Source organism: Paenibacillus sp. 1A_MP2 (assembly GCF_052244825.1).
Lineage (GTDB): Bacteria > Bacillota > Bacilli > Paenibacillales > Paenibacillaceae > Paenibacillus > Paenibacillus vandeheii.
On the sequence record NZ_JBQQCS010000001.1, the window covers coordinates 170,659 to 632,031 of the forward strand.

381 protein-coding genes, 13 tRNA genes, 9 rRNA genes, 2 other RNA genes, 58 pseudogenes, 2 riboswitches and 1 other annotated feature (2 of these 466 cut by a window edge) are annotated in these 461,373 nt (G+C 46.9%); of the genes and pseudogenes, 209 read left to right on the forward strand and 254 right to left on the reverse strand.

What is annotated here, in order from left to right:
- A protein-coding gene (locus ACTWJ7_RS01015) for a hypothetical protein (protein ID WP_301881110.1) crosses the window boundary here: on the reverse strand, nt 1–310 show its 5' portion. It extends 68 nt beyond the left edge of the window; the window shows 310 of its 378 coding nt (coding positions 1–310); its start codon is at nt 308–310; its stop codon lies off the left edge, out of view.
- Nucleotides 311–412: 102 nt separating this feature from the next.
- Between ACTWJ7_RS01015 and ACTWJ7_RS01020 the strand changes: the two genes are divergently transcribed.
- Nucleotides 413–715 carry a hypothetical protein gene (locus ACTWJ7_RS01020; protein WP_301881111.1) on the forward strand — a complete coding sequence of 101 codons (303 nt, stop codon included), beginning with the start codon at nt 413–415 and terminating at the stop codon, nt 713–715.
- Nucleotides 716–796: 81 nt separating this feature from the next.
- Here ACTWJ7_RS01020 and ACTWJ7_RS01025 read toward each other — a convergent pair whose 3' ends face one another.
- The 19 genes and pseudogenes from ACTWJ7_RS01025 to ACTWJ7_RS01115 form a co-directional block, all read right to left on the reverse strand.
- Nucleotides 797–1,666 carry a hypothetical protein gene (locus tag ACTWJ7_RS01025; RefSeq protein ID WP_301881112.1) on the reverse strand — a complete coding sequence of 290 codons (870 nt, stop codon included), beginning with the start codon at nt 1,664–1,666 and terminating at the stop codon, nt 797–799.
- Between the two features lie 20 nt (nt 1,667–1,686).
- Nucleotides 1,687–2,106, reverse strand: coding sequence for a RusA family crossover junction endodeoxyribonuclease (locus ACTWJ7_RS01030; RefSeq protein ID WP_301881113.1), 420 nt, complete (start codon nt 2,104–2,106; stop codon nt 1,687–1,689).
- Entirely contained in the window at nt 2,103–2,261 is a 159-nt protein-coding gene (locus ACTWJ7_RS01035; RefSeq protein ID WP_301881114.1) for a hypothetical protein, read from the reverse strand. Before ACTWJ7_RS01035 ends, ACTWJ7_RS01030 begins: the two co-directional genes overlap by 4 nt.
- Nucleotides 2,249–2,383: a hypothetical protein gene (locus tag ACTWJ7_RS01040; RefSeq protein WP_301881116.1), complete on the reverse strand. Its 135-nt coding sequence runs from the start codon at nt 2,381–2,383 to the stop codon at nt 2,249–2,251. Before ACTWJ7_RS01040 ends, ACTWJ7_RS01035 begins: the two co-directional genes overlap by 13 nt.
- Before the next feature lie 53 nt (nt 2,384–2,436).
- The gene (locus ACTWJ7_RS01045) at nt 2,437–2,595 is read right to left on the reverse strand and encodes a DUF6906 family protein (RefSeq protein ID WP_301881117.1); all 159 of its coding nucleotides are present in this window, start codon (nt 2,593–2,595) and stop codon (nt 2,437–2,439) included.
- A gap of 12 nt (nt 2,596–2,607) precedes the next feature.
- Nucleotides 2,608–4,043, reverse strand: a pseudogene (dnaB, locus tag ACTWJ7_RS01050) (replicative DNA helicase).
- A gap of 295 nt (nt 4,044–4,338) precedes the next feature.
- Complete coding sequence (locus ACTWJ7_RS01055; protein WP_443145067.1) at nt 4,339–4,869, reverse strand: hypothetical protein; 531 nt, start codon at nt 4,867–4,869, stop codon at nt 4,339–4,341.
- Complete coding sequence (locus ACTWJ7_RS01060) at nt 4,815–5,324, reverse strand: MarR family transcriptional regulator (protein ID WP_443145068.1); 510 nt, start codon at nt 5,322–5,324, stop codon at nt 4,815–4,817. Before ACTWJ7_RS01060 ends, ACTWJ7_RS01055 begins: the two co-directional genes overlap by 55 nt.
- Before the next feature lie 16 nt (nt 5,325–5,340).
- Nucleotides 5,341–5,625, reverse strand: coding sequence for a hypothetical protein (locus ACTWJ7_RS01065; protein ID WP_301881121.1), 285 nt, complete (start codon nt 5,623–5,625; stop codon nt 5,341–5,343).
- A 199-nt stretch (nt 5,626–5,824) separates the two neighbouring features.
- Entirely contained in the window at nt 5,825–6,685 is an 861-nt protein-coding gene (gene recT / locus ACTWJ7_RS01070) for a recombination protein RecT (protein WP_301881122.1), read from the reverse strand.
- Between the two features lie 9 nt (nt 6,686–6,694).
- Nucleotides 6,695–7,642: a YqaJ viral recombinase family nuclease gene (locus ACTWJ7_RS01075; protein WP_301881123.1), complete on the reverse strand. Its 948-nt coding sequence runs from the start codon at nt 7,640–7,642 to the stop codon at nt 6,695–6,697.
- Between the two features lie 13 nt (nt 7,643–7,655).
- Nucleotides 7,656–7,778: a hypothetical protein gene (locus tag ACTWJ7_RS01080; RefSeq protein ID WP_301881124.1), complete on the reverse strand. Its 123-nt coding sequence runs from the start codon at nt 7,776–7,778 to the stop codon at nt 7,656–7,658.
- 88 nt (nt 7,779–7,866) lie between these two features.
- On the reverse strand, nt 7,867–8,106 hold the full coding sequence (locus ACTWJ7_RS01085; protein WP_301881126.1) for a hypothetical protein: 240 nt from the start codon (nt 8,104–8,106) through the stop codon (nt 7,867–7,869).
- A 129-nt stretch (nt 8,107–8,235) separates the two neighbouring features.
- Nucleotides 8,236–8,472: a hypothetical protein gene (locus ACTWJ7_RS01090; protein ID WP_301881127.1), complete on the reverse strand. Its 237-nt coding sequence runs from the start codon at nt 8,470–8,472 to the stop codon at nt 8,236–8,238.
- The gene (locus tag ACTWJ7_RS01095; RefSeq protein WP_301881128.1) at nt 8,469–8,741 is read right to left on the reverse strand and encodes a hypothetical protein; all 273 of its coding nucleotides are present in this window, start codon (nt 8,739–8,741) and stop codon (nt 8,469–8,471) included. Before ACTWJ7_RS01095 ends, ACTWJ7_RS01090 begins: the two co-directional genes overlap by 4 nt.
- Before the next feature lie 6 nt (nt 8,742–8,747).
- On the reverse strand, nt 8,748–8,987 hold the full coding sequence (locus ACTWJ7_RS01100) for a helix-turn-helix domain-containing protein (protein ID WP_301881204.1): 240 nt from the start codon (nt 8,985–8,987) through the stop codon (nt 8,748–8,750).
- A gap of 105 nt (nt 8,988–9,092) precedes the next feature.
- A complete protein-coding gene (locus ACTWJ7_RS01105; RefSeq protein ID WP_301881129.1) occupies nt 9,093–9,338 on the reverse strand; it encodes a hypothetical protein in 246 nt (81 codons plus the stop codon).
- 10 nt (nt 9,339–9,348) lie between these two features.
- Nucleotides 9,349–9,486 carry a hypothetical protein gene (locus ACTWJ7_RS01110; RefSeq protein ID WP_301881131.1) on the reverse strand — a complete coding sequence of 46 codons (138 nt, stop codon included), beginning with the start codon at nt 9,484–9,486 and terminating at the stop codon, nt 9,349–9,351.
- Nucleotides 9,486–9,722 carry a helix-turn-helix transcriptional regulator gene (locus ACTWJ7_RS01115; protein ID WP_301881132.1) on the reverse strand — a complete coding sequence of 79 codons (237 nt, stop codon included), beginning with the start codon at nt 9,720–9,722 and terminating at the stop codon, nt 9,486–9,488. The genes ACTWJ7_RS01110 and ACTWJ7_RS01115 overlap by 1 nt, the downstream gene beginning before the upstream one ends.
- Before the next feature lie 142 nt (nt 9,723–9,864).
- Here ACTWJ7_RS01115 and ACTWJ7_RS01120 point away from each other — a divergent pair, with 142 nt between their 5' ends.
- The 3 genes from ACTWJ7_RS01120 to ACTWJ7_RS01130 all read left to right on the forward strand — a co-directional run bounded on the left by ACTWJ7_RS01120 (nt 9,865) and on the right by ACTWJ7_RS01130 (nt 12,939).
- Nucleotides 9,865–10,254 carry a helix-turn-helix domain-containing protein gene (locus ACTWJ7_RS01120; RefSeq protein ID WP_301881133.1) on the forward strand — a complete coding sequence of 130 codons (390 nt, stop codon included), beginning with the start codon at nt 9,865–9,867 and terminating at the stop codon, nt 10,252–10,254.
- 384 nt (nt 10,255–10,638) lie between these two features.
- Complete coding sequence (locus tag ACTWJ7_RS01125) at nt 10,639–11,358, forward strand: hypothetical protein (RefSeq protein ID WP_301881134.1); 720 nt, start codon at nt 10,639–10,641, stop codon at nt 11,356–11,358.
- An 81-nt stretch (nt 11,359–11,439) separates the two neighbouring features.
- Nucleotides 11,440–12,939 carry a recombinase family protein gene (locus tag ACTWJ7_RS01130; RefSeq protein WP_443145069.1) on the forward strand — a complete coding sequence of 500 codons (1,500 nt, stop codon included), beginning with the start codon at nt 11,440–11,442 and terminating at the stop codon, nt 12,937–12,939.
- A gap of 8 nt (nt 12,940–12,947) precedes the next feature.
- Here ACTWJ7_RS01130 and ssrA read toward each other — a convergent pair.
- The 10 genes from ssrA to ACTWJ7_RS01180 form a co-directional block, all read right to left on the reverse strand.
- Nucleotides 12,948–13,310: a transfer-messenger RNA gene (gene ssrA / locus ACTWJ7_RS01135) on the reverse strand.
- Nucleotides 13,311–13,992: 682 nt separating this feature from the next.
- Nucleotides 13,993–14,475, reverse strand: a complete 483-nt coding sequence (gene smpB / locus ACTWJ7_RS01140; RefSeq protein WP_024629496.1) for an SsrA-binding protein SmpB — start codon at nt 14,473–14,475, stop codon at nt 13,993–13,995.
- Nucleotides 14,476–14,628: 153 nt separating this feature from the next.
- Nucleotides 14,629–17,430, reverse strand: coding sequence for a ribonuclease R (rnr, locus tag ACTWJ7_RS01145; RefSeq protein WP_443145070.1), 2,802 nt, complete (start codon nt 17,428–17,430; stop codon nt 14,629–14,631).
- Nucleotides 17,431–17,881: 451 nt separating this feature from the next.
- On the reverse strand, nt 17,882–18,115 hold the full coding sequence (secG, locus tag ACTWJ7_RS01150) for a preprotein translocase subunit SecG (RefSeq protein ID WP_024629498.1): 234 nt from the start codon (nt 18,113–18,115) through the stop codon (nt 17,882–17,884).
- A gap of 229 nt (nt 18,116–18,344) precedes the next feature.
- Entirely contained in the window at nt 18,345–19,631 is a 1,287-nt protein-coding gene (eno, locus tag ACTWJ7_RS01155) for a phosphopyruvate hydratase (protein ID WP_024629499.1), read from the reverse strand.
- A 240-nt stretch (nt 19,632–19,871) separates the two neighbouring features.
- Nucleotides 19,872–21,416 carry a 2,3-bisphosphoglycerate-independent phosphoglycerate mutase gene (gene gpmI / locus ACTWJ7_RS01160; protein ID WP_024629500.1) on the reverse strand — a complete coding sequence of 515 codons (1,545 nt, stop codon included), beginning with the start codon at nt 21,414–21,416 and terminating at the stop codon, nt 19,872–19,874.
- On the reverse strand, nt 21,416–22,168 hold the full coding sequence (gene tpiA / locus ACTWJ7_RS01165) for a triose-phosphate isomerase (RefSeq protein ID WP_301881139.1): 753 nt from the start codon (nt 22,166–22,168) through the stop codon (nt 21,416–21,418). The genes gpmI and tpiA overlap by 1 nt, the downstream gene beginning before the upstream one ends.
- Before the next feature lie 33 nt (nt 22,169–22,201).
- Nucleotides 22,202–23,383: a phosphoglycerate kinase gene (locus ACTWJ7_RS01170; RefSeq protein ID WP_024629502.1), complete on the reverse strand. Its 1,182-nt coding sequence runs from the start codon at nt 23,381–23,383 to the stop codon at nt 22,202–22,204.
- Between the two features lie 149 nt (nt 23,384–23,532).
- Complete coding sequence (gene gap, locus ACTWJ7_RS01175) at nt 23,533–24,540, reverse strand: type I glyceraldehyde-3-phosphate dehydrogenase (protein ID WP_056695277.1); 1,008 nt, start codon at nt 24,538–24,540, stop codon at nt 23,533–23,535.
- 107 nt (nt 24,541–24,647) lie between these two features.
- A complete protein-coding gene (locus ACTWJ7_RS01180) occupies nt 24,648–25,673 on the reverse strand; it encodes a sugar-binding transcriptional regulator (protein ID WP_024629504.1) in 1,026 nt (341 codons plus the stop codon).
- Between the two features lie 482 nt (nt 25,674–26,155).
- Here ACTWJ7_RS01180 and ACTWJ7_RS01185 point away from each other — a divergent pair.
- A tRNA-Arg gene (locus ACTWJ7_RS01185) sits at nt 26,156–26,230 on the forward strand.
- A 178-nt stretch (nt 26,231–26,408) separates the two neighbouring features.
- Complete coding sequence (gene clpP / locus ACTWJ7_RS01190; protein ID WP_079344952.1) at nt 26,409–27,005, forward strand: ATP-dependent Clp endopeptidase proteolytic subunit ClpP; 597 nt, start codon at nt 26,409–26,411, stop codon at nt 27,003–27,005.
- 189 nt (nt 27,006–27,194) lie between these two features.
- Here clpP and ACTWJ7_RS01195 read toward each other — a convergent pair whose 3' ends face one another.
- From ACTWJ7_RS01195 to ACTWJ7_RS01225, 7 genes are all read right to left on the reverse strand, one after another.
- Nucleotides 27,195–28,292 (reverse strand): PdaC/SigV domain-containing protein, encoded by a 1,098-nt coding sequence (locus tag ACTWJ7_RS01195; RefSeq protein ID WP_301881141.1) that lies wholly within the window; start codon nt 28,290–28,292, stop codon nt 27,195–27,197.
- Nucleotides 28,293–28,656: 364 nt separating this feature from the next.
- Nucleotides 28,657–29,412 (reverse strand): SIMPL domain-containing protein, encoded by a 756-nt coding sequence (locus ACTWJ7_RS01200; protein WP_301881142.1) that lies wholly within the window; start codon nt 29,410–29,412, stop codon nt 28,657–28,659.
- Between the two features lie 147 nt (nt 29,413–29,559).
- Nucleotides 29,560–29,829, reverse strand: a complete 270-nt coding sequence (locus tag ACTWJ7_RS01205; protein ID WP_017691248.1) for an HPr family phosphocarrier protein — start codon at nt 29,827–29,829, stop codon at nt 29,560–29,562.
- 177 nt (nt 29,830–30,006) lie between these two features.
- Complete coding sequence (gene whiA / locus ACTWJ7_RS01210) at nt 30,007–30,945, reverse strand: DNA-binding protein WhiA (protein ID WP_079344958.1); 939 nt, start codon at nt 30,943–30,945, stop codon at nt 30,007–30,009.
- Nucleotides 30,946–30,951: 6 nt separating this feature from the next.
- The gene (locus ACTWJ7_RS01215) at nt 30,952–31,893 is read right to left on the reverse strand and encodes a gluconeogenesis factor YvcK family protein (protein ID WP_443145071.1); all 942 of its coding nucleotides are present in this window, start codon (nt 31,891–31,893) and stop codon (nt 30,952–30,954) included.
- Between the two features lie 57 nt (nt 31,894–31,950).
- The gene (rapZ, locus tag ACTWJ7_RS01220) at nt 31,951–32,850 is read right to left on the reverse strand and encodes an RNase adapter RapZ (protein WP_024634128.1); all 900 of its coding nucleotides are present in this window, start codon (nt 32,848–32,850) and stop codon (nt 31,951–31,953) included.
- A 51-nt stretch (nt 32,851–32,901) separates the two neighbouring features.
- Entirely contained in the window at nt 32,902–33,852 is a 951-nt protein-coding gene (locus tag ACTWJ7_RS01225) for an ROK family glucokinase (RefSeq protein WP_024634127.1), read from the reverse strand.
- Between the two features lie 363 nt (nt 33,853–34,215).
- Here ACTWJ7_RS01225 and ACTWJ7_RS01230 point away from each other — a divergent pair.
- The 4 genes and pseudogenes from ACTWJ7_RS01230 (at nt 34,216) to ACTWJ7_RS01245 (ending at nt 37,652) form a co-directional block, all read left to right on the forward strand.
- Nucleotides 34,216–35,171: pseudogene (locus ACTWJ7_RS01230) on the forward strand (ABC transporter ATP-binding protein).
- A gap of 1 nt (nt 35,172) precedes the next feature.
- Entirely contained in the window at nt 35,173–35,910 is a 738-nt protein-coding gene (locus ACTWJ7_RS01235) for an ABC transporter permease (RefSeq protein ID WP_079344962.1), read from the forward strand.
- Between the two features lie 9 nt (nt 35,911–35,919).
- Nucleotides 35,920–37,047 (forward strand): sensor histidine kinase, encoded by a 1,128-nt coding sequence (locus ACTWJ7_RS01240; protein ID WP_301881146.1) that lies wholly within the window; start codon nt 35,920–35,922, stop codon nt 37,045–37,047.
- Nucleotides 37,048–37,049: 2 nt separating this feature from the next.
- Nucleotides 37,050–37,652: a response regulator transcription factor gene (locus ACTWJ7_RS01245; RefSeq protein ID WP_301881147.1), complete on the forward strand. Its 603-nt coding sequence runs from the start codon at nt 37,050–37,052 to the stop codon at nt 37,650–37,652.
- A 173-nt stretch (nt 37,653–37,825) separates the two neighbouring features.
- On the opposite strand, the gene ACTWJ7_RS01250 is transcribed toward ACTWJ7_RS01245, so the two are convergent.
- The 51 genes and pseudogenes from ACTWJ7_RS01250 to rpoE form a co-directional block, all read right to left on the reverse strand.
- Entirely contained in the window at nt 37,826–38,857 is a 1,032-nt protein-coding gene (locus tag ACTWJ7_RS01250; protein ID WP_029881471.1) for an AI-2E family transporter, read from the reverse strand.
- A gap of 158 nt (nt 38,858–39,015) precedes the next feature.
- Complete coding sequence (trxB, locus tag ACTWJ7_RS01255; RefSeq protein WP_301881148.1) at nt 39,016–39,975, reverse strand: thioredoxin-disulfide reductase; 960 nt, start codon at nt 39,973–39,975, stop codon at nt 39,016–39,018.
- A 170-nt stretch (nt 39,976–40,145) separates the two neighbouring features.
- Nucleotides 40,146–41,879 (reverse strand): annotated as a pseudogene (locus ACTWJ7_RS01260) (tetratricopeptide repeat protein).
- A 193-nt stretch (nt 41,880–42,072) separates the two neighbouring features.
- Entirely contained in the window at nt 42,073–43,824 is a 1,752-nt protein-coding gene (locus ACTWJ7_RS01265; RefSeq protein WP_301881150.1) for a hypothetical protein, read from the reverse strand.
- Nucleotides 43,825–43,863: 39 nt separating this feature from the next.
- On the reverse strand, nt 43,864–44,736 hold the full coding sequence (locus tag ACTWJ7_RS01270) for a carbohydrate ABC transporter permease (protein ID WP_301881152.1): 873 nt from the start codon (nt 44,734–44,736) through the stop codon (nt 43,864–43,866).
- A 70-nt stretch (nt 44,737–44,806) separates the two neighbouring features.
- Entirely contained in the window at nt 44,807–45,706 is a 900-nt protein-coding gene (locus tag ACTWJ7_RS01275; protein ID WP_024634121.1) for an ABC transporter permease, read from the reverse strand.
- Between the two features lie 138 nt (nt 45,707–45,844).
- Complete coding sequence (locus tag ACTWJ7_RS01280) at nt 45,845–47,434, reverse strand: extracellular solute-binding protein (RefSeq protein WP_301881154.1); 1,590 nt, start codon at nt 47,432–47,434, stop codon at nt 45,845–45,847.
- A 331-nt stretch (nt 47,435–47,765) separates the two neighbouring features.
- On the reverse strand, nt 47,766–50,018 hold the full coding sequence (locus tag ACTWJ7_RS01285) for a helix-turn-helix domain-containing protein (RefSeq protein ID WP_301881155.1): 2,253 nt from the start codon (nt 50,016–50,018) through the stop codon (nt 47,766–47,768).
- A 298-nt stretch (nt 50,019–50,316) separates the two neighbouring features.
- Nucleotides 50,317–51,264 (reverse strand): ribose-phosphate diphosphokinase, encoded by a 948-nt coding sequence (locus ACTWJ7_RS01290; RefSeq protein WP_024634118.1) that lies wholly within the window; start codon nt 51,262–51,264, stop codon nt 50,317–50,319.
- 79 nt (nt 51,265–51,343) lie between these two features.
- A complete protein-coding gene (hisJ, locus tag ACTWJ7_RS01295) occupies nt 51,344–52,168 on the reverse strand; it encodes a histidinol-phosphatase HisJ (RefSeq protein WP_301881157.1) in 825 nt (274 codons plus the stop codon).
- A gap of 11 nt (nt 52,169–52,179) precedes the next feature.
- The gene (gene hisIE, locus ACTWJ7_RS01300; protein ID WP_079344980.1) at nt 52,180–52,908 is read right to left on the reverse strand and encodes a bifunctional phosphoribosyl-AMP cyclohydrolase/phosphoribosyl-ATP diphosphatase HisIE; all 729 of its coding nucleotides are present in this window, start codon (nt 52,906–52,908) and stop codon (nt 52,180–52,182) included.
- Complete coding sequence (gene hisF, locus ACTWJ7_RS01305) at nt 52,901–53,662, reverse strand: imidazole glycerol phosphate synthase subunit HisF (RefSeq protein ID WP_079344982.1); 762 nt, start codon at nt 53,660–53,662, stop codon at nt 52,901–52,903. The genes hisIE and hisF overlap by 8 nt, the downstream gene beginning before the upstream one ends.
- Nucleotides 53,663–53,893: 231 nt before the next feature.
- Nucleotides 53,894–54,628, reverse strand: a complete 735-nt coding sequence (hisA, locus tag ACTWJ7_RS01310) for a 1-(5-phosphoribosyl)-5-[(5-phosphoribosylamino)methylideneamino]imidazole-4-carboxamide isomerase (RefSeq protein WP_024634114.1) — start codon at nt 54,626–54,628, stop codon at nt 53,894–53,896.
- A 296-nt stretch (nt 54,629–54,924) separates the two neighbouring features.
- Nucleotides 54,925–55,545 carry an imidazole glycerol phosphate synthase subunit HisH gene (gene hisH, locus ACTWJ7_RS01315; protein ID WP_301881158.1) on the reverse strand — a complete coding sequence of 207 codons (621 nt, stop codon included), beginning with the start codon at nt 55,543–55,545 and terminating at the stop codon, nt 54,925–54,927.
- A 3-nt stretch (nt 55,546–55,548) separates the two neighbouring features.
- A pseudogene (gene hisB / locus ACTWJ7_RS01320) lies at nt 55,549–56,177 on the reverse strand (imidazoleglycerol-phosphate dehydratase HisB).
- Nucleotides 56,170–57,474: a histidinol dehydrogenase gene (gene hisD, locus ACTWJ7_RS01325; protein ID WP_301881162.1), complete on the reverse strand. Its 1,305-nt coding sequence runs from the start codon at nt 57,472–57,474 to the stop codon at nt 56,170–56,172. Before hisD ends, hisB begins: the two are co-directional and overlap by 8 nt.
- A 162-nt stretch (nt 57,475–57,636) precedes the next feature.
- Complete coding sequence (gene hisG, locus ACTWJ7_RS01330) at nt 57,637–58,296, reverse strand: ATP phosphoribosyltransferase (RefSeq protein ID WP_024634110.1); 660 nt, start codon at nt 58,294–58,296, stop codon at nt 57,637–57,639.
- Between the two features lies 1 nt (nt 58,297).
- On the reverse strand, nt 58,298–59,509 hold the full coding sequence (locus ACTWJ7_RS01335) for an ATP phosphoribosyltransferase regulatory subunit (protein ID WP_024634109.1): 1,212 nt from the start codon (nt 59,507–59,509) through the stop codon (nt 58,298–58,300).
- 539 nt (nt 59,510–60,048) lie between these two features.
- Nucleotides 60,049–60,591, reverse strand: coding sequence for an acyltransferase (locus ACTWJ7_RS01340; RefSeq protein WP_024634108.1), 543 nt, complete (start codon nt 60,589–60,591; stop codon nt 60,049–60,051).
- On the reverse strand, nt 60,588–61,238 hold the full coding sequence (ppaX, locus tag ACTWJ7_RS01345) for a pyrophosphatase PpaX (RefSeq protein WP_079350116.1): 651 nt from the start codon (nt 61,236–61,238) through the stop codon (nt 60,588–60,590). The genes ACTWJ7_RS01340 and ppaX overlap by 4 nt, the downstream gene beginning before the upstream one ends.
- 6 nt (nt 61,239–61,244) lie before the next feature.
- On the reverse strand, nt 61,245–62,282 hold the full coding sequence (lgt, locus tag ACTWJ7_RS01350) for a prolipoprotein diacylglyceryl transferase (RefSeq protein WP_301881165.1): 1,038 nt from the start codon (nt 62,280–62,282) through the stop codon (nt 61,245–61,247).
- Between the two features lie 125 nt (nt 62,283–62,407).
- Nucleotides 62,408–63,346, reverse strand: coding sequence for an HPr(Ser) kinase/phosphatase (gene hprK, locus ACTWJ7_RS01355; protein WP_301881166.1), 939 nt, complete (start codon nt 63,344–63,346; stop codon nt 62,408–62,410).
- 263 nt (nt 63,347–63,609) lie between these two features.
- Nucleotides 63,610–64,733 (reverse strand): annotated as a pseudogene (locus tag ACTWJ7_RS01360) (ABC transporter ATP-binding protein).
- A 103-nt stretch (nt 64,734–64,836) separates the two neighbouring features.
- On the reverse strand, nt 64,837–66,030 hold the full coding sequence (locus ACTWJ7_RS01365; RefSeq protein WP_301881170.1) for a PucR family transcriptional regulator: 1,194 nt from the start codon (nt 66,028–66,030) through the stop codon (nt 64,837–64,839).
- Between the two features lie 162 nt (nt 66,031–66,192).
- Nucleotides 66,193–66,265: transfer RNA gene (locus ACTWJ7_RS01370), tRNA-Lys, on the reverse strand.
- Nucleotides 66,266–66,272: 7 nt separating this feature from the next.
- A tRNA-Tyr gene (locus tag ACTWJ7_RS01375) sits at nt 66,273–66,358 on the reverse strand.
- 9 nt (nt 66,359–66,367) lie between these two features.
- Nucleotides 66,368–66,443, reverse strand: a tRNA-Phe gene (locus ACTWJ7_RS01380).
- A gap of 20 nt (nt 66,444–66,463) precedes the next feature.
- A tRNA-Asp gene (locus ACTWJ7_RS01385) sits at nt 66,464–66,541 on the reverse strand.
- 9 nt (nt 66,542–66,550) lie between these two features.
- A tRNA-Thr gene (locus tag ACTWJ7_RS01390) sits at nt 66,551–66,626 on the reverse strand.
- Between the two features lie 5 nt (nt 66,627–66,631).
- Nucleotides 66,632–66,707, reverse strand: a tRNA-Val gene (locus ACTWJ7_RS01395).
- Between the two features lie 9 nt (nt 66,708–66,716).
- Nucleotides 66,717–66,793, reverse strand: a tRNA-Met gene (locus tag ACTWJ7_RS01400).
- Nucleotides 66,794–66,839: 46 nt separating this feature from the next.
- Nucleotides 66,840–66,931, reverse strand: a tRNA-Ser gene (locus ACTWJ7_RS01405).
- Between the two features lie 87 nt (nt 66,932–67,018).
- A 23S ribosomal RNA gene (locus ACTWJ7_RS01410) occupies nt 67,019–69,944 on the reverse strand.
- Between the two features lie 205 nt (nt 69,945–70,149).
- Nucleotides 70,150–70,225 (reverse strand) — tRNA-Ala (locus tag ACTWJ7_RS01415).
- Nucleotides 70,226–70,247: 22 nt separating this feature from the next.
- Nucleotides 70,248–70,324: transfer RNA gene (locus ACTWJ7_RS01420), tRNA-Ile, on the reverse strand.
- Nucleotides 70,325–70,361: 37 nt separating this feature from the next.
- A 5S ribosomal RNA gene (gene rrf / locus ACTWJ7_RS01425) occupies nt 70,362–70,478 on the reverse strand.
- 106 nt (nt 70,479–70,584) lie between these two features.
- Nucleotides 70,585–72,135, reverse strand: a 16S ribosomal RNA gene (locus ACTWJ7_RS01430).
- The 16S, 23S and 5S rRNA genes sit together here with 10 tRNA genes alongside, the layout of an rRNA operon.
- 359 nt (nt 72,136–72,494) lie before the next feature.
- Complete coding sequence (locus ACTWJ7_RS01435) at nt 72,495–72,764, reverse strand: pro-sigmaK processing inhibitor BofA family protein (RefSeq protein WP_285080726.1); 270 nt, start codon at nt 72,762–72,764, stop codon at nt 72,495–72,497.
- 36 nt (nt 72,765–72,800) lie between these two features.
- Nucleotides 72,801–73,031 carry a DUF2508 family protein gene (locus ACTWJ7_RS01440; protein ID WP_443146329.1) on the reverse strand — a complete coding sequence of 77 codons (231 nt, stop codon included), beginning with the start codon at nt 73,029–73,031 and terminating at the stop codon, nt 72,801–72,803.
- 343 nt (nt 73,032–73,374) lie between these two features.
- Nucleotides 73,375–73,973 (reverse strand): annotated as a pseudogene (gene recR, locus ACTWJ7_RS01445) (recombination mediator RecR).
- A 33-nt stretch (nt 73,974–74,006) separates the two neighbouring features.
- A complete protein-coding gene (locus ACTWJ7_RS01450) occupies nt 74,007–74,318 on the reverse strand; it encodes a YbaB/EbfC family nucleoid-associated protein (RefSeq protein ID WP_024628773.1) in 312 nt (103 codons plus the stop codon).
- Between the two features lie 48 nt (nt 74,319–74,366).
- Complete coding sequence (gene dnaX, locus ACTWJ7_RS01455; protein ID WP_301881174.1) at nt 74,367–76,127, reverse strand: DNA polymerase III subunit gamma/tau; 1,761 nt, start codon at nt 76,125–76,127, stop codon at nt 74,367–74,369.
- Between the two features lie 172 nt (nt 76,128–76,299).
- Nucleotides 76,300–76,567: signal recognition particle sRNA large type (gene ffs / locus ACTWJ7_RS01460), an RNA gene on the reverse strand.
- A gap of 149 nt (nt 76,568–76,716) precedes the next feature.
- Entirely contained in the window at nt 76,717–76,914 is a 198-nt protein-coding gene (gene rpmE, locus ACTWJ7_RS01465; protein WP_024628775.1) for a 50S ribosomal protein L31, read from the reverse strand.
- A gap of 103 nt (nt 76,915–77,017) precedes the next feature.
- A complete protein-coding gene (locus tag ACTWJ7_RS01470) occupies nt 77,018–78,292 on the reverse strand; it encodes a radical SAM protein (RefSeq protein WP_079345588.1) in 1,275 nt (424 codons plus the stop codon).
- Nucleotides 78,293–78,390: 98 nt separating this feature from the next.
- Nucleotides 78,391–79,715 (reverse strand): annotated as a pseudogene (gene rho / locus ACTWJ7_RS01475) (transcription termination factor Rho).
- A gap of 469 nt (nt 79,716–80,184) precedes the next feature.
- A complete protein-coding gene (locus ACTWJ7_RS01480) occupies nt 80,185–81,438 on the reverse strand; it encodes a UDP-N-acetylglucosamine 1-carboxyvinyltransferase (protein ID WP_024628779.1) in 1,254 nt (417 codons plus the stop codon).
- A gap of 149 nt (nt 81,439–81,587) precedes the next feature.
- Nucleotides 81,588–82,442, reverse strand: a complete 855-nt coding sequence (gene fba / locus ACTWJ7_RS01485; RefSeq protein WP_024628780.1) for a class II fructose-1,6-bisphosphate aldolase — start codon at nt 82,440–82,442, stop codon at nt 81,588–81,590.
- Nucleotides 82,443–82,701: 259 nt separating this feature from the next.
- Nucleotides 82,702–83,088, reverse strand: a complete 387-nt coding sequence (locus ACTWJ7_RS01490; RefSeq protein ID WP_024628781.1) for a response regulator — start codon at nt 83,086–83,088, stop codon at nt 82,702–82,704.
- 218 nt (nt 83,089–83,306) lie between these two features.
- Nucleotides 83,307–84,911, reverse strand: a complete 1,605-nt coding sequence (locus ACTWJ7_RS01495) for a CTP synthase (RefSeq protein ID WP_024628782.1) — start codon at nt 84,909–84,911, stop codon at nt 83,307–83,309.
- A gap of 490 nt (nt 84,912–85,401) precedes the next feature.
- A complete protein-coding gene (rpoE, locus tag ACTWJ7_RS01500) occupies nt 85,402–85,977 on the reverse strand; it encodes a DNA-directed RNA polymerase subunit delta (RefSeq protein ID WP_079345582.1) in 576 nt (191 codons plus the stop codon).
- Between the two features lie 462 nt (nt 85,978–86,439).
- Between rpoE and ACTWJ7_RS01505 the strand changes: the two genes are divergently transcribed.
- Nucleotides 86,440–87,597, forward strand: a complete 1,158-nt coding sequence (locus tag ACTWJ7_RS01505) for a S8 family peptidase (protein ID WP_079345578.1) — start codon at nt 86,440–86,442, stop codon at nt 87,595–87,597.
- A gap of 244 nt (nt 87,598–87,841) precedes the next feature.
- On the opposite strand, the gene argS is transcribed toward ACTWJ7_RS01505, so the two are convergent.
- The 7 genes from argS to speE form a co-directional block, all read right to left on the reverse strand.
- A complete protein-coding gene (argS, locus tag ACTWJ7_RS01510) occupies nt 87,842–89,521 on the reverse strand; it encodes an arginine--tRNA ligase (protein WP_285080731.1) in 1,680 nt (559 codons plus the stop codon).
- Nucleotides 89,518–89,943, reverse strand: coding sequence for a DUF1934 domain-containing protein (locus ACTWJ7_RS01515; RefSeq protein ID WP_079345574.1), 426 nt, complete (start codon nt 89,941–89,943; stop codon nt 89,518–89,520). Before ACTWJ7_RS01515 ends, argS begins: the two co-directional genes overlap by 4 nt.
- Before the next feature lie 265 nt (nt 89,944–90,208).
- Nucleotides 90,209–90,502 (reverse strand): DUF6171 family protein, encoded by a 294-nt coding sequence (locus tag ACTWJ7_RS01520; RefSeq protein ID WP_301881177.1) that lies wholly within the window; start codon nt 90,500–90,502, stop codon nt 90,209–90,211.
- A gap of 4 nt (nt 90,503–90,506) precedes the next feature.
- On the reverse strand, nt 90,507–91,988 hold the full coding sequence (locus ACTWJ7_RS01525; RefSeq protein ID WP_301881178.1) for an alpha-N-arabinofuranosidase: 1,482 nt from the start codon (nt 91,986–91,988) through the stop codon (nt 90,507–90,509).
- Between the two features lie 216 nt (nt 91,989–92,204).
- On the reverse strand, nt 92,205–93,392 hold the full coding sequence (locus ACTWJ7_RS01530) for a WD40/YVTN/BNR-like repeat-containing protein (protein ID WP_301881179.1): 1,188 nt from the start codon (nt 93,390–93,392) through the stop codon (nt 92,205–92,207).
- A gap of 924 nt (nt 93,393–94,316) precedes the next feature.
- The gene (gene speB, locus ACTWJ7_RS01535) at nt 94,317–95,186 is read right to left on the reverse strand and encodes an agmatinase (protein ID WP_024628791.1); all 870 of its coding nucleotides are present in this window, start codon (nt 95,184–95,186) and stop codon (nt 94,317–94,319) included.
- Between the two features lie 14 nt (nt 95,187–95,200).
- Nucleotides 95,201–96,028 (reverse strand): polyamine aminopropyltransferase, encoded by an 828-nt coding sequence (gene speE / locus ACTWJ7_RS01540; RefSeq protein ID WP_090905341.1) that lies wholly within the window; start codon nt 96,026–96,028, stop codon nt 95,201–95,203.
- Nucleotides 96,029–96,441: 413 nt separating this feature from the next.
- Here speE and ACTWJ7_RS01545 point away from each other — a divergent pair, with 413 nt between their 5' ends.
- Nucleotides 96,442–98,520 carry a transglycosylase domain-containing protein gene (locus ACTWJ7_RS01545; protein ID WP_301881180.1) on the forward strand — a complete coding sequence of 693 codons (2,079 nt, stop codon included), beginning with the start codon at nt 96,442–96,444 and terminating at the stop codon, nt 98,518–98,520.
- Between the two features lie 136 nt (nt 98,521–98,656).
- Here ACTWJ7_RS01545 and ACTWJ7_RS01550 read toward each other — a convergent pair whose 3' ends face one another.
- Complete coding sequence (locus ACTWJ7_RS01550; RefSeq protein ID WP_079345562.1) at nt 98,657–99,160, reverse strand: YwhD family protein; 504 nt, start codon at nt 99,158–99,160, stop codon at nt 98,657–98,659.
- A 100-nt stretch (nt 99,161–99,260) separates the two neighbouring features.
- Here ACTWJ7_RS01550 and ACTWJ7_RS01555 point away from each other — a divergent pair.
- The 5 genes and pseudogenes from ACTWJ7_RS01555 (at nt 99,261) to ACTWJ7_RS01575 (ending at nt 104,272) form a co-directional block, all read left to right on the forward strand.
- Nucleotides 99,261–101,249, forward strand: a pseudogene (locus tag ACTWJ7_RS01555) (M1 family metallopeptidase).
- A gap of 10 nt (nt 101,250–101,259) precedes the next feature.
- On the forward strand, nt 101,260–102,102 hold the full coding sequence (locus tag ACTWJ7_RS01560; protein ID WP_301881181.1) for a hypothetical protein: 843 nt from the start codon (nt 101,260–101,262) through the stop codon (nt 102,100–102,102).
- 251 nt (nt 102,103–102,353) lie between these two features.
- A riboswitch (cyclic di-AMP (ydaO/yuaA leader) is annotated at nt 102,354–102,491 on the forward strand.
- A 3-nt stretch (nt 102,492–102,494) separates the two neighbouring features.
- The gene (locus tag ACTWJ7_RS01565; RefSeq protein ID WP_024628797.1) at nt 102,495–102,965 is read left to right on the forward strand and encodes a C40 family peptidase; all 471 of its coding nucleotides are present in this window, start codon (nt 102,495–102,497) and stop codon (nt 102,963–102,965) included.
- A 373-nt stretch (nt 102,966–103,338) separates the two neighbouring features.
- Nucleotides 103,339–103,578 carry an ATP-dependent DNA ligase gene (locus ACTWJ7_RS01570; protein WP_079345556.1) on the forward strand — a complete coding sequence of 80 codons (240 nt, stop codon included), beginning with the start codon at nt 103,339–103,341 and terminating at the stop codon, nt 103,576–103,578.
- Between the two features lie 355 nt (nt 103,579–103,933).
- Nucleotides 103,934–104,272 (forward strand): hypothetical protein, encoded by a 339-nt coding sequence (locus tag ACTWJ7_RS01575; protein ID WP_179132658.1) that lies wholly within the window; start codon nt 103,934–103,936, stop codon nt 104,270–104,272.
- 132 nt (nt 104,273–104,404) lie between these two features.
- Here ACTWJ7_RS01575 and ACTWJ7_RS01580 read toward each other — a convergent pair whose 3' ends face one another.
- Nucleotides 104,405–105,283 carry a hypothetical protein gene (locus ACTWJ7_RS01580; RefSeq protein ID WP_443145072.1) on the reverse strand — a complete coding sequence of 293 codons (879 nt, stop codon included), beginning with the start codon at nt 105,281–105,283 and terminating at the stop codon, nt 104,405–104,407.
- An 871-nt stretch (nt 105,284–106,154) separates the two neighbouring features.
- Here ACTWJ7_RS01580 and ACTWJ7_RS01585 point away from each other — a divergent pair.
- Together ACTWJ7_RS01585 and ACTWJ7_RS01590 are read left to right on the forward strand one after the other, a co-directional pair.
- Entirely contained in the window at nt 106,155–106,649 is a 495-nt protein-coding gene (locus tag ACTWJ7_RS01585; protein WP_079345550.1) for a GNAT family N-acetyltransferase, read from the forward strand.
- A 149-nt stretch (nt 106,650–106,798) separates the two neighbouring features.
- Nucleotides 106,799–107,158 (forward strand): c-type cytochrome, encoded by a 360-nt coding sequence (locus ACTWJ7_RS01590; RefSeq protein WP_094939379.1) that lies wholly within the window; start codon nt 106,799–106,801, stop codon nt 107,156–107,158.
- Nucleotides 107,159–107,486: 328 nt separating this feature from the next.
- Here ACTWJ7_RS01590 and ACTWJ7_RS01595 read toward each other — a convergent pair whose 3' ends face one another.
- The 4 genes from ACTWJ7_RS01595 to ACTWJ7_RS01610 all read right to left on the reverse strand — a co-directional run bounded on the left by ACTWJ7_RS01595 (nt 107,487) and on the right by ACTWJ7_RS01610 (nt 109,358).
- Entirely contained in the window at nt 107,487–107,879 is a 393-nt protein-coding gene (locus ACTWJ7_RS01595) for a PfkB family carbohydrate kinase (RefSeq protein WP_443145073.1), read from the reverse strand.
- Nucleotides 107,840–108,472 (reverse strand): PfkB family carbohydrate kinase, encoded by a 633-nt coding sequence (locus tag ACTWJ7_RS01600; RefSeq protein ID WP_443145074.1) that lies wholly within the window; start codon nt 108,470–108,472, stop codon nt 107,840–107,842. The genes ACTWJ7_RS01595 and ACTWJ7_RS01600 overlap by 40 nt, the downstream gene beginning before the upstream one ends.
- Nucleotides 108,473–108,479: 7 nt before the next feature.
- Nucleotides 108,480–108,812, reverse strand: a complete 333-nt coding sequence (locus tag ACTWJ7_RS01605) for a 4a-hydroxytetrahydrobiopterin dehydratase (protein ID WP_443145075.1) — start codon at nt 108,810–108,812, stop codon at nt 108,480–108,482.
- Nucleotides 108,813–109,064: 252 nt separating this feature from the next.
- Entirely contained in the window at nt 109,065–109,358 is a 294-nt protein-coding gene (locus tag ACTWJ7_RS01610) for a hypothetical protein (RefSeq protein ID WP_285080742.1), read from the reverse strand.
- 234 nt (nt 109,359–109,592) lie between these two features.
- Here ACTWJ7_RS01610 and motA point away from each other — a divergent pair, with 234 nt between their 5' ends.
- Both motA and motB read left to right on the forward strand, forming a co-directional pair.
- Nucleotides 109,593–110,393 carry a flagellar motor stator protein MotA gene (gene motA / locus ACTWJ7_RS01615; protein WP_024628803.1) on the forward strand — a complete coding sequence of 267 codons (801 nt, stop codon included), beginning with the start codon at nt 109,593–109,595 and terminating at the stop codon, nt 110,391–110,393.
- Nucleotides 110,380–111,195 (forward strand): flagellar motor protein MotB, encoded by an 816-nt coding sequence (gene motB / locus ACTWJ7_RS01620; protein WP_079345542.1) that lies wholly within the window; start codon nt 110,380–110,382, stop codon nt 111,193–111,195. Before motA ends, motB begins: the two co-directional genes overlap by 14 nt.
- A 136-nt stretch (nt 111,196–111,331) precedes the next feature.
- Here the strand turns inward: motB and rluF are convergent, their stop codons facing one another.
- Nucleotides 111,332–112,033, reverse strand: coding sequence for a 23S rRNA pseudouridine(2604) synthase RluF (gene rluF / locus ACTWJ7_RS01625; protein ID WP_285080743.1), 702 nt, complete (start codon nt 112,031–112,033; stop codon nt 111,332–111,334).
- An 18-nt stretch (nt 112,034–112,051) separates the two neighbouring features.
- Complete coding sequence (locus tag ACTWJ7_RS01630) at nt 112,052–114,391, reverse strand: PAS domain S-box protein (RefSeq protein WP_301881188.1); 2,340 nt, start codon at nt 114,389–114,391, stop codon at nt 112,052–112,054.
- Between the two features lie 334 nt (nt 114,392–114,725).
- On the opposite strand from ACTWJ7_RS01630, the gene tadA reads away from it, so the two are divergent.
- Together tadA and ACTWJ7_RS01640 are read left to right on the forward strand one after the other, a co-directional pair.
- A complete protein-coding gene (gene tadA / locus ACTWJ7_RS01635; protein ID WP_094939376.1) occupies nt 114,726–115,226 on the forward strand; it encodes a tRNA adenosine(34) deaminase TadA in 501 nt (166 codons plus the stop codon).
- A 35-nt stretch (nt 115,227–115,261) separates the two neighbouring features.
- The gene (locus ACTWJ7_RS01640; RefSeq protein ID WP_301881189.1) at nt 115,262–115,831 is read left to right on the forward strand and encodes a GNAT family N-acetyltransferase; all 570 of its coding nucleotides are present in this window, start codon (nt 115,262–115,264) and stop codon (nt 115,829–115,831) included.
- Between the two features lie 85 nt (nt 115,832–115,916).
- On the opposite strand, the gene ACTWJ7_RS01645 is transcribed toward ACTWJ7_RS01640, so the two are convergent.
- From ACTWJ7_RS01645 to ACTWJ7_RS01665, 5 genes are all read right to left on the reverse strand, one after another.
- Nucleotides 115,917–117,011, reverse strand: coding sequence for a hypothetical protein (locus tag ACTWJ7_RS01645; RefSeq protein WP_301881190.1), 1,095 nt, complete (start codon nt 117,009–117,011; stop codon nt 115,917–115,919).
- A 271-nt stretch (nt 117,012–117,282) separates the two neighbouring features.
- Nucleotides 117,283–117,435, reverse strand: a complete 153-nt coding sequence (locus tag ACTWJ7_RS01650; RefSeq protein WP_024628810.1) for a small acid-soluble spore protein P — start codon at nt 117,433–117,435, stop codon at nt 117,283–117,285.
- Between the two features lie 23 nt (nt 117,436–117,458).
- The gene (locus tag ACTWJ7_RS01655) at nt 117,459–117,635 is read right to left on the reverse strand and encodes a hypothetical protein (protein ID WP_173405207.1); all 177 of its coding nucleotides are present in this window, start codon (nt 117,633–117,635) and stop codon (nt 117,459–117,461) included.
- A 25-nt stretch (nt 117,636–117,660) separates the two neighbouring features.
- Nucleotides 117,661–118,002: a hypothetical protein gene (locus ACTWJ7_RS01660; protein ID WP_301881191.1), complete on the reverse strand. Its 342-nt coding sequence runs from the start codon at nt 118,000–118,002 to the stop codon at nt 117,661–117,663.
- Nucleotides 118,003–118,195: 193 nt separating this feature from the next.
- A tRNA-Ser gene (locus ACTWJ7_RS01665) sits at nt 118,196–118,283 on the reverse strand.
- A 228-nt stretch (nt 118,284–118,511) separates the two neighbouring features.
- On the opposite strand from ACTWJ7_RS01665, the gene ACTWJ7_RS01670 reads away from it, so the two are divergent.
- On the forward strand, nt 118,512–119,303 hold the full coding sequence (locus ACTWJ7_RS01670; RefSeq protein ID WP_443145076.1) for a YheC/YheD family protein: 792 nt from the start codon (nt 118,512–118,514) through the stop codon (nt 119,301–119,303).
- Between the two features lie 38 nt (nt 119,304–119,341).
- The gene (locus tag ACTWJ7_RS01675; RefSeq protein WP_443145077.1) at nt 119,342–120,340 is read left to right on the forward strand and encodes a YheC/YheD family protein; all 999 of its coding nucleotides are present in this window, start codon (nt 119,342–119,344) and stop codon (nt 120,338–120,340) included.
- Nucleotides 120,341–120,492: 152 nt separating this feature from the next.
- Here the strand turns inward: ACTWJ7_RS01675 and serS are convergent, their stop codons facing one another.
- The 9 genes from serS to ACTWJ7_RS01720 form a co-directional block, all read right to left on the reverse strand.
- Nucleotides 120,493–121,776 (reverse strand): serine--tRNA ligase, encoded by a 1,284-nt coding sequence (gene serS, locus ACTWJ7_RS01680; RefSeq protein WP_079345530.1) that lies wholly within the window; start codon nt 121,774–121,776, stop codon nt 120,493–120,495.
- 260 nt (nt 121,777–122,036) lie between these two features.
- A complete protein-coding gene (pdxT, locus tag ACTWJ7_RS01685; RefSeq protein ID WP_024628814.1) occupies nt 122,037–122,627 on the reverse strand; it encodes a pyridoxal 5'-phosphate synthase glutaminase subunit PdxT in 591 nt (196 codons plus the stop codon).
- A gap of 17 nt (nt 122,628–122,644) precedes the next feature.
- Entirely contained in the window at nt 122,645–123,526 is an 882-nt protein-coding gene (gene pdxS, locus ACTWJ7_RS01690) for a pyridoxal 5'-phosphate synthase lyase subunit PdxS (protein ID WP_024628815.1), read from the reverse strand.
- Nucleotides 123,527–123,770: 244 nt separating this feature from the next.
- Nucleotides 123,771–125,159 carry a D-alanyl-D-alanine carboxypeptidase family protein gene (locus ACTWJ7_RS01695; protein ID WP_443145078.1) on the reverse strand — a complete coding sequence of 463 codons (1,389 nt, stop codon included), beginning with the start codon at nt 125,157–125,159 and terminating at the stop codon, nt 123,771–123,773.
- 421 nt (nt 125,160–125,580) lie between these two features.
- Nucleotides 125,581–127,038 (reverse strand): IMP dehydrogenase, encoded by a 1,458-nt coding sequence (gene guaB, locus ACTWJ7_RS01700; RefSeq protein ID WP_024628817.1) that lies wholly within the window; start codon nt 127,036–127,038, stop codon nt 125,581–125,583.
- Nucleotides 127,039–127,398: 360 nt separating this feature from the next.
- Nucleotides 127,399–127,515 (reverse strand): 5S ribosomal RNA (gene rrf, locus ACTWJ7_RS01705).
- A gap of 83 nt (nt 127,516–127,598) precedes the next feature.
- Nucleotides 127,599–130,524 (reverse strand): 23S ribosomal RNA (locus tag ACTWJ7_RS01710).
- A 357-nt stretch (nt 130,525–130,881) separates the two neighbouring features.
- Nucleotides 130,882–132,431 (reverse strand): 16S ribosomal RNA (locus ACTWJ7_RS01715).
- A 426-nt stretch (nt 132,432–132,857) separates the two neighbouring features.
- Nucleotides 132,858–133,415: a hypothetical protein gene (locus tag ACTWJ7_RS01720; RefSeq protein ID WP_443145079.1), complete on the reverse strand. Its 558-nt coding sequence runs from the start codon at nt 133,413–133,415 to the stop codon at nt 132,858–132,860.
- Nucleotides 133,416–133,492: 77 nt separating this feature from the next.
- Between ACTWJ7_RS01720 and ACTWJ7_RS01725 the strand changes: the two genes are divergently transcribed.
- Nucleotides 133,493–134,092, forward strand: a complete 600-nt coding sequence (locus ACTWJ7_RS01725; protein WP_285080641.1) for a TetR/AcrR family transcriptional regulator — start codon at nt 133,493–133,495, stop codon at nt 134,090–134,092.
- Between the two features lie 155 nt (nt 134,093–134,247).
- Here ACTWJ7_RS01725 and ACTWJ7_RS01730 read toward each other — a convergent pair.
- The 25 genes and pseudogenes from ACTWJ7_RS01730 to spoIIE form a co-directional block, all read right to left on the reverse strand.
- Nucleotides 134,248–135,583 (reverse strand): annotated as a pseudogene (locus ACTWJ7_RS01730) (TrkH family potassium uptake protein).
- Between the two features lie 188 nt (nt 135,584–135,771).
- Nucleotides 135,772–137,288 (reverse strand): annotated as a pseudogene (gene lysS, locus ACTWJ7_RS01735) (lysine--tRNA ligase).
- Nucleotides 137,289–137,409: 121 nt separating this feature from the next.
- On the reverse strand, nt 137,410–137,886 hold the full coding sequence (gene greA, locus ACTWJ7_RS01740) for a transcription elongation factor GreA (protein ID WP_076292137.1): 477 nt from the start codon (nt 137,884–137,886) through the stop codon (nt 137,410–137,412).
- A gap of 244 nt (nt 137,887–138,130) precedes the next feature.
- Nucleotides 138,131–139,148, reverse strand: a pseudogene (gene dusB / locus ACTWJ7_RS01745) (tRNA dihydrouridine synthase DusB).
- A 135-nt stretch (nt 139,149–139,283) separates the two neighbouring features.
- Nucleotides 139,284–139,487 (reverse strand): helix-turn-helix domain-containing protein, encoded by a 204-nt coding sequence (locus ACTWJ7_RS01750; RefSeq protein WP_029881414.1) that lies wholly within the window; start codon nt 139,485–139,487, stop codon nt 139,284–139,286.
- Complete coding sequence (gene folK, locus ACTWJ7_RS01755) at nt 139,439–139,987, reverse strand: 2-amino-4-hydroxy-6-hydroxymethyldihydropteridine diphosphokinase (RefSeq protein ID WP_024633743.1); 549 nt, start codon at nt 139,985–139,987, stop codon at nt 139,439–139,441. Before folK ends, ACTWJ7_RS01750 begins: the two co-directional genes overlap by 49 nt.
- Nucleotides 139,988–139,996: 9 nt before the next feature.
- Nucleotides 139,997–140,358, reverse strand: a pseudogene (folB, locus tag ACTWJ7_RS01760) (dihydroneopterin aldolase).
- 102 nt (nt 140,359–140,460) lie between these two features.
- A complete protein-coding gene (folP, locus tag ACTWJ7_RS01765) occupies nt 140,461–141,324 on the reverse strand; it encodes a dihydropteroate synthase (protein ID WP_079347475.1) in 864 nt (287 codons plus the stop codon).
- Nucleotides 141,321–142,204 (reverse strand): annotated as a pseudogene (locus tag ACTWJ7_RS01770) (aminotransferase class IV). Before ACTWJ7_RS01770 ends, folP begins: the two are co-directional and overlap by 4 nt.
- Nucleotides 142,205–142,206: 2 nt before the next feature.
- Entirely contained in the window at nt 142,207–142,782 is a 576-nt protein-coding gene (pabA, locus tag ACTWJ7_RS01775; protein ID WP_079347471.1) for an aminodeoxychorismate/anthranilate synthase component II, read from the reverse strand.
- Between the two features lie 48 nt (nt 142,783–142,830).
- Nucleotides 142,831–144,402: an anthranilate synthase component I family protein gene (locus ACTWJ7_RS01780; protein WP_079347469.1), complete on the reverse strand. Its 1,572-nt coding sequence runs from the start codon at nt 144,400–144,402 to the stop codon at nt 142,831–142,833.
- The gene (locus tag ACTWJ7_RS01785; RefSeq protein WP_256984815.1) at nt 144,399–144,530 is read right to left on the reverse strand and encodes a hypothetical protein; all 132 of its coding nucleotides are present in this window, start codon (nt 144,528–144,530) and stop codon (nt 144,399–144,401) included. The genes ACTWJ7_RS01780 and ACTWJ7_RS01785 overlap by 4 nt, the downstream gene beginning before the upstream one ends.
- Before the next feature lie 12 nt (nt 144,531–144,542).
- Nucleotides 144,543–145,481 (reverse strand): cysteine synthase A, encoded by a 939-nt coding sequence (cysK, locus tag ACTWJ7_RS01790; RefSeq protein WP_024633737.1) that lies wholly within the window; start codon nt 145,479–145,481, stop codon nt 144,543–144,545.
- Between the two features lie 339 nt (nt 145,482–145,820).
- Complete coding sequence (locus tag ACTWJ7_RS01795) at nt 145,821–146,771, reverse strand: peptidyl-prolyl cis-trans isomerase (RefSeq protein WP_301882506.1); 951 nt, start codon at nt 146,769–146,771, stop codon at nt 145,821–145,823.
- 24 nt (nt 146,772–146,795) lie between these two features.
- The gene (hslO, locus tag ACTWJ7_RS01800) at nt 146,796–147,686 is read right to left on the reverse strand and encodes an Hsp33 family molecular chaperone HslO (protein WP_301882507.1); all 891 of its coding nucleotides are present in this window, start codon (nt 147,684–147,686) and stop codon (nt 146,796–146,798) included.
- A gap of 95 nt (nt 147,687–147,781) precedes the next feature.
- Nucleotides 147,782–148,552: a type III pantothenate kinase gene (locus tag ACTWJ7_RS01805; protein WP_024633734.1), complete on the reverse strand. Its 771-nt coding sequence runs from the start codon at nt 148,550–148,552 to the stop codon at nt 147,782–147,784.
- A gap of 6 nt (nt 148,553–148,558) precedes the next feature.
- Nucleotides 148,559–149,425 carry a carboxylating nicotinate-nucleotide diphosphorylase gene (nadC, locus tag ACTWJ7_RS01810; RefSeq protein WP_079347462.1) on the reverse strand — a complete coding sequence of 289 codons (867 nt, stop codon included), beginning with the start codon at nt 149,423–149,425 and terminating at the stop codon, nt 148,559–148,561.
- Nucleotides 149,422–151,041, reverse strand: a complete 1,620-nt coding sequence (gene nadB, locus ACTWJ7_RS01815) for an L-aspartate oxidase (protein WP_079347460.1) — start codon at nt 151,039–151,041, stop codon at nt 149,422–149,424. The genes nadC and nadB overlap by 4 nt, the downstream gene beginning before the upstream one ends.
- Nucleotides 151,042–151,077: 36 nt before the next feature.
- Entirely contained in the window at nt 151,078–152,016 is a 939-nt protein-coding gene (gene nadA, locus ACTWJ7_RS01820) for a quinolinate synthase NadA (RefSeq protein WP_024633731.1), read from the reverse strand.
- A gap of 296 nt (nt 152,017–152,312) precedes the next feature.
- Nucleotides 152,313–154,357 (reverse strand): annotated as a pseudogene (gene ftsH, locus ACTWJ7_RS01825) (ATP-dependent zinc metalloprotease FtsH).
- 101 nt (nt 154,358–154,458) lie between these two features.
- Nucleotides 154,459–154,998: a hypoxanthine phosphoribosyltransferase gene (gene hpt, locus ACTWJ7_RS01830; protein WP_024633729.1), complete on the reverse strand. Its 540-nt coding sequence runs from the start codon at nt 154,996–154,998 to the stop codon at nt 154,459–154,461.
- A gap of 53 nt (nt 154,999–155,051) precedes the next feature.
- Nucleotides 155,052–156,490 (reverse strand): annotated as a pseudogene (gene tilS, locus ACTWJ7_RS01835) (tRNA lysidine(34) synthetase TilS).
- Nucleotides 156,491–156,534: 44 nt separating this feature from the next.
- A pseudogene (locus ACTWJ7_RS01840) lies at nt 156,535–157,481 on the reverse strand (serine/threonine protein kinase).
- On the reverse strand, nt 157,465–158,217 hold the full coding sequence (locus tag ACTWJ7_RS01845) for a VWA domain-containing protein (RefSeq protein ID WP_079347451.1): 753 nt from the start codon (nt 158,215–158,217) through the stop codon (nt 157,465–157,467). The pseudogene ACTWJ7_RS01840 and the gene ACTWJ7_RS01845 overlap by 17 nt, the downstream one beginning before the upstream one ends.
- 85 nt (nt 158,218–158,302) lie before the next feature.
- Nucleotides 158,303–160,807 (reverse strand): annotated as a pseudogene (spoIIE, locus tag ACTWJ7_RS01850) (stage II sporulation protein E).
- Between the two features lie 83 nt (nt 160,808–160,890).
- Here spoIIE and ACTWJ7_RS01855 point away from each other — a divergent pair.
- Nucleotides 160,891–161,313, forward strand: a complete 423-nt coding sequence (locus ACTWJ7_RS01855) for a hypothetical protein (protein ID WP_301882512.1) — start codon at nt 160,891–160,893, stop codon at nt 161,311–161,313.
- Here ACTWJ7_RS01855 and ACTWJ7_RS01860 read toward each other — a convergent pair.
- The 13 genes and pseudogenes from ACTWJ7_RS01860 to pth form a co-directional block, all read right to left on the reverse strand.
- Nucleotides 161,310–161,840 (reverse strand): S1 domain-containing RNA-binding protein, encoded by a 531-nt coding sequence (locus ACTWJ7_RS01860; RefSeq protein ID WP_053778917.1) that lies wholly within the window; start codon nt 161,838–161,840, stop codon nt 161,310–161,312. The genes ACTWJ7_RS01855 and ACTWJ7_RS01860 overlap by 4 nt on opposite strands.
- A gap of 128 nt (nt 161,841–161,968) precedes the next feature.
- Complete coding sequence (locus ACTWJ7_RS01865) at nt 161,969–162,373, reverse strand: FtsB family cell division protein (protein WP_443145080.1); 405 nt, start codon at nt 162,371–162,373, stop codon at nt 161,969–161,971.
- 12 nt (nt 162,374–162,385) lie between these two features.
- Nucleotides 162,386–162,955 carry a spore cortex biosynthesis protein YabQ gene (gene yabQ, locus ACTWJ7_RS01870; RefSeq protein WP_053778919.1) on the reverse strand — a complete coding sequence of 190 codons (570 nt, stop codon included), beginning with the start codon at nt 162,953–162,955 and terminating at the stop codon, nt 162,386–162,388.
- A pseudogene (yabP, locus tag ACTWJ7_RS01875) lies at nt 162,952–163,235 on the reverse strand (sporulation protein YabP). Before yabP ends, yabQ begins: the two are co-directional and overlap by 4 nt.
- Before the next feature lie 179 nt (nt 163,236–163,414).
- Nucleotides 163,415–163,693 (reverse strand): RNA-binding S4 domain-containing protein, encoded by a 279-nt coding sequence (locus ACTWJ7_RS01880; protein WP_024633720.1) that lies wholly within the window; start codon nt 163,691–163,693, stop codon nt 163,415–163,417.
- Nucleotides 163,693–163,965, reverse strand: coding sequence for an HU family DNA-binding protein (locus tag ACTWJ7_RS01885; protein WP_017691362.1), 273 nt, complete (start codon nt 163,963–163,965; stop codon nt 163,693–163,695). The genes ACTWJ7_RS01880 and ACTWJ7_RS01885 overlap by 1 nt, the downstream gene beginning before the upstream one ends.
- 298 nt (nt 163,966–164,263) lie before the next feature.
- The gene (mazG, locus tag ACTWJ7_RS01890; protein WP_301882516.1) at nt 164,264–165,757 is read right to left on the reverse strand and encodes a nucleoside triphosphate pyrophosphohydrolase; all 1,494 of its coding nucleotides are present in this window, start codon (nt 165,755–165,757) and stop codon (nt 164,264–164,266) included.
- A 252-nt stretch (nt 165,758–166,009) separates the two neighbouring features.
- A pseudogene (locus tag ACTWJ7_RS01895) lies at nt 166,010–167,825 on the reverse strand (putative polysaccharide biosynthesis protein).
- A 190-nt stretch (nt 167,826–168,015) separates the two neighbouring features.
- Complete coding sequence (gene spoVT, locus ACTWJ7_RS01900; RefSeq protein WP_024633717.1) at nt 168,016–168,558, reverse strand: stage V sporulation protein T; 543 nt, start codon at nt 168,556–168,558, stop codon at nt 168,016–168,018.
- A gap of 317 nt (nt 168,559–168,875) precedes the next feature.
- Entirely contained in the window at nt 168,876–170,018 is a 1,143-nt protein-coding gene (locus tag ACTWJ7_RS01905; protein ID WP_079347441.1) for a peptidylprolyl isomerase, read from the reverse strand.
- Nucleotides 170,002–173,527: pseudogene (gene mfd, locus ACTWJ7_RS01910) on the reverse strand (transcription-repair coupling factor). The gene ACTWJ7_RS01905 and the pseudogene mfd overlap by 17 nt, the downstream one beginning before the upstream one ends.
- A gap of 276 nt (nt 173,528–173,803) precedes the next feature.
- Nucleotides 173,804–174,033, reverse strand: a pseudogene (locus ACTWJ7_RS01915) (anti-sigma-F factor Fin).
- A gap of 98 nt (nt 174,034–174,131) precedes the next feature.
- Complete coding sequence (gene pth / locus ACTWJ7_RS01920) at nt 174,132–174,692, reverse strand: aminoacyl-tRNA hydrolase (protein ID WP_079347437.1); 561 nt, start codon at nt 174,690–174,692, stop codon at nt 174,132–174,134.
- A 324-nt stretch (nt 174,693–175,016) separates the two neighbouring features.
- On the opposite strand from pth, the gene ACTWJ7_RS01925 reads away from it, so the two are divergent.
- Nucleotides 175,017–175,298 (forward strand): hypothetical protein, encoded by a 282-nt coding sequence (locus ACTWJ7_RS01925; RefSeq protein WP_443145081.1) that lies wholly within the window; start codon nt 175,017–175,019, stop codon nt 175,296–175,298.
- Nucleotides 175,299–175,325: 27 nt separating this feature from the next.
- On the opposite strand, the gene ACTWJ7_RS01930 is transcribed toward ACTWJ7_RS01925, so the two are convergent.
- The 13 genes and pseudogenes from ACTWJ7_RS01930 to ACTWJ7_RS01990 form a co-directional block, all read right to left on the reverse strand.
- Entirely contained in the window at nt 175,326–176,279 is a 954-nt protein-coding gene (locus tag ACTWJ7_RS01930) for a ribose-phosphate diphosphokinase (protein ID WP_017691370.1), read from the reverse strand.
- Between the two features lie 100 nt (nt 176,280–176,379).
- Nucleotides 176,380–177,771, reverse strand: coding sequence for a bifunctional UDP-N-acetylglucosamine diphosphorylase/glucosamine-1-phosphate N-acetyltransferase GlmU (gene glmU / locus ACTWJ7_RS01935; RefSeq protein ID WP_443146330.1), 1,392 nt, complete (start codon nt 177,769–177,771; stop codon nt 176,380–176,382).
- A gap of 387 nt (nt 177,772–178,158) precedes the next feature.
- A complete protein-coding gene (spoVG, locus tag ACTWJ7_RS01940; protein WP_017691372.1) occupies nt 178,159–178,443 on the reverse strand; it encodes a septation regulator SpoVG in 285 nt (94 codons plus the stop codon).
- 188 nt (nt 178,444–178,631) lie between these two features.
- A pseudogene (gene purR / locus ACTWJ7_RS01945) lies at nt 178,632–179,458 on the reverse strand (pur operon repressor).
- Between the two features lie 98 nt (nt 179,459–179,556).
- Entirely contained in the window at nt 179,557–180,411 is an 855-nt protein-coding gene (ispE, locus tag ACTWJ7_RS01950) for a 4-(cytidine 5'-diphospho)-2-C-methyl-D-erythritol kinase (RefSeq protein ID WP_079347492.1), read from the reverse strand.
- A gap of 149 nt (nt 180,412–180,560) precedes the next feature.
- Nucleotides 180,561–180,733, reverse strand: a pseudogene (locus ACTWJ7_RS01955) (protein sspF).
- 246 nt (nt 180,734–180,979) lie between these two features.
- Complete coding sequence (veg, locus tag ACTWJ7_RS01960) at nt 180,980–181,255, reverse strand: biofilm formation stimulator Veg (RefSeq protein ID WP_024633707.1); 276 nt, start codon at nt 181,253–181,255, stop codon at nt 180,980–180,982.
- Between the two features lie 153 nt (nt 181,256–181,408).
- A complete protein-coding gene (gene yabG, locus ACTWJ7_RS01965) occupies nt 181,409–182,305 on the reverse strand; it encodes a sporulation peptidase YabG (RefSeq protein ID WP_301882526.1) in 897 nt (298 codons plus the stop codon).
- 60 nt (nt 182,306–182,365) lie between these two features.
- The gene (rsmA, locus tag ACTWJ7_RS01970) at nt 182,366–183,268 is read right to left on the reverse strand and encodes a 16S rRNA (adenine(1518)-N(6)/adenine(1519)-N(6))-dimethyltransferase RsmA (protein ID WP_301882527.1); all 903 of its coding nucleotides are present in this window, start codon (nt 183,266–183,268) and stop codon (nt 182,366–182,368) included.
- A gap of 4 nt (nt 183,269–183,272) precedes the next feature.
- Nucleotides 183,273–183,818 (reverse strand): ribonuclease M5, encoded by a 546-nt coding sequence (gene rnmV / locus ACTWJ7_RS01975; protein WP_024633704.1) that lies wholly within the window; start codon nt 183,816–183,818, stop codon nt 183,273–183,275.
- Between the two features lie 154 nt (nt 183,819–183,972).
- Nucleotides 183,973–185,157 (reverse strand): 3D domain-containing protein, encoded by a 1,185-nt coding sequence (locus ACTWJ7_RS01980; RefSeq protein ID WP_079347431.1) that lies wholly within the window; start codon nt 185,155–185,157, stop codon nt 183,973–183,975.
- Between the two features lie 272 nt (nt 185,158–185,429).
- Nucleotides 185,430–185,682: riboswitch (cyclic di-AMP (ydaO/yuaA leader) on the reverse strand.
- A gap of 241 nt (nt 185,683–185,923) precedes the next feature.
- On the reverse strand, nt 185,924–186,694 hold the full coding sequence (locus ACTWJ7_RS01985) for a TatD family hydrolase (protein WP_179132708.1): 771 nt from the start codon (nt 186,692–186,694) through the stop codon (nt 185,924–185,926).
- Nucleotides 186,695–187,022: 328 nt separating this feature from the next.
- Entirely contained in the window at nt 187,023–188,303 is a 1,281-nt protein-coding gene (locus tag ACTWJ7_RS01990; protein WP_079347429.1) for an HD domain-containing protein, read from the reverse strand.
- A 318-nt stretch (nt 188,304–188,621) separates the two neighbouring features.
- Here ACTWJ7_RS01990 and ACTWJ7_RS01995 point away from each other — a divergent pair, with 318 nt between their 5' ends.
- A complete protein-coding gene (locus tag ACTWJ7_RS01995; RefSeq protein ID WP_024633700.1) occupies nt 188,622–188,876 on the forward strand; it encodes an AbrB/MazE/SpoVT family DNA-binding domain-containing protein in 255 nt (84 codons plus the stop codon).
- Between the two features lie 287 nt (nt 188,877–189,163).
- Here ACTWJ7_RS01995 and rsmI read toward each other — a convergent pair whose 3' ends face one another.
- The 12 genes and pseudogenes from rsmI to ACTWJ7_RS02055 form a co-directional block, all read right to left on the reverse strand.
- Nucleotides 189,164–190,045 (reverse strand): 16S rRNA (cytidine(1402)-2'-O)-methyltransferase, encoded by an 882-nt coding sequence (gene rsmI, locus ACTWJ7_RS02000; protein ID WP_301882531.1) that lies wholly within the window; start codon nt 190,043–190,045, stop codon nt 189,164–189,166.
- The gene (locus tag ACTWJ7_RS02005; RefSeq protein WP_301882533.1) at nt 190,046–190,825 is read right to left on the reverse strand and encodes a tRNA1(Val) (adenine(37)-N6)-methyltransferase; all 780 of its coding nucleotides are present in this window, start codon (nt 190,823–190,825) and stop codon (nt 190,046–190,048) included.
- An 85-nt stretch (nt 190,826–190,910) separates the two neighbouring features.
- Nucleotides 190,911–191,279 (reverse strand): initiation-control protein YabA, encoded by a 369-nt coding sequence (locus tag ACTWJ7_RS02010; RefSeq protein ID WP_079347422.1) that lies wholly within the window; start codon nt 191,277–191,279, stop codon nt 190,911–190,913.
- A gap of 28 nt (nt 191,280–191,307) precedes the next feature.
- Nucleotides 191,308–192,107: pseudogene (locus ACTWJ7_RS02015) on the reverse strand (PSP1 domain-containing protein).
- A gap of 117 nt (nt 192,108–192,224) precedes the next feature.
- Nucleotides 192,225–193,196: a DNA polymerase III subunit delta' gene (holB, locus tag ACTWJ7_RS02020; RefSeq protein ID WP_301882534.1), complete on the reverse strand. Its 972-nt coding sequence runs from the start codon at nt 193,194–193,196 to the stop codon at nt 192,225–192,227.
- A 9-nt stretch (nt 193,197–193,205) separates the two neighbouring features.
- Nucleotides 193,206–193,649, reverse strand: coding sequence for a YaaR family protein (locus tag ACTWJ7_RS02025; RefSeq protein ID WP_301882535.1), 444 nt, complete (start codon nt 193,647–193,649; stop codon nt 193,206–193,208).
- 264 nt (nt 193,650–193,913) lie between these two features.
- Nucleotides 193,914–194,243, reverse strand: coding sequence for a cyclic-di-AMP receptor (locus ACTWJ7_RS02030; RefSeq protein ID WP_017691391.1), 330 nt, complete (start codon nt 194,241–194,243; stop codon nt 193,914–193,916).
- A gap of 60 nt (nt 194,244–194,303) precedes the next feature.
- Complete coding sequence (gene tmk / locus ACTWJ7_RS02035; protein WP_079347417.1) at nt 194,304–194,951, reverse strand: dTMP kinase; 648 nt, start codon at nt 194,949–194,951, stop codon at nt 194,304–194,306.
- Between the two features lie 225 nt (nt 194,952–195,176).
- A complete protein-coding gene (locus tag ACTWJ7_RS02040) occupies nt 195,177–195,869 on the reverse strand; it encodes an LrgB family protein (protein ID WP_301882537.1) in 693 nt (230 codons plus the stop codon).
- Nucleotides 195,839–196,215, reverse strand: a pseudogene (locus ACTWJ7_RS02045) (CidA/LrgA family protein). The gene ACTWJ7_RS02040 and the pseudogene ACTWJ7_RS02045 overlap by 31 nt, the downstream one beginning before the upstream one ends.
- A gap of 104 nt (nt 196,216–196,319) precedes the next feature.
- Nucleotides 196,320–198,147, reverse strand: a pseudogene (locus tag ACTWJ7_RS02050) (aminotransferase class I/II-fold pyridoxal phosphate-dependent enzyme).
- 352 nt (nt 198,148–198,499) lie between these two features.
- Nucleotides 198,500–198,685, reverse strand: a complete 186-nt coding sequence (locus ACTWJ7_RS02055; protein WP_024633689.1) for a sigma factor G inhibitor Gin — start codon at nt 198,683–198,685, stop codon at nt 198,500–198,502.
- Between the two features lie 670 nt (nt 198,686–199,355).
- Here ACTWJ7_RS02055 and ACTWJ7_RS02060 point away from each other — a divergent pair.
- Entirely contained in the window at nt 199,356–199,805 is a 450-nt protein-coding gene (locus tag ACTWJ7_RS02060) for a hypothetical protein (protein WP_443145082.1), read from the forward strand.
- A 307-nt stretch (nt 199,806–200,112) separates the two neighbouring features.
- On the opposite strand, the pseudogene ACTWJ7_RS02065 reads toward ACTWJ7_RS02060, so the two are convergent.
- The 7 genes and pseudogenes from ACTWJ7_RS02065 to gyrA form a co-directional block, all read right to left on the reverse strand.
- Nucleotides 200,113–200,199 (reverse strand): annotated as a pseudogene (locus ACTWJ7_RS02065) (dTMP kinase); the annotation flags it as partial.
- Nucleotides 200,200–200,555: 356 nt separating this feature from the next.
- Complete coding sequence (locus tag ACTWJ7_RS02070; RefSeq protein ID WP_079347409.1) at nt 200,556–200,993, reverse strand: hypothetical protein; 438 nt, start codon at nt 200,991–200,993, stop codon at nt 200,556–200,558.
- A 298-nt stretch (nt 200,994–201,291) separates the two neighbouring features.
- Nucleotides 201,292–201,408, reverse strand: a 5S ribosomal RNA gene (gene rrf, locus ACTWJ7_RS02075).
- An 82-nt stretch (nt 201,409–201,490) separates the two neighbouring features.
- Nucleotides 201,491–204,414, reverse strand: a 23S ribosomal RNA gene (locus tag ACTWJ7_RS02080).
- A 354-nt stretch (nt 204,415–204,768) separates the two neighbouring features.
- Nucleotides 204,769–206,319, reverse strand: a 16S ribosomal RNA gene (locus ACTWJ7_RS02085).
- Nucleotides 206,320–206,880: 561 nt separating this feature from the next.
- Nucleotides 206,881–207,999: an HD-GYP domain-containing protein gene (locus ACTWJ7_RS02090; protein ID WP_079348454.1), complete on the reverse strand. Its 1,119-nt coding sequence runs from the start codon at nt 207,997–207,999 to the stop codon at nt 206,881–206,883.
- 217 nt (nt 208,000–208,216) lie between these two features.
- Nucleotides 208,217–210,772: a DNA gyrase subunit A gene (gene gyrA, locus ACTWJ7_RS02095; protein ID WP_285076443.1), complete on the reverse strand. Its 2,556-nt coding sequence runs from the start codon at nt 210,770–210,772 to the stop codon at nt 208,217–208,219.
- Between the two features lie 426 nt (nt 210,773–211,198).
- Between gyrA and ACTWJ7_RS02100 the strand changes: the two genes are divergently transcribed.
- The gene (locus tag ACTWJ7_RS02100; RefSeq protein WP_079348450.1) at nt 211,199–212,143 is read left to right on the forward strand and encodes a YheC/YheD family protein; all 945 of its coding nucleotides are present in this window, start codon (nt 211,199–211,201) and stop codon (nt 212,141–212,143) included.
- A gap of 88 nt (nt 212,144–212,231) precedes the next feature.
- Here ACTWJ7_RS02100 and ACTWJ7_RS02105 read toward each other — a convergent pair.
- The 7 genes and pseudogenes from ACTWJ7_RS02105 to dnaA form a co-directional block, all read right to left on the reverse strand.
- A pseudogene (locus ACTWJ7_RS02105) lies at nt 212,232–213,880 on the reverse strand (DNA gyrase subunit B).
- Nucleotides 213,877–214,134 carry an ATP-binding protein gene (locus tag ACTWJ7_RS02110; RefSeq protein WP_443145083.1) on the reverse strand — a complete coding sequence of 86 codons (258 nt, stop codon included), beginning with the start codon at nt 214,132–214,134 and terminating at the stop codon, nt 213,877–213,879. The pseudogene ACTWJ7_RS02105 and the gene ACTWJ7_RS02110 overlap by 4 nt, the downstream one beginning before the upstream one ends.
- A gap of 152 nt (nt 214,135–214,286) precedes the next feature.
- Nucleotides 214,287–214,535, reverse strand: coding sequence for an extracellular matrix regulator RemB (remB, locus tag ACTWJ7_RS02115; protein WP_017691405.1), 249 nt, complete (start codon nt 214,533–214,535; stop codon nt 214,287–214,289).
- Between the two features lie 13 nt (nt 214,536–214,548).
- A pseudogene (gene recF / locus ACTWJ7_RS02120) lies at nt 214,549–215,659 on the reverse strand (DNA replication/repair protein RecF).
- 56 nt (nt 215,660–215,715) lie between these two features.
- Nucleotides 215,716–215,931, reverse strand: coding sequence for a S4 domain-containing protein YaaA (gene yaaA, locus ACTWJ7_RS02125; RefSeq protein WP_024629511.1), 216 nt, complete (start codon nt 215,929–215,931; stop codon nt 215,716–215,718).
- 16 nt (nt 215,932–215,947) lie between these two features.
- Nucleotides 215,948–217,090 (reverse strand): DNA polymerase III subunit beta, encoded by a 1,143-nt coding sequence (dnaN, locus tag ACTWJ7_RS02130; RefSeq protein ID WP_024629512.1) that lies wholly within the window; start codon nt 217,088–217,090, stop codon nt 215,948–215,950.
- A 221-nt stretch (nt 217,091–217,311) separates the two neighbouring features.
- A complete protein-coding gene (gene dnaA, locus ACTWJ7_RS02135; RefSeq protein WP_024629513.1) occupies nt 217,312–218,658 on the reverse strand; it encodes a chromosomal replication initiator protein DnaA in 1,347 nt (448 codons plus the stop codon).
- A 589-nt stretch (nt 218,659–219,247) separates the two neighbouring features.
- On the opposite strand from dnaA, the gene ACTWJ7_RS02140 reads away from it, so the two are divergent.
- On the forward strand, nt 219,248–219,370 hold the full coding sequence (locus ACTWJ7_RS02140) for a hypothetical protein (protein WP_443145084.1): 123 nt from the start codon (nt 219,248–219,250) through the stop codon (nt 219,368–219,370).
- A gap of 55 nt (nt 219,371–219,425) precedes the next feature.
- Here ACTWJ7_RS02140 and gntK read toward each other — a convergent pair whose 3' ends face one another.
- The 3 genes from gntK to ACTWJ7_RS02155 form a co-directional block, all read right to left on the reverse strand.
- On the reverse strand, nt 219,426–220,973 hold the full coding sequence (gntK, locus tag ACTWJ7_RS02145; RefSeq protein ID WP_443145085.1) for a gluconokinase: 1,548 nt from the start codon (nt 220,971–220,973) through the stop codon (nt 219,426–219,428).
- Between the two features lie 87 nt (nt 220,974–221,060).
- The gene (locus ACTWJ7_RS02150; RefSeq protein WP_024629515.1) at nt 221,061–222,422 is read right to left on the reverse strand and encodes a GntP family permease; all 1,362 of its coding nucleotides are present in this window, start codon (nt 222,420–222,422) and stop codon (nt 221,061–221,063) included.
- Between the two features lie 245 nt (nt 222,423–222,667).
- A complete protein-coding gene (locus ACTWJ7_RS02155; protein ID WP_301880617.1) occupies nt 222,668–223,342 on the reverse strand; it encodes a GntR family transcriptional regulator in 675 nt (224 codons plus the stop codon).
- A gap of 792 nt (nt 223,343–224,134) precedes the next feature.
- On the opposite strand from ACTWJ7_RS02155, the gene rpmH reads away from it, so the two are divergent.
- The 12 genes from rpmH to ACTWJ7_RS02215 all read left to right on the forward strand — a co-directional run bounded on the left by rpmH (nt 224,135) and on the right by ACTWJ7_RS02215 (nt 236,364).
- Nucleotides 224,135–224,269 carry a 50S ribosomal protein L34 gene (gene rpmH, locus ACTWJ7_RS02160; protein WP_024629517.1) on the forward strand — a complete coding sequence of 45 codons (135 nt, stop codon included), beginning with the start codon at nt 224,135–224,137 and terminating at the stop codon, nt 224,267–224,269.
- Nucleotides 224,270–224,534: 265 nt separating this feature from the next.
- Nucleotides 224,535–224,885: a ribonuclease P protein component gene (gene rnpA / locus ACTWJ7_RS02165; protein ID WP_024629518.1), complete on the forward strand. Its 351-nt coding sequence runs from the start codon at nt 224,535–224,537 to the stop codon at nt 224,883–224,885.
- A 74-nt stretch (nt 224,886–224,959) separates the two neighbouring features.
- Nucleotides 224,960–225,844 (forward strand): YidC/Oxa1 family membrane protein insertase, encoded by an 885-nt coding sequence (locus ACTWJ7_RS02170; RefSeq protein WP_079348445.1) that lies wholly within the window; start codon nt 224,960–224,962, stop codon nt 225,842–225,844.
- Complete coding sequence (gene jag, locus ACTWJ7_RS02175) at nt 225,841–226,542, forward strand: RNA-binding cell elongation regulator Jag/EloR (protein WP_301880616.1); 702 nt, start codon at nt 225,841–225,843, stop codon at nt 226,540–226,542. Before ACTWJ7_RS02170 ends, jag begins: the two co-directional genes overlap by 4 nt.
- Nucleotides 226,543–226,754: 212 nt before the next feature.
- On the forward strand, nt 226,755–228,131 hold the full coding sequence (gene mnmE / locus ACTWJ7_RS02180) for a tRNA uridine-5-carboxymethylaminomethyl(34) synthesis GTPase MnmE (RefSeq protein WP_301880615.1): 1,377 nt from the start codon (nt 226,755–226,757) through the stop codon (nt 228,129–228,131).
- A gap of 221 nt (nt 228,132–228,352) precedes the next feature.
- Nucleotides 228,353–230,242 carry a tRNA uridine-5-carboxymethylaminomethyl(34) synthesis enzyme MnmG gene (gene mnmG / locus ACTWJ7_RS02185; RefSeq protein WP_301880614.1) on the forward strand — a complete coding sequence of 630 codons (1,890 nt, stop codon included), beginning with the start codon at nt 228,353–228,355 and terminating at the stop codon, nt 230,240–230,242.
- Nucleotides 230,242–230,964: a 16S rRNA (guanine(527)-N(7))-methyltransferase RsmG gene (gene rsmG, locus ACTWJ7_RS02190; RefSeq protein ID WP_079348436.1), complete on the forward strand. Its 723-nt coding sequence runs from the start codon at nt 230,242–230,244 to the stop codon at nt 230,962–230,964. Before mnmG ends, rsmG begins: the two co-directional genes overlap by 1 nt.
- A 722-nt stretch (nt 230,965–231,686) precedes the next feature.
- Nucleotides 231,687–232,505, forward strand: a complete 819-nt coding sequence (gene noc / locus ACTWJ7_RS02195) for a nucleoid occlusion protein (RefSeq protein ID WP_301880612.1) — start codon at nt 231,687–231,689, stop codon at nt 232,503–232,505.
- A 188-nt stretch (nt 232,506–232,693) separates the two neighbouring features.
- A complete protein-coding gene (locus ACTWJ7_RS02200; protein ID WP_024629525.1) occupies nt 232,694–233,455 on the forward strand; it encodes a ParA family protein in 762 nt (253 codons plus the stop codon).
- Nucleotides 233,448–234,293 carry a ParB/RepB/Spo0J family partition protein gene (locus ACTWJ7_RS02205; RefSeq protein ID WP_301880611.1) on the forward strand — a complete coding sequence of 282 codons (846 nt, stop codon included), beginning with the start codon at nt 233,448–233,450 and terminating at the stop codon, nt 234,291–234,293. Before ACTWJ7_RS02200 ends, ACTWJ7_RS02205 begins: the two co-directional genes overlap by 8 nt.
- Nucleotides 234,294–234,445: 152 nt before the next feature.
- Nucleotides 234,446–235,597: an aminotransferase class V-fold PLP-dependent enzyme gene (locus ACTWJ7_RS02210; protein ID WP_301880610.1), complete on the forward strand. Its 1,152-nt coding sequence runs from the start codon at nt 234,446–234,448 to the stop codon at nt 235,595–235,597.
- A 266-nt stretch (nt 235,598–235,863) separates the two neighbouring features.
- A complete protein-coding gene (locus tag ACTWJ7_RS02215) occupies nt 235,864–236,364 on the forward strand; it encodes a DUF4446 family protein (protein WP_024629528.1) in 501 nt (166 codons plus the stop codon).
- Here ACTWJ7_RS02215 and yyaC read toward each other — a convergent pair.
- On the reverse strand, nt 236,339–236,944 hold the full coding sequence (gene yyaC, locus ACTWJ7_RS02220) for a spore protease YyaC (RefSeq protein WP_301880609.1): 606 nt from the start codon (nt 236,942–236,944) through the stop codon (nt 236,339–236,341). The genes ACTWJ7_RS02215 and yyaC overlap by 26 nt on opposite strands.
- A 140-nt stretch (nt 236,945–237,084) precedes the next feature.
- On the opposite strand from yyaC, the pseudogene ACTWJ7_RS02225 reads away from it, so the two are divergent.
- From ACTWJ7_RS02225 to ACTWJ7_RS02240, 4 genes and pseudogenes are all read left to right on the forward strand, one after another.
- Nucleotides 237,085–237,323, forward strand: a pseudogene (locus ACTWJ7_RS02225) (DUF3343 domain-containing protein).
- 14 nt (nt 237,324–237,337) lie between these two features.
- A pseudogene (locus ACTWJ7_RS02230) lies at nt 237,338–238,275 on the forward strand (mechanosensitive ion channel family protein).
- Nucleotides 238,265–238,474 (forward strand): DUF951 domain-containing protein, encoded by a 210-nt coding sequence (locus tag ACTWJ7_RS02235; protein ID WP_079348526.1) that lies wholly within the window; start codon nt 238,265–238,267, stop codon nt 238,472–238,474. The pseudogene ACTWJ7_RS02230 and the gene ACTWJ7_RS02235 overlap by 11 nt, the downstream one beginning before the upstream one ends.
- Before the next feature lie 112 nt (nt 238,475–238,586).
- Nucleotides 238,587–238,677 (forward strand) — tRNA-Ser (locus ACTWJ7_RS02240).
- A 422-nt stretch (nt 238,678–239,099) separates the two neighbouring features.
- Here ACTWJ7_RS02240 and ACTWJ7_RS02245 read toward each other — a convergent pair.
- Nucleotides 239,100–239,294, reverse strand: a complete 195-nt coding sequence (locus ACTWJ7_RS02245) for a YjzC family protein (RefSeq protein WP_024629533.1) — start codon at nt 239,292–239,294, stop codon at nt 239,100–239,102.
- A 201-nt stretch (nt 239,295–239,495) separates the two neighbouring features.
- Between ACTWJ7_RS02245 and rpsF the strand changes: the two genes are divergently transcribed.
- From rpsF to ACTWJ7_RS02390, 29 genes and pseudogenes are all read left to right on the forward strand, one after another.
- Complete coding sequence (rpsF, locus tag ACTWJ7_RS02250; protein ID WP_024629534.1) at nt 239,496–239,789, forward strand: 30S ribosomal protein S6; 294 nt, start codon at nt 239,496–239,498, stop codon at nt 239,787–239,789.
- A gap of 48 nt (nt 239,790–239,837) precedes the next feature.
- Nucleotides 239,838–240,323 (forward strand): single-stranded DNA-binding protein, encoded by a 486-nt coding sequence (gene ssb / locus ACTWJ7_RS02255; protein ID WP_024629535.1) that lies wholly within the window; start codon nt 239,838–239,840, stop codon nt 240,321–240,323.
- A 55-nt stretch (nt 240,324–240,378) separates the two neighbouring features.
- The gene (rpsR, locus tag ACTWJ7_RS02260; RefSeq protein WP_017691433.1) at nt 240,379–240,651 is read left to right on the forward strand and encodes a 30S ribosomal protein S18; all 273 of its coding nucleotides are present in this window, start codon (nt 240,379–240,381) and stop codon (nt 240,649–240,651) included.
- Nucleotides 240,652–240,871: 220 nt separating this feature from the next.
- A complete protein-coding gene (locus ACTWJ7_RS02265) occupies nt 240,872–241,465 on the forward strand; it encodes a M15 family metallopeptidase (RefSeq protein WP_301880607.1) in 594 nt (197 codons plus the stop codon).
- Nucleotides 241,466–242,201: 736 nt separating this feature from the next.
- A complete protein-coding gene (locus ACTWJ7_RS02270; RefSeq protein WP_024629537.1) occupies nt 242,202–243,200 on the forward strand; it encodes an ABC transporter ATP-binding protein in 999 nt (332 codons plus the stop codon).
- A gap of 4 nt (nt 243,201–243,204) precedes the next feature.
- Nucleotides 243,205–244,137 (forward strand): ABC transporter ATP-binding protein, encoded by a 933-nt coding sequence (locus ACTWJ7_RS02275; protein ID WP_024629538.1) that lies wholly within the window; start codon nt 243,205–243,207, stop codon nt 244,135–244,137.
- 7 nt (nt 244,138–244,144) lie between these two features.
- On the forward strand, nt 244,145–245,107 hold the full coding sequence (gene opp4B / locus ACTWJ7_RS02280; RefSeq protein WP_301880606.1) for an oligopeptide ABC transporter permease: 963 nt from the start codon (nt 244,145–244,147) through the stop codon (nt 245,105–245,107).
- A 29-nt stretch (nt 245,108–245,136) separates the two neighbouring features.
- On the forward strand, nt 245,137–246,042 hold the full coding sequence (locus ACTWJ7_RS02285) for an ABC transporter permease (RefSeq protein WP_079348424.1): 906 nt from the start codon (nt 245,137–245,139) through the stop codon (nt 246,040–246,042).
- A gap of 19 nt (nt 246,043–246,061) precedes the next feature.
- Entirely contained in the window at nt 246,062–247,888 is a 1,827-nt protein-coding gene (locus tag ACTWJ7_RS02290) for an oligopeptide ABC transporter substrate-binding protein (RefSeq protein ID WP_301880605.1), read from the forward strand.
- Nucleotides 247,889–248,141: 253 nt separating this feature from the next.
- Nucleotides 248,142–249,032, forward strand: coding sequence for a D-alanyl-D-alanine carboxypeptidase family protein (locus ACTWJ7_RS02295; RefSeq protein ID WP_036664650.1), 891 nt, complete (start codon nt 248,142–248,144; stop codon nt 249,030–249,032).
- Nucleotides 249,033–249,143: 111 nt separating this feature from the next.
- The gene (locus ACTWJ7_RS02300; protein WP_443145086.1) at nt 249,144–250,121 is read left to right on the forward strand and encodes an S-layer homology domain-containing protein; all 978 of its coding nucleotides are present in this window, start codon (nt 249,144–249,146) and stop codon (nt 250,119–250,121) included.
- Nucleotides 250,122–250,126: 5 nt separating this feature from the next.
- The gene (locus ACTWJ7_RS02305; RefSeq protein WP_443145087.1) at nt 250,127–250,984 is read left to right on the forward strand and encodes a hypothetical protein; all 858 of its coding nucleotides are present in this window, start codon (nt 250,127–250,129) and stop codon (nt 250,982–250,984) included.
- Entirely contained in the window at nt 250,876–251,574 is a 699-nt protein-coding gene (locus ACTWJ7_RS02310; RefSeq protein WP_443145088.1) for an alpha/beta hydrolase family protein, read from the forward strand. Before ACTWJ7_RS02305 ends, ACTWJ7_RS02310 begins: the two co-directional genes overlap by 109 nt.
- Nucleotides 251,575–251,821: 247 nt before the next feature.
- Nucleotides 251,822–253,413 (forward strand): annotated as a pseudogene (locus ACTWJ7_RS02315) (MFS transporter).
- 321 nt (nt 253,414–253,734) lie between these two features.
- A pseudogene (locus ACTWJ7_RS02320) lies at nt 253,735–254,768 on the forward strand (LCP family protein).
- A 189-nt stretch (nt 254,769–254,957) separates the two neighbouring features.
- A complete protein-coding gene (locus tag ACTWJ7_RS02325; protein WP_024629546.1) occupies nt 254,958–255,383 on the forward strand; it encodes a CBS domain-containing protein in 426 nt (141 codons plus the stop codon).
- A 264-nt stretch (nt 255,384–255,647) separates the two neighbouring features.
- Nucleotides 255,648–255,950: a MazG-like family protein gene (locus ACTWJ7_RS02330; RefSeq protein WP_024629547.1), complete on the forward strand. Its 303-nt coding sequence runs from the start codon at nt 255,648–255,650 to the stop codon at nt 255,948–255,950.
- Nucleotides 255,947–256,867 (forward strand): YybS family protein, encoded by a 921-nt coding sequence (locus tag ACTWJ7_RS02335; protein WP_256984654.1) that lies wholly within the window; start codon nt 255,947–255,949, stop codon nt 256,865–256,867. Before ACTWJ7_RS02330 ends, ACTWJ7_RS02335 begins: the two co-directional genes overlap by 4 nt.
- An 11-nt stretch (nt 256,868–256,878) precedes the next feature.
- The gene (locus ACTWJ7_RS02340) at nt 256,879–258,867 is read left to right on the forward strand and encodes a DHH family phosphoesterase (RefSeq protein WP_079348416.1); all 1,989 of its coding nucleotides are present in this window, start codon (nt 256,879–256,881) and stop codon (nt 258,865–258,867) included.
- Complete coding sequence (gene rplI, locus ACTWJ7_RS02345; protein ID WP_024629550.1) at nt 258,864–259,307, forward strand: 50S ribosomal protein L9; 444 nt, start codon at nt 258,864–258,866, stop codon at nt 259,305–259,307. The genes ACTWJ7_RS02340 and rplI overlap by 4 nt, the downstream gene beginning before the upstream one ends.
- A gap of 1 nt (nt 259,308) precedes the next feature.
- Complete coding sequence (gene dnaB / locus ACTWJ7_RS02350; RefSeq protein WP_024629551.1) at nt 259,309–260,670, forward strand: replicative DNA helicase; 1,362 nt, start codon at nt 259,309–259,311, stop codon at nt 260,668–260,670.
- Nucleotides 260,671–261,113: 443 nt separating this feature from the next.
- A complete protein-coding gene (locus tag ACTWJ7_RS02355) occupies nt 261,114–262,400 on the forward strand; it encodes an adenylosuccinate synthase (protein WP_024629552.1) in 1,287 nt (428 codons plus the stop codon).
- Between the two features lie 225 nt (nt 262,401–262,625).
- Nucleotides 262,626–263,414 (forward strand): hypothetical protein, encoded by a 789-nt coding sequence (locus ACTWJ7_RS02360; protein ID WP_301880603.1) that lies wholly within the window; start codon nt 262,626–262,628, stop codon nt 263,412–263,414.
- Between the two features lie 681 nt (nt 263,415–264,095).
- A complete protein-coding gene (locus tag ACTWJ7_RS02365) occupies nt 264,096–265,538 on the forward strand; it encodes a peptidoglycan DD-metalloendopeptidase family protein (RefSeq protein ID WP_443145089.1) in 1,443 nt (480 codons plus the stop codon).
- Between the two features lie 276 nt (nt 265,539–265,814).
- Nucleotides 265,815–266,536, forward strand: a pseudogene (gene yycF, locus ACTWJ7_RS02370) (response regulator YycF).
- Nucleotides 266,533–268,386, forward strand: a complete 1,854-nt coding sequence (walK, locus tag ACTWJ7_RS02375) for a cell wall metabolism sensor histidine kinase WalK (protein ID WP_443146331.1) — start codon at nt 266,533–266,535, stop codon at nt 268,384–268,386. Before yycF ends, walK begins: the two are co-directional and overlap by 4 nt.
- Complete coding sequence (locus ACTWJ7_RS02380; protein WP_301880601.1) at nt 268,370–269,650, forward strand: YycH family regulatory protein; 1,281 nt, start codon at nt 268,370–268,372, stop codon at nt 269,648–269,650. Before walK ends, ACTWJ7_RS02380 begins: the two co-directional genes overlap by 17 nt.
- Nucleotides 269,651–269,882: 232 nt before the next feature.
- On the forward strand, nt 269,883–270,626 hold the full coding sequence (gene yycI / locus ACTWJ7_RS02385) for a two-component system regulatory protein YycI (RefSeq protein WP_024629558.1): 744 nt from the start codon (nt 269,883–269,885) through the stop codon (nt 270,624–270,626).
- 6 nt (nt 270,627–270,632) lie between these two features.
- Entirely contained in the window at nt 270,633–271,439 is an 807-nt protein-coding gene (locus ACTWJ7_RS02390; protein WP_053781977.1) for an MBL fold metallo-hydrolase, read from the forward strand.
- On the opposite strand, the gene ACTWJ7_RS02395 is transcribed toward ACTWJ7_RS02390, so the two are convergent.
- Nucleotides 271,408–271,620: a hypothetical protein gene (locus ACTWJ7_RS02395; RefSeq protein WP_079348410.1), complete on the reverse strand. Its 213-nt coding sequence runs from the start codon at nt 271,618–271,620 to the stop codon at nt 271,408–271,410. The two genes, ACTWJ7_RS02390 and ACTWJ7_RS02395, sit on opposite strands and share 32 nt — an antisense overlap.
- Before the next feature lie 735 nt (nt 271,621–272,355).
- Between ACTWJ7_RS02395 and ACTWJ7_RS02400 the strand changes: the two genes are divergently transcribed.
- From ACTWJ7_RS02400 to ACTWJ7_RS02430, 7 genes and pseudogenes are all read left to right on the forward strand, one after another.
- Nucleotides 272,356–273,633: a S1C family serine protease gene (locus tag ACTWJ7_RS02400; RefSeq protein ID WP_301880600.1), complete on the forward strand. Its 1,278-nt coding sequence runs from the start codon at nt 272,356–272,358 to the stop codon at nt 273,631–273,633.
- A gap of 302 nt (nt 273,634–273,935) precedes the next feature.
- The gene (locus ACTWJ7_RS02405; RefSeq protein ID WP_301880599.1) at nt 273,936–274,457 is read left to right on the forward strand and encodes a hypothetical protein; all 522 of its coding nucleotides are present in this window, start codon (nt 273,936–273,938) and stop codon (nt 274,455–274,457) included.
- A 321-nt stretch (nt 274,458–274,778) separates the two neighbouring features.
- The gene (locus tag ACTWJ7_RS02410) at nt 274,779–274,946 is read left to right on the forward strand and encodes a CxxH/CxxC protein (RefSeq protein WP_017691462.1); all 168 of its coding nucleotides are present in this window, start codon (nt 274,779–274,781) and stop codon (nt 274,944–274,946) included.
- 350 nt (nt 274,947–275,296) lie between these two features.
- Nucleotides 275,297–275,614: a transposase gene (locus ACTWJ7_RS02415; protein ID WP_301249069.1), complete on the forward strand. Its 318-nt coding sequence runs from the start codon at nt 275,297–275,299 to the stop codon at nt 275,612–275,614.
- An 11-nt stretch (nt 275,615–275,625) separates the two neighbouring features.
- Nucleotides 275,626–276,483, forward strand: coding sequence for an IS3 family transposase (locus tag ACTWJ7_RS02420; RefSeq protein WP_443145090.1), 858 nt, complete (start codon nt 275,626–275,628; stop codon nt 276,481–276,483).
- 248 nt (nt 276,484–276,731) lie between these two features.
- Entirely contained in the window at nt 276,732–277,211 is a 480-nt protein-coding gene (gene rlmH, locus ACTWJ7_RS02425) for a 23S rRNA (pseudouridine(1915)-N(3))-methyltransferase RlmH (RefSeq protein WP_301880597.1), read from the forward strand.
- A pseudogene (locus tag ACTWJ7_RS02430) lies at nt 277,212–277,391 on the forward strand (aldehyde dehydrogenase family protein); the annotation flags it as partial.
- A 225-nt stretch (nt 277,392–277,616) separates the two neighbouring features.
- Here the strand turns inward: ACTWJ7_RS02430 and ACTWJ7_RS02435 are convergent.
- Nucleotides 277,617–278,069: a HEAT repeat domain-containing protein gene (locus ACTWJ7_RS02435; protein ID WP_301880596.1), complete on the reverse strand. Its 453-nt coding sequence runs from the start codon at nt 278,067–278,069 to the stop codon at nt 277,617–277,619.
- 393 nt (nt 278,070–278,462) lie between these two features.
- Between ACTWJ7_RS02435 and pyrH the strand changes: the two are divergent.
- From pyrH to ACTWJ7_RS02475, 8 genes and pseudogenes are all read left to right on the forward strand, one after another.
- Nucleotides 278,463–279,198, forward strand: a pseudogene (gene pyrH / locus ACTWJ7_RS02440) (UMP kinase).
- Nucleotides 279,199–279,492: 294 nt separating this feature from the next.
- Nucleotides 279,493–280,068, forward strand: coding sequence for a TetR/AcrR family transcriptional regulator (locus ACTWJ7_RS02445; protein ID WP_301880594.1), 576 nt, complete (start codon nt 279,493–279,495; stop codon nt 280,066–280,068).
- Between the two features lie 429 nt (nt 280,069–280,497).
- Nucleotides 280,498–281,349 carry an SDR family oxidoreductase gene (locus ACTWJ7_RS02450; protein WP_301880593.1) on the forward strand — a complete coding sequence of 284 codons (852 nt, stop codon included), beginning with the start codon at nt 280,498–280,500 and terminating at the stop codon, nt 281,347–281,349.
- 53 nt (nt 281,350–281,402) lie between these two features.
- On the forward strand, nt 281,403–282,494 hold the full coding sequence (locus tag ACTWJ7_RS02455; protein ID WP_301880592.1) for an FAD-dependent monooxygenase: 1,092 nt from the start codon (nt 281,403–281,405) through the stop codon (nt 282,492–282,494).
- Between the two features lie 118 nt (nt 282,495–282,612).
- The gene (locus ACTWJ7_RS02460) at nt 282,613–282,870 is read left to right on the forward strand and encodes a putative quinol monooxygenase (protein ID WP_443145091.1); all 258 of its coding nucleotides are present in this window, start codon (nt 282,613–282,615) and stop codon (nt 282,868–282,870) included.
- A gap of 160 nt (nt 282,871–283,030) precedes the next feature.
- Nucleotides 283,031–283,363 (forward strand): chaperone CsaA, encoded by a 333-nt coding sequence (gene csaA / locus ACTWJ7_RS02465; RefSeq protein ID WP_301880590.1) that lies wholly within the window; start codon nt 283,031–283,033, stop codon nt 283,361–283,363.
- A 316-nt stretch (nt 283,364–283,679) separates the two neighbouring features.
- Nucleotides 283,680–284,817 (forward strand): annotated as a pseudogene (locus ACTWJ7_RS02470) (zinc-dependent alcohol dehydrogenase).
- 136 nt (nt 284,818–284,953) lie between these two features.
- Entirely contained in the window at nt 284,954–285,736 is a 783-nt protein-coding gene (locus ACTWJ7_RS02475) for an SDR family NAD(P)-dependent oxidoreductase (RefSeq protein WP_301880589.1), read from the forward strand.
- Nucleotides 285,737–285,930: 194 nt separating this feature from the next.
- On the opposite strand, the pseudogene ACTWJ7_RS02480 reads toward ACTWJ7_RS02475, so the two are convergent.
- The 6 genes and pseudogenes from ACTWJ7_RS02480 to ACTWJ7_RS02505 all read right to left on the reverse strand — a co-directional run bounded on the left by ACTWJ7_RS02480 (nt 285,931) and on the right by ACTWJ7_RS02505 (nt 291,870).
- Nucleotides 285,931–286,970 (reverse strand): annotated as a pseudogene (locus tag ACTWJ7_RS02480) (zinc-binding alcohol dehydrogenase family protein).
- Between the two features lie 235 nt (nt 286,971–287,205).
- Complete coding sequence (locus tag ACTWJ7_RS02485) at nt 287,206–288,327, reverse strand: NADH-dependent flavin oxidoreductase (RefSeq protein ID WP_301880587.1); 1,122 nt, start codon at nt 288,325–288,327, stop codon at nt 287,206–287,208.
- A gap of 123 nt (nt 288,328–288,450) precedes the next feature.
- Nucleotides 288,451–289,476, reverse strand: coding sequence for an LLM class flavin-dependent oxidoreductase (locus ACTWJ7_RS02490; protein ID WP_301880586.1), 1,026 nt, complete (start codon nt 289,474–289,476; stop codon nt 288,451–288,453).
- Between the two features lie 46 nt (nt 289,477–289,522).
- Entirely contained in the window at nt 289,523–290,530 is a 1,008-nt protein-coding gene (locus ACTWJ7_RS02495; RefSeq protein WP_079348369.1) for an LLM class flavin-dependent oxidoreductase, read from the reverse strand.
- Nucleotides 290,531–290,560: 30 nt separating this feature from the next.
- A complete protein-coding gene (locus ACTWJ7_RS02500) occupies nt 290,561–291,526 on the reverse strand; it encodes a TIGR03571 family LLM class oxidoreductase (protein WP_301880585.1) in 966 nt (321 codons plus the stop codon).
- A 20-nt stretch (nt 291,527–291,546) separates the two neighbouring features.
- A complete protein-coding gene (locus ACTWJ7_RS02505; protein WP_029880819.1) occupies nt 291,547–291,870 on the reverse strand; it encodes an ArsR/SmtB family transcription factor in 324 nt (107 codons plus the stop codon).
- Nucleotides 291,871–292,629: 759 nt separating this feature from the next.
- On the opposite strand from ACTWJ7_RS02505, the gene ACTWJ7_RS02510 reads away from it, so the two are divergent.
- From ACTWJ7_RS02510 to ACTWJ7_RS02580, 15 genes and pseudogenes are all read left to right on the forward strand, one after another.
- Nucleotides 292,630–292,911 carry an alpha/beta-type small acid-soluble spore protein gene (locus ACTWJ7_RS02510; protein ID WP_301880584.1) on the forward strand — a complete coding sequence of 94 codons (282 nt, stop codon included), beginning with the start codon at nt 292,630–292,632 and terminating at the stop codon, nt 292,909–292,911.
- 383 nt (nt 292,912–293,294) lie between these two features.
- Nucleotides 293,295–293,864: a TetR/AcrR family transcriptional regulator gene (locus ACTWJ7_RS02515; protein WP_301880583.1), complete on the forward strand. Its 570-nt coding sequence runs from the start codon at nt 293,295–293,297 to the stop codon at nt 293,862–293,864.
- Nucleotides 293,865–293,981: 117 nt separating this feature from the next.
- Nucleotides 293,982–294,377 (forward strand): ABC transporter permease, encoded by a 396-nt coding sequence (locus tag ACTWJ7_RS02520; RefSeq protein ID WP_443145092.1) that lies wholly within the window; start codon nt 293,982–293,984, stop codon nt 294,375–294,377.
- A gap of 11 nt (nt 294,378–294,388) precedes the next feature.
- Nucleotides 294,389–295,102: an ABC transporter permease gene (locus ACTWJ7_RS02525; RefSeq protein ID WP_443145093.1), complete on the forward strand. Its 714-nt coding sequence runs from the start codon at nt 294,389–294,391 to the stop codon at nt 295,100–295,102.
- A pseudogene (locus ACTWJ7_RS02530) lies at nt 295,102–295,796 on the forward strand (ABC transporter ATP-binding protein). Before ACTWJ7_RS02525 ends, ACTWJ7_RS02530 begins: the two are co-directional and overlap by 1 nt.
- Before the next feature lie 112 nt (nt 295,797–295,908).
- Nucleotides 295,909–296,481 carry a TetR/AcrR family transcriptional regulator gene (locus ACTWJ7_RS02535; protein WP_024629583.1) on the forward strand — a complete coding sequence of 191 codons (573 nt, stop codon included), beginning with the start codon at nt 295,909–295,911 and terminating at the stop codon, nt 296,479–296,481.
- Nucleotides 296,482–296,694: 213 nt separating this feature from the next.
- Complete coding sequence (locus ACTWJ7_RS02540) at nt 296,695–297,855, forward strand: MFS transporter (protein ID WP_301880581.1); 1,161 nt, start codon at nt 296,695–296,697, stop codon at nt 297,853–297,855.
- Between the two features lie 168 nt (nt 297,856–298,023).
- Nucleotides 298,024–298,545, forward strand: coding sequence for a TetR/AcrR family transcriptional regulator (locus ACTWJ7_RS02545; RefSeq protein ID WP_079348365.1), 522 nt, complete (start codon nt 298,024–298,026; stop codon nt 298,543–298,545).
- A gap of 565 nt (nt 298,546–299,110) precedes the next feature.
- Nucleotides 299,111–299,644 carry a YceI family protein gene (locus tag ACTWJ7_RS02550; protein ID WP_301880580.1) on the forward strand — a complete coding sequence of 178 codons (534 nt, stop codon included), beginning with the start codon at nt 299,111–299,113 and terminating at the stop codon, nt 299,642–299,644.
- A gap of 413 nt (nt 299,645–300,057) precedes the next feature.
- Nucleotides 300,058–300,285 (forward strand): annotated as a pseudogene (locus tag ACTWJ7_RS02555) (glycosyltransferase); the annotation flags it as partial.
- Between the two features lie 21 nt (nt 300,286–300,306).
- A complete protein-coding gene (locus ACTWJ7_RS02560; protein WP_443146332.1) occupies nt 300,307–300,975 on the forward strand; it encodes a GtrA family protein in 669 nt (222 codons plus the stop codon).
- Nucleotides 300,975–303,266: a glycosyltransferase family 2 protein gene (locus tag ACTWJ7_RS02565; RefSeq protein ID WP_301880578.1), complete on the forward strand. Its 2,292-nt coding sequence runs from the start codon at nt 300,975–300,977 to the stop codon at nt 303,264–303,266. The genes ACTWJ7_RS02560 and ACTWJ7_RS02565 overlap by 1 nt, the downstream gene beginning before the upstream one ends.
- A gap of 11 nt (nt 303,267–303,277) precedes the next feature.
- On the forward strand, nt 303,278–304,183 hold the full coding sequence (locus ACTWJ7_RS02570) for a hypothetical protein (protein ID WP_443145094.1): 906 nt from the start codon (nt 303,278–303,280) through the stop codon (nt 304,181–304,183).
- A complete protein-coding gene (locus tag ACTWJ7_RS02575) occupies nt 304,138–304,989 on the forward strand; it encodes a hypothetical protein (RefSeq protein ID WP_443145095.1) in 852 nt (283 codons plus the stop codon). Before ACTWJ7_RS02570 ends, ACTWJ7_RS02575 begins: the two co-directional genes overlap by 46 nt.
- Nucleotides 304,974–305,129: a hypothetical protein gene (locus ACTWJ7_RS02580; RefSeq protein ID WP_443145096.1), complete on the forward strand. Its 156-nt coding sequence runs from the start codon at nt 304,974–304,976 to the stop codon at nt 305,127–305,129. Before ACTWJ7_RS02575 ends, ACTWJ7_RS02580 begins: the two co-directional genes overlap by 16 nt.
- A 156-nt stretch (nt 305,130–305,285) precedes the next feature.
- Here the strand turns inward: ACTWJ7_RS02580 and ACTWJ7_RS02585 are convergent, their stop codons facing one another.
- Entirely contained in the window at nt 305,286–306,047 is a 762-nt protein-coding gene (locus tag ACTWJ7_RS02585; protein WP_079348353.1) for an SDR family oxidoreductase, read from the reverse strand.
- Between the two features lie 14 nt (nt 306,048–306,061).
- Nucleotides 306,062–306,448: a MerR family transcriptional regulator gene (locus tag ACTWJ7_RS02590; protein ID WP_079348351.1), complete on the reverse strand. Its 387-nt coding sequence runs from the start codon at nt 306,446–306,448 to the stop codon at nt 306,062–306,064.
- 278 nt (nt 306,449–306,726) lie between these two features.
- Between ACTWJ7_RS02590 and ACTWJ7_RS02595 the strand changes: the two genes are divergently transcribed.
- Complete coding sequence (locus tag ACTWJ7_RS02595) at nt 306,727–307,944, forward strand: sensor histidine kinase (RefSeq protein ID WP_301880576.1); 1,218 nt, start codon at nt 306,727–306,729, stop codon at nt 307,942–307,944.
- Between the two features lie 159 nt (nt 307,945–308,103).
- Nucleotides 308,104–308,340: a binding site (T-box leader), on the forward strand.
- A 46-nt stretch (nt 308,341–308,386) separates the two neighbouring features.
- Entirely contained in the window at nt 308,387–309,196 is an 810-nt protein-coding gene (locus tag ACTWJ7_RS02600) for a GNAT family N-acetyltransferase (RefSeq protein WP_301880575.1), read from the forward strand.
- Between the two features lie 113 nt (nt 309,197–309,309).
- Here the strand turns inward: ACTWJ7_RS02600 and ACTWJ7_RS02605 are convergent, their stop codons facing one another.
- Together ACTWJ7_RS02605 and ACTWJ7_RS02610 are read right to left on the reverse strand one after the other, a co-directional pair.
- Nucleotides 309,310–310,167, reverse strand: coding sequence for a hypothetical protein (locus ACTWJ7_RS02605; protein ID WP_301880574.1), 858 nt, complete (start codon nt 310,165–310,167; stop codon nt 309,310–309,312).
- A 144-nt stretch (nt 310,168–310,311) separates the two neighbouring features.
- Nucleotides 310,312–311,772, reverse strand: coding sequence for a hypothetical protein (locus tag ACTWJ7_RS02610; RefSeq protein ID WP_301880573.1), 1,461 nt, complete (start codon nt 311,770–311,772; stop codon nt 310,312–310,314).
- Between the two features lie 313 nt (nt 311,773–312,085).
- Here ACTWJ7_RS02610 and ACTWJ7_RS02615 point away from each other — a divergent pair, with 313 nt between their 5' ends.
- On the forward strand, nt 312,086–312,535 hold the full coding sequence (locus tag ACTWJ7_RS02615; protein ID WP_079348341.1) for an RrF2 family transcriptional regulator: 450 nt from the start codon (nt 312,086–312,088) through the stop codon (nt 312,533–312,535).
- 115 nt (nt 312,536–312,650) lie between these two features.
- Nucleotides 312,651–313,295, forward strand: coding sequence for a nitroreductase family protein (locus ACTWJ7_RS02620; RefSeq protein ID WP_079348339.1), 645 nt, complete (start codon nt 312,651–312,653; stop codon nt 313,293–313,295).
- Nucleotides 313,296–313,532: 237 nt separating this feature from the next.
- On the opposite strand, the gene ACTWJ7_RS02625 is transcribed toward ACTWJ7_RS02620, so the two are convergent.
- Nucleotides 313,533–314,624, reverse strand: coding sequence for a GntR family transcriptional regulator (locus tag ACTWJ7_RS02625; RefSeq protein WP_079348514.1), 1,092 nt, complete (start codon nt 314,622–314,624; stop codon nt 313,533–313,535).
- A 395-nt stretch (nt 314,625–315,019) separates the two neighbouring features.
- Here ACTWJ7_RS02625 and ACTWJ7_RS02630 point away from each other — a divergent pair, with 395 nt between their 5' ends.
- The 7 genes and pseudogenes from ACTWJ7_RS02630 to ACTWJ7_RS02660 all read left to right on the forward strand — a co-directional run bounded on the left by ACTWJ7_RS02630 (nt 315,020) and on the right by ACTWJ7_RS02660 (nt 323,288).
- Nucleotides 315,020–316,636 carry a xylulokinase gene (locus tag ACTWJ7_RS02630; RefSeq protein WP_079348337.1) on the forward strand — a complete coding sequence of 539 codons (1,617 nt, stop codon included), beginning with the start codon at nt 315,020–315,022 and terminating at the stop codon, nt 316,634–316,636.
- Nucleotides 316,637–316,639: 3 nt separating this feature from the next.
- A complete protein-coding gene (locus tag ACTWJ7_RS02635; RefSeq protein WP_024629599.1) occupies nt 316,640–317,335 on the forward strand; it encodes an L-ribulose-5-phosphate 4-epimerase in 696 nt (231 codons plus the stop codon).
- Between the two features lie 218 nt (nt 317,336–317,553).
- Entirely contained in the window at nt 317,554–318,978 is a 1,425-nt protein-coding gene (gene araA / locus ACTWJ7_RS02640) for an L-arabinose isomerase (RefSeq protein WP_301880572.1), read from the forward strand.
- A gap of 194 nt (nt 318,979–319,172) precedes the next feature.
- Nucleotides 319,173–319,942: pseudogene (locus tag ACTWJ7_RS02645) on the forward strand (AAC(3) family N-acetyltransferase).
- A gap of 340 nt (nt 319,943–320,282) precedes the next feature.
- Nucleotides 320,283–321,125 carry a histidine kinase N-terminal 7TM domain-containing protein gene (locus ACTWJ7_RS02650; protein ID WP_443145097.1) on the forward strand — a complete coding sequence of 281 codons (843 nt, stop codon included), beginning with the start codon at nt 320,283–320,285 and terminating at the stop codon, nt 321,123–321,125.
- On the forward strand, nt 321,110–321,976 hold the full coding sequence (locus tag ACTWJ7_RS02655) for a GGDEF domain-containing protein (protein WP_443145098.1): 867 nt from the start codon (nt 321,110–321,112) through the stop codon (nt 321,974–321,976). Before ACTWJ7_RS02650 ends, ACTWJ7_RS02655 begins: the two co-directional genes overlap by 16 nt.
- Before the next feature lie 79 nt (nt 321,977–322,055).
- Nucleotides 322,056–323,288: a Fic family protein gene (locus tag ACTWJ7_RS02660; RefSeq protein WP_079348334.1), complete on the forward strand. Its 1,233-nt coding sequence runs from the start codon at nt 322,056–322,058 to the stop codon at nt 323,286–323,288.
- A 178-nt stretch (nt 323,289–323,466) separates the two neighbouring features.
- Here the strand turns inward: ACTWJ7_RS02660 and ACTWJ7_RS02665 are convergent, their stop codons facing one another.
- Nucleotides 323,467–323,805, reverse strand: a complete 339-nt coding sequence (locus tag ACTWJ7_RS02665) for a helix-turn-helix domain-containing protein (protein ID WP_079348333.1) — start codon at nt 323,803–323,805, stop codon at nt 323,467–323,469.
- Nucleotides 323,806–324,018: 213 nt separating this feature from the next.
- Between ACTWJ7_RS02665 and ACTWJ7_RS02670 the strand changes: the two genes are divergently transcribed.
- The 4 genes from ACTWJ7_RS02670 (at nt 324,019) to ACTWJ7_RS02685 (ending at nt 326,600) form a co-directional block, all read left to right on the forward strand.
- Nucleotides 324,019–324,549, forward strand: coding sequence for a hypothetical protein (locus tag ACTWJ7_RS02670; protein ID WP_301880571.1), 531 nt, complete (start codon nt 324,019–324,021; stop codon nt 324,547–324,549).
- Nucleotides 324,546–324,821: a hypothetical protein gene (locus ACTWJ7_RS02675; protein ID WP_443145099.1), complete on the forward strand. Its 276-nt coding sequence runs from the start codon at nt 324,546–324,548 to the stop codon at nt 324,819–324,821. The genes ACTWJ7_RS02670 and ACTWJ7_RS02675 overlap by 4 nt, the downstream gene beginning before the upstream one ends.
- Before the next feature lie 177 nt (nt 324,822–324,998).
- Nucleotides 324,999–326,120, forward strand: a complete 1,122-nt coding sequence (locus tag ACTWJ7_RS02680) for a WXG100 family type VII secretion target (protein WP_443145100.1) — start codon at nt 324,999–325,001, stop codon at nt 326,118–326,120.
- A 75-nt stretch (nt 326,121–326,195) separates the two neighbouring features.
- Nucleotides 326,196–326,600, forward strand: coding sequence for a hypothetical protein (locus tag ACTWJ7_RS02685; RefSeq protein ID WP_079348329.1), 405 nt, complete (start codon nt 326,196–326,198; stop codon nt 326,598–326,600).
- Nucleotides 326,601–327,204: 604 nt separating this feature from the next.
- On the opposite strand, the gene ACTWJ7_RS02690 is transcribed toward ACTWJ7_RS02685, so the two are convergent.
- Together ACTWJ7_RS02690 and ACTWJ7_RS02695 are read right to left on the reverse strand one after the other, a co-directional pair.
- The gene (locus tag ACTWJ7_RS02690; RefSeq protein WP_024629606.1) at nt 327,205–327,399 is read right to left on the reverse strand and encodes a hypothetical protein; all 195 of its coding nucleotides are present in this window, start codon (nt 327,397–327,399) and stop codon (nt 327,205–327,207) included.
- Between the two features lie 136 nt (nt 327,400–327,535).
- Nucleotides 327,536–328,063 (reverse strand): N-acetylmuramoyl-L-alanine amidase family protein, encoded by a 528-nt coding sequence (locus ACTWJ7_RS02695; protein ID WP_024629607.1) that lies wholly within the window; start codon nt 328,061–328,063, stop codon nt 327,536–327,538.
- 513 nt (nt 328,064–328,576) lie between these two features.
- Here ACTWJ7_RS02695 and ACTWJ7_RS02700 point away from each other — a divergent pair.
- The 4 genes and pseudogenes from ACTWJ7_RS02700 to ACTWJ7_RS02715 all read left to right on the forward strand — a co-directional run bounded on the left by ACTWJ7_RS02700 (nt 328,577) and on the right by ACTWJ7_RS02715 (nt 333,482).
- Nucleotides 328,577–328,759 (forward strand): RNA polymerase sigma factor, encoded by a 183-nt coding sequence (locus ACTWJ7_RS02700; protein WP_443146333.1) that lies wholly within the window; start codon nt 328,577–328,579, stop codon nt 328,757–328,759.
- Nucleotides 328,705–328,932 (forward strand): helix-turn-helix domain-containing protein, encoded by a 228-nt coding sequence (locus ACTWJ7_RS02705; protein ID WP_024629609.1) that lies wholly within the window; start codon nt 328,705–328,707, stop codon nt 328,930–328,932. Before ACTWJ7_RS02700 ends, ACTWJ7_RS02705 begins: the two co-directional genes overlap by 55 nt.
- A gap of 538 nt (nt 328,933–329,470) precedes the next feature.
- Nucleotides 329,471–330,975 (forward strand): annotated as a pseudogene (locus tag ACTWJ7_RS02710) (malate:quinone oxidoreductase).
- Between the two features lie 408 nt (nt 330,976–331,383).
- A pseudogene (locus ACTWJ7_RS02715) lies at nt 331,384–333,482 on the forward strand (TerD family protein).
- 124 nt (nt 333,483–333,606) lie between these two features.
- On the opposite strand, the gene ACTWJ7_RS02720 reads toward ACTWJ7_RS02715, so the two are convergent.
- Genes ACTWJ7_RS02720 through ACTWJ7_RS02730 form a run of 3 tightly spaced genes read right to left on the reverse strand, consistent with a single transcriptional unit; the run spans nt 333,607 to nt 337,581 of the window.
- The gene (locus ACTWJ7_RS02720) at nt 333,607–335,223 is read right to left on the reverse strand and encodes an extracellular solute-binding protein (RefSeq protein ID WP_301246255.1); all 1,617 of its coding nucleotides are present in this window, start codon (nt 335,221–335,223) and stop codon (nt 333,607–333,609) included.
- 19 nt (nt 335,224–335,242) lie between these two features.
- Nucleotides 335,243–336,364 (reverse strand): helix-turn-helix transcriptional regulator, encoded by a 1,122-nt coding sequence (locus ACTWJ7_RS02725; protein WP_443145101.1) that lies wholly within the window; start codon nt 336,362–336,364, stop codon nt 335,243–335,245.
- A complete protein-coding gene (locus ACTWJ7_RS02730) occupies nt 336,301–337,581 on the reverse strand; it encodes a cache domain-containing protein (RefSeq protein WP_443145102.1) in 1,281 nt (426 codons plus the stop codon). The genes ACTWJ7_RS02725 and ACTWJ7_RS02730 overlap by 64 nt, the downstream gene beginning before the upstream one ends.
- A gap of 240 nt (nt 337,582–337,821) precedes the next feature.
- Here ACTWJ7_RS02730 and ACTWJ7_RS02735 point away from each other — a divergent pair, with 240 nt between their 5' ends.
- The gene (locus ACTWJ7_RS02735; RefSeq protein ID WP_301880647.1) at nt 337,822–340,413 is read left to right on the forward strand and encodes an S-layer homology domain-containing protein; all 2,592 of its coding nucleotides are present in this window, start codon (nt 337,822–337,824) and stop codon (nt 340,411–340,413) included.
- A 219-nt stretch (nt 340,414–340,632) separates the two neighbouring features.
- On the forward strand, nt 340,633–341,319 hold the full coding sequence (locus tag ACTWJ7_RS02740; RefSeq protein WP_079348317.1) for a GntR family transcriptional regulator: 687 nt from the start codon (nt 340,633–340,635) through the stop codon (nt 341,317–341,319).
- A 30-nt stretch (nt 341,320–341,349) separates the two neighbouring features.
- Here the strand turns inward: ACTWJ7_RS02740 and ACTWJ7_RS02745 are convergent, their stop codons facing one another.
- Nucleotides 341,350–342,114, reverse strand: coding sequence for an SDR family NAD(P)-dependent oxidoreductase (locus ACTWJ7_RS02745; RefSeq protein WP_079348315.1), 765 nt, complete (start codon nt 342,112–342,114; stop codon nt 341,350–341,352).
- Between the two features lie 236 nt (nt 342,115–342,350).
- On the opposite strand from ACTWJ7_RS02745, the pseudogene ACTWJ7_RS02750 reads away from it, so the two are divergent.
- Nucleotides 342,351–343,113: pseudogene (locus ACTWJ7_RS02750) on the forward strand (SDR family oxidoreductase).
- Between the two features lie 248 nt (nt 343,114–343,361).
- Nucleotides 343,362–343,949, forward strand: a complete 588-nt coding sequence (locus ACTWJ7_RS02755; protein WP_301880564.1) for a Crp/Fnr family transcriptional regulator — start codon at nt 343,362–343,364, stop codon at nt 343,947–343,949.
- 28 nt (nt 343,950–343,977) lie between these two features.
- On the opposite strand, the gene ACTWJ7_RS02760 is transcribed toward ACTWJ7_RS02755, so the two are convergent.
- A complete protein-coding gene (locus ACTWJ7_RS02760) occupies nt 343,978–344,691 on the reverse strand; it encodes a DUF4386 domain-containing protein (protein ID WP_301880563.1) in 714 nt (237 codons plus the stop codon).
- Nucleotides 344,692–344,822: 131 nt separating this feature from the next.
- Between ACTWJ7_RS02760 and ACTWJ7_RS02765 the strand changes: the two genes are divergently transcribed.
- Nucleotides 344,823–345,788 (forward strand): SMI1/KNR4 family protein, encoded by a 966-nt coding sequence (locus ACTWJ7_RS02765; protein WP_301880562.1) that lies wholly within the window; start codon nt 344,823–344,825, stop codon nt 345,786–345,788.
- A 144-nt stretch (nt 345,789–345,932) separates the two neighbouring features.
- On the opposite strand, the gene ACTWJ7_RS02770 is transcribed toward ACTWJ7_RS02765, so the two are convergent.
- A complete protein-coding gene (locus ACTWJ7_RS02770) occupies nt 345,933–346,112 on the reverse strand; it encodes a winged helix-turn-helix transcriptional regulator (RefSeq protein WP_301880646.1) in 180 nt (59 codons plus the stop codon).
- A 236-nt stretch (nt 346,113–346,348) separates the two neighbouring features.
- On the opposite strand from ACTWJ7_RS02770, the pseudogene ACTWJ7_RS02775 reads away from it, so the two are divergent.
- From ACTWJ7_RS02775 to ACTWJ7_RS02785, 3 genes and pseudogenes are all read left to right on the forward strand, one after another.
- Nucleotides 346,349–347,163: pseudogene (locus ACTWJ7_RS02775) on the forward strand (SDR family NAD(P)-dependent oxidoreductase).
- A gap of 41 nt (nt 347,164–347,204) precedes the next feature.
- Nucleotides 347,205–347,939 (forward strand): SDR family NAD(P)-dependent oxidoreductase, encoded by a 735-nt coding sequence (locus tag ACTWJ7_RS02780; protein ID WP_079348303.1) that lies wholly within the window; start codon nt 347,205–347,207, stop codon nt 347,937–347,939.
- A gap of 66 nt (nt 347,940–348,005) precedes the next feature.
- Entirely contained in the window at nt 348,006–348,425 is a 420-nt protein-coding gene (locus ACTWJ7_RS02785; protein ID WP_079348301.1) for a MarR family winged helix-turn-helix transcriptional regulator, read from the forward strand.
- 81 nt (nt 348,426–348,506) lie between these two features.
- Here the strand turns inward: ACTWJ7_RS02785 and ACTWJ7_RS02790 are convergent, their stop codons facing one another.
- Complete coding sequence (locus tag ACTWJ7_RS02790; RefSeq protein ID WP_024629626.1) at nt 348,507–349,004, reverse strand: DinB family protein; 498 nt, start codon at nt 349,002–349,004, stop codon at nt 348,507–348,509.
- 373 nt (nt 349,005–349,377) lie between these two features.
- On the opposite strand from ACTWJ7_RS02790, the gene ACTWJ7_RS02795 reads away from it, so the two are divergent.
- The 7 genes and pseudogenes from ACTWJ7_RS02795 to ACTWJ7_RS02825 all read left to right on the forward strand — a co-directional run bounded on the left by ACTWJ7_RS02795 (nt 349,378) and on the right by ACTWJ7_RS02825 (nt 357,171).
- Entirely contained in the window at nt 349,378–352,197 is a 2,820-nt protein-coding gene (locus ACTWJ7_RS02795) for a response regulator (RefSeq protein ID WP_443145103.1), read from the forward strand.
- Nucleotides 352,188–352,436: a sensor histidine kinase gene (locus ACTWJ7_RS02800; RefSeq protein ID WP_443145104.1), complete on the forward strand. Its 249-nt coding sequence runs from the start codon at nt 352,188–352,190 to the stop codon at nt 352,434–352,436. The genes ACTWJ7_RS02795 and ACTWJ7_RS02800 overlap by 10 nt, the downstream gene beginning before the upstream one ends.
- Nucleotides 352,437–352,438: 2 nt before the next feature.
- Nucleotides 352,439–353,743: an ATP-binding protein gene (locus ACTWJ7_RS02805; RefSeq protein WP_079348295.1), complete on the forward strand. Its 1,305-nt coding sequence runs from the start codon at nt 352,439–352,441 to the stop codon at nt 353,741–353,743.
- Between the two features lie 78 nt (nt 353,744–353,821).
- Nucleotides 353,822–354,976 (forward strand): response regulator, encoded by a 1,155-nt coding sequence (locus ACTWJ7_RS02810; protein WP_301880560.1) that lies wholly within the window; start codon nt 353,822–353,824, stop codon nt 354,974–354,976.
- Between the two features lie 112 nt (nt 354,977–355,088).
- Nucleotides 355,089–355,456 (forward strand): annotated as a pseudogene (locus tag ACTWJ7_RS02815) (DUF4180 domain-containing protein).
- Nucleotides 355,457–355,509: 53 nt separating this feature from the next.
- Nucleotides 355,510–355,992: an SRPBCC family protein gene (locus ACTWJ7_RS02820; protein WP_079348289.1), complete on the forward strand. Its 483-nt coding sequence runs from the start codon at nt 355,510–355,512 to the stop codon at nt 355,990–355,992.
- A 51-nt stretch (nt 355,993–356,043) separates the two neighbouring features.
- The gene (locus tag ACTWJ7_RS02825) at nt 356,044–357,171 is read left to right on the forward strand and encodes an SGNH/GDSL hydrolase family protein (protein WP_301880559.1); all 1,128 of its coding nucleotides are present in this window, start codon (nt 356,044–356,046) and stop codon (nt 357,169–357,171) included.
- 92 nt (nt 357,172–357,263) lie between these two features.
- Here ACTWJ7_RS02825 and ACTWJ7_RS02830 read toward each other — a convergent pair whose 3' ends face one another.
- The gene (locus tag ACTWJ7_RS02830) at nt 357,264–357,806 is read right to left on the reverse strand and encodes a dihydrofolate reductase family protein (protein ID WP_443145105.1); all 543 of its coding nucleotides are present in this window, start codon (nt 357,804–357,806) and stop codon (nt 357,264–357,266) included.
- A gap of 107 nt (nt 357,807–357,913) precedes the next feature.
- Here ACTWJ7_RS02830 and ACTWJ7_RS02835 point away from each other — a divergent pair.
- The 7 genes and pseudogenes from ACTWJ7_RS02835 to ACTWJ7_RS02865 form a co-directional block, all read left to right on the forward strand.
- A pseudogene (locus ACTWJ7_RS02835) lies at nt 357,914–357,997 on the forward strand (HTH domain-containing protein); the annotation flags it as partial.
- A gap of 467 nt (nt 357,998–358,464) precedes the next feature.
- On the forward strand, nt 358,465–358,788 hold the full coding sequence (locus ACTWJ7_RS02840; protein ID WP_443145106.1) for a hypothetical protein: 324 nt from the start codon (nt 358,465–358,467) through the stop codon (nt 358,786–358,788).
- Between the two features lie 261 nt (nt 358,789–359,049).
- Nucleotides 359,050–359,316 (forward strand): CD3324 family protein, encoded by a 267-nt coding sequence (locus ACTWJ7_RS02845; protein WP_301880556.1) that lies wholly within the window; start codon nt 359,050–359,052, stop codon nt 359,314–359,316.
- 158 nt (nt 359,317–359,474) lie between these two features.
- The gene (locus ACTWJ7_RS02850; RefSeq protein ID WP_301880555.1) at nt 359,475–360,020 is read left to right on the forward strand and encodes a GNAT family N-acetyltransferase; all 546 of its coding nucleotides are present in this window, start codon (nt 359,475–359,477) and stop codon (nt 360,018–360,020) included.
- Nucleotides 360,021–360,195: 175 nt separating this feature from the next.
- Nucleotides 360,196–360,753: a class I SAM-dependent methyltransferase gene (locus ACTWJ7_RS02855; protein ID WP_301880554.1), complete on the forward strand. Its 558-nt coding sequence runs from the start codon at nt 360,196–360,198 to the stop codon at nt 360,751–360,753.
- A 27-nt stretch (nt 360,754–360,780) separates the two neighbouring features.
- A complete protein-coding gene (locus ACTWJ7_RS02860; RefSeq protein ID WP_443145107.1) occupies nt 360,781–361,056 on the forward strand; it encodes a hypothetical protein in 276 nt (91 codons plus the stop codon).
- A 56-nt stretch (nt 361,057–361,112) separates the two neighbouring features.
- The gene (locus tag ACTWJ7_RS02865) at nt 361,113–361,358 is read left to right on the forward strand and encodes a hypothetical protein (RefSeq protein ID WP_443145108.1); all 246 of its coding nucleotides are present in this window, start codon (nt 361,113–361,115) and stop codon (nt 361,356–361,358) included.
- Here ACTWJ7_RS02865 and ACTWJ7_RS02870 read toward each other — a convergent pair.
- The 4 genes and pseudogenes from ACTWJ7_RS02870 to ACTWJ7_RS02885 form a co-directional block, all read right to left on the reverse strand.
- A complete protein-coding gene (locus ACTWJ7_RS02870) occupies nt 361,353–361,604 on the reverse strand; it encodes a winged helix-turn-helix transcriptional regulator (RefSeq protein WP_301880645.1) in 252 nt (83 codons plus the stop codon). The two genes, ACTWJ7_RS02865 and ACTWJ7_RS02870, sit on opposite strands and share 6 nt — an antisense overlap.
- Nucleotides 361,605–361,718: 114 nt before the next feature.
- Nucleotides 361,719–363,536, reverse strand: a complete 1,818-nt coding sequence (locus tag ACTWJ7_RS02875) for an AbfB domain-containing protein (protein WP_301880644.1) — start codon at nt 363,534–363,536, stop codon at nt 361,719–361,721.
- A 389-nt stretch (nt 363,537–363,925) separates the two neighbouring features.
- Nucleotides 363,926–365,370, reverse strand: a pseudogene (locus tag ACTWJ7_RS02880) (DEAD/DEAH box helicase).
- Nucleotides 365,371–365,701: 331 nt separating this feature from the next.
- On the reverse strand, nt 365,702–366,058 hold the full coding sequence (locus tag ACTWJ7_RS02885; protein WP_079348269.1) for a hypothetical protein: 357 nt from the start codon (nt 366,056–366,058) through the stop codon (nt 365,702–365,704).
- Between the two features lie 437 nt (nt 366,059–366,495).
- Here ACTWJ7_RS02885 and ACTWJ7_RS02890 point away from each other — a divergent pair.
- The 6 genes and pseudogenes from ACTWJ7_RS02890 (at nt 366,496) to ACTWJ7_RS02915 (ending at nt 371,287) form a co-directional block, all read left to right on the forward strand.
- Nucleotides 366,496–367,433: pseudogene (locus tag ACTWJ7_RS02890) on the forward strand (macrolide 2'-phosphotransferase).
- Nucleotides 367,434–367,715: 282 nt separating this feature from the next.
- On the forward strand, nt 367,716–368,267 hold the full coding sequence (locus ACTWJ7_RS02895; RefSeq protein ID WP_443145109.1) for a hypothetical protein: 552 nt from the start codon (nt 367,716–367,718) through the stop codon (nt 368,265–368,267).
- Nucleotides 368,264–368,965 (forward strand): hypothetical protein, encoded by a 702-nt coding sequence (locus ACTWJ7_RS02900; protein WP_443145110.1) that lies wholly within the window; start codon nt 368,264–368,266, stop codon nt 368,963–368,965. Before ACTWJ7_RS02895 ends, ACTWJ7_RS02900 begins: the two co-directional genes overlap by 4 nt.
- Nucleotides 368,962–369,708 carry an endonuclease/exonuclease/phosphatase family protein gene (locus ACTWJ7_RS02905; RefSeq protein WP_301880551.1) on the forward strand — a complete coding sequence of 249 codons (747 nt, stop codon included), beginning with the start codon at nt 368,962–368,964 and terminating at the stop codon, nt 369,706–369,708. Before ACTWJ7_RS02900 ends, ACTWJ7_RS02905 begins: the two co-directional genes overlap by 4 nt.
- Before the next feature lie 77 nt (nt 369,709–369,785).
- Nucleotides 369,786–369,935 carry a hypothetical protein gene (locus ACTWJ7_RS02910; RefSeq protein WP_443145111.1) on the forward strand — a complete coding sequence of 50 codons (150 nt, stop codon included), beginning with the start codon at nt 369,786–369,788 and terminating at the stop codon, nt 369,933–369,935.
- Nucleotides 369,932–371,287 carry an MAC/perforin domain-containing protein gene (locus ACTWJ7_RS02915; RefSeq protein ID WP_443145112.1) on the forward strand — a complete coding sequence of 452 codons (1,356 nt, stop codon included), beginning with the start codon at nt 369,932–369,934 and terminating at the stop codon, nt 371,285–371,287. The genes ACTWJ7_RS02910 and ACTWJ7_RS02915 overlap by 4 nt, the downstream gene beginning before the upstream one ends.
- Before the next feature lie 159 nt (nt 371,288–371,446).
- Here the strand turns inward: ACTWJ7_RS02915 and ACTWJ7_RS02920 are convergent, their stop codons facing one another.
- Together ACTWJ7_RS02920 and ACTWJ7_RS02925 are read right to left on the reverse strand one after the other, a co-directional pair.
- Nucleotides 371,447–373,735, reverse strand: coding sequence for a 5'-nucleotidase C-terminal domain-containing protein (locus tag ACTWJ7_RS02920; RefSeq protein WP_301880549.1), 2,289 nt, complete (start codon nt 373,733–373,735; stop codon nt 371,447–371,449).
- Between the two features lie 327 nt (nt 373,736–374,062).
- The gene (locus tag ACTWJ7_RS02925) at nt 374,063–375,247 is read right to left on the reverse strand and encodes an MFS transporter (RefSeq protein ID WP_301880548.1); all 1,185 of its coding nucleotides are present in this window, start codon (nt 375,245–375,247) and stop codon (nt 374,063–374,065) included.
- A gap of 318 nt (nt 375,248–375,565) precedes the next feature.
- On the opposite strand from ACTWJ7_RS02925, the gene ACTWJ7_RS02930 reads away from it, so the two are divergent.
- Nucleotides 375,566–376,528 carry an endo-1,4-beta-xylanase gene (locus ACTWJ7_RS02930; protein ID WP_301880547.1) on the forward strand — a complete coding sequence of 321 codons (963 nt, stop codon included), beginning with the start codon at nt 375,566–375,568 and terminating at the stop codon, nt 376,526–376,528.
- Between the two features lie 103 nt (nt 376,529–376,631).
- On the opposite strand, the pseudogene ACTWJ7_RS02935 reads toward ACTWJ7_RS02930, so the two are convergent.
- Nucleotides 376,632–377,967 (reverse strand): annotated as a pseudogene (locus tag ACTWJ7_RS02935) (glycoside hydrolase family 30 protein).
- 124 nt (nt 377,968–378,091) lie between these two features.
- On the opposite strand from ACTWJ7_RS02935, the gene ACTWJ7_RS02940 reads away from it, so the two are divergent.
- Together ACTWJ7_RS02940 and ACTWJ7_RS02945 are read left to right on the forward strand one after the other, a co-directional pair.
- On the forward strand, nt 378,092–378,832 hold the full coding sequence (locus tag ACTWJ7_RS02940) for an AraC family ligand binding domain-containing protein (RefSeq protein WP_443145113.1): 741 nt from the start codon (nt 378,092–378,094) through the stop codon (nt 378,830–378,832).
- Entirely contained in the window at nt 378,775–379,002 is a 228-nt protein-coding gene (locus tag ACTWJ7_RS02945) for a helix-turn-helix domain-containing protein (RefSeq protein WP_443146334.1), read from the forward strand. The genes ACTWJ7_RS02940 and ACTWJ7_RS02945 overlap by 58 nt, the downstream gene beginning before the upstream one ends.
- 175 nt (nt 379,003–379,177) lie before the next feature.
- On the opposite strand, the gene ACTWJ7_RS02950 is transcribed toward ACTWJ7_RS02945, so the two are convergent.
- Nucleotides 379,178–380,695, reverse strand: a complete 1,518-nt coding sequence (locus ACTWJ7_RS02950) for a leucine-rich repeat domain-containing protein (protein WP_301880544.1) — start codon at nt 380,693–380,695, stop codon at nt 379,178–379,180.
- A 341-nt stretch (nt 380,696–381,036) separates the two neighbouring features.
- Here ACTWJ7_RS02950 and ACTWJ7_RS02955 point away from each other — a divergent pair, with 341 nt between their 5' ends.
- From ACTWJ7_RS02955 to ACTWJ7_RS02985, 7 genes are all read left to right on the forward strand, one after another.
- Nucleotides 381,037–381,927 (forward strand): diacylglycerol/lipid kinase family protein, encoded by an 891-nt coding sequence (locus ACTWJ7_RS02955; protein WP_301880543.1) that lies wholly within the window; start codon nt 381,037–381,039, stop codon nt 381,925–381,927.
- A gap of 174 nt (nt 381,928–382,101) precedes the next feature.
- Nucleotides 382,102–383,019, forward strand: a complete 918-nt coding sequence (locus ACTWJ7_RS02960; protein WP_079348232.1) for an aldo/keto reductase — start codon at nt 382,102–382,104, stop codon at nt 383,017–383,019.
- A gap of 274 nt (nt 383,020–383,293) precedes the next feature.
- On the forward strand, nt 383,294–384,676 hold the full coding sequence (locus tag ACTWJ7_RS02965) for a transcriptional regulator (RefSeq protein ID WP_079348229.1): 1,383 nt from the start codon (nt 383,294–383,296) through the stop codon (nt 384,674–384,676).
- 240 nt (nt 384,677–384,916) lie between these two features.
- On the forward strand, nt 384,917–385,087 hold the full coding sequence (locus tag ACTWJ7_RS02970) for an aspartyl-phosphate phosphatase Spo0E family protein (protein WP_076287270.1): 171 nt from the start codon (nt 384,917–384,919) through the stop codon (nt 385,085–385,087).
- Between the two features lie 98 nt (nt 385,088–385,185).
- Nucleotides 385,186–385,566 (forward strand): GntR family transcriptional regulator, encoded by a 381-nt coding sequence (locus ACTWJ7_RS02975; RefSeq protein WP_079348227.1) that lies wholly within the window; start codon nt 385,186–385,188, stop codon nt 385,564–385,566.
- Entirely contained in the window at nt 385,563–386,438 is an 876-nt protein-coding gene (locus ACTWJ7_RS02980) for an ATP-binding cassette domain-containing protein (RefSeq protein WP_301880542.1), read from the forward strand. Before ACTWJ7_RS02975 ends, ACTWJ7_RS02980 begins: the two co-directional genes overlap by 4 nt.
- On the forward strand, nt 386,435–387,136 hold the full coding sequence (locus ACTWJ7_RS02985; RefSeq protein ID WP_301880541.1) for a hypothetical protein: 702 nt from the start codon (nt 386,435–386,437) through the stop codon (nt 387,134–387,136). The genes ACTWJ7_RS02980 and ACTWJ7_RS02985 overlap by 4 nt, the downstream gene beginning before the upstream one ends.
- A gap of 95 nt (nt 387,137–387,231) precedes the next feature.
- On the opposite strand, the gene ACTWJ7_RS02990 is transcribed toward ACTWJ7_RS02985, so the two are convergent.
- The 4 genes from ACTWJ7_RS02990 to ACTWJ7_RS03005 form a co-directional block, all read right to left on the reverse strand.
- Nucleotides 387,232–387,747 (reverse strand): hypothetical protein, encoded by a 516-nt coding sequence (locus tag ACTWJ7_RS02990; RefSeq protein WP_285076210.1) that lies wholly within the window; start codon nt 387,745–387,747, stop codon nt 387,232–387,234.
- Nucleotides 387,748–387,779: 32 nt separating this feature from the next.
- Entirely contained in the window at nt 387,780–388,559 is a 780-nt protein-coding gene (locus tag ACTWJ7_RS02995; RefSeq protein WP_443145114.1) for an isocitrate lyase/PEP mutase family protein, read from the reverse strand.
- An 83-nt stretch (nt 388,560–388,642) separates the two neighbouring features.
- Nucleotides 388,643–389,689, reverse strand: a complete 1,047-nt coding sequence (locus ACTWJ7_RS03000; RefSeq protein WP_301880539.1) for a bifunctional transcriptional activator/DNA repair enzyme AdaA — start codon at nt 389,687–389,689, stop codon at nt 388,643–388,645.
- Between the two features lie 113 nt (nt 389,690–389,802).
- Nucleotides 389,803–390,678: a DMT family transporter gene (locus ACTWJ7_RS03005; RefSeq protein WP_079348214.1), complete on the reverse strand. Its 876-nt coding sequence runs from the start codon at nt 390,676–390,678 to the stop codon at nt 389,803–389,805.
- Between the two features lie 232 nt (nt 390,679–390,910).
- On the opposite strand from ACTWJ7_RS03005, the gene ACTWJ7_RS03010 reads away from it, so the two are divergent.
- A complete protein-coding gene (locus ACTWJ7_RS03010; protein ID WP_079348212.1) occupies nt 390,911–391,492 on the forward strand; it encodes a hypothetical protein in 582 nt (193 codons plus the stop codon).
- Nucleotides 391,493–391,700: 208 nt separating this feature from the next.
- Here ACTWJ7_RS03010 and ACTWJ7_RS03015 read toward each other — a convergent pair whose 3' ends face one another.
- Nucleotides 391,701–392,618, reverse strand: a complete 918-nt coding sequence (locus ACTWJ7_RS03015) for a phosphatidate cytidylyltransferase (RefSeq protein ID WP_079348210.1) — start codon at nt 392,616–392,618, stop codon at nt 391,701–391,703.
- Nucleotides 392,619–392,715: 97 nt separating this feature from the next.
- Between ACTWJ7_RS03015 and ACTWJ7_RS03020 the strand changes: the two are divergent.
- Nucleotides 392,716–393,249, forward strand: a pseudogene (locus ACTWJ7_RS03020) (hypothetical protein); the annotation flags it as partial.
- A 140-nt stretch (nt 393,250–393,389) separates the two neighbouring features.
- Here ACTWJ7_RS03020 and ACTWJ7_RS03025 read toward each other — a convergent pair.
- A complete protein-coding gene (locus tag ACTWJ7_RS03025; protein ID WP_179132742.1) occupies nt 393,390–393,668 on the reverse strand; it encodes a hypothetical protein in 279 nt (92 codons plus the stop codon).
- Between the two features lie 463 nt (nt 393,669–394,131).
- Here ACTWJ7_RS03025 and ACTWJ7_RS03030 point away from each other — a divergent pair, with 463 nt between their 5' ends.
- Nucleotides 394,132–395,427, forward strand: a complete 1,296-nt coding sequence (locus ACTWJ7_RS03030) for a GntP family permease (RefSeq protein WP_079348206.1) — start codon at nt 394,132–394,134, stop codon at nt 395,425–395,427.
- Nucleotides 395,428–395,450: 23 nt separating this feature from the next.
- Nucleotides 395,451–396,599, forward strand: a complete 1,149-nt coding sequence (locus tag ACTWJ7_RS03035) for a glycerate kinase family protein (protein ID WP_301880538.1) — start codon at nt 395,451–395,453, stop codon at nt 396,597–396,599.
- A 110-nt stretch (nt 396,600–396,709) separates the two neighbouring features.
- Here ACTWJ7_RS03035 and ACTWJ7_RS03040 read toward each other — a convergent pair whose 3' ends face one another.
- Both ACTWJ7_RS03040 and ACTWJ7_RS03045 read right to left on the reverse strand, forming a co-directional pair.
- Nucleotides 396,710–397,033, reverse strand: coding sequence for a PucR family transcriptional regulator (locus tag ACTWJ7_RS03040; RefSeq protein ID WP_367620543.1), 324 nt, complete (start codon nt 397,031–397,033; stop codon nt 396,710–396,712).
- 45 nt (nt 397,034–397,078) lie between these two features.
- Nucleotides 397,079–397,756: a CdaR family transcriptional regulator gene (locus ACTWJ7_RS03045; protein ID WP_367620542.1), complete on the reverse strand. Its 678-nt coding sequence runs from the start codon at nt 397,754–397,756 to the stop codon at nt 397,079–397,081.
- Nucleotides 397,757–398,284: 528 nt separating this feature from the next.
- Here ACTWJ7_RS03045 and ACTWJ7_RS03050 point away from each other — a divergent pair.
- Together ACTWJ7_RS03050 and ACTWJ7_RS03055 are read left to right on the forward strand one after the other, a co-directional pair.
- Nucleotides 398,285–401,056, forward strand: coding sequence for a hypothetical protein (locus tag ACTWJ7_RS03050; protein WP_443145115.1), 2,772 nt, complete (start codon nt 398,285–398,287; stop codon nt 401,054–401,056).
- Nucleotides 401,025–401,876 (forward strand): S-layer homology domain-containing protein, encoded by an 852-nt coding sequence (locus ACTWJ7_RS03055; protein WP_443145116.1) that lies wholly within the window; start codon nt 401,025–401,027, stop codon nt 401,874–401,876. The genes ACTWJ7_RS03050 and ACTWJ7_RS03055 overlap by 32 nt, the downstream gene beginning before the upstream one ends.
- A 246-nt stretch (nt 401,877–402,122) precedes the next feature.
- Here the strand turns inward: ACTWJ7_RS03055 and ACTWJ7_RS03060 are convergent, their stop codons facing one another.
- Complete coding sequence (locus tag ACTWJ7_RS03060) at nt 402,123–402,689, reverse strand: GbsR/MarR family transcriptional regulator (RefSeq protein WP_079348198.1); 567 nt, start codon at nt 402,687–402,689, stop codon at nt 402,123–402,125.
- 194 nt (nt 402,690–402,883) lie between these two features.
- Between ACTWJ7_RS03060 and ACTWJ7_RS03065 the strand changes: the two genes are divergently transcribed.
- The 8 genes from ACTWJ7_RS03065 (at nt 402,884) to ACTWJ7_RS03100 (ending at nt 410,101) form a co-directional block, all read left to right on the forward strand.
- Complete coding sequence (locus ACTWJ7_RS03065; RefSeq protein WP_094937380.1) at nt 402,884–403,759, forward strand: carbohydrate ABC transporter permease; 876 nt, start codon at nt 402,884–402,886, stop codon at nt 403,757–403,759.
- Nucleotides 403,759–404,673 carry a carbohydrate ABC transporter permease gene (locus tag ACTWJ7_RS03070; RefSeq protein ID WP_301880536.1) on the forward strand — a complete coding sequence of 305 codons (915 nt, stop codon included), beginning with the start codon at nt 403,759–403,761 and terminating at the stop codon, nt 404,671–404,673. The genes ACTWJ7_RS03065 and ACTWJ7_RS03070 overlap by 1 nt, the downstream gene beginning before the upstream one ends.
- A gap of 34 nt (nt 404,674–404,707) precedes the next feature.
- Nucleotides 404,708–406,087 carry an ABC transporter substrate-binding protein gene (locus tag ACTWJ7_RS03075; RefSeq protein WP_443145117.1) on the forward strand — a complete coding sequence of 460 codons (1,380 nt, stop codon included), beginning with the start codon at nt 404,708–404,710 and terminating at the stop codon, nt 406,085–406,087.
- A gap of 86 nt (nt 406,088–406,173) precedes the next feature.
- Nucleotides 406,174–406,941 carry an HAD family hydrolase gene (locus ACTWJ7_RS03080; RefSeq protein ID WP_301880535.1) on the forward strand — a complete coding sequence of 256 codons (768 nt, stop codon included), beginning with the start codon at nt 406,174–406,176 and terminating at the stop codon, nt 406,939–406,941.
- On the forward strand, nt 406,938–407,273 hold the full coding sequence (locus ACTWJ7_RS03085) for a DMT family transporter (RefSeq protein ID WP_053782535.1): 336 nt from the start codon (nt 406,938–406,940) through the stop codon (nt 407,271–407,273). The genes ACTWJ7_RS03080 and ACTWJ7_RS03085 overlap by 4 nt, the downstream gene beginning before the upstream one ends.
- Complete coding sequence (locus ACTWJ7_RS03090; RefSeq protein WP_301880534.1) at nt 407,273–408,280, forward strand: metallophosphoesterase family protein; 1,008 nt, start codon at nt 407,273–407,275, stop codon at nt 408,278–408,280. Before ACTWJ7_RS03085 ends, ACTWJ7_RS03090 begins: the two co-directional genes overlap by 1 nt.
- 361 nt (nt 408,281–408,641) lie before the next feature.
- Nucleotides 408,642–409,433, forward strand: a complete 792-nt coding sequence (locus ACTWJ7_RS03095) for a carboxylesterase/lipase family protein (protein WP_443145118.1) — start codon at nt 408,642–408,644, stop codon at nt 409,431–409,433.
- Nucleotides 409,430–410,101 (forward strand): carboxylesterase family protein, encoded by a 672-nt coding sequence (locus ACTWJ7_RS03100; RefSeq protein ID WP_443145119.1) that lies wholly within the window; start codon nt 409,430–409,432, stop codon nt 410,099–410,101. The genes ACTWJ7_RS03095 and ACTWJ7_RS03100 overlap by 4 nt, the downstream gene beginning before the upstream one ends.
- A gap of 172 nt (nt 410,102–410,273) precedes the next feature.
- Here the strand turns inward: ACTWJ7_RS03100 and ACTWJ7_RS03105 are convergent, their stop codons facing one another.
- A complete protein-coding gene (locus tag ACTWJ7_RS03105) occupies nt 410,274–411,428 on the reverse strand; it encodes a VanZ family protein (RefSeq protein ID WP_301880532.1) in 1,155 nt (384 codons plus the stop codon).
- 260 nt (nt 411,429–411,688) lie between these two features.
- On the opposite strand from ACTWJ7_RS03105, the gene ACTWJ7_RS03110 reads away from it, so the two are divergent.
- The 5 genes from ACTWJ7_RS03110 to ACTWJ7_RS03130 all read left to right on the forward strand — a co-directional run bounded on the left by ACTWJ7_RS03110 (nt 411,689) and on the right by ACTWJ7_RS03130 (nt 415,270).
- A complete protein-coding gene (locus ACTWJ7_RS03110) occupies nt 411,689–412,030 on the forward strand; it encodes a zinc ribbon domain-containing protein YjdM (protein ID WP_094937374.1) in 342 nt (113 codons plus the stop codon).
- A 185-nt stretch (nt 412,031–412,215) separates the two neighbouring features.
- Nucleotides 412,216–412,491 (forward strand): type II toxin-antitoxin system Phd/YefM family antitoxin, encoded by a 276-nt coding sequence (locus tag ACTWJ7_RS03115; protein WP_301880531.1) that lies wholly within the window; start codon nt 412,216–412,218, stop codon nt 412,489–412,491.
- Nucleotides 412,472–412,798, forward strand: a complete 327-nt coding sequence (locus tag ACTWJ7_RS03120; RefSeq protein WP_301880530.1) for a type II toxin-antitoxin system RelE/ParE family toxin — start codon at nt 412,472–412,474, stop codon at nt 412,796–412,798. The genes ACTWJ7_RS03115 and ACTWJ7_RS03120 overlap by 20 nt, the downstream gene beginning before the upstream one ends.
- A 432-nt stretch (nt 412,799–413,230) precedes the next feature.
- Nucleotides 413,231–414,043 (forward strand): class I SAM-dependent methyltransferase, encoded by an 813-nt coding sequence (locus ACTWJ7_RS03125; protein ID WP_301880529.1) that lies wholly within the window; start codon nt 413,231–413,233, stop codon nt 414,041–414,043.
- A gap of 174 nt (nt 414,044–414,217) precedes the next feature.
- Complete coding sequence (locus ACTWJ7_RS03130) at nt 414,218–415,270, forward strand: LLM class flavin-dependent oxidoreductase (protein WP_301880528.1); 1,053 nt, start codon at nt 414,218–414,220, stop codon at nt 415,268–415,270.
- A gap of 123 nt (nt 415,271–415,393) precedes the next feature.
- Here ACTWJ7_RS03130 and ACTWJ7_RS03135 read toward each other — a convergent pair whose 3' ends face one another.
- Complete coding sequence (locus tag ACTWJ7_RS03135) at nt 415,394–416,050, reverse strand: TetR/AcrR family transcriptional regulator (protein WP_301880527.1); 657 nt, start codon at nt 416,048–416,050, stop codon at nt 415,394–415,396.
- A 194-nt stretch (nt 416,051–416,244) separates the two neighbouring features.
- Here ACTWJ7_RS03135 and ACTWJ7_RS03140 point away from each other — a divergent pair, with 194 nt between their 5' ends.
- Nucleotides 416,245–417,060 (forward strand): SDR family NAD(P)-dependent oxidoreductase, encoded by an 816-nt coding sequence (locus tag ACTWJ7_RS03140; RefSeq protein ID WP_301880525.1) that lies wholly within the window; start codon nt 416,245–416,247, stop codon nt 417,058–417,060.
- Between the two features lie 199 nt (nt 417,061–417,259).
- On the opposite strand, the gene ACTWJ7_RS03145 is transcribed toward ACTWJ7_RS03140, so the two are convergent.
- Together ACTWJ7_RS03145 and ACTWJ7_RS03150 are read right to left on the reverse strand one after the other, a co-directional pair.
- Nucleotides 417,260–419,020, reverse strand: a complete 1,761-nt coding sequence (locus ACTWJ7_RS03145) for a cellulase family glycosylhydrolase (RefSeq protein WP_301880524.1) — start codon at nt 419,018–419,020, stop codon at nt 417,260–417,262.
- A 110-nt stretch (nt 419,021–419,130) separates the two neighbouring features.
- A pseudogene (locus tag ACTWJ7_RS03150) lies at nt 419,131–419,597 on the reverse strand (DUF4385 domain-containing protein).
- A gap of 104 nt (nt 419,598–419,701) precedes the next feature.
- Here ACTWJ7_RS03150 and ACTWJ7_RS03155 point away from each other — a divergent pair.
- The 4 genes from ACTWJ7_RS03155 (at nt 419,702) to ACTWJ7_RS03170 (ending at nt 423,096) form a co-directional block, all read left to right on the forward strand.
- Nucleotides 419,702–419,974, forward strand: coding sequence for a DUF1877 family protein (locus ACTWJ7_RS03155; RefSeq protein WP_443145120.1), 273 nt, complete (start codon nt 419,702–419,704; stop codon nt 419,972–419,974).
- 96 nt (nt 419,975–420,070) lie between these two features.
- Nucleotides 420,071–420,208: a hypothetical protein gene (locus tag ACTWJ7_RS03160; protein ID WP_179132740.1), complete on the forward strand. Its 138-nt coding sequence runs from the start codon at nt 420,071–420,073 to the stop codon at nt 420,206–420,208.
- Nucleotides 420,209–420,425: 217 nt separating this feature from the next.
- Nucleotides 420,426–421,931, forward strand: coding sequence for a copper amine oxidase N-terminal domain-containing protein (locus ACTWJ7_RS03165; RefSeq protein ID WP_301880521.1), 1,506 nt, complete (start codon nt 420,426–420,428; stop codon nt 421,929–421,931).
- Between the two features lie 244 nt (nt 421,932–422,175).
- The gene (locus ACTWJ7_RS03170) at nt 422,176–423,096 is read left to right on the forward strand and encodes a GNAT family N-acetyltransferase (protein WP_301880520.1); all 921 of its coding nucleotides are present in this window, start codon (nt 422,176–422,178) and stop codon (nt 423,094–423,096) included.
- A 121-nt stretch (nt 423,097–423,217) separates the two neighbouring features.
- On the opposite strand, the gene ACTWJ7_RS03175 is transcribed toward ACTWJ7_RS03170, so the two are convergent.
- From ACTWJ7_RS03175 to pdxR, 3 genes are read right to left on the reverse strand one after another with little or no spacing between them, the layout of a single operon-like run.
- On the reverse strand, nt 423,218–423,676 hold the full coding sequence (locus ACTWJ7_RS03175; RefSeq protein ID WP_301880517.1) for a GNAT family N-acetyltransferase: 459 nt from the start codon (nt 423,674–423,676) through the stop codon (nt 423,218–423,220).
- Nucleotides 423,673–424,593 carry a D-alanine--D-alanine ligase gene (locus ACTWJ7_RS03180; protein ID WP_301880516.1) on the reverse strand — a complete coding sequence of 307 codons (921 nt, stop codon included), beginning with the start codon at nt 424,591–424,593 and terminating at the stop codon, nt 423,673–423,675. Before ACTWJ7_RS03180 ends, ACTWJ7_RS03175 begins: the two co-directional genes overlap by 4 nt.
- Nucleotides 424,594–424,605: 12 nt before the next feature.
- Nucleotides 424,606–426,057 carry a MocR-like pyridoxine biosynthesis transcription factor PdxR gene (pdxR, locus tag ACTWJ7_RS03185; RefSeq protein WP_301880515.1) on the reverse strand — a complete coding sequence of 484 codons (1,452 nt, stop codon included), beginning with the start codon at nt 426,055–426,057 and terminating at the stop codon, nt 424,606–424,608.
- A 673-nt stretch (nt 426,058–426,730) separates the two neighbouring features.
- Between pdxR and ACTWJ7_RS03190 the strand changes: the two genes are divergently transcribed.
- From ACTWJ7_RS03190 to ACTWJ7_RS03245, 12 genes and pseudogenes are all read left to right on the forward strand, one after another.
- The gene (locus ACTWJ7_RS03190; protein WP_024629700.1) at nt 426,731–427,087 is read left to right on the forward strand and encodes a nucleotide excision repair endonuclease; all 357 of its coding nucleotides are present in this window, start codon (nt 426,731–426,733) and stop codon (nt 427,085–427,087) included.
- 262 nt (nt 427,088–427,349) lie between these two features.
- The gene (locus ACTWJ7_RS03195; RefSeq protein ID WP_079348495.1) at nt 427,350–428,099 is read left to right on the forward strand and encodes a Bax inhibitor-1/YccA family protein; all 750 of its coding nucleotides are present in this window, start codon (nt 427,350–427,352) and stop codon (nt 428,097–428,099) included.
- Nucleotides 428,100–428,379: 280 nt separating this feature from the next.
- Nucleotides 428,380–429,597: an AraC family transcriptional regulator gene (locus ACTWJ7_RS03200; RefSeq protein ID WP_301880513.1), complete on the forward strand. Its 1,218-nt coding sequence runs from the start codon at nt 428,380–428,382 to the stop codon at nt 429,595–429,597.
- 49 nt (nt 429,598–429,646) lie between these two features.
- Nucleotides 429,647–430,693, forward strand: a complete 1,047-nt coding sequence (locus ACTWJ7_RS03205) for an ABC transporter substrate-binding protein (protein ID WP_301880512.1) — start codon at nt 429,647–429,649, stop codon at nt 430,691–430,693.
- A gap of 495 nt (nt 430,694–431,188) precedes the next feature.
- Nucleotides 431,189–432,049 (forward strand): alpha/beta hydrolase, encoded by an 861-nt coding sequence (locus ACTWJ7_RS03210; protein ID WP_301880509.1) that lies wholly within the window; start codon nt 431,189–431,191, stop codon nt 432,047–432,049.
- A 161-nt stretch (nt 432,050–432,210) separates the two neighbouring features.
- Complete coding sequence (locus ACTWJ7_RS03215) at nt 432,211–432,996, forward strand: 2,3-dihydro-2,3-dihydroxybenzoate dehydrogenase (protein ID WP_024629705.1); 786 nt, start codon at nt 432,211–432,213, stop codon at nt 432,994–432,996.
- Between the two features lie 23 nt (nt 432,997–433,019).
- Nucleotides 433,020–434,353 (forward strand): annotated as a pseudogene (gene dhbC, locus ACTWJ7_RS03220) (isochorismate synthase DhbC).
- A gap of 3 nt (nt 434,354–434,356) precedes the next feature.
- On the forward strand, nt 434,357–435,970 hold the full coding sequence (locus ACTWJ7_RS03225) for a (2,3-dihydroxybenzoyl)adenylate synthase (protein WP_301880506.1): 1,614 nt from the start codon (nt 434,357–434,359) through the stop codon (nt 435,968–435,970).
- 78 nt (nt 435,971–436,048) lie between these two features.
- Nucleotides 436,049–437,098 (forward strand): isochorismatase family protein, encoded by a 1,050-nt coding sequence (locus tag ACTWJ7_RS03230; protein WP_301880505.1) that lies wholly within the window; start codon nt 436,049–436,051, stop codon nt 437,096–437,098.
- An 8-nt stretch (nt 437,099–437,106) separates the two neighbouring features.
- Nucleotides 437,107–444,331, forward strand: a pseudogene (locus tag ACTWJ7_RS03235) (amino acid adenylation domain-containing protein).
- 12 nt (nt 444,332–444,343) lie between these two features.
- Complete coding sequence (locus ACTWJ7_RS03240; protein ID WP_301880502.1) at nt 444,344–444,580, forward strand: MbtH family protein; 237 nt, start codon at nt 444,344–444,346, stop codon at nt 444,578–444,580.
- Nucleotides 444,577–446,042: pseudogene (locus ACTWJ7_RS03245) on the forward strand (MDR family MFS transporter). Before ACTWJ7_RS03240 ends, ACTWJ7_RS03245 begins: the two are co-directional and overlap by 4 nt.
- A gap of 92 nt (nt 446,043–446,134) precedes the next feature.
- On the opposite strand, the gene ACTWJ7_RS03250 reads toward ACTWJ7_RS03245, so the two are convergent.
- Together ACTWJ7_RS03250 and ACTWJ7_RS03255 are read right to left on the reverse strand one after the other, a co-directional pair.
- Nucleotides 446,135–446,821, reverse strand: a complete 687-nt coding sequence (locus tag ACTWJ7_RS03250; RefSeq protein ID WP_301880497.1) for a 4'-phosphopantetheinyl transferase family protein — start codon at nt 446,819–446,821, stop codon at nt 446,135–446,137.
- A gap of 80 nt (nt 446,822–446,901) precedes the next feature.
- Nucleotides 446,902–447,774, reverse strand: coding sequence for an arylamine N-acetyltransferase family protein (locus tag ACTWJ7_RS03255; protein WP_301880495.1), 873 nt, complete (start codon nt 447,772–447,774; stop codon nt 446,902–446,904).
- A gap of 242 nt (nt 447,775–448,016) precedes the next feature.
- Here ACTWJ7_RS03255 and greA (ACTWJ7_RS03260) point away from each other — a divergent pair, with 242 nt between their 5' ends.
- Nucleotides 448,017–448,493: a transcription elongation factor GreA gene (greA, locus tag ACTWJ7_RS03260; protein WP_024629715.1), complete on the forward strand. Its 477-nt coding sequence runs from the start codon at nt 448,017–448,019 to the stop codon at nt 448,491–448,493.
- Between the two features lie 74 nt (nt 448,494–448,567).
- On the opposite strand, the gene ACTWJ7_RS03265 is transcribed toward greA (ACTWJ7_RS03260), so the two are convergent.
- Together ACTWJ7_RS03265 and ACTWJ7_RS03270 are read right to left on the reverse strand one after the other, a co-directional pair.
- On the reverse strand, nt 448,568–449,614 hold the full coding sequence (locus tag ACTWJ7_RS03265) for a hypothetical protein (RefSeq protein ID WP_443145121.1): 1,047 nt from the start codon (nt 449,612–449,614) through the stop codon (nt 448,568–448,570).
- 23 nt (nt 449,615–449,637) lie between these two features.
- A complete protein-coding gene (locus ACTWJ7_RS03270; protein ID WP_443145122.1) occupies nt 449,638–449,916 on the reverse strand; it encodes a hypothetical protein in 279 nt (92 codons plus the stop codon).
- 471 nt (nt 449,917–450,387) lie between these two features.
- Between ACTWJ7_RS03270 and ACTWJ7_RS03275 the strand changes: the two are divergent.
- A pseudogene (locus tag ACTWJ7_RS03275) lies at nt 450,388–451,751 on the forward strand (sodium-dependent transporter).
- A gap of 178 nt (nt 451,752–451,929) precedes the next feature.
- On the forward strand, nt 451,930–453,024 hold the full coding sequence (gene rlmN, locus ACTWJ7_RS03280) for a 23S rRNA (adenine(2503)-C(2))-methyltransferase RlmN (RefSeq protein ID WP_301880484.1): 1,095 nt from the start codon (nt 451,930–451,932) through the stop codon (nt 453,022–453,024).
- Between the two features lie 342 nt (nt 453,025–453,366).
- On the opposite strand, the gene ACTWJ7_RS03285 is transcribed toward rlmN, so the two are convergent.
- Nucleotides 453,367–453,807, reverse strand: a complete 441-nt coding sequence (locus ACTWJ7_RS03285; protein WP_079348119.1) for a GNAT family N-acetyltransferase — start codon at nt 453,805–453,807, stop codon at nt 453,367–453,369.
- A 208-nt stretch (nt 453,808–454,015) separates the two neighbouring features.
- Between ACTWJ7_RS03285 and ACTWJ7_RS03290 the strand changes: the two genes are divergently transcribed.
- From ACTWJ7_RS03290 to ACTWJ7_RS03300, 3 genes are all read left to right on the forward strand, one after another.
- Entirely contained in the window at nt 454,016–454,456 is a 441-nt protein-coding gene (locus tag ACTWJ7_RS03290) for a MarR family winged helix-turn-helix transcriptional regulator (protein WP_079348493.1), read from the forward strand.
- Between the two features lie 178 nt (nt 454,457–454,634).
- Nucleotides 454,635–455,183 (forward strand): hypothetical protein, encoded by a 549-nt coding sequence (locus tag ACTWJ7_RS03295; protein WP_079348117.1) that lies wholly within the window; start codon nt 454,635–454,637, stop codon nt 455,181–455,183.
- Nucleotides 455,184–455,349: 166 nt separating this feature from the next.
- Nucleotides 455,350–456,078 carry a class I SAM-dependent DNA methyltransferase gene (locus tag ACTWJ7_RS03300; protein ID WP_079348115.1) on the forward strand — a complete coding sequence of 243 codons (729 nt, stop codon included), beginning with the start codon at nt 455,350–455,352 and terminating at the stop codon, nt 456,076–456,078.
- A 307-nt stretch (nt 456,079–456,385) separates the two neighbouring features.
- Here the strand turns inward: ACTWJ7_RS03300 and ACTWJ7_RS03305 are convergent.
- Nucleotides 456,386–457,164, reverse strand: a pseudogene (locus ACTWJ7_RS03305) (ABC transporter ATP-binding protein).
- Between the two features lie 84 nt (nt 457,165–457,248).
- Nucleotides 457,249–458,450, reverse strand: a pseudogene (locus ACTWJ7_RS03310) (MFS transporter).
- A 141-nt stretch (nt 458,451–458,591) separates the two neighbouring features.
- Here ACTWJ7_RS03310 and ACTWJ7_RS03315 point away from each other — a divergent pair.
- The 3 genes from ACTWJ7_RS03315 to ACTWJ7_RS03325 all read left to right on the forward strand — a co-directional run.
- Nucleotides 458,592–459,485 carry a helix-turn-helix domain-containing protein gene (locus ACTWJ7_RS03315; RefSeq protein ID WP_301880477.1) on the forward strand — a complete coding sequence of 298 codons (894 nt, stop codon included), beginning with the start codon at nt 458,592–458,594 and terminating at the stop codon, nt 459,483–459,485.
- Nucleotides 459,486–459,954: 469 nt separating this feature from the next.
- Nucleotides 459,955–460,875 carry an ABC transporter permease gene (locus ACTWJ7_RS03320; RefSeq protein ID WP_301880475.1) on the forward strand — a complete coding sequence of 307 codons (921 nt, stop codon included), beginning with the start codon at nt 459,955–459,957 and terminating at the stop codon, nt 460,873–460,875.
- A 29-nt stretch (nt 460,876–460,904) separates the two neighbouring features.
- Nucleotides 460,905–461,373 carry the 5' portion of a carbohydrate ABC transporter permease gene (locus ACTWJ7_RS03325; protein ID WP_063565907.1) on the forward strand. It continues 413 nt past the right edge of the window, so 469 of the gene's 882 nt are visible here — the first part of the coding sequence; the start codon lies at nt 460,905–460,907; the stop codon falls past the right edge of the window.

The following is a 461,373-nucleotide window of genomic DNA, read 5'->3' on the forward strand; positions in this document are numbered from 1 at the left end:
TGGCATGTTGGTTACTCTGCCGCTCGATCCAATCCATGACTCCCTCACGACTCACCATTGCGATCTTCTTGCACGACTTATCTGTCAGAGCAAGTGTACGTGGTCCGTTCGGCGTCCGAGTAAGACATCCTTTGATAATCAATCTATCCAACACCCCGTGAACCGTTGAAGCCGACGTAATCATGAATGCATCAGCAATCTCCCGAATTGTTGGACCGTATCTGTGTTGATCTATAAAGTCCGCTATAAAATCGTATATCTCCTGCTGCCGGCGCGTTAGCGGCTTGTCCGATATTGCTTTCGTTGTCATCTCTCTTCCTCACTTTCCCTTGCACGTAGGATAATGCCCCATCTTCGGATCAAATATTGAATCTTCTAATCTCAATAGACGTAATAGATATTGAGGTGAAAAATGAAAATAAAAAAAATATGGAAGTGGACAAAGATTAGTTGGGGATTACTATACATAGGCTTTGTTGTAGTGTTTGTGATAGTCCTAGGTTTTTTTATGGCAGGAATGCTTCAAGATCAAAAAGCACTAATTGATACCGCGGCAATGAGTACAATTACTTTGTTACTTGCTCTGGTTTCACTACCAAATTTATTAGTTCAGTTGCTCTCTCTTCTCGAAATAAATCAAAAGAAAACTTATACTGCCACAAAAAAGTGTCCCAACTGCAGACATACTATCGAACTGAAGATCACTGAAGATTAGAAATACATACGAACCATTTAACGAATGCAGCTGGTCACCCCGGCCAACAATCGACCGGGGATGCTGCTATATTAAAGATGCTTAGACTGCTACGCCATCCTGCATCATTTTGGTTACTCTCTTTTTGTACACGTTCAACTTGGAACTGATTTGTGAACTTGGGATGTTCATCTCCCTTGAAATCTCCAACCATGTCTTCCCATCGTTTTTCATCTGTAACAATGCAGGGAAATCGGCAGGAGCGTCAGCAAGTTTTATATCATCAAAGATCGGGCGCTGAGCAAGGATGAACTGTTCGAGTTGTTCCTTATCGATCTCAGCAGGTGCACTATCTTTGTCACCTGCAGGCGGATCTTGTTGTGCTACGTGTTGGGGATCTGCTGGCGGCTGCTGCTCATCTTGCGATTCCTCGGAAGAGAAGTCCATTTCCTTCGGTCCGGACTGATCATCGCCTCCATCCCTCATCCAATCAGGAATGTCATCATTATCGTTATGACCGTACGGATCGTCTGAATCGCTTCCTGGATCATCGCCTCCTGTTGGTGGGACAGTTGGCTGATCGTTCTCATTCTCCGATTCCTGTACCTCTCCGGTTCGCTCCTGCGGCTGAGTCGGTTCGCCATCTGGACCAAACATCTGAGCTTGGTTCTCGTCCTGCTCTGGTTCGTCTCCTGTCTTCTCAATCCGCGTAACTACACCAGATTGATCAGTCGTTACGCGATGGCCATTCCATTTGCGGTACATATCGTCACGTTCTTCGTCATCGAAATCAAATGCGGCTTGCGGATCTCCCAGAATGACGTGAATCTCTTTGTTCAAGCAACCTGTTAGGAATTGAAGGTTTTGCTGCGCCACCTTGTGGGGAATTGTCAGCTTTAGCTCAACATCCTTATCACCAAAAACAATTTTCTTGTCAGTAGTTGCCATAAATTTCGCGAAATCTTGTACCATATTCATTCATCTCCCTAGTTTTATAATTGTGATAATTCCTTGATCTTCACTTCAATGCGTGGTCGTGCGCTGTATCGTTTCCGGGCAAACACCTCAACAACCTGGCTATCATCCTTCCAAATAACACCTTTCAATGCATCCTTGACACCCTTCAGGTAATTGTCCACGTCCGGTTTCGTTATAGGTACGATGTGTCCAGCTTCGGCCAGTGCGGCTTTCTTTTTGCTAAGTGATTTTGGTATAGATCGGTAAACCGTCAGCACCATTCCCAAAGGACCTTCTAACAAAGCATCAGGTGCGTGTTCACTGGCTGCCAGCTTCACGTAATCTTTGTAATCCTTAGATTTCTTCGGATCGTACATCTTCACAAAACCTGTGCTGGTCGAAGCCTTTGGACGCCCCTGCGCCACCGGTTCACCATATACCGTGAAAGTGATCATGTGCGCCGCCGTCCTTTCATAGTTTCCTTACGCCGCTGCCTTGCAGGCAACATGTCCCGCTTAATGACAAACACCTCAGCCAGTTTACGACCGTCGTCACCGCGAACAACGTAACTCAAATGTGTCTGATGGTGCGGATCAATCAGCTTTTGCATGCTGCACCTCCAATTCCGACAATTGCATCAAACTCAGCGATCCCTTCGTGGAGCTCAGTTTGATCAATCCCCGCAAATTCGGCCTGCAGCTCGTCCCGATCAGGAACCTGTCCCGTGTTCATGAATCGATGCCTCATGTACTCTGACACGGACCATCTGGTATACGGACTGCCCATCATGCTCCCCGCCGAATAGTTCTCGGTTTACCTGAGAAGCGGTGAACAATGACCATTTGGTCTGGCAAATCCCTTTCAACCAACCAGTTCTCTTCATTCAATCCATTAGCCTTGATCTCCATTTTCTGCCGCTTTGTCGGTCGTTTCCCTTGTTTCATGTCCGTTCCTCCTTACGCCCATTTGCGATTTTCTATATTGTGGGGCTGCTGCTGTGGTGGCGTTGGCCCGAATGAATCGTTATGAGTGCGTTGGTAATTGACGAATTTATTGAATTGCTTCAGGAATACCAGCTCAACTGTCCCAACGGGGCCATTACGCTGTTTTCCGATGATAATTTCGATGATGTTCTTCTTCTCGGATTCTTGGTTGTAATAGTCATCCCGGTACAAGAACGCTACGATGTCGGCATCTTGCTCAATGGAACCCGATTCACGAAGATCACTCATCATTGGGCGTTTGTCCTGGCGTTGTTCGACCGCTCGGCTGAGCTGGGAAAGGGCAACAATTGGTGCATCCAGTTCTTTAGCCAATTGTTTTAATGTCCGTGAAATAAGGGAAACTTCTTGTTGCCTGTTTTCCCCGCTTTAGAACGTCCGGTCACCTCAATCAGCTGTAAGTAATCGATGACGATCAGCCCGAGTCCCTTTTCCTTTTTGAGCCTGCGGCACTTGGAACAAATGTCTTGAACCGTTATGCCTGGCGAATCATCGATAAAAATATTAGTTGCACCCAATGTGCCAACAGCATCTGCGAGGGTCGTCCAGTCTTGATCCAACAAATCCCCGCTCTTCATCACACTGGCATTCAAGTTACCTTCTGCACTGACCATCCGTTGCACTAACTGACCCGCTGACATCTCCAAACTGAAAATTGCTACGGTCTCATCCGTTTTAATCGCCACGTTCTGTGCGAGGTTGAGTGCAAAAGCAGTCTTACCAACGGATGGCCGGGCTGCGACGATTATAAGATCCGACTTTTGTAGACCGCCTGTGATACCGTCAAGGTCAGCGAAACCTGTCTGTAAACCAGTGACAATCCCATTTTTCAAGTTGGTTGCCTTCGTTTCTGTCGTTTCAACGAAATCCACCAACACTGATTGAATCGGCTTAAAGTCTTGTTCAGGCGCCGCTCTGTCTGCTAATTTCGCATTAGTTTGATGAGCACTCGCGAGAAGCTGAGGAACCTCAGTCCCGGCTGCTGCTTGTTGAATCTGCAGCATGCTTGTCCGGATGAAATCCCGACGAATCGCCGTGTCTTTTAACTGATGGATGTATTGGTTGTAATGTTCCACGTTGGAAGCTTTCGGAACTGAACTTGCCAGCTCGGAAAGATAAGTTACACCGCCAATATCATCTAGCTCACCCTTGTCTTTGAGTCTCCCGACCACTGTTACCAAATCAACAGGTTCCTGATTCTCTGCCAGCTCCACGAGTGACTGAAAAATCATGCGATGCTTTGCGCTGAAGAATTCATCTGAAACAAGTTTAGTGGCGATTTCTTCGGCCATTTCAACATCAATGAGTGCCGCACCCAATATAGCTTGCTCGGTCTCAATGTTCTGTGGCAGATCAATCCCTGGTATTGCGAAGTTTTGCAAGTAAACCATCCTTCCATCCTGCGGGGGCAGTGTTGCCTTTGCCCGGTTAGCTTCTCGTTGATCCAGGTACGCTCTGGTTGCCTCCAGCTCACGTTGCCGGGCTTCCTGATCTCCCAAATTGCCGCGGATCTCAGCGATGTTCGGTGGCCACTTCCCTGTCCGTACATGCTCTTGAAGGTTTTGCTGAGCTGCTTCAAACGAGAAGTCATGCAGATACTTCATGTGACGATCCACATTTTCCTCACTCACGTCGAAATGGGGGTAGTTCTCCTTGATCTCGATCAGCAAGTCAAAGATTTCTGCTCTATCCACGCTTACGTTCCTCCTCCGCTCGCCGCCTTAAATCTGCTAGTTCTTGCTGCTGACGGCTTAGTCTGCGCGGCTGAGTAGCCGCTGGCGCTTGTACATTTGGAACCAAAGTAGGTTTAACAAGTTGCTGCTGTTCCTCGGCCTGATGAATTGACCAAGCTTCCTCGATACCTTCCACGTAGTACAAAAAACTCTTGGGAAGCTTGAAGCTGTTCCCCTCACGAATGCGTTTTGCCTCAAGCAGGCTTGCCATAGTTTGGATGGTAAAAGGGTTAGGCGTACCTCCGGCGACCATCTTACCCATGGCTAAACGCTCTTTTGGAGAAACATTAAAATCCAGTTTGTTGTGCATCTTGCAATAAGCATCCAATATTCCAATCATTCCATCGTCATCGGAAGGAACAGGATTCAATATGTCATCCCACGATTCCGAATCATTAGCAGTAGTAACAGTAGTAGTAGTAATATCTTTTAGATCGGACAGTTTTGTCCGATCACTACCCAAATTTGCTGTGTGATCGGACATTTCTGTCTGATCACTTGGTGACTGATCGGACAAAACTGTCTTATCACCGTGATTGTGATCGGACATATTTGTCTGATCACCAACTTCATGATCGGACACTTCTGTCTGTTCACTTTCGACTGATCGGACATTTTTGTCTGATCTCTTTTGGAGTTTCTAACCTTTAGAATCAATCCTCTTGGTGCCCTGGTCACATTGATGTACTGATGTTGTTCAAGTGCATCCATCCATCTGCTGACGGTCTTGTCGTTAACTCCGAAATAACCGGCTATCTCAGACAGCTTCATTGGCTTGCCGCCAAGGACAATGCCCCAGACAGTTTCCTCTTCCTCAATCTCCTTCGTGGTTGAACTGATGCACCAGAGGAAAAGCCATATCGCGTTGCCTATGTTCTTGTAGTGGTCTGGCTCCAAGATGCCGGAGTAGATCGGAAACGGGTAACTGCCTTCGGGCATACCGTTCATCCCCTCTTTAATGCTGTGAACTATTTACTGCGTAAACGGCGACATTTAACTCGGTGTCATTGCCCGTTATCTCCTGAATAATGGTTTGAATTCCACGACCGAAATGAGTAACTAAATCATTAATGGCTTGCGGCATATGAACCGGATCTGATGACGCTGCCGCCTGTGCCCCCAACGAAAAAGCGACGTCTCTTAAATGGGACTGGATAGCCTCCGGCCCTTCCATCGCGGCGTCTTCAAACATTTGTTGCAACTGGTTGAAGACTGCCTTTCTGCTCTGTTTCGTAGTCATACATCACGCCCCCTATCATCACGTAAATAAATGTGCGGGTACTTCGCACGAACAACCATCCATCCAGGATATCCCCGTGCGAAGTAATCCCTAACCTCTTGTTTGAACAATGCAGGGTCAGAATCCATTAGTCGCCATATCCGATCACCGATCATACTTCGTAGAAGCGACTGACCGGTGATAGAATCCATCTGGCTCATTATTCAAACTCGACCTGATCAGTACCGCCTTCGCCTTTTTGTTCAGGTGGTGGTGGATCGTCAGTACCTGCAGGCGGGGTGATATCGATGAACGGTTCATCCGAAGGTGTAATATCTTTCCTTGTGGTTTCGTCCTGCGTTACAGCAGAAGCAATCTCTACGCTAATCGGCAACCACTTCCATCCTGAGCGAACAACGGTCTTCTTGCACATCTCGGTATAATCCGTGACCCAAGGTCCATTATTAGAAGCCTTAGAACGTTTCCGGTGTGCTTCGATCTCGCTGATAGGCATGTAGTGGATGAAATGACCACCGTCATTGAACTTGGCGACCATGTATGCACCAACCACTTTACCTGCCTCTGTCGGCTTCTCATCTTTGCGAAGGAACCAAGGAATGTGTTTCAGGTTCTCCTCCAGTCCATATGTCAACTCAATGAAGTCATTTTCATAGACTTCATGTGCAGAAATCGATTGAATGTTACCAGAGCGCCGCGCCAGGTCGATCATGCCCTTGTAACCGATGATGAACGTCGCTTCTTTACCGTAAGGAATGATATAGCAATGACCGATAAGTCCGGGCTCGAGCCCTAACTGAGCTGACTGCATAACCGCCGCCATTAAGGAAGGAATTGAACATTCCAACAACTTTGGGTTGGTCCGTATCGTCGTAAGTGCAATACGACTCAGACGTTCAATGTTCATGTGCTTTGGCATTGCCTCAGCAATCTGAGATTCCATTTTCTTCAGATAAGCAGCAATGGTCTGTGATGGACTCACAGCAGGTGCATTATTTGCCCCTGCGGCTTTATTTTGTAATTTCCCTTCGAGTGATGCTCCGCTTGCTTGCGCTCGTGCCATTAGGGCCTCCTATTTCACCAAGAATCGTCTGGAAGACGTGGTGTTCGCGTATTTTTCATATATATCCGGCTGATCTTTCTTTAGACGCTTGCTATCAATCCGAGTGGTTTCATTCGACTTCCAGGACAACAAAGTATCGCCGTTATGAACAGCCAACTCGTTCTCACCCATGATTGATTTCAACTCGTTTTCATACCGTTTGACCTGTTCCGCAGCAACCGCAGCGTCTTCCTTTGCCGCTTGAAGCTGACGAACGATTCCAGCTTGCTTATCATCCAAGATGACTTCACTTGCTGGCGCGGATATGGGGTAAAGCTGATTCAACAGATTGGCCGAAGCGTCACTGCCATCGATCATTGGCGGTATGCCAGGCACTACATGTCGGCTCCAAAATTCGTCCTCGATCTGTATGAGCGAATCAATAATTCGGTCATTTCTTTCGACCAACTTATATTGGAACTTCTGACCACCAATGAGGACCGCGAAGTACCCATAATCGACGCCCAGAACAGCCATGTAATGCTGCAACTGGATCGCATACTCATCAGGAACCTGATCGTCTTCCCACTCACCGAGTTTGTAGGCGCTGGCCGTTTTACACTCTAGGATGCCAAGTCCACGACCACCTTTGTCCAATATCAGGCGATCAACGTTACCAAGCATGAATTTATGTTCGGGATGCTGATATAGCTTGTTGCTACGTTGAACCCTTAATCCGGTTTGGACCGTGAATTCCCTGGCTACAACATCTTCGAGGACGTTGCCCCAGTAAGCTGCCTCTCCGGCCTCATCTGGTTCGATCTGTCCAGTCTTATCCAGAAACACCCCAACGGGTGATTTGTATCGATTCAGTCCAGCGACAGCAGAAGCATCGGAACCACCAATACCGTTCCGGCGAATCTTAAGCCATTCATCACGAGCCATGTTTTTTGTACTAGCTGCGATATTCATTGCCATATTCGTTCCTCCCTCATATGAAATCGTGAATGTTCATTCCCCGATCGGCGAGTTCTTCGCTAATCGAGGGATATTCGGAACCGTGTTCCTCAAGGCATTCACGTTCTTCCCAATGGGATTCTTCAAACTCAGACATGTGCGTCCTCCTTGTTTGGAACGGTCACCCATGGTAAGATGACCGTGTATTTAGTTTTCAATGTTCTGAGATAGCCCGCTGCAACGGGCTATTTTTCGTTTTCTGACACGGTTTCCTGTGCATTATTCGGCAGCGTCCCCGCTTCTTCCAATTCCTCAATGATTTCTTGAATGTGTTCCATTCTCGAAATGAGTGATTCCAGTTCCCCGTCTGTGAACTCGGAAAGACGACGAAGGATATAAGGTGTGGTGTTGACCGCGTCATTTGTGTCATCTTTTAAGCTGTTTAATGGGTCCAAAACTTTTGCAATTAATTCAGATAGAATCATTTTCCGTGTGCCCTCCCTTCGTATGTATTGATGCGTCAGCCGCATCTTCCGACGCCGTACGGGAGTTGGTTATGAAACCGTCCGACGCCGGAAGACAAGGCCGACTGGCTTGTCCATATCTCGTTACAGTTAAATCTGATCGATTGCTGCTACAGCCTGCGCTACGTATTCATCAGGTAATTCCCTAAGGCTTGCAGCAGCGTTCTGCCAGCGATGGAAGATTAGTTCCCTCTCCTGCCAAAGGGATTCGAAATCAGGTGTTTGAATTGATCCATTAAAAGATGTAACTGCTGCCGTGTTCTCGCGAAGGGCCTTGGCTGACTCAACGTAATTGATGATGATTTGGATGTATAATTGATCTTTCATACCGATTCCCCCTTGCGCGTTTGCTCGGGAGACGATAAAATGAGCAGCAGAAGAGACTTTAGACGAGTTCTCAGACCAAGTGTCCGCCCTGCCAGGCGGGCATTTTTCATTTCTACTTCTGCAAACCGTATCATCCGGTTCAGATATTCTTCTGCGTTCTCCATTTGTCCAGGCAACATTCTTTCAGGTTGTTCTCGAATCAACTTCAAGTTATGTAGAGAATGTTTTCCGGCCTGCAACGCTTGGGCTGCCAATTGTTCACGTGACATATTCGATCACCCTCCTATTAGTCTTTGAATCATGCTGATCCCGTCCATGCCGTACAAAAAAGCGACGACGACTTCTCTTGCCCCTGTTACTTCTGCCCATCGCATCATGGTGGTCATGTCCGGAATCTTATGATCCTTTTCAAATTTGCTTACACAGGCTTGCGTGCGATGGAGCTTGTCCGCCATTTGCTCTTGCGTGAAACCAGCTCGTTCGCGGCAAAGCCTCATAACCGTTCCGAACTTCATATCCAAGCGTGATCACCTCCCTCCTCGGAATATTCCATATTGGAATGGGAATGCAGTTAACCTCGTAATATGATTGTTTCAAGAGCTTCCCCGCTCGTGATCCCTTCATCGCCCGCCGGCAGCCGGTACAGCTCGGCGGGTTTCTTGTATTCTCTTGAGTTCAGTTTCACTATCCCGTTTCAGGGATTTGAACTCACGTTTCGATATAAGATGCGGATTCTTACATTGGCGTTCTAGTGACAACGTATGATCGATAGCCTGATCCATCGTCATCTTGCCAACATTAACTCGGGTGACTACAGCGGCAATGAAACATGCTCGTGATGTGGATTTGATCCAATAAAAGCGCATTTGCTTCACCTCACTTGACTGATTTCTTGGAGCCGAGCTTTTCTTTATTAGCCTTGATTTCACGACACGCTCTTTCGAGTAATTCACGGTCAAACACGCCTGTATCAATAGTGACCTTGGTCGTATCCGTCTGTTTAGGTGTGTTCATTAGCTCGCTCCTTTCTGAAAAGAACACGTTTCGTGCGGTTCAGAGTCAAAAAAAATCTCTTGTACTGTTTTCTCATAGTAATTGGCGATTCGTATTTTAATTTCGTCTTTTGGAATCCGCTGAGCATTTTCATACATTTGCAACGCACTAACGCTGATTCCTATAGCATGTGATGTTTCTTCTCTGCTGGTATCGCCTCGAAGCTCTATGAGTCGCTTAGCAATCAATTGTTTCATAGTTGTTGGCCCCACCTTTCAAAAACACATTTCGTGTTGTTGATCTTATTATATAGAACACATTTCGTGGTGTCAACACGTTTTGTGTTTCTGAATATTTTTTAACACGTATTGTGTTAATATTATGAATGGGTGATAATTGATGGCCACTTTTGGGCAAAAGTTACGTGCAATTCGCACGGGAAACAATCTAACGCAAAAAGACCTTGCTACAATATTCAAGGTCAGTGAAAGTGCGATTGGTATGTATGAAAGAGACGAACGGGAACCGTCATTCAAATTTATTAATGATGTTGCAGACCGTTTTGAGGTAACCACAGATTACTTACTAGGAAGAACTAGTGATACAAATCAAGGTACATCTAAGGTTATTTCAAAAGGAGTAAAAGAATTCCTTAGTGCAATTGAATTAGCTGACGATGAAGCAATTTTGAAACTAAAAGGAATGTTGCGCCACGAAGGTAATGAGTTATCAGATGATGCTATAAGGGAAATTATTTCTTATGCTCGTTACAAAGCAAATCAAGAATAATGTCTGGTAGTTCAAATCCGAGTTCTTCAAAAATGTCCTTAACTTCGTATTCTTCTGTTTTCTCTTGGTCCATGCTGCCACTTCCGTTCCTGTTTCTTGGTAAAAAAATAGAACACTTGTTCCTATTTAATTCTAACATGTGCTCCTATGATTGGTAAATCCTCAGCAGTTATTTCTTGATAATTATATCTGTGGATCAGCACAGGAACGGTATTAATTGGCTCACACTGGAGTAAAGAGTTACATCTGAAGAACGGCTGCATCAAAACAACATCTTACCATCATCTCGTAAATCGTCTTTACGAAGTGATGTTTACATATACAACACTAATGTACGAGCAAATTCCCAACCGATGGGACAGAGAAAAGAGAAGGTATAGAAAGATGAAAAAAGTAGCTTTATTTACTATGGTTTTCGCACTTGTAGCAGTATTGTCGGCATGCGGAGATACAAAGGAGAATTCTTCTTCGCAAGCCAGCCAAACAGAAACCAAACAACAAGAAATTGAAGCAGAAAACCAAAAACTAAAAGAAGAAGCTGAAGCTTTGAAAAAAGAGTTAGCTGAAAAAGAAGCTTCCGAAGTTGAAACTGCAGCTACTGAGGTGAGCACAGAAACGCAAGAACCAGAAACTAAAAGTGCTGTTACCGCGGAAATGATGAGTGTAGTTGTTCCTAATCTTGTAGAGGGTGGCGCTGTTGACCAAAAAACCTACGATTATTTGGTAAAACATGCTGATCTCTTTCCAGCTGTAACTGCTGAAACAAAAAAAGCTGCAACCAAGGAAGTAGATAGCAAAATCACTTCGAAGCACCTCTTTAAAAATATTACCCCTTACCTTGATAAGATGGTAAAAGTAACTGGTACCGTTGTGCAAGTACAAGAAGAAGAAACAGATTTCGGCACTGTAGCGTCTATACATATCATGGACGAATCCGGTAACTCCTTAATCGGTTATTATAATAATTCAACAGGAGATATTCTCGACGGTGATGATGTGACAATGCGCGGAGTTCCTACAGCAGTCTATTCTTTTGACAATATAAGTGGTGGAACTACGAATGCTATTATGTTGGCCGTTTCTACAGTTCAAAAAGTCCAATAATAAACTAACAGCAGATAAGCCCTACGGGGCTTTTCTTTCGCACCAATAACCGAACATACATTCCTAAAAGGAGCGAATAAAATGAAGGCAGCCCTATACATCCGCGTAAGTACAGACAGACAGAATGAAGAAGGGTTCTCCATGGAAGCGCAGCACGATTTACTTATGGAACTACTGGAGAAGAAAGGGATGGAGTTGTACCGCGTTTACTCCGATCCAGGAATCAGTGGTAGAACGATTAAAAAGCGCCCTGGTATTCAAAGGCTTATTGAAGATATGAAAGCTGGAAAGTTCGATGCAGTATTGATTCATAAGTTAGATCGCCTCAGCCGAAACCTGGGAGACTTGTATGACTTTATTGCCATGATCAACAAGCTTAATAAGCGTTTCGTGGTGGCATCTTTGGGGAGCGAGGAAATAGACACACAATCTCCAATGGGGAAAGCTTTCCTGTACTTTAACGGAATTTTTGCTGAAATTTATTCGGATAACCTTCGGGAGGAAACCTTAAAGGGACTTACAAAGAAAATGGAGAACGGTGGGCTGCATATGTCCAAGGCTCCTCTCGGGTACGATATCGAAGTGATTAATGGAGAGCGTAAGCTGATAGTAAATCACTACGAAGCAGAACTGATTAAAGAAGTATTCCGGCTGTACCTTGCTGGCAAAGGGGTTGTGTCCATAGCGAAACATATGAATGGGCACAGTCGTGGAAAAGAAGGTGGGGTATGGGACAGCAAGTATGTAAGGATCGTACTGCAGAACCATACTTACACTGGTCATAATCACTTCAAGCCGGTACTATGGGAAGAATCCAAAAGAATCATCAAACCTGGGGAACATGAAGCAATTATTTCTATGGAGGATTTCCTGAAGGTACGTAAGATGATGGAGCGGCGTGGAGAGAATCACATGAGCAAACATAGTTATGATTATCCGTATGGAGGAATTGTTAAATGTGGGGCATGTGGGGCAACATACATTGGAAATGCGTCAAGACAGACACTCGTAGATGGAACCGTACGCGTATATAGGAGTTACCGCTGCCGGAATCAGTATTCAAATAAAACTTGTGATGCTCCAGGGATTTCAGAACATCACCTTCAGCAGCTCGTCTTCGAGCGACTGCAGATCACCAATAAAAAACTTCAGGACAAAAAAACGACCGCTCAGGCCAAGAGTGATCAGCGTATGCTTCAGAAAGAAATTGAGGTATCGAATCGTCGCCGTAAGAACTGGATGCTTGCGCTCGGGGATGGAAAGCTGTCTCCTGATGATTATGCCAACTTGATTGACGACGAAGAAGCCAGAATGAAGGCAATTACTACTCAGTACGAAGAAAAAGAAGATTATTACATTAACGAGCTGTCTACAGAAGAGATTAAAGACATGATGGCCAACTTGAAAGATAACTGGGTACTCATCGAGCCTGAGACGCAAAAGCTGCTTGTGCAATCCATGTTCCGTCAGATTGTAATAAAAAGAATCAGACAAGTGGGGCATCCTTCAAATGCTCACCGTCTGATTCTTTTTTCTTGGAGATTTTCTCTAAACGCCTTCAACATAGTACTTACTCATTAAGTACCATCTTGGAGGCGAGGGGAGTCGAACCCCTGTCCGAAGATAACGACACATAAGCTTCTACGGGTGTAGTCACAGTTTTGATGTCACCCGAGTATCGCCCTGTAACCGGCTATACGTTGGGTCAGCCTGATTGTCTTCTTCAGCACACCCCAGGCGGAGATGTGACAGCGTATCCCACTACTTGTTAGCCCCTAATCCTGTCACATGGGCGATGCAGGTTAGAAGCACGCACACAGTTTCTTAGGCTGCGAAAGCGTAGTTTGTTTGTTGTTTGCCGTTTAATAGGCTTTAGCGTTGATGAAGTGGACGCGTCCCCACTACCCGCTACCCATGCTCGAACTATCCCCGTCGAATCCATAAACGCCCCCTCATATAAGAAGGGCTCCAGGATTAATCCGTGAATACGGAGCAAAGGTGCTGCACATCTTTTTCCTCCAAGGTAAAAAGATGCTTCTTTCAAACTCGGCATTCCTGTCTGCTACAAGAACATCATAACACAGGACCAATCACCGATATAGTACAGATTGCTGGAAGACGTTCCAGCAGGCTGAGCAACTGTGCAAGTTTATCCAACACACATATGAGGCTCAATCGTCTACATATTATACCGCGTCCCTCAAGCGAAGTAAAGTTGAGTACCGAAGTGCAGACAATTCATGAGCATGAACAGCTTTCTTAACTATCTTACCCATGATCCGAACAAAGTACGCAGCCATCAGCAAACTTACTCCCACGATTCTTTCCAGCAATCCTCACAAGTTTACCCGGTACCACTGCTAACAATTTCATTAGACAGGACGTGGCAACAACTGGTGTATCTCATATCAGAACTGGCACAATAATCTGACAGACTTGGCCGTACGGCAGGTCAGCATGATGCGCCAAACCATTACACCGCTCCCCCGTAGCAAGGACTCTTTTATCAAATCAAAAAATCCCAAGATCCACCCCAATACGGGCAAAACCTGAGATCCTTATTTCTAACATAACGCACTTATCACTAAATAACTTACCGTGCGCCATTCAACACATAGCAATCGCAAATCCAAATCAACGAGCAACCTTCTGCTTCTCGCGCAGAACCCGTTGAATATCACGTTGGGCATCGCGTTTTGCAGCAGACTCCCGTTTATCGTACTGCTTCTTACCTTTACCCAGCCCGAGCAATAGCTTTGCATACCCGTTACGAATATAGATCTTCAGCGGTACAATACTGTATCCGTCCTGCTTCGACAGCCCAAGCAGCTTGTGAATCTGCACTTTATGCATCAACAACTTGCGTGTACGGGTTGGATCAATTGGATTATGACGATTCCCTTGTTCAAAAGGGCTAATATGCATATTGTGAATATGAATCTCACCGTTCCGAATCGTGGCAAAAGCATCGCCAATATTCGCACGGCCGTTACGAAGAGATTTAATCTCCGTTCCGGTAAGCACCATGCCCGCTTCATACGTATCTTCAATGAAGTAGTCATGGGAAGCCTTTTTATTCTGTGCAAGCACTTTACTCTGTCCATCATTCTTGCCCATGTCCTCACTCCTTCTCCGTAAAATAAGCCGGTACCATGCTCTACAGCAGCGCACCACAATTTCCTCAGGTACCACATGCCAGACCTTAATTGTAGCAAGTACCGCTGTTAAAATCAAGAAAGAGGCGGTCTGCGCCGCCCCTCCTCATTACACTCATTTCATGCTCAGCGAAACCCGATTACTTTTCTTCTTCCGTACAAAAGCCGCCGTTCCGTTGGCAGGTGCACCTTTATTCTTCTTGCGCTTGCGGCGTGGTGCTCCGCCTTCCTGAACACCGCCTGGTGTAGCTCCTTCGCCGATAAACACTCCGCTAGGTGAGGTGTTTTTGCGTGCACTACCGCTTTTGCCACCTTTACCTCCGCCTTTACCGGATTTGAAGCTTCCCTCACCGCGACTGCTGCCGCTGTTCAGACCATTCTCTTGACCACCAGCTGAAGTGCCTTCCTGGCCACCTGCTGTAGTACTATAGCCGCCTTTGCCTGAGCCAAAACCAAAGCTTACCGCTCCCTTGCTCCGACCCGCTGATCCGCCGGCGTCTCCAGTACGACGCTCACCTCTCGGTTTACCGCCAACTTTGCCACCTGCGCTTCCTGCTGTGTTCGAAGCTCCGCTACGGCCGCCACGACCACCTTTGCTGCTCTCATCGGCTGATCTGCCACCACGGCTGCCTGCAGCACCAGTTGGGGCACCTTTACCACCACGCGAGCCACTGAATCCACCGGAACCACTCTTCGCTCCACCGCGTCCTCCGCCACCAGCAGGACGTCCACCTTTACCGCCCCGTCCACCACTGAAGCCACCTGGACGTTCACCGCGAGGTTTCATGTCGACCATTTCAAAGTCAATCGTGTACTCTTCCATGCTCACACGGGCCACACGAATCTTCACCTCATCACCGATGCGGAAGACTTTAGATGTACGTTCGCCAATCAGAGCCATATGTTGATCGTCAAAATGGTAATAGTCGTCTGTGAGCGCACTCAGGCGAATCAGACCTTCTACTGTATTCTCCAGTTCAATGAACATACCGAAGCTGGTTACACTGCTGATCATGCCTTCGAACTCTTCGCCGACTTTATCAAGCATGTACTCCGCTTTTTTCATTTTCTCTGTATCACGTTCAGCTTCAACCGCCACACGCTCACGTTCCGAGGACTGCTGCGCAATATCGGCCATACGTCCAGCCAAATACTCCTGACGGTTCTCAGGCAAAGCCCCATTGTTCTCAATCACTTCCCGAATAACACGGTGAATGACGAGATCGGGATAACGACGGATCGGTGATGTGAAGTGACTGTAGAACTCTGCTGCCAGACCAAAGTGACCCGACATCTCGGAGTCATATTTCGCCTGCTTCATGGAACGCAGCATCATTGTGCTGATAACCGTCTGTTCCTTCGTTCCGTTAATATCCTCAAGCAGGGATTGAAGCGCCCGTGGATGAATCGCGTTGCCACGTCCTTTGACGTGATGTCCGAAATTCGCCGCAAAGGCGAGAAAATTTTGCAGTTTTTCCTGATCTGGATCTTCATGCACACGATAGATGAACGGAACCTTCAACCAGTGGAAATGCTCTGCTACCGTTTCATTGGCTGCCAGCATGAATTCCTCAATGATTTGCTCCGCAATCGAACGCTCCCGCTTCACGATATCAACCGGTTTGCATTCCTCATCCACAATGATTTTGGATTCTTCAAAATCAAAGTCAACCGCACCGCGGCGCATACGCATCGCACGAAGCTTCAAAGCGATCTCTTTCATCAAGTGGAAATCGTCCACCAAATCCTTGTAACGCTCCAACAATTCAGGCTCTTCACCTTCAAGAATTTTGCGAACGTTGGAATACGTCATCCGCTCTTTGGTCTTGATCACACTTGTAAAGATGTCGTGTTTCACAACCTTCATCTGGTCGTTGAACTCCATTTCACAAGATAACGTCAAGCGATCTACCTGCGGATTCAAACTACAGATCCCGTTGGACAGACGTTGTGGCAGCATCGGAATAACACGGTCCACCAGGTACACACTGCATCCGCGGTTGTACGCTTCCTGATCCAACTTGGAGTTTTCCCGCACGTAATAGCCTACATCGGCAATATGAACGCCCAGACGATAGTTACCGTTCGGCAACTTCTCCACGTTGACAGCGTCATCGAGATCCTTGGCGTCTTCGCCATCAATCGTAACGATATTCAGCCCACGCAGATCGCGGCGACCCTGTTGGACAATTTCTTCTTCCGTAATGGCGTCTGGCGCTTTTTCGGCTTCTTCCACGACTTCATCCGGAAAGGCTTCTGGCAGCTGGTGCTTACGGATTACGGACAAAATATCAATACCCGGCTCATCCTTATGACCGAGAATCTCGATCACTTCACCTTCTGCTGCTGCCCGGCCCTCTGGATAGCTGACGATTTTTGCAACAACTTTTTGTCCATCAACAGCCCCGTGGAAGTTCGGACGCGGGATGAAAATATCCCGGTTAATCCGCTTATCATCCGGTATAACGAAACCGTACACCTCGTGACTTTGGAATACACCAACAACCTGCGTAACCGCACGGGTAACAATACGGACAATCTCACCCTCCAAACGTCCACCGGAAGGTCCTTGAGAAGTCACTTTAACCAACACCGTATCACCATTCATGGCGCTTTTCATATCATTGGCGTGGATGTACACATCCGGGTGCTCCCGATCCTCAGGGATGAGGAAAGCAAACCCTTTCGCATGAGCCTGCAAACGTCCACGCACCAAATCCATGCGTTCTGGCATGCCATAGCGGTTATTGCGGGTCAGCAGGACTTTGCCGGATTCCTCCAGCGTATTGAGCATAATCAAAAAGGCTTTGAAATCAGCCGCGTCTTCAATCTCGAAGTGCTGTTCCAGTTCCTGATAAGTCATCGGTTTATAAGCGGTTTCCCGCATGAAGTCGAGCAATTGTTGTTCTGTTATCATTAATATTCACCTCGGGAAACATAAAAGTGTAATCTTGTCTCGTCTCTCTATGTATCAGAAACCTTACCAATAGAAAAGCCGTCTAACTCAGGCCTCACTATCTCATACCCTAGTATACACGAATTCAATCCGGCGCATCCGTACCCTGCAAAATAAACTGAATATGCATGGCCCTTTGAATAAGCGCGCTTTCATGCATCATAACAGCATTTATGCTACATGTGTTTTTGCTCTCGAACAGACAGAAAGAAACGGCCCAGAACAGGGCGAATATGTAGGAAGGTAACCGAACGGAAGTGAGAAGAAATCGAAGATCAAAATCGTGTGGTTCATTGGAAAAGACTGGTCATGGATGAATTTATTAAAAAACCTCCGTTTCTTCTCGAAACGAAGGTAATCATTTAAGCGATTACGCTCAAGCTATTGAATTGTTCAGGCATATATCCGATTCTTACTTGGACACAACCGTAACAATAATAGACAAAATGAAGAATCCTGCACCCAGTACAACCGTTGCACGTTGCAAGAAAAGATCCAGTCCGCGCGCTTTCGTTTTACCGAAAAGATGTTCCGCACCACCGGAGATGGCACCCGCCAAACCAGCGCTTTTTCCGTGCTGCAGCAATACTACAGTGATTAGACCGATCGAAAATACGACGAGCAGCAATTTCAAAGCAATATCCATTCATTCCACCTCCTACCCATGTGGGCATAACATCTCACCATAAAAACAGTTACTTTAATTGTAACACAGCAATTAGCGTGATACAAGTAGTGGCGATCTCTCAATTCACTGATACTCAAATATTCAGTGAACAGTATCCATATTTATGGGTATTGAAATGCATCTAACAAAAACAAATAAAAAGGACAAGCCGGTTAACCGGCTTGCCCAAGAGTTGTCAGAAGACAACTTATTTTTTGAGGTTGTAGAAACCTTTAAGACCATTGTATTGAGCCAGTTCACCCAGTTGATCCTCAATGCGAAGCAATTGGTTGTACTTCGCGATACGGTCTGTACGGGAAGGAGCACCCGTTTTAATTTGACCCGCGTTTGTTGCAACAGCGATGTCAGCGATTGTGCTGTCTTCGGACTCACCGGAACGGTGAGAGATTACAGCAGTGTATCCTGCACGTTTAGCCATTTCGATTGCATCGAATGTTTCAGTCAATGTACCGATTTGGTTAACTTTGATCAGGATGGAGTTACCGATACCTTCTTCGATACCTCTACCCAGACGCTCTGTGTTCGTTACGAACAAGTCATCACCAACGAGTTGTACTTTGTCTCCCAGTTTTTCTGTGAGCAATTTCCAACCATCCCAGTCGTCTTCGGACATACCGTCTTCAATGGTGATGATAGGGTATTTCTCAACCCATGAAGCCAGAAGGTCAACATACTCAGCGGAAGTGTAAGATTTACCTTCGCCAGCAAGTGTGTATTTACCATCTTTGTAGAACTCAGTGGAAGCTACGTCCATACCCAGGAATACGTCAACGCCTGGTTTGTAACCTGCTTTTTCAATCGCTTCGATGATTGTAGTGATTGCTTCTTCGTTCGAACCAAGGTTCGGTGCGAAGCCGCCTTCGTCACCTACAGCTGTGTTCAGGCCTTTGGAGCTCAGTACGGATTTCAGGTTGTGGAAGATTTCTGCACCTACGCGAAGAGCTTCTTTGAAGCTTGGTGCTCCAACAGGAAGAACCATGAACTCTTGAACGTCGATGTTGTTGTCAGCATGCTCACCACCGTTGATGATGTTCATCATTGGTACTGGAAGTACTTTAGCGTTGAATCCGCCCAGGTAAACGTACAATGGCAGGTCCAGAGCGTCAGCAGCTGCGCGAGCTACAGCCATAGATACAGCCAGGATTGCGTTCGCACCCAGTTTACCTTTGTTTGGCGTACCATCCAAAGTAATCATCAATTTGTCAATACCCAGTTGATCCAATGCATCCATACCGATTACTTCTGGAGCGATTGTTTCGTTTACGTTTTTAACAGCTTGCAGAACACCTTTACCCAGGTAACGGGATTTGTCGCCATCGCGAAGCTCAACGGCTTCGTGGGCACCAGTGGATGCACCGGATGGTACGATAGCGCGTCCGATTGCGCCGGACTCCAGGTATACTTCAACTTCAACTGTAGGGTTACCGCGGGAGTCGAGGACTTCGCGAGCGTACACGTCAGAAATAATAGTCATGAGTGATAATCTCCTTTTAATGTGGAATTTTATTTTAATACGTACAGAACAATCGGGTTTCACCAAGCCACTCCGCGTGCAGTACCGTCTTCCGATCGCTGTTATCCCCTGATTTCATTGAACCTATTTTTATAAGTTGAAATCATGTGATAAAGGCGACCGCTTCGCTTCTACAGATCGGTTCTGCCCGCTTCGTTAAGGTTTAACTTTAGCCTTATTCAATAACCTATTAAAATTATATTATTTACGGGTAGCAATGACCGATGTACCTGTCATTTCAGCCGGTTTAGGCAATTGCATCAGGTCAAGAATCGTTGGAGCGATATCCGCGAGGATTCCGCCTTCACGCAGGGTAACATTCGCATCTGTAACGATGAATGGAACCGGGTTCGTTGTGTGAGCCGTGAACGGACGTCCTTGCTCATCGAACACCATATCCGCGTTACCATGATCCGCAGTAATCAGCACAACGCCGCCTTTAGCGAGAACTGCATCCACAACACGGCCCATGCATTCGTCTGTTACTTCTACTGCCTTAATCGTAGGCTCCAGCATGCCGGAGTGACCAACCATATCAGGGTTAGCGAAGTTCAGAATGATGGCATCATGTTTGTCTGCTTCAATCTCGCGAACACATGCGTCAGCTACTTCATACGCGCTCATCTCCGGTTGCAAGTCATACGTTGCAACTTTTGGTGAGTTGATCAGCACGCGTGTTTCGCCTGGAAGCTCAACATCACGGCCGCCGCTGAAGAAGAAGGTTACGTGCGGGTATTTCTCAGTTTCTGCAATACGCAATTGTTTCTTGTTGTTCTGTACCAGCACTTCACCCAGCGTGTTGTCGAGGTTTTTAGGCGAGTAAGCCACATAACCCTCAACAGTCTCGCTGAACAGCGTCAGGCACACGAAATGCAAGCCCACAGGGAACTTCGGACCACGGTCGAAACCACGGAAATCCTGGTTCGTGAATACTTGCGACAATTGGATCGCACGGTCAGGACGGAAGTTGAGGAAAATGACGGAATCGCCGCTCTCCACCAAGCCTACCGGTTGGCCATCCGCTTTAACGATAACCGTTGGTTCAACGAATTCGTCAAATACGGATTTTTCATACGATTCTTCAACCGCTCTGAGTGGGTCAGTGTATTTTGGTCCATCACCATAAACGATGGCACGATATGATTTCTCAACACGTTCCCAACGTTTGTCACGGTCCATCGCATAGTAGCGACCTTGAACCGTTGCAATTTGTCCTACACCGACTTCTTCAATTTTAGCAATCAGCTTCTGCATGAATTCTCTACCGCTATCTGGCATAACATCACGGCCATCCATGAAGGCATGAATGTATACGTCATTCATTTCTTCTTTTTTGGCGAGATCCAGCATAGCGAACAAGTGGTCGATGTGACTATGTACGCCGCCATCGGACAACAATCCATACAAGTGAAGCTTTTTACCGCTTTGTTTCGCTTCGCGAACAGCTTTAACGAGTGTTTCATTATCGTAAAACTCACCGTCACGAATCGATTTGGAAATACGAGTCAAATCCTGGTATACGATCCGGCCAGCACCAATGTTCAGGTGACCTACCTCGGAGTTCCCCATTTGCCCTTCTGGCAAACCTACAGCTTCACCGCAAGCAGTGAGCGTTGTATGAGGGAATTGGCTCATAAAACGGTCATAGTTCGGTTTCTTGGCTTGCGCTACCGCGTTGCCTTCCACCGTGTTCCGAAGACCAAAGCCGTCCATAATGATCAGTGCTACAGGTTTTGGAGCTGTCATTACTTCGCCCCCTCAACAAGCGCGATGAACGAAGCCGGCTGCAAGCTGGCACCGCCAACAAGCGCGCCGTCGATGTCGCTTTGTCCGAGGTATTCTGTTACGTTCTCAGGTTTAACACTGCCGCCGTATTGAATACGAACTGCATCTGCTACCTTTTGGTCGTACAGATCCTTCACCAGCGTACGAATGTAAGCAATAACTTCATTCGCATCTTGGGAAGTGGAGGATTTGCCTGTACCGATCGCCCAGATTGGCTCATAAGCGATAACCACTTGTGCTACCTGCTCAGCAGTCAGACCTGCCAAAGCTGCTTCTGTTTGCACTTTGCATACGTCTTTCGTCTGATTGGCTTCACGCTCTTCAAGCGTTTCACCAAGGCAGAAGATTGGAGTCAATCCGTGACGGAATGCTGCATGCAGCTTTTTATTGACAGTCTCATCGGTTTCCGCAAAATATTGACGGCGCTCCGAGTGACCAATAATGACATAATCCACACCCAGGTCTTTCAGCATAACGCCGCTGATTTCACCTGTGAATGCACCATTGTCTTCGAAATGAAGATTTTGTGCACCAATTTTGATGTTTGTGCCTTTAACGGCTTCTACCAGGGACGGCAGATTCGTAAACGGTGCGCAAATAACCGTCTCTACGCCTTCAACTTCCGCTTTTCCTTTAACTTCCTGAATGAAGTCATTGGATTCGGAAACCGTTTTGAACATTTTCCAGTTACCTGCGATAATCGGTGTTCTCATGGTTTTCAACTCCTTCATGCTATAGCTTAAAGCTTACTTATCGTTCAATGCAACTACGCCAGGAAGCACTTTGCCTTCCATGAACTCGAGCGATGCACCGCCACCTGTAGAGATGTGGTCCATTTTGTCAGCCAATTTGAACTTCTCAGCTGCTGCAGCGGAGTCACCACCACCAATAATGGTGTAAGCTTCTGTCTCTGCACAAGCTTCAGCAACCTCACGTGTACCGTTAGAGAAAGGTTCAATTTCGAATACGCCCATTGGTCCGTTCCATACAACCAGCTTGGAGTTTTTAATTACTTCAGCATAGATTGCACGTGTTTTCGGTCCGATGTCCACGCCTTCCCAATCTGCAGGGATGCCGTCGATGCCAACGATTTGTGTGTTTGCACTTGCACTGAAATCGTCAGATACAACAATATCTACCGGTAGGTAGAAATTTTTGCCCAATTTTTTCGCTTTTTCAATAAAACCAAGAGCAACATCCAGTTTGGAATCATCCAACAAAGATTGTCCGATTTCATGTCCTTGTGCTTTGAAGAACGTGTAAGTCAGACCGCCACCGATGATTACGTTGTCTGCAATGTTCAACAGGTTGTCGATTACATCGATTTTGTCTTTAACTTTGGAACCACCGATGATTGCTGTGAAAGGACGCTCAGGGTTGGAGATTGCTTTGCCCAACACTTCAAGTTCTTTCTCCATCAACAGACCGGATACTGCTGGCAACAAGTGAGCGATACCTTCTGTCGAAGCGTGTGCTCTGTGAGCTGCGCCGAATGCATCGTTAACGAATACGTCAGCCAGTTCAGCGAATTGTTTTGCGAGTTCCGGATCGTTTTTCTCTTCACCCGCGTGGAAACGAACGTTCTCAAGCAACAATACGTCGCCGTTGTTCAGTTCAGCGATTTGAGCTTTTACTGTTTCGCCAACGGAATCATCCGCTTTAACCACTTTTTTACCGAGCAATTCGGACAAACGTTCAGCAGCTGGAGTCAAACGCATGGATTCAACCACTTCGCCTTTTGGACGACCCATGTGGCTTGCCAAAATAACTTTAGCACCTTTTTCGATCAAATAATTGATCGTAGGAAGCGTGGCACGAATACGTTTGTCATCTGTAATTTTACCATCTTCGAGCGGCACATTAAAATCTACACGGACAAAAGCCCGTTTTCCTGTCAATTCGATATCGCGTACACTTTTTTTGTTCATCTGTATTTCCTCCGCACCCATGTATTTGTTGGACCAATCAAGAGCTGAAACCCCTTGTCAATCCTGGTGTTTTTGAGAAATTTGCAAAATGTTGATATATAAAGAGCGGAAACAATAGCATCTGTTTCCGCTCTATGTTATTGCAGATATTACTTAATCATTTTTGCAAAGTGCTCCAAAGTGCGAACCAGTTGAGCAGTGTAGGACATTTCATTGTCATACCAAGCTACAGTTTTAACCAATTGTTGGTCGCCAACAGTCAGAACTTTAGTTTGAGTTGCATCAAACAGGGAACCGAAAGTGATTCCTTGGATATCGGAAGATACGATTTCGTCTTCTGTGTATCCGAAAGTTTGTGGATCGGAAGCTTCTTTCATTACTGCGTTAACTTCTTCAGCAGTAACTTTTTTACCCAGAACAGTTACGAGCTCAGTCAGGGAACCAGTAGCTACTGGTACACGTTGAGCTGCACCATCAAGTTTGCCTTGCAGTTCTGGAATAACCAGACCGATTGCTTTAGCAGCACCAGTTGTGTTAGGGATGATGTTTTCAGCTGCTGCACGAGCACGGCGGAAGTCACCTTTAGGGTGTGGAGCATCCAAAGTGTTTTGGTCGCCAGTGTAAGCGTGAATTGTAGTCATCAAACCTTGAACGATTCCGAATTTGTCTTGCAGTGTTTTTGCCATAGGTGCCAGGCAGTTTGTTGTGCAAGATGCGCCGGAGATTACAGTTTCAGTACCGTCGAGGATTTCATGGTTTACGTTGTAAACGATGGTTTTCATGTCGCCAGTAGCTGGTGCGGAGATAACAACTTTCTTAGCTCCACCTTTCAAGTGTTTCTCAGCTGCTTCTTTAGTTGTGAAGAAACCAGTACATTCCAGAACGATATCTACGCCGAGGTCGCCCCATGGCAGTTCTTCTGGGTTACGGTTAGCCAATACTTTAACTTCTTTGCCGTTCACTTTGAAGAAGCCGTCGTGTACTTCAACATCGCCATCGAAGCGACCTTGAGTTGTATCATATTTGAGCAAATGAGCCAGCATTTTAGCATCAGTCAAGTCGTTGATTGCTACAACTTCAATGCCCTCTACATTTTGAATACGGCGGAATGCCAAACGACCAATACGTCCAAAACCGTTAATACCTACTTTAATCATGAGTAAGTTCCTCCCAAGTTTTGATTGATTTTTTTATGAAGCTTATATATTCAAGACAGACGGTGAAGTCCGTCAAGACAACAATGTTTGTGGTGCAAAATAAAGCCTTATTCCATTTCGGCAACGATGACTTCGGCAGCAGCCTCATCAATAATCAGAATATCTTCCTGACCAAATCGCAAGACGGAATGTATGGCAGCAGCCTTGCTTTTGCCACCTGCAATCCCAATCACAACATCGGTCCGCTCAATATCCTGAAGTCGCATGCCCAGCGTAAGCATGGTATGTACCACCTCACCCTGATCATTAAAGTAATAACCGAAGGATTCCGATACGGCTCCTTGCTCCTGAAGTTCATCGATAATCTCAGGTGCAAGCTTGCGTCGCCGCGCCATCTCTACGGCATCACCGATTCCATGAATGACGATCCGTGATTTACGGATCAGCTGTAGAATCTCCTGAACACTAGGGTCCTGGATTAGTGATTCGTAGGCGTGATCACTAAGCAAATCCGGTACATGCAGGAGTTTGTATTGGGCTCCTACCCGTTTAGCCATCGTGGATGCGATCGTATTGGCCTGAATTTCGAGGCTTTCTCCCAACCCGCCGCGTGCCGGTACGAACCAGACACCTTTCAGCGATGTTGGCGGAGTCAGTTGCTCTGCCACTCCAGCCGTTGTTGAACCGCCAGTAACGGCGACAACATCATTATCACTCATAATATTACCCAGAGCCTTCGCTCCGGCTCTGCCCAGTTCCCGTTTGGCAAATGGAGAAATGTCCGAATCGCCAGGAACCACTACTACCTTTTGCAGACCGTAGGCTTGCTTGATGCGCTCTTCCAGTTCGGATAATCCAAACAGCTCTTTGGCGACGGGTTCCAACTGCTGCAGCAATTCATGCCCCGCCTCGCTGATCTTCATCCCTGCACTGTCAATTTCAATAAGTCCCTGAGCCTTTAACAAATCGGTCTCAGCCCTCAGAACCCGCTCGGTCATCTGCATGGAATTAGCTAACGTTCTTCGTCCGATCACATCCGATAACATGATCTGGTGCAGAATCGTATACCTCTTCTTCAAGACATCCATGAGATCAGGCAGAAGCTGCTTTTGCACTTCTAAAATCGTTCGCATGCTTTCCACTCCCGCAAGCTTCTCGTTCCAAGCTCTCTTTCATGGCCCTAAAACGTCCCGGGTTAACTTTTTAAGTCCCACGTCTATTCTACCTAAAACTGACGCGACATGCAAGTGTTTCGAAGCATTAATTCGACACGTTTCAGGCGTTTGTACGCGCCTATTTTCACAATGTCAATCTCCCAAGTCGAGAACAACCTGTCCGATACTATATATAGAAGGAAAGCAAAAATCTCATCTACATATTGCTCGCTTTTGTTTTTCATATAGTATGTCCCAAACCTCTTTTAGCATTTACCTATTTGCGCTCTTTATCCACTTATCTTCATCATGATCCATTTCAGAGTAATCCAAACCAAAACAGCGAGCATCTGCTTGCAATTAAATTACTCATGAGCTATAATCATTATTGCTGTCACATATTTGAAACGTATATTACAAAACTGCTTTTAAGCAACTATATTTGCAGCAATAATCAATGTGCGCCCGTGGTCCAATGGATATGACGTAGGCCTCCGAAGCCTGAGATCCAAGTTCGATTCTTGGCGGGCGCGCCATTCTTAATTAGCAGCTCATAACCCTTTTAACCAATGAAACCGAATAGGTTTCTTTTTTTCAAACTTAGTTTGACTTTCTTTGACTTTTTGTTTGAAATTGTTTATGATGTGGTTAATACGGTAACAGTTTATATATAAACACCAATTTAACATTTACATTTCCGAGGAGGTTTTTCACGTGAGTTATATTCCAATGGTCGTTGAACAGAGCAACCGGGGTGAGCGCGCCTATGACATCTATTCCAGATTGCTGAAGGATCGTATCATCTTCCTTGGCAGTGATGTAAATGACGTTGTGGCGAATGCCATCATGGCACAGATGTTGTTCCTAGCTGCGGAAGATCCGGAGAAAGACATTCACTTATACATCAATAGCCCAGGCGGATCGATTACAGCCGGTATGGCCATTTACGATACAATGCAATTCATCAAACCGGATGTATCTACCATCTGTGTAGGTATGGCGGCTTCCATGGGTGCATTCCTGTTGAACGCAGGTGCCAAAGGTAAACGTTTTGCTTTGCCTAACAGCGAAATCATGATTCACCAACCACTTGGTGGTGCGCAAGGTCAAGCTTCGGACATCGAAATCCGTGCCCGTCGCATCCTGAAAATGCGTGACACCTTGAACCGCATCATCTCTGAACGTTCAGGCCAACCACTGGAGCGTATCGAGAAAGATACAGATCGTGACTACTTTATGAGTGCTGCTGAAGCTGCCGATTACGGTATCATCGATAAAGTCATCGAAAACGTAGGTTCCCAAGGCATCTAAGCCAAGCGAATCGCCAATTAAACGGATATACCATATAGCCAACTCAAACGGCAACGCCCAGTTGAGTTGGCTATATGAAAAGGACGCTCTCGTCAATGACGAGAGCGTCCTTTTTTGAAGATACATATGAGTGCATGATATATATTTATTCGATTTCACTTTAACTCTAATACCTTAACTCTAATACTTTTACTTGTTTGCTGTTAAGCCACTAAACGGCTCTGTGCCTTTAGGTAGCAACTCTTTATACGTGAACGGGAATTCCGGGAATCCTTCTGCGTAAGCTGTGTACTCATACAACTGGAAGAATACAACCACACCTGTTGGTGTTACATAGAAATCCTGATCTTTATTCAGGCCTTTATAGCCTTCAAGGTAACCTCCACGAGCTTTAAGCTGAACTCCAACTTTTTTGCTTACCGTTTCACGCACAGTTTTGTTATTTTGAATCACATCATCCAGACTCAGTTCCTTACCGGAATCAAGGGCAAAGGTGTGTCCTGAACGAGTCGTCATGCCATGTGCACCAGCATAATCTTCATAACGCTGAGTAATCAGACCCAGAACACCACTTTCGTTATACGTCACGACATAAGTGCTCTCAAATGCATATGGACGGTTCGCTGCTGCGTCGCCGAATTCCTTGGTTTGTTTTTTGAAATCCGCTACAAAAGCATCGACTTCATCTTTCAGCACCTTGTTGATGGCCGCTGCTGCTTTATCGTTAGCCAATCCGCTCACCTGAGGATATTGAATATCGACTTCGGCGTTCTTGATGCTCACCTTCACGGTTGCCGCCTTAACCGCCACACTATTCTGCTTCACCTTGCTCAGCGTCAGTGTCTTCGCTTTTCCATCCCAGCTGCCCTGAACTCCCAGATAATCTCTCATTGCAGAAAACGGAATATACAAGCGGCCATTAATCAGTTTTGCTTCGAATTGTGGGTAGTAATTGTTAATTCTAACACTCGGTGCCCCATCAATCATGCTGATTGTCATCGTATTATTGGCTGCCGTTAAGGCGTACTCTTTAGCCTTTGCATCATATTTCAAGCTTCCACCCGCCACATCCTTCACTGCGGTAAGCGATACCCAGGTAGAACCGCCTTGCAGAAGTCCTTTTTGAGTAAGTGTTTTGCCTCCCGATTTCAGGGTTACCTCAGTAGGCGTTGTCACTTTCGTCGATACAGATGCCGCCTGTACGGAACTATCCTGCCATACAGCCCCGCTCCCCACAATAATTCCTGCCGCCAATAGTGCACTAGTCCATTTTTTCCATGATGTCATATATATAACTCCTCTCTCGAATTCAAATTTGAGTGGCATTGCGTATGTATCCTGATTTGTTCGTATGTCTCATACGCTCACCTCTTTATTATAATTAACCCAATTCCGGAAAGGTTTACAGCTTCAGTTACAATGTTGTTCGATCCAGATGCCTATAATGAAGGTTTTGTTACGAACAAACGGACAAAAAAGATACCAAAAAACAGCAATTTAATTCTTCATATTTCAACTCTTCTTTTCAAACTTCATCAAAGTCCGCCTTTATAACAAAAAAGACGCTGTCCATCGGACAACGTCTTTGTCATTATTGCCTTTCGCCCGCCCAAGCATCTCTTTAACGGACATTTGGTAATAATTATTTTGCTTATTTCATTTCATAAGTAATATTGAGCGTTGTGCTTACTTTAACCTGTCCTGTTTCAATTTCTGTGCTACCAGCAGAATCAGCTGTCGCTTTGGACATCAGAGACTCACTTGCATAGAACACAGGCACATTAGCGTCACCTTGACTCACGGACAGAACAGCGCCCAATTGGCGTTTAACCGCTTTTGCAATAGCTCCAGCTTTTACATCAGCATTGGCAACGGCTTTCTCAATGACTTGAGCTTCAAAGCTCTCCGGTTTTTCGACTGTAAAACGTACATTCTCAATGTTGTTGGCCCCAGCTTCGGAAGCAGCATCCAAAAGCTCTCCAATCTTGTCCATCTGACGGTAAGTCACGGTCAGTGTGTGATGAGCGGTGTACCCTTTGATCTTTTGTCCATCTTTGTCGCTATACGTATAGTTGGGCTGTACGTAGAACTGGCTGGTTTGAATATCGTCCGCACTGATTTTCCACGTACTTTTCAGCAGATTGCTCACCTTTTGAATTTTCGCTGCATTCGCTTTTTGAGCAGAGGCAGCTGTATCCGCCGTACTGTTCACTCCGATGGAAAGATAAGCGATGTCAGGCTTCACCTGAATTTCACCTGTACCCACAACGTTAATCACGTTTTGTTGTACCCCCTGTACCTCAGCAGCATACGCATAATTACTAGGCGCTACCCACGCCGTACCTCCAACAAGCAATGTACCTGCAACCATCACCGCACCCAGCGGTTTCATCCATAATTTACCCATTACGTTAGCCTCCTTAAGTTTTAACATCTCATACTCAAATCGATTTGATACCTAACAGACGGGCTTAATTCCATAATGTTGCACTTGACAGCTATAAAACGCAAAAAAGCCCCTTTCGGGACTTCTTCATTGGGTTCAAATCATATCTTATTGGTTCTCAAGCTCTTCCTTGCTTACCAGACTAACTAAAGCGTTTACAGCCTGCTCGGCATCCGCGCCTTCTGCACTAATCTGGATTTCCGTACCAGTACTGATTGCAAGGCTCATGATCCCCATGATACTTTTTGCATTTACTTTTTTGTCGTCCTTCTCGACGAACACTTCAGATGAGTACTTATTCGCTTCTTGAACGAACAGTGCCGCAGGTCTGGCATGGAGACCCGTTTTCAAACGGACAACTACCGGGTGCTTTGTCATGGAAACTTACCCCCTATTATGAAATCTGGACATTAAATACACAATTATATTTATAACATTATACCATATAACCAGAGCAGGACACTAGAAGAAAAACTCAGGGTAATTGGAATGTCATTATTATGACCCATTTTAGCCTTTTTACATCGCCCATTACACCTGAGCTGCCTCTCTTTTTCAACCGTAACGCTCGTTACGAACCTTCTCAGCTAGCTCATCAATTTTGCGAAGCCGGTGATTCACTCCGGACTTGCTGACTGTACCCTTAAGCAGTTCGCCTACTTCCTTCAAGTTGATATCCGGATGGGCGAGTCTGACTTCAGCCACTTCACGAAGCTTCTCGGGCAACGACTCCAGACCAACTTCCTTTTGCAACAGTCTGATGTTATCGATCTGTCTGACTGCTGCTCCAATCGTTTTGTTCAGGTTCGCCGTCTCACAATTGACGATTCGGTTGACGGAATTACGCATATCTCGCATGATCCGCACATCCTCGAACTTGAAAAGGGCCTGATGTGCACCAATAATACTGAGTAGCTCAATGATTTTCTCGCCTTCCTTAATGTATAGGATGAATCCTTTTTTGCGTTCTATACACCGGGCATTGAGATGAAATTCATTCGCCAGGTCCACTAGGGCCTGACAGTGCTCCTCATACATGGACGCAATCTCCAGGTGGTAGGATGAACCTTCGGGATTGTTGACCGAGCCTCCCGCCATAAATGCTCCTCGGAGATAAGCACGTTTACAGCAATTATTATTGAACAGCTCTCCACTGATCCCGGGAGTAAACAGAAATCCTTCGGAAACAATGTACAGCTTTTTTAATATCTCTTGTACCATGGTTGGAATTCGAACAATATACACATTGTTCTTTTTCAGCCGCATTTTTTTGCGGACAAGCAATTCCGTATGCACTTGAAAATGCTTTTTAAGCAGAGAGTATGCCCGTCTTGCAATCGCGGCATTCTCCGTCGAAATATCCAAGATGACTTTTTTATTCGATAACTGCACCGCACCAAGCATACGGATGAGGGCTGAAAGTTCCGCCTTTTCGCAGCACGGTTCGCTTTCAATCATCGTTAGTTCTTTTTTGGTCTGTGCTGCAAACGACATGAGACTTCACCTCTTCCGTAACATCCAATTTTGTACAAGTTGATAGATGTGATGGCTCAGCTTGTCGGCATCATGACGCAGATAAGTTCGGAACAGGACCAACGTATCCGCAACCACTTGATAGCCGGCACTCTTCAGCACATTCATATCGAGCACAACCGGTTTAGCTCCTTTTTCCGCATACTTATTCTGCACCTGCAGCGGAATATCACCATTATTTACAATGACATAGTCGAAAATCTGGTGTCCTATATGTTCATGTACCGCCTTGAGGTGGTCACTCACCGTATAATTATCCGTCTCTCCCGGCTGTGTCATCACATTACAAATAAACATTTTCACGGCGTCAGCCTCAACGACAGCTTCAGCCAGCTTAGGTACAAGCAGATTGGGAAGAATGCTCGTGTAGAGACTACCTGGCCCAATCAGGATGGCGTCTGCCTGACGAATGGCTTCCACAGCCTCTGGCAACGGCTCCACGTGATCCGGTTCAAGGAAAACGCGTTTGATCCGTAAGCCAGCTTCAGGGATTTTGGACTCGCCCGTAACAATCGAGCCATCCTCCATCTCTGCATGCAGAATAACGGCCTGCCCGGCTGCGGGCAACACCTCACCCCGAACGGCAAACACGCGGCTAAGTTCCCGCACAGCGGTCACGAAGTCGCCCGATATATCCGTCATTGCAGCCAAAATCAAGTTACCCAGGCTGTGGCCTGCAAGCCCCGCGCCTGTATTGAAGCGATAATTCAGCATATCCGACAACAACGGTTCTACATCCGCTAGCGCCGTAAGTACGTTACGAATGTCGCCCGGAGGCGGCATTTGCAGCTCATTACGCAGGATGCCCGAACTTCCTCCGTCATCCGCCACCGTCACGATGGCCGTGATGTCCAGCGGCTTTTCCTTCAAACCGCGCAGCATCACGGATAATCCGGTTCCGCCGCCCATGACTACAATTCTCGGACGTTCTCTTCGTGGTCCGGCTTCTTCATCCCTTCACCCTCTTCAATGACGGTCCCGGTCGGCGTCGCGATGGCTCACGGTGACAGCCTCAGTTTCGCTGCTTCCCAACATTTTGCCCAAATATTCCGATATTGCTACCGAACGATGCTTGCCTCCGGTACAGCCGATTCCAATAATAACCTGGCTTTTGCCTTCCTTCCGGTATTGCGGAATCAGAAAATGCAGCATATCCAGCAGCTTGGTCAGAAACGCCTGCGTCTCCGGCCATTTCATAACATATTCGTATACATCATTATTCTGTCCCGTATTCGGACGTAAATGCTCAATATAATGCGGATTTGGCAAGAAACGAACGTCAAACACCAGATCCGCATCAATTGGAATACCGTATTTGAACCCAAACGACGTAATATTTACCGACAGCATATGGCTTTCCAGATGAGAAAAGCGGGATATGATGCGCTCTTTCAGTTGAGCAGGCTTCATCGTGCTTGTATTCAGCACCTGAGTGGCGGAATTTTTGAGCTCCTCCAGCATTTTACGTTCCAGCCGGATGCCGTCCAGCGGCATGCCCTCAGGAGCGAGTGGATGTCTGCGCCTGCTCTCCTTATAGCGCTGGACCAATACAGAGTCTGTCGCGTCCAGGAATAATATTTCGCAATGAATGGTAAAATGATCTTTAATATAGTTCAGTGACTCGGACAAAGCCGTAAAGAACTCACGCCCGCGAAGATCGATAACAAGTGCGACCTTGCCAATTTTGCCGTTCGATTGTTCAATCAGTTCCGCGAATTTCGGAATCAATACCGGCGGTAGATTATCCACACAGAAGAAACCAAGATCCTCCAGGCTTTGTACTGCAATCGTCTTGCCTGCCCCGGACATGCCCGTAATGATAATGAGCGTGGCGCCTGTGCCCGGTGAAACTTCACCTTCAAGCATAAATGTCCCCTCCTTATCATATTGCTGTCGGATTATACTGTTACGAGGTTACTAGGAACGCAAGAGAAGACCAGCCGCGCCAACAATACCTGCATTATTGCCAAGTGTTGCTTCAAGAATTTTAACGCCTTCTTGCAGTGGTTCAGGTGTCAGCTTCGCAAATACAGTGCGTACTTCATCAAACAAAATATTACCCGCTTTGGATACACCGCCACCGATAATGAACATCTCGGGGTTAATTACAGCAGCTACAGCCGCCATCGATTTACCCAAATAGAACGCTGCACGATTGACGATACGCAATGCAACTTCATCGCCCGCCTTGGCTGCATCAAATACTTCCTTGGCTGCGATTTTGTCAACGAGTGCCAGTGATGTATGATCTCCACGCTCTACAGCGTCTTTGGCCATACGAATAATTCCCGTTGCTGAAGATACAGTTTCCACGCATCCCATTTTGCCACATCCACACTGGATCGCTTCCAGATCAGGGACAACACTGACATGACCCAGCTCACCAGCCATACCGGAAAAACCCTGATAGATCTTGCCGTTCAGGATCAGTCCGCCACCAACGCCTGTACCAAGCGTATAGCACACACAGTTGTCCACGCCCTTACCAGCGCCTGCCCATGCTTCACCCAGTGCAGCCACGTTTGCATCGTTATCTATTTTGACTGGCTTGCCCAGACGTTCTTCCAAAATCGAACGAATGGCTACATTCCGAAATCCAATGTTGGGGGCAAGAACGATAATTCCCTCGCGTACATTGGTGAACCCAGCCACGCCCGCTCCCACACCTTCAAGCTGCTCCCAGCTGAAAGGCGATTCGGCAACGATATGACGGACATACTTCTCGATGTTGGCAATGACCGTGTCAACGCCCTTATCCACTTCAGTCGGTCCTTCATACGTATACATAAGCTGACCGTGTTCATCACATATACCGACCTTGATTGCTGTTCCGCCGAGATCGACCCCAACGTAGATTTTCTCAGACATGCTACAAGCCACCTTTATCTATCTATAATAGTTTAATCCTACGTACCAACTATAATTGAAGGATACGCCTGGGTCAAGACGATAAGACCTTTGCTGTGATTAGCTTCCCCGCTATTGTGAACAACATCACAGGCTATTTTTGAATACGTATACAACCCCATTTGTCTCTATTAAAAACGCAAGCTTCTTTTCTTCCTCCATAGAAGAGGAAGCCTCAACTCATGATATTGCATATCCACTCGTTCCATGCGTAAAAGATGACAATTGTCATCTGAATTTCATGACAATCCTTACTAATCACGTCTCAGGCCGTTCGGTAAGATGGGATTATCTTACAGAACAGAACAAGGACGTGATTTAAAGATGAGTTTACCCGTTATAAAGCTGGAACAAGTTAACAAAAGGTACGGCAACAAAGAAGTTGTCAATAACATCTCCTTGGAGATTACCCGTGGTTCAATTGTTGCAATCCTTGGCCCAAACGGTGCGGGTAAAACAACTACCATGAAAATGATACTTGGCCTGTCCACCGCTACATCAGGCATCGTGACGGTGCTGGGCCAAAACCGAATCGCAAACAGGTTCGACAGAAGATAGGTGTCATGCTGCAGGACGTGAGTGTAATGGATGGACTGACCGTTCGAGAGATTATACGCATGGTACGCAGCTATTATCCCGCTCCGCTTCAAGCAGATTATATTGAAGAACTGACAGGACTTCCTCCAGCCGACTTGAACAAAAGAGCAGAGAAGCTGTCCGGCGGACAAAAGCGCAGTCTGAATTTCGCCCTCGCCATGACAGGTGATCCCGATATTTTATTCTTTGACGAACCTACAGTCGGGCTGGATTCCGAAACCCGGAGACAATTCTGGGTACGAGTCCGACAACTTGCACAAGAAGGTAAAACCGTAATCTTCACAACGCATTACCTTCATGAAGCAGATGAAGTAGCAGATCGGATTATTCTCTTTAACCGAGGTACCATTGTCGCAGACGGAACACCCGAGAATATCAAGGCCGGCATCACTATAAGGACCGTTTCCTTTTCTACGGAGCAAAGTATGTTTGGCAAGGATTCAGTGTCCATAACGGAGATGGCAGCCGAGACCGAAGATGTCCGTGCACATATCGAAAGCTTGCCTGACGTGGACGGGATTGAATACCACAAAGATCGTTGCATTCTATACACCAAAAATACGGATTCACTACTCCGTCACATCATTGAACGTCGGCTGCCTGTTAGTGACATCCGAATTGAAACAGGACAACTGGACGATGCCTACACAAATTTGATGGAAACCATGAAGGAGGAACTTTGATATGTTGATGCTTCTCGCCCAATCTCGTGTTGAAATGCTTCGCATGTCCCGCAATATCTATTTTATTTTCTGGTCTTTGATGATGCCCGTAGCCTTCTATTTCCTTTATACACGCATATTCACTACAGGAACAACGGAATCAGAACAATGGAATGCGCACTACTTGATGTCCATGACCTGCTTCAGCATTATGGGATCCTCTATCATGACACTCGGTATCCGGCTTGTCCAAGAAAGAGCACAGGGGTGGGTCACCTACCTGCAAGTGACTCCATTACCCAACTCCATTTATTTTGGAGGCAAAATGGTGGGTCAAACGATAATGCATCTATTCTCCATCATCATCATCTTTACAGCTGGATTTCTGATTAATCATGTATCACTTTCCCCTGCCCAATGGATAAATTCCGCCCTTTGGATTCTGGCAGGATCTCTTCCCTTTCTTGCACTTGGTACCTGTATAGGAACAATGCGGCGGGTTGACACTGCCAGTGGACTGAGCAACGCCCTTTATCTGTCTCTTGCCCTGCTTGGCGGAATGTGGATGCCTCTTGATCTCATGCCGAACTGGCTCGGACAGATTGGAAACTGGCTGCCCTCCCACAGCTTTGGAAATGGAGCGTGGATTATTATAGCCGGAGGCGTACCTGCGCTACACGATATCCTACTTTTGGCAGCATATCTGGTAGCATTTATGTTACTATCCACATATATCCGCAATAAACAAAGGGAGGCGTAATCTTCAAAGATGCTTCAGCATTTCGAGCTTTTCCCCAAGCGATATGGCTTTTACCCGTATATATGGATGATCTATTTGGCTATGCCAGTCTATTATTTGTGGAACGCACAAGGACATGAGCAGTACATCGGGATAACTTCCTTCGTCGTTTTTATGCTGACTTATCGGCAGCTCTACATGACATCCGGAACCTCCTTTTTTTCCTATTGGCTCAGCTTACAAATTCTTTGCGTTCTGGTACTGAGCCTTGTGATTGATCCCAATATGTTTTTTCTCGGATTTTTCACAGCCAATTTTATCGGATGGTACACCGAAAAGCGTCAGTTTCGAATGTTTTTGGTGATATTCGCCATCGTCCAGACCCTTCCCATTGCCTTGAAAATTCAATACCTTACCGCTTATCAGCTCATGTTTTTTGCGCCATTTTACCTCATTATGCTTGCTTCACCCTTCGGGATCCGCTCCATGTTGGATCGGCAAAAGCTGGAGGCCCAGCTGGATGAAGCCCATCAGCACATTAAGGAGCTGATCAAACGTGAAGAACGAATGCGAATTGCCAGGGATCTGCATGATACCATGGGACATACACTTTCGCTGATCACACTGAAGAGTGAACTTGTAACCAAACTCATTGTCAAAGAACCGGAACGCGCGATTCAGGAAGCACGAGAGATTGAGCGAACTTCCCGCGCCGCTTTGCGGGAAGTTCGCCAGCTCGTCAGTGACATGCGGGCAATCAGCATTGTTGAAGCAATCGCTGATGCCAAAGAAATGTTAAAGAGTGCCGATATCGAGCTTCAATTGGCAGGAGAACTGGGCCCATTTCATGATGTTCCTGATCTTACCCAGAACATGGCGAGCCTCTGCCTGCTTGAAGCCGTAACGAATATTGTAAAACATAGCAAAGCCACCTGCAGTGTAATCAAGCTGGAACGTATGCATGATGGCATAAGCATAAGGGTTATAGACAACGGTGATGGCATGAGTCCAAATGAACATCAAGGCAATGGCCTAAAAGGGATGTCTGAACGCCTGAACCTCATCGACGGTTCCCTCCAGATTTCCTCGGACTCTGAAGGAACCGATCTTGTCTTTTCCTTCCCACTGATTGCCACCGAACACCAAGGAGGTATTTGAGCATGATTCGTATTTTAATTGCTGAAGATCAACGCATGCTGAGAGGCGCGCTTGCCTCACTGCTAGATCTGGAAGATGATTTGGAGGTCATTGGTGAAGCCGGAAATGGAGAGGAAGCTCTGAAGCAGATTGGTTCCCTCCAACCAGATCTGTGTCTTATGGATATTGAAATGCCCGTGATGAGCGGCCTGGACGTAGCAGAACGTATACAACAACTCGGTCTGCCCTGCCGTATTATCATCCTCACTACTTTTGCCCGTCCGGGATTTCTGGAACGTGCCATTCAGGTCGGGGTACAGGGATATTTACTCAAGGACGAACCAAGTGATCGTTTGGCAGGAGCTATTCGACGGGTCATGAATGGTGGACGAGAGGTTTCCCCAGAGCTCGTTTTCGGTGCAGCCAAAGAAATCAATCCGTTAACTGAACGGGAGAGAGAAGTGCTTAAGCTCGCAGCCACTGGCATGAATGCCAATCATATCGCCGCCTCCCTTCATCTCTCCTATGGAACCGTGCGCAACTACCTGTCTGAAGCCTTCAACAAGCTTGATGCCAAGAACCGCATCGAAGCCGTCAGCATTGCAGAGGAGAAAGGATGGTTGTAAAGGCTAGTGCGGCCAATTCATAAGAACCAACTGCTGTTCCAACCTACATAACCGTCTGTCCATACATTATCAGTGAATATGGACAGAGAAAACGCCTTCCCCAGAACGGGAGGCGTTTCTCTGCTTTTTGAATATTACCTAAATTTAGCCTTCAGCAGCTATTCAGCTACTGGTCACAACTTCGTTTCCACACGAATGGGCTCTTCCGTTTTTTCCATCTTGTTAACATCCAGAATATCAAGCAGGAAGACAAAGATCGGAATACCGATGATAAGCCCCCAGATTCCCAGGAAATGTTGAGACAGGATCAGTACGATAAACGTGTAAAACATCGGCAATTTGGTTTTGTGTGCCATCAGCTTCGGATTCAGGAAGTACGTCTCCAGCGCATGAATGATGATGATCATAATGATCACGATTACGCTGAGCTGCAATCCTCCCAGTTGATATCCGATTAGACAAAGTGGAATCAATGAGATGATAACCCCCGCAACAGGTACCAGACTCAGCATGAACACCAGAATGGTCAAGGCGAATAAGTACGGGAAACCCAGTATCCATAATCCCAAAATCGTCAAAGCTGTATTGAATACCGCAATCAACAACTGCGCCTCAATGACTTTACCAAAGGAAGATACAAATTTATCTCCAAGGTAAGCCACTTCATTATAGAACCAGCCAATCTTGCTTGTTTTGAACTTGGAGGTAAACTTGGAGATCTCCCGCTTTTGCAACAAGAAGAACAGACTGAGTATGATGACCAGCAGAATGAACTCCAACCATTTGCTTAACGCAAAAATATACTTCAATGCATCGTTGGTATAGTTTTTAATATCGAACGATTGCAGATAACCTGCAATTTTGGAAGCAAAATTATCACCGTCCGCGGTATCAAGAAACTTCATGATTTCATTTGTTAACTGAACGACCTGATCCACGATCCGTGGTGAATACCTGGAGATACCCAGTACAATGGCTGCAATAACGATAAGATAGAGCAGGATGACGACAACTTTATAGTTAACCGGAAATAAACGATTCAACTTCTCTGTAATAAAATGCTGCAACCTGTTCATGACATACGTCACCAGGAATAACAGCAAAATCATGTGCAGCATACTCCCCATGCTGAAAAGCACCAAACAAAACAACAGCAGGATCAAAAATCGCCGCACTGTTGCATTCTGTAACCAATCTTTTATCATTTCCCCCAAAGTCTTCACCTCACAGCTAATATGCCCATTATGTATACGATCTGATGCTCATTTTGGTTTCAAAAAGAGAAGCCTTCCGGCTTCTCACATCATGAGACTTCCCGTTGTCTCTATTACTTAATTTATGCCAAACCATACCCTTTTCATGCTTACTTATCCAGTGTTTCGCTCCAGTCATGCACAATGCTGCCTTCAAGGAATTTCTCGCAGTCCATTGCGGCCATACACCCTGAACCTGCTGCTGTAATGGCCTGACGGTACTTCGTATCCTGAACATCACCACAGGCGAACACACCCGGAATGTTAGTCTCGGTAGTACCTGGTTTAACGACAACATAGCCGTGTTCATCCAGTGTAATCTGATTGCTCAGGAATCCCGTATTCGGTGTATGCCCAATTGCAATGAATACGCCGTCGGCTTCAAGCAGCTCTTCCTGCCCGGTCTCGTTATTGCGCACCTTAAGCCCTTTAACCCCAAGAGCCTCAGGCACAACTTCGAGTGGTGTACGGTTCAACGCCCATTTCACCTTCTCGTTGCTGCGAGCCCGATCCTGCATAATTTTCGATGCACGCAATTCGTCCCGGCGGTGAACCAGGGTAACGTCTGTTGCAAAACGGGTCAGGAAGCTGGCTTCCTCCATCGCGGAGTCTCCACCGCCGACAACGACGATCTTTTTGCCACGGAAAAAGAATCCGTCACATGTGGCACATGTACTTACCCCACGTCCCACATTCTCCTGCTCTCCCGGAATGCCGAGATAACGGGCCGAAGCGCCGGTAGAGATAATGATCGAATCGGCTTCCAGTTCACCGATGCCTCCAACTTTAACCTTGAAGGGCGGTTTGTTGAAATCCACTTCCTCCACCCAACCATTTTTGAACTCCGCGCCAAAACGCTCCGCTTGCTTGCGCATATTGTCCATCAATTCCGGACCCATGATGCCTTGTGGAAAACCAGGGAAATTCTCAACTTCCGTTGTCGTCGTCAATTGACCACCCGGTTGTAGACCTTCGATAACCAGTGGGTTAAGATTAGCACGAGCCAGATATATCGCTGCTGTCAGACCCGCAGGTCCGGTTCCGATCACAATCGTTCTGTATTTAGTCATATAGATACAGCCTCCTTAATAAGGTTGAGAGTGTGTTGAGTGGCGATTAACTTGCTATGATGATATCCTACAGGCATGTCGAGACCTATTCGTTAAGTTTACCCGTTTTCCAGGCCAATGTATCCTTCACGCCATGAAGTCTTTCCCAAAGCGAGATTTTCAAGAAACATTTATAGGATCGGTGGGTTGGAGTTGCACACTTTGTTGATTTGCCGTGCATATTTGCTGACTGTGGCAGCTGATATGCCATATCGCTCGGCTATGCTTTGGTAGGTCACTGGACGACTATGAATCTTGGCCGCCAAATATTCCAATCCCGCAGCCAAGCCTTCTATTTGCTTCGTACCAGGCACCTCCGGGTGTACGCGCGATACATAGTCGGTCCACAGCCGTTCCATTTCTTGCTGCAATTCGGCTTTGGCTTCGGACATCTGTAACGCACGGTCCACGACCGCCTGCCAATGCGAAGATGGTTTTGTCTCCGTTTGTTCCGTCATCGACTCCATCTTCGGAATGGTGCGTTTGCTCAACGCAGTTAACGGTAGTAGAACAGGAGAATCATCCTGTTTAGCTGCTTCTGAATCAAGACCATGGAGTACGGAACGAGCGGCTTCCACCAGCTCCTGATCTTCACCCGGTTCCTGGATAAAGGATTGCAGTGCCTGCTGCACCTCATAATCACCAATCATGCCAAGAGCATGAATGACCTGAAGCTTGGTAGCCCGATCCCCATGTCGCAACGCCCAGAAGAAAGAGGAACGGATCAAGGGATCGTTTTTCATCTCTTCAGGTATGCCGTTGCCATAGTTCTCCCATTGTCTGAATTGCTCGTCAAATGGCAGATGATAGTGATAACTTAGTTTTTCCGGATCTTTTCTCCCTGTCTCACAGCCTCAAGTCCAGACAGATAGTACCGGGATACTTCCGAAACCCGGGTCCAGCTTGCCCACGTGACGCCACAGACGTTCAGCGGAATCGTAACGTTCCGTATTATAAGCCGCGACTGCTGCATAATGTGCGAGAGCCGGGTCTGCAGCGGTTTCTTCATCCTTCAACAGGCGACGGAAATGCACATAAGCCGTATCATGTTGACCCAGGATACCCATCGTGGTAGCCAGTTTGTAGACCTGTTCGTGCTGGAAAGGCACGATGACACGCAATTTTTTGATCAGAAGCAGCACTTGGTCGGCTCGATTCTCGTTCTGGTGAAAGATTGCGAGATTACACAGTGCATGCAAATTACCAGGCTCCTGCTCCAGTACTTCGGCAATCGTCTCTTTCGCTTTGGGAAACAACCCCATATAATAATAGGCAAGCGCCAAGTTGTTGCGAGCAGCCAAGTAATCAGGATAATCGGGTGCCATGTCTTCCAGCAGCTCAGCCGCCTGTGCAAACTTCCCTTGTTCCAACAATTCCCGCGCCTGATCGTGCTCAACGACACCTTTACGTGATTTGATCCGGTTCAGTTTGGCTGGTCGATCCAGCTCGTAGTACAGAAGCTCCATCATCTCTTCGGCTTCCGTCATAAACTGACCCTGGGTATCCTCCTCCAAATACGTAACAAGCGCTTGCTCAGCTTCTTCAAACCGATCCATATTCGCATAATTGTTCGCCATGTAGAAATAACATTCCGTCATGGACGGATCTACCACGTCGAGCACATGCGCAAGAACGGCATTCGAAGCCTCGTAATCCCCCTTCTCTGATAATATACCCGCCATATTACAATGATTCACCGGATTTTCCGGTTCATATTCAACAGCTTTACGAAAATATTTTAATGCCTTGTCGACGTGATTACGGTCCAGCGAGCGGACAGCTCTCTCAAAAAAGAAAGAAGCATCCAAGTGAATCGGTATAACATTGGCAAGGTGTCCCTCAGCCCGCAGTAGCTTGCCCTTCATCTTCCAAGGCACCTCCTCTTTGCTTTCATTCATACTCTCCAGTATACCACATCTTAAGGCCCACTTCTCAATATGTAGTTTCATGTCGTTTATGCCAAAAATGCGCAAAAAAGATGACACCCCTCACCCCTTTCGAATGAAATGTCATCTTTTTGCTTCATGGACTTTTACTTATAAAAGAGATTCATCAGAATTACACCTTCAACGCCATGGTAGGCGAAAGAGAGATATGAACCGTCTTGTGGAAAGGAGTCATAAAGTTAACCAGCACAACCTTACACTTATCAGGCAGCTTCGCCTCACGTACGGTTGCCGCCAAATGCCCCATCTCGCCTCCAGTCAGCTCAATCCAGTCATCTCCACAGGAATATCGCAATGTGCCGCTCTTCCACAGGTAATGGCCCTCATCCGTCTCAAGCAATCCCTCCTGGGAAAGCTCGCCCTCGCTTCCGAACACGAAAGACAGCTGCACCATGATCTGCTCCGGCTGCTCTCCCGCCAGTTTCAGTGTCCAGCCATTTTCGGTTGGTAATACTTCCGTCTGTACACGGAACGTCTGCTCATGGGTGAGCGCTCGACTCTGATGGGGTAACAAATACCACGGACTGATGGCTGTTCTCGCCGTCTCAGGCAGTTGGCAATCAGGGATCGGACCATAGTAACCCTTTTTCTGCTCGCCCGTTAGACTATAACCTGCCGGCAATCGAGACATGTGCTGCATCGGCACATATCCTGGATTAAAATAGGAGGCCAACTGAACAGCCAGCAGACGTACCGCACCATGACGAAGGGCAAAAAATGAAGGCACCTCCGTCATTACAGTCGCGCTTGTATTACCGGACCGAATACGCGCTACAGGTGCGCCGAAGTCCGTATGCAACCGGCTGTGTGAGATGCGTCCATGATGACCTGCCGATTCCATTCGCTGCAAATAGTCCTCCCGCACAAATCGCTCGTTCAGTATGATCTCGTACAGCTCAGGCAAATGATCACGTGCCTTACCTGCCTGCTGAAGCTCAGGCTCCAGCAGCAGCCGAACGAGCGCATTAACCGAGCAGACGCCGGGATCTGTTAACATTTCTCCCGCCCATTCAGCCATGCCGGCAAAGATCGGATCACCGTCCAACCGGGCCAACATGGCATACGGCAAATAATACGGAGATAGATCATGCACGCTCCCTAGATCCTGGCGACCTGAGTAATCCGTAACAACCTCACCTGTTGGATGTACAAGATACACCATCATGCGCAGATTGAGCCTCACCGGTTCCAACAACTCGGGACGATTTAACAGACGCGCCGCATGGATTAACATGATATCACTGACGGCACTGTAAATTCCGTTGCTCCGTTCCGTCCATTCCCCGTCAGGCGTAATATCCATACCCTCAGCCAGCCACTGCTCTGCACGCTGCACCGCTTCCTCCAGGTCAAACAATTGATGCAGGAAACCGAGCGCCGCGCACAGCACCCAGCGATGGTTCGGGGTATGACAGCCCCCGGTCAGCAAAACCGGAACAGTTCGTTCCAGAAACAGGCGCATATTGTTCAGCACAGGCTGCAATGGCTCCCATTCCAGCTGCTTAAGAAGTTGATACAACTGAGCATATCCCACGACGACAAATGCTGTATCTGGCGGAGAATGGGAATTGGTCCAGCCGGGGGAGATGGAGCCATCTTCATGCTGATTACGGAGTACATACTCCGATGCCAGAAGCAGGCGATTAAGCAATTCATTGTCTTGGAAATAAATCGAATCGGGATTAACAAGCGCCGCTCCCCAGTAACACATATCCGTAGGTGTTCCTGTTGTGTGATTGACCCAAGCGATACCTGTAGAGAGATCAATCGTTCCTCCATAATAGCAGCTCTCCGGGTCAAGTACTTGCCGGGTAATCCCTTTCTGAACTGCTCTGTCATTGCTGTCCACCAGTTGTCTGTACATGTCTAGTCCCTCCAAACAAATGCATTTACACCGTTATCATCAACCCTTGACTGCCCCAAGCATGGCACCGCTAACAAAATACTTTTGCAGCCACGGATAGACGAGAAGAATGGGTACGGTCGCAAAAACGACGGTCGCAGCCTTAAGGCTTTCCGGGGTTAATGGAGCGCGATTAGCACCCTCCATCAGCGTAAGTTCGCTCACCATATTGTTTTGTACCATTTGGAAGAGCTTGAGCTGTAAGGGATATAGCTGCGGATCATTAATATACAAAAGGGAATCCTGGAATCCATTCCAGCGTCCAACCGCATAGAAAAGGGCCAACGTAGCCAATACAGGCATGGATAGTGGCAATATAATTTTAAAGAGCGTGTGTACATGTGAACTGCCGTCAATCTCTGCCGACTCCTCCAAACTTTCCGGTATGCCTCTGAAGAAGGAAATGAGGATAATCAGGTTAAACGGACTCACCAGACCAGGCAGAATCAATGCCCAGACCGAATTAAGCAAGTTGAGATCACGAATGAGCAAGTACTCAGGTATCATCCCGCCGCTGAAGAACATCGTAATAATGATGACATACATAAAGAGCTTGCGCCCTTTCAGTTTTTTCTTGGTTAACGGATATGCAGCTGCAAGTGTGAATAGCATGCACAACACTGTGGTCACGACTGTTAGAACCGTTGTGAAACCCAGTGAATAGATCATCGATTGATCAGAAAACACCTGAATATACGCATCCCAATTGATTTCTTTGGGGAATATGGTCACTTCACCTGACGTAATCGCCCGGTTCGAACTGAGTGATATCGCAATCGTGTGCAGAAACGGAGCCAGACAAAATATAACAAACAAAATGATAAAGGAGATATTAACGATATCAAAAATCCGGTTTGAGGTGCGTTCACTCATATGCGCACAGCTCCTTTACTGATGGTCTATACAAACAAGCCGATTGGCGTATCTTTCATTCTTTAATAACCTACAAAATACCTTCACCGGTTGCTTTTTTTGAAATATAGTTGGAGCCAAGTACAAAGATAAGTCCCACAACGGCCTGGAACAAACCAACGACGGTTGCCAGTGTGTATTGTCCTGATTCAAGACCAACTCTGTATACAAAGGTACTGAGTACATCGGAATATTCACGCACAGCCGTGTTACCGATAATATAAGGCCGATCAAAACCGATACTGACCATATGTCCAAGATTGAGAATAAGCAAGGTCACGATGGTTGGTTTGATGCTCGGCAACGTAATATGCCAGATTCTCTTCAGCCGTGATGCTCCATCAATCTCAGCCGCTTCAAACAATTCCTTGTTCACGCCGGTTAATGCGGCCAGATATAGAATGGTTCCCCATCCTGCACTTTGCCAGACACCTGTGAACAGGTACGTCACAAGCCAGGGGTTCTTCTCTGTCAAAAATGGTATTGAATTTAACCCCATGCTCTCCAGCACACCGTTAACCATACCCGATTGATTACCAAACAATTGGTATACAATCCCCCCGATGATCACCCATGAAATAAAGTGAGGAATGTACAGAATCGTCTGTGATATTTTTTTAAACCATTTAAATCGAACTTCATAGAGCATGATTGCCAATATAATAGGTGCAGGGAATGAAACAATCAGATCAAGAAAATTCAGCATAAAGGTATTGCGTAGTGTGGTGTAGAAATCACGCATCCCAAATACCTCACGGAAAGCATCGAAACCGATCCACTCACTACCGTTAATGCCCTGAAACAGGTTGAAGTCTTTAAAGGCGATCTGAACACCATACATCGGTCCGTAGCGAAAGATCAAAAAGTAGATCAGCGGCAGTGAGATCAGTGCATACAATTGCCAATACCTTTTCAAGTATGTGATCGTCAAGTCGGTTTCCTCCTATCAACAAAGAAACGGCTGTGCCGCACAAATCAGCGGCACACGTCCCTTCCAAAGTTATGCGGTAACATGCGTATCTTATTTGGAGCCATGATGTGTAAGGATTATTTATTGAGTAACGATTACTTACTGAAGTGCTTCTTCAAGCTCTTTCTTCAATTCTGTGCCACCGAGCGACATGAAATCAGTCATTTCCTTTTCATAAACAGCTTCAAATTCTGCAGGCTTAGCCATCGCTGTTTTTACGATAAGCACTTTTAGCTTATCATTCAGCGCCGTCCCATATTTGGATTCCGCTGCAATTGGTTTGCTAAAAACGATCGGACCGATGGTGTCGGTGTTGGCAATGTTAATGGATTGTCTCATTAATTCCTGATTATTCTCCGGGAAGCCCGCGATCCATGCTGCTTCATTTACTTCCTGGTCTCCGATCACTTTGCCATTGGCGATAATAGCCATGTCACCGGAATTGTAGATGCGATCCTTCATTTCCTGTGTTGCGTCATTTTTGACAACTGGAATTCCATCGACCATCTCGTAATTTTCACCTTCGACGCCGCTGTACATATCAAGCAGATTATTTCCAGAAGCCATCCAATCCAAATATTTCACTGCTTCTACAGCTCGTTTGCTGCTCTTTGGAATCATGATATACATTCCGTTGCTGCCGTAACGTGATTTGATATATTTATTGTCAACATTGGCGTTTGTATAAGCGTCGATTGCTGCGACTTTGCTACCCGGCACGTTTTTGTACAAATTATCCAGCATACCGTCTGCGTACAGAATCTGACCTACATCTTCCGACATGTAACCGATGTTGCCATTTTGGAAGTCCTTAACCAATTGAGTTTTCTCTTCATCGAGACTGAAATCTTTGCTGATCAGACCTTCATTGTACAATTTGTTAAGGAACTGCATCGCGTCCTTAAAGCCTTCATGCAACGGTAGTTCGTATCGTTGACTGTACGTCAGTCCATCCTGAATCGGCTTGATAAACGAATAAATCAGTGTCTCATACTGAGCTGGCGCAAGTGCCATACCCATTGGGATGTTTTTGCTTCCCAGATTACCCGGATCTTTCTCTTTAAATGCTTTTAGCGTCTCGTAGAGCTCATCCGTTGTCGTTGGAGCCTTCATTCCAACTTTGTCGAGCCAATCCTGGCGGATATAAGAATTATAACGGGCAGTAATGGCACGTTTACCCGGAATGGCGAATTGCTGACCTTCAAGCTGACCAAACTTCAACAAGTCTTCACCCAAATATTCTTTTAGATTAGGTGCATGCTCATTAATAAGCTCACCTACGTCGGTAAGTCCCCCCTGCTGGGCATAGCGATAGAACACACTCGAGTCATATACAAATACAATATCCGGAACGTCACTGGCGCTAGCCATTAACACATTGAGCTTCGTCGTTTCCTCCGAACGCTGAACCGGTACGAATTGCACATCAATGTTATTTGGATCACCAAACTGTTCCTGGATCCATTTAGTCATATAGTTGTTGGTAATCGTATACGGTGAAGGGCTGTTACCACGATCAAAAACCTCGACTTTTAAGGTAACGCGCTCACCCTTGCCCGATGCGCTGCCCTCTGCTGTCTCTTGATCTGATGCAGATGAGCATCCAGCAAGTAGAGATACTCCCATTACCATCGTAAGTGCCAATCCCATCCATTTCTTAAGATTGCCTTTGGTTGCTTTTCCTGTCATTTTGTCATCCCCTTTGGCTTTGCGTGAATGTTTAAAGCTTGCCCAGAGTATTCCACATCTTTCCGTACGCTGGCAATAAACCTGTTTCGGAAACGCTTACATATGGATAATGGTTTATCCCTAGCGACGATTTTCGCAGACTGACGATTTTCGTAAAGGGGCCACAAACAGGAGTAAATCAGGGGCTTCTTGCATAAACGCAGGCTCCGGTCGGATTCCAGGCTTACACCAGCAGCAAAAAGGCGAACTTCTGCATGGCGCCTCTTGAGAGATACACCTGCATGAAGTCCACCCGTGCTTAGAGATTTAATTCGCAGCATGAGCCTATGGTTTACGACTCGGATTCGTGATGTTCACGTTTCAAACGGCGATAGTCACCTGGTGTAATACCCGCAACCCGTTTAAATACTCGTCCCAAAGTAATCCCATTGGCGTAGCCCACCTTCTGGGCGATGTCCTGTAACGAAAGATCCGTATTCTTGAGCAGCCGCTCCGTTTCCTTCATCCGCAATTCTGTAAGGAAGTCTACAAACTTCATATTGAACTCTGTCTTGAACAAATAACTCGCATGTTTGCCGGTAATCTGGAATCGATCACTCAGATGTTTCAGCGAAAGATCTGGATTCGCAAACTGTTCTTCAATATAGTTTCTCATTTCATTGACCATCGCTTTGTAGCTCTTGGTTTCAGTTACCGACACATAAGTTCTGAACAGATCCGTGAGGTCATCAAAAAGAATGTCCTTAACACCTTCAAGTGTCTCCGCTTCTTTCATCAGCATTAACCACTTGTTAATGTTTTCCTCCGATAATTTCTCCTGCAGCTGTTCAGACATGACCGCTACTTCACGGCTGAGCATCTGCAGCATCGCCTGAATCAAGGAGTGAATCTCATCATCCGGCAGCTTATCACGTTCAAATGCCGTGAAAATCTCCTCCAGCTGATCACGCCACTGACTGCTCGACATCCGAAACCGTTTAACAAAATCAGCAATCATCTGCAAATAAGTATAGGTATCCAGCAGCTGCTGCTGAGTTTCTCCATACCCGGCCAGTGCCACATCCCCGTCTCTCAGTAATCTGCGGTGCATCACAGTCTCAGCCGCCACGTATGATTCACGAATGGCCTTGATGCCCTCTGCAATCGGTCCGATACCGAAACTCAAGGATATACGCAGATTCTGCTCAACCCAAGATCGGCATTCCTCTGCAACCAGGCGAATCTGCTCTGTCATATCCACACTGCTGTCTGTGGACAGGAAAAGGATCGCAATCTGATCAGAGCTCACCCATTCCGTCCAGCATTGCATATCTGCATTGCGTGAGAGCTCTTGCAGAACGTTCATTAGCGCAAATTTAAGCGTATTCTGCTCACCTCTCGTGAACTGTTCCTGGAAGCCCTTCTCATAACGGTTGATTTCGCCAACCACAACAGCGAAGCATGACGAAGTATCCATACCCGTTAACGGGGAAAGATCCTTCAATCGTTCTACCGCATGATCCAGATTTTCTCCATTCAGCAGATCGTTAAAAAGTTTGCTGCGTTGCAGTAACACGTTTTCCCTGCTCTTTTTGTCCGAATCCATCATATGGTTGATCAGGTTTTCCAACACGCCATCAATCAATTTCATCTCATCGGTACGAGAGCCGGATTGTTCCAGCACCCGAATCTGATGCGCCTCAATCCGGTTCATAATGATCTGAATAGGCTTATAATTACGACGTGTGATATAGATGATATAGATAATAGCGCAGATGACTGTTACAACCGCAATGGCCACCCACACATAGGAAACGACCGAGACCCAGCCATACAGGTTTCCTTTCTTGATTCCACTGGAGATCGTCCACCCCAACCTTTCCAGCGAAAGGGTGTTCAGCTCTTGTCCTTCTACGGCACCTTCACGATCTGAATGCGCATCGTATACAACCTGACCGTTACTGTCAAGAATGCTCATGAAGGAAAGCTGTCCATTGACCATACTGTCAATACTCTGCTCAATACTGCTCATCTTGATATTAATGACAAGCACCCCATCCGAACCAAATGGCAGGGGCATGTCTTTATCTACCGTCAACACTCGAATAGGCGTACGCTGATTAACCCCCGCATCGTATTCCCTGACAGGCTGCCAGCCTGAAGCAAGAGAACCGGACTCAAGTTGGTTGATCCATGCCTTGTCTGAAAAGCTGTCTATATCCTTGGACCCGCTTGACGTTAAAACGCTTTCATTTTTCTTATCATATAAATATATCGATTGAATCCAAGGGTTGGAGCTCGTCAGCTCACGTAAACTCTGTGCAATGCTATACACGGTCTCTTTGCCCACCTGATTCTGGCTATTAAAATAGTACTTGTAGGCCTGTTCACTCTGCACCGCTTCCATCAACGAAAGCTCAATATCCCGGAGCGTCCGGTCCAGACTGTCCGCCAAATAACTGGAGGAGATGCGATCTGCTTTCCTTGTTTCTTCCCTGGAGATGTCATTAATGAAAACAAAAGCGATAAAAATGAGTACGGTCATGGTAAGAAAGAAAATAGGAAAATAAGAAAATAGTAGCCGATAATACCAAGTCCGGGACAATAGACCCCACTCCTCACTCCACGACACCGGTGTATATTGCCGTGGTTCTACTGTTCATTACATCCGTCACATCTCTGGGATTGAATCACCCTAACAGCACGCAGCCATAGAACTAATTTTAAGTTATTATAGCACAAGCCTTCAGGCAGCAAAGCAGGAATCGATTGTCTACGCTCTCTTATCACATCGGAATCCTTATCCTCATCCATGATCATAAAAAAACAAAAACCGTGCTGAGCAGCAAACTACTCCAACACGGTACAGTAAACCTGGATTCGCACATGTCTGTGCTGCATAGTTAAATCCCTGAATCTTTGAACAGCGTAGCCATAGACCCACCATCCACAATGATGCGAATAGCACGAGCAAGCATTGGAGCTACAGGTAACACTTTGAAGCATTCGGGATGATCATCAGGCAGTGCGATGGAGTCTGTAACCACCACCTCGGCTATAGAGGGATGATTGAGCTTACTTAGCGCCCCATCCGAGAACAGACCATGTGTTGCGCATACATATACGTTTTTGGAGCCACGCTCCTTCAACCCTTCAACAACATTGAGAATTGTCGTTCCGGTATCAATCAAATCCTCAATAATAATCGGAGTTCGACCCTCCACATCCCCAATGACGTGTGTAATGATTGATTCGTTATGGCTTGGCCGCTTCTTGATCATAATGGCAAAAGGGGAATCCAGACGATTCGCCAGTTTCTCCGCCATCGATGCTCGTCCCGCATCAGGGGAGACAACCACCGGATTTTCAATGCCTTTACTCAACAAATAATCACTAATGAGATCCAAGGATGTCATATGGTCCACTGGAATATTAAAGAATCCCTGAATTGCTGCTGCATGCAGATCAATGGTTACTACCCGGTTGGCTCCGGCGGTAGTTAACACATCTGCAACCATCTTGGCCGAGATCGGCTCACGCGGAGCAGACTTACGTTCCTGACGGGCATATCCGTAGTAGGGAACAATAATATTTACCGTACGGGCAGAAGCCCTTTTGGCTGCATCAATCATGACGAGCAATTCAACGAACAACTCATTAATCGGATGAGATAATGATTGAATCAGAAACACATCACAGTTGCGGATCGTCTCTTCGTAGTGAACGTATATTTCTCCGCTCTTGAACCGGGACAGTTTGATCTTGCCTAGTTGTACGCCCAGCTTGTCGCATACCTGTTCTGCCAGCTTAGGGTTCGATGAACCGGAAAAAATACGTAACGAATGCTGCATAATGCCCTCCCGAGGGTTGAAGTCCCTATATAATCCTTATCTAAAAGGTTATTTCCTACCCTCATTATACTCCACTGCTCTATACATTTAAAGAAAGGAACGAGCGCTGACGACCTTCAAAAACAGCTACCTCCGTACAGCCCAGCTCGCGCAGGAGCGCCTCGGCTTCAGGCAGGTAATCGCCAAGCTTCAACGGATCATGTGCATCGGAGCCAAGCGTGAGCGGAATCCCCAATTGAATAGCCTTAGTTAGCATCCGGCGACCGGGGAACATCTCTGCACATGGCTTCGATAATCCTGATGCATTGAGCTCCATAGCGCAGCCACTCTTTGCAATGCCTTGCAGCGCTGCATTTTCCAAAGCTACCCGCTCTTCCGTCTGCTCTGGTGCCGGAGCGAAGCCAAAGCGCTTGATGACATCCGCATGGCCCATAATATCGTACATTCCTGTAGCTGCCGCTTTGCTCACGGCATCATAGTACTGACGGTAAACTTCCAGTACGTCTTTGCCTTCCCAATGATGGGTCTGGCGAAAATCCGTAATATCCCATTCCCCGAGAAAGTGAACCGATCCAATCACATAGTCCCAAGGGTACCGCTCGATAATGGCCTGAATTTCTGTCTCCCAGCCTTCAATATAGTCGCCTTCGAGGCCGACACGCACATCAATCTGACCACGGTACCGCTCTTTCAGAGAAAAACACTCCTCCACATAACGCGGCAGCTCGTCCATAGCCATGGCCATCTCGGGATAATATTGAGCGGGATCTACATGCAGCAATGGCATGTGATCCGACAGCCCAATCTGAGATAGGCCAATTTCCACCCCACGCTGCACATAAGCCTCCAGCTTGCCAACAGCATGACCACACCGCTCATGGTGTGTATGATAATCTATGCGCACAGGTTCGCCTCCTAATCGCGGCGAGGCCGCTCGTGGCGACGGCTCAGCTCTGACATGATGTCATCCAGCGGCAGCTTGCGCTCTTGCAACAGTACGAGCAAGTGATACATCAGGTCACTGACCTCAAGGCGAAGCTCGTCATTGTCTTTATTTTTGGCGGCGATGATCGTCTCGGACGCTTCTTCACCGATTTTTTTCAAAATTTTATCCACGCCCTTATCAAACAGGTACGTCGTATATGCGCCTTCCGGACGCTCGCGTTCACGCTCTGCAATTACGGATTCCAGTTCAGCCAGTACTTCGAAACGACCTTCTGAGCTGGAACTTGCAGTCGTTGCACCCGATTCACTTGAAGCCTTGTCTCCGGGTTGCTCTGGCAAGCCCACGATTTCATTATGGAAACACGTTACTGCTCCGGTGTGGCAAGCAGGCCCATTTGGCTTTACCTCAACGAGCAAGGTGTCACCATCACAATCGTATTTCAATGAAGTAATCGTCTGTACATTGCCTGAAGTTGCGCCCTTGTGCCATAGCTCTTGACGCGAACGCGACCAGAACCACGTTTCACCGGATTCCAGCGATAATTTCAAGGATTCCCGATTCATATAAGCCATCATCAGAACTTGACGCGTCTCAGCATCCTGCACAATGGCAGGTACCAATCCGTCGCTCCAACGAATGTGCTCCACAACCTGCTCCAAGGATAATTGCTCCTTGATCTCATTGCTTACGTTAGTCACGGATCTCCACCCCTTGCTCTCTCAAATGTTGTTTTAACGCCGGAACGGCGATTTCTTTATAATGGAATATCGTTGCCGCCAGACCTGCATCCGCTTTACCTGTTGTGAACACATCATAGAAATGAGATTCCTTGCCCGCACCGCCCGAAGCAATCACCGGAATACGTACCGATTCAGATACCGCTGCGGTCAGCTTCAGATCGAATCCGTCCTTCGTTCCATCCGCGTCCATGCTTGTCAGCAAAATTTCTCCAGCACCTAATGTCTCCGCCTGCTTAACCCATTCCAGCGCCTTGATCCCTGAAGGTTTCCGTCCACCATGCGTATAAACCTCCCACTCGCCCCAAGCCTCATTATACTTGGCGTCTATTGCTACGACGATGCACTGGGAACCAAAGCGGCGCGCCCCATCCGCAATCAGCTGAGGATTAAGAACGGCTGCCGTATTTACAGCAATTTTATCCGCTCCTGCACGTAGAATGCGCTTCATGTCTTCCACCTTGGAAATGCCTCCACCCACGGTAAAAGGAATAGCGATCTCGCCTGCGGTCTGCCGCACTACTTCTTCCATCGTCTCGCGGCCTTCCACCGAAGCGGAGATATCGAGAAATACCAGTTCATCCGCGCCCTCGCGGTCATACAGCGCCGCCAGCTCTACCGGATCACCCGCATCGCGGAGATTGACGAAGTTAACGCCTTTGACGACCCGGCCGTCCTTCACGTCCAGACAAGGAATGATTCTTTTTGCCAGCATAATCCTCTTCCTCTCTCCTGATGATCGCATACCTGTATAAGTTCAACTTAGAATATTCACACTAGCCACTCCGATGACAGAACAACCTTACGATCGCTGTTATCCCCAGATTTTTTGATCCTTTTTTAAAGGGAAAATCCGGGGATAAAGGCGAACGTTTCACTTCTTCAGGTTATTTCTGTCCTCTCCGTTATCGTGCAAATGTTTATTTGAGCCTATATAGTATCGCTATTATTTATTAACCGCACGAACCGCTTCGGACAGATCGATGCTGCCCGTATACAGCGCTTTGCCCACGATTGCTCCTCCGACACCATCTTCCGCATGTTTGCTTAAACGAAGCAGATCATCCATGACACTAACTCCCCCGGAAGCAATCACCGTACGACCACTCGCCTTCGCAAGAGACACAATCGCTTCCACGTTAGGACCCTGCATCATGCCATCACGGGAGATGTCCGTGAAGATAAAGGTTTCCGCACCGAATGCCGCCAGTTCCTTCGCCAGCACCTCAGCCTGAACTTCCGATGTCTCAAGCCAGCCGCGTGTTGCCACATACCCATTACGTGCATCGATACCAATCGCTACTTTGTCTCCATATCGTCCCAGTACTTCTTCAGTAAAAGCGCGATCCTCGATAGCCGCTGTTCCGATTATAAGGCGACTCACGCCAAGACCGAGCAAACGCTCCACATCAGCTACTGTACGAAGACCTCCACCTACCTGTACAGGTACGTTCACGGCCGAAGCAATGCGTCCAATCAGTTCATCATTCACTGGATGTCCTGCTTTTGCACCGTCCAGATCCACCAGATGAACGTATGTACCACCTTGCTTCTCCCAGGAAAGAGCAACTTGAACCGGGTCATCGTTATATACCGTCTCCTGATTGTAATCTCCCTGCACCAGTCTTACACATTTGCCGTCCCGGATATCAATTGCCGGATATATGATAAAAGATGACATACAAGGCCTCCTGAATATATTCAAATTTGTCTCTATAAATTGAAACTAAAGAATATTTACACTTGCCACTCCGATGACAGACAACCTTCCGATCGCTGTTATCCCCAGATTTTTTTGAATCCCTTATTTAAAGGGGAAAATCCGTGGATAAAGGCGAACGCTCCGCTTCTTCAGGTTATTTCTGTCCTCTCCGTTATCGTGTAAATGTTTAGTTCAATTTATATAGATTAGATTTTATATAAGTTTAGCTACGTATTAAGGATGAAATTAAAAAATCATATGATTCCAAATTATGATTACCCCTTCGATCCAGTCAATGCCAGGAAGTTTCCAAGCAACTTCATCCCCAGCTCTCCGCTCTTCTCCGGGTGGAACTGCATGCCGAAATTGGAGCCTCTGCCAACAATCGCCGTAACCGGATGTCCGTAATCCGTTACAGCCAATAGATCGCTCTCTACTTCCATACGTGCATGGTATGAATGGACAAAGTAGACATGACCTGCCTCAAGCCCCGCGAATAATGGATTTTCCGGATGCAGGAACTCCAATCGATTCCAGCCCATATGTGGAACCTTTAATTCTCCCGGTGCGAATCTCACCACTTGACCCGGCAAAATGTTAAGTCCCTCATGCTCACCATGCTCCTCACTTGAGCTGAACAACAACTGCATGCCCAGACAGATCCCGAGCAGCGGTTTGGGTCCAGCTGCAGCTTCCTTCACCACAGCGTCCAAACCACTTTCCCGCAAGTGCACCATGGCATCGCCAAACGCACCTACACCTGGCAGAATCACACCATCTGCACCAAGAATAGCATCCCGATCACCTGTGACCAGCGCTTCGTAGCCAAGACGTTCGACCGCTTTGCCGACGCTGTGCAGGTTCCCCATACCGTAATCGACAATTGCAATCGCCATCGTCTACAGCACTCCCTTCGTGGAAGGCACACCCGTTACACGTGGATCAATTGTTGTCGCCTCATCCAGTGCACGACCCAGTGCTTTGAAGATCGCTTCGATCATGTGATGTGTATTTTGCCCGTAGTGCACAATAACGTGCAATGTAATCCGAGCTTCCAGCGCTAATTTCCACAGAAACTCATGCACCAGTTCGGTCGAAAAGCTGCCCACTTGCTGGGATGGGTACTCTGCACGGTACTCGAAGTGAGGTCGGTTGCTCACATCAATCACAACCTGAGCGAGAGCCTCATCCATCGGCACAAATACACTGGCATAACGTTTGATGCCGCGCTTATCACCCAACGCTTCACGAAGTGTCTGCCCAGACAGATCCCGATATCCTCCACCGTGTGATGGTCATCAATATCAACATCTCCGCGCGCCTGTACGTTCAGGTCGAATTGTCCATGCTTCGTGAACAGGTCCAGCATATGATTCAGGAAAGGTACGTCTGTTTCAATCTCGGATTGCCCCGTTCCATCTACGGCAAAAGCAAGCTGAATGTTCGTTTCATTTGTCTTGCGGTCTACCTCTGCCTGGCGTACAGCCCCCTTGTTCTGAAGGTCCAAACCATTATTCTGCTTATCCATTATCCGATTCCGCCTTTCCTTCCTGTTCTAACCGTACAGCAATCGCACGGGCGTGTCCTTCGAGCCCTTCATGCCGGGCCAGCTCTATAATAGCCGCTCCGTTTTGGAGCAACGCTTCCTTGCTGTAATAGATCAAACTCGATTTTTTGATAAAATCATCCACGTCCACAGGTGAACTGAATCGGGCTGTTCCATTGGTCGGAATAATATGATTCGGTCCCGCAAAATAATCCCCTACCGGCTCCGAGCTATACGGGCCGAGGAAAATCGCTCCGGCATTCTCGATCTGGCCTGCGTAAGCCATCGGCTCCTGCACCATGATCTCCAGATGCTCCGGTGCGAGCCGGTTCACCACATCGATTCCCTCATCAATGGAATCGACCACAATAATCGCGCCATACTGCTCCACGGAAGCAGCAGCGATATCGCGCCGCGGCAGCACTTCCAGCTGCTGCCGCACTTCGGCCTGCACGGCTTCCGCCAGCACGGCCGAGGTCGTGACGAGAATGGCCGATGCCATCTCGTCATGTTCCGCCTGCGACAATAGGTCGGCGGCGACATACACCGGATTCGCCGTATCATCGGCGAGCACCACAATCTCACTCGGCCCGGCGATACTGTCGATATCGACCGCGCCGTATACCTCGCGCTTCGCGAGCGCCACGTAAATATTGCCCGGTCCACAGATCTTGTCGACCGGAGCAATACTCTCCGTGCCGTAAGCGAGGGCGGCGATCGCCTGAGCGCCGCCAACCCGGTACATCTCGCTCACGCCTGCTTCAGCAGCAGCCACGAGAATGTACGGGTTAATGCCTTCGCCGCCGTTCGTTGACGGCGGCGTCACCAGAACAATCTCCGGCACGCCAGCCACCTGTGCCGGAATTACATTCATCAGCACCGACGACGGATATGCTGCTTTGCCGCCAGGTACATAGACACCGACCCGCTTCAGCGGTCGGATCACCTGGCCCAGCAGACTGCCGTCCGGTTGCCAATCCATCCATGAGTTCCGCTTCTGCTTCTCATGAAAAGCACGAATGTTAGCGGCGGCTTGCCGAATCGCCGTCACGAAGGAAGGCTCTACGGCTGCATAAGCCGCCTGCAGCTCTTCCTGCGGCACGCGCAGCTCTGCGGCCGTCAGCTTCGTGCGGTCCAGCTGCTCTGTGTAACGCAGCAATGCCGCATCTCCTTCCCGGCGAATGTCGCCGACAATGCGCCGTACCGTTTCATTTTGCTCCGGTGTACCGTACTCCACTTCCCGCTTCAGATCAAATTCCCGTGCAGGTATAATTTTCATGCGTACAACCTCCTTATCCCCTGTATAACGTAATCCCTGTCATGTATGTGCAGATTCGTTCCTGTTGTTTGTCATCACTTGCTTCTATCGTTTCATTCTTTGGTTATTTCCGTTTCTATATTTCCCGTTCATTAAAACCTTACATTCCTTGCTTATCTATGTTTAACCCCGAACTATACCCGCCGACAATTCATTCGATGCTGGAATGACCTGTTGGAGAGCATCGCATAATGCCTGAATCCGTGCGTTCTTCATCCGATAGCTTACCCGATTCGCGATAAGGCGGCTCGTGATATCCAGGATGCCTGTCATCTCAACGAGTCCGTTCTCCCGCAACGTCTGTCCGGTCTCTACCAGATCGACAATCCGGTCAGCCAGACCAATCAAGGGCGCCAGTTCGATGGAACCATTCAGTTTGATGACCTCTACTTGCTGTCCCTGTTCACGAAAATATTGGGAAGCGATTCTCGGATATTTTGTTGCCACCCGCTGCTGAATGCCAGGCGTCCAGTCGGGTAGTCCAATAACAGACATACGGCACTGCGCGATTCCCAGGTTCAACAATTCGTACACGTCCCGATTTTCCTCAAGCAGAACGTCCTTGCCAACAATACCAATGTCCGCTACTCCATATTCCACATAGGTAGGCACGTCCACAGGTTTCGCCATGATGAACTCCATCCCCGCTTCCGGCACTTCAATCACCAGTTTGCGTGTATCATCTACATCAACGGGAATATCAAGCCCGGCCTCACGGAACAATTTGGAGGCTTTCTTATAGATTCGGCCCTTCGGCATGGCAACCTTCAAAATATCCGACATCTCAGCGTCCCCCTCCATTTTCAGATCCGTATGTGATAACCTGCTCAGCCTGGATTGACTTGTTGCCTGTTAGAGCACCAGTATTCGTACTTGCCTCTGTTCCATCTCTAGGAAGAAGTTGCGTTACTACATTCTGACCGATACTGCGTAGTCGCGCCGCCTCCGTTAGAGCCTCAGCCCGGCGTTCCGAGTTATATTGAATAAGTACAGGCTTCTTCTCTTCCATTGTAATTCCATGAACACCATCGATAATCCGGTTCGTTTTGAGCGCAAACCCTGTAGCTGGAAGTGAACGGCCAAACTGCTGTAACAGATTGTCATATCGTCCGCCGCTGCATACCGGGGATCCGAGTTCGCCCGCATACCCTTCAAACGTCATGCCCGTATAATACGAGAAATCACCAATCATCGTTAGATCAATCAACACATGTTCGGAAACACCGTACGCTTCCAACACTTCAAATACCGCACATAAATGTGCAATCGATTTTGCTGCTTCAGTACTTGAACTCAGCTCTGCTGCGTGTGTACATACTTCTTTACCGCCACGCAGACGCAAAATGGCTTCAAGCTGCTCCTTCAGTTTCGGTTCCAGATTCAATGCTTCAATGGATTGGCGATAGCCGACATAATCGCGTCCCAGCAATCCTTCTTTCAACTGCTCCTGTTGTACCGTTTGCCCTGGAATGACTTCTTCCAGTAACCCGTTCAGAAATCCCATATGACCCATCGCAATTTTAAAGGAAGAAACACCCGCTGCCTGCAAAGAAGCAATTGCAAGTGCTACAACTTCTGCATCTGCCTCAGGCGAATCATCACCAACAAGCTCTACACCCGTTTGGAAAAATTCCGCCTCACGTCCCGCTTCCTCTTCTATAGAACGAAACACATTCGCATGATAGGACAGACGCAGCGGAAGCTCTTCATCCTTTAACAAAGAAGAAACCACTCGTGCAATTGGCGCTGTCAGATCCGATCTTAGCACCAATGTAGTCCCGCGACTGTTCAATAATTTAAACAACTTGCGATCCGATGTGGAGCTCGCTACACCTACGGTATCGTAGTATTCAATCGTTGGTGTAATGATTTGACGGTAACCCCAGCGTTCCATGCATTCCAGTACATTTCGCTCAATTGTTCGCAGCTTGGTCACCACATGTGGTGTATAGTCACGGAAACCTGTCGGTTTCTCAAAGCCTTTTGGTTTGGACATTGGTATTATTCACCCCGAGTCAGTAATTTAAGATTGGTAGACGTTCTATTTCAACAGGATTTATGTAGTGTAAATCCTCATTCTATCTTGTAACCTGATTTCTTATGGTTGCTGCCAGACAGCCTTCAAAACATGTTTCGTAAATGTTTAATTATGCTTACCTATACTTAACTTTCATCCCGATTCTTTAACATGGTAAAGTGCTAACAAACTAAAGGATATGGGATATGATAACATGAATGACCATCCATCGTCAACAAGACGGCACCTTTGGTTCACTTGTTAACGCATCCTCCATTTGTGATCACATTGCTCAAGAACAGTCTAATTATTTGTATACGAAAAAAGCTGCCATCAGCAGCTTCCATATTCCAGTCAGTTCAACTTTTATCTTCCCCTGACTGAACCAATACAGGTTAATTTCCGTATATTCGTTAACCATCTTTTCAGATATTTCTTAAATCCCTTTTCGTATATCCTTACATTTTTCCTGTATTCCTTTGTTTCCACCTGTTCTTGATTTCTTATGACGCGTCTTCTTACTCCAAATTTCCAGGAACAGGTTCATCAGCCTTTAAGACGATCTCCTCCATTGAAGCATTCGAGCGAGACAGATCACGAAGTGGATTCCCTCCAACAAAAGCCCCCGGAGCTACATCCTTATGAACCACTGCTCCTGCAGCTACAACCGCACCGTCCCCAATGGTCACACCTGGCAGAATAGTTGAATTTGCACCGATCAGCACATTTTCCCCGATAATCACCTCACCGAGTCTGTACTCCTTAATGAGATACTCGTGAGCAAGGATCGTGGTGTTGTAACCAATTACAGAATTTTCGCCCACCGTAATTTTCTCCGGGAAGAACACATCGACCATGACCATCAGTCCAAATGCCGTATGTTTACCCACCTTCATGCCGAGCATGCGACGATAGATCCAGTTCTTGACCGATAGAATCGGGCAGTACCGTGACAACTGAATCCAGATAAAATTGCGCACGCCTTTCCACGGACTCACGGTCTTGTAGATATGCCAAAGTGCGTTATGGCCTTCTACGGGATAGCGGGTTACTTTTCTCATGAACGTTCCGTTTCAATCAGCGTAAGCAAGTCCTTCATGTCGTGCAAAATGTAATCCGGTTTATATTCGCTCAATACGGCTTCTCCCTTAAGCGACCAGGCTACGCCTGCCGAAAGTGCGCCCGCATTCTGTGCCGATTGAATATCGACCGGACTGTCACCCACCATCAATGTTTTGGAAGGATCTGCACCCAACTCCTCGATTGCTTTTAGGACGGGTTCAGCATGCGGCTTGGGATGGGTTACATCGGTAACCGTCACAATCGATTTCATATATTTCAACAGGTCGAAACGCTCCAGCACCTTTAGTGAAGATGGACGAATCTTCGTTGTGACCACACCCATCACAATTCCTGCCTTATGAAGAGCTTCAACGACCTCAATGACGTGTGGAAATGGTTGCACCATCGCATCGTGATGTACATCATTGTACGCTCGATATCCTTTTACATACTCGGCAACATCCTCTTTCCCAGAGAATGTACGCATCTGATTCTCCAGTGTACCTCCCATATGAGGAATGATCTGTTCCCGCGTCCACGGCGTGGACACCTGCAGATCCTCCATTACGTGAAGGAAAGAGTTGATAATTAGCTCATTCGTGTCGATAATCGTTCCATCCAGATCAAACAAAACCGTGTCAATCATGCTGCATTACTCCTTTTTCTCTTCAGCTTGCTTCAGATCCTCTTTGGTCGAGACTGGAGTTACCGTGTCCTCTTTGCCTGCAACCGGGCCTGTATGCACTATATCATCCGCTGATTCTGAAGGAACCTTGGAAGATACAATCGGATCGCTATACCGCACATCTGCCTTGCCTGTCATTCTTCTCACAACGATGAAGACAATTGCAACAACAATGATGCCAATAGCCAGCAGCTGCGAAATTCTTACATTACCGTAAGCTGGATCAAGATATCCTTGCTCGAAGCCCATAGCTGTCATCGGGGACCATAACCCATTAACCATGGAGGCAACCCATTGCGGAGCCTGGAATCCCAGACTGTCGGTACGCAGCGCTTCGATAAAGAAACGACCAATCGAGTACCAGATAAAATAGGACATAAACAGCTCACCAGCACGCAGAAACTTCTGACGACGAAGCACTAGTAAGATGACCAAACCAACAAGACTCCACATTGATTCGTACAAAAACGCAGGATGGTGGAATACACCTTCCACGTTCATCTGATTTACAATAAAGTCTGGCAAATGAAGCTTGTCTCTCAAAAATGATTCTTCTACAGGACCGCCATAGGCCTCTTGGTTTACAAAGTTACCCCAGCGTCCGATCATTTGTCCAACAATCAGTCCAGGTGCACAGATGTCGGCCATGCGCCAAAAATTATACCCTTTACGACGGAAGAAAATGACTGCACATATGATCGCACCAATCAGTGCGCCGTATATGGCGATACCACCATTCCATATTTTAAAGACATCCCAGAAATTATCCTTATAATCGTCCCACCGAAATGCCACGTAGTATATGCGGGCACCGATAATAGCAGAAGGCACACCAAGCAGAACCATGTCCATGAACACTTCCTGCGGAATGTTATACCGTTTGCCTTCCCGGATCACAAGCAGCAAACCTACGAGTGCCGCTGTACCGAGAATAAGCCCGTACCAGTGAACCTTTAACGCTCCGATGGAGAACGCGATCGGGTTCAACAGTAATAATGTATCCATTCATTCACACTCCTATAAATTGACTCATTCATACGCATGACCAATTGCTGCATGTCTTCAACACTCTATACAGAGTACATCACATCAACAATTGGTCTTTTAGCATATAATAGATCCTTCTCTTCTTAGTCCATGTCTTCCATATCTTCAGAGATCGTTGCTGTCAGCTTGTTCGTAAATTGCAGTGCAGCATTCAGACCCATCTGCTTCAAGCGATAGTTCATTCCTGCTACTTCAATAATAACAGCCAAGTTCCGTCCCGGACGAACAGGGATCGTTACAAGCGGTACATCCGTATCAATAATACGTGTCGTCTCTTCATCCAGACCAAGACGATCATACTGCTTATCTTGCTGCCAAGCTTCCAGACGGACTACCAATGTAATCCGTTTATTATTGCGGACCGCACCCGCACCGAACAATGTCATTACGTTGATGATGCCGACGCCACGGATTTCAAGCAAATGACGGATCAACTCCGGTGCAGTTCCGTGAAGCTGGAAGTCTGATGTCTGACGAATTTCTACCGCATCATCGGCAATCAATCGGTGACCACGTTTCACCAGTTCCAGTGCCGTTTCACTTTTACCAATACCACTGCTTCCGGTGATTAACATCCCTACGCCATACACATCACAGAGTACACCATGAATTGTTGCTGTAGGCGCCAGCTTTTTCTCCAGGAATCCGGTAATCCGGCTGGACAGAATCGTTGTAGCCATGTTACTGCGCAGCACAGCCAGGTTCTGTTCTTCACTGATCTCAATAAGCTCCTGTGGCACTTCAAGTCCACGGGTTACTACGATACACGGCGTTTCTTCCGTACAGAGACGCTGCATCCGATCACGGCGCTCATCTTCTGGCAGCATTGCAAAAAAGGCCAGCTCTGTTCTACCAAGCAGCTGTACCCGTTCTTGTGGATGATATTCAAAATAACCGGCCATTTCCAGGCCAGGACGGTTCAAATCGTCTACTGTAATGACTCTCTTCAGTCCGTGAGATCCAGAAACAACCTCCAACTGGAACTGTTGTACCAATTCAGATACTTTCACTTTTTTCGCCATTTGTCTCTTCCTTTCAGCATTCGCTGCCCTCTATGTACATCAGCATTAGCGTCATTCCATTGCATTAATAGCGCATTCATGTTGTTTGTTACAGCATCTAACCTTCAAATAATCTTAAATGAATTCCGGGATGAATGCAATCTTGGCTTCACTCACCGATGAGTCAAAAAAGCCCCTTCCAGCAATAACGGAAGGGGCTCAGATTACAATGTATGATTGCGTTAACTGACAGATTTCATCGTTACCGATGAATCTCAGTGCTATTAGTCTTGAAGAAGAACGTTTGCTTCAGTCTCTTTGTCAAAGATATGAACTTTGTTCATGTCAATTGCCATTTTAACTGTGGAACCATCACGAGTGTTGGAACGTCCGTCTACACGTGCGATTGTAGTATCATTACCTACACCGCTCAAGTAGAGGAGCATTTCGTGACCCAGGTTCTCTGTTACGTCTACGTGTGTAGAGAATACAGAGTTCGGGGATGCTTCCAGGAATACCGGCTCTTCGTGAATGTCTTCTGGACGAACACCCAGAATCACTTCTTTGCCAATGTATCCTCTTGATTTCAGCACTTGTGCTTTACCTTGTGGGATTTCAACGTCCACACCAGGAGCTATGAAATGCAGGCTAGCACCTTGCTCAGCCAGTTTACCCGAGATAAAGTTCATTGTCGGGGAACCGATGAATCCAGCTACGAACAGGTTCGCCGGGTGGTTGTAAAGCTCTTCCGGAGAAGCTGCTTGTTGGATGATACCATCCTTCATAACAACGATCCGATCACCCATTGTCATTGCTTCGATTTGGTCATGCGTTACGTAGATAACGGTTGTTTCCAAACGTTTCGCAAGTTTAGTGATCTCAGCACGCATTTGACCACGCAGTTTGGCATCCAAGTTGGAGAGAGGCTCATCCATCAAGAACACTTGTGGATCACGGACGATCGCACGTCCCAGAGCGACACGCTGACGTTGACCACCGGACAAAGCCTTAGGTTTACGCTCAAGCAAATGCTCGATATCCAGGATTCTAGCTGCTTCACGTACACGTTTGTCGATCTCATCTTTTTTACTTTACGCAATTTCAAACCAAACGCCATGTTTTGGTATACGCTCATATGCGGATACAAGGCATAGGATTGGAATACCATCGCGATATCGCGGTCTTTAGGAGCAACATCATTCACGACACGGTCGCCGATATAGAGTTTACCTTCAGAAATTTCCTCAAGGCCTGCGATCATACGCAGTGTTGTTGATTTACCACAACCGGACGGACCTACCAGTACCAGAAATTCTTTATCTTTAATGTCCAGGTTAATATCAACTACTGTTGCTTTATCAGAACCCGGGTATTTTTTGAAAATATGCTCTAAACGTACACCAGCCATGATTGTTGCCTCCTCAGAGATCATTTTGTAATCGAATACATTTTGTAGTTTTATATTAACCCATTTGCATGATGTTTGACTATTCGCAAACTGCACAAAAATATCAAAGCTTTTTCGTCACTTTGTACATAAGCAGTAAAAGCCGCACCAGAACAGCACTTTCGAAGTTTCTGACATCATATCCAATCTCCTGTTTGATCTTATCAAGGCGATATACCAAGGTATTTCGATGAATGAAGAGGCGCTTTGCCGTCTCGCTGACATTACAATCCAGATTGAAAAAGGTTTCGAGCGTAGCCAGTGTCTCACTATCACTAAACAACACAGTGCCCTTTCCCGTTTCCTGTATAAAACGAAGACGTTGTTGCACAGGAATGCTGTCTACCAAACGTTCGAGGTGTAAATCCCAAGGAAGATGAATGTGCTGTGCAACATGGAAGGCCCGGCCCAAGTGAACACTTTCTTGAAGGAGCGCCGTGACAGAAGATAGTTGCCTTGTAGGGATACATGGTAAGGAAGCAGACAAATGAAATACACCTGCCCATTCACTGGCTACCAACTCATATAGCCCCTGACAAAAGGCATTCAGCAAATCCTTTCTGGCTTCAGCGGTATCCTCTTCGGCTTCACCTGTAACGATCTGTTCATCACCCAGAAAGACCCACTCCTGCGCACCTACAGGAATCAGTATAATTTCTTCACCAAAATAACTTTCGAGCAGTTTATTCAGTTCCTTGGAACGAATGCGATGAGCATCAGGTGTCTCACATTGCAGCAAAAATGGGATTTTCTCTGCTTTCAATTCTCCAGCCAGCGAAAAATAATCCGGGATAGCCTCCTGCTGAGCTGGGTGCTCAATCTGCTGTCGAAGCCAATGACCCAATTCAGCAAGCTGTTGCTCTCTATCATTTTCATAAATCACAGGCTGTTCTTCATCCAGTAATCGATTATGATTGCTAATGAGCAGCTCAATTAATCGCCGTACTTCAAACGTAACAGAGTTTGCAGAACATCTCCAACACAAGACATTGCCTTCTTGCTCATTCATACCGACTTTGAAATAAACATGTTCCTCTGCAGTCCAACTTCGTACATCTGTAACCAGATCATTTGAGCTTTCATCTTGAGGTGTAAGATCGTCGGTCCCTTCTGTCCCACTCAGGGTCATTTGTTTAGCTTCCAGACCAACTGAGTTTATTGTGAACTGATTCCATTCTTCTATAGTTAACACAGATTCGTCCAATGTAGTACCTATGATTGCTTGGATTTGTTGTTTTAGATCAGGTATGAGCTTCATATAATGAACGCCACCACTCTGCTTTTTTCTATTATTTTATCATATCTTGGACAGCATCGCCTTTATCGGTCCACATATGAGTTTCCACATGAACAATCAAATTATCCATAACAAAAAAGAGTGACTAATCAAATTAATGATCAATCACTCTTTTTCAAAAGATGAGTCATGAAGGGCTCGAACCTTCGACACCCTGATTAAAAGTCAGGTGCTCTACCAACTGAGCTAATGACTCGTAAAACTGGTGGAGGATGATGGATTCGAACCACCGAACCCGTACGGGAGCAGATTTACAGTCTGATGCGTTTGGCCACTTCGCTAATCCTCCAGGATTACATGGTGGCTCGGGACGGAATCGAACCGCCGACACGAGGATTTTCAGTCCTCTGCTCTACCGACTGAGCTACCGAGCCTTATTCAATTTTGGGATTAATGGCGGAACCGACGGGATTCGAACCCGCGATCTCCTGCGTGACAGGCAGGCATGTTAGGCCAACTACACCACGGTTCCAGGCATTAATGGTGCCGGCGAGAGGACTTGAACCCCCAACCTACTGATTACAAGTCAGTTGCTCTACCAGTTGAGCTACACCGGCGTATATGGTGGAGGCTGAGGGGATCGAACCCCCGACCCTCTGCTTGTAAGGCAGATGCTCTCCCAGCTGAGCTAAGCCTCCTGGGTAATATGGTAGCGGCGGAGGGGATCGAACCCCCGACCTCACGGGTATGAACCGTACGCTCTAGCCAGCTGAGCTACACCGCCATATTAAAAACCAAATCCTAATTGCTTGTCCATCTTAAGGTAAAGATGGCGGAGAGAGAGGGATTCGAACCCTCGCACCGCTTACGCAGTCTAACCCCTTAGCAGAGGGTCCCCTTATAGCCACTTGGGTATCTCTCCAAATAGACAATCAAGAACAATACTCACAAGGATTGCTCCCTGAAAACTAGATCCGAAACGAAATTTGCGATGTATCACCTGCATATCTTGGATAAGCCCTCGACCGATTAGTACTGGTCAGCTCCATGCATTGCTGCACTTCCACCCCCAGCCTATCTACCTCGTCGTCTTCAAGGGGTCTTACATACTGGGAAATCTCATCTTGAGGGGGGCTTCACGCTTAGATGCTTTCAGCGCTTATCCCTTCCGTACATAGCTACCCAGCGGTGCTCCTGGCGGAACAACTGGTACACCAGCGGTACGTCCATCCCGGTCCTCTCGTACTAAGGACAGCTCCTCTCAAATTTCCTACGCCCACGACAGATAGGGACCGAACTGTCTCACGACGTTCTGAACCCAGCTCGCGTACCGCTTTAATGGGCGAACAGCCCAACCCTTGGGACCTACTTCAGCCCCAGGATGCGATGAGCCGACATCGAGGTGCCAAACCTCCCCGTCGATGTGGACTCTTGGGGGAGATAAGCCTGTTATCCCCAGGGTAGCTTTTATCCGTTGAGCGATGGCCCTTCCATGCGGTACCACCGGATCACTAAGCCCGACTTTCGTCCCTGCTCGACTTGTAGGTCTCGCAGTCAAGCTCCCTTATGCCTTTGCACTCTTCGAATGATTTCCAACCATTCTGAGGGAACCTTTGGGCGCCTCCGTTACTCTTTAGGAGGCGACCGCCCCAGTCAAACTGCCCACCTGACACTGTCCCCGCACCGGATTACGGTACCAGGTTAGAACCTAGATACGATCAGGGTGGTATCCCAACGGTGCCTCCACGCAAGCTGGCGCTCACGTTTCAAAGGCTCCCACCTATCCTGTACAGATCGTACCCAAATTCAATATCAAGCTGCAGTAAAGCTCCATGGGGTCTTTCCGTCTTGTCGCGGGTAACCTGCATCTTCACAGGTATTAAAATTTCACCGGATCTCTCGTTGAGACAGCGCCCAAGTCGTTACGCCATTCGTGCGGGTCAGAATTTACCTGACAAGGAATTTCGCTACCTTAGGACCGTTATAGTTACGGCCGCCGTTTACTGGGGCTTCGGTTCACAGCTTCGGATTGCTCCTAACCGCTCCCCTTAACCTTCCAGCACCGGGCAGGCGTCAGCCCGTATACTTCGCCTTACGGCTTCGCACAGACCTGTGTTTTTGCTAAACAGTCGCTTGGGCCTTTTCACTGCGGCCCCCTCGTGCTATTCACACTACCGGGGCATCCCTTCTCCCGAAGTTACGGGGTCATTTTGCCGAGTTCCTTAACGAGAGTTCTTCCGCGCGCCTTAGAATTCTCTTCTCGCCTACCTGTGTCGGTTTGCGGTACGGGCACCATCACCTGGCTAGAGGCTTTTCTTGGCAGTGTGAGATCATGACCTTCGCTACTGTAATTTTCGCTCCCCATCACAGCCCAGCCTTACGATGTGCGGATTTGCCTACACATCAGCCTCACTGCTTAGACGGACATCCATCAGTCCGCGTCACTACCCTGCTGCGTCCCCCCATTGCTCATAACGGCTTACGGTGGTACAGGAATTTCGACCTGTTGTCCTTCGACTACGCCTTTCGGCCTCGCCTTAGGTCCCGACTTACCCTGAGCGGACGAGCCTTCCTCAGGAACCCTTAGGCTTTCGGCGGATCAGATTCTCACTGATCTTTTCGTTACTCATACCGGCATTCTCACTTGTATAATGTCCAGCGCTCCTTACGGTACACCTTCAACCCTTATACAACGCTCCCCTACCCCTGATGCAAAGCATCAAGCCATAGCTTCGGTGGTGTGTTTAGCCCCGTTACATTTTCGGCGCAGAGTCACTCGACCAGTGAGCTATTACGCACTCTTTCAATGGTGGCTGCTTCTAAGCCAACATCCTGGTTGTCTGTGCAACTCCACATCCTTTCCCACTTAACACACACTTGGGGACCTTAGCTGATGGTCTGGGCTGTTTCCCTTTTGACAATGGATCTTAGCACTCACTGTCTGACTCCCGGAAGTAAGTCTATGGCATTCGGAGTTTGACTGAGCTTGGTAACCCTTGCGGGCCCCGCACCCAATCAGTGCTCTACCTCCACGACTCTGTTTTCCGAGGCTAGCCCTAAAGCTATTTCGGGGAGAACCAGCTATCTCCGAGTTCGATTGGAATTTCTCCGCTACCCCCACCTCATCCCCGCATTTTTCAACATGCGTGGGTTCGGGCCTCCAGTGCGTGTTACCGCACCTTCACCCTGGACAGGGGTAGATCACCCGGTTTCGGGTCTACGTCCACGTACTAAGTCGCCCTATTCAGACTCGCTTTCGCTGCGGCTCCGGCTCTTCACCTTAACCTTGCACGGGAACGTAACTCGCCGGTTCATTCTACAAAAGGCACGCCATCACCCCTAAAACGGGCTCTGACTTTTTGTAAGCACACGGTTTCAGGTTCTATTTCACTCCCCTTCCGGGGTGCTTTTCACCTTTCCCTCACGGTACTGCTTCACTATCGGTCGCTAGGAAGTATTTAGCCTTGGCAGATGGTCCTGCCGGATTCATACGGGGTTTCACGTGCCCCGCACTACTCGGGATCCGTCTCGGAGGGAACAGACTTTCAACTACAGGGCTTTTACCTTCTTTGGCGGGCCTTTCCAGACCTCTTCACTTAACCGGTTCCTTTGTAACTCCATGTGAGACGTCCCACAACCCCAGAGAGCAAGCTCTCTGGTTTGGGCTTCTCCGCGTTCGCTCGCCGCTACTGACGGAATCACTATTGTTTTCTCTTCCTCAAGGTACTTAGATGTTTCAGTTCCCTTGGTATGCCTCTGCACAACTTATGTATTCAGTTGTGAGTAACTGGAAATTACCCCAGCTGGGTTTCCCCATTCGGACACCCCCGGATCAAAGCTTGCTTACAGCTCCCCGAGGCAGTTTCGTTGTTCGCCACGTCCTTCATCGGCTCCTAGCGCCTAGGCATCCTCCGTGTGCTCTTAGTAGCTTAACCAACTCGCTCGTGTTCGAGCTGTCGCTCCGCTTGTTTTGGACTACGTCCAAAGCCAAAAGTCGCTCCATTTCGATCACTCGCTCATGCAGTTTTCACTATTTATTGAAACTTGTTATACACAAGTTCAGCTTAAAAAGGAATGTTCTAAATCGCAAAATTTCGTTTCGATATCTAGTTTTCAAAGAACAAGCTTGTAAAATCTTGTTGGTGGAGCCAAGCGGGATCGAACCGCTGACCTCCTGCTTGCAAGGCAGGCGCTCTCCCAGCTGAGCTATGGCCCCATATTAGATTTTAAGGTATACATGGTGGGCCCTGGTGGACTCGAACCACCGGCCTCACCCTTATCAGAGGTGCGCTCTAACCAACTGAGCTAAGGGCCCACATTATATATCATATTGAAACCCGTAATGGGTTTACGCTTGGCGGCGTTCTACTCTCCCAGGACCCTGCGGTCCAAGTACCATCGACGCTGAAGGGCTTAACGGTCGTGTTCGGGATGGGAACGTGTGGAACCCCTTCGCTATCGCCACCAAACGTTTGAGAGTTTGAGCTCTCAAAACTGAGCAACGAGTGAGTAACTAGCCGACCTGGCTAGATTTTGTATTTGAATGTTTCCGTTACAGGAAACGATTCTCCATAGAAAGGAGGTGATCCAGCCGCACCTTCCGATACGGCTACCTTGTTACGACTTCACCCCAATCATCTATCCCACCTTCGGCGGCTGGCTCCTTGCGGTTACCCCACCGACTTCGGGTGTTATAAACTCTCGTGGTGTGACGGGCGGTGTGTACAAGACCCGGGAACGTATTCACCGCGGCATGCTGATCCGCGATTACTAGCAATTCCGACTTCATGCAGGCGAGTTGCAGCCTGCAATCCGAACTGAGACCGGCTTTTTAGGATTCGTTCCACCTCGCGGTTTCACTGCCCGTTGTACCGGCCATTGTAGTACGTGTGTAGCCCAGGTCATAAGGGGCATGATGATTTGACGTCATCCCCACCTTCCTCCGGTTTGTCACCGGCAGTCACCTTAGAGTGCCCATCCGAAATGCTGGCAACTAAGATCAAGGGTTGCGCTCGTTGCGGGACTTAACCCAACATCTCACGACACGAGCTGACGACAACCATGCACCACCTGTCTCCTCTGTCCCGAAGGAAAGATACATCTCTGTACCGGTCAGAGGGATGTCAAGACCTGGTAAGGTTCTTCGCGTTGCTTCGAATTAAACCACATACTCCACTGCTTGTGCGGGTCCCCGTCAATTCCTTTGAGTTTCAGTCTTGCGACCGTACTCCCCAGGCGGAGTGCTTAATGTGTTAACTTCGGCACCAAGGGTATCGAAACCCCTAACACCTAGCACTCATCGTTTACGGCGTGGACTACCAGGGTATCTAATCCTGTTTGCTCCCCACGCTTTCGCGCCTCAGCGTCAGTTACAGCCCAGAGAGTCGCCTTCGCCACTGGTGTTCCTCCACATATCTACGCATTTCACCGCTACACGTGGAATTCCACTCTCCTCTTCTGCACTCAAGTCACCCAGTTTCCAGTGCGATCCGGGGTTGAGCCCCGGGATTAAACACCAGACTTAAATGACCGCCTGCGCGCGCTTTACGCCCAATAATTCCGGACAACGCTTGCCCCTACGTATTACCGCGGCTGCTGGCACGTAGTTAGCCGGGGCTTTCTTCTCAGGTACCGTCACCTTGAGAGCAGTTACTCTCCCAAGCGTTCTTCCCTGGCAACAGAGCTTTACGATCCGAAAACCTTCATCACTCACGCGGCATTGCTCCGTCAGGCTTTCGCCCATTGCGGAAGATTCCCTACTGCTGCCTCCCGTAGGAGTCTGGGCCGTGTCTCAGTCCCAGTGTGGCCGATCACCCTCTCAGGTCGGCTACGCATCGTCGCCTTGGTGAGCCGTTACCCCACCAACTAGCTAATGCGCCGCAGGCCCATCCCCAAGTGACAGATTGCTCCGTCTTTCCAGTTTTCTTCAGGAGAAGAAAACAACTATTCGGTATTAGCTACCGTTTCCGGTAGTTGTCCCAAACTTGAGGGCAGGTTGCCTACGTGTTACTCACCCGTCCGCCGCTAACCATCGGAGAAGCAAGCTTCTCTTCAAGTCCGCTCGACTTGCATGTATTAGGCATGCCGCCAGCGTTCGTCCTGAGCCAGGATCAAACTCTCCAATAAAGTATTGAAAAGAGCGATATGCTCATTTTGAAACTGACGAGATTAAAAATCTCATTTGTGCTCCAGTCGATTCAAGCCAAGGCTTGTTTCATACTTTCGCGTTCATTCTGCAAGCAGAATGTTTACTCACTCGTTGTTCAGTTTTCAAAGATCAAACTTGATAATTTTCTTGCTTTTTCGTCACCATTTTCTCTCAGCGGCGACTTTTATAATATACCATACTTCGTTTGTTTCAGTCAAGCTTTTTTTGAAATTCTTTTTTCAAGTTCTTAACAAACTCAGTCATTTCGTCAAAAGCAATTAACCAATCAAGCAAAGCAACGAGATATAATGTACCATATAATTATCTTGGGAGTCAACTACCCAAACAAAGAAATTTTTAAACCCAACAACAATCCAACTCCCGGCAATCCTAGAATGCTTACAGTACCTATTGTGGCAGGGTTCAGTGGAATGTAAGTCCCGGTGATCCAGCCTGAATAATTAACGATATATATCCCCACCGCAGCCAATACCAGATGTATCCCGAATGATGTAAAGAAGGATAGCCCAATCCGTTTTCTAAACAAGATGATGACCAACCCCAGTAACGATACAACAAGCACACTGCCTAATATAATGCTTTTCATGTTCAACACCCCCAAGTTTGGATAGTATACCATCACTTACATTCCCATCCCTCGATCACCTACAGACGCCCTATTAACCCCTAAAAAACGCTTAGCCCGCTTCAAATGAATCTGATATTTACGCTCGGCAGCTTCCAATACATAGATCGCATAATCTATCTCATCCTCCCCTTGTGCCTCTTCAAACTGTCTGACCGCCCGTTCCCACTCCGCCTTGGCTTTCTGAATATCTGAATAGATCTGGTCTTCTTCCATTTCCTTTAGCATTCTTTCACGTTTCTCTACCGATCTTCCTACATTTCGCCATATCAACATAAGCCCTCCCCCTCCTGATCAGCACAGCATATTCTCATACATATCAGGGAAAGGACAAACTTAGAACTGAGCTAAATAATTTAATCAATCGTTAATTTGATGTCAACGCAATTCTTCGGCTAAATATTTATACATCATAGAATTGAGAGTCTTCACATTTTACCAACGTTAAAACGATTATTAGAACAAAAAAGAGAGCCTAAAGGGCTCTCCAAAGTAATCCAAACTCATCTATTCTTTTGTTTAAGAAATTAAATTATTATATGTGCACACTCTCATCAAGCAACACGCACAACTATCTCATTTCCCTGCGCCCTTCCAGCGCTTTGGAAAGAGTCACTTCATCCGCATACTCCAGGTCGCCCCCAACAGGCAATCCATGGGCAATCCGAGTCACCGATATCTCAAACGGACGGACCAGGCGGGAAATATACATTGCCGTGGCCTCACCTTCGATATTCGGATTTGTAGCCAGAATCAGTTCTTTAACCCGTTCATCACTTAACCGAGTCAAAAGCTCCTTCAGACGGATATCATCTGGACCTATCCCCTCCATAGGAGAGATCGCACCCTGCAGCACATGATAGTATCCGTCAAATTCCTTGGTACGCTCCATAGCCACCAAATCTTTGGAATCCTGGACTACACAGATTACCGATACATCCCTGGATTTATCCTGACAGATCCGACAAGGATCAGTATCCGTAATATTACAGCACACCGAACAGTAATGGAGATTCCGCTTCACACTGACGAGCGCTTTGGCAAAATCAATAACGTCATCTTCCTTCATGTTAAGCACATGAAAAGCTAGTCGCGCGGCCGTCTTGGGCCAACACCCGGCAAACGGGTGAAGGCATCAATCAGCTTCGCTATCGGTTCGGATAATACAATCGATTGCGTCTCCTTTGATAGGATCAATTTAAATTAAAATAATCCCGGAATTTTCATGCCACCTGTGAATTTACCCATATCCTGGTTCGCAATTTCATCAGCTTTGGTCATTGCGTCATTAACTGCTGTCATAACCAGATCCTGCAGCATCTCAACATCTTCTGGATCAACCGCTTCTGGCTTGATTGTGATTGCCAGCAATTTTTTATGTCCGTTAACTTCAGCAGTTACAACACCGCCACCAGAAGTACCTTGGACTGTTTTGTCCGCCAGCTCCTCCTGTGCCTTCAGCATTTGCTCCTGCATTTTCTTCACTTGTTTCATCATTTGGTTCATGTTGTTCATGATTATTCATCTCCTTCAGTATAGTTATCGCGCCAGGCGCATGTATATCTATTCTTTGATCACTACAAGGTCCTCACCAAAGAGCTGGATGGCTTCGTCAATCCAAGGCTGCTTGTTGCCTGAACCGCCGTCTTCATGCTCAGGTTCAAGCTTAAAGTCCTCCTTTGGCGTTTCAGTAGCTCCTTCCATCGCACCGGTCCAATCTTTGAGCATCATCGTCACAAGACGCGCTGAACGTCCAAGCTGTTCAGACAGTACCCGTTCGATCACTTCGCGATTAGCCTGCTTCTCCGTAGTTTCACGGTGGATGTTGTTCTTAAATGCCACCAGAACATTGTCTTCCAGCAGGGATACCGGTTCACCATCCATAAACCAGGCGTGAACGGTTACTTTCTCTTCTTTTACGCGCTGCAGGATCTGCCCCCACTTCTTGCTGACCTCCACAAACTCAGGAGATCCCTTACGCGCAACATACTGATCGAGCTGTGCAGGCAGCTTCGCCGGCGAATTGCCTCTCGACACCGGAGCTCTTGTTGCCGGACGTGAAGGAGCATTCGATGCAGCCTCTCCCCCAGACAAACCACCCTTAAGCGCACGATCAAGCTTTTTCTCCAGTTCAGCAAGCTGTTGCTTCAATCGGTTGATCTCCCCACCATCCGCTGGCGAGGATACAGCAGGAGCCGTACCAACCGAACCCGATACTTGACCCGATGTCGCCCCTTGTGCCGGAATGCTGCACAGTTTAAGGAGAGCTACTTCAAACAGTGTCTGCGGCTGTACTGCGTATTTCATTTCGCTCTGGTACCGGTTAAGGGTATCAATCATCTGAAACAGCTGTTCCTTGGTGAATGATTCCGCCATATCACGGAAAGACTCGGGATCAAGCACCCGATCCGTCAGTTTATCTGCATCCGGCACCATCTTAATCATAAGCAAATCACGGAAATAATAAAGTAAATTCTCCATGCACTTGTCCGCACTCTTGCCTTCATGCATGAACCCTTCGATCATTTGCAAGATATGACCTACATCACCCTTAAGGAGAGAAGCAGCCAGCTTCGCAAACTGTTCAGAAGGAATGCCTCCGGTCATATCCATAACCTGCTGATAGGTCACCCTTCCATCTGTAAAGGAAGAGATCTGATCCAAGACACTGAGTGCATCCCTCATCCCTCCGTCAGACAGGCGGGCGATGTACTGGAGTGCGTCCTGATCTGCTTCCATGCCTTCCTGTTCGCAGATCAGCGTAAGTCGTGCTGTCTGTTCTTCCAGGGACACCCGGCGAAAATCAAATCGCTGACAGCGAGAAATAATTGTCGCCGGAAGACGATGGGGTTCTGTTGTTGCCAAAATAAACATCACATGTGGCGGAGGCTCTTCCAACGTTTTGAGCAGCGCATTGAATGCCTCTGTCGTCAGCATGTGCACTTCGTCAATAATATACACTTTCTGCCGGACTTCAGTCGGGGCGTATTTCACCTTTTCCCGAAGATCGCGGATTTCTTCAACGCCACGGTTGGATGCGGCATCAATTTCCTGCACATCCATCACAGCGCCAGTCGTAATCCTGCGGCAAGCTTCACACTCGTTACAAGGCTCAGGCGCAGGCCCGCGTTCGCAGTTTACAGCTTTGGCCAAAATTTTGGCCGCACTTGTCTTCCCTGTTCCTCTGGGCCCGCTAAACAAGTAGGCATGGGAAGTCCGCTGTTCACGAATCGCGTTCTGCAAGGTCTGAATAATATGCTGTTGTCCCACCATATCTTGAAACGACTGGGGACGCCAAGCCCGGTATAACGCGATATGCTCCATGATGCGTTACCTTCCTTCCACTTCGCATTCGAGTCCTTTGTCGTTCCCCCATTATACTATATTCCGGGGTGAATCCAAACTTTATCTGACTCATCATGCTGGTTTTTTTAGACATATCAAAAAGACCTCTGCATACATACAACTGCAAAGGTCTCTACATTTAAATGGTAAGCCGTGCACCTGCTATCGATATTTGCGATCCAAGCGGCACCCCTTAACAACAGCTCGGGCTAGGCAACCCTCCGGCACAAGAGTGATCTCACTTATGGCTGCTTCCTTCCGGACCTGACCAGGTTCATGAGTACTCATTGCGGAGGACCCAACCGTCAACACTACGTTAAGGGACCAAACCTCACATCGACAAAACCTCTAGCAGGAATTCAACCTCGCTGTAGCGGATTGCGAGTTACAGGGCACCGCTACCTCCCCATCTAGCACGGTAAGAAATAGTATAACTTAAGGTTGTCTAAATTGCAACCGGAGGGAATAGGAGAGCACTACAATTACATAAAAACCTATAAAAACCCCTGCCGGAACGGCAGAGGTGATTTGAATGTAATAGTCAGACAATTCCCGAGGAATTGCTGAATTAGATTCCGTATTTTTTCTTGAAACGATCAACACGGCCGCCAGCATCGATAAACTTCTGTTTACCTGTGAAGAACGGGTGGCACGCGGAGCAAATCTCTACACGAAGTCCGTCTTTAACCGAACCTGTTTCAAAAGTATTCCCGCAAGCGCAAGATACTTGACCAATCGTGTATTTAGGATGAATTGCTGCTTTCATTACCTTTCACCTCTTTCCGCCCTGAGCCTCAAGCGGACCCAGAGTAAATGGCACAACATCGAAGATTATAACACGGCCTAATGCCAGTTGCAATCCATTATTGTCAAGAAGTGATCAGGCGTTTTGGACGTGCCATTCCGGCTGGCGGAACATGCGTATACGAGCCGATAACGACATCAGGCAGCTCTTCCTCAAAGATCTCAATCATTTGCTTCATGCCCAAAATATCACCTTGAGCTGGAGGAATTAATTCCAGATAGCTCTCCGGGTCAATATTGAGGTTACGCATTTGAATAAGACGCAATTCGGTTCTGCGAGCAAACTCAATCATCGCTTCAATCTCTTCCTCACGATCCGTTACTCCCGGGAAGATCAAATAGTTGATCGACGTATATACACCCTGGGAAGCAGCGTATTTCATCGATTTTTCCACGTTGGCCAGTGTATATCCACGAGGTTTGTAATAAGCATTATAGTGATCATCCAATGCACTGATTGTACTTACACGCATTAAATCAAGCCCGGCATCAACAATACCTCTCATGTGATCATTCAAACCGGCATTGGTGTTAATGTTGATATATCCCATGTCAGTTATGGAGCGCACTTCACGAATGGCTTCAATAATCAATTTGGCCTGCGTGGAAGGCTCGCCTTCACAACCTTGACCAAAGCTGATAATCGATTCCGGCGTCTTCAAGTGCTCCAGCATGACTTCAACGATTTCGTCCACTCGCGGACGGAAATTCATCCGGGTCTGCGGGGAAACGAAGCCACTATCATCCGGTTGTTCAGAAATACATCCGAAACAACCTGCGTTACAGGAATAAGATACCGGAACGCCGCCTTCCCAACGATTCAGGAAGGTATTAGACGAAGTCAGACATTCATACCCGAGCGCACAATTGGACAGATGGGTATAGAGGCGATTTTCAGGATATTGCTTCGTTAAACGTTTAACACCCGCACGTACGTCATCTCGATCACAGTTCAACGGATTCCATTGATCTGGGTGATCCGACATCCGGGCAGTGACGTAAAACTCACCATCTTTCCATACAACAGCCGAGTAACCGAACAACGGCAGTTTGTACTCCTTATCCGTCTTTACATACCCTGGCAGACACAACCGAGTGAATCCTTGCGGAAGCAAAGCCCCAACCGCCTGTGTGTCGCTAGGCATTGGCAGCATCTCGCCAGTATCCGGGTCCATACCAATCGGACGTGTACTCGGCAGTCCAACCAGCGTTGCACCTTCCGGCAAAGGAATCAGCTCATCCTCCATAATTTCGACGATCATATCTCCACTGCGGGCAAGCCCGTACAGGGAAGGATGATCAAATACATTACCTTTTTCATCTGCGTATACTAAATACATGATGTTCTCCTCACATCTAATAGGTTAAAGCCAAACGACGAGTATATTGTTATTCCTGCAGCAGCGCTGCAAATTGGAGTTAAATCAACGACGTAATTCTAGGTAGTTGTACCGGAAGCCGCAGTCTGTCTTGGCGAGCGCCGAGTCGTAGTCTGTCCGGAGTTACTTGTCGGACTGTTGCCAGCTGTATCAAATGCCGCCAAGAACTCAGCATTCGTTTTGCTATTACGCAGTTTTTTCAGGAAGCCTTCGACAAAGTCGTGGGAATCGTTCATGTTTTTACGGATCGCCCAGATTGTATCAAGCTCTTCCTTGCTCAGCAACACTTCTTCGCGACGTGTACCGGAACGACGAATATCGATAGCCGGGAAAATACGACGCTCTGCCAGCTTGCGATCCAGATGAAGCTCCATATTACCCGTACCTTTAAATTCTTCATAAATAATATCGTCCATACGCGATCCCGTATCAATCAATGCTGTAGCCAGAATCGTCAGGCTTCCACCCTCTTCCACATTCCGTGCAGAACCGAAGAAACGTTTCGGGCGATGGAATGCTGCCGGGTCAATACCTCCACTAAGTGTCCGTCCGGACGGTGGGATAACCAGGTTGTATGCACGAGCAAGACGCGTAATGCTATCCAGTAAGATAACGACATCTTTTTCGCTTCAACCAGACGCAGCGCACGTTCAAGCACCAATTCCGCAACCTTGATATGGTTCTCAGGCAGCTCATCAAACGTAGAAGCCACAACTTCCCCTTTAACCGAACGCGACATATCCGTAACTTCTTCCGGACGTTCATCAATCAACAGGACAAATAGTTCAATTTCTGGGTTGTTGGTTGAGATGCTGTTGGCGATTTCTTTGAGGAGAAGTGTTTTACCCGCTTTGGGAGGTGCTACGATCAATCCGCGCTGTCCCAGTCCTACCGGGGCGAGCACATCCATAATGCGTGTGGACAAATGGTTAGGGGATGTTTCGAGAACCAGTTTCTTCTGCGGGTACAATGGGGTTAATGCCGGGAAGTGAAGTCGTTCCGCAGCCGCCGATGGATTCTCACCATTTACAGCGTTAACTTGCAGCAAACCGAAGTATCGCTCGTTTTCTTTAGGTGTTCTACACTTACCTGAGACGAGGTCACCTGTTCTTAGATCAAACTTACGAATCTGTGAGGCTGAGATGTAGATGTCTTCCGTACTTGGCAGGTAATTGATCGGACGAAGGAATCCGTAGCCTTCAGGTAAAATTTCGAGCACACCTTGCATAAACATTAATCCGCTCTGTTCAGCCTGTGCACGTAATATGGCGAAGATCAATTCTTTCTTTTTCAATGTGCCATAGTAGGGAATTTGATATTTTTTGGCCAGTTTGTAGAGGTCCGTTAGTTTCATTTCTTCCAAATCGGAAATTTGTAGATCCATATAATAACCACCTATTCAATTAATAAGTCCGTGAAATGGATAGTTTCGCTTGATGTTCCGGCTATAAGAGCAGCATCGTTCTGCAATTCTCTTCTGTCCATTGTACGGAATGTTACCGTTATAATGCAAATACTTGTCTTTGAGTGTAAGTTTCCGGGCGGGATGGCCAGCATTCGGCAGGATCCGCTAGTGAGTGAACACGAATACATGAGGCGTTCGATCCGGGCAGACCGGCTATGGAGCGCAGTTCAAACAAAACCGGGGTTTGGGGAAAAGGAAATGATGTTCTTACAGCCATATGAAGTCTGACTCAAAAAAAGACCCTCCGGTAAAGGAAACAGGAACATTTCGTCTTATCCCGGAGAGACTGAGAACTCTATTAAAACAGGTTTGCCCAATTATTGTAAGGATATGCAGCTCTGTCAAAATAATCACTTTAATGCCGTAAAACTCGCCATTCCATACAGAATTAATCTGTTTCTCGCCACACATCTGCACCTAGCAGACGCAGGTTGGTTACTAGATGATCGTACCCACGATCGATAAATTCAACGCCAGTCACTTCGGTCACACCTTCACTGACGGTGAGACCTGCGATCACCAGCGCTGCACCAGCGCGAAGATCAGATGCTTTTACCTTGGCCGCATTCAAAGCACTGCCTTCAATAATAGCTGAGCGCCCTTCGACACGGATCTTAGCGCCCATGCGTACCAACTCAGGAACGTGCTTAAATCGGTTGCTATATACAAAGTCGCTCAGGACACTCACACCCGTTGCCTGTGTCAAAACACTGGTCATCGGGGACTGCAAATCCGTCGGGAAACCGGGATAGACAAGTGCCTTAACGTCTACATGATTGTATCTCGGCTTGCCAATGACACGAATACTTTCGTCGAGCTCTTCAATGCCAACGCCCATTTCCAACAACTTCGCCGTTAAAGCCTCCAGATGTTTGGGAATCACATTGTCAATCAGAACGTCGCCACGCGTCGCAGCCGCAGCGATCATATACGTGCCCGCTTGTATCCGGTCCGGAATGATGGAATGACGGCAACCCTTCAGCTCCGACACACCTTCAATACGGATCGTTTCGGTACCGGCACCCTTGATGCTGGCACCCATTGAATTCAAAAGTGTTGCTACATCTATAATCTCAGGCTCTTTAGCCGCGTTTTCGATAATTGTAGAGCCTTTGGCACGAGTAGCCGCCAGCATGATGTTAATGGTTGCACCTACACTGCTTACATCCAGATAAATCTTTGCTCCACGCAGCTCTTTGGCATGCAAATGAATGGAGCCATGTTCATTCGTTACGGTTGCGCCAAGCGCTTCAAACCCTTTGATATGCTGATCAATCGGACGAGGCTCAAAGTTGCAGCCTCCTGGTAAACCAATGGTTGCTTCTTTAAAACGCCCAAGCAGTGCTCCCATCATATAATACGAAGCACGAAGCTTCTTCACGGGACCATTCGGCATCGGAATGGATTTAATATCGGAAGGATCGATCTTCATCTGACTGCCTTCCCAATGTACACGAGCACCGAGTTCCTCCAAAATTTCTGCATAAACCGCCACGTCACTCAAAAGCGGCAGGTTGTCCAGCACGACTTCTGACTCGGCAAGCAATGCTGCAGGAATAAGCGCGATGGCGCTGTTCTTGGCGCCGCTTATAGTTACAGTTCCCTGTAACGGACGTCCGCCACTAATCATTAATTTTTCCATAAAGCTTAATGTCCCCCTACGTGTTTTGCAGCCGGTTAACGGCAATACGTGCTGTTGGCTTTCGATGTAGAAATAAGGCGTGAAAATGGAAAGACACCGGCTAGGCGGTGTTCTTTCCACTTACACTGTATGGAACTGGTAAAGACAAATTACGCTTTGTTGTTAGAACCAAACTCGCGAATTTTACCTTTAACGGTTTCTTTGATTGCATCACGGCCTGGTACGATGAACGTACGTGGATCGTAAGCATCTGGTTTAGCTGCAAGCACTTCGCGAACTACTTTGGAGAACGAAATTTGGTTCTCAGTGTTCACGTTGATTTTGGAAGTACCCAGGGAAATGGCTTTGTCGATATCATGTTTAGGGATACCTGTACCACCATGCAGTACCAGTGGAACGTTAACTGCATCGCGAACTTCTTCCATTTCTTTGAAGCCCAAGTTAGGCTCGCCATGGTAAGGACCGTGTACGGAACCAAGAGCTGGAGCCAATGTGTCGATACCCGTTTCTTTAACGATACGTACACACTCGTTCAGGTCAGCGTACATGATACCACCGATAACGTCGTCTTCTTGTCCACCAACAGTACCTACTTCGGCTTCTACAGAAACACCTTTAGCGTGTGCATATTCAACAACTTTTTTAGTCATTTCGATGTTTTCATCGATGGAGTGGTGGGAACCGTCGATCATTACGGATGTAAATCCAGCATCGATCGCTTCTTTACACTTATCAAAGCTGGAACCGTGGTCCAAGTGAATAGCAACTGGAACGGTGATTTTCATGTCGTGAATGAGTCCTTCTACCATTTTAACTACTGTGTAGAAACCGCTCATGTGACGAGCTGCGCCTTCGGATACGCCCAGGATTACTGGGGATTTCTCTTCTTCAGCAGCAGCAAGAATCGCTTGAGTCCACTCAAGGTTATTGATGTTGTATTGACCAACTGCATATTTTCCTTCGAGTGCTTTGTTCAACATGTCTGTCATAGATACTAATGGCATGGTTTCAATCCTCCTAGGGGTGTTGGGTTGTGTCTATGGTTTTTAGCCGAAATCACATACGGGCTTATTATACCACATCCCATGTCAAATACTAAACAAGCATTTGCAAAAATGCTGTGCTTTGCAGCACAGTTTTCATAGACACAGCATGATGGCGTATCCATTTCCAATATTCCCCGATACCAGACTGAAATACCCTTCATGCCTACCCACAGACTCTCAAAGCTTCACACGCAAAAAAATCCTGTATTCACAGGATTCAGCTGCACTTATTCGCAGTATCATTTCGAAGCTGCATATTGACTGCCACTCGCATTTCATCGATATCAAACGGTTTCGTAAAGTGCATGAGCGCTCCAAGATCCGTAGCTTCCTTGATCATGTCCAGTTCACCATAAGCCGTCATCATGATGACTTTGATATCCGGATCAATTTCCTTAATATGTTTCAGAATTTCCAGGCCATCCATGCCCGGAATCTTCATATCGAGCAGTACAAGATCAGGTTTGTCATTATTTACTATCTCCAGGGCAATCTTCCCATTAGGCGCTTGGAACGTATTATATCCTTCGCTGCTGAACACTTCCATTAACAGGATTCGGATACCATTCTGGTCATCGACAATTAACACTTTTTTATTTTCCACTGATTAACCTCCTAGAATTAGGAAAGCATGTACGTCTGAATCTGGATAACAATCCCATAGTCGTCATGATAAGTATTCTACCTCCCCATTGAAATCCTGCTTACATCGTAAAATGCCAAAAACCATTTTCTCTTATCTCGACATATTAAAAAAGGATGTTCCGGCATCCTTATCGGTTGCCAAGAACATCCTTTTATTTATAGCTTAATAATCAGTGCTTATTTTCCAACGCTCTCCAGAGAAGCTTTTACAAACTCACGGAACAACGGCTGTGGACGGTTCGGACGGGAAGTGAATTCCGGGTGGAATTGTACTGACAGGAACCATGGGTGACCCGGAAGCTCCACGATCTCAACCAGACGTCCATCCGGGGATGTACCCGATATAACCAAACCGGCTTTTTCAATCGCTTCACGGTATTCATTGTTGAACTCGTACCGGTGACGGTGTCTCTCATAGACCAATTCATCATCGTAACAAGCCATTGCCAGGGAACCTTCTTGAAGCTTACAAGGATACAGACCCAGACGCATTGTTCCACCCAGGTTTTCGATATCTTTTTGTTCAGGCAACAAGTCGATTACCGGGAACTCCGTAGCTGGATTAATCTCAGAGCTGTTCGCTCCAGTCAAACCAACGATGGAACGTGCATATTCAATAACAGACACCTGCATACCCAGGCAAATACCGAAGAACGGAATTTGTTTCTCACGGGCATAACGAATGGCAGATACCTTACCTTCGATACCCCGATCACCAAATCCGCCAGGTACGAGGATTCCGCCTACACCATGCAGCAGATCGCCTACATTCTCATCCGTGATATCTTCGGAGTGAATCCAGCGGATCTTCACATCAGCATTGGATGCAAATCCTGCATGAGACAAGGATTCAACAACACTTAAATAAGCATCATGCAAAGCAACATATTTACCTACAATGGCAATCTCCACTGTATGCTCCAGCTTGTTGATCCGGTCAACCAGCCCTTCCCACTCGCTCATATCCGGTGCAGGAGTAGTCAGCTTCAGGTGGTTTACCACGATCTCGTCCAAACCTTCTTCACGCAGATTCAAAGGCACTTGGTACAATGTGTCTGCATCACGGCATTCCACCACTGCGTTTTCATCAATGTCACAGAAGAGAGCGATCTTGGCTTTCATGTCTTTGGAAAGCTCATACTCTGTACGGCAAACAATAACGTTTGGCTGAATTCCAATGCTGCGCAATTCCTTCACACTGTGCTGAGTTGGTTTGGTTTTCACTTCACCAGCAGCCTTGATGTAAGGGATAAGTGTTACATGGATGTACATGACGTTGTCACGACCTACATCGCTCTTGATTTGACGAATAGCTTCCAGGAAAGGCAAGCTCTCGATGTCACCCACCGTACCGCCAATCTCCGTAATAACGACATCCGAACCCGCTTCACGTCCTGCGCGGAATACACGCTCTTTGATCTCGTTCGTGATGTGTGGAATGACTTGTACCGTTCCGCCCAGATATTCCCCGCGCCGCTCTTTGCTGATGACGGAGGAGTATACTTTACCAGTCGTGACGTTGCTGTTTTTGGAGAGGTTGATGTCAATAAAACGTTCGTAGTGGCCAAGGTCAAGATCCGTTTCCGCGCCATCATCCGTTACAAACACCTCACCATGCTGATAAGGACTCATTGTTCCCGGGTCGATATTGATGTATGGATCAAATTTTTGAATGGTTACCTTCAACCCTCGGTTTTTCAGCAATCTGCCCAGCGAGGCAGCCGTTATCCCTTTGCCCAGGGAGGACACAACTCCGCCCGTCACGAAAATATACTTTGTCACTGTTATTACCCTCCTAATATAAGTACGGAATTCAGGCGATATATGGTATTATCGTAACCCGTTTCCCAGGTAATCATCGTTAAAAAGAGCAATGGCAGAAATTCCCTGCATCTGCGAACTGCTCTTTCATGCGAAGACCGTTTGTAAACAACGTTGTTCTACAGCGTAGAATGGTGCAAACCTTCCGGAAGCCATTACCCAGATCTGTCCCAAAAAGAGATCATTGGATCAGTGAATTTGGTGTTTTGGATATACAAAAACAGACCACGGATTGTTGGCCGGGAGCATGCGGAATTCAAATCATTTTGCAAAATTCTGCCTCTAAAAATACAAAAAAAGTACTCCCGCAGGACGGGGCACTTTTTATAAAAAACATAAATATTTTGTCGCTCATTCATAAGCCCATGCAATAGTTTACCCGTTACCCCGTCTGCTGTCAAGGTTGACAATGCGGGGAAAATGGGTAAACTATCGATGTCAAAAATGACGGTTACTTATCGGAATCGTCGTCAAATTCAGCCTCGTCTTCAGACTCTTCTTCTTCGTCTTCATCGAGGTCTTCCTCTTCCAAATCGTCATCTTCAACCAGAACTTCTTCATCGCTATCTTCTTCGTCAAAGATGTCGTCTTCGTCATCATCATCGTCATCATCATCTTCGTCCTGATCATCATCAGAATTATCGAAGTCTTCGTCGCTGTTGTAGCTGTCTTCCTCTTCGCCGAAGTCCTCATCTTCCAGATCATCGTCTTCATCGTTGATAATGCGCGGACGCTTCGCACCCGTCATGGTATCTTCCGATCCAGCTACCGGATACCAGCGCTTCAAGCCCCACAGACTCGTACCGACGCAAGCAAAACGGCCATCGATATTAATCTCGGTATATAGCTGGGCGATAAACTCGTTGATTTCTTCATCAGTCATTCCGCGCTGTTTAGCTACCTCATTCATCAAATCACGGTAGTAATACGGCGTATTGGCCGCTTTCAGCACCATAAAGGCGAGGTCCACCAAAGGAATCTCTCTGACCTTTTCTTTATCAATTTTCAAATTGAGCGAGGTACTCACTGACAGACACTTCCTCTCACACATAATTCACTTTATATCCCTACGAACTGGAACGTTACGTATAACATATCCATTAACAAACCTAAGTAAAACCTATTTAGCGTTAAAAAGCAAGTTTTTATGTATGGATGTCTCATAATTCCAAGAAGCGACTTTTAAACGAGCAATATACAGACTGTAAGAGACAACTAACTGGCGGGCACATCATCTTTAGGTCAAAAATGGCAGCATCATATAAAAAAGACGGAGTCCCCTCCGCCTTCTGACTGTATACCCTTGAAGGATCGCTCCTCCCAGGGTCCCCGCAAGAGCCCTCTAGCCCTCCATCCATCATATGTCCCTTCGCCCGTTTTGACACGAAGAGAATGTGTTTTTGTAAAAAAAGGGCAGGTTCCCCATGCGGCGAGATGAACGCATTCATAGAATACCTCAGCATGTTCATCCCGAAGGGGGCTGCCCATTATGGACTATACTGGTTTTCTACATCAATTGGTTGAAGGAATGCAACGTCCCGAACCAGAACAGGGGCGGCGATACCTAATTCGGTTCGCCAAACCGAAGCAATATGAAGCCTGCCTCGTGGAACTGTCGCGGATGAGGAATGAATTTACTGATCTTAGTGCGGTCCGCTCCTCCCGGCTGGCCCGCTCCATTATCGCCCCGGTGCATGACCCGGAAGAACTATATCGCTACAGTGATGACATTACGGTAGAAGAAGACGCGTCCATTTCATTGCATGCCGCCACCGCGCTACACAGTAAACCGAGCAGCGTTCAGGGCGTACCTTGGGGCGTAAAGCAGATTCGCGCTCCCAAAGTATGGTCCGTTTCCACAGGGCACCGGATAAAAATCGGTGTAATTGACACAGGTGCCGATTATCAGCACCCTGATCTTCGCTATTCGCTGGCACGCGGAATCAATCTGTTAAACCGCAGCCTGCTTCCTCATGATGATAACGGTCATGGCACCCATATTGCCGGAACCATTGCCGCAGCTAATAGTACGGCAGGCATGATCGGTGTAGCTCCCCGCTCGCTGATCTATCCGGTGAAGGCGTTCGACCATAATGGCTCGGCCTTTGTGTCAGACATCGTGCTTGGGATCGACTGGTGTGTGCGCAATCGGGTCGATATCATCAATATGAGCTTTGGCATGAAAACGCGCAGCAAAGCATTGCTTGATGTCGTGAACCGTGCGTATCAGGCCGGGATCGTCATTGTCGCTTCGTCAGGAAATGACGGCAAACGCCGCAGCATTGATTATCCGGCACGTTATCAGCAAACGATATCGGTCGGTGCAACCGACAAAAACCGGCGGATTGCCTCGTTCAGTAACCGAGGCGCATTCGTCGATGTATATGCGCCAGGGGACAAAATCGTCTCCTCCTGGGTGCAAGGCAAGCACCATGAGATGAGCGGCACCTCCATGGCGACGTCGCACGTCAGTGGCGCCATAGCGCTCCTGCTTGCAAAGCATCCTGGCCTGTCGCCAGCCGAGATCAAAACGCTCGTGAAGCGCTCGACCGTTCCGCTGCGCGCACGCAAGACCTCCACCGCGAAGAGCAAAATACGCGGTGGCGAGATCGACGCCCTCAAGCTAATGCAGGAGGGCGGAGGGTAAGGAGCGTCGGCTGCCGCTGGGGCCGCCCCGTGAAGCATCGCTAAGCGCAGCACTGCCGCGCGGTGTGATGCTTCATGGCGGTAACCATAGCGGCAGCCGGCGCTGGCCTTAAGTGCCTCGGGCCGTGTAACCATGGCCGCGGGCACAGCAAAAAGTCTCCATGTCCACGCTGCATTGCAGGCGCGTGGTGCATGGAGACTTTTTGTCAAAGCCATAGGGCGGCTGAGCACCGCCAAGGCTTGAATTACATTTTGTCCGGTGCGGACACGCCCACCAGACGAAGCGCTGTTGCGATGACGGTGCGTACAGCACCGATCAGCGCCAGACGCGCCTGCGTTTGTCCCGCGTCTTCAGTAATGACGCGCTCCGCACGGTAGTAACTGTGGAACAGGGATGCCAGTTCATATACATAACGAACAATACGATGAGGCGCATATCCCGTAGCAGCAGTCGCGATTTCTTCAGGCAGCTCACCCATTTTGCGAAGAAGGTCATATTCATGCTCCGTTGTCAGCTTCGAAAGGTCGATCTGTGACAATGGCAACAGCTCAATGCCTTGTTCTTCTGCCTGACGGTACACGCTGCATACCCGAGCATGTGCGTATTGTACATAGAATACCGGATTTTCATTAGACGTCGAAATGGCGAGGTCCATGTCGAAGTCCAGATGAGAATCCATGCTGCGCATGGTGAAGAAGTAACGAATGGCATCGATGCCTACTTCGTCCATCAGATCTTCCATCGTTACTGCCTTGCCTGTACGCTTGGACATCTTCACTTTCTCGCCGTTCTGGAACAAGCTCACCATCTGTGCAATCAACACGACCAATTTCTCCGGATCGTTGCCGAGTGCTTGCATGGCCGCTTTCATCCGTGGAATATAGCCGTGGTGGTCCGCTCCCCAGATGTTAATCATGGTGTCATATCCACGCGCATATTTATCACGGTGATAAGCGATGTCTGGCGTAAGGTACGTGTACGTACCGTCATTTTTAATCAAAACGCGCTCTTTGTCGTCACCATACTGCATGGTTTTCAACCAAGTTGCTCCGTCTTGCTCATAGATTTCATTACGATCACGCAATTCGTCAAGCACACGCAGCACTTCTCCGTTATCATACAGTGAAGTTTCGCTGAACCAGATGTCGAAATTGACACGGAAGCGATTCAAGTCACGTTTGATCTTGTCCAGCTCTTTCTCCAGACCGAAGTCACGGAAATAGGCAGCACGGTCACCCGGATGCATGGACAGCAAAGAATCACCCTTCTCGGCTACCAGCTCCTTGGCAAATCCTTTGATATCCTCACCGTGATAACCGTCTTCCGGCATCTCTGCATCTTGGCCCAGTTCTTGCAAATATCTAGCTTCAATGGAGCGAGACAGGTTAAACACCTGGTTACCGGCATCATTAATGTAGTATTCACGTGTTACATCATACCCGGCATAGTCGAGGATGTTACAAAGCGCATCACCAACAGCCGCTCCACGCGCATGGCCCAGATGCAGGCTGCCTGTCGGGTTGGCACTGACAAACTCCATCTCGACCTTGCGCCCTTCACCCACATTGATTCTTCCATAATTCTCGCCCTGCTCATGTACAAGCCCCAGCACAGGATAGAGATAGCTCTTGTCCAATTTGAAGTTAATGAATCCTGGTCCGGCAATTTCCGCCTTCTCGATTCCAGCTTCAGTCAGATTGAGATTGGCAATAATCTCTTCTGCAATCTGGCGTGGATTACGCTTGGCAATCTTGGTCAGTTGCATAGCGGCATTGGTCGCCAAATCGCCGTGTGTTTTCTCGCGTGGTACTTCAAGGGTAATGGTCGGCAGGTCCTCCTGCGCAACAATGCCAGCAGTAACAATGGCATTGCCGATAGCTGTACTTACCCGTTCGTTAATCGTATCTAATGGATTACGTGTCATGAAATTGGTTCCTCCTGTATATGCAAACTTATCGCGAAATGTCCGGATTCTTCGTCAAAGCGGTAAAAGTCGTAGCTCCACGCTGCGCGTGCGCTCAATCCCTGAATGGAAAGTTCCAGCTCCTGTGTATGCGTGGACAAGGCAAACGACATATACGGCGAGCGGTAAAAACCAGGGAGCTTGCGGCCTAGTTCAAACGTTTGCTCCGATTCCACCTCGCCATGACGTATAATCTTGATGGATTGTCCGCCCAGCTTCAATGTTGTTCGGGTAATACCGCCCTCGGGTCCGGTCTGTGGTTCTTCATACCGTACATAGAGCACAGATCCTTTCAACACGGCTTCACCCTGCATTTCCTGCAGTACATCTTCACCTTCATAACGGCTGTGCAGCCGGATCTGAACCGGTCGCATGTTCGACATGAATGTTAACCTCCATTATATTCGAGGCGACGCAAAATCAGGCACGGCCGGTGAGAACAGCCCTTCCTGTATTGTTGTGCCGCTATACGCGCTCATATTTCCGGATAGCTCGCTATCCTAAACTCTACTGTATAACTATATCCAGTTCACCCGCTCAATTCAAATCCAAATTCAGAGTTTTTGCCCATCAGCGCCAAAAAAAGCAGAGCCACACCTGTAAAGTGCAGCTCTGCCTTGCTTCATTAATAAGGAAATACGTTCCGTATCAGGTCCATCGCGGCTCATATGGAAATGGACAGGTCGACTCTACCAGCTTGGCGCGCACCTGTACGAGACAGCCACAATAGCGACAGGTCGTGCCGTACTGTAAAGCTGGACAATGGGAGCAAATGCTCATACGCCGCTCATATTCACTATCCTCGACTGCCGGACGTGAGCGTGAAGCCAACGCCACGAGCCGCGCCATCTTGGCTTCACTGATCTTTACATCATATTGATCATTACATCCCTTGCATGGTTGCTGCTTTCCGATATGTCCACCTGTCACAGATGCTTCCATTGGATCAGCCCTTTACAGCGACTACTCCAACAGAGGCCGGAGGCAGCACAAAACGCAGTTTGTTATTTTCGAGTGTAATACCCTTCCATTCCGCAGGTTGAACCCGATCCGGCTGTTCAAATGTGTTGAACGCACCATAATCTGCATGATGTAGAATCTGTCCCGATACAGAAGCAGCATCCGCTGATTCGATGTGACAGACCACTTCAAGCTCATCCGTATGACTAAGGTTACACGCTGTCACATGAATAATTCCATCATTGCTGCGAGAAGCCGACAAACTTAGTTGAGGGATGGTCTCGTCCCCGAATGTATATCCAGGACTCTCATAGTTCAGCTCCAATCGCTGTGCGTCCATATGCACCTGATACATATCGAACACATGATATGTAGGCGTAAGCAGCATCTTATCTCCTTCAGTCAGAACGAGCGATTGGAGAACATTAACGATCTGTGCCAGATTGGCCATGTGCACTCTTTTATTGTGTGCGTTAAAAATATTCAGGTTGATCCCGGCAAGTACGGCATCTCGCATCGTATTTTGTTGGTACAGAAATCCCGGATTCGTACCCGGTTCAACGTTATACCACGTTCCCCACTCATCCACGATAATACCGACTCTGCCCTCAGGGTCGTATTTATCCATAATCTCGGAGTGCTTCACAAGTAACTCTTCCATATATAGCGTCTTTTTCAACGTTGTGAACCATTCGGCTTCTCCAAATCCTGTAGCCTCACCTTTATCCGCCCACTCACCTGTTGGAATGGTGTAATAATGGAGGCTGATTCCATCCATAAAACGACCGGCCTCCCGCATTAATACTTCCATCCAGTCGTAGTTGTGATCGTTTGGCCCACAGGCGATTTTATATATCTCATTTCCGGAATAATTACGTACATATGTCGCGTAACGACGGTACTCATCTGCGTAGTATTCAGGACGCATATTACCGCCGCAACCCCAGTTCTCGTTCCCGACACCAAAATATTTCAGCTTCCATGGCTCTTCACGGCCGTTGCTCTTCCGCCAGTTCGCCATTGGAGATTCCCCATCAAACGTGATGTACTCCACCCATTCCTGCATCTCCTGCACCGTACCACTTCCCAGATTGCCACTGATATACGGCTCTGTACCGAGCAGTTCACACAATCTCAGAAACTCATGCGTACCAAAATGATTGTTCTCTTCTACCCCGCCCCAGTGTGTGTTGATCATGCGGGCGCGCTCACTTTTTGGACCTACGCCATCTTTCCAGTGGTATTCATCCGCAAAACAACCGCCAGGCCAGCGAAGCACTGGAATATGAAGCTTTTGCAGCGCAGTCAGCACATCGTTACGGATGCCCTCCGTATTCGGAATAGGTGAATCCTCTCCTACCCACAACCCTTCATAGATACAGCGTCCCAAGTGCTCGGAAAAGTGACCATATATATTACGATTTATTAATCCTTGTTCCGAATCAGCCTTTAAAATAACCTCAACCATAATTTCAACCTCCTAAAAGTAATTGTTATCGCTTACAATAACGTGTTTTTGAACAGGATTCAACCGTTTTTATTTCAACACAAACAAGCCCATTCCGGCTTCACTTGCCCGGAAAAGGCTTGTTTGTTCATGTCGGCCTCATCAGGCCAAATAAGTTAAGATTTACACTCTTTTAGATTGAAATCGCCTTAAAATTATTCCATGGCATGACGCCATTTACTCGTTTTCAGCGGGCAATAACATTTTTTTCTTCCATGTTGTTCCATCATCTGTCGTCTCATAAATCGCAGGAGAATTGTTGCTTGTTACGACGAGCCAACCTGTTTTGGCAGAAGGGAACGAAATGCGGGAGCTATAACCTGGATCCTTCAGGTCAATATTTTTCCACGTGGAACCTGCATCATAAGAACGTCCAATCCCTACTTTGCCTGCTGCAGGTGATCCTCCTGAGAGATAGGCCGTCTGATTACCGATCAACGCCATGTTCCCTGGGTGACCCCCTGGTTCTGCGGGACCTTTTCCGTTCCCTGTGCTGCTTGCACCTGGAGCCGGACCACCACCTGCTGTAGATTGAGCGAATACCTGTCTCCAATTCTTGCCCTCATTCCCGCTTGCATAGAGGGAATACGATTGCTGGGACATTCCTGCGTCGCCATACAGAAGGGCCCATACCTGGTTACCGCTTGCGTATAAGTCTCCACCGCTCCAGGTTGTTGATGCCACCTTCAACGATTGCGTCCAGTTCTTGCCGCTATTACTTGTCTGCATGATACGGTAACCCGAACCAGGAGCCACGACAATGGCATAACCTTGCTTCTCTGTCGCAAACACAGCTCCGCGTGTATTGGCTGGTGTAGAGATGGGGCTCCATGTTGCACCCCCGTCCTTTGTCATATATGCCCCATTATAGGTGTACCCAAAGCCTTCATTTTTAGTGCGAAAATCAATTCGCTTAAATTGTAAGCCACCAATATCCATCCGTGTCCAGTGTGATCCACCATCTGTTGAGCGGATGAGATACGTCGTAGGAGAATTCTTCACCTGAGCCAATGCAAATCCATTCACATTATTCGGAAAATCAAGTTGTGTGAACTGCCATTGACCGGTATAAATGGACTGCCACGTACAGCCTGCATTCGAGGTACCGATCAGGAATCCCTCGCCAGCAGCCCGTCCGGTTGTATTGTTTAAAAAGTCGATATCCGTAAATTGCAGTCGCTGGTCTTCCACACCACTGCCCTTTTTCAACGTAGCTGTTAATCCATGATCTCCACTTCCACACGTTGGGGAGGATGCAGCGTTAGCGCCTGGTAGTGTATGTACCGGACCAAGTCCCCAAGCCAGCGTTATCGATAATGCGAGTGCGCCGATCCGTTTCCATGTCATTCTGCTCATTGTTGTCATTGTGACACCTCCTTCTATGGTTTTACCCCATTTTGCAGGATTTAACGTAACAATTTGTTTATCCCGCGTGACATTATTGCAATAAAAAACACTCATGCCCACATTTTGTATCTCATGGGCATGAGTGGTTCATCATTAATCTCTACTACGAGCCGATTTAAATGGGATATGTCTTAAAAGCAATAATCACAAAAGTGATACTTAAAATCAGGCACAGGACAAAATGCAATTTATTGTATTTAAGTGTCTTGATGCTAAAGGCAACATATAACATAGCGAGATTAGCCAGTATTAACGTTAAATTGATGAACAAAGTCATTGTTAATATAAGATTGATGGTAAATATCATAAGTACCGCTATAAACCATTTGGGATACATACTCAATTGAGCCCGGATTGCATGCATAACAAAACCCCTTCCCTCTATTTCCATATTATACATAAATATTAAGATAGAGTCATCCCGAATAAGTGTTTTCTGCATGACACACGGGTGTATTTATATATACAACAAACGGTAGAGGCATGGGAACGTACGTGCTATAATCGATGTTATGGACTTGAATTGCAAGCGAAAACCCACCTCATAAGGTTGACAGCCTGACGGTGGGTTTCGCTTGAATAGCAATATTTAATTCATGCACGCCGTGGCAGTCCACAGCCTTTCGGGGTCCTAAGAGTCTTTACCGTTGGCGCGGTGAAGGCTCTTTTTTATATATGGTCAAACCCAATCACCATATACTTCACGAATGTAATATATCAATGAATATATTACTGAATACTTTTGTAGTCCGTATAACATCATCCAGAAATGAGGTTCAATCAATCAAGTTTAAGAAACGATCATAAAAAAACGCCCTCTCCTACGCAGGCTTTTAACCCGGCGCAGACAGAGGACGCTGTTATTTTACTGTTATTTTACTATTACTTCACAAATCCAAGCAGCATTTCACGGATCATCTTCGCAGCCACAATTTGTGTCTGTTCCGTAGGATCGTAAATTGGTGCCACTTCCACCAGATCACAACCCACTACATTTACATCTGATCCTGCAATCATGTGGATGGCTTCAAGCAGTTCCTTGGACGTAATACCGCCCGCTTCTGCTGTTCCTGTACCCGGAGCCGCGGACGGATCAAGCACGTCGATATCAATTGTAACGTATACCGGACGGTTACCCATTTTCGGAAGAGCTTCCTTCATCGGAGCTGCCACTTCAAATGGATAGAAGTTGATGTTCTCCCGTCCGAATTGGAACTCTTCACGAGAGCCGGAACGAATTCCGAACTGATAAATATTTTTGCCACCCATCAGTTCAGCTGCTTTACGCACTGGTGTCGAGTGAGACAATGGCTCGCCTTCATAGTTTTCACGAAGGTCGGCATGTGCATCAATATGAATCAGGATAAGGTCGGGATATTTTTTGTACATTTGCTGAATGACAGGCCAAGTAACAAGGTGTTCCCCGCCGAGACCAATCGGGAATTTGTCGTCCGCCAGCAGGCCACCGATATATTCTCCGATGACTTCGAGACTGCGTCCTGCGTTACCGAAAGGCAAAAGCAGATCGCCGGCGTCAAAGTAAGTCATATCCACAATGCTTTTATCCAGGTAAGGGCTGTACTCTTCAAGTCCAACCGAAGCCTGACGGATATGGGAAGGACCAAAACGGGACCCTGGACGGAAGCTGACGGTGTAATCCATCGGCATACCATAAATGACCGCTTTGGAGTTCTCATAATCCTCTGAACTGCAAATAAACACGTTACCTGAATAAGCTTGATCCAATTTCATCTCAATAATCCTCCTTATTTCGTAAGGTCTTCCACGAATTTAGGAAGAACAAACGCCGCTTTGTGCAGACGTGGAGAGTAATATTTCGTATCCATCTCTGGAATCTGCGTCTCGTCCACCTCAAGCGGATTATGTTTTTTGCTCCCCATTGTAAAAGTCCACAGACCACTTGGGTACGTAGGGATATTACAGCCGTACACATGTACGATCGGGAAGATTTCTTTAACGTCCTTGTTTACCTTTTGGATCAGATCCGCTTTGAACCACGGGTTGTCCGTTTGAGCAACGAAGATCCCGTCCTCTTTTAGCGCTTCATAGATGCCTTGGTAGAAACCGCGCTCAAATAGCGGAGCAGCCGGCCCTACAGGCTCTGTGGAGTCAACGATGATTACATCGTATTCATTTTTATGCTCTATAATATGCATGTAGCCATCGTTCACCAGCACTTCGACGTTAGGCTCGTCCAACTTACCGGCGATTTCGGGCAGATACTTTTTGGAATATTCAATCACTTTCCCGTCGATTTCGACAAGAACTGCCTTTTCTACAGCAGCATGCTTAATGACTTCACGGATAACTCCGCCGTCACCGCCACCGACAACCAGCACCTTTTTCGGATTCGGGTGTGTGTTTAGCGCAGGGTGAGCCGCCATTTCATGATAAACGAATTCGTCTTTCACCGTCGTCATCACCATGCCGTCAAGCAGCAACATATTGCCGAATTCCTCGGTCTCTACCATAGCCAGATCTTGAAAATCCGTCTTTTCGCTTACATAGGTCTGCTTAATCTTCGCGGTGATTCCGAATGCGGGGGTCTGTTTCTCCGTAAACCACAATTCCATAATCTCTACCTTCTTTCCGTAAAGTTAATGATCAGCCATACCTGACAAAGCGCGGGTGCGCTGCCAGTTCGCCCAAGCACGTCCAGCGTTCGGCGCCATACAGCGTTATGGTTGCTGGCTGCGGGAAAGGTCCGCGTTTCACTACATTATATAGATTAAATTGACCAGAGCGTACAGAGCGTCTGAGTGATCAAATAATCACTGACAATGGTACTGTTCGATCTTCCTTGCCTGTTGTATGTTGTGCCGAACTGTTATCTTTCATTACCCTTTTGCATTATACGCGATTGACGTTTATACTGCAAAACGGTTTTTTTCTGCAAAAAAGCTATATTTTAAACCGTTAAACGGGATGATTGAATATCCATGTCACCGAATTCCCATACTGGAAAGAAAAGAAAGGAGCCCGTTCCATGACCCAACCAAGCCAAAAGACCCGCAAACGCGGGTTCCGCATATGGAAAGTCATCAAAAGTCTGACTCTGCTCGCTATTCTCGGCCTAATCGCCCTGACAGCAGGATTAGTCTACCTATACGCCACTAGTCTGCCGCTGGCTGACTCGGATCGCAATTCCAGACTGCTGGACAGCCAGGGCGAAGTCATTGCCACTTTCTCGGCGGGAGGCAAAGACTCGGTGCCTGTACAGTTAGGAGATATTTCACCTGACTTAGTCAACGCCACACTTGCAGTTGAGGACCGCAAATTCTATGATCATGTCGGCTTCGACATCCGAGGAATGGGACGGGCTGTACTCGTAAACCTGGAGCATATGCAGATGTCTCAGGGCGCAAGTACACTGACCCAGCAGCTCGCGCGCAACTTGTATTTGTCCCATGAAAAGACGTGGACCCGTAAAGCCAAGGAAGCCATGTACACGGCACAATTGGAGATGAAATACACCAAAGATGAAATTCTGCAGATGTACCTGAATGAAATCTATTACGGTCATGGTGCCTACGGAATCGAAGCGGCTTCGCGGATGTATTTTGGCAAATCGGCCAAACAGTTGACACTCTCCGAAAGTGCCATGCTTGCAGGAATTCCAAAGGGTCCGACGTACTATTCTCCATATAATCATATGAAGAACGCCAAGGATCGGCAGAAGGTTGTACTAAATGCCATGGCTGACATCGGCAAAATTACGCAAGCGGAAGCTGATAAGGCTTATGAGGAAATGCTCTCGTTCAAGCCGGAAAGTGAACGTAAAACCGTGGAAAGCGCCCCCTATTTCCGCGATTATATCCGGAATCTGGCCGTCAAGGAGCTGGGAATCAGCGAAGCGATGCTGGATCATGGAGGATTGAATATATACACCACGCTTGATCTGCGTGTGCAAAAAGCGGCGGAAGACGCCGTAGCCAAAGGCATGGATGCCAAAAGCGAGCTGGAAACCGCTCTGGTATCGATCGATCCCCGTACCGGATACATCAAAGCGATGGTGGGCGGCAAAAATTACCGCACCAATCAGATTAACCATGTACTGGCGACTACACGCCAGCCAGGATCTGCTTTTAAACCGATTATGTATCTGGCTGCCCTGGAATCCAAACAGCTCACCAGTGCTTCCATGTTTAAAAGCGAGCCAACCCTGTTTCATTATGACAATGATCGCAAAACCTATAAACCCGGCAATTTCGGGGATAAGTATTTAGGCGAGATTGATCTGAGACAGGCCATCGCCGCTTCGGACAACATCTACGCGGTAAATACGATTATGCAGATCGGACCTGAACAAGTGGTGAAGATGGCCAAGAATCTAGGGATTACGAGTAATATGAGCCCGGTACCCTCCCTTGCACTCGGAACCTCACCGGTTAGTCCTCTGGAGATGGCTTCCGCATTCTCCGCTATTGCCGCAGGTGGACAGCGAACACCTCCTGTAGCCATTCTGCAAGTGACGGACGCCGCAGGACGAGTAATCTATGAAACACCTCAGACCAAGGCTGAGAGGGTCGTTGAACCCGCTGCTGCTTATGTATTAACACGGTTGATGGAGAGTGTGTTCGAAAATGGCGGAACAGGCAATCGGGTATCTGCAACCATTAAACGGCCTGTCGCTGGCAAAACGGGGACAACGAATACGGATGCCTGGTTAGTTGGCTTTACCCCAGAGCTCTCCACAGCTGTCTGGGTCGGTTACGATCAGGGCAAAGCCATCTCCACATCCGACGGGCGTCGTGCGGCACCTATGTTTGCCCAGTTCACGGAACAGGCTCTTGCCAGTGTTCCACCGAAGATCTTCACCGTACCGGATAACGTCGTCAGTGTATATATCGATCCCGAATCCGGCAAACTGGCGGGCAATGGCTGCGCCGAGAAACGGCTGGAAGTTTTTATTGATGGCACAGAGCCGACTGAGGTCTGTCGCAGCGCTTCAGACGATTCGGGTTCAGAGGATGATAAAAACAGTCGCGAAGTGCAGAATCAGCAGGGAATACAGGAAGAGAAGCATTCATGGTGGAAGGATTTCAAACGCTGGTGGGTGGAATGACCAAAGTGACGTAAATACGTAATGACGCAATTACGTCACTCCAAAATTTCCAGTTTCAGCACAAAAGCAAAAGCCCCGAACCGATCATCTCGGTCACGGGGCTTTTGCTTCTTTTTGAACGGCTTTTTCACATTAATTAGGCAAGCGCTTCTTTCAATTCATCTGGAGAAGCGTTCCACCATTCTTCGTTATGCGTAATCAGCAGTTTTTTGAGTGCTGCGCGATCCTCCGGTCCAAGATCATCCAGCATGAACCGGCGCTTCATAGCATAATCCATACGATTCACATGTTCGGCCAGCAGTTTCCATCCACGACGCGCTTCTGTATCAATCCACATCTCACACGCGGTTGCTCCACCATAGAGCTGCCCCTGTTCGTTACGGTCCACAGCTACCCATACCAGCCATACCTGGCGTCCATTGGGTACGTCCTCACGATTGGTGGAGAATTTGATGTTGCGCTCTACCTTACTCTTCGCATGCATTGCACCAATATCGATCTTAGCTTCTCCGTTATCAATAATAACTGGAGACAGGTTGTTCAGATCAATAGAGCCTGCACCGAAGCCTTTGTGTTTGCTCTTTGCACTAACGATATTCAAGGCAATCTGTTTTTTGCCGTTTTGCTCGTTTTGGTCCATTTTATAGCCTCCAAGGGTTGATACAAATATTTTAACTAATAATCGCCCCAATGCAAACATATACATGCTGTAGATGCTTGTCAACGGGAGGTATTTAACGATGATTCCACGACGCGCCAAGAGCTGGCTCACCGCAATTATAGCCCTGTGTGTAATTGCCGGGGGATATGGCTTGGTCTGGGTACCACACGCTCCATTCATTCTGACTTGCCTGCGCTCGCCCCGGAATCGGGCAAGCCTACGGCACCCGTCAAAACCCAAACATCTCCGGAAAGTATACAGACACCTACCGCTGAAGTGTTCAGCAACCGCGTAGTGGAATATCACATGGATGTGAAGCTGGTAGACGGAAATGTATTACAAGGGACTCAGACGATAACCTGGACACATCCAGGCAAGAAAACCGTCAGTGAGCTTTATTTTCACATGTATCCCAACGCCTTCTCTTCTGCCGACACCACCTTTATGAAAGAATCCGGGAAAGCTTCGCGGCGATGTTATGCCCACGGACGGTTATGGTTCCATGCATATTACAGAAATGAAAACAGAGGACGGGCTTTCCCTCCTGCATCGGATGCAATATGTGCAGCCGGATGACGGAAATATGAAAGATACTACCCTAATTAAGGTACGGCTGCCCAAACCTGTTAAAGCCGGTGAAAGCATCACGCTTCACACCCGATTCGAGGTCAAGCTGCCGAAAATTTTTGCCCGCATGGGAACAGCAGATAACTTTGTTATGGCAGGCCAATGGTTTCCTAAACTTAGCGTATATGAGCCAGTAGGCACACGTGGTCGAACGTCCGAAGGCTGGAATTTGCATCAGTATCATGGCAATTCAGAGTTTTATGCAGATTTCGGTATCTATAGTGTACGTATTCGGGTACCGGAAACATACAAGGTGGCTGCTACAGGATTCCCAACCCAGCAAGCTGTGGTGAAGAACGGCGAAAAAATCTATCAGTTCTATGCCGATGATGTACATGATTTTGCCTGGTCAGCCTCACCTGATTTTGTTTATGCGGAAGAGCCCTTCTCTGCTCCTAATGTGCCTGGCGTTCGAATCAAGCTGTACCTCGACCCTGCTCATGAGGATCTGAAGGAACGTTATTTCTATGCAGCCAAAGCAGCACTATCCAATTATAGCAAATGGTTTGGCCCTTATCCGTATTCTACACTGTCCATCGTTGTCCCGCCCAAATCGGGGAATGGTGCAGGGGGAATGGAATACCCTACTTTGGTCACTGCCTTCGGTGCGGATGATTCCGCTCCTGGTTACGATCTGGAACGCACGGTTGTGCACGAGATTGGACATCAGTATTTTTACGGCATGGTCGCCAGTAATGAATTTGAAGAGGCTTGGCTGGACGAAGGATTCACCTCCTATGCGGAAGACAAACTGATGGAACAGGAATACGGACTTATCCCGAATCTGCCCGTACAATCAGGTCTCATTACTTCCCCAGCTCCACTGACACAAGACTCCTGGAAGTTTGATTCCCAGAATCATTATGCAGCCAACGTATACACAAGAGGCAAGCTTGTATTACTCGGGATCGAGCAGCAGGTTGGTGCTAAAACGATGGAGCGCATTCTCTCGACCTATGTGAAGAAATACCGCTTCAAACACCCTACTTCTTCTGATTTTCAAAAGGTCGTGGAACAAGTGACCCGCACGTCCTGGTCGGATTATTTTGAACAATACGTGTACGGAGACGGCATGGCTGACTTTGCAGTGGAGAAGATTAAGGTCACTCCCGTCCTGAAAGACGGTCAAACCTTGTACGAGTCGTCGGTTACAGTGCAGAAAAAAGGCAGTGAATATACGAAGGTGCCTGTTCGAATTATGTTCGAGGATGGGAAAACCATGACGAAAGAATGGGATGGTAGCAAGGAGCGCATTACCTACAAATTGACCTACACTTCCCCGGTTTCCTGGGCGATGACTGATCCGCTATACACGATCGTGCTGGAGAACCATCATATGAACAATTTTCTGAAAGCCGGACTGGATGAGCCAACCAAATCCCGCTGGAGTATGAGCGCAACCAAACTTATAGAAGCTATATTCGGAAGTCTGTCATGGTGAGGTGGATACAGTGAAAGCGAAAATACGTGAAGGCTGGTTTCTCGTCCGTCAGCATATGTTCATTGCGGCACTCTTATTTCTCTATCAATTAATATGGGGATACTTTCTTTATCGGATGGTACAGTCAGCTGTAGTCCCGCTTCTCCTGCGTTATCCTGAACCTGATGCCGGGGAGCTAAGTACGATTCTATTCAAAATGGAGAGCCAGCTTGGTCTGTCAACAAACCCGGAGGTCCATCGCTATTTATGGATTCTAGGGGCTATGCTGCTGCTGCGGATGCTAATTAGCCCACTCATTCAGGCAGGGCTGCTCTACTCACTCCAGCATTTTAATCATTCGGAAGAGCGCGTTCCATTCATTCGCGGCATCAAAAATTTGTGGAAACCGATGCTGTTACTTCACACGATTCGAACCGTATTGCTGCTGCTGCCGGCTTATTGGCTTGCACCGAAGCTCTATTCCATCTTTATGGATGGCTTTCATTCCCTCCAACTGCTCTTGCCGGGTATTCCCTATGTTGCTGGTTGGATTGTATACGGGTGGGTAATACATCATGCCCTTCTCTACATGCAGTTTGGGGTCTCGGCTCCTGACGGGGAAGGCGGAGCCCGTGGTACGTTCCAGGCCTTATGGATTGCTCTGCGCCAAATCATCACTCTGATCGGTATTGCGACCCTGCTGGGCGGTCTTCATCTGCTGGTCTTTGTTGCCTTTACCTCAGCTTCATGGTTAGTAACAGGCTTAACCGGCCTTATACTACAACAAACGTACCCACTTGCCCGGTGCTTGCTGAGTCTGTGGAAAATATGCGCCCATTTCCGGTTATGGCAGTCCAACTCGGTCAAGGAATAAATTGAACGATCAAAATTGTTACTATCTCTATGTAAAGTTAAGTTCATCAAATGCCGTTAAACAAGCAAACCTCGACCTTTCCCCGTCAAAGGTCGAGGTTTTTTTTGCTAATTTTGTTGCTAAACGTTGCCAAAGTGATATACCTCTGTTACAATAATCGCAGTGAGTTTTTAGTAACAACTTTGTAATCTTTACCTTCATATTTGTAACTACTTAAAATTTAATCGTCATTTCTTGATTTCGCAGGTGCACAACTAGCATAGCCAAATTCCTAGCACCTGGGAAGCGGGGGAACCAGTTATGGGTGAATTGATCTTGCAACAGAGGGATCATAGGGGACCTTCAACCGAATCCTTAAGCTAACCTCGCAGGCATTGGAAGGGGTATATCTTTTGTTTAAGAAGAAATTAACCGCAGCTGTACTTAGCCTCACATTCGCATTATCGCTTGGAGCAGGCAGCGCATTCGCAGATTCAAAAATGGACCAAGTCATTGATTCAGCAATGGGAACTACATACAAAAGCGGAGGAACAACGCTTAACGGCTTTGACTGCTCTGGGTTTACAAGTTATGTATTCGACAAGCTGGGCATTGATCTGGCGCGCCAATCAAGTTCACAATTCGACATGGGCGATTCAGTATCCCGTATGGAAATGAGACCAGGTGATCTGGTATTCTTCAATACAACGGGCAAAGGGGTCTCGCACGTAGGAATCTTTGTAGGAGATGGAAAGTTTGCACACTCCTCTTCTTCCAAAGGAGTTACAATCAGCGCATTAAGTGAAAGCTATTGGGCTAACCGCTATGTTGGCGCTAAACGCATTATGAGCACGGACGCATATGAGACATTGGCCATCGACTAGGGACAAGCGGAGCAACGTCATGCTGTAACAATAACACTACTGTAACGAAGCATAATAGAACCGTCTGGTACATTCTCCGCAGGAATGTATCCGGCGGTTTTTTTGTGCTTCGTTTCATCAAAAGTATTTTGGGATAAGCTATCTAACCTAACTTTACTTTTTTCAGGGCTATTTTGCATTGCTTCGTCCGTGCTCTTATAATGTTTTTACCCATCCCACTATAATATAAACGAAATTACCGGAACTTTTGTTTCACGTATCTACATAAAAGTGTACAAAAAGAATATGTACATAATTCTCAGTTATACCAGTGAACCCATATACCTCTGGAATGCCGATTATGATATGTTCATTATGGAGAGGTGTAGCATATATGTTAAATCAACCAATCAAACCTATGCTGCTGTATCCGTTGCAGCCTAATCAAATAAAAAGATGGAAGTATAATAGTTTGAAATGGGATGGCTTTAGAATACTGATCCACTATGAGAATGGTAAAGTTCGTGCATTTTCAAGGCACGGTTACGGAAATTACATCAAGGTTTCCGGAATTGTTAGATATAAAGCTTCCCGTAAAATCAGCGATCCTGGATGGAGAGTGCATAGCATTTGATTTAACCCAGCCCAAGGATCAGCCACCGAAATACTGGTGGGATGATGCTATGGTAAGATTTAATACTAAAACTGAGTCAGGGGTTAAAAGAATTGTGACCACTAGTGGACCGAGTTCACGATCTATTATGCAACTTAAGCACAATTGCTGCTGTACTCTATGTTACAGTAAAGTAATATTCTTGAGGAGGTCTTTTTCTTTTGCATACTGAACACCTGGACATCATAAACAACGGCTAAATAGGAAATACGAACCAATCCTTTTGATTACTTTTATGCTATAATATGGTCAAAAATTAAAAGGAGTTGTATTTATCTCTAACCGGAAAATTATATTTGTTCTGCTTGCTTTACTTTTGTTTTTGTACGGCTGCACGAGCAAATCAGTTAGCGAAAAGCGTTTAGTTGCAAAGTCAGATAATTGGGTAGTTACAATTGATCTTGTACCAAATGAAGATAAGTACGAAGAAATTCCTTCCATACAATATATTGGAGAAGATCCTGTTGATGAAGAGGTAGAAGTTAATATTCTACATCCAAACAACAGTGCAACTAAAAACACAGTTAGTACTACAATTTCTCCAAATGAAGTGATTCAACTACCTACAAGGAGCAGTGTGGATGATTGGAAAGATGTTAAAAGTGTGAAGATAGTTTGGGGAGGAGAGGAAGAGGAAATTCCTGTAACTGAATGAGCACTATCTTAACACAATGGAAGAAGAGAAACAGCTTGAAAACGCTTATAGCCCTTAGCTTCCTCGGAAGCAATAAGGGCTATAAGCGTTTATTTTCTTATTTTTTTTCTTAAACTACACTAATCTACCCGATTAGTAGTTTTTGTTTGTCCAGTTCCAACGAGCACCAACTTCATCAGACGGATCATAATTTGATGAAGGACTTATTGTGATTGTTGGCACACCCGAGAAACCAAGCTCTCCATTTGCCAAATAAGTCCTATGGAAGTATTTCCCAACGGCAGAGCTTGAGTCAGGGGCGCTGTTATTACTATGTGCCTTACCCGCTTTTACTTGGCCAGAACCTTTGTGTCCGTCAACTGTGTAGTAGCCACAGTCTTGGCTCCACCAACTACCAATTAGGTTAATAGCCCAACCCACTCCAGCTCCTGGATTGTATGTGTTGTATCCTGACCAAATAGTACCGCCATTTGTTCTTCTCGATGGGCAACCTGGGTATGCAGTTGGGCGGTCTTGGTATCCTCTCGCTTGATAAGAGTACTTAGCTGTTTCCGGATACGGATCGAAATCATCGGTCCAAGCAATCCCGAATTTCTCTTCGGATGTGAAATTTGGTCTGTAGCTCCAATCCGAATTGTATGAAAAGATAAAATCAACATAACCTGATGGAGCTTTAACTTGACTCACTACCAAGCTATGGGTCCAGTTAGGTAAAGACATGAGGCTAAAATCCTCGGCAACCCCTTCTTCACTCTCGGTTAGTTGGCCAAGAGCGTTTTTGTGAGCTGTAAAGATCGCTTTTTCCTCATAAAGATATTCCTTTTGATACAGTTCTAATGTATCGATTACTTCTTGAGTGTATCCTGCGTTTTTCAGATAAGTATTGATCTCTTGCTCGTTTATTCCATTTAATTCAATGACTTGATCCTCCGCGGCTGCAGATCCAGCTAAAACACTTGTGAATAAGCTTAAAATTAACAGTAAGGTTGTAAATCTTTTTTTCTTTACCATTCAACTATACATCCCTTCTCTATAAAATAGTATAAAACCAAGGATATAATACTATTTAATCCCATTTATGTATATGGGTATAAGGTCATTTAGGAAAATGGTTTATTTCTTTATTTACATAGATTTACGGGAACGTAACCCGATTTCGCTAAAGCCTTTTCAATCTTTCCATATGGTACAATGAAAGAAAATGGGTGAGGAAGTAATGATGAATAAAAGCAAAAATGTATGGTACGTAATATGGACTCACTCGGACGTATTGTTATTCCTATTGAGATGAAACGTTCACTTGACGTGGAAATCGGTAATTCTCTTGAGTATTTTATTGATGAATCGGATCGTAGAATCTTACTGGGAAATATAGGGCAATGGAATGTTTCTTCTGTTCAGCTGGTGATCATTTAACATATTTCAAAAATTAGTCAGTAGCCACAACAGAGTCTGGTGAAGAAAGAAAGTATACCCGCAGCAAAGACATGATCCTGGAATTGATTCATGTCATGGAAAAGTATCTGCTGAAACTCAAAAAAGGTGGGCAGATCTGCTTGGTGTTAATAAGTTGCAAAATAAAAATGTTTCACTAAGAACGGTAAACTTCCTTCTCCGAAGTTCGAAGAATTTTGTACACCTATTTCTGTACATTAAAAAAGCCAAAGATATCCTTGATCCATAAGCAAAAGGATATGTTTGAGTATTTTTGTACAGATAACTCTATGTAGATACTAATTATTTTTTTCAATAACGAGGACTTGCCAAATGAACGCCTCTTTTGTAGAGTGAAAACAAGCATAGATATGGAATGACATATCTATGCTATTGGTTAAATTAAAATCATTATAGCTTGTTCACAATGAGAGGAGCGTGCAGTTGTATGGATGAAGCCCCTGTGACGTTTCACGTTGTGCCCATGCAAGAAGAACATGCGGAGCTCATCTGTGATTGGCAGTATGATCCGCCTTATAATATTTATAGCTGGCTGCCCTGGGAGCAGATGAAAGCACTCGAAGTGGAATTCGGAGATCCCCAGCTTCGGAAGGAACAATATGCAGTGGTGTTGGGAGAGGATCATCAAATTTGGGGTTTCGCTCAATACTTCCCACTTGAAGGTGTCACTCGCATTGGGCTTGGTATGCACCCCGAACGCTGTGGTCATGGTCAGGGAACAGCTTTTGTCTCGGCCATTGTGAAGGAAGCCCTTCGCCGGAACCCGGCAAACGAAATTGATCTGGAAGTCCTGACCTGGAATGAACGGGCCATTCGTGTCTATCTCAAGGCAGGATTTGTTACGCAGGATACATACGAACGACAGACACCGAGCGGTTTGAAACCTTTTTACTGCATGGTCTATGAAGGTCCACGCGATTAAATAGGGCTTCAAATCATCGAAAAAGTCCCCGGTTATGTGATTAGTTCAAAAAATTACCACAAAATGCTATGATGTAACTACAGGTTCCGTTATAATGATATGGATAGTTTCAGGTTAGATGATCTTTCATTCTGGAGGGGACATAAGGGATGCACAAATGGATCATGAGCGGGGTATTTTTTGCAGCGTGCGCTTTAGCTATTGTACTAATGTTTACGCTTCCAGGGAAAGAGGAAGTTGCAGAAGAAGCGAAACCGACGATGCCGCAAGTTACCATGGATGCAGGACAGGCCGAGACACTGGTCAAAGCCAACTGTATTACCTGTCACGGTGATCAGCTTCAAGGGGGCATGGGCCCTAGTCTGCAGAAGATTGGCAGCCAGGACGATGTGGAGAAGATTTATACGACCATTGTCAAAGGCAAAAGCGGCGGTATGCCTTCGTTCAAAGACAAGCTGAAGGAAGAAGAAATCGCGAATATTGCGATGTGGCTGGCGGAGAAGAAGTAACCCCATCGTTTAAGGCGAACAGTTAAGACAGGTTGCAAGCATGTATAGCGTGGTGGCTTCAATCACCTCCTGCTCTTTAACGCATGCTCTAAACCACGTTGATGCTGAACGCATAACGTAGCCAACCGTATCACAGGGTTACCGGGTTTAATCAATGTTCTACAGATAAGAGGCTCTCACTCTCCCTTGCCGGGAAAGTAAGAGCCTCTTGGTCATATTTACATGCTTAGCGTGTAGAGAAAGCTCCGGTGAAAATATGCGGCGCTATGGCTACTCCGGTTGCATGAGCTCATTCTGCCGCCTATAATTCATCCTAAAGAAGAATGGTTTACTGCGTTTTTGCCTTCTGCTCGGCAAGGAAAGCCTGCACTTCACGTGCAGACGGCATCCCGGACTGGGCGCCGAGCTTCGTCACGGACAACGCGGCTGCGCCCATGGCGAAGCTTACCGCCGCGTCCAGCGTCTCTCCGCGCGCGAGGGCTACCGCCAGCGCGCCGTTGAAGCAATCGCCAGCGCCGGTCGTGTCGACGGCGCTTACGGCGTAGCCGGGCGCACGGCATGCGCCGGCACGCCCTGCCTGTACGCGGCCGCCAGGCGCCGCCGCGTATACAGCCCCCTCGGGGCCGAGCGTCGTAACGACAGCGGCCCCGAGGGATGCGGCGAGCTCTGCGACCGCCGCATCTACGTCTTCCGGCCGGAGATCATCCCGGCCGGTAAGCACGGCAAGCTCGCTGCGGTTCGGCGTAACGACGTCGACGCACCGCAGGAGCTCCTGGGCAGACCCGGCACCGCGGGAGCCGGGTTGAGCACCACCAATGCGCTGCCTTCAGCCGCCAGTTGGGCGGCGCGGGTGACCGCAGGCAGCGGGATCTCCAGCTGCAGCAGCACCGCTGCGGCTGCAGTCAGGCTTTTTACCGTATCCGCCTCTTCCAGCATCGCAGGCACAACCCGCCCATTCGCTCCAGGAATGACAATAATCCGGTTATCTCCTTTGGAGAGCCAGATGGAGGCCGTACCTGTAACCGTATCATTCAGAATACGGACTTGTGAGGCATCTGCCCCACTTTCCGTTAGACTGTGCAGCAAGCGTTCACCAAAACCATCCGATCCTACCGCACCAACCATCGTTGTCTGTCCGCCAAGTCGTGCTGCTGCCACCGCTTGGTTGGCACCTTTACCTCCGGCCAGATAGTGCAGTTCCTCCCCGCTCACCGTTTCCCCTTCCTCGGGAATAATGTCCGTCTTCACCACCAAATCCATATTAAGGCTGCCTACGACAGTAATAAGCGGTTTGTTCTGATTATCGTCTGACATGTATGCTTCACTCACTTCCGGTAGTGCGATGATAACCGCGCCAGTTTATTCCGACCTCTTTCTCAAACGCCTCGTTATATTGCTCTGCTTCTTTAATATCTACAGATGTGATGCCACCTTCATCCCAAGATGTGAGACGTAGCGTGACCGTTGTATAGTCAATCGTAATAAAAGGGTGATGATTGAATGCTTCTGAAATCGCTGCGACCTCGTCCACAAATGCAATCCCTTTCATGTAGTTGGAAAATACGAACTTGCGGACAATCCATCGTCCCTCTTCCAGTTCCCAGCCTTCCAGCCTTCCCAGATGAGCTTCGACTTCCTCTTGCGTAAAAACCATACGTTATCTTCCTCCCCATATGATGGCTCATCACAGACAGCTGTCCGCGGTGCCATCAAAACCTTTGGTGCTACCACAGCAACCCAAACGCATAGGTCCACCGCCCTGCGGTTCGCCCGTTTCATGACTATCATCTTACCACGGACAAGCCTCAAATTCCAATAGTACAAATGGCGCTAGATCCACTAACCATAAGGCTTTTGGGAGATTCTCCAACCCCGTTTTCCATGCCAAATATCTTATAGGAGCATACTAAATGAGTGGTACAAAAGTCAGCTCTTCTTCCCCAATTAAGATATGAATTCGGTGCTGTTCCTTGTCATGAATGACCACTCCACTTCCTACCGGAATGACAGACTCCTCGCCCAGCGCATAGAACAGATCTTCCGCCAATGCCTCATCCACTTCGAGTTGCTCTGTTACACCAAGGCGTGACCATTCTTCCTCATCCATCTCAAAGAAAACATAGCGGTCCGGTATTCGGCCTATAGCCTGTGTCAAATCTGTCAATATTCCTTCATAATCCCGTCCATGCTTTACGCCCATTGACTTTTCACTCCTGTTTAGCCCCTAAGGAGCAGATTTGTTCTTATTATACCTGAAAATAACCCTTAAAAAAAAAGGCCATCTGGTCGATAAATACTATACATGACCGTTTTAACTGTTTCTGCAACCCTCAAGGTTGCCTAACATTAAACGGATTGCGGTGTAACGTTCGTCCGGAAGCCCGAATAAAGCCGCTTGAAAGGATTCAATTTTATCTCATGGATGAGGTGTATGATGGAAATTTCAACGATTATCGGACTAGTTTTAGGGCTGGTTTCACTTGTAGTGGGTATGTTCCTGAAGGGTGCACCCCTTATCAACCTGGTTAACAACCCGGCAGCCTACGTTATTATTTTTGTTGGTACGGCAGCAACTATTTTCATGGCATTTCCCATGTCTGAAGTTAAAAAAATCCCCAAGCTATTCGGGGTACTGTTCAAAAAGCAGCAACTGATTGACCGTGTTTCTCTAATCGGCACATTTATGGACTGGGCTTCCACCACCCGCCGTGAAGGTTTACTTGCACTTGAATCGAAAGTCGAAGATATTGATGATCAGTTCCTGCGCGGCGGTATGCGTATGATTATTGACGGCAATGATCAGGAATTTGTAAGTGATGTACTCATGGAAGATATTCATGCTACAGAAGAGCGCCATCGTGGCGGTGCCTTGATCTTCGCCCAAGCGGGGATGTATGCACCAACGCTCGGGGTACTCGGGGCCGTTGTAGGTCTCATCGCAGCGCTTGCCGATCTCAGTGATATGGAAAAGCTCTCTCATGCGATTGCAGCAGCGTTTATCGCGACACTTCTCGGTATCTTTAGCGGTTACGTGTTGTGGCATCCGATGTCCAATAAACTGAAGCGGATGTCCAAGAAAGAGATGGAAATCAAGCTGATGATGGTCGAAGGCTTGTTATCGATACAATCCGGTGTATCCACCATTGCCATTAATCAAAAATTATCTGTATTCCTGACACCTTCCGAACGTAGACAGTTGGAAGAGAAGGAGGGCTCATCAGGTGAAAAAGGCTAAAAAACACGAACCGCATGAAGAACATATAGACGAGAGCTGGCTGCTTCCCTACTCCGACTTGATGACGTTGTTGCTCGCTCTGTTTATCACACTATTCTCTATGAGCTCTATAGATGCAACGAAGTTTGAACAGATGGCTTCAGCTCTGAGCAGCGCATTGAACGGTGGTTCGGGTGTACTGGATCATACATCCATGAACCCTACAGATTCCACTACAGATTTGGGCAAAAACAAACAGCAGCCTGAAGATATCAAGAAGACACCGGCTCAGATTACAGATGCGCAGATGGCTCAGAAAGAACAGGAAGATCTGGAGAAACTCAAGAAAAAGCTTGATCAATATATTCAGAAAAATGGCCTTTCCGACCAGCTGAATACCAAGCTGAATCAGTCTGAGCTCAAGATCACGATCAGTGATAACGCCCTGTTCTCCTCAGGCCGGGCTGATGTTAAGCCCGAGTCTCGTTCACTGGCCAAAGCCATCTCTAGCATGTTGCAGGAATTCCCGGAATATGAAGTCGTTGTGTCTGGCCATACTGATAATGTTCCCATTTCGAACAGCCAATATAAGGATAACTGGGATTTAAGTGCCGATCGAGCACTGAATTTCCTCAAAATTCTGTTATTAAATGAGACGCTGGACCCAGCGAAATTCACACCTAGTGGTTATGGAGAGTATCACCCGATCGCTAGCAACCAATCTGAAGCTGGACGAGCTCAGAATCGTCGGGTAGAAGTTTCAATTATCCGTAAGTACCAGAGTAACAACACGTCCGTGAAAGCAGTTGAACAAGGTAACTAACGGGGCGTTCGTTGTGCAAACTCACGCTTAAGTCACTCTCCTTCATTACAGGAGAGTGACTTTTTTCTATCCACTGATATTAAAAAGCGCCGCTTTCCTTTTGGAAAGCAGCGCTTTGACAATCATTATTTATTATTTATTCCATCGTATAGTCCAGGAGACTGCTTAATTCCGATTTTTCTGCGGACGTTAGTTCTCTCCATGTGCCTGTGGCCTGTTCGCCAAGATGAATGTTCATAATTCGAATCCGCTTCAACTTCCGAACCTCATAGCCAAATGCACTGCACATCCGGCGAATTTGACGGTTTTTCCCCTCCGTCAGAATAATGCGGAACACCCGATCAGATATGCGAGTCACCGTACAAGGCAACGTCATTTCGCCAAGGATCTTGACGCCTGTGCTCATGCCTCTCAAGAAACTTGGCGTTACTGCACGATCCACGGTCACAATATATTCTTTCTCATGGCGCCCTTCGGCTCTTAGAATTCGATTGACGATATCTCCGTCATTGGTCATCAGGATCAGACCTTCCGAATCCTTATCCAGACGACCAATCGGGAAGATGCGCTCTTTGTGCCCTACAAAATCAACGATATTCCCTTGAATGTGACGCTCAGTTGTACTCGTTATTCCAACAGGTTTATTGAGCGCAATATATACGTGTTTGCGTTTTTCCTTAATGGGTTGACCATTAATTCGAACATCATCACCATCTTCTGCTTGACTGCCCAGTTCTGCCGTCACTCCATTAATCGTTACTTTTCCGCTTTCCACCAATCGGTCGGCCTCCCGACGGGAACAAAAACCTGTTTCACTGATAAATTTATTAATACGCAAAAGGTAATCTCACCTCGTCTAGTTCTCTTCGTCTGTAAGTTCATTGTCCGTCTTATGCTCTTCCTCTATACTTTCCGTTTGCTGCTGGGAAGCAGGTAGGTCGATAATGACGGTCGTCCCCTTGTTCATGACGCTTTTGATATCCATCATGCCCTTGTGTGATTGAATAATGCGCTGGCTGACCATCAGGCCAAGCCCTGTACCCGATTCCTTGCTTGTAAAGAATGGTTCTCCCAGCTTAGGCATCAGTTCTTCTGGAATTCCAGTGCCTTCATCCTTGATTTCAATCCGAACCCGATTATTCTCTTCGTCATGATTGAGTTTAATTCGGATATTGCCTCCGTCTGGCATAGCCTCCATGCCGTTCTTCAACAAGTTAATGAAGACCTGCTTCAACTGGTTCTCTTCACAGTGTACCATAGCTGAGTCGGATGAAGCATTCAGTACAAACTCCACACCATGCAGATGCGCCTGGCTGTCCAGTAATGATATAACATCTCCCAGAATGAAGCGAATATCCCGTTCCTGAAAATGAACCGCCTGTGGTTTCGCCAGTATCAAAAACTCTCCCACAATGAGATTAATTCGATCCAGCTCGGATAGCATCAAATCCAGGTGACGATGATTAAGCTTATTCGTCTCTTGTTGGAGCTGGAGGAAGCCACGCAGCGTCGTAAGCGGATTACGTATCTCATGTGCAACCCCGGCAGCCAGCTGGCCTACCGTCGTCAGTTTCTCGGAACGTCTGAGCAGCTCCTCCATACGATTACGGCTGGTAATGTCTCTGGATACACTAATTAGTGCTGTAATCTCGCCTGCTTCATCCCGGACTGGAGCTGTACTCACGCTAACTTCGACACGGCTGCCGTCCTTCTTCATCCATGTCGTTTCATTAGAGGTAATGGACATGCCCTCAATCAACTGGGCATGCTGCTCTCGCATCTGCTCTTCAGTGCCAGGAGGGATAATCTTCAATTGGCGGCCTTCAACTTCACGACTGCGCCAGCCATATAACTGCTCAAAGGCACGATTCACCCGCAGTACATTTCCATCCAGATCCGTAATATGAATCGCGTCTGCCGTTTGGTTAATGATCGATTCCAAATGCTCTTTTACCGCCCGATTTTCTTCATACATCTGTTTCAGGCGATTCGTATAATGCCCCAAATTACGAATCATGGCATTAATACGATTGGCTAATTGGCCCAGTTCATCTTTCCTTCTCACTTTCAGACGGAAGTCAAAATGACCGTCAGCCACATCATTCACTTTGCCCAAAATAGATTGAATAGGACGCGTAATATAGCCCGCAAGCAAATAGCTGCCAAAGATCACAATCTCCAGCAACACAAGTGAAATCGAGGCATGGCTAACCAGCTGTTCAGATACCATGGAGGATATTTGCTTATAGTCCATGACAATACTGATCACATAAGATGATTCATTTGGAGTAAATATAGGAATGAAGCTTTTGAGTACCTTTTGTTCATGAGTTTCACTGACAAAGGATACATTCTGCCCAGTACGAATTGCCCGTACAACCGCCTTGTGATCCTCTTCTGCGGTACCATATTGATATGTACCGAAACGAATAGGCCTGTTGTTTAGCTTGCTGTGGTTCGTATCCCTTCCGTCATTGCTCATACTTGAGCTGCCGAAGGTCAACGGGTTGATGCCTGTAATCTCCAGAATCGATGGATTAACTTCACGAATCTTATTCAAAATCTCGTCTGGACCAGAGATCTTCACATAGCTGTCAACAGCGGCATTATTATAGAAGGGATTGATTATGTAATTTCTCTTCCCATCATGATAGTAACCCCAGATATCAACATCTGACGGATTTGATGTAGAGTATTCGAATCCATCCGACCAAAAATGGTCCAATTTCTGTCCCTGTGAAATTGTAACCTGATGATTTTCGAAAAGCTGTTTAAATGCCTGATACCAATACGTCATGGATTTGGTAGACAATCCAATCTCCTTTGGATCGGAAGACCGGGTAACCACAATATCATCAGCCGTTTGCTCCATCAACGAAATATGGGAGACCCCGACTTTTTCTCTCATGCGAACCAGATCTTCATTTGTGATATTATGAATATCCGGGTCCAATTCTTCCGCTGCCATTACAGAGGCCAACCACAGATTGTTCCCAATCTGTCGTTTTACATATTCTGAACTGGACTGACTCTGTTCGACAGCAATTGCAATCTGTTTGGCCGTAAGCACCATCTTGTTTTCGCTGTCCTGCCTTAAATTCTCTTCTGTAGTATAATAACTCAGTGCTATATTCAAAACTAATATGACGAGCACCGAGCACGACATAATCATGGATAATTTCGTTTTAATAGACAACTTTTTCGTTCACCTCTCGGCTTGTACCCTCTGGCGATATATGGCAAAACCTATATCCATCATAACTGTTGTCTGTCTATTTGAAAAGGATAATTGACCCTCGTCCAAAAGTTACCGTTTGGCTGAAAAACGCGAATTCCATTGTATTTTGTCTTTTCCATGCCTACAATGGGAATAACCACTAAAAGATATACACAAATCCACAGGCATGTGGATAGTATGTTCATAACTATGTGAGCAACTCATCAGTTATCCACAGACTTATACACAACATGTTAACAAACGAATGTTTGTTCGCCGCACAAATGCTCTTTGGAAGGAGTTTTATATTTTAATGAAGGATGACGTTCTCCAACCTGATCTTTCGCATCTCTCGGAGGAGGCTCAACATGAGCACTGGATGCGTGAAGCTATTGCTGAAGCTTACAAAGCGGAAGCACTTGGTGAAGTACCCATCGGGGCTGTAATTGTTCAACATAACCGCATTATTGGACGTGGTTACAACCTGCGCGAAACAACACTTGATTCCACAGCGCATGCGGAGATGGTCGCCATAAGGCAGGCCAGTGAGGCCATCGGTGCATGGAGACTCCTGGATTGCAGTCTGTACGTCACACTGGAGCCTTGTCCCATGTGTGCAGGTGCTATTGTACAATCCAGAGTACCTCGAGTCATATATGGTACCGCTGACCCCAAGGCCGGCTGTGCAGGAACGCTGATGAATTTATTGCAGGAACCTCGTTTTAATCACCGAACCGAAGTGGTTGCTGACATTCTGCAACCGGAGTGCTCCACCATGCTGACTCAGTTTTTCCGGCGTTTACGCAAAAGATAGAATCTGGACACCCATCAGGAAAGGAAGTGCAATCCATGCCGCTTACACTGTACGACACACCAAAAGGGATAAGTCTCCGGTTACTTACTTCACAAGATACAGAAGCGTATCTTGCTCTTATTCAAATCACACGTCTTCCCTACCAAGCTGTTGAGCCTATCCGGGATGATGAATTCTATACGCTGCATGCGCAAACCAGACGTATTCAGGATAGAATGCAGGCAGCAGAGGAAGGAACAGGGTATCAATTCGGAATTTTCACAATCGATGATGGTGTTCTTATTGGCCAGGTTAGCTTGAACAATGTCGTTCAGGGTGTTGCCAATTATGCTGATATGGGATACTTTATCCATCCAGACTATCAGGGCGGTGGACGAATGACAGCAGCCGTGAAGCTCGCTGTATCCTACGCCTTCCGTGCCTTGAAATTGAACCGTGTTCAGGCGGCCATCCTGTTATCCAATACTGGTTCCAAACGTGTCCTGGAGAAAAACGGCTTTCAGGCTGAGGGCATTGCTCGTAAATATCTCAAAATTAACGGAGCGTATCAAGATCATCAGATCCACGCTGTGCTGGCCGAGGACTTAGGCGAATCGTTACAGTAATTGAACAAACCGTGGAAACAACATACAAAGAGCCGCTCAACCCTAAGGTCGAGCGGCTCTTTGCTTTAACGTATGAATCGGTGACTTAGTATCCGTAAGATGCGTTCATTAGTTCTTCAAACTCATCCATTGTTATAACGTCCTCACCAGTAGGAATATTGATTTTGAAAGCTGGCTTCTCGTTAATTTTGGTGTATGTGTTTGATCCAGTGAATGCAAGCTTAACTTCATCCTTGGTATCAGGCTGTTTAATCAACAGATCAGCAACCATTTTTTGATATACCGGGAAATCTTTTTTGTCTAAAGCAAAATCAATGTGGAACTGGTTAATGGTCAGTGTGTCTTTCAACTGGTCCAGATCTTTAGCCATTTCAGCTTGATCTGCTTCAGTGATCTTCAAATCCTCTTTGGCTTTGTCGATATCTGCCTGACTCATTTGCAACATGTCACGATATTCTTCTTTAGAGATGATATCCAGTACTTTTGGCAGTGCTTTGGTTACCAGAACAGTAACGGCTTCTTTCACATTGTCATTGTTGACCGAAAATTGAACCACTTGCTTGGCATCCAGACCTTCAGGAAGCTGTGCATCCTTCACATTCAGGTTTTTAAAGAATTTATCCTGATCGTACTCGCTCAGAACCGCATCCATAACTTCATTGCTCAGCTTTTGTGTTTTCGCGGCATCCATAGCATCCGGGTTCCATTCCGTTCCTTCTTGCTCAGCCAGTTCTTTCAGATCCAGCTCCAGGAATTTACCAACAACCGTTTCCGGAATCGGGAAGAACGGAATACTTGGCACTTTAACATATAACTTCTCAGCGGTCATAACCATTGGAATGGTAAATGTCATGCCCATATCGCCCTTAAGCTCAATGCCTACAGTCATTTCGGTTTGCATTGGTTCACTTTGGTATACACCAGTAACATTCAACTGGGCATCCTTCAGCATGCTCATAAACTGAGACATCGTTGGATCCTGCTGTGACTCGTCTGCAGCTTTATAGCTCAATTCATTAATAGTGAAATTAGAACTCATCTCATACGAAGTCAGTTTGGAAGCATTGGCTGCCGCCGTCTTCATTGCCTCTTTCGGTTCTTGCTTGCTGCTACATGCTGTCAGTGCCATAGATACGGTTAACAGCAACGTAAGAAGAAGCGCCCCCATACGTTTAGTCATTTGTTTCTCTCCTCTCGTGATAACCCCAAAAAAATAATTCAATATCAATGATATACCATTTATTCTGAAACGGAAACACGATTTGGGAAATTTGTGAGCTTTACTCTCTAAATTGGCTACAAAGACCTAGGTAAGCTTTAAATATCAATGGTGCACTCCTTTAATTCATGTATGAACGCGCAAAATCCCGGTTAGTTAACCGGAGTTATAGGAATTGTTATGCATTTTTAATATGTGCTAAAAGAAAGGAATGATCTTTCCTTTATTTAACCTAGCCCTGAGGATTGTTATGATCCACATGGTTCTGGTTTTTTACTTTTTTGGAGCCTGACAACGGTTCCTGCATGGAAGAATGCTTTTCAGGTTTTCGGTGTTGCTCAGCAGCCTGGGCTTCAGGCACAGGTGTTGTTTTGGGTTTGCTCATGTTGTTCCCCCTCTTCGTTTGGATTAGGAATGGGACGGGTCCATATCTTCCGTTTTGTCATGATTCATGGAATCCTGATGCCGACGGTCATTCGAGTCCTGTTGAATCTGTTGGGCATGGTGACTATTCACAGGTATCTGATCCAGATCGGCGACTACATTTTGCAAGTTTTTATCAGTTCCAGCTTTGGCTTTGCTCACGAATTACCACTCCTTTGACGTCTACCTACTGTCTGGTTTTGGGTTGCAACGACTGGGCACATTCATGAATATGACGCGTGTAATCCTGAGCCAATTCTTGAATGGGCTCTGTCCGCTCATCCGTCGTTCTGCCATCACGTTCCACATCAATCAGCTGCACGCTGACTTCACGAGCATCCACATAGGCACACTTGAAATCAAAAGAGTACATCTGGTGTCCCGCTGTTGCAATGTGAATTCGAATAGCCTGCTGATCGGCCTCGTCAGCCATAACCTGAGCCCGATCTCCGACATTTAGAACTTCAGGCAATCTTTCCTGCCAAGCACCTACAAGCTCCGTCTGATCTATGTTTAATTCGCGGTTCATCTTACCACCTCCACTCTTATATAAAATGCGGCGATTCGGATATTTTTATGCATCACATGGATATTGAAACAAACTGATTTTCTGAAGTAAACACGCTCTGGAAATACAGCGTATATGCAACTGCGCAAGATGTATAAATAAATGCAAAAAAGGACCCGAGCTTATCGCTCTGATCCTTATCATAATTGTAGTATGGCGGAGAGGGTGGGATTCGAACCCACGTGGAGTTGCCCCTAACGGTTTTCAAGACCGCCCCGTTATGACCGCTTCGGTACCTCTCCAGGACATTAACTTTTATAAACTTGCCAACGAAATTGATCATAACATAATTGCATGCCAGAAAGCAACCTTTTTATAAGAATTTATATATCCAATTTTATCAAGAAGGGATTTCCCCCTACCAAGTAAAGATAAACCGCGCTGGCCCGACGATTGGAATTGTTGTTCAGAATCTGTTCAGCCATGCCCTGTATAATTGAATCTAGACTTTTTCATGATGAGGTGATGAAATGTTTATAGGTGTGTATCGGAACAATGACCCTTTGAACTCCTTACCTGAGGAACGAATCAGCGAACTGATCTCGGAGGGAATGAAAAAAGGTGCGCATGTTTTCCTTTTTGATGCCAGTCACATTGATGTGGAACAGGAAGTGATTCATGGTACCTTCCGGGAAGGAAATTCATGGGTGCAAAGGAACGTCCCCCTCCCTGACGTGGTACTTAATGAAGCACCTGAGCCTGGTCAGAACAGACCTGAATGTGAGGACTGGCTGCGCCGGAGGGTCCCTTTTACAACATTTCTGATTCATGGAAAATACGACATTCAGAAGAAATTGGAGCCCCTCTTCAAAGATTACCTCATTCCGACAGAATGCTTGCAGGATCCGGATCAATTTCTTGCTTATTTGGATGCTCACGGAGAAGTTGTTGATTTCCGAATACATATTCAGCGTGATGGAACGGGACGATGGGCCCTGACCAGAATGTATGCCCGCACTGGAAATACGGACTCCATCATCAGCAATATAAGTAAAGGTGGCCGCATTGAGGATGCCGCTGATCTGCTCTATCGTTTATTCCCAAGTCAAGCAGACCGGATCAGTCGTGAGATGGAGCGGCTTGCTATTCGTATAGCAGAGACAATCAACCGTTCGTATTCCTTTCTTATTGATGAGCTTGGCATGGATTTTATTGTGACTCCGGAAGGCCGAATATATTTCGTGGAAGCCAATGTTAGCCCCCAACACCGTCTCATGAACAGGTTCGAGCAGCAAGAGCGATTGAATATGCCCACTATGTAGCCAAAGCAGGGCAATTAGCACCCCATCCCGTTATTGCCATGCTTACCAATGACCCCAATGATAAGCAACTCGTGAATGCCTGTGCCTATTCAGCAAAATGGAATAATGCAGCGTTTTATTATTTTGCTCCACACGATGTTCATGCTGAATTGCGCTATATCAAAGGGTATGTCCTGGAGGACGGGGAGTGGGAAGCTCGGTACTGTCCCTTCCCCGATGTGGTCTATGACCGATTGAAGGCACGTGGAAATACGAATTACAGTGATGTATACGAGGCTTTAAGACATATACCTTTCACCGATGAACGAAACGTAGGTTCCTTTAGCAAGAACGAAATTTTTGAAATACTTCAAAATCATGCAGAGCTTAGTTCGCATCTGATCCCGCATACTGCCGTTGAAAACGGTGGTGAGATTTTGGCTTTCATCGATACTTACGGGACTTCCATCATTAAACCCTCGATAGGCCCGTTCGGCAGCGGAATCATTGTTGTTCAGCGTGAACAGGAAGGCTTCTCCGTAAAGACTCATGAGCTTGTTCACCAAATGAATGGTGAGGAGTTCGGGCAACTGATTTCCATGCCTGCAGCCCAGAAGGGATTAATTATTCAAAAGTTTGTTCGTAGCGAAACCCGGAACGGACTTCCTTATCATATAAGACTGCATTTAGTCCGGAACGGAAGCGGGGAATGGTCTTTTATTTCCGCTTTTCCTTTTCTCTTTACCCCTAGCGAGTATAAAGTGGTAAACGACGCCGGTTCACTTCGTGCATTTACGACATGGGACTGCCTTTCTCATCATGAGTTTCCTAATAAGGAAGAAGTCATGCTGATGAGGCTGGAACGAATGGCGAGCATGACGGCTGATCACATTGCAGGCCATGTGAAGGAGCGAATCTGCGAGCTGGCCATTGATGTAGGGATTGATTCGCTGGGTGAGATTTGGATTTTTGAAGTCAACATGAACAAAATCGATTCAACGCACAGGGAATTTGAAGTCGCACAACATATGATTCCGTTTGCACTTTCTTTGCGTTAATTCTACATTTACAAAATGGACATGCGTACTTGGCTGCGTTGTACAAAATAACCATAAGCCTACCCAACAAAAAAACCGTCTCCTTAGCCAATGGGAAGTTCGAACTTCCATTGGTCAGGAGACGGTTTCTTTCATTCATTTAATTGAATAGCTTAGGAACGACGTGCAATCACGCTGACTCCGCCCATGTAAGGACGCAGTGCTTCAGGAATAACCACTGTTCCATCTTCTTGTTGGTAGTTCTCCAGTATAGCAGCTACTGTACGCCCTACTGCCAGTCCTGAACCATTTAAGGTATGAACAAATTCCGGTTTCGCTTTTGGTTCTCTACGGAAGCGGATATTGGCCCGACGTGCCTGGAAGTCTTCGCAGTTGGAGCAAGACGAAATTTCACGATACGTATTGCTTTCCGGCAACCAGACCTCTATGTCATACGTTTTCGCAGAGGTGAAGCCCATATCTGCCGTGCACAACGTCAGAACACGGTAAGGCAGTCCCAATAATTGAAGCACACGTTCCGCATTTTGTGTCATTTTCTCCAATTCCTCATAAGAGGTTTCAGGAGAAGACAGTTTCAACAACTCCACTTTATTGAACTGGTGCTGACGAATCAAGCCGCGTGTATCCCGTCCAGCAGAACCGGCTTCCGATCGGAAACAAGAGCTGTATGCTACAAAGTGCTTCGGCAGTTGATCTGCATTTAGAATCTCCTCGCGATGATAGTTCGTTACCGGAACTTCAGCGGTAGGTATCAAGTAATACTCTGTATCTTTCAGCTTGAACAGGTCTTCCTCGAACTTCGGCAGTTGACCCGTTCCAAACAAGCTGTCCCGGTTTACGATGTATGGTGGCAAAATCTCTTCGTATCCATGCTGATCACTGTGGAGATCCATCATGAAGTTAATCAAGGCACGTTCCAGACGTGCACCAAGCCCCTTATAAAAGGTGAAACGTGATCCTGTTACTTTGGCAGCCGCTTCAAAATCAAGAATATCGAGATCCTGTGCGATTTCCCAGTGTGCTTTTGGTGTAAAGGAAAACGACTTAGGCTCTTCCCAACGGCGAATCTCCACATTATCATCTTCAGACGCACCAATAGGTACACTCTCATTAGGGATATTCGGAATCGCCATCGTTAGATCATTGATTTTCGCTTCCAGTTCACGCACTTCTTCGTCCATTGCTTTGATTCGGTCGGAAACCTCACGCATCTCAACAATCAGATCGTCCGCATTCTCACCATTCTTTTTAAGTTTGGCTACTTCACCTGAAACGGTATTCCGGCGATTTTTCAGGTTTTCATTCTCTTGCAGCAATTCGCGACGCTTGGCATCCATCTCCGAGAACCCGGCGATTAGATCCAGCGATTTGCCGCGGTTTGTCAACGCTTCTTCAACACGTGCGTACTCATTCCGCAATATTTTTACATCAAGCACTAGATATCCCTCCTAAATAACACCACAAAGTAGAAACCTTCCTTTTTGCCCATTCCATAGCTTTGCGGCTCCGCATCACTTTTATGATTCCTTATTGGTAAAAAACAACCTATGGCCTCCGGCGCTACCCTACGCTGCGATTCCCGCTTAAACACGGGCAACATCAGGCATCCGACCAGACAGCACCGCACCAGCAAGCCTTGTGAGCCTCTGAAGGACTGATCTGGTATACCGGCAGATCATAGGTTGTATATCATTCACTATTGGTTCTGTACAGACTGTTTATACGATCTGGCCATGTCTACGAAGTAAGCATGCAGTCGATAATCATCTGTCAGTTCAGGATGATAGGAGCAAGCCAGCAGATGCCCCTGCCGAGCAGTAACAATCTCATCCTTGTAAGTGGAAAGAACCTCTACCTGGTTCCCCACACTCTCAATCAGAGGTGCCCGAATGAACACAGCCCTTACCGTTTCCTCAATACCTTTAACCGGAAGATCTGTTTCAAAGCTCTCCCTCTGCCGTCCAAATGCATTTCTGGATACGGTCATGTCCATCAGCTCCAGATGAGCTTCCTCTTGTCCTGCAATATGTTTAGCCATAACGATCAAACCAGCACAGGTTCCGAACACTGGTTTACCCTCAGCAGCGAATGCCCGAATGGCCTCCATGAAACCATATTTGCGCATTAGTTTGCCAATCGTGGTACTCTCACCGCCAGGAAGAATCAGCCCATCCAGCTCCTCAAGTTGCTGAACCTGTTTGATAGCCAATCCTTCTGCTCCGGCCCGTTCAATACTACGAATATGCTCTGTGACTGCCCCTTGAAGTGCTAAAACGCCGATTTTCATTTGCAATTCCCCTTCTCTTACCAACCGCGATCCTGCATGCGCTCGGAAGGCGCAAGTTTGGAAATCTCAATACCTTTCATCGGTGCCCCAAGGTTTTTGGACACTTCAGCAATCAGTTTGTAGTCTGTATAATGCGTTGTCGCTTCTACGATGGCACGTGCAAATTTCTCAGGGCTGTCCGATTTGAAAATCCCTGAGCCTACAAATACACCATCTGCGCCCAGGTGCATCATAAGTGCAGCATCTGCAGGAGTTGCTACGCCACCAGCTGCAAAGTTAACTACAGGCAGCTTTCCATTCTCATGTACATCCAGCAAAAGCTCATATGCAACGCCCAGGTTCTTCGCTTCAGCATATAGCTCGTCCTTGGACATATTGGTTACTTTACGAATCTGACCATTAATAAAGCGCATGTGACGAACGGCTTCGACAATGTTTCCTGTTCCCGGTTCACCTTTGGTACGAATCATGGAAGCTCCTTCGCCGATCCGGCGCAACGCTTCGCCCAAGTCTTTGGCGCCACATACAAACGGTACAGTGAACTCATGTTTGTCGATATGGAATACTTCATCGGCTGGAGTCAGAACTTCACTCTCATCGAGGTAATCCACTCCCAGGGATTCCAGTACCTTGGCTTCAACATAATGTCCAATCCGCGCTTTGGCCATAACAGGAATGGTTACGACTTTCATCACTTCTTCAACAATAGTTGGATCCGCCATACGGGCTACTCCTCCTGCTGCACGAATATCAGAAGGAACACGCTCTAATGCCATAACTGCTGTCGCACCTGCTGCTTCAGCTATTTTAGCTTGTTCGGCATTCATAACGTCCATAATGACGCCACCTTTTTGCATTTCAGCCATACCTCTTTTAACGCGTGATGTTCCCGTTTCCATATTCCAAGCCCCCCGTAATGTATGTGTCAATCTTGTCCAAGAACAGGATGTGAAACCTCTAATGTCAGGTAGAAGAACAATAGACTTTTTAGCTGATTCATACGTAGAATTCTAACTTGATATTTTACCGGAAAAATTGTAAATATACAATCCATCCGGTCGGAATTACTTGTATTTTGTCAATGGACCATCGACACAATATTAAAAATGCCATTTTATCCTGTTCTCTTGGAGCCTTTGCCTATTAGAACAGGTTTTTGATGCCATCAAACAGATCAACGAAGAAATCTTTTACTGCACGGAAGAAGAGACGGAACCAGCCGCCTTTTTCAGCTTCTTCTGCGGTAATTAGGTTCACTGTCTTCTCCTGAGGTTCGATTCCATCCGCTTTATAAGTATAAGTAACGGTCCCAACTTTGGTTCCGGCCTTGATTGGAGCAACCAGCTTATCAGCCTCAGTTACATTGGCTTTAAAAGTGACATCCAGGTTTTGAGTACCTTTGGGTACAACGAAACTAACAGCATTATTCGTCACTACAGGTACAGTCGTTTCCGTCCCTTTTTTCACAGGTACAGCTTCCCAGCCTGTGACTTTAGTTTTGGCAGCAACCGCCTGTTTAACTTCAAAATTGTTGAATCCATAATCCAATACTTTCTTCGTTTCTCTGAAACGCGCCGGCTCTGAATCCGTACCCATAACCACACTAATCAGACGCATGCCATCACGTTCAGCTGTTCCTGTAAAGTTATTCCCTGCGTTCGTGGTATGGCCTGTTTTCATTCCGTCTAGACCCTCGTAGGCATAGCTTTTGAAATTGGTTATATTTTTATTCGCTTCCAGCATCCAGTTATAGTTGATGATAGGATCTTTATCATTTGGACGGAATTTATAAGATTGAATTGTTGTAAAATCTTTGTAGTCCGGGTGATCCATGATGATGTATCTGCACAAAATGGCCGCATCCCGTGCCGACATAACGATTTCTTTATCTTCAGCTGGACGGAAATCCGCAGGCATATCCGCACGGTCCAGACCTGTGGAGTTGATGAAATAGCTATCTTTCATTCCCATACGCTTCGCTTCATCATTCATCATTTTCACAAAAGCTTGTTCGGAACCTGCAACATATTCAGCCAAAGCAACCGTGGCATCGTTAGCAGAACCTACGGCCATAGCAATGTATAGCTCCTTGACCGTATGCTGGTCACCCTCTGCGAGGAAAATTCGAGATCCAGTACTTTGTGCCGCGTTCTTTTTAACTGTAACGATATCATCCCAGCTAAATTTCCCTTGTTTGACTTGCTCAGCCACAATATACTCAGTCATCATTTTGGTCATGCTGGCAGGCGGCATAGCTTTATCCGCATTAACATCGAGTAGAATTTGTCCAGTTGAAGCCTCCATCAGCACGGCTGATTTTACATCGAGTCCCAGTGTATCTACTGAAGGAATGTTCACGATCTTTTCTGTCTTCGTTGTTGTAGCCGCCGCGGTCAATACCTGGCCGGAATCGCTGGCAGCAGCCATAACAGGCATTACCGCAGACATGCAGAGCATATTAATCAGCATAACCGAGGCTACACTTTTTTTGAGCATTTGACGTTTTTTCTTATTCATTTGTTTGGCTTTCAATGATGAATACTCCCTTCGGTCCGAAGCTACTTTTGTGTGCTTCAGGTGCAGCTTGAGCTGCGATTTTTTCTTAGTCCCTATCAGGTGAAGATGACGTGTGAGATGTGTAGTATATGCGCTGTATCGAAAGAGCAATGTCATTGCTCCTGAAGTCGTATCGATTGTCACTTAGTTAGCATTAAATAAATGCATATGTAAAAGGACGTCCGCGCTTCTTTTCTAGCTGGGCAACCTTTTTCTATCAATCCAGATTCATTGTCAAAAGCAGTTTCATAGACTCACGTCAAAAAACCGCCGCAACGCCCTAATCCATAAAAGGATCATCACCGCTTGTTCTATTCTATCACAGGGGTATCCGCAAAAAAGACAGGCCCGGCGAAAATCGCCAAGCCTGTCCTGGAAATAATTAACACAATTCGGATTACAACGAGTAGTTAGGTGCTTCTTTTGTAATCTGTACGTCATGTGGATGACTCTCGCGAAGTCCCGCACCTGTAATACGAATGAATTGAGTGTTATTACGAAGCTGTTCCAAACTGCTTGTACCACAGTATCCCATACCTGAACGAAGACCACCAATCAACTGATGAATGGTATCAGATAAAGGTCCTTTGTAAGCAACGCGTCCCTCAATTCCTTCCGGAACCAGTTTCTTGTCATCATCCTGGAAGTAACGATCTTTACTTCCTTGTTTCATCGCAGCCATTGAACCCATGCCACGGTAAACTTTGTAACTACGTCCTTGGAAGATTTCCGTTTCTCCCGGGCTTTCTGCCGTACCTGCAAACAAGCTTCCCAACATAACTGCATGAGCACCTGCAGCAAGAGCCTTGGTAATCTCACCAGAGTACTTGATACCACCGTCAGCAATGATTGGTACGCCATATTCACGTGCTACATTTGCACAATCGTATACTGCTGTAACTTGAGGAACACCGATACCAGCAATTACACGAGTTGTACAGATGGAGCCTGGACCAATTCCTACTTTGACAACTGACGCCCCTGCTTCGATCAATTCACGGGTTGCATCGCCTGTAGCAACGTTACCAGCAACAATTGTCAGGTTAGGGAAACGCTCGCGCAGCTGACGAACGGCATCAATGATGTTAATGTGATGTCCATGTGCCGAGTCTACTGTAATCAGGTCAACACCAGCTTGAACCAATGCATCAGCACGTTCAAAGGTATCTTTGGAAATCCCGATCGCTGCACCAACCAGCAAACGTCCTTGTGCATCTTTAGCTGCGTTAGGGAATTGAATTGCTTTTTCAATATCTTTAATGGTAATGAGACCTTTCAGTGTGTTGGACTCATCTACTAATGGAAGTTTCTCGATTTTGTGTTTCTGAAGAATGCCTTCTGCTTCTTGCAGTGTAGTACCTACAGGCGCAGTAACCAAATTCTCACGAGTCATGACTTCACTGATTTTAATGGAGAAGTCGTGGATAAAACGCAAGTCACGATTTGTCAGGATACCCACAAGCTTTTGATCTCCTTCAACAATCGGTACACCGGAAATGCGATATTTCGCCATAACCGATTCTGCATCCGAAACCAGATGTTCCGCTGTCAATGAGAACGGGTTGGTGATAACGCCACTCTCCGAGCGTTTAACCCGATCCACTTCCTCCGCTTGCTGCTCAACAGACATATTTTTATGGATGATACCAATACCGCCTTCACGGGCAATCGCAATAGCCAATGTCGCTTCAGTAACAGTATCCATACCAGCACTAATCAAAGGAATATTCAGTTTTACGCTGTCACTCAAACGAACAGATACGTCCACTTCTTTAGGCAGTGTCTCGGACTTCCGGGGCACCAGCAGTACATCGTCGAAGGTGAAACCTTCCTTACCAAATTTATCTTCCCACACGCGGGCGTTCCTCCTTATGTTTGCTCAGCTTTACGGTCCAAAACCCGAAGATCCCAGGCTGTATTTTATGCCGAAAATACGTTTTCTGAAAAATTTATTATTGCCATCTTAGCAAAGCGTTATTTAGACTGTCAAGGGAAACTCCCTGGTTATATTAGGTGTATTGCCTGATGCATACAACTGTATTTCTTGCACGGACAGGTTCATTTCATATATAAAAAAAGCCACTCCATATGAGTAGCGTTTACCTAGGTTAAACCAGATCGTTAACTGTATCTAAACTAATATTTAATTCTAGTTTTCTTCCTTATAAACAAATAAATAAAAACCACCACCGAATATCATCGGCAGTGGTTCTTTGCTTGGCGGCGTCCTACTCTCCCAGGACCCTGCGGTCCAAGTACCATCGGCGCTAGAGGGCTTAACGGTCGTGTTCGGGATGGGTACGTGTGGAACCCCTCCGCCATCGCCACCAAACGCATAGCTTAGCCTTACATTTCAGAGATCATTCTCTGAAAACTAGATCCGAAACGAAATTCGCAATTTACAACCTGCATATCTTGGATAAGCCCTCGACCGATTAGTACTGGTCAGCTCCATGCATTGCTGCACTTCCACCCCCAGCCTATCTACCTCGTCGTCTTCAAGGGGTCTTACATACTGGGAAATCTCATCTTGAGGGGGGCTTCACGCTTAGATGCTTTCAGCGCTTATCCCTTCCGTACATAGCTACCCAGCGGTGCTCCTGGCGGAACAACTGGTACACCAGCGGTACGTCCATCCCGGTCCTCTCGTACTAAGGACAGCTCCTCTCAAATTTCCTACGCCCACGACAGATAGGGACCGAACTGTCTCACGACGTTCTGAACCCAGCTCGCGTACCGCTTTAATGGGCGAACAGCCCAACCCTTGGGACCTACTTCAGCCCCAGGATGCGATGAGCCGACATCGAGGTGCCAAACCTCCCCGTCGATGTGGACTCTTGGGGGAGATAAGCCTGTTATCCCCAGGGTAGCTTTTATCCGTTGAGCGATGGCCCTTCCATGCGGTACCACCGGATCACTAAGCCCGACTTTCGTCCCTGCTCGACTTGTAGGTCTCGCAGTCAAGCTCCCTTATGCCTTTGCACTCTTCGAATGATTTCCAACCATTCTGAGGGAACCTTTGGGCGCCTCCGTTACTCTTTAGGAGGCGACCGCCCCAGTCAAACTGCCCACCTGACACTGTCCCCGCACCGGATTACGGTACCAGGTTAGAACCTAGATACGATCAGGGTGGTATCCCAACGGTGCCTCCACGCAAGCTGGCGCTCACGTTTCAAAGGCTCCCACCTATCCTGTACAGATCGTACCCAAATTCAATATCAAGCTGCAGTAAAGCTCCATGGGGTCTTTCCGTCTTGTCGCGGGTAACCTGCATCTTCACAGGTATTAAAATTTCACCGGATCTCTCGTTGAGACAGCGCCCAAGTCGTTACGCCATTCGTGCGGGTCAGAATTTACCTGACAAGGAATTTCGCTACCTTAGGACCGTTATAGTTACGGCCGCCGTTTACTGGGGCTTCGGTTCACAGCTTCGGATTGCTCCTAACCGCTCCCCTTAACCTTCCAGCACCGGGCAGGCGTCAGCCCGTATACTTCGCCTTACGGCTTCGCACAGACCTGTGTTTTTGCTAAACAGTCGCTTGGGCCTTTTCACTGCGGCCCCCTCGTGCTATTCACACTACCGGGGCACCCCTTCTCCCGAAGTTACGGGGTCATTTTGCCGAGTTCCTTAACGAGAGTTCTTCCGCGCGCCTTAGAATTCTCTTCTCGCCTACCTGTGTCGGTTTGCGGTACGGGCACCATCACCTGGCTAGAGGCTTTTCTTGGCAGTGTGAGATCATGACCTTCGCTACTGTAATTTTCGCTCCCCATCACAGCCCAGCCTTACGATGTGCGGATTTGCCTACACATCAGCCTCACTGCTTAGACGGACATCCATCAGTCCGCGTCACTACCCTGCTGCGTCCCCCCATTGCTCATAACGGCTTACGGTGGTACAGGAATTTCGACCTGTTGTCCTTCGACTACGCCTTTCGGCCTCGCCTTAGGTCCCGACTTACCCTGAGCGGACGAGCCTTCCTCAGGAACCCTTAGGCTTTCGGCGGATCAGATTCTCACTGATCTTTTCGTTACTCATACCGGCATTCTCACTTGTATAATGTCCAGCGCTCCTTACGGTACACCTTCAACCCTTATACAACGCTCCCCTACCCCTGATGCAAAGCATCAAGCCATAGCTTCGGTGGTGTGTTTAGCCCCGTTACATTTTCGGCGCAGAGTCACTCGACCAGTGAGCTATTACGCACTCTTTCAATGGTGGCTGCTTCTAAGCCAACATCCTGGTTGTCTGTGCAACTCCACATCCTTTCCCACTTAACACACACTTGGGGACCTTAGCTGATGGTCTGGGCTGTTTCCCTTTTGACAATGGATCTTAGCACTCACTGTCTGACTCCCGGAAGTAAGTCTATGGCATTCGGAGTTTGACTGAGCTTGGTAACCCTTGCGGGCCCCGCACCCAATCAGTGCTCTACCTCCACGACTCTGTTTTCCGAGGCTAGCCCTAAAGCTATTTCGGGGAGAACCAGCTATCTCCGAGTTCGATTGGAATTTCTCCGCTACCCCCACCTCATCCCCGCATTTTTCAACATGCGTGGGTTCGGGCCTCCAGTGCGTGTTACCGCACCTTCACCCTGGACAGGGGTAGATCACCCGGTTTCGGGTCTACGTCCACGTACTCATTCGCCCTATTCAGACTCGCTTTCGCTGCGGCTCCGGCTCTTCACCTTAACCTTGCACGGGAACGTAACTCGCCGGTTCATTCTACAAAAGGCACGCCATCACCCCTAAAACGGGCTCTGACTTTTTGTAAGCACACGGTTTCAGGTTCTATTTCACTCCCCTTCCGGGGTGCTTTTCACCTTTCCCTCACGGTACTGCTTCACTATCGGTCGCTAGGAAGTATTTAGCCTTGGCAGATGGTCCTGCCGGATTCATACGGGGTTTCACGTGCCCCGCACTACTCGGGATCCGTCTCGGAGGGAACAGACTTTCAGCTACAGGGCTTTTACCTTCTTTGGCGGGCCTTTCCAGACCTCTTCGCTTAACCGGTTCCTTTGTAACTCCATGTGAGACGTCCCACAACCCCAGAGAGCAAGCTCTCTGGTTTGGGCTTCTCCGCGTTCGCTCGCCGCTACTGACGGAATCACTATTGTTTTCTCTTCCTCAAGGTACTTAGATGTTTCAGTTCCCTTGGTATGCCTCTGCACAACCTATGTATTCAGTTGTGAGTAACTGGAAATTACCCCAGCTGGGTTTCCCCATTCGGACACCCCCGGATCAAAGCTTGCTTACAGCTCCCCGAGGCAGTTTCGTTGTTCGCCACGTCCTTCATCGGCTCCTAGCGCCTAGGCATCCTCCGTGTGCTCTTAGTAGCTTAACCATAATTGCTCCGGTTTCGACTGCTCGCTTCCCTTGTTTTGCTTACGCAAAGCCAAAAGTCGCTCCCATTCGATACCATCGCAATGCAGTCTTCACTATTTATTGAAACTTGTTTTAACACAAGTTCAGCTAGGATGATTGTTGATCGGTTACTTGAACCGAACAAGCATTCATCCCTAAAAGGAATGTTCTAAATCGCAAATTTTCGTTTCGATATCTAGTTTTCAAAGAACAAGCTCCATGCAAAAGCAAGCTGTTTGAGAGTTTGAGCTCTCAAAACTGAGCAACGAGTGAGTAAGTTTGTGCAGATCTAGTCTGCGATTTGAATGTTTCCGTTACAGGAAACGATTCTCCATAGAAAGGAGGTGATCCAGCCGCACCTTCCGATACGGCTACCTTGTTACGACTTCACCCCAATCATCTATCCCACCTTCGGCGGCTGGCTCCTTGCGGTTACCCCACCGACTTCGGGTGTTATAAACTCTCGTGGTGTGACGGGCGGTGTGTACAAGACCCGGGAACGTATTCACCGCGGCATGCTGATCCGCGATTACTAGCAATTCCGACTTCATGCAGGCGAGTTGCAGCCTGCAATCCGAACTGAGACCGGCTTTTTAGGATTCGTTCCACCTCGCGGTTTCACTGCCCGTTGTACCGGCCATTGTAGTACGTGTGTAGCCCAGGTCATAAGGGGCATGATGATTTGACGTCATCCCCACCTTCCTCCGGTTTGTCACCGGCAGTCACCTTAGAGTGCCCACCCGAAGTGCTGGCAACTAAGATCAAGGGTTGCGCTCGTTGCGGGACTTAACCCAACATCTCACGACACGAGCTGACGACAACCATGCACCACCTGTCTCCTCTGTCCCGAAGGAAAGGTACATCTCTGTACCGGTCAGAGGGATGTCAAGACCTGGTAAGGTTCTTCGCGTTGCTTCGAATTAAACCACATACTCCACTGCTTGTGCGGGTCCCCGTCAATTCCTTTGAGTTTCAGTCTTGCGACCGTACTCCCCAGGCGGAGTGCTTAATGTGTTAACTTCGGCACCAAGGGTATCGAAACCCTTAACACCTAGCACTCATCGTTTACGGCGTGGACTACCAGGGTATCTAATCCTGTTTGCTCCCCACGCTTTCGCGCCTCAGCGTCAGTTACAGCCCAGAGAGTCGCCTTCGCCACTGGTGTTCCTCCACATATCTACGCATTTCACCGCTACACGTGGAATTCCACTCTCCTCTTCTGCACTCAAGTCACCCAGTTTCCAGTGCGATCCGGGGTTGAGCCCGGGATTAAACACCAGACTTAAATGACCGCCTGCGCGCGCTTTACGCCCAATAATTCCGGACAACGCTTGCCCCTACGTATTACCGCGGCTGCTGGCACGTAGTTAGCCGGGGCTTTCTTCTCAGGTACCGTCACCTTGAGAGCAGTTACTCTCCCAAGCGTTCTTCCCTGGCAACAGAGCTTTACGATCCGAAAACCTTCATCACTCACGCGGCATTGCTCCGTCAGGCTTTCGCCCATTGCGGAAGATTCCCTACTGCTGCCTCCCGTAGGAGTCTGGGCCGTGTCTCAGTCCCAGTGTGGCCGATCACCCTCTCAGGTCGGCTACGCATCGTCGCCTTGGTGAGCCGTTACCCCACCAACTAGCTAATGCGCCGCAGGCCCATCCCCAAGTGACAGATTGCTCCGTCTTTCCAGTTTTCTTCAGGAGAAGAAAACAACTATTCGGTATTAGCTACCGTTTCCGGTAGTTGTCCCAAGCTTGAGGGCAGGTTGCCTACGTGTTACTCACCCGTCCGCCGCTAACTATCGGAGAAGCAAGCTTCTCTTCAAGTCCGCTCGACTTGCATGTATTAGGCATGCCGCCAGCGTTCGTCCTGAGCCAGGATCAAACTCTCCAATAAAGTATTGAAAAGAGCGATATGCTCATTTTGAAACTGACGAGATTAAAAATCTCATTTGTGCTTCGAAATCATACGATCCGAAGACGCGTACCGATTTCTCAGCGTCGATCTTGCAAGCAAGATCGTTACTCACTCGTTGTTCAGTTTTCAAAGATCAAACTTGTTTCGTTACTAAGTTTCGTTCAACTCAGCAACTTTTATATCTTATCACATCCGAAACCAACTTTGCAAGCTCTTTTTTTAAGTTTCTTTCGAAGCTTATTCGTTTCGCTTGCCGCACCGTGTTTCTCGTGTTTTCTTGGCCGGAATTAGAATATACCATGTACAGATTCGGAACGCAAGCTTTATTTTCAATAAAGTTTATCATGCAGATCATCCTATCTTCCATGGATGACCCGCGTGATTCCTGCTTAATACAATTCCATGTTACTTCATTTTCTTCACAGGCATCTTCCTCGGCCATAAGCTATAACTGAAACTGATTATAAAATCGATCCCCAATATGATTCCCCATACTCTTATGAGATTAGAGAATGCCGCAGTACGCTCCGCGTCACCAATCCACCAGATCATTGCGAGCAGGAACAAGCTACCTATGCTCCAAGCCAATAGATGTCTAAGCCATCCCACTCTCTCACGACTAGCATGCTCGCTACCGTACACCTTGTTGCTGCGAGGATGTTCTCCACCTTTGAACCAGTACAAGAAGTAACGATCAGCCCATGCAATCATCTGATGACCATAGGCAATACTCACGCCTATATATATTGCTGCAATGCCATGAACCATACTTGCTGTAGCACCCTGTTGAAGATCCATCACCGTCGCAACCATAAGAAGAACATCCACAAGGGGTGTCGCCATTAATAGGGCAATCCCTATACGTTTCATCCCGAGCAGATAACGCACACTCAGCCCTGCAGCGACAAATACCCAGAAAGCAATCTCACATCCAATAATAAAATAGGCAATCAAATAATCCACTCCTTTTATAATACAAACGTATTAAATACAATTTAACACGTTTGTATTATAATAATCAACAATGATATAATCTTTTTATGCCTAAAATAGTTGATCATGACAAACAACGCCAGCTCGTAGCCAAAGCAGCCTGGCGCGTCATCCGCAGAGATGGCATGGAACAAGCCTCCGTTCGAAATATCGCCGTAGAAGCTGGTATTTCAGCCGGTTCTATGCGCCATTACTTCTCAACCCAATCGGAACTACTCCTATACGCAATGAATCTGGTATCCGAACGGGTTTCGAACCGAATCACACAGATGTCCTTTGATGCTTCCCCGTTGGAGAATATGAAGCTTATGTTGTTAGAACTCTTGCCAAATACGGATGAAAAAATGGCCGAAATGGAGGTGTGGTACGCTTTTACAGCCAAATCCAAGACCGAACCCGCTCTTAAAGAGCATGCCGACAAAGTATATGACGAACTCAGACGCGCGATGGCTACAGTTATCACCTACCTCATGGATCTCAATCTCTCCCGAACAGGTCTCGATAAGGAGCTGGAAATTGAACGATTGTACGCTCTGGTGGACGGTTTGGGAATCCATGCGATTCTTCGGCCTGACCAGATGAACAGCAAGATAATGGAGGACATCCTTACCATGCATCTTGCAACGTTATTCCGGGATGCAGAATAATAGATTCGGTCACAAGATTAATACAGCTCTATCCCTCACACAGCAGGGCCGAGTAATTGCTTCTTATGAAACAAAAAAACCGTCAGGCATCAGTTGTGACTAACCTAATGAATCATAATAGGGTTAGTGTCCTAGATGCGTGACGGTTTTTCTTTTTATCCAATAATAATCCGGCCTTCCGGATGGCGATACAGTTTTTTCTCTTTGCGTGGACGAAGCGCGTATGCGATGGTTAGAGGCCCAATCCGTCCTATAAACATCGTGAAGGCGATAATTACTTTTCCCCATACCGTTAATTCATGCGTTACTCCTACCGACAGACCAACTGTCCCAATCGCCGAGGCCGCTTCAAACATAAGTGAAAGGAACGGTACATCCTCTGTCGCAAGTAGTAGCATGACCACAACCATGAATATGATCAAGGAAACCATAATAATCGTCAATGCTCTCATCAGCAGCTCCTTTGGAACACGTTGACGGAAAAACACGATATCTTTATTACCGCGAATCATGGCATACACCGCTCCAATCATGATCAGGAACGTTGTTGTTTTGATTCCGCCCCGGTTGATCCCGGAGATGCCCCAATAAACATCAACAGAATGAAGAAGAACTGGGTAGCCTGCCTCATCTGGGCAATATCAATGGTGCTCGTACCCGACGAACGTGTGGAAACAGACTGGAAGAAGGAGGCGTAGATCTTTTCACTCCAACTGAGAGAAGCCAGTGTGTGCCCATTGGTGAACTCAAATACAAACAGAACAATTGCACCCACACCAATCAGCCCACCTGACACGGACAACACCAATTTGGACTGCAATGATAAACGACGACGCTTGCGGTACTCAAACAAATCATTCAATACCACAAAGCCGAGTCCCCGGATATAACCAGCACGGAAGCTGTTACGTTAAACAACCAGTCTCCCGTATAATGCTGAAAACTATTACCGAACAGATCGAAACCACCATTATTAAATAATGAAACCGAGTGAAAGGCACCATAATACACAGCCTGCCAAAAAGGCATCTCCGTTGCCCAACGTAGGGCCAATATAACAGCAGCCACCCCTTCAATGGTAAACGAAAAGATTAGCACCTTGCGGATAATACGTACGATGCCTTCCATACTGTCAGCGTTGATAGCCTCTTTCAGCAGCAGCCTGTCCTTAAGCGAGATTCGCTTGCCCAATACCAATGCAAACAACGTTGCGATAGTCATGAAGCCAAGTCCACCTAGCTGCATAAGCACCATAATCACGATTTGACCAAACAGGTTGAAGGTTGTCCCTACATCCACGACGACCAGCCCGGTCACGCATGCGGCAGAGGTAGACGTAAACAGCGCATCAATAAACGCCAAATGCCGGCCGCTTTGATTGGAGATGGGAAGCATGAGCAGAATCGTACCGATCGTGATAATAAGCATAAAACCACCAACCAGAATCAGTGGGGGTGATAGGAATTTAGCAATGTGAAGCCTAAACTTCATGAAGGGCACCTCTTTTAACGTAATACAAACAGGTAGGCAAGATGATCTGTCACCATACTTATGGCAGTCATGTGTTTCGACGAATCTATCACTTCGATGCCTATGTAAACCTAAAGAGGAACTTGCCAACAGCATCATACTGAACGGCAGGTTCCTCTTCTATTATGAACGAGTTAAACGTTCCTTATTTAATCCTGTGTACGAGGACGCATGTGCGGGAAGAGCAGTACGTCACGAATGGACGGCGAATTGGTCAACAACATGATCAGACGGTCAATACCGATTCCCAGTCCACCTGTTGGTGGCATACCATATTCGAGCGCACGGATGAAATCATCATCCATTTCGTGTGCTTCGTCATTTCCGTGTTCTTTCTCCAGCAATTGTGCCTCAAAGCGCTGACGCTGATCAATTGGATCATTCAGCTCCGTAAAAGCATTGGCATGCTCACGTCCAACGATAAACAGCTCGAAGCGGTCCGTGAAGCGTGGATCTACATCGCTTTTCTTCGCCAGCGGGGAAATCTCAACCGGATGTCCCATGATAAAGGTTGGCTGAATCAACGTCTCTTCTACAAAATGTTCGAAGAATGCATTCAGAATATGACCAAATGTCATATGCTTTTCAACCGGAACCTTATGTTCTGTCGCCAAACGGTGAGCTTCCTCGTTCGTCATATGCACGGAGAAGTCTACACCTACAACTTCCTTAACTGCATCTACCATCGTTACACGGCGCCATTGTGGCGTAAGATCTACTTGATAATCTGCATATTGGACAACTTGCGTGCCCAGCACTTCCTGTGCGATATGAGCAACCAGATTCTCAGTCAAACGCATAATATCCTGATAATCCGCATATGCCTCATAAAGCTCAATCATCGTGAACTCAGGGTTATGACGTGTCGACATCCCTTCATTACGGTATACACGGCCGATCTCGTATACTTTCTCCAGACCGCCTACAATCAGACGTTTCAAGTGAAGCTCGATCGCAATCCGCATGTACAATTCCATATCAAGCGCATTGTGATGCGTAATGAATGGTCGCGCAGCGGCTCCACCAGCGATGGTGTGCAGCGTCGGAGTTTCCACTTCCAGATAGCCTAGGGAATCCAGGTAACGGCGCATCGACTGAATGATTTTGGAACGAGTAACAAAGGTCTGTTGCACTTCGCGATTCATAATCAGGTCAACATAGCGCTGGCGGTAACGCAGCTCTACATCCGCTAGTCCATGATATTTATCCGGAAGTGGGTAAAGTGACTTGGACAATACTTCGAGATTTTGCACTTTAACCGAAGTTTCACCTGTCTTGGTTTTGAAGATTACCCCAGAAACACCTACAATATCCCCAGATCGAGCAGGCTGAACGCGGCGTATTTGTCTTCCGGCACAGTATCCTGACGAACATAGATCTGGATTCTGCCGCTCAGGTCCTGAATATGTGCAAAGCTCGCTTTACCCATTCCCCGCTTCGCCATAATCCGTCCGGCAATACTGACTTCGATGTGCTTCTCTTCCAGCTCTTCCTTAGTCAGTTCTTCATACTTCTTCAGAATGGAGCCGGCTTCTTCCGTACGTACGTATTTTTGGCCAAAAGGGTCGATCCCCAATTTGCGGAGCTCGTCCAATTTGTCGCGGCGAATTTGTAAAAGCTCACTTAGTTCGGTTTCGGTTTCCTGATTCAAGACTTCATCCGTCATGATCTATATTCATCTCCTTATTTACATTGCAGGCATCTTCCGAGGTATTCTGCCTCAAATGTTGAAAAAAGCTTCCCTAAGGAAGCTTTTGTCTCCGTACCCGACTGCTTCATTGCTTATATTACTTTTTGATGTCTACAATTTTATATTGAATTACGCCAGCAGGCACACTCACATCAACAACCGTACCTTTTTTCTTACCCAGGATGGCTTTGCCAACAGGGCTTTCGTTCGATATTTTGTTCTGCAGCGGATTGGATTCCGCAGTACCTACGATTGTATATTCCGTGATATCACCGAATTCCAAATCTTCTACAGTAACTGTTGCACCCACGCTTACGGCTTCGGTATCGATCTCGTCGCTGTTGATAATCCGTGCGTTCCGGAGCAATTTCTCCAAAGTAATAACGCGGCCTTCAATAAAAGCCTGTTCGTTCTTTGCGTCTTCGTATTCGGAGTTCTCACTAATATCTCCATACCCGATGGCTACCTTAATCCGTTCAGCCACTTCGCGGCGCTTCACTGATTTCAGCATTTCCAGTTCTTCTTCAAGCTTCTTAAGTCCCTCTGGTGTAAGGATAACTTCCTTATCGCTCATCTCAACCGATTCTCCTGTCATGGGAATAATTTGATTGCACGGCAACGGAACCAGTGCTGTTTACAGAGCTCCGCCCGCATACATCTTCAAAACTATATGAAGTTCTCCGGAGAAACAGAACGTTCCTCCTGATGCACTAGCCTTATGACGCACATGGCGAATTTATACTGTGAAATTATAGGGTAACGGTCTCGAAAAGTCAATGTTACACCCCCTACGGCTGTAAACGTTTTACAGCAGAAGATCAGGATGCATTTTCAGCTACTGCCGGTTCTGACTCCAGATTCCCTTCCATATGCAGCTGACCTACAAAGTTCTCCAGAATGTGCACCATCTCATCACGTTTGGTTTCTTCCATAATAACGTCCTTGATGCGCGCAGATCCTTTCAGACCTTTCAGATACCAAGCCAGGTGTTTACGCATCTCGCGCACAGCAACAGCCTCACCCTTCAATGCAATCAGGCGGTCCATATGCAAAATGGCAACGCGAATCTTCTCTTCCCATTCGGGTCAGGAAGCAATTCGCCGGAATTCAAGTATTGAATGGTGCGATACAGCATCCATGGGTTACCCAGAGCGGCACGACCGATCATAACTCCGTCACAACCCGTTTCATCCAGCATACGACGGGCATCTTCCGGTGAAGATACATCTCCGTTCCCGATAACCGGGATGGAGACAGCCTCTTTGACATTTTTGATGTGCGACCAGTCCGCTGTACCTGTGTAGAGCTGCTCACGTGTACGGCCGTGCACACTTACCGCCTGTCCGCCAGCGCGTTCAACCGCAAGTGCATTCTCAACCACGTAGATATGCTCGTTATCCCAGCCGATCCGCATCTTGACTGTAACGGGCTTATCTACCGCGTCCACTACAGCCGATACCATCTCATAAATTTTGTTCGGATCAAGCAACCACCGTGCACCTGCATCACAGCTCGTCACTTTTGGCACTGGGCATCCCATGTTGATGTCAATGATGTCAGCATTGGTTTCTTTGTCCACAATTTTGGCTGCTTCTACGAGGGCTTCACGATCTCCCCCCAAATTTGCAGGCTCAGCGGTTTCTCCCGCTCATCTACAAACAACATCTCACGTGTCCGCTTGTTACCATGCACGATGGCTTTTCCACTCACCATCTCCGCACATACGAGGCCTGTTCCGAATTCTTTTGCAATTAGACGAAAAGCCGGATTACACACGCCAGCCATCGGCGCAAGTACGACCTGGTTTTTCATTTCAATGTCACCAATTTTAAGCACGGTAGTCGTTCCACTCCTTTTTAAATCTGACTTTTGCATGAATCCTGGTTGTGTTTAGCTTTTTAATGCTTCTTGCTGTATAAAGTATAAAATCAACGAATGATGACAATGTTTTCTTGTTAATAAAAAACGGCGCTAGCTTCCCTGTAATTCCTCAATGCTAATAGACAGTACCCCTGCAATAAGATTGAGCTCCCGTTCTGCTACTTTACGGTTGCCTCGCTCAATCATACCCAGAATGGCCAGCGATATGCCCGTCTCGGCAGCAAGCTCCTGTTGTGTTAAACCTTTCAGCTTCCGGAAAGCCCGGATTCGATTGGCCAATTGCACGTTTTCCAAAGCTGTATTCCATCCTTTCCATCCAGTACAGACAACGATGATTGTACAAAGGTATACAAACCTGAATGCTCATCTTCGGTTACGATGTCAGCCAGCGGCACCAATACAAATGCCCGTTCACCCATCCGTGGATGCGGCAATTGCAGCCGTTCGGTATCACTCGTCTCTCCATCCATCCAAAGCAGATCCAAATCGACTGTACGAGGGCCCCAACGGATATCACGAACCCGTCCAAGCCGTGTTTCAATATCCAGCAGTTCCGTGAGCAGCTGCTCCGGCAAAAGTGTAGTCTGTACCGCTGTTGCCATATTCAGAAATGCTGGCTGGTCCACATAACCTACCGGTTCCGTCTCATACAGCGCAGAACAGCGCAGGACGGATATATGAGGATGTGCATCCAGCAACGTTAACGCCTCAAGCAGCGTCTGTTCCCGGTCACCCAAATTAGCCCCTAAAGCAATATAAGCCTCTGAAGATTCAGAGGTCGAATGTGCAATCATGATCGGTTCTCACTTTCTTGTGCGGCGAAGCTCTACAGTTACGCCCCCAAAATGAATATCGAACGGCGGATGCGGCTTCGTCACCTTGACTGTCAATGCATTGATAATAGTATAAGTGTCTAGTAAAGAAGATGCAATATGTTCGCCCAAAGCTTCAATTAACTGGAATGATTTATGTTCAACGATCTGTTTCACCAGCTCATGGATTTCTGCATAATTGATGGTTTTGGTCAAATCATCGTTACGCCCAGCCTCACCCAGATCCATATCGATCTCCAGATCAATATAATAACGCGCCCCAGCTTCCGTTCCTCGGCAAATACGCCGTGATATCCGTAATACTCCATTCGATGCAATACCATTCGATCCATAAGTTCCGCCTGCCCTCTATATATAATGAAATCATGGTTGGATATTCGTTTCCATTGCAAAACGCTGCGCTTCTACTGGACGGGTCACCGGACCCTTCAGCATCATTTCCTCCGCAAGCCTGGAGATGCATACAGCATGGCATCACACATGTCCACTGTGCGCCGCATCGGCTTCACATCATGAACCCGAACCATCTGGCAGCCTTGCGCTATGCCAAAGGCAACCGTAGCAGCTGTACCTTCCAGCGCATCATTCGCCTGCACTTGTAAGGTGTTCTGAATGAACCTTTTACGCGAGGTTGCCAGCAGAACGGGATACCCCATCTCATTGAGCAACCCAAGCGATGACATGAGCGTTAGATTTTCGTTCAGATCTTTCACAAATCCAATGCCCGGGTCCAAAATAATCTGGTCGGGATGTACTCCAGCCTCCAGCGCAATCTGTACACTCTCCTGAAGATCGCCGACCACATCATTCAAATAATTCGTATAGTCTCGTTCTTGCCGATTGTGCATCAGGATCAAAGGGCATCCCAGTTCTGCCGCAGTGCGTGCCATCTTAGGGTCAGCCTTGGCACCCCACACATCATTGATGATGTGCGCTCCAGCCTGAACGGCCTGACGAGCTACTTCTGCTTTATAGGTGTCTACCGATATTGGGATATGTGGAGCCTGCTCCCGCAACGCTTCGATGACCGGTATGATCCGACTGAGCTCTTCTTCGGCGCCAACGACCTCTGAGCCTGGACGCGTGGACTCTCCTCCGATATCAATGAGATCCGCTCCGTCCTCCATCATCTGTATGGCGTGAGTTACCGCTCGCTCCACATTGGTATAACGTCCTCCATCCGAGAAGGAGTCCGGTGTGACATTCAGAATGCCCATAATAAGTGTCCGTGTACCAAGTTTCAGCTCTGCTGGTCCCCACGCATAGTTCCGTTCATAGATGACTGGTGTAAGTGTCATGAAGTATACCCCGCTTTCTGCCGGTACATACCCAGAAGCGCTTCTGTAACCGGGCCTATATGTCCGCTGCTGATTACCGTTTCTGTACCATCCTGATCCCGCAACGTTGTAACCGGAACGAGTTCAGCAACAGATCCTGTCAAAAAGATTTCATCTGCCTGCAGCAGTTCCCCCAAGGGAACAAGCCTTCCTGGCAAAGCATTCCTTGCTGAGCTGCAAGCTCTAGTACAACGGCTCTGGTGATTCCCGGCAAAATGCCAGTCGCAAGTGCTGGCGTGTAGAGTACGCCCTGTCTCACCCAGAACACGTTGCTGACAATCCCCTCAGCTACATGGCCATCTCGGGTTAATTGCAGCCCTTCCGCATTTTGCACATGCTGTCCGTATCCGTTCAGTTCACGTTTTGCCATAATACTGTTCATGTAATGCAGCGATTTGAACCGCACTTCTCCTTCAGGCGTGTTACGAGGCGTCAACAGACGTTGAAGCATTTTTCCATTTTCGTATAGGGATGGGGAGGGTTCAGGTAGTGCTTTTGCTAATACGATATGATTGGGTTTTACATAATCCCCCAAAGGTAGTCCCAGCGGGGCTTCACCCGCAGATACTGTATAGCGGACATAAGCATCCTGGAGTTCGTTAGCAAGCAACAGGTCACTAATCCAGTCCGTTACCTCCGCTGCTGTTGCTGTGAAAGGAATGCCCAATTCACGGCACCCTGAAGCCATCCGCTCCAAATGACGTTCCAGCAGAAAAGGAACTCCCTGATACGTCCGAAACGTCTCAAACAATCCGAGTCCGTACAAAAAGCCGTGATCCGTCACCGGAACCACGGCTGCCGCCATATTGACCAATTCTCCGTTTATCGCGGCATATTTCATCTCTATACCTTTACCTGCTGAGACAGGAAGTTACGCAGCATTTGATGACCGTGATCCGTAATGATGGATTCTGGATGGAACTGAACACCTTCAATCGCATATTCCTTGTGACGCAAGCCCATAATCTCGCCTTCCGCCGTCTCGGCTGTAATCTCCAGACAGTCTGGCAGACTGCTGCGCTCTACAATCAGAGAGTGATAACGCGTTGCCGTGAAGGGAGATGGCAATCCGGTGAATACGGATGTTCCGTTATGATGCATTTCGGATGTCTTGCCATGCATCATGCGGTCCGCACGAATAACATTGCCTCCGAATGCCTGTCCAATCGCCTGATGTCCCAGACAAACGCCAAAGATCGGAATACTGCCCTTGAAATGATCAATGACCGCCAGACTGATGCCTGCCTCATTCGGCGTACAAGGACCGGGTGAGATCAAAATATGATCAGGCGCCAATGCCTCAATGCCTGCCAGATCAATCTCATCATTGCGGCGAACTTCCACCGTCTCCCCCAGTTCACCCAGATATTGAACCAGGTTGTATGTGAAGGAATCATAATTGTCGATAACCAGTATCATATCTTTGCTCCTCCTATTCTTCCGTCCACACAGGGAACGGTTGCTTAATTATTTTATTTTAACAGCTTCAGCTTCCTCACTGTAATTCACAGCTCTCATCATGGCCCTTGCCTTGTTGCGGCACTCCCTGTATTCCCGATATGGATCAGAATCAATAACAATGCCTGCTCCTGCCTGTACATACCCCATACCGTCCTTAATGGAAAGCGTGCGAATGACGATGTTCAGCTCCATGTTCCCACAGTAATCCATCCACCCGATCGAACCTGTATACGGTCCGCGGCGCACAGGCTCCAGTTCTTCAATGATTTCCATGGTTCGAACTTTGGGGGCACCCGTAATTGTTCCACCGGGGAATGTCGCTGCAATCACATCAAATACAGATAGTCCGTCGGCCAGCGTTCCCTCCACCTGAGACACCAGATGCATGACATGTGAATACTTCTCGATTGTCATCAGTTCCGGCACATGGACCGATCCATAGGCTGCAATTCGTCCGATATCATTCCGCTCCAGATCGACCAGCATAATATGCTCTGCCCGCTCCTTCTCACTGTTCAGCATCTCAGCGGCCATCAACTCATCCTCCGCTTCATCACGCCCTCTTCTCCGTGTGCCTGCGATCGGACGTGCGCTCACCTTGCCATGATCGACTTTGACGAGCAACTCGGGCGAACCGCTCACCAATTGGAATTCAGGACTCCGCAGCATTCCCATGTAGGGAGATGGGTTCACAAGTCGAAGCCACTCATAGATGTGTTCGGGACTGGACTTCAGAAGCTTCTCCTGCCGCAGGGACAAGTTCACCTGAAAGACATCCCCTTGCCGGATATACTCCTGCACGGTGCGTACTGCCTGCTCGAAATCTTCTTGCGGAAAAGAAGTATGCCACCCTTCGGTTTCCCGCTCCGAGTCTACTGTCTGTGGAGTACGATGGATCTGACTGTTGCGATGCTCCAGTGCCTGCTGTTGATCTTCTGCCTGCGCAAATCCCAGAATATGCAGCCAGCGCTGCTGCATGGCTGCTGCTCGCTCTTCTGCTTCCGTGTAAAGTCTGCGTAGATCGGCCTCCGTCTGATTTGGCTGCACAGGCATGTGCACCATACAGAACAAGGCCTGCTGCTCATGATCATATGCCCACACTTCTTCAAAACGCATCCACCAATAATCTGGAAGAGCCGGATTATCTTCAGCCAAGGTCGGCAGCTTCTCGAGGGATCTGGCTACGTCATAACTTAGATACCCTGCACAACCACCGCCAAAATCTGGAGCCCCGCTCACCTTTGGTGCGCTGTATGGCGCAGCCCATCTTTTTAATACTTCAAGAGGCTTACCGTTGTCTGTCGACGTGGATCCCTCTTTCAGATCGTGAATAACAGCTTCATTTCCTTTGCCGGAAATAACGGATACAGGGTGTAATCCAAGGAAGGTGTACCTGCCCCCCTTGCCGTTCTCCAGCACCATTGCATAAGGGGATGCCTGCTGCCAGGCCCCTTCCCACGTTAACGGTAAACCGCCATGATACGGCCCCTTATCCGACTTGATCATGTAAGGCATCATGGTCCAGCCTTGTCCTGCCCATTCGGTCCAGTCGGCGTATGTTGTCATCAGGTGTGTCATTGCGGTTTGCCGCCTCCATCTGTCGCTAGTTCTATTGTCTGATAGTATACTAAAGCACCGCTGCTTTTAAAAGCATTCAGCAAAAAATCCTCCACACCCGGCATGCGGGCAAGGAGGATTTGTTTCATCTCTTGTTAATCTTAAGATTCGAAGTTGTAAAGTGGTGTGCTCAGGTAACGTTCGCCGTTACTTGGTACGATTACCACAACACGTTTGCCTGCACCCAGCTGTTTAGCCACTTGCAGACCTGCACGAATGGCTGCACCGGAAGAAATACCGGACAGGATACCCTCTTCCTTCGCTACCTGACGAGCAGTCTCGAATGCATCATCATTTTCAATGTGAATGATTTCGTCATAGATTTCCTGATCCAGAATCTCAGGGATAAAGTTGGCACCAATCCCCTGGATTTTGTGAGGACCTGGTTTACCGCCTGCCAAGATTGGGGAAGCTGCTGGTTCAACGGCAACAATTTTAATCTCAGGGAAGGCTTCTTTCAACACTTCACCTGTACCTGTAATCGTTCCGCCTGTACCGATTCCTGCGATGAAAGCATCCAACGTACCGCCTACAGATTGAATTGCTTCAACAATCTCAGGGCCAGTCGTTTCACGGTGAATTTTCACGTTGGCTTTATTTTTAAATTGCTCAGCCATGAAATAGGATGGATTTTCCTTAAGCAATTCCTCTGCTTTTTTAACTGCACCATTCATACCTTCGGCTCCCGGTGTGAGCACAAGCTCAGCTCCGTAGGCGCGAAGCAGGTTACGACGCTCCATGCTCATCGTTTCCGGCATAACAATAACAGACTTGTAGCCTTTGGCTGCAGCCACCATAGCCAGTCCGATTCCGGTGTTACCACTTGTTGCTTCGATGATGGTATCACCTGGTTTCAGCTTGCCTTCTTTTTCCGCTTCTTCCACGATGCTAATCGCGATACGGTCTTTTACGCTTGAACCTGGATTCTGGTATTCCAATTTCACGAACACTTCAGCACTGCCTTCAGGTACAATACGGTTCAGACGAACAAGCGGAGTACCTCCGATAAGTTCTGTTACGTTATTAACTACTTTAGCCATATGAATGCCCTCCTTAGTGGGATGAATATTACTTAAGTCCTGTTGCCATATACATGTGCGGCCGAGCAGCCTCTAGATGTTATAAAAGAACTACGGAAATCCCTTAATGGGTCCATTCCGTCTACAACAAACCGGACAGGGCCTGAGGTTTCCGAAGATTTCTTTGTTCATATAAATCGTTTTATTCCGAGTAAACGAGTAGGTATTTGATTATTTTTATCTTATCAACGTTATACCCTATTGTCAATATGAGTACTCAAAAAAATACTCTGCCCTGGGCCCTAAGGCCGTAGACAGAGTATTTTTATCACGATGCAGCAATATGTGTGCTTGCAGGATTCAGGATGCCGGAATCTCAGCGATGACGACAGCTTCATACTTGTTGCGCAGCCTTTCCTCCACCTGGGGCAGCGGATCAGCCTGGCTCAGAGCCAGCTGCATCCGAATCTCTTCGCGGACCTCTTCTGCGGGTTGCACCTGACGCTCTTGTTTGTCGTTCACTCTAATGATGGCGTAGCCCTCTTCTACCTTCACTGGTCCTGCAATATCGCCAACGTCCAGTTGAGCGGCAAGTTTGAGAATTTCTTCGGACTGGAACGGATCATTCTGCTCAATCCAGCCCAGCCGCCCGCCCGCATCGCTAGAATAGCTGTCCGTCGATTCACTGCGTGCAGTTTCTTCAAAGTCTGCTCCCTTGTCGAGCTCATCCAGTACCGATTCTGCTTGTTCCTCTTCCTTCAACACAATGATAGACAGATCGTATTTCTCCGGTGAAACATAGTCTTCATGGTGTTCGTTCCAATAACGCTCGATATCTGCATCCTTGATCTGGATACCGCTTGTGGCAATTTTCTCAAGCAGAAGTCGGTATCCCGCTTCCAACTCAAGATCCTGCCTGGGTAAACCGAGCTGGGACTGCATTTCGTCAAAATAAGCCTTCTCCGAGTCATATCCATCCATAGCCACAGCAATTTCTTTCGCAATTTCCTTGGGACTTACCGTCAGATTACGGTCCACCGCTTCTGCATAGACAGCTTTGCGGTTTAGCATCTGGAGCAGCAATTCACTGCCATAACGCCGTTTCAAGGCTTCAGTCCATTCCTTGTCCGTGATGACCTCGCCATTAATTGTTGCTACAGCACTTCCATCTTCCTGATTGGCATCCTGAGGGGAATCTGCCCCATCACGTCCAGTCCGCAACCCTTGCACAATCATAACCGAACCCATCACCAGCATTCCAAGCGTCAAGACAATTACAGCCGTCCATAACCCTTTTTCCTGTCTTGTCATTCCGCGTCCCGTCCCCGCATAGAATCAGTTCTTGGCTTGCTCTAGAATGGTCTCAAGTTGTTCCTTGTTAAAATCGTAAGCTTCGTTACAGAATTGGCAGACCACTTCAGCCTGGCCTTCTTCCTCAATCAATTGTTCCATTTCCGATTGACCCAGACTGATCAACGTTTTCTCTACCCGCTCACGTGAACACTCACAGTGGAAATGAATATCCATTTCGTCCATGATCTGTACATCCGGCAGTACGCGGCGAAGTAACTCTTCAAGTCCATGACCCTCATCCAGCAGCGATGTTACCTGCGGCATCGTACCGATGGCCTTTTCAATCACGGTAATCTCATCATCCATCAAACCTGGCAGCAGCTGAACAATGAATCCACCGGCTACTTTCACCGAATTGTCGGTATCCACCAGTACGCCAACACCTACGGCAGAAGGAGTCTGCTCCGATTTGGCAAAATAGTACGTAAAGTCTTCACCAAGTTCTCCCGAAATAATCGGTACACTGCCGCGATAAGGCTCTTTCAGCCCCAGATCTTTGGTTACGTTCACGAATCCTTCTGTTCCGACCGCGCCAGCAACGTCCAGTTTGCCCATACTATTGCTCGGCAGATGGACATGCGGATTGCTTACATAGCCACGTACTTCACCCTTCGCATTAGCATCGGCAACAACCTGTCCAATAGGACCATCGCCTTTGACCTGAATAGTCAGCTTCTCTTCTCCCTTAAGCATAGCACCCATAATGGCTGCTGCTGTAACCGTACGCCCCATAGCAGCTGTAGCCGTGGGAAACGTATCATGTCTTCTGCGCAGTTCCTCAACCAGTTCCGTCGTCTGCACAGCAAAGGCTCTAACTCGTCCATTCATTGCTGTACCGCGAATTAACCGGTCTTGCTTGTTGTTGTTTTCCAAGTCATTCAGCCTCCTTTGGCGTAATTGCCAGTTATAGAAAAAACGGCATAACATATACGACTGTAACCCCAGCCCGCTGTTTGCCGTCTCTGTTCTTACCTTTCCCGGTTCCGCTCATAAACGATACGCAGCCCTTCAAGCGTAAGCAGCGGATCCACTTCATCGATGCTGCGTGTTTCTTCTGCAATCAGCTTGGCAAGGCCTCCGGTTGCAATGACTCTGGGTTTGGCTCCCATTTCCTCGCGAATACGCTCCACAATGCCGTCCACCTGACCTGCATAACCATAAATAATGCCGGCCTGCATGGCATGAATGGTGTTGCGACCAATAACTTTCTTGGGCTTCTCCAGTTCAATGCGAGGCAGTTTGGATGCTCGTTCATAGAGCGCTTCGGTTGCGATATGGATGCCGGGTACGATAGCCCCGCCCAGATAATTTCCTTTCTCGTCAATACAGTCAAATGTAGTCGCTGTACCGAAATCGACCACAACGAGAGGGCCACCATACTTCTCAACGGCTGCTACTGCATTAACAATGCGATCCGCGCCAACTTCACGCGGATTCTCATACCGCAGGTTCAGGCCGGTTCTTATACCAGGCCCAACCAGTAACGGTTTTTTGCCTACGTATTTCTCACACATGGCTTCAATCACATTCACCAGTGGCGGAACCACGGATGAGATGATCACACCTTCAATGTCGCGTGTTGAAATACCCGACATATGAAATAAATTATAAATCAATACGCCGTATTCATCCACTGTCGACTGACGGGATGTGCTCAGGCGAAAATGGTGGAGCAACTCCCGGCCCTGATACACGCCGAGTACGATGTTGCTGTTGCCCACGTCTACCACAAGAATCAAAGAGGTTCACCCCTCTTTCTTTTCGTTTAAATCCAGGCTGATATCCAGGCTCTCAAAAGAGTAGGTTAACCTGCCAACTGAAATTACATCCACTCCGCTCTCAGCAATACCACGAATGGTATTTAGCGAGACGTTGCCTGATGCCTCAACCTTCACATGCGGAGCCTGCTCACGAATAAGAGCAACAGCCTCACGCATCCGATCCGGGTGCATGTTATCCAGCATAATGATATCTGCTCCAGCCTGCAAGGCTTCTCTGACCTGTTCCAGGTTTTCGGTCTCCACTTCAATGGTCATCGTATGTGGAATGACGGCTCGCGCACGCTGTACTGCTTCGGTAATCCCGCCTGCACCCTTAATGTGGTTATCTTTAATCATGACCGCATCATAGAGGCCGAATCGATGATTTGCTCCGCCACCAACCCGCACTGCATATTTTTCAAGCAAGCGGTGTCCCGGTGTTGTTTTACGAGTGTCGACCAGTCGTGTAGAAAGGCCTTCCAACGCATCCACATAAGTACGTGTGCGGGTAGCGACACCCGACATGCGCTGCAGCAGGTTAAGAGCCAAGCGCTCTCCTGTAAGCAAGCTATGTGTGCTGCCTTCTACCTCAGCCAAAATCGTACCATGCGTAACTGTATCACCGTCTTTTACCATCGGTGTGAACACAAGGCTGGGATCCACTACCTGAAACACAAGTTCTGCTACCGTAATTCCTGCAATGGTCCCATTGTCTTTGGCATGTATAACAGCTTTGGACTGACTGCCAGCGGGAATCGTCACACTTGTGGTAACATCCCCTGCCCCGACATCCTCACGAAGCCAGTTTTTGATTGATTCGATGAGTCCTTCATTATATCCGTTCAGTATCATGACATCAATTCCTCCACAATCGCTTGTTCTCGCTGCTGCAGACTATGCTTCTGCCATACGGCATCGTCACGCTGCGGGAAATCCTCACGGTAGTGGGCTCCCCGACTTTCCTCACGGTGTAATGCTCCCGTGGTAACCAACCAGGCACAGGTCAACAGGTTGGCATATTCCATCTCTTCTTTGTGAGTAAACTTCTGATCAAAAAATTGCAATTCCTGTTGCAGTTTCTCCATTGCTCCTTGCAGGTTTGCGCCATTGCGGCGCAGTCCCACCTGACGCACCATCATTTTTTGCAGACGCAGGCGTCTTTCGGACACCGGTTTCTGCTCTCCCTGTCTTCCCCTACGAAAGCTTGTTGATGCGGGAATCGTTGTCTGTATAGGAGCAAGCGGAGGCAAGGATTGAATACGATCAACGATTCTCCGTCCAAATACGATCGCTTCGGACAGAGAGTTACTCGCCAGTCGATTAGCTCCATGTACTCCTGTAGAAGATACTTCCCCGCAGGCAAATAACCTGCCGATACTGCTCTCTCCGCTAAGATCCGTCTTCACTCCGCCCATCATGTAATGTGCAGCAGGAGCGACTGGAATCCAGTCTGTTGTCATATCCAGCCCATAACGCATGCAAGTCTCATAGATGGTAGGAAACCGATGTTTAATCATCTCTGCCGGCTCATGAGTGATATCCAGATATACAAATGTACTGTTCGTCGATTCCATTTCACTGACGATAGCCCGGGCTACGATATCACGGGGTGCCAGTTCAAGCTGTGCATGATACCGTTCCATGAAGCGCTCGCCTTTCACATTACGCAAATAGGCTCCTTCGCCACGTACAGCCTCGGACACCAGGAAGCGTGGTGCCCCTGGATAACAAAGGGAGGTCGGGTGGAACTGAATAAACTCCATGTCCCGGACAACCGCTCCGGCACGATAGGCCATCGCCACACCATCTGCAGTGGCCACTTCCGGATTAGTTGTGTATCGATACAATTGCCCAGCCCCGCCAGAGCATAGTACGGTTGCCTCTGCCTTCACAAATACTTGCGAACCATCAGCCTTCTGAACCAACGCACCTATACATTCTCCCTGCTCTGTAATCAGGTCAATGACAAAATGCTCATCCCACACTTCAACCCCAGGATGTTCATTCGCCTGTGCAGCCAGCGCACGTACAATCTCATATCCCGTTGCATCCCCATTGGCATGCAAAATACGGCGGTGGCTGTGCGCACCCTCCTGCGTCAACGCCAACTCGCCGTTCTCCAGATCAAACAAAGTACCCAGACGAATCAGTTCCTTCACTCCGTCCGGGCCCTCGTTCACCAATGCTTCTACTGCTTCGGAGCGGCATAATCCCGCTCCTGCAACAAGTGTATCCTGCAAATGGTAGGCAGGTGAATCATCCTCAGCAATAACCGCAGCAATGCCCCCCTGCGCATACCGGGTGTTACTTTCAAGTAACGACTTCTTCGTGATCATCAATACACTGCGTTGTTCGCTCGCCTTGATCGCAGTAAACAAACCAGCAATGCCTGAACCAATAACCAGCACATCCGTCTCCACCATCGGCAGCGCGGACAGATCAAAATCCACTAAATATTGCGGTATCATGTTAGTTCACCTGTCTTGGAGCAAGAGTAGCGCATGCTACTTCACCAGTAACATGCGCTCTAGTGATTCTCTGGCTTTATCTGCAACGGCTGGTGGCACGTAAATTTGCGGCTTCATCGTTTCCAGACATTTAACCAGCTTTTTCAAGTTATTAACCTTCATGTTCGGACATACGAGGAACTTGGTAGCAAAGTGGAATTGTTTATCCGGGCTATCCAGACGCAGCTGGTATCCTGTACCATCCTCGGTGCCTACGATAAATTCCTTAGCGGACGAATTTTTACAATATTCCAGAATGGCGGTTGTGCTTCCTACGAAATCACCCATCTCGACAACTTCAGGACGACATTCCGGGTGAACAACGAACTCGGCATTAGGATGCTTCGCTCTCATCTCAACCACGTCTTTGACCGTCAGCATATCGTGGGTATTGCAGTAACCTTCCCAGATAATCATTTTCTTGTCTGTATGTTGTTGCACATAATGTCCCAGATTTTTATCTGGCACCCAGATGATTTCATCGGAATCAACAGATTGAATGACTCTGACAGCATTGGCCGATGTACAACAGATGTCGGTCTCCGCCTTGATCTCAGCTGATGAATTGATGTACGTTACAACTTTGGCATTCGGGTGCTGTGCTTTCAATTTACGTAAGCCTTCAACGTTCACCATGTCTGCCATTGGGCAGCCTGCACGCTCGTCAGGGATAATCACCGTTTTGTTAGGAGCAAGAATTTTAGCGCTTTCACCCATAAAATGAACTCCACAGAAAACGATAACATCCGCATCGGTTTGTGCTGCCTTCTGAGCCAACAGGAACGAATCCCCTCGGAAGTCAGCGACCTCCTGCACCTCGTCACGTTGATAATAATGGGCTAGAATAATGGCATTCCGTTCCTTCTTCAACTCCATCAGCCGCTCGCGCAGCTCCCGGTTCATCTCAGCCTTGCGCTCTAAAGCCAGAGCTTCCACCTGTGATCCTCTCCTTATCGGGACAGCCTCATACGCTGTTTCATATGGCAAATCCATGTCGTTATTTTCGCTTGAGAAACGAATCACAAGCGGTTTAACACCTAATGTACACAACGTTCACGACTCTGTCAATAAATGAAAACGACCTAGAACAAGGGCATAACCGCCCATTTCCTACGTAGTACGCCCTAAAGCTCCCGGTTATCATTATCTCTACAATTTGAATTAATCCATAAAAAAGAGAGCCCGCGGGCTCTCTTTGTCATCTGTCACTATAGACAGATGGTTGTTATACATTAAGATGTTGGCTTCGTTCCACCATCATCCGGGTCATTGCTGCTTCCTTTGTCCAGATTCGGAGCTTCGTTAGGAATATCTCCGGCTGGCGGCTCAGGCGTTTCATCTTTGCCTTGGATACGGACGCGTACATCACCGATGTTGTCGATGATCGCTTCTCCGCCTTCGCTAGGCGTACCTTCTCCATCGTTGCTGTTCTCATCTTTTGGAGTCAGGGCACCTGTCTCGATCAATTGCTTGATCTGATCCATTTCCAATGTCTCCACTTCCAGCAACGTTTGAGCGATCAGATGCACTTCTTTGGAATGTTTAACGAGCAAGTCTTTACACTTCTCATAACATTCGTTGATGAAGCGTTGCATTTCCTGATCGATCTCGTAAGCAATGGAATCTGAGTAATTCTGTTCGTGACCGATATCACGACCCAGGAATACCTGTCCCTGCGAACTACCGAACTGCATAGGTCCCAGCTTCTCACTCATACCGTACTCCATAACCATGCTACGGACGATACCCGTCGCTTGTTGGAAGTCACTGTAAGCACCTGTACCGATTTCACCGATAAACAGTTCTTCGGAAACACGGCCGCCAAGGAGTCCAGTAATTTTGTCCAGCAATTCTTGCTTGGTAACAAGCATACGATCTTCTTTGGCAACATGATTACATATCCACCCGCACGTCCGCGCGGAATAATGGTAACTTTATGTACCATATCGGCATGTTCCAGGAAGTAACCTACAATGGTATGGCCTGCTTCATGATAAGCAACAATACGTTTCTCACGGTCACTGATAACACGGCTTTTCTTCTCCGTACCAACGATGACACGGTCGATCGCCTCGTCAACTTCTTTCATGGAAATATCTCTGCGATTACGACGTGCCGCAAGCAATGCCGCTTCATTCAAGAGATTTTCCAAATCTGCACCGGAGAATCCTGTAGTACGCTTCGCGATGATGTCCAGCTTCACATCTTTAGTGAGTGGCTTGTTGCGTGAGTGTACTTTCAGAACCGCTTCACGGCCTCTCACGTCAGGGCGATCCACCGTAATTTGACGGTCAAAACGTCCTGGACGAAGCAAGGCAGGGTCCAGAATATCTGCACGGTTCGTTGCAGCAACGATGATAATACCTTCATTGGCTCCGAAACCATCCATTTCAACGAGCAATTGGTTGAGTGTTTGTTCACGTTCGTCGTGACCACCACCAAGACCAGCACCACGTTGACGACCTACAGCATCAATCTCATCGATAAAGATGATACAAGGGGCGTTTTTCTTTGCATTTTCAAACAAGTCACGTACACGAGATGCACCGACACCGACAAACATTTCAACGAAGTCAGAACCGGAAATACTGAAGAATGGTACACCTGCTTCACCGGCAACAGCACGAGCGAGCAAGGTTTTACCTGTACCCGGAGGACCTACAAGCAATACGCCCTTAGGAATCCGTGCACCTACTGCTGCGAATTTACGAGGGTCCTTGAGGAAGTCTACGACTTCAACAAGCTCCTGTTTCTCTTCGTCAGCACCCGCAACATCTTCAAACGTAACCCGTTTCTTCTCTTCGTTATAAAGACGGGCACGGCTTTTACCAAAGTTCATTACTTTACCGCCGCCGCCTTGAGCCTGATTAAACAGGAAGAAGAACAGCAGGAACATAATGATCAAAGGAATAAAGGAGGTCAGCAACGTCAACCAGATGCTGTCACCTTTCATAGGTTCCTGATGATATTGGAATTTGTTTGTTTCGCTTGCAACTACAAGCTCACTAATTGCCTCATCCGTAGGAGGAATATACGTTGAGAAATTTTCTGATTTGGCTCCGTCAGGCTTCTCCCTGTATTGACCGGTCACGAGGTACGTCTGACCGTTGAATTGAACCGTCAATTCAGAGACGTTATTGGCCTTGATCGCCGTGCGCAACTGATCATATCTAGGATTATCGGTGGCTTCGCCGCCATTGCTGACGAACTGGACTATCCCCACCACAACTAAAAAAAGAATCAAATAAAAACCAGAATTCCGGATGAACCGATTCATCCCCTACCTCCTCTCGAGACACTTTAATTATTTTAACATAGCCCGACATGGCTTCTCAACAGAAGCCACCAACAGATGTGGGCTTGGAACTAGCTTTAGCATTAGTTACTGTAAACTTCCGGTTTCAGAATCCCGATGTAAGGGAGGTTCCGGTACTTCTCGGCATAATCGAGGCCGTAGCCAACGATGAATGCATCCGGAATGTCAAAGCCGGTGTAATGGGCTTCAAGTTCGACTTTGCGACCTGAAGGCTTGTCAAATAGCGTAACCACACGGACGGATTCAGCACCGCGGTTCTGCAAGAGTTCGATCAGATAACTGAGCGTGAGTCCACTATCAATAATGTCCTCTACAATTAGAACCTCGCGTCCCTCAACGGATTCATCCAGATCCTTAATGATTTTAACCACGCCAGATGATTTTGTGGAAGCGCCATAACTCGATACTGCCATGAAATCCATCTCAACAGGTACCGTAATGTTTTTAACCAAATCAGCCATAAATATAAACGCACCCTTGAGCACACAAATGACCAAAGGATTGCGATTTGCATATTCGGCACTTATTGTTGCGCCTAATTCCTTGATTTTACTCTGAATTTCTTCTTCACTGATCAATACTTCCTGAATGTCGTTCTGCAACTGTGCGAACCTCCTAAGTTATACATATGAAAGCCTTACCTGAACCATAACCACTACCCCTGAATCGCTGAATCGCCTACAGTCATGTACAGGATTGCGGAAGTATTTCCCCTGACAGGAGCTACACTAGACCGGCGAACACCCGGTAACCAGATGATATTGCCTGCTCCATCACATACCACGGGAACCCGTGATCGGACAGAAGGGGGAATTTTCTCATCGATGAAAATATTTTTCACCTTTTTGCTTCCGTTTAATCCCATCACTTTCATGGTATCTCCAGGTAACCGTGAACGCACAACCAGCGGCATAAGCAGTTGATCCGCATCAAATGCGGCATGATCCGCCGATTCCGGTACATGATAGTCCTCGGGACTCATCGGAACGAGACGAACATGCCGGTCGATTTCCGTGAGAGAAAGCTCATAAGTTCCGCTCCATTGAGCAAGACGATATTCGTAAGATTGATCCTGTACGTCAGTCCGTATGCCGAAAGAAATCAGATCATACTCCCGGGTGCAGGCGAGTGTCTGTCCTATATCCAGGCTCCAGGTCGTCGCATCAGGCTGAATAACCTTGCGGCGAATGGTTTCAATACGGGTAAAGTCGACAAAATCACTGTCCAAAGGCAGATAATTCAATATTAGTTTAATCAACCTTCGTTGTAAAGCGACATGTAACTTCAAAAAGGAAGGCACCTCAAAGGTTTGCCTTCCGCCGTTCGCCTGCACTAGACACCTGTATGCGTCATATGCACCTTGTTCCATGAAATCGTCTTCATCACCCACAATTTCGGCAAGTCGATTCAAAGACGGCGTCAACTGTCCATTATATTGCCCCAAAAAGGAAGCACATCCAAGCGAATGGCATTACGCCGATATTTACGCAGGGAATTGCTTTCATCATTAAAATACAGAAAACCCTGGTTATTACAAGCTTCTACAAGGTCTGTCTTGTTTATACGAAGGCATGGACGAATAAGTTCCACATTTTTTTCTCGCCTTTTAAACTTCATTCCCGCGAGACCGGAAAGACCACTACCGCGCAGCAAATGAAGCATCACCGTCTCTGCCTGATCATCGGCATGATGGGCCAGTGCAATGCTCGCCGCATCATATTTGGCTGCCACTTCATGCAAAAACGCATATCGCTTGTTGCGCGCAGCCTCTTGAGGACCTTGACCGGTAAGCTTCATATAAGAAGGTACATCGGCCTTCACCCATTCAAAGGCAATGCCAAGCCGGTGTGCAAGTTCCTTCATCATCTCGGCTTCATGATCCGATTCACTCCGAAACCCATGATGTACATGGGCGCAAATCAATTCCAGCGGGACATGCCTGATACTGATCTCATGCATGATATGCAAAAAAGCTACCGAGTCCGGCCCGCCCGATACTGCGACGACAATCCGATCCCCGGGAACCCATAACTGATGCTCTTCCGCTGCATCCAGCACGTTATTCACTAGCTTGTTCCAGCGTAAAGCCTCCATACCTGTTCCTCATTCCTTACGTTATGTATATGCACGCTCACAGGTCAGAATCGCAGTGCATAGATGAGTACCCCAATAAGTAATATAACGGATACAGCAAATGCATTTTTGAGCCAACGCGGTGTTGTACTTTTGGAACGGCGACGAAGAGGAGAAGGGCGTGCCATCATCTCTTTCCAGTCTTTAGCCGCGTGTCCCGCATCCTGAAACTGACCTCGTAATGCCTGAATGGTCCAGTTTCGAAATGGACGCAGGCGTTCGCTGCGCTCCACGAGGGCTGTGAGCTGGTTCACACTTCGAAGTTGTGGTAATCCTTCTGCAACCAGCGCTTTGAGTGCATCGGCTTCAAGTACATGAATGAGTAATAACGCAAAAGCAAACACATCATAGGTTCCATCTGCTGTCCGGCTACCCGCATTCCAGAATCCGCGATCATACCATTCCGTGAACTGCTTAACGCTCCGGCCAATTGAAGTCACTCCACCATAGTCGATAAGCTCTACCTGCCCATAATCGGATACCAGTACATTTTGGGGTTTAAGATCGCCAAATACCCATCCAGCCTGATGCAATTGAGCCAGCTTCTGCAAGAGTCTGAGCCCAACCAGAAGTGTCCAGTCCGTTCCCTGTCGCCGAATAAAGTGGTGCAGAGACTCCCCCGAACATAACGCATCACATAAAAGGGAATGTCACGACCACGAATAGCGTAGTCATCCACATCTTTCAGATAGGAAGGAATACCGCTCTGTCGAAGGGCCTCATGATTACGCTGTAATTGAAAAGATTTGAGCACATTAATTTCCGATTGCAAATCTACAGGGTCAAATCCCATTTTAAGCGCATAATGTTTGCCATTTTCACCCCGCTGGACAAGAAAAACGATGCCGTTGGCTCCTTTGCCCAGCAGCTTCCGAATCGTATAACGGCTGCGATTCCATTTCCCTGTTATGACTGTTCCTGGCGGGAAAGAGGCGTCAGACAACGTTGTCACCGAGCATCCCTTCTCTTTCAATGCGATAGTTCCCTTCTATTTCCTGCTGTCCCTCCAGTGTACCATAACGGTAAAAATCAATCACCTTTTGAATCGCAGGACCTGTCGGCGTCGCTCCCTTCATTTGCAAACGTCCAAATAGCGAACGAACACGGCTCAGATCAACTGTCCAGTCGATATCCATGACAGCTTCTTCTCCGCTATGTCGTCCAGGAAAATGAAAGACGGAAAGATGGCTCTGACCCATACGTGCCTGCAAGCTAAGCATTAAATCCCGAATCCCTTCCTCCACAGCAGCCAGCTTCGGCTTCATACTGGCACTTACGTCAATGAGAAGCACGACCTGAAGTGGCGTTGTCTCGGCCATATCATCCATCACTTCAACGACCTGCGCCCGTTTTGCCGGTTCAAGGTCTGTTACCGTTTTCGGCTCGTGCTCTCCCAAAATTTGTGTTAACTCTCTATTAACCGCCTGTTGAATGGTCTGAACCACCGTTTTTCTTGTCATCATCTGCATCGTATGAGCAAGCTGTCTTGTGCCTACGATCTGACTGATTCCACCTCCGGCTTTGGCAATATCCTCGATCTCCCGACTGCCCAACTCACCAATGGTTCCATAATCAATAACACCGACCACGTTGACCGTAATTCCCTCTTCCCGCGCTTCCGCAGCAGCCAGCACGGGGCTTGTGCCTACATTGGAACAACCGTCGGTGATCAACAAGATTTGTTTCATCCGATATCCCTCCGTTTTGGGTTACTCTCCAACTCTATGACTAGCATTGCCAGAATGAAGAGACTTCAAACAGAGGAATATGCAATTAACTGACGGTGCGCGGACGTTCCATCCGGCTTATTCCAGGTACTCTCAATGTGGCCCACTCCGGACGATAATGTTCTATTTTGCCTACAATTACAGTCATATCATCATAGATCTCATGCTGCTGATAACGAATAACACTTTCAAGCAGGCAATCTGCTACCTCCTGAGGATCATCACTATCAATTTCCTGAATGAGACGCTTCATCCATAACTCTTTATTGACGGCATATCCCGGTGCATCATAGATGCCATCTGTCATCATAATTAAAACATCCCCAGGCTGAAGCTGTACGGTTACCAGATCCACCTCAATATCTTTGATAATTCCAATCGGCAGATTGCTTGCCGAAACCTGAATAACCTCCTGCCCTCGTTTAATAAAACTTGGAGTAGAGCCGATTTTCATAAACGTGGTCTCTGCCGTATATTCATCGATCAGAGCCATATCGACCGTTGCATACATTTCTTCAGGAGAACGCAGCAGCAGAACGGAATTCACCGATTTGATCGCCAGCTTCTCATCCATGCCCGACTGTAACAACTGCTCCAGTATATTTAGCGCAGCACTGCTCTCCATACGTGCCCGTTCGCCATTGCCCATGCCATCGCTAAGCGCAACCGCAAATGTACCATTGCCGAGTTCAACCGTACTGAAGCTGTCCCGGACATCACATCTCCCCCTTTGGCGGCAGCAGCAACACCCGTTGTTATTTCAAACGTTTTGGCAGATCCAAAGGTGACTGTCGCCAGCCCCTGGCGAGGATCGAGCATCGTCTCATTCAAGACGGCAATATGCTCGTCCAGTACATCCGAGATCAGGGGAGCGATCATTTTCCGGCATTCGTCAAATCCTCGTGTATACGCATGAACAATCTCAATCTCCACATTCCCCGCTTCCAGATTAATGATTTCAATAGAATGTATGGACAGACCTAACGATTCAAGCGCATCCCGAATCTGTTCCTCCTGCTGCACCATCTCATCACTTTCCCGTTGAATTTCTTTCGCCAGGTCCTCCATCACCTGGGATACTCCTGATAATTGCTCTGCAACCAGCTGTCGACTATCTATAATCTGACGTTTCCATTGCATGTTATGTTGATGCAGACCATACTGGGCGCGCATCACTTCAAGTACCTCCTCCGGTTTCGCACATACCCTGTTCCATTCCACCGGAATCTGCTTGCCTGACATCTCCGGGTTGGCTTCAATGGAACTCATCACATCCGTCATATATTTATAGGTTTGAATAAACTTCGCATCCCAGCATTGGGCCTTCTTAAAGCAACCCGAACATGTCCCTTCGGCTACGGCATTCATGAAATGCTCCATCCCGCCTTCGTTCTGTACCGGCTCCCCCGCGCCGGACATCTGATCGAAGCTGCGTGACAGCTGGCGGAATACCTGCGAGAAGCGGGTAACCCGTTCTGCGGTGACATCCCTGATCCGCTTCGCATATTCATGCTGCGATTTTGTGTGATCCTGTGTACCAGGAACATATTTGGATATGGCCGTCAGCATGCTTTTTGGCGTCAGCATAAACAGAACAATGGCTGCACACGTTTCCCACAAGGAATTCATGACGTCTCCCGGACCACCCAGATAGATGGATAGAATGGAGGAACCCAGCAGCATACCTAACGCGACCGCAGCACGTTTCCCCTCCCGAAGCATACCCGCAAGCATGCCTGCAAAAGCAAGCAGACTCATCTGATATACCGCCGACATGTCGGCCAAACTCAGAATGAGGCCAGTAATGACCCAACCGAGGCTCCCAGGGGGCTCCGCCCACCAGGGCAAAGATCAGAATGAGATACCGGGAGAGCATATGCTCGACGGACAGGGACTGAATCGTCCAGCCCACGGCTCCCGTCATCACGGAGGCCAGCAAGATGATTAAACAGAGGATCTCCTCGTTCTTTAGGTTGAATTTTTTTTTCCGATACGTGAAGATCGGTATGGCTTGTATGAAAACCAGGGTGAGCACGAAGCTGAGTATGGAATCCATGGTCAGCATTAGCATGGCATACCAGCTGAAAGACGGCCCTATCACGACGGCGAATAACTTGACCATAAAAGTAGTCGTAAACACCATCGTTGGCGCATAAGATAATTCAGCGCGGTCATAAGACTCCAGTCCTCTGAACAACAGATAGAAGATGGCGATCTCCGAAGCAACAATCAGTGGTACCGGAAACGGGGCAAAGAGACTGCCTGCCAGCAATGCGGCACCTACCGGAATAATGTAATCCCTGCGCATGAAGGCTATTACCGCAAAGTAAGCAATCGCAAAGGGCGATAATTCATTCAGAATCATGGCCTTGCCCAGCAAAAATCCCATAAAGGTGAGAAGCAGCACCCATTTACGTGCAGCAACGATCTGGACGGCCTTGCGGGAGCTAATCCACTGCTTAAGACGTACTGACAGCTCCTCCCGAGCTTCCGTACCTCCTTTACCAGCTTTCATTCCCGGAAATTGAATGACATTCCACTTTTCCATCATCCTCAAGGCACCCCATTCGATTAATTTAATTTTCGTGTTTCGTTCTCGATGGTTCTGATTATAGATAGAATAGAAGACGTAGTTTGTCAGAATTGGTGGGCAGGCTTCAAAAACTTTACGACAAAAGAAACAGATGCGGCGCGGTGGTGCGGAACCCCCGGCCTTATTGTGGTTTCATCCATTTGGCAGATCCCCCGCCGACAAGGCGCTTGTCTGATTTTGAACCGGAAGCCCTTCGGCTTCGCCACGATATGAGCAGGATACCTGTGGAATGCCACGGAAACCTGTCGGTAAAAAATGGTAGACGACAAATGTTCTTATGTACTTTTTTTCCTGTGCAGAAAAGCTGGGGATATGGAACTTCACTTTACAAAAACGGCTATGAATCCGGTCTATTGTCTATAACTGACCCGTTAAACTCCAAAATTGAAAACAAACGCAAAAAAACCGCCAGCCCCAAGGCTAACGGTTTTTCTTATATTTTAAATCAGGTTGAACCAGATTAAACGCGCTTGGCTCCACGGCCACCACGTTTGCCTTCTGTGTTCTTCTTCAACGAAGAAATCCGTTCTTCGCTATCTTTCAGGAAGCGTGACATTTTATCCTCAAATGAAGGTTTGCCTGCTGCGGGCTTGAAAGAACGGCCTCCGCGGTCACGGTTAAATCCACCACCACCACCGCCGCCACGACCTTGGCCACCACTTGGGCCTCCGCCGCTGAATCGTTCGCGATCTCCTCCACTGCGTTCCGGTCTAGGAGCTCTTGGGGGTCTGGACTGTGTTTGTTGCTCAACCGGTTTGTCAACAGCTTGCTTAATGGAAAGCCCAATCTTGCCATCCTTGTCAACGTTGATGACCTTAACGGTAACGAGGTCATTAAGCTTCAGGTGGTCGTTGACATCTTTGACATAATTGTCGGCGATTTCCGAGATGTGAACGAGACCCGTGACACCTCCTGACAGATCCACAAATGCTCCAAAATGCGTGATGCCTGTCACCTTGCCCTCTAACTTGGTGCCCACTTCAATTGCCATAGAATAAAATGATCCTCCCTTAAAAATATACAACCCGATTTTTTGAATGCCAAAATCAATGCTGTGCTAATTTAATTATACCTTATGCCGCAAACCAAGGTCAACTGAGCACTACCCCTGAAGGAAGCCTATTTTTTCCGGTATAACGGCTTCAGACATATAGATAACAATCCTTGCTCGATAATGAGCCAAATTACATCAGTTCCCTGACTCTTCAACCTGAATTGGTGTTTCCTCAGGCAGATAGTATCCTTTTTTCGAGCCAGCTGTCCTATGTATTCGGGATCCTTCAACCGGCTGACTTCATACTTCAACTGATCCAGCTTCTTCTCTGTTTCTTCCTTTGAAGCTTGCTGTGCCGCCAGGTGAGAACTCTTGTCCGAAATTTGTGCAGTCTGCACAAGGAACGTATACCCTGCCCAAATGATAAACACAACCATAAAAGTCATCCAAAGCATGAGACGCCTTTTGGCACCAGCAGATTTTCCTTGGCCTGCTTGTACTTTTGATTTGCTCATAGGTGTTTTACCCATTATCGGACCTCCTTAAAACCAGCGTTTCCACATTGCTGCGATACTTGAACCCGCACGGATCATCCAACGTGGCGTAACCCAATGTTTCAGGATTGGCCTAAACATCCAGCGGAACAACTTGCCGAAAGGTACCAAACATTGCAGCACCAGCTTACCCAGGAATAACAGTATGGCGAGTACAAAACCAATTAATACGCGCACTAACTTGTAAAGTCCTTTAGCGGGCATAACGATCAGGATGTTAAGGATATGTCCACACCAATGAATCAGCGTTCTTGCGAGTTTAATTAACATTACCACAAAACGCTGAGTTGTAACACTTAAAAGCCAAAAATAGAAGCAAACCCCTATAATCAGCCCCAAAAAGACATAAAACCGCAGCTGTCCGTGGTTCCCGGCATACAGCATCCGGAAGACGAACAGCGCGGAGGCGACCCAATACAACAGATCTAACGTGTGGACGCTCCATCTCGGGAACCGCAGCTGACCGGACAGTACCCGGTAACTGTCGTAGGCCATCCCCATCACGGCTCCCGACATCAGCATCCACATCAATGTGATCCATTGAGTATCCGGACTCATCGGAACATCTTGCCGAACAGGCCTTTACTGTTCTTCGACTGGGAACCGGGGTCCAGGTATTGAAGAGAGCTGACAGTGCCCTCGATGGATAATAAACCGTCCTCCAGGCTTAAGTTTTTGATATGTAAATTGTGCCCCGGATGGTCAGATGCCCAAGTTCAGTTTGCAGCAAAAATTCCTCACTGTCGAAGCTCTCCACATTGGAGACACCCGTCAGATCCAGCAGTTTCCGATTCTGCATGCTCAGATGATGCTGTTTCGTCTTACTTTGCTCAACCATGGCATGTACCCCTCCTTCTTACCCCTAGCTTATGGATCAAAAGTAAAGAATAGAACCAAGGTTGGATGAAACCGAATATCTGGATAAAAGATCAACACAAAAACGCCCTTCCCTGTACGGGAAAGGCGCTTCTCTTCATTTTGCAATGAATGGTTACAAACGTATATCAGGCATCCCTGTTACCAGTTCAGCCCATTATCCTTGGCGATCGGCTCTTCCTTAACCAAGGTGTAGAGGCTGCTCGCCTCATCCTTCTTGGTACTCTCGGCAAGACGTTCCACCTTCACAGTGACCAGCTTTTGACCGAACTGAACCGTCAGCTCATCGCCCACTTTGACAGCGGCGCTGGGCTTCGCTTCACGTCCGTTCACCAGCACACGTCCCTGTTCAGAGACGTCCTTGGCCACAGTGCGGCGTTTGATCAGCCGGGAGACCTTCAGGAATTTATCAAGACGCATTATTTTACGGCTTCTTTAAGTTTGTTGCCTGCTTTGAACGCAGGAACGGTGGACTCAGGAATCACGATTTCATTCCCTGTTTGCGGGTTACGTCCGGTACGACCGGAACGTTTGCGGGTCTCAAAAGTGCCAAAGCCGATCAGTTGTACTTTGTCTCCGCTGGCAAGTGCATCTGTAATTTCTCCCAAAAAGCCGTTCAATACGGACTCAACGTCTTTTTTAGTCAAACCGCTTTTGGTGGAAATGTTGTTAATCAGATCTGTTTTGTTCATTTTTAAAAGCCTCCCAAATTGAAAAAAAAGTATCTGCGAATCCATAACAACATATCTGCTGCTGGCTCCGCGCAAGGTTACTACACATGTATTCTGGCTTGGCATCTGAAATCCTGCCTCGGTCTTCGACTTTTTTCACTTTTTGTCGGTCCTGCCCAAGAACAGTCTAAGTCCAGTACCCGAAACACCTCTTCGTTAATCACACGCTTTCTCGTGCAACCCGCCGAGATGCTTCGACGACACGATACGCATGATGCAACTAATGATATCGGATCATCGTCCAAAATGCCAGTTCCCTTTACAATCCAGCCTTCTTCGCTGCCTGCCAGTATTGCTCCATTTCATCAACATTACTGTCTGACGGAGTTCTTCCCTGTTCACGCAGACGCTCCTCGATATACTGGAAACGCTGAATGAATTTTCGATTCGTGGCGGCAAGTGCCTCCTCCGGATCTGTATCAATAAATCTCGCTACATTGGCAGCCGCAAACAATAAATCGCCCAGTTCAAGCTTCCGCTCTTCCGCAGACTGATTATGCTGTACCGCTTCTTTCAGCTCGGCCAGTTCTTCCTCAATCTTGGAAAAGACACCATCCACGTCATCCCAATCGAAGCCGACTTTGGCCGCTTTTTTCTGTAATTTGTACCCTTTCATCAAGGCAGGCAAGTCACGCGGAATGCCGTCCAACACGGAAATCTGCTGCAGATCCTGTCCCTTGCGCTTTTTTTCCTCTGCCTTCATCTGTTCCCAGTTTTGCAATGCTTCATTCGCATTCTCTGCCTGTTGTTCGCCGAATACGTGTGGATGACGGAAAATTAGCTTGTCGTTCAATCCTTCAATAACGTCATACACGTTAAACGTGCCAACCTCTTCTTCCATCTGGGAGTGCAGCAAAATCTGCAACAGGAGATCACCAAGCTCTTCCTTCATGTGATCAGGGTCATCTTCATCAATCGTTTCAATGACTTCATAGGTTTCCTCGATCAGGTTTTTGCGAATCGACTGATGGGTCTGCTCCTGATCCCAAGGACAGCCACCTGGACTGCGAAGAATATTCACGATTTCATGCAGTCGTGCGAAGGAGCGTCTACGAAGCGCGTCATCCGTATTTTTTGGCACATATATTAATGATAAATTACCGTACCCTTCAATCCGGTCCAGATCATGCAGCGGTACCTTGTGAATGATCTCCTGTCCCTGTACACCCAAGGCATGCCCAACAAATACCGGATAATCGTCAGGATAAACGTCCATCAGGCACAGTTTTACGTCGGAAGCGGTAAACACATCGTAGACTTGTCCAATCAAGGTGTGGAGCTGCGGCTGCACCAGTTCCGTATTCAGACTGCTGGCATCCAGAAGCTGAAAACCTTCAATAGGATCGAATCCAAGACGAATAAACGCTTCATCCAGGAAACTCTCGCCGCCCAAGACACGCAGCGAGATGCCCATTTGCGGGCAGCGCTCTTTCAACAGTCGTACACTCGCTTCTGCGACCATGGGATGGCCTGGCACGGCATAAACTATCTCGGTACCCGGCTCGCCCTTGCGTGCGGCCTCAATCAGTCGGTCTGCAATTTCGTCGTACACTTCCGGAAAAGAATCCTTCGCCTCATAGATGGCATCAAAGGATGTCATCTCCAGCCCTTCCTGTTTCAAATCATTCAATACGGGATGATCCAGTGTGCGCACATACAGCGTCGCTGCATGTTTCATTTTTTTGATGATTCCTACCGTCAGCTGATCGGCATCTCCAGATCCAAGACCGACTACTGTCAAAGCTGCACTCATGTTTATAAGCCTCCATCCGAACTTTCCTGTTCCGAATCTCCATCCTTTGTCAAACCAATCGTGGATGGGCCATACATAAAGCAGAACAGGGCTCTATAATTACACGTATTATACCAGAATTAGACGTTATCCTATAATTGCATTTGCATATGATACGGTCTGACTCATTCAATCTCTGCTGCTCCGCTTTAGAATGTGAGAGCCGGGATGAATGGACGGCGTAGCGCTAAATGGAACAGCGCAACGCCGAGTTTAGCGCAGCACACGCAGTCTGCGCAGCAGCTTGGCCAGCAGCGGCCCCAGCTTGGGCACAGCCGCCAGCTCTGTGGCGGTCAGCAGCCCCGTCCGGGCCGCTAGCAGCAAGAACACGGCTGAGCCTGCGGCTATGCCAAGCAGGCTCACGCCCATCGCGGCCAGACGGCGATCGGCCGCGATACCGATGCCGCCGAGCAGCGCTTCGGCGACCCAGGCCGTGCCTGCCGCCGCCAGGCTCATGGCGGCGATTACCAGCGCCGGCTTCGCCAGGACGGCGCCAGGGGCCGGGCGCAGGGCGACAAGCCGCGCCAGCAGCGCCACATTCAGGCCAGCCGCCAGCATGTAGGCGACTGCGCCTGCCAGGGCCGCGCCGCTAATGCCCAGCGCCGGCACAAGCATGACGTTCAGCAGCGCCTTGACGCCTGCGGCGGCCAGCATGCTGAACGCGGGTGCGCGCACGGCGCCGAGGCCTTGCAGCAGCGCCGCCGCGATAATGCTGACGGTGCTGCCCGCTGCCGTCAGCGCCATGTACCGCAGAGCTTCGGTGCCTGCGGCATCCCCGTACAGCATGCGGTTGATCGGTTCTGCCAGCACCGCCAAACCGGCGGATGCCGCCAGACCGATCAACCAGAACCAGCGCAGCGCAAGGCCTGCTTGCTGCCTCACGGCTTCTGGCCCGCCCTTCAGCCGGGCTTCGGCCATCGCCGGAATAAAGAGCACAGACAGCGACGTGGCAAGCATCGTCACCAGCTGAACCAGCGGTAAGCCCCGGTTATAAATCCCGAAGGACACCATGGATTGAAGCTCATCCAGCCCCTCTCGTCTTAACAATCGCGGCACCGTAAAGGTATCGACCAGATTCATCAATGGCACAGCCAGTGATCCGAGACAGACCGGAATGGCATACATCAGCAATGTTTTGATCCAATCCCGGTTGGATCGGCGCTCTTCAGGAAGAGGGCCGCTGCCTGTGGTGCTGTATTCTTTTGTTCCCTCCAACTGTACAAGTAACGATTCATCTGTTGCAACTTCATTGCTCCAGTTGTCCCTTTTAACGCTGCGAGGAGATTTCTGCATTCCCTCTCCGCCTGGAACAGCTATCGCATCAAGCGGTTGTCCCGTTACCGATTCAGCACCTTGCATAACAGCGGGCCGTTCTCTGTTTTTCCGCCGATGATGGTACACATATCCAAGCATGGTGACTAACCCGGCTAGCCCCCTGCCACTGATCCAAGCATGGCTCCAGCCGCTATAGTCTCCAATGAGGCGTCTCGCCCCATGAGCCACAATAACAGAACAATCATCACGGTGACCCGAACAGTCTGCTCCACCACCTGGGATACTGCTGTAGGCACCATTTGCTGCAAACCCTGAAAATATCCGCGCAGCCCTGTCATCACGGGTACAAACAACAAAGCCATAGAAGCTGCCCGAATGGACGTAACGACACTTCCGTTGCCAATCCAATTGGCAATAAGCGGTGCGCCTGTATACATCAATAAGGCCAGCACCAGTCCAATCCCACCGAGCAGCATCGAGGATAAACGGATAATTCGTCTGCCCTCCTCCGGTCTGCCCAGAGCATTCTGCTCGGCTACGAATTTGGATACAGCGACAGGCAATCCGGCGGCAGCAACAGTAATTATGAGCATATAGAACGGGTATACCGTATTGTAGATGCCAAAAACACCGTCTCCCCCAGATTCTGTAGCGGAATCTTCTGAAAAGCACCAATGATTTTGGATATAATGGCGGCAAGCCCAAGCACAAATGCACCCTGAAGCAATCTTGAGCCTGTAGACGACTGATTCATATGACCCTCCTGCGTATGTCCATGCATTCTTTCCTTCAACGTATACCTAGCTATTATACCTGTCCAAAGGCACACAGACTAACCCTTCAAGGCATCTTGCCCTTCAGGATATCGCTCAGAAAGTCTACAGCTTTCCTAAAATGCAAAAAACTCCTGTATACCCTCAGGGCACCAGGAGTTGATCTGCTGTTTATTGCTCCATCTGTTTGCCAAGGAACCCGGCAGCCGTCTCGGACATTTTAATTTCCATCTGAGACATCTTCACCGATTCATCCTTGTTGAAAAGGATAACCGTTCCGATGGGGTCACCACCCGAAATGATCGGGGCAATAACAAACGATGATAACGTCTCGTCATGATCTTTGCTAAGCTCATAAGAACCATTGTTGGTTTCCAGGATTGTCTTGCGATTTTCCATGCAACTCTCCAGCAGTGGCCCTACCTGCTTGTCCAGATACTCTTTCTTGGAGCCACCTGCTACCGTAATAATCGTATCACGGTCAGAGATCATCGTTACATGGCCTGTGCTTTCATACAGCGATTCTGCATATTCTTTGGCAAAATCACCAAGTTCGCCAATTGGCGAGTATTTTTTAAGAATAACCTCTCCATCGCGGTCCACAAAAATCTCAAGTGGATCGCCTTCACGGATACGTAACGTACGGCGGATTTCTTTCGGAATGACCACTCGACCAAGGTCATCAATACGGCGGACAATACCAGTAGCTTTCATTTCACATGTTGCCCCACTTTCTCGAGAAGATTTTTCAACTACTGTTCCTTAATGGGTAGAGGAAAGTCCCAGAACGTTTAGTGTGATATCTTGACAATAGTATTTATCTGTTCCCATTTCCTTATACATACTTTGGAGAATATAGTTGTGTAAACTTCCACAGAAGGCGACCATGTACCCACTTCGCTCCATAGATACAAGGAAAAGCAAGAGGCAGGCCTTGAGTCCCTCTTGCTTTTCTGTATGGTTGTCCATATTTGAAGCGTTCAGTGTATCATCCAGACAAACGTATTTGCTGAATGTATGCACTCGCTATCTTATTTACCGCTTGTATCTGTACTTTCATCTGTTTTTGTTTCCTTGTCGGTTCCAGTTGTTCCTTGATCCGTTTTGGTATCTGTACCCGCATCGGTTTTTTCACCCTCAGTACCCTTTTCCGTTCCAGTACCGGTTGTGCCTTCAGTCGTGCCTTCTTCAGCCTTGTCTGTTTTCGGCAAGTTTACTTCTTTTACGATTTTGTCCAGTTCGCTGGTCATGAATGTGTCGATCTCGGCAGCAGCCAATTGACTTTTCAGCGTTTCTTTTTGTTCAGCAGTCAATTTCGCGTAGTCCGCTTCTGTGCGTTTCTCTACCTTCATGACGTGATAACCATATTCAGTCTCTACAGGATCACTGATTTTGTTCAATGGCAGCGTTTTGGCCGCTTCCTTGAACGCCTCTACCCAGCTAGCTACAGGTGTATCTTCATACAAGCCGCCGTTTTCTGCAGAACCTGTATCTTCGGAGTATTTCTTCGCAATTTCAGCAAAGTCTGCTCCGCCGTCCAATTTTGCTTTCACTTCTTTCGCAAGTTTCAATGCATCTTCTTTTTTACGCTCTTTTTGCGTTTTTGGATCAGTAAAGTTGATCAGTACGTGACGAACGGAAGCCGTCGTGAACTGATCTTTATTTTTCTCGAATTCAGCTTTAATCGCATCTTCAGTAACGCCTGTTTCTTTGTCCTTAATTACCGTCATGATGCGAGTCATGTAATCCTTGATGTTCTGGTCTGTCAGATTCTGAGCTTTCAGCATCTCAGTCCATTGGTCCGCTTGAACAGAAGCTTTCATTTTGTCGAATTGCTCTGTCGCTGTTTTGGCACCCTCGGTTTTGGCTGCATCACTTGCTTTTCCACTCAAATATTCATAAGCAACTTCCTGTTTCACCAGGTATTCCTTGAAATCATCCATATCCATCATTTGTGCATATTCCGGATAGAGGAATTTCATGACCCGTTGCTCCATGTCAAATTCATTGGCTGTAATTGTACCGCCTTCATACGTAGCGACTACAGCACTTGTATCCTTTGGTTCCGTTGTTGCTTCTTCCTTCTTGCCACAAGCGGCAAGCAGTGATAAGGACAGTACTGCTACCATACTCACAGACAGTACCTTCCCCACTTTTTTATACTTTGCTAACATCCTTTAGTTCCCCCTTTGATTTAAAAGCACTTTTCATGGACTCCAGAAATTTCTCTACCAGCTCCATCAGTTGCTTGTCCCCAAGCCCTTTGCCTTTGACATGAATAAGCATATGGGGTCCTTGTTCAAATTGTACACGTCTTTCGAACTGATTTCCAATGTGTGCGATTTTGGAGAGCTCAAAGGCATGTTCACGGCCTTCGTAGAACTTCACTGTAAGATCGTCACCGCGTTGGGAAATCGACTCAATACCGTAGATCTTGCCATAGACTTTCATTCTGGCTACCGCCAGCAGGTTAATCACGGCTTCCGGAAGATCGCCGAATCGGTCAACCAATTCGTCTTCTAGTTCCATCGCATCATCGAAGGAAGCAATAACCGCCACTTTTTTGTAAATCTCAATCTTCTGAATACTGTCATAAATATAATCAGACGGCAAGTACGCATCGATACTGAGATCCAGCGTGGTATTCCACTGATCGGATGGCACCGGCTCTTCGCCGAGCATCGTAACTTTACGTTTGTTGATTTCCTCTGCCAGCATCTGAGAATACAGATCGAATCCGACAGATGCAATGAAGCCGTGCTGTTCAGCTCCGAGCAGATTGCCCGCGCCGCGGATCGACAAATCGCGCATCGCGATCTTGAATCCGGAACCCAGCTCGGTGAATTCCTTGATCGATTGCAGACGTTTCTCAGCGACTTCGGTCAGCACTTTGTCCCGTTGGTACGTGAAATAGGCATACGCAATCCGGTTGGAACGACCCACTCGTCCACGCAGCTGATACAGCTGGGAGAGCCCCATTTGTCCGCGTCATGCACGATCAGGGTATTTACGTTTGGAATATCCACCCCGGTCTCGATGATGCTTGTGCTGACGAGCACATCATATTCGCCATCCAGGAAGTCCAGAATGGTCTTCTCCAGCTCCGTTTCCGACATCTGCCCATGTCCCACACCAACCCTGGCTTCAGGAACCAACTCGGATATCTCCGCGGCCATCTCCTGAATTCCCTGTACACGGTTATACAGGTAGTAAACCTGACCGCCACGAGCCAGTTCACGTTCAATGGCTTCGCGAACAAGCGCCTGACTGTGTTCAACAACATAAGTCTGGACCGGAAAACGATTTTCTGGCGGTGTCTCGATAACCGATAGATCCCGAACACCCAACATGGACATGTGAAGGGTACGCGGAATCGGCGTCGCTGTCAGTGTCAGCACGTCCACGTTTGTTTTCAGCTTTTTCAGTTTTTCCTTATGCGTTACACCGAAGCGCTGTTCTTCATCTACTATTAAGAGTCCAAGATCCTTGAAGACCAGATCCTGTGATAATAACCGATGGGTACCGATGACGATATCGACGGTGCCTGCCTTAATGCCTTTGGCCGTCTCATTCTGTTCTTTACGTGAACGGAATCGGCTAAGTACATGGATGTTGAATGGATAACCGGAGAACCGCTCACGGAACGTTTCATAATGCTGCTGTGCCAAAATCGTTGTAGGGACTAACACAGCAACCTGTTTCCCTTCAATGGCAGCCTTAAATGCAGCACGAATAGCGACCTCGGTCTTACCGTAACCGACATCTCCACACAATAAACGGTCCATCGGACGATTTTGTTCCATATCCTTCTTGATTTCTTCAATTGCACGCACCTGATCACGTGTCTCATCATAAGGGAACATGTCCTCGAACTCCTGCTGTTCCGCAGAGTCTTTGTCGAAGCCAAAACCTTTGGACGTCTGGCGTTCCGCATAAAGCTTGATTAGATCATCAGCAATATCCTGAACAGATGTGCGGACTTTATTTTTAACCCGTGTCCACTCATTACCGCCCAGCTTATATATTTTCGGCTCTTTCTCTTCTGAACCGACATATTTCTGAATCAGATCAATCTGCTCAATCGGTACAGACAGTTTGTCTCCACCCGCATAGAGAATATGCATGTAGTCCTTGTGAATACCGCCAACCTCAAGTGTACCGATCCCGAGGTACTTACCAATCCCGTGATTTTGGTGAACGACATAATCGCCCACTTTCAGCTCACTATAGGATTTAATTCGTTCAGCATTGTCCACATTTCGAACCGGTTTGCGCACTTTGCGCTGCTTCTGCGAGAACATCTCGCCTTCGGTAACAACAGCCAGATGAATAGAAGGCATTTCAAATCCAGTTTGCAGATTGCCAATCAGCATTTCCGGCTCAGGTATATCATAATCCATCAGTACCCGGCGCATGCGATCAAGTCTTTCCTCACCGTTGGCCAGCATGAGCACCTTAACTCCGGCTTTCTGCCAGCGCTCCATCTCTGCTTTGAGCACGTTCATCTGACCATGGAAGTCCTGCATACCGCGACTGATAAAATTGAGGATGTTCTGCGGTTGGGTATGAGGAACCTGACGCAAAAAGATGGACATAAACAGCGTTTGGAAAGGACGCTCGTATATCAGATCATCTCCATCGGCTGACAGATGCAGGTCTGGAAGGGTCTTCCCATTTTGCATCAAATGCAGATTCCACTCCGACTCATCCCGGTCAAGCTGTTTCGATGTCTCCGCCAGCCTTGCTGGCTCGTCGAGTACAAGCAACGTATCTTCCGGCATGTAGTCGTAGATGGTCTTATTCTCCGGATAGAGCGGTGAAATATATTTATACATTTCAGAGAAATACACATGCTCCCGAAGAAGCTCGATCTCGCGATGGATTTCTTCTCGCAGACGAAGCTTCGCCTGCCGGTCTGTCATTTTCTCCAACTGCTGCTCAAGCAAAATAACAGCTGCATCCGCAGCCTTTTCCATACGTTCGCGATCTGCAATTAATTCTTTGCACGGCAGTACCGTGACTTCGTCAATTCGTTCAATGGAACGCTGGTCTGCCGGATCAAATGTCCGAATGGAATCGATCTCATCGTCGAATAGTTCCACACGATACGCAATGGACGATGTGACTGGATAGAAATCAATAATCCCTCCACGTACACTCATCTCGCCGCGAGATTCTACACGCTCCACGCGTTCATATCCGAGCTTCACCATCTCCAGCAGGAATGAATCCAGCTCAAGCGTGCTGCCTTGTTTAATTGTAATCTGAGCATTAGCCATCACTTCCGGAAGTGGAACATAGCGCCGTACCCCGGAAAAAGGAATAACAACAACGCCCCTGAATCCCTGGGCGCAACGGACCAACACATCAATACGCTGTCCCAATGTTTCTGGACTGGAGACAGCAGCCTCTGCGGCAACAAGTTCGTTGGCAGGATAGAGCAGCACCTGATCAGGTGAAAGCGCTTCCTGTAAATCTTCTGCGATTTTTTGAGCGGAAAACATATTGTGTGTCACAACGAGCAGGGGACGGTTCATTTCCTGATGTAGGGCAGCCAGCATAATCTGACGCGCCGATCCGGATAAGCCCGAAACCAATTGCTCCTTCATGCCGGATGTAATCCCGGTCGTAATGGACCCGAAGTCCGGATCTTTGGAAAAGCTTGTATAAGTGCTTGTAACAAAAGGGGCACCTCTCTTATAACTTACTTGAGTATCTCACGCCTGCGCGCAGTTCATCATATTAAAATTGGATACAAATTCCTTTTTGTCCTGTTTCATCATAAAGGATTAATCGCTACTTTGCCACATCGGTTTGATGTGGCTGAGCGCGAATTAGGATATAGTCTGGTTTCGTCCCAACTGAAAAGAAGCCTCAGCAGGCTGCCAAGGCTATAAAGGTGGAGCGGTATTCCGCAGCCGCCATCATCTGTCATAAGTTCTTGCTGCAGGCGAGATCGTTATTGAAGCGGGCTCGCAAGCAGGCTCAGCTCAGGATTGAATTCCAGAGCTTCTTTGCAATAATCACATGTAATCCGGACCGTAATATCACCACCGGAATTATACGCTATTATATCCCTCCGCTCGTCGGGGTCAAGAAATGAAAGCCCAATTGCGCTTCCGTTATTCGGGCAGAATCGATTCGTCCAATAAAAGTACGGCAATGCCTGCACACATAATTCACTGACATGTTTATGCCTCCTGAACATGGTTTATACGTTCAGTATGCCCATTAAGACCGAATCGAACCCGAATCTTGATCATTTTTCCAGATTCGCTTGCAAGGGTTTACCCGTTGAACTTCGCCATCGTTTGCTCAAACGTATGATCCAAACTATACTCCAATGCATCACAAGTCTGTTCAATGGTTTGATCGAGCGCTTCCTTTTCGTTCTTCATAAACTTCGACAGTACGTAGTCTACAATGGCATGTCCCGGTTCTGGTCGGGATATTCCCATCCGTACCCGGTTAAACTGCTGTGTACCGGTATGCTGAATAATGGATTTGATTCCATTGTGACCACCCGCACTGCCCTGGTATCGCAATCGGACTTTGCCTGTTTCCGTGTCCATGTCGTCATAAACGACAATCAGGTCTTCCAGGCTAACTTTATAAAAATCCATATAGGCCCTTACCGATTCACCGGAAAGGTTCATAAACGTCATTGGTTTAATCAGCACCGTTTTGACGCCAGCAATTACACCTTCTCCAATCAGCGCCTTGCATTTGCTCTGTGTTATGGAGATATGATGACGTTCTGCAAGTCGATCGAGTGCCATAAAGCCGATATTATGACGGGTTTTAGCGTAGTTCGGGCCTGGATTCCCGAGGCCGACAATCCACTTCATCTTGTTCCCTCCTTTGGATCAGCCTAAGGTGAAGCATAGACTTCGATTGTTATATTTCATATAATATCAACAAAGTGAGATTCGAATTGGTTATATAATTTGAACGATTATTACACCTAATCACTCCGATTGCAGTACCATCTTTCGATCGCTCTTATCCCCAGATTTTCTTTATTCCCTTGATCCAAGGGAAAAATCCGGTGATAAAGGCGCACGCTCCGCTTCTTCAGATTGGTTCTGCACTCTCCGTTTTGGTGTAAACGTAGTTTCAACTTATATCATGTTTATAGCTTTTATTCATCAACCCAGGAAGGTGAGCGGGTTTTGCGCGAAGACAACGGACAACTGACTCAACATAGCGATTTTATCTATCATCTGGAATATCACGTACCTGTACAGGTATATGACCGCGACACCCATATTGAGATCGGACTAATCACACGTTTCGATAATCAATTTGTCGAAATCGCCGACACTCTTTTCATCGGCGCCGGTTCCGTTTTATCTCCCGCCCCGGATACTGAAATTCGGCAGGCACCTGTTTTCACTTCCCATATAACGGCACGCCGACAGGGGTTACATTTTCCATTGATCCGGAAAACGTAACCCCTCTACTACTTTATGCAGACATCCTTATTCAATTTCAAACAGCTTGCTGATTGACAATTCCTCATGAACCCGGATAATGGCTTCTCCGAGCAAAGGTGCTACAGACAACACTTTAAGTTTGCTTGTCGGGTTAGCATGCGTAATCGGAATGGTATCCGTTACAATGACTTCCTTCAGCGGTGCATTCTCCAAGCGTTCCATCGCAGGTCCAGACAATACCGGGTGAGTACAGCAAGCGTATACTTCTTTTACGCCGCCTTCCATCAGAGCATTCGCTCCCAGTACAATTGTTCCCGCCGTATCAATGATGTCATCGATCAGAATTGCTGTTTTACCTTCGATGTTACCGATAATGTTCATCACTTCGCTGACGTTCGGCTCTGGACGACGTTTGTCGATAATTGCGAGAGGTGCATTCAGGAAGTCCGCCAGTTTCCGAGCGCGTACTACGCCGCCGTGGTCAGGCGATACAACAACCGGATTTTCGATCTGTTTCGAGCGGAAATATTGAGCCAGAATCGGCACGCCGAGCAGGTGATCAACCGGAATGTCGAAGAATCCTTGAATCTGCATGGCATGCAAGTCCATCGCAATTACACGGGTTGCACCCGCTTTTTCGATCAGGTTAGCAACCAGTTTGGCTGTAATCGGGTCACGCGAACGTGCCTTACGGTCCTGTCTGGCATAACCATAGTACGGAATGACGACGTTAATCGTCTTGGCAGATGCCCGTTTAAGCGCATCAATCATAACGAGCATTTCCATCAGGTTGTCATTAACCGGCAAGCAAGTAGACTGCACGATATAGACGTGACAGCCCCGAACACTCTCAGAGAGTTTCACTTGGATCTCACCATCACTGAAGCTGGTCGTGTGAGATTCACCCATAGGAATTCCGATATAATCAGCAATTTGATGGGCAAGCTTGGGGTTAGAATTGCAAGTAAATATTTTTAATTTCGAATCAAAATAAGTCATAAAATAAAAACCCTCCGTGCTGGTTCATTGGAATCTATAAGCGTCTGCGACATGTCGGCACCCCCGATGTTCGGGAGGCAATACTTAATATCAAAACCCCTTATTCGGGTTTGGCATTTTGTTTCTTGGCTTTGGCACGACCCCGAATTTTCTCCGCATACCCAGGTTTGTTCTCCTGGCGTGGGCGGGCAATCGCAAGATCGTTGTCGGGAACAGAATGGGTAACGGTAGAGCCCGCAACAACATATGCGCCTTTTCCTACCGTAACAGGTGCAATCAGATTGACATTGCTGCCTACGAACGCATCATCCTCAATCGTCGTTACAGCTTTATTATATCCATCATAATTCACCGTTATTGCCCCGCATCCAACATTTACGTTTTTCCCAACTTTAGCATCACCAATATAACTGAGATGAGATACTTTGGAGCCTTCATCAATTGTAGCATTTTTCACTTCAACAAAGTCACCAATTTTTACGTTGCGGCCCAGTTTGGTGCCTGGACGTAAATAAGCAAATGGACCTACGGTTGTTTCTGATCCAACCTCGGCCTGAGACAGTACAGAATGCTTGATTGTTACCCCATCCTCAATGGTACTTTCTTCGATATCTGCCTGTGGACCAATATGGCATGCTTCACCAATAGTAGTCATACCTTTGAGTATGGTGCCTGGATACAATACTGTATCTGATCCAATGGTAACATCCGCCCCGATATATGTCGATGCCGGATCGATGATCGTAACACCGTTCAACATATGTCTTACCGCCAAACGTTCACGCATGAACGCTTCTGCTTGTGAAAGGGCAAGACGATCATTAACCCCGATGGATTCCGCAATGTCATCTGACATATAGGCTTCTACCACTTCTCCATCATTACGGAAAATGCCAACCACGTCAGTGAGGTAGTACTCTCCCTGCGCATTTTGGTTCGTCACTTTCTCCAATGCAGCGAACAACTTGGCATTATCGAAGCAGTACGTACCTGTGTTGATTTCGTTCACAGCATCTTCCTGCTCCGTGCAATCCTTCTGTTCCACAATGCGCTGTACAGATCCATCTTCTCCGCGAATGACGCGGCCGTACCCTTTGGGATTGTCCAGTTTTGCTGTGAGTACTGTTGCTGCTGCTCCGCGACTCTCATGGAGCTTCATCAGTCCTTCCAGCGTCTCGCTGGTCACAAGTGGTGTATCTCCACAGACAACAATGGTAGACCCTGCTTCACTGCCGAGCAGAGATTTAACCTGCTTCACCGCATGCCCTGTTCCCAATTGTTCAGCCTGAAGCACGTACTCTGCTTTGGAACCCAAAAATGACTGCACCGCTTCGGCTCCGTGGCCGACCACAACGACGCTGCGTTCAACGCCTGCGCGAAGAGCTGCATCCAGCACGTGACCCACCATCGGTTTACCGCATACGGGATGCAGTACCTTGTACAATTTCGATTTCATCCGTTTGCCTTGCCCTGCTGCAAGAACGATTGCCATTCTTTTCAAAATTTACGACCTCCTGTTCTGAAAAACCCATCGTTTTGACCTTACCTGTATATATCCGATGAGTAACGTTCAGCCGGCTTTTGCCGGTCTTGTTCATCGCCTGCTGTCTCTGTAATCACGCGTAACAGCGGACACCAACAAATCGTGACCTATATGTACGCCGTGTACCTGCGAGCTTAACCGAATCCCATGATTCCTAAGATGCCGCCCTGTTACCAAGCGCACGCTGCGCTTTTTGTTCTTTCAACATTTTGCAGCATTCAAGCTGCGAAAATGCTCTTCTGTGAATAAACTCAATACTGAATATATCTTATTCCGGTCAAAAGAAAAGAGAGCCATAAGACATGGCTCTCTTTCCTTCGAACCCCAATAATGTTCTCAGGCACCTTCTTCAATGACTTCTTCCTCAGTTGCTGCGCGATCATACTCAGTCAAAACAGCTGCTTGAATCTTCTCGCGAGTACCGGAAGAAATCGGGTGGGCGATATCACGGAATTCTCCGTCAGGAGTCCGCTTGCTCGGCATAGCAACAAACATTCCGTTATTGCCATCGATGACGCGAATGTCATGAACGACGAATTCGTTATCGATGGTAATGGATGCGATAGCCTTCATTCTCCCCTCAGAGTTAACACGGCGGAGTCTGACATCCGTAATTTGCATGTGTGTGTTCACCACCTTTTTCCATCAGAACTTGGTGTATAATTCCACACAGCCTATACGAACTCCTTCTTTTTATAACCACAAAAATGTCCTAATTTCAGGAATTTTTTTATTTAATACACAATTCGACAACGTTAGTGCCAGGTCGATGGAAAAGACCCTTTCCCGACATGTAATTCGTCATAATTCTACAGGTCAAAATAGTTGCCAGGCTTGACGGAGATGTGTCTGCTCTTCGCATCAACCGCCGTCAGCTTTGCCAGAGATATGTAATCCGTCAGCAGTCGTTCTTCCGAATCAACCGATCCAGATTCTACTAATACGCCTACCCCGGCTACGGTTGCATTAAACTCGGCCAATAGGTCGATCATCCCTTGAACAGTTCCCCGGCTTTCATAAAATCATCTACAATGAGTACTCTGGAATGCTCACGCATGGCCCTCCGAGATAGGGACATGGTATGTAGGCTTTTATGGGACCCGGATACATAATTGATACTTACGGCCGATCCCTCCGTAGCCTGATGGTCCCTGCGCACGAGCACTACAGGCAGGTTGAGCTGGGCCCCGGTCGCATAAGCAAGCGGAATCCCTTTAGTCTCGACCGTCATCACCACATCAATATCCATGTTGCCAAAGGCCGTTGCAAAAATCTTGCCGGCTTCATTCATCAATGCGGGCTTTCCAAGCAGGTCGGACATGTACAGGTATTCACCAGGGAGTATCCGGTCTGGCTGTGCAAGCTGGGTAGAAAGTCGTTCCGCAAAAGCCAGTGCCAGTTCTCTGGACACCTTTGGAATCCACTTCACTCCCCCGGCTGCTCCAGCCAGTGTATGCAGTTCTCCCGAACCACCTTCTTCGAACACTTCCTTGATAATCGCCAAATCTTCACTGATCGACGACTTCGCAGCTCCATAGCGTTCGGCAAATGTAGTCAACGGAATAACCGTATGCGGTCTAGACAATAAGTACTGCGTCATTTCAACCAGCCTTGCGCTTCGTTTTAATTTCTTCACAGAGATCCATCCTCACGATCACGGAAAACATCCAAATCCGAATAATTATTTAAAAATATACCACCTTTATACGTGTTTGTACATTATAAAAGCGAATTTTAAGTTAGCATACGTACGGCATATACTTCTTTACAGAAGCCTCGAAGTCCATTGAAGATCCGTGCAACCTTGGACTCCTTAGAGACCAGCCCAAACACGGTTGGGCCGCTGCCAGACATTAATACTCCGTCTGCTCCGAGCCGAATCATAGCATCTTTCAGATGCTGAACTTCCGGATACAGCTTCAAGGTTACATCCTCAAGCACATTCCCCATCTGCCCGCATACTTCGGCAAAAGATTGATTGCGAATGGCCTGCTCCATTTTGGCAGCACTCGGATGACGAACAATCTTGTCGCTGCGGAAACGTCCATAGACATCGGCAGTGGATACATTGATCGGCGGCTTGGCCAAGATCACCCAGCATTGCGGAGGATTGGGCATCGGTGTGAGCTTCTCCCCACGGCCTGTGGCGAGTGCTGTTCCACCTGTAATGCAGAAAGGCACATCCGAGCCCAGTTCAGCTCCAAGCTCTTGAAGCTCTTGATCCGGGATGTTGAGACGCCAGAGGCGATTCAATCCACGGAGCGTTGCTGCTGCATCACTGCTGCCACCAGCAAGTCCAGCGGCCACCGGAATTTTTTTGTCCAGATGGATATGAACTCCGGTTCTCACGTCATAACGCTCTTTAATAAGCCTGGCTGCCTGAAAAGCCAGGTTCTTCTCATCCAGGGGGATATATCCCGCCTGACTGGAGATAAAGATCGTGTCACGAGGAAGCTCAGACATCTCCAGTCGATCGGCAAGATCCACCATCGTCATGATCATCTCAACTTCGTGAAATCCATCTCTTCTTTTATGTAAAACGTCTAGCATCAAATTGATTTTAGCAGGCGCTTTTTCGTAAATTTTCAAGGCGTTCACCCGTCCTCACCTTTTCCCTAAGACAACTTAACATATTATATCAAAATGGGGCTGTCAAGTCATTTCTATTCCGCATCCATGGGGAAAAAGCGAGGTCATTCCTGCCGGATTGCCCCGCTCTCCAAACCGATTGAACCGGATTACGATTTGCGTGCCGCTTCTTCCGCAAGTTGAATGGCCCGTTTTACCATATTGCCTGCATCCTTGGCTTTGATTCCGCCCAGCCTTCTTGCTGAACGGTATCATAGAACCCTAGGTCTTTCGCCAGTTCATTCTTGAGTTCATCCGACATTACACTTCTTCTCCGGCTCATTGGATCATCCTCCTCCAAAATGTTTATTCATGATAAGTCCAGTCGTATTCGGGACTATTTGCCCCCAGGCCAAGCTCATTTCCTTTGAGCTACTCCAGGAAAATGCCTTAAACCTGTTCAAATAGTATGCCGCTTCTTCCCTAGACTCATTCCTGATCATATATGGCTTCCAGATGAATTGAGCGTGACTTCCAAAAAATAAAAAAAGCGACCTGCCCGAAGGGCAGAATCGCCGTAAATCGATACTTACGTCTCCATGTAGGGGCTATGCGTCTGGCTGCCTGGATCAAATACCATGACTTCCACCGATTCCGTAAGTATATCAGCATAACTGTAGGATACTCGCTTGAAAGTTTCTTGCTCCTCATCAAGCTTAACAATAAAAACAGAAGGGTACGTTTCTTCCAATACACCCGTACGCTCAATGGTCTTACGGCGGCCACCATTAGCCCGCAGCATAATTTTCTGACCGATATGTGCATCGAGATTGCGTTTGATATCCAATAGCGTATTTTTAGCCATTGTCGACGACCACCTCTTTTCTTGTCCATTATACCGGATTTTACAGTCATTGTCAAATCAAAACTAATTATTATATCAGTATCAAAAAGTTGTTGTCAATGAATTTTTTTGCAAAGAAAAAAAGCCCCAAAAAGGGACTTTATTCTGCTATCTTTAGACGGCTGACGGATTCACTTTTAACGTAGATAAATCATTCAATCCCGGCAGACCTACCCGATAACTTCCCCGTGTCTCTACGCCGCCCACACCCTGGCTACCACTGATCGTGTTATGCAGAACGTCGTTCATGTTCACCGTTTCCCGCACCGACGTGAAGGCAGCCTTGGCTGCCACATAGACCGGGTCAAGGGCATGAATGAGAATTCTGCCTGGTGAACTCGCAAAGTTTGCCCCAGCCCGCAGCAGGGCTTCAAAATGGGACTGACACGCGCCAGCTACAATCGTGAGCGCATCCAGATGACGTTCATATTGCCTAGCCACCTGAATGGCTGATACGAAATTTTGCGAATTCTTGTAGCTTCCCAGACTATATAAGTCATAGGGCTGACGAGTCTTGAGTACCCCGTCATGGCCGGTAATGACGACGATATCCGGACGCACTTTGGGAAGCAGACGAAATAAAGTGTCCGCCATGGCAGACTCGTGTACATATTGCCCCTCTGCGGGAACACGAAGCTGCTCATAAAGGTTCATGCTTTTTTTTAGATAATTGGGATCGCCATCCAGGTGCAGCACTTTGCCAGGCATCTCGAAATAAGCAGGGTCTTGTTGGACAGACCATTCCTGTAGCAAGCCTTCACGATTGCGCTCGGCCTGTTCCATCCGATTCTGCTGCAGACGCGAAAGCGTCTGATGAGCCTTCACATGGGCCTGCCTTGTCTTGGCACTCTGCGGTTCATAAGGAACCTGTATCAAATCGTCCACAGGGGAATCGGCTAACAGCCGGAACTCGGTCCCTTTAATGATGGCACCGTCCGACTGGAGGCCTTCCACCCGGAAAGTCACATCTCCACCGTATGACTTACGAACGACCAAGTCTCCGATATTCATCAACATAATCACCTCTACCCCATCGTATGGGCAGAAACCCGGATTGGTTCATCCGAATTTTTACAGAGCTGCGCGTACCCCGGCTTCCCACATTACGGTACTGAGTGTGGCGTATTCCTGCAAACTCAATGTTTCTCCTCGTCTCGAAGGTTGAATACCAGCCTGCTCCAACAGCTGATCAGCCTGTTCTCTGTTCTCCTTTGTGAAGAAACGAGCTTTCAGATTATTCGAGATCGTTTTTCTACGCTGAGCAAAAGAAGCCTGTACCACTTCGAAGTAATGTGCCTCGTCGGGAATTTCAACCGGCGGCTGCTCACGCACCTTCAGCTTGATTACAGCCGATTCCACATTAGGCTGCGGAATAAAGACTGTAGGCGGCACAACGCAGACCAATTCCGGCATACTGTAGTACTGAACCGCAATGCTCAGACTGCCATAGTCCTTTGATCCTGGTGCAGCAGCCATACGTTCCGCCACTTCCTTCTGGATCATGACCACAATGCTGTCCACAGGTAGCTTTTCTTCGAGTAGCTTCATCATGATTGGCGTCGTTACATAATAAGGCAGATTGGCTACAACACTCACTTTATCTACCGTTCCAAAATCCGTACGGAACAGCTCAGCCAGATCGAGCTTCAGCACATCCCCGTGATGCACACGAACGTTCGGATAAGGCTCCATCACTTCCCCCAGAATCGGTAACAGTCGCTGATCTATTTCTACAGCCGTTACAGGCCCGGCTACCCGAGCCAGACGTTCTGTGAGTGCACCAATACCCGGTCCGATCTCAAGCGCGCCCTTGGACTCGTCCAAGTCAGCTGCATTTACAATTTTGTTCAATATATTTTGATCGATCAGAAAGTTCTGACCCAGGCTCTTCTTGAATGAAAATCCGTGTCTTTGAATAATTTCTTTGGTCCGTTTGGGTGTTGCAATCTCTACGGTTTCTTCCATGCCCTTCATACGCTCACAATCCTTCACGTTCAATTTGCGATAATGCTTCGGAGAACTCTTCCCGGGTAATCTGGAATACACTCAATCGCTTGTGGAACTGCTTGCCGTTGCAATAACCAATGCCCAGCAAATTGCCCATCTCCATGCGACGTGCAGCAGCCTGTGGGTGCACAATCAGTCCCGCCGCAATCAGATCCTCCCAATCGATCAGACTTGGTGCGCCTTCATATGACGTATGCACACGAGCCAGTGCATGACGAATCGCCTCCGGTGAGGCGTTCTCCACTCCGATGTCGCCTTTGCGCGTAGCATCCGCCTCCGGAATGAAGGCATGCTTGCAACCAGGTACTTTATTGGCAATGATTTTACGAATACGTTCACCCGCGTGATCCGGGTCTGTCAGTACGATGACACCACGTCTCTCTTGAGCAAGTGCAATCCGCTTTAGAATGCGCTGGTTGATGGCCGATCCACCGGTCTCAATTGTATCTGCCTGAACCGCACGGCGAATGGCTACGGTGTCATCACGGCCTTCCACCACGATCACTTCTTTTATCATGTTCCATTTCTTCCTTTCTAACGCAAAAAGAAGAGGAGTATCCTCTTCTCTGCTAAACGGCGGGGAGACTGAATTCAGACCCCTCCGACGCATATTCCGCATGAATCATTCATGCTTATATTTTATAGCATTCCCATATCAAAGTAAAACGATTTTAGTTTGCTTCCGGCTTCACCGGACCAATCACATATACCGTCTTGCCTTTCTTCCGTCCGAAGTTCAGGGCATGCTTCACACTATCATAATACACATCAATTTTGTTGCCTTTAATGGCACCACCGGTGTCTTCCGCACGACGGAAGCCAAGGCCCTCGATATACACCCACCAGCCAATCGGAATGATTTTGGGATCAACCGCAATGGTACGTCCCTCGGTTACCCGAGTGCCTGATGCTGTTTTTGTGCCGATACCGGGCTCTTCAGAAGAGTATGCCGTCATGGATACATTTTTCAATACTTTTGAATATTTAAAAGAATTGCCTGAGACGGTAATTACTTTGCTGCCCGAGGCAGCGGTTTTCTTCGAGTTCGTGGTTGTTGCTGTTTTGGTTGTAGAAGTCTGCGCCGATACCGTCTGAATCACTGGCTCTTTCACAACAGGTTTTGCTTTGGTGCCAACGGCGATAACTTTATCGACGCGATTCGTTGCGATCGATTTACCCACCATTTTTTTGGAGACCAATTCTCCATCCTGGAACACTTTTTCAATATGCTGTACAAGTGTGCCTTCTTTACCGCTCACAACGACACGATTGTCGCCTTTGTATAAGCTAGGGTCAGCCGTTTTGATCACTTTATAAGCGATCGGCTTTTCCACTTCCACCGTACGCTTGGTTACGCGCACTACCCGAATTTTCATATCCGCTTCAACAGTGGTTCCCAGCGCAGGATACACTTTGTCTTCACTTGCAATCTGAATACCTGATTTTTTAATCGCATCTTTTACCGATGAATCGGTTGTATACAGAGTCTTGGTGTCTCCGTCTGCCGTAATCTTAACTGGAACTGCCCGCTCAATAACGATGCGGTCTCCATCTGTGATCGCCCCGTTCAAGGGCATGGATACCTGATCGTGAGGGCTGACTGTGATTGACTGCTCCTCCAGCATTTCCTGAAGCATTCCTGTACGAGTCTCTACCGCTTGAGCTTTGCCATCAATAACCAGTGAAATTTGTTTCCCGGCCTGACCGTAAACGACTAACAAGATCATGATTGTAAGCGCAATTGAGAAAATCGCGATCAATGCCATTTGACGCAAGTTCTCATGCTTCCACCGCAACGCGAAAGACTTACTGGATGATCGTGACTCATGGGTCTCTTCTGGTTGGAATGTGCCCACTTCTCCGTCCTCCTTCATAGCCTCGCCGTCTAAAGTAATGCATGATGTCTTTGACGCGACTATACCAAATTTTCTACAGAACACAGATCGGACCAACATAATCGGTTCTGCACCATGAATCACTCTTCGCAACATGATGTCATCCTCCTGAATACTTACCGTATGATGACAGTATTTCTTTTATTCAAAAACAAAAAAGCCAAAGAAAGAGTTTAAGAGGAACTCTTTCGTGGCTTCCGAATGATTCTGAATATCGGAAATTCATGCACGAGGTTGCCTCTCTTTTCCGCTTGCGAGGTTAGCTGTCGGGTTCGGGCGAAAGAGAGCCGCCCTATCTCCGGTCACCCGCTCATGGCGGACGCCCTTGAATTCACCCCGAGACCCAAAGAAGAAATCAAATACGGCTTCGCAGATTTATACGCTGCTTTTGGGTCAGCGCATGTTGCGCATCGGCTGAAATCACCGATGTTTAAGCCCTATTGGTTCCCCCGCTCTCCGTTAACGGAGACTCAGCGAGACTGATTCATGAAAGTAATGTTGTTTCATCGGAAAGTGTCCCTTTGTTCATCCCCCGAACATCTGTCCAATTTTCCGCACAACAATTCACTGAAAAGATGATATCCTGTTTCTATGCATGTTGTAAAGCGTTGTTCAAGTACGTTTTTCTAAATATTTGGTTAAAATATTGTAATATTCTTGATTTATTTGGATCAAAAAGCAAATTAACTCCGCCTAACTCACTTTTTCACCCGTTTTGCTCGATATTTTAACGAATCCCAAATCGTTCCATGGCATTTCTGGTCGTTATTGCTGCAATTTCCTCTACCGAAATGCCTTTAATTTCCGCAGCTGCTTCTGCAACCAGACGTACATGCGCTGTCTCATTTCGTTTTCCACGATAAGGGTGAGGTGTCAAATAAGGAGCATCGGTTTCGATGAAAAATCGGTCCATAGGAACCTTCTCAAGTACCTCTTTCGGCTGCTTCGCATTTTTGAACGTGATTGGCCCTCCGAAGGAAAGATGGAAGCCCAAATCCAGGCACATTTTTGCCGTTTCCCAGCTGCCAGAGAACGAATGCATGACACCGCCTACTTCTCCAGCCTTTTCTTCACGCAGAATCTTTACAATATCCTCATGCGCATCCCGGTTGTGAATGACAATCGGCATATTCAACTCACGAGCCAGTCCAATCTGTTGTCGTAATACGCGATGTTGAACCTCTTTTGGTGAAGTGTCCCAATAATAGTCTAGACCAATTTCACCAATGGCTACCACTTTTTCATGCTTGCATAAAGATGCAATCCATTCCAGATCACCCTCCTGCATCGTGATCGCATCTACAGGGTGCCAACCTACTGCAGCATATATAAAATCATAGGTTTCAGCCAGCTTCATCGTGGTTGGAATGGTCTCCCGGTTAAAGCCTACGTTAATCATGCGGCCAACGCCTGCATCCACAGCACGCTGAATCATTTCCTCGCGGTCCTCGTCGAATTGTGGAGCATCCAGGTGGGTATGTGTGTCGAACAACATCATTTTGTATTTCTCCCTTCGTGTCGAATCAACGACAATCTCTTCTTATCCACTCTGCAGATCTTAACCAGAAATAAATATTACTAATTAGATCGTGCTTTTATCTATATTTCATTTCATTCGTTCGTTGAGCACAACATGTAGAGCGAACGAGTTCTTTCATATCTATATGTTGCTTAATTTTAGCCGACTGAGTTGTATTCTAATTGCTCTGATTACAAAATTATGTCGATCTACATGTACTCTCCATTAAAGCAGATTACTGTATCATGAAAATAGCTCTTTTAGAAAGCCTTTTGCATCATGACTCATCAACAGCATTGCACACCATTTAATGTGAGAAATAGGGGCGTATATGGGACGGTAATTCATGAACAATCGCATCCACCTTATTTTGCGGATAATACAAGTGATGTTTTCCCCGATGAAGACCACTGATTGAACGGACGATGTCGGACATCTCTGACAACTCATGTAACTTGTCTTGCCGATCAAGCAGCAGAATCTGCTTGTCCGTCGATTCATCCGGACGAAACACATCATACGGATTATCCGATGGAAAATCAATTTCCAGATCATACTCGGGATTGAGACCTGCTACAGTGAAGGCTTCCCGAATCTCTTCAATCATGTTTACGTCGATCTGTTCAATCTCTACATACTTATATAATTTGCGGTCTATAAAACGTTCGCATAACTCACTTAGAACAGCATCGTCCTCTTTGCGCCACTGCATAAATGCCGTCTGTATCAAAGCTTCGTCCAGTTGTAAATATTCGACCACCGATATATCTCCATCGAATAACTGGGGCAGTGGATCGATCATGAAGCGGAATTGGAAACCTTGCTGTATGAGACTTTTCGCCCGCTTAAATATTTGCCGCAGTATAATTTCCGAACTTCGGGTAACCGGATGAAAGTAAATTTGCCAGTACATCTGGTACCTGGACATCAAGTAATCCTCCACGGCGTGCATGCCCGACTCCTTAACCACGATTCGTCCGTGATATGGACGCAGCATACGCAGGATACGGTCAAGGTCGATCGTCCCATAATTTACACCTGTGAAGTAGGCATCCCGCAGCAAATAATCCATGCGGTCCGCATCCAGTGGACTGGTGACCAAATTAACAACAATGGGCTTTTCATACGTTTTTTGAATAACTGAAGCCACTTTCTCGGGAAAATCGGGAGCATACCGTCTTAAGATCGCCCCTACTTCGGTATCACCAGTAATGATCCGACAAGTCCAATCCTCATGATTCATATCGAAAGCTTCTTCTATAGAGTGAGAGAATGGCCCATGCCCAAGATCATGGAGCAATGCTGCGCAAAGGGCTACCGTTTTTTCCTCCTTTGGCCAATCTGAATAGTGACTTCTTTCGAACTGGGAAATAATCTTACGCGTAATTTCGTAGACACCCAGGGAATGTGAGAAGCGACTGTGCTCTGCACCGTGGAAAGTTAGAAATGATGTTCCTAATTGACGGATTCGGCGTAAACGTTGAAACTCGGGCGTGTTGATCAACTGCCATATAATCGGATCTTGCACATGGATATAATTATGTACCGGATCTTTAAACACCTTTTCTTCCGTTAAACGCTGTTCCATGTCTATTCACTCCTTTAAATATCGTTTGTAGTTGTCGCTTTTAAGTATAATACCACCAAGGATTCGACACGCTTTGACGAATCTTGTCGAATAAGGTAGTTTTGTCGTTTTCCAAATCGACAAAGCTGTCATGGATGTTTAAATACGAAAAATAGCTTCCAATCCCTTACCACTCGTAATCTTATCAAAAACAGCCTTTATTTTAAGCTAATTTTAAGGTTGACTGTTTTGGGAATCGTTGGTATGATGAGTATCATAAAACATAAAATAATGTCGAATAATGACAATGATCGTTAGCTGAGAGGAGCACTGATTATAATGATGAAATCAACAGGTATTGTAAGAAAAGTGGATGAACTGGGACGGGTAGTTATTCCAATCGAATTGCGCCGTACGCTCGGTATTGGTGAAAAAGACGCTCTTGAGATCTATGTTGACGGCGAGCGTATCATGTTGAAAAAATACGAGCCAGCTTGTATCTTCTGTGGCAATGCAGAGAACGTTACTTATTTCAAAGGTAAAATTGTTTGTAACGAATGTATTTCCGAAATCCCTGCACCTGTGACAAAATAAGAAATATCAGGTATAATGGTCTTATTAAATTGTTATTTCTAACCTTTTTATATTCCTTGATCGCCTTCCCGGTGTGAACCCCACCGCTGGAAGGTATTTTTTTGCTTTATTATGGTTTTCATTACCCAATAGATTAAGCTACGAGTCTGTTTAGCTTCAAAAAGCAGAGCGGTGACGTTTGAAATAAATTTTCTCCGCTCTGCTTATTTTCATAATCCGTTAAGGTTGGGTCTAAGGTTCCTTTAAGTTTATGTTCCCTATTCCAGTATATATTTGTTGATCCGTTATTAGATTAAAGCATTATACACATCTCGTTTTGTCAAACCACGATCCGTTGCCGTTTTCTTCATCGCATCTTTCCGACTAAGTCCTTCATTCTCATAATGACTTACATGATCCTCCAAAGACAGCAGTTGCCACCAGGCTTCCCGCTCGGCCTTACGCTCCTCTTCCCTGATGCCTTCTACAAGCAAACAATATTCCCCAAGTGGTGGATGTTCCTCAAGCCAGTCAATGCACTCTTGGATACTGCCTCTTGCGAACTCCTCATGACGCTTCGTCAGCTCACGTGCCAGTACAATCGACCGATCACCCAGAATCTCTTCGAGATAGGCCAAAGTTTTGCGAATACGGTGAGGGGATTCATAAAATAGTAAAGTACCGTTGGACTCATTAAAAGCTTCCATCACTTTTCGCATGTCTTTTTTCTCCCGCGGCAAAAAACCGCCGAATGTGAAACGCTCCGTCGGTAAACCGGATACGATTAGAGCTGATAACGCTGCATTGGCTCCAGGAATGGGAATGACCGTAATTCCGGCTTCAAGTGCAAGTTTTACAAGATCGGATCCAGGGTCCGAAATGGCCGGCAGACCGGCATCACTGACGAGCGCCAAATTTTTTCCTTCTATTATATAGCGTATTAGTTCAGGCCCACTGGCTCCCTTATTATGCTCATGGTAACTGAACAACATCGATGGTGTAATTTCAAAATGGGTGAGCAGCTTTCGAGTCTGGCGTGTGTCTTCTGCTGCAATGATGTCACAGCTCTGCAATGTTTTGATTGCTCGAAATGTCATATCGTCCAGATTACCAATCGGTGTTCCTACCAGATATAATTTTCCGGCATCACCCAACTGCTCCGCGTAGCTCTTCTGAATATGCAATGTCATCTATAACCCTCCTTCCGTTGTATGTTGTACATGCTGTGCCCCGTAATATATGTCCATAATTTCTTCGCAGTATTTCCCCTCTTCATTGTAGACAATCAGCGGTGGAAGCATGCGTACCTCCGGTTTTCCATCCTTGAGTGCTTCAATCAACACCATATTGGCTTCCAAATGAGCACGGGGATGTACCATCCGAATTCGCTTCGGTTCAAGTTTATACTCACGCATCAGAGAGATGATCTCGCCTAAACGCTGCGGGCGATGAACCATGGATACTTTACCGCCATTACGAACCAGCCGATTACAGGCCTGAATGACTTCCTCCAGCGTACACCCGATTTCATGGCGTGCCATTGCCTGATGGTTGTTCATCTTGAGATCACTTCCATTCAGCGGCATATACGGAGGATTAACTGTTATGGCATCGTATACCGCATGGCCCGTATCTTTCACAAGTTCACGCAAATCACCTTCATGAATCGTAATTGATTCCTCCAATGCATTCAGCTGTACGCTGCGGCGTGCCATATCCGCTAATCGTGGCTGAATTTCAATGCCCTCCAGACTCGCCTGCGTTCGTGTGGTCAACAGGATGGGAACAACCCCATTACCTGTACACAAATCAAGCACACGACCACGCTTGGGTACTGAAGCAAATCGGGCCAATAATACCGCATCCATTGAAAAACTAAACACTTCATCACTTTGAATAATCTTCAAATCATGAGAGAGCAGATCGTCGATTCGCTCCGAATCTTGCAATTTTACTGATTTTTCTGTCATATGATACACTCATCCTCCGGTACTCTATATCTCAGACAAGGTTCTTAACCTTGAAAAAAAACCGTAGGGGATCCCTACGGCCACTTCATTTATTCAAAAAAGACAGGCAGAACAGACAATCGCCTTCCGTCCGCAAATGTCCATAATAGACATTGCAGATATGGAATCCTTCGTGATACAACCGAGCCAGATTATCATACCCTTCACCTACAACATCTTCACCAGTAGCTGGACCCGCAGGCCTTGCTACCGGAGCGAGCGCCGATGCGATGGGCAGATCTGCCGGTACCTCACGCTTCAGCAGTTTGCGTAACTGCTCATTCTCGATGGTAAGCCGCTGATTATCCTCAAGCAGCTCTTTAACAATCATTTTTAACTCTCCTAAATCACTGTGCAACTGACCCAATTGGGTTTCCATTTCATGAATGTGCGTAAACAGATTTTTCTTTTCCAAGTTTCCACCCCGAAGCAACCTTTATGGTTTACTTGATAACGACGTCATCCAGCGGAAGTTCTTTGACTTTACTGATGTCGAACAGTTGAACATGGACTGTGCGATTACCGGCATTGATGCCGACAACTTTTCCTTCACCCAAAGAGGTGACGACCAACTTGCCTACAGCCGGCAATTCTTCTCTCACACTTTCATAGTTATCATGCTCAAATTTCAGACAACACATGAGTCTTCCGCACAACCCGGAAATTTTCGTCGGATTCAGTGACAGGCTCTGATCTTTAGCCATCTTGATTGATACCGGCTCAAAGTCTCCCAGCCAGGAAGAACAACATAATACTCGGCCGCAAGGTCCAATCCCTCCAAGCATCTTTGCTTCATCACGTACACCGATCTGTCTCAGTTCGATCCGTGTCCGGAAAATGCTTGCCAGATCCTTGACCAGCTCCCGGAAATCCACTCTTCCTTCAGCTGTAAAATAAAAAATAATTTTATTGCGATCAAACGTAAATTCCACATCGACCAGCTTCATTTTGAGGCCATGGTCTTTGATTTTATTTAAACAAGTACCGAATGCTTCTTTTGCTGCACGCTTGTTCTCATCTACAACACGGGCATCTGTCTCGCCCGCAACCCGGATGACCTTTTTGAGCGGCAACACCACATCAGACTCGCCTACTTCTTTCTTGCCAACGACAACCTTACCGTACTCTACCCCCGCGCTGTCTCCACGATAACGCAGTTTTCTTTTTCAATGGGAAGGTCCAGGGGATCGAAGTAATAAATTTTGCCCGCTTTTTTGAAACGGACACCCACTACACTGTACAAAAAATTAACCCCCTCGTAAGCCAATCCCACTTCGTCTGAAGCCCTGTCTTCTTAGGGAACCCGCCGAAGTTATAACCGTTTGCATATGATTGGAACAAAATCTGTCCTCTCCCACTCTTATGCCAAACCGATCAAAAATTGCTCCAGACAAAGCTGGCCATTGACATTGAAACGCAATTTTTTTCTGCATGCTGCGGCCATATCCATATAGGAAACCCACTGCTCGGTGCTGCGGGTATGAGCCAACTGAGACAGCATGTCCAACTGATCTATAAAAACGATATGTTCATGCCTACCATACTGGACATACAGCATATCCCTGAACCATAAATGGAACAGGCTAAGCATCGTATCCAGGTGTTCTGAGAGTCCGGTTTTAAAAAGCTTCTGCTGTGCAGAGATCAATGATGTACTTCCTCTACCCAGGGACTCCTTCCCTAATTGTAACATTACGTTTCTAATTTCTGCAAACCAATTCTGCTGGAGAATTTCTCTACATGCTTCCAGTCCTGACGCTAAATGGACGGCAGAGCGAGCCAGATTGCCAGGGTGCCCTTCCGCAATCAGTGATTGCAGCATCTCTTCCGGATTCAGTGCACTGAAAGGAACCAATTGAGAGCGTGAACGGATGGTAGGCAGCATTGCCTGTCCGTTATCCGTAATCAATATGCCTACCGCGGGCACTTGAGGTTCCTCCAGAAACTTCAGCAAGCTGTTGGCCGCCTGTACGGTCATCTTCTCGGCTTGTTCGATAATATATACTTTGGGATGCCCAGCCTCTGATCGGTACGAAAAGATACGCTGCAGATCCCGAATTTGATCAATTTTAATGTTATTTCCATCCGGTGCAAGCATAGTTAGATCCGGATGATTTCCATGTTCCACCTTGCGACATTCAAGACAATGTCCGCAGGCATCATCTTCAAGCTCTGTACAGAATATCGCTTTGGCAAATGTTATCGCCGCCTGCAATTGTCCACTGCCGGATGGTCCGCTAAACAAATAGGCATGACTTATGGCATGACGTCTCAAACTACTCTGTAACATCTGCTTGGCAGCCTGTTGACCCATAATTTGTTGAAAGGACATACTTCCTCCTCAGAAGCTTAAATTAATAAGCATTCCCCGAATTTCTCCCACTTGCTGTAATAACGTAATCTTGCCTTCCTCTGTTTCCAAAAGCTCGTCCGCCATAGATAATAAGGCAGAGTCAATCTCATCAATTAGCTTGTAACGCTTCCCTCTTCCCCGACGATCCCATCCTCGCGTCTCTTTCATGGACACACCGCGGCGGACCGTTTCCTCCAGAAATCTTTTTACAAGCTGCTTGTATGCTTTCAATTCACGAATGGTCATGGAACGAGACAGACGGTCACCCTGCATCTGGATCTCACTTAATCGGCGGGTAAGTTCAGCCTGTGATGCCCGTTCACCCTGGTGATTCATCATATCAGAGAAATTTTTGGATTGAATCGGTTTGGAGCCGGAATCGGAAGAACTGAGTCCACTCTGCATTGGTCGGAATCCAGGGTTTATTTTCATGGAAACGCCTGCTTTCTCTCTTAGTAGGCCAATCGCCCATCAGCACAGTGCGCGCTGCGCCTGTGCGTGGAGGAGACCTTATATGTGCTACATCATACTCTATATATAATAGTAGTTAAATATCACCACATGGATCTGTTCGTTGGTTAGTCAGCCTCTGTCCGAAATAAGATCTTTCCCTGATAGAAAAGCTTTCTTCCGGACAGAGAACGCGATTCTTGATAACAAGAAGGACGCTCCATTGGATTTATGCGTAATGCATCATTAAAAGTGTTCGAATCGATCTACTGGAAGAACAAACACGGTAGCTCCGCCTACTTGAACTTCGACAGGTAGCGGCAGGTAAGAGTCGGTTGTTCCGCTCATCGGAGTGACTGGAGTCACGAGCTGTTCACGAACCTTACAGCTGCTGCGAATGACGTTCATTACGGACTCGACCTGACCATCATCGACACCGATCATAAACGTCGTGTTGCCTGCCTTCAAAAATCCACCGGTACTGGCCAATTTCGTAGCCCGAAAATTTGCTTTGACCAATGCGCTGGATAATCGGTTGCTGTCTTTATCCTGTATAATCGCAACAATCAGTTTCATCCTGCATAACCTCCTTCAGAATAAGCACCTTGTGAAATGCCCTATCTATATATTAGACAATTACTCGCCAAAATCCTTCAAAATCCCTGTCTTAAGCGACAAAATCATTGCTGCCAATACCTCTTCCGGCTTTTGAGAAGCATCGATGACCTTAATCCTGTCAGGAAATTGCTCCTTCAGTAGAAAATAGCCTTCACGCACCTTGCGGTGGAACTCCAGACTTTCGAGATCCAGACGATTAACCTCACGTCCATCGTGAGCATCAATACGGGCAAGACCTGCTTCCGGCTCAATATCCAGATAGAGTGTGACATCAGGCATCAGCTCACCTATTGCAAACCGATTGATGGCCCATACATTGTCCACGCCAAGACCACGAGCATACCCCTGATAGGCCAAACTGCTGTCGACAAAACGGTCACAGATCACTGTCTTTCCTGCCTTCAATGCAGGCTCCACCTTCTCCGCCAAATGCTGACTGCGTGCAGCTGCATAGAGCAGCGCTTCGGTCCGTGCATCCATTGCCGTATGAAGAGGATTGAGGATGATGGCACGTATTTTCTCTGCAATTTCAATCCCGCCAGGTTCCCGAGTAACTACATATGGTATACCCTGTTCTTCAAAGTAAGAACCTAGCTTGCTGATCATCGTTGTTTTGCCGGACCCTTCTCCCCCTTCCAACGTAATGAATTTACCTCTGCCCTGCATATGCTTCCCTGCTTTCTATATCGATAATTGCTCCTAATTGTGCTGCGATAACTACGGGATCGATCCTCTCTTACTACAGACTATGAATTAGTCTGCCCAGAGGTGTATATTCACGATTACTCCATAGATTGGTTCGAGTTTGGTACAAGCTTGTTACTATAATACTATACATGATCCAGCGTTACCGGTCAGCTATTCTCCAATATTTCTGATAAGGCGGCCTGATCAGCCGTATATCATCCACACCCATAGAGGGAGCATGACAGAACCGGCGATAGCACTGACAATCATAGATACCGAACTCAGCGCTACCGCATTCTCTCCATATTCAAAGGATCTTGCCATGCCCAGTGCATGCGAAGCCGATCCGAGTCCGATCCCATACGCATTTTTGCTGCTTACTCTGGCCCATTTCATTATCATGGGTCCCAATAATATCCCCGAAAATCCGGCTATCATCACAAATAACGAAGTGAAGGATGAATTTCCTCCCACCTGATCCGCTAGTTGAATGGCAACGGGGGTCGTAATGGATTTGGGCAATAATGCAATAACAATTTCTTGGGGATAACCCAGCAGCAGAGATATGGCGGCCCCTGTGGACATGCCAACGATGCTCCCACCCAAGGTCCCACCCAATATCGGAATTATATTTCGTTTCAGCACATCAAGGTGTTTCGCCAAAGGGAATGCCAGGGAAACTACAGCCGGCCCCAATAACTCCTGTATCCATTTGCCACCAAGCATGTACGTATCGAGCTTTATACCGGAAATGAGCAGGATCAGTACGATGACTGCCGTTGCCGTCAATACGGGCATAAGAATCGGCCACTTCAATTTTCTATATAAATGAGTCGCCGGGACATATATAGCCACGGTCAGGGCAATCATTCCGATTCCGAGGATGAATGTGAGCATGAGATCGCCTCCTTCTTGCCTTGATGCGTCGATCTCCAAGCCATGAGCCATTCACTGATTTTTGCAGACAACAGACAGGTAACTAACGTACTAACGATCAATCCCAGAACAAGCAGCAGTGTATTGGCTCTAAAAAAATCAAAATGATTGATAATGCCCACTGTGGGAGGGATAAATAATAACTGCAAGTTCGATTGAAGCCAGGATGATCCTTCTTCGCCCAGCTTATTCTGATCCATCCCAATTGAATGACGATGAATAGAAGCAGCATCCCGACAATACTCCCTGTTAACGGCAGATGTAGTAAAGCCTGAACTAGGTTTCCTATCCAATAAAAACCGTACATTAGTATGACTTGCAGGATTATTCCCGTATATTTTTTTAGCGGAATATCCAAGGTTCGTTCCCTTCTTTCTTTATGCCTAGACAACAATGATGTCCTAACTTGTGTTATTCCTTGATGATTTTCAATGATTGCAGCGAAGTATCGGATACGCCATGGAACCTTGCTCCTTCATCTCTAAGCAGCTTAATACGTGCTGCCATGGACGCGCTTATTCGCTCACCAGCGTACACAAGAGGTATGCCGGGCGGATACGGGATGACCATCTCCGCAGAGCGAAGACCCACACTGTTTTCGATGGAGACCTCTGTCGTATCCTCCTCCTTAATCGGCTGCAACGTGAACGGAATGGGCTCCGAAAAGGAGTACCTTCTTGAAAATTGTTCCACGTGGAAATATAATTTTCAGCCTCTTTTGTAAAACGCTGTGATTGCTCATCAAGAGCTTGGCTCTGCTCCTGCTCAAGGCTGATTTGCCGCAAAGCCTGCAGTAGATGCTCGGCATCGCGCAGCGACGAGCCAAGACTGAAGAGCAGGACGACGTATCGTTCGTCGCTCATTTCGGGCACGCAGCCGCGCGCTTCCAGCTGCTGCTGCAGCCCATAACCGCTCAGCACCCCTGTGCCGTCATAGATGACGGCCTTGAACGGGTCCTGAGCGGTATACCCCGCGGCTGAAGGCAAAGCCGCCGCGGGCACTGCTTCAGGCCGCCCCGGTGCAGCGGCGGCCTCGGACTTCCCGCCAGCTGCCGGCTTCGCCCCGGCTGGCGGCTCTTGCTGCAGCAGCTGTGCCGGCTGCAGCAACCGAAAGCGCGGCAGCTCCGCGAGGCCGCGCTTAAAGGCATCCACGGCGGCAAGCCCCGCCGTGAAGGCATTCGCGCCCTGCGTATGCAGTAAGCGGCGCGCCAGATCAAGCGACGCCATCACCGGGTACGATGGGCTCGAGCTTTGCACCATGGCCAGACGCTGACGCAGCAGGGACCGATTTAACCGTGGTCCCTGAACGTGCAGCATGGCTCCCATCGTGAAAGCAGACAGCATCTTGTGGGTCGACTGCACCACACCGTCTGCTCCGCAGGACAGTGCAGAAGCTGGCAGCTCCGGATGCTGCCCATAATGCGCGCCATGCGCTTCATCCACGAGCAGCGGCATGCCGGCCGCGTGGCAAACCTTGGCCATAGGCGTCAGATCAGCGCCCATGCCGTAATAATTGGGCAACGTCACAAGGACTGCCTTTGCCTCAGGATATGCCTGGACAGCAGCCTGCACCGTCTCAAGAGACGGCATCACCGCAAGTCCACTCGCAGGATCAACCCATGGCTCCAGGAATACAGCCCTTGCGCCTGCCAGCATCAACCCGTGAATGACGGACTTATGCACATTGCGCTGTACCAGTACAAGGCTGTTCGGTTCATTACATACGGTCAGCAGCAAAGACAAATTACCAGCCGTGCTGCCTCCGACAAGGAAGAAGCTCTCCTCTGCCCCAAAACAATCGGCTGCCAGCTGCTGCGCCTCCAATATTGCTCCTTCTGGATGATGCAAGTCGTCCGTCCCCGAAATTTCCGTCACATCCAGCCGCATCATCTCCAGAAACGCATTCACAGGTACAACAGCTGCTGCAGATCCGTCACTTCCATGCCCGTCCGGAGCCGTCAGCCCCCAATTTCATTGACGTCCCCTTGTCCCTCAGCTTGTCTAAAGCACTCTTCCCCATCATAAACTGAATGTCCCATACCTCGTTTTCCCTTTGCCTCACCCTCATTCCGGTGATTGTCAACGACTCCTCTATCTGACTGCTGCTGTTCCACTTGCTCCAGTAACCTGCGATAGACTTGTCCATTCTTGTGTCCAGGTACATGAAAAGAACGCTGCCCCGAATCACGATACGCAAGCAACGCTTCATATAAAGGTGCGGTATTTGATTTATGCTCCATTGAATAATCATCCTGTACATTCATAAATTTTGATACTGCCGTACCACTGCTCTTTCCATAACAAAAGCGACCTTCGACCTTCTCACTCTTGTTCCTCTCCCACCATCTGCTGCATTCAAATCTTGGAGGTGAAGAACTTCTCCTTTCATTATATCAGGAATTGTCCAGCCCCCGTGCAAATCACCGTTTTCACCAATGGCGCATCCTCATATCCTGTCACACACAGGTGCTAATCATGTCCATCTTCCCCTTCTTCTTTCCCCGATAAAAACAGAAAAAGGCCCCTAGGTAGGGCCCCTATGCACATCGATACAAATCAATGTGATGTTTCACGAATATGATATAACGCGCTTTACGCGTTCTTTTGCACCCAAATCTGCTTCATTTGATGTATAAAATAATTGTACTTGGCATCCTGTGCATCCGTATGAACCATTTCTGCTTCACAAGCGTCACATATAAATTCAGATACAATAAAAATGCCTTCTCTTTTTGTCTGTTCGCAGATAATGCATGTGTGTTCGGCGTGTCCTTCCATCAACCATCCCACCTTGTTTTACGTATTACTATCAGTATTGCACAGTTTCTATTATTTTAAACCTTTTCATAGTGCTTTCTTTCTATAAAATATATATATTCGCCTACCCCTCTATGGGTGTCTGTACCGAAAACAAACATAAGAAAATGCCTTTTGTTCTATACTTCCGTGAGACAGCCTGCATTTGGAAGCCCTTTTCCTCGCCCGATTATTCAGCAACAGCCTCGCAGATCTGCAACTTCTTCTATTATATGAAAACCATTTCTGGACGGCCATTACAAGAAACGTACCCGCACTTCATTGCATTTTCCTCTGTGATTTACCACTCCTCCTGCTGCTCCAAAAACTTATATTCTATAATCTTAAAAAAACTTGGATTTTCAGCCGATATATAATACATCACCATTCGGAACCTGACAGCCAGATCGTTCGACGGTATACTTGTATAAGAACAATCTACTTTCATATCTTGTACATCAATCTGGAGCACACACAAGGTTCATATACGCATCTCTGCATCACCCGTCTCCTTATTCATGAAAACGAATACCTTTTGCAAATGAACGTGATCCCAGAAGGAGGATTTGTAATCGTATGATCGCCGAAACCGGAGAATAAAGTCACTTTTTATCAATACCGGCTTCTCAAAAAAAAGGCCATTGCCCGCAGCGTGATCTTCAGCTATTTGTGTCTGCCTGTAATTATGCTCCTGTTTAACCTATTGGCATTCTCCTGGACCGGCCTCTTCTTCTTTATCCTGGCAGGCCCGATTACGCTTTGGATTCATTATGTCATTGCCAGAACCATATTACTGTTGGTCCGTACCTCTTATGCACGGCGCTGGCGATGGAACCTCAAAATGCCTTGGTTCGGCTATATCCCAGACCAGCATTTTAGCTACCGCATGTTCGTCCGGGTCCACCTCAATATGAGCTGGATTGGGCTATGTATCATTACCGTCTGCTTAATATGGTCACCCTTGTCCTTTACCCTATCGCTGATTTTCTGGCATCTGTGGCTGCTTGTACCGCGTCTATATGTTGTTCTTGTGCTCTCACGCGAACGCAAGGACGGACTTATCAAACTAAATGAACAAGATGTTTCCTACTACCTGCAATAATCGTTCTCGTTCTATCTTTCAACCTATAACTTGCCACATGCAATGTATATTGAACCCAGTAATACATAATCGCTAAAGCTCGTCCATATTCTCTACCTAAATCGACGCAACCACACCTTTGACACTCTTCCATACTTACTGCGTTGTACTTCCTATCCTTAAAGGTTATCCACAGTGGATAACCTTTTTTTTACGTTCCCTCCTTTTCCCTTATCCACAGCATGGGTATAGTTAAAATGGTTATCCCCAAAGAAGTATATTTATCTCCGCTCCGTTACAGGCTCTGGCTCGTTGAACACCTCTCACCAATACGGGCGAGACCTGCTTCCGGTTCAATATCCAGATAGAATGTGACATCAGGGATCAGCTCACCTATTGCAAACCGATTGATGGCCTTGAATACGTATATGAGGCTCCTAACATGCTTGGCTTTCTTTCCGGTGTCTACTCCCCTCTTCTTCTGCTGAGTTACTCTACAGACGACTGAAACCGGCCTAACCGGCCTCTAGCAAGGACATATTATTGATGCCTCATGTCTTTCTACGTGAGTGATATAACCCTGTTGATCTAAAGCTCCTGGTCAAGTCACCACCAAAAGACAACGTCACACGCTCCAAGCCTCATCCAATATGGTTCATGACATGCACAACTACATACAAAAAAAGCTCCCGATCACTAATCGGGAGCCTTACTATAATACGGACCATTACACCGTTAATTGTTAAACTATTACATCAAAACATAACGCATTCAATCATCATCATCAAGTGATTTTACTGTCGTCTGGGCAGCTTCACTTTTCGGAACCATCACCGTGAAGAACCCATCATGTACAGCTAACTGTACAGTATGCCCTTCTTTAGCAAATATACGTAGGGAACTTGAGTCATTGGATGTACTCTTGGCTTGCTTTTCTGTCCAGCCCCAGCTTTTAATCTCGTCTAGATACACCTCAGGTAAACTAGTGCTCTCACTAATACCAGACAGCGTATATCGAACATAATCCATATCCGAATTGTTTTCAGACTGGTCAGATTTATTCGCCACTTTAGGAACCGGGAAACCCTTCTCGTTTACCGCTCCTTCATAAGAAGTCCATGCAGATCCTGCTTCACCGCATCCTACAAGCACGCCAATCAGACCGAGCAAGAGAAATGAATGAAGAACTAGTCTTCGCCAACTTATCACACACACCCTCCTTTTCACAGCTGCACATTCCAGCTCTGTGGTCAGGTACTTTTAGCATATTTAACATAGTCCTATTATACTGGTTTCGAATGCGTTTTCCGTAACAAAAATGTTACCTTCATTTCAAGACTTTTATATGGTCTCACTTACCCTCATTTGAGAGTCAAATCGTCTGCATTCAGCCATTTGGGTCAGTTACCAAAACCAGATATCAATGCATCTTTATCTTAGCTAATTATCCAATCTTCCTTATAAACAAATAAAAACCACCACCGAATAACATCGGCAGTGGTTCTTTGCTTGGCGGCGTCCTACTCTCCCAGGACCCTGCGGTCCAAGTACCATCGGCGCTAGAGGGCTTAACGGTCGTGTTCGGGATGGGTACGTGTGGAACCCCTCCGCCATCGCCACCAAACGCATAGCTTAGCCTTACCTTCAGAGATCATTCTCTGAAAACTAGATCCGAAACGAAATTCGCGATGTATCACCTGCATATCTTGGATAAGCCCTCGACCGATTAGTACTGGTCAGCTCCATGCATTACTGCACTTCCACCCCCAGCCTATCTACCTCGTCGTCTTCAAGGGGTCTTACATACTGGGAAATCTCATCTTGAGGGGGGCTTCACGCTTAGATGCTTTCAGCGCTTATCCCTTCCGTACATAGCTACCCAGCGGTGCTCCTGGCGGAACAACTGGTACACCAGCGGTACGTCCATCCCGGTCCTCTCGTACTAAGGACAGCTCCTCTCAAATTTCCTACGCCCACGACAGATAGGGACCGAACTGTCTCACGACGTTCTGAACCCAGCTCGCGTACCGCTTTAATGGGCGAACAGCCCAACCCTTGGGACCTACTTCAGCCCCAGGATGCGATGAGCCGACATCGAGGTGCCAAACCTCCCCGTCGATGTGGACTCTTGGGGGAGATAAGCCTGTTATCCCCAGGGTAGCTTTTATCCGTTGAGCGATGGCCCTTCCATGCGGTACCACCGGATCACTAAGCCCGACTTTCGTCCCTGCTCGACTTGTAGGTCTCGCAGTCAAGCTCCCTTATGCCTTTGCACTCTTCGAATGATTTCCAACCATTCTGAGGGAACCTTTGGGCGCCTCCGTTACTCTTTAGGAGGCGACCGCCCCAGTCAAACTGCCCACCTGACACTGTCCCCGCACCGGATTACGGTACCAGGTTAGAACCTAGATACGATCAGGGTGGTATCCCAACGGTGCCTCCACGCAAGCTGGCGCTCACGTTTCAAAGGCTCCCACCTATCCTGTACAGATCGTACCCAAATTCAATATCAAGCTGCAGTAAAGCTCCATGGGGTCTTTCCGTCTTGTCGCGGGTAACCTGCATCTTCACAGGTATTAAAATTTCACCGGATCTCTCGTTGAGACAGCGCCCAAGTCGTTACGCCATTCGTGCGGGTCAGAATTTACCTGACAAGGAATTTCGCTACCTTAGGACCGTTATAGTTACGGCCGCCGTTTACTGGGGCTTCGGTTCACAGCTTCGGATTGCTCCTAACCGCTCCCCTTAACCTTCCAGCACCGGGCAGGCGTCAGCCCGTATACTTCGCCTTACGGCTTCGCACAGACCTGTGTTTTTGCTAAACAGTCGCTTGGGCCTTTTCACTGCGGCCCCCTCGTGCTATTCACACTACCGGGGCACCCCTTCTCCCGAAGTTACGGGGTCATTTTGCCGAGTTCCTTAACGAGAGTTCTTCCGCGCGCCTTAGAATTCTCTTCTCGCCTACCTGTGTCGGTTTGCGGTACGGGCACCATCACCTGGCTAGAGGCTTTTCTTGGCAGTGTGAGATCATGACCTTCGCTACTGTAATTTTCGCTCCCCATCACAGCCCAGCCTTACGATGTGCGGATTTGCCTACACATCAGCCTCACTGCTTAGACGGACATCCATCAGTCCGCGTCACTACCCTGCTGCGTCCCCCATTGCTCATAACGGCTTACGGTGGTACAGGAATTTCGACCTGTTGTCCTTCGACTACGCCTTTCGGCCTCGCCTTAGGTCCCGACTTACCCTGAGCGGACGAGCCTTCCTCAGGAACCCTTAGGCTTTCGGCGGATCAGATTCTCACTGATCTTTTCGTTACTCATACCGGCATTCTCACTTGTATAATGTCCAGCGCTCCTTACGGTACACCTTCAACCCTTATACAACGCTCCCCTACCCCTGATGCAATGCATCAAGCCATAGCTTCGGTGGTGTGTTTAGCCCCGTTACATTTTCGGCGCAGAGTCACTCGACCAGTGAGCTATTACGCACTCTTTCAATGGTGGCTGCTTCTAAGCCAACATCCTGGTTGTCTGTGCAACTCCACATCCTTTCCCACTTAACACACACTTGGGGACCTTAGCTGATGGTCTGGGCTGTTTCCCTTTTGACAATGGATCTTAGCACTCACTGTCTGACTCCCGGAAGTAAGTCTATGGCATTCGGAGTTTGACTGAGCTTGGTAACCCTTGCGGGCCCCGCACCCAATCAGTGCTCTACCTCCACGACTCTGTTTTCCGAGGCTAGCCCTAAAGCTATTTCGGGGAGAACCAGCTATCTCCGAGTTCGATTGGAATTTCTCCGCTACCCCCACCTCATCCCCGCATTTTTCAACATGCGTGGGTTCGGGCCTCCAGTGCGTGTTACCGCACCTTCACCCTGGACGGGGTAGATCACCCGGTTTCGGGTCTACGTCCACGTACTAAGTCGCCCTATTCAGACTCGCTTTCGCTGCGGCTCCGGCTCTTCACCTTAACCTTGCACGGGAACGTGACTCGCCGGTTCATTCTACAAAAGGCACGCCATCACCCCTAAAACGGGCTCTGACTTTTTGTAAGCACACGGTTTCAGGTTCTATTTCACTCCCCTTCCGGGGTGCTTTTCACCTTTCCCTCACGGTACTGCTTCACTATCGGTCGCTAGGAAGTATTTAGCCTTGGCAGATGGTCCTGCCGGATTCATACGGGGTTTCACGTGCCCCGCACTACTCGGGATCCGTCTCGGAGGGAACAGACTTTCAACTACAGGGCTTTTACCTTCTTTGGCGGGCCTTTCCAGACCTCTTCACTTAACCGGTTCCTTTGTAACTCCATGTGAGACGTCCCACAACCCCAGAGAGCAAGCTCTCTGGTTTGGGCTTCTCCGCGTTCGCTCGCCGCTACTGACGGAATCACTATTGTTCTCTCTTCCTCAAGGTACTTAGATGTTTCAGTTCCCTTGGTATGCCTCTACATAACCTATGTATTCAGTTATGAGTAACTGGAAATTACCCCAGCTGGGTTTCCCCATTCGGACACCCCCGGATCAAAGCTTGCTTACAGCTCCCCGAGGCAGTTTCGTTGTTCGCCACGTCCTTCATCGGCTCCTAGCGCCTAGGCATCCTCCGTGTGCTCTTAGTAGCTTAACCATAATTGCTCCGGTTTCGACTGCTCGCTTCCCTTGTTTTGCTTACGCAAAGCCAAAAGTCGCTCCCATTCGATACCATCGCAATGCAGTTTTCACTATTTATTGAAACTTGTTTACACAAGTTCAGCTAGGATGATTGTTGATCGGTTACTTGAACCGAACAAGCATTCATCCCTAAAAGGAATGTTCTAAATCGCAAAATTTCGTTTCGATATCTAGTTTTCAAAGAACAAGCTCCATGCAAAAGCAAGCTGTTTGAGAGGTTGAGCTCTCAAAACTGAGCAACGAGTGAGTAAGTTTGTGCAGATCTAGTCTGCGATTTGAATGTTTCCACTCGGGAAACGATTCTCCATAGAAAGGAGGTGATCCAGCCGCACCTTCCGATACGGCTACCTTGTTACGACTTCACCCCAATCATCTATCCCACCTTCGGCGGCTGGCTCCTTGCGGTTACCCCACCGACTTCGGGTGTTATAAACTCTCGTGGTGTGACGGGCGGTGTGTACAAGACCCGGGAACGTATTCACCGCGGCATGCTGATCCGCGATTACTAGCAATTCCGACTTCATGCAGGCGAGTTGCAGCCTGCAATCCGAACTGAGACCGGCTTTTTAGGATTCGTTCCACCTCGCGGTTTCACTGCCCGTTGTACCGGCCATTGTAGTACGTGTGTAGCCCAGGTCATAAGGGGCATGATGATTTGACGTCATCCCCACCTTCCTCCGGTTTGTCACCGGCAGTCACCTTAGAGTGCCCACCCGAAGTGCTGGCAACTAAGATCAAGGGTTGCGCTCGTTGCGGGACTTAACCCAACATCTCACGACACGAGCTGACGACAACCATGCACCACCTGTCTCCTCTGTCCCGAAGGAAAGGTACATCTCTGTACCGGTCAGAGGGATGTCAAGACCTGGTAAGGTTCTTCGCGTTGCTTCGAATTAAACCACATACTCCACTGCTTGTGCGGGTCCCCGTCAATTCCTTTGAGTTTCAGTCTTGCGACCGTACTCCCCAGGCGGAGTGCTTAATGTGTTAACTTCGGCACCAAGGGTATCGAAACCCCTAACACCTAGCACTCATCGTTTACGGCGTGGACTACCAGGGTATCTAATCCTGTTTGCTCCCCACGCTTTCGCGCCTCAGCGTCAGTTACAGCCCAGAGAGTCGCCTTCGCCACTGGTGTTCCTCCACATATCTACGCATTTCACCGCTACACGTGGAATTCCACTCTCCTCTTCTGCACTCAAGTCACCCAGTTTCCAGTGCGATCCGGGGTTGAGCCCCGGGATTAAACACCAGACTTAAATGACCGCCTGCGCGCGCTTTACGCCCAATAATTCCGGACAACGCTTGCCCCTACGTATTACCGCGGCTGCTGGCACGTAGTTAGCCGGGGCTTTCTTCTCAGGTACCGTCACCTTGAGAGCAGTTACTCTCCCAAGCGTTCTTCCCTGGCAACAGAGCTTTACGATCCGAAAACCTTCATCACTCACGCGGCATTGCTCCGTCAGGCTTTCGCCCATTGCGGAAGATTCCCTACTGCTGCCTCCCGTAGGAGTCTGGGCCGTGTCTCAGTCCCAGTGTGGCCGATCACCCTCTCAGGTCGGCTACGCATCGTCGCCTTGGTGAGCCGTTACCCCACCAACTAGCTAATGCGCCGCAGGCCCATCCCCAAGTGACAGATTGCTCCGTCTTTCCAGTTTTCTTCAGGAGAAGAAAACAACTATTCGGTATTAGCTACCGTTTCCGGTAGTTGTCCCAAGCTTGAGGGCAGGTTGCCTACGTGTTACTCACCCGTCCGCCGCTAAGTATCAAGGAAGCAAGCTTCCTATCAACTCCGCTCGACTTGCATGTATTAGGCATGCCGCCAGCGTTCGTCCTGAGCCAGGATCAAACTCTCCAATAAAGTATTGAAAAGAGCGATAAGCTCATTTTGAAACTGACGAGATTAAAAATCTCATTTGTGCTCCAGTCGATTCAAGCCAAGGCTTGTCTCAAACTTTCGCGTTCATTCTGCAAGCAGAATGTTTACTCACTCGTTGTTCAGTTTTCAAAGATCAAACTTGTTTCGCTACTAAGTTTCGTTCAACTCAGCAACTTTTATATCTTATCACATCCGAACCAACTTTGCAAGCTCTTTTTTTAAGTTTCTTTCGAAGCTTATTCGTTTCGCTTGCCGCACCGTGTTTCTCGTGTTTTCTTGGCCGGAATTAGAATATACCATGTACAGATTCGGAACGCAAGCTTTATTTTCAATTAATTCATTTCTTCTACGCTCTATTTAATATAGATGCCCCTAATTGGGTATTCATCTCTATATTAACTAGCTCTTTATATCAAGATTGAAATCTTTCCCCTTCTAATTCCTGCTATCCGCTTGCTTCTCATACTTTACTTATAGACATCCATTAAAAAAGCCATTCCTATTCGGAAAGGCTTTTTTCTCATATATGAGCTGATAAATGGATTAGCCGATGACTTCCTGGATGTGGAGCTGTCTTTGCTGCATCAAATTAATAATCGTTCCTTCTACCGATACCATTGGTCTTGTAGGGTGATCCCGATCCGAGAATATGATCTCACCAATTTGATTATTGCTGAGCCTCACTCGGATACCATTATGGATCTGTGTAGAACGCTGAATGAATACATTCACGATAGCAGGGTCCAATTTGCCAAATGCCTCACTCTGAATTTGTTCCAGAACTAGGTATGGTGACTGCGCCTTACGATAGATCTTCTCCAGAGTCATGGCGTGAAAGATATCAGCGATGGCTACAATCTTGGCATAGATATGAATTTGCGTGCCGCTGAGCTGCAGCGGGTAACCTGATCCATCCACTTTTTCATGATGCTGCAACGCTGCGAGTCTGGCTCCTTCATTGATGGCCTTTGCTTGTTTCAGCACCTGATAGCCATATTTCGTATGCTGCCGGATCTCTGCCTGCTCTGAGGCAGTTAACGTTGATGGTTTATGGAGGATCTGTGGGTCTACTTTGCTATTACCGATATCATGGAACAATCCTGCAAAAGCTACCTGCATCCAGTCCTTAGACGGCAAATCCATCCACTGGGCCAATTGATAGGATGTCATGGCACTCAATACGGCATGGTGATATACATAATCATGTTCTTGAATAACTCGTGGACTAAAAGTAAGCACATTATATTGTTTGAGATGAACAAACAATGCCTCAAGCTGTGTACGCAGCTCATATACAGGTAATTCAGCCGCTAAGGAGGACAGGAAAGCCTTTTTGGTCAATCCAACCATCTTTTCATACTCTTCGTGCAGGGACGGTAATACCGGGGTTGAGACTGCGCTGCCGCCTTTGCCTGCCCGTTCTCCGTTCTTCTCATTACCTGCATGGCCTGAAGACGTGGATGTAGCCTTAGAAACTGTACTGCTTGTCCCCGTTCTCTCTTGCTCGATGTCTACTTGATGAATCATAAAAGCTCTGAGCACTTCTACATCTTTGGGCAAAATGACTTTGCCTTTCTGAAACAAAACATTCCCACGAAACGTTTGCACGTCATTTCCCAGTTTAAGTCCTGGTTTGACTTCTGACAGGGTGATTAAGCCCATGTAAATTCCCCCCACTCCTCGTTTTTCTATGATGAAACAAGACCATAGTCCCGGTTTTTCACGTTAATTCCCATTATATTACTCAATAATCAGGCTGTACATCCTATATTTCCAGGAGAGAGGTCCTGAAGCTGTGAAAGTAACAAAGGGCCCCCATATGGGAGCCCTCCAACTTCATTGCAATCATAAAATGATTTTCGTTATAGAAAAATGGATCCTATGCTTCGGAACCTGAATCATCGCCCTCAACTTCAGCATCGGAAACCGAGCCCTCATCCAGAGTTGACTCTTGACCTTCAGAATCAGAGGATTCCGCACCTTCAATCCATTCTTCGTCTTCAGGTTCTTCCTCATTCTTGTCAATTCGGCTGACTGTAGCTACGGAATCTTCATCGCGAATATGAATCAGCTTCACACCTTGCGTGTATCGACCCATGGTGGATATGCCTTCCATACTCATCCGAATGAGCGTACCGCTGGAAGTGATGATCATCAGATCCTCTTCCGTCTTAACCATTTTCAGGCTAACTACTGCACCATTTTTATCTGTGACGTTAATGGTTTTAATCCCTTTACCGCCACGAGTCTGCATCCGATAATCGCTGACAGGGGTACGTTTACCGTAACCTTTGGCTGTAACAATCAGAACATCCAGCTCCTGATCCACAACGTCCATGCCGATTACGACATCCTGCTCATCCAACGTGATCCCTTTAACCCCGGTCGCACTCCGTCCCATGGAACGGACATTTCCTTCCGAGAATCGGATCGACATCCCGTGAGCTGTACCCATAATGATCTCTTGCTGTCCATCTGTCAGCTTAACATCAATAAGGGCATCATCATCACGCAGGGAAATCCCGATCAGACCGCCTTTGCGAATATTGGTGTAATCCTCAAGTGGCGTCTTCTTCACAACCCCTTGACGGGTAGCAAAGAACAGATACTTGTCACTTTCGAATTCCTGAACTGGAATCACGGCATTGACCGATTCACCCTGCTCGATCTGAATCAGGTTGATAATCGGCGTTCCCCGTGCTGTACGTCCAAGCTCTGGAATCTCATAAGCTTTAAGACGGTACACTTTACCTTTGTCGGTAAAGAACATGAGGTAATTGTGAGAGTTGGTCACAAACAGATGCTCAACAAAGTCAGTATCTTTGGTGTCCATACCCACTACCCCACGTCCGCCACGCTTCTGACTGCGGTATGTGGATACCGGCAGACGTTTCACATAGCCTGTATGGGTAATCGTGATGATAACCTCTTCACGTGGAATCAGATCCTCGTCCAGAATGCTCTCTTCACCTACAGTAATCTCGGTACGACGATCATCGCTGAAGCGATCACGGATTTCTTGCAGCTCCGTGCTGATAATTTCAAGCACCAGGTGCTCGTTGGCCAGAATTTCGCGATACTCCTTAATTTTGACCATCAGTTCGTTGTATTCATTTTCGATACGTTCGCGTTCCAAACCTGTAAGGCGTTGCAGACGCATATCGAGAATAGCTTGAGCCTGATCGTGACTGAGTGAGAAACGCTCGATCAGACCTTCTCTGGCTGCATCGGTATTGCTAGAAGAACGAATCAAAGCAATAATCTCGTCGATATGATCCAATGCGATACGCAAGCCTTCCAGAATGTGTGCGCGTGCTTCGGCTTTTTTCAGTTCAAACTGCGTACGTCTGCGTATAACCTCAATCTGATGCTGCAAGTAGTGATACAACACTTCACGCAGGTTCAGAATTTTAGGTTCTTTATTTACAATCGCGAGCATGTTAATCCCAAAGGTGGACTGCATCGCTGTATGCTTGTACAGGTTGTTCAGCACAACACCCGGATTCACGTCTCTGCGAAGCTCAATCACAATCCGCATACCGTTACGGTCAGACTCATCACGAAGATCCGTAATGCCATCAATCTTTTTATCACGTACCAACTCAGCAATTTTCTCAACGAGTCTTGCCTTGTTCACCTGATAAGGAAGTTCCGTAACGATAATTCGTGCCTTGTTGTTGTTCTCTTCGATGTTGGTTTTGGCCCGCATCGTTACTGAACCACGTCCGGTTTGATACGCTTGACGAATTCCGGAGCGTCCCAAAATGTAACCGGAAGTAGGGAAGTCTGGTCCTTGAATGTAATCCATCAATTCCATGGAAGTGATGTCCGGATTTTTGATCATGGCCTGTACGCCGTCAATAACCTCTCCCAAGTTGTGAGGAGGAATATTCGTCGCCATACCTACCGCAATCCCGCCAACACCATTGACAAGCAAGTTAGGAAAACGAGCTGGAAGAACGATAGGTTCACTTTCTTCACCGTCATAGTTCGGCTGGAAATCAATTGTATCCTTGTTGATGTCTCTGAGCATTTCCATTGCAATCTTGGACAACCGAGCTTCCGTATAACGCATGGCTGCTGCCATATCGCCATCCACCGATCCAAAGTTACCATGTCCATCTACGTGCATGTAGCGCAGGGAGAAATCCTGTGCCATCCGTACCATTGTTTCGTATACAGCAGAGTCACCGTGTGGGTGATACTTACCGATAACTTCGCCGACGATTCTGGCTGATTTTTTATGTGGTTTATCGGGTGTCATGCCTAGCTCGGACATTGCGTACAGAATACGCCGGTGAACCGGCTTCAATCCGTCACGCACGTCAGGTAAGGCACGGCTCACAATAATGCTCATCGCATAATCCATAAACGATTCACGCATCTCGACGCCAATATCCCGATCTTTAATCTGCGAGTTCATTTCTTCCGCCATGCTGGACCTCCTTCTTGTCCTTCAACAAACATTCCATTCGGTCATTCAAAAATCGATTATATGTGAAGAGCCTAACAAGGCTAAAACCGCACAAGGACGCTACTCTTTATTATATTACTTTCACAAAAGGTAAACAATTAAACGTCCGCTGGGCAATAGCCTTTCTTCCGGGAACTTCAGAGAGTCTGGGGGTTCGCCCTGCCTTCCTCTCCATTTGCACATACAATGCTAGAAAAAGCGGCAAATGTACTGTGTATATTCAAGCTGAAACTGTTCCCGTTCTACGATCAAACTACATCTGTGCAACAAAACCGCACAAAACGCCATATTTCTCTATTATACCACTGAAATCATCTCTTGTCCTTTGATTTCTCCGCGTCTGTCACTCTTAGAAACCCCATCATAACAGGAAAGGACTGATGGCTCTTGGGTATCCAGCGTGTCTCCAGCAAATGGACCAAGACAGCTGTGTTACAACGCAGCCGTAATGTGAATGGATATATACCGGTAACACGACAGTATAGCCGCCAAGCCCTGGAACGAATGACTGAACTATTTGAGTCAAACTATATCAAACCGGATCGGGGAACTTATGGCAATGGCGTCATGCGGGTAAAAAAAATCCGTAAATATCCACAGTCAATCCCTTCAGCCGAATCCATCATCGAGGAAACACGATCCGAAAACGTTGACGAGCAATTATCTGCTTCCAGCGATGAAATTAGCGCTGAAATCTCTGCTGCGATCCCCATGACAACATATGAGCTTCGATATGGGACCGACGAGAGATACTTCCATTCCCTAGATGAACTGGACTTGGCGCTCACTAAACGTATTCAGAAGCGTGACTACATCATTCAACAAGGCATTCCACTGATGAAGCATGATGAATTGCCTTTTGACCTGCGGGTATTAACCCAGAAAAATCTACAGCACAACTGGGAAACGACAGGCATTTTGGGAAGGATTGCTGCACCAGGCAAGATCATTACCAACATTCATGGCGGCGGACGATTGGCCACCTTTGATGAGTTGGTACGCCCTCATTTTGACAAGGATCGGTTCCAGCAACTGCGCAGTGAGCTATATCGTTTAGGCATTCATACAGCGGTACAGCTGCAGAAGTCATTTCCTAGGCTCAAAGAGATCGGGATTGATATTGCACTGGATGAAGATGGACGGCCATGGATTATTGAAGTCAACACCTTGCCAGGCATCTATGCTTTTGGCCTGTTGCCTGACAAGGAAACGTACCGGAAGATCAAACGTTACGCGAGGGCGTACGGCAGATTACCCTCCAAAAAAGGGAAGACATCTCGTACCTCCCCCAAAGCCCAGGCCCCCTCTGCCAAAAGCCGTATACACCGATAACAGCCACGCCAATGTCCAGACTAAGATTCTCTAGACTATGATCCCATAATGTAAAAAGGCGCCCTCGCAGGCGCCTTATCGAATATCGTTAGATGTCGAGGTTTTTCACGTATTTTGCATTTTCCTGAATGAAGTCACGACGAGGTTCAACATTATCTCCCATCAGGGTATCGAACATGGCATCAGCCAGCATCGCATCGCTGATGGATACTTGTAGCATCGTCCGGCTCTCAGGGTCCATGGTCGTTTCCACAATTGTCCGGCATTCATCTCACCGAGACCTTTATAACGCTGGATGTTAAACTTCGCATTTTCGCCGAGCGTTGCAATGATTTCATCGCGTTCCTTCTCGGAGCCAGCATAACGAATCACTTTATTGCGCTCAATCTTGAACAATGGCGGTTGGGCAATGTATACATAACCTGCCTCAATGATTTTGCGCATATAGCGATAGAGGAATGTCAGAAGCAATGTCCGAATGTGGGCGCCATCGACGTCGGCATCCGTCATCAAAATAATTTTGTGATAACGTGCTTTGGCAATATCGAAGTCATCACCAATTCCGGTACCCATTGCGGTAATGATCGCTCTGATCTCCGCATTGCCCAAAATCCGGTCAAGACGTGCTTTTTCCACGTTCAGAATCTTACCACGCAGCGGCAAAATCGCCTGGAAGTGACGATCTCGTCCTTGCTTCGCTGATCCACCGGCGGAGTCACCCTCGACGATGTACAATTCACTGATTGAAGCATCCTTGGATGAACAGTCGGCCAATTTACCTGGCAAAGAGCTGACTTCGAGTGCACCTTTACGACGTGTCAGTTCACGGGCTTTACGTGCTGCTTCACGTGCACGGGCAGCTTGCAGTCCTTTTTCCAAAATGCGACGGGATACGGAAGGGTTCTCTTCCAGGAATTCCTGCAGCTTCTCAGCAAACAGGGATTCGACAATTCCGCGCACTTCACTGTTACCCAACTTGGTTTTCGTCTGTCCCTCAAATTGCGGTTCAGGGATCTTGACTGAGATGATCGCTGTTAGACCTTCACGTACATCATCCCCGGACAGGTTGCCTGTGCTGTCTTTGATTACGCCCGCTTTGCGCGCATAATCATTGATAATCCGGGTAAGAGCGCTCTTGAAGCCAGATTCATGCGTTCCGCCCTCATGTGTGTTGATGTTGTTCGCAAAAGAATAAATATTCTCGGTGTAGCTGTCATTGTATTGCAACGCCACTTCCACTTGGATGTTGTCTCTTGATCCTTCCACGTAAATCGGGTTTTCGTGCATCACTTCACGCTTCTGGTTCAGGAAGGAGACATACTCGATAATACCGCCCTCATACAGGAAAGAGTTGGTTACACCTGTACGTTCATCGGTTAAAGTCATGCCAATTCCCTTGTTCAGGAACGCGAGCTCACGAATACGAGTCAGCAAAATTTCATAGTCATACACTCTTGTTTCCGTGAAAATCTCCGGATCCGGATGGAACGTAACTGTTGTTCCCGTTTCCTCCGTTGTACCGATCGTTTTCAGATCGTACTGAGGAGCACCGCGACGGTATTCCTGTTGATACACATGGCCGTCAACCTTAACTGTAACAACAACTTTTGCTGATAGAGCATTGACGACGGATACACCCACCCCATGTAGACCACCGGATACTTTGTACCCGCCACCGCCAAATTTACCGCCCGCATGCAGAACAGTCATTACAACCTCAAGCGCAGGACGTTTCATTTTGGCATGTTCGCCGACAGGAATTCCCGCCCATTATCGACTACAGTGACGCTGTTATCTTCATGAATAGTAACTTCGATATGATCACAATAACCTGCGAGTGCTTCGTCAATACTGTTGTCCACTACTTCCCAAACGAGATGATGCAGACCTTTGGCACTGGTGGAACCAATATACATCCCCGGTCGTTTACGTACGGCTTCCAGCCCTTCAAGTACCTGAATTTCATCTGCACCATATGACGGTTGATTCATAGACATGCCTTTCACCTACTTCTATAGATTCAATATCGTAAATATGCGTTAACTAAGAATGCATGCTGAAACGAACAAATCCCCTTAATTCCAGTAAGCAATCTAAATAAAAACAAGCAGCAAAAGGTACAATAACTCGTACCGCCGATAGGCTAGAGATCAGGAAAAATGTGAGCTCGCTTCTTGAGCGTAGCTGAGGAAATAGGCGAGTAGTACACAATGTTTTTGGTCACAACAATGGACTTGGCTTCCTCTTCGCCAATATGCTCCACTGTTTTTTCCTGCTCGGCATGCGTGACATACTGCTTGGAGATTTTTGAGGATTTTTCAATCGATATATCAAAAATAGCAACCAATTCGGAAGAACGGATGATCTTCTCACCGCCCAGATGAATGTACATAAGCCCTCACTCCTTAGCGTTCAACCTGTCCGGCATGAACGTGATAAATACTGGCATCCTTGAGTTTGTCAACGTTCAGACTCTCGATACCGGTAGCCGTAATAAAGGTTTGCACCTTGCTCTGGAACGTTTCGATCAGCTGCGTCTGACGAAAAGGATCCAGTTCAGACAGTACATCGTCCAGCAGCAGGACCGGATATTCTCCGATTTCTTCGTGAATCAGTTCAATTTCCGCAAGTTTAAGGGACAACGCCGTTGTGCGCTGCTGCCCCTGCGAGCCATACGTTTGTACTTCCCGATCGTTAATGAAAAGGACAGGTCATCCCGATGCGGCCCACTAAGCGTTGTGCCTCGGCGAATCTCCTGCTCTTTCATTTGTGATAATTTTATCATAAATTGGTCCATTAAGACAGCTTCATCTTCCTCAGCGGCTTCGCTGAAGGAAGGAAGGTAGGCCAGGCGCAGGACTTCTCCGCCTCCGGTGATGCCCTGATGAATCGTTTCGGCCCACTTTTGAAGTTTCTTTATGAATTGTTTCCTTTTTTTGACGATTTTAACACCGTGCTCCACCAGCTGTTCATTCCACACCTCAAGCATGGTCTGGGCTGAAGCATTCTGTCCCCATAATTGCTTGAGCAGATTGTTACGCTGGACGAGCACTTTTTGATATTGCTGCAAATGATACAGGTAGCCCGGAGCCACTTGGCCAATCTCCATGTCAAGAAACCGACGGCGGACCCCGGTGTGCCTTTCACAATCTCGAGATCTTCCGGTGCAAACATCACCACATTGAGCGCTCCGACAAAATCACTCAGCTTGCGCTGTTCCAGTCCGTTGATTTTTGCTTTTTTGCCTTGTTGCGACAAAGATAGCTCGAGCTTGACTGATCCGTACTTTTTGTCGACCTCTGCTGCAAGCCTGGCACGTTCTTCACCGAAACGAATCAGTTCCTTGTCGCGGGATGTACGGTGGCTCTTGGTGAGTGCAAGCACAAAAATGGCTTCTGCAAGATTGGTCTTGCCTTGGGCATTTTGCCCGATTAATAGATTCACAGGACCAAAAGAATCCAGTCTCAGATGTTCATAATTGCGGAATTGCTGCAGATCTATGCTGTTCACAAACACGCGGTAACCTCCCTTTATCCCGTCCGTCAGGAGGCAGCAGGATCTAACTGGTCTTCTTATTGTGCAACAACTTCGAACGAACCTTCTCCGTCCACCTCAACGATATCCCCAGGGTATAACTTGCGTCCCCGGCGTTCCTCAGGTTCTTTATTCACACGTACAAGTCCGTCCTGAAGCAGAGCTTTGGCCATACCTCCGGTTGGGATGCAATCGGCCAGTTTCAAAAATTGGTCAAGCTTAATATATTCCGTACGTATCGCTACTTGGTTCACTATGATCTTCCTCTCGTTAGTTGGTCGTCCGGTAAGGCAATATGACGTACAAGCTGTGACTGTCGTCCAGCGGTTTCAGGATGATCGGGCTCATGACGCCAGTAAAAGCGATCATCAGCTGCTCACTCTCCACCACTTTCAGCACATCCAGCATATATTTGGAGTTGAACGAGATTTTCAGCGGTTCGCCGTTAAAGTCGGCAGGTTCGATCTCTTCTCTTACTTTTCCCAACTCGGAAGAGCTTGATGAAATTTCGATCGATCCGGAATCCATCGTTTGCATCCGCACAATGTTTGTTTTTTCTTCACGCGACAGCAAATAAGCCCGGTCGATAGATTCGCTTAATTTTCTGGTATCCAAAACAAGTTCTGTTTTGTACGAAGTCGGAATAATTCTAGAAGTATCCGGATAAGTTCCGTCCAAAATACGTGAATAGAACAGAACACGGTCGATTTTGAACAGGACTTGATTGTCAGCGACAACGATATCCACAAGTGTATTTTGATCCGGCACAATTTTGCTGAGTTCGTTCAGCGTTTTACCCGAGATCACGACATTGTTGAATCGCACACCTTCTGCATTATCCAGCATTGCTGAACGAGTAGCAAGACGGTGGCGGTCCGTTGCCACAAATTTCAGTTCATTGTCACCCAAACTCCAGAGTACACCTGTCAGAATCGGCGTGGTTTCATGGGTGGAAATGGAGAATACGGTTTGTTTAATCATATTTTTGAGCAAATCTCCTGGGATGGAGACGGTTTGGTTTTCTTCGATGCTTGGCAATACTGGGAATTCTTCCGGATCAAGACCAACGAGTTGAATTTCGGTAGCTCCTGCGGAGATAAAGGTGTTGAAGTTTTCTTTTACCTCCATGTGCACTTCTTGCGAAGGCAGCTTTTTGATGATCTCGACAAAAAACTTGGCTGGCAGTACAACACTACCTGGTTGTTCTACCTGAACCACACTTTTATCTCCATCTTCAAGCGGGATGAAGGATTGAATTGAAATATCGGTGTCGCTTGCTGTCAACGTCACACCTTGATGATTAACGTCGAATTTGATACCGCTCAGAATCGGAATTGTCGTACGGCTTGAGATGGCTTTGGAAACTTGCTGGATGGATTCGTTCAAGTAGCTTTTCATTATGCTGATTTTCATGGTTTCACTCCTAGCGGGTTTTTTGGGTGTTGAGGTGTTGAAATGTGTTTTTCAAAAGGCCGGAGGCCGAGCTTCAAAATCGCTTATTTGGAGATGATATCTTTTAGATCTTTATAGTAATAATAGTAATAGGGGCACTGAATATGTGGATAAGTGGGTATAAACCCATAAGCCCAAGCCTATCCACATGTGTATACGTTGTGCACAGGCTTGGGACTTATTCAGGTTGGATTCTTGATTTTTTCGGTTAAGTTGTTGATAACTTTATAGAGATCCTGATCGACTTTAATCGCTTGGGAGATCTTTTCATGCGCATGTATGACCGTGGTGTGATCTCGGCCTCCGAATGCTTCCCCAATCTTGGGCAGAGAGAAGTCAGTTAGCTCACGAGAGAGATACATGGCGATCTGTCTTGGAAAGGCAACAGCCTTGGTCCGCTTCCGTGCTTTGAAATCTTCAAGCTTAAGGCTGTAATACTCGCCGACCTTTTGTTGGATGTCGTGAATAGTGATCATTTTCGGACGACTGGAAGGAATAATATCCTTCAGTGCTTCAGCTGCCAGATGAGTGGTTACATCTTGATTCGTCAACGAAGAATAGGCAACAACCCGAATCAGGGCACCTTCCAGTTCGCGAATATTGGTATCAATCTGGTTGGCGATGTACATCATCGCCTCATTCGGGATATCCAGATTTTCCGCACGCGCTTTTTTACGCAAAATCGCAATCCGTGTCTCCAGATCTGGAGGCTGGATATCCGTAATTAGCCCCCATTCAAAACGGGAACGAAGCCGTTCTTCCAGGGTCGGAATTTCCTTCGGCGGTCTGTCGCTGGAGATGATGATCTGTTTCCGTTCCTCATGCAGCGCATTAAACGTATGGAAAAATTCCTCTTGCGTCGATTCTTTTCCCGCCAAGAACTGAATATCATCAATGAGCAGAATATCGACACTACGGTATTTGTTACGGAAGCTCTCCCCGCGGTTGTCACGGATTGAGTTAATGAATTCGTTCGTGAATTTCTCAGATGACAAATAAACAACTTTGCTGCCCGGATCATGCTCCAGGACGTAATGCCCGATTGCATGCATCAAGTGAGTTTTTCCGAGACCTACCCCTCCATAGAGAAACAGAGGATTGTATGCTTTGGCGGGCGCTTCAGCGACCGCCAGCGATGCGGCGTGGGCAAAACGGTTGCCCGGCCCAATGACAAATGTATCGAATGTATATTTTGGATTCAGCATGCTGAGTACCGCTTCTTCCTGAACAACTGTAGGCGTTGGCGCTGGCAGTTGAGGATCCGGTTCAGCAGGCTTGTTCTCCTCGATGACAAATTTCACATCGACCTGTTTGCCAAGCAGCTCATATACCGTCGATCCGACCAGTTTGGTGTAACGGCTCTCCAGCCATTCGACGGCAAACGTGGTTGGTGCGGATATGACGATCGAACGATCATTCAGCTTGGTCGCTTTGGTTGCTTTGAACCAAGTGTCAAAGCTGGGTTTGCTGAGCTTGTTTTGTATAATTGATAAAATTTGCTGCCATAAATCAGAAGTATGGCTGTCCACAGACTGTCACTCCTTTTACATGTTCCAAGTGTGGCTTAAGCCATGATGCAGTGTCGAAATACGAGATATATTGTTGAATTTATCCCCAAACCCCCGCAGGTCGAAAACAAAAAAGAATGAACAACGGAAAATTGTTCACAACTTTATCCACAGGCTGTTGATAATATTATGGGTCAGATCACATATTCACATCCAAAAGTAATACAATCATAGCAAAAGAAGCCCGGCATTTCAATGTATCACGTGATTTTATCCACAAATTCAATAACTTGTGTATAATTTTTAATCACAACACAATATATTGTTTATAAATTGTTTAACTTTCGACAAGATGACCCAAAAACCCAAATTATTTTATACACAGGTTATTCGTCAAATAATGCTGAATTGTGTGTAAAAGTATTCTCGGTTTGTGAATAACCTCTCTGTGGATAACCGTAAAGTGAAAATGGTCGTATTGGGGATTTACAGGAGGGTGCCTCTTCATGCTCGTTTTCCTTTTTTCGAAAAGCGGAATGGAGGAACGACAAAATGAATGGGATGGGAGATCAAGGAGAGGCCTGATAGTACTTGAGGAGCGTTTACTGATTTGTATGAACTGAACGAAGAATTTATTCCTAAAAGAGGTAGGATGGATATACGCGCAAACATTGAAGATGGAGGTGACTCCATTGCAGCAGATTGGTTTATGCCAAAAGAGGTTGTTCTTTAAGACCGAAATGGTGGTCAAAGAGAACAACCTCTTTTGGTGGTTATAAGAGGAGGATTTACTCGATATGAGCAGAAAATTTACGCTGGAATTCCGCGATGTCTGCATATTCTTCTTCCAATTTTCGCGAAATGCGAATAAAGATGGGGAGCAGCTCCCGGTAGATCGATGCATGTTCTTTGATAGGGGTATGCTTGTGCGTTGTACCTACCATAGATGAAACGGCATGAAGCGACTTAATTCGCCCTGTAGCATAGAGACCGAGCACAACGGCCCCTAGACAGGAACTCTCGAAGCTCTCGGGCACAATGACTTCCTGGTTGAATATATCGGACATCATCTGACGCCAGAGTGGGGAACGAGCGAAACCACCGGTTGCCTGAATGGAGGTTGGTTGTCCGATCTGTTCTTCCATGGCCAGCAGTACCGTATACAGGTTGAAAATAACCCCTTCCAGCACAGCACGGATCATATGCTCTTTCTGATGGTGAAGGGTCAAACCAAAGAAGGAACCTCGGGCGTCCGGATTCCATAAAGGGGCACGTTCCCTGAAAGGTACGGATGGAATAGAAGTCCTTCCGAAACCGGGGCTAACGCGTTCAGCAATTTTGGTGAGTACATCATAGGAATTGATGCCGAGCCGTTTGGCTGTTTCCACTTCCGAGGCAGCGAATTCGTCTCGTACCCAGCGGAAAAGCATGCCACCGTTATTCACAGGTCCTCCGATGACCCAAAGATTCTCGGTGAGGGCGTAACAAAAGGTTCTGCCTTTCGGATCGGTAACGGGACGGTCCACAACGGTGCGGATGGCACCGCTGGTGCCGATCGTTGCTGCCACAACGCCAGGCTCAATGGCATTCACGCCCAGATTGGACAAAACCCCGTCACTTGCACCGATGACGAAGGGTGTAGAGGGGGAGAGAGCCATTTTTTCAGCCCATGTCCGATTCATTCCTTCTATAGTATGTGTGGTCGGGACGAGTTCCGATAGGTGGTCAGCTGTAATGCCTGCAACCTCAAGAGCTTCGGCATCCCAATCCAGTTGTTCCAGATTGAGCAGGCCGGTACAGGAGGCGATGGAGTGATCCACGACATATTGACCAAACAGTCGGAAGAACAAATATTCTTTAATAGAAATAAATTTGGCCGTGCGTTGAAAAAGTTCAGGTTCATCATGGCGCAGCCACATTAATTTGGTCAGTGGCGACATGGGATGAATCGGTGTACCTGTTCGCGAATAGATCCGATGTCCCAGTCCATTCTCCTGCAGTTTGGCAGCCCAAGCTGCACTCCGGTTATCAGCCCAAGTGATGCAGCGGGTGAGGGGAGTATCATCCTGCCCCATCGCAATGACACTGTGCATGGCAGAGCTGCAGGATACGAACATAATTTGTTCCGCAGTTACGCCACTATTATCCATCACGCCGCGTACGGAGCGAAGGGCAGCTTGCACAATTTGTTCAGGATCCTGCTCAGCTACATCCGGAGCTGGGGTGTATAAAGGATATTCCTGAGTTGATGTGCTTACCACTTCACCCTGTTCCGTAAATAGTACGGATTTGGTACTGGTTGTACCAATATCCATACCAATCATATAGTTGTTCATATTACATAAACCTTCTTTCTTTTGAACCCGTAAAATTAAACCCCTAAGTGTGTGAATTTAAATTCTTCTTCTATATAGATATTCAATTTACAGGACTGTATTTAGCAGCAAAATAAAGATCAGTCCAACGACAGATAGTAGTGTTTCCATAACGGTCCACGTCTTCAACGTCTGTGAGACGCTCATATTGAAGAATTCCTTGATCATCCAGAAGCCTGCGTCATTCACGTGGGAGAGAACAAGTGAACCTGCACCGGTAGCGAGTACAACCAGCTCAATATTGGCACCTGGTGTTAGTGCAAGTACAGGAGCTACAATACCAGCAGCTGTCGTCATCGCAACAGTCGCTGAACCGGTAGCAACCCGAATGAGTGCGGCTACAAGCCAGGCGAACAGGATTACATTAATATTGGCATGTGTGGCGACCTCAGCAATGGCATTACCTACACCACTGTTAATCAACACCTGTTTGAAAGCACCGCCTCCGCCAATAATGAGAATGATGGTCGCCGTAGGCGCCAGACATTCACTGGTGAAGCGGGAGATGTCATGTTTGTTGAACCCGCGTGAGAATCCGAGTGAAAAGAGGGCGAACACGACAGAGATCAGCAAAGCTATAATTTCATGGCCGATAAATTCACAGAAAACGGTAAATCCGCTTGTGGCGTCCGGGTCTACGATATTGGCGATAGAGCCAATGAGCATTAGAATGACCGGCAGCAAGATGGTAAACAAGGTTATTCCGAAACCAGGCAGGTCGTTACTTTTTTTCGTAGCGAATTGTTCAGCCAACTCTGCAGGCGGTTCGGTATGTATTCTTTTACCGATAAATTTACCAAACAGGGGGCCAGCAATAATGGCGGTAGGGATACCTACAATAAGAGAGTACAAGATCGTTTTACCCAAATCGGCGCTGAACGCTTCGATGGCAATCATGGGTGCCGGATGAGGTGGAACCAGACCATGTACAGTAGAGAGACCTGCCAAAATCGGAATACCGATCTGCAGCAGCGACATATTGGTTTTACGTGCAACGGTGAAAATGATCGGGATCAGCAGAATGACGCCGACTTCGAAGAATACAGGAATACCGACGATAAAACCGACAATCATCATCGCCCAGTGCACACGTTTCACACCGAAACGATCCACAAGTGTGGTAGCTATACGTTCGGCTCCGCCGGATTCAGCCATCATCTTACCAAGCATGGTGCCCAGACCGATAACGATGGCGATCGTTCCAAGTGTGCCGCCAAGTCCGCCAGTAATAGAAGTAATTACGTCTGCAGGCTTCATACCCGCGAGTAAACCAAGCATTAATGCCGATAACAAAAGAGTAATGAAAGGATTCCATTTATATTTGGAGATCAATACGATTAGAAATACAATTGCAATCAATGTCCAGACCAATAATGTTGCATTGTGGGATAGCCCAAAAAGAGTGCTCATGAGGTTTGCTCCTTTTTTATGATATATAGCGCTTACAACTGATCTAGGATCAGGTGGAGGGAATTTGCTCTACGTTTCATGTAGCGTGGGATGCTTAAATCCTCCTTAATATGCCCCAAAAAATTGAAACAAATCGCATTTTGTATACTTGTCGACAAGTTGGAGAGCAATCATTCACAATGGATATGATTGCAAACTCCCTGCACGCTATGCCATCAAGTGAATGAAATTTCACCACCGTTTCATTAGGAATCAAAGCTTTCGTGCAGCGTCTGGCCTGAATCCTGGAAATACGTGCGGACTCCAGATTGAATCCGTGTCTTGTCGCCTGATTCAAGGGCCTCAATTAGCAGACGGTGTTTTTCAATAACAGCGCTTACTTTCTGCTCGCCCTGAATAAATACCCTGCGGGTGGTGAGCAGCATGACTGTCATGACAACATAACGAATGCTTCTCCATAGATGTAGAATACGGGAATGCTGGGCGGCTTCAATTATGGTCTCGTGAAAGATCAGATCCTGATAAGCGAATTCAACCGCATCTTGGTGGCGTCCAGCCAAATCCATTTTGTCTATTACATTACGAAGCTGGGTAATCAATTGTTCTGGCACATCCCCGGCAAGTCGCTGCTGTACAAAACTTTCAATCAGGAAACGGACGTCATACAATTCCTCGACATCTTTAATTTTCAATCCAATGACAACGACACCCATACGCTCCAGCCGAATAAGTCCTTCATTCGACAATGTTCTTAATGCTTCACGTACAGGTGATCGACTGCTGTCAAAATCAGCGGCAATCCGATTTTCTGACAAAATTTCGCCAGGGCGAAGGGTTCCGCTAATGATCCGCAGCCTTAATTCGCAGGCAATGGCTTCCCCGCGGGAAGCTCCCTGAAGCCAGGATGATGGAAACAGCATAATGGCTAACGCTCCTATTATAAGTAATCAGTTCAATACTGATCATAGCACAACTATTTTGTGGATTGAGCATAATGAATTAATCCTTATAACGAGAATAAATGCCAGCTTCTCTGTGCGCGTGCAGAATATAGGAACGTCATACTGTTTCCAATGGATTTTTCAAAGAGCTTGAGGACGTAATGTCTTCTCTTAGATAAGGCTAGATATTTACTTCATTTTGGATGAGTATACTTGTATACAAGATGTGATTTTTTTATCCTACACCTTTCTTGAAAACTTGTAAACCATAATAATAAAGCGGATACATTAAATTTTAAGAATATCATTTTCTAAAGCCAAAATTCATTGGGCTCTTAAGTTATAACTATCTATAGCTAACTACTACAGTCTTCAGAAACGTATCTATATTAACCGAAATTAGAGCTAGTGAAACAAACTTGAATCGGCAAATATTCCTTATCCACATGTGAATAACTTGGAAATAATAATCAAACTTAAATTGAAGGGGTTTAAAGGGTGTGGATAACCGTATAAATCGATTTTTGGTGAATGAAACGGGACTTGGGGATAACTTTTGAAGCTTCTACATGCTGCTGTAAGAAGGTTGTAAACAGGGGGACGTATCCATGGCCGTTAAAACTGGGTGGAATAGGTATTAAAAGGAGAAAGGAGGCAAGAGGCTCACAGTTGACTTTTCCAGGTGTTCGTGGTTAAATGTATAAAGGTGTTTTCTGTGAAGATGAAAGTGATTCATCACATAAGTATTTCCTTGTAAGGAGGTGCAATACATTGAGACCTACATTCAAACCGAACGTTAGCAAACGTAAAAAAGTTCATGGTTTCCGGAAAAGAATGAGCACGAGCAACGGACGTAAAGTTCTGGCTGCACGTCGCCTTAAAGGCCGTAAAGTCCTGAGTGCTTAATGCATGTGAAGACCACCGAGGTGGTCTTTTTTTCTTAAATAGGTCATTTCAGACTGGATGCTGGTATAGGTCAGGTCTGAATTGGCTGCGCAAAAGCATAAGTGCATATTGATGCTCAATGAATGAGATGTCCGTTTTTCGAAAACGTTCCTTATATAATGAAGTTGCCGCCAAGACGGTTTATCGTTATTCAAGAAAGCCTATACTAAATCAGTAATGAGGCCTTCGTCAATAATGTTGGTGGAAAACAGCAAGGAGAAGCGCCGTGTATAAAAGACTGCGTTTACGAAACCGGGCGGACTTTAGCCGCGTATACCGGTATGGGAAATCGTTTGCAAATCATCAGTTTGTGGTGTATGGCTGTCGCCGTAAAGATACAGAACAATTCCGAGTGGGTGTATCCTGCAGCAAGAAAATCGGAAACGCTGTCGTACGCAACCGGATGAGACGCATGATTAAGGAAATTGTACGTCACCATGAGAAAGAGATTGTCACGCAGATGGATCTGATCTTTATCGTCAGAAAAGGTGCATTGGACATGTCCTATAAGGATATGGAAAAAAGCCTGCTGCATGCGATGCGCAAGGGCTCTCTTTTGAAGTCGGGCAAGCGGTAAGCTTCGGTTTATTTGTCCTCCTAATTATGGTATGATTTACGGTGGAATGGAATGGTTAAGAGAGGGGTTATGAAGTGTCGCGATTGAAGACATCAAAGGGGAAGTGGATTCTCCTCATTGCAGTCATTGCAATGGTCACCGTACTGGCCGGGTGTACTCCGCAAGGTTCAGGGGTTACTACGGAAGATCTAAGAAACAGTGAATCATTCTGGCAAGCCAATGTTATTTATTGGTTCTCACTGGCGCTCGATACATTCGCCAACTGGTTTAACGGTGAATATGGACTGGCCGTCCTTGTGATGGTGTTAATTGTACGGACGTTAATCTTGCCGCTGACAATGAAGCAGGTTCGCAGCTCCAAGGCGATGCAGGCTATTCAGCCGCAGTTGAAAGAAATTCAAGCCAAGTATAAAGATACACCTGAGAAAGTTCAACAAGAAACAATGAAGTTGTTTCAGGAGAACAAAGTTAATCCGATGGCGGGTTGTTTACCACTTCTGATTCAGATGCCGATTTACATCGCACTTTATAACTCAATTTACGGAAACTCGAGTCTGAGAACACATGATTTCTTGTGGCTTCAACTCGGATCGCCGGATCACCTGTTTATTCTTCCAGTGCTGGCTGCCATCACAACATTCGTGCAAACGTGGATGATGATGCGCATGAATCCTGCACAGCAGGTTGGACCGATGCAGTTCATGCTGTGGGTGTATCCGATATTGATCTTCGTCATGTCGTATCAATTCCCGGCTGCATTGCCGTTGTACTGGTTCTACAGTAACATCTACACGATCGTGCAAAACTATTTCCTTTACCGGAATAATGATAAAGTCGTGGCTGAGGTCAACGTGAAGCAGAGCAGCTCTTCTAGAAATGGAAATGGAGCTAAACGCAAAAACGGTGGCAAGGCAACTGTCTCTGGAAAAGGGTCGAAAGGGGCCAAAAAATCGAAATGACCAAAGTCATTGCGTCAGGAAAAACCGTTGAAGATGCTGTAAACCAAGGATTGGCTGAGCTTGGCGTGAGCCGGGACAAGGTCGAGATACAAGTGTTAGAGCAGCCGTCAAAAGGATTCCTGGGTTTGATCGGGGTAAAGGCCGCTAAAGTGGAAGTGAAACTTCTGTCTGTGCCTGAACCTGTTTCACAGCCGATCATGCCGGCCGCACAGGTACCTCAGGTTGAAGCAACACTTGAGGGTGTGGCTGCTAAAAATCCCTATGAGGAAGCGGCTGCTTTCTTAAAAGAAGTGGCAGCAGGTATGGGACTGGATGTTGAAGTGCATATCAAAAAACAGCGTGATGGACATATCTTCAATATTGCCGGTGAAGACCTGGGCATGATTATTGGCAGACGTGGACAGACACTGGATGCCCTTCAATATTTAACAAACATTGTAGCCAACCGTTATTCGGAAAGCTTCGTTCGCATCGTTCTCGATGCTGAGAACTTCCGCCAACGTCGACGCAAGACGCTGGAGGATCTGGCTGAACGTTTGGCTGGACAGGCGATTCGCACCGGCAAGGAAGTTGTGCTGGAGCCTATGCCTCCGCTCGAACGCAAAGTCATTCATGCGAAACTGCAAAATCACTCGCAGATTAAGACATACAGCAAGGGCGAGGAGCCCAATCGGCGCGTGGTCATTACGACGAAATAACACGAAATTGAAGACGCAATGGCTTCCTGCTCGGTGCAGAAGCCATTGCTTTTTTCGTACAGAAGTATATTTTACAGAACCAAAAAGCGGTTTTAATAAAGTCATTTAAAGATTGAATGATGCGGTTAGAAGCATTGTGAACTGAACTTATATTGAAATTAATATGGCGTCCTGAGGGGCGCAATTTTAAAATAGAGCAAGGAGAGATAACCATGATTAGTGATACGATTACAGCGATATCAACAGCTGTCGGAGAAGCGGGTATCGCTGTAATCCGGGTAAGCGGCCCGGATGCAGTGACGGAGACGGAGAAGATTTTTCGCAGCAAAACCCCACTAACGCAGGCAGCATCCCACACGGTTCATTACGGTCATATTATAGATCCAGGCACTAGCGAGAAGATTGAGGAAGTATTGGTTACAGTGATGCGGGCGCCACGTTCTTTCACAACAGAAGATGTCGTGGAGATTAGCGCCCATGGCGGAGTAGTTTCGGTTAAGCGCGTTATGGATCTGTTGTTGCAGCTCGATATTCGTCTTGCTGAACCCGGCGAGTTCACGAAGCGTGCTTTTCTCAATGGACGGATTGATCTGTCCCAGGCGGAAGGGGTCATGGATCTCATTCGTTCCAAATCTGATCGTGCCTTCTCGGTTGCACTCAAGCAAGTGGAGGGCAAATTGTCATCCAAGCTGCGCGATCTAAGATACACATTAGTCGAGACGCTTGCTCACATTGAAGTCAATATCGACTATCCCGAGCATGATGTAGAGTCACTAACCTCTGAATTTATTAAAGAAAAATCCAGTCAGGTGATGACTGAAATTGATAAATTGCTGGTAACTGCAGAGCAAGGTAAGATACTGCGGGAAGGGATTACAACCGCTATCGTAGGCCGTCCAAACGTAGGGAAATCTTCTTTGCTCAATACGTTGGCCCAGGACAATCGCGCAATTGTAACGGATATTCCGGGTACAACGCGTGACGTTATTGAGGAGTTTGTTACGATTAACAATATACCGCTCAAGCTGCTCGATACGGCAGGTATTCGGGAAACGATGGATGTCGTGGAGAAGATCGGCGTGGAGCGTTCCCGGTCTGCTGTGAACGAGGCGGATCTGTTATTGATGGTTATCAATGCTGCCGAGCCGCTGCACCCGGACGAGATTGAATTATTGGAACAAATACGCGGTAGACAATCCATTATTATTATGAATAAAATGGACTTAGCGCCGCAGGCGGACCGCGATGTGCTGCTTCGTTACATCCCCAAGGAACGGATTGTTCCGATGTCGGTGAAAGATGATCTGGGCGTGGACCGATTGGAAGATGCCATCTCAACGTTGTTCTTCAGTGGCAAGCTGGAATCGGCCGATCTGACATATGTCAGCAATGTGCGTCATATTGCTTTGCTCAAAAAAGCGAAGCAGTCGCTCATTGATGCTTATGAGGCGGCAGAGCAGCTGATACCTATTGATATGATTCAGATTGATGTTCGTCTGGCATGGGAGCAGTTGGGTGAAATCGTGGGCGATACAGCGCATGATGCATTAATTGATCAGATTTTCTCTCAATTCTGCCTTGGAAAATAACCCGGGGTAAACATACCGGCTCTGAAAAGTAGTATGATAATAAAGTCCATCTGTGGGTGGTCAAAGAATCCGCGAAAATGTCTGAAGTACGTATAGACTTGATGGCTTAATATAGATCGAAATGCATTCCGTGGCGTATGGATCGTGTTTCGTGATTTTTACAAAAAATTGATCGTATGCATGAATTTAGGCGTGCAGCGGCAAAAAGGAGGTAAACTGGAATGGCTTTTGATGGCGGAAGTTATGATGTAATCGTCGTTGGGGCAGGACACGCTGGTGTGGAATCGGCACTGGCTGCAGCTCGTATGGGCTCTAAAACGCTAATGATTACAATCAATCTGGATATGGTGGCCTTCATGCCTTGTAACCCATCTATTGGGGGACCGGCAAAAGGACATGTGGTACGTGAGATTGATGCACTCGGTGGAGAGATGGGACGGAATATTGATAAGACCTTTATTCAGATGCGAATGCTCAACACAGGTAAAGGACCTGCTGTTCATGCGCTTCGTGCTCAGGCCGATAAATTCTCTTATCAGCATACGATGAAAGAAACGATGGAGAATGAACGCAACCTGACGATGCGTCAAGGCATGGTTGATCGCCTGATCGTTGAAGACGGACAGTGCGTAGGTGTAGTTACTCAGACGGGTACAGAGTATCGGGCCAAAGCTGTTGTTCTGACAACAGGTACGTATCTGCGCGGTAAAGTAATTATGGGTGAGTTGATGTATGAGAGTGGTCCGAACAATCAACAGCCTTCACTTAAGTTATCCGAACATCTGCGTGAGCTTGGTTTCGACCTGGTTCGTTTTAAAACAGGTACTCCACCACGTGTGCATAAGGATACGATTGATTTTAGCAAAACGGAAATTCAGCCTGGCGATGACAAGCCAAAATTCTTTTCCTATGAAACGGAATCTTCCGATAACGAGCAGCTGCCTTGCTGGTTGACATATACGTCTGTGGAAACACACCAAATTATTAACGATAATCTTCACCGTGCACCTATGTTTTCGGGGGTTATTGAAGGTACCGGACCACGTTATTGTCCATCGATCGAGGATAAAATTGTGCGTTTCAGCGATAAGCCGAAGCATCAGATTTTCCTGGAGCCAGAAGGCAAAAATACATCGGAATACTACGTACAGGGTCTGTCCACCAGTCTACCTGAGGATGTTCAATTGGCGGTGTTGCGTTCTATCCCGGGTATGGAAAAAGTAGAAATGATGCGTAACGGTTACGCCATTGAATATGATGCGATGGTGCCTACACAGCTGTGGCCTTCACTGGAAACAAAACGTCTGCCAGGTTTGTTCACAGCAGGGCAAATTAATGGTACCTCCGGGTATGAAGAAGCGGCAGGACAAGGCGTGATGGCCGGCATCAACGCAGCGCGTAAAGTACAGGGTAAAGAGCCTGTCGTACTTGATCGCTCCCAAGGGTACATTGGTGTACTGATTGATGATCTCGTAACCAAAGGTACGAATGAACCTTATCGTCTGCTGACTTCCCGTGCAGAATACCGTTTGTTGCTTCGTCATGATAATGCAGATATGCGTTTGACGGAAATAGGCCATGATATTGGATTGATTCCTGAAGAGCGTTACGCCAAATTCTTGGATAAAAAAGCTAAGGTTGAGCAGGAAGTGGCTCGTCTGAAAGCAGCCAAAGTTCGTCCTGTCGAAGTAAATCCGAAGCTGGAAGAGATCGGCTCTACACCGATTCAGGATGGCAGTACACTTCTGACATTGATGCGTCGCCCAGAGATCGGGTATGACTGGATTGAGCAGATCTCACCGTCTGAGGTGGAGCTGACTGCTGACATGAAAGAGCAAGTGGAAATTCAAATTAAATATGCGGGTTATATTGAGAAACAATTGATCCACGTGGAACGTTTGCAAAAAATGGAGAAAAAGAAAATTCCGGATACGATTATATATGACGAAATTCATGGCCTTGCCATGGAAGCAAAGCAGAAACTCTCTACAATTCGTCCAATCTCGATCGGGCAGGCATCCCGTATTGCCGGGGTTACTCCTGCCGATATCTCCATTCTGCTGGTTTACCTGGAGCATTATAACCGTGTAACCGCAGCAAGGGGACAATAATGGACGATATTCAACAGCAGCTACAACGACGCCTGAAGAAACATGGATTGGAGCTGGATGAACGCCAGCTGGAGCAATTCGAGTTGTATTTTCAGGAGCTGGTAGCTTGGAATGAAAAGATGAATCTAACCGGCATTACCGAACGTGAGCAAGTATATACCAAGCATTTCTATGATTCGGTATCGTTGGCGTTTTATACTGATATGTCGAAGGTAAACAAACTTGCAGACATTGGTTCAGGGGCAGGGTTCCCTGGACTACCACTTAAAATTTGTTTTCCGCATATCAAGCTGACCATCATTGATTCGCTGAATAAACGTATTGGCTTCTTGCAGCATGTTGTGGATACGCTCGGCTTAACGGATGTGGAACTGATTCACGGGCGTGCGGAGGAGCTTGGACGCAAAGAAGGATATCGTGACAGCTATGACCTTGTTACTGCTCGTGCAGTTGCTAAGCTAGCGGTGCTTAACGAATTCTGTCTGCCATTTGTTCGCAAAAGTGGAATATTCGCTGCAATGAAGGGCGGGGACCCGCGCGAAGAAATGAAGGAAGCCGAGTTCAGCTTTAACCAACTGAAAGGACGGGTAAAAGCAGTTCATCCTTTCCAGCTACCCGTTGAAGAATCGGCACGTCATATCATTCTGATTCAGAAGTTTGATAAGACACCATATAAATATCCGCGTAAACCAGGAACACCACTAAAGACACCTTTAGTATAGTTTTGTTATAGGTTCAACTGTTTTTAGTTGGAAAAGTTCTTTATGCAACATCGTTTGTGTGTAAAAGGTAAGATGATATTTGCTCGGTTTCTTAACGAAGAATGTAGATAAGGGAAAGAGGATGTTTCACGTGAAACATCCTCTTTTTGTGTTTTGATTTATTAATCTATGAGTTGATCTGTTCTACATCTCCATTTCCATTACATAATTAGAGAAAAGTAAATTAAAAGATTCATTTCGGCGAGTGCTGCTTGTAGGAGAAAGGCAGAGGATTTTACAGGGAGTCAAGCAAGCGCAAACTTGTTCTGCCCCGGAAGCTGTCTTTTGAAAATTCAATTTCAAGTGGTACTGAACCAGTACACAATTGTAGCTACTAGAAGCCGGTGCTGTGTGTCGAGATCTTCCATATCTTATTGTGTATAAGCAGTCATATTGCTAATGTTCATGAAGAAAAAGCAGGAGAATTAGAAGAGTTTAAAGAATAGGTAAACATAGGATTATGGAAGAAAAGATGATAGAATAGAAGTAGCCGATCCTGGATTACAGAGATCATAGATTATATGTATAGATAGATTTTCTAGCAATACGGACTAGGATACAGAAAGCGTCATGAAAGGCAAAACTTATTCGAAGAACGACAGCATTTGAAAGGGTCGCGTTTTGAATAAGAAGCACCTGCAACTCTGCGGGAGCTATTACGAAACTAGGTGGTAATATACGGAATGAAAGAACAATTTTCGAAGTTGTTTGGTTTGGCGGAGCGCAATAACGGAGATGAGATTAAACAAATTCCGGTCAACGAAATTGTGAGCAGCCCATATCAGCCCCGTACTATCTTTGATGATGATAAAATTGATGAGTTGTTGCAGACGATCAAGACACATGGAGTTATACAACCGATTGTCGTCCGCGTACGAAATGGATCATATGAGATTATCGCTGGGGAACGTCGCTGGCGTGCAGTTCGGAAACTTGGCTTGGATCATATTCCGGCCATTGTACGTGAATTCAACGACTCTCAGGCAGCGTCCATCGCATTGATTGAAAACCTGCAGCGTGAGGGACTCACTTCAATTGAAGAGGCTGTTGCTTATCAGAAATTGATTGACCTGCACCAACTTACACAGGAAAGTCTTGCGCAGCGATTAGGCAAAAGCCAATCGACGATCGCCAACAAAATCCGATTGTTACAGCTTCCGGATGGTATTAAGGCAGCGCTGATGGAACGTAAAATTTCGGAGCGCCATGCCAGAGCGTTACTTTCATTGGATACGGAAGAGTTGCAAATGAAATTACTCGGCGAGATTATCGATAAAGAGTTGAATGTAAAACAAACGGAAGCGAGAGTTGCCTTTTACAAGGAATCCTCGAAGATCAAAAAATCCAAACGTATCTCATTCACGAAGGATGTCAGACTCGCACTTAATACGATTCGTCAATCCATTGATATGGTATCGGGCTCCGGTCTGGACATCAAAACCAAGGAAGCAGACCATGAGGACCATTACGAGATCGTTATCCATATTCCGAAACGCAAATAATTGAAGCTTCAGGCGGCAATGGGCCGCTTTTTCTGTCTATAAAGTTGAGTGTGGCATGAACAGCGTAGAATATAGCAGCATAAGAAGGAACGGTAGTTGAGGTTTTGTGGATGGTAGCCACCTGCTTTTTGTTAACTGTAGCTCACAACCTACAAGAAAAGACTCCTATTTTATTTGAGGTGAAGGTATTGTCTAAGATTATGGCCGTAGCAAATCAAAAGGGCGGTGTGGGGAAAACGACGACATCTGTTAACTTGGGTGCAGGACTGGCTTCGCTCGGGAAAAGAGTATTGCTTGTCGATATTGACCCCCAGGGGAACACAACCAGCGGAGTCGGAATCAACAAAGCAGACGTGGCCAATTGTATATATGATGTCATCATTAATGAGGTTCCTCCACAGGAAGCCATTGTGGAAACTCAGATTGAAGGCCTTCATATCATACCTGCAACGATTCAGCTTGCCGGAGCCGAGATTGAGCTGGTATCCACGATATCACGGGAAGTTCGCCTGAAAAAATCACTCGCCATGGTGAAAAAAAACTATGACTACATACTGATCGATTGCCCACCCTCCCTTGGGATGTTGACGATCAACTCGTTGACAGCTTCCGATTCGGTGATCATTCCGATTCAGTGTGAGTATTATGCGCTCGAAGGATTGAGCCAGTTGCTCAACACGGTTCGTTTGGTGCAGAAACATCTGAATACCTCGTTGCAGATTGAAGGGGTGTTATTGACGATGTTTGATGCACGTACGAATCTGGGCATTCAAGTGATTGAAGAAGTGAAGAAGTATTTTCAACAAAAGGTGTATCAGACCATTATTCCGCGCAATGTGCGGCTTAGTGAAGCACCATCACATGGTCAGTCCATCATTACGTATGATCCTCGATCCCGAGGGGCTGAAGTGTATTTAGAGCTCGCAAAGGAAGTGATTTCTTATGAGTAAGCGGCTTGGAAAAGGTCTTGATGCCCTCATTCCTTCGCTTTCAATTAATGACGATGATAAAGTCGTAGAAATCCCGATTAGTCAGCTGCGGGCGAACCCTTACCAACCTCGTAAAGTATTCGATGAGGATGCAATACATGAACTAGCCGAATCAATTCGCCAACATGGTGTCATTCAGCCTATTATTGTACGTCCTGTTTTGAGAGGGTATGAGATCATTGCTGGTGAACGGCGTTTCAGAGCTTCCCAATATTGTGGTAATGCCACTGTGCCTGCCGTAGTTCGTAATTTCAGTGATCAGCAGGTTATGGAGATTGCTTTAATTGAGAACCTGCAGCGGGAGAATCTGAATGCGATGGAGGTTGCAGTTGCTTATCAGGGGCTGATGGAGCAATTCGGATTAACACAGGAGGAGCTCTCCGTAAAAGTGGGCAAATCACGTTCTCACATCGCAAACTTCCTGCGTTTGTTATCATTGCCGGAAGAAGTGAAGGATCATGTTTCACGTGGAACATTGTCAATGGGGCATGCACGTGCTATCGTCGGTGTTAAAGATGAGAGTCTTGTGAAACAGCTGGCAAAACAAACCATTGATCAGCAATGGAGTGTACGTGAGCTGGAAGAGGCTGTCCAACAATTGGATCGTTCTAAAACAGGTGAAGCGAAAGCCAAATCCAAGTTGAAGAAAAAAGATCCATTCATTGATACATTGGAAGAGTCTTTGCGCGAACGATTCAAAACAACGGTGAAAATTAAGCATAACAAAGATAAAGGCAAAATCGAGCTCAACTACTACAGTAAACAAGATCTGGAGCGACTGTTGGAACTGTTGCAGTAACAGTTGGGATTCCATGATTGATGAACAACATGCGGGGCTTTTTCATGTGATGACATATCGCCTCTGTACCATGGAGAAACGATATGTCATTGTTTGTTTTTAGGGAATCTATTCAAACAGAACAATCAATTAGGGACAGAGGTGGGTATGAGGTGGAGGGAGTTATCTATCTGGATCATGCAGCGACATCTTGGCCTAAACCACCTGCTGTCGGGGAAGCCATGATGAAGGCTCTGGATGTTGCAGGGGCCAACCCAGGCAGAGGCAGTCATCGGATGGCTGTACAGGCAAGCCGAGTTTTATTTGGTGCCAGAAAAGCGATATCCACTCTGTTGGGTGTTCGTAATGCTAACGATATCGCTTTGGGGTCGAATACGACAGAAGCTTTGAATTTGGCTATTCAAGGATGGTTAAGAGAAGGCGATCACGTTATTGCTACGATGGCTGAACATAATTCAGTAAGACGGCCCCTGGAGTACATGCGTAGATCTCATAATGTAGAGGTTGATTATGTGCCTGTTAATGCTGCCGGGCAGATCGATCTGGCCCAATTCGCTCGGTTGTTTCGTTCCAATACAAGATTAGTGGTCTGCACGCATAGTTCAAACCTGCTGGGCAGTATTCTACCCATTGGTGAAATTGCGCTGATGTGTCAAAAACATCAGGTGACTTTGCTTGTTGATGCTGCTCAAAGTGCTGGGATTCTGCCTGTGGATGTGAAGCAGCTCGGCATTGATATGCTGGCCTTTCCAGGACATAAAGGATTGTTGGGTCCGCAGGGAACGGGTGGTCTCTACATCGCTCCTGAACTGGATGTACAGCCCTTGCTTCACGGAGGGACAGGAAGCCAGTCTGAGGCGATTGAACAGCCGCATGTTCGTCCTGATCGCTATGAAGCGGGTACGCCAAATACAGTGGGTATAGCAGGTCTGGCAGCCGGAGTGCAGCATGTGCTTGAACTGACACCTGAAATCATATATAAACAAGAGTGGGATTTGACTCAGCATATGATGGATGGGTTATCATCAGTACAGGGGATTCGAATGCTTGGTCCTGAGCTTGGACAGCCGCGTACCGGTTTGTTATCTTTTACTGTTGAAGGATATGATTCGGCACAGCTCGCTTTTCAATTAGACCGAAATTATGGCATCGCTGTGCGTTCGGGCTTTCATTGCACACCTCTTGCCCATGAGTCGGCTGGGACAACGGCAAGTGGGGCTGTCAGAGCGAGCGTGGGATATAGCACATCTATAAATGATGTTAATGCCCTGATCGAAGCAATTATTGAATTAACAGCGAATTAACAGCGAATTAACAGCGTCCAATTCTGTATGAAGTATCCCTGATAAAACATGAATTATAATCGCTTGAATAAGCAAAATGCAAAAGAGGAAAGTAGCCCAAACGAATGATTAGCCCTAAGGGTTATCTGGTGAATAATAGGAGTAAGCTTTAGGGTTATATTAGAACGTTGGATGGTTTTAATTGGCAGAATGGATCGATGATTTGGAACACGTTTGATGCTACAAACGTTAACCTGAACAAACCAACAGAGGGGTAGTTGCACTACATGGCTGAATTAAATGGGCTGATTCTGGAACAGCTGATATGGATTATTGGCGGCATGGCAGTACTTATGGTGATTTTGCTTATTATAAGTATTGCTCAAGGCGCAAAGCTACGGAAGTTTAAACGGAAATATGAGGCCATGATGGCTGGCAGTGGAGTGGAGGATCTGGAGTCGCTGTTGATCAATCTGAAAATCCAGATGGACAGCATTGAGGATGAACACATGCTGCAAACGAATCAGTTACAGGTTGTGATGCAGAAGCTGACCCGCATTCAGGGTAAAGTGGGTGTGAAAAGGTATAACGCCTACGGAGAAAATGGCAGCGACCTGAGCTTCTCGATGGCGATGGTTAACGATAGCCAGGACGGTATGGTGCTTACGGGCATTTATAACCGTGATGGTTCCTATGTATATGCCAAACCTCTTAAAGGGGGAGAGTCCACGTATACACTTTCCCCTGAGGAAAAAGAAGCCATTACTCTGGCACAGCAAGCAGAGTAGAGCGGGTATGCCATTCGCGAATGGCGGAGTAAAGACTGCTGGATATAATCTCGGACATGCGCATGACGAGACTGAGACGTGTGTTTTGCAAAACAAAGTATTCCATAAAGCCGCCGACGTTAACGATACCTGTAAGATGGATATCGCCGACCGGCGGTAATTCTTTATTTACACCTGCTCCTGGTTTGAGCGGTCCACTCACGACCTGAATACATCCAACACTCGAAGACTGCCCGAGACAGGCATCAATTCCGATCACATAAGGGTTATGATGTGTGGTATGTATTTTGTGAAGAGTGTCCTGCAGGTTCATTGCGTGTACGGGTTCATCCAATGTGCCATAGAGATGGAATAGAGGGCTGTCCCACTTAGCAAGTGACGAGCCAACGAGCGGGCCAAGGCAGTCTCCGGTAGAGCGATCTGTACCGATACAGACGACAACTACATTTTGCAAAGAATGGGCTTTATAGAGATGGAACATTAAACGATGAATGATGGCAGAGTGAATGCCTGGATCTGTATGTGGGATTTTCAGGCTGGCCATGTCTTGAGATGAGAAGGAATGCGAAATGGGATTCATAGGATCTATCCTTTCCCTTGGAATAGTAGTAACAGTATATGGAAGGATAGAACGTTTTATACTTCGTGAGGACAAGCTTTTTCAAAGGGATGAATGTATCGTGAAAGGAGCCGCACATGGACGAGTGGATAGATGATTGGATGCTGATTGCTTTTGATTCCACCCAGCAGGCGCTGCGTGCAGAAATGCTGCTGGAGTTTGCCGAGATTGAGATCGACTTATTTCCTACCCCGAAAGAGATCACAGCGGGCTGTGCTCTATGTATTCAGTTTCCAAAAGAAGATCTGGAGCGAGTAAACAGATCATTCGTAACGAATTTGTGGAGATCCGTGGCCTCTATTTCAAAACCGCTGACAGCTATGATAACATACCCATGTAGAGGAGGTTTGATCTATGTTGCCATTTAAGTTTGCTTCAGGGGGAAGTGAGTCTCCGAAGGAAGTCGTAAATAGTGCAGTTCGCTGGACAGATCAACTATGGAACAAAATCGCCGATGCAGACATGTGGTTTAATATAATGTTTAGCTCGATCCGCATCGTTATTATTTTCATTATTACGCGTATTGTGATCAAGATTGTATCACGTATTATAGATCGCACGATGGCACGAAAGCAGGAAGGCAAGATTCGCGTCAATCCGCGGCGATTTATAACGGTAGGAGAGTTGATGAAAATGCGACCTCCATAACATGTAATTTCATTATGATTCTGTTACTGTTATCTGAGATCAATGTAAAAGTCGGACCATTGCTAGCAAGTGCGGGTGTGCTCGGACTGGCGATCGGTTTTGGTGCCCAAGGCTTGGTGAAGGATGTTATTACCGGTTTCTTCATTATATTGGAGGATCAGTTCGCAGTAGGCGATGTTATTCAAACAGGTACCTATAAAGGAACGGTTGAGGTCATTGGCCTGAGAACGACCAAGCTGGTTAGCTGGCAAGGTGAGGTGCACATTATTCCAAATGGTACGATTGCAAGTGTCACCAATTTCTCGATGTCGAATTCCCTTGCGGTAGTGGACATTCCCATGAAGGGTGAACAGAGCCTGGACGAGTCTGTACACTTGGTGAAACGAGCGTTGGCTGGGATTGAGGATCGCGATCTGAACATCGTTAAAATACCTGACGTGCTTGGTATTCAGTCGATGTCTACCTCGGAATATGTGGTTCGCATTGTTGCCGAGTGCCTGCCGAACTCCAGAGCCTCTGTAGAGCGCCAAATTCAGGGTGATGTGAAGAAAACACTGGAGTATCATGAGATGAGCAATCAGGCAGCGTTAGAGCAAGCAGCAGCTCAGGAGAAGGATGAGGGGGATGGCACAGGTGGAGCGTAAAATTTTCCAGCTTGGGGACGTTGTGCAGATGAAGAAGCAGCATCCATGTGGCAGCAATGAGATGGAGATTATCCGAATGGGCATGGATATTCGCATCAAGTGTGTAGGGTGTAAACACAGCGTACTAATTCCCAGAGCAAAATTCGAGAAAAACATGAAAAAGGTACTTCGTTCAACAGAGGATTCGACCGAATCCTAATGCAATAACAGTGCAATTTTCACTTGTTCTCTTGCCTGTAACACCGTTTACATGTAGGTGTGGCTTGGGTATTGCGTTCTGTAAATGATCATGCTATAATCATTATTGCTGCGGAAAGGTACCCAAGAGGCCCAAGGGGGCTGACTCGAAATCAGTTAGGCGTGTCACAGCGTGCGTGGGTTCGAATCCCACCCTTTCCGCCACTCATAGATCTTGCTTAATTAATGAAATTCACAATTTACTCAACGTGTGTTGAGTTCTATACATGCAAAAAGACCTTCCAACCTGGGAGGTCTTTTCATTTTCAATTTTGTTGTCGAACAATCATTTGTAATTGAAAAAACAAAGAGCCCCTAAGGGCTCTTCATTCGGCGATGCATTCGGTTTGTTAGGAAACAATCGGTCGTAACAATCAGAAACCAGGCGTATTGCGATTAACAATACTCGTGCTTCAGACATAGGCCTTACACACAACCATCGTGCTTCTTAAATTACGTGATGAATCTCCAACATTAAATGTTCGGCTTCGTTGTCCAACGGAACCACACCTCTCTCGTGCATCGCCTGAATGTATTATGTGCATTAGTTCGTTTTATATACAGCAGTCAGAAAAAAATCTTTACGATTAGTGAACGCGGGCCTTGGTAAGCTTCTTCCACTTACGATTCTGGTTGCTTGTTTCAGGGAAAGCTTCACCCTTTTGGAGGGTTACCCGTTTCGGGTTGTTAATCTCCGTATGAAAGCTTTTCTCACCAACTTCGGTGTATTCACCATCGTTTGGAGCTTTGTCTCCTGGTTCAAACTCGGTTTTTTCACCCATGATAAGACCTCCTTGGCATAATGGATTTCAATGTTGCTTCTGTAGTGTGCTCCATTGTAGTTATGATCATGTGTAATAAGAAGAGGGAACGTTTGCTTGCATTGAGACGTCATTTTTGTTATATTATTATAGTTCGAGTTTGTGCTCGTTCCTTGCTCTCAACGTAGATTGAGGGCCAGAGTCCATAAGGAGGTGAAAATTATGCGCAAATATGAAGTGATGTACATTATTCGTCCTGATGTTGAGCAAGAAGTTGTTCAAGCTACAGTCGATAAATTCCAAGGCATCATCTCCAACGGCGGTGGTGAAGTTACAGCTCACGACGTTATGGGTAAACGCCGTCTTGCGTATGAGATCAAGAAATTCCGTGATGGTGTTTATGTTCTGGTACACTTCACTGCTGAACCAGCAGTAGTTACTGAGCTTGAGCGTCTCATGAAGATTTCTGACGAAGTCATTCGTTATCTCATTACAAACGACGTTAAGTCTGCTTAAGACGACTCGTGATCAACGCACCAATACGCTCTGAAGGAGGGGATTACATTGTTGAACCGTGTCATTCTGATCGGCCGGTTAACCCGAGATCCTGAGTTGCGTTATACTCCAGCTGGAGTAGCAGTTACGCAATTTACTTTGGCAGTGGACAGACCGTTTACAAGCCAAGGGGGAGAACGGGAAGCGGATTTTATTCCGGTCGTAACCTGGAGACAGCTTGCTGAGACTTGTGCAAACTATTTGCGCAAAGGACGCCTAGCTGCAGTCGAAGGACGCATTCAAGTACGGAATTACGAAAATAACGAAGGAAAACGTGTATACGTGACCGAAGTCATTGCCGATAACGTCCGTTTCTTGGAGTCAGCTAACCGTGATAATAACGGTGGCGGCGGTGGGCAACCGATGCGTGAAGAGCCTTCTTACGGAGGCGGCGGGCGCGCGAACAATAACAATAATTCGCGTAGCAACAATCAGGATCCTTTTTCCGATGACGGAAAACCGATTGATATATCGGATGATGATTTGCCATTTTAACGTGAACCGACACTCTTAGAGTGATTGGTTAAACGATAGGAAAGGACTGAAAAGCATGGGCTTCAAGCAAAGAGAAGGCGGAGACAACGATAAAAGACCGGCACGTCGTGGCGGCCGTAATAAACGTCGTAAAGTGTGCTTCTTCACAGCCAACAAAATTACTCACATCGATTATAAAGATACGGACTTGCTTCGTAAATTTATCAGCGAACGTGGAAAAATTTTGCCACGCCGTGTAACAGGTACTAGCGCTAAATATCAACGCATGCTGACGATTGCCATCAAACGCTCCCGTCAAATCGCATTACTGCCATACACAACTGAGTAGTCTTACTCAGCATGGATACAAAGCAGTCGGCTTATAGCCGGCTGCTTTTTTGCATTCAAAAAATATTAGAGTTGTCTCTCCTTGGTGCTTGGGTTTAATAATGAGCTGCAACGGTGGAAGCAATTAAGACGTAAATGATTTATAATAGAGTCTATTATATCGCTGGTATCTCAGGTAGCATAAATATGAATGAATATAGATTCCACCATCAGGAGAGAGCATGAATACACCCAAACGTAAAGTAAAACAGAGACGCAAGAGTAGCCTGCGATTTTGGATCGTAGCTACGTTGTTGCTATCCATTATATATGTGTGGTTACAGCAAAAAGGAGACACCTATGATATATGGCCACGAACGAACGTGCAAGAATTGGTGCCGATTACAGGGCTTCACCCGGTAGTAGCTGAAAGTGAGAAGTTGTTAGTTCGAAAGGCGGCTAGACGAGGGATTGAAATTGTGATTACGCATGGTTTTCGCAGCAATGAAGAACAGGATGCTCTGTTTGATCAAGGACGTTCGATTGCCGGTAATATTGTGACCAATGCCCAAGGGGGAGAGTCCTATCACAATTACGGTTTGGCCATTGATTTTGCTTTGCGGACGCCTGAAGGAGATGTAGTCTGGGATATGGAACGTGATGATAACGGCAATGGGCAGGCGGACTGGATGGAAGTTGTAGAGCTTGCCAAAGAACTAGGGTTCACTTGGGGTGGAGACTGGGCTAACTTTCCGGATTACCCTCATCTGCAGATGGACTTTGGGTTAAGCATCAACGATCTGAAGCGTGGTAAAAGGCCTCCAGAAACACAATAAATACGGTATTATATATACATCTATATGTATAAATATTAGAAAAGCCTTGCATTTTGCAGGGTTTTTTGCTTGCTTTTGTAAAATAATTGATAAAAGATGACATTTTGTTCTTTACATAAGCGAATAAATGAAACTATACTATAATAACTAGAATTTTAACTTCAATCCTATAGCAATATCTAAATTATGCCTCTAACCGTACAAATTATGGTTAGAAATTAATTTCACTTCCAAACTGAAGATTTCCTCTACAAATCCCTCAAACCTAACATAATAGTTGGTTTTATCTATATTTCTAACACTTAACTACACATTACGTGTAATATTAATGTCACATATTTGGATATCCGGTTTTTCTAAAATTTAAACTCTGCCTTTCAAAGCATCCAACTAGCTCTAGAATTCGTTGATACATTCCCTTTAAAATATAACTAATACCCAAAACTGTAGTATAAAAAACATTTATACCATAAATCTCAAAATAAACATTGACGTCATCTAAATTTACACGTATGATTACATTAATTATTTGGCTTTATTATTCCGCTAGGAATTATCAGCATTAATTGACCATCGGTCTAAATAGCAGTATGAAAAATGGATTCTCCTAATGATTTGGTATTTTGTATACACTTTCGTTCGTTATCTTCAAGAACATGGAAATATACAGTGGATGCATTCTTCTACACAGAATACAGTCTGCAGAAATAGAAATTATGGGGTTAGGGTGATTGATTTGAATACAGAGCTATTGGAAGTCAGAAATCTAACTACATCATTCAGAATTGAAGATGACTATTATGCAGCAGTTGATCACGTTAACCTAACGGTTAAAAAAAATGAAGTATTGGCTATTGTGGGAGAGTCAGGCTCAGGCAAAAGTGCCTTTGCATTTTCAATTATGGGATTGCATAACAAAGCCAAAATTGATGGTGAGATTTTGTACAAAGGGCAGAATATAGCGAATATATCTCCCAACAAATTAAACAAACTCCGCGGTAAAGAAATGGGAATGATCTTTCAGGACCCACTTTCCGCACTAAATCCTCTGATGGTGATCGGTGAACAGATCGAAGAGATTCTGACACTGCATCAACCCAAGCTATCTTCGAAAGAAAAGAAAGACAAAGTAATTGATTTACTCAACCAAGTAGGGATTCCGCGTCCCGAACAATTATACAAGCAATATCCTCACGAACTATCGGGTGGTATGAGACAGAGAGTTGTTATCGCGATTGCGATTGCCAATAAACCTGAATTGTTGATTGCCGATGAACCAACGACAGCGCTTGACGTTACGATCCAACTACAAATTCTGGAGCTTATCCGCGAATTGAAGAACGAGATTAACGCAGGAATCATCCTGATCACGCATGATCTGGGAGTCGTTGCCGAGATGGCTGATCGCGTGGCAGTTATGTATGCAGGTGAAATTGTTGAGATCGCAGATATCTATACTCTAATGACCAATGCCAAGCATCCATATACACGGTCTCTACTAAACTCTATTCCTACCATTTCTGAAGAAAAATCGAAGCTTCATGTCATTCAAGGCATAGTTCCTTCACTGAAAAATCTTCCTCGCCAAGGGTGCCGATTCAAGGCTCGAATTCCATGGATAAGTGATTCGGCTCATGAAGAAAACCCACAGATGCATGAAATTGCACCAGGTCACTTTGTAAGGTGTACCTGTTATCAGCACTTTCATTTCCCTGATCAAGCTGAGGAGGAATAACATAATGGCATTACTCGAAGTAGAAGGACTAAAAATACACTTTCCGATTCGCGGAGGGCTGCTCAAGCGTGAGATTGGCAACATCAAAGCGGTTGATGATGTGAGCTTCTCCATTGAGCAAGGGAAAACGTACGGACTTGTAGGGGAGTCAGGCTCAGGCAAAACGACAACGGGGCGAGCCATTATTGGTCTCAACCATGTGACGGCTGGTAAAGTTCTTTTCAATGGAAAAGATCTGGCTACCGAGCGGCGTAAAGACCGTCAGCTACAGCGGGATGTGCAAATGATCTTCCAAGATCCGTACTCTTCGTTGAACCCCAAGAAACGGGTTATCGACATTATTGCTGAACCATTCCGCAATTATGAACGAATGACGGCTACGGAAGAGAAACGCCAGGTTCGAGACCTCCTGGAGAAGGTCGGATTGAGTCCAGAGTCGATCTATAAGTACCCTCATGAGTTTTCCGGAGGACAGCGGCAACGGATTGGCATCGCTCGTGCGATTGCATTAAAGCCTAAGCTGATCATCGCAGATGAGCCAGTATCCGCACTCGACGTATCCGTACAAGCTCAGGTGCTCAACTTCATGCAGGAAATACAAAAAGAGTTGAATCTGACTTATCTGTTCATCAGTCACGATCTCGGCATTATCCGTCATATGTGTGATCAGATCGGAATTATGTACAAAGGCCGATATGTGGAGCAAGGCACAACGGATGATATTTTTGAGAATCCACAACATATCTATACCAAGCGTTTACTTGCAGCCATTCCGGATATGGACCCAACCAAACGTGAAGAAATGGTAGCCTTCCGTCAGCAGGTCAAATCCGAGTATGAACATTCATACCGAAATTTCTTTGATGAGGAAGGGCTGGCATACTCGCTCCAATCCATTTCCGATACTCACCGAGTAGCTCTACCTCAGAAAGGTTGAAGACCATATGTGGAAAACGATAGTACGCAGAATTATCATTATGATTCCTCAGATCTTTTTGCTTAGCCTGTTGGTTTTTCTAATGGCTAAGGCGATGCCTGGGGATGCACTCACTGGATTACTCGATCCGAGTATTGATCCAAAAGCGTTGGAGGAACAGCGTGAAAGACTGGGATTAAATAATCCATGGTATGTACAGTATTGGGATTGGATCAAAAATGCTGCACAAGGCGATTTTGGACAATCTTTCCGATTCAAAATGCCTGTATCCGATTTGATTGGTCAGCGTGTTGCTAATACATTTTGGCTTGCACTGGCAACACTCATCATTACGTATCTGATTGCCATTCCACTTGGCATTATCAGTGGTCGTTACAACGATACTTGGTCTGATCGGTTGATCACAGGTTACACCTACTTGGGCTTTGCAGCCCCGTTGTTTATCTTCGCACTGGTGATGTTATGGATATTTGGATTTCATTTTGGCTGGTTCCCAACCGGGGGCAGCGTGGAACCTGGACTTACACCAGGTACATTCAGCTATATAACAAGCAAGTTTTATCATCTGTTATTACCATCACTATCCATGGCATTAATTGCAACGGTATCTACCGTCCAATACTTGCGTAGTGAAATTATTGATATCAAGCACAAAGAGTTCGTTCTTACTGCCAGAGCCAAGGGCGCCTCGGAATCTCGAATCTACAACAGGCATATTTTAAGAAATTCCCTGTTGCCGATCGCCGCATTTTTCGGTTATGAGATTACGGGACTTATCGGAGGTACCATCTTCATTGAGAGTATATTCAGTTATCCAGGTATGGGACAGTTGTTCCTGAATTCTATTTCTCTTCGGGATTTCAGTGTAGTAACTGCACTCGTCTTGTTATATGGAATAGCTACAATCCTGGGATCGTTGCTGTCTGACATTATTCTGGGTATTGTTGATCCGCGTATACGGATCAAGTAAGAACTTGAAGATTTCGGGGTGAAAATAAGATGAGCAAGACCAATGATGTCGTTATAACTTCACAGAAGATTGATAAGAGCCCCTCCAGCTTGAGTATTTTATGGCGGGAACTTGTCAGAGATAAGGTGGCACTAATCTCGCTCATATTTTTGGGACTGATCATATTGCTGGTTTACGGTACTTCTTTGATTCTGGATCAAGCTGAGATCGTTAAGGTAGATTTGTTCGCCTTGTATGAACCACCCTCCGCGCAGTATTGGCTGGGAACTGATTACGGCGGTCGTGATGTGTTCGGACAACTGATCATCGGTACGCGTAACTCTCTAACCATTGGTATTATCGTCACGCTAATGACTGGTTGTATAGGTATCCTGGTTGGTCTGTTATCCGGTTACTTCGGTGGAATGATCGATAACTTGTTTATGCGTGTTGTTGATTTCTTCATGATTCTTCCGTTCTTGATGATCGTAATCGCGTTTGTTACAGCAGTACCCAAATATAATATCATCTCGTTCTCTTTAATCATGACAGCCTTTCTCTGGATGGGAATCGCCAGACTGATTCGTTCCAAGGCATTGCAGGAGCGTGAACTCGATTATGTCAATGCTTCAAAAACGTTGGGATCATCCCATCTGAAGATTATGCTCTCACAGGTACTTCCTAATCTCAGCTCCATCATCATCGTCACGATGACGTTGAATCTCGCTGCCAACATTGGCCTCGAATCGGGACTGTCCTTCCTGGGATTTGGATTTCCGGAAAGTACACCCAGTCTTGGAACACTCGTAAGCTATGCTCGTAATCCGCAAACACTGGAATTCAGATGGTGGATATGGCTACCTGCGTCAATACTAATTCTGTTATTGATGTTGAGTATAAATAATGTCGGACAGGCCCTGAAGCGTGCGACTGATGCAAGACAAAGAAGAGGTTAAAAAAAGGGAGGAAAGATTCATGAAAAAGGGATTATTTTCACGGGGACTATTTTTCACGATGATGTTGGTCTTCGTACTGGCGCTTGCGGCGTGCTCGGAGAAAGAGGCGGCAACACCGACACCTTCTACGAACACAGGGGAAACAAAGACAGAGGAGAAGCCTACTAAAGAAGAGGGCGTCTACTCTATCGAAGATTTTAGCAATGTCAAAACGAATGAAGGTACTGCTATTGAGGGTGGATCCATAACATACGGACTTGTATCCGATACTGCATTTGAAGGAACATTGAACTTTAACTTCTACTCCGGTAACCCGGATGCAAATGTTCTACAATGGTTTGATGAAGGTTTGCTGACTTGGGATAAAGACTATGTATATACCAACGATGGTGCAGCAACGTATGAAACATCGGAAGATGGCAAAACGTTCACACTGACGATTCGTGATAATGTAAACTGGCATGACGGCAAGCCTGTAACGGCTGAAGATTTGCAGTTTGCTTATGAAGTGATCGGTAACAAGGCTTATGATGGCCCACGCTATGATTCCAACTTTACAAGTGTAGTAGGTATGGATGATTATCACGCTGGAAAAGCAAAAACGATCTCTGGGATCAAGGTTCTTAGCGAAAAACAAATCAGCATTACGTACAAGGAATCTACACCTTCCCTGCTGACAGGTGGCGTGTGGACATATCCGCTGGCTAAACATATCTTCGGTGATATGGATGTAGCAAAAATGTCTTCTTCCAAAGAAGTACGTGAGAAACCAATCGGTTTCGGTCCATTCAAAGTGGAAACAATCACTCCAGGTGAGTCTGTAACTTTCGTTAAAAATGATGACTACTGGCGCGGAGCTCCAAAACTGGACAAAGTGACTTTGAAAGTAATCAACCCAACAACGGTTGTTCAAGAATTGAAATCTGGCGGGGTAGACCTCGTGGATTCATTCCCGACAGATCAATATAAAGACAATGCCAATATGTCCAACGTTGAATTCCTAGGTGCAATCGATCGTGCTTACACCTACATCGGTTTCAAACTGGGTACATGGGACGCTGACAACGGCAAAGTTGTAACAAACCCAGATGCAAAAATGGCTGACAAAATCCTGCGTAAAGCAATGTGGCAGGCTGTAGATAACGACCAAGTTGGTAAACGTTTCTATAACGGTCTGCGTTGGAATGCAACAACACTGATTCCACCGTCTCACCCAAAATTCCATGATTCCAACAATCCGGGTGTAACTTATGACCCCGAAGCAGCGAAGAAGTTGCTCGACGAAGCCGGTTACAAATTGGATGGAGAATTCCGTACGAAACCGGACGGTTCCCCACTTGAAATCAACTTTGTATCCATGACAGGTGGCGACACCGCTGAACCACTGGCACGTTACTACGTTCAATCCTGGGCAGCAATTGGTCTGAAAGTAAACCTGGAAATGGTTGAGTTCAACAATTTCTATGACCGTGTAGGTAACACAGGTAAAGATGATCCGAATATTGATGTGTATCAAGCAGCTTGGGGCGTGGGTATTGACGTAGATCCAGCTGGTCTGTATGGCCGTGATGCACTGTATAACTTCTCCAGATTCTCCAGCGAAGAAAACGACAAATTGCTGGCACAAGGTGTATCTGCTGAAGCGTTTGACGTCGAAAAACGTAAAGAGATCTACAATCAATGGCAGCAGTACATGGTTGATGAAGTTCCTGTATTCCCGACACTGTACCGTGCAGAAGTAGTACCAGTTAACAAACGTGTAATGAACTATGCGATTGGTGACGGAACAGGTTTATATCTGAATGACATTCAAGTTAATGCAGATAAAGCAGTTGCAGCTGAGTAATAAAAAAGCATTAGCAGCAAATAAGGATTGGGGTCCTTTAAAGCGTTCGGTTGCTAGATTTAATGGATAAGATTCTCCTAGGTATGAATAGAAAAATTCTTGAAAAACATGGATTCCGTACACTCTGGCATGGGGGTATGGGGTTCATGTTTTTTTTGGTAACAAATAAATAAAAAAAATTTAACTTTTTTTATAAAAATTGCAGACAAAATGTCTCTTCACTTCGTCTATATCTGTAAGAGGTGATTTTCTGATGAAAAGATGGTGGATACGGGCAGGAATGCTGCTGGCTCTACTGGTCATTATATATTTGGGTTTAAAGCCGGACATGCTGGTGGGTAAACCGGGAATTAAAGCTGAGTCGGCTGTATTAATGGATATGAACTCGGAACAGATTTTGATCAATTTTAATGGTTCAGAGGAAATCGCCCCTGCAGGGATCAGTAAATTGATGACCGAACTGTTGGTCATGGAAGCTGTCATTAACGGAGAATTACGCTGGGATGACCCTGTTAATATCAGCCTGTATGCAAGTTCAGTAGGTGGCAGCCATCTGGGGTTGAAACAAGGGGAGCAATTTACAGTACAGGAGCTATTCCAGATTGTAGCCGTTTATTCCGCAAATGACGCTGCTATAGCTCTGGCTGAACATATTAGTGGGACAGAGCAGACTTTTGCACAAAAGATGAATCAGAAGGCTGCCGAGATCGGACTGTCTGACAAGACGGTGTTTACCAATGCAACAGGTTTAAGCGAAAAACTACTTGGTCCGAATCGTCCGAAGGACATACAAGGGCAGACTGTAATGACCGCTGTAGATGCATGCAAGCTTGCACGTTATTTGCTGAATAACTATCCCGAAATATTGAGAGTTTCCAGCCAAATGCAGGTGTCGATCCACCAAAAAGGAATGTACATGAGCAACACCAACTGGATGTTATCCTCGATCGGCGGGTCATACGCATACGACGGAAACGATGGATTGAAGACCGGATATGATGAGGATTCTGGCTATCACTTCGTGGGTACGGCTGAGCGAAATGGCAAGCGGCTAATTTCCGTTGTATTGGGTTCAGATAGTCGTGAGGGACGTTTCATCGAGACACGTAAGCTGTTCAATTATGGATTTTCCGGTTCAAAGTAAGGGGAAATGGAACTTCGGAAGGCTACGCTGTTAACCTATGGTTGATCATGGTAAAATAATTTACGTATAGTTCCAAATTATTATGTAATTTACTTTAAAGGGGGAAATGATTTGAAAGAAATAAGTAAAAAGGTATATGCTCTCACCCTTAGCATGGCGATGTCAATCGCATTGATTCAACCAGCGGTCCAGGCAGCAGAAGCGGTGAAGCCTACGGCGTCAGTCGCTGAATCCATTGCTTCGAAGGCAGCACAGACACTACAGCAACTGGGATACATAGATGGCATAACAGATGGAATGAAAGAGCCACAAACACCAATTACTCGTGCTCAAGCGGCTATCATCCTGCAGCGTGTACTTCAACTGGATGCTCCAGCGACTCTTACAGGTTTCGCAGATGTATTGGCTAAGGATGAAGCTGCTCCTGCCATTTACGCCCTGAAGCAAAGTGGTCTTATACAAGGACAAGCCAAAGGATACGCACCAGATGCACCTCTAACAAGAGCACAGATGGCATCGTTGTTTACTCGGGCGTTCGAACTGAAAGATAATGGAATTCAGGTTGTATACAGTGATATGGCGCAGATTCCGAAGGTACACACGGAGGATGCCATTCGTCTGAAGCAGCATTTTATTATCGAAGGCAGCGCGTTTAACGCCAAAAATTCGGTGACCCATGGCGAGTTTGCTGATGCGCTGTATCTCGCTCTTGGACTTGATGTGCAGTCAGAAGGTCTCACACCGCTGGAAGACTTCTTCAAACAGCCGGCTCAAGCAGGATTCCAAATGTCTCCGGATGGTAAACATCTGGCCTACATGGAGCCTTGGAACAACCGAATGAATATTGTGGTGAAAGAGAATGGTCAGGACAAGTCGGCACGTATCACAAGTGAGACTGAGCGCAGTATAGCTGCATTCGTATGGAAAACAAAGGATAAGTTGCTGTATGTAAAGGATGAGGCGGGGGATGAGAACTATCATATTTATGTAACGGATATCGATGGTAAGAACAGTAAGGATCTGACGCCCTATCCGAATACAAGAGCGATCCTGGTAGACTCTCAGAGAATATCCCGGATGAGATTCTAGTGGGCATGAACAAACGTGATCCTCGGATCTTTGACGTGTACCGGATTAACATCAAGACAGGTGAGGCGGTGCTTGCTGCGGAGAACCCGGGTAATATTACGGGCTGGCTTACGGACCATGAAGGTAAAATCCGTGTGGCCATATCCAGTGATGGTAATGTCTCTTCGTTGATGTATCGTGAATCGGAAGATAAGCCATTCGAAAACTTGATGACGACCAAGCTCGGAGAAACATTTGCTCCGGTGATGTTCACGTATGATAACAAAAACATCTATGCCGTATCCAATCTGGATCGGGATAAAACAGCTATCGTAGAATACAGCCCAAGCAGCAAAAAAGTAACGAAAACCATCTATCAAAACAAAGACGTGGATGTATCCAGTTTCGTTCCCTCTAAAGAAAAAGGCACAATCCTTGCAGCTGTCTATGAGACGGACAAGGTTAACTATGAATACTTCGACAATGATTTTAAAAAATTGATGCAGGATATTCAGGCAAAGGTTCCGGGTAAAGAAGTAAGCATTTCAAACATAAGTGAAGAAGGCCAGGTTCTGTTCGTTGCGTATAGCGATAAATCGATGGGTACGTATTACTTCTATGATTCCAAGACGGGTAAGCTCGATAAATTAGCTGACGCGGCACCTTGGATTGATGAGAGTAAAATGTCGGATGTAAAACCCATTACGTACAAATCTCGTGACGGCTTAACGCTTCATGGTTATCTGACGCTCCCCAAGGGGCCGAGGCTTCCCAATTGCCACTGGTTGTTGTTCCACATGGCGGACCTTGGGCCCGGGACTCGTGGGGCTTTAATCCGGAAATCCAATTTCTCGCAAGCCGGGGCTACGCCGTACTACAGGTGAACTTCCGCGGGTCTACTGGATACGGCAAGGAATTCCTGGATGCCGGGAACAAAGAGTGGGGTAAAGCGATGCAGAACGACCTCACAGACGGCGTGAATTGGCTGGTAGAAGAGGGAACGGTTGATGCGAAGCGTGTAGCCATCTATGGTGGATCTTATGGTGGTTATGCAGCCCTGGCAGGACTGGCATTCACACCGGAAGTGTATGCGGCAGGAATTAGCTATGTGGGGCCTTCCAATCTGTTCACGCTGCTGGATTCACTGCCACCTTACTGGGAATCGGAGCGCAACATGTTCTATGAACGGATGGGCGATCCGGTGAAAGACAAGGAGCTGCTGACAGCTGTTTCACCACTGTTCCATATTGATCAGATGAAAGCCCCATTGTTCGTGGTTCAGGGCGCAAATGATCCGCGTGTCAAACAGGCTGAGTCTGATCAGATCGTGGAGGCTCTGCGCAAGCGTGGCGTAGATGTACCTTATATGTTAAAAGCAAATGAAGGACATGGCTTCGGCAATGTTGAAAATCAATTGGATTTATATCGTGCGATTGAGAAATTCCTGAACCGCCACCTGATGCAGCAATCGTAGTCTAGTTCAGCAAGAAGGCCGTCCCACAGGTTCTAATTAACCCGAGGGACGGCTTTTTGTTGTGGAGTAGGGTGTTGAATGAACGTGGTGTCCAAAATGGGTTCCAAGCATATCAACAAATTGACATATGGGATGAATGTATTTTAAAATGACCAATGAGTCATTATTGTTCGGTTTAGTTTAATATATATGTATCATTACAGCCTTACACTACTGGATTGCAATCTGATCGGGGAGGAAACATGTGATGCAAAAACAAATGAAATGGCCGCTTATCCTATTTGCTATCGGGGTGTTTATGGCTGCGCTGGATAACGGAATTATCACCTCGTCTCTAACCACTCTAAATGCATCGTTTGGCGTGTCGCCGACGTGGGGAGCATGGACAATTACGCTCTATACGCTTGGACTCGCGGTGAGTGTGCCGATTGCGGGCAAGCTCTCCGACCGTTATGGACGCAAGAAGCTGTTTCTGATTGAAGTAGCTTTGTTCGGAATCGGGTCTTTACTCGTTGCGCTAAGCACATCGTTTACCGTCTTCCTGATGGCTCGTGTCATCCAAGCGTTGGGTGGTGGCGGGATTTTTATCATTGCGAGCTCTTACGTATTAAGCAAGTTCCCAGCGGAGCGTCAGGGCACAGCTTTGGGTCTTCTGGGAGGGATGAACGGGGTAGCTGCGATTCTTGGGCCGAATATCGGTGCTTTTATCCTCGATATCACGGGGAATTGGCATTGGTTGTTTTTGATCAATGTACCGATCGCCATTTTGCTGTTTATTGCAGGTATTCGTTATATTCATGAAGAACAGGAGTTGAGCCGTAAGGCGGTGGATTGGAGCGGTATCGCGGTCCTGACGCTGGGTGTGCTCAGTCTGATGTACAGCTTCAGCAATCTGGATGGCGTAAATATGCTGCAAAGTCTTGGCTCGCCGATGTTCTATGGCTTTTTTCTGGCAGGTGTGGTCATTCTGGTCCTCTTCTACTTTCTTGAAAAAAGGCTTGAAGGATCACAACGTGAACCTGTTGTATCTACACAGCTTCTGGGCATTGCGTCCTTTCGTTGGACGCTGCTGATTGCCTTTTCTCCGGAGCCATTCTGGCATCCGTGATCTTCATTCCAGGCTTTGTTGAGCAATACCTGGGGGTATCCAACACAGCCTCCGGTTACTGGTTTACGCCACTTGCACTGGCTTCAGGAATTGGTGCAGGGGGCGGTGGTTATCTGGTTGACCGCAAAGGGCCAATCTGGACCTTATCCGTGGCAGGAGTGCTGTCGGCTATCGGCTTCCTGCTCTTCCCGCTGTGGGTAGAGCATATCTGGCAATTCGTAATTGCGAGTGTGCTCGTGGGGATCGGCTTCGGTATGATGCTGGGAGCTCCGGTGAACGTGCTCGTTACCGAACAGGCGGGTGAGAACAACAAAGGTATTGCGGTGGCGACCAGTTCCTTGTTTCGTCAGATGGCTATGGCAATCGCGCCAACCATTTTTGCCGGCTTTCTGGCTCGCTCCTTCTCCAACCTGGGATCCAATATTCAACAAGGTCTCGCAGATCAGGGCATTCAGGTGCCACCCGAAGCGCTTCAACAATATGCATCTGGTGGCAGCGCAGCTTCAGGAAGCGATATTTCCAGCATAACCGAAGGATTCTCCCAAATTCCGGATCAGGGCATTCGAGATGTGCTGCTACAGGCTCTGCATCAGACAACCGGTGAGGGGTATAGTGGGCTGTTCTGGTCTGCGGTCATTTTCAGTGTGCTCACGCTGGTGGCTGCGCTTATTACAAGACGTCAGCGTCATAAAGAGAAACGGAATCTTGTAGAGACCGCATCAACAAACTGAATGGTTGGACATTCCACATCAAGAGAACAGTGCTCCTTTTGCCAGTAAAAAAGGAGGGCTGTTCTTTTCAATTTAACCGTATTGTAACTTTTCATCATCCAGCAATGATTACAATAGAACGAGCGTGAGCGGCGCTTTCTTTTCAGATAGAGAAAACTTCAGAGAACACCGTGTCACAAGCCATTCCGCACGTTTAATGGTAATTATATAAGTTGAACAAATAATTAAAACTGGACCATTGCGGGGTCAGGACAAGTTATATTCAGCTTATATAGCAGGCAGTATCGAATTTCATTTTGACAGTGAAGAAGGAATCGATGGATGAAAAGCAGAACTAAAGATAAGAAGAAGAAAAGAAGAAAAGGTCTATATATAACGCTCGTTTCGCTCGTTGTTTTGTTAATCGGGGGCTATTTGTTTCGTCAGCAGCTTGCTGTAGCAGCCTTCGATCTGTTTCTCGCTGGTTCAGTTGAAGATCAGTTGTCCCGTTCCTATGTTCCCCAGGAGGGTAACAATACGCCAGATCCAACCGTATATCGCAAAGAACCGTTCTCGGTGCTGCTGCTTGGTTCGGACAAACGTGCTTATGAGAAAACACGTGGACGCTCTGACACGGTCATCTATGCCGTTGTTCGTCCGAAAGAATCCCGTGTACTTCTGGTATCCATTCCGCGTGATACCTATGTTCAGATTGTTGGACGTGATGCCAACAAGGATGGCGAGGATGATTATGACAAGCTTGCGCATGCCTACGCCTTCGGTGGGGAGAATATGTCTATCAATACGGTGGAGAAGTTTCTCGATGCGGATGTAGGCTACTATGCAACGATTAACTTTGACGGGATCAAGAAAGTCGTTGATGCACTTGGTGGCGTGAAGCTGCCGATCGATGAGGACATTGTGAACAAGAATCCGGAACATGTGCAGTTCACGATAGAAGGCGGCAAGCCGATCTATGACGGACAGGAAGCACTTTACTATGTGAGATACCGCGAGGATAGCGATTTTAATCGGACCAAGCGGCAGCAAATCTTCCTGAATGCGATGGCGAATGAGATGCTTAATCTGAATGCCATCAGCAAAATTCCGGAATTGATTCAGATTATGGGAGACAGCTTCCAGACGGATATGCAGCCTTCCTTCATTATTGATCTGGCCAAACAGGTACTGACGCAGGAAAAACCGCAAATCTCAAGCTTCACTATCTTGGGCGAAGGGATGCGGAAAGACGGAATTTATTACGGCAAGGCAGATGAGAAAGACGTCCAATATGCCAAAGAGCTGATTAACAACTGGATGGATGAATCGACCCAGCCGGTGAAGTAATGATTCCTGACCGGCAGAAGATCGAATAACCAATTCCATACAGACGTTATGTTTCAGAGAATGATCAGCAGTGCGTTTATTGGCGGACTGCTGTTTTTTTTCTTTGTAGAAGGAATTTGAATGTTGTCCTTTTGGAACATCTGGCGTTCTGATTCGTATGATATAAGTTGAGTGAGATAAGCTGAATGATGAAATTCACAAGGAGGATACGTACGGGTATGAACATCGCATTTTTTTTGCTGCCCAAACAGGAAGTTACATGTGTAACGTCGGATTCTACTCTGCGGCAAACGCTGGAACGGATGGAATATCATCGGTTCACAGCGGTGCCCATTTTGAATAAGGAAGGCAAGTATATTGGCACGGTAACCGAGGGTGACCTGTTGTGGTATATGAAGAACTCCGAGGGAAAGATCTCATTTGAAAACGCTTCAAAATTTTTGCTCAAAGACGTTCCACTTCGCCTGGATATCAAGCCCGTATCCATTGAAGCCAATATGGAGGACTTGATTAATCTGGCCAAGGTTCAGAACTTTGTGCCGGTGGTCGATGATATGGAGCGCTTCATTGGGATCGTAAGACGGAGTCAGATTATTGAATATTGCGAGGGCATTGTAGCGAAGGAATCCATGAAAGTAAAGTAAGCCGAAAACAAATTTCAATATTGTTGCAACAGCGTGGATAATCACAGCCGTCCGGTATCATGTTAAACTTAAGAAGAGCTGAACAAGATCGAATTTAAATGAATTTTCCACAAGTTAAAATGCGAATTCGTTGTATGGGGTCCCCGCAAAGTTCCTAAAATGAGTTTCGGAGGACTTCTCCGCTTTTTGGGGTAATTTTGCGGCCCCCCTTTTTATGCTATAATGGAGAATAAAGCTTTTTCGGGGAGAGTGACTTTCGCCAATATGCCTAAAGAACTGGATGTAGCCAAACGCGCTAAAGTGATTGAATGGCTTAAAACCGAAGTGCTTGATCAGGTATCCCGATTGTTCAAAGCGTTATGGGAAGGCAGCACAACCCGAATCGGGGACAGTCTCGCCAGTTTGATGATGAGTAGTTACATATTGGGCCGCAGGCTCGGTATTCCTTTCAAGGATCTGGATGCACTGCTTGTTGAGAAATTGAAAAAGCATAAACAGGAAGGTCACCAGCTGGAAGACTGGTACCAGGATATTTCCGCGCTAGAAGATCACATGCGTAAGAGGTGAATTTGTTGAAATTTAGCTTTAAATCAGCTGTCTGGAGCGTAGTCTATCTGCTCTTGCTACTTTCGCTGTTAACTCCTTTATCGGTTTTGGCCATATTTTTCATGATGATACCAGGAGTTATTTTGTTTGCTTCATTACCGGTAAAATCATTTATATGGCATCTCGTCCCAGTGGCGATTATTTTGGTCGTATTTAGTCCGATTTATCTGTTATTACTGCTTTTGTTCACCCTGCCCGCGATCGTTATGGGTAATGCGTATAAGAAAAAGAAATCGGCCCTGTTCGCCCTAATGGTTGGAAGTGGAACCATGCTGGCCGAATATCTGTTGCTTTTGTTGATTGGAAGTGTAATCTTCCAATTTGACTTGTCGAGTTATATTGATGATGTGGTCAGATTGACGATTGAACCCTTGACGAATACATCCAGTCAGATGGTAAATGGGTTTGTATGGACACCTGAAATGACTCAGGATGTTGCTAGGCAGACGCAGCTTATGATTCCGTTCGCCCTGGTGGTCACGTCTCTGGTCATGGCTCTAATTACACATCTCATTGCACGTCCGATTCTGAACGTTATGGGCGTGGTTGTACCGAAATTTCCACCTGCGCGAGAATGGCGTATGCCGCGTGCACTAATCTGGTATTACTTCCTGGCATTGTTGTTCGAGGTGATATCCAGACAAAGTGATGGAACGTACTGGACCATGATTGCCATGAACCTGTCGCCTCTGATTAATCTGGGCTTCATGATTCAAGCTATCGGCTTCTTCTTCTTTCTCTCACATGCAAAGAAATGGAATCCGGTTGTACCGTATTTGCTGGCGGCGGCAGTCTTCTTCATTGGACCGCTGCGGATTATAGGGATTATCGATCTGGCGTTCCCGCTTCGCGAGGCAATATCGAAACCAAAACGATAGGGTGATGAGTCATGCCTAAATTTCTGAAGAAACGCTGGCACGGCTACTATACCGTATGGGCGTTCATACTGCTGCTTCTGCTTGTTATGTCCGTGACCATCTATAACTGGGCGCTTGGTTTGATTAGTCTGATACTGGCTTCGGCGCTGGGAATCGTCATGATTAAGGCGGAGCTCGCGTTCCGTCGTGAGCTTAACGACTACATTAATGGCCTGTCCATTCGGATTAAGCGGATGGAGGGGGAAGCGGTCAGCATGCTTCCATTCGGTATTGTGCTGTACAGTGAGGATCGTACGGTAGAGTGGCATAACCGCTTCGTCGCGGACATGTTCCAGGAAAAGACGATGGTGGGCAATCCGCTGCAAAATTTGTTTCCCAAACTTCCTCAACCGAAGGAGAAGAAGGATGGGAACAAGGAGTCGTCCAAGGAACTTCATGACGAGTTCCAACTGGATGACCGTTATTATGGAGTCATTCATAATCCGCAGGAGCGGTATGTATATGTCTACGAAATTACGGAGCTAGCCATTCTACGTGATAAATATGAGAATGAACGCATTGCACTGGGCATTCTGGTTCTCGATAATCTGGACGAGGCTTCTCAAGGCATGGACGACCAACAGCGGACTGCGCTGATTGCTCGTGTAACCAGTGAGATTACGTCCTGGGCGAAACGGTATGAGGTTTACCTGCGCCGCCTCTCCTCTGATCGTTATCTCATGATGCTGAATTATAAGTCTTTGCAGGAGCTGGAGCAGAGCCGATTCGTCATTCTGGATGAAGTCCGGGAGATGACCGCTGATCTTAAAGTACCGATGACGCTAAGTGTTGGACTGGCATTTGGTTCGGATACCATCAGTGAGATGGGAGAACTGGCTCAGTCCAGTCTGGATATGGCACTTGGTCGTGGTGGCGATCAGGCTGCCGTAAAATCTGGACAACGGTTGTCCTTTTACGGTGGAAAGTCCAACGCGGTGGAGAAACGAACACGGGTAAGAGCCCGGGTTATCGCCCATGCATTACGTGATCTGATGCAGGAGAGCGACCGGGTAATTATCATGGGCCACAAAATGCCCGACATGGATGCGATTGGCGCGTCTATTGGGGTATGGAAAGCGGCGAGTCTCTACAATGTAGAGGCACGAATTGTGCTGGACGGGCCCAACCCATCCATTGAACGCATGATGGAACAGGTGAACAAGGATGAGAAATTGTCCAAAGCTTTTGTGTTGCCAGAACAGGCTACTCAGATGATGACAGAACATACGCTGCTTGTTGTAGTGGATACGCATAAGGCATCCATGACCATGGAGCCGAAGTTGGTCCAATCCGCTACACGTGTCGTGGTTGTGGATCACCACCGTCGGGGTGAAGAATTCATTAACGATGCAGTGTTAATCTATCTTGAACCATATGCCTCCTCGGCTGCGGAACTGGTGACTGAGCTTCTTCAGTATATTCATGACAAGGTACAATTCACTCCGCTGGAAGCGACGGCGTTATTAGCCGGAATTACAGTGGACACGAAGCATTTTGCACTCCACACAGGTTCGAGAACGTTTGAAGCGGCAGGCTTCCTGCGTCGTAGTGGTGCAGACACGATCATGATTCAGCGGCTCATGAAGGAAGATCTGTCAGAATATATTGCTAAGGCAGAAATCATAAAGCATGCTAAAATGGTATACGGGAACATTGCGCTGGCGGTCACGGACCCTGGCAACAAGATTCCACAGATGATGATCGCTCAAGTGGCGGACACATTGCTCAATATGACCGATGTGGTCGCTTCATTTGTCATTAGTGAACGTCCGGATGGACTGATTGGCATCAGCGCGAGATCGCTGGGGCGCATGAATGTTCAGGTGGTTATGGAACGACTGGGCGGTGGCGGACATTTGACAAATGCTGCCGTGCAGCTTGAAGGAACGCTTGGAGAGGCAGAAAAACGGCTGACGAACGTACTGGCTGAAATCGAAAAGGAAGAGGGGCTGTTCGAATGAAAGTCATTTTTATAAAAGATATGAAGGGTCAAGGGAAAAAAGGGCAAGTGAAGGAAGTGTCTGAGGGATACGCACAGAACTTCCTTCTGCCACGGGGAATCGCACGTCCAGCAACAGACGGAAACATGAAAACACTGGACAATCAGAAGGCAGCGGAAGACAGACGTAAACAGGAAGAGAAAGCAGAAGCGGAAGCTCTGGCTAAAAAGCTGGAAGCTGAAGTGACTGAACTAAAAGCAAAATCCGGCGAAGGCGGCCGTCTGTTCGGTGCAATCACGAGCAAACAAATCGCTGAAGCTCTGGCAGCGAAAGGTCTGAAAGTCGACAAACGCAAAATCGAACTGGACGAGCCTATTCGCACACTCGGCGTAACGCAAGTCACCGTCAAGGTTCACCCTGAAGTGAAGGCTACCTTGAAGGTACAGGTAACGGAGGAGTAAGATGGGCGGCGAAATGTTATTCGACCGGATTCCCCCACAGAACCTGGAAGCCGAACAGGCCGTGCTGGGTGCAATCCTGTTGCAGGGCGAGGCCCTGATTACAGCGATGGAACGGGTGCAAACCGAGGATTTCTATGATAAACCCCATCAATTAATCTTTGAAGCGATGATCCAGCTTGGCGAGGGAAACCAACCGATTGACCTCGTGACTCTGACTTCGCTTCTGAAGGATAAAGGCGAGCTTGAGGACATTGGCGGCGTCAGTTATCTGGCGAAGCTGGCTCATGGTGTACCGACTGCCGCGAACGTGGATTATTACGCTCAGATTATTGAAGAGAAATCCATGCTGCGTCGCCTGATTCGTACGGCTACGCAGATTGTAAGTGAAGGATACACGGGCGGCGAGGATGTTGCGGCTATGCTTGGAGAAGCAGAGCGGCGCATTCTGGAGATTTCCAACCGACGTTCCAGCAGTGGTTTTATAGCCATTCAGGATGTACTGATGGAAGTATTCGATCGTGTGGAGACGCTGCATCAGAACAAGGGCACCACAACGGGCATTCCGTCCGGGTTCATCGATCTGGACAAGATGACCGCTGGATTCCAACGGAGTGACTTGATCATTGTAGCGGCACGTCCATCTGTAGGTAAGACCGCCTTTGCCTTGAATATTGCTCAGAATGTAGCCATTCGGGCACAGGAGACGGTTGCGATATTCAGTCTGGAGATGTCAGCCGCACAGCTCGTGCAGCGTATGATCTGTGCAGAGGCCAATCTGGATGCGGGTGTCATGCGTATGGGTGATTTCAAAGGTGATGAAGATTGGCAGAAGCTCACGATGGGCATTGCAGCTTTGAACGAAGCTAACATCTACATCGATGATACGCCAGGGATTACCGTAGCTGATATTCGTGCCAAATGCCGTCGTCTCAAGAAAGAGAAAGGCCTTGGCATGATTCTGATCGACTACCTTCAACTGATTAGTGGACGCGGTAAAGCCGGGGAGAACCGTCAACAAGAGGTATCCGAGATTTCACGTACACTAAAACAGATTGGCCGGGAATTGGAAGTTCCGGTTATTGCCTTGTCTCAGCTGAGCCGGGGTGTAGAGCAACGTCAGGATAAACGTCCGATGATGAGTGACTTGCGGGAATCGGGATCGATCGAGCAAGATGCTGACATCGTAGCGTTTCTGTACCGGGATGACTACTATAACCAGGAGACCGAGAAGAAAAACATTATCGAGATTATTATCGCCAAACAGCGTAATGGTCCGGTAGGTACGGTAGAACTGGTCTTCCTGAAGAACTTTAATAAATTCGTTAACTACGAGCGGGCACACAATGATGCCTTTGCCATGTAGGGGACAGATACAGACTACCTTCGAAAGGGAAGTGAAATCGTCTGTCCCGACATCAACCATTAGATTCTATGAACTCATAAATACGTTGTGAATACGACATATAGCGTTGGATGGGAATACGTATTGTATAACCGGGGTTAGCCGTCAAGCAAGTTTTGACTGGCTTCGCCGGTTTTTTGTGTCGGAATATCGAGTCAATTCCGAACATTAGGGTGTGACTATATCTAATTGTTCGCCATTTGATTTGACTTTGAAAAAAGGGACTGGTACACTAGTACTGCTGCGTTAAAGCAGCGAAAACCTTCCCTTGGATGTAAATAGAGGGGATTTTCACTGTCCGTTAGCACGCTTCTCCGCTGGTAATTTCACTTCAAATTCCTGCCGAGATAGAGGACGGACAGACCAATACAAAGGTGCGCAAGGCACCCACGGAGGTATGTACTATGTCAACGGTAGTTGTAGTGGGAACGCAATGGGGAGACGAAGGTAAAGGCAAGATTACGGATTATTTGGCGGAATCCGCAGATGTGGTTGCTCGTTACCAAGGCGGTAACAATGCAGGACACACGATTCTGATCGATAACAAAAAATATAAATTGACGATGATCCCATCGGGTATCTTCTACACGGATAAAGCATGTGTAATTGGTAACGGTATGGTTATCAACCCGAAAGCACTCATTGAAGAAATTAACTATATTCATGACAATGACTTTACTACGAAAAACTTGTCTATCAGCGAACGCGCACACATCATCTTGCCATATCACATGGTATTGGATGCATTGGAAGAAGAGAGCAAAGGCCCGAACAAAATCGGTACAACAGGCAAAGGAATAGGCCCATGTTACATGGACAAATCAGCCCGTATCGGTATTCGTATGGTTGATCTGCTTGATGCGGAAGAGTTCGAGCTGAAACTGCGTCATTTGGTCAAAGAAAAGAACCGCGTAATCGAGCAAGTTTATGGCGGCGAGCCTGTAGATGTAGAAGAAATTCTGAAAGATTACCTCGGATATGCCGAAATTCTGCGTCCTTATGTTCGTGATACATCCGTTGTGCTCAATGAATACATTGATGAGGACAAAAAAGTATTGTTCGAAGGTGCACAAGGCGTTATGTTGGATCTTGATCAAGGAACTTATCCATTTGTTACTTCATCCAATCCGTCCGCAGGCGGGGTATGTATCGGTTCTGGCGTTGGCCCAGCTCGGATTCAGCAGGTTATCGGTGTGGCTAAAGCGTACACAACACGTGTAGGAGATGGTCCTTTCCCGACAGAGCTGCATGATGCGATTGGTGACCAAATCCGTGAGACGGGACATGAGTACGGAACGGTAACAGGACGTCCGCGTCGTGTCGGCTGGTTCGACAGTGTCGTTGTTCGTCACGCACGTCGTGTTAGTGGCATTACAGGTCTTTCCCTGAATTCCCTGGATGTAATGACAGGTCTGGAAACGGTGAAAATCTGCACAGGATACAAATTCCGCGGCGAGGTTATCACTCACTATCCGGCAAGCCTGAAAATGCTGGCAGAATGTGAAGCCGTATACGAAGAGCTTCCAGGCTGGAGTGAAGATATCACTACGGCGAAGAAGCTGGAAGATCTGCCTGTGAACACGCAGAACTATGTGAAACGTGTTTCCGAATTGACAGGTATTCCTATTGCGATCTTCTCTGTAGGCCGTAATCGTGAACAAACGAATCAGGTTCTTCCTATCTACGAATAAGCAGTTAGGCTAACCCGGCAACGCTAAGGTAGACATTTATTAATTAATTTGCCTAAACGGGCACCATAGAGCCCCAGTTATCGCTTGATTTTAGCGATGGCTGGGGTTTTTCGCGTGCTTTCTGATATAATCCCCGAATTTCCGTCAATACTGGGTAACAGTAGACTCATAGATCCTGAATATTAAATGTGATATGGGGTCGGAAAACGGAGGGAGAGAACGGGAATGAAGTTGCTTCAATGGTTTATTAAAGTTGTACTTACCGTGATGCTGGTCAGTTCGTTGACTTTGCTGACAACCGGATTAATTGTTCAGTCATATGTAAAATCGCTGCTGGCGAGTTTCAATATTCAGTGGGAAGGCCAGCCTATGGGGTTAACGGCTATGTTTCAGGGGGCACTGGGAGGTAAAGCTGTTGAAGAGAAGAAGCCCGGAACGGGCACGACAGACCAGCCGGCAGGAGCGGAAGAGGAACATGTTCCGGAAGATGCGATATCTGTCATGGGCAATGGGACAGGGAGCGGAGAGTCCGGCGCCAGCACAGGCAACAACAGCACAGGACAGGATTCAGGCTCAGACGGGGATCAAGGGACAACTTCAGGAACAGACTCTTCTGCTACGGGGTCTAGCTCAGGGGGCGGCTCTGGTACGGGAACAGACGCAGATGCTGGCACAAATACGGGCACCGATTCAGGAACAGCAGCTGGCAATAGTACAGCACCGGGAAACGGAACAGGTACGAGTTCCGATGGTACGGCTTCTTCAGGGAATGATGAGATTGTAGTATCCCCGGATGACATTACCGGCAAAAAGGATAAGCTTCCGTTGGAGGAAAAAGAAAAGATTTTCAGTCTGCTGATGAACAAGCTGCCTCAGAAAGAAATGCAGCAGATTTCAAGTGCCATGGAAGGTGGCCTGACCGAACAGGAGCTGCGTGATATTGAGCAGGTGATTTCCAAGTATCTGACCAGTGAAGAATACGATAACCTGATGGAAGTCCTTCAGGCGGAATAAATCAAAAGGTTGTAGGAGCAGTTCGGCAATCCCTTGCTAGATATATATTCCATAGAAATCGAACAGAAGAATTCGGGGAATTGAGGCTGAAGCAAGTTTGGTTTCTAGTAATAAAATGCTAAAAAATGGTTAGCATATAATCCTACCAATTCGAGGCATCCTATAGCATGACTTTCATGAAATCCCTTACCAGAGATGATCTGGCAAGGGATTTTCCACTTGTATTTTTATGAAAAAGAAATCACATTATAGTGGGTCTTAGAACCTAGTCTTAAAAAATGATCAAAAGTACAGCGTGTACCTGAAGAAGGGGCATTATGGGGAGCAAAAGCGATCTTCAATCTTATGGATAATACAGGAAAACCATGCGTGGCGCGGCTTTGCGCTGTGACGAGTACAGTTGAAATGAGTGTAAAACCTGTGTTAAAGTATACGGGTGTGATAAAAGGTTAAAATTTTGACACTTTTATGTGCGCAGCTAAAGTCCTGATTTGCGGACACCCGAATACAAATATCGACAAGCATGGGACAGACACAATGGGTGATGTCTTGACAGAAATGCGAACTAAGAAGTGCTGAAAAGGAGAGAATCATGAAAGGTTTCAGAGGCATACGCCAACCGGGCAAGAACCGGGAACACGAACAATCCGGGAACACCGGACGGCCGAAGACAAAAACAACATGAGCATGTCCAACTTCAGTGGTAACAAAAAGCACGTTCTGGCCTCGCGTAAATGGATCATTACAGCAGCATGCGGTTTATTCATCGCTGCATCGATCGGATTCGCAGGCAAACAATACGTTGCTGCAAACACCGTTCCATATTACAAAGTGATGGTCAAAGGCAATGAGATTGGTACCATCACGGATGAGGCGCAATTACAGAAATTATTTGCAGACAAAACTGAGGAATTCCAAAATAAATATCCAGAAGCGGAAATGGTGCTGAACACAGACGGCATCACGACCGAAACCATTAAAGCATACAAGCCCGTAGTGAACAGCGATGAGACGCTGGACAAGCTCGGTGACATGCTGACTGCCTATGCTAAGGGTGTAGAGCTCAAGGTAGACGGTGAAGTGATCGGCATTGTGAAGGATCAGGCAACAGCAGATGCGATTCTGGAACAAGTGCAGAACAAGTACATATCGGCATCGGCTGTGCGCAGTTCGTTCAAGACGAAGTCGGTATCGGCAAACTCATCGAAGAAAGCAGAAGGGCCAAGCACAACGCTGAAGTCCGTTGGCATCAAGGAAGATGTGGCAACAGATGTGGTGAAGGCTGATCCAAACAAATTATGGGATGTGTCCGAGGCGGTTAAAGCTTTAACCGTTGGTAAAGACGCGCCTGTAACCTATGTCGTGCGTGAAGGAGATACGATCTCTTCCATCGCTGCGAAATACGAAATTACACAAAGCGAGATTCGCAAACATAATCCGGGCATCAAGGAAACGTCGCTGCAAATTGGGGACGAGCTTACGCTGACGGTGCCAAAGCCAGCGGTTACCGTTAAATCGGTGGAGCAGGTTGTTGAACAGATCGAGATTAAACCACAGGTAGAAGTACGCAAAAGTGCTGAGCTCAAAGCAGGCACAACGAAAGTGGTGCGTCCAGGTCAAAGCGGTCTGAAAAGCATGCAATATCGGATAACGAAGGAAAACGGTGAAGTCGTTCAGGAAGAATGGCTTGGCCAGGAAGTCATCAAAGCAGCGGTTACTGAAGTGGTCCTGAGTGGAACCAAAGTAGTCGGTGAAGGTTCAGGCGAATTTGCCTGGCCGGTATCCAACGCTACGATGAGCAGCAGCTTTGGACAACGCTGGGGTCGTCAGCACAAAGGTGTCGATCTGGTTGGTAACCGTGATGTGAAAGCGTCTGATGAAGGCGTGATTACTTTTGCAGGACAGAAGAGTGGCTATGGCAATGTTATTATTATTAACCATCGTAATGGGTACGAAACACTTTATGGACACTTGAATAGCATCGGTGTCAAGGTTGGACAAGTCGTCGAAAAAGGCGAGAGCATCGGCGTAATGGGCAACACGGGCCGTTCGACCGGAACGCATCTGCATTTTGAGATCATCAAGAACGGAACGGTTGAAAATCCGATGACATACTTGAACTAGTTATATCGCAATCCAGAGCAAGGTTGGCAGTTGATGCTGGCCTTGTTTTTTGCTGCTGTAAAAATTTTTCATTTTGGAGTACACATTGGCCCGGAACGGGATGTGACGGTGCTTCAGGTATGGTAAACTATAGACTATAGGCAACAAGCCATATGATATGGACAATAGTCAAAGAACGAGCAAGAAACAAGTTCAACGAGGCTTTGATACAAGCTAAATATAAGAGAGATAGACCGCTCACGCGGATCAAGCAGGATATAGGGGTGAAGACAGCCGATGCAGGGGAAGATTTTGGTGGTGGACGATGAGCAGCCCATTGCGGACATTCTGAAATTTAATTTGGAAAAGAGGGGTACGAGGTCATCTGCGCTTTTGATGGCATTCGTGCGGTTGAACTGGCGTTATCCGAGAAGCCGGATCTGATGCTGCTGGATCTGATGCTGCCAGGTAAGGACGGTATGGATGTGTGCCGCGAGGTGCGTGCCCATCTGGAGATGCCGATCATTATGCTGACCGCCAAGGATGGCGAGATTGACAAGGTGCTCGGTCTGGAGCTGGGTGCGGATGATTACGTAACAAAACCTTTCAGTACACGCGAGCTGCTCGCACGGGTAAAAGCACAGATGCGCAGACGGCAGAAGCTTGCCATCACGGCTGAGGCGCCGGAAGACGAGGAGAAGCAGGTCATGCGTTTATTTGATCTGGCATTCGATATGGATATGTATACAGCTTACAAAGGTGGAGAACCGCTGGATCTGACCCACCGCTGAGTATGAGCTTCTCTATTACATGGCGAAGCATTCGGGTAAGGTCATGACCCGTGAACATCTGCTGCAGGCTGTATGGGGATATGAATATTTCGGGATGTACGTACCGTGGATGTTACGATTCGTCGTCTGCGTGAGAAGATTGAGGAGAACCCGAGCAAACCGGAAACGATTCTGACTCGCCGCGGGCTGGGTTATCTCGTGCGCAGTCCCAAAAGCGTGGGGATATAACGGGGCGATTCTCGCGATTTTCGTTCTTTCGAACGATTCAGGCGAAACTGATTATTATCTATGTACTGCTGATTCTGATTGCGATGCAATTGATCGGCGTTTATTTTGTCAGTGCGATGAAGAACTCGCTGACCAGCAACTTCACGGAGGATTTGCAGGCGCGGGCTGAGATGCTGTCTGTGCTTGTGGGTGAGACGATGGCTGGTGGAGAAGCCGAGGCTGGCGAGGACAAAACGGAAAATTTGCGTGTGTTGGTAAACAATCTGTTCAACATTAACGGGGCCGAGATTCAGGTGCTGGATGCCAGCGGCAAAGTGCTGACCACTTCGCTAAGTTCCCATTCGGACTATGTTGGGCGCAAAAATACCCAGACCGTTGTCAGCCGTGCGCTGCAAGGCATTCGGGACAATGAGGAATATATCGTAGACGAGGATAATGTTCGCAAAAAGGTCGTTGCCAAGCCAGTGTTATCCGGCGGCAAGATTATCGGCGCGGTGTACATCGCCGCCTCGATGAATGAGTTATATGCCACAATGGAGGGCATTAACAAGATTTTTATCTCCGGTATTTTGATTGCCTTGGTTTTAACCGCAGTGCTCGGTGTCATTCTGTCACATACGATTACGCAGCCGATCAAGGAAGTCACCCGAAGGGCAACGGCGGTCGCGGAAGGCAACTTTGATCAGCAGACTCCTGTATTCGGAACGGATGAGATTGGACAGCTCAGTCGGGCGTTCAACTATATGACCAGCAGGCTCCGGGATGCACTCTCCCAGAACGAAGAGGAGAAGGAGAAGCTGACGTCCATTCTGACGAATATGAGTGATGGCGTGGTCGCAACGGATGAATATGGCAAAGTCATTCTGGTGAACCGGCGTGCCAGCAGCATTCTGGGCATGCGTCCGGCGGACATTGAGGGGCGACACTTTGCCGTACTGCTCGGCATTGATCCGGAAGATGCTGAAGCGTTAGCCAGTGGCTTTACAGGTTCGACGCTTCTCCAAATTGCGCCTGCTGGACAGGAAGATCCCGTTGTCATCCGTATGACGTTTACACCGGTTCATCGCCGTGAGCTGGGCATTACGGGTACAATTGCTGTGCTTCAGGACGTTACGGAGCAGGAAGAACTGGAAGCATCGCGGCGTGAATTCGTGGCGAATGTCTCCCATGAGCTGCGTACACCGCTGACTACCATTAAAAGCTATGCAGAAGCGCTGGATGATGGCGCTCTGGAAGATCCGCAGCTCGCTGCACGATTCGTTGGGGTCATTCAGAATGAGACGGAGCGCATGATTCGATTGGTTACGGATCTGCTGCACTTGTCACGTCTGGATTCCAAGGAAGCTTTGCTGCGTAAACAGCCAACGGACATCATGGAGATGTTGGAAGAAGTGTCAGACCGTTTTTCATTCCAGATGCATCAGAAGGATATTCAACCTGTGCTTTCTGTGGAGAACGGGATTCCTGCGGTTCCGCTGGATCGGGACCAAATTGATCAGGTACTTGATAATGTCGTGTCCAACGCGCTGAAATACACGCTCGAAGGTGGCACGATTACCATTGCAGCCAGACGCAATGATGATCATACTCTCGCTATATCGGTGACCGATACGGGGATGGGGATTCCACAGCGGGATCTGGATCGCATTTTTGAACGGTTTTATCGGGTAGACAAGGCACGTTCACGCAGCATGGGCGGTACAGGGCTTGGTTTGTCCATTGCCCGGGAAATTGTGAAGGCTCATGATGGTCATATCTCACTGGAGTCCGAGGTGGACGTGGGGACGACGGTAACGTTCACACTGCCCATGCGCGAGGAAGGGGGTGAGCACCTTGAAAGAGCGGATTAAATCTCTGGTGCTTGCTTCCCTCGTCGTTGCCAGCTTGGTACAAAGTTACTTCCTGATCTATCGTTTGCCCGGTGGGGGCGATTCGATTGTGACGTCAGAGACGAACTATGTGAAGACCGAGAATATGGGTCAGGAGCGCAATATTGAAGAGTTAATTTTTCCTGATCAGATGGTTATTCATCTGGGAGAGGACAAACATACGGTGTTTTATCCGGGCAATACGTTCTACCAATTGATTTACTCACGGTTGCAGGGTCGTACGTTTGATGATTTCCAGCGTCGTAGCGTACAGTCCATCAACTGGGATCAGATTCGCAAGGAGAATCCTGGCTTTGAGCTGTCGTTCAAGGAAGGCATCCCTGTAGCGTTATTACAGCGCGTGATGCGGCTCGGGACAGACTCTCTCTTCCAAGGGGAAACGATTAACCGGATCTCAATATATACAGCAAAAAATGAGACGAAGGCTCACGCACTGTTCTTTAGCGCCAAAGGTGATGTGGTCTACGAGGCGACGCAGGCGGATTTGACGGTACAGGACGTACAGCAGCACGTCGACTTCGGCAGCAACTGGACACCTTATACGCTGATGGATGGTGGATATTATATCCCGGCGGAGGCACTGGAAACCATTGAGGCCGACGTGCCTACAGGCCAATTCACTATCGAGCAGATGCAGCGCAGCCTGTTCTTTGATCCAAGCATGACCCGAAACATTCGGGAAAAAGACGGTTCGGAGATCTATACGGATAGCAAACGCAGTCTGCAAGTCAAACAGGAACAACGCTGGATTAGCTACACCGACCCGGCGGCACCGCCTGCGGGACAGATTGATGCAGCGAAGGATGCGTTGTCCGCGGTTGATTTTGTCAATCAGCATGGCGGCTGGAAAGGTCGATCACGCATGATGCTGGATACGACCGATACGAAGACAAAGCTCCAATTCCAGCAATATTACAGCAGTTTCCCGATTATGGACTCGATGCAGTTCCGGTTCGGCACGATCAGCATGGAAATGCAGCAGGAGACGGTATCCAGCTATGAACGTTCGCTCGAATATCTGAACGAAGGTGCGGAGACGAAGAAATCGGTCAAGCTGCCCGGTGGGGACAAGCTGAAGGCTCTCATCCAGAAGGTGGCGGGTGCCAACCGTAAGGTTGTAGACGTGTATCCAGCGTATCGTCCATCCAGCATTGAGGACGGGCTGAAGCTGATCCCGGTATGGGTAATCCGTTTCGGAAACGGGGAGGAAACCACCGTTTCTTGATGGGTTATAGGATATGAAGTCATTTGATATTCGGGCGAGGTTTAAGATCACACGTTAACGGAGGGGGCAGAAAAAACCTGAAGAAGCGAAGCGCTCGCCTTTATCACCGGATTTCTCCCTTAGGAAAAGGGAATCAAGAAATCTGGGGATAACAGCGATCGGAAGGTTGTTCTGACTGCGGAGTGAAAAGTGTGATAATAGTCGTTTTTATCAAATGGAGGAGGTGAATGTTTTGGATTGGGGACGGGCGAAAAATGTATTGATCTATGCCTTCCTGCTGCTCAATCTGGTGCTGGGATACCAGATCTGGATGGATGCGCGGGAGACGGCCGGAGCCAATCTGGACTTCACCTCGCTGGCAGATAATACACAGCAGGCGATGGAAGAGAAGGGCATTCAGGTATTGGCTCCTATTCCAAATGAAACACCGAAGCTGCCGAAGCTGTCGTATGAGTTTATCGAAGATAACAAGGCAGGTATTGAGGTTGGACTGGAAAAACCTGTGGACAGCAAGCTGATCTTCTCGCAAAGCGAGCTGGAGGATGCACTGCAGGACGAGATACCCCAGATCGGTACGTATCGATGGGATCAGCTGATGGCGGAGGATGGGGCATTTGTGCTTCATCCGTTGGTGGATGGCAAATGGCCGCTCTTCAATGTCAGTCTGGAGCTATTCTACAGCGACCAGAAAATTACGGGTTACCGTCAGACTCCGGTGCGGATTACGACAGCGGAGGAGAGCGATCAGCAGGTGCTTCCGGCGTCGAAGGCGCTGGGTACGCTGATCGAGAACTTTTTGCCGAATGATGCGATTGTCAAAGATATTCAGCTGGGCTATTACGGCCAGTTGTTCAATTCAGATATGCAGGTAGCGATGCCGGCATGGCGGTTCGTGCTGGAAAGTGGCGAAGTGTTGTATGTGCAGGGCATCAGCGGGGATGTATTCAGTCCCAAGACAGACAAACCAGGGGAGTAATGCGTTATGGGGATTTATTTTACCGTGTTATCCAGCGGTTCGACAGGGAATGCCACGGTTATACAGCATGGGGGCACGTCCCTCATGATTGATGCGGGTCTCAGTGCGAAGCGGCTGGAGGCCTTGTTCCTGGAACGGGAGATTTCGGGAACGGAGCTGGACGGGATTCTGGTTACACATGAACATTCCGATCACATTAAAGGACTAGGCGCGATGTCTCGGAAATATAATTTACCAATCTATGCAAATACGAGTACGTGGGCGGCACTGGAGAAGTCCGTTGGGGCGATTCCAGAAGAAAACCGGAGGGTGTTTGAGACGGGTGAAAAGCATGATTTTGGCTCCCTGCGCGTGGAATCCTTCGGCATCTCCCATGATGCGGCGGAACCGGTAGGGTACACGTTCGATGATGGCAGTGAGAAGCTGTCCGTTGCGACGGATCTCGGGTATATGAGTGACAAGGTTCGCGATGCAATCTCGGATTCGGATGTTCTTGTGCTGGAGGCGAATCATGATGTCGAATTACTGCGTATGGGGCGGTATCCATGGAACACCAAGCGCCGCATTCTGAGCGACATCGGCCATTTGTCGAACGAAGCGGCGGGAGCTGCACTGAGTGAATTGATGAACGGACGCATCAAGCGCACGTATCTGGCACATTTGAGTCGGGATCATAATATGATGGATTTGGCGAAAATGACCGTGCGTGATGCGATGGAGAGCCGTGGATGCTTTTATCGGGATCATGAGTTCAAGCTCTGTGATACGTATTACGACCGGCCTACGCCATGGGATAGGGTGGGTGAGCCATAAAGCTGTCGAGTTCGGTGGCTTTGCGCTCCACTTCCTCACGAGTCAGAATGCCTTTGTCGATGAGCAGTTCAATAATCGTGCTTAGTGCAAGGGTGTTGCGGTAGTGTTCTTCCTTGAGATCGGCCAGCTTGGCCGCCATATGAACTTCATCCATGGCTGTGAGTGTACGCGTGCGATCCATAGTGTGAATCCTCCTTCTATGAAGCTTCGAATTGTTTTTTACTATTATTGTAGTCAGGCTGAGTGGAAAACATTCCTCTTTTTGCCGCTATAATTACACGTAAGGGACGTGTATGCTGAACCAGGGGCCGCATTTTGCTGGAGAAGATGAAAAAGTTCACGGAAATAGGCAAAATTGCGCTTAGCGAACCGGATTTTGTGGTGATAGATACTAGGGACCTTTATTGTTAAGCGCGTTATAGCGGAAATTTCCGTTAATCTTCGTAATTATGCAACTTTTTGGGATTTGACGTGTTTAGTATATAGGGAGCTTTATAAAAAAAGGCTGATTTGCGCGCAAAAAAAGCATGTCGTAGAATGCGAGAGCATTTCTGATAGAGTCACAGACAGGATGAGATGTTCGTTCTGTTGTACATAGACGCTTCATTTCGAGTTAGCAGGGATGGCAGCGATATGCAAAACGATTTTTTATGCAGGAACGCATGGAAGAATGAGTTGGTATTTACGATACACGCGTAACGGAGGACACAGAACGAAGCTGGAGAAGCGAAGCGTTCGCCTTTATCCCCGGATTTCATCCTATGGAAAGGGATCGAGGAAATCCGGGGATAACAGCGATCGGAAGCTCGGCTGTGGCCGGAGTGGGGTAACGTAAGGACACAGTCGTTGGCCATGCGACAACGATTAGGCGGCAGTCAGGGTCTTGATGCGTGACAACGAAGGGGAGAGGATCACGATGGGATTGTTTGGAGACGATTTTTATTCAACCAAAGTATCAAGACGCGCCGAACCTGAACAGAAAGGCAAACTTCAGATCATTCGCCCTGGTGGCAGGGGCAGGGGACGTGACCGCTGGCAGAATCCACGCAAGTCTCGCTCGGGCTTTAGTTCCACGGTCAAGGTAGCCGTGATCAGTTCGGTAGTTAGCTCCATCGTGACCGTTACGCTGTTCAGCTTCATCATGCAGCCCTCAGCGTTACCTCTGGCGAACGCTGCAGGGAACGGCGGAGGGGGTACACAGACAGCGCAGGCTGCAGATCCGTACGATCGGATTATTCAGGCAGCGGCGAAGGTTCGACCTTCCGTGGTGAGCATCGTGAACCATAAAACGGGCAGCAGTCTGTCGATGGAAGACTCCGCACTGGGATCAGGGGTCATTTTCAAGAAGGAAGATGGCAAAGCCTACATCATGACCAACCATCACGTCGTGGAAGGAGCGAGTGATCTGGAGATTGTGACGGTGGACGGGGAAACGCACAAGGCGAAGCTGGTGGGTAAAGACCGGGTGAGTGACATAGCCGTATTGTCCGTACAAGATGAAAAGGGCATCGGTCCCGCCGCAGAGCTTGGTGATTCCAGCAAACTTCAACGGGGTCAAACGGTACTTGCGATCGGAAATCCGCTCGGCCTGGGCGGTACGTTGACGTCAGGTATTGTCAGTTATACAGATCGGATCCTTCCGGTATCCATTAATCAGGATGGTGTGTACGACTGGGAACAAAACGTAATTCAGACGGATGCGGCGATTAACGAAGGCAACAGCGGCGGTGCGCTGGCCGATCTGAACGGTAAATTGGTCGGCATCAACACGATGAAGATCTCGGATACAGGCGTTGAAGGCCTCGGCTTTGCGATTCCGATGAACGAAGTGATGAAAACGGTCGATTCCCTGCTGTTGAACGGCAAAGTGTCACGTCCATATCTGGGCGTGTATACCGTCGATCTCAGCAATCCGTATGCCCCACTGGATGATGAGCAGCGCAAGGATCTGAAGCTTCCATCCCACGTAGATAGTGGTGTGGTTGTTTTGGAAGCGTCCGGTCCGGCATCTGATGCGGGCATGAAACTGAATGACGTCATTACGGAATTTGATGGGCAAAAAATTACCTCTACGCTTGATCTGCGGAAATATCTGTACGATAAGAAGAAGATCGGCGATACAATAGAGATCACCTTTTACCGGGATGGCAACGCCGAGAAGGTGTCGGTGAAGCTGACGGATAAACCGGAATAAAGAGAATGGCTTTGATGTGCTTGGCACATACAGAAATAGGATAATAAAAGAGAGTCGATCAACTCCGTTGGTCAGCTCTTTTTATTGCACCGATTCATGAGTTGATTATAAGCTAAATTCATGGGGTTAAATGGGAAGTTTTGTCGTTTCGCAATGACAGGCTAGGACCAGAGCCAAAGTCTCTGTTATAGAGGAATCCGGTTATGATACACTGTTGGGAATGTGTTGGTGATGTGGGGTTATGCGAGTAACATCTGTTTGTCGATCTGCTTTCTCAATCCGGAGTGGAAGGGGTTATTTTAATGAAACGTTTGACGAAAACCATGCTGGGGGGAACAGGTCTAGTATCTGCACTTTTTGTTTTGTCTGCATGTACTTCCGAAGTGCCCCCATCAGGGTCTGTTGATGTTAATGGTTTACAGGAGAAGATTACAGGTCTGGAGAAGAAGCTTGCGGACCAGAGTGAGAAGAATAGTGAGCAGAACAAGAAGATCGCCGAACTTGAGAATAAGTTGGAGGAACTGAATACTATCGTGATTGCGGTAAATGAGGCTGGTGGCAAAGCGCCTGCTTCCCCAGGAAGCAACGGATCGGCCGGGAAGGGCGATGGGGTGCTGATTACATTTGCCCAGTATGAAAAGCTTGAGGTTGGCATGTCGGTTGAGGAAGTTATCGAGATCCTTGGCGGAGAAGGTGAGGCATTGAGCGAAGCAGAAAATATGGTGGTCTATAACTATAAGGGCACCGGAAGCACGGGAGCCAATGCAGTCATCGCCATCCAGGGAGGCAAGCTGTTAACGAAGGCTCAGTCGGGACTAGAGTAAGATTGATATCCGTTGAGGATGAATTCGAATTAGGTGGATTTCGTATGTGCAGTAATCTGAATAGATGCAAATGAACGGAATAGGTAGGCTCGGAAATTAGTGAAGTGTTACTTTGGGATCCCCACGGGGTGTCGAGAAGTGACGCTTTTTTGGGTTGGATTTTGCTGAAATGAGAGGATTGGTTGAAGTTGGACACGATAAATGGGAGCTAGGGGTTTCTTTTCCGCGGCAGGTGTGATAGAACAGAGAAGTGGCTATCCTGTATGGATAAGCGGTTGTGAATCGGGAGCATAGCTGGATACAGAAAGGATGCTTGAACGGATGTACGTTGTATGCAAAGAACACGTGGACATCGCCATCGACATGTTTGTTGATGAGTATGAGGACGCTCCAGATATCGTTGATCTGAAGGAGACGGAATTTGCCGATTGGGACCCGCCTGCGAAGTGCGCCGAGTGCGAACAGCACGCGGAATTTCTCGTCGTTTAGCGTACTGTAGGAATTGGACGGCCGGAGGCGCGATTGGATCGGCGCTTCTGGCGGGCTTTCCATCCGGTATGAACATCACAGCAAGAAGCAAAGGAGAGCGTGATGAGCGCTCTTTTTGCGTTTGTAGGAGATTGTGTGATTAGTGAAAGTGGACGGGGCGTGGCGTCGGTGCTGGGACCGAATTGCGAACGGTAGGCGTAGATAGCAGGAGTAACTCTAACGAACCTGAGGCTTCTTAATTGGGGAGAATTCTGCCTAGTTGAGATCTAACGAATCATATGGAGCTAGAATAAAAAGTGGACACCCATTAACGGACAGAAGGATAATAAGACTAACGGAGGTGTGTCCACATGGGAGAACAACGGCAACGATACAATGAAGAATTCAAAAAACAAACGGTCAAGTTTATTCAAGAACAGACGAAGACACTCAGTGATCTGGCAGAAGAGCTTAACATCCCGAAAAGTACGTTACATCAATGGATGAGCCAATATCGTGAGCTCAAAAACGAACCGGCTGCCAGTATGGACCGAGTTAAGGAACTCGAAGCAGAGCTGAAAGAGATGCGTCGCATGCTCCAAGAGAAAGAACATCGACTTGCCGATACGGAAGAGGAACTAGCTATTGTAAAAAAAGCGGTGCACATCTTCAGCAAACCAAAGAACTGAGATTCCAGTTCGTGGAGAATCATCGCTCCGAGTTCCACTTGGAGAAGATGTGCGAAACCCTGCAGGTCTCACGGAGCGGGTACTACAAATGGCGGAAGAACGAAACAAGCATGCAGGAGCTTCGGAAATCCCAGATCATGAAGCGAATTCAGTACCATTTTTCCGACCACAACAAGCGATATGGTAGCCCCAAAATTACACGGTTACTTCATCTGGAGGGGTTTAAGATCACCGAACGTACAGTGAGTGTGTACATGCGCCAAATGAAGCTCCGTTCCGTCGTTAGCCGCATATATCGTGTCCAGACCACGGACTCCAAGCATAACCATCCGGTCGCACCCAACACGCTGAATCAACAGTTTAAAACGCTCAAACCGAACACCGTCTGGGTTACAGACATCACATACATCCCGTGCCGAGGAGGACGCTTGTATCTCGCCAGTGTCCTGGATTTGTGCACGCGTGAAATTGTTGGTTGGCGTTTGTCGAACCATATGGAAACTAGCTTGGTGCTGGATGCTTTGAAGGCTGCTTACACTGCCAAACGACCTGGTAAGGGTTTGCTCCATCACTCGGATCGCGGCTCCCAATACACCTCCAAAGAGTACGTCGAGCAATTAAGTGCCTACGGTATGGAATCCAGCATGAGCCGCCGGGGAAACTGTTACGATAACGCCTGTATCGAGTCTTGGCACAGTATTTTGAAGAAGGAACTCATTTACTGTAATCCGCGCTTTAAAACACCGGAAGAGGCCTACATGGCTATCTACCAATACATTGAGTTTTACTACAACCGCAAACGAATGCATGGCGCACTGGGTACCTTTCCCCTGCCCGTTTTGCACAGCAATTCACCGGAAATTCCGTAGCGTAAGTGTCTACTTTCTTGACAGAGGTCCAATAGGCACGCTATTTTACTGAAATAACCTCGAGAGAGGTAAGGAGACCTCGTTATGCCTGCAATAGCGCGTCTCAGATTCTTTAGATTTTAAAGTAGCCGGAGTAGGGCTGAATAAGGTGTGTGAGGTTCGTTAGCTTTAATTATTGAAACAAACGATGCGTTGAAGCATCTTACTTATAGATGATCTCGTAGGACGATTAGGAGGAATGGATCTTCATGTTGATTCAGATTATTGGCGTAGGCAAACTGAAGGAAAAGTATTTGACGCTGGGCATTCAGGAATATGCCAAGCGCCTCGCCCCGTACATCAAGTTTCAGATGATCGAGGTCGCAGACGAAAAGGCGCCCGACACTCTGAGCGAAGCCGAGGTGCGGGCGGTGAAGGAGCGCGAGGGCGAACGCATTTTCGCGCATGTGAAGAGCGAGGCGCATGTGGTCGCGCTCGCGTTGGATGGCCAGCTCTGGAGTTCCGAGGAGCTGGCTGTGGAAATCGACAAGCTCGGTACCTATGGGACGAGCCATGTCGTATTTGTCATCGGAGGAAGCCATGGGCTCTCCGATGAGGTGCTGCGCCGCGCGAAGCAGCGCTTGAGCTTCGGGCGCATGACCCTGCCGCATCAGCTCATGCGGCTGGTGCTGGTGGAGCAGATTTATCGCGCAGTGAAGATAAATAGGAATGAACCTTATCATAAGTAAGCTGGAACGACAATGATCAATACAGCTGCTTTGCAGGGTCTCGATGTTCGGTTCCCTTTCGGTGGCTTCAAGCAATCTGGTATTGGCCGTGAATATGGCGCGGAAGGTATCCGCACTTATACAGAAAAGCATGTCATCAACGTTCCGAAGACACTGGATCTTCCTTATATACCAGAATAAATCTTATAGCACACAACTTCGCATCGTACAGGGAATGTACATGTGAAATTGAATGTAGGCTCTAACTTTACGCTTTGTTTACTGATCTTTAAGAATCAGTAGACAGGGCGTTTTTTGTCAGATAAAAATAACTCATATCTGATGGAGGTGACCCTGAAGAAATAAAGAAGCCACTCCATTTTTTTGGAGTGGCTTTCTACTCAGCTATTATACGGTGAACGGCGGCTATCTTCTACCTAGTGTCTCCCAAATTCCATGGAGCCAGGAGTCGAACTCAGCATCTTTGTCGCCCTCGTAAGTATCATAAATATCCAGACGTGTCTTTTGCAGTTTTTCCTTAAATTGCTCAAATGTGTGACCTTCAGGAAGGCTTTTTTTAATCCGTAGCAAAATTTTGTTAAGACCTTTAAACAGCTCACCTTTGTTTTTGGCAGGCATTTGTACATCTTCATCCAACTGCTTGAGCTTGCGATATGCGGCTTCGCGCACCTGGAACACTTGATCACTTGTCAAAACATGCTGCAGCAACTTAATGGTAGGGGCTGTATCCCAGTTCCCCAATTCGTTCACCGCATGCAGTCTTTCTCTCCAGCTTGCCGACCGATTAGCCGCTCGTTTGAGCTCTTCAAAGTTTTCCGGTAGTTCGTTAACTGCTCCAATATCATGGTTGTTCGTCAAAGTTCAATCTCCTTAATCATCGCCATCTCGGCAGAATGATGAATGTTAATCAGGTAAACACCATTATAGCACGAACCTGGCTAAACTACTTCATTAAAGCCGATTGGTTAGCTTAAAAATCACATTGACCAATTCATGTTAGGCCGCTTGTTTTTGTATGTTAATCACAAGGGTGGCTTCTTTTTCATCAATAATAAGCTGTAGGTTACGGTAATTGCAATTTACCTTCACGTAATGTAAAATTACTTTATGGAAAAAACATGAAGTAATGGGAGTATGAGGTGGAAACGAAAGACTTACATTCAGTCGACTTGCGTAATTTCATATTTCCATTCCATTAGGACACTAAAGCATTTATTGCTTTAGTGTTTTTATTTTATGGGGGTGTAATAATTGTCAAGGTACAAAAGGGTTCTCGTTAAGCTAAGTGGTGGAGCAGTAGCAGGAAACTCTGAATTTGGTTTTGAGCCAGAAAGGTTAGACCATATTGCGGATGAAATTATGTCAGTAGTAAACTTAGGCGTTGAAGTATCGTTAGTTATAGGTGGGGGTAACATTTTCAGAGGTAATATGGCGGAAAGCTGGGGATAGAAAGGGCAGAAGCTGATAACATTGGGACGCTTGCGACTGTAGTAAATAGTTTAATGCTTCGTGGAGTTCTTAAAGCCAAGACCAAAAAGGAAGTACGAGTAATGACGGCAATACCTATTACTTCAGTTGCAGAACCATACATCCGTCTAAGAGCAATCCACCATCTAGAAAAAGGCTATATTGTAATTTTTGCAGGGGGAACGGTCAACCTTACGTTACAACAGACTATCCTTCAGTACAAAGAGCCATCGAGGTTAATTGTGACGCTTTATTAGTTGCAAAGCAAGGTGTTGATGGTGTTCTTAATGCAGACCCTAAATTTGATAAAGATGCAAGGAAATTTCGTTCGCTTCATTACAACGACGTTTTAAAACACAACTTAAAGGTAATGGACCAATCAGCTTTCATTTTAGCAAGAGACTACAATCTGCCAATGCATGTGTTTAACTTCGATAAACCAGGCTCGATGAAAGAAATTTGTGAAGGTAAGAATAACGGTACGATAATTAGTGGCGAATCAGTTTTAGAGTTGGAATGAAATATGTTAGAAATACTACTGATATGTATATCTTGTGGTCAAACTGTACTTTGTGCTTAGATACATCACGGGGAACCGTATCATAAATAGGGCGAACAATTTTATTGCGATTTCACTAATAGGTTTGGCTCTGCCCAACTTAAAATATCCACGACAGTAGCTTCATCCTTCTGTACAATGAGGAAGTTAATCTGAAAGAAAAAAGCTCAGTACCTTTTTTGGCTACAGGGATAATGTCACAGGCGTACAACCTTCATCATGGACATATGAATATAGCACTGCTATAATGGACGTATGAACACATATGACAAAATATTGGCAGCTGCTCTTAAGGTACTCGAAGAGGAGGGTGGGGCCAAATTCTCGACGCGAGCCGTAACTGCGATCGCGCAGGTTACGGCTCCTACACTCTACCACCACTTTGGAAATGCCGATGGACTTCTAAGTGCAGCTATAGTGGAAGCATTCAAACAGTTATTTGAAAGCAAGATTGCCGCAGTGGAGTCCACCATTCCAGAGATGGCTCTTCGTCAAGGATGGGATGACTATGTCCGCTTCGCGGCAGCCCGTCCTCGGATTTATGCGGCGATGATGGGGCGGTTGCTCGAGGGCGCCCATATCGAGGCGGCAGATCATTCGTACCAAGCACTAGTGCAAAATATTCAGGGAGTCGCCGCCGAAGGCAAACTGGCTGTGTCCGCCCAGACTGCGGCAGATCTGGTCTGGGCTTCCGCCAATACGGCCTCTTGGCTGTATGTGACGGCCCAGATTCGTAAGGCACCCCCACCCCAACCCGACGTCGTTGATCTCATTCGGGAAAGCGTAATGCAGATCATTTTGATCCAAAGGCCGGAAGCCGATTCAAAATGAGGGATTTGATGACAGAGCCTGGAGACTTCAGGCAAAGCCCTAATTTAGAAGACGTAAAAGAAAGATCGCCTATCCAACCTGGACCTCCAGGAGGATGGCGATCTTTTTTATGTTTGGAGGATGCGAGCATTAGTTCTTTTGGATTTGTGCCAAGTATTTGGAGAACTGTGGCAGACTTGGCGCTGAAGAGGCTGACCGTCATTTCCATAAGTTCAACGCAACGATAAATCTCAACCCCTCCCGCCAGGGTACTTCGTGAGCGCCGAGTGCATCACGCAACGCCCGCCAAAACGATGTTCGTGCCGCAGGACAACACTTCGAAAAAAAATATATAGCACCGCTATAGACAACTTTGTATAGCGGCGCTATAATATTCGTATAGCAGTGCTATACCGTGATCCATATCTTATCAAACCTAGGAGGGTTACTATGTCATCCAAAACTCAAGAACTGGTCATCGTCACAGGTACGTCCAGCGGCATCGGTAGAGCTACCGCGGAGCAGCTGGCCGCTGAAGGATTTCACGTTTTGGCGGGGGTTCGTCGTCAGGAAGATGCCGACAAAATCAAACGCAAAAATATCGAGCCGGTGATCGTCGATGTTACCAATATCGACACACTAAAGGCGCTGGCCGAACGGGTGGAGCAAGATCAGCTTGGTCGCCCTTTGCGGGCAGTGGTCAACAATGCCGGCATCGCCGTTAATGCACCTCTTGAGATGGTTCCGCTCGATGAATTTCGCCGCCAGATCGAGGTCAGCGTGATCGGACAGGTCGCGGTTATTCAGGCGCTCACACCGGCCTTGCTGAACAGCGGCGGACGCGTAGTTAATATTGGTTCGCTTGGCGGCAAGGTCTCCATGCCTGGTTTCGGGATATATTCGGCAGCAAAGTTTGCCATGGAAGCAATCAATGACAGTCTTCGGAGGGAGATGTCCTCGTTTGGCCTCAAGGTGATCATGATCACTCCGGGTGGTGTCAGCACTGGCCTGTCGGAGCAAGGGATTACGACAGCGGAGCGGCTGGCCAAGTTGATGACGCCGGATCAGCACCGTCGCCATGATCGTCTTTTTGACGCCGTGAAGGCTCAGGCTGAAACGTGGGCAAAGGACGGTATCCGCCCTGAGAAAGTGGCAGCAGTGGTTTCACGCGCAATCCACGAAAGAAAGCCACGCACCCGCTATACGGTCGGTCGCGATTCGGCACTGCTGACCCGACTGGTCCGTATTCTCCCAGACAAACTCCTCGACCGGATGCTCCGCAGCCAGATGAAACTGCAGTAACGGGCAGTTTCACGAATCCTCTTGGACAGAAAGCTAAAATGGAGGAATGAAATATGCCACAAAACAAATTTGAACATGCCATTATTGTAGGTGGATCTTTAGGTGGTCTAATGATGGGGCTTGCGTTATCTCGTTCTGGTTATACAGTTACCATTCTTGAACGTGCAGATTCATCATTAAGAAATGGTGCTTTTATTCGTTTACAAACAAAGCCTTATCGTAATAGTGAAATTGAACGAGAATTAAGACACTTGGCATCCAATGGTAACAACAATGTTGAAGCCTGGTCAGCCATTCAAGAACGTTTGCGCAATGCGGTCGCTAAAGAACCTGGTATTACTCTTCAGCACCATACACGAATTGTTAGTGTTGGGCAAAATGAATCATCTGCTTGGGCTACCAGTGAAGAGGAGCAGACGTTTAAAGGTGACTTTTTGATTGGCGCAGATGGATATCGCAGTATTGTCCGTCGTTATTTAAACCCTGACAGACCATTTGCAGATTATGCTGGCTATCTGGTTTGGGTAGGGAAGGTGGACGAAGAACTGCTGCCAAAGAAAGACTGGAAAAAACGGCAACTTTCGAACGCTTATTTCAACAATAGTGCTGCCGGTACATTGACAACTGCGGTGATGCCAGGGATAGAGGGGCGGACCAATCCTGGCCAGCGATGGATAGGCTTTTGCTGGTTTGATCATTCGCATAATCAATTGATGTCTGAATTAGGCGTGTTAAAGGACGGGATTGCCCAGCATTCCTTATACGGTGAAGCTATTCCGGATTCGCTACTGGAAGAACTATCACAAACCAGCCAAGCCAATTGGAGCAAAGAAGAGGATGCCATTCTGCAAATCGCGATTAAGGATCGCAGTTTAATCGGGGCACCTGTTAATGAATACATCCCTAATATATTGTCAAAAGGAAGAATAGCCATGATCGGCGACGCAGCTCATACCATGTCGCCAATGACTGGCGCAGGCTTTAATGACTCACTTGACGATACGGTTGCCATTATGGACTCCATTAAACGATATCCGAATTCGATAACAAAAGCTTTGGGTGAATACCAAACACGTCGTTTAGATGTGGTTCGTCAAGATGTTCTTGCGGGCCAAGGCTTTAATCGTTCTTTTGGACGATTATAACAGCATTAAACTAAGCCATTGATACACTGGAATTTCAAGCATAAACGGGGAATTCCCCCATTTGAGAAAACGGTAAAGTAAAAAAATACGAAGTATTTATAAATTAGGAGGAATTAGCATGAACGATACAAAGAAACGTTACGTTACTGTACTCTGGGAGGCGAGAGCTAAGGCAGGGAGAGAAGCCGAGATGAAGGCATTCATGACGGCTGCTGTCACCCCGTCGCGCAACGACCTGGGCAACATTGACTACGAGGCTCACGAGGTAGAAGGCCAGCCTGGCACATTCATCATCTACGAACGCTGGGAAAACCAGGATGCTCTCGATCGGCACCTGAACGCCCCCGGATGCAGGAACTGGTACCCCAGCTCTTAGAATTGATGGAGGGATCCATTGAGGAAGGGATTCGACTCCTGAAGCCGTTTCGCCCAGCGCAGTAAAATGCAACACCGAGCGGAACTCATTATGTTCTGTCGGGAAAGCGTGAGAGGTATTTTCGGGAGCGGTTAAAGACTTTAGAGGAGGAGGTAAAACATTGGCAACGATCGATGATTTTGCAGCACTAGATATCCGTGTTGGAACGATTAAGGAAGCGGAGTTTTTTGAAGAAGCAAAAGTCCCTGCGATAAAGCTTAAGATTGATTTTGGACCGGAGATCGGGATGAAATCCTCAAGTGCACAAATAACTAAGCGTTACAAGGTTGATGAAATTGTAGGCAAACAAATTATAGGAATCGTCAATTTTCCTCCTCGGCGCATTGCGGGATTCAAATCGGAGGTATTAGTTTTGGGAGGAGTCCCGGGAAAGGGAGATGTTATTCTATTAAAGCCGGATACTGAAATACCTAATGGTACTCCTATTGCGTAAAAATAAGACTCTAAAAGCGGCTCAACCTTAAAATCAGTGCCCAAGCTTTTGTTTGGACTTGTTCGCTTATCTCGGGCATAGGATTTCCTTTCAAAGGGCAGGGAGATGGCGTACGGTTCGCATCCCATTTGTTCCTTTGCGATTTTGCCGATAAGCGACCGGAACGGCTTCGATATGAAATTCTTCACAAACAGAATCTGGTTCACTTGTAGCTCTGGTATGTTGAGAATTTCGTTGAATGTATGAACCTCACTCTCCAATTCCATAATAGAAGCATGCATGCAAATTCAAAGCATGTCATAACAGGAGGGTGATTATGAAGGCTGTAACTTTCAATGGCATGAAGGACATGCAAGTGAAGCAGGTCGCTGATCCGACGATTCAGAGAAAAGACGGGATTATCGTCAGGATCACCTCGACCGCCATATGCGGTTCCGATCTCCATATATACCAGGGGGCGATTCAAGCCCAAACCGGATACGTGGTCGGACACGAACCGATGGGCATCGTCGAAGATGTGGGCCCTGAGGTGACAAGGGTCAAAAAGGGGACCGGGTCGTGCTCCCGTTCAATGTCTCGTGCGGCAGCTGTCATTACTGCCAGCATGATATGGAGAGCCAATGCGACAACTCAAACCCCAATCCCCAAGTGGATACGGGAGGTTATTTTGGGTTTACCGAACGTTACGGGAATTATCCGGCGGACAAGCCGAATTGCTTTACGTGCCGTACGGCAATTTCATGCCGTTCGTTATTCCGGAGTCATGCGAATTGGAGGATGAGAAGCTCCTGTTCCTGTCCGACGTGCTGCCGACAGCCTATTGGAGCGTGGACAACGGCGGCGTAAAGCAGGGGGATACGGTGGTGGTGCTCGGCTGCGGCCCCGTCGGTTTGATGGCGCAAAAATTCGCCTGGATGAAAGGGGCCAAACGGGTCATCGCGATCGACAATATCCCGTACCGGCTGAACCATGCCAAAAAAATGAATAACGTCGAAATCTTCAACTTTGAAGATTACCAAGACATGGGGCTGCATATAAAAGAAATAACACGCGGGGGTGCGGATGTCGTCATCGATTGCGTCGGAATGGACGGCAAGAAGACCCCATTGGAGGAGGAAGAGCAGAAGGCCAAGCTGGTTGGCGGAACGCTCAGCGCGATCAACATCGCGATGAATGCGGTGCGGAAATTCGGCACGATTCAGATTACGGGGGTATACGGTTCTAAATACAACCAGTTCATGTTCGGAAACATTTGGGAACGAAACGTGAAGCTGACCATGGGACAGGCGCCCGTGATCCATTACATGCCGATGCTGTATCAAAAAATTATGGCAGGCGAGTTCGATCCGACGGAGATCGTCACGCATAAAGTGCCGCTCGATCAGGCGCATAACGCGTACAACACCTTTTACAACCATGCGGACGAATGCATTAAATTCGTCCTGAAGCCTTAAATGATGGCATGAAGAAGAGGGGCTGTTCCACAGGGTATTGTACCCTGAGGGACAGCCCCATGTGTTTAGCCGATCTCCTCACATAATGGTTTATAATCAAGTGGAGAGCACTCTAACAAATTGAATGAGGTGAAGAATGGTAAAAGCATTAGAAAATGTACATGTTGTCATTACCGGTGCCTCCGACGGCTTAGGTTATGCCATGGCAGAAGCCCTTCTTGATGAAGGGGCAAAAGTAGCAGTGGCATCCCGTCCAGGGTCAAAATTAACTGAAGCCGTAAAAAAACTTGAAGAAAAGGGATATACGACTGTTTTTGAGCTTCCACTGGATGTGAGGTCAGAGGGATCGGTAGAAGATGCGGTGAAATGGGTGAAAGCGGAATGGGGTAAAATTGATGTCCTTGTCAACAATGCCGGCATCGGGATGCGAACGGTTAACCCGCGTTTTCTGACGGAGCCGCAGCCCTTTTACAAGGTGACGCCGGGAGGCTTCCGCGATCTTATCGAAACCAATCTCACCGGTTATTTTCTGGTAGCGCGAGGATTTGCCCCACTCATGATCGAACAAGGAAAAGGACGAATCATCAATATTTCCATGAATCATGAGACCATGAAAAGAAAGGGTTTTGTTCCATACGGTCCGTCGCGCGCAGCAACAGAATCGCTGTCGGCGATCATGGCGGAGGATCTGAAGGAATCTGGAATTTCGGTCAACATGTTGCTTCCGGGCGGAGCAACGGCGACGGGGATGATTCCGGATGATCTGCGCAGGGAGATCGAGGCGGGATTCCAGCTGATGCAGCCGGAGGTTATGGCGGAGCCTATTGTCTTTTTGGCTTCACCGGAAGCGGAGGGCATTACGGGGGAACGCATTGTGGCCTCCGAATTTGAAAGTTGGTTAAAGGAAAAAAGCAAATAATAGGGAGAGGCGAATACTTCTATATCATTTTGCACAACATCTGTGTGATTCGAACTTCCGCAGGATCGCATTTGGCAATCCGCTCTTTCCCCAATGACGAAGAAGGCTCTCAGGTCCTTCTTCGCTGGGTTCGAATAAACGCATCCCCTGTTTTTTTAAGTGAATTCTAAAGTGTGTTTTCCAAGAACAGGTGTTTAAACAAAATTCTCTAGAACAACCTTGCCAATCGTCCTATTGCTCTCCAATAGCTTGTGGGCTTGGCGAAGATGCTCTGCTGAGATCGGTCCAAGTACTTCGGAGAGCGTTGTCTTCAATTTTTGATGATCCACAGCATCAGCTATCCGATTGAGCAGTAAGTGTTGCTCGATCATATCATCCGTTTCATAAAGCGAGCGCGTAAACATAAACTCCCACACGAAGGTGGCGCTTTTTTGCTTAAGCAATTTGAGGTTGAGCGGAGAGGTAGGATCATCAATTGCGCAAACGACTCCTTGGGGAGAAACGGCTTCACTTATGCCGGCCCAGTGTTTTTCCAAAGCGTTCAGGCAGAAAATATACGGAACGCTTGAAAACCCGATTGCTTCAAGCTGCGGAAGGAGCGGGTCATGGTGATTAATGGTATAGTCGGCACCCATTGATTTAACCCAATCGACGGTTTCCGGGCGGGAAGCAGTCCCGATTACAATGAGCCCAGCTTGTTTTGCAAGCTGGATGGCAATGGACCCTACACCCCCAGCGGCCCCGATGATCAGCAGGGATTTTTTTTCGTTGGCGCCCGGATCTTGAGAAATCGACATTCGGGTAAATAATGCTTCCCAAGCTGTGATAGAGGTTAAAGGAAGAGCTGCCGCTTCCGCGAAATTCAAGGAAGCTGGCTTGCGCCCTACAATACGTTCATCAACCAGATGGTATTCGCTGTTTCCGCCTTGTCGTGCAATGCTGCCCGCATAAAAAACTTCATCCCCGGACGGAACAACGAGCAGTTCGGTCCCGCCTCTTCAACAATTCCTGCAACATCCCAACCTAAAATTTTTGGAACTTCTTCAACTCTGTCTTTAGGCGCACGTACCTTAGTGTCAACGGGATTGACCGATATGGCCATAACTTTGACCAAAATGTCACGGCCCGTCGCTCTTGGTTTCTCCACCACTAAATCTACCAAGCTTTCTGGATTTTCAATTGGAAGGTATCGGGTTAGTCCTACCGCCTTCATTGTAGCCATGATAAACCACATCCTTTCCTTACTATTATACCCATTGTGAGGCACCACTTAAAAATTTGAGCACTTTAGATCCAATCCTTTCTATGAAGAAGGGAAACCACTAAGATGGTTTCCCTTTAAAATGTGCCTTCTTATTTTGTGTAGGTTATATTCTTATACTTGCTGAGCAAGGACAATTATCATCACGATTCCCATTTTTTGTTGAACAATTCAAGGAAGCAGAGATGGTATGAGATAAGTGAACTCCTTATACAATAGGAAGCCATCCAGGGAAGCTAGTATAGTACTCCCACATTTTATCAGAAATAGCTAGTTCTTTTTGATCTTTTTTAGATAATGTTGTACGGATTTTGTCTTCTTCACCGACTTGTACTTTTTGTATCCACTGAGGTTCCATTATCAATTCCCTTCCTAAAGCGATTAAAGGGACTCCTGTTTCAAAAGCTTTCATCACTTCATCGGGTGTCCGCAGCATCCCAACTCCCATTACAGGAACACGATCGCCGACACGCTCATGGATCATAACAACTCGGGATGTCTGATCGTTATCATCACGGATTGATCCGTTCCAAAAGGCGCCGACAGAAATGTGGAGATAATCCAGGTCCTGGTCCGCTAACTTGTCCACTAATTGCAGCGTATCTTCCATGGTGATGCCAGGATTCTCTCTTTCTTCAGGCGATAACCGATAGCCGATGATAAAAGGTTTTGTTGCATGGTCTGAAACTGCTTTTTTAACAACGTCAACTACAGCAAGCGGGAAGGACATACGTTTTTCCAGCGTTCCACCCCACTTGTCAGTTCTACGATTTGAGTGTGGAGAAAAGAATTGCTGGAGCAAATACGTATTGGCACCATGGATTTCAACTCCATCGTAGCCAGCTTCGATTGCTCTTCTGGTTGCTTCACCAAATGCTTTAATAATTTCTTCGATTTCGTCTGCTGTCATTTCCCGAGGTACCACGGCATCGTCCCGGTCCGCTGCTACCGCACTCGGAGCAATTGGTTGACGATCGAGCAATTCTTCAGGCGGGCACATTCTGCCACCGTGAAAAATTTGTAGAATCGCCTTTGAACCTTTTTCCTGTATAGCTGTCGCCACACGTCTTAAACTAGGAATTAGGGAATCGGAATCTGCACCAAATTCACCCGGGAATCCTTTTCCATTCCTGGTGACGTATGTGCATGCGGTGATTACCGCTCCTACACCACCGGCACGTTCTTGATAATACGCAACTTCTTCGTCTGATACTTCACCATTTTCATGTGCCGCCGTATTGGTCATGGGTGCCATTGTAATATGGTTCTTTATTTCAACTCCAGAACGGAAGGTAAATGGTTTAAAAGCAGCTTCATATTTCGGATTCATCTTTTTTTCTCCTTTTGTTTACATCAAGTTTGTAATAGGGTTTTGCTAGGCATTTTTATATTCTATACAAAAAAATTATAGATATAGATGGAAAGCTTGCCATAAGGATCGGCCGGTGTCGACCTACTTTAGCCGAGTAATTTCTGCCAATATTTCATAGGAATGGAGGCGGGCCTTATGATCGTAGACCTGGGCGATTGCCATGATTTCATCGGCTTGACTTTCATCCAGAAACTTTTCCAGCTTTTCTTTTACGGTTTGAGGACTGCCGACAATCGAAGTTCCTAACTGATTCTCAAGGGCAGCTAGTTCATAGTCTCTGGCTAAATCATTAATATTATCCACTGGCGGCTGCAAGGGCACTTCCTTCCCGCGCATCAAATTCAAGAACTGCTGCTGCAAGGTTGTAGCGAGCCGCTCAGCTTCTTGATCTGTGTCGGCCGCAATGATGTTCAGCCCTACCATTGCATGCGGCTTGTCCAGTACTTTAGATGGCTTAAACGAACTGCGGTACAGCTGGATGGCCGGCAGTGTGTTATGCGGCGAGAAATGGCTTGCAAAGGCAAACGGCAGTCCAAGCTCTCCTGCCAGCTGGGCACTGTATCCGCTTGAACCCAACAGCCAAACAGGTATGTTCAATCCTTCACCCGGAATTGCTTTAACATGACGATGTCCTTGTGCCAGGGAAGGGTCAAAGTAATTCCGGAGCTCAGCCAGCTGCTCAGGGAAATCTTCTCCTGAACTTCTCAAGTCACGTCTCAATGCACGTGCGGTAAGCTGATCGGTGCCTGGTGCACGGCCCAAGCCAAGATCAATACGTCCTGGATATAAGGATTCGAGAGTGCCAAATTGCTCAGCAATAACAAGAGGCGCATGATTCGGCAGCATAATGCCGCCTGAACCTACCCGGATTTTTGATGTCCCTGCTGCAACATGGGAAATGACTACCGATGTTGCAGAGCTGGCGATAAATGGCATATTGTGATGCTCAGCGAGCCAATATCGGTTATACCCCAGCTTTTCAGCGAGCTGGGCCAGCTCCAAAGTATTGCGAAAAGAATCAGCCGGCGTACTTCCATCTGCAATTGGAGAGAGATCCAGGACCGAGAATGGAATATCCGTAATTTGTTTGGTATCCTTTTCAGGCATATGCTCATCTTCTTTCTTTAGTAAGTTCGTCGTTTCAAACACCCGGTTAATTTATTGCAGCCTGAGCCAAAATTTCATAAGAGCGCAGCCGTGCCTTATGATCAAAAATCTCTGTATGAGCCATGATTTCATCTGCGTCAGTCTTTTCTAATAACTCATGGAGCTGCTGCTTCACACCTGCAGGGTCCCCGATGATGGAAGTGAACAGCTGTTCTTCAACCGCCCTGCGTTCATTATCGTTCCAAAGCTCGTCCATATTATTAACAGGAGGCAAAATGGGCGAAGGCTGTCCGCGGGTTAACAAAAGAAATTTTTGATACATCGAAGTGGCAAGCCTTTGTGCCTCCTGTTTCTCATCAGCAGCCACCACTTGAACGGCTAACAGTACATAAGGCTCCTCCAAAAATTGAGACGGACGAAAAGAATCCCGGTACAGTTTTATGGCCTCCATCATGTTGCCTGGAGCAAAATGCCCAGCGAAAGAGAACGGCAACCCCAGTATTCCAGCCAATTGTGCACTGTAAAACGCTGAACCTAACAGCCAAATGGGCACATTTGTTTTTTCGCCGGGAATGGCGTGAAAGCTGAATGAACCATTCTTAGTGGCTGTTCCTGTACCATAAAGATAGGCGATAAGCTCCTCAAGCCGGGCATCAAATTCAGGTTCACCGGCAACCCGCTGCCGCAATACATTTGCTGTATATTGGTCGGTGCCAGGTGCCCGCCCCAATCCAAGGTCGATCCGGCCAGGGAAGAAGGTTTCTAATGTTCCAAATTGCTCAGCCACGGAAAGAGGAGAATAATGGGAAAGAAGCATTGCGCCTGATCCAATACGCATTTTTTCCGTGACAGAGGCAACTCGTCCAATTACGATCGGGGATGCGGAACTCGCCATTCCTGCCCAATTATGATGTTCAGCAAGCCAAAACCGTTTATATCCCCACTGCTCTGTTTTCTTTGCTAGATCAAGCGTGTTTTGAAGGGAAAGTTCGGCTGATCCTCCCTCGACAATTGGGGAGGGATCTAGTACGGAAAGTTCTATTTTCTTTGTCATCATTCTTCCTCCTTTAAACCATTCAATTTTTTAAAACGGGCCGGTACCTTTATGGGTTGGGAAGTAAGGTACAACAAATTCTCCAAGTTCCTGGATTACTTCCTCTGGAGGACGCCTGGAAAAATACAGAACAAACGCCAAATGATTGACGCCAATCGCTTGAAATTGATGAAGCAGATCAACTAAACGGTTTCTTCCCACGGAATAGCCTAAGGGTATGGGGACAGGCATTTCATCTGGATTTTCAGATAAATCGATGAACAAGCTTTGAGAGAAGGGTTTGAAATCTCCTGGAGCATGAACTTCCGTTAAAGCACGATAATCCTGAATAAGCTGCGCCTGTTGAGTAATGCTTCTTGGGTATTGAAGCCACCCGTCCCCATTCCTGGATATCCAATCGATAGACTGATTGCTAAATCCAGTCACCATGGTCGGAATCGAAGATACAGGCTTTGGGATTAACCTCATATCTGTACCATCGATCAGCCCGGCGTGGCTGTGAATTGTCGGCTGATCCTCTTTTAACAGCCGGTCGAGAATTTCGAAATTTTCTTTAAATAACGGACCGCTCTCTTGCTTAGATATCCCTAAAGCTGTAAAGTCTTTTTCCCTGTCCCCGGATGCCACTCCCATAATCAACCGACCTGGAAACAATTGATCGATTGATGCAGCTTCCTTCGCTACCCTGACAGGGTGGCGCAAAGGGAGAACTACACTTCCAGTCACCAACGCAATGTGCTTCGTATGGGCAGCAAGATACGTCAAATAAATCCATAAATCGTACATTTGGCCGTTATCATCAATATTCAAATTCTGCATCGTAATATCACGGAGCCATAATGAAGCAAAACCATATTTCTCCATTTTACGGGCAAGCTCCAACTGATTCTCCATCAGCGGATTTTTAGACATCCTGGCAGTTGGGAGGACAAATCCGAGTGTCATTTTGTCTTTCTGGTACATGCTGTTATAGGCACGATGATTTTGAAAACCCACCCGTGGTCCTCCTTAAAAGATCATATTTTTAAGCCTATATACTTTTCAAACTGTTTAATGGTTTCCTCATTGCGTCGATAATAAGTCCATTGTCCGATTCGTTTCATTTCCACCAGCCCGCTTTGCAATAGGATAGATAAATACTGGGAGGTAGTGGACTGCGATAGTACTACTTTGCTTTGAATATCACTAACACAAACCCCGCCATCAAAGCCTTTTTCTTTGATGACATGGGCCTGCGGGGAAAAGTTATTATCAGGTTCTTTCAACATTTGCAGAATATTTACTCTTATTTGATTTGACAGAGCCTTGAAAATTTCAACTGCCTGTTCGTCATTTATCATATTTGATTCCCGATTCAACGGTGCCCGCCCCTTTCTGATCATATTAAAATCTATTTTGCTTGGAATGAGTATAGATTAATCGAACAAAAGGATATTGATAATTTGCGATATGTCTATATTACTTTGCTTTCTACCCAAAATCAAATGTTATTCTTTAGGAGGGGCTAGGAAGCGTTGGTCCAGCAATTGGTTGAGTTTCATCTGAAGGCACTGGGGCGAAAATATGGCAAACGGCTGCAAAGGCTCCTTTATAAAAACATCCTTGGAACAATGTAATATAATTCTTATAAACTTCGGCAATTTCATTGGATATCAATCCATGGGCGTTTACGAGATGAGTTTGGCAGTCTGGTTAATTATGAAGGGATTTCATGGGGAGAACCTGGCTAAATTGAGAGCATAAACAGCTTCTTCGTCTTTAGTAAAATAATCAAAAGTTCTTTGATCGGGAGATTAAGAGGTGATGATGATTCAACTCATAAATAGGGCGGAATTTGATGGGAAGAACTCCTTATTTAATTATTTGTTCTCGATTAGCTCTTGTTGAATGTGATGCTCGTATTCGGTGAACGCTTCTGACATCACCCATCCAAGGTCGGACATCAGTGATTGATTGCGCCAGACAGATTGTCTAATTCCTTACGGCGGATAGCCATCAGGATTCTCTCCTCTGTGATCGTGAACTCGCACCGAAGAGGAATAGGGATAAAATTTTGTGCTTCCGGGCATGTTAGGAAATAACATCGAGGGGAGTGCTGTATGATGGCAAGAAGAAGGAGAAAATATGCGGTGCCAGGGGTCGAACAGGGAATGCAAGCTTTCAAAGCAGATGTAATGAAGCGCGAAGGATATACCGTAGATCCGAATCAACCAGACGATGTAAAATACGAAGTGGCGAAGGAGCTTGGTATACCTCTGTACCCAGGAAACAATGGTCAATTGACAACGGAATCAGCAGGCCATGTCGGCGGCAAAATTGGCGGTTCCATGGTTAGGGAATTGGTCCGTCTCGCTCAGGAGCAAATAGCGAACAAGGAGTAGTCCTGGACTGAAACCTCCTGAGATCGTGGGGAAAATTGCTGAGCACTGACTTGAAATAACATCCATTGGTTTATATAACGATAATTTCCCCCTTTCCACAAGAAGGGGGTTTTGTCTTGCCTTTCATATTACACTGTCATGTCAAGAGGATGACTGTTGTGAATATCGCCGGTTTCTATTCCGCGCTAAGATACGAACGGAAGGGATGATGGACGTTATGAAGGAGCATAGCAGCAGATATGAAAGATGTTAGAGATGTAATCTGATTTAACTTTGTGAGGTTGGTGGAGTAGAAAGGGGAATCGGAATGAACGATATCACAAATAAGGCAAAATTTTTGTTACAATGTAGACTAATGCTAGCATTTAGGGACGGTGATTAACATGGGAAGAAAGCAGGCTTTTACCAAATCAGAGTTGCTTGACCAAACCAAGAGAGTGCTTCTCGAGTATGGTTATGAGGGGTTTCAACTTAAATTGTTATCGAAGAGTCTGGTTGGAGCAAGAAGTACGATTTACCAATATTATGCCAACAAAGAAGAGATAGTTGCTGCATGTATGAAACGATCCATGGAAAATGTATTACAGAAGGCGTCGGCTATTGATGAAACGGATTGCATGAATGCTCTTCAACATCTGCTAGATGTATATCTGGAGGAAGCTAATTTCCATCAATTGCTTGGATATGCTCATAAAATAAATAAAGCCAATTCTGAGGCTGCGACCAATGATCTTGAATTTGTTGAGCAAGCGCATGTGACTTTAAAAAATCAACTGGAGCGATTGTTTGTTCGTGCTCAGGAAGAGGGGCACTTGAATACAAGCATTCCACTTCCCGCTATTATAGGTGTATTTTTTAACCTGATTGAAACTCCTAATATGATGAATATTCCTACACCTCAGTGGAGTAAACTATTGTATCAAATGTGGCTAGGAGGGGCAGGAAGACGATAAGGAGCACAAATATATTTGACACGCGTGTCACATAAACCTATAATGAAAACGAGCCGGAATAGAGGTGTTTAATTTGACACGCGTGTCATTTATTTTTGTCGAGGGGAGAAGTAGCATATGTTTTTGGCATTGAAGGAATTGAGACACGGCAAGACAAGGTTTTTGATGATTGCTATCATTTTTGTGCTTATTTCTTGGCTGGTGTTTATATTGTCAGGTTTGGGAAATGGGTTATCTACGCTTGCGGCTTCGACGTTTAAGACGATGAAGGCTGATTATGTGGTTTTCGAACAAGGGTCGAAGGCTTCAATGAGTAAGTCTTTATTGTCTGATGATTTGTCAGCTAAATTAGTAGAGATGCCGAATGTAAGTGCCGTTTCACCTATGGGAACCATCATGGCATCGGCAATCAAAGGGAGTAGCAAGTTGAATGAGGATAAATTAGATATAGCGATTATTGGAATTAACCCGGGAGCTTTCTTGAGCCGGCAATTATTGAAGGCAAGGGGCTGACATCCGATCAGATGACAAAGGTCATCGTCAATGAGACGATGAAAGACGAAGGATTTAAACTAGGGGACACCTTCCAATTAGATGGTTCGACGGAATCGTTGACGATTGTCGGCTTTGTCAAGAATCAGACGTATAACCACGTAGCAGCTGTATTTACACCTATTGAAGAGTGGCGTAAGCTTGCGTTTGCTGCACCAGGCTCGGACAAGGGAGTCAAAAACCCCGTCAATGCGATAATGCTTCAGGGTAAAGACATTGATCGGAGTACTATAAATGAACAGCTTTCGGGTACCGATACAGTTACCCGTGCCGCAGCGGTACAGGGAATGCCTGGATACAAAGAAGAGAATGGCACAATCATGATGATGCTTGCGTTTCTGCTTGCGATCTCTGCCTTTATCATTGGCGTATTCTTCTATGTATTCACGATGCAGAAGTCCAACCAGTTCGGGATTATGAAAGCGATCGGGGCCAAGAATAAATTCTTAGGTAAAGCCGTCGTCTCACAGGTGTTCGTCTTGTCGCTCTCAAGCATTATAGTTGGCGTCTTATTGACATATGGGACAGCGGCAATCATGCCCAAAAGCATGCCGTTCATACTGGATACGAAGCTGGTGTTCACGTATTCCACTGTATTGCTGGTAATCTCATTGCTTAGTTCGTTGGTATCCGTTCGCACGATTTCGAAAATTGATCCGGTTAAGGCACTTGGGAGGGTTGAGTAATGACTGAAGGGTTGCAAATAACATCAGCTTCAAAACATTACGATGAAGGATTGAATCGTATTGCGGCATTAGACCGATTGTCCATAAAAGTGGAGCCAGGTGAGTTCATCGCAGTGGTAGGTCCGTCCGGTTCTGGAAAAAGTACTTTCCTATCCGTCGCGGGTGCACTGCTTAAAGCTTCCGAGGGAGAGGTTATAATAAATGGAAAGGACATATCGAAGCTGTCAGGCAAAGAACTATCCGATATCCGATTGCATGAGATTGGTTTCATCATGCAGGCCTCGAATTTGGTTCCATACCTGAACGTTCTTGATCAGTTGCTTGTCGTGAAGCGGATGTCGGGTAAGGTTCGTGCAGCAGACAAAGCAATGGCTATAAAGTTGCTTGATGAGCTTGGTCTAGGCGCTAAGCAGAAGAGCTACCCGGAGGAGCTGTCCGGGGGCGAGAAGCAGCGTACCGCCATTGCCCGCGCGTTAATTAACGATCCTAATGTCATATTGGCGGATGAACCTACAGCAAGCTTGATACCAAACGCGCTCATGAAGTTGTCTCCTTGATTGCTCATGAGGTGAGAACACGCCACAAGGCGGCGATTATGGTCACACACGATGAGCGGCTGCTTACCTACTGCGACAAGGTATACCGGATGGAAGATGGCAAATTATCTCTAGCGGAACTGGAGTCCATCCATTAAGGACGGCAGACAGGTTATATAATAAATCCAGATCATAAGTTTTTAGGCTGAGAAGAAAACAGAATGCGGATAGTTTATTGACTTTGATCGATCGTTCGATTATATTTTGGGTATGAAAACTAAATCCGAAAGCAAAGTGGACCTTATTTATCAGGCTACGATTGAACTTCTCAATGAAAATGGCCTTTCTGAAATATCCATCTCAAAAATTGCTAAAAGAGCGAAGATCTCTTCCTCGATCATTTATTTTTATTTTGAAAGCAAAGAGGATATGCTGATCAAGTTGTATTTTTTGCTCAAGGATCAAATGCACCAGCTCATGTTTCATGGTGTAACAGAGAGTACACCCGTTAAAGTGGGGTTTGAGAAAATTCTGCGAAATTATTCAAATTACATCTTGAATAATAAGGACAGCTTTTTGTTAATGGAACAGTTTATTGGCTCACCCTTTATACGTAAAAAGTGTAAGGATCAAAATGGCGGTGTGTTTAAGCCGATGTACCCTTTGTTTGAAAGGGGAATTGAGGAAGGTTTGTTTAAGGATTTGGAAACGAATCTATTGGTTACATACTCCTGTTTACCTTTTGTCGAAATGGGAAAAGAGTATCTAAATGGGGCGTATGAGTTCAGTCCAACAAATATTGATAAAATGATTCAAATGAGCTGGGATGCTATCAAAGTATAATCAGCTCTTTTTTTACTCTAAATTGATCGATCGTTCAATATATTTTTTTGGAGTTCTTTGATCGATCGTTCGATAAATATACAAGAAGGGGGTGATTTTTATTTTTGCCGTCGAATGTTTTAGGCATGGATTCCCATAGGTTAGAAGTGATCCAAAAGAAGAAAATGTATTATTTCAAATAATAAAACAATAGATTAGGGGACCAATTTTTTCATGAAAAACTACAAATGGATTATATATTTGCTTGCATTAGGTGCAACCGTGGTCGGTACGGCCGAATCAATTATTACAGGTATTCTAGACATGGTTGCCACGGATATAAATGTCTCTATTGGCTTGGCTGGACAATTGGTGTCCATGTATTCTATAGCCTACGCGGTAGGAACGCCAATTCTGATTGCGATCACTTCAAAAACAGATCGAAAAAAGCTGCTGTTCATAGCACTTCTTACGTTCATTATCGGTAATATCATCGCTGTTCTGAGTCCTAACTTTACGATATTGATGATATCCCGTGTTATTTTGGGTGTGAGCGCTGGGGTATTCGCAGTAGTGGCTCTGGGAATTGCAGCACAAATTGCTCCTCCAGAGAAAAGAGGAAGTGCGATTGGCACGATCTTGATGGGTACGAGTCTTGCGCTCGTTGTCGGCCTTCCTATAGGAACCTTAATCGGTGAATATATGGGGTGGCGCTGGATCTTCGCAATTCTTGGAATTATCACGATCATTCCTATTATTGCGATTGTAAAAGCGCTACCTAAAATGTCTGGGCAAGAAACGATTCCTTTATCCAAGCAATTGGCTATTCTCAAAGATTTCAAAGTAATCAGCGGTATATTAGCTTCCTTATTCTTTATTACCGGCTACTCTGTTGTTTCCACGTACATTGCGCCGTTACTACGCGAAAACGCTGGCCTCAATAGCAATACAATTAGTCTCGTCTTGCTTGGCATGGGTTTAATGGCTGTTGTTGGGGCGCGTGTTGGAGGCTACGGCGCTGATAAATGGGGGATTGCTCGAACACTGATTGTCAGTCTGTTGATTCATGCTATTGCCTTGTTCTTCCTCCCGTTGGCTGCAGTTACCTTTGGAGGTGCCATGTTTATTCTTGCACTCTGGATGCTTGGAGCTTGGACAACTGCTCCTGCACAACAGTTCTATCTGGTAACTATGGCTCCTAAATCAGCCGAAATTATATTGAGCTTGAACTCATCCGCCTTCCACCTTGGTGTTGCCCTAGGTGCAGGCTTGGGCGGAGTCGTTGTAGAGCGGTTAACCTTGTCATCGATCGGCTGGGTTGGTGGTTTAATCGTCATACTTGCGACTGTATTTACAGTGATTTCTATTTTAATGGGAAAGAAAAAAGAGCATTAATTCAGCGACCCGAGGATTTGATTGAAGATTATTAGACGCAGTTTTTCCAGATTCCAGATTCCAAGGGAGAAGACATCGTACCGATTCTGGGTATAGGGCTTCCCCTTGCGTCGGGGATAAATGACGGATATAATGTGATTGATCAATTACTAACGAAAGAGGTTTGCTATGATTAGGTCAAAAGGACAGGATCGCAAGCAGGAAATCCTTGAGGCAGGCTTGGAGTTATTTGCCCAACGGGGATACTATAACACCACGACTGCCCATATCGCAGAGAAGGCCGGGATCTCTCAGCCTTATGTGTTTCGTTTCTTTCCGACGAAGGAGGAACTGTTCATCACCGTTTTGAATCGGGCGTTCGACCGGATACTCCAAACGTTTAAAAATGTCGAGTCGAGTCCGGATCAGTTGGACAACGACATGCTCAAAGCTTATGAAGAATTGTCGGCCCAATATCCCCATGAGATTGCTTTGCTGGTGATCGGTATTGGCATCACCGAAGAAGCAATTCAGGTGGCAACCAAAGAGGGGTTATCCCGCATCAGAACTTATGTCCTGAAAGAGTTTAAAGCAGCAGGCATGCCCGATGCAGAAAGAAACGCAACGATTTTTATCGCGATGGGCATGATGTGCAACATTTCGTACTTTTTGGATCTTCCCGAGCTATTTGAGTTCAACGAAAGTAAATAACCGTTCGAGGTTATTTATTTTTGAATCAAAGTAATCGATTAATCAATATCTACCTATAAAACTATTTATAGCCGGCCCCATACGGAGCAGTACGCGTGAACGTCACCGAGCCTGTCTGCGCCCACAGTGCAGCCACGCCACGGCATCAGCGGAGCCGAACGTCCGACAGGACGTCCTGGCAAGAGTGGCATAGTCATTGAGCCGTTCGTATCCGTGGCGGAGAATAGCGGTAGCCTCTCGATATGTTTTTGCTGCCCATGCTTCTGCTTACCCTCCTTAGCATTCCTCATTGGCAGAGGTCTACTGAAAAGATACTCGAACCCCAAGTGGCGGAGGGGGATTCCCCGCGACGCCTTCCGATTGCTCCAAGCTTTGCCGAGAAACAGCAAAAACCCCTTGCCATCGCTGGGATGGAAGGGGCTAATTCTACGTCTAGCGAAACCCAAAACGCTACTGACATTACGTTGTCAGTAGCGTTTTTGTATATTAGGAGCATGCGAAGAGCGCAGTGCATTGGAGATAGGGAAACCTTTTCTTCAAAATCTATTATTGAGGTGGAATTTTCATGAGCAATGTTAAATGGGAAGTAGATCCGGATCACAGCTCCGTTGAGTTTTCGGTGACGCATTTAATGATTAATCAAATCAAAGGAGTCTTTGAGCAATTCGAAGCGATCTTAAGTTTCGACCCTAACGATGTAACAACCCTAGGTGTTCAGGCTTCTATCGACACAAATAGTATCACAACTCGCCAGCGGCAACGAGATGAACATCTGAGGAGCGAAGACTTCTTTCATACGGCCAAGTATCCAGTCATTACATTTCAGAGCATCAGCTGCGCCCATACTGGCGAACGGCAATATAAACTTGCGGGCAATCTAACTCTGCATGGAGTAACAAAACCCGTCATTTTTCATACCGTTTTTGAAGGACTTAACAAAGACCCTCGTGGCCGAGAACGTGTGGGATTTCATTCAACAGCCAGTATCGAACGCAATCAATTTGGCTTGAGCTTCAACTCGCCTCTGGAAGCGGGTGGAATTGTCGTCGGAAATGAAGTAAGCATTGAGCTTTATATTGAGGCTATTAGAATAGATTAACAATTCTATAGGCTTCTTGAACACTTACTCGTCATAACTATGGCGAGTTTTTTCGTTGTGTATACCTCAGTCCTATTTCTAGTATTATTCACCTATAATTAGCACAAATGCGAATACAACTTTTTTACCAAAATATATACAAGTTGCTCGTTTACTGTCTACCATTTCGATGTTATACTCACAATATTCAAAAAGAATTTGTGAAAATATGTCGAATTGAGGCTTAATAGGATGATTATGGATAAACAAAAGGACGGCGAAACGATTATCCTCATTCCATCGCTTGAGCCAGATGAGAGACTTCTGTCCTATGTACGACAATTGCGAAAATATGGTTTGACCCATATTGTTATTGTGGACGACGGATCTGGCGAGGCATATCAGTCGATTTTCGATGAGCTGCGTGAGAGCGGGTGTGTCCTGCTGCGGCATACGGAAAATCGGGAAAGGGAGCCGCACTCAAGACGGGATTTCAATATATCGGGCAGCAGTTCGATGCGTCCTCTTCCTTCATTGTCACTGCTGATTCAGATGGACAGCACGCTGCAGAGGATGTATATAGGCTCGCCAAAGAAGCCCGGCGCGATCCTGATGCGTTGTTTCTCGGAGTAAGGAACTTCAGCGAGGGAGGAATACCGCCGAAGTCTTTGCTGGGCAATCGGATGACGTCCTTTATTTTTGCTATGCTTTACGGGAAAAAACTATCAGATACCCAGACCGGGCTTCGTGCCTTTGGCCCCGGGCTTCTTGCCTTTATGCAAGATGTTCGTGGCACCCGGTTCGAATACGAGCTGCAGATACTCATCTCGTGTATTCAATCCGGTATTCCGATTCATACGGTGCCGATTCAAGTTATTTATGAAAATGGAAATGCTGGAACCCACTTCAAAGCGATTCAAGACAGTGCTCGGGTAATGGGTGTCTTGTTCTCCAACTTCCTGCGGTTTATTTCCTCGTCAGTTGTGAGTTCTGTTGTCGATTTGGGAATTGCATGGTTTTTGATCGACTTTTTGCGGCCCATCTTGGGTCAGCAGGATTATCTAAGAATTTTGCTCGCAACCGTGATTGCTAGAGTTATTTCCATTGTCGTCAACTATGTACTGAACAGGCACTTTGTATTCCGCAAAGAAGATAGTCAGGGCAGCCTATGGCGCTATTTGACGTTGTGCGGAGTGGTGATTGTGCTTTCCAGTACAGGGGTATATTTGTTCCATACGATTTTCTTCGTAGATGAGAAAATTGCGAAATTTGTCTGTGATGCCTTGCTGTTCCTGCTCAGTTTTCAATTGCAGCGAAGATGGGTATTTGCAGCAAGGAGGAAGCAGCTGTAGTGCAAAACGAAAAAAGGCAACATATTTTCTTTGTCATCACCATGATCCTGATGTCGATTTATTTGTTATGGCGGATGTTCTTTACATTGCCATGGGGAGAAGGTGTACTGAACGTTATCTTCGGCATTCTGCTCATTGTGGCTGAGACGGTAACCGTACTAACCACCTTTGAATTGTTTTTTCAAAAGATGCAAAAGGAACGTACGCAGCTCGACTTTCCCATCGTTCCTCCGGAATATTATCCGGATGTGGATGTGTTCATTGCCACGCATAACGAGCCGGTCGATCTGTTGTATAAAACGGTAAATGCCTGTACGTTCATGGATTATCCGGACAAGCAAAAGGTCCATATCTATATATGTGACGATGGCGGAAGACCTGAGGTGGAGGAGCTTGCAAAGCAGTTTGGCGTTGGATATCTGGGGTTCCCCGGCAACAAGGATGCCAAATCAGGTAACCTGAATAATGCCCTGAGCAAAACCTCTTCCCCACTCATTGCAACCTTTGATGCAGATATGATTCCGCAACACACCTTTCTAATGAAAACCGTCCCGTATTTCCTGCTCTCCACATTTATAGAAGAGAACGGGCAATGGCGGCTTCGCCGTGAGGATGAAATGGATAAGAAGTTCAAGCTGGGGCTGGTACAGACCCCTCAGAGCTTCTACAATCCGGATCTATTCCAGTTCAACCTCTATGCAGAGCAAGGAATTCCGAATGAACAGGATTTCTTCTCCAGAGAAGTTAACATCCTGCGTAATGCCTCCAATGCGGTAGCCTATACAGGAAGCAACACGATTATTTCCCGGCAAGGTATGGAAGACATCGGCGGTTTTCCACTGAATACGATCACCGAGGACTTTGAGACAAGTATTCGTTTACAGCAGGAAGGCTATATTACCTATGCGACTCAAGAGGTTCAAGCTGCCGGACAGACAACAACAACAGTTCCGAGCATGATTAAGCAGCGAATTCGCTGGGCCAGGGGTATTATTCAGAGCCTTCAGAATACGCGTGCTCCCCTATCCGAGAAGCTTCCTTTCTGGACGAGGGTGACCTATTTAAGCAGTTTCTTATACTGGTGGTCTTTCTTTAACCGGTTGATTTTCATTTTGGCGCCAATTTTGTTTGCCTTATTCGATTTCAAAATTGTAAATACAACCTTCTGGCAGATCTTAATATTCTGGCTTCCGTCCTATTTCTTCTACAGCGTATCGATGCGTTATCTGTCCAGCAATATTCGGAATCAGCGCTGGAGTCAGGTCATAGATACCATATTTATGCCTTATCTGATCTGGCCGGTTCTCCTCGAAACCCTGGGTATTCGCGAGAAAAAATTCAAGGTTACGAACAAAAGCAGAGCGAGCGGTCGGAAATGGATGTCTGCTCTGTTATATGCACTTCCGCATATCTTCCTGCTCCTGCTGTCGATTGCGGCTGTAATTCGGTATGTTAATGGCAAGTACGGCATCGCGCTGTTCTTCAGCAGTATCATTATTTTCTGGCTCATTCATAATATGATTGCACTGTGTTATGCACTGTTCTTCATGATCGGCCGTCGTGCGTATCGGGAGACTGAGCGGATTCGGGCACAAGAGGATGTCATGATCCATGATCAGGACACGAATCTGCGTTATCAGGCCAAGACGGTAGATGTATCCGAACAAGGTATTGCCTTCTATGTCCCGTATCCCATCTATTTACCTGAAAAGAAGACGATCTCTTTGGTCGTAAAATCCGAGCGATATGAGGCGAATCTTAATGCAGTCATTGTCTATGTAAAGCAGGACGGAGAGGGCTGGCGCTATTCTGCAACGGTTCAGCCAATCGACGAGACGGATAACCGCCAATATATGCAAATCATCTATGACCGTAAGCATTCATTGCCAGAGCAGATGAATCTGTGGGATACCGCTTACGACGATATGCTGCGTAATGTGAAAAAACGTATTGTTCAGCCGAGATCGGATCAGCGGAAAATGCCGCGACTTTCCTTGCAGCTTCCAGTCCATTTCACCAATCACGCGGGCTGTACACTGCGCAGCTTCAATTATCGTTTCTTCTCCGCCACGGGTCTCCATGGTGATATTGCGGCAGGGGCGATTGTTACTTTTCACACGAAGAGTAATATTGAAGTCATTTTGCAGCATACCGGGAAAACAACAGCCAATCGTCGCGAAGTGCTTCTCTCGGTGGAGAATATTGATGATATCGTGGAGCGTGGCTTGATTGATCAATTGCTGAGTGATTTGACCCATCCACATGCTGAGAGCTTCACCAGAGAGGGTTAGGAGAGATAAAAATGCTGTTTGTGTTTCAACTTGTGATGGGAGTTTTATTGATATTCTCCTTTATTGGTTACATGCAGTTTGTTCGAAAGGCACTATCCATACGTTGGGAGTTCATCCCTGTATTTGTGTTTTCCTCAATAGCATGTCTTGTTTTTCTTAGCGGTTTGGCAGGGCAGCTCTTCATTGGCAGCCTTGTCCTGCTTATCGTCGGATTACTATTGTATGGAAGAATGGTGTTTCTCGGAATGCGCCGAGGGGCATCCTTTCGCATTTCTTTTTCCTTATTCCAATTTTCATTTTTGGCAGGGACTTTTATTTTCTTGCTGGTACTCTTCCAAAACCAATTGACGCACTATGATAATTTTTCCCATTGGGCGATTGTTTTGAAGCAGATGCTCAGCACCGATGCTTTTCCGACACCGGATTCGAACCTGATTGATTTTAAAAATTATCCGCTAGGAACCTCGTCATTTATTTATTATGTCTGTCGCTTTATGGGACATTCCCAGTCCGTGATGCTTCTGGCACAAGGTCTGCTGATCTTTTCCTGTTTTTACGCCATGTTCGGCATCGTTTCCGAGAAGAAACGTTTTCTGCTGTACGCGTTTCTCGGACTCGGGTTATCTACATTGTCCTTCTTCAACCTTACGATTCGGATCACCAACCTGCTCGTCGATTTCTTGCTCCCCATCTATGCGCTGGCCATCCTGGCGGTGGTCTACCAGTATCGTCATAATATCAAGCGAGCATGTATTGTCGTTCTTCCGCTTGCGGGTTTGCTGACAATCATCAAAAGCACCGGTATTATTTTTGCGGCCGTCGGCCTGATCTTCCTGGTGTACACATGGCTGACTCAAGGACAAAAGTCCGGTTGGAAAAATGTACTCGCTGTGGTGGGAACGATCTGCGGGGGCTGATTCCTTACTTCGGCTGGAGCTGGCGAATGGCGACCGTATTCCAAGGGGTAGATAACAAGTTCGATGTTGCTGCTTCCGGGATTCAATCCGGCAAAACGGCAGAGCAGATGCATGAGATTCTGTGGCTGTTCATAAAATCGAGTACGGATATTACGACACGGCCGGTCATCGGTATTATTATCTTCCAGCTTGTAGCGATTGCGGCTTCGGTATTTGCCTATGTGGTGCTCAAGAAGAAATGGAATTTGTGGAAAGCACTGATTGCGCTGGATGTCGTATTGTTGCTGTATTATGCAGGGATTCTGGCGTTGTATCTCTTCTCCATGCCGCTGGATGAGGCCATAAGACTGGCAGGTTTTGAACGTTATGCATCGAGTATCGTGGTACTGTTCGCGGGTGGACTGGTGCTGTGCGCTGCGATTGACCTGGAGCGTTCTTTCCACTATCGGATTGGTGAAGTGCCTGATTATCAAGCCTTCAAGACGGTCAAGACCAAGGGTCATTATCAAAAAGGAATTATCGGTTGTATAGCGATTGCGGCGACCATCCTTTTATCGGAATACAATGGGATCGTCTCGATTGCCAAAACCTACGATACGACCCTCCCTTATAAGATCCATGCAGTAACCGGTGATCGCTGGTATAAAGGGGGCAGGAGGATAACAACAGATATCTGTTCTACGCCTCGGACAGGGACCAACAGGTCACGAATTATTACATGCAGTATGTCGGGAAGTATTTCTTGTATGCTCCGCATGTGGACGGAATCGTATTGTTCTATGAGGATAATATGGACAATCTTCTGAGTGGTTACGATTATCTGGTCGTCGTGGAGACGGATCGTAACGCAAAGTGGTTGCTGAAAAAGCACTATGGCATTGACATGCAGGAAGGGATCTACAAAATTACCCGTTCCGGGGAACAGATCATTCTTACGTTGACTTGAGATTTATGAAATCAACATTATAATGGACTGCTCTGGCTAGGGATAGAATGAAGAAGAGGCAGATGCGGCGGTTAGCCTGCATCTGCCTGTTTTATTTGAAGCATATGAGCGTGTTTGGTGGACCTATTGAATAGCCACACGTGGCTCGCAGATGAGTTAATCAATTAGATTTTTCGTTGTGTTATACATCTGCTCTGCATACTTGTCGATTTCATCCCGAGACATGCGTAAGCGAGCAACAGAGGTACCGTATCCAATTTCCTTGTGCCCCTCTTCTAATCCCTTGAAAATTCCGTCTGCGAAAGCATCCAATGGTTCTCCATGCGTATGCAGCCCTGCTCCACCCAGATCTGTACTTACTGCCGGAGGAGCAACTTCAATGACCTCTACAGACGTATCCGAAAGCTGGTGTCTCAGGCTGATTGTAAAGGAGTGAAGGGCCGCTTTGGTAGCTGAGTATATCGGAGCAATCGCAAACGGCGTAAAAGCTAAACCAGAAGTGACATTAATGATCGTGGCCTCTTCTTTGGCTGCAAGATAAGGAGCGAACAGCATGGATAGATGCAAAGGTGCCTCAATATTCGTTGTAATTTCTTTATTGAAATAACTCCAATCGTTCTTCACATCTGACTTGAGCACATTAAAACGCTGTTGAATTCCGGCATTATTGACCAATACATTTACTTCCGGATAGTTCACGGTTACCCAATCAAACAATGCCACACGCTCAGATTCAATACTCAGATCATTCACATACGTAATAAGGCCCGGGTGTGTTTCTTTTGCATGTTGAAGGGCAGCTTCGCGTCGTCCAGTAACAATGACTGTATTCCCGGCTTTTAAGAAGCGCTCTGCAAATGCTAATCCAATGCCAGCACTTCCGCCGGTAATGAGTACTGTATTTCCTGAAAGTTTCATTATAGTTGCTCCTCTTAGGTTTCTTTTTCTTCGTTTCTTTCCTGTATCTGATGGGTATAACGATTAATTTTAAAATCAATTCCCTTTAGGGATTCCTGCATCAATGAAATTTCATCCAGCACCGCTTGCTTGTGATTTTGCATCATTTCAAGCCTGGCCTCAAGGGTACAATTTCCTTCTATGATCCAGTCCATATATTGCTTAATTTGACTAATGGGCATATGCGTGTTTTTTAAGCGAACAAGGGTTTCCAATAAAGCCATCTGATCTTCTGAAAATAATCGTCTGCCAGCATCATCACGCTCAATCATGGGCAGAAGTCCCTTTTTCTCATAAAAACGTAATGTTGAATCTGGAATATTCAATTTGGCTGAAGCTTCACTAATGGAAAAATACTTCATGGTGGAGACCTCCAAATGGATGTTAACTCTGTCGACAGGTATAGCATACGACTTAAACCATGGTTTAAGTCAATAAGGTAAGATCATTTATTTTTGGATGTAATCAGTCTCACGGGTAAAGGGAATTTTTTATTATCAGATTTTCATATTGTATAGCTACTTAAATGAGATACAATGCTATTATAGGTAAGGGCATCCACTTGGATGCCTTTAAATATAGCAATGAAAAGGGTACATAAACACCGAAGGTGTCGACATTAATTTAAAGTGGTGAGTGGATGAAAGAATTGTATAGTCAGGTCAACCGAAAAACCTATTATATTTCCATGTTAACGCTCATTGCTCTTATGCTAGCCGGATTAATACTATCGACGACAGAATTAAACGGGATTACCTTGGGGTATGTGATCCATTTTTCATGTGTGGCCATTCTAGCGGTTTGTTTGTTGGTCTACCCCAAGCATGAAACCTATTTTTTCAGAAAGGTCATCATTTTATTTGGCTTTGCTTATTTCTATACCCTGTTTTTCTTATATCCAGAGACATGGACTACCTATATCCTCATTTGTCTTATTCCTTCACTTGCCATTCTGTTTTTTGATTTAAAATTGTTTTATTTCTCCATCATTGTGAATGGATTTTTAATATTGATTACGTTTGGTTATATCATTCTGATTGATCAAGGGAATGTATATTCATATTTACATCATGATATCCTAGGGAACCTCATTAATATTATAGCGAGCCAGGTATTATTATTTCTCATCTTCCATCTATCCTTTAGTCGTATGAAAAAGCAGCAGCTCTACCATGAGCAATTACAACAATCGGAGCGTCTAAAGATGATAGCCCATTTGACGGCAGCTGTAGCGCATGAGATTAGAAATCCAGTCACCGTTGTTCGAGGTTTTTTGCAGCTATACAGAGAAGATCCTGCATTTGATGATCCAATCAAAAACAAGTTCAAATTAATGATTGATGAGCTAAATACCGTTGAACAGATTACCTCCCAATTTCTAACCCTCTCCAAGCCTAATAAAGATCAGAAGCCGGAAAAAGTGGATGTGAAAGATGCTCTACAGAGCGTAACAGGTCTGGTCCGTTCCTATGCGATGTTATCTGATAATCAGATGAATATCGAGGCAGAGGAGAATTGCTTCATTTTTATTAATCCCATTGAGTTTAAGCAGTTGCTGATGAATTTAATTAAAAATGCTTTGGAAGCTTCAAATATGGGAAAACCTGTGACTGTGATTGCCAAAAGAAATCATCATTATATCGAGATCAGGATCATTGATGAAGGGAACGGAATGTCAGAGGATGAGGTGAAGTCACTCGGGACGCCGTTTTATTCATTAAAAAGTAATGGAACGGGACTAGGATTAATGATCTGTTTTAATATTGTAGAAAAATATGACGGGGAAATTAATTATGAGAGTATGAAAGGTGTGGGAACAACCGTTACGATTCGCTTCCTGGCGACGGATGGGGAGTGAAGTCATTTCAGATCCGCATTGGGGTTTGCAAGGATAGCCCCCATGTAAGGATATGCTTCTTCATAACCAAGCTAATATGATGGAGAATTGCGGTATTAGGACTTGAAATAATTGACATAATATCCCTTTACCAATATAGTGTATCTAATTACTTTGTAATTAAATGCTACGAAGAGGACAAGTAGATGCGGAAAAACCATTCAGAGAACTGGCGGTTGGTGCGAGGCAGTAGGTATCCGAATCCAAAATCACCTCAGAGCAGGCCTTCGAAATAATAGTAGACGGGCCCGGTATTCTACCGTTATATAGAAGCATCGTTGTTGGACGATGACAAAGAGGGTGTATTCAATCATACACCAATCAGGGTGGTAACGCGGAATAGACTCCGTCCCTAATGGGATGGAGTTTTTTGTGTTTTTATAATGATCGAGGAGGAATGGGTATGTGGCAAAAGTTTGGTGTAAAAGATCGAGTACTGCGTCAGAATATGTTTATGGCTGACGAAGTCCAGTACAATCTTATTCATCGTATTTGCGAGTCAGAGCGTTCAACCTGCCTAAAGGCTTCTAATGAAACAATGATCTTTGCCCAGTCAGAAGGGCACAACGCTTGGTTATGGATTTCCAAGGAACTTGCAGCTGAGGAAAAGAACAAGCTCCTGCAAGAACTTTTAGAAGTTATCAAGGGAACGGAGCTTCCTGGTATATCAGGTGACCGAACGACTGTTGATCACTTTGCTGACGTATATTCAGAGTCTAATGGGCTCCAATACGTTCCTTATATGATGATGGAATCCTACGTTTGTTCAGAGGCAAGGAAGCCAGTTCATGTAGAAGGTAATTTGCACCTAGCTACTAGACATCATTTGGAGACGGTTGCGGAATTTTTAGCTGGTTTCTCGGAAGGAGCTTATGGAGTTAAGGTTGAGCCATCTAGTCAAATTCAAGCAGCGGAGTCGATCATAGAGACAGGTAATTTGTATCTCTGGCTAGTAGATGGACACCCTGTATCCATGGCTAATATTGCACATCGTTCTCCAAGACATGCAAGAATTAATGCAGTATATACGCCGTATGCCTTTCGTAAGAAAGGATACGCTAGTGCAGTTGTGGCAGAATTATGTTCTATCCTTAAATCAGAGGGGTTAGATCCGATGCTTTATGCAGATTTGAAGAATCCTGATGCGAATAAGGTTTATCAAAATATAGGTTTTGTTGAAAGTGGTCAAGTAGCTGACATTAAATTCAAATAGGAGAAAAGCGATGTAGAGCATGACTTCACTGAGAGTCAATTTAGGCATATATAGTATTTTTTGTTTTGACTCTCAGTGGCATGCTGATCAGGAGTTTTGGTAAATCTTATCTATTACCCATTGGATTTCGGGATTGCCAAAGTTCGCATAAATGCTTCTATATTGTCTGTCAGAAAATCGCTATTTTCTAATCCAGCATGGGCAATCATGTTCTTAATATCCTCGACAAACTCAGACAAGCTGGTAGTAGAGGCGTTTACGAATCTGTTCTCCTGAGCGATATTTCCGGTTGATTTGGCTACGTCCTCTTGGTATTCCTTCAACCAGTCCTGATTAGTCGATGCATTTTTGGCGAAGCTCTGCAGAATGCTGTTCCAGTCTTTTCCGTTCACAATTGCGTCCTGGAGCTTGTCCAGCGTTTTCGGTTCGAATTTCTTCATCATATAGGTTAGATCGATATAATCATCTGGAGCCCCAACAGGTCTCTGAGGCGGTGTCTCGTAATGGATTTCTTTCGTCTCAGGATCTACGGTTCTGGTTGTGGAGATGGCGGCGATTTGACGAATCGTATTCATAAATTCCGTCGCTTTATCCCCTTTCATATAGTTGTCCGCGATATACTTTGCTTGAGTGAGACCCAATTCTAGTAATGCAGATCTTTCCTCTTCTCCGGTAACGTTAGTAATGAGATTGGATTGAATGATGCCATAGACAGCTTCCTTCACCTCTGAGGGTTGATCCGTGAGTAAGCGATTTAAGGAATCATTGATTTGAACGGTTCCAAAATATGTAGCGGAATGATTCACAATATCGGATGCTGCTAACTGTCTGGAAGCCGGACTGATTTCCACTGTGTCGTTGTTATGTGACAGTTCGGGTATCGTGCCTGTGACTAAGGACGGCTTATCCGCGCGTTGTTTCGATTGAATGTAGGCATTGAGGTCAAACGGAGTCGTACTTTGAACCTTCATAATAAAAACACCCCTATTCGTTTGATGTATTCCAAAAATTCACTTCTCTTCATACTATCGGAATATTATTCCATATTTTTAATATGATTGGACAAAAAAAGCAACAGGCATGTTGGAATCGCCCATTGCTTTTTCTCGCTCTGATTAACCTCCGTATATGCTGTAGGCAAAGTGATACACAATATCCGTATCATTTGCACTCGGACGACTCGTTACCTTCGCCAGCACACCACAAATATCATAATAATGCGTGAAGCTTATGGCTCCCGGCAAGTATTGACTTATGCTCCCGGTTGAAGGAGGCAGGGATAAGGTAGCAGTGAATTGACCGCTGCTGTTTGTCATAACCTTTGCACTCCGATATCTGTTGTTGCTGCCTTCGGTCCAATAATCATTCTCCCAAATGACTTCTACTTCTGCATTGGCTACCGCATAGTTATCTGATGTCGCGGCAACGCCAGTCACCGTAAAACTGGTTCCTGTTATACGGTAGTAGCGTCCATAAGTATATGTGGGGTAGTCATTCGGACCACCATTGGAGTTATAACCTGTGATCACGACTTTATCGGCTCTTAATACGGGCTGGAGGTGTAATGAATAGTTGTTATCCGAATAATTGCTTGTTGTATACACCCGCAAATAATATGTGCCCGTCCCTAGCGACACATTGCCATTGGTGGAGGGAACCAGTGCCATCCGATTATTGCTTAATGCACTATACAATTCCGCTTTATAGCCATTGCCTACAGAGGCTTGATCCAGATCGATATGCATGGCATCGTAATTTCTGCTTTCGGGAACCGTGATCTTATACCAATCCTGATCGATCTCCGAATTAATGGAACGGCTTGAAAGAGTAGAGCCACCAGTTGCTACCGTGAAAGGATAAGCATGAAGTGCATTCTCATCCGTCTCGTACGAATCATAGGTTGAGCTAGTTGAGACAGTTAGAGTGAATGGTTCATTGATGCTGCCTCCAACTGCGCCGTAGGCTTCAATTAAATAGGCTTTGGAACTGGCCGTGCTATTTTTCGTGCCGACATTTTCAGACAAGGTTCTGGATCCATTTCCGTAGTTATTGAGATACGTGCCATAGATGGAATAATCAATTGGAGTTGGGTTCAAATCACCAGTGACCATGTCAAATTCGTAGAGATATAGATCATAATCTAGCTGCGCTGATGCAGGATTATCCATTTGTACCTGTAGTATGCTTCCCGGTTGTACATAGATAGGGTATAAAAAGCTGGAGGTACCTTCTTGTTGGATGTAGCCCGTGTATGTATTAGTCTCTGCTGTGGCTGTAGCGATAACCGATTGCGGAGCCGAAATGAGTCCCTTTTGTAATTCTGAAGACGCGGTAGCCGATTCCAAATTGACAGATGCCTTTACCCGATGCTTCTTTAGTTTGGATGAATCGAGCTCAGAAGCAGCCTTGGTAAGTTCGAATATGATTTCTTCACTTGGCTGCAGTACCTGTTCTGCGACATGGGCATCAGGGTGAACTCCCGATTCGGCCATGTCATCGTCAGCAAACGCTTGAAAGCCAAAGGCAAAACTGAAAAGCAGATTTACGACGACAACCATAGACAGCGTCTTTTTCAAGGTTAAAACCTCCTCTGAATATAATAAATTTTTGCTACAATTGTATAATATACCAATTACGATGGTTTGTTAAGTGGTTATTATATGATGTTTTGAAGTTTCTTTGAACAGAATAGCTGTATTACTAGCTTACTATCCAAGGGTTCGAAGATATATTGTTTTGGAAGGTTCCTCTTCTTATATTTCATCGGCGTGTACCTTCTGGTTTATATAGTAGCAAGCTACAGTTTGCAAACCTCCATGCCGTGTTGAACGACTGTTTGGGGTTTGCTATAATGCACACAGGACGCAACGAAGAAGGGAGCCCGGTACGATGAAAAAGGCCAAACATACCTGTCCCTCCAATAGCAAGGCATTTGGCTTGGCATTGCAGGCCCTTGTATTCATGTCGGATAGTCCTAACCGCTATCCAAGTAACAATATCGCCGATCATTTATGCTCAGAAGCCACATTGATACGTCGAATATTAGCCAAACTCGCTCAAGAGAATATTCTGGAGGTTCGTGAAGGACGCGATGGAGGTTATCGCATGAAGCAGCCGCCGGAATTGGTGACACTGGCAGATATATATATGTCGCTTCAGACCGAGGCATCGCTGTGCGAAGGAATGCTGGATTCCACGGGTGAACACGCCTTTGGTATGCAGATGCATGATATGTTCAACGATATTACGGAAGAAATCAATGATAGCGTTTTGGAAATCCTGCGAAAATACACCATAGCCGACATGGCTAACAGGATGAGTCCGATAATGGAGAATTGACAACATCCCTATCCCACATATATACTGTGCTTATATTAGCACAGTTAGTGGTATATTTTTTTATCTTTAACTGTGTTAAAAAATACACAGTATAATATATGGGAGGCAAAACGGGATGGAGAGCGTAAAACAAGAGCAAAGCTTTATGGAAGTGGTGAAGGAAAGACGTTCTGTACGGAATTACGATCCTGCATTCAAGATGTCAGAGCAGGAATTGAAAGATATCCTGACTGAAGCAGCCCTTGCTCCATCTGGCGCGAATATGCAGCCATGGAAATTCATTGTCTTTAATGATCAGGCTCTGAAAGAACAATTACTTCCCATCGCGAACAACCAACAGCAGGTGGTAGACTCCTCGGCCGTTATTGCGGTGTTGGGGGACTTGGAATACATCAAACAGGTTGACTCCGTTTATGATGCTTCTGTAGAAGCAGGTTATATGACTAAAGAAATTAAGGAATCATTGGTTACCAATATGAAGGGTATGCTGGGAAGCATGGATGCTCAATATATCAAAGATGGCGTCATATTTGACTGTGGTTTATTATCAATGCAGTTCATGCTTGCCGCCAAAGCGCGAGGTTATGATACTGTTCCAATGGCTGGATACGATAAAAATAAATTCATTGAAGCGTTCGATATTCCCGAACGTTATGTTCCAACCATTCTCATTTCCATCGGCAAAGCCTCACAGCCGGGACATCCGACCACTCGACTGCCGATTGACGAGCTGACGTTCTGGAATGGCATCACAAAATAATGGAGGATTCTCCATGGGAGAGTCACGCCTTGAGGGTATACGTAGTTCCCTTTCTAGCTAAAAAGAATGACTAAAGCAAGGCATCTGCAAGACATCTTAGGCTGCCATTACGGCAGCCTTTTCATATTTCAGCATGAACATCGCGATGACGGTCAAATGATGGGTGATGCAGGCAGGGATGTCCCTTTGTATGCCGCAAACACACCAACCTACATCAACCAAATCTCGGTCCATATACTATTCCAACTCAATTTCTTTCACCGTCTCACCCTCAACCAGTACGGGCTGGTAATAGGTGTTGGTAGGCAAATCCTTTTTGCCTTGCAGTTTCTTGATGACCCAATCCGCTGCATCACGGCCCATTTGCTCTTGGGGGTGGGTTAACGTCGTAAGTTTGATGTTGGCGTTCTTGGCGATGTACGAATTGTCCTGACCAATAATGGATAACTCGTCCGGGATCGAAATCCCCAGCTTCCTACATGCATGTACGACCTCCAGCCCCACTTCGTCGTTGTAACAGACAAGGGATGTCAGCGCATCTCTGTTTTCCTCCAGGAACACTTCCAGATTGGTGGAGAGATCCGGCTTCGATGCCGTATCGAACGAGAGTACCTGCTCGGGATGAAAACGCAGCTTGGCTTCACCCAGCGCTTTGATGTATCCCTTCATCCGATACTTTCCTTGCAAGTCATCCATTTTCGCGATAATGCCGATCTGGCTATGTCCTTTGGCGATCAGCTCCCGGGTAGCAAGATAACTGGACTGCACGTCATCCAGACAGAAGAAAGGCACCTCCAGCTCTTCATAAAAGGCATTGATCATCGTGAACGGAACGTCCTGCTCTTTAAAGGAAAGATAATAAGCAATGTTGGGATTGTACAGATTGCTTTTGGTCGGTTCAACAATCAGCCCATCGACACCGTAAGCCAGCATCATTTCGAGCGCTTTTTTCTCTTGGGCAACGTCGTTATTCGTGCTGGCTAACAGCAACGAGTAATTATCTTCATTCAATCGGCCTTCAATGCCGCGGATGATGGAGGGGAAGATGTAATCGGAGATATACGTCGTGATGACGCCGATTGTTTTTTTCATCGTGTTCCCGCCGGTTCTGGATCGATACAGATTGCTCACATAGGTGCCGGAACCTTTCTCGCTTCTCAAAAATCCCTCGTTCGACAGCTCCAAAATGGCCTTCCGCACCGTCTGGCGACTCACGTTGTAGCTGTCCTGCAATGCGGACTCGGTAGGGATTTGTTCGCCCACACTATAGGTCCCCGACAGGATATTGCTCTTAATATCATCAATGATGACCTGATACTTTGGCTTCACACAGTCCACTTCTTTCATCGTTACTTATCTATAAAAAAACATCGTCATATCCATAGTTGTACGTACATATTTTATCATGATTCAAATGGAATGGAAATGCAACAGCAGTTTTTTTGAATTGAAACGTACAACTCCTATTACAAAGCAGAGATATGTACCTTACAACAAAGCCTGTTGAGTACAGAAATTAGATCATTTAGACGGTATATTTCAATTAATATAAGTATAACTATTATAAATTATTGACAAATGTACGTACAAAAAATATACTAAGGCTGTCAGAAAAGGAAAGCGCATTCTTTTCAATAAACCGGAATATGAATTCATTTCAATCATCCTAAGCCAAAACTATTTTTACTTTTACCTACTGTGGTCAGAGAGGGGACTACGTGATCATGAGTCATGTGGATATGAAAGAAGCGATTACCAAGGGAACAACTTCACTAGGCATCGAATTTGGATCGACACGGATCAAGGCGGTGCTGATCGACGAACGTTTCGAGACCATCGCGTCAGGCAGTTTTGAATGGGAAAACCTCCTGAAAGACGGATATTGGACGTACAACCAGGAGGATATTATCACAGGTCTTCAGACCGCGTATCGTGAAATGAAGCAAGACGTGGAACGGAAATACGGAATCACGTTGCAAACGGTAGGTTCCATCGGATTTTCCGCCATGATGCATGGATATATCGCATTGGATAGTGCGGGAGAACTGCTGGTACCGTTCCGGACGTGGCGTAACGCGACTACGGGGAAGGCTGCGAGAGAGCTTACGGATCTTCTTCAGTTCAATATCCCGGAACGCTGGAGCATCGCCCATTTATACCAAGCGATCTTGAACGAAGAGGCTCATGTGCCTCGCATCGACCACCTGACAACCTTGGCTGGCTACATACACTTGCTGCTGACGGGTAATAAAGCCATCGGTATTGGCGACGCTTCGGGCATTTTTCCAATCGATGAGTCTACGCATAATTATCACCCATCTATGATCAAGCAGTTCGATGAACGGATCGCAGACAAAGGCTATTCGTGGAAAGTCGAGGAACTTCTTCCCAAGGTGTGTCTCGCAGGTGAGAACGCTGGTGAGTTAACCGAAGCGGGAGCCAAGCTACTGGACCCTTCGAATGATTTGCAGTCAGGCATTCCGCTCTGTCCGCCGGAAGGTGATGCGGGAACGGGCATGGTGGCAACGAATAGCGTGAGAAAGCGTACGGGCAACATCTCCGTCGGCACGTCCGTGTTCGCGATGATCGTATTGGAAAAGGAATTATCCAAAGTGTATCCCGAGATCGATATGGTTACGACGCCGGACGGTAGCCCTGTGGGCATGGTTCACGCCAATAACTGCTCCAGCGACATCAACGCCTGGCTGGGCTTGTTCCGTGAATTTTCCGAGGCGATGGGATACGAAGTGGATACCGGCAAATTGTTCAGCGTGATGTTTAATAAGGCGTTGGAAGCCGACCCGGATGGTGGCGGCTTGCTGAGCTACGGATATTACTCAGGTGAAAACATTACGGGTCTCGACAAAGGCCGTCCATTGTTCGTCCGCTCACCGGAAAGCAACTTTAATTTGGCGAATTTCATGCGCACGCATTTATTCACTGCTTTCGGTGCACTCAAGCTTGGCATGGATATTTTGACGAAGAACGAGCATGTGGCAATTGACAGCATTTTGGCTCATGGAGGTCTGTTCAAGACCCCTGTTGTCGGACAGCGGATCGTAGCTGCAGCGATGAACGTGCCGGTGTCAGTGATGTCTACAGCGGGTGAAGGCGGTGCATGGGGAATGGCGCTTCTGGCCTCGTACATGATCAACAAGGATCAGCAGGAGAGCCTGGATGTGTTCCTTGAGCAGAAGGTCTTCCATGATGTTGAGGGTGAGGAAGTTGCACCGGATGCATCGGATGTCAAAGGATTTGAAGCTTTTATCGAACGTTACCGGAAGGGCCTCGCGATTGAGCAGGCGGCGGTAGATCATCTGGTAGAGAACGGGAGGGGCTAACACATGTTAGAACAACTGAAAGAAGAGGTCTATGAGGCGAATCTGGAGCTTCCTAAGCACGGACTGGTGAAGTTCACATGGGGTAATGTCAGCGCGATGGATCGGGATAGCGGTCTGTTTGTCATCAAACCGAGCGGTGTCAGCTATGACAAGATGAAACCAAGCGACATGGTTGTGGTCGATCTGGACGGTAATGTGGTAGAGGGCGAAATGAGACCTTCTTCTGATACCGCCACTCACGCGGTACTGTACAAACATTACCCGGAAATCGGCGGTATCGTGCACACCCATTCCACTTGGGCGACCATCTGGGCGCAAGCCGGATTGGACGTACCTGTGATGGGAACGACGCATGCTGATACCTTCTATGGTGCCGTACCTTGTGCCCGTTTCTTGAACCAGGGAGAGATCGATCGCGGCTACGAAGCGGAGACAGGCCATGTCATTATCGAGACGTTTGAACAGCGCGGACTGGATGTGATGGCGATCCCGGCTGTTCTGCTTCATGGTCATGCACCGTTCACATGGGGCAAAGACGCCAAGTCGGCGGTGGTGAACAGCGTCGTGCTGGAGGAAGTGTGCAAAATGAACCTGTATGCGCGGCAATTGAATAACTTTGCCAAAGAACTGCCACAAGGCATTTTGGATAAACACTATTTGCGTAAACACGGAAAAGACGCGTACTACGGGCAGAAGTAATTAGTACTGACCTTATGTAGTGCCTGATTTTTACACGGTAACGGAGAGTGCAGAACCAATCTGAAGAAGCGGAGCGCTCGCGTTTATCACAGGATTTTCCCTTTAAAAAAGGGTTCAAAAAATCCGGGGATAACCAGCGATCGGAAGATGGTACTGCAATCGGAGCAGTAAGTGTAAACCCATATGTTCGACTATAAAAATGAAATGAGGATGATTACATGTCAACAACAGCAGCTAAACAGTTTTGGTTCGTCGTAGGTTCACAGCATCTGTACGGGGAAGAAGCACTGGGCGAGGTTAAAGCCAACGCACAGAAAATCACGGATGCTCTCAATGCAAGTGGCGTGCTGCCATACCCGCTCGTATTGCAGGATTTGGCGGTAAGCGCAGATAAAATCACGAGCATCATGAAAGAAGTGAACTATCGTGACGAAGTGGCGGGTGTGATCACCTGGATGCATACGTTCTCACCTGCAAAAATGTGGATTCGGGGTACGAAATTGCTGCAAAAACCGTTGCTTCATCTGGCGACACAATTTAATGAAAGCATTCCTTGGGCGACGATCGACATGGACTTTATGAACCTGAATCAAGCGGCTCACGGTGACCGCGAATATGGTTTCATCAATGCACGCCTGAGAAAACAAAACAAAATCGTTGTTGGCTACTGGGAGCGCCCAGAAGTGCAGCAGCAGGTTGCGGATTGGATGGACGTAGCGGTTGCCTATAACGAAAGCTTCAACATCAAGGTTGCTCGTTTTGGCGACAACATGCGCAACGTGGGCGTGACCGAAGGAGATAAAGTGGAAGCACAGATCCAATTCGGATGGACAGTTGATTATTTCGGTATCGGCGACCTTGTGCAATACGTGAATGTCGTAACAGAGCAAGAAATCGATGATCTGATCGCTCAGTATGCGGAGCTGTATGAATTCGATTATGGCACAAACAGCAAAGAAGCTTGGGAAGCTAGCGTACGTGTACAAGCAAGTTATGAAATTGCGATTAAACGTTTCCTGGACGAAGGTGGATACAGTGCCTTCACCACCAACTTCGAAGATCTGCATGGTATGAAGCAGCTTCCGGGTCTGGCTGTACAACGCCTGATGGCCCAAGGGTATGGTTTCGCAGGTGAAGGCGATTGGAAAACGGCTGCACTCGACCGCCTGCTTAAAGTTATGGCCCATAACGAAAACACGGGCTTCATGGAGGATTACACGTACGAAATGGCGGCTGGTCAAGAGGCGATCCTTCAATCCCATATGCTTGAAGTTGACCCGACACTCGCCAGCAATAAACCGAAAATCATCGTGTCCCCACTGGGTATTGGCGATCGTGAAGATCCTGCACGTCTCGTATTCGACGGCAAAGCAGGAGAAGGTGTCGTGGTATCCATGGCAGACTTCGGTACGCATTACAAACTGTTAATCAACGAAGTATCCGCATTTGAACCGACGGTTCCAGCGCCTAATCTGCCAGTAGCCCGTGTACTGTGGAATGTGAAGCCCAACTTCCAGGATGGGGTCAGAGATTGGATCGAGAATGGCGGCGGTCACCATACCGTAGTTTCCTTGAACCTGACAACAGACCAGATTGTTACTTATGCTAAATTGGTGAACCTGGAGTACGTTGTGATTAAATAAGTTTTGTTATTCATGAACTCATACAAATTCTTTCCTTATGGCCGGGGGATTCCCCGGCCCTTTATCTTGCTCTGAGACGCATGGTATTTGGTCAGAAACGGATCTTGTGCTCTCTCCAAGACAAAGGATAATGTTAGTACCGTCGTCTACGTTCTATTTTGCTATAATAGCCCAAAGGAGGTTATCCATTAATGATGCATACCCAAGAAAGTTTACTCCACCAACTGCGCAAGCTCGGTATCGACGACCAAGGAACGCTGCTCATTCACTCTTCCATGAAAAGCATGGGCGAAGTCGAAGGCGGCGCGGATACGGTGTTGGATGCATTGACCGAGTATATGAAGGAAGGACTGCTGGTGCTGCCAACGCACACATGGTCCACGATCAATGCGGACAATCCGATGTTCCACGTGGAATCTTCACCCTGCTGCGTCGGTATTCTGCCTGAGCTGTTTCGCAAACGGCCTGACGTAGTACGTTCTTGGCACCCTACACATTCGGTAGCTGCTCTGGGACGGGATGCCGAAGCATTTACGAAGGACGATCATCTTTTTGATACACCATGTGCCAGAGGCTCTGCCTGGGGTAAGCTGCTTGATCGGAAGGCCACCATCCTTTTGGTCGGCGTTGATCTGAGGAGGAACACGTTTATCCATGGCATCGAAGAATGGGTGGACATCCCGGCAGGTTAACGGATGAGCCTGAGATGTTAAGCACAGTTTTACCCGATGGAACCGAGATTTCGGTACCTTCACGTAGACATTGCGGATTGTCGTGGTCGGAGCACTTTTGGAAAGTGGATGACGTTCTTGAGCGTAAAGGAGCAATGCGTAAGGGGCAGCTTGGTGATGCAGTCGTCAGAGTATGCGATGCGGCGATGTTGACAGAAGTAATCACGGACATGCTGGAAGATAATCCGGATTTGTTCTCGGACAATTTACCTTTGGAAGCGATGTACGAATGAGGAGTGGGCCGTCCGGTGACGGAGGGCTCTATATACGCATTTCCGTACCTCCTACGACAGCTAACAAGGTCTTCTTCCCTCCCGGTTTGCATCCAAACGTTCAAATTCTTTCACGAAAACGCAAAAATTGCGAAAAATTCAATCAGAGGTTGGCTGGATTGCCATTGTATGGGCTACTCAGTCCAGTAGCGGTATGATAAGATGTGGTTAATTTAACCAATAGCACATTGTAGGAATATCTTTTATAGGTTTATCGAAGGTTCACATTAGCGTAAGCAGCGTTATGAAATACCCCAGTTCAATACTATCCTCGTTGTCGCATGCAAAAAGGAGAAGATTCGTGAGCCCATTAGTATGGTATGATCTCTTTCTATTCGTCCTATTGTTTGGTGTATACGTATATGTTTTTGCTACAGTTAGAATTACGAACTTACATAAGGTTTACTTTTTGTTTCATGGGTTGATGATGCTGTGGCCATTCTGTCAGTTTGCGAGTACGTTGACGGATGATCCCGGCTTGCAGTTGTTCTATGTTACGTTATCTTTTGTCGCGGTTTCCTTGCTCGGGGGCGGTTGGCTGCTGCTTACCATCTTTATTACTGGTGAGGCGGAGCGATTAGGCAAAATAAGATCCTTCCTGCTATTTATTCCCGCGGTTATTGGCGCTGTAGGCGTGGTCCTGAACCCGTGGAGCTGGTTTGTAACTCCGCTGGAAGGCGGTTATGTTGAGCGGGCCTATGGACCCTGGTTCTGGGTTGTCATGGCTGTACTCGTGAGCTACTTTGTGACTTCCCTCTTTATTTTGTTCCGGGCACTTTATTCTTCACGAACGTCCACCATGATTAAAAACCAGGTGAAAGTTACGCTATGGGGCATATTCGTGCTGGCTGTTTTTGCAACCATCGACGCTCTGCTTAATGTAGTTCTAAGAGCGTATTTACCCTTCATTATTCCCGGACTGACGTCGCTGGGGATTTTCCTGTCTGACCTTTTCTTCGTTTATGTGATTAAAAGATACAATGTGTTCGATCTCGTTTCCATCGCCCATGAGGATGTGATCAATACCATTCCTTACGGCATCCTTGTATTGGATGAGAATGAGATGATTATTGAATTGAACAAAGCCTCCCGATCCTTCATGGATCTGCATGTGGGGATTCTTTTGATATGGAAGCATTTCTGAATTCTGTTCGTGTAGAGGGCAGCAGTCAGACGTTTCTGGATCAGTATAAACAAAAGGACAATATCCTGTCTCAAATTGAAATTATCACGCAGCGCGACATTATGCGTCATTATATTCTCCAATCGTCTCCGATTGTGGATTCTTCTCGTAAACCTATTGGTCATATCGTTACGTTCCAGGATGTCTCTCAAGAGCGCTTCTATGTCAAAGAAATGAATCGACAGAATGAGACGCTTCAGGAGCGCAATCATGCCCTGGATCGCATTCGTCTGGAGTTGTCCGAGGCCAATCGCAAGCTGGAGGAACTCGCTCTAACGGACAGTCTAACCAACTGCTACAACCGCCGTTACCTGACCCAACACCTGAATCACGAGGTCATCACCAACATTCAATACAAAACACCGTTTTCACTCATACTCCTGGATATTGATTACTTCAAAGCGATCAATGATCGCTACGGACATGTCATCGGGGATGAAGTGCTGCAACGCACCGCTCAGGCCGTCAAAGAATCCATTCGGAGTACCGATATTCTAACGCGATATGGCGGGGAGGAATTTATGATCTACCTTCCGCATACCGAACGCCAGTTAGCCCAACAAATAGCGGAACGCGTGAGATTAGCGGTGGAGTCGAACCTCATTGTGGTGGATCATGAGATCGAACAGGTGTCTATTACGATTAGCATAGGGATTTTGTCTATTGAGGATTTTGAATGTGAGCATGTACCGGACAATCCGGAGGGGTATTTGATTCAGCTGTTCGCTGCGGTAGACAAGGCGTTGTATCAGGCGAAGCAGAATGGCCGTAATCGGATTGAGTTTGGGGAGTTTGAGCGGGTTGTTCTGTGAGAATATTTAATTGAATTGTGGATATAATGGTTATATAATTTAAAAAACGTCCAATTTTTAAAAATAGAAAGGTGATTTTATGAAGTATGAGAAGTTATCTAAGCTATATTATAAATTGGATCATGAGTCGTATCATATTGAATTAAACAAAAGAAAAGAAAGCTACGGTAGTTACCTAACAGGATTAATGATCAGAGGGTTTAGAAAAGGACAGCAACTACCAGAATCTTTCGAGCTGTTTTATGTAAATACTCATCAATTAATGACTCTGAATAATCAGGTCTTATTAAATAGCTCCCAAATTTCTCTGCTTATTAGTAAGCTGCCTGATTTTATAGTAAAACCTTATTTTGATAAGCTTATTATTAATGAGGCTCAGAGTAACAACGAAATTGAAGGAATACGTAGCACAAAGAAGGAATTACAAGACGCTTTAAATGAAGTGGGAAAGTCGGAGCCTAAAAACAAGAGATTTCAGGGACTCATGAAAACATATCGCTATATGGATCAAATCAAGCCTTTTGAACATGTTCACGATTTTAGGACATTATATGACGATCTAGTGGCAGATGAAATTAAACTCGAGGACATTCCTGATGGTGATTTGTTCCGTAAAGGTCATGTCGAAATAAATGATGGCTTTGTTACAACACATATTGGTGTAAGTTCTGAGAAAAATATTGTTGAAGCCTTGGGAGCACTCGTTAATTATCTAAAAGATGAATCACATCCCCCACTATATCGGTACATGGTTGCTCATTATTATTATGAGTACATTCATCCATTTTATGATGGTAATGGACGAACAGGCCGCTTAATAGTGGGAAGTTATCTATCCCATTATTTGGATAAGTATACAGCTATAACATTTTCTTATGCCGTAAATAGGGATAAACCCAAGTATTATAAGGCATTAGAGGAAATAGCTTTTCCTTTGAATCAAGGAGATATGACGTTTTTCTTAATCCATATGCTTGAATTACTCTCCAGTGGACAGAGTGGGATTATTGAAGATCTCGAAATAAACCTAATGAAACTGGAGAGAATTAAGGAATATATGAATAGCGATCGATGGGAAGAATATAAAGATGAACGAAACATATTATATTTAATCGTTAGCATTAATGTATTTGTAGCGGATAAAATGATCTTGTCTGTGCAAAATTTAATGGAACTGTCTAATATGTCCAGACATATGATCAACAAAGTCATGGATTATTTAGTTCAAGAGGGATATGTTAAATTAGTAAGTAAAAAACCAAAATCGTATCAAGTTTGTGATGGTTGTATTGAAACGATTTTATCTACATGAATTTTTAAGCTCTTTCCTGAAAGCCTGGAAAGGGCTTATTTTAGTCTGAAAATCTAAATATACATTATTATAGGCATTATCGGCTCTGATGTGTATAACCCTCTTCAGCAAAGCTGGCTGATTAATTTAGGTCATTTATCTACTTAGAAAGAGAACAGCCATAAGCTAAAGCTTAGCTTCAAAAAGCATTCTTCAACTCGTTTATGATTTTTTTCATAATTTCAATTTGGTTCTTCTTAAGCTCGTTAATGACTACAGAGTATTCATCAATTGCATTACGTCGTAGTGAGATTTCTTCATCCTCATCTATAGCAATGAATACATCAGAAGTTGAGACTTTTAGAGCTGTAACAATTTTTTCCAAGGTATCAATAGAAAAATTTCTTTCCCCACGCTCCACAGAACCTATATATGCATCATCGAGTCCCGAGTGCTCTGCAAGTTGTTGTTGTGTCCAACCCTTCGCCTTTCGAATTTCTCTAATCCGTTCTCCAACTGAATTCCGTAATGTTGACATATTAACCACCTCTCCTAAAGGTTAGGAGAGTATCGTTGTAAATAGCAGAGATATAAAGGCGGTAAAATATATTGAAAAAGCTGCGATTAAGTACTATATTTATTTTATTGTACTACTTCTTTGGAGTTTCTAAAAGGAAAATAATTAATTAAGCTGTGATATTACGGAATTAGCATACTTCTTATCCTATCCCAAATTAGAGGAGGAAACATTTTGCGAGCATCTATCCTAAAATCACTCAAACCAGACATCATTGTTGAAATGTTGGACATGGCTGTGGCTTTTGAAAATTGGAAAAAGGTGATGGAGAGGGCGGACATGTTATATCAATGTGTGCAGTCTATCCATGAAGAGCGGCAGGAGTATCAGTCAAAGGGAGTGCATGCACCAGATATACACATTGAGCGTCCCTTGGTCTACTATTACGGGTTCAGTCATTTGATGCGGGGTATGGCTCACCAGAAGATGGGACAGGTGGATCAGGCGCGGGCGTGTATCGACCAGTATGCAGAACTAGGATGGATGGAAGAGCTGGATGAGGCGGGAATGCAGGTAGTTCAGGAGTTTAGGCATCGAGCACAGGTGAATCGGTATGCGCTGGAGATTAATGCGGGGCATGCAGAGCTGCTGGAGGAGTATGTGAATTTTCTGCTAGGGCACCCAGATGAATGTATAGCAGGTCTGAGAACGATTGTGGGGCGGCGGTCCGGTATCGATGGCAGATTGATCGAGTTTTACATATGATTGCGAGTCAGGTTCAAGGTAGTGGCAGAGAAATAGATTCTTCAAACAACGATCATATGTACCATTACTGTTTTCACCGGGCTTTATACGAACAAGGGATGGGGAGGCAAAAGAAAGCGGTGGAGTTCATTTTGCAGGCGCTCAGGTTAGCGGATGAGCTTGAGATGAATCCGTATTTCAAAAAATGCGCAGCACTACTAGAATCGTTGCGGGAAGATGCGACAGTGGAGCAGATTGGGCGGTATCGGGCTTTTTTGGAGGAGATAGGGTAAGGGGGATTTGCTGGTGATAAGTGCTTTGAAATGGGTAAATGCATATAGGACCATAGCACCGATGAGTGGTACAGCTTATGTTTTAGAAATGGTCAAATCAGGATGTTAGCCGGATGGTCTGTCATACAAACTTCTGCTAACATTGGTTAATCCTATTTTAAATGAGCGGAGAAACGTATGAGTACAATCAAAGTAACCCCTGAGCAACTACATCACGTATCGAATCAGGTGGATCAGGCCAAACAACAGTTGGAGCATATACGTGGTGATCTGACGAGACAGATCATGTTCATTCAGATGATGTGGATGGGTGCGACGCAGGAGCGGTTTTACTATGAGTTTGAGCAATCGCGCCCTATACTGGATAAAGCGCTGGAGAGTATGGTGAACACATCCAAGGAATTGAAGGACATCGCTACGCGCTTCCAGGATGCAGATGCTCAGTTGGTAAGTCTGGGTGGTGCAACTGGAGCAGTCGGTGCCGCGGCTATGATGACCAAATCAGCAGGTGATTCAAGCTCGGGTGATAAGGGCTATCGGATGGCATATAACTCTATGTTTGGAAGATGGATGCCTGTGAACGAGAAAGGTGTTACGGATCAGGCTGCCCTTCAGGCTTATGAGAAGGATCAGGGAAATCTGGACTTTAATCGCATGCAAGCTGTGAAGGTTGAACCGCCTGGGGAAGATATATTTACACTACAGATCAAGGCATTTCAGAATGGAATACATCCCTATACAGGTGAATCTGTCTCTGATTCTTATGCTCAAACCATGGTTACCTCTCTAAAATTTGCCCAAGTGTTTATGGCGATCCAGATGGTTCGCGGGAGCATGCCGGGCGGCAAGGGGCCATTTCGCTTACCATCATCTAGTCCAGCCGTGACGAAAATTAAGAAGAATATGGAGGCTGCTAAAGAGAAGACAGGTAAGGACCAGGGCATAGGTTCTAATGGAAAGATAGAAGCTAATAAAAAATTCTCTGATATGAATGTAGATGAACAATTAGCTATATCAAAACGATATGCTCAAACTGCTCCAATTGAGATTCCTGAAAGTGCGAATATGAAAGCTAAATCAATGAATGATGGCTATGAACAGATAACCTATAAATGGAGTGACGAGACATATAAGTATGAAGTTAGATGGCACACTAGAACATCTGGTGCCCCTATTGACCAAGGGAACACGTGGGTAATTCAAAGAACAATTCCGGGTAATGGGGCAACAGGCCACAGTCTTTTTACAAGATTGGAGAAAGCGAGTGGGTTGAGGGGTATAAGTGGTATGATGCAATAGCTGCACGAAAAGCAGGTACTGCTACGCCGGAACAAGTCAGGATTTTAGATCAAGGACATTGGAAGGAGTAATACGATGAAAGAAGAACTAGTTAATGATTCCTTTTATGTTGGATTTGAAGGGCAACCCGAGATATTAATTCTTTTTGAGAACCCTATCGAAAGGAATATTCTGAAAATGTGGAATGGATATTTTGAGACATTATTAGATCTTATGTGCCAGTATGAGTCTACAGACAATGGTATTCTACAAGGATACTATGCCCATGAAGGTTGGTATGAGGAAAGTCCATGGGAAATACAGGACCTTGATTCAGCTATTCATTTATTTAATTCCTTCAATGTGAGTAAAGTAACTGGTGAGCAAATAGAGAATGTTAAGAATATTGTTCCTACTCTCCCAGAAGTAGCACATCAGATATCAACATTTTTAGAACTAGCCAAAACGAACGGTTGCAGCGTGTATATTGAATACGACTGATTGAAATCAAGGAACATACTTTCAAACGATAACGCAGTTACCAGGGCTGTATTTTTAGTCGTTACCTTGTATACGTAACTCTAAATAGGTTTAATAAAAATTATATCGAGCCTGTTCAAAACTGGACACGCTAGGAAATTCTTATGTGAAGGTAATTTGCTGCGGTTATTTAGAAGTTGCTGAATTAATAGATCAAGGATTAGATGAAGCAATTCAATACATCGATCTTTACGACCGAAAATAAAATTCTTTGAGCAAGGCGGGAGTTTTACCATAAGACAAGGCGAAATGGTTGTAAGTGGTGCAGCATCCTCATAAGTATTAGAGACATCTAAATATTTCAGTACAAGATATTAGCGACATCGCTATATAGAGAGTTGATAAGGAATGATAATAGATGAACTAAAATTAAGTGCTAGTATTTTAAATCAAGATTTCTATAAATAAAAGCGACAACGACCGATTGAACTCTTTTCAGAGTTAATCGATTGTTGTCGCTTGTTAACAAGTGGAAAGATTAGATAAAAAAACTGAAATTAAGCTATAAAAATAAGAGATTTTTATACAGGCATTGCAAACAAAATTTCCTCAATGTCAAGCTTACTCAATGCCCTTGCTCGTTGGTTGATATGTCTGTAATTTGTAAAATCCCCATAATGACTAGAAATATGGTCATTACAATAAGAGCAGACCCAATCCAGAGCATTGTTTTTCTGTTTTGACTACTAATTTCCAGAGCTCGTCCACGAATAATAAAAATAATGCCTACGACCAGCAATACCACACTTATTATAATCATCAACGTTCTCCCTCATAATTTTTTTTGATTATTCTTAGTCTATAACATTAAACCCATCTAAATCATTATATTATAAGTTAAAGTTTTAAAATATAGAAAAAGCGAAGCCGGAGCTTCGCTTTTTTGTACTTAATACTTAAAAGTGATTTTTGATTCCTTTAACTACAAAATCAGCAGTACTTGAGAGATCCTTGGTATTATCCAACCAACCTTCAATGATTTGTCCAATCTCAATCAATGTTTTCTGGCTCGCGCGTGTTGTATCTCGTAGAATTGCAAAGTTCCCTTCGTGCGCCACTGTACCATATTCCTTAGCAATGGCCTGGGCGAATGCTTTGGACGCTACTGTACCTTCTTGATAGAATGGACCAATTCTTCCTTTGTAAGTGTTAACGTGGATACTTATCAATGCCGATACAGCGGGCATATTTTGATTGATATAATTAACGCGTTTATTAATATCATCATCAGCATTAGTTCCACCAAAGTCTTTATCGGTAGTTCGAGTCATATAGACCTTTGCACCTTCTGCTTCAAGCTTGTTCTTAAGGATATTACTAAAATTTAGAGTTACTGTTTTTTCTTTACGACTTCCAGAAGTTACACCGTCATACTTGCCACCATGTCCTGGATCAATAATAAAACTTTTTCCGCTTAAACTCATATAATTAACCACCTTTTGTTATGATAAGACATCCTGTTCAGGATTGCCTCTCACATATAAGGGAAATCAAAAAACATTTTATACAACCAGTGATTTTTTATTATTAAATTATTTAGGTTACAGGGAGATAAGGATACACCTGTCAATTTAAAATTGTATATTTATTTGCTTTACAGTTTAGAAGTCTAGATAAACTTCTAGTTATTGGATTCTATAGCTTTCTAAATATGATGAAAAATGCTATAATAAAATAAGAACAAATGTTCTGTTTTTGGTTGTAATTTCAATTTCATACTTCCCTATATATTAAGTAGAACAAATTAAAATAATAAAAGGGGATGAGGAATGAAACAATCACAACCACAAACAACATACGAACGCTATAAGACAGAAGTTTATCGTATTGGTTGGAGAGTGCAATATCGTGCTAAAAAAGTAAAACAACGTGAGTGCTCTATTAATGATATTGAATTCCTTGGGGGGAGTTTCATAACAAACTTGGAGAATAAAATTATGGTAGAGCAACTATTGCAATCGTTACCTCCCCAAGGCAAGACTATCCTACACAAAGTTTACATTGAAGGTCATACTGAAGCAGAAGTTGCACAGCATTTAAATATGAGTCAACAGGCGGTGAACAAATGGAAGAAAAGGATGCTCAAACAATTATCCCAGAGGATGAATTCGTTGAACTAATTGTTGCAGCTAAAACTCAGGATTCTACAGCTATTATTAAATTGATTGAATTATTTGAAGATGATATTAAGCGTTTGAGTAAGTTTATTTATTTACCTGATGAAGATGCGTTTGCAGAAATAACAACAGAATTTTTAGAGTTTGTTATGCAAGGAGAACTGTACAATGATTAAGTTCCCTTACGTAATGAGGTATTCAATACCCTTAGTCAGAACACTCTTTTAAAAGCGTTCGGGCTAAAGGGTTCCTTTAAGAAAATATATTTAAGATGCAGCATGTTGGCATCCAAAACTGAACAAGAACTATATTATAAAGATACATATAATTTCGTTGGGAAGATTGTTAATTTATACAGAAGAAATAAAAATATTTCAGGTCTATGAACTGACCAAAATTATGATAATAGTCCGATCCTTAGATATGAGTTGTACCAATTCGATAAATGCAATGCCGAAGGATACTTTTTATTGAACAAATTAATCTTTCAGCCCTATAACCGGGTTATCTATCTGACATAAACTAGCGTATACTGATGGAATAGCAAATATCTTCAAATTGCATATTTAAATTGACCCATATTATTGATACACTAGATCAAGGTTATATTCATTCAGAGAAGGGGCGGGCCTGTTCAAGAATGGGGCTTGCTGCAATGCCAAATCGATAACGCTTACATCCTTTTGGCAAATATAGGATATAAGGACGGTAGACATGAGCCAGGGACAAACGAGTACAGATGTTATCTTGATTGGTGCCGGAATTATGAGTGCAACTTTGGGAACTTTGCTTAAACAATTGGCACCAGACTGGAATATTAAGGTTTTTGAGAAGCTCGCCAGTGCGGGGAGGAAAGCTCCAACGAATGGAATAATGCCGGAACCGGGCATTCTGCATTGTGCGAACTTAACTATACCGTTGAACGACCAGACGGATCCGTAGATATTAGCAAAGCCATTACGGTGAATGAGCATTTTCAAATCTCAAGGCAATTTTGGTCCTATCTCGTCAAAAGCAATCTGATTCGTAATCCGCGGGACTTCATTATGCCGCTTCCTCATTTGAGTTATGTACATGGAGAGCAGAATGTCCTGTTTCTAAAAAGACGCTTTGAAGCGTTAGCAAAACATCCGTTGTTCGTGGGTATGGAATTCTCGGATAATAAGAAAAAACTGGCGGAATGGATTCCGCTGATGATGAAAAACCGCACGGGCAATGAACCGATTGCAGCCACCAAAATTGACTCCGGTACGGATGTTAACTTTGGTGCTTTAACGCGTATGCTAATGGAACACTTGAAGAAACAAAACGTGGATATCCACTACCAACATAGCGTGAAGAATATGAAACGCACAAGCAATGGATCTTGGGAATTAGCCGTGAAAAATCTGAAGAGCGGAACCGTCGAACGGCACACCGCGCAATTCGTCTTTATCGGTGCGGGTGGCGGAAGCTTGCACTTGCTGCAAAAATCCGGCATTCCAGAAGGCAAACATATTGGCGGCTTCCCGGTGAGCGGCATCTTCATGGTGTGCAAAAACCCGAAAGTCGTGGAGCAGCACCATGCCAAAGTATATGGAAAAGCTTCGGTGGGTGCTCCACCGATGTCTGTTCCGCATCTGGACACCCGATTTATCGAGAATCAAAAATCGCTATTATTTGGACCGTTTGCCGGATTCTCGCCAAAATTCTTAAAGACGGGCTCCAATGCCGACTTGATTACGTCCGTGAAGCTGCACAACTTGCTCACGATGCTCGCGGCAGGCGTCAAAGAAATTTCATTAACGAAATACCTGATCCAACAGCTCATGTTATCCAAGGAACAACGTATGGCCGAATTGCGTGACTTTGTTCCTGACGCCAAGAGCGATGATTGGGATATGGTGCTGGCGGGCCAGCGTGTGCAGGTGATTAAGGATACGGCTCAAGGCGGCAAAGGAACGCTTCAGTTCGGCACGGAGGTAGTCACTGCGGCGGATGGCTCGATTGCAGCATTGCTTGGTGCTTCACCGGGTGCATCGACTGCTGTTCACGTGATGCTGGAGATCCTCCAGAAGTGTTTCCCGCAGCATATGGATGCGTGGGAGCCAAAGATTAAGGAAATGGTTCCTTCCTATGGTAAATCACTTGTAGAGAACCTCGATCTTCTGAACCAGGTTCATGCTTCAACCGCTCGAGTGCTTGGGCTGACGGCTGAGAAATCAGTCGTTCGGATGTAACGAGCTGTATGTTTCCTCTTCTATAGTGGGTGTGATAAAGAGCTAAGCCGGCTAAAAACCGCGCTTAGCTCTTTTTTAAAATGACCTTCAGTTGTATGCTGCTCTTCTGTTCAGAACTACTCCACGCAAGTCAGAGCATTTCTTTTAATTTAACCAGTCGTAATACTTTCGCCCTGTTGGGAGATCGTGGAATCTGAGATGATGGGTTCATCAAAGGTTCGGGTCACGAACTTCGGACCTTTGGCCTTCAGGCTATGGCGATCCTTCCTTCTAACTTCATTGGCGAACTTAGGGTCGCCGCTTTCCTGAAGATCTCAATTCAGAGAGGAGGCGTCCAGGCTATCATATTCCTTCCTTCTACAGCAGACCACCAATTGTAGGGATATGGCTTTCCTGGACTCTTTTATCATGAACAATACCATCTATTTGCGCAGAGCGAACAAACTCATGATCGAGCAAGAACAAGGGGAGAAACAGCTGCCGAAGATTTATTTGGCGACTGCCCTTAAAAATATAGAAACGCTTGGCTACACATTCTCGAATGAGTTGATGCAAGCCGTGCGAACGTTATCCAAGGAACAGTTTGAAGCATTGGTTGCCCAGGTTGTGGCTGATCTGAGAATTATGGTCGGCGCGCATGTGGACTACAAACCGATGTATCCTGGATTTCCAACGCAGGTGATGGAGGAAGATGAGGTGGAGCTCTACCTGAACGCCATCCTTCATTATCTGACCCTGGTATATCCGAATCGTGAACCCGTGGAAAGAGTGCCTTTGCTGGACAAAGTAAACCTGAAAGTCATTGGCCTCGGCAACAAGGCAGACTTTCAGACGCTCATCCGCCAACTGATCGAAGCGAAGGGCTCCATCTCGGGGACAGACAAAGCAGATATCGATACGGTGCTGGAACATGCGGAACCGGATGAAGTGGATCCGCTGTTGCCAGCCGAGATTCCTTTCAAGGAAAATGTGGGGTTCGTGGTAGCTTCATTATTGAAGCACGAAAAGGCCAATATCGACCGGATCGGTCCATATTTTAGAACGGCAACGGATGTCCTTCGTCTCGCTGTGGCCTGGTCGGATGGTGATGTCAGCCTGGCTGTAGCTTCGCCTTTCCGTAAATTCAAGCGGCGTGAGAGACGACTGCTGCTTGGTCTCCTGGAACAAAGCGGTTCGATTACGGAAGATATGCTCCGTTACAAGGATCGCTGGATTCGTCTGGGCGAAATTCTGCATCCTTCGGAATATAAGCTGCGGTACCCGCAATGTGATGAAGCTTTTGATATTTTGCGGAATAACAAGCCGTTTACGACCTTTAACGGGAGTGTGGAGCTTGCCTTCCAGTACCAGAATGTGTGGAGTCTGATTGAGCTGTTGAAGCAGCGCCCGGGTGAGTTTGCGAGAAGACTGGATCACCTGTTGCGCTCTACCACGGATAAGGAATATGTATTGCTGGCGTTCAGTGAAATTCTGGAGCACGTATCAACCCCGGTATTGCTGCAGGTAAAACAGCATTTTGCCCAGCGTAATGAGCCGCAGGATCTGCGTGTATTTTTCCCCAAAGGTAATGTAGCGAAAGCTTTTGCTGTTCCGAATCAGCTTCCGAAGATAGACGAGGGCACTTGTCTCGACGTTGTGCAGGCGTGTGAACAGGCGCTGGTGCAGCGCTTTGCAGCCCTTCCTTCGCTTGGGAAGACGTATGTCGATCCGCAGCTCCATAATTATCTGGTGCCCTTTTCCCAAGATCGGCGAGCAAGGCTCTTCATACGATTGTACGGGGAAGCCGGGTGCCGATGGCGGAAGGAGATACAATTCGTTGCTTCAACTGGTGGAAGGAAGGGACCGTGAATGGTCAAGCAACGGGGCGCGTGGATATCGATCTGTCTGCGGTGATGTACGATGAGAACTGGAACTATGTGGAGCATATCTCCTATACGAATCTGCGTTCATCCAACTACAAGGCCGTTCACAGCGGGGATATCGTGACAGCGCCTCATGGTGCAAGTGAGTTCATTGACCTGCACATTCCGTCGATCGTTGCTTATGGCGGACGTTATGTGGTGGCGAGTCTGCTTTCCTTTACGAGTCATCCGTATTGCGATTTGCCGGAGTGTTTTGTGGGCTGGATGATGCGGAAGAAGCCGGGTTCCGGGGAGATTTTCGAGCCGTCCACAGTGGCTAACAAAATCGATATTACTGCGGATACGCAGATTGCGATTCCCGTCATTATGGATCTGGTGGAGCGTACGGTAATCTGGACCGATCTGGCGCTCACCAGACACCCGGATTACTACAATAATGTTGAGGGCAATCAAAAAGGGATGGTCCTGATGGGCAAAGCTCTGACCACGATGCGTAAACCGGACCTGTACGACTTGTTCACGCTTCATGCCAAGGCCCGAGGTGAATTGGTGGACACGATAGAACAGGCGGATACGATTTATTCGGTGGAGCAAGGGATTACCCCATTCGATATCGAGCAGATTATGGCGGAATATTTAGCTTGAGTCGATCACATGTGAATACGGATGCGTAGACAGAAAAGAGCAGCGGAGAGCTGCTCTTGTTTGGGTTTATGAGTGGCGAATGCTGGAATTAAACTGTCTAGCGAATGAATCAAGCATGTGCCCTTCACTCATTCGCTTCTTTCAACACTTCTGCTCCGCCTGATTCCATAAATTCCTGGACGAAATCATCAAATTCACTCAACGGCCTCTCCCCAGTGATAAAGGCGATGTAAGCCTTGTTCTTCAGCTTGATCAATTCCGGGCCGCTCTTGATCAGGGAGGGTGTCGCCACCTCAAGCTCGTTGTAGATACCGTCCTTGTCCAGCCCAAGAGTCGAGGCCCATTGTTCGCGCTGTGCGGTCTGTTTTAGCGGAATGGTCATACCGAGATTAGCGCCAATTAGATTCTGATAGCTAAACATGGTGTCATACGGAGGCAGGATGATGATGTCCTGCGAATGAGTTTTGGCTCTCGTCCAATGCTTACCCTGTATGCCGAAGGTCATTGTGGCTGCTTCATCCGGGTCAGGGTTCGCGCTAACGTAATCTAGGATCTGCAGTATGGTTTCCAGCTTGCCCGGCTCCTTGACGGCATCGGCACCGATGGCGGTGAAGCTCATTAACATATCGTAGGCTCTGGAGCCGCGTTGACCATATGGTCCGGTGAAAGGCCTGCTCAATACAACACGAGCATTAGGATTCTTGGCTACCAGTTCCTTTACGTTAAAGGTGGATTGAACTGGAGTCTCCACGGCATGTCCATATTCATCGTAGCTCCACTCCAGATAATCAGCCTCCTGAATCCAGTGGTAGTAATTGCCCATGGAAGTCATGCCAATCCTGCCGTTAATAAAGGCGTGGGACAAGTGCTTGTAGCCACCCTTATTCTCTCCGGTGATGAACTCGGGATCAATCACGCCGTCCTGATACCATTTGCGCAAATAGTGAAGAGCTTCCTTCATTTCCGGCTGCAGCGCGCCGATGACCTTCTTCCCGTTCTTATCACTGAAATAGAGCTGATCTGCGAAGACAATCTGACCGAAGGCGCCAAACACAACGTTCATCCCTTCGCTGGACAAACCGTAGGTATCCTTAATACCATTACCGTCGGGGTCATCGTTGGTAAAGGCATAGATTACTTTTTCGAAATCGGCTAACGTTTGTGGTACCGACAGGCCCAGTTTCGCCAGCCAATCCTGCCGAAAAACGACTGGACTCCGATAGATATTGGTTGGATTAATGACAGGGATGCCATAGGATATGCCGTCGATTATCCCAGAGTTTTGATAAGCGGGTGCATTCTCTCGAATGGCTCGCATCAGGTTTGGAGCATACGTGTTAAGCGTATCCAGTGGAATCTCGGCCAGCAGTCCTTGCTGCTGGTATTTCAGCAGGTCCTGCGGCTGACGGATGCGGAACAGATCGGGAATTTCGCCTTGGGCCAGCTTCATGTCGAGCAGTGCTTCATATTTGTTGTTCTCTAGGTTCCACACATCCAGATCGACGTTGAACTTATCCTCCACGTACTTTAGCATTTCAGCATTTTCGGGTACCGAAAGATTCTGATGCAGGGTCCATGAAATTCGGTAACGTGGAGTACTGGAGCCCGACTCGGTCTGTTGTGTTTCCGTTGAGGTCTGCTGAACGGATTGAAGATCACAACCGCTCAGAGTGCTGGCCACGATGACTGGAATCAGCATGGCGAGAAGTGAAGTAACGCGTAGCCATCCCTTTTTTTTCATCCTGTATTCCTTCCTCACCTTAAGATCCGGCTTCCGTCAGCCCGGCAGAAGCGATATTGCGCAAGTAATGGCCTGGCGTACAACCGTACATTTCCTTGAACCGTTTAATGAAATAGGCAGTGGTTCCGTAACCGACGGAGATTGCGATCCGTTCAATGGTCATGTTGTTGTTCTCAATCAGTTCTTTGGCCCGTTCCATGCGTCGGGAGGTGACATAATCGGTATAGGTGACGCCGAGCTCTTCCTTGAAGAGCTTACTCATATATTTGGGGCTGATGAACACCTGTGCAGCTACCATATCCAGCGATAAGTCTTCCGGAAGATGATCCTCGATATATTGCTTCGCCAGTTCAATTGTGGAGACTGCTCGTTCGCTGTTCCGCTTCTCCGTCTCTCTGATGAACACGGTAACAGACTCCACCAGCCAGTCGCGGTACGCGTGGATATTGCGGATACTGATGTATTCATGGTACAGATCAGGATGGCCCAATTGAAGAGGATGCTTATAACGAACGTTTTTCACTACATCCGAGTAAATGAATACCGTATTCGCCAGCATAAAATGGCAATAGTCAGCGGGGTACGCTCCCTCCCGCATCGTGGTAATGATCTGATCGATCGCTGCGGCGCTCTCTTCCGGCTGCCTCGCGTGCAGCTTGTCCCTAAACTTTGCGAGCATGGCCTGTGGTATCTCATCCAGGTTATGCTCCCGCAGGAGCAGGGTATGGTCCTTCAGTATGGCTAGTTCCGGTAAGAAGTAAGCATATTTCATTCGTGTCTGCGCTTCGTTGTAGCTTAGATGCACGTCTGCCAGTTCCCGCACCCAGGAGCCCAGCGATAGCTGGATATCCTGCTGGAATTGCTCCCTTGCTTTGGATAGCAGCAAATTGGAGAATTGGTCCAGCAGCGGGTCAGATGCGATATGGCTGCACAGGATAACCACCAGTTTTTTGTCCGGTAATTCTTCTGCAATGAGCTGGCTGTCAGGCAGGGGCAGGGTTTCCAGCCCGTGTATCATTCGGGATACCATGACTGACAGGCTTTCAGAGCTGAGGCCTGCGGAGGCTTCTCCTGTATTTAGAAGCAGACAGCAGTACTCTTTGTATTCCTGTGAAATGCCCAGAGAAGCCAGTTCCTCCATCCATTGCTCCCGGGTATATCCACCCGTAATAAATTCAGCACAGCATTGTGCTTAATAGCCGGGCTGTTCGCCAGAAGTGTCTCTTCGAGATTATTCACTTTATCACTTAATTGCATGAAGGCTCGGTCGATCAGCCGATATTCATTCGTAATATGCTTCGGCTCAGGGTCGGATAAATCCTTAATTCGGCTGACGAGGCGTTTAATCGGGCTATAGTTGGCCTTGGTCAGCAAAGCAGATAGCACAAGTCCGATTAGGATGGCGAAGAGGCAGATACCGAGAATTAGCTTCTGGACCATAATCGATTGCTCATAGTAGAAGCTGGCCGGCATTGCGCTGTAGATGGTCCAGCCCGTAGATGGGAGTGTCTGATAAGACACAACATAGGACGTATCACCAATCGTATCGTCAAAGCTTCCCACAGTGCTTCCGGACTTTAGTGCCATCGTAATGCTGGACTGGAAGTCTCCCTGCGTTTCGTGAATGTCTATTTTGGCATCGCTGATGGCGCTGCCTGCTGCGTTCACAACAAACGTACTCTTGTATTGGGAGGGCATCATATTCTCTATGATGCTGCTTATGGCACTTTCATTTACGTCAATTGCAACAATGACATCTCCAGTCTCGCCTGTGGACTGAAAGGGATAGCTGTGTGCATACGTGAACAGCGCATTGCCGCTGCCGCTTGCAAGGCTGGAGAAAATATCCTGTGGCACCTGTCGTGTAGGCGTCCACAGGCTGTTTTGTTTATTGCTTCGCATGCCGTTAAGCCAATCGCCATAATGTGTCGCACTTTCCCCTTGATTGGCATTATACTTCAGACCGTATAGAGACGATAACATAATGTTCTGCCCTGGATAATAGAGGTGTATCGCCTGAATAAGATCACTATTGCCGGCTACCCTGGACTTAAGCAATTCCTGAAGATCGATGACGTGGTCCAGACCATTCCGATAAGATGGCTCAGCGAACAGGCGAATGTCTGCAGACTTGTCGAGCGATAGATCCAGATAGATCTGCTGTACTCTTTTCAGCACGGTATTTTCAATTGTACGGACTGTATTTTCCAGAATCAGCTGATTCTTGTTCTGCAATTCTTCATTGTAACTGCGCGAAAAATAGATATAGAAGAAAGAGCATACGAGCAGGACAATGACGAGCACGATGGATACATAAGATGCCGCCAGCCCGGCCCATGCGGAGCTCCATTTTTTCATGATGCATACCTCCCGGCGACGATTATACACTACACGATTGACCATCAGTTCATGATTTTTATTAAGAGAATGTTAAATGTCGAAAAAAGGCGATATTGATCCTAAATTGATACAATGGCGAAATTGTTTTATTGCTGGTTGAAGGGGCCTGATGCTACATTGAGACCGATTCGAGACCAACTACAAAACGATGGGAGTCGAAAAGAATTGAAAACGAAAGCCAACAAAAACAAAAAGAGAATGTTAGCCGCTGCTGTGGGTGTAGCACTTATCTCCAATTCATTCGCATCAAGCATTGCGCTTGCAGCGTCGGATGATACCACAATCCCGTTGCCGGCCGAGCCGACCTGGGGGTACTTTGTAGATACGTATAAGAGCAACAGTTCCTCCAACACAACAATAGAAACCAACTCGGCCATCGGTACACTGTCCAAGTTTCTGGACCTATGGACACCGGGTGATTCTTGGAACAATGGTACGAAGCTTAACGAGAAGGTACTGGACTACAACATTCAATATGTAGCCGATATCGCAGCAACACGTACCCAAGCGGAAGAGGATGCTGCCTACTATACAGACCGTACGAATCAAACCTACGGTGCGACCGAGGGACTGGGTTCGCTGGCTGATGTGTATCGTGAAAAATCAGGCACTTATACGACGATTACAAGCATTCCGGAAGACGCTACGACAACGAAGTACGATGATGGCAATAACACGAACAAAGCCGGAGATTCGAATTCCGAGCTGGGCAAAATGGTAGATCTGGTTGGAGCCTTGCGGGGTAACGCCGCATCTTCGAATCCATCAAAAAATTTCTTCAATTATATGCGTCCTTTCCGCTGGCTGAATACGAATGAGGTTGTCGTGCCAACGCTGAGACCGGCAATCAAAGATGAGAAAGATGCAGCCTCTGACGGCGGCTTCCCGAGCGGACACACCAATGCGTCCTACCTTGCTGCACTTGCATTAGCTTATGCTACACCTGAACGGTTCCAGGAGTTGGTAACCCGTGCATCGGAGATGGGTAACAACCGGATTGTAGCCGGAATGCACTCTCCGCTAGATGTCATGGGTGGACGTGTACTCGCAACGGCCCTGGCAGCAGGTGCTCTGAATGATCCAGAAAATGCAGACCTGAAGCAAGCGGCGTATGATCAGGCGCATAACGTATTGTTGAAGGAGACTGGTTCAGCAGAAGATCGTTTTACCGACTATGAGAAAAACAAGGCTGATTATACCCAGCGTCTGACCTACGGGTTTGAGCAGATCAGTTCCACAACGGAACCGGTAGCGGTACCTAAGGGAGCAGAAGTGCTGACTGAGACCAGACAGCCTTATCTGACAGATCAACAGCGTCGTGCTGTGTTGGCAACAACGGCAATAGAATCGGGCTACCCTTTGCTTGATGATCCGGAAGGCTGGGGACGTCTTAATCTGTTTGCGGCAGCAGACGGATACGGTGCATTCAATAGCGATGTAACGGTAACGATGGATGCCAGCAAGGGTGGTTTCAACGCCATGGACGTTTGGCGGAACAACATCTCCGGTACGGGGAAGCTGACGAAAGAAGGCAGCGGTACCTTGAAGCTGCGGGGAGCGAACACTTACTCCGGCGGTACCCAGGTTAATGCAGGTACATTGGAAGGTGATACCGCTACTGCATTCGGGAGTGGCGATGTGGTCAACAGCGGTGGTACGGTTACGGAGAGCGTAACTGGAAAATGGAACATCGAAGGCAACTTCACGCAGGCCGCTGACGGTATGCTAGAGCTGAACGTAGCTTCCGCAAATGACGTACTCGATGTTAAAGGTACGGTAAACACCTCCGGAACGCTGCACGTGAACTTTGCCAACAGCTATGTGCCGGGTCCAGGTGTTGTGACGCTTGTAAACTATGGCGCTAATCAGCAAAGTGGAAAATTTGCCTCCGTTCAGGTAGAGGGTCTGCCAAGCAAATATAGCACTCAAGTTGTGTATCTAAGCAACCAGATTGCATTGTCTATTACCGATACAACAAATCCAGGTACAACGACACCTGGTACAGGTGGCGATTCAACTACGACACCAAGCACAGGTGGTGGTTCAACTACAACACCAACTAACCCAACAACGGATTCTGATACAGATTCAGGAACGGTTACAACGCCTCCTACAACGGAACCAACGGTACCTCCTGCAACAGAAGTCAATCCGTTCAAATCCGGCGTAGTTAACCAGGAAACAGTTCTGAAGACACTTAACGAAGCTATTGCTGCAACGAAAAATGAAACTAAAACCTTCAGTGATATCACGGGTCACTGGGCCGACAGAAACATCAGTGCTGCCATGAAGCTGCGCATGATTAACGGTTATGCCAATGGCAAGTTCCAGCCTAATGCATCCGTTACCAGAGCGGAATTTACCGCTATGATCGCTCGGGCATTCGGTCTCGGCGAAAGCGCGGCTTCGGCAAGCTTCAAGGATACCAGCTCGAACTGGGCTGCGGGTTACATCGATGCTCTGGCTGATAAGGGAGTAATCGGTGGGTATCCGGACGGCAGCTTCAAGCCAAATGCAACAATTTCCCGCGCCGAGATGGTGGCAATCATTGCTCGCATGCTCAATCTGAATGCACTGGCGACCAGCACACCAGCCAGCTTCAACGATGTGGATAGCAGCAATTGGGCTGCAGATGTGATTGCGCAAGCTTCATCTGCCAACCTTGTTCAAGGATTATCATCCTCCGTGTTCTCGCCGAACGGCAAAGCGACAAGAGCTGAAGCCGTGACGTTGATCATTCGCGCACTGGAGAGCGACAGCTCAATCAAAGAGCTGATCGAAGGCTTGTAAAAGCATATATATGCTATTCGCTGGAGCCGAAAGCTCAGCCCAAATGAGTAGCGCATCCATATAACATCAAAGGGCGAGCTGGTTCCAGTAATACGGACCAGCTCGCTCTTTTGATATTGTTTTGGTTAACACTCCATATTGCGATATAATAATCCATAATGAAAACGGCCTGTCCACATGTATCATGGAATATGAATCAGTGTAGAAGGGATAAGAGATATGCAAAGCTATCATTTCTCTTCATTATTGAATAATGAGAGAAGCCAATTGCCAGATCAAATTGCGAATTATATATTAAAAAAAATATTTATAGGCGAGCTGGTTCAAGATACTCGATTAATTGAATCCAACATAGCCAAAGAGTTAAATGTAAGTAATATTCCAGTTAGAGAAGCATTCTACATCCTGGAAAGCAGAGGTGTGATCGAGCGGCTGCCAAGAAGGGGCGTGCGTGTAAAGGCGATTTCCGAAGAAGAGATGGCGGACTACACAACTGCCTTAATTGAACTGTTCCGAATTGGAATTGATTATTCCAGATCGAAGTGGGATGGAGATAATAAGGATCAACTTCAGCAGTATTTAAGAGAAGCCAAGGAACAGCTAAGCCAAAAGAACATTTTGGAATACGTTGTGAAGGTGCATCAATTATGCGGTTATGTCTTTCAGGTCGCTGGAAACAAAGCATTTATCAAATTTTACTCGGATATCACGTTTATCACGAATGTCTACTCCCAGATGAACTGGGGCGATGTGGAGCGAACGAAAATTCGCAGCCTGTACCTGGAGGAGCTTGTGAATGCCCTCGTCCAGGACGAATTTGAAAAAGCAAAAAAATCATTCGAGATATTGACCAGACAATCCTTGACTATCCAAAATGAAACACAAGAAAGAGACAGTCTACAGTAATCGTAGCTGTCTCTTATTGGTTTCAAGAGCTTAGTTAGCCATAACGCCGCCATCCACAATGATCTCTGTACCGGTTATGAATTTGGATTCTTCGGATGCGAGGAACAGTGCTGCATAGGCGACATCAATCGGATCGCCAAAGTGTCCCAGAGGCGTTTTGTTCAGGTAATATTGCTTGGCTTCTTTGGCCTCGTCCGTTTCAAGAACAGCAGACATCGGTGTTCTGATCTGGCCCGGGCAGATTACGTTTGCACGCACATTGTCTTTACCATAATCGACTGCGATGTTTCGGGTCATCCCGATGAGACCGGCTTTGGCAGCCCCGTAGCCTGTCCCTCCTTGTCCACCAATTAGACCACCGATGGAAGAGATCGTAACGATTGAACCGCCGCCGTCCTTAATCATTTCGGGAATGGCATATTTGCTGCCCAGGAAAGCCCCCTTCAGGTTAATACCAATCAGTTTGTCCCATTCATTCACGTCATGTTCAGCGGCCTTGGCTACAAATGGACCTGCCACCCCTGCCGTATTGACCAGAACATTGACTTTACCATACGTATCTACAGCCGCTTTAATTGTGCTTTCCCATTCCTCAGGTGAGGATATATTCAATTTGACCGCAATGGCATCTCCACCACTGGCTTTGATCTCGTCAATTATGTTCTGAAGACCTTCCATATTCATATCAGCACCAACCACTTTTGCACCTTCTTTGGCAAATAAACGAGCCTGTTCAGCGCCCATACCACTGCCTGCACCTGTGATAACTGCCACTTTACCTGATAATCTACCCATGATAACGCCTCCAAATATGTGTAGTAGTATTCGTTTATATAATAAATTATATATAATATATAATTTTATGTCCAATAGATTTTGGATTGACTTAAAACGGTAAAGGATGAATGATCAGATCAGATATCGTTTTTATATCGATCTTCTCAGGGCCAGACGAAGAATTAAAGAGCAACATCTCAAAAAAGGCACCGTGATATAACTATTCTTGTCATTAGAATAGAGGAGATGAGCACATGGGCGTATTAAAAGGTAAAATCGCTTTAGTCACGGGGCAAGCCGGGAATCGGCAGGAGTATCGCGCTGCGGTTGGCTCAGGAGGGCGCATATGTTGTGGTTCACTATGGAAACAGACAGGATGAGGCGGAAGCAGTCGTTCGCCATATTGAGCAACATGGAGGCAATGCCTGCGCTGTGGGTGCTGACCTGAGAACGATGGACGGCGTTCATCACTTATTTGCTGGGCTGGATGAGGCTGTTCAGAATCAGACGGAGGCCAGTGGATTCGATATTCTGGTGAATAATGCGGGGATCGGGCAGATTGTTGGGATTGAAGAGACGACAGAAGCGTCCTACGAAGAGGTCATGAATCTTAATGTAAAAGCACCACTTTTCGTGACACAGCAGGCTCTGCCGCGAATGAATGATGGGGGGCGAATTATTAATATTTCGTCCTTTGTAACCAGGGTAGCTTCTCCAGGAGTATTTACGTACAGCATGTCCAAAGGAGCGATTGATACGTTTACGCTGCTTCTCGCGAAGCAGCTAGGGAGCCGTAATATTACGGTCAACGCCATCCAGCCGGGAATTATTAATACCGAGATGAATGCTGGGACGTTGCAGGATACGGAGGGGCAAAAATATGCGGCTGGCCTTTCCGCCTTTGGCCGATGGGGTGAGCCGGAGGATATTGCAGATATTGCTGCATTTCTGGCTTCACCGAATAGCCGTTGGGTAACGGGACAGTTGCTTGATGCAAGCGGCGGATCGCATCTATAACCGCATGGCGGATAAGCCTTCTTAAATGAGCTTGAATGAGCTTAGGCAAGATGAACGTTGTTGGATGATATTGGGGCGCTTACCTTTCGGGTGGCGCTCTTATTTCTTTTTCAGCTGTGTGGACCAATCTTGCCAAGGTGTGCAAAAAGAGCTATTTTGAGAGTAAATGAAGTTAATCGTTGTAAGGTTAGCCTTGATAAAAGAGACTGGATTAAACCGTTGAACCGTGCCTGATGAAAGGGGTAAAAATGAAAAACATACTGTTCAAATACATGAGTCAATTCACATCTCTTAACGAGCAGGAACAGCGGGCTATTGTTGAAGATATCCTCGTAAAGAATTATAAAAAAGGAACCGTACTCCTAAGACAAGGGGAGGTTCCTGCTAAATGTTACTTTGTGCTAAAGGGATGTGTACGCCAATACGCGATAGATGAAACGGGAAAAGAAGTCACCTCCAATTTCTATACCGAGGAACAAGCGGTCTCTATTTTCAATCGTCATCAGCACAATAAGCCATCGGCTTATACCTTAACCTGCCTGGAGGACTGTGTATTGGTGGTTGGTGACTTTCAAGCGGAGGACGACATGATTCTCCAATATCCCCCACTGGAAACGATGATACGCAAGATGGTAGAGGAGAACCTGGGTCAGGTTCAGGATGAATGGACATCATTTATCGGGTCTTCACCGGAAGAGCGGTATCAATCGTTATTGCGAAAACGACCCCATCTCGTCGATCGTGTACCCCAACATCAATTAGCCAGTTATCTGGGAATCACCCCAGAGTCATTAAGCAGAATCAAGAAGCGTGTTCATAGCCGTGATGATGGGTAAAGAAGTGTTTCATCAATAAACAAGGGCATCATGCTCTGTGGGATGGCTTTCCTCCTTTAATGAGCATCCAAATGCCTAAGCCCAGTTCGCCTGCGACCATGGGTATAGCAAATACCACTTGAAGCACTGTAACCAGCGCATCATATTGAGAAAGAAACGTTTTGCTTAGGTGAATGATAATATAGCCTATACCAGCGAGTAGTACCAAGATGCTGATCGTTTTGGGGATGCAGTATGCTTTTAAAGCCACATAGCCCACAATCAGTAGATGTGCACCAAATACGACCAGACCCACCGACCAGATTCGTTCGAATGCTTCCAGACAGAGCATCATTAGCGCTTGCGTCTGTTCCATTGGAAGTGAGGGTTTTGAATGTCCCGAGAGCAGCATTACCATGAGTAAGTTCAGGATGGCGATGCCCAGCAGCGATGAGTAGGTAAGACGCAGGCAAGCGCCAAGCAGTGAGAGGTTTTTATGAACAGGCTTCAGGAAAATATACAGCGCACACGAGACAACAACGTCGCTAATAAGAATGATGATCCATCCCAAAATCTCGGCCTTAAACAAGCCATATGATGCTGTGATATAGTTGAATGTAGTGCTGGCATCGCCGGGTACGACAAGTTTGCCATGGATATAACTATAGGAAAAAAATGCAGCCAGGGCCATGATGATCAGCGTTATTCCTACAGTTACAGCAGCTTTCCGTTCGTAAGAATGTTCTTGTATGGATGTAGACATAGTAAGATAGCCTCCTGTGTAATATGGTTGATGTTTATTTTAATCAGGAGTTGCATGATCGGCATTGATTTAAATCAAGGCAAGCAAAATGCTATAATTTCTACAACGAATAAGAGAGGGAGGCAAGATCAATGAACGATGAACTCTTGGAACGGCTAGAGGCCTGGCATGAACAGGATGAATACGAAGAGATTGTGGATGCGATTACACAAGTTCCGGAGGAGGAGCGGGACTATATTCTGGTCAACCATCTGGGCAGAGCGCTGAATAATATGGAGCGTTACCAGGAAGCAGTGGAGCAATTCCTGTCGGTTGAAGAAGAGGGGCAAAATGACCCGCTTTGGCATTACCGTATTGGTCTGGCGTATTATTATTTGGAGCAATATGAGAATGCGCGTGAAGCTTTCGAAGCAGCGGACCGATTGGAGCCGGGAGATGAGGATACACAAGAGTTCTTGGAATGGATTCGGAATAAAACAACTGAGGAGCCAGCAAAGGAATTGGAAGAGGAGTCTGTGGAAACACTCCACTCTGTGACTGAAATCAACATCGAAGCTGCACCTAGTATCCATCCCGATTCGACCAGCTTTTGGAATGACAGTCACGCAAACGTCGATCAATATGTGTTGTCCCCGCCTACCGATGAGCAGATTGAAGCCGTGGAGGAGCAGCTGGTATTCAAGCTGCCGACATTCTATATAAACATGATGAAACTACATAATGGTGGTGTTCCCTACTATCGTTATTTTCCGGTTAGCCAGGCCGGGAATGATGGGAAGATCTACATTGAAATTTCAAATATCCTGGGTATTGGACGTGAGAAGGCACATTCATTGGGTGGAGAAGCGGGCAGCCGGGTGATGATCGAGCAGGGTGGTTACCCGGAAATCGGTGTCGTCTTGAGTGAGTGCCCGTCTGAGTCTGAGGTGGTGATGCTGGATTATCGTGAATCCGGTAATGCTGGCGAACCTGAGGTTGTCCATGTAAATAAAGCGGAAGGCTACAAGATCACTTGGCTCGCGCCAAATGTTGAAACCTTTATTCGTGGTCTGGTGAATGAGGAAAAGCAACCTGCAAACCTTGAGGGTTCACTGTAAAGAGGGTTGTAGCTTCCTGTTATATACAATATTGAAGAAGCTGCATCCCGTAACAAAGGGTGCAGCTTTTTTAGTTGAGTACTTCCCATGTCATGTGGTAAATGAAGCACGTAATGTTGATGGTGAGATCATCGTATGTTCTGTTTAGCTGCGTTCAGGCAGCTCCCGCGTTGATTCTTCCCCATATAGCTCGTTCAAATGAGCGATGTGACCCACGCCCCAATCATTCATGGCCTGTAATAAAGGCGTCATTCGTTGACCATATTCCGTGATGGAGTACTCGACTTTGGGCGGAATCTGCTGATAGATTTCGCGATGAATGATGTCGTGATACTCTACTGATTAAGAGAATGGATTCTATACAGTCCTCAGATCCATGAGGGCTGTATTTTTTTAAACACTTCGTTTACTTCGCCATAGACATCCAAAATAAGGATATAAGGCCGGATGCGTTGCAGAAAGTCCATTCCTCTGTTATTATTTAGACATCTAATATTTAGTCATCTAAATATTAGACAAGTTATATATTTTCGGTTTCTTTACGAAAGGAGCTTGAGATTATGTTGAGAATGAAAGACAAAGTAGCCCTCGTTACTGGAGGCGCTTCTGGAATAGGATTGTCCGCAGCCCAATTGATGGCGAAAGAAGGAGCAAAAGTCGTTATTGCTGATTTCAATGTTGATGGGGCAAAGGAAGCAGCAGCGAATATTCAGGCTCAAGGTGGAGAGGCAGTGGCCGTTTTCTTGATGCCGGAGATGAAGCTTCGATTAAGGAAGCTGTGGAATTTGCAGTGCAACAATATGGTAAACTCACGTGCCTGTTCAACAACGTTGGCCTGACCAATCTGAAGAAGGATTTGGACGTGGTCAACGTAGATCTGGATGAGTGGGATCGTCTGATGAACGTCAATTTAAAAAGTGTGTTACTCGGTTGCAGATTCGCTATCCCTCATATGATTCAAGCGGGTGAAGGTTCCATCATTAATACAGCTTCGATGGCTGGTTTTACGGGAGATGCAGTTCGGGTTGCCTATGGTGCTTCAAAAGCAGGCGTTGTGAATCTGACAAGGTATATTGCCACTCAATATGGCAAACATAACATTCGTTGCAATGCTGTCGCACCTGGCTTGATCTTGACCCCGGCAGCCCAGAATAATATGCCTCCAGAGGTATTGGATATGTTCGCAAAATATAACGCGCTGCCCTATCACGGGGAGCCCGATGATATTGGATACACCGTCATGTTCCTCGCTTCGGATGAGTCCAAATTCATTACCGGACAGACCATTCAGGTTGAAGGCGGCCATTATATTGCCAATCCAACCGTTCCGGATTTTGAACAGTTTATGAACATGCACAATACGCTGAACAGCTAACGTGAATTCGTCCAAATAAAATATAGTTAGGAGTGTTTTATATGGGAAGATTAGATAACAAAGTAGCCATCATCACTGGCGGGGCATCGGGCATCGGAGAGGGCATGGTTGATCTTTTTGCCAAGGAAGGCGCTATCGTTATTGCCGCAGACATTAATGAGGAAGCACTGGAGAAAGCAGGCCAAAAAGCAAATGTGTACGGAATGAAGTTGAACGTCTCATCAGATGAAGATTGGCAGGCATTGGCGAAAGAAGTCAACGATCGTTTTGGCAAAATCGACATTCTGGTCAACAATGCGGGCATTTCTTCAGAGAAGCCGTTTGAGGAAATCGATGCACAGGATTGGCAAAAAATGCTCTCCATCAATGGTTTTGGTCCATTTGCTGGCATGAAACATGTCGCGCCTTATATGGCAGCGCAGAAGAAAGGTTCCATCGTTAATATTTCTTCATACACTGCTTTGATTGGACAAGGCTTTAATCACTACTCGGCATCCAAAGGCGCGGTACGCGCATTATCCAAAGCGGCAGCGACAACCTTTGGTCGTCAAGGTGTTCGGGTGAATGCTTTGTTCCCTGGGATCATCGAAACACCAATGACTCAATCTTTGAACACTTCGAAGGAACTGCTTGAACGACTAATTCAGGCAACACCTTTACAACGTCTGGGTCAGGCTGTCGATATTGCCAACGCCGCATTGTTCCTGGCTTCGGATGATTCCTCGTACATTACAGGATCTGAGCTGGTTATCGATGGTGGATACTCAGCCCAATAGCGTGTAGAATGATGACAGCCCTTAAGTTGAATGAGGGCTGTTGTTTATTTTTACGAGGAGGATCGCATGGAAGAAAAAAATATTTTTGAACTCATACACAATATGGATAATTTCACCAATAAATTGATTATACAGTGGAACAAATCGTTCAATGAGGACCTCGGCGTCTCTCATGTGCTTGTACTCAGTCATCTCAATCAAAATGGAAAAAGCCGACCTTCGGATATTGCAAAACTGTTGGGCCTGACCCCGCCTACGCTCAGCTATTTAGCCGATAAGCTGGTAGCCAAGAATTTAGCCGTCAGGATCGTAGATGAAGCGGACCGCCGTATTATCTATTTGAACATTACCGACAAAGGGACCGAAGTCCTTGAAAGAGCCATTCTGGAGGGACAGAAGCTGCGCAAGGAGTTATTCGAGAAATTGACCAAAGAGGATCGGGCACAATTAGTAAATATTTTTGAGAAGATGAATCGGGAAGATTGAATAATAGCCTGAGCCTTTGACATAAAGGAACCAGGCTATTTTTGTGTGATAACATAAACTATTCAGAAAAAATTCCGTTCATTAGGCAGGGAATCCGCCTCCTGGTGGCGGCCATGCACCGTAGAAGCGACGCAGCAGCACAATCTCGCCCAGATGGTACGAGTTATGAGATGCGATGTTGCGCAGAAGTCCGGCTTTGGTTTCGCCTGGGAAATACGGCAGGGGGTCATCCAACTGAACCGTTTCAGCAATCGTTACCGCTCGATCCACCCCATTCAGGAATGCCTGAATATCCTTCTCCCACGCGGCTTCATCCTGAGGGCCTGTCTCTTCAGGCCAGCTCTCCATCACATTAGCCGGAAGCTGTGGCTTTCTTCCTTCCAAGTGCTCTAGCATGAATTGCTGCCAGTAATGCATATGTTTCACCAGTTGATAGATACTGTAGGGCATATGTTCATGTTTGCGATTAGCTAGTTCTACGCTAATGTCCGGTAGAGCGCGTTTGATACGAATATGTCCGCGTTCTCCGACTAGTGATTTGACCAGGGCTTGTCCGAATAGTTGGTTGGCCTCCGACATGCGGAATCATCCTCTCTTTGTTCACCTGATTGAGCTAATGAATATATAATTAATAGTATACAATTAAATTTTATAAAATTAAAATAAAAGGAGAAATCGATACCTGTTAAAAGCAGTCGATGACTGTAAAATGACTTCAGAACCATAAGAATCCCTATGTTATAATGCTGTTATATATAGAGATGGATTATGATCTTCGGCGTGTAGAAGCAGTATAGGCAGTATTTGTCTGCCAGAATGGAGAGAGACTCAAGTAAGCGGAGAGTCAGAAAAAACACATATGCAATCTTTACATAACTCTTTACAACATAAACCAAGCTCACGTTACAAACACATGGCCATCCTTATTATTTTTTTTGGTGTCTTATTGACAATGCGATGGGCATGGTCTGTTATTTTTTACGTTTCCAATGACCATATGGCTGTACAAGGCGTTCTCGACCTGCGTGGAGTGGACCTGGATAACTCTCCCGCGATGTTCGCCAATGGAGAATGGGATTTCTATCCCGGAGAGCTGTTGACACTCAGGGACATTAAGGAAAGAGAGGACACAGCGAGTACTATCGTTGTTCCTGGTTCATGGCGGGATTCCCTCCATCAAGAGGAAGGAAGTTCATTCGGATATGGGACGTATCGACTTCGTATTTTGACTGAGCCGCTGCAGACACCGCTCGAATTCTGGTTTAAGGATATTCAGAGTTCATCCGAGATTGAACTTAACGGAGAAACGATTGGTGGGGCAGGACGGATGGCGACGAATGAGGAAGACTACACGCCAGATAGAACCTCATACATTTCCATCTATGAGCAGGCTGGAGCTACGTCAATGGATTTGGTCATTCGTGTCGCCAACTATGATCAGCCCTACAAAGGTGGAGTCGTTAAACCTGTGCGTTTTGGTTCTCAGGCCGCAGTGGAATTCGTACATGGACATTCTGTCGCCTTCCAGCTGGCTATTTTTATTATTCTCATTTTTCATACTGTTTACGCTGCTATTCTGTATGCATTACATCCCCAGGAAAAGGCTCTTTTTGTTGCTGCGATGCTAACCCTGACAGTAGCCATCACGATTATAGTTGGTCATGATAATATACTGCTGCAATGGCTTCCCATTAATTTTACTTGGAGTCTTAAAATAAGAGTGATTTCTGTATTGTGGCAAAATGTGTGCATTCTCTTATTATTCCAAAGGTTATCTGCGGTCAACCTGCATAAAACATGGCTCCGCTTTTATTTGATTGTAACGATCATCTATAGTGTTACCTTGGCCGTGTTGCCTGTCAGGACAGTCTATACCCTCATTCACTACAATCTGATTAATGCACTTATGCTGGCATCCATTGTGTGGTTTGGGTATCTCGTGATTCAGATGATGATCCGAAGTCAGAAGGACCATGACCTTATATTTCTGCTGCTTACTGCTGCAGGCATTCTGTCCAACGTTTTATGGAGTGCTCTAGAGAGCAATCAAAGCCGCAGTACTGTATATTATCCGATTGATCTTGTTCTGGCGATTATTGGTTTCTCTTCTTACTGGTTCAAGAAGTATTTCCGGAATGCCAGGGAAATAATTGATTTGTACACAGAGTTGAAGAAGGCAGACAAAATTAAAGACCAGTTTCTTGCCAATACTTCACATGAGCTTCAAACGCCACTGCATGGCATTATGAGTATTGCGCAAAATCTGGTTACCCAACAGAAGGATCGACTCGATCAGCGCAGTCTGAAGGATATGGAATTATTGATTACCATCAGCCGGCGGATGTCTAATCTGCTGGGAGACCTGCTTGATGTGGTCCGTTTGAAGGAACAGCACATTGTGCTCAAGCAGGAGCCACTGTCCATTCAGTCTGTTGTACCTGGAGTTATTTCAATGCTGCAATTCATGGTGGATCGAAAACCCGTCAGCCTCAGGATGGAGGTGCCGGAGTCCTTTCCTTTCATTTGGGCAGATGAGAAGAGACTTGTTCAAATTTTATATAATCTGCTGCATAATGCGATGAAGTATACAGAGGCAGGAACCGTCTCAGTACGTGCAGAAATCCATGAGGGACGTGCGTTTATACACATTGCAGATACAGGGGTTGGCATGGATGAGTCCACCTGTCTACGGATATTCCTTCCTTACGAGCAAGGGGCTTATGGAATCAATGATGGACAGGGAATTGGTCTTGGATTGAGCATCTGCAAGCAGCTTGTGGAACTACATGGTGGAGTACTGACAGTTCAGTCTCAGCCCGGGAAGGGCTCCGAGTTCAGCTTTGATATGCCGATAGCACAGGGGGTTAGTGTCTCACATCCACAGATTGTTCGGACAGAGGAAGAAGCAGCGAATACGAATCACGGTACCATGGATCAATGGGGCATTCGTGCTTCCGATGAACAGATGGAAGTGGCCACCGGGTTGGAGCATCTGCCGCCTTCACATGAGACTACAGCTTCCATTCTTGTGGTTGATGATGATCCGGTTAATTTGGATGTCCTCGCAAGTATGCTATCCACCGAAGCCTATACCATTGTAACTGCCCACTCGGGACAGGAGGCCATGGAGCTGCTTGGAACACGACAATGGGATCTGCTAATCGCGGATGTGATGATGCCACAAATGTCAGGATATGAGTTAACACAGAAGGTCAGGGAACTATTTTCGATGTCAGAATTACCTGTGTTACTGTTGACCGCACGAAGCCAGCAGCCCGATATTTATACGGGCTTTGCCTCCGGGGCCAATGATTATGTAACGAAGCCTGTAGATGCACTTGAATTAAAATATCGAATCCGGGCACTGATCACATTAAATCATTCCATTAAGGAACGATTACGCATGGAAGCTGCGTATTTACAAGCTCAAATCCAGCCGCATTTCCTGTTCAATACACTCAACTCCCTAATGGTATTAAGTGATATCGATACCGAGCATATGAGGAAGTTGGGCGAAGCCTTCTCATCCTATCTGCGAATTAGCTTCAATTATCTGAATACCGGTGAATTGGTGAAGTTGTCCCACGAGTTGGAACTGGTACAAGCGTATCTGTTTATTGAACAGACACGCTTTGAAGATCGGTTGACGATTGAATGGAATGTGGAGCCGAATCTGCAATTGACTCTACCTCCGCTGTCTATTCAGCCATTGATCGAGAATGCCGTTAGACACGGACTGTTAAATAAGAAAAAGGTGGTACGGTGTATCTGACTATTGCTCAACAAGAAGGGTATACCCGTATTGAAGTAAGGGATAATGGCATAGGTATGGCGCCGGATAAGGTTGCCCGGCTGCAAGATGCCAGGCTGAATGGAACTGGCGGAATCGGTATTGCCAATACCCATCGCAGGTTAACCCAATTGTACGGCGGCAAGGGATTAGTGATTGTGAGCAAGCTGGGTGAAGGGACGATAGTTTCGTTTGATATTCCGATGGTAGGTGGATTATGAGCATGCGCAATTGGGTTCGAAACGAAAATGTGCAAATGTTTGCTGTTGCTCTTGCTACAGCTGTAGGAGCGCTTTTTAAAATAAATCCTTTTCGGGAGGATTACTTCCGGATTGGTCTGGGTGTAAGTATCCTTTTATTTTTGCTGATGATTATGCCACATCTGTCTTATGTGAAGACGGGGATTTTGGCGGGGATTGCGAACTTCATCTTTCAATCGGCTGATTTACTGAATCATGTCCATTCGATCTCAATCATCGAAAGCATGCAGGATAATCTGGGCGCGGGAATGTATTATGTCGTGTTCACCTATGGCCTCAGCAAGTTCAAGAACAGATTCCATGAGATACCACCTCTTCTGCTGGGTGGATTAATTACGTGCATTGATTTTTCATCTAATCTTGTGGAGTTGTTCATTCGCGGTGTGTTGAGTGGGACAAATATCTTTTATATGAAAGAATGGCTTTATCTGCTGGTGGTCGGTGGTTTGCGAAGCTACTTTATCATCGGGCTGTATAACAGTTTTGCGGTGAGGCAGATGCGATTGCTGCATGCTGAGCAGGAGAAGCGGATGGAGCAGATGCTGAGCGTTAACTCAGGTCTGTACGGTGAAGTCTTTTATCTGAAGAAAGCCATGAATACGATTGAAGGCATTGCCGTAGACAGCTACGACCTTTATCAGGATCTCAGAGAGCAGGACTTGAACCAATATAGCCAGCGGACGCTCGGCATTGCTCAACAGATTCATGAGGTCAAAAAGGATTCCCAACGTATTCTGGCAGGTCTGTTGAAATTGTATGATAGTGAAAAATCAGTGAATATGAGTCTTTCCGAGGTACTGAATTTTGCGACCAAAGGAAACCGGAAATATAGTGAAATGCTGAGCAAAAAGATTGAGTTCCACATGGAGCAGCAATATGATTGCGACTCCCCTTACTACATTCCTCTCTTGACGGTGATGAATAATCTGATTGCTAATGCCGTGGAAGCCATTGAGAATGAAGGAACGATCCGGATTCGGGTTTTGCAGCAGGATGGAAATGTGCATTTTGAAGTCATCGATTCTGGAAAAGGTGTACCAGAGGCGAAGCGAGACGTGATCTTCGAGCCAGGGTATACGACCAAATTCAATGAAGTGGGCATTGCAGCGACCGGAATCGGCCTGTCCCATGTACGTGATATCGTTCAGTCCCTGGAAGGACGAATCAGTGTGGGTTCGGCTCCGCATGGCGATAAGGGCTCCGTATTTGTCGTATCCATTCCCAAAGCGAATTTAATTAAGGATGCCCATGGTCAAACTCACATGTAGGCCATGGGTTTTTAAGTATACTGCTGTGCTATAATGATGATTAAATTTGATGACAGCTGGGTCGAGGAGGAAGCTCCTGTGAAAGTCATATTGGTTGACGATGAACGATTGGCACTGATTGGGCTTAGAAAATCGTTAGAGCGTGAAGTAAACGAAATTGAAGTTGTTGCTACATATTCGGACCCAACAGAGGTGATGACAGGTGTACTTATTCATCGGCCTGATGTTGTATTTCTGGATATTCATATGCCGGAAATCGATGGGTTGGATCTGGGTCGGCAGATTCAGGCAGCCGCACCGGGAGTCGAAATTACTTTTGTGACCAGTTATGATCAATATGCTGTACGTGCTTTTGAGTTGTATGCGTTGGACTATATCATGAAGCCGATCCAACAAGGGCGTCTGCATCAAACCTTATTACGGGTAAAAGAAAAATTGAAATTAAAGCGTGCGAATATAACGCGGGATTCCAAGTTGCCGTTAATTTGCTGTTTTAATCAGCTGCAATTTAAGCTGCCGGGTATGGGCACACAGACTGTCAAATGGCGTACCAGCAAAGCACAGGAATTGTTCGCCTATTTACTGCATCATCGCAATCAGATCGTTTATCGCAGCACGTTACTTGAACTTCTCTGGCCGGAACTTGAAGAGTCCAAGACGTTACATCAGCTGTACACGGCAATCTATCATGTACGCCAAACGCTAAAAGCCTTTCATATGGATATGATCACGATTCAGAGCGGACACCTGGAAGCGGGATACAAGCTTGAAATCGGGGATGCGCAAGTGGATACCGAGCTATGGGAAAGCGAGATGCGACAATGGAAGGTCGTGGACGCTAATACGGCTGACGCTTATGAACATGTGCTGAGTCTGTACAAAGGCACATATCTCGGGAATTATGAATATATCTGGGCCGAACATGAACGGGAAAGACTTCGCTATTTATGGTTGTATCATATGAGACAGCTATCTGAATTCTACGAGCAGCAGGGGATGCAGAGAAAAGCGATCGAGATTACTGAATGCATTCAGGACATGCTTCCTAACGAAGAGGAGAGCTACTTCACACTCATGAAACTTTATGATTCGATGAATGAGGTTCTCGGTGTGGAAGAACAGTATCGTCTTCTAACTACCAGAATGCAACAGGATTTGGATATGCCAGTCAGTGAACATATCAACGAATGGTATCAAAGCTGGAAATCCGGTGCCCATATCATTGGAAAGTAGTAGCCTAGGAACCCATATCGAACAGAACATATCATTCGTTATAAATATATACTGATCATTCTGCTTATTTTGGTGCATTAATTGGGATTATCGAGGGGAAAGGTGAAATAAAATGAATATAACCATTGATCAACAGGGCAGCTCCAAGGTTGCCATCATCGAAAGCAGCGATATCATCATTAACGATGTTCAAGATGCACTGGATTTGATGGCTTCTGTGAAATACACGGATGATGCTCATAAAATTCTGATTAATAAATCCAACCTCAACGAAGATTTTTCGAACTGAAGACCAAACTTGCAGGTGATATTTTGCAGAAATATGTGAATTACCAGGTGAAACTTGCTATAGTCGGAGAGTTTGATGGATACAATAGCAAAAGTCTCAGAGACTTCATCTATGAGTGCAACCATGGCAAGCATGTTTTCTTTTTGAACAACAAAGAGGAAGCGCTTCAGGCCTTGCATAACATCGGTTAACCCCATATTCAAATTCTGTAGTCCATCTACCATAATTGGAGGAGGTACATGATATGATTGCTGATCTGAAACAAACCCCAACTGGAACCATTGCCCGTTTCGAGCGTCATTGGAAACATTCTGTAGAAGAGGTATGGTCTTATTTAACGGATAACGACAAGCTGGCAAAATGGTTCACCGAATTGCAGGTGGAAGAACTACGGGAAGGCGGAGTGATTAGGTTTAATATGCCGGATGGTACGTTCCTGACTCTTCAAATTCTGGACTTTGTACCGCATTCTATTCTCGAATTTACATGGGCAGAGGATCAGGTTCGATTTGAAGTACAACCGGAATCGGATGGGTGTCGGTTGCTGCTGATCGAGAAGATAACTAAGATCACAAGCCACACTCCCAAAGATCTTGCCGGATGGCATGTGTGCCTGGACGTAATTGAAGCGCTGTTGGATGACCGCACACTGGAGTCGCGTGAAGTTGAATGGAAAGCCTGGTTCGATAAATACCAGAAGCATGTCGAAGAGTTCCAGTCAATGTAGTCACAGGATACTGCCCCTCTGTGGGGAATGATCATGAGGGAGGAATGATTCGTGAAGCCGAATGCCAAGTTACGAACTTATGCGCTATCTAATGTGGAGAATCTCAAAGTACACGGAAGAACAACCGGAAACCGGGCACCTTTAACGTTGTTTTGGACAGGAAGTGCAGTTGAGCTTAATGTACAGGGTGCAGAGCTTTGGGTAGAGTTCGAATCCAATTACGACATGTACGAACCATGGATCAGCATCCTGATCAACGGTGTTCCGGTGAGCAGACAGATGTTAACGGCGGGAAGGTACTGGGTCTGCGTATTCCGTGGCATGAACGAAAATGTGGTGAAAAATGTACGTATCGTCAAAGATGTACAGGCCATGAATGGAGATCCGGGTTGTTCCTTGCGGATTCATGCGTTGAGATCGGACGGAGTGTTCATGCCTGTGGAGGAAAAGCCTTATAAGATCGAGTTCATTGGAGACAGTATTACCTCAGGAGAAGGCGCGATTGGAGCCAAAACGGAAGAGGATTGGATTCCAATGTGGTTCAGTGCCATACATAATTATACGGCCATGACGGCAGACGCGTTGAATGCAGAATATCGTGTGATTTCGCAGAGCGGCTGGGGTGTGCTAACGAGTTGGGATAACAATCCGAATGCGAACATCCCTGATTATTACGAGCAAGTCTGTGGATTGGTGACTGGAGATCAAAACAAAGCACTCGGCGCAGGGGACAAGCATGATTTTAATTCCTGGCAGCCGGATGTAGTGGTGGTTAACCTGGGAAGCAATGATGGAGGAGCCTTTCAGACACCTGAATGGAAAGATCCCGTTACCGGAAAGGTATTCAAGCAACGCTTGAATGAAGATGGCACTTATCATGAAGAGGATCTTGCTGCCTTCGAGAATGCCGTGAACCGATTCCTGACCCTACTTCGAAAAAACAATCCAAAGGCGAAGCTCGTATGGGCATACGGCATGCTTGGATTCCCGATGATGCCAGCGATCTATCGTGCTGTTGATGCGTATACGAAGCAGTCTGGAGATACGAAAGTCTCGGTGATACAGCTTCCCAATACGACCGAGGAGACGGTAGGCGCCAGAAGTCATCCGGGTGAGTTATCTCATCGAAGAACTGCTGATGTGTTAGCGGCATATCTGAAGGAAATTCTGAAATTTTAATTATATTTTAAATAAGCAGAGCCAGACCTCTCTTGAACAAGAAAGGACTGGCTCTTTTTTTTGCCACTTGTAATCTGAGGAGATGATTAAACTTAACTACTGTTATTTTCCTTGTACCTGATAGCGGATCGATACGATCTGCCCAGCGTCTGCGTATGAATCATTCTGAAATGGGTGGGTACCGTTCCTGTTGGAAATAGGGGAATGCCTTCGCCAAGGATTTTCGGAATAATGGCAATCTCAACCTCTTCAAGCAGGTGATGTTCCAGAACGGCTTGGACCAGCTGGCCACCACCTACAATCCAGATATCACCGTTGGATTCTTGTTTCAATCGGGGAATCAGGTTCTCCACTGCCTCGTCCGTAAATTGTACATGTGGCGCAGGGGGTTGTTTGGAACGGGAAAGTACATACGTCGGGCGGTCCGCATAGGGGAATTCATCCGACAGCTTGAGCACCTCTTCATACGTAAGTCGTCCCATCACTACCGATCCAATCGTTGAATAAAACTTGCCATACCCGTTATCGCCACCATCGCCTTCCACATCGAACAGCCAATCCACTGAACCATCCGGCCTTGCAATATACCCATCCAAGCTCATCGCAATGTATAACACGACTTTATGATTAGACATATCCATCGCTCCCTTCTGAATTATATGATACACTCTAACTATGACAAAAGTTGACGTAGTTAGGTGAGGTGAATATGAATAATCGAAAACTCGCATTGATGCGACTTATGGATTCGAGAAAGAAATTTACGGCTCGTGAATTGGCGGAGCGATTTCAGGTGTCCATCCGTACGATCCAGCGAGATTTGAATGATCTGCAGGAGCTGGGATTTCCTTTGTATACAGAGGTTGGGGTGAACGGGGGTTACCGAGTACTTCCTAATCGGATATTACCACCCCTTCAACTTACACAGCATGAGGCGTTGGGTCTTTTTATGATGATTGAATATTTGGAGAATGTCCCGGATTTTCCGTATGGATCGATTCGTGAGCATCTGGCCGAGGAATATTATTCAACTTTACCTCAGGATGTACAGGATCTGATTACACGTATGAGACAGCACATTACGTTTCTTCAACATCATGCTGTGCAGGCCGAGGCGTTAACAACAGAGATATTAGGCGCGGCAGTCGATAAAAAGAGATCGAATTTATATATCATTCCCGGCAGGGACATAAAAAAGTACAGGTTGTTCCCATCGGCATCTATTATGATCACGGGTATTGGTATATGCCGGCCCAGAAGAAGGATCGGGTACTGTTGTATCGGGTGGATCGCATGCAGGAACTGGTTATGCTGGATTCGATCGACGAGTCGGTTCCAAGCCTGCAAGAGTGGTTGAATTTCAAGGAAAACAGAGAAAGCGTGGAAGTTGTGCTGCAATTCACGGATTTTGGCGCGAGACTGGCAGGATCAGATGTACTGTTCAAGTCGGTTGAAGGTAATGAATGGCGAGGACTGGTTCCGCCTGAGGAATTTCCTTTTACAGCGCGGAAGCTGCTCTCCTATGGGCCTGATGTGAAGGTGATTGAGCCGCTGGAGCTGCAACAACAAGTGAGAGAGATGCTGGAACGGAGCTTGAAGCAGTACAATACGTTGTAAAAGGATATCGCGTTCTCATATGGAACATATAAGAGTACCATGAAAGTACCTTATTATAGGATTCACCGAATGGGGGCTACCATGATTCAATTCATAAGAAGTTTCGCGATCCGCTCTATGCAGAGTCCATGCGATGAACAACGGCGGTTGTTTGCATAGAGCTTGAAATCCTTTTCCGCCACACCAGTATAGTGGGTTTAAGAATTGTTCATCGGTTGACTCTGCTGCCTTAAAGATCCTAACTTTTAAGGAGCGGAGCATATGAAATATATTAACGCAGACAACATCTTTCCGGAAGAGTTGTTGAAGGAAATCCAGCGCCATATCCCTGGTGGATTGGTGTATATCCCCAAACCGAAAGAAGCCCATCAAAAGTGGGGCGAGGGTTCTGGAAGCAGGATGCTTTTGAAGCAAAGGAACGATGAGATCCGCCAGCTATTCGCTGCGGGGATGTCCATTGACCAGCTTATAGAACGATTCTGTTTATCGATCGACAGTATCAAGAAAATTGTCTATTCCAAAAAGTGATTAAACAGTTAGAGCCGCATTCGAGAAATTGAATGTGGCTTTTTGTGTAGGGATTAGTTTAAATGATTTGTTGCCTATATTGTGCAGAAGAAGAGCAATACAATGAGATTATAGGACTGTTACTAACAACACATTACGTCAGCCGTGGGGGAGCCAAATTGAAAATTGACGTACAATTAACGTGTAACAATGAGGCATATATCATCAAAAACATGTACCCTCTATACCTTCATGATTTATCCGGACATTATGGTTTGAATGCAGAGCACACTCCAAATCAACATGGGATTTTCGAGGAGAGTAATGATTACCAAACGTTGCAAGATCAATATGATGTCCAGAACATATGGTGGGAAAAACCGAACGTTCTCTATGCATTTTTAATTAGAGTAGATGGTGTACCAGCAGGTTTTGTATTTGTAGCTACCGCGCCTCATTGTTCGGCAGATACGGATTTCTTTATAAACGAATTCTTTCTGATGCAACCATTCAGAGGTGTGGGGATTGCAGAGTATGCTGCAAAAGAGGTGTTCCAGAGATATCGGGGACGATGGGAGTTGTTCACGAATCCTTCAGAGAACAATAAAGCAGGTCAACATTTTTGGCGCAAGACCGTATCGAACTATACGCAAGGAAACTATACGGAACTGCAGGATCAAACCTATGATGGCGAAAAATTAATCTTTAGATTTTCAAATCAGTAATCGTTATGATATTTTAGTTTGATTATATTTAAGGGCCTAAGGAGTAATCCGGTAGGCTCTTTTTGTGCTCTTCTGTTCCATGTTCTATGCGTTTACCCCGTTATATCCGCAAGCTTTATCCACTCGGAATATGTTGTAGCATGCTCTCAAAAATTGAACTTAGGGGGCAAGCGAGATGGAGTGGTTATCCTTTTTGAAGCAGTACATCCAGGGCCCCAGATGGATTGGAGCTATTGCTCCCAGTTCGAGATATTTGGCAACGAAAATGGTAGAGGACATCGCATTTGACCGTGCATCATGCTTTGTGGAGTATGGACCGGGCACGGGGGTGTTTACCGAAATGCTACTTGCGAGCATACAGTCAGGGACGGTCCTGATCCTGATTGAAAACAACGCCCGCTTTTGCCAGTTGCTTCGCAAAAAGTACGGTCATCTTCCGAATGTACACATCATTCATGATTCTGCCGTGCATGTCGATCAGCACATACAACAATATGGATTGGACAAGGTTGATTACATTGTATCTGGATTGCCTTTTGCGAGTCTGCCTGCGGAGGTATCACTGGACATTTTAGCTAAATCAAGGCAATATTTGAAACAAGATGGCAAGTTCATTACTTTTCAGTACACGTTGCTCAAACGGGGACTGCTCAAGCAATTTTTCGAAAACGTAAGCATGACAAGGGTGTACCGTAACCTGCCGCCCGCTTATGTATTCAGCTGTAGTCGGTAACAAGAACGCACAGGATGGAGGATGATTTTGCGTAAATTAAATTATATCATCGGAACAGTTACTCTGATGTCTATCATAATGATGGGGTGTAACGAGTCCAAAAAAACCGAAAGTATTCAAGAGCCAGCTCCATCTTCACCTAGTCAGTTGAGTATATTGACGAACCAAAAGGCATCTGCCCAGGAAGAGCAGCAGGCTCTTGAAATGATCTTGGATTATAAAAAGGCTGAGTTTGTAGTCGATAACCCGGAGGGTGAAGAATTATTAACCGTAGAAAAGGTGCTAGCCAAAAAGAGATCTTGAAGCCTTTCCTGACTGAACGGAATCTTGAAAGATATAGTGTGGGGTTGCCACTTCAGGTGGCAGACAAAGAAGATGCGTCACTGCATGCTGAAGATATAAAAGCGAAGATGAAAGAAAGTAAAAATGATTGGATGCTCGTGGAGTACACGCTAAATTTGGTGTTTACGAATCATGATGGAGAAGAAACGAAGACCATTCCGTTAGAAGGGGAGATTACCTTTTTACAGGAACAAGGGGAATGGCGCATTCAGGACGACACATACAATATGAAAGAACTATTGGATATCGTCAACAAGCTATGATAATTCATCAAGGCTCTGTGTGTCCGGTACGTTGTGTACTCCCCATTTGCATATTTCCTCAAGAATCGGCATCAGACTCTTGCCTCTTAGTGTTAAGGAATACTCGACCTTCGGTGGTGTCTGGTCATATTCCACTCTCTTCACAACATCATCGCGTTCCAGATCATTCAGTTGGGAGGTTAACACCTTGTACGTAATTCCAGGGACACGCCGCTTGAGTTCTCCGTACCGTGTAACCCCATCCAGCCGCTACTAGAAATTTTGGACAGATAAAAGGGGCCATGTCTCCAGTTATGAAACTGAAGAATGGACCCCTTTCCTGAAATGCAGAACGCTCGGTGCGCATCCCCAATGGTTAAACTAAAAATCGGTTCGCCCAAATGTAGCATCGCCCTTCACCGTTGCACTGCTGGAGGCATTGATGGCGTCCAGCTGCAATACATAGTCGTAATGCCTGATGTAAAATCCAGGCTGGCTGTACGACTGAAGCGAGACTTTGGCGCTATCTGTCCAGCCTGGACTGTTCAGAAACGTGGCATCTCCTTTATAGGCGGTTGAATCCGCGTAAGCCTCAAGTACGATTTTGTTGCTGGCGTTGCGCTTTAGGAAGTAGCCCGGGAAGTTGATAGACTCCAGTGATATCCCGGTCGAATTTGCGAGCCCTGGTACAACGCGGAACTGGGAGTCCAGCACAGGGGAGACGTTAGCGTCGATCCGTGCAGTGAAATTGGAATGACGGATGTACCGATCCGGATAATTGAAGGAACTGAAACGGCTGTAATTTGTCGCATCAGGTGCTGCTGGCCCTAACATTTTGACCTCATGCAGGGTTGGGGTGTACCAGTTGCCCGGGTTGTTCCACAGGACAGCGTTGACCATATTAATGCGTACATAACGGGCGGTAAAATGAACAGCGTCGGTTGTAAACCCATAGGTAGTGTTGCTGGTTCGATCCAGCGTGGAGTAGTTGACGCCGTCGTTGCTGATTTCAATTTTGTATTTATAATAGCCTTCTGAACCTTTATACATAAACCAAGAGATATCGATCTCCGTGATGGTCTTCGGTGCGCCAAAATCGACCTGCCACCAGGCGGGCCAAGTATTGGACGATGCTGCCCAAGAAGTCTGATAGTTGCCGTCATTGACATTGGATGCAGATGAGCTGGAGGCTGTGGAGATGGCGGTAGCCGTTTTGCCTTGGGCGTGATTCACAAGAGAGGGTGGCGTTACCGTGCCTGTGACAGCATCGATATTCCACTCTTTGTACCACTCTAGTGAGGCACTGCCGTTTGAATCATTCAGGGTCAGTGGCAGCCAGATGTGCTTGTGCTCACCAAGATTGAGTGGATTCCAGCGGTCGCCCATATAAATATAGGATGTGGTGTTGCTGCCTGTAATGGTGGCAATATCATGGATTTGTGAGCCGAAGGCTGATGGATTGCCATAAGGTGTAAGAGCGGACCACGTGCCTGTCATGGACGATGCGGTTGCATACGCGCCCTGATTCGGATACCAGCCAGCAGCTTGGGAGGTGAAGAGGTAGTAGCGATTGCCTTTTTTCACAACGGCAGGAGCTTCACGATAGGCATTCTCAAATTGCCAGCCCACAAAGGATTCCACACCGGTATAGCTGGCGTTCATTTTGAAAATAGCCATCGTATCATTGGCCCCGCCATTCTTGCGGGAGGCTGCAATCAAATAGCCTGTACCATCCGTATCTACGAAAACAGTCATGTCACGTGACTCATAATCCAATGGTCGGAAGCTGCCCTCATACGTGAATTTACCGTTGGGTGTGCTGCTGGTCGCCACCGCGACCCGACCTAGATTGTAGTCCGTGCCGTTCTCGTAATGTGCCCATAACACATATTGCTTCGTGGAGGCATTGTAGATGACCTTGGGACGTTCGATTTTGCTGGAGGCCAGCTCAGTTGCCGAATCCTTGGTCAGGATGGCATTACTGAACGTCCAGTGCTTCAGATCGGTTGAAGTATAGACGTTAACGCTGTCAAACTTGCCGCTGACCGCATGCTCGCCGTACCAATAATACGTGCTGCCCACTTTAAGAATGTTTCCGCTATTGGCCTGAATCGGGTTGCCAGCGGTATCCAGCCAATCGGAACCATTGGTGATGGTCACGCTTGCGGCGCTAGTTCGTTCGGGGTGAAGGCCAAACATGGTTAGTGTGAGCGCGAAGACTAGAAACCAGACTGCTTTCCTGTTACCCATTGGATATACCTCCTATGTTCGAACTAATATAGAGCGCTTACAATTTGATTGTAATAAAAATCAATTCTAGTACAAGTGAACAATGTATACTCCAATGAACAAATGGGGCTTTTACCAGTGTAGAGCGGCAATAGCGAGTCATTTATCCACCGAGAAGTGTGTCTATCGGGAATGATGGCCTTGTACTGTATCCGTCCAACGTTCAGGCTGTAAAGACAAAAAGACCGGGAGTCCCAAGACTCGCCAGTCTATTTCATATATGGTTTTACCAAGGAAGCCTTCATAGAAAAACTTCAGTTATACTTCCAATAAGATGGAATCATCTTAGGTGACAGGAATTATTTATGACCTTTGCGAACCTTGAGCTGCATGCGTTTTATCGTTGTCGTTTGCATAACCTCAAGCACGAGAGGGCCTTTGCCGTTCAGAATCTCCACATCGGTTACATTATCCAGAATGGTAATAATCCCGATGTCGTCTGCAGTAACGCCTTCAATCTTGGCGATGGTGCCCACGAAGTCTACTGCACGGAGCTCTTCTTCTTGCCACCGTTAAAGTTCAGCTTCATGATCTGCTGGTTCAGCTGTTCACGCTTGTCCTTTTTGCGTTCAGGCACGATCTTCAATCGCTTCTCGAACTCTTCTCGACGACGGTCAACAGCTTCCTCGGAAGGTGCTTTCACGACAGGAATTGCAAACCCGATATACGATTCGATCTCGGCCAGACGTCTACCATCCTTAGGGGTAACCAAAGTAAAGGCTTTACCTGTTTTCCCTGCGCGACCCGTACGGCCTGTACGGTGCACATATCCTTCTTTTTCCAAAGGGATATCGTAGTTGATGACGTGGGTAATATTCGTGATATCAATACCCCGTGCGGCTACATCAGTCGCAATCAGATAACGGAATTGTCCTCTTCTGAATGCATTCATCACTTCGATGCGCTCATCTTGTTCCATACCTCCATGGATACGATCCGCTGGGTAATCGAGGTCAGCCATAACACGGAACAGTTTATCCACGTTCTCCTGCGTACGACAGAACACGATACAGCTATCCGGATTCTCCACAATAAACAAGTCCTGAAGCAGCGCCGTTTTGTTCACCTCTGGGACGTGAATTACGGCATGTTCAATCGTGGCTGTGGTAAGACCACTTGCCTTGATCTCGATCTCAACCGGATTGTTCATGTATTTGCGTGACAGCTTGGCTACATCTTCTGGGAACGTAGCGGAAAATAACATCGTCACTCGCTCGCTAGGCAGTGCTTGAATGATAGATTGAACTGTCTCAATGAAGCCCATATTTAGCATCTCATCGGCTTCGTCAATGACAAGGTAGGAGATGCGATCCAGTGGCAGGGTGCCGCGTTCGATATGGTCCAGTACCCGTCCAGGTGTGCCTACAGCGACATGCGTTCTTTGTTTTAACTCGGCTTTTTGAACATGAAAAGGGGACTGACCGTATAATGCGGTTGCTTTAATACGTTTAAAACGACCGATATTGGTAATATCTTCGTTAACTTGCAAAGCCAACTCGCGGGTTGGTGTGAGAATTAAAGCCTGAGGCTTATTTTCATTCCAATCCACCAGCTCACAGAGCGGAATGCCGTAGGCGGCTGTTTTTCCGCTGCCTGTTTGGGATTTGACCACAAGATCTTTATTATCAAGGGCTACTGGAATCACTTTGGTTTGAACCTCCGTTGGGGTTTCATAGCCCAGGCTATCCAGCGCTTTTACGATTTCTTCGCCAAGTCCATAATCTTTAAATTGTTGCTTACTCATCGTTAACCTCTTTTACGTTAGTTTTGAATACAGGAGCATATTGTATAATTCCTTAAAGCGAGTTGTACACGGGAGCGTTTGTAATCGAATTATGCAATATGCTTACATACAAGCATTGCACCGTACATTTATCGTATACCTCTTTATTATACTCTATATACAGGTGGGTTAACGGAGTAATTGCTGTGAGCATTTAGATTAATGCTGTCAAACTTCCTTTTTCCGAGCATAAGTGAGTGGCTGTCGTATGAGAATACCATAATTTCAGAAGGGGAAAGGTGTATCAAAGCGTTCCACGTGAAACGAAATGTATCGCTTATTATGCTTTCTATTATTGAATAACCATCTTCAAGGCTTTGGTCTGCGGAGGAGAGGATTTAGCGATAAACCCACCTGTCCACACTTCAGCTCTACGTCCAACCAATGTTTCATCCAAAGGGACAGTGACAGTCTCACCATTGATAATAAGTTCGGCATTTGGATGAAGTGAAATCCAGATGGGGCCTAATTTATCACCGCGATCTTCTTCATTATCGATGAGGACCTGCCCCTTTTCTTCATTAAAATTCGTAATCACCCCGCTAACCGGAGCTTTCCCCTCCTGCTTTTCCGCGACTTCTTCTGAACACCCTATCGTTAGCAAAAGCAAAATCAGCGAAAAAGGGAATAATTTTCGTACAATAGACATAGCTGATCACCTCTCAATCGTTCGTAATGTATCTAAACATATGACGGTTTCTGAGCCACAAAGTTCCTGCACATCGCTGAAAAAAAAGAACGGAAATTCCTCGATTTGATCTGGAACTAGAAAATGGAATATGTTAACATATGGGTAACTTACAGAACGGAGGGATACGTGTGGCAAATTTTATCCGAGTGAGATAGTATGGCGAAACGTTTGTTTGCGCTTGCTGTGTATCTGCCTGTGTGCAGCTCATCGGGATCGGTTTGCCTATTTACACGTATGCCGCTAGTCGTGAAAGAATCGCTCTTCTAAAGTGGTTCTTTTATGTACTACTATTTTTTTGCGAGCATTCAGGTATACCCAATTTTCGAAATGGACTGCACAGGCATGAATGAATGTCTGTGTTTTTTATTTTATGGAGGAAAAGGGGATTACCCGATATGACAAAATCGAACGTGAATGAGCAGTTGGAATTTCAAAAGAAACTGATATCTTTAGCCGAACAGAACGGGCTTCGGATTGCTGAGAAATCCATGAAAATCAATGAGTCAGGTATGGACTTTCGAGTAGCGTTTGTCACCGATGAACAGGGACAACAGTGGATACTGCGCCAGCCGCGGCGCGAGGATGTATGGGAACGGGCTGAAAATGAGCGCAAGGTGCTGGAGGTTGTAAAAGGGTATTTGCCAGTAGAGGTACCAGAATGGCGGATCTTTACGCCGGAACTGATCGCTTATCCTTTACTTGATGGAGAACCGATTGCGGTCGTTGATCCGGCAGGGGGAGGGTACGCATGGCGATTTCCACAGGAAAGCTTATCGGATGACTTTTTCGATTCGCTCGCTGCTTCACTAGTCGCATTGCATAACATAGATCCTGATGAAGCGGTAAAGAGCGGAGTGCGCAGCAACACGCCTATGGAAGCTCGCCAAGAATTTGAAGCCAATATCGAGGAGATTAAACAAAGCTTTGAGGTGCCAGATCAATTGGCTAAGCGGTGGGAAACGTGGCTGACAACGGACAGCTATTGGCCTGAGCACTCAACGTTCAATCACGGTGATTTGCATCCACCCCATATTATCGTCGACGATGCCCAGCGGGTTACCGGCCTTATTGATTGGACTGAGGCGGAGATCGCCGACCCGGGTAAGGATTTTGTTGTCTATTATGCGCTCTTCGAAGAGGAAGGGTTGCAGGATTTGCTCAACCGCTATGAGAAAGCAGGGGAAGGACATGGCCCCGGATGCTGGAGCATATTCGGGAGCAGTGGGCGGCATACCCGGCGATCGTTGCGCGGTTTGCGTTAATCACCGGAGAAGAGTCTAATATGGAAATGGCGAGAGGCATGCTTGTGAGCTGGGATGTGAAGCAGGGCTAGAATTCTAAGCCAAAGTTAGAAACTGAAAAAGTGATCCCTCCATTGTTGTGGGGGATCGCTTTTTGGTTTGTTCTTGATTCAGGGTTTGTTATGTACGACCTGGCAGCAAAAGCCTTGAGCGGAGTATAAATCTTACGCTATAACAGCGGTTATAGAATGGGCTCTTTTGGTATCTAACTGGAGGTAGACGCGGTGAATGGACGCCTATGTTATTCTCTTTCTGGATGATTGGTGTGCTTCTTTTCAAGTGATACAGAAGGTGATACGGAAAGGGGGGTGTCCATGACATTTGGTTATCTTTTAAGAGATGCAGGATTGGCTAAGCCACGGGTGCTCGTCGTTGGACAAGGCGGGAACGCTACCGGTTACGCCCGGGTTCTGGAGAGCCTGGCTGGTTACCTGAAGGATGATTTTGATCTGGTCTACTTTGCCATCAGTGACTATGGTGATGTGTCACGTGACACCACATGGAAGCTGGAAATCAATCAGATGCTGGGTGACAAATACGGTTGCTTGCAATTGCCGGGGCTATTACGTAAATATCGGCCTGATCTGGTGCTGATGTGCGATGATCTTGGTTTTTATGAACTGCATGAAGAAGCACTTCGGCATTATGAGGGAATCACGGTTGTATACTGTCCGATCGATACCCCGGTGGATTCGTCCCGATTGAGGGCATTGAGTTATGCCGATGTAGTAGTCACTTACACACATTTTGGATTCAATATGGTATCTCAGGCCTTTGAACAAGAGAGGAGTCGGGGCGTACATGTCGGAAGCCCGCGGATGTACATTCTTCCTCATGGGTGGAGACATCGCAGTTCTACCCTTTGACGTCCCAGCCGCTTCAGAAGCAAGGACTGACAAGAGAAAGACGTCATGCACGGATGTTCATGTTTCCAGATCGACCGGAGCTGCAGGACGCATTCATTGTACTGAATGCCAATCGTAACGGACAGCGAAAAAGGGTGGATATTACCCTTGAGGCTTTTGCCGAGTTTGCTCATGGCAAGCCGGATGTCTATCTCTATTTGCACATGGGGATGCGCGATTGCGGTGTTGACGTGCTCAAACTGGCGAGCGAGTACGGCATTATGGACCGACTATTGACAACAACCCGTGACAGGCAAAGGCCGCGTACGAACGAAATCGATCTGAACCTTATATACAACTCAGCTGATGTGGGGCTAAACACCAGCAGTGGCGAAGGATGGGGACTCGTGGCTTTTGAACATGCGGCCACCGGGGCAGCCCAGGTGGTGCCGGATCACAGTGCCTGCGGAGAATTGTGGCGAGCGGAAGGAATCTGTATTCCTTCCAAGCCAGAGACAGGAAACATGCCCGTGGTGTCTGCCAAGACAACTGCCCAAGTTCTGGAGGAATTGTATACCTCCCCTGTTTATCTGGAAGACCGCTCCTGGCAGGCCTATCAATACGCAACTTCTCTGGAATGGAGGTGGCAGGAAATCGCAAAGCGCTGGAAAGAACTGTTTCACCAAGAATTGCAGAGATTGGAGGAAAAAACGCATTGAAGCTATCCCTTTTGACATGGAATATGCAAGGAAAGGACTCCAAGGACCCGGATAAAATGGGCAATAAAATGAGCGCGCTGAAGAATTGGTTATTTTCCGGAGCTGTCGAAAATCCGGTCATTTGTCTCCAGGAGTGCGGCAAGCTTGATGAGTTCAAACAATTGAGACCCATTAGTCCCAAATCCTCCGTATCCGCCGGAGATATCCGTTTTAGTTCAAGGCAGGTAATGTTTGTGGTCTACTACGAGGCGGAGGTCGATAACAATCGGACCAATCTGGCCATTGTGACCCGAGCGGATCTGGCAACCGGGAATGTGGAATCCATCCTCCCACCACCGCGTCAAACTGGACTTCGTTCTGTTGTTGGTATGGAGATAGCCCATTCTGGAGGGTTGTATATCTACTCCCAGCATGCTCCATCCTCAAATCCCAAGTTTGCTTCGAGGTATACCCGACTTATGCTGCCCAAAATTAGAAAGTCACAATGGATCTATGCCGGAGATTTCAACTGCGAGCCTTCCGAGCTGGATCAGGGAAAAGGGGACTGGCAGCAAGACTGGATCGTTACGGCGGGTTCGGAGCAAACCCAGATCAGCGGTGGCAAGCTGGATTATGTAGTCAGCCGAAATATGCTGTCCTCCATTCCAGGTAACGGAATTCGCTGGATCAGAGAAATTCCCGGCAAAGCCGACAATTTTGTATCGGATCACTATGTTCAATATTTTGAAGTTACGCTGAAATAAGAGCGTGAACGAATCATTTGAATACAGAGGAGGATTATCCACATGGGAAAATTGAAAACACAGAACAGACTCCGATAATGTCACAAGCTAACGCACTTGCCCAGGGAATGAATATTTACGGTACACGTGACGTATCCTCGTTTATCAAATTGCTGGTTTCTCCGGCCAAGGCCGCGGTCAAGACGGTTACCTTTCTGGAAAAGACTATGAGGTTCCCGAATATGTGAACCTGATTCAGGATACGGAAACCTATGATGAAGGCGGAGCGTTCCGAACACGTGAAGAAGTACAGAACAGTCTGGCTGCTCATGTAGGCATACAGGGAAGTTATGGTGCGTTCAGCGGGGAAATGGCTCTTGATTACTCGGGTGAATTCAACAAGAACAGCCAGTATGCCTACGCTTACCGAAATTTTTACGCTGAAGCGGCTACGCTGCAATTCCAGTATGACGCCCGTTTTTTATCCGATGAATTTAACGAACGACTGAACGAATTGCCGTATGAGCTGTCGGATGAAAATTTGGACGTCTTCAGCAGCTTCTTCAATGACTTTGGCATGTATTTTACCAATAAAATCGTACTTGGCGGTTCACTGCAATTTTACACCGCTGTAAGTGTGGAAGGCCTATCCAATGTGCAGGAAATCTCCGCCATGATGAAGGCACAGTACGAGGCACTGTTCAGCAGTGGCAGTCTGGATGCCGGAGTCAAGAACAGCAGTGCGTGGAAGCAGTACGCGTCACACAGCAGCACAACGGTTCGTGCCCATGGAGGCAATCCCTCGGAGGTGTCCGATTTGACACTGATCAATCCGTTGGAACCCGGGGAGAACACAGTAAATCTATTCCGTAAGTGGGTGGACAGCGTCTCATCCGAGCCCGCTATTATTGATTTTACGCTTGAAGGGATCTGGCAGATTTGCGGGAAGAAGCGGCAAGCTGTGCAGGCCGCATGGGAAAAGTACGCAAGAAGTATGCACCCGCACCTAGCTATTGGGACGCGCAGCCGTGGAATCACTTGGCCGATTGAAGATAAGGCCATCGTACCCAATATCTACATCGGATCTGTTCCCTACGAGCCCTCCTCCGGGCAACCGGACGGTCCAGCCGGATATCAAGTCGTTATTTTGGACAGTAGCAATCTGAGCCATGTACTGCTCGACCGCTATTATACGGTTCCCAAAGAGCAAGGGTGGAACAGGACCTACCATGTGTTGTTTGATCAGATGAAGCGGGACATTCAGGGCAAGCTGGATACGGCCGGCAATATCCTGATTATCAGTTCTTTTGGCATTGACAGCGGCATGTCTCCCACGCCTGATATTGTTGGCATGTTACGCAGTGCCGGAGCGGGTGAACAACTCAATTATTGGCTGAAGGAACACCAGGAGAGCCAGGGACCGGGTAACTCATGGGTATTGTATCCGTCGAATTACATGCTGGTTGGCATTTTTGGCAATGGTCCAGGTACGGGCATCGAATTTTATGATTATAATACGCTTGAAACGGCCCAGCTTAATGTATATTTGTATCGGGAGATCTACAGCGGCAACTATACTTTGGGACTTGGGGAAATGTAACTGCAGGGATTGACGGCTTTTTAGCCAGAATTGTCTGAAACCTGAGCTTATTCTTAGATGTTCATTACAATCAAAAAACCAACCCAGCTAACAGGCTGAGTTGGTTTTTTCGATTTCTAGCGATGCACGCCATTTCCTCAATATATAGAGCTGTTAAAGTTAAGGCAGCATACTTACATATTTACCGTAGACATAAGCTGCGCGGCCATCCAGTTTCACTTTTACCCAACCATACTTGTCTGTACTGATCACCTCAAGGACAGTGCCTTTTGGTACGGCAGTAACCACTTTGGCTTTGGATGAAGCGCTGGAGCGTACGTTCAGGTAGGCAGCAGTAACCTTGGCTTGTTTGCCTTTTGCGACTGCACCCGGTTTACTTTTGCTTGGTGATGTCGATGGTTTGCCGGGTTTCGATGTGTCTGGTGTCGGTTTTGGTACCGTTGGTGTCGTTGGTTTCTCAGGTGTAGTCTCTTCCTCACCGCTGCCAGCGACCGCTTTGCGAGCCTTATTCAGCTCTTGATAGAACTCACCCTTTGTTTTCACGCCAGAGAATTTCGCGATACTTACGTTCGCTTTGGCGGCAAGAGCAGTCATTTCTTCTTCAGTCACCGCATCCAAAATGTTAATGGACGCAATGTTGGTATACTTGCCATCTTCCGTTGTCGGAACAGACATGATGCCATCATTAATCAACTCTACAATATCTGCACGAGCAGGTGCAGTCAGGTCTACGCCAGTGATTTTCCAGTTGTGCTGGATTTTCGGCTCGTAGACGCCTTTCATAACATCTTTCAAGTAAGCAATGGACAGATTACGGATCGTACCTTGAATCTCGCCAAATGCGGAAGCATCCTTGGAGGACCACAACTGCTTGAACTTACGGCCTTCCAATGCGCCACCCTTGGCAATCAGTGCTTCCATCCGGTAGGCATTCATACCGAGCTTGAGCGTATCGTCTTCTTTGACCACTGTGCCATTGCTGTATTTGAGGTTCGTAATCCGACTGCCGTAAGGCTTGGTCAGGTCGATCTCATACGTCACTCCACCGAAGAAGTCGTCGGTACTGTATTTGGAAGCGCGCCGTTTCGGATCAAAGCTGATCGTCACATCGCCAGGGCGTGTGGAGTTAAAATAACCCGCAGACCATTCCATGTAGTCCTTCAAATCATGTCCGGTCACTTCATATACCGTTACTTCTCCAAAGGCATATTGATAGTTGAATGCAATGTCCTTCTTTTTGATCGGTCCGACATCCAGCTTGGCTTTATCGTTATCGATCTGGTGAGCAACAACGTCAGCATCGCTATAATGCAGCATAACTTCGGTGAAGAAGTCGGAGAGAGGTGTCTCCTGGATCTGCACCGCAGGAATGCCTTTGATCTCATCCGCTGGCACCAGGTTGGTTCCTCTCAGTTCAGCCACTTCAATGTTGGCATCGGCACGAGCGAACTCGTGGAACGGATGCAGTGTATCTTCCAGTCCGGGATCGGACACTTCATAGGAGCCGTCGGCTGCTTTTACAGCGAGTGCTTGAGCTTCCTTGCTTTTCAGTACAACTTTATCGCCTTCTTTGGCAAACGTCAGATCGATTCGCGAAATGTGTGAACCGTATTTGTTCGGCTCGGAGATCAGTACGCCGTTAACCGTTTGTGATTCAATCAGCGTATGCATATGTCCGGCAAAAATGGCAGCCAGCTCGGGGTTGGCGTTGGCGATATCGGTCACCCCGGTGCCCGGGTTTCCGTTCTCGTTGTCCAGTCCCATATGCATGAGTCCAACCATGACATCCACTTTGCCTTTCAGCTCGGCGATGGCCTTCTTGGTCTCTTCCACCGGATCTTTGACTATGATACCGTCCAGGTGATCCGTACCTTTCTCGAACTCGGTAATCATAGGTGTGTTCATTCCGATGACACCAACTTTGATACCGTCTTTCTCAATAATCGTATAGGCTGGCATGTAGCGGTCGCCGTTTTCTTTGAAAATGTTACCTACCAAGGGTTGTCCCTTGAACTGTGAGGAAATCTTCTCTAATACGTCCAGTCCAAAGTTAAATTCATGATTTCCCATGACCCATGCATCATATTTCATCTCGTTCATTGCGACCATCATGGGAGATTGCGGTTGATCGTTAAACAGTTCAGCCGAGTTGTCCTGAATCATGTCGCCTGCATCCAGCAGGATTGTATTCGGATTCTCAGCACGTACTTTTTTCACGATCGTATACAACTGCGTCATGCTGCCCGTCGGATTCGGCCCGTCCAGAGCGTAGTCCCATGGCATAAATCGGCCATGAATGTCCGATGTGCCGAGCAACGTAATCTTGGTTTCCTTGGCTGCTTCGGCAGCTTGAACCGGAGTGGCAGCGAAGGGTGCAAAGAGGATGGAGGCACATAAAAGGAACGATAAGGGCCACCCGGCATAACGTTTCGGTGAAAATTTGCGCATGTTGTAATCTCCCTTGTTATCTAGTGTTATGTAAAGATATGTGTCATTGAATTTAATACTAGATAAACATTTGGTAAATGTAAACCACAAAATGACAAATATAAGAGACTGCTCTTAATCATTCCATGGAAACACCACAAGGAACGATCGGAGCAGTCCCTACACGTTTCTCTATATGTTTAAACTTCTTCCTCAGCAGCACCCAAATCATATTTATTTGTATATGAAGCTTGGCACTTCAGTATGAAAATGTTACTGATGAAGAAGGGTTTTCTCGTTATGGAGGAGAGATAGCGCTCTGCTCCAGACCAACAGTGCCCTTAACTTTTATACCGTCTCAATTGAACTACGACTACGGGAGGTGAAAAATTTTATTTTGACAACGATGGATACCAAAGCAAGCAAACCAAAGATGATTCCACTCCAGATGACCTGATGGATTCCGAGTTGGGCAATGAACCAGCCGCCAATGGAGGTACCAAGGGTAATTCCCAGATTAGAGAAAGAGACAAAGAGGCTATTTCCGAATTCCGGTGCTTCCTGAGATTCCGTCGTAAGCCAGGTTTGGCTGACAATCAGACCACCGGAGTGAATCGCACCCCAGACGAACACCATGATAATCATAGGAATGAAATAGGAGCCTGCATAGTAAACGAGTAAATAGGCGGCCATGTATAATACCGGGAAGAGGAGAACGGTTCTCGGAATATTTCGATGCAGGAGCTGTCCGAATACCAAATTTCCGGCGATCATAATAACACCAAAAGCCAAGAGCATCGCACTAATCCATGAACCGCCCATACGGGTGACTTGCCCAAGGTATTCGGCGAAATAACTGTATACGGAGAACATCGCTGCAAAAATAAAAATGACAGCGGCAATATTTAGCCACAGCGCAGGTTTACGCAAAATGCCGATCTGTTTGCCATAAGACATCTTCTCCTGCACAGGCATGGATGGAAGCCAAATCCATATACCGATGAAAGCAATGATACTGACAACCGCTCCGAACCAAAACGCAGCTTCTAGCGAGAATCGATCGGCAAGATAGGAAGTTAGGGGCACGCCAAACGCAAAGCCGGCAGTGATTCCGGTAAACACTTTGGCAACCGCCTGACTGCTTTTTTCCGGTGGTACCAGCTTGGCACCCGTGACCAGAGCGACGGAGAAGAAGACCGGATGAAAAATGGCCGGGATAATCCGAAAGATTAACATCATGTCGAAGCGGGTTGTGTAGGCATATACTACATTCGAAATGGCGAACAACAGCACAGCAATTAACAAAATGGTTTTACGATTGATACCAGATACGAGTAAAGTCAGAAAAGGGCCAGACACGGCAACGACTAGCGCGAAAATACTTACCAGCCATCCAGCTTGTGCAGCGGTGATATTGAATTTCTGAGTGATCAAGGGCAGCACTCCAATAATGCCTACTTCTGTAGTGATGATGGCGAATACACCCAATGCGAGAATGAGGATGAGCAGCGGATTAACCTGTTGTGATTTCATGTTAAAGTGTATACCTCCAAATTCATTTATATATATAGATAAATAGATATATTGAACTAAAAAAATACCTCCTTGCCTCTTATAAAATTTTGGCCGATATAATAAGTTCTCAGAATTACATTATATCTATATTTATAGATTTGTAAATATAATAAAGTGTAACGTCTTTGTTTAGGTTATTATGCTAGTACCCAATATCTATACTTTCTTAGGGACAAGCTATACTTTCTACATGGATAATTACAAATATATCCAGTAAAATGATGAATGTAAACGCTTACTAGATTGTCAACTATTAAAAACTAAAGGAGGAAGATCATGTTCAAGTCCAAATGGTTTAAGACCGTGGGTGCGTTAGCGTTAGTGGGTGTGCTTGCCACATCAGTAGCCGTCGGAAGTGTAAGTGCAGGTTTGGCGAAAGGTAGCAAGTTTCTGGGGAATATTATTGCAAGCAGTGTTCCCTCGAATTTTAGTCCATATTGGAATCAGGTGACGCCGGAGAATTCAACCAAATGGGATGCAGTGGAAGGCACGCGCAATAACATGAACTGGTCTCAGGCCGACATGGCGTATAACTATGCGGTTAACAATGGATTTCCATTCAAATTTCATACCCTTGTATGGGGAAGTCAGCAGCCATCGTGGATTAACAGCCTCTCCGCCGCCGATCAGAAAGCTGAAGTAACACAGTGGATTCAGGCGGCTGGCCAGCGTTATTCCAAAGCGGCTTTTGTCGATGTGGTTAATGAACCGCTGCATGCCAAGCCTTCCTATCGCAATGCCATCGGAGGGGATGGAGCAACAGGCTGGGATTGGGTGATTTGGTCTTTCCAACAAGCGAGACAAGCTTTTCCGAATTCCAAGCTACTGCTGAACGAATATGGTATTATCGGTGACCCGAACGCGGCGGATCAATATGTACAGATTGTTAATATTTTGAAGAGCAGAGGGCTGATTGACGGCATCGGTATTCAGGCCCATCACTTTAATATGGATAACGTCTCCGTAAGCACGATGAACACCGTGCTGAACAAGCTGGCTGCAACAGGTCTGCCGATCTATGTATCCGAACTGGACATAACGGGAGACGATAACACGCAGTTACAACGCTATCAGCAGAAGTTCCCTGTGCTGTGGCAGCATTCTGCGGTCAAAGGTGTGACACTGTGGGGTTACAATCAGGGTCAAACCTGGGTTAACGGTTCCCATCTGGTGAATAACAATGGTACAGAGCGTCCAGCAATGCAATGGCTAAGAAATTATCTTGCCAATAATCCTTAAGTTCTCATAATCATGCTCTGACGTTATCAGCTGCATCCATGAATAGCGCCTGTTCCGCAGTCAAACCGCAGAGCAAGGCGCTATTTCTGTTCATATCTTCTTTCTAGCCTTCCGAGATAACAATACTATTGAAGGAGTCAGCCTCCAACTCAAACTTAAGTGTCTGCCCCTCGTATGACAAATACAGGCCACGAGGATCCTTGAACGGATTGTTAATGACGATCACGAGACTGTTGTCAGGATTGCGGAATGCCACCGATTTGCCACTCCAGGCTCCAGACAGACCCACTCTTCGTGCACCAGGAACAATATGATGGGCAAAATGCTTCATCACATAATACTCGGGATTTCGAATGGCCTCACTCGTATCCGGGTCTACTGTAATCATCGAGTTTTGCTCCCAACCCCACGTGCTTCGGCCTTTTGGCTCCAAAACCATGTTCCAGTAGATATATGCATTCACTCCATTGATGAAATAGTGCTGGTACAGGTTGAATACATACTTGGCGTAGTTCCACGAGTTGTTGCCATCGCCGCATTCATTCTCGGTCTGCATGTATCGAAGCTCCGGATAGCTTGCCGCTGTGCGTTGAATGGCATTTTTGCCTGCCCACTGATAACCTACTCCCTTGATATAGGCGTACGCTTTGGGATCACTAAGCACCAGTCCGGCGTATTCGTCAAAATCATTTGTTTTTTTCTTGATCAATTCCTCCATGGGTCAGGCGCGTTGATCGTCCCAGCCAGATTTCCGTGTCCAGACCATGCCGGTCAAAAGCAGGGCCCAGATAATCGGCGATAAACTCACGCAGCTGCTCGCCAGTCCACATGCAGGAAGGAAATTTCTGATCCGCGATGACTTCGTTCTGCACATGAACCTGATGGATGGTGATGCCTGCCTCACGGTAAGCCTGTACGAATTTGACGAAATACAGTGCATACGCCTCCAATATCTCCTTCTCCCAGCGCAGCGTACCGTAGTTATAGGCTTTCGGCGATTTCATCCAGGTTGGCGGACTCCAAGGAGAGGCGAAGAATTGCAGATTTGGATTATAGGTCAGGGCCTCTTTGATGTATGGAATTAGGTATTTGAAGTCACGTTCAATCGAAAAATGTTCCATGGCCACGTCGCCGTCCACCTCATTGTGGCTGTACCATTGTTCTGCATAATCACTCGCGCCGATTGGCAGGCGGCAGATGTTGAATTTATGTTCGCCTTCCGGGTGAAAGAGGGAATGAAAGACTTCATGTCGCTGCTCCTCATTCAAGTGGGACAGGGCCATATAACCAAGCTCATTGAAGCAGCCGCCAAATCCTTCTACAAGCTGATGCTGTTCACCTGTGAGCTTTAGATTAGCGCTTTCATTTGTGATTGTATAAGAAATCTCTTTCCACGAAAGATTGGGTGTAGTGGAATAGCCATGTAACGTCAGAGACATTGGAATTTCCTCCTCGCTTGAACCTCAGGTATGTTGTACAGTACAGTCAGTATATCAAGTCCCTCCCCAAAAGCAGATACGCTGAACCGTGTAAAATTTGCCCTAATCCAAGGTGGTGTAATTCATGATCATCCCTGAACCATACCGTTCCTATCTGTCTCCCGAGAGCCGGTGGTTGCCTGCGACGGATTGGAATGTCAAGCTGTTTGGTGCTCACATGCAGAAGGTGAACCAAGGCTGGCATGTGCCGCAGGAATCCCATTTGGCCTTTGAATTAATTCTGATTCTGGAAGGCGCACAAACGACAATACTGGAGAATATCCGTTATGACCTTCATCAAGGAGATATATTACTTATCCCACCCGGATGCAAGCATACCAATGAATGCAATCAGGAGAAGGGTCTCACCTACTTTATTGCCCATTTCAATGTGGACGAGGCTTTGTTTCGGCAAGGGATGAGTCGACAAGTTCAGCTGTTGTTCCCGAATGGCAGCGAGGATAATCAGCGAATGACGGAAGTGATGATGAAATGGGTGAACCTTCTTCAGCAAAAAGAAGACTATACAACGGCAGATCTGTTCCGCATGCAGGCTGGTTTGCTGGAGATTCTGGCGATCTTGGCAGAGCAAAGCTCCTCCCGTTCTCAAGAATCCGTATCGCCTACTGTGGCGCACTATGCAACCCTGATTGCCGAGGCAATCAAAAGCCGCTTCAATGCCGGTAACATTCAGCGGGAAGGGCTGGGGATAAGGAGATTCGTATTGAAGAGATCGCTGCTTCACTGCAAATCAGCCCTGGATATGCACTGGAGACATTTCAGAAAGTATATGGCATCTCCCCGCGCAAATATTTGTCCGAGCTGAAGCTCCACGAGGCCAAGCAGCTGATCCATCAACCTGATTTGAACCTTACCCGGGTTGCCGCCATGCTCGGATATTCCAGTCTTGCGCACTTTAGCCGGCAATTCAGAAGATGGACTGGCATGAGTCCCAGTGAATACAGACAGACGATGGGCAGCATCCGTTTTTTTTGAATAAACCGAATTCCCGCGTGCCCACATCCAATTTAATGCGCACCAAAAATCCCCGCTGACGATTCAGACGGGGACTTCGTTGTGCATGCAAGAAGCTGCATGGATGTCATATGAATGGATTGTGCATTGAGATAAGTAGAGATAAGTGCGTGGTGCTTGATTATACTTTTGTTAATTAAGGTTGTTGTACACTCTCATCCTGTGCTTTGTTTTCAAAGATCAGGATCGTTTTGCTGCTTCCGATATACCCAACCGTCGTATGGAATTGCTCCGAAATAAATCGTACCGGGACAAACGCCTTGCCATCTCTCATCAACAGAGGCGCGTCGTTTACCGCAAGAGTATCATCTATACTCACCTGTTTGTTGCCCACCGTCCACTTCAGCACCGTGTCATTTTGCGCAATCTGAACCTCCTGTGTATCCGGATTCCAGTTCACGCTGGCATTCAATTGCTCCGAGACAAAGCGAAGCGGCACATAGGTCCGTCCATCCTCGATAAAAGGCGCAGCCTCCAGCGCGTAAGCCTGATCACCCACATAGGCGGTTGTAGACCCTTCAACCAGTCGCTGGAATCTGCCTTGCGGGGTGCGCTTCTGCTCCCGTACGTTCATTTGATTTAGAAGGCGCATCGTGTTGCTGCCGCTTGCGACGTCCAGGTAGTTGTTTTGCACCGTTAGTCCGGCAGGTTCCGGCTCCGAGACCGAAGTCTGAGTACCCGAGGACAAGGAGGTGGAGGTCGAGATATCCGTTATGGTATTAGCAGAGCTGTTTCTTGTAAAAGTAAATCCGGCAATGGGTGTCAGATCCCACACCCGGTTGTTGGACAGCTTCAGCACTTCCAGCTTGGACAGCTGCCGTAACGGCTCCAGGTCATAGATCTGATTGGACTCCGCATTCAGTTCTTTGAGCCCTGTCAGGCTCTCCAGGGGCGCCAGATGCTGAACCTGATTCCCGGAGAAGTCCAGTGTCCGCAGACGTGTCATATGCTCCAGTGGCATCAGATCGGAAATCTCGTTGCCTGCCACATTCAGCTTCTGAAGTGTATTCGGCAGATCAGCCAGTACATCCAGTGTCTGAATATGGTTATTGGCCACATTGAGCTGTTTAAGCTTTCTTTTATCAGCCAGTGGTGTCAGGTCCGTGATCGCATTGTTCGAGATTTCGAGCCATTGAAGATCATCTGCATCAGCCAGTGCGGAGAGACTGGTAATCTGGTTACCGCTGGCGTGAAACGTATGTAGTCGATTGAATCCACGTACAACCTCTATAGAAGAAATGGAATTGTTGCTGATATACAGCCGTCCCAGGTCTTTCAGATCAGCCAGTGCATCAATGGATGTAATGTAATTGTTGCGAACGTCAACCTCGCGAAGCTGAGTCAGATGCTCCAGCGGTGTTAAATCGTCAATCTCATTGCCATATAACCGGAGGTGAGTCAGATTCGTGGCGTATTGCAGACCGGCCAGGCTTTGAATGCCTGCATTGCTCAGATCCACAACGTTCAGCTGCTCCAGATCGGATGAGGTTAGAGGGGAATCTACCGGTTTGTTCAAGATCAGCTTCAGTCCGTTCTCGAGTGCAGGGTCTTCGATGATTCCTTCGCCCAAGTCTGCAGTAGTATAGGCCATCGCCTGCCCAGCCGCCCCGAGACTAAGGATGAATACTAGAAATAGTAGAGTCATTCTTCTCATTGCATGAATTCCCTCCGATTCCGATTTAAAGGATAGGTAAGTGTATTGTTCTTATGTACTTTGAGTACTCATTTATGTCGATGAACTATTATAGTTACGATATGGACAGATAGAATAGATATACACATCTATGTTATTAACCAGTCATTAGGCAAAAGGAACATGAAATTCATGACAGGCAGCACATCTACTTCTATTCTATATGATACCAGCCCCATACTGTACTCTTCCGGTCATCTTTTTCAAAAAAAATTGTACAACTCCCCCAGATCGTATTCAACTCCATGGCAGATAGGGTATAGATGAAGTAAAGAATGCCATTTGGAGGAGAAGATGCAGGTATGCGCCAAGCCATGATCATTAGCAATCCATCGTCCGGTAAAGAAGAAGCTAAGCAGTATGTGTCCCAAGTCAAAGAAATTCTTGAATCACAGCAGTATGAAGTGGTGATTAATGAAACGGCCGGGGAGGGCGATGCGACCAACTACTGCCTGAGTGCCTGCCAAGACGGCAGTGATCTCGTCATTTCCATCGGAGGAGATGGGACGCTGCATGAGACGATTAACGGCATGATGGAGCAGGAACATCGTCCCAGACTGGGTGTGGTGCCGCTGGGTACGGTGAATGATTTTGCGCGTGCGCTGAATATCTCCCTTGACCCGGAAGAAGCCATTCGGCAGTTACGATCGGAGCAGGTTCATAGGGTAGACCTCGGTAAAATTAATGATCGTCTGTTTGCCAACGTGGTGGCAGCCGGTTCATTGGCAGAAGCGCTGTTCTCGGTATCGTCGGAAGAAAAGTCGAAGCTGGGTTCATTCGCTTATTTGAAAGAAGGGTTGAAAGACCTGATGAACACACCCGCCAAGCAGCTAACCATTGAGTATGACGGGCAGTTTTGGGAGGGGGAATCTCCTCTTTTTCTCGCGGCGCTGACGAATTCGGTTGGAGGTTTTGAGAAATTGTCCCCTGATGCAGCGGTAGATGATGGGTTAATTCATTGTTTTGTGATCCGTAGCATGAACGTCTTCAATACAGTTACACTCGGAACGTCCCTGCTGTTTGGCAATCTGAAGAACCATAAGGATGTTGACTATTTTACGGCAAAAGAAGTTCATGTCCGTTCCACGGATGCCATCCGCACGAATGTAGATGGAGAGGAAGGGCCTTCCCTGCCCATTCGAATCCGTGTATTGCCTCAGCATATTGAAGTGATCGTCCCGGAAGAAGTGTAAGCGGATGAATGATGCAGAAAAAAACCTCCATTATTCCATATAAGAATTCTAATATTCCATTGAAACCGATTGCAGTTCTGTGTCACAATCATAGACGGAAGACAAGTATATACCAGTTGGCAATGATTATGGGCATTAGAGTACGATACTATTCGAATATGGAGGGAAATCATCTTGAGAACAATTAAACTTGGCAGCAGCGCACTTGAAGTACCGGTTGTAGCCGTTGGCTGCATGCGAATTAATTCATTAAGCAGCAAAGAAGCAGAACAGTTTGTTCATTCCGCCATGGAAGCAGGCGGGAACTTCTTCGATCATGCTGATATTTATGGAAACGGAGCATGCGAGGAGATCTTTGCAGAGGCTGTGCAGATGAATCCCCAGGTTCGTGAAAATATGATTCTTCAGTCCAAATGCGGTATCCGCAAAGGCATGTTTGATTTCTCAAAAGAGCATATCTTGAATTCGGTGGATGGCATTCTGCAACGCTTGAAAACCGAGTATCTGGATGTTCTGTTGCTGCATCGCCCGGATACATTGGTTGAACCGGAAGAAGTGGCTGAAGCCTTTGACCAGTTGGAGCGCGAAGGCAAAGTGCGTCACTTCGGGGTATCCAACCAGAATCCGAACCAGATCGAACTGTTGAAAAAATACGTTAAACAGCCACTGGTAGCGAACCAGTTGCAGTTGAGTATTACCAACACCACGATGATTGACAGTGGAATCAACGTGAATATGGAGAATGATGCCGCGGTTAACCGTGATGGCGGTATTCTTGATTATTGCCGCCTGCACGATATTACAATTCAACCATGGTCCCCGTTCCAATACGGATTCTTCGAAGGCGTATTCCTGGGAAGCGACAAGTTCCCGGAACTGAATGCGAAGATCGACGAGATTGCTGCAAAATATGAAGTGAGCAACACGACCATGGCGATTGCCTGGTTGCTGCGTCACCCTGCTCATATGCAACCAGTGACAGGCACAACGAACATCCAGCGTTTGCAAGATTGTATCAAAGCTAGCGATGTTCACCTTACGCGCCAGGAGTGGTATGAAATCTATCGTGCAGCTGGCAATGTGCTGCCTTAAACCAAGAGTAATATATAGCAGATCGTTCTGCTATAATGCATGTAAAACACGAGCGCATATGCTGCTCGTGTTTTTATTTTATCCTTTATTTGATGCTTGTCCGTTCCCGGTATAAAATAAGGATAGGGCCTTTATTTTAACAAAAGGATTTTTTTGTAATTAATACAAATTAGTTGAATTTATCTTATTGACCCTTGCTTAATTATTACATATAATTACTTTTGCATACCGTTAATCCTGTTTATGGTTTTTTATTTTGGAGGGTGGTGTTAGTTTGGAGCCGACAACCACGATACGCGATCACTTAGAAAGTTATCTGAAGCGTGAGCAGATGTCCATTAGTCTTTTTTCGGAAACGTCAGGAATTAACTCCGGTACGCTGAGCAATATTTTGAACAAGAATCGTCCGATTGCGATGCAGCAGCTGGATCGAATCACTTCAGCTATGAGACTTGAAGAAGGTTACTTCTATGAATTGTACATAGATGAGTGTTTTGTCCATGCTGCCCCTGACTGGCGAAGACTGGGACCATTCCTTCATCGATGTGCTGAGTTGAATAAATTGAACTGTATTGAAGAGGTTATCCGCTTGATGATGGATAATCTATCTTATATTCCTTTGCTATTTGATCTGGCTGAAGAATTCTACCATGCCGGTAATTTCGAACCGGCCGTTCTACTATATGAAACGATAGCCGAAAGTGAGAAAATGCAACACTCCGAACGGCTTGCACTATGTCAGTATCGACTCTTCAGGCTGGGACTGACCAATGATCAGCAACGAAATCTGATCATCGCGGCTCAATTCGAATACTATGTTGACCGGCTTGATGAACGTTATCAGCTGGATGCGCTCAACGAATTGATTAATGCCTTTGCATCTCTTCACAGGTGGAGCAAAGTGCAAGAGCTTTCTGAAAAGCTAAAAGTAAAAGCAACCATTCATTATGAGTTGAATGGAAGAAGGAAACAGGAAGAGACGAAACGACCGATTATCTTTTATATTATGTATGCCTATTTGGCATCTGGAAGTGCTAACTTCCATCTAAACAACTATGAAATTGCACTGAAATACGTTTCTTTATATACGGACTATAGTTGGGTGAGAGAGCCTGATTCGGATGAAATGGTTGTAATTAATCAATTTCAGGAATGGGCTGAGGGAAACCGCTATATATATCAATTAATGGCTGGTCAGTTTGAGGTATTGCCTGACTATCTCGATTATATCTCAACAAAAGAAAATGAGATTTTCCCGGCACTTTGTGATATTGTGACTGCTGCAAATCGCTATGATATGAATATTGATTATGTACTGAAGCAATACGAAACCTACTTCACCTACCAAGAACAAAGCAACCGAATAGGGAAAGTCAGCAAGCAGGTTACGGATGATCGATATGTTCGTCTGTTGGCAGGATTAGGGACCTATTACCTTAAAAAAGATGAATTTGCCAAGGGGTTAGATTTTGTTCTTGATAGTTTAAGGTTTTCTCTTGAAATTAGTGATGGACGCGGTATGCTTAGAGGTGTCGGGCTATTCGAGCAATATAGGGATTATGCGTCTGACACAGCCATACAGCAGTACAAAATCTTGATTAGTGAGGTGCAGAAACTCAATGAAGAGAAAGCTGGCTTTGCTGATAGTTACATGTAGTATAGTGGTGAACATTGTTGCTCCTGTTATTGGACCTGTCCCCACTGAGGAAGTTCCGAACCCTTCAATTTACCGAACTAATGACCACGGTTTAGGGACATAAGCCTAAGCCAAGGGACGCTTCTGAATATTCATTCAGAGGCGTCTTTTTTGCGTCTGGTGGAAGAATAAGTATGTCGTACCCCTTGCGGCCTATCGATTGGCATAATAAACTAAAATATGACAAAAAGGAGGGGTACTATGGATTGCCTGGAGTTAATGTCACAGATCGAAGAAGCCAGACAACAGCTTCACCGCTTGCAGTCGGAATACGGCAGTCTGCTTCATCCTGAAGTCATCCAGCAATCTGTAGTTTTGGACGGTCTTATTAATCAATACAATCGAGCCAAAATGAAAAAGTTGATCAATTAGGGGTTCGCCTATTTACATATTGGTTTCCGTGCACTATAGTTAGTCACATGAGTAACTAACCGACTAACTAATTAACGATAGATGAAAGTTGGAATCGCATGAAATCGAATTTGGATGAATCTCAGCCCATTTTTCATCAGATATCCATGATGATTATGGATGACATTGTAGACGGCAGATTGAGGGTGGAGGAACAGGTCCCTTCAACCAATGAGCTCTCTCGCTTTTACAATATTAATCCAGCCACGGCACGCAAAGGGCTTCAAACGCTCGTGGACAAAGGTATCATTTATAAACAGCGGGGTGTTGGCATGTTTGTTGCGAAGGGAGCCCGGGAAGCGCTGCTTGTTGAGCGAAAACAGCATTTCTACGAAGAATATATCAAGCCTTTACTTGAAGAGGCCAGACGGATTCACATGAATGAGGACATGATTATTGATTTGATCCGAGGTAAGAAGGATAAGGAGAGTGAGTTATGATTCAGATCGAGCAGGTAACCTACAGCTATCAAGAGACGCCCGTGCTTAACAATGTGACTTTACATGAGACTGAGCCGACCATTAGTGCAATGTGGGGAAGAAATGGTGCCGGCAAAACAACCCTGATGAGTCTGCTCGCAGGCCATAACCGACCTGATGCTGGGACCATCCAAGTGATGGGCCAAGACCCATACAACAACTTGGCTGCGCAGGAGAACCTGTGTTATATCCAGGAGAATCATCCCTTGGGTAGAAATTGGACGATCAACGACATGGTTCGATTCGGTCAATACTTCCATCCTCAGTGGGATCAGACCTTTGCAGAGCGATTAATTGATATGTTCGAATTACCCGTGAAGAAGAAGATCACCAAATTCTCAAAAGGCATGAAGACCGCTGCCCAGATGATATTGGGTCTTGCCAGTAATGCAAGGGTAACGATTCTTGATGAGCCCACCAATGGACTTGATGCTGAGAAACGTAAATACTTCTACAATGCTTTACTGGAGACTTATGAAGATAACCCGCGTCTAATTCTAATATCAAGCCATCATATTGAGGAGATTCAGCCTTTATGTGAGTCCCTCATCGTTCTACAAGCGGGAAAAGTGTTGCTTAATCAGCCCATGGAAGAGATGCGTGAAAAAGGAGTTCTTCTAACAGGGGGAATGGATGATATTAAACATGTCACAGCTGACGTGGAGGTTATAGAATCTTCCCAGATGGGATCGACCATGAGAGTGATGATTGATGAGCCGTACTCCAAAGTGTGGAAGGACATTGCTCATGAACAAGGGCTTTCCATTGAGAAGGCGACACTACAAGATTATTTGATTAACAGGACCCGTAATCAAGAGGGGGTTAAGCGATGAACGCAGCGAAAGGTACGAATCGGCTGATTCTGGATGATATGCGCTGGTATTTAATGATTTTCTCTTCAATTACACTCATGCTTACAGTCGTCTATTTAGCTATTGGATTCATATTTGATGTGTCGTATACGACGCAATTATTTGGTCCAATGTATGGAGGGATCTGTACTTTTGCGATTGCGGGAATCCTTACTTTGTTTCCGGTTGCGATAGGTATGGGCAGTACACGAATTCAGTTCATGAAATCCTTCTATAACATTTCGGTATGGATGGTCGTAGGAACAATTACGATACTGAATGTCATCTATTTCATCATGCATCTTCTCCATGAATATGGAACGCTTGGCGTAACCTTTTATCAACCAGGCATGCTGTATTCAAGTGAGTATCATTTTTTTTCCTATCTATGGCTTGATCTGATGATTGGTTTCCTGGTGTTGGGATTATCCATCTTTTCAACTGTCTGTTGGATTCGATTGGGGATGCGTAATTTTTTCGTCCTGTTCTTTGGGGTTAGCTTAATCGTCACGCTGGTAATTGTTCTATCAGATCTGAGCGTCTGGTTCCAGTGGTTTACGAATGTCAATCTCATCGCATTGTTCACTGCTCTGGGGGTCATTGGAGGTGCTTTGCTTCTGAGCACATACCCCATGATGAAGAATGCGCCGCTTACAATGAAAGGCAGAAAAGATGGATAAGAGACGCTTTTGATGAAGGAGATATCCAGGCTAACTATCCATTGAAATCAAAGAAACACGAGTGAGTAAACACGCCTCGTGTTTTTTTGTATAAGTTAAGCTTGAGCTTGTGGTTTAAATCCTTCGTCTTTGAGATACTCGCCAGCCTCGCTACGAGATTCAAAAGCCATATCCAGATTAAGACCGGAATACACATACCACATGTCATCTTCATATTTTAAGGTAAGTGTATGTCCATCTTCATCGACCCATGTTCCGCCACCAACAGAGGTTGTAGCCAATGTAGGAGCAGCTTTTACTTGTTCTGGTTCTTTGGATTCTGCTGCGTTGGGATTGTAAGACATCGCTTTGATCGTTTCATCTAACAATGTGCGTAGATCTGCTTCGGAGTAATCCCGAATATTGACGAATCCTTTATCATCGGTCTCATAGTTGGGCAGTAGCCCTGCATAGATATAACCGTTACCGTTAGGATGAATATGGAAAGCGACAATCTTTTTATCATACGCGCTATCTTCGTAGTGAAAATTAACACGACCGAGAGAAACATCTTTGCGTTGCAGTTGGGGATACGATTGTAGCACTTCAAGCTTTTGTTCAACGTTAAGCATATTTTCCTCCTGTTAGTGTTGGGTAGTGGTGATTATAACATAGTTCCTGATAGAATACTTTGCCCCAGTTCTTTCAGGTGTTCCATCGCTTGCAGATAAGGATAAGGACCATAGCTTACGCGTGCCACACCCAGCACGCCAAGTTGTTTTGGGGAAGGCTCATGTGATATAACCATCACGTTGACCGGAAGCGACGAACGCTCACATAATTCCTGAATCAGTTGTTGATTCTGTAAGCCCGGAACGAACAGGCCACTGGCCCCTGCTTCTGCATAAGCCTTGGAACGAATAAGCGCTTCTTCAAGGAGAGCATGATTGTGTCGTTCAGGTGCATTTTGCAAAAAGATATCTGTGCGGGCGTTAATGAACAGTGGAATGCCCGCCTGCTCCGCTGCCTCCCGGGCGGCAGATAGTCTTAGACATTGCTCCTCCACATCGTAAAGTCCTGAGCCATCCGGAAGTTGATCTTCGATATTGATTCCTATCGCACCGTGATGGATCACGTGGCTCACATTTTCCTTCACTGCTGACGCATACCTGCCATACCCTCCCTCAATATCGAGCGTTACAGGCAGTTCGACGCTCTTGGTGATCCGCGCCAGATCGGCGAGTACCAGTTGGAAGGGCATTGATTCTCCATCTGGTTCACCATGCGCGGCAGCTACAGACCAGCTTCCGGTAGCAATTGCTGTGGCGCCGGTGGACTGGATGGCTTGTGCGCTTCCGGCATCCCACGCATTGACCAGCACCAAGGGATTGCCTTTCACATGGGCTTGGTGGAATATCGCTGCTTTTTCTTGTAGGGTATTCATATGGTTTCGCTCCTCGTTATATTGCTGTAAGCCGCTTCATAATACTTGCGTCCGTTCTTTCTTGCATCTTGGGCACTGGGTGCTCAAATCTCTTGCTTCTCATGAGTTAAAAGCCAGTTTTTGCGCGTCAGCCCACCGCCGTATCCGCCGAGTTCACCACTGGCATTAATTACACGGTGACATGGAATAACGATAGCCAGCTGATTGGCTCCGTTAGCCTGTGCTACCGCTCGACATGCTGTAGGTTTACCCAGTGCATTCGCGATATCCTGATATGACCTCGTCTCTCCCGCCGGAATTGCAATCAATTGCTCCCATACACTCTTTTGGAATGGTGTTCCTAACCAGAACAACGGGGTGAGGAATACATTTAATGTGCCTTCAAAATACTGCGCAAGTTCCCGTTCAATGGAACGAATCGGCTCTGTTATTCCGGGTACAATGGCTGACTTGGTGCGTTTGCGCAATCGTTCTACTTCACGCTCCAGACCTCTGCGGTCTACAAATTCAAGCAGATATAATGCGTTCTCATCGGCTACAGCCATCATGGGTCCTAGACGTGTGTCGATCCAGGACGCCTTCAATACATGCTCTTCATCCACTTGTGTAGGCGCTGCACCCATGATTCGCGAGAAGGCATCCCGGAACCCGCTGCCGGATTCGTAACCGGTGGACAGCTGGGCATCAATGACCGTACGACCGGAGCGAATATTTTTCAGGGCCAGCCCCATGCGACGGGCGCGGGCATACTCGACAAAGGTCATGCCAAATCGCTTCTTGAACTGACGTCTGGCCGTGGATTCGTCGATGGATAATGCCTTGAAGTCCTGACCTTTCCAGCGTTTCTCCGGATGGTTCTCTACGGCTTCCACCAATATGCGTACCACATCCGACACCTGATTGGGGTGGGATAACGGGCGGCAGCGCTGGCAAGGGCGATATGAAGCAAGCAATGCCTGCTGCGCCGTCTCATAGAATTCACAGTTTTCGAACTTCGGCTTTCGTGCAGGACACGTAGGGCGACAGAATACACCCGTGGTCTTGACCCCGACATAGAATAATCCTTCGTATTCCGAATCCTTGGCAACCAGAGCCTGATAGTATAGTTCTTTCAGTTCAGCAGAAATCATTGGGCGCACGTCCTTACTTCAGTAGAGTTAACCTTACGGATATTATAAAAAACGATGCACAGGGCATCGCCGAAAATCAGGCATGAATATTTTTATTTCAGTATGCAGCATGCTCATTTGAATGATGTTTTCTTTTGATTTGTCCGTCCACTCCAGTTTACCAAAAAGATCCCCAGGAATATGCATAATCCACCGATATATACGTACTTCTGAATGACTTCGCCCAGAAGCAGCCAGCCGGATAAGACACCGAAGAATGGCGCGAGAAAAAGAAATGCACTTGTCTTGCCCGGATCGCCCTTGCTTAACAGGTAATACCACGTAGCGAACTGCACCATGGAACCGAGGATTGCCAGATACAGAATCACCCCTATGGACGTGGCATTCAGGATGAGTGTTGTTGATTCCATGGTGAAACTGAGCAATAACAGCGTCACCCCGCCGAATAACATCTGATATGCCGTTAACACCCAGGTGCTGAAGCGTGATCCCCATTGTTTGACCAAGAGGGTAGCGATGGCCCAGGACAAGGCGGAGCCTATACCCAGCAGCGTTCCTTCCGAGAATTGAAGATGGAATCCTAGCGTGATGAAGACCCCCGTTATTCCGATTAGTACCCCAAGCCACTGATATGCCCGATATCGTAGACCCACAAAGACACTTCCGAGAAGAACTACCAATAGCGGATTCGTAAACGTGAGAATGGATGTCTGCCCCGAAGGGATGGTGCGCATGCTCAGGAAAATACAGGCCATCACGCCAGTCGTCTGGAACAGACCGATGACGAATAACCGGAGCCAGTCAGGCACAGTGGTCGGAAGATTTTTATTTCGCACCCATAGCGCCATTAGTCCTCCAGCCAGAGTAAATCGAATGCCGACCAGCAGAATGGGAGAAAGATAAGCTAGCCCAATTTTGCCCACAGCAAAGGATGAACCCATAAGCGAGGTGGCGAGTATAACGAGCATCATAAAAGCAAAACGATTCAACTTTTTTTCCTCCCCGAATATAGCGTATTTTTTGACCCTTTCAGGGTATCACGCCAACGTTTCAGGGTTCATCGAAGTGTAATAACGAATAGGATTTATAACTCATTTACATAATATGGAGCTTAATGTGAGACGATATGGTGTAGTAATTACTATAGAAGGTGCTGATTGGAAAGTTCTCTTGGGATGAATGCATCGTGCTTGTTACTTTAGATAAATGGAGGGAGTTCCAATGATGAATATCAATAAAAATAAATCTATACTCTGGGTGTCTGCTCTGTGTATTCTGCTGCTGACCAGCGCATGTGGGGCCAAAAATAACAATGAATCCGTACAGGAACACGCCTATCCGCAATCGAAGCAGCCCATAGAAGATGCGGGAAAGAGTTCCGTTCCTAATATGGAGGCGAAGAATAACAACGGTCAAGCGAACGAAAGTGGGAATGAGGGCAAACCTACGGCCCAATCGGAATCCTCTGCTGATGCGGAAGGACAGATCATGATCGTGATTGACCAGACGGACAAGCCGTCCGAAGGCAACAGCTTTGATTTTGCGATCAAACAAATTCCTGAGGGTTACGCTTTAACCGAGATGCGTTGGACGTCCAACACGGTAACGATTGTGAATTCTTATAAGGAAGCAATCGAACATGGCGCGAACGGGAAAGAAGGATTTTACATCAGTGGTGACGGGCAATTCTCCGGATTTATTTATTCGGATGAGATGAAGGGTGAACGCGGCAAAGCGACGTTTGTCTTTACCAATGATGAGGGGAAGGAAGTCACCTCGGAGAAGGAAATTAAATTAAAATAATTCAGACGGATTATTGCTGTGTGCCACTTCTTCTTCTTCTTCTGTTGATCAAATGGAGAATGGAACAGGCGCATCGTGCGTGCGTCTTCAATTCAGCCCTGAAGATAAAAAGCAGCCTTCATGGCTGCTTTTTAGTGATTCCGTAATGTCATACCACATACTGGTCGATCGTGCGGCGTTCAACTTTGTGTCTTAGCGGGTACTCCTCCTACATAAAGTCGAAGAAATAACGTACCACATGGAACATAACCGGAGAGGTGTACGTCAGGCTGTCGACTCGGCTCAGGTAGCTTTTTTTCAGCGCATCGAACTTGTTGTCATCCCCAATTAACAGATCCCGTTTCAGAACAGAAACCGTCAGACTCCCGAAGAACCCGGCCAGAGCGATTAACACACCGATGAACAGCGCGAAACGTGCATCAAACGGGGTCAGGTAGGGATGAATGTAATAAGAGGCAGCGGTGGTGACAACGAATGCACAGGCGAACCCTTCCCATGTCAAAAAAGGATTGGCGGTCGGCACGACTTTGCGTTTGCCCAGATAGAGCGAGGCCAGATAATGCACGACATCATTCAACTGGGTTAATACGACCAGGAACAGGACCAGCTTGGCACCATATTCCGGTGTTGCAAATGGAAAGTAGGCCAGATGACTAAGTCCAAATACCATCAGCATTAAGCCCCACTGCGTCGAGCTGACACTGCGCAGGAAACCGACCGTGCCTTTATTTATCAGACGTGGCAGGGGTAGCACCAGAAAGACATACAGTGGTATAAACACGATAAACATCCCATACCAGCCGATATAAATCCAGTAAAACTGCACCGGAATCGCCAGATACGCCCATAGAAACAGCCTGCGGTCTGCTTTGCGGGTGCTGCGGATCATGGAGAAGTATTCCTTAAGCGCGAAAAAGGTAAGTACCATGAGGGAAATCAGGGAGACAACCGGATTGAAGAGAGTGGCGAGACAGAAGATGACAAGCATGCCCCACCAGGTTTTGATTTTGTTGCCAATGCCCGAATAATCCTTGTCCGGCTGAAGCTTCGTAATGATTTTATATACGATATGTATGACCAGTAAGGCGATGAAAATCAGTGTTAAAGTAAAGAGCGAACTGCTCATGTACAGACCACCTGCTTATCTAGAAGTGAGATTCCAATATAGGGTACCTATGTTATTATGAAGGAATAGTGCGAACTTGATAAGGGGAAATTTCGTTATGACAGCTGAACGCTCGATCTACATCCTGCTTACGAACACAGGAACATTGTTTACTAAGGTTATTCAGAGTTACACCAGAGCGCCATACAATCATGCCTCCATCTCATTTGACCGGGAACTATCCGAGCTGTACAGCTTCGGTCGCAAGCATCCGAGTAATCCGCTGAACGGTGGGTTCGTGAAGGAAGATATTCAGACAGGTACATACAGTAAATATCCAAATACCACATGTGTCATTTATGAGCTTCAGGTGACGGAGCGTGAAGTGGAAAAAATGAAGCGGGTGCTGCATATCTTCATCCGCAGCCGCCAGAAATATATGTACAATCTGCTTGGTGTGATTGGCATTACATTGAAGGAGCCGGTGGAGTTCAGCAACTCCTACTTTTGCTCACAATTTGTTGCCGAGATTCTGCAACGCTCAGGTATTAAGCTGTGGAACAAGCTGCCTGCGCTGGTGACCCCGGATGATTTTCGTCAAAGTGAACAGCTACAGCTGGTGTATGAAGGGAAGTTAAGTGCGTATAAGCCAGGAATTGAAGGGCAGAAGAAGAGTAAAAGGGAGAGGTGCCTGAGACCTCTCTTGACCCTAGTTTGGGTTTCAAGAAATAAAACTATAAAGCAGCCTGCTGCCACGGATTCCGGGTTAGAGGCTGTTCTTTTTGTGTATTGTTAGATCGATGGTGTGGATGAACGGTCAAAATTAACCTCTTCAAGAAATTCGATTACTTCACCATTCGGACTATGCATAACGGCATTTCGAACCTGCAGCAGAGGCTCACCAAGCGAGATCCAATCGGGTTGAACATAAGGCTTGGCACTGTGAGCAAGCGCTCGCTCGTATGTCTCATCCACATTGTTCACGTAGAAGGCAAACTGCTGCAAAGCGCCATACTTCGCCTCTTCGGGAGAGTCCGCCCGTTCGCCTCGGCGTTTACGGCTCCGGGGCAAATAGTTCAGTGCAGGTTCGCTGATCCGGTGAGATCAGCATGCATGCCCCTTGTTCCGGTTATTGTGGTCTAATGAATCTGAAACACGTTATTCGCCGCCATTTGTACCATTCTGAAATGTAACGAATCACAGAGACGTTAATCCATCGATGGGGTTGATTTTTAGGCTCTAACATGGTCTCTACGCCGAAATAACGTCACTGAAGTTCGTTAGAATTGCCCATCCTTGAAAAGCGACCGTTTAAGATGCGCTAGGTTCGTTAGCACCTTGCAAGTTTGGCGCATCACGCTGACCAACTGTGCGGCCATGCCTGCTGAATCTGAAAGGATAAGCCATTTCGATACAATTCTATTGCTTCATTGTGCATATGAACAATGAATTTCGTCTGTTCATCAATATTTATTTAGCTCGCCAGCAACTATAATGAAAGCGTGTTCAACAAGTGCATGGGGGGCAATGGACAATGGAACCTTTAACAATTAGCTGGATCGGCGCACTGGCAGGACTCGCAATTGCGATTATACTGATTCTGAAGAAGCTGAATCCGGTCTACTCTTTATTTCTGGGCGCAATTGTAGGCGCTTTAATTGGCGGAGCTAATCTGGAAGAGACCGTAAATATACTGGTGAACGGCACGCAAAGTGTCATGGGTACCGTGCTCCGCGTATTGGCTGCCGGGGTACTGGCCGGTGTCATGATGGAGTCGTGGGCGGCAGAGACGATAGCCCAGGCCATCGTGCGAAAATTTGGCGGCAGCAAGGCCATTCTGGCTTTGGCGCTGGCAACGATGATAATTACAGCCGTTGGGGTATTTATTCCCGTGGCCGTCCTGATTGTAGCGCCAATTGCGCTTTCTGTCGGTAACAAAATGGGCATATCCAAGCTGGCTCTTTTATTAGCTTTATCAGGTGGAGGCAAGGCGGGCAATATTATTTCCCCGAATCCGAATACGATTGCTGCGGCGCGGGGGTTCGAGCTGGATCTCAGCAATGTCATGCTGGCTGGTGTGATTCCAGCCATCTGCGGATTAATTGTAACCGTTATCGTAGCTTCAATGCTCAAAAACAAGGGTGTAATGGTAACCGATCAGGAAGCAGAGCAGGGTGAGGTGGACACGTCACAGTACCCGCCACTGAAGAAGGCGGTTGTGGCACCGTTGGTTGCGATCATCCTGCTGATGGTTAATCCGATCGGCTCCATTACAGGTGTTGAAGCATTGTCCACATTCAAAGTGGATGCGATGTACATTCTCCCGATTGCAGGTATTATCGGCATGTTGGCAATGGGCCAGGGCAAAAACATTGTGAAATACACGACTTCCGGATTAAATAAAATGACTGCCACCGTGCTTATTCTGATCGGTGCCGGAGGCGTTGCAGGACTGATCTCTGCATCCGATCTGTCTGGTCAGGTTGTTGGACTTATTGAAGCGTCCGGGATATCCGGCACCTTCTTGGCACCTATTGCCGGGATTCTGATGGCAGCAGCGACGGCTTCCACCTCGACAGGGGTTATCCTTGCTACTGGTTCATTTGGCGATGCAATTCTGAACATGGGGACTGCGCCACTCGCAGCGGCGGTCATGGTGCACACGGGTGCGACAGTTATCGATTCCTTGCCACAAGGCAATTACTTCCACGTTTCAGCCGATAGCATGAAGATGACGATCAAGCAGCGGATGAGCGTTATTCCTTATGAAGCGATTGTGGGTGGAACGATGGCGATTGTAGCAACGTTAATCTACGGATTTATCCTTTAATAACACGGATGGGGTGGGAGAAGATGAGAGAGACGACATTTGTACTGGCACCGGATTCATTTAAAGAGAGCATGACAGCGAAAGAAGTATGTGTGGCTATGGAAAAAGGATTACGCAAAATCTACCCTACTGCGAGCTATATTCATGTACCGATGGCTGACGGAGGCGAAGGTACTGTGCAATCGCTGGTGGATGCTTCTGGCGGTGTGATTCACCAGAGAGAAGTGAGCGGGCCGCTGGGGCAGCCCGTAATTGCTCAGTATGGAATTCTGGGCGATGGGGTAACGGCGGCGATTGAGATGGCGTCGGCGAGCGGCATTCATTTGGTGACGAAGGAAACCAGAGATCCGCTTCGTACGACAACCTATGGTACGGGAGAGCTGATTCGGGCGTGTCTGGATCAGGGCATTCGCAAAATCATTATCGGAATCGGCGGCAGTGCGACCAATGATGGGGGTGCAGGCATGGCCGAGGCCCTTGGTGCAAAGTTTCTGGATGCAGACGGCCAACCACTTGCACGTGGAGGCGGAGCGCTTAATCAGTTGGCTCGTATCGATGTCTCCGGCCTGGATGAACGATTGCAGGACGTAGAGCTCATTGTGGCCTGTGATGTAACGAATCCATTATGCGGAGAGCATGGCGCCTCACGGGTGTTTGGTACTCAGAAGGGGGCAACACCGGAGACGGTGCAGCTACTGGATACGAATCTATTCCATTATGCGGATGTGGTGAAGCAGCAGCTGCACAAGGATATACGTGATGTGCCGGGGGCAGGTGCAGCAGGCGGTCTGGGCGCAGGGCTTTTGATTTTTACACAGGCTGTGTTGCGCAAAGGCATTGAAATTGTCATTGAATATACAGGTCTGCGTGACAAGCTCGAACATGCGGATGTGGTGTTTACAGGCGAAGGCGGCATTGATTTTCAAACGAAATTTGGCAAGACGCCATACGGAGTGGCGCGGGCAGCCAAGGAAGCAGGTAAACCGGTTATCGCCATCGCGGGGTGCGTTGGTGAAGGAATAGATACGTTGTACACGGAAGGCATTGATGCGGTGTTCGGGATTGTACCGGGTGCGGCTGAACTGGAACGACTTCTGGACGAAGGTCCACAGAATGTGGAACGTACAACCGAGAATATTGCAAGAGTGCTGAAACTGGGTCTGATTTCTTAAAATTCTGTTGATGGGATGATGAGGGAAGAATCCGCAGCATAAAGAGACTGAATGGGACGCCGTCCGCATGGATAGGGGCATTCCTGTGCAGTCTCTTTTTGTATGGGGGTCTACTGATATGATGCGAGTAGTCCGTGGGTAAGTTCAATGAGCTCCAGCCAATTGCGTGGGTCCTTGCTTGTAAGGGCTTGGATCCGTTTGAGCCGATATTGCAGTGTATTGCGATGGATGTTGAGCTCTTCAGCAGTCGTTGACATGCTGCCATTGTGTTGAATGAAGCTGCGAAGGGTGTCCAGCAGATCCGCTGTGTCCTCCAACTTACTGACGATGTTGTTATGACGGGTCAGGTTGGTAGTGCTGAAGCGCACCAGAAACTGGACATCATCATAATGGATCAGTGGTGCAGCAGGGCGGAGCGCGAGCAAGATGTTCATCGCAGATCTCGCCTGTTCATAACAGACGGCAATGCTGGCTTCACGTTAGCTAACAGAGATGGAAGCTTGAGGCTGCTCCTGATGTACAAGCTGAGCTATTGAATCAACGTCCGATTCGCTCTGAATCAGAATGATCTGCGCAAGACCATCCTCCTCTACAGAGAAAGAAGGCAGCTGTAGTAATATCCGGCTGATCTCCGGGCTAAATTCAGGGGATTCATGGGGAAAGCGGATGTATAGAAGAACCGTCGGCAGCTGCAGATCGATATGGTATTGCGCCGCTTCCTTCCTGATCTTCTGTGAATAGGAACCGGAGTGGGCAAGCAGCCGTTCCAAAAAGGATTTTTTTCGAGATGCCTCATGAGCCAGATTTTCCAATTGATTGCGTTGTTCGATCAGAAGAGATACGGTTGTGCGTACAATGTTGCAGAACGGACGGACCTCATCCGGATGCCCGGATATACCGATGACTCCGACATGCTGATGATTGATCCTGATCGGCTCGTTGGTGCCCATCTTCTCCAGTCTGCCATCCTGCCAGACTTCGACGCGGTCCCCGGTGGTTAGGGCACGGACTGCTCCCTGATGTACCGTACCTACGCGTTTCTTCTGTCCACTTCCAATGATAACGCCCTGCTCGTTCATGATGTTGATGTTGTAGGGAATGTCCTGCATCATTTTATCGACAATATCCTGTGCCTGTTTTTCCGAAAGCTGCAGCATTAGACGTCCTCCTTCTTCGGCTGTTCCAAAAGGTGCAAGTATTTTTGTCTAATAGGTCTGTTCAGTCTTGTCTATCCATTGTGCATCTGAACGAAATTATAGCTGACGCGCCTGTCTTAAACAAGTTTGTTAACTAAAGGGTGAAGGGGTTGCCGTATTGTTGTATTTTGCTTTCGCTTAGCTATGGGAATTCCTCTATTAACTTATTCACATTATTCATCTGCTTGGTTCATGTTCAAGTATTCCAGATGCGCCTTGCCCCAGCAACAGATGCCATCCAAGGAGAACGGTTAAAGAGTGAAGCGAAGATATAGGTATCTATCTTGAATTTTGTAAAATGTAGGTCTCTATAATTACTCGTACATGTAAAATGATGAATTATGACGAAAAATATTTGAGATCCGGCCTGTTTTTCACCTACAGGACGGGTCTTTTTCCATTTTATAGAGCGATTGTTCAGAATCCGTTCAGAGTTGCGTAATACACTAGGCCTATATTTCGAGAAGCGAGATGAGGGAGGAAAGATTAATGCAATACAGGAAAATAATTAGCGTGTTGCTCATTTTGGTGTTGGTAGGTCCTTGGTTGGCAGCACCAGCAGGAAAGGTAAATGCAGGGGCATCGTATCCAGTACCAGGAAATAATGGTCTATTAACAATAAAGTATGTGGACGAGAAATCAATTGAATTACAATGGGTGTACGCACAATCCGAGTCCTCTACCCCACCTGATGTAAATTACCAAATTTACATATCCAATGCTCCTGATATTGAAGACATGCAACAAATCAGCGGAACATCAGGTCATCCCTACGGTGATCCGATTAATGGTTTAGAAGCTTCAAATGGTACATTTTCGAAAATAATTACAGATCTAATCGAAGGTGATACGTACTATTTCAATGTAGTAGTTAAAGATAAATACTTGGAAACTGCGTATCAAATGCAATCTATTGAATTTACTGTGCAGCTGAGTGAGCTGGATCAGTTCAACGATATTAAAAAAAGAAATGAGCAGGGCGAGAACACCAATTTCATACCGGCAGTGATTGAGTTGCTTAGTAATGAACAATTCATAGCTGAGCCTAATTTCAAATCGTTGTCTGAAGAAGATCAGTCGGACATCGCAGCATATTTGCTGCGTATAGATCCACCGACAACCGATGGATATGAGGACAAGAAACAAATTCAATTTCTGGTGCAATTAGCTCTCAAAGCCCTTGAAGTGACTCGCCAAATCGGAGGACAAAATGCATTAGCTGCGCTTGATGACCTATATGCTAAGCAAGCAGAACGAGTGCAGTTTTTTGAGTATCCTGCCGCTGGAAGCCAATTCTATCAATTGGTTGATTTGTATCTTGAATCATCCGCAATTGAAAAACGTATGACAGCTTATTTATATGAGTTTAGACTCAAAAGAAGCCCTTCTATTTCACGTGTTCTGTCTTATATGGATACAGCAGTAATGGACACACCTTTAATTAATAAAAAGGCGGAGACGACAGAAGAAATGTTGTCATCGTTGGAGAATCTGCTTAAGCTTCAGGGGGATATCGAGTCATACAATACGGCTAACTCGGAAAACCCAATGGAGAGCTTGTCTCTAGATATCAGCAAATGGGATAACCTTACAACTGAAGAGCAGGAGCATTTGGCTGATCATATGCTCACTCAAAGACCGGCTAATGGATATACAAGTTTTGAAGCCATCCAGACTGTATTCAATCAATTTTTTCCTGGTAATGAAACTGATGCGTTGGCTGCCGTAAATGCTGCAAGAATTAACAAAGATATAGACGCTATGCGTCTGGCTATGGAGAACCCTGATTTGGGTATTACTTTACCAAATGAATATGGTTCTGTATCTAAGCAGGTCAAAGAATACGTGGCTGAGTTCCTGATTGATAATATTAAAAGGAACTATGAAAATAAGAAACAAGTTCAATATATGATTGAGCTTGCTGTACAAGCTCAGTTGATCTGGGAGCAGAGAGGGTTGCGAGTACTTCAGGACAAGCTGGACCTATTTGCTCAGAAACTGTCTGAAGGACCCGATCATTTTAAAGACCCTGAGACAGATATGCTTCGTCAAGTTGGAGATCATCATCTACAATTAAGCGAGGTAAATAAACCAATTTTCGCTTTTAAGTACCTGCATTTATTGGGAGTGGAACGAATTGCAAAACAGGCTCAAGTAGAGATTGCCGATCCGCGCTTTCTTCTGGGACTGCTATCAATGCCTTTCCAGCCTCTTGAGGAAGCCACCACTATAGATCAAATGGATCAGTGGCTTGAGACAACTATGAATGAACAGTTTAACGGACACAATTTCTTTGACCAATACAAATTCAATCTTTCAGGTGCCCTTGATTTGTCCAAAAGAGCAGAACTCAGCCCGGAAGGCCGCAAGGAACTGGCTGAATGGGTGCTTAATGAACAAGATAGATACGAAGATGTTGGAAATCTACAATATGTAATCAACCAATTCTTCACGGCCCCGAATGTGACAGGGGATGATATCAACAACACTATAACCGGCTTGGATGATACGATGGAGATCTCCTTTGATGGTAAACTGAACTGGCTTGATGTTGCCTCCATTCAGCGTCTTGATTTTAGCGGTGACAAAACCGTATGGGTTCGTTATAAAGCGATTAGTGATGAATTGCCAGGACGCGCCGTGAAGATTGTTTTTACAGCAAATGGCGATAGCAACAACGGCAATGGTTCAACTCCTAACCCGGGTGGAAGCACAGGGGGTGGATCGTCAGTGACTACACCTGTTACGACTACACCAACAACCAAGCAGGAGCAAATCGTCGTGGATGTGAACGGGGTTAATGGAACTAATCTGACCAAAACGCCAATTACACGTACAACCGAGGCGAATGGTACGATTAAAGATCTGGTGAAGATGTCTGAGGCAATAGCCAAGGAATCGGTGGAAAAAGCAAAACAACTGGGTCTGAATACAGCACGTATTATCATCCCGGATGCTAAAGATGCCGTGTCAGAGACACGCATTGAATTGCCAAAAGCAGCGGTGAAACAACTGAATGATGGTGAGCTTAATCTTGAAATTTCTACAGAGAACGCCGTCATCTCGGTTCCAACGAAATCGATTGCCGGATTCGATCAAGACTTGTACTTCCGCATCGTACCAATGAAGCAGGAGTCGGAGCGCAAGGAAGTGGAAGAACGTGCGAAGAAGGAGCAGCTTATCCAACAAATTGCTCCAAATACCAACGTAAAAGTACTGGCTCGTCCAGTTGAAATCGAAAACAAATATGCAAAGCCATGAAGTCACACTGACATTGCCGCTGCGTGACAGCCTTCCAACCGATCCTGCTGCCCGCCAGCAAGCATTGGATAACCTGGCTGTGTACATTGAACACAGTGACGGCACGAAAGAATTGATCCAAGGTAAACTCGTGAAGCTTAGCGATGGCAAAGAAGGAATTGAGTTTACAGTCAACAAATTCAGCACGTTCACGCTTGTTGTGGTGGATGGACTGAAAACTTCCCAAGGCTCACACAACCCGTATATCAACGGCTTCGGTGCTGATTTCCGCCCGGATGCATTTGTAACCCGTGCGCAAATGGCAGCGATGCTGGCTCGTAATCTGACTGATGAAGCGGGAACCGACTCCGCGAATGGCGTCAGCTACGCCGACGTATCTGCAACCCATTGGGCAGCAAGCGATATTCAAAAAGCGCAATCCGCAGGCATCATGAATGGCATGAGCGCCACTCAATTTGCACCTGAGGGTCCGATCACTCGTGCACAAATGGCAACCATTGCGTACCGCTGGATGCAGCAGCAAAGTGCAGACGTGACAAGCAACACATCCCAAGCAACGGATGGTGCTGTATTTACTGATGTATCTTCTGACCAATGGGCTTCCGATGCCATTTCCTACATGCAATCCGCTGGTCTGATGACCGGATACAACGACGGAACGTTCAAACCGGACAGCAAACTGACTCGTGCTGAGGCCGTGAAAGTATTAAATGTACTATTCAAACGGACTCCATTAACAGGCGTATCCACGCCATCTTTTACAGACGTACCTTCAACACACTGGGCTTATGCAGACATTGAAGCTGCGGCACAGAAATAAGATAACAGTATCTATAACAACAAAGGGGAGCCCCAACCATGAAAACATGGTGGGTTTCCCCTTTTGATCTCTAAAACCAGCACAAGTCCTGCAACCATCGTCGCTCGCTGAGCTGGCTTTTTTAGTTTAACGAACGTAGTGAATACTATTCATAATAAGACGTATATGATTTCTTAACGAGCTGAACATAAGAATATTAAGTGTTAAAGTGAAAATCCCTCTACAGCCCCGCAAACGTGCGATGCGTTAATCACTCTCATGTGGGGCGTCTTTGTAAAATACACCATCCCGCAGTTGGTCTACAAATCCCTGCAGCCACTCATAATACTGGTCGGCATGCTGAAGCTTATGCAGATCACGCAAAGCTTCCTCCCTCTCTTCCGGCGGAGTTGTTTTGGCAAGAATGATCTCCGATAACTCCGGAATGACCTCGCGAAGGCTTTCTTGCATCACATCAATCTCCCGTTGGAGCTTAGCCCCGAAGAAGTTCTGAAACGTAGTGAAAAAGTTGGTTTCTGCCAAATACAGATCCTGGCGTTCCCGCTTTTCCTCCAATTTATAAATCATCTGAGATTCGGTAAGAGAACGTACGGCGTAACTCATATTACTTTTGCTCATGTTCATGGACGTTTTCATCTCTTCCAGCGTCATGGGTTGATCCTCGAAATACATAATGCCATACAGTTGGCCAAATGAATGATTGACCCCGTATAAGTCCATTGTATTGGCAATCGCGTCAATTACTTTTTCCCTCAGCTCAGGCCGATAGGACAACGAAGAACGATTTTGGTCCTCGGCAGCTTCTTTTCCCACAATCTCACCTCTAGTATATGGATGGGACTCCCTGTTTCATATTTTACATGACATCCCGTTATTTTAACATAACCCGGAATTAGTTTTTTCAAATGTATTATACAATCATTTTTGTACGGAAGCGAAAAACAAATAGATTTAAGGGGATTATGCACTATCGTTAAAAAAAAATTGAACAATGAGGAGTGTGCGAATTGCGTGTGAAACTATGGAGGGAGACAGAAGCAGTTCTGTTCACCCTACCTGCCCTTATCCCATTACTCATTTTCTGGTTGGGGCCCTTGGGATACATTGTATATCTGAGTTTTACGGATTGGGACTTCATGAGTCCTGACAAATTGTTTGTTGGTTTGGACAACTACAGCTATCTGCTAACTAACTCGGAATTTTACCGTTCATTGAAAGTTACACTACTGTTCGGTCTTGGAAGTGTCGTGCCCACGATTGTTGGTGGATTGGCGCTGGCGCTGCTCATGAACAGCAAGATTAAATCATCTGGTTTGTTTCGGACATTGCTGTTCTCACCATGGGTCACACCGACGGTTGCTGTCTCCATTGCATGGTCCTGGATTTTCGAGCCGGAAGTAGGGCTTGCCAATCTGTTGCTTGGCTGGGCTGGGATATCCCCGATTGGCTGGCTGAGAGATGCAAACTGGGCACTTGTGGCTGTTCTCATCGTTACGCTGTGGAAATCGATTGGCTGGTCCATGGTATTCTACCTGGTTGCCTTGCGCAACCTGCCATCCGACCTGCTTGAAGCAGCATCCATTGATGGTGCAGGCAGTTGGGACAAGTTCCGGAGTATTACGCTGCCGTTGATCTCACCAACCACGTTCTTCCTGTCCATTATCCTGACGATTCAGTCGCTTCAGGCCTATGACCAGATCAACGTGATGACCCAGGGGGGACCGGCTGGATCAACAAGGACGCTGCTCTATATGTATTATCAGTCTGCATTTGAATCCTTCAATGTGGGCGAGGCTTCTTCCATCGCCGTTGTTATTATTCTGATCTGCGTTCTGCTGTCAGGGGTATCCTTCCTGCTCGGCCGACGCCTGGTGCACTACTGATGAACATGACCGCTCTAAGTAAACAAACAAGAAAAGATAATAGTCGTGAGCAAGCACAAAAACGGAAGTTCCCTGGTGGAGGAAAAGGATTTGGTACCGCGCTCCGATATCTGCTGCTTGCCCTGATCAGTCTGACAATGGCATTTCCCTTCTACTGGATGGTTATCAGCGGTTTCAAGACCAATGACGAAATTTGGCAATTTCCGCCAACCTTCTGGCCCGAAACGTTCCGCTGGAGCAACTATGTGGATGCGTGGCAGTCTGCACCATTTTTCCGCTACATTTTGAACAGTACAGGGGTAGCGGCAGCAATTTGTCTAATCCAGGTCATTAACTCAAGCATGATGGCTTATGCACTTACCCATATGCGTTTTCGTATGAAAGGGGTGCTCACCGGATTGATCCTGGTAGGCTACATGATTCCGAGTACCGCCGTTTATCTGCCCAGTTATTTGGTGCTCAGCGAGCTTAAATTACTGGATTCCTATACCGGACTAATCGTGTCCAACTGTGTCAGTGTGTTCTCCATCTTCCTGATCCGTCAGGCATTCATGCAGGTGTCTCACGAGCTGGTGGAGGCTGGGCAGTTGGATGGGGCATCACATTTCCGCATTCTGTGGACTATTATGACGCCGTTGGTTCGCTCATCTTTTGCCGTGATGGTGTTGATTACATTCATCGACCAGTACAACAACTATTTCTGGCCGATGCTCATTACCAAAGACCCGAATCTGCAATTGGTATCGGCAGGTCTGCGCAGCTTTTTCGTGGAAGGTGGGGCCTACGGTCTGGCATGGCCGCAGATTATGGCGGCCAGTGCATTTACCATCGCACCGCTGCTCATTCTATTCCTGTTTACGCAGAAGACAATTATGCAGAGTGTAAACATTACTGCAGGCGTAAACAAAAACTAATTTTTACAACACACTTTATATAGGAGGAATCAAAATGAAATTGAGTCAAGCGAGTATGAAATGGCGGAACAAATTAAAGCTCAGGTGGAGAGGCGGCATGTCACTAGTACTGGCCGCAAGTTTTGCCCTGATCACAGCGTGTGGTTCCTCAGCAGATAGCGGCTCAGGCACAGGTTCAGACGCAGCTGCAGCCAATGGATCTGGTTCTGCGCCAAGTAGTCCAGTGGAGATTGAATTCTGGTATGGCCTGGGTGGGAATCTGGGAGATAACATGAAGAAAACGATTGATGCCTTCAATGCATCCCAGAGCGAAGTCGTTGTGAAAGGCATTGTACAGGCAGATTACACGGAAACCGAACAGAAACTGCAGGCAGCCATTGCCTCGAAAAAAGTACCAGCCGCTGTACTAAGCTCCAATATCGACTGGGCGCGCAAAGGGTATTATGCACCGCTCGATGAGCTGATCGCTGCGGATCAGGACTTTAATCAGGCAGATTACGTTCAGACCTTCCTGGAGCAGGGAAAAGTAGACGGCAAGCAGTATTTCTTGCCAATGTACGGAACAACTCAGATCATGTATTACCGTATGGATGCCCTGAAAGAGAATAATATCGATCCTGCCACTCTGACGACATGGGAGGCACTTGCTGAAGCGGCAGCGAAGATGAGCAAGCAGGAAAACGGCAAAACAACCTTCTATGGTTGGGAGCCGATGTGGGGTAGCGATAACATGATCGACGCCGTGCTTGGTAAAGGCGGGAAGATCCTGAGCGATGATGGTAAGACCGTAACGATTGATTCACCGGAATGGGTAGAGACATGGGAATTGTTCCGCAAGTGGATTAATGAGGACAAGACCATGGGTATTCATTTTGGTGGCCAAGGTTGGGAGTACTGGTATAAAACAATTGATGATGTCATGAAAAATAAAGCAGCTGGATACACCGGTTCGAGCGGTGACCAGGGCGATCTGGACTTTAGTATTGTCGCAGCGATGCAGCAGCCTGGTTGGGAAGGCGTCGGTGAAGGCAAACCTGTAGCGAGCGCAATTATGGCAGGTATCCCTGCTGAAGCGAGCCCGGAACAGCAGCAAGCAGCCTATAAGTGGCTGACGCATTTCTCAGAAACTGCGAACACGGCTGCTTGGTCCATGAACACAGGTTACATTGCGGTACGTCAATCTGCTCAGGAAGATCCTGCATTCAAAACGTTCAGTGAAAAGAACCCTCAGATCACGGTTCCACTGCAGCAGGCTTCCCATGCGTCGGCTCCGTTCCAGGACCCGACTGGAGGCAAAATCAATGATGCGCTGAAGGATGCAGCAGATCAGGTACAGATTAATAACATTCCAGCGGCACAAGCGCTGAAAGAAGCTAAAGAAAAGGCCCAAAAAGAATTGGATCGCGTGAAATAACAAGGAAACAAGCTGAACTTGGAGGAGCGGTGCAGTCATGTACCGCTTTTCTGACATAGTAATTCAGCAGACAAGGAGCGTAACCGATGCCTGAATTGAACCTGGGGAGCCTATCTACCCCGATAGAGGCTATTTTGTTCGATAAGGATGGAACTTTGCTTGATTTTACGGCCATGTGGGGTTTCTGGACTCATTGTGTGATGGATAATTTTCGGGAGGAGCTTGCTGCCCGTGGCCTTCAGTTCAATGCTGCAGACATCCCTCATATCTGGGGAACATTCCATGATGAGCAGGGGCGAATGAACGGCTATGATGTGCGGGGACCCCTCGCCATGGGGACGATGGAAGAAGTCTACGCCGTATTAACTTGGCATGGATATCGTGCAGGATTAAGCTGGGCGGAAGCGAAAATTATCGTGAGGGAATGTTTGCTTCAGGCAGAATACGCGATGAATAAGGAACGTCCTGCTCAGCCACTCCCCGGCGTCCTTGCCTTTCTTGAGCAGTGTCGCAACAAGGGGCTGAAAATGGGTGTCGTCACAGCGGATGAGACGGAAAATGCTCTAAGCCATCTAAAGTGGATGGGTATTGAATCCCTTTTCTCCGTAGTTGTAGGAACAGATCAGGTTGGAAGGGGAAAGCCGTTTCCTGACATGTTGCTGCTGGCGTGTGAGCGTCTGGGTGTACCTGCTGCAAGAGTTGTCGTAATCGGCGATACAGATGGTGATATGGAGATGGCTCGCGCTGCGGGGGCTGCCTGGAAGATTGCTGTCGGCGAACCTGCTCATATCAAGCTTGCGGATCTAACGGTTCGTTCGTTTCATGAATTGCTGGAAGTCGAGGTAACCCGATGACGAATCATTCGTATACCGGATGGATATTGCTTGCCCTAGCGATTGGATTAGAGCTGAGCGGTACGATTCTGATGAGGGTGTCGGATGGTTTTACCCGATTGTGGCCTTCCCTTTTTATGTTTCTTTGTTATGGAGCGAGCTTTACCCTGTTGAATTTTGCTGTGAAGTATATGCCACTGGGTGTTGCTTATGCCATCTGGTCGGGCGTAGGCATTACATTGATTGGTATCGTGGGACATTACTTTTTGGGAGAACGTCTGAAGGCGATGTCGATCGTCTGGATGGGCTTTATTCTGATTGGCATTATTGGACTGAAATGGAGTGATTCCTGATGCAAAATGAAAATAAATTTGAACAGCCGATAGTCAGCTTCCAGGTGATTACAGACACCCATGTACGGGATCAGGCGGACCATATCCATAACCGTCATCTGGAGAAAGCGCTGGAAGACATGGCAACATATAGCCATGGCAGTAGCGGAATCATGCATGTGGGCGATGTTACCGATCGTGGGCTTCCGCAAGAATACCAGGAGTTACAGCGTATATTGAAGGCTCAAGGCAATTCACTGCCTCAAATACGTTACACCGTAGGCAATCATGATATTGGAGCGATTCTATGGGGAGACCCGCCGTTGAACTTGACCACAATGACCCAGCATGAGGTGGGTGAGGTGCTAGGGTATTCAGATGAAGTAGGCCAAAGAGAAGCTCAAGATATCGAGAAACAGGAATCAGTTTCAATTGAGGAGTTATGGCAGAAGCGGTTGAACGATTTTACAGCAATCACAGGTATGAGCGGATCGTACCACGATCACTGGATCAACGGTTATCATTATATCTTCCTGGGTACGGAGCAGCCTCATCCGAAAGATTGTGATATGTCTGCCGAACAACTGGATTGGTTGGAAACGAAACTGTCGGAACAAGCTGCTTCTGAGCAGCCCATTTTCGTCTTTCTCCATCAACCACTGATGGATACAGTGGCGGGTTCCATGAAGGAACAGGGCTGGTATGGCGTGAATCAGGACACAGCATTAAAGGCTGTTCTGAGTCGTTATCCGCAGGCAATTCTCTTCTCCGGGCACACCCATTGGCAATTGCAGGCTCAGCGCACCATATACGAAGGTGGTGGGCAGATGCCAACGATGTTTAACGCCTCCTCCGTGGCTTATCTCTGGACAGATGAGGATGAGCATCTGGAGGGAAGTGAAAGTTTACATGTAGATGTGTACCGTGACCGCGTTGTCGTTAAGGGACGTAATCATGTGACGGGCAGCTGGATTGAAGGGGCAGAATATACGGTCTCTTATCCGGTAAAAGTAAACGGCGCTAATTGATCCTTACATCGGGAAAAGTATTGATAGGATACAGGGAGCAAAGTGCAATGTCATCTTTTCTTTTCATCGTAGGATATTTTATGCACGGCAGAATAGTAGACTTCGCTCGTTAATTGAAGCGGAGTCTTTATTATGGCTGTAAAAGTTCCACGTGAAACGTAGCTGTAGCGGGTGAATTTGGACAAACTTGTAAATGGGTCTTGCTGGGATTTATACTCAAATAAGTGGAAACGCGCCTACCATTACGTAACAAAAGTCGTTGAAGCAGTACAAGTTGTTTTTCGTGAAAGTTACATTCGGATCTGAGCAACACCAGTCGTAAGCTGGAACTATCGATCAGTAGAGAGGATGTATAGAACGCATGAGAGAACTTCAAGTGAACACCCGATACGGTACGGTTCAAGGAGAGCTTCTGCATGGAGCGAGCGTATGGAAAGGTATCCCTTATGCCAAGCCCCCTGTGGGTGAATTGCGCTTCCAGGCTCCCGTTCCACCTGAGACTTGGGATGGAGTCAGAGAGGCGAAGCAATTCGGTCCTGAAAATATACAGCCAAGAAATCCTCAAACGGAGGGCATATCGGGACAGCCTCCGGTGGAATCGGAAGATAGCCTTTACCTGAATATCTGGGCACCTGAACAAGAAAGCAAGGACCCACTTCCTGCGATGGTATGGATTCATGGTGGATCATTCGTATCAGGTGCTGGCAGCCAGCCGATGTACGATGGAACTCAACTCGTCCTCCGGGGAGACGTTATCGTCGTAACGATCAATTACCGCCTGGGGCCACTTGGTTTCTTGCATATGGCTCCCCTTGGAGAGGGTTTTGCATCCAATGTAGGTTTACTGGATCAGATTGCTGCACTGCAATGGGTGCAGGACAACATAGAGGCTTTTGGCGGTGACTTGCGTAATATCACTGTTTTCGGAGAATCTGCGGGCAGTATGAGTATTGCGGCTTTGATGGCGATGCCGGCTGCCAAGGGATTGTTCCATCGCGCCATTATGCAAAGTGGAGCTTCACAAGTTGTGCTAGCAGAGCAGGCTTCGGCCATTCGTGATGGCATGTTGAAGGTTCTGGGTGTATCGGCAGACGAGCTGCAAAACTCAAAACCATTCCCGTGGAGCAAATCATTGCTGCTGGCGAGGCGGTGAAACAACAAAGCGGTGCTGGCATGGCCCTCTTGTTCCAGCCGGTACTGGATGGAGTTACACTTCCGAAGGCACCACTTCAGGCGGTAGAAGAGGGTGCAGCACAGGACATCCCTGTACTTATCGGAACCACTTTACATGAAGGATCGTTGTTCATTCAGCCTCATGTGCCTTACTCTGAAGAGATCAACATGGTGAAGGCTGTTGATTTTATGACACCTGATCTGGAGAACCGTGCTGCGATTGCGGACAGTTATCCCAAGACTGCAGATGGTCAAGCCCAAGTGATGACCGATCTGTTCTTCTGGCGCTCGGCAGTGCAATATGCGGCTGCTCAGCAGAAGCATGCACCTGTATGGATGTATCGGTTCGATTGGGTCATGCCGGAGCATCCACTGCTGCAAAAATCGATTCATAGCATCGATATTTTCTTTGCTTTTAATACATTGCCTGTGCTGAAATTTATGAATGCAGAACCGGATGCTGCCGCAGCAAAACTTGCGGGTAAGGTGCAGGATGCCTGGATTTCATTTGCCAAGCAGGGCAAGCCCGAGACGGCGGGAGTGAATTGGCCTGCCTACGAAGACGGTCGTGCTACGCTGATTTTCAATCATGAAGTGCAGTTGGTCCACGACCCGGAAGCTTCCAAACGTGAGCTGCTAGGGCTATAGTTTAATCCCATCGGAACTTCATTATTCAACAATTAAAAGGTGTGGCTCGTCATTGGATGACGAAGCTACACCTTTTTTATAATGGATCGAACCTGTCGACTATAACGGCGATCTGCTATGGTACTATTTTTCGCCTTTATCTGCTGTGTTGTAAGTTGTGTGAGTCCAGAATCTATTTTCGAGATGCTCTTGTATTGGATACATCATCACAATAGAAGGCTCGCTTTCCGCGAGAGAACAGCACCAGCATGACATGAACGAACAATACCAAGAGAATAAGTCCATGCAGACCAAAGATTCCGACAGAGATCCATACCTTATAAGGTTCAAGCATCGCGTTTTCGTTCAGAAAGGCATAATCCGTTATGAGTTGAGCAAAGGTTACAAAAAGCCAAGGAACGTAAAGTGCAAGTAACCTTTTGAAAAGGGATGTGCTGGAAGGTTCGCCGGTCTTCCGGTTAACATATCTGAATCGCATCAGGGCTGACCCCGGAGTTTTGCCATTTCGCAATGATGGAATAAAGAAAAATACAAACAGCATGGCAATCATCGTATTTAGCGCGCTGATGATGGCATTCGTATTACTCCAGTTAAAAATGGACATCAGATTGGACAAGAACACGACAACTACACCGTCAATGATAAGCGCAATCAATTGAGGTACGGGATAGACCTTGTTTTGTTCCAGGATCTGCTCGCTCTTCGCCTGAATGCTCGCACGAGATGGGAATAAGGCAAGTATGATGGGTGCCGCGAAAAATCCAAGTACCGTTCCTGAAGTATTCAATAGCAGGTCATCCACATCAAACAGCCGATAAGGGCAATCGTAATAACCGTAGAAGCCGGTGATTTGGGTAATCTCAAAGAACAGGGACAAGCCAAATCCGCTTAACAAAGCCTGTTTCCAGTAGGATCTTTTTTGCCAAAAATACCGGATGTACACGCCAAGTGGCATGAGAAGCATGACGTTGAACAGAACCTGCAGAAAAGCTCTGCCCTGAATCATTCCAATATAGCTGGCAGGCTGAGACCACACGATCGGTGTTTCTTTCATAATATCTTTCACAAAGGTGAATGGAACAAGGTTGTAATATACGGTATCCGCTGCCTGCTGCGCACATGTATTACGAGTGGTCGGGAAAGGAAGAATAACCAGACAGTATGCAGCCAGCAGGTAAAAAATAAATGAAAAGCTGACGGCAAATCGCGACCAGCTAAAAAATCCATCTTTCCGATATCCGTAGATTAACCAGGGCACCAGCAGAAACATGGCGATAATGACAAAAATCAGGAATGCCGTTTGGACAGGAAAAACATAGGGTGACATAGCAGAAACTCCTTTTATCGGAAATGTATATGTGTATGTGTACAATTCGTGTGAGATATGACTTTGAATCGTATTATTTTCGTGGTGATACTCCAGAATGTTTCTTCTTGAACTTCAGTATAAGGAGCCTTCCTTAAATCAGGGGGCGTCGTAATCTTAAATTTAGTTTAAATTCATTAACCTCTTCTTATGTGGAAGAATGGACTGTATTCCCGTATACTTGCGAGAAAGCCACAAAATGAATGGAGAGTTTAATACATATGTCTAATTTGCCTAACTGCCCCAAATGTAATTCCGAATATACTTACGAGGACGGTAATTTGTTGGTGTGTCCAGAGTGTGCGCACGAATGGGCGCCAGTGTCTGAACAAGAGAATGCGGAAGAAACGAAAGTAGTACGCGATTCGAACGGTAATGTCCTGAATGATGGCGATACTGTTACGGTCATTAAGGATCTGAAGGTGAAAGGCAGCTCGCTGGTGGTTAAGCAGGGCACCAAAGTCAAAAACATTCGTCTGATTGACGGTGACCACGACATCGACTGCAAAATCGACAGCCTGGGCGCGATGAAGCTGAAGTCCGAGTTTGTGAAAAAAATCTAGCAAAACTCTTTAGGTACGCTGGATTGCCATATTACTGGTCTCGTTTTTAAGCCATAAGGAACGTTCATTTCTGCAATGCTGTGGAAGTGAAGGTTCTTTTTTGTTGTGTGGAGAAAGAAGCAAGATGAATAAAGTAGTATTATAATGTTATAATTAAGTGATTATAATGATATTGGAGGGAAGTTATGCAGATCAAACCATCAACTACAATACGCAAGGACTATAACGGGTTCTCTAAATATTGTCATGAGCTGGATGAGCCCGTGATACTTACCCGCAATGGAGAAGCTGATTTAGTCGTGATGAGCCATGAAGCGTTCCGGAGAATGGAAGCCAGAAACGCGTTGCAATCCAAATTACTCGTTGCAGAGAAACAGGTGGCTGAAGGTGAAGAGTTGCCCAGTCACGAGCAAGTGATGACACGATTACGGAGAAAATTGGATGCTTCCAAAACAGAGTAGTATCCGATATACTCCTGCTGCTGTTGATGATCTGGACGAAATTTTCTCTTATATATCTAAGGATAACGTGGAACAGGCAGAGAAAATGCTTAATAAACTGGATGGAAAAATAAGAAACATTGCCGATTTTCCTAATATAGGCTCTGTTTTGTCAGAGGACGATTATCACCTGATCCAGAGAGGATACCGTTTTATCGTCGTTTCTCCCTATCTGGTTTTCTACCGCATTGTTGGAGAGGATATTATCATTTATCGCATCTTGCATGGGCGGAGAGATTACCTCCGGGATTTATTTGAAATGAATTGACAGGAAATATTTAGAAGCACTATACTAGTTAAAATTTAACAGTCAAACGCAATGATCAGGAGTAATAAGGCTCAAGGTTTGGTCCAGAGAACTGTCGCTATGGTGCAAGGCAGTCCAACCTTCCCCAACTCACCTGTGAGCAGCAGGGTCGAATCGTAGTTACGTAAGTATCATCATTGTTCAGCGCACGAAGGGCTGGATGTTGAAAATGATGCTATATCTCTGACTTCGTGTAGATTCTGACGGTTAACCTCCGTCATCAGGTCCTGAGATGCTATGGCAGGATAGGTTAGAGAATGTTGTTTCCAATCCTGTTCATGGATCAAGAAGAGTGGTACCGCGAAGGTCAGACCTGTCGCCTCTTAGTTGAGGTGGCAGGTTTTTTGTTTTTTTATATGGCCTTTAATGTTGAGAAAAGGCAGGTGCAGAATCATGGAAAGATCGCGTGTGATTGACTATTATTCCAGATTTGACGAGTGGGGAAGGTTGGACCGGGAACCGCTGGAGTTCATCATTAACATGCATTATATCCGAGAGTCACTCCCGGCAACCGGACTTGTGCTGGATAATGGTGCAGGGCCCGGAAAATATGCGATGGAGCTTGCCAAACTCGGATACCGTGTCACACTGTCAGACCTGACCCCTGGATCTGTTGATATAGCTCAGCAGAAGGCAAAGGAATTGGATCTGACACAGCAGTTTGACGGATTTCACGTATTGGATGCAACCCATCTGAACGGTATTGCAGATGAGACATATGATGCCTCTTTGATGCTGGGACCGTTATATCATTTGCAGGTGGAAGAAGAACGAGTGGCTGCGGTACGGGAGCTGCATCGGGTTACCAAGCGTGGAGGAATCGTCTTTGTAGCGATGCAGAGCCGAACGCGAATGGGCATTACTTCTTTGCAATTCCCGCAGCAATGGAAACCGCATGACCACATGGAAGCCATCCGGTCTTTTGTAGAAAAGGGGACGTTCGATCATCCGGATCAGGGACGGTTTACGGGGGCGTACTATTTTAACATTCAGGATATTAACCCATTTATGGAGCAGAACGGATTTGAGACGGTAGACCTGATTGGATCGTCCAGTCTGAGAGCTATGCTCACGGAAGAGCAGCAACAATATTGGAAAGAACGCGGGGAATACGATGAGCTGATCCAGTACATGATTGAGGCGGCCAAAGACCCGTCGATATTGGGAATCTCGTCGCATCTGATGTACATCGGGAGAAGAAAATAATTATGAAAACATTGGATTTGGAGAAGAATATGTCAAGAAAGTGCCCTCTGGAAAACAGGGGGCACTTGTATTTTTCAGCGAAATAGTTCAATATTAAGATAAATAACAAAAGGTGATCTACTTACAATAGGTTAGATGAACGGCGGATCGCTTCATAACAGGGAGGAACAGACAATGGAAATCGGAATTAGTACATTTGTAGAGACAAACCCGGATGTAAATACAGGAGAACTTATAAGTCATGCGCAGCGTATTCGCGACGTCGTTGAGGAAATAGTTTTGGCAGATCAGGTGGGGCTGGATGTATATGGCGTGGGTGAGCATCACCGTTCTGACTATGCCGCTTCATCACCAGCTGTCATTCTGGCCGCCGCAGCTTCACAGACCAAACGCATTCGCCTAACCAGCGCTGTAACGTTGCTATCTTCGGCTGATCCGGTGCGGGTATTTCAGGATTTTGCAACACTGGACGGCATTTCGAATGGGCGTGCGGAGATTATGGCAGGACGGGGGTCATTTATTGAATCCTTTCCTTTGTTTGGTTACGATCTGAACGACTACGATGAACTATTCGACGAGAAATTGGAGCTTCTCCTGAAGCTGCGTGATTCGGAAAAAGTAACCTGGCAGGGCAAGCACCGCCCTTCCTTTAACAATCTGGGCATCTATCCACGTCCGGTACAGGAGAAGCTGCCCGTATGGATCGGCAGTGGTGGTAACCAGGAATCGGTTGTCCGCGCGGGTCTGCTTGGATTACCGCTGGTACTCGCCATTATTGGTGGTCGCCCCGTTCAATTCGCACCATTGGTGGAACTATACAAAAAAGCAGCGGCACATGCAGGGCACGACGCATCCAAACTGACTGTGGCTTCTCATTCTCATGGGTTCATTGCGGATACAACCGATGAAGCGGTAGAGAAATTCTTCCCGCCAGCTCAGGCTACAATGAATATGTTGGGCCGTGAACGTGGTTGGGGACACTATAGCCGTGCAACCTTTGACGCGGCACGCAGTCTGGAAGGTGCACTGTATGTGGGTGATGTAGATACCGTTGCTCAGAAGATCATCTACCTGCGCAAAGAAGTCGGTATCACACGCTTCATGTTACACACTCCCCTGGGCACGATGCCGCATGAGGATGTAATGAGAGCCATTGAGCTGCTCGGCAAAGAAGTAGCGCCGAAAGTGCGCGCCGAAATTTCGCGTTGGGAAGCTGAGAATCAGTAAACATGTTAAATCGGCTGAAATCCGATACAGAAGATAGATTAAAGCAAGAAAGGAGCATGCCAGGTATATTACGCCTAGGCATGCTCCTTTTCGTTTGTTTTATAAGACTAGATTCAATGCTTATCAATTCCCAGATACTCCAACAAGGGAGAGAACAACCATGGACAACGTATGATCATATAGCCTTTTGGCGGCTTCTTCACTCTCAATATGGCCTCCCAAATACAGATGGATGACACCATGCAGAGGGGCCCAGATCATGCGGACTGCGAGCAGGAGATCGTTCTCCTTAAGCATTCCCTGCTCCATTGCGGCCGCAACTAGGGAAGTAATTTGTTTGAGAGCAGTTGCTGTTCCTTGCAGACTCTCTGCATCTGGTTTGAATTCTGCAAATGAACCGCCAAACATCAGCTGATAGAAGCTGGATTGTGAGATCCCGAAATCCCAGTAGGCATAAGCGAGGTCACGAAAATATGTCTCGAATGATGCTTGCTGAGGCACAGATTCGAACGATTGGGACAGGAGGGCGCACCCCTCCATGTATAGGTATTTGGCTAACCCTTCTTTTTTACCGAAGAGGTTATATATGATTTTGGTGGAGCACTCCATTCGTTCAGCCACACGCCGAACCGTGACGGCTTCGGGACCGTGCTCTTGCAGCAAAGACGCGGCAGCATGCACAATATTTTGGCGCAGGTTTTCGGAGTGCTGAAGTCTGGCTTCCTGAAAGGTAGTGACCGTGTGAGCGGATTGTTTGGAACCCGAATTGTGATCTTTCATCTATCTCATCCTCATACATCCATATTGTTGTTTAACGGAAACCGTGTTTCTTATCGTCATTCTACTGTTTTACGCTGGAAATCGTCAAATGATCAAAAGAAGTTGACAGTAAGAAGACAAGAGAGTACGATGATTTCAATAGGAAACATTGTTTCTGATAAAAAACAACTGTTCGAGAAAAGGGTGGATGAGATATGAAACAAGTTCAAAATCAATGGGTACTCATTACGGGGGCTTCTTCAGGAATTGGGCAGACTTTTGCATTGGAGATGGCTTCAAAAGGAAAACATGTGGTCTTGGTGGCTCGATCGGAGTCCAAATTGCGTCAACTGGCCGAACGGATTGAGCGAACCTATCAAGTGAAGACGGAAGTGATTGTAGCGGATCTATCCCAAGCGGATGCACCACAACACGTTTATGAGGAATGTATGAATCGGGGCATACAGGTCAATGTATTAATCAACAATGCGGGATTTGCCACGCATGGAATGTTTGAGCAGGTGGATGGTGCACGGCAGCAGGAAGAGATTATGCTGAATGTACTCGCAGTCATGAACATGACCCATCTTTTCCTGCCAGGTATGCTGCAAAAACGGAACGGTACGATCATTAACGTTTCTTCAACGGCTGCTTTTCAACCTGACCCATACATGGCTGTGTATGGGGCCACGAAATCTTTCGTTCTTTCTTTTACAGAGGCATTGTATGAAGAGAACCGGAAGCGAGGCGTTCAGTTTTTGGCTCTATGCCCTGGCTCAACCGACACCTCATTCTTTGATGTAGTAGGAGCCGAAGAGGCTTCGGTAGGCAAACGGGATACGCCCGAGCATGTTGTGGAAGTAGCGATGAAGGCGTTGGAGTCAGGTAAACCGTATGCTGTACCAGGTGCCTCCAATTACTGGACGGCCCAGTTCGCTCGCCTTATGCCGCGCAGACAAATGTTGCGGATCGTAGGTGGCATGCTTCAGCCCCGATCGAAGAGTGGTAAACCGAAAAAAGCACAGGCTTAACCGTAACAAACGGAAATACGCTGCCAGCGAGAATCCTCACTGGCAGCGTCTATATCTGAACAATCTTCAATACTCCATAAGCCATTACTGCATCCGGCAGCCCTAAAGCAATTACCTGTGATCTTAGTCCCAACCCTAGCCCTACTTATTAGATCAATTCATCTCGTAGAATCCATTCTAACTCTCACTCCATCAGTATCTAATCCTGTACTTCTCCACTCACCTGATTTCCGTTCTTCATCAGGGTGTAGCGAATGACCTCACCACTCCAGAAGTGAAAAGTCAGCTTAATCTGTCCATCATGCAATTCCTTGAGCCAATCTGGTTGCAGCTTAATTTCATTGGTCTCATAGGAGGGCGCAAATGTGGTCAAAAACTCTTTGAACGGTGTCCAGTCCTGTGGAGCTGTGTTCTCACCGGATGAATACACAGCTTCCATCGTGGCAAGCTGATCACCTTGAAATTGGGTGGGAATGGAGAAGGTGTCTATCGTACCTGTTGCCCGGCCCAACTCAGGCTCCGTGGACACAATTACATTCCATTTCCATTCTGCGCCCTGATTAAACTTCGCCGTGAGTATCCCGTTGTTGCCAAGCTTCTCACTTGAGCTAATTAGCCGGGATAACGCAGCGGCTTTGACAGTTAACGTACTGCCACTGAACGAATAGTCTGTTCCAGTTCGCAGCATCTGCTCGTCCGCATACAGGGAAACCAACTTGTTACCGTTTAACTTGATCGTCAATGGCTTGTCTTCCACAGGCGCACCTTGTCTGAAATAGAGCAGATCTCTTTCTCCTAAGGCAGAGCGACCCGTCCAACTAGCTTGGATCATCCGCAACAAATCCGGGTCTGTCCACTGGAAGGTCTCGCGGTTCAGATGCTGACCGTTGTCCCACAACATGGATGCGATTTTCTTTTCCTTTACCAGATAGCCGATGAATTCAAAATATTTCAGCTTCTCTCCCTGTTCGATAACATCGATATGTTTGTCAAAACCGAGCAGGCCATATTCGCCTAGAATAACGGGAATACCCTGAACAACCAGCGTGTTGTACACATTATTAAACGTGCTGGCCGCATCATTTTTCGTATCCGTATCGAAGGTGGTATGCCCTGCAATATTGACGCTAAACGGCCAGTATCCGTAATAATGCACCGTAGCAATTAGGTTGTGATCCTTCAGCTCAGAGATCGTCTGATGCAAACTGTCCAGTCTCACCTGTGTTGGCGAACCTTCCAGCGTGGGCAGGACCAAAGGGCGCTCACTGTTATTTCTACCTGTTTGCCGCACCAGTTCCACAAATGCGGTGTTCAATTCATGCAAAAGCTCCAGCTGTCGCGCCTCATTAATATTGCTGCCTGAGCCCATGTCGCCAGCATTTGTTGCTCCGCGGCTAAAGCGCGGTTCGTTAACACTCTCAAACATCAGCTTACGTGGTTCATCTTTGAACTGCTTGGCAATCTGAGTCCATACGGCTTTGTACCGGGAAAGCACCTGATCGTGGTCATTGTCCAGTTGGCTGATCCACAGATAGGAATCATGATGAACGTTCACGACAACATAGAGATTGGCATCCAGCGCCCATCGGACAATCTCCTGAACACGTGCCATGTAGGCCGGATCAACAGTGTAGTCGGGTGCTTCCCCGATATGCCCATCCCATGTGACGGGAATGCGAATACTCCGAAATCCCTGGGCAGCAATCTGCTGTATCAGTTCGCGGGTTACTCGTGGGTTGCCCCAGTAGGTTTCATCAGGTCCGACCGTATCCAGGGAATTTCCGAGGTTCCATCCTGGCTGCATCCCGTCGACATAGCTTTGTAACGGACCAAAAGCCGTCATTTCATGTTGTCTGGCAAGTTCAGACTTGGCTGCGGATGCAGGCAAAGGAAGCAGAATAAACAGACATAAAGTGATGCAAACAAGCGTCAGGACGAATTGGTGGCTAGGTGGGTTCATGAGGACTCCTTTAGATAGGCATACATCGTTAATATCGTTAGTGAAGCTTGATGTATTGCATTATATCAAAATGAACATCTGCATGAATCAAGTATTTTGATTTACACCTGTTACTGCGTGTTCTCCGACTCGTACTTCTCCCGATGCTCCTTCTTCATTTTCACATAGTCCGGGTCCGTTTTGGCGATCTCCCATTGGGCTTTGAAAATGGCTGCTGATTCAGCCTTTACCTCATCATTCTGATAAGGCAGGATGGTGCCGTCCTCTTTCGAATATTTGCGTCCACCTTTATGATTCGTATAACGCCTTGCCCGCGTGTAACCCATCTGCAGAAACTTGCGCGCCATATCCATACCGACAAAGTCATCCTTTTCTTATATTCCAAAAATAATTCATAGATCTTCTGCGAGGATTCTGTTGCAATCTCGGGTGTTTTGAACCGCCAATGCGGTAAAATTTCGCTTTTGTAGGGCGCCACCATTAATACGCCTTGCTCTCCCCGGCCAACGGTATACAGTTCAGGCTGCTTGCGCAGATCAAGCTCATCGTAATTGAGGTTGTAATCAAACTTTTTCATGGAATCCGTTCCTCCTTGAAGATTATTGTTCCTTTCCACCTCTTTACCCCGATTCTTGTACAACAAGCACGGTTAATGGGAAAGAAGATGGCAGGAGAACAATATTGGGGAACTATTCTGATATGGATCTGTTTCTGTTGACCAATGAGCAGGTGCTTGAAGCGTACATGGCTTTAGAGCAGATGACACCCGAGGAATTGAAGGAACGGTTTAGCCTGGAGCAAATGGTGGCTGAGGGCGTGTATCCGGTCATGGAGGATTGGGATGCGGATGCAGACGAGACTTTCCAGGAAATCGTGCAGACACTGGATGATATTCAGGCTTTATATCAGGCAGCTGCCGCAAGCGGGAACGGGATGGTCTTTTATATTTTCTAAGCTCCCACCTTCGTCTGTTTAATTCGTCATCATTCCGGTTATTGATAGAAACAAGGCATATGCCTTAAAAATCCGGTAGAAGAGAGGGAATACGATATGACACAGGACCAGAATGAAGAGAACAAAGCCATTCAAGACGACGAGCCGGATCAATTTGAAACCCCTACACGTACCGATGGGAAAGAATCGGATGAGGATAGTGACAACGAGGCAGAAGGCAAAGAACGGGAATAAACCACAGCTGTTTATGATTGGACTAAGCATAGTGTTATCGTATTGAAGCCAACCACACTAATGCTAAATTATACGTCATATCCGAGGTCGGACATTTGTTCGGCCTTTTTTTGGTATTTATTTATCGATCCGGTTTACAACAATTACCTATAACCCTCATAATAGGAGTGAACCACATTTTTCCTAAGGAGGAGATCGTATCAAAAATCACAAGCTATTGAAGTGGATTGCCGTACCACTCGTTTTGATGATGGTTGCGCTTACGGGATGTCAGGCCGTAGGTGGTGTAGATATTGGCAAGGCCGTTATCAACAGTACAACCGTCAAGTCCGGTGAATCCAAACAGTCCATGCATATAAAAATCGAACCTACAGCAAACCTCGTCGAAGAGGATGCGCTTCAAATGATTGAACTCATTAATTCCATTTCATTGAATATTGAAGATGCCAAAGTGAAGGACTCCAGCACGGCGTCTGTCAAAGGTACACTGAGTATGCAAGGAAAGAAATTGCCTTTCCATCTGTCGATGGATAAATCGGAAATGGTTATTGATGTGGACGGAGCGCAGAAGCCTCTATACATATCTTTGGAGGATGACACACTTCCTATGCTAGATACAAAGGCGTTGGAGAAGCAGATCGAGGAGCTTTCCCCAAAAGTGCTGACCTTCGCGCTGAAGCATTTGTCCAACCCGAAAAATATTTCCGTAACCCCGGTACAGGAATCGGTTAACGGTGAATCACTCAGCCTCTCCAAGCTGCATGTGGAGATCAGCGGTGAAGAGCTTCTTGCCATGGTTAAACCGTTTCTGACCAGTGTTGCTCAGGATGAGCAAGGGCTCAAGGATCTGATTGGAGATCTGTATGATGTGTTCTATCCTATCATGGTTACGATCAACACGGTTGATAATGGTGATGGCAGTGCCCTGCCTTCTACGATTAGCGAATCACGGGATGCTGAGGTTGCTTCAATTTATGAAATGATTAAAGGTGGCCTTGACGAGATTCTTGCCAATTATGACAAGGAACTCAATAGTTTGTTGACCGAAACGCCTGAACTGAAGACGGTGTTCGGAACAGAAACCAAGCTCCAATTGGACTTTTATCTCGACAGCGCACTGAATATTCGCAAACAGAACTATGATTTCAAAGTAGCGTTACCTGCCTCGGAAGATCTGCCGATCAAATCTGTCTCCGTATATGGTGACAGCGAACTGTGGAATATTGGTGGACCAGTGACTGTGGATGCCGTGGACAAAACGGGTGGTGCAATTGATCTGATGCAGGGAGATATCACGCCAGGTCAGATGCTGCGCAATTTCGATTCCAATTCACTTGTGTATCAATTGTTAAAAGATGAAGCAGGCATCACGCGCAAAAATGTCATGCTGTATCCGGACGACGAATCCTATGGCGCAATCACCGTTAAAAATACGACCTTTGTTCCTCTGCGCTATCTGTCTGAGGAATTGGATGCCGAAGTGAAATGGACCAAAGGGTCGGAGAAAATCGTCGTCATCGACGATATCACCGACAATGAAATTGTCCTGACTATAGGTTCCAAGAAGGCAACCGTTGCAGGCAAGGAAGTAACGATGGTCGAACCCGCTTATGTGGGTAAGAACGGTAAAACTTATGTACCGCTGCGCTTTATGGCAGAGTCTCTCGGGGCATCTGTAGATAAGGAAAAAGAAACAGGCTGGATTTTCATCGACCGGCCTTAAGTAAGATTTGTATGTAAACCGTAAGTTGAGAGGGGATTTCAGAGTATGCCAGATTTCTTGTAATGTTCATAAAAGAACACCGAAAAAATTCCGTTAGACCATTAACGGGATACGTGTGTTCTTTTTGACCCATTACGAGGAGCTTCGGCGTTTCTGAAATGATGAAACGAATCGAGGAGTGCCTCTAATTGGAGGTGCTCCTTTTTGTCGTGTCATCCCAAATAAATCCTCAGAGGTGTTACATATGGAAACTCAATTAAACATCCAATTACGGCGTGCTCAACAAGAAGATGCGGTTATGCTGGCAGGGATATGCACCCGAGCCTTCGATCATGCGATTCAAGTCTGGGCTAAGGGAGTGGAAGATCTGGACAGCAATATTTGTCCACCCGGCTATTCTTCTGTTCGCATGCACAGTTACGTGATCCGCGAATGGGATTATTACGTTATAGAATGTGATGGTTGCGCCATTGGTGGAGTCAGTGTAAATGTGTTGGGGAGTAAGCATGTGAGGCTGGATAAAATCTTTATTGACCCCATCTGGCAGGGGCGGGGCATAGGATCACAGGTCATCCGGCTTGTTGAGGCCGAATTCCCGGAGATTGGGATATGGAAGCTGGAGACCTCGGGAAGACAACGGGATAACCATCATTTTTATGAGAAAATGGGTTATGTCTGTCTCTATGCGTCTGAAGATGAATATGGATATGAGAAAATCATAACAACAGAGTCTAAAGTCCAGCTCCCATCCGAAGAGTTATCCACCGTTAAGGGTGAGTCGGTTAATGAATTTTACCAAGCTAATCTGAATTCAGTCCGCTTCAGCACCAGCAATCTTCAGAATATCCGAATGACTGATTGCAACCTGAGTGGAGGCAAATTAACCAATCTGAATATGACTCACATATTATTGGCTGACTTGCGTTTGACGGATAGCAAGATTGAGTTCTGTGCTTTGGACGGCGTTCATTTTGAGGATACACATCTCGGCCCAGACAGAATACCCATGCGTTGGGAACAATGTGACCTCAAAGGTAGTCGTTTCAATAACTGCGATCTTTCTGGCGTACAGTTGGAACAGTGCGAGGTAGCAGGGATGAGAATCAATGGAGTGGCTGTAGAAGAATTGCTTGCTGCTTATGAGTCCATGAAAGCCAAAAGCTGAATTACTCGCATAGTAATATGAAAAGCCCGTTTCCGGCCTTTGTGCTGGAAATGGGCTTTTTTGTTGTTACTTTATAAAGAAGGGCGAATTCCATCCGAAATCCGTCATGATGCGATCAGAGTCAGTTGTGCTGCAAAGCCTGAGGCTTTTTGCTAAACCCGGTACTTCCCGCGGTAAAGCCCATCTGTTGGTAGAATTCATGTGCAGCTTCACGATCTGGTCGATTGCCGCTGTTTAGGGACAAGGAATCCACACCATGAGTGGCAGCCCACTGCTCCGCTGCTTCAATCAGCTGACGGCCTATGCCGGAGCCTCTGAACTGGTCATGTACGATCAAGGCCATGATGCGGCAGTGTCTTCCGTTTTTTTCATATAGGTAAGATGTTTGCAGTCCTATTAATCCAACGACACGGCCACGGACTTCGGCAACCAACGTTGCAAAGTTTGAATCCGCAGCGATGTGTGAATAGCGCTCCTTCATCTCGGCATACGTGGTTGGGTAACCGAGTTGATCCATAAGAATGACCATATCCTGCAGATCTTCATGGGAACTGTTACGAATCGTTACATTTAGGTTCATGAGCGTGTGGCCTCCTTTTGGCGTTCTTTTAACGAGAGATCAATGATGGAATCCAGCAAACCGGCAAAGGAGATACCAGCAGCGGCTGCACTTTTGGGCAGCAGGCTATTTCGGGTAAGACCCGGCAGCGTGTTCACCTCAAGCACATAGGGCATGCCATCCCGAATCATCATGTCCACACGGGCATAGACACTGCATTTTAACACCCGGTAACAGGTTAGTGCCGCCGCTTCTACACGTTTGTGCAAATCGGCAGGCAAATGGACGACCTGCTCCTCAGCGCCGCCGTCATTATATTTGGAGGTGTAATCAAAAAAATCGGCATTTGAACGAATCGAAATAACAGGAAGCATCTGACCATCCAGGACGGCGCAGGTAATCTCCTCACCCTCAATATATTGCTCGATCATGACGACTTCGTCCCAGACGAGTGCCGCTTCTACAGCCGCCTGAAGAGCCGAGGGCTCCTGCACCACTTGTGTACCGATGCTGGAACCGCCTGAATTGGGCTTTACCACAACGGGATACGTTAACTGCTGCACAGCGGTTGATGACAATTCATCCAGACTGCTTACCTGAAGCCACTCGCCGGTAGGTACACCCGCATGCTGGATGAGCCGTTTGGACATATCTTTGTCCATGCAAACACTGCTCGCGAGTACACCACAGCCTGTATAAGGGACGCCAAGCGACTCTAACGTACCCTGAATCGTGCCATCCTCGCCGTATTTGCCGTGCAGAGCGAGCAGTGCCACATCCAATCCTGCAGCTTTCTCGATGAGATCTCGTTTACTGTTGATCTCCACCGGAATAACCTCATACTTCTGTCTATCCAGATGGTTGATCATCTCCTGTCCGGTGAGCAGGGAAACATCCCGCTCCGAAGATGTGCCACCCATAATCACGCCAACTTTCATGTGTAATCCTCCTCATTTCATTTGAGCAACCGTCTCGCCAATGATGCGAATGCCTTTGCGGATGTTCTCATCGCTGACCCGGGAGAAGCCCAAACGCATCGTGTTATGTCCCTGGCCCGGTTCAAGATAAAAGGTATCCCCGGGCATGAAGGTAACGCCTTTTAGCTTGCAAGCCGCCAGCAGCTCCCTCGTATGGTATTCCGGTGGGAATTGTACGAACAGGTGAAGTCCGCCTTCACCGGAAACCCGGCACATCGGCAGATACTGCCGCAAAGAGCGGACGACCAGCTCATATTTTCGCTTGTACTCCGTACGGGCCCGCTTCAAATATTTCTCGAAATTGCCGTTGCTCAGATATTGATAGAGCAGGGACTGATCCAGCGTCGAGGTATGAATGCTGCGCGCCCGTTTCATGCTTTCCAGATAATCAATCAGTGCCGCATCCGCAATGATCCAGCCTACCCGCAGTCCCGGAAACAGTACCTTGGAGAAGCTACCCAGATACACGAGTCCGTTCCCTTTGCCCACACTGGCAATCAGTGGAGAGACGTGGGAACCGGAATACCGCAATTCCTCGTTAAAACCGTCTTCAATAATCGGCACCTGGTACTGGTTCATCAACCGAATGATCTCTGTCCGTTTGGCAGGGGACGTGACGATCCCGGTTGGATTATGATAAGAAGGTACGAGATAGGCCAGATCATATGGGGTTACTGCAAGTTCCCGTTCCAGCTGCTTCAGATCCAGACCATCTGGCTCCATATCTACACCGGTCAGGTGGAATTGATGAAGCCTCAAATTTTTGACGGCTGTATGATGTGTCGGGTTTTCACATAAGGCTCTACCGCTTTTTTTGCGCAATGCGCCCAATACCAGATCGAAGCCTTCCGTAAATCCATTGGTAATCAGAATATCTTTGCCGCTCAGATCGACACCCTTATTTTCCATATAACGCAACAAATACTTCATAAGAGGCCTATAGCCTTTCGCATATCCGTAATTCAGCAGCACTTCGCCTTCAAGCGACATCCGGTCGAGGAAGGCTCTTTTAACGTTTTGCATGTCGAACAGCTTCTCATCCGGCGCGATGCTGGTAAAAGAAATCTCACCGCGCTCCGAACCGGAGCCATGCTTCATCAGATCATACTGCTCAGCCTGGATTGCGTAGTCGCTGACGCGTTCATTCCAGTCCAGATGCCACCCGGATGTAGACTCAGGTGCACCAATGGTGGAGCTAACGTAATTGCCTTTGCCTTTGACCGCATAAATCAGGCCCTCCTCCTCAAGTTCAGCATAGGCCAGCAGAATCGTGCTTCGGCTTACTTTCATGAGTGTACTGAGTTCGCGAGTGGAAGGAAGTTTTTGTTTGGCTTGCAGGCCGCCTTTGAGCATCAATCGCTTCATATAATCTTTGACTTGTATATATACAGGGCGGTCCTCCGTCAATTGCAGATCGGAATACATCCCATCACTCCCTTATTTGCTATCTTGCCATATTATAACCCCAGCAGAAAGAACCACGATACCTCTGTTTCCCCGCGGGTGTGGTTGACTGTTTGCGCGCAAATGTAAAAAAGCCCTGGCAACATGCCGGGCTGGGGTGAAACGTGATCCATCTTGTATAGTGCTGCTGCAATAACTTTCTAGGTTGGCGTTGCTTGACTAGTCTCTCTAGGATCGATAGCTACCTGTCCTTCTACGTGTGTCTATTTACTCTCGTACGGCTATAATTGCATGCTTTCTAGGTGAATCCAATTCTATACTGTCTTCGTAAAACTAGGCTCTTTCTACGTTTGCTTGCTGCAAGGGTCGAATAGATGATGAATCAAAATTCTATAAGGCTAGGTTCTTGCTAACTGTACTCTTGTCATGCGCGCGTAACAGAATTCAGTATGAAAAAGATGATCAATCATAGGGTACAATAGACTGAAGTAGATATAAAGACATATGTCTTAGTGCCCAAATTCTTCCTCATACCCCTATAGTACCACTTTGAATCAGGGAAGTTAACCTTTTTTTTGAAATATTTGTCGTAATAGTTGAAAAAAGCTTGAATCTTGCTTCTTATTAATGAAATGGTTTCCCTTTATAATATATGATAGGATGTAAACCTATAGATAATGAGGAAGTGAGCCTATTGATTAATATTACTGTGCCAACACCAGATGTCACCATCACGAAGCAGGCTGATCCACAGCTTAGCCACATTTATGGATTCACCGATTTCCACCTGATCACGCGGGAAAAAGGTGGTATTTTCATGTTTTACAATGCCGCTGGTGAGTTGTTATTTGTCGGGAAAGCACGAAAGTTAAGACCGCGTATCAAAAAACATTTTGAAGATACCGTATCACCAATGAAGGCACATCGTGAGGAAGTGACCACCATCGAAGTATGCGTTATTGAAGATCCGGTGGATCGCGAAATTTACGAGACCTATATCATCAACACGATGCGTGCGAAATACAATGTAGATAAAGTACTGTACAAATAAGTATCTCGAATACACCCCAAGAGCGTTAAGATTTGAAATCAATGGATGGAATTCGCCGAAATAAAATGTGAAGCATACTCCGTAAAGTTTGGGCCATATAGCCTATACCTTGCGTCAACAGACAAGGATGTGATCTGCGGATTGCATCCCAGGTCTGCTTGAAAGATTTAGAATTTTTCTGAGATGTAATTCGTAGAATTGTCAATGTAGAACGTAGAGATGGTATTACAGGATGAACAAATACATAGAAGAGGTGATTGTTGTGATCGGTCGTAGCGGTAACCCCACACTCAAAGATAGTACGTTTGAAGACTCCAGAGGATATGGAGATGATCGCTATCAGAGTAGCATGACGATTAACGGCACGGTAAACAAGGCGTTTATTACGCTGGTGATCCTGCTGGGCAGTGCATTTGCATCCTGGATGATGTTTTTCAATGGGCAGGAAGTGCTTCCTCTTGCAATCGGAGGGGCCATTGCCGGATTCATTCTGGCTCTGATTATCTCATTTAAACCTGTGGCCGCGCCTTACCTTGTGCCAATCTATGCGGTGGCAGAAGGGATGTTCCTGGGTGCACTCTCGGCCTCGTATGAGTATTTGTATAATGGTATCACGCTGCAGGCAGCTTTGCTGACCATGGCGGTCTTTATTGCTCTGTTGATGGCATACAAGACAAGACTGATCAAAGCTACGGAGAACTTCAAGCTGGGGGTTGTGGCCGCAACCGGAGGCATCATGATCATGTATCTCCTCAGTTTCGTGCTTGGTTTCTTCGGAATAACCGTTCCCTATCTGCATGATAACAGTCTGATCGGCATCGGTATTTCTGTTGTCATCGTTATTGTGGCGGCTCTGAATCTGGTACTTGATTTTGATTTTATTGAAACTGGTGCCGACAACGGTGCTCCGAAATATATGGAGTGGTACGGTGCATTTGGATTAATGGTTACGCTGGTATGGCTGTATATTGAAATTATTCGTCTGCTCAGCAAGCTGCGGAGCCGGGATTAATTCGCTTCAAACCTTTTCAAACCTTTTCAAATCTAATCATGCAATTCGTCATCAAAAGCTAACTCGTGCTCAAACACGCAGTTAGCTTTTTCGACGTTTATTGGGAAAGTCTTAACACCGAACTGTGCACTTTCTTCCATATATGGATTGACTGAAAGGAAAAGAATGTGATATTTTAATTGATAATGATTATCATTTTCGTTAAGTTAATATGGTGCCAGCTTTATTGCACTGTACATTTCATATCAAACCGATCAAGCAGATCGAAAGGAGTGGCCTTATGTTACTGGAAAATGATTCGCAGACCTCTGCGTACTTGCCCGTTACCGGCCGCAGTCCCAAGACGGATCTTGCCAAGGTAAAAGGATATATGGACGAGCACTATGATGAACCATTGTCTATTGCGGATCTCGCCCACAAAGCCAATATCAGTGCGAAATATTTCGTGGATCTGTTCAAGAAAACCTACGGACAGAGTGCAATGGAATATCTGACTGATCTTCGCATCAATCGTGCCAAACGATATCTGAAAGAAACAGGGTACAAACTTCGTGAAATCGCGCTGAGAGTAGGCTATAGCGATGAGTATTATTTTAGCCGCAAATTTAAAAAGGAAGTGGGCGTATCTCCTTCGGATTATGCCAAAAATGCAAGAAAACGCATCGCCACCTGCTCCTCCAGCATCATTGGACAGCTACTGGCGCTTAATGTCATGCCTGTCGCTGCGCCGATCGATCCCAAATGGACCGCTTATTATTATAACGCGCACCGTACCGAGATTCAGTCACACTTGAGACTGACAGACCCGTATACCAGTTTGAGATTTGAAGCCAACGTGGAAAGACTGATTCATATCCGGCCGGACGCTGTTGTGGGTACGGATCAGATCAGTGATCAGGATCAGGCCAAGCTGGCCGAGATTGCACCTTGTTGTTTTGTACCGAAGTATCACTTGGATTGGCGTGCGCAGTTACGTATGATCGCTGCTTTTTTGGAGCGGGAAGAACAGGCAGAGCAGTGGATTAGTGTATACAATCAGCGAGTTGAGAAGGCACGGAATTCCGTGCAGCAGAAGGTGGGCAGGGAGAAGGTCATCGTTGTCCGGGTGTATGGTCAGCACCTTTATCTGTATCGGAATCCGGGCATTGAAGAGGTCTTGTACAATAATGGTTTACAACTGGAAACCTACCCCGATGTTCAGACCAATACACCGTTAACGTTGGAACAATTGGCTACCCTAAATCCGGATCGAATTCTCGTTATGGTGTGCCCTGAGGCCGCTTCGCGAGCATACTGGCTCAGTCTGCAGCATTCACCCGTATGGCGTCAGCTTAAGGCAGTAAGGCAATATCAGATCCATCTGATTACAGGTGATCCCTGGTTTGATTACTCTGCCGTAGGTGTGATGCGCATGCTGGATGAAGCTTTGCTGATTTTCACGGGATATTGTCCAAATGTATATCTGGATAACGTCCATGGTGATTCCCGGGCTACATGACATATAATCCATCTATCTAAATGAGAATGTTTATCAAGGGGGATATGTCATGTTTAAACAGAAAAAAGATAACGGACTCTGTTCCGTTCGTCCATTTCGTAGCGCCGGTATCTCGGCCATGCTCGTACTGATATTGATTACGGGTCTGCTGTCTGCCTGTGGCTCCGCATCAGAAAATGCGGGAGAAGCACAGAAAGAGCAGGCAACGACGGAGTCATCGACCACAGCATCATCTGGAACGTCTGTGGCAGAAGAGGCACAGGTAGAAACCACAGGTGAACGAACGGTAAAAGACGATCTGGGACATGATGTCATCGTTCCTGAGCATGCAGAGCGTGTCTTTGCACCGTATCTGGAAGACTCTCTGTTGACACTGGGTGTCAAGCCGGTAGCCCAATGGGCAAGCGGAACGCAAGGGCATGTTTATCTCCAGGATCAACTGAGCGGCATACCAACCCTCGATTTCTCCAGTGGGCTGCCTTCTCCAGAAGCGCTGATGGCGTATAATCCGGATTTCATTATTTTACACACGGCCCAATATGCCGAGAACGGTGTATATGAGAGTTATTCCAAAATTGCACCAACCTACGTATTTACGAATGCTTCGGGTGATGTAGAGAAGTCTTTGCAGGTAATCGGCGATTTGCTGGGCAAAACGGCTGAGGCTGAAAAAGCCATCGAGACGTACCATGCAAAGGTAGATGACGCGAAAGCCAAGCTCGCAAAAGTGACCGAGGGCAAGAAAGCAGCCATTATTCGTTTTGCTCCTCGGGGGATCAGCATGATGGGCGGTAACTATTTCAGCGGTTATGTGGTTTATCAGCAATTGGGACTTGGCAAGCCCGCACTGGTGCAAACGGAGAACAGCGCAACGGTATCTACCGAGGTACTGCCTGAGATTGATGCCGACTTTATTTTCACCGTGGAACAGGGTCCAGGGAGCATGAAGGAAATGACGGATACCAAAGTATGGAATAGCATGCCTGCAGTTAAAGCTGGACATGTGTACGCCGTGGAGCCAGCTCCGTGGCTGGGCGGTGGATTGATTGCTTATGGTCATGTCATTGACGATACGCTGAAGGCGTTAACGCAATAATTGAGGAAATTCATCCATATGTATTGATCGTAATATGAGAACTGTAGCTCCCCGCGGAGTACCAGAAACCGGACAAATTCCAGCGTTTCAGGTGCTCCGTGAGGGAGTTTTTTTTATTTTTAATTTCACGGGTAACCAAGTCAGTTACAGAAATGTGGAAATATGGAGATAATCAAAAACATTTCTGGATATCGTCCATGGGACAGCCGGATCGACTCTTCTATAATTGGTAATGAGAATCAATCTCAAACATTTCAATAATATTATTAAACATAACAGTATAAGTTGAGTTTATGAACTACACAGAAACGGAGAAGTCAGAAAAAACCTGGAGAAGCGAAGCGTTCGCCTTTATCTCTGGATTTCTCCCTTTATAAGAGGGGATAGAGGAAATCTGGAGATAACAGCGATTGGAAGGTTATTCTGACGGCGGAGTGTATGTGTAGTTCAGTATTCAACTTATATACGCAGAACAACGAGGAGGAACCATCCGTAATGACGTTTCAGCCCAATCAACCCGCATCTCGTACCCTTGAACATATCGCACGCAGTACCGTACAGATTCCACGTGCCGAACAGTGGACCATGAAATCACGCAACGGCAATCATGCCTATCAGATTATGGTGTTCCAACCGGCAGAAGCGCCACCGCCTTCGGGATATCCGGTGATCTATCTGCTGGATGCCAACTCTGTGTTTGGAACGATGGTGGAAGCCGTTCGTGTACAGGGCCGCAGACCGGAGAAGACCGGAGCACTTCCGGCCATTGTTGTTGGCATTGGCTATCCAACGTCGGGCCCTTTTTCACCGCACCGATATTATGACTTTACCCCGCAGGCCACAACGGAATATACCCAGAAGTCGGATGGAACACCTTTACCGGAACAGGGTGGGGCGGATGAGTTCTTGCAGTTTATTGAAGAAGAACTGAAGCCGGATATGGAACAGCAGTTCCGGATCGATCGGAACAGACAGGCCATTTTTGGACATTCTCTTGGTGGATTGTTCGTGCTGCACACGCTTTTCAAAAAACCGGAAGCCTTCCGCTATTACATTGCGGGCAGCCCGTCACTTCACTGGAATCAGACCGTCATGCAGGCAGAGGAACAGGAATTTGTCGCAAAGTTGGAGCAGCATCCCGTGAACGTCAAGGTGTGGATTGGTATGGGTGAACAGGAGAAGACGCATCCTGCGCGCAACAATGATAAGGCTTCGAGTCTTACAGAACGGTTATCCGCGCTGAAGAAGCCGGGTCTTGATATTAAATATACCGAGTTCGAAGAAGAAAACCATGTATCGGTACTGCCGTTTCTGATTAGTCGGACGATGCGGTTTGCCTGCAGCCCGGAGTCGTAGGAGGAAAGAGCCGACAGCAATTTCAATCAGGGGTCTGGGGAGATTGGGCGAGAGACAGATGGATAGAAATGTTACAAATTCACGGATAATCCAATTGGGTTCAGCAGGATAACATATCTCTCCAACAGGGGAGGGAGCAGTAATGCAAGGGAGGAACAGGAGTGAGTTACACAGGAATTCATGGAAAAGTGGCCGTGGTCACCGGTGCTGCGCAAGGGATCGGTGAAGCCGTGACGAGATTGCTTGCCCAGCAGGGGGCTATTGTTGCTGCTGTTGATATACGTGAAGATCAGTTGGACCAGTTGGTCACGGAACTGCGAAATCAGGGACATCAGGCAGCAGCCTGTCCTGTTGATATATCCAATCATCAATCCGTCGAAGATGCAGTGCAGCGTATTGAGGAGACATTAGGTCCCATTGGCATTCTGGTGAATGCAGCGGGTGTACTGTACACGGGAGCAGTGAGTGAACTCCGTGATGAAGAATGGACAAGGACTTTTGACGTGAATACGCATGGTGTATTTTACATGTCACGTGCTGTGGTACGAAACATGGCCGAACGTCAATCGGGAGCGATCGTTACTGTAGGTTCTAACGCTTCAGGTGTGCCCCGGATGCACATGTCCGCCTACGTAGCCTCCAAAGCAGCTTCAACCATGTTCACCAAATGTCTGGCGCTTGAATACGCCTCAGACCATATCCGCTGTAATATCGTATCTCCAGGTTCCACGGATACGGATATGCAGCGTGCATTGTGGGCGGATGAACAGGGAGCAGAGGCAGTTATCGCGGGTTCCCCACAGGCATACCGTTTGGGCATTCCTCTGAACAGACTGGCGTTGCCGTCGGATATCGCGGATAGTGTGCTTTTTTTGGTATCGGATCAGGCCAGACATATTACGATGCATAACTTGTGTGTGGACGGAGGCGCCACGTTAGGTGCCTGAATCAAGATAAGGAGATGATAATCATGTCAAAAGCGGGTACGGTTGCTGCAACTTCCGCCTTACACCTTCTGGAACAATATCGGGAGGGGACGTCCTTTTCTGGTCTTCACCGCAACATACCCTGTTAGCTCAAGGGGAACAGATTCGATGGTCTGCCGTGGAGGTATCGGAGGCGAATACACGGGATTCCACGGGCGCGGTAAGTGTTACCGAACAAAAGCGTAATGAAGAAACGCAGCTTTTTATTAAACGGATGGAACAGCTGATGGAGAAGGCAAGAGCCTTGGGCCAAACGAAACCGATTGTGGTCGGCGCCATTCCATTTGATCCCATTCATTCTTCTGCGGAGCTATTCGTACCAGAAACGGTACAATGGGCTGAACCTTTATCTCCGGATTCGAGGGCATTGGTGGAGAAGCACCCGGCCGCAGTGGGTTGTGAGGTGTGTGAAGTGCCTGCCGGAGCAGTATATCAACAAAGCGTAAACAACGTTTTGGTTAACCTGAATCAAGGCATTCTCCACAAAGTTGTGTTATCCCGTACACTGCATGTGACTTCACAGAGCTTTGTAGACACACATCAATTACTCCGTAATTTGTTCAGGGATAACACACACGGATATACATTTGCTGTTCCGATGACGAAGCTCTCTCAATCGAAAGTTAACATAACAACGGATAAACGCACTAGTATTGAGGCCGGAAAAGAAACCCATCGGACATATATCGGAGCAAGTCCCGAATTACTGGTTACACGAAAAGGATCCAAAGTGAGAGCCAATCCACTTGCCGGGTCTGCTGCCCGGAGTGAGGATCCTGCGGAGGACCGCCGCCGTGCAGAAGCGCTGCTGGCTTCAGCCAAAGATCGCCATGAACATGCCGTAGTCATCGAGGCTGTGGCAGAGGCACTGCGTCCGCTGTGCAAGCAGCTATCAGTCCCGGTAGAACCTTCCTTAATCCAGACACGGACCATGTGGCACTTATCTACGGAAATTCATGGGGAGCTTGCTGATGTAAACACATCATCACTGGAAGTTGCGTTTGCTCTTCATCCTACACCAGCAATATGTGGAACGCCTGTACAGGCGGCTCGGGGAGCCATTAGGGAACAGGAGCCATTCGAACGGGGATTATTCACTGGTATGGTGGGCTGGTGTGACAGTGACGGTGACGGCGAGTGGGCTGTAACGATCCGATGTGCGGAAGTGGAGGGCAAAATACTTAAACTGTTTGCTGGAGCGGGGATTGTAGCAGGTTCTACAGCAGAAGCGGAGCTAGCAGAGACCTCAGCGAAGTTCAGAACAATGCTGCTCGCCATGGGTTTGGATTCAACTGTGTCCAGTATGAAGGAGGAATGAGTGATGCTGTCAGGATTTCAGGCCTGGCCTGAGGAAGTTGCCGACCGATATCGTCAGGAGGGCTGTTGGGAAGGAATTACGTTTGGAGAAATGCTCCGCCAGCGTGCTGATCTATATGGCAATCGGGTAGCCATTATCAGCGGAGAACAGCAATTAACCTATGCGGAGCTGAACGACCGGGTGGATCGTCTGGCCGCCGGTTTATATGCCAAGGGAATACGGCAGCATGATCGGGTGATTATCCAGCTGCCCAATATCACGGCGTTTATCGAGGTATGTTTTGCTTTATTCCGCATCGGTGCACTGCCTGTATACGCATTACCCTTGCACCGGAAGAGCGAAATCACGTATTTTGCCCGGTTCTCTGAGGCCGTAGCTTATGTAATACCTGATCAGGATGGCGGATTTGATTACCGTACGCTGGCAGAAGAGGTCCAGGCAGAAGTTCCCGGACTTCAGCAAGTATTCGTGGCGGGAGAAGCGGGGCGGTTCACGGCTCTGGAAGATGTCTATGCAGACCCGATTAAACTGCCGGATGAGCCGGTTTCTTCCGACGTTGCTTTTCTACAGTTGTCTGGTGGAAGTACCGGGCTGTCCAAAATGATTCCCCGCACCCATGATGACTACATCTACAGTTTGCGGAGAAGTGTGGAGGTCTGCGGGCTCAGCCCGGAGAGTGTCTATCTGGCGGTACTGCCTATAGCACATAACTATCCGATGAGCTCACCAGGCTTTCTGGGTACGTTGTATGCGGGCGGAGCAATTGTACTGTCACGAGGATCAAGCCCGGATGAAGCCTTTCCGCTCATTCTGCGCCATCAGGTGACCATCACGGCTCTTGTACCACCGCTTGCGCTCATCTGGTTGAACGCGGCGGCTACCCGGGGTGTTAACCTTCCATCACTTAAGGTACTTCAAGTTGGCGGAGCCAAATTCAGTGCCGAGGTGGCTGCACGTGTCCAACCCGTCCTGGGCTGTACCTTGCAGCAGGTGTTCGGCATGGCGGAGGGTCTGGTGAATTACACCCGTCTGGATGATCCGTTGGATGTCATTGTTAACACTCAGGGCAAGCCGATGTCTCCGTATGACGAAGTGCGAATCGTGGATGACGAGGATGTTGAGGTGGAACAGGGGCAATCGGGACATTTACTGACGCGAGGTCCTTACACGATTCGTGGTTATTACAAGGCCGAAGAGCATAACGCCAGATCGTTTACCACGGACGGTTTCTATCGTACCGGAGATATTGCGAGTCTTACGGCGGATGGATACCTCGTTGTGGAAGGACGGGCGAAGGATCAGATTAACCGCGGTGGTGACAAAGTGGCTGCCGAGGAAGTGGAAAATCATTTGCTGGCCCATCCTGCCGTACATGATGCCGCGTTAGTATCCATGCCGGATGAATATCTGGGTGAGCGTTCCTGTGCATTTATCGTGCCGAGCGGTGAAGCTCCGTCAGCTGCCGAAGTCAAATCTTTTCTGCGTAATCGGGGCCTGGCGAGCTATAAAATACCGGATCGGATTGAGTTTGTACAGTCTTTTCCCAAAACTCAAGTTGGCAAGGTCAGCAAAAAAGCGCTGCGCGAGATGATTACAACTAAAGAGCCCATATCCTGATCGTGATTTCTTATAGATAACATTGCAGCACAACGATGAACATGATTGTAATAAATAAAGCTGAAAAGAGGGATATTCATGGCACTTCCAAAGATTCAACCCTATGCAATGCCTGTAGAGTCGGAGCTTCCCGTCAACAAGGTAACGTGGACGCCGGATACGAAGCGCTCGGTACTCCTGATTCACGATATGCAGCAATATTTTATGAACGCTTTTACGGCAGGGCATTCCCCTGTGGTGGAGCTGATCGATCATATTTCACAACTTCGTTCGAAGTGTCATGAGCTTGGCATTCCGGTGGTCTACTCCGCACAACCGGGTGGACAGACACCGGAGCAGCGCGGACTACAGCTGGATTTTTGGGGTGAGGGGATTGATGGAGGACCTGTGCAAAAAGAAATCATTGAAGCACTCACACCCGCTCCGCAAGATACCTTCATGACCAAATGGCGATACAGCGCCTTCCAAAAGACAGAATTGTTTGAACTGATGCAGCAGCATGGTCGCGATCAATTGATCGTCTGCGGCATTTATGCTCATATCGGATGCCTGATGACCTCTTGCGAAGCCTTTATGAGAGATATTCAGGCGTTTCTGGTTGCGGATGCAGTGGCCGATTTTTCGGCGGAAAAACATCGCATGGCTCTGACGTATGCATCAGAACGGTGCGCGGTGACACTGACAACCGGGCGTCTGCTTGAATCGCTAAATGCTTCTGCCACAAGCGGAATTGGAGGAGCAGTAACGTCCGAGGCAGGTGAGCAAGGTGAACAATCCACTGCTACACCCGCTCATGTGGCTGTTTCAGAGACTGAGCAGCAAAAGGCATCCGCAACCGAGAAGCCCCAGAATGGTCGTGATGGCGTGAACCAAGTGACGCTGGAAGCATTGAGAAATCAGGTCGGAGAGATGCTGCAGGAGCTGCCTGCGAATATTGGGGAGCATGATGACCTGATTCAGAACTGGGGAATGGATTCCATTCGTATTATGAGTCTGGCTGAGCGCTTTCGTGTGGAAGGAGCGGGGGTAACTTTTGTGGATCTGGCGGAGCTGCCTACATTGGCTGCATGGGCAGCGTTGCTGGATAAGGCCTATACGAAAGTGCTCCCGAACGGAGACTACTTTTGAGCGGGGTCGTGCATACGTCGCATAGTCGGAACACGGCTTGGCCCCTGTCTTCTGCCCAGTCCGGTATCTGGTTCGCTCAGCAGTTGAATCCGGACAATCCGATGTACAATACCGCCGAGTATGTGGTCATTCAGGGCAACGTAGACGCCAGACGATTCGAAGAGAGTGTGCGACAGACCGTTTCGGAAGCAGAATCGCTGAATATGGTTTATGGCGAAAATGACCAAGGTCCGTGGCAGTCTGTGAACAGCAAAAATGATCATTGGGCATTCCATGTCCTCGACGTGAGCAAGGAAGCGGAGCCCCATGCAGCAGCACTGGCTTGGATGAAAGGGATCTGGCCCATCCCGTCAACCTGGCGACAGGCCCACTTTTCACGGAGGCATTGTTCCAGGTGAGCCATGAGTGTTATTACTGGTACCAGCGTATTCATCATATTGCGATTGATGGATATGGCGTTTCGCTGATTACCCGCAGGGTAGCCAGCCTATACTCCGCAAGTATAAGAGGAGAAGCAGCAGATCAAGCACAGCAAGCAGCGTCGTTCGGCTCGTTGACGGCCGTACTTCAGGAAGACGAGGCTTATCATCCCTCAGTAGACAAAGAGCAGGATCGCCAGTTTTGGATGGATCGATATGCCGATGAACCGGATGTTGTCAGTCTGGGGAACGGGCGCCGCGAACATCTACCTACTTCCTGAGACAGAGCGGTCTGCTTACACAGCCGCAGCGCGAGCAAATGCAGGCGGCAGCGGCAAGGTTCGGTGTGACCTGGCCGGATCTGTTCATAGCGGCAACTGCCATCTACGTACACCGGATGACAGGAGCGACCGATGTTGTGCTGGCTCTGCCCGTGATGTGCCGTTTGGGATCAACATCCCTGCGGGTTCCGGGTATGGTCATGAACGTGCTTCCCCTGCGTCTCCACGTGGAGTCGGCTATGAACGTGTCAGAGCTGCTGAAACAGGTTGTGCAGGAGATTCGGGCGGTACGCAAGCATCAGCGTTATCGGCATCAAGATCTGCGGCGTGATCTCAAGCTGCTTGGAGAGAATCGTCGACTGTTCGGACCCATGATTAATGTGATGCCATTCCACCATGAATTGAACTTTGCGGGGCAGAGCGGCATGATTCACAACCTGTCCACTGGTCCGGTGGACGATCTGTCCATTCATGTCGTGGACCAGGGGCATGGTCATGGGTTGAGTATTGATTTTGATGCTAATCCGTCCATCTACAGTGATTCCGAACTGCTGAACCATCAGTTGCGTTATATGCAGCTTCTAAACCAGGTGATGCAGGAAGGGATGGAGACGGAAACGGTTGGAAATCTTGAAGTGCTGCTCCCTGCCGAACGTGAGCGAGTGTTGGTTACATGGAATGGAAAAGGAGAGGTGACGGGCGGCAGCAATTCGGCAGCACTGTTTGAACAGCAGGTCCGCCGCACCCCTTCAGCAACGGCACTGACATTCGAAGGGGAATCCCTGACGTATGCGGAGCTGAATGAACGGGCGAATCAGTTGGCTCATGAATTGATACAACGATATCAGGCAGGGCCGGAACAGATGATAGCCATCGCTCTGCCACGTTCACTGGAAGTGATCATTGCGATTGTGGCTATCCACAAAACGGGGGCCGCCTATCTGCCACTTGACCCTGACTATCCCGAGGAGCGCCTGATTTACATGTTGGAGGATGCCAAGCCTGCTTGTGTAGTGACGGTGATGAACCAGGCTTCCAATCTGCCGACCATGAACAGTGTGCCGATTATGGTAATGGATGAATCGAGTACGGCTATGTCAGTGAGCCGCCAGCCTGGAAGTAATCCCGAAGCTGATGACCTTACAAGTGAAGCTTCTCTGCTCAATCCTTCATATATTATCTACACCTCAGGTTCCACGGGTAAACCCAAAGGTGTAGCCGTAACCCATTTGGGGCTGGCAAATCTGCTTGAGGATATGAAGACGAGATTACAAGTTGGTCCACAGGATCACTGGCTGTCGGTGACCACGATTGCTTTTGACATATCCGTACTGGAAGTATTCCTGCCACTCACGACGGGTGCGAGGCTGGATATTGCACGTAAAGAGACCATTCTTGATCCGGCAGCCCTGGCTGCGAAGATGAGGGAGCAGGGGACAACCATCATGCAGGCTACGCCTACGTTATGGCAGTCCTTGGTGACGAGCCGCCCGGGCCAATTCGATGGACTAACCGTGATTACTGGAGGAGAGGCACTGACGGAGGAACTGAAGCTTTCTTTGCAGGAGCTGGGGTGTCACGTCAATAACCAGTACGGTCCGACCGAGACGACCATCTATTCCACGGCTGCATCACTGGAGACAGGGGCGACGGGGAAACCGTCGATTGGTGGGCCGGTTCGCAACACGCAGCTATATGTGCTGGATCAAGGCCTGAAGCCAGTCCCTCCGGGTGTAGCAGGGGAATTGTACATCGCAGGCGAGGGGCTTGCGCGCGGGTATCTGGGCAGACCTGATCTGACCGCAGAACGCTTTGTAGCCAATCCTTTCGGTCAGCCAGGCAGTCGGATGTACCGTACAGGGGATTTGGCGAAATGGCTGCCGGATGGTTCCATCGATTATTTGGGTCGTGCAGATCACCAGATCAAAATTAGAGGCTTCCGGATTGAACTGGGTGAAATTGAATCAGTAATCTCCAGATATCCTGGTGTAGCTCAGGTCACGGTCATGGCTCGAGAAGATCAACCGGGAAACCAGCGACTGGCAGCGTATGTAGTGGCTGAGTCTGAACAGGAGAATCGTATGGATCTGGCAGAACTAAGAGCATTCGTGGCTGATGCATTGCCGGATTACATGGTGCCTTCTGCATTCATGCTGCTGCCCGAGATGCCGCTGACACCGAATAAAAAGATCGATCGCAAACGGCTTCCGGTGCCTACTTTGATGTCAAATGCCAATGGACGGGAGGCGCGCACACCACAGGAGGAAATTCTGTGCAGTCTGTTCGCTGAGATTCTGGGTGTTGGTCGCGTGGGCATTGACGATGATTTCTTTGAACTGGGTGGACACTCCCTGCTGGCCGGGCGAATTACAGCACGTATCCGTGATGTGTTTGGTACAGATCTGACCATTGGCAGTGTATTTGAAGCTCCAACGGCAGCAGGACTGGCCAAACGATTGGATCAGGCGAAATCGGTGAGACCTGTTATTCAGCCTGTTCCACGTCAGGATGAGCTTCCGCTTTCCTTTGCCCAGCGGAGATTGTGGTTCATGTATTGTCTGGAAGGCGCCAATCCGACGTATAATATTCCGCTGGTTGCCCGGTTGGCCGGGAAGCTGGATGCGGATGCACTGGAGAACGCCCTGCAGGATATTGTAGACCGTCATGAAACATTACGAACGCTGTATCCGCCTGAAATGGGCTCTGCGAGCCAGCATATTCTGAATGCCGCTGACATCAAAGTGAAATTGAATGTAACCGCTGCTGCCGAGCAGGAGCTTCCCGAGCTTCTGACAGAAGCTTCACGCTACAGCTTCCAGCTCTCCACTGAACCGGGCATCCGTGCCGAGTTGTTCAGAACCAGCATGGATGAGCATGTGCTGTTATTGCTGCTCCATCATATTGCCGGGGATGGATGGTCATTGTCGCCGCTCATCCGCGATCTGTCGGAGGCTTATACGGCACGCCTACAGGGTTCTGCTCCTGCTTGGGAGCCGCTTCGGATTCAATATGCGGACTATGCGGTATGGCAGGAGAGATTGCTGGGGGATGAGAGGCAGCAGGACAGTCTGATTGCCAGACAGATGGAATTCTGGACTAACCAGCTGACCCATTTACCGGAGCAGGTTACGTTCCCTACTGACTACGCCCGTCCAGTCGTGTCCAGTTACCGCGGCGGGTCAGTTCCTTTTACGATCAGTCAACGTCTGCATGAGCAATTGATGGTAACCGCACGTGAGAATAAAGTCAGCCTGTTCATGGTGCTGCACTCGGCACTGTCCTTGCTGCTTACCCGAATGGGAGCAGGAACGGATATCGCGATCGGAACGCCGATTGCCGGACGGAGTGATGATGCGTTAGATGAAGTCGTGGGCATGTTCATTAACACCCTTGTGCTGCGTACCGACACTTCAGGTGATCCAACATTCCGCGAACTGCTGGCCCGTGTGCGGGAGGTCGATCTGGCTGCATATGAACATCAGGATCTGCCCTTTGAACGATTGGTTGAAGTGTTGAATCCGCCTCGATCCCGTTCCAAACATCCACTCTTCCAAGTGATGCTTGTGCTGCAAAATACACCGGATATTCGTCTTGATCTGCCGGGTGTTACGGCGGAACCCCGCATGCATGGTGTGGGTTCATCCAAATTTGATCTGACGCTTGAGCTGACAGAGCAGCGTGAGCATAACGGATCTCCAGGCGGAATTGAAGGGGTGCTGGAATATAGTGCGGACCTCTTCCGTGAATCTACTGCAGGCGAACTCGTGGTCCGATTGATGCAGGTGCTCGAGGATGCTGTGCAGCAGATGGATGAACCGATCAGCAGATTCCATGTCGTGACTCCGACAGAGCAGGCGCAGCTTGAACAAGAATGGTCCTTTAAGCTAAGTGAAGATGCGCATTTAACAATAGCGGAGCGCTTTGAAATACAAGCGGCAGCTCATCCGGAAGTGACTGCCTTGACCTACGAGGATATCACTTTGAATTACAGGGAACTGAATGCAAGAGCCAATCAGCTTGCCAGATTACTGATTGCCCAAGGTGTGCGACCGGAACAAATGGTAGCGCTAGCCTTGCCTCGCTCTGTAGAGATGGTTGTAGGTATTCTCGCTGTGCTAAAAGCAGGAGCTGCCTATCTGCCGCTGGACCCCAATTATCCGGCAGACCGATTGACACATATGCTGACAGACGCAGCACCGAAAGTGATGGTAACGAGTACAGAGGTATACGCCTTGCTTCCGCAGGTAGCGGAAATTCAGTGTGTTAATTTGGACGATCCGCATACCCTGCAGCAATTGGGGATGATGGATGATCGAAACCCTGCGGATAGTGAACGCAATGGACGTGTAACAGCTCTGAGTCCGGCTTACATGATCTATACCTCGGGTTCGACAGGCAAGCCCAAAGGGGTTGTTATTCCGAATGCTAATGTCATCCGTTTGTTGGATGCTACGCAGCACTGGTTCCATTTTGACGCGAGTGATGTGTGGACCTTGTTCCATTCCTATGCTTTTGATTTCTCGGTCTGGGAAATCTGGGGACCACTGCTGCATGGAGGACGGCTGGTTGTTGTTCCTCATGAGATCAGCCGTTCACCGGGAGCGTTTCTGCAATTGCTCGCTGAGCAAAAGGTAACTGTATTGAACCAGACGCCATCCGCGTTCTACCAACTTATGCAGGCTGATCGTGAAAATCCGTCATGGGGGCAGCAGCTTGCACTCCGTTATGTGATTTTTGGAGGAGAAGCTCTGGAGCTTGGCCGTTTGGATGACTGGTATGAACGCCATGCTGATGATGCGCCAAAACTCATCAATATGTATGGCATCACCGAGACGACGGTTCATGTCAGCTACCAGGAACTGCATGCTGGCAGTTCTACGGAAGGAGCGAGCAGTTGGATTGGGTGCGCCATACCGGATCTTCGGGTATACGTTCTGGATGATCACCTGAAGCCAGTACCGACAGGAGTAACCGGAGAGATGTATGTAGCCGGAGCGGGGTTGGCCCGTGGTTATTGGAATCGGCCTGATCTTACAGCTGAGCGGTTCGTTGCTGATCCATATGGCCCGACAGGCACTCGTATGTACCGGACAGGAGATTTGGCGAAGCGTCTGCATGATGGCTCGCTCGATTATTTAGGCCGGGCGGATCAGCAGGTGAAAATACGAGGATTCCGTATTGAGCTTGGCGAGATTGAAGCAGTGCTAGCAAGGCATTCAAGCGTGGCTCAGGCTGCTGTAATTGTCCGTGAGGACCAGCCGGGGGATAAGCGCCTTGTAGCATATATCGTTCCGGCTTCGGATACTGGAATGGTACCAGAATCAGCTGCTTTGCGTCGTCATGCGTCGGCCAGCCTTCCGGATTATATGGTTCCATCTGCGGTTGTGGTGATGGAGATTCTGCCACTAACACCTAATGGCAAGCTGGATCGCAAGGCACTTCCTACACCGGAGATGCAATTAACGACAGGTGGCCGAGCGCCTCGCAGCCCGCAGGAGGAGATCCTCTGTGATTTGTTTGCCGAAGTATTGGGGATGCGGAGTGTGAACATCGACGACAGTTTCTTCGAACTGGGTGGGCATTCGCTGCTCGCTGTGCGCCTGATGAGTCGCATCCGTGAGGCTATGGGCCGGGAGCCGGGCATTGGCATTTTGTTCGAGACAGCAACTGTAGCGGGACTGGCGGAGCGATTGGAGATGGATTCGGATTCCGGGAAAAACTCGCTTCAGGTGTTATTGCCGCTCAGAACACATGGGGAGCATCTGCCTATATTCTGTGTTCATCCAGCAGGAGGGCTTAGCTGGTGTTATGCCGGTCTGATGAAACATCTGGGCATGGATTATCCGCTCTATGGATTACAGGCCAGAGGCATTGCCGAGGTTGAGGAGCTTCCAGCCACACTGGAAGATATGACGGCAGATTACATCCGTCATATCCGCTTGGTACAGCCTGAAGGACCTTACCGTCTGCTGGGCTGGTCTCTTGGTGGCAACGTTGCACAGGCTATGGCAGTGCAGCTGCAATCCGAAGGCGAGGAAGTAGAGTTTCTCGCCATGCTGGATGCGTATCCGAGTCATTATCTGCCGATTCGTGGAGAGCCGGATGAGGAAGAAGCATTAACCGCACTGCTTGCACTGGGTGGTTATGATCCGGACAGTATTGGGGATGGTCCGCTGGATATGGCAACAGCTATGCGCATACTGCGCAGTGAGGGCAGTGCGCTGGCGAGTCTGGATGAAGAGACGATCATGAAGCTGCGGAGGACCTATGAAAATTCCGTACGGATCTTGGGGGCCTACACGCCATCCCGATTCGAGGGCGATCTGATCTTCTTCCGTTCCACCATTATTCCTGATTGGTTCGACCCGATTGAACCGGAGATGTGGAATGCGTACATCGGAGGCCAGTTAGAGCGTCATGATATCGCTTGCCGTCACAAGGACCTTTGCCAGCCTGGGCCGCTGGAGGAAATCTGCCGAACCCTAGCTGCCAAGCTGGAGGAGCTGAACAAGCGTATTATCCAACATAAATAGGAGGACAAGGCGATGAGCAACCCTTTTGAACATGAAGACAGCAATTATCTGGTGTTAATCAATGAGGAGGGACAGTACTCCCTCTGGCCTGCTTCCCTTACGGTACCTTCGGGTTGGACCCTAATGCTGGGCAAAGCCAAGCGTCGGGTATGCCTTGATTACATCGCCGAGCAATGGACAGATCTGAAACCACTAAGCCTCTGTGGTGAAGCCGGCATGCCTGGAGCCATTCATGAGACTAGCAGATGAAAATAGGTCTGAATCCCAAGGTAATTGTCAGCATCGTCTACGTTCTGGCGATGTTTATGGTGGCCATGGATGGAACGGTCCTGAATGTAGCACTACGAACCATCAGTGAAGAGCTGGGGATTCCCCCGGCTGCTTCAAGTACTTTGAATGTAGGGTATCTGGTGAGTTTGGCCGTATTCCTGCCTGTAGCGGGGTGGCTTGGTGATCGATGGGGCACGAAACGGGTTTTCCTGTCCGCACTTGCACTGTTTACGGTATCTTCTGCACTCTGTGCAACGGCCGATCAATTAAGTACGCTGACGTTCTTCCGCATTTTGCAGGGAGCAGGGGGTGGTCTGCTTACTCCTGTAGCAATGGCGATGCTGTTTCGAACCTTTCCGCCTCAGGAACGGGCTAAAGTATCCCGAATGCTCATACTGCCCATCGCTCTGGCCCCGGCCCTGGGGCCGATTGTGAGCGGATTGATTGTGGACCAGCTCTCCTGGCGATGGATTTTCTATGTGAATCTGCCCGTCGGCATTCCAGCGGTAATCTTCGGAATGTTGTATCTGAAAGAGCATAGAGAGCAGGGAGCCGGTCGATTGGATGTACCGGGCTGGTTATTATCTGCCCAGGACTCGCTCTGACGATGTACGCGCTTAGTCAGGGTCCACTGCGAGGGTGGACTTCACCTCTTATTATTGGAGCCGGCTTTACAGGAATTATCTTATTAGTGTTGCTCGTAGTGGCTGAATTGCGCACGAAGCAGCCTTTGCTTGACCTACGTTTGCTGAAAGACCGCTTATTTCGCTATTCGGGACTGGTATCCGTATGCGGAGCAGCAGGTCTGCTGGGCATGTTGTATGTGTTTCCGTTAATGTATCAAAATGTGCTAAACGCCACTGCGCTGGAGACAGGGCTAACTACATTCCCGGAAGCCTTGGGGCTAATGATTGCTTCCCAGCTTGTGCCCTGGACGTATCCACGGCTGGGTCCGCGAAAGCTGATATCCCTGGGTCTGATCTGCACGGCAGTGATTTTCATTACGCTTAGTCAGATCACAGTAGATACGAATCCGTGGTTCATCCGTTCCTTATTGTTCGGAGTGGGTATCTTTCTGGGACAGACGGTAGGGGCGGTGCAGATTGCTTCGTTTGCCCAGATCCCACCTCCTTCCATGGGACGAGCCTCCACCTGGTTCACGGTGCAAAATAGGTTAGGTTCAGCGGTAGGAATGGCGTTATTGTCTGCTATTCTGGCTGGCGTGGGGACAACGACAGTATCTGCTGCTGGAACGATGGAGCCGAATATGCTGGCTTACCGTCTGGCTTTACTGGGAGCTGCTGCGTTTTTGTTGATTGGTCTATGCTTTGCCCTGAAAATCAGCGATGCTGATGCGGCTGCAACGATACGAAAGAACAGTGGTCAGGGTCTCTTTCGGAGGCAAAAGAAATCTCCATCATTAACGCAGGAATCACAATAATTTGAACTTCCAAAAAAATCCCTGGCGGGCTCGGGCTCACCAGGGATTTTTAAGCATGATTTTTTATTGGGGAGAGGTTTGTAACCCCTCCTTCATAATAAAGCCTGATACAGCTCTTCGATTGTGATGAAATCCGGCTGGGCAGGCAAACCTTCGCCTGCGGAACAAGCTGCCAACATATGCCCGTGATCCAGTCGTATGCTGAGGAATGGATAAGAGGCTGCTTCCGGCGAGTGCCAGTGCCCATCAGCATTGCGGATCATGGAGAATGAATCAAGTGGCATAGACAGGCCCATGCCGACGGCCTTGATATAGCTCTCCTTCAGCGTCCATAGACGGTAGAAGGTCTCCAGCTGTATCTCAGCGGGCTCCGCAGCCAGAAACTGGCTCTCCGTCATAGAGAAGAAGCGCTCAGCAATCTTCATGTCGATGGGCGATATTTTTTCCACATCCACACCTAGATCAGTATCACCACCAGAGATTAGAGCAATCCAATCGCCGGAGTGCGAGACATTAAATTGAACATCAGCATCGTTGCTGAGCGAAGGTTTGCCGTATTTGTTACGGGTAAACGAAAACTCTCCCGGGTTTAGGCCAGTCAACTTACTCAGCGTCACACGGGTCAACACTTCACCCAGAACGGAGCGATATGCGTCCGCCAGGTGCACAAAGCGTGAAGCTTGTGCTCGTCTTTCCTCAGATACGTGCGAAAGAAAATGGTTCCAGTATGCCTCTGGCAATTCTGTCGGAACTTGTAGAACATGAATCGTTATCATCATTTATCACCTGACGATGTATTCGGCATCCATTGCAGACTTTCCTTTATATTCTTCGGTTTCTCGGGTCTTCCCATACCGCTTCATGCCTGCTGTGCTCTTTTCCATTCCTCATGTGCAGCCTGTACCCGATCCCACATTTGTTTGCGTTCCAGTTCCGTATAATTCAACAACGGTTCGTGGAACCGCTCGGCTAATACGTCTTTCCAATCGGTGTAGGTTTGTATCTCCGTTTTGCGGATACCATCGCGGTCATGCGTCCGGAGAATACATCCACGCAGCTCGGTGCTATGGAGAGCATCCCTCTGACGGAGCAAAAACGCGTTATGCCAAGGTGAATCGGCTGACTGGCTGTAGAATTCATGCTTCGGAATGAACTCTTCCAGACTGGTAAGCACTTCGGGAGCATAGTCGACTCCTTCACTTGGCCCGTTGGGCTCATATTCAAGTCTCCATCCGCCAGGAGCAACGGATGAAGGCATTAATGTATATGTGAACGGTGCTGATCCATAGGTTCCATAACGAAGAGGAAGCGGTTCGAAGGGCATGCCACCCAGACCGACATCCACAATCCAACGTTCCGCATTGGGGTCTGTATCTGGCAAAGAGACCGACAGACCGAGATGGAACGAGTTCACACGTGGCTGTTCACCATGTGGCTGAACTCCGGCACGATGCCAATGCACTGTATATCCCAGAGAGTGAAGCAGAACGCTGAATGCGCCATTTAGATGAAAACAGTAACCACTGCGCCCTTGCAATATAAGCTGAATCGATTCTTGAAGATCGATGCCTGCAGGCCGACCCGCAAAAATATCAACCGTCTGCCAGGATAGATGCTGTACGTGTGCCTGCTGGATTTCGGACAGGAATTCCAGTGTGGGTTCCTTGATATCGTTAATGCCTATCCGTTTCAGGTAGGCCTGTATTTCAGGTTGAGTCAATGTAACATTCATCCAGATCACCTCGAGTCATGTAGTGGGCGTGTGATATACTGCTGCTGCCCTGACTTCATTGTAAAAGTGATCGACTGAAATGAATATACAAGTTTGCTTCAATTGTACCGGTACAATTAAGAGAGACACATACACATCTTTCCATGATTGGGAGCGTTATTTCTTTTTCTTGGTATGTTAACCGTTTGGAGTGGATATAGGTTAGAATATAGATAGAAAGCAGGATTAGGAGAGATGGAAAAATGGCTAATGATGAAGTGATTTTGACACAGGAAGGCTTGGAAAAGCTGGAGGACGAACTGAGGGATTTAAAGACGGTGAAGCGTAAGGAATTGGCGGCGCGTCTGAAACTCGCGATCAGTTACGGTGACCTGAAGGAAAATAGTGAGTATCATTCAGCCAAAGATGATCAGGCTTTTATGGAAACCCGCATTTTGATTCTGGAGAAAATGCTGACCAAAGCAAGAGTCATCACTTCGGACAATATCGACTCGAACAAAGTAAGCATTGGCTCAACCATTCTGCTTAATGATATTGAGTTTGCCGAGAAAATTGAATACATGCTGGTTGGTCCGGCCGAGGCAGATGTTGCTGATAACAAAATATCCTACGAAAGCCCGCTTGGCAAGGAACTGATGGGCAAAGAAGTAGGCAGCGTCATTCATGTCAATGCGCCAATGGGCGTTATCAAATATGAGTTGCTTGAAATTAAAGTTTAATCGGAATAGAGGTGTTTCGACAACCATGGGAATGGCTGTTGCAGCACCTCTTTTTTGTCCGTATAGGTTGATATTCAGCTGCGTTTCTTCCGTCCATTCAGAACCTCAAAGGTCATAACATACACGACCCAGAACAGGATCACGATATGGATCATCGCAATGGAGATGCCGATGCCGTATATCCAGCCGTTGGTCAATCCTGATCCGAGCATGTTAAAGCCTGCTCCATGTCCTCCGCCAACCCCCCCATGCCCGCTACCCATAAGGAATGGTCCTTCCTCTGCCCCAACGTCGCCGCCAGAGCCTGTGCTCATGATCATGGCAATATTTACGTAGGTAGTCAGGGAGAAGGCGATTGCTGCGTACATCCATTTACGTTCAAAGAACGGGACCAGAACAAAGAATAACAAAGCAGGTATGCTGTAACGCTCATGAATTTCCGTTGGCAGCATAAAGAAGGCGAGATTCACCGCTGCACCTGCAATGAGCAGAGATGAGATACGAATTTCCTTGATTAACAACAGATAGGCTGATAAGCCAACCACAGCAATAGCAAGCAGCAGCAGCCCCAACATTTTGTACGTCACTATGCCAAACAACACCGTAGCATCGTTTGTTGCCGGATCACCTAGCAGGTGATACCAAATATTCATGGCATTCAGGGAAAGCTGGGGGTACATATTAACGGCGCTTCCGTATGCATTGTTCAGCATGGCACTGAGGGTTCCGTTTGCTGCAAAATAGAGAAACACAGGCAGGGTAGCAATCATTAATCCTGCTGCAAATAGAAGCATGCCGCGAAATTGCCTGTGATAAAGCTGGCGTAGTAATACAATACCGATGACCGGGGCAATGACGATTGCCTGAAACTTCGCCAGCAGGGCAACGGAGAATATAACACCCGCCAAGAGAGGATTACTTAGAAGGAGAACGGTAGATAATACCATCAATGTACTGTGCAGGATGTCGATCTGACCCCACATGGCGCTGTCGACCAACAGACCGGGGTTGAAGGAAAGGACTGCAAGCAGCAATAAACATGCGCCAGGGCCCAGTCGTTTGAAGGTGAGGGTTAAGACTGCCATGGACAGGACGTCGAAGGCGATAGGCAGTATTTTCATGGACAGATTGCCAGCTGAGGCGGTTATGCCCAGGCCATCGAGTATCCAGCGATACAACCCCAGAATGACGATAAACAAGGGGGATAGTTCTGATCTTTGCCAAACAGGTATGATTCGCGAATACCGTACTGGTGAACAGCATTCATCCAATCAACGAACAGGGACTGATCTCCGACATAACCCCTGAATTGTGTTCCAAGGTACAACCGAAGCAGCAGACCTCCGGTGAAAATCAGAACGGCATACAGCCAGAAATACCTGTTCCATCGGGTTTTTGGATCTGTGTAGCTCAGTGTGTTCATGATTCTCCTCCTCAGCATGGGCGATTGAGATTGGTGCAAGTATAGGCGACCAAGATGAGAGAGGGATTAATTTTCGACCGTAAGTGTGTGGTACGAAGCTTAAAGTTTGCTGAATGCCAGTGCTAACACGACGGATTTAAAAGCAGAGAAGCAGGAGCCTTTGAGGAGGTTCCTCCTTCTTAACGGTTTGGTGGTCGCCTGGAAAGTTGAGTTTGCAGCCTTCTGAGGAATTACCGAAATACAGGGCAGGGTTGGCGTACTCCTTTTTATCACATACTGCATATTAGGGGGTTCAGTGGACTACATATCGCATGCTGATTGCTTTGTTAAGCGAAGAAGGCAAGGGCAGCATATTTAATGTAGACATTCCTGTAAATAAATAACATTTCGATTAATTTCGATTTTCGAATGACCTGAGTGGATGACTGTTATATAATAACGGAAAATCTTAGAACAGATGGAGTAGATATAATGAATTTTAGTAAGTCCAATGATTCCAACTTGAATCAAGACGGTCCAAACAAAGGTGAACGCTTCTCACAAGCCGGATTCATTATGGCTGCCATTGGCAGCTCGGTCGGTCTGGGCAACATGTGGAAGTTTCCTTATATTACGGGGAGAACGGGGGCGCTGCCTTTTTCCTGCTCTTTATCGTTTGTCTTCTGTTGATTGGTCTGCCCGTATTGCTGGCCGAACTTGCGATTGGCCGCAGCGGCAGAGGAAGCGCAGCAACGGCTTTTATTAAAGCAGGTGGACAAAAGGGGTGGCTTGCGGCTGGCTTGCTGCAAGTACTGACGCCGTTTATCATTCTTTCCTTTTATGTCATCATTGCAGGCTGGACGCTGCAATATGCAGTGACGTCCTTCAGCGGTACATTGTATAACAATACCGACTTTGCCGGACAATTCGGTGATTTTGTGGGCGGTTATATGCCTTTGGTGTGGCAAGTGGTTGCAGTCCTGATCACAGGCCTGATCGTAGTCAAAGGAGTCTCCAACGGCATTGAGAGGTTTAACAAGATCCTTATACCGGCGATGCTGGTGCTGCTCGTGATTCTGATGATACGTGCGGTAACTTTACCGGGAGCTGGAGCGGGAGTATCCTTTTTCCTGAACCCCGACTTCTCACAGCTTACGACCGAATCTGCCCTGGTTGCGCTTGGACATGCCTTCTTCTCCCTGTCGCTTGGTATGGGTATTCTCGTGACATACGGTTCATATGTTGATAAAAATCAATCGCTCGGTGCAGCAACCGTTGCTGTCGGCGCGGGTGACCTGATATATGCGTTCATTGCCGGTCTGATCATATTCCCAACGACATTTTCCTTCGGGATTGCACCGGATCAGGGTCCGTCGTTGATCTTTGTGGCACTGCCTGCTGCGTTCTCGGCCATGCCGCTCGGATTCCTGTTCGGCGGATTGTTCTTCGTGCTTCTGGCGATAGCGGCATTAACATCAGCTGTATCCTTGCTGGAGGTTCCGGTGAAGTATTTCATGGAGCGATTGTCCTGGAGCCGTAGTCGTGCGGTATGGGTCATTTCACTTGCAGTCTTCCTCGTGGGTCTTCCTTCGGCACTTTCCTTGGGGTTGATGCCTGATCTGAAAATTGGCTCCAAAAATGTGTTTGACTGGATGGATTTTGTGGCATCGAACATCATGCTTCCAGTTGGTGGATTGCTGGTTACTATTTTTGCCGGATACTTCTGGAAAAAGGCTGCCGAAGCATCCGGCCTGCGTGCAGGATGGTTCCGGGTATGGCTGTTCATGCTGCGTTACGTAGCGCCTATCCTGGTGCTTCTGGTTCTGCTGCACACCTCCGGTATTATTCACTTCTAAACGGTTGGGAATGGAAATGAAGAAGTAAGGTACTGTGCAGATTTGCCATTGATAAAACCTCTTGGAAGAAATGCAAAAGCCCTTGTGTTCCCTCGTCAATTTTGGGACAATACAGAGTAGAGGTTTTTTGGGTAGGACCGATGAGCCATATGCTTTTTTGCGAAAAGAGGACAATAACATGATTAAATCATCCATATATGGATTAACATTAGAGCAATTACGTGCCTGGCTGCCGGAGCATGGACAGAAGAAATCCCGTGCTTCCCGCATCTGGGAATGGTTATATCAGGAGCGTGTGAACGATTTTACCGAGATGACGGATGTCCGTCAGGAATGTCTGGATGTTATTTCCGAGCATTTTACAATGAACTCGCTGAGTGAACATGTGAAGCAGGAATCGGCAGACGGCACGGTGAAATTTCTGCTGCGTATGCAGGACGGCAATCTGATTGAAACCGTCTTAATGCGACAAAAATACGGTCTCACTGTATGTGTAACCACTCAAGTGGGATGTAACATTGGCTGCAGCTTCTGCGCGAGCGGGCTGATCAAGAAGAGCCGTGATCTGTCCGGTGGCGAAATTGTAGAACAGATTATGCATGTACAACACTATCTTGACTCAGCTGGCCAAGGCGAGCGGGTAACTAATGTGGTCGTGATGGGAATTGGCGAGCCGTTTGACAATTTCAAGAACATGACGGACTTCATCGAAGTGATTAAGGATCGTAAAGGATTGGCGCTTGCGGCCAAGCGGATCACTGTATCCACGAGCGGACTGCCTGACAAAATTAAGGAATTCGCCGACAGTAATCTGCAAGTCAATTTGGCGATTTCGCTGCATGCACCGAATAATGAACTGCGTACACACATTATGAAGATCAACCGCGCCTTCCCGATTGAGCAATTGATGGACGCGGTGGATTATTACCTGACGACAACGAACAAACGCATTATGTTTGAATATATTTTGCTTCGGGACGTCAACGATCAGCGGGAGCATGCCGCCGAACTGGCTGAACTACTTTCGAGCCGGAAAAGCATGGTCAGCGTCAATCTGATTCCGTACAATCCGGTGGATGAGCACAGCCAGTATCAGCGGAGTACCGAAGAGTCCATTCTGGGCTTCTATGATACATTGAAAAAGAATAATATCAACGCCACTGTACGCATGGAGCATGGTACCGATATCGATGCCGCCTGCGGACAACTGCGTAGTAAACAGATGAAAAATAATGCCGATGAATCGCAGCCAGGTCGTCTGGCTTTGGGATAAAGAGGTGAGAGAAGAAGTCAGGTTAACGCCTGACTTCTTTGTCATGATCATGCTAATTAAACGCTCTCCTAAGTGGAGCACTCCTAACGAACACACCACACCTTATTGAGGCAAATTACATGAATTAGAAATCCTAACGCATCTCAGCCACTTTATTACGGTAAAAACCGCAGAAAAAGGTGCATTGTAGGCTGCAAAACAGTAAATAAGGTGTATACGATTCATTACATTCTCAAAGTGGCTGAATCTCCTATAGTAACACTTGCTGGGTTCCTTAGAACCCAAAAGAGCATCCCAAAGTCTTGTTCTTGACCTTGAGGATGCTCTTTGTTCTTTTTGTAGTTATTTCAGCTTTTTGGTCATCAGCAGATGAGGAATGCCATCTTCCATAAATACGTCCGAGGCAGCTGTGTATCCGAGACGTTCGTAGAACCCGGAGGCTTGTACCTGAGCGTGTAGCTTGGCTTTCTCCAGCCCTTGGTCCAGGGCCATCTGTTCCAGCTTATCGATTAGTACACGACCAAGCCCATGTTTTCGATAATCGATCATGACACAGATCCGTTCCAATTTAGCAACATTTTCAACTACACGCAGTCTGGAAGAGGCAGCTGGCGCACCGTCCACGTAAAGAAGGATATGACGAGCTTCTGTATCCAGTGCATCGTAAGCGTCGAATTCATCCTCCGCAGGCACCCCTTGCTCTTCAACAAAGATGGCGGTACGTATGGCGAAGCAGGCGTCGAGCAAATCTTGGCGATTAGCTTCAACAATAGTTGTATTCATGAAATTTTCCCCTTTAGTCAATAGTAATCCTATCCTGACATGGTAAACTGGTACATAGCATGAACGTGTACCTGTCCCATGTGTTATCATGGTTAAAATTTGAACAGATTCAATTTAGTTATATCATCAATTATGTTGCGAATGCAACAATTATAGATGGAGAGTGGATACATTGACTGAAAAAAAAGAAGTGCTGCGTGAAATTGGCATGATTGCCCGCTGTCTGGATTCAATCAGCAACGTTGAATTCCAGCATCTAAACCTGTCTCGTGGACAGTATTTGTATCTTTATCGCATTTGCGAGAATCCTGGCATTATTCCCAACCAGCTGGCTGAACTAATCAAAGTCGACCGTACCACGGCAGCCAGAGCTATCAGCAAACTGGAATCGGACGGATTTATTGTCAAACAATCCGCATTGGATAATAAGAAGAATAAGCTGTTATATCCGACAGAGGCTGGTCTTGAAGCCTGGGAGTTTATCCGCAGAGAAGGAGTTCACTCGGACCAGGTGACGCTTCAAGGCTTGACGGAAGAGGAGATTGAGACAGCCGTGAACCTCTTACGCCGAATGCGTCATAATATCGAGGTGGATTGGAAATTCGTCAAAAAAGGCGGCCGCCGGCCTTATATGGATCAATCTGAATAAATCCTATCTCTGTCCTTGATTGCTATAATCCATTTCATTTACGCCTGCGTGTCCTATTATACGTATGGCTTCTTTGAAGCATGTCGATAGACGCTTTTCTCAGTAAATTCACAGAAAGTGATGCTATACTTCTTCTCATCAGGAATAAACCATTCATTGTGAAGGGGGGGCAACGATCATGAACAAAGCAGCCGTAAAGAAGAAATCGTATATACCGAAGAAAGACCGTAAATGGGTATTGCTCAGTCTGGTGGTGGCAGCAGTTATTTTGGCTTACGGTCTGTGGAGTTTAATTCATCTGTATAACAGTACAACAAACTGGAACGACCACCACATCAGCGAGGCTTATAAGGGTTATGGCTCTCAGGCCCAGATATTGCTCTTTATCGTGCTGGCTTATTACGTGATCCTGTTTGTGATGAAACGTAAATGGCTTGACGCCTGGGCGCAAATCAGGAAACTAGCTATAAAGCTGCTGGGCATAGCCCGTCGTGTACACGTCCCGATAGCCATTGTTGCAATGGGATTGATAGCCCTTCATGTGATTGGAGCTTTTTTGTTTAACTTCATGCTGGATTTTAATCATATTACGGGATTGCTCGCTGGGATTGCTCTGCTTCCTGTTCCGATTGCCGGGATTTTCCGTTACAAGAAGCTAGATCGGCAGTGGCATCTGAGATCGGGTCTCGCTTTTGCTGTATTGTTCCTGATCCATGCTTTTCTATAAAAAAGAAGTACAGTGAAGCGCCAAGATGGCGCTCGCTGTACTTTTTTGGTTTTAGGTTTGCCGAGGTTGAATCAGGCAAGGGTTCCAACTATAGCTTCCAAAGGTGTATAATCTTTCAGGCTGAATAGGAGAGCTAAACTTCATCTCAGTAACGGAGGGGTACGCAATGAACGAACGTGGATCTGATTTTTACGAAGATGAAGCTAATTTTGAGAAGTATATGGAACGCCGGCAGTGGCAGGAAAATGCCAACGATACGCTGGAGAAGCCTGTGATGCTGGAATTGATCGGAGACGTTGGGGGAAAGAGCATATTGGATCTCGGCTGTGGGGATGCGAGGTTCGGAGCAGAACTGCTGGGCCCTGGCCATCTTGGAGGCAATTATACCGGAGTTGAAGGTTCAGTGAATATGATTCAGGCTGCCAATGAAACGATAAAGGGCAAGAACGCACAGATTGAGCAAGCTTATATGGAAGACTGGAGCTATCCCGCGGATACATATGATCTGGTCATTTCCAGACTGGCGATTCATTATATTGAAGATGTGAATAGCTTGTTCCGAAAGGTATATCACACGTTAAAAGAGAATGGTACATTCGTATTTTCGGTAGAACATCCTGTGATTACGTCGACGTTACAGCCTTCGGGGACCCGAACCAACTGGGTGGTTGATCAGTATTTTGTGGAGGGATTCCGGGAGCAGCAATGGCTTGGAGGTACGGTGAAAAAAATGCATCGCTCCATTGAATCCTACTACATGGCATTACAGCAGGCGGGATTTCAAGTACAGCATCTGCGGGAATCGACGCCTCAGCGTCCGTATTTTGTGAACGAGGAGACGTACCTGCGCAGACAGCGCATTCCGTTGTTTTTATTCCTCTCTGCCCGGAAATAGTACACAGAAAACTGTGGATAATTCATAACATAACCAAACAGCCCAAAAGCCTGTCCACATGTGGATAAGATTCTGGGCTGCTTCGAATATTCTGACTGTGAATAGATAAATTGAACTAAAGAATATTTACACTTGCCACTCCGTTGACAGAACAACCTTCCGATCACTGTTATCCCCAGATTCTTTTGAATCCCTTATTTAAAGGGGAAAATCCGGGGATAAAGGCGAACGCTCTGCTTCTTCAGGTTATTTCTGTCCTCTCCGTTATCGTGTAAATGTTTAGTTCAATTTATATAGATATAGAAAATTATTTATCCGATGCTCTTACATAGACACGTTCTCCATGCCGATCCACATCCACAGGGGATTCAAAAAAGTTACTCAATACGTCACGGTTCATCAACTCGCTGGTTAATCCGCTATTCACGATCTCGCCCCGGCGAAGCAGCAGGCTGTGACTGAATACAGGCAATATTTCCTCCGTATGATGGGTCACGTAGATGAGCGAAGGGGTATCCGGCTTCTGCGTCAGCTCGTTGATACTTTCCAGCAGCCGCTCTCTGGAGAACAAATCAAGCCCATTGCAGGGTTCGTCCAGAATGAGAACACGGGGGTTAGCCATCAGGGCTCTGGCGATGAGCAGCTTCTGCTTCTCCCCTGGGAACAGGTGCGATATTCGCGATCCCACAAATGCTGACAGCCGAGCGTATGCATCAATTCCCGTGCTTGATCCAGATCCTCGTCTGACAGTTTATCGTACAGTCCAATGGTGGCGTGTTTGCCGCTGATGACAACATACTGTGTGCGATCGGTACCATATAATTTCTCCTGAAGGGAGGAGCTGACCCAGCCGATCGACTTCCGTAGCTCGCGCAAATCCACATCTCCGTAACGGTGTCCAAGCACGGTTATCGTACCTTCTGTCGGCCAGAGATATCCGGTGATCATGTTCAGGAGTGTGGTTTTACCGGAACCATTCAGGCCAAGCAGTGCCCAATGTTCGTCTTCGTTTACACGCCAGCTGACATCGTTCAGCAGGGTGATCGGTCCCCTTTTCCAAGTAACATGCTTTACATCAATGATCATGGGTTATTCCTTCCTTCTGTTAACCTCTGTCTCAATTATCCTGACCTTATTGTAGTCACAAAACGACTGACGTTTCAATGCATATTAGGCGTTCCGTGGCCGATCCCGGCGCAGGAATACAGCACACACCCCGAGCAGCGGCAAAAAGGAACATAGCTTGATGACGAATGAAATGCTGGTCACGTCAATCAGGGAACCGAGCACAACCGATCCAAGTCCTGCCATACCAAATGACAGACCGAAGAACAATCCCGATACCGTCCCAATATGACGCGGCAGCAATTCCTGCGCATACACTATGATGACGCTGAATCCTGACATCAGAATCAGTCCGATGATGCCGCACAGCACCATGGATAGAGCAGGTCCCGCATAAGGCAGCAATAGTGAAAATGGTGCAGTACCCGCAATGGAGAACCAGATCATCGGTTACGTCCATAACGGTCAGCCAAGGGGCCGCCGAGCAAGGTGCCAACCATGCCAGCAAATTGCAGAACGAACAGGCAGATCTGAGCTTGCGAAAGAGGCAGGTTATACGCATCGGCGTAATAAAAAGCATAGTATCCGGTCATACCGGCAATATATACGAATTTGGAAAACAGCAGCAGGATGAGAATACCCATTGTAAAAGCGATAAATCCCCGACTTACATGCTGGGCAGCAGGCTGCACAATGCCGTTTGCCTGTACAGGCTGTTGCTGACGGCTGCGATTGTCCGCCAATTTGTCTCTATACCAGCGGCTAACGGAAGACTGGATAAAGATCCCGATCAGGGCAAAGGCCATCAGCCACAGAAAACTAAGCTGCCCATGCGGGAGCAGGATAAAGGCAACGAGCAATGGGGCGAGAGCCTGACCGGTATTACCACCGACCTGGAAGATGGACTGTGCCATTCCGCGACCGCGACCAGCGGCCAGATGGGCGACACGTGAGGATTCGGGATGAAGAATGGATGAGCCTATGCCGATCAATGCTGCGGATACTAACAGCATCCATAACTCGGAAGACAAGGCAAAGCCGAGAACACCAATCAGGGAGAATAACATGCCGCCGGGAAGCAGGATCGGCATCGGTTTGCGATCAGACATATAACCGACCAGCGGCTGAAGGACCGATGCGGTAATATTCAATGTGAAGGCAATCCAGCCCATCTGGGCGAAACTGAGCTGCATGGTTTGCTGAAACAGCGGGAAAGCAGACGGAACAACGGTCTGCATCGCATCATTCAGCAGATGGGCGAAGCTGACCCCGGCAAGCGCCCAATTGGCGGAGTGATTGATTTGCATTTTGCTTACAGCGGCTTGAGCCACGGGAGATCACCTCGAATTATTTTTTACCATGATAAAAGATACAGGCCGCTATTGTCTTTGTGAAAAGTGCTTGGAAAGTGAGCACGATTTGCTATAATGTCAGCAGGTGAGGAAACGATGGAATTAAATATGATGCTGAATGGATTGGAATTGTGGAAGGCTTCTGGCGGATTCGCCAATGAACCCCATGTGCACGATGACTGGTATCAGGTAACGATGCCTGTAAGAGGCGAGTGTCATCTGGTGCAGGAACAGCAGACATATCCTCTGCAAGCAGGATTGGGGATTATTGCCCATCCCCGGATGGAGCACTTTTTCGAGATTGGTGCGGATTCCGCGGTTATCGTTATCAAGTTTCGCAATCCGCCAATTGGCGGATTGGAGGATTCAGATCAACAAGGAGCGCAGACTGAGTTTCGGACCACACAAACCTTCGATCCGGCTGAGATCAGCAGACTGTTTCGAGGCTGGAACGCCATTTTGCTGGACGATGCGCCCGAACCATTGCAGATACAGGAAACGGAGCTTGCGGTAGAGACATATCTTGGACGGATGCTGACCGGTCAACAGAATGGGAGTAGCCTGAAGCTGGCAGCCACAGGAATGGGTGGGGAAGGGAGTTCGGGCGGGAGCCTGGTTTACGGGCAGCTTCGGAATCTGCTTCAGCGAACAAGCGCCAACGGCGGCGCGTTCATTGACCCCCATATGCAGCGCGTGCTGGAGTATATATACAGTGACTATACAAGTCCAATGGACATCGAATCCATGGCGGCGGTTGCGCACCAGAGCAGATATCATTTTATGCGTTCCTTTAAGGCACTGACAGGTTCAACTCCGTATCAGTACGTGCTGAATTTGCGTGTGGAGGAAGCGACCCGACGACTGCGCCATACAACAGATTCGGTGACCACCATCAGCTTTGGGCTGGGGTTCTCCAATGTCAGTCAGTTCTACAGAGCGTTTCAGCGAGTGACGGGTGTAACACCGATGGAGTATCGGAACCAGATGTAGAAATCCGAAGACGTTGGGCCATAAGTACACTTTTTGAAAAATAAAACAATCCTGCGCTGCGCCAGAACGCTGGCGGAGGAAGGACAAGAGCCGGGCAGAACGGAAGAAAACGTTCATTGCCCTTTTTTTCTCTCCTTTTTGCCACTAGCAGGTCACCCTGACCAACAAAACCATGCAGTTCTCTGTGCAGGCATACACTGATTTTTGTTGTTGCCAAACCAGATGGACTTTGCTAAGATGGGAAAAATAGTTTATGTAAGCGTATACATTAAGGGTAAAATTACAACGTTGTAATTATGGATTTATGTTTATATCTATGTCTTTAATCGTTTTTTATTTGTATTAATACTCCATTCAAAAAGGGATTTAATGGGTTTTTATTTAAGGGGATGACCTGAATTATGCATGAAGTGGTATGTTTATGTCCAAAAATTCAAACGTTGTAATTTTAATGCGAAGGAGAGTCTAAATGGTGAAAAATCACATGTCGACGCTATTCAGCCTGATCAAACGGGATAAGGTTTTGCTGCTGATGTTCTCACCCATTTTTCTGTATTACGTCATCTTCATGTATGTTCCGATGCCTGGCATGCTGCTGGCCTTCCGCAACTTCATGCCAGGGCAGGGAATGTTCAGCGGGGAATGGGTTGGCCTAAGGTGGTTTGATCAGTTTGTGAACTCCATCTACTTCTGGAGGCTGCTGCGCAACACGTTTTTGCTCGCTTTCCTGCCACTCCTGTTCGGCTTCTCCATCCCCATTCTGTTCGCCGTCTGTATTGTGGAGATCAAGAATCAGACGTTCAAGCGGTTCGCCCAGACCGTCACCTACCTTCCGCATTTCATCTCCACCGTCGTGGTCGCGGGCATGATTATCAACTTCCTGTCACCCACTGACGGGATCGTGAACACCTTGATTGCCAAGCTCGGTATGGAGAAAGTGAACTTCATGATGGACGCCGGGTGGTTCCGAACGATATTCACCAGCTCTGATATCTGGCAGAGCTTTGGCTTCAGCTCCATCATCTACATTGCAGCCATTATGGGCATTGACCCCGAAATGTATGATTCCGGCAAAATGGACGGCGTCAACAAATTCCAGGAGCTATGGCACCTGACACTTCCAAGTATCAAACCAACGATTGTCATCCTCCTGCTCCTGTCGCTTGGCGGCATTATGAGCGTAGGCTTCGAGAAAGTATATCTGCTCTATAACGGTGCTACCTATGAGACCGCAGACGTGTTATCCACCTACGTATACAGGATGGGGATTGAAGGACAGAACTACGGATTTGCGACAGCTGTCGGCCTATTCAACTCTATTATCACCTTTGTGCTAGTGTTCGCGGCTAATACGATGACCCGGCGCCTGACCAAGATGTCACTCTGGTAAGACCATATCCCGACCCAAAGGAGACCTGTATGCAAAAATCAAGAAGTGACCGGTTATTCTACGGATTTGTCTACCTGCTGACTATATTGGCTGTCGTCGTTACGCTGTATCCTTTCCTGTATGTGATCAGCATTTCATTCAGTTCGGTTGATGCGATCGACAAACAAAAGGTTGCGTTGTGGCCGGTAGGATTCACCTTGTCCGGGTATAAAATGGTGCTCCAATACCGGGAGTTGTGGGTGTCCTTCTATAACACCCTGTGGTACACCGTTATAGGTACACTGCTGAATATTGTAGCTACGTGCCTCGCTGCATTTCCGTTATCCAGACAACAATTTTTCCTTCGCAGAAAGCTGAACTTTTTCATTGCCTTCACCATGTATTTCTCGGGTGGACTCATCCCGGTCTACATGCTGATTACGTCACTCGGGCTGTACAATACGCGATGGGTGATGGTGCTGCCCGTGCTGGTCATTACGTTTAATGTCATGATCTGCC

Excerpts from the sequence above, each read along its gene's own strand:
- ACTWJ7_RS01645 (WP_301881190.1), bottom strand. The coding sequence starts at position 117,011 with ATGACTAAACGTATGGGGGCGCTTCTTCTTACGTTGCTGTTAACCGTA.
- ACTWJ7_RS03200 (WP_301880513.1), top strand. The coding sequence starts at position 428,380 with ATGTTACTGGAAAATGATTCGCAGACCTCTGCGTACTTGCCCGTTACC.
- ACTWJ7_RS02580 (WP_443145096.1), top strand. The coding sequence starts at position 304,974 with ATGGACAATCTTCTGAGTGGTTACGATTATCTGGTCGTCGTGGAGACG.
- ACTWJ7_RS02910 (WP_443145111.1), top strand. The coding sequence starts at position 369,786 with ATGTCACAAGCTAACGCACTTGCCCAGGGAATGAATATTTACGGTACA.
- nadB (WP_079347460.1), bottom strand. The coding sequence starts at position 151,041 with ATGATACCGCAATATTTAGTGGATTTTGATCTGTCCGCGCTGCCGATG.
- ACTWJ7_RS01095 (WP_301881128.1), bottom strand. The coding sequence starts at position 8,741 with ATGTCACGTGAACAATTGGCAGCCCAAGCGTTGCAGGCCGGAAAACAT.
- ACTWJ7_RS03160 (WP_179132740.1), top strand. The coding sequence starts at position 420,071 with ATGACACAGGACCAGAATGAAGAGAACAAAGCCATTCAAGACGACGAG.
- ACTWJ7_RS01860 (WP_053778917.1), bottom strand. The coding sequence starts at position 161,840 with ATGGCAATTGAAGTGGGCACCAAGTTAGAGGGCAAGGTGACAGGCATC.
- ACTWJ7_RS03080 (WP_301880535.1), top strand. The coding sequence starts at position 406,174 with ATGCCTGAATTGAACCTGGGGAGCCTATCTACCCCGATAGAGGCTATT.
- ACTWJ7_RS02805 (WP_079348295.1), top strand. The coding sequence starts at position 352,439 with ATGCGCAATTGGGTTCGAAACGAAAATGTGCAAATGTTTGCTGTTGCT.
- tmk (WP_079347417.1), bottom strand. The coding sequence starts at position 194,951 with ATGCAGGGCAGAGGTAAATTCATTACGTTGGAAGGGGGAGAAGGGTCC.
- ACTWJ7_RS01075 (WP_301881123.1), bottom strand. The coding sequence starts at position 7,642 with ATGGCAATGAATATCGCAGCTAGTACAAAAAACATGGCTCGTGATGAA.
- ACTWJ7_RS01045 (WP_301881117.1), bottom strand. The coding sequence starts at position 2,595 with ATGAAACAAGGGAAACGACCGACAAAGCGGCAGAAAATGGAGATCAAG.
- ACTWJ7_RS01040 (WP_301881116.1), bottom strand. The coding sequence starts at position 2,383 with ATGAACACGGGACAGGTTCCTGATCGGGACGAGCTGCAGGCCGAATTT.
- ACTWJ7_RS02875 (WP_301880644.1), bottom strand. The coding sequence starts at position 363,536 with ATGTTTGGCCTTCACCCCGAACGAACTAGCGCCGCAAGCGTGACCATC.
- ACTWJ7_RS01215 (WP_443145071.1), bottom strand. The coding sequence starts at position 31,893 with ATGGGCGGCGGAACCGGATTATCCGTGATGCTGCGCGGTTTGAAGGAA.
- ACTWJ7_RS02365 (WP_443145089.1), top strand. The coding sequence starts at position 264,096 with ATGAGCATGTCCAACTTCAGTGGTAACAAAAAGCACGTTCTGGCCTCG.
- ACTWJ7_RS01195 (WP_301881141.1), bottom strand. The coding sequence starts at position 28,292 with ATGACATCATGGAAAAAATGGACTAGTGCACTATTGGCGGCAGGAATT.
- ACTWJ7_RS01550 (WP_079345562.1), bottom strand. The coding sequence starts at position 99,160 with ATGGACCAAAACGAGCAAAACGGCAAAAAACAGATTGCCTTGAATATC.
- ACTWJ7_RS02535 (WP_024629583.1), top strand. The coding sequence starts at position 295,909 with ATGAAAACTAAATCCGAAAGCAAAGTGGACCTTATTTATCAGGCTACG.
- ACTWJ7_RS01785 (WP_256984815.1), bottom strand. The coding sequence starts at position 144,530 with ATGAAACAAATCCTCCTTGCCCGCATGCCGGGTGTGGAGGATTTTTTG.
- ACTWJ7_RS02355 (WP_024629552.1), top strand. The coding sequence starts at position 261,114 with ATGTCAACGGTAGTTGTAGTGGGAACGCAATGGGGAGACGAAGGTAAA.
- ACTWJ7_RS03085 (WP_053782535.1), top strand. The coding sequence starts at position 406,938 with ATGACGAATCATTCGTATACCGGATGGATATTGCTTGCCCTAGCGATT.
- ACTWJ7_RS01200 (WP_301881142.1), bottom strand. The coding sequence starts at position 29,412 with ATGGGTAAATTATGGATGAAACCGCTGGGTGCGGTGATGGTTGCAGGT.
- ACTWJ7_RS01590 (WP_094939379.1), top strand. The coding sequence starts at position 106,799 with ATGCACAAATGGATCATGAGCGGGGTATTTTTTGCAGCGTGCGCTTTA.
- smpB (WP_024629496.1), bottom strand. The coding sequence starts at position 14,475 with ATGGGCAAGAATGATGGACAGAGTAAAGTGCTTGCACAGAATAAAAAG.
- rnmV (WP_024633704.1), bottom strand. The coding sequence starts at position 183,818 with ATGATAAAAGAAGTGATCGTGGTGGAAGGCCGTGATGACACCGTAGCC.
- ACTWJ7_RS03045 (WP_367620542.1), bottom strand. The coding sequence starts at position 397,756 with ATGCTGCAGCTTTCGGAAAAACAGGCACAGGATATTGTCGATAAAATG.
- ACTWJ7_RS01240 (WP_301881146.1), top strand. The coding sequence starts at position 35,920 with ATGCTTCAGCATTTCGAGCTTTTCCCCAAGCGATATGGCTTTTACCCG.
- ACTWJ7_RS02790 (WP_024629626.1), bottom strand. The coding sequence starts at position 349,004 with ATGTCGGAGGCCAACCAACTATTCGGACAAGCCCTGGTCAAATCACTA.
- ACTWJ7_RS03205 (WP_301880512.1), top strand. The coding sequence starts at position 429,647 with ATGTTTAAACAGAAAAAAGATAACGGACTCTGTTCCGTTCGTCCATTT.
- veg (WP_024633707.1), bottom strand. The coding sequence starts at position 181,255 with ATGGCTAAAAATACGCTATTGGATATCAAACGCAATCTCGATGCACAT.
- ACTWJ7_RS01245 (WP_301881147.1), top strand. The coding sequence starts at position 37,050 with ATGATTCGTATTTTAATTGCTGAAGATCAACGCATGCTGAGAGGCGCG.
- ACTWJ7_RS02275 (WP_024629538.1), top strand. The coding sequence starts at position 243,205 with ATGGCATTACTCGAAGTAGAAGGACTAAAAATACACTTTCCGATTCGC.
- gap (WP_056695277.1), bottom strand. The coding sequence starts at position 24,540 with ATGATTAAAGTAGGTATTAACGGTTTTGGACGTATTGGTCGTTTGGCA.
- ACTWJ7_RS01450 (WP_024628773.1), bottom strand. The coding sequence starts at position 74,318 with ATGAACAACATGAACCAAATGATGAAACAAGTGAAGAAAATGCAGGAG.
- ACTWJ7_RS03135 (WP_301880527.1), bottom strand. The coding sequence starts at position 416,050 with ATGAAAGATCACAATTCGGGTTCCAAACAATCCGCTCACACGGTCACT.
- ACTWJ7_RS02405 (WP_301880599.1), top strand. The coding sequence starts at position 273,936 with ATGAAACGTTTGACGAAAACCATGCTGGGGGGAACAGGTCTAGTATCT.
- trxB (WP_301881148.1), bottom strand. The coding sequence starts at position 39,975 with ATGACTAAATACAGAACGATTGTGATCGGAACCGGACCTGCGGGTCTG.
- ACTWJ7_RS02475 (WP_301880589.1), top strand. The coding sequence starts at position 284,954 with ATGGTAAAAGCATTAGAAAATGTACATGTTGTCATTACCGGTGCCTCC.
- ACTWJ7_RS02570 (WP_443145094.1), top strand. The coding sequence starts at position 303,278 with ATGCTGTTTGTGTTTCAACTTGTGATGGGAGTTTTATTGATATTCTCC.
- ACTWJ7_RS01235 (WP_079344962.1), top strand. The coding sequence starts at position 35,173 with ATGTTGATGCTTCTCGCCCAATCTCGTGTTGAAATGCTTCGCATGTCC.
- ACTWJ7_RS02740 (WP_079348317.1), top strand. The coding sequence starts at position 340,633 with ATGCAAAGCTATCATTTCTCTTCATTATTGAATAATGAGAGAAGCCAA.
- ACTWJ7_RS03145 (WP_301880524.1), bottom strand. The coding sequence starts at position 419,020 with ATGAACCCACCTAGCCACCAATTCGTCCTGACGCTTGTTTGCATCACT.
- ACTWJ7_RS02090 (WP_079348454.1), bottom strand. The coding sequence starts at position 207,999 with ATGGGCTTAATCACCCTGTCAGAAGTCAAACCAGGACTTAAACTGGGA.
- ACTWJ7_RS02830 (WP_443145105.1), bottom strand. The coding sequence starts at position 357,806 with ATGTCTAATCATAAAGTCGTGTTATACATTGCGATGAGCTTGGATGGG.
- ACTWJ7_RS03040 (WP_367620543.1), bottom strand. The coding sequence starts at position 397,033 with ATGAACATCTTGCTCGCGCTCCGCCCTGCTGCACCACTGATCCATTAT.
- ACTWJ7_RS02820 (WP_079348289.1), top strand. The coding sequence starts at position 355,510 with ATGATTGCTGATCTGAAACAAACCCCAACTGGAACCATTGCCCGTTTC.
- dnaN (WP_024629512.1), bottom strand. The coding sequence starts at position 217,090 with ATGAAAATCAGCATAATGAAAAGCTACTTGAACGAATCCATCCAGCAA.
- ACTWJ7_RS03255 (WP_301880495.1), bottom strand. The coding sequence starts at position 447,774 with ATGAATGTTACATTGACTCAACCTGAAATACAGGCCTACCTGAAACGG.
- ACTWJ7_RS03015 (WP_079348210.1), bottom strand. The coding sequence starts at position 392,618 with ATGAGCAGTTCGCTCTTTACTTTAACACTGATTTTCATCGCCTTACTG.
- ACTWJ7_RS03110 (WP_094937374.1), top strand. The coding sequence starts at position 411,689 with ATGTCTAATTTGCCTAACTGCCCCAAATGTAATTCCGAATATACTTAC.
- ACTWJ7_RS03075 (WP_443145117.1), top strand. The coding sequence starts at position 404,708 with ATGAAATTGAGTCAAGCGAGTATGAAATGGCGGAACAAATTAAAGCTC.
- ACTWJ7_RS02450 (WP_301880593.1), top strand. The coding sequence starts at position 280,498 with ATGTCATCCAAAACTCAAGAACTGGTCATCGTCACAGGTACGTCCAGC.
- ACTWJ7_RS01280 (WP_301881154.1), bottom strand. The coding sequence starts at position 47,434 with ATGACAGGAAAAGCAACCAAAGGCAATCTTAAGAAATGGATGGGATTG.
- lgt (WP_301881165.1), bottom strand. The coding sequence starts at position 62,282 with ATGGATACATTATTACTGTTGAACCCGATCGCGTTCTCCATCGGAGCG.
- ACTWJ7_RS03270 (WP_443145122.1), bottom strand. The coding sequence starts at position 449,916 with ATGAACACACTGAGCTACACAGATCCAAAAACCCGATGGAACAGGTAT.
- spoVG (WP_017691372.1), bottom strand. The coding sequence starts at position 178,443 with ATGCAAATTACGGATGTCAGACTCCGCCGTGTTAACTCTGAGGGGAGA.
- ACTWJ7_RS03175 (WP_301880517.1), bottom strand. The coding sequence starts at position 423,676 with ATGAACCTAAATGTAACGATTCGTAACAGTTCCCATGAAGATCTGCAG.
- hisF (WP_079344982.1), bottom strand. The coding sequence starts at position 53,662 with ATGCTGGCAAAAAGAATCATTCCTTGTCTGGACGTGAAGGACGGCCGG.
- ACTWJ7_RS02980 (WP_301880542.1), top strand. The coding sequence starts at position 385,563 with ATGATTCAGATCGAGCAGGTAACCTACAGCTATCAAGAGACGCCCGTG.
- ACTWJ7_RS01670 (WP_443145076.1), top strand. The coding sequence starts at position 118,512 with ATGTTTATAGGTGTGTATCGGAACAATGACCCTTTGAACTCCTTACCT.
- ACTWJ7_RS01250 (WP_029881471.1), bottom strand. The coding sequence starts at position 38,857 with ATGATAAAAGATTGGTTACAGAATGCAACAGTGCGGCGATTTTTGATC.
- ACTWJ7_RS02150 (WP_024629515.1), bottom strand. The coding sequence starts at position 222,422 with ATGAGCACTCTTTTTGGGCTATCCCACAATGCAACATTATTGGTCTGG.
- pdxS (WP_024628815.1), bottom strand. The coding sequence starts at position 123,526 with ATGGAAACGGGAACATCACGCGTTAAAAGAGGTATGGCTGAAATGCAA.
- ACTWJ7_RS02265 (WP_301880607.1), top strand. The coding sequence starts at position 240,872 with ATGAATACACCCAAACGTAAAGTAAAACAGAGACGCAAGAGTAGCCTG.
- ACTWJ7_RS02395 (WP_079348410.1), bottom strand. The coding sequence starts at position 271,620 with ATGGATCGCACGCGTACACTCACAGCCATGGATGAAGTTCATATGGCG.
- ACTWJ7_RS02885 (WP_079348269.1), bottom strand. The coding sequence starts at position 366,058 with ATGTCTATTGTACGAAAATTATTCCCTTTTTCGCTGATTTTGCTTTTG.
- ACTWJ7_RS03210 (WP_301880509.1), top strand. The coding sequence starts at position 431,189 with ATGACGTTTCAGCCCAATCAACCCGCATCTCGTACCCTTGAACATATC.
- ACTWJ7_RS01055 (WP_443145067.1), bottom strand. The coding sequence starts at position 4,869 with ATGTCCGATCACACAGCAAATTTGGGTAGTGATCGGACAAAACTGTCC.
- ACTWJ7_RS02630 (WP_079348337.1), top strand. The coding sequence starts at position 315,020 with ATGAGTCATGTGGATATGAAAGAAGCGATTACCAAGGGAACAACTTCA.
- ACTWJ7_RS02460 (WP_443145091.1), top strand. The coding sequence starts at position 282,613 with ATGAACGATACAAAGAAACGTTACGTTACTGTACTCTGGGAGGCGAGA.
- ACTWJ7_RS01340 (WP_024634108.1), bottom strand. The coding sequence starts at position 60,591 with ATGAGAAAAGTAACCCGCTATCCCGTAGAAGGCCATAACGCACTTTGG.
- glmU (WP_443146330.1), bottom strand. The coding sequence starts at position 177,771 with ATGGCAATCGTTCTTGCAGCAGGGCAAGGCAAACGGATGAAATCGAAA.
- mnmG (WP_301880614.1), top strand. The coding sequence starts at position 228,353 with ATGGCTTTTGATGGCGGAAGTTATGATGTAATCGTCGTTGGGGCAGGA.
- yabQ (WP_053778919.1), bottom strand. The coding sequence starts at position 162,955 with ATGAGTCCGGATACTCAATGGATCACATTGATGTGGATGCTGATGTCG.
- ACTWJ7_RS02605 (WP_301880574.1), bottom strand. The coding sequence starts at position 310,167 with ATGAAGGTTCAAAGTACGACTCCGTTTGACCTCAATGCCTACATTCAA.
- greA (WP_024629715.1), top strand. The coding sequence starts at position 448,017 with ATGGCTAATGATGAAGTGATTTTGACACAGGAAGGCTTGGAAAAGCTG.
- ACTWJ7_RS02325 (WP_024629546.1), top strand. The coding sequence starts at position 254,958 with ATGAACATCGCATTTTTTTTGCTGCCCAAACAGGAAGTTACATGTGTA.
- ACTWJ7_RS01080 (WP_301881124.1), bottom strand. The coding sequence starts at position 7,778 with ATGTCTGAGTTTGAAGAATCCCATTGGGAAGAACGTGAATGCCTTGAG.
- ACTWJ7_RS02455 (WP_301880592.1), top strand. The coding sequence starts at position 281,403 with ATGCCACAAAACAAATTTGAACATGCCATTATTGTAGGTGGATCTTTA.
- hisG (WP_024634110.1), bottom strand. The coding sequence starts at position 58,296 with ATGTCGGATATTTTGAAGGTTGCCATGCCGAAGGGCCGAATCTATAAG.
- ACTWJ7_RS01435 (WP_285080726.1), bottom strand. The coding sequence starts at position 72,764 with ATGAAAAGCATTATATTAGGCAGTGTGCTTGTTGTATCGTTACTGGGG.
- ACTWJ7_RS02665 (WP_079348333.1), bottom strand. The coding sequence starts at position 323,805 with ATGTCAACATTACGGAATTCAGTTGGAGAACGGATTAGAGAAATTCGA.
- ACTWJ7_RS01580 (WP_443145072.1), bottom strand. The coding sequence starts at position 105,283 with ATGGTAAAGAAAAAAAGATTTACAACCTTACTGTTAATTTTAAGCTTA.
- eno (WP_024629499.1), bottom strand. The coding sequence starts at position 19,631 with ATGACTATTATTTCTGACGTGTACGCTCGCGAAGTCCTCGACTCCCGC.
- opp4B (WP_301880606.1), top strand. The coding sequence starts at position 244,145 with ATGTGGAAAACGATAGTACGCAGAATTATCATTATGATTCCTCAGATC.
- ACTWJ7_RS03300 (WP_079348115.1), top strand. The coding sequence starts at position 455,350 with ATGAACGAACGTGGATCTGATTTTTACGAAGATGAAGCTAATTTTGAG.
- ACTWJ7_RS01905 (WP_079347441.1), bottom strand. The coding sequence starts at position 170,018 with ATGTTAGCAAAGTATAAAAAAGTGGGGAAGGTACTGTCTGTGAGTATG.
- ACTWJ7_RS01060 (WP_443145068.1), bottom strand. The coding sequence starts at position 5,324 with ATGCCCGAAGGCAGTTACCCGTTTCCGATCTACTCCGGCATCTTGGAG.
- tadA (WP_094939376.1), top strand. The coding sequence starts at position 114,726 with ATGAAGGATGACGTTCTCCAACCTGATCTTTCGCATCTCTCGGAGGAG.
- ACTWJ7_RS01115 (WP_301881132.1), bottom strand. The coding sequence starts at position 9,722 with ATGAAACAATTGATTGCTAAGCGACTCATAGAGCTTCGAGGCGATACC.
- ACTWJ7_RS02340 (WP_079348416.1), top strand. The coding sequence starts at position 256,879 with ATGCCTAAATTTCTGAAGAAACGCTGGCACGGCTACTATACCGTATGG.
- rplI (WP_024629550.1), top strand. The coding sequence starts at position 258,864 with ATGAAAGTCATTTTTATAAAAGATATGAAGGGTCAAGGGAAAAAAGGG.
- ACTWJ7_RS01440 (WP_443146329.1), bottom strand. The coding sequence starts at position 73,031 with ATGCTAAAGGAAATGGAAGAAGACCAGATCTATTCAGATATTCAGAAA.
- ACTWJ7_RS02990 (WP_285076210.1), bottom strand. The coding sequence starts at position 387,747 with ATGCTTAACGTTGAACAAAAGCTTGAAGTGCTACAATCGTATCCCCAA.
- ACTWJ7_RS03170 (WP_301880520.1), top strand. The coding sequence starts at position 422,176 with ATGGAAACTCAATTAAACATCCAATTACGGCGTGCTCAACAAGAAGAT.
- ACTWJ7_RS01480 (WP_024628779.1), bottom strand. The coding sequence starts at position 81,438 with ATGGAAAAATTAATGATTAGTGGCGGACGTCCGTTACAGGGAACTGTA.
- ACTWJ7_RS03140 (WP_301880525.1), top strand. The coding sequence starts at position 416,245 with ATGAAACAAGTTCAAAATCAATGGGTACTCATTACGGGGGCTTCTTCA.
- ACTWJ7_RS01675 (WP_443145077.1), top strand. The coding sequence starts at position 119,342 with ATGCTTACCAATGACCCCAATGATAAGCAACTCGTGAATGCCTGTGCC.
- ACTWJ7_RS03250 (WP_301880497.1), bottom strand. The coding sequence starts at position 446,821 with ATGATGATAACGATTCATGTTCTACAAGTTCCGACAGAATTGCCAGAG.
- ACTWJ7_RS02490 (WP_301880586.1), bottom strand. The coding sequence starts at position 289,476 with ATGCCTGAAAAGGATACCAAACAAATTACGGATATTCCATTCTCGGTC.
- ACTWJ7_RS02030 (WP_017691391.1), bottom strand. The coding sequence starts at position 194,243 with ATGAAACTGATTGTTGCGATTATACAGGATAAAGACAGCAACCGATTA.
- ACTWJ7_RS03010 (WP_079348212.1), top strand. The coding sequence starts at position 390,911 with ATGATGAATATCAATAAAAATAAATCTATACTCTGGGTGTCTGCTCTG.
- ACTWJ7_RS02725 (WP_443145101.1), bottom strand. The coding sequence starts at position 336,364 with ATGGAGGAACTGGCTTCTCTGGGCATTTCACAGGAATACAAAGAGTAC.
- ACTWJ7_RS01990 (WP_079347429.1), bottom strand. The coding sequence starts at position 188,303 with ATGGAACAGCGTTTAACGGAAGAAAAGGTGTTTAAAGATCCGGTACAT.
- ACTWJ7_RS01170 (WP_024629502.1), bottom strand. The coding sequence starts at position 23,383 with ATGAACAAAAAAAGTGTACGCGATATCGAATTGACAGGAAAACGGGCT.
- ACTWJ7_RS02845 (WP_301880556.1), top strand. The coding sequence starts at position 359,050 with ATGAAATATATTAACGCAGACAACATCTTTCCGGAAGAGTTGTTGAAG.
- ACTWJ7_RS02390 (WP_053781977.1), top strand. The coding sequence starts at position 270,633 with ATGGGGATTTATTTTACCGTGTTATCCAGCGGTTCGACAGGGAATGCC.
- yyaC (WP_301880609.1), bottom strand. The coding sequence starts at position 236,944 with ATGAATCCCATTTCGCATTCCTTCTCATCTCAAGACATGGCCAGCCTG.
- gntK (WP_443145085.1), bottom strand. The coding sequence starts at position 220,973 with ATGAACAACTATATGATTGGTATGGATATTGGTACAACCAGTACCAAA.
- pabA (WP_079347471.1), bottom strand. The coding sequence starts at position 142,782 with ATGATACTGGTTATCGACAATTATGATTCCTTCACATACAACCTGGTT.
- ACTWJ7_RS03000 (WP_301880539.1), bottom strand. The coding sequence starts at position 389,689 with ATGATTTCTGCTGAACTGAAAGAACTATACTATCAGGCTCTGGTTGCC.
- ACTWJ7_RS03030 (WP_079348206.1), top strand. The coding sequence starts at position 394,132 with ATGGAACCTTTAACAATTAGCTGGATCGGCGCACTGGCAGGACTCGCA.
- ACTWJ7_RS02400 (WP_301880600.1), top strand. The coding sequence starts at position 272,356 with ATGGGATTGTTTGGAGACGATTTTTATTCAACCAAAGTATCAAGACGC.
- ACTWJ7_RS02975 (WP_079348227.1), top strand. The coding sequence starts at position 385,186 with ATGAAATCGAATTTGGATGAATCTCAGCCCATTTTTCATCAGATATCC.
- ACTWJ7_RS02585 (WP_079348353.1), bottom strand. The coding sequence starts at position 306,047 with ATGAAACTTTCAGGAAATACAGTACTCATTACCGGCGGAAGTGCTGGC.
- rsmI (WP_301882531.1), bottom strand. The coding sequence starts at position 190,045 with ATGACATTGCATATTCAGAAGAGCTACGCGGAGCAGTTGGGTGATGCC.
- fba (WP_024628780.1), bottom strand. The coding sequence starts at position 82,442 with ATGCCATTAGTATCTATGACAGACATGTTGAACAAAGCACTCGAAGGA.
- recT (WP_301881122.1), bottom strand. The coding sequence starts at position 6,685 with ATGGCACGAGCGCAAGCAAGCGGAGCATCACTCGAAGGGAAATTACAA.
- ACTWJ7_RS01265 (WP_301881150.1), bottom strand. The coding sequence starts at position 43,824 with ATGTACAGACAACTGGTGGACAGCAATGACAGAGCAGTTCAGAAAGGG.
- ACTWJ7_RS01120 (WP_301881133.1), top strand. The coding sequence starts at position 9,865 with ATGGCCACTTTTGGGCAAAAGTTACGTGCAATTCGCACGGGAAACAAT.
- secG (WP_024629498.1), bottom strand. The coding sequence starts at position 18,115 with ATGGATATTGCTTTGAAATTGCTGCTCGTCGTATTTTCGATCGGTCTA.
- motA (WP_024628803.1), top strand. The coding sequence starts at position 109,593 with ATGGAAATTTCAACGATTATCGGACTAGTTTTAGGGCTGGTTTCACTT.
- ACTWJ7_RS02955 (WP_301880543.1), top strand. The coding sequence starts at position 381,037 with ATGCGCCAAGCCATGATCATTAGCAATCCATCGTCCGGTAAAGAAGAA.
- ACTWJ7_RS02110 (WP_443145083.1), bottom strand. The coding sequence starts at position 214,134 with ATGAATCAACCGTCATATGGTGCAGATGAAATTCAGGTACTTGAAGGG.
- ACTWJ7_RS02700 (WP_443146333.1), top strand. The coding sequence starts at position 328,577 with ATGGTAGAGCAACTATTGCAATCGTTACCTCCCCAAGGCAAGACTATC.
- ACTWJ7_RS02550 (WP_301880580.1), top strand. The coding sequence starts at position 299,111 with ATGAGCAATGTTAAATGGGAAGTAGATCCGGATCACAGCTCCGTTGAG.
- ACTWJ7_RS02745 (WP_079348315.1), bottom strand. The coding sequence starts at position 342,114 with ATGGGTAGATTATCAGGTAAAGTGGCAGTTATCACAGGTGCAGGCAGT.
- ACTWJ7_RS02025 (WP_301882535.1), bottom strand. The coding sequence starts at position 193,649 with ATGAAAATAAACCCTGGATTCCGACCAATGCAGAGTGGACTCAGTTCT.
- ACTWJ7_RS02705 (WP_024629609.1), top strand. The coding sequence starts at position 328,705 with ATGGAAGAAAAGGATGCTCAAACAATTATCCCAGAGGATGAATTCGTT.
- ACTWJ7_RS02985 (WP_301880541.1), top strand. The coding sequence starts at position 386,435 with ATGAACGCAGCGAAAGGTACGAATCGGCTGATTCTGGATGATATGCGC.
- mazG (WP_301882516.1), bottom strand. The coding sequence starts at position 165,757 with ATGAGTGCAGCTTTGACAGTAGTCGGTCTTGGATCTGGAGATGCCGAT.
- ACTWJ7_RS01605 (WP_443145075.1), bottom strand. The coding sequence starts at position 108,812 with ATGGTTTTTACGCAAGAGGAAGTCGAAGCTCATCTGGGAAGGCTGGAA.
- araA (WP_301880572.1), top strand. The coding sequence starts at position 317,554 with ATGTCAACAACAGCAGCTAAACAGTTTTGGTTCGTCGTAGGTTCACAG.
- ACTWJ7_RS01085 (WP_301881126.1), bottom strand. The coding sequence starts at position 8,106 with ATGATTCTATCTGAATTAATTGCAAAAGTTTTGGACCCATTAAACAGC.
- speE (WP_090905341.1), bottom strand. The coding sequence starts at position 96,028 with ATGGAATTGTGGTTTACGGAGAAACAGACCCCCGCATTCGGAATCACC.
- ACTWJ7_RS02760 (WP_301880563.1), bottom strand. The coding sequence starts at position 344,691 with ATGTCTACATCCATACAAGAACATTCTTACGAACGGAAAGCTGCTGTA.
- ACTWJ7_RS02635 (WP_024629599.1), top strand. The coding sequence starts at position 316,640 with ATGTTAGAACAACTGAAAGAAGAGGTCTATGAGGCGAATCTGGAGCTT.
- ACTWJ7_RS03035 (WP_301880538.1), top strand. The coding sequence starts at position 395,451 with ATGAGAGAGACGACATTTGTACTGGCACCGGATTCATTTAAAGAGAGC.
- ACTWJ7_RS01205 (WP_017691248.1), bottom strand. The coding sequence starts at position 29,829 with ATGACAAAGCACCCGGTAGTTGTCCGTTTGAAAACGGGTCTCCATGCC.
- ACTWJ7_RS01650 (WP_024628810.1), bottom strand. The coding sequence starts at position 117,435 with ATGAGCAAACCCAAAACAACACCTGTGCCTGAAGCCCAGGCTGCTGAG.
- ACTWJ7_RS01725 (WP_285080641.1), top strand. The coding sequence starts at position 133,493 with ATGCCTAAAATAGTTGATCATGACAAACAACGCCAGCTCGTAGCCAAA.
- ACTWJ7_RS02560 (WP_443146332.1), top strand. The coding sequence starts at position 300,307 with ATGACGTCCTTTATTTTTGCTATGCTTTACGGGAAAAAACTATCAGAT.
- ACTWJ7_RS03180 (WP_301880516.1), bottom strand. The coding sequence starts at position 424,593 with ATGAAAGTTGGCGTGATTATGGGTGGCACATCTTCGGAGCGGGATGTT.
- ACTWJ7_RS01270 (WP_301881152.1), bottom strand. The coding sequence starts at position 44,736 with ATGAGTGAACGCACCTCAAACCGGATTTTTGATATCGTTAATATCTCC.
- pth (WP_079347437.1), bottom strand. The coding sequence starts at position 174,692 with ATGAAGTGGATTGTCGGCCTCGGGAATCCAGGCCCGAACTACGCTAAA.
- ACTWJ7_RS01125 (WP_301881134.1), top strand. The coding sequence starts at position 10,639 with ATGAAAAAAGTAGCTTTATTTACTATGGTTTTCGCACTTGTAGCAGTA.
- ACTWJ7_RS02655 (WP_443145098.1), top strand. The coding sequence starts at position 321,110 with ATGGAAGCATTTCTGAATTCTGTTCGTGTAGAGGGCAGCAGTCAGACG.
- ACTWJ7_RS03225 (WP_301880506.1), top strand. The coding sequence starts at position 434,357 with ATGCTGTCAGGATTTCAGGCCTGGCCTGAGGAAGTTGCCGACCGATAT.
- ACTWJ7_RS02520 (WP_443145092.1), top strand. The coding sequence starts at position 293,982 with ATGTTTTTGGCATTGAAGGAATTGAGACACGGCAAGACAAGGTTTTTG.
- ACTWJ7_RS03105 (WP_301880532.1), bottom strand. The coding sequence starts at position 411,428 with ATGTCACCCTATGTTTTTCCTGTCCAAACGGCATTCCTGATTTTTGTC.
- ACTWJ7_RS01090 (WP_301881127.1), bottom strand. The coding sequence starts at position 8,472 with ATGAAAGATCAATTATACATCCAAATCATCATCAATTACGTTGAGTCA.
- ACTWJ7_RS02540 (WP_301880581.1), top strand. The coding sequence starts at position 296,695 with ATGAAAAACTACAAATGGATTATATATTTGCTTGCATTAGGTGCAACC.
- ACTWJ7_RS02920 (WP_301880549.1), bottom strand. The coding sequence starts at position 373,735 with ATGCGCAAATTTTCACCGAAACGTTATGCCGGGTGGCCCTTATCGTTC.
- ACTWJ7_RS02970 (WP_076287270.1), top strand. The coding sequence starts at position 384,917 with ATGGATTGCCTGGAGTTAATGTCACAGATCGAAGAAGCCAGACAACAG.
- rlmH (WP_301880597.1), top strand. The coding sequence starts at position 276,732 with ATGTTGATTCAGATTATTGGCGTAGGCAAACTGAAGGAAAAGTATTTG.
- ACTWJ7_RS03240 (WP_301880502.1), top strand. The coding sequence starts at position 444,344 with ATGAGCAACCCTTTTGAACATGAAGACAGCAATTATCTGGTGTTAATC.
- ACTWJ7_RS02685 (WP_079348329.1), top strand. The coding sequence starts at position 326,196 with ATGAAAGAAGAACTAGTTAATGATTCCTTTTATGTTGGATTTGAAGGG.
- ACTWJ7_RS01025 (WP_301881112.1), bottom strand. The coding sequence starts at position 1,666 with ATGGTACAAGATTTCGCGAAATTTATGGCAACTACTGACAAGAAAATT.
- ACTWJ7_RS01530 (WP_301881179.1), bottom strand. The coding sequence starts at position 93,392 with ATGACAACAATGAGCAGAATGACATGGAAACGGATCGGCGCACTCGCA.
- ACTWJ7_RS02415 (WP_301249069.1), top strand. The coding sequence starts at position 275,297 with ATGGGAGAACAACGGCAACGATACAATGAAGAATTCAAAAAACAAACG.
- ACTWJ7_RS01570 (WP_079345556.1), top strand. The coding sequence starts at position 103,339 with ATGTTAAATCAACCAATCAAACCTATGCTGCTGTATCCGTTGCAGCCT.
- ACTWJ7_RS01520 (WP_301881177.1), bottom strand. The coding sequence starts at position 90,502 with ATGGAAGCATCTGTGACAGGTGGACATATCGGAAAGCAGCAACCATGC.
- ACTWJ7_RS02545 (WP_079348365.1), top strand. The coding sequence starts at position 298,024 with ATGATTAGGTCAAAAGGACAGGATCGCAAGCAGGAAATCCTTGAGGCA.
- rapZ (WP_024634128.1), bottom strand. The coding sequence starts at position 32,850 with ATGCTTGAAGGTGAAGTTTCACCGGGCACAGGCGCCACGCTCATTATC.
- ACTWJ7_RS03315 (WP_301880477.1), top strand. The coding sequence starts at position 458,592 with ATGGAATTAAATATGATGCTGAATGGATTGGAATTGTGGAAGGCTTCT.
- ACTWJ7_RS01335 (WP_024634109.1), bottom strand. The coding sequence starts at position 59,509 with ATGTCCAAACCAAAAGGCTTTGAGAAACCGACAGGTTTCCGTGACTAT.
- ACTWJ7_RS03230 (WP_301880505.1), top strand. The coding sequence starts at position 436,049 with ATGGCACTTCCAAAGATTCAACCCTATGCAATGCCTGTAGAGTCGGAG.
- ACTWJ7_RS01225 (WP_024634127.1), bottom strand. The coding sequence starts at position 33,852 with ATGTCTGAGAAAATCTACGTTGGGGTCGATCTCGGCGGAACAGCAATC.
- ACTWJ7_RS01930 (WP_017691370.1), bottom strand. The coding sequence starts at position 176,279 with ATGACTTATTTTGATTCGAAATTAAAAATATTTACTTGCAATTCTAAC.
- ACTWJ7_RS01110 (WP_301881131.1), bottom strand. The coding sequence starts at position 9,486 with ATGAACACACCTAAACAGACGGATACGACCAAGGTCACTATTGATACA.
- rsmG (WP_079348436.1), top strand. The coding sequence starts at position 230,242 with ATGGACGATATTCAACAGCAGCTACAACGACGCCTGAAGAAACATGGA.
- ACTWJ7_RS01065 (WP_301881121.1), bottom strand. The coding sequence starts at position 5,625 with ATGACTACGAAACAGAGCAGAAAGGCAGTCTTCAACCAGTTGCAACAA.
- ACTWJ7_RS02600 (WP_301880575.1), top strand. The coding sequence starts at position 308,387 with ATGTGGCAAAAGTTTGGTGTAAAAGATCGAGTACTGCGTCAGAATATG.
- ACTWJ7_RS03125 (WP_301880529.1), top strand. The coding sequence starts at position 413,231 with ATGGAAAGATCGCGTGTGATTGACTATTATTCCAGATTTGACGAGTGG.
- ACTWJ7_RS02245 (WP_024629533.1), bottom strand. The coding sequence starts at position 239,294 with ATGGGTGAAAAAACCGAGTTTGAACCAGGAGACAAAGCTCCAAACGAT.
- ACTWJ7_RS02485 (WP_301880587.1), bottom strand. The coding sequence starts at position 288,327 with ATGAATCCGAAATATGAAGCTGCTTTTAAACCATTTACCTTCCGTTCT.
- ACTWJ7_RS02590 (WP_079348351.1), bottom strand. The coding sequence starts at position 306,448 with ATGAAGTATTTTTCCATTAGTGAAGCTTCAGCCAAATTGAATATTCCA.
- noc (WP_301880612.1), top strand. The coding sequence starts at position 231,687 with ATGAAAGAACAATTTTCGAAGTTGTTTGGTTTGGCGGAGCGCAATAAC.
- ACTWJ7_RS02285 (WP_079348424.1), top strand. The coding sequence starts at position 245,137 with ATGAGCAAGACCAATGATGTCGTTATAACTTCACAGAAGATTGATAAG.
- ACTWJ7_RS03320 (WP_301880475.1), top strand. The coding sequence starts at position 459,955 with ATGGTGAAAAATCACATGTCGACGCTATTCAGCCTGATCAAACGGGAT.
- rpsR (WP_017691433.1), top strand. The coding sequence starts at position 240,379 with ATGGGCTTCAAGCAAAGAGAAGGCGGAGACAACGATAAAAGACCGGCA.
- ACTWJ7_RS02525 (WP_443145093.1), top strand. The coding sequence starts at position 294,389 with ATGACAAAGGTCATCGTCAATGAGACGATGAAAGACGAAGGATTTAAA.
- ACTWJ7_RS01525 (WP_301881178.1), bottom strand. The coding sequence starts at position 91,988 with ATGGTTGAGGTTATTTTAAAGGCTGATTCGGAACAAGGATTAATAAAT.
- ACTWJ7_RS02765 (WP_301880562.1), top strand. The coding sequence starts at position 344,823 with ATGAACGATGAACTCTTGGAACGGCTAGAGGCCTGGCATGAACAGGAT.
- rnr (WP_443145070.1), bottom strand. The coding sequence starts at position 17,430 with ATGATAACAGAACAACAATTGCTCGACTTCATGCGGGAAACCGCTTAT.
- ACTWJ7_RS02855 (WP_301880554.1), top strand. The coding sequence starts at position 360,196 with ATGGAGTGGTTATCCTTTTTGAAGCAGTACATCCAGGGCCCCAGATGG.
- ACTWJ7_RS02330 (WP_024629547.1), top strand. The coding sequence starts at position 255,648 with ATGCCTAAAGAACTGGATGTAGCCAAACGCGCTAAAGTGATTGAATGG.
- ACTWJ7_RS02690 (WP_024629606.1), bottom strand. The coding sequence starts at position 327,399 with ATGATTATAATAAGTGTGGTATTGCTGGTCGTAGGCATTATTTTTATT.
- ACTWJ7_RS02930 (WP_301880547.1), top strand. The coding sequence starts at position 375,566 with ATGTTCAAGTCCAAATGGTTTAAGACCGTGGGTGCGTTAGCGTTAGTG.
- ACTWJ7_RS03285 (WP_079348119.1), bottom strand. The coding sequence starts at position 453,807 with ATGAATACAACTATTGTTGAAGCTAATCGCCAAGATTTGCTCGACGCC.
- argS (WP_285080731.1), bottom strand. The coding sequence starts at position 89,521 with ATGACACGTAATCCATTAGATACGATTAACGAACGGGTAAGTACAGCT.
- hisA (WP_024634114.1), bottom strand. The coding sequence starts at position 54,628 with ATGTCATCTTTTATCATATATCCGGCAATTGATATCCGGGACGGCAAA.
- ACTWJ7_RS01100 (WP_301881204.1), bottom strand. The coding sequence starts at position 8,987 with ATGAAGTTCGGAACGGTTATGAGGCTTTGCCGCGAACGAGCTGGTTTC.
- ACTWJ7_RS02445 (WP_301880594.1), top strand. The coding sequence starts at position 279,493 with ATGAACACATATGACAAAATATTGGCAGCTGCTCTTAAGGTACTCGAA.
- ACTWJ7_RS02995 (WP_443145114.1), bottom strand. The coding sequence starts at position 388,559 with ATGAATACCCTACAAGAAAAAGCAGCGATATTCCACCAAGCCCATGTG.
- ACTWJ7_RS02720 (WP_301246255.1), bottom strand. The coding sequence starts at position 335,223 with ATGAAAAAAAAGGGATGGCTACGCGTTACTTCACTTCTCGCCATGCTG.
- ACTWJ7_RS01030 (WP_301881113.1), bottom strand. The coding sequence starts at position 2,106 with ATGATCACTTTCACGGTATATGGTGAACCGGTGGCGCAGGGGCGTCCA.
- ACTWJ7_RS02950 (WP_301880544.1), bottom strand. The coding sequence starts at position 380,695 with ATGAGAAGAATGACTCTACTATTTCTAGTATTCATCCTTAGTCTCGGG.
- ACTWJ7_RS01845 (WP_079347451.1), bottom strand. The coding sequence starts at position 158,217 with ATGAAACAAATCTTGTTGATCACCGACGGTTGTTCCAATGTAGGCACA.
- rpsF (WP_024629534.1), top strand. The coding sequence starts at position 239,496 with ATGCGCAAATATGAAGTGATGTACATTATTCGTCCTGATGTTGAGCAA.
- rlmN (WP_301880484.1), top strand. The coding sequence starts at position 451,930 with ATGATTAAATCATCCATATATGGATTAACATTAGAGCAATTACGTGCC.
- ACTWJ7_RS02505 (WP_029880819.1), bottom strand. The coding sequence starts at position 291,870 with ATGATAAATGACGAACAGGCAGTTGAAATTTTCAAGGCTCTGTCAAAT.
- ACTWJ7_RS01660 (WP_301881191.1), bottom strand. The coding sequence starts at position 118,002 with ATGAACCGCGAATTAAACATAGATCAGACGGAGCTTGTAGGTGCTTGG.
- ACTWJ7_RS02785 (WP_079348301.1), top strand. The coding sequence starts at position 348,006 with ATGGAAGAAAAAAATATTTTTGAACTCATACACAATATGGATAATTTC.
- ACTWJ7_RS01600 (WP_443145074.1), bottom strand. The coding sequence starts at position 108,472 with ATGTCAGACGATAATCAGAACAAACCGCTTATTACTGTCGTAGGCAGC.
- ACTWJ7_RS01995 (WP_024633700.1), top strand. The coding sequence starts at position 188,622 with ATGATGAAATCAACAGGTATTGTAAGAAAAGTGGATGAACTGGGACGG.
- speB (WP_024628791.1), bottom strand. The coding sequence starts at position 95,186 with ATGAAATTGGATCAAGCTTATTCAGGTAACGTGTTTATTTGCAGTTCA.
- holB (WP_301882534.1), bottom strand. The coding sequence starts at position 193,196 with ATGTCCTTTCAACAAATTATGGGTCAACAGGCTGCCAAGCAGATGTTA.
- ACTWJ7_RS01180 (WP_024629504.1), bottom strand. The coding sequence starts at position 25,673 with ATGCGAACGATTTTAGAAGTGCAAAAGCAGCTTCTGCCTGATCTCATG.
- ACTWJ7_RS01105 (WP_301881129.1), bottom strand. The coding sequence starts at position 9,338 with ATGCGCTTTTATTGGATCAAATCCACATCACGAGCATGTTTCATTGCC.
- ACTWJ7_RS02735 (WP_301880647.1), top strand. The coding sequence starts at position 337,822 with ATGTTAGCCGCTGCTGTGGGTGTAGCACTTATCTCCAATTCATTCGCA.
- pdxR (WP_301880515.1), bottom strand. The coding sequence starts at position 426,057 with ATGTATTCCGATCTGCAATTGACGGAGGACCGCCCTGTATATATACAA.
- ACTWJ7_RS03115 (WP_301880531.1), top strand. The coding sequence starts at position 412,216 with ATGCAGATCAAACCATCAACTACAATACGCAAGGACTATAACGGGTTC.
- ACTWJ7_RS02675 (WP_443145099.1), top strand. The coding sequence starts at position 324,546 with ATGATTGCGAGTCAGGTTCAAGGTAGTGGCAGAGAAATAGATTCTTCA.
- ACTWJ7_RS02755 (WP_301880564.1), top strand. The coding sequence starts at position 343,362 with ATGAAAAACATACTGTTCAAATACATGAGTCAATTCACATCTCTTAAC.
- ACTWJ7_RS01545 (WP_301881180.1), top strand. The coding sequence starts at position 96,442 with ATGACCCAACCAAGCCAAAAGACCCGCAAACGCGGGTTCCGCATATGG.
- ACTWJ7_RS01505 (WP_079345578.1), top strand. The coding sequence starts at position 86,440 with ATGGACTATACTGGTTTTCTACATCAATTGGTTGAAGGAATGCAACGT.
- ACTWJ7_RS03290 (WP_079348493.1), top strand. The coding sequence starts at position 454,016 with ATGATTGCCCGCTGTCTGGATTCAATCAGCAACGTTGAATTCCAGCAT.
- hprK (WP_301881166.1), bottom strand. The coding sequence starts at position 63,346 with ATGGCGAAAAAAGTGAAAGTATCTGAATTGGTACAACAGTTCCAGTTG.
- ACTWJ7_RS01610 (WP_285080742.1), bottom strand. The coding sequence starts at position 109,358 with ATGGGCGTAAAGCATGGACGGGATTATGAAGGAATATTGACAGATTTG.
- gyrA (WP_285076443.1), bottom strand. The coding sequence starts at position 210,772 with ATGGCGGAAGAAATGAACTCGCAGATTAAAGATCGGGATATTGGCGTC.
- ACTWJ7_RS02040 (WP_301882537.1), bottom strand. The coding sequence starts at position 195,869 with ATGCTCACATTCATCCTCGGAATCGGAATGATTGCCCTGACCGTGGCT.
- ACTWJ7_RS01020 (WP_301881111.1), top strand. The coding sequence starts at position 413 with ATGAAAATAAAAAAAATATGGAAGTGGACAAAGATTAGTTGGGGATTA.
- ACTWJ7_RS01780 (WP_079347469.1), bottom strand. The coding sequence starts at position 144,402 with ATGACACACCTGATGACAACATACGCCGACTGGACCGAATGGGCAGGA.
- ppaX (WP_079350116.1), bottom strand. The coding sequence starts at position 61,238 with ATGATTGACACGGTTTTGTTTGATCTGGATGGAACGATTATCGACACG.
- ACTWJ7_RS01640 (WP_301881189.1), top strand. The coding sequence starts at position 115,262 with ATGCCGCTTACACTGTACGACACACCAAAAGGGATAAGTCTCCGGTTA.
- ACTWJ7_RS02925 (WP_301880548.1), bottom strand. The coding sequence starts at position 375,247 with ATGAAATCACAACAGGTTAATCCGCTGCTCATCCTCATTCTCGCATTG.
- ACTWJ7_RS02680 (WP_443145100.1), top strand. The coding sequence starts at position 324,999 with ATGAGTACAATCAAAGTAACCCCTGAGCAACTACATCACGTATCGAAT.
- ACTWJ7_RS03095 (WP_443145118.1), top strand. The coding sequence starts at position 408,642 with ATGAGAGAACTTCAAGTGAACACCCGATACGGTACGGTTCAAGGAGAG.
- ACTWJ7_RS01130 (WP_443145069.1), top strand. The coding sequence starts at position 11,440 with ATGAAGGCAGCCCTATACATCCGCGTAAGTACAGACAGACAGAATGAA.
- ACTWJ7_RS01470 (WP_079345588.1), bottom strand. The coding sequence starts at position 78,292 with ATGTATTTAGTATACGCAGATGAAAAAGGTAATGTATTTGATCATCCT.
- ACTWJ7_RS03265 (WP_443145121.1), bottom strand. The coding sequence starts at position 449,614 with ATGAAAATACTGCCTATCGCCTTCGACGTCCTGTCCATGGCAGTCTTA.
- folK (WP_024633743.1), bottom strand. The coding sequence starts at position 139,987 with ATGATTGCACATTCGACCTCTGAATCTTCAGAGGCTTATATTGCTTTA.
- ACTWJ7_RS01365 (WP_301881170.1), bottom strand. The coding sequence starts at position 66,030 with ATGAAGCTCATACCTGATCTAAAACAACAAATCCAAGCAATCATAGGT.
- ACTWJ7_RS02660 (WP_079348334.1), top strand. The coding sequence starts at position 322,056 with ATGAAGTATGAGAAGTTATCTAAGCTATATTATAAATTGGATCATGAG.
- ACTWJ7_RS03070 (WP_301880536.1), top strand. The coding sequence starts at position 403,759 with ATGAACATGACCGCTCTAAGTAAACAAACAAGAAAAGATAATAGTCGT.
- ACTWJ7_RS02940 (WP_443145113.1), top strand. The coding sequence starts at position 378,092 with ATGATCATCCCTGAACCATACCGTTCCTATCTGTCTCCCGAGAGCCGG.
- ACTWJ7_RS02620 (WP_079348339.1), top strand. The coding sequence starts at position 312,651 with ATGGAGAGCGTAAAACAAGAGCAAAGCTTTATGGAAGTGGTGAAGGAA.
- rsmA (WP_301882527.1), bottom strand. The coding sequence starts at position 183,268 with ATGAAGGGCATGGAAGAAACCGTAGAGATTGCAACACCCAAACGGACC.
- ACTWJ7_RS02305 (WP_443145087.1), top strand. The coding sequence starts at position 250,127 with ATGAACAAACGTGATCCTCGGATCTTTGACGTGTACCGGATTAACATC.
- ACTWJ7_RS01795 (WP_301882506.1), bottom strand. The coding sequence starts at position 146,771 with ATGACAAGACAGGAAAAAGGGTTATGGACGGCTGTAATTGTCTTGACG.
- dnaX (WP_301881174.1), bottom strand. The coding sequence starts at position 76,127 with ATGGAGCATATCGCGTTATACCGGGCTTGGCGTCCCCAGTCGTTTCAA.
- ACTWJ7_RS03050 (WP_443145115.1), top strand. The coding sequence starts at position 398,285 with ATGCAATACAGGAAAATAATTAGCGTGTTGCTCATTTTGGTGTTGGTA.
- ACTWJ7_RS02840 (WP_443145106.1), top strand. The coding sequence starts at position 358,465 with ATGCAGGAACTGGTTATGCTGGATTCGATCGACGAGTCGGTTCCAAGC.
- ACTWJ7_RS01515 (WP_079345574.1), bottom strand. The coding sequence starts at position 89,943 with ATGTCGAACATGCGACCGGTTCAGATCCGGCTGCACAGCCGTTATGAA.
- ACTWJ7_RS01035 (WP_301881114.1), bottom strand. The coding sequence starts at position 2,261 with ATGCAAAAGCTGATTGATCCGCACCATCAGACACATTTGAGTTACGTT.
- yabG (WP_301882526.1), bottom strand. The coding sequence starts at position 182,305 with ATGAATATCGGAGACTTGGTCGTTCGTAAGTCATACGGTGGAGATGTG.
- ACTWJ7_RS02410 (WP_017691462.1), top strand. The coding sequence starts at position 274,779 with ATGTACGTTGTATGCAAAGAACACGTGGACATCGCCATCGACATGTTT.
- ACTWJ7_RS02495 (WP_079348369.1), bottom strand. The coding sequence starts at position 290,530 with ATGACAAAGAAAATAGAACTTTCCGTACTAGATCCCTCCCCAATTGTC.
- ACTWJ7_RS02695 (WP_024629607.1), bottom strand. The coding sequence starts at position 328,063 with ATGAGTTTAAGCGGAAAAAGTTTTATTATTGATCCAGGACATGGTGGC.
- ACTWJ7_RS02295 (WP_036664650.1), top strand. The coding sequence starts at position 248,142 with ATGAAAAGATGGTGGATACGGGCAGGAATGCTGCTGGCTCTACTGGTC.
- remB (WP_017691405.1), bottom strand. The coding sequence starts at position 214,535 with ATGTACATTCATCTGGGCGGTGAGAAGATCATCCGTTCTTCCGAATTG.
- greA (WP_076292137.1), bottom strand. The coding sequence starts at position 137,886 with ATGAGCGATAAGGAAGTTATCCTTACACCAGAGGGACTTAAGAAGCTT.
- ACTWJ7_RS02615 (WP_079348341.1), top strand. The coding sequence starts at position 312,086 with ATGAAAAAGGCCAAACATACCTGTCCCTCCAATAGCAAGGCATTTGGC.
- tpiA (WP_301881139.1), bottom strand. The coding sequence starts at position 22,168 with ATGAGAACACCGATTATCGCAGGTAACTGGAAAATGTTCAAAACGGTT.
- gpmI (WP_024629500.1), bottom strand. The coding sequence starts at position 21,416 with ATGACAGCTCCAAAACCTGTAGCACTGATCATTATGGACGGCTTTGGT.
- ACTWJ7_RS02515 (WP_301880583.1), top strand. The coding sequence starts at position 293,295 with ATGGGAAGAAAGCAGGCTTTTACCAAATCAGAGTTGCTTGACCAAACC.
- ACTWJ7_RS02290 (WP_301880605.1), top strand. The coding sequence starts at position 246,062 with ATGAAAAAGGGATTATTTTCACGGGGACTATTTTTCACGATGATGTTG.
- ACTWJ7_RS02595 (WP_301880576.1), top strand. The coding sequence starts at position 306,727 with ATGAAAGAATTGTATAGTCAGGTCAACCGAAAAACCTATTATATTTCC.
- ACTWJ7_RS01880 (WP_024633720.1), bottom strand. The coding sequence starts at position 163,693 with ATGCGTCTTGATAAATTCCTGAAGGTCTCCCGGCTGATCAAACGCCGC.
- mnmE (WP_301880615.1), top strand. The coding sequence starts at position 226,755 with ATGATTAGTGATACGATTACAGCGATATCAACAGCTGTCGGAGAAGCG.
- pdxT (WP_024628814.1), bottom strand. The coding sequence starts at position 122,627 with ATGAAAATCGGCGTTTTAGCACTTCAAGGGGCAGTCACAGAGCATATT.
- ACTWJ7_RS02155 (WP_301880617.1), bottom strand. The coding sequence starts at position 223,342 with ATGCTGTTTCCATCATCCTGGCTTCAGGGAGCTTCCCGCGGGGAAGCC.
- spoVT (WP_024633717.1), bottom strand. The coding sequence starts at position 168,558 with ATGAAAGCTACTGGTATTGTCCGCCGTATTGATGACCTTGGTCGAGTG.
- ACTWJ7_RS01585 (WP_079345550.1), top strand. The coding sequence starts at position 106,155 with ATGGATGAAGCCCCTGTGACGTTTCACGTTGTGCCCATGCAAGAAGAA.
- rpmE (WP_024628775.1), bottom strand. The coding sequence starts at position 76,914 with ATGAAAGCAGCAATTCATCCTAAATACACGATTGGTCAAGTATCTTGC.
- hisD (WP_301881162.1), bottom strand. The coding sequence starts at position 57,474 with ATGAAAATTATACCTGCACGGGAATTTGATCTGAAGCGGGAAGTGGAG.
- ACTWJ7_RS03130 (WP_301880528.1), top strand. The coding sequence starts at position 414,218 with ATGGAAATCGGAATTAGTACATTTGTAGAGACAAACCCGGATGTAAAT.
- nadC (WP_079347462.1), bottom strand. The coding sequence starts at position 149,425 with ATGATACTGAACGGATATAATGAAGGACTCATCGAATCAATCAAAAAC.
- ACTWJ7_RS02780 (WP_079348303.1), top strand. The coding sequence starts at position 347,205 with ATGGGAAGATTAGATAACAAAGTAGCCATCATCACTGGCGGGGCATCG.
- ACTWJ7_RS02360 (WP_301880603.1), top strand. The coding sequence starts at position 262,626 with ATGAAGTTGCTTCAATGGTTTATTAAAGTTGTACTTACCGTGATGCTG.
- hisH (WP_301881158.1), bottom strand. The coding sequence starts at position 55,545 with ATGGCGATTGCAATTGTCGATTACGGTATGGGGAACCTGCACAGCGTC.
- ACTWJ7_RS01865 (WP_443145080.1), bottom strand. The coding sequence starts at position 162,373 with ATGGGTAAAACACCTATGAGCAAATCAAAAGTACAAGCAGGCCAAGGA.
- ACTWJ7_RS02005 (WP_301882533.1), bottom strand. The coding sequence starts at position 190,825 with ATGACAGAAAAATCAGTAAAATTGCAAGATTCGGAGCGAATCGACGAT.
- ACTWJ7_RS02055 (WP_024633689.1), bottom strand. The coding sequence starts at position 198,685 with ATGGAAGGACACGCCGAACACACATGCATTATCTGCGAACAGACAAAA.
- ACTWJ7_RS01985 (WP_179132708.1), bottom strand. The coding sequence starts at position 186,694 with ATGATGTTGTTCGACACACATACCCACCTGGATGCTCCACAATTCGAC.
- ACTWJ7_RS01290 (WP_024634118.1), bottom strand. The coding sequence starts at position 51,264 with ATGCAGCATTCGTTACGTATTTTTTCCGGTTCATCGAACCCTAAGCTG.
- dnaB (WP_024629551.1), top strand. The coding sequence starts at position 259,309 with ATGGGCGGCGAAATGTTATTCGACCGGATTCCCCCACAGAACCTGGAA.
- ACTWJ7_RS02215 (WP_024629528.1), top strand. The coding sequence starts at position 235,864 with ATGGCTGAATTAAATGGGCTGATTCTGGAACAGCTGATATGGATTATT.
- ACTWJ7_RS01885 (WP_017691362.1), bottom strand. The coding sequence starts at position 163,965 with ATGAACAAAACAGATCTGATTAACAACATTTCCACCAAAAGCGGTTTG.
- ACTWJ7_RS02510 (WP_301880584.1), top strand. The coding sequence starts at position 292,630 with ATGATGGCAAGAAGAAGGAGAAAATATGCGGTGCCAGGGGTCGAACAG.
- jag (WP_301880616.1), top strand. The coding sequence starts at position 225,841 with ATGACCAAAGTCATTGCGTCAGGAAAAACCGTTGAAGATGCTGTAAAC.
- folP (WP_079347475.1), bottom strand. The coding sequence starts at position 141,324 with ATGACACTTACACCAGTCATCTATGAACGGAACTATGCGTGGGGACCA.
- ACTWJ7_RS03120 (WP_301880530.1), top strand. The coding sequence starts at position 412,472 with ATGCTTCCAAAACAGAGTAGTATCCGATATACTCCTGCTGCTGTTGAT.
- ACTWJ7_RS03295 (WP_079348117.1), top strand. The coding sequence starts at position 454,635 with ATGAACAAAGCAGCCGTAAAGAAGAAATCGTATATACCGAAGAAAGAC.
- cysK (WP_024633737.1), bottom strand. The coding sequence starts at position 145,481 with ATGGCTAAAGTAGTTAATAACGTAACAGAACTTATCGGAGGTACTCCG.
- ACTWJ7_RS02795 (WP_443145103.1), top strand. The coding sequence starts at position 349,378 with ATGCGATGGGCATGGTCTGTTATTTTTTACGTTTCCAATGACCATATG.
- ACTWJ7_RS02205 (WP_301880611.1), top strand. The coding sequence starts at position 233,448 with ATGAGTAAGCGGCTTGGAAAAGGTCTTGATGCCCTCATTCCTTCGCTT.
- whiA (WP_079344958.1), bottom strand. The coding sequence starts at position 30,945 with ATGTCGTTTGCAGCACAGACCAAAAAAGAACTAACGATGATTGAAAGC.
- ACTWJ7_RS03090 (WP_301880534.1), top strand. The coding sequence starts at position 407,273 with ATGCAAAATGAAAATAAATTTGAACAGCCGATAGTCAGCTTCCAGGTG.
- ACTWJ7_RS02730 (WP_443145102.1), bottom strand. The coding sequence starts at position 337,581 with ATGAAAAAATGGAGCTCCGCATGGGCCGGGCTGGCGGCATCTTATGTA.
- ACTWJ7_RS02895 (WP_443145109.1), top strand. The coding sequence starts at position 367,716 with ATGACATTTGGTTATCTTTTAAGAGATGCAGGATTGGCTAAGCCACGG.